385 protein-coding genes and 42 pseudogenes (1 of these 427 running past the window's edge) are annotated in these 459,194 nt (G+C 69.5%); 219 read left to right on the top strand and 208 right to left on the bottom strand.

Annotated features, from left to right (window positions below):
• Positions 1-187: the 3' portion of an ornithine cyclodeaminase family protein gene (locus tag SLV14N_RS02100; protein ID WP_208679452.1), read on the top strand. It extends 803 nt beyond the left edge of the window; only the last 187 of its 990 coding nucleotides appear in the window; its start codon lies beyond the left edge, outside the window; the stop codon is at positions 185-187.
• Positions 188-307: 120 nt separating this feature from the next.
• Here the strand turns inward: SLV14N_RS02100 and SLV14N_RS02095 are convergent, their stop codons facing one another.
• The 4 genes from SLV14N_RS02095 to SLV14N_RS02080 all read right to left on the bottom strand — a co-directional run bounded on the left by SLV14N_RS02095 (position 308) and on the right by SLV14N_RS02080 (position 3,055).
• Positions 308-898, bottom strand: coding sequence for an SMI1/KNR4 family protein (locus SLV14N_RS02095; protein ID WP_263267756.1), 591 nt, complete (start codon positions 896-898; stop codon positions 308-310).
• On the bottom strand, positions 895-1,338 hold the full coding sequence (locus SLV14N_RS02090) for a hypothetical protein (RefSeq protein ID WP_263267754.1): 444 nt from the start codon (positions 1,336-1,338) through the stop codon (positions 895-897). The genes SLV14N_RS02095 and SLV14N_RS02090 overlap by 4 nt, the downstream gene beginning before the upstream one ends.
• 68 nt (positions 1,339-1,406) lie before the next feature.
• Positions 1,407-1,928 carry a hypothetical protein gene (locus SLV14N_RS02085; protein WP_208679449.1) on the bottom strand — a complete coding sequence of 174 codons (522 nt, stop codon included), beginning with the start codon at positions 1,926-1,928 and terminating at the stop codon, positions 1,407-1,409.
• 200 nt (positions 1,929-2,128) lie between these two features.
• Positions 2,129-3,055 carry a LysR family transcriptional regulator gene (locus tag SLV14N_RS02080; RefSeq protein WP_263267751.1) on the bottom strand — a complete coding sequence of 309 codons (927 nt, stop codon included), beginning with the start codon at positions 3,053-3,055 and terminating at the stop codon, positions 2,129-2,131.
• A gap of 85 nt (positions 3,056-3,140) precedes the next feature.
• On the opposite strand from SLV14N_RS02080, the gene SLV14N_RS02075 reads away from it, so the two are divergent.
• Positions 3,141-4,115 carry a PhzF family phenazine biosynthesis protein gene (locus tag SLV14N_RS02075; protein ID WP_259670062.1) on the top strand — a complete coding sequence of 325 codons (975 nt, stop codon included), beginning with the start codon at positions 3,141-3,143 and terminating at the stop codon, positions 4,113-4,115.
• Positions 4,116-4,219: 104 nt separating this feature from the next.
• On the opposite strand, the gene SLV14N_RS02070 is transcribed toward SLV14N_RS02075, so the two are convergent.
• The 8 genes and pseudogenes from SLV14N_RS02070 to SLV14N_RS02035 all read right to left on the bottom strand — a co-directional run bounded on the left by SLV14N_RS02070 (position 4,220) and on the right by SLV14N_RS02035 (position 14,283).
• A complete protein-coding gene (locus tag SLV14N_RS02070) occupies positions 4,220-4,756 on the bottom strand; it encodes a GNAT family N-acetyltransferase (protein ID WP_208679447.1) in 537 nt (178 codons plus the stop codon).
• A 255-nt stretch (positions 4,757-5,011) separates the two neighbouring features.
• Complete coding sequence (locus SLV14N_RS02065) at positions 5,012-6,259, bottom strand: globin domain-containing protein (protein WP_263267749.1); 1,248 nt, start codon at positions 6,257-6,259, stop codon at positions 5,012-5,014.
• Positions 6,260-6,446: 187 nt separating this feature from the next.
• Positions 6,447-6,896: an Rrf2 family transcriptional regulator gene (locus tag SLV14N_RS02060; protein ID WP_208679445.1), complete on the bottom strand. Its 450-nt coding sequence runs from the start codon at positions 6,894-6,896 to the stop codon at positions 6,447-6,449.
• Positions 6,897-7,012: 116 nt separating this feature from the next.
• Positions 7,013-7,267: pseudogene (locus SLV14N_RS02055) on the bottom strand (ADP-ribosylglycohydrolase family protein); the annotation flags it as partial.
• 66 nt (positions 7,268-7,333) lie between these two features.
• Positions 7,334-8,941 (bottom strand): D-alanyl-D-alanine carboxypeptidase/D-alanyl-D-alanine-endopeptidase, encoded by a 1,608-nt coding sequence (dacB, locus tag SLV14N_RS02050; RefSeq protein ID WP_263267746.1) that lies wholly within the window; start codon positions 8,939-8,941, stop codon positions 7,334-7,336.
• Between the two features lie 242 nt (positions 8,942-9,183).
• Positions 9,184-10,359: a barstar family protein gene (locus SLV14N_RS02045; RefSeq protein ID WP_263267745.1), complete on the bottom strand. Its 1,176-nt coding sequence runs from the start codon at positions 10,357-10,359 to the stop codon at positions 9,184-9,186.
• A gap of 569 nt (positions 10,360-10,928) precedes the next feature.
• Entirely contained in the window at positions 10,929-12,743 is a 1,815-nt protein-coding gene (locus SLV14N_RS02040; protein WP_263267743.1) for a TIGR03767 family metallophosphoesterase, read from the bottom strand.
• A 337-nt stretch (positions 12,744-13,080) separates the two neighbouring features.
• Complete coding sequence (locus tag SLV14N_RS02035) at positions 13,081-14,283, bottom strand: IS110 family transposase (RefSeq protein ID WP_263267741.1); 1,203 nt, start codon at positions 14,281-14,283, stop codon at positions 13,081-13,083.
• Positions 14,284-14,495: 212 nt separating this feature from the next.
• Here SLV14N_RS02035 and SLV14N_RS02030 point away from each other — a divergent pair, with 212 nt between their 5' ends.
• Positions 14,496-15,263, top strand: coding sequence for an RNase adapter RapZ (locus SLV14N_RS02030; RefSeq protein WP_263267740.1), 768 nt, complete (start codon positions 14,496-14,498; stop codon positions 15,261-15,263).
• A 230-nt stretch (positions 15,264-15,493) separates the two neighbouring features.
• On the opposite strand, the gene SLV14N_RS02025 is transcribed toward SLV14N_RS02030, so the two are convergent.
• Positions 15,494-16,258, bottom strand: a complete 765-nt coding sequence (locus tag SLV14N_RS02025) for a hypothetical protein (RefSeq protein WP_263267738.1) — start codon at positions 16,256-16,258, stop codon at positions 15,494-15,496.
• A 129-nt stretch (positions 16,259-16,387) separates the two neighbouring features.
• Here SLV14N_RS02025 and SLV14N_RS02020 point away from each other — a divergent pair, with 129 nt between their 5' ends.
• From SLV14N_RS02020 to SLV14N_RS02000, 5 genes and pseudogenes are all read left to right on the top strand, one after another.
• Positions 16,388-16,708, top strand: coding sequence for an IPT/TIG domain-containing protein (locus SLV14N_RS02020; protein WP_263267737.1), 321 nt, complete (start codon positions 16,388-16,390; stop codon positions 16,706-16,708).
• Between the two features lie 111 nt (positions 16,709-16,819).
• Positions 16,820-17,326 carry a DUF1579 family protein gene (locus SLV14N_RS02015; protein WP_208679438.1) on the top strand — a complete coding sequence of 169 codons (507 nt, stop codon included), beginning with the start codon at positions 16,820-16,822 and terminating at the stop codon, positions 17,324-17,326.
• A 244-nt stretch (positions 17,327-17,570) separates the two neighbouring features.
• Positions 17,571-19,517 carry a glycoside hydrolase family 5 protein gene (locus SLV14N_RS02010; protein ID WP_259670060.1) on the top strand — a complete coding sequence of 649 codons (1,947 nt, stop codon included), beginning with the start codon at positions 17,571-17,573 and terminating at the stop codon, positions 19,515-19,517.
• A 105-nt stretch (positions 19,518-19,622) separates the two neighbouring features.
• Positions 19,623-20,197, top strand: a pseudogene (locus SLV14N_RS02005) (phosphotransferase).
• Positions 20,198-20,364: 167 nt separating this feature from the next.
• Positions 20,365-20,667, top strand: a complete 303-nt coding sequence (locus tag SLV14N_RS02000) for a PASTA domain-containing protein (protein ID WP_208679437.1) — start codon at positions 20,365-20,367, stop codon at positions 20,665-20,667.
• 28 nt (positions 20,668-20,695) lie between these two features.
• Here SLV14N_RS02000 and SLV14N_RS01995 read toward each other — a convergent pair whose 3' ends face one another.
• Both SLV14N_RS01995 and SLV14N_RS01990 read right to left on the bottom strand, forming a co-directional pair.
• Positions 20,696-21,844 (bottom strand): Glu/Leu/Phe/Val dehydrogenase, encoded by a 1,149-nt coding sequence (locus SLV14N_RS01995; protein WP_208679436.1) that lies wholly within the window; start codon positions 21,842-21,844, stop codon positions 20,696-20,698.
• Complete coding sequence (locus SLV14N_RS01990; protein ID WP_265872752.1) at positions 21,837-24,791, bottom strand: FAD-binding and (Fe-S)-binding domain-containing protein; 2,955 nt, start codon at positions 24,789-24,791, stop codon at positions 21,837-21,839. The genes SLV14N_RS01995 and SLV14N_RS01990 overlap by 8 nt, the downstream gene beginning before the upstream one ends.
• A 157-nt stretch (positions 24,792-24,948) precedes the next feature.
• Between SLV14N_RS01990 and SLV14N_RS01985 the strand changes: the two genes are divergently transcribed.
• The gene (locus SLV14N_RS01985; RefSeq protein WP_259670059.1) at positions 24,949-25,863 is read left to right on the top strand and encodes a LysR family transcriptional regulator; all 915 of its coding nucleotides are present in this window, start codon (positions 24,949-24,951) and stop codon (positions 25,861-25,863) included.
• Between the two features lie 79 nt (positions 25,864-25,942).
• Here SLV14N_RS01985 and SLV14N_RS01980 read toward each other — a convergent pair whose 3' ends face one another.
• Together SLV14N_RS01980 and SLV14N_RS01975 are read right to left on the bottom strand one after the other, a co-directional pair.
• Positions 25,943-27,340: an amino acid permease gene (locus tag SLV14N_RS01980; RefSeq protein ID WP_263273004.1), complete on the bottom strand. Its 1,398-nt coding sequence runs from the start codon at positions 27,338-27,340 to the stop codon at positions 25,943-25,945.
• Positions 27,341-27,705: 365 nt separating this feature from the next.
• Positions 27,706-28,620 (bottom strand): LysR family transcriptional regulator, encoded by a 915-nt coding sequence (locus tag SLV14N_RS01975; protein WP_263267734.1) that lies wholly within the window; start codon positions 28,618-28,620, stop codon positions 27,706-27,708.
• Positions 28,621-28,802: 182 nt separating this feature from the next.
• Here SLV14N_RS01975 and SLV14N_RS01970 point away from each other — a divergent pair, with 182 nt between their 5' ends.
• The 4 genes from SLV14N_RS01970 to SLV14N_RS01955 all read left to right on the top strand — a co-directional run bounded on the left by SLV14N_RS01970 (position 28,803) and on the right by SLV14N_RS01955 (position 35,167).
• On the top strand, positions 28,803-29,972 hold the full coding sequence (locus tag SLV14N_RS01970) for an FAD-binding oxidoreductase (protein ID WP_263267732.1): 1,170 nt from the start codon (positions 28,803-28,805) through the stop codon (positions 29,970-29,972).
• A 29-nt stretch (positions 29,973-30,001) separates the two neighbouring features.
• Positions 30,002-31,393 carry a VOC family protein gene (locus tag SLV14N_RS01965; protein WP_263267731.1) on the top strand — a complete coding sequence of 464 codons (1,392 nt, stop codon included), beginning with the start codon at positions 30,002-30,004 and terminating at the stop codon, positions 31,391-31,393.
• 55 nt (positions 31,394-31,448) lie between these two features.
• Positions 31,449-32,978 carry an aldehyde dehydrogenase family protein gene (locus tag SLV14N_RS01960; protein ID WP_208679430.1) on the top strand — a complete coding sequence of 510 codons (1,530 nt, stop codon included), beginning with the start codon at positions 31,449-31,451 and terminating at the stop codon, positions 32,976-32,978.
• A gap of 374 nt (positions 32,979-33,352) precedes the next feature.
• Positions 33,353-35,167, top strand: a complete 1,815-nt coding sequence (locus SLV14N_RS01955; protein WP_263267729.1) for a M28 family peptidase — start codon at positions 33,353-33,355, stop codon at positions 35,165-35,167.
• A gap of 129 nt (positions 35,168-35,296) precedes the next feature.
• On the opposite strand, the gene SLV14N_RS01950 is transcribed toward SLV14N_RS01955, so the two are convergent.
• The 4 genes from SLV14N_RS01950 to SLV14N_RS01935 form a co-directional block, all read right to left on the bottom strand.
• On the bottom strand, positions 35,297-35,623 hold the full coding sequence (locus SLV14N_RS01950) for a hypothetical protein (protein WP_263267727.1): 327 nt from the start codon (positions 35,621-35,623) through the stop codon (positions 35,297-35,299).
• 108 nt (positions 35,624-35,731) lie between these two features.
• Positions 35,732-36,034, bottom strand: a complete 303-nt coding sequence (locus tag SLV14N_RS01945) for a DUF1206 domain-containing protein (protein ID WP_263267725.1) — start codon at positions 36,032-36,034, stop codon at positions 35,732-35,734.
• Positions 36,035-36,292: 258 nt separating this feature from the next.
• Entirely contained in the window at positions 36,293-37,582 is a 1,290-nt protein-coding gene (locus tag SLV14N_RS01940; RefSeq protein ID WP_263273003.1) for a PP2C family protein-serine/threonine phosphatase, read from the bottom strand.
• A 369-nt stretch (positions 37,583-37,951) separates the two neighbouring features.
• Entirely contained in the window at positions 37,952-38,869 is a 918-nt protein-coding gene (locus tag SLV14N_RS01935) for a virginiamycin B lyase (protein ID WP_263267724.1), read from the bottom strand.
• 418 nt (positions 38,870-39,287) lie between these two features.
• On the opposite strand from SLV14N_RS01935, the gene SLV14N_RS01930 reads away from it, so the two are divergent.
• The gene (locus SLV14N_RS01930) at positions 39,288-40,175 is read left to right on the top strand and encodes a SigB/SigF/SigG family RNA polymerase sigma factor (RefSeq protein WP_263267723.1); all 888 of its coding nucleotides are present in this window, start codon (positions 39,288-39,290) and stop codon (positions 40,173-40,175) included.
• 163 nt (positions 40,176-40,338) lie between these two features.
• Here SLV14N_RS01930 and SLV14N_RS01925 read toward each other — a convergent pair whose 3' ends face one another.
• The 4 genes from SLV14N_RS01925 to SLV14N_RS01910 form a co-directional block, all read right to left on the bottom strand.
• Positions 40,339-40,758 carry a PPOX class F420-dependent oxidoreductase gene (locus tag SLV14N_RS01925; RefSeq protein ID WP_208679424.1) on the bottom strand — a complete coding sequence of 140 codons (420 nt, stop codon included), beginning with the start codon at positions 40,756-40,758 and terminating at the stop codon, positions 40,339-40,341.
• Between the two features lie 216 nt (positions 40,759-40,974).
• The gene (locus SLV14N_RS01920; RefSeq protein ID WP_263267720.1) at positions 40,975-42,204 is read right to left on the bottom strand and encodes a PP2C family protein-serine/threonine phosphatase; all 1,230 of its coding nucleotides are present in this window, start codon (positions 42,202-42,204) and stop codon (positions 40,975-40,977) included.
• 104 nt (positions 42,205-42,308) lie between these two features.
• Positions 42,309-43,067, bottom strand: a complete 759-nt coding sequence (locus tag SLV14N_RS01915; protein ID WP_263267719.1) for an IclR family transcriptional regulator — start codon at positions 43,065-43,067, stop codon at positions 42,309-42,311.
• Positions 43,068-43,254: 187 nt separating this feature from the next.
• Positions 43,255-43,797 carry an aminotransferase class IV gene (locus SLV14N_RS01910; RefSeq protein ID WP_263267718.1) on the bottom strand — a complete coding sequence of 181 codons (543 nt, stop codon included), beginning with the start codon at positions 43,795-43,797 and terminating at the stop codon, positions 43,255-43,257.
• A gap of 29 nt (positions 43,798-43,826) precedes the next feature.
• Between SLV14N_RS01910 and SLV14N_RS01905 the strand changes: the two genes are divergently transcribed.
• Positions 43,827-44,453: an alpha-ketoglutarate-dependent dioxygenase AlkB gene (locus SLV14N_RS01905; RefSeq protein WP_263267717.1), complete on the top strand. Its 627-nt coding sequence runs from the start codon at positions 43,827-43,829 to the stop codon at positions 44,451-44,453.
• Positions 44,454-44,538: 85 nt separating this feature from the next.
• Here SLV14N_RS01905 and SLV14N_RS01900 read toward each other — a convergent pair whose 3' ends face one another.
• The 5 genes from SLV14N_RS01900 to SLV14N_RS01880 form a co-directional block, all read right to left on the bottom strand.
• Complete coding sequence (locus SLV14N_RS01900) at positions 44,539-44,817, bottom strand: hypothetical protein (protein ID WP_018091509.1); 279 nt, start codon at positions 44,815-44,817, stop codon at positions 44,539-44,541.
• 253 nt (positions 44,818-45,070) lie between these two features.
• Positions 45,071-45,835 (bottom strand): ankyrin repeat domain-containing protein, encoded by a 765-nt coding sequence (locus tag SLV14N_RS01895; RefSeq protein WP_263267715.1) that lies wholly within the window; start codon positions 45,833-45,835, stop codon positions 45,071-45,073.
• A 390-nt stretch (positions 45,836-46,225) separates the two neighbouring features.
• Positions 46,226-47,473 (bottom strand): glycosyltransferase, encoded by a 1,248-nt coding sequence (locus SLV14N_RS01890; RefSeq protein ID WP_263267714.1) that lies wholly within the window; start codon positions 47,471-47,473, stop codon positions 46,226-46,228.
• Positions 47,474-47,606: 133 nt separating this feature from the next.
• Positions 47,607-48,665 carry a class I SAM-dependent methyltransferase gene (locus tag SLV14N_RS01885; RefSeq protein WP_263267712.1) on the bottom strand — a complete coding sequence of 353 codons (1,059 nt, stop codon included), beginning with the start codon at positions 48,663-48,665 and terminating at the stop codon, positions 47,607-47,609.
• Positions 48,666-48,898: 233 nt separating this feature from the next.
• Positions 48,899-49,978 carry an acyltransferase gene (locus SLV14N_RS01880; protein WP_263267710.1) on the bottom strand — a complete coding sequence of 360 codons (1,080 nt, stop codon included), beginning with the start codon at positions 49,976-49,978 and terminating at the stop codon, positions 48,899-48,901.
• Positions 49,979-50,642: 664 nt separating this feature from the next.
• Here SLV14N_RS01880 and SLV14N_RS01875 point away from each other — a divergent pair.
• Positions 50,643-51,722, top strand: a complete 1,080-nt coding sequence (locus SLV14N_RS01875; RefSeq protein ID WP_208679417.1) for a S1 family peptidase — start codon at positions 50,643-50,645, stop codon at positions 51,720-51,722.
• A gap of 185 nt (positions 51,723-51,907) precedes the next feature.
• Entirely contained in the window at positions 51,908-53,716 is a 1,809-nt protein-coding gene (murJ, locus tag SLV14N_RS01870) for a murein biosynthesis integral membrane protein MurJ (RefSeq protein ID WP_263267707.1), read from the top strand.
• A 38-nt stretch (positions 53,717-53,754) separates the two neighbouring features.
• Here the strand turns inward: murJ and SLV14N_RS01865 are convergent, their stop codons facing one another.
• Positions 53,755-54,186 carry a protein-tyrosine phosphatase family protein gene (locus tag SLV14N_RS01865; protein ID WP_263267705.1) on the bottom strand — a complete coding sequence of 144 codons (432 nt, stop codon included), beginning with the start codon at positions 54,184-54,186 and terminating at the stop codon, positions 53,755-53,757.
• 448 nt (positions 54,187-54,634) lie between these two features.
• Here SLV14N_RS01865 and SLV14N_RS01860 point away from each other — a divergent pair, with 448 nt between their 5' ends.
• From SLV14N_RS01860 to SLV14N_RS01845, 4 genes are all read left to right on the top strand, one after another.
• A complete protein-coding gene (locus SLV14N_RS01860; protein WP_263267703.1) occupies positions 54,635-55,309 on the top strand; it encodes a hypothetical protein in 675 nt (224 codons plus the stop codon).
• A gap of 123 nt (positions 55,310-55,432) precedes the next feature.
• Entirely contained in the window at positions 55,433-56,176 is a 744-nt protein-coding gene (locus SLV14N_RS01855; RefSeq protein WP_263267702.1) for an IPT/TIG domain-containing protein, read from the top strand.
• Between the two features lie 171 nt (positions 56,177-56,347).
• Positions 56,348-58,165 carry an IPT/TIG domain-containing protein gene (locus tag SLV14N_RS01850; protein ID WP_263267700.1) on the top strand — a complete coding sequence of 606 codons (1,818 nt, stop codon included), beginning with the start codon at positions 56,348-56,350 and terminating at the stop codon, positions 58,163-58,165.
• Between the two features lie 306 nt (positions 58,166-58,471).
• Entirely contained in the window at positions 58,472-58,978 is a 507-nt protein-coding gene (locus SLV14N_RS01845; RefSeq protein ID WP_263267699.1) for a GNAT family N-acetyltransferase, read from the top strand.
• 15 nt (positions 58,979-58,993) lie between these two features.
• Here SLV14N_RS01845 and SLV14N_RS01840 read toward each other — a convergent pair whose 3' ends face one another.
• The gene (locus tag SLV14N_RS01840) at positions 58,994-59,602 is read right to left on the bottom strand and encodes a helix-turn-helix domain-containing protein (RefSeq protein WP_263267698.1); all 609 of its coding nucleotides are present in this window, start codon (positions 59,600-59,602) and stop codon (positions 58,994-58,996) included.
• A gap of 87 nt (positions 59,603-59,689) precedes the next feature.
• Here SLV14N_RS01840 and SLV14N_RS01835 point away from each other — a divergent pair, with 87 nt between their 5' ends.
• From SLV14N_RS01835 to SLV14N_RS01825, 3 genes and pseudogenes are all read left to right on the top strand, one after another.
• Entirely contained in the window at positions 59,690-60,316 is a 627-nt protein-coding gene (locus tag SLV14N_RS01835; protein ID WP_263267697.1) for a cyclopropane-fatty-acyl-phospholipid synthase family protein, read from the top strand.
• A gap of 43 nt (positions 60,317-60,359) precedes the next feature.
• Positions 60,360-60,548, top strand: a pseudogene (locus tag SLV14N_RS01830) (DUF664 domain-containing protein); the annotation flags it as partial.
• 201 nt (positions 60,549-60,749) lie between these two features.
• Complete coding sequence (locus SLV14N_RS01825; protein WP_263267696.1) at positions 60,750-61,199, top strand: SRPBCC family protein; 450 nt, start codon at positions 60,750-60,752, stop codon at positions 61,197-61,199.
• Between the two features lie 253 nt (positions 61,200-61,452).
• On the opposite strand, the gene SLV14N_RS01820 is transcribed toward SLV14N_RS01825, so the two are convergent.
• On the bottom strand, positions 61,453-62,652 hold the full coding sequence (locus SLV14N_RS01820) for an FAD-dependent monooxygenase (protein ID WP_263267695.1): 1,200 nt from the start codon (positions 62,650-62,652) through the stop codon (positions 61,453-61,455).
• 96 nt (positions 62,653-62,748) lie between these two features.
• Here SLV14N_RS01820 and SLV14N_RS01815 point away from each other — a divergent pair, with 96 nt between their 5' ends.
• From SLV14N_RS01815 to SLV14N_RS01780, 8 genes are all read left to right on the top strand, one after another.
• The gene (locus SLV14N_RS01815; RefSeq protein WP_208679406.1) at positions 62,749-63,375 is read left to right on the top strand and encodes a PadR family transcriptional regulator; all 627 of its coding nucleotides are present in this window, start codon (positions 62,749-62,751) and stop codon (positions 63,373-63,375) included.
• 303 nt (positions 63,376-63,678) lie between these two features.
• Positions 63,679-64,686 (top strand): helix-turn-helix domain-containing protein, encoded by a 1,008-nt coding sequence (locus SLV14N_RS01810; protein WP_263267694.1) that lies wholly within the window; start codon positions 63,679-63,681, stop codon positions 64,684-64,686.
• Positions 64,687-64,839: 153 nt separating this feature from the next.
• Positions 64,840-65,076 (top strand): hypothetical protein, encoded by a 237-nt coding sequence (locus SLV14N_RS01805; RefSeq protein WP_263267693.1) that lies wholly within the window; start codon positions 64,840-64,842, stop codon positions 65,074-65,076.
• 13 nt (positions 65,077-65,089) lie between these two features.
• Positions 65,090-65,686, top strand: coding sequence for a MauE/DoxX family redox-associated membrane protein (locus tag SLV14N_RS01800; RefSeq protein WP_263267691.1), 597 nt, complete (start codon positions 65,090-65,092; stop codon positions 65,684-65,686).
• Positions 65,687-65,699: 13 nt separating this feature from the next.
• A complete protein-coding gene (locus SLV14N_RS01795; RefSeq protein ID WP_263267690.1) occupies positions 65,700-66,245 on the top strand; it encodes a TlpA disulfide reductase family protein in 546 nt (181 codons plus the stop codon).
• On the top strand, positions 66,242-68,143 hold the full coding sequence (locus SLV14N_RS01790; RefSeq protein ID WP_263267689.1) for an ABC transporter ATP-binding protein: 1,902 nt from the start codon (positions 66,242-66,244) through the stop codon (positions 68,141-68,143). Before SLV14N_RS01795 ends, SLV14N_RS01790 begins: the two co-directional genes overlap by 4 nt.
• On the top strand, positions 68,140-68,739 hold the full coding sequence (locus tag SLV14N_RS01785; RefSeq protein ID WP_221174662.1) for a S26 family signal peptidase: 600 nt from the start codon (positions 68,140-68,142) through the stop codon (positions 68,737-68,739). The genes SLV14N_RS01790 and SLV14N_RS01785 overlap by 4 nt, the downstream gene beginning before the upstream one ends.
• A 207-nt stretch (positions 68,740-68,946) precedes the next feature.
• Positions 68,947-69,804, top strand: a complete 858-nt coding sequence (locus SLV14N_RS01780) for a maleylpyruvate isomerase family mycothiol-dependent enzyme (protein ID WP_208679401.1) — start codon at positions 68,947-68,949, stop codon at positions 69,802-69,804.
• Between the two features lie 414 nt (positions 69,805-70,218).
• On the opposite strand, the gene SLV14N_RS01775 is transcribed toward SLV14N_RS01780, so the two are convergent.
• A complete protein-coding gene (locus tag SLV14N_RS01775) occupies positions 70,219-74,943 on the bottom strand; it encodes a hypothetical protein (protein ID WP_263267686.1) in 4,725 nt (1,574 codons plus the stop codon).
• A 342-nt stretch (positions 74,944-75,285) separates the two neighbouring features.
• Here SLV14N_RS01775 and SLV14N_RS01770 point away from each other — a divergent pair, with 342 nt between their 5' ends.
• Together SLV14N_RS01770 and SLV14N_RS01765 are read left to right on the top strand one after the other, a co-directional pair.
• Positions 75,286-75,849 carry a GNAT family N-acetyltransferase gene (locus tag SLV14N_RS01770; protein WP_263267684.1) on the top strand — a complete coding sequence of 188 codons (564 nt, stop codon included), beginning with the start codon at positions 75,286-75,288 and terminating at the stop codon, positions 75,847-75,849.
• Positions 75,850-76,312: 463 nt separating this feature from the next.
• Positions 76,313-77,707 (top strand): MFS transporter, encoded by a 1,395-nt coding sequence (locus tag SLV14N_RS01765; protein WP_263267682.1) that lies wholly within the window; start codon positions 76,313-76,315, stop codon positions 77,705-77,707.
• Positions 77,708-77,799: 92 nt separating this feature from the next.
• Here SLV14N_RS01765 and SLV14N_RS01760 read toward each other — a convergent pair whose 3' ends face one another.
• Positions 77,800-78,135, bottom strand: a complete 336-nt coding sequence (locus tag SLV14N_RS01760) for a TetR/AcrR family transcriptional regulator C-terminal domain-containing protein (RefSeq protein ID WP_263273002.1) — start codon at positions 78,133-78,135, stop codon at positions 77,800-77,802.
• Positions 78,136-78,265: 130 nt separating this feature from the next.
• Here SLV14N_RS01760 and SLV14N_RS01755 point away from each other — a divergent pair, with 130 nt between their 5' ends.
• Both SLV14N_RS01755 and SLV14N_RS01750 read left to right on the top strand, forming a co-directional pair.
• Positions 78,266-78,370 carry an oxidoreductase gene (locus tag SLV14N_RS01755; protein ID WP_208688332.1) on the top strand — a complete coding sequence of 35 codons (105 nt, stop codon included), beginning with the start codon at positions 78,266-78,268 and terminating at the stop codon, positions 78,368-78,370.
• 190 nt (positions 78,371-78,560) lie between these two features.
• On the top strand, positions 78,561-79,073 hold the full coding sequence (locus SLV14N_RS01750; RefSeq protein WP_208679397.1) for a hypothetical protein: 513 nt from the start codon (positions 78,561-78,563) through the stop codon (positions 79,071-79,073).
• Between the two features lie 41 nt (positions 79,074-79,114).
• On the opposite strand, the gene SLV14N_RS01745 is transcribed toward SLV14N_RS01750, so the two are convergent.
• The 5 genes from SLV14N_RS01745 to SLV14N_RS01725 all read right to left on the bottom strand — a co-directional run bounded on the left by SLV14N_RS01745 (position 79,115) and on the right by SLV14N_RS01725 (position 84,093).
• Positions 79,115-79,774, bottom strand: a complete 660-nt coding sequence (locus tag SLV14N_RS01745) for a hypothetical protein (protein ID WP_263267678.1) — start codon at positions 79,772-79,774, stop codon at positions 79,115-79,117.
• A gap of 137 nt (positions 79,775-79,911) precedes the next feature.
• Positions 79,912-81,291, bottom strand: coding sequence for a cysteine desulfurase (locus SLV14N_RS01740; protein WP_263267677.1), 1,380 nt, complete (start codon positions 81,289-81,291; stop codon positions 79,912-79,914).
• The gene (locus tag SLV14N_RS01735) at positions 81,278-82,660 is read right to left on the bottom strand and encodes a family 2B encapsulin nanocompartment shell protein (RefSeq protein ID WP_263267676.1); all 1,383 of its coding nucleotides are present in this window, start codon (positions 82,658-82,660) and stop codon (positions 81,278-81,280) included. Before SLV14N_RS01735 ends, SLV14N_RS01740 begins: the two co-directional genes overlap by 14 nt.
• Positions 82,661-83,106: 446 nt before the next feature.
• Positions 83,107-83,409: a hypothetical protein gene (locus tag SLV14N_RS01730; RefSeq protein WP_208679393.1), complete on the bottom strand. Its 303-nt coding sequence runs from the start codon at positions 83,407-83,409 to the stop codon at positions 83,107-83,109.
• A 60-nt stretch (positions 83,410-83,469) separates the two neighbouring features.
• On the bottom strand, positions 83,470-84,093 hold the full coding sequence (locus SLV14N_RS01725; RefSeq protein ID WP_263267674.1) for a TetR/AcrR family transcriptional regulator: 624 nt from the start codon (positions 84,091-84,093) through the stop codon (positions 83,470-83,472).
• A gap of 163 nt (positions 84,094-84,256) precedes the next feature.
• Between SLV14N_RS01725 and SLV14N_RS01720 the strand changes: the two genes are divergently transcribed.
• The 4 genes and pseudogenes from SLV14N_RS01720 (at position 84,257) to SLV14N_RS01705 (ending at position 87,082) form a co-directional block, all read left to right on the top strand.
• Positions 84,257-84,973: a hypothetical protein gene (locus tag SLV14N_RS01720; protein ID WP_263267673.1), complete on the top strand. Its 717-nt coding sequence runs from the start codon at positions 84,257-84,259 to the stop codon at positions 84,971-84,973.
• A 6-nt stretch (positions 84,974-84,979) separates the two neighbouring features.
• A pseudogene (locus tag SLV14N_RS01715) lies at positions 84,980-85,308 on the top strand (LLM class F420-dependent oxidoreductase); the annotation flags it as partial.
• Positions 85,309-85,729: 421 nt separating this feature from the next.
• Positions 85,730-86,551, top strand: a complete 822-nt coding sequence (locus SLV14N_RS01710) for a trypsin-like serine protease (protein WP_208679390.1) — start codon at positions 85,730-85,732, stop codon at positions 86,549-86,551.
• Between the two features lie 174 nt (positions 86,552-86,725).
• Positions 86,726-87,082 (top strand): hypothetical protein, encoded by a 357-nt coding sequence (locus tag SLV14N_RS01705; protein WP_263267671.1) that lies wholly within the window; start codon positions 86,726-86,728, stop codon positions 87,080-87,082.
• Positions 87,083-87,167: 85 nt separating this feature from the next.
• Here the strand turns inward: SLV14N_RS01705 and SLV14N_RS01700 are convergent, their stop codons facing one another.
• Together SLV14N_RS01700 and SLV14N_RS01695 are read right to left on the bottom strand one after the other, a co-directional pair.
• Positions 87,168-87,398 carry a DUF6480 family protein gene (locus SLV14N_RS01700; protein ID WP_208679389.1) on the bottom strand — a complete coding sequence of 77 codons (231 nt, stop codon included), beginning with the start codon at positions 87,396-87,398 and terminating at the stop codon, positions 87,168-87,170.
• 167 nt (positions 87,399-87,565) lie between these two features.
• The gene (locus SLV14N_RS01695; RefSeq protein ID WP_263267670.1) at positions 87,566-89,302 is read right to left on the bottom strand and encodes a histidine kinase; all 1,737 of its coding nucleotides are present in this window, start codon (positions 89,300-89,302) and stop codon (positions 87,566-87,568) included.
• Between the two features lie 288 nt (positions 89,303-89,590).
• On the opposite strand from SLV14N_RS01695, the gene SLV14N_RS01690 reads away from it, so the two are divergent.
• On the top strand, positions 89,591-89,875 hold the full coding sequence (locus SLV14N_RS01690; protein WP_208679388.1) for a hypothetical protein: 285 nt from the start codon (positions 89,591-89,593) through the stop codon (positions 89,873-89,875).
• A 173-nt stretch (positions 89,876-90,048) separates the two neighbouring features.
• Here the strand turns inward: SLV14N_RS01690 and SLV14N_RS01685 are convergent, their stop codons facing one another.
• Positions 90,049-90,432, bottom strand: coding sequence for a peptidase inhibitor family I36 protein (locus SLV14N_RS01685; protein ID WP_208679387.1), 384 nt, complete (start codon positions 90,430-90,432; stop codon positions 90,049-90,051).
• A 507-nt stretch (positions 90,433-90,939) separates the two neighbouring features.
• Here SLV14N_RS01685 and SLV14N_RS01680 point away from each other — a divergent pair.
• The gene (locus tag SLV14N_RS01680; protein ID WP_018091464.1) at positions 90,940-91,215 is read left to right on the top strand and encodes a hypothetical protein; all 276 of its coding nucleotides are present in this window, start codon (positions 90,940-90,942) and stop codon (positions 91,213-91,215) included.
• Between the two features lie 71 nt (positions 91,216-91,286).
• Here SLV14N_RS01680 and SLV14N_RS01675 read toward each other — a convergent pair whose 3' ends face one another.
• Positions 91,287-92,798, bottom strand: coding sequence for a PepSY domain-containing protein (locus SLV14N_RS01675; RefSeq protein WP_208679386.1), 1,512 nt, complete (start codon positions 92,796-92,798; stop codon positions 91,287-91,289).
• 584 nt (positions 92,799-93,382) lie between these two features.
• Between SLV14N_RS01675 and SLV14N_RS01670 the strand changes: the two are divergent.
• The 12 genes and pseudogenes from SLV14N_RS01670 to SLV14N_RS01615 form a co-directional block, all read left to right on the top strand.
• Positions 93,383-94,258 (top strand): annotated as a pseudogene (locus SLV14N_RS01670) (chitinase); the annotation flags it as partial.
• A gap of 507 nt (positions 94,259-94,765) precedes the next feature.
• The gene (locus SLV14N_RS01665; protein ID WP_263267668.1) at positions 94,766-104,404 is read left to right on the top strand and encodes an Ig-like domain repeat protein; all 9,639 of its coding nucleotides are present in this window, start codon (positions 94,766-94,768) and stop codon (positions 104,402-104,404) included.
• 225 nt (positions 104,405-104,629) lie between these two features.
• Entirely contained in the window at positions 104,630-105,784 is a 1,155-nt protein-coding gene (locus tag SLV14N_RS01660; protein WP_263267667.1) for an FAD-binding oxidoreductase, read from the top strand.
• Between the two features lie 27 nt (positions 105,785-105,811).
• Positions 105,812-106,126: a (2Fe-2S)-binding protein gene (locus SLV14N_RS01655; RefSeq protein WP_018091458.1), complete on the top strand. Its 315-nt coding sequence runs from the start codon at positions 105,812-105,814 to the stop codon at positions 106,124-106,126.
• Positions 106,107-107,570: an NAD(P)/FAD-dependent oxidoreductase gene (locus tag SLV14N_RS01650; protein ID WP_263267666.1), complete on the top strand. Its 1,464-nt coding sequence runs from the start codon at positions 106,107-106,109 to the stop codon at positions 107,568-107,570. The genes SLV14N_RS01655 and SLV14N_RS01650 overlap by 20 nt, the downstream gene beginning before the upstream one ends.
• A gap of 73 nt (positions 107,571-107,643) precedes the next feature.
• Positions 107,644-108,552: a dihydrodipicolinate synthase family protein gene (locus tag SLV14N_RS01645; protein ID WP_208679382.1), complete on the top strand. Its 909-nt coding sequence runs from the start codon at positions 107,644-107,646 to the stop codon at positions 108,550-108,552.
• Between the two features lie 31 nt (positions 108,553-108,583).
• Positions 108,584-109,588, top strand: a complete 1,005-nt coding sequence (locus SLV14N_RS01640) for a proline racemase family protein (protein WP_208687631.1) — start codon at positions 108,584-108,586, stop codon at positions 109,586-109,588.
• A complete protein-coding gene (locus tag SLV14N_RS01635) occupies positions 109,585-110,967 on the top strand; it encodes an aldehyde dehydrogenase (protein WP_263267664.1) in 1,383 nt (460 codons plus the stop codon). The genes SLV14N_RS01640 and SLV14N_RS01635 overlap by 4 nt, the downstream gene beginning before the upstream one ends.
• 47 nt (positions 110,968-111,014) lie before the next feature.
• Positions 111,015-111,701, top strand: a complete 687-nt coding sequence (locus SLV14N_RS01630) for a GntR family transcriptional regulator (protein ID WP_263267662.1) — start codon at positions 111,015-111,017, stop codon at positions 111,699-111,701.
• Positions 111,702-111,951: 250 nt separating this feature from the next.
• On the top strand, positions 111,952-113,217 hold the full coding sequence (locus tag SLV14N_RS01625) for an alpha/beta hydrolase (protein ID WP_263267661.1): 1,266 nt from the start codon (positions 111,952-111,954) through the stop codon (positions 113,215-113,217).
• A gap of 50 nt (positions 113,218-113,267) precedes the next feature.
• Positions 113,268-114,455: a M6 family metalloprotease domain-containing protein gene (locus SLV14N_RS01620; RefSeq protein ID WP_263267660.1), complete on the top strand. Its 1,188-nt coding sequence runs from the start codon at positions 113,268-113,270 to the stop codon at positions 114,453-114,455.
• Positions 114,456-114,780: 325 nt separating this feature from the next.
• Positions 114,781-115,347, top strand: coding sequence for a GNAT family N-acetyltransferase (locus SLV14N_RS01615; protein ID WP_263267659.1), 567 nt, complete (start codon positions 114,781-114,783; stop codon positions 115,345-115,347).
• 456 nt (positions 115,348-115,803) lie between these two features.
• Here the strand turns inward: SLV14N_RS01615 and SLV14N_RS01610 are convergent, their stop codons facing one another.
• Positions 115,804-116,874: an alcohol dehydrogenase catalytic domain-containing protein gene (locus SLV14N_RS01610; protein WP_208679378.1), complete on the bottom strand. Its 1,071-nt coding sequence runs from the start codon at positions 116,872-116,874 to the stop codon at positions 115,804-115,806.
• Positions 116,875-117,758: 884 nt separating this feature from the next.
• Between SLV14N_RS01610 and SLV14N_RS01605 the strand changes: the two genes are divergently transcribed.
• Positions 117,759-118,166, top strand: coding sequence for a DUF3224 domain-containing protein (locus SLV14N_RS01605; RefSeq protein ID WP_263273001.1), 408 nt, complete (start codon positions 117,759-117,761; stop codon positions 118,164-118,166).
• A 9-nt stretch (positions 118,167-118,175) separates the two neighbouring features.
• Here the strand turns inward: SLV14N_RS01605 and SLV14N_RS01600 are convergent.
• Both SLV14N_RS01600 and SLV14N_RS01595 read right to left on the bottom strand, forming a co-directional pair.
• Positions 118,176-118,316 (bottom strand): annotated as a pseudogene (locus tag SLV14N_RS01600) (IS5/IS1182 family transposase); the annotation flags it as partial.
• A 426-nt stretch (positions 118,317-118,742) separates the two neighbouring features.
• Positions 118,743-119,369, bottom strand: coding sequence for a dihydrofolate reductase family protein (locus SLV14N_RS01595; protein WP_263267658.1), 627 nt, complete (start codon positions 119,367-119,369; stop codon positions 118,743-118,745).
• A 430-nt stretch (positions 119,370-119,799) separates the two neighbouring features.
• On the opposite strand from SLV14N_RS01595, the gene SLV14N_RS01590 reads away from it, so the two are divergent.
• From SLV14N_RS01590 to SLV14N_RS01570, 5 genes are all read left to right on the top strand, one after another.
• Complete coding sequence (locus SLV14N_RS01590; RefSeq protein ID WP_263267656.1) at positions 119,800-122,070, top strand: helix-turn-helix transcriptional regulator; 2,271 nt, start codon at positions 119,800-119,802, stop codon at positions 122,068-122,070.
• Positions 122,071-122,079: 9 nt separating this feature from the next.
• A complete protein-coding gene (locus tag SLV14N_RS01585; protein WP_208679375.1) occupies positions 122,080-122,637 on the top strand; it encodes an XRE family transcriptional regulator in 558 nt (185 codons plus the stop codon).
• Positions 122,638-122,920: 283 nt separating this feature from the next.
• Entirely contained in the window at positions 122,921-123,241 is a 321-nt protein-coding gene (locus SLV14N_RS01580; protein ID WP_208679374.1) for a hypothetical protein, read from the top strand.
• 395 nt (positions 123,242-123,636) lie between these two features.
• The gene (locus tag SLV14N_RS01575) at positions 123,637-124,263 is read left to right on the top strand and encodes a hypothetical protein (protein WP_263267655.1); all 627 of its coding nucleotides are present in this window, start codon (positions 123,637-123,639) and stop codon (positions 124,261-124,263) included.
• A gap of 196 nt (positions 124,264-124,459) precedes the next feature.
• A complete protein-coding gene (locus tag SLV14N_RS01570) occupies positions 124,460-124,732 on the top strand; it encodes a transposase (protein WP_263267654.1) in 273 nt (90 codons plus the stop codon).
• Between the two features lie 49 nt (positions 124,733-124,781).
• Here the strand turns inward: SLV14N_RS01570 and SLV14N_RS01565 are convergent, their stop codons facing one another.
• Together SLV14N_RS01565 and SLV14N_RS01560 are read right to left on the bottom strand one after the other, a co-directional pair.
• A complete protein-coding gene (locus tag SLV14N_RS01565) occupies positions 124,782-125,546 on the bottom strand; it encodes a GNAT family N-acetyltransferase (protein WP_263273000.1) in 765 nt (254 codons plus the stop codon).
• 266 nt (positions 125,547-125,812) lie between these two features.
• The gene (locus SLV14N_RS01560) at positions 125,813-127,033 is read right to left on the bottom strand and encodes a cytochrome P450 (protein ID WP_263267652.1); all 1,221 of its coding nucleotides are present in this window, start codon (positions 127,031-127,033) and stop codon (positions 125,813-125,815) included.
• A 309-nt stretch (positions 127,034-127,342) separates the two neighbouring features.
• On the opposite strand from SLV14N_RS01560, the gene SLV14N_RS01555 reads away from it, so the two are divergent.
• Both SLV14N_RS01555 and SLV14N_RS01550 read left to right on the top strand, forming a co-directional pair.
• Entirely contained in the window at positions 127,343-127,840 is a 498-nt protein-coding gene (locus SLV14N_RS01555; protein WP_263267650.1) for a GNAT family N-acetyltransferase, read from the top strand.
• 250 nt (positions 127,841-128,090) lie between these two features.
• Entirely contained in the window at positions 128,091-128,831 is a 741-nt protein-coding gene (locus SLV14N_RS01550) for a class I SAM-dependent methyltransferase (protein ID WP_263267648.1), read from the top strand.
• A gap of 133 nt (positions 128,832-128,964) precedes the next feature.
• On the opposite strand, the gene SLV14N_RS01545 is transcribed toward SLV14N_RS01550, so the two are convergent.
• Complete coding sequence (locus SLV14N_RS01545) at positions 128,965-130,260, bottom strand: MFS transporter (RefSeq protein WP_263267647.1); 1,296 nt, start codon at positions 130,258-130,260, stop codon at positions 128,965-128,967.
• A gap of 99 nt (positions 130,261-130,359) precedes the next feature.
• On the opposite strand from SLV14N_RS01545, the gene SLV14N_RS01540 reads away from it, so the two are divergent.
• A complete protein-coding gene (locus SLV14N_RS01540; RefSeq protein WP_263267645.1) occupies positions 130,360-131,445 on the top strand; it encodes a helix-turn-helix domain-containing protein in 1,086 nt (361 codons plus the stop codon).
• A gap of 289 nt (positions 131,446-131,734) precedes the next feature.
• Positions 131,735-131,935, top strand: coding sequence for a DUF1918 domain-containing protein (locus tag SLV14N_RS01535; RefSeq protein WP_078518720.1), 201 nt, complete (start codon positions 131,735-131,737; stop codon positions 131,933-131,935).
• Positions 131,936-132,034: 99 nt separating this feature from the next.
• Here SLV14N_RS01535 and SLV14N_RS01530 read toward each other — a convergent pair whose 3' ends face one another.
• Positions 132,035-132,220, bottom strand: coding sequence for a hypothetical protein (locus SLV14N_RS01530; RefSeq protein ID WP_263267642.1), 186 nt, complete (start codon positions 132,218-132,220; stop codon positions 132,035-132,037).
• Positions 132,221-132,312: 92 nt separating this feature from the next.
• Between SLV14N_RS01530 and SLV14N_RS01525 the strand changes: the two genes are divergently transcribed.
• Together SLV14N_RS01525 and SLV14N_RS01520 are read left to right on the top strand one after the other, a co-directional pair.
• On the top strand, positions 132,313-133,074 hold the full coding sequence (locus SLV14N_RS01525) for a MerR family transcriptional regulator (protein ID WP_263267641.1): 762 nt from the start codon (positions 132,313-132,315) through the stop codon (positions 133,072-133,074).
• 24 nt (positions 133,075-133,098) lie between these two features.
• A complete protein-coding gene (locus tag SLV14N_RS01520) occupies positions 133,099-133,224 on the top strand; it encodes a hypothetical protein (RefSeq protein ID WP_263267640.1) in 126 nt (41 codons plus the stop codon).
• 63 nt (positions 133,225-133,287) lie between these two features.
• Here the strand turns inward: SLV14N_RS01520 and SLV14N_RS01515 are convergent, their stop codons facing one another.
• On the bottom strand, positions 133,288-133,431 hold the full coding sequence (locus tag SLV14N_RS01515; protein WP_263267639.1) for a hypothetical protein: 144 nt from the start codon (positions 133,429-133,431) through the stop codon (positions 133,288-133,290).
• A gap of 92 nt (positions 133,432-133,523) precedes the next feature.
• Between SLV14N_RS01515 and SLV14N_RS01510 the strand changes: the two genes are divergently transcribed.
• Positions 133,524-135,389, top strand: coding sequence for a PE-PGRS family protein (locus tag SLV14N_RS01510; RefSeq protein ID WP_263267638.1), 1,866 nt, complete (start codon positions 133,524-133,526; stop codon positions 135,387-135,389).
• 158 nt (positions 135,390-135,547) lie between these two features.
• Here the strand turns inward: SLV14N_RS01510 and SLV14N_RS01505 are convergent, their stop codons facing one another.
• Both SLV14N_RS01505 and SLV14N_RS01500 read right to left on the bottom strand, forming a co-directional pair.
• Positions 135,548-136,624 (bottom strand): ISAs1 family transposase, encoded by a 1,077-nt coding sequence (locus SLV14N_RS01505; RefSeq protein ID WP_263267637.1) that lies wholly within the window; start codon positions 136,622-136,624, stop codon positions 135,548-135,550.
• A gap of 232 nt (positions 136,625-136,856) precedes the next feature.
• Positions 136,857-137,354 carry a helix-turn-helix domain-containing protein gene (locus tag SLV14N_RS01500; RefSeq protein ID WP_263267636.1) on the bottom strand — a complete coding sequence of 166 codons (498 nt, stop codon included), beginning with the start codon at positions 137,352-137,354 and terminating at the stop codon, positions 136,857-136,859.
• A gap of 102 nt (positions 137,355-137,456) precedes the next feature.
• Here SLV14N_RS01500 and SLV14N_RS01495 point away from each other — a divergent pair, with 102 nt between their 5' ends.
• Positions 137,457-138,101, top strand: a complete 645-nt coding sequence (locus SLV14N_RS01495; RefSeq protein WP_263267635.1) for a dihydrofolate reductase family protein — start codon at positions 137,457-137,459, stop codon at positions 138,099-138,101.
• Here SLV14N_RS01495 and SLV14N_RS01490 read toward each other — a convergent pair.
• Positions 138,088-138,216: a hypothetical protein gene (locus SLV14N_RS01490; protein ID WP_263267634.1), complete on the bottom strand. Its 129-nt coding sequence runs from the start codon at positions 138,214-138,216 to the stop codon at positions 138,088-138,090. The genes SLV14N_RS01495 and SLV14N_RS01490 overlap by 14 nt on opposite strands.
• A 273-nt stretch (positions 138,217-138,489) precedes the next feature.
• Here SLV14N_RS01490 and SLV14N_RS01485 point away from each other — a divergent pair, with 273 nt between their 5' ends.
• On the top strand, positions 138,490-141,006 hold the full coding sequence (locus SLV14N_RS01485) for a penicillin acylase family protein (RefSeq protein ID WP_263267633.1): 2,517 nt from the start codon (positions 138,490-138,492) through the stop codon (positions 141,004-141,006).
• A gap of 208 nt (positions 141,007-141,214) precedes the next feature.
• On the opposite strand, the gene SLV14N_RS38915 is transcribed toward SLV14N_RS01485, so the two are convergent.
• Positions 141,215-141,760, bottom strand: a complete 546-nt coding sequence (locus SLV14N_RS38915) for a CGNR zinc finger domain-containing protein (RefSeq protein WP_369292826.1) — start codon at positions 141,758-141,760, stop codon at positions 141,215-141,217.
• A 119-nt stretch (positions 141,761-141,879) separates the two neighbouring features.
• On the opposite strand from SLV14N_RS38915, the gene SLV14N_RS38910 reads away from it, so the two are divergent.
• Both SLV14N_RS38910 and SLV14N_RS01480 read left to right on the top strand, forming a co-directional pair.
• Positions 141,880-141,987: an alpha/beta fold hydrolase gene (locus SLV14N_RS38910; RefSeq protein WP_369292817.1), complete on the top strand. Its 108-nt coding sequence runs from the start codon at positions 141,880-141,882 to the stop codon at positions 141,985-141,987.
• A 262-nt stretch (positions 141,988-142,249) separates the two neighbouring features.
• Positions 142,250-143,608, top strand: coding sequence for an NAD(P)/FAD-dependent oxidoreductase (locus tag SLV14N_RS01480; RefSeq protein WP_208679365.1), 1,359 nt, complete (start codon positions 142,250-142,252; stop codon positions 143,606-143,608).
• A gap of 164 nt (positions 143,609-143,772) precedes the next feature.
• Here the strand turns inward: SLV14N_RS01480 and cpt are convergent, their stop codons facing one another.
• Complete coding sequence (cpt, locus tag SLV14N_RS01475) at positions 143,773-144,306, bottom strand: chloramphenicol phosphotransferase CPT (RefSeq protein ID WP_263267632.1); 534 nt, start codon at positions 144,304-144,306, stop codon at positions 143,773-143,775.
• 138 nt (positions 144,307-144,444) lie between these two features.
• Between cpt and SLV14N_RS01470 the strand changes: the two are divergent.
• Positions 144,445-144,573, top strand: a pseudogene (locus SLV14N_RS01470) (kinase); the annotation flags it as partial.
• 4 nt (positions 144,574-144,577) lie between these two features.
• On the opposite strand, the pseudogene SLV14N_RS01465 reads toward SLV14N_RS01470, so the two are convergent.
• Positions 144,578-144,844, bottom strand: a pseudogene (locus tag SLV14N_RS01465) (endonuclease/exonuclease/phosphatase family protein); the annotation flags it as partial.
• Between the two features lie 134 nt (positions 144,845-144,978).
• On the opposite strand from SLV14N_RS01465, the gene SLV14N_RS01460 reads away from it, so the two are divergent.
• Positions 144,979-145,785: a hypothetical protein gene (locus tag SLV14N_RS01460; protein WP_263267631.1), complete on the top strand. Its 807-nt coding sequence runs from the start codon at positions 144,979-144,981 to the stop codon at positions 145,783-145,785.
• A 699-nt stretch (positions 145,786-146,484) separates the two neighbouring features.
• Here the strand turns inward: SLV14N_RS01460 and katG are convergent.
• Together katG and SLV14N_RS01450 are read right to left on the bottom strand one after the other, a co-directional pair.
• The gene (gene katG / locus SLV14N_RS01455; RefSeq protein WP_263267630.1) at positions 146,485-148,716 is read right to left on the bottom strand and encodes a catalase/peroxidase HPI; all 2,232 of its coding nucleotides are present in this window, start codon (positions 148,714-148,716) and stop codon (positions 146,485-146,487) included.
• Positions 148,717-148,890: 174 nt separating this feature from the next.
• Positions 148,891-149,064: pseudogene (locus SLV14N_RS01450) on the bottom strand (catalase); the annotation flags it as partial.
• 136 nt (positions 149,065-149,200) lie between these two features.
• Here SLV14N_RS01450 and SLV14N_RS01445 point away from each other — a divergent pair.
• The 9 genes from SLV14N_RS01445 to SLV14N_RS01405 all read left to right on the top strand — a co-directional run bounded on the left by SLV14N_RS01445 (position 149,201) and on the right by SLV14N_RS01405 (position 157,719).
• Positions 149,201-149,617, top strand: coding sequence for a Fur family transcriptional regulator (locus SLV14N_RS01445; protein WP_263267629.1), 417 nt, complete (start codon positions 149,201-149,203; stop codon positions 149,615-149,617).
• A 495-nt stretch (positions 149,618-150,112) separates the two neighbouring features.
• Positions 150,113-152,566, top strand: a complete 2,454-nt coding sequence (locus SLV14N_RS01440; protein WP_263267628.1) for an Orn/Lys/Arg decarboxylase N-terminal domain-containing protein — start codon at positions 150,113-150,115, stop codon at positions 152,564-152,566.
• Between the two features lie 953 nt (positions 152,567-153,519).
• Positions 153,520-153,978: a PaaI family thioesterase gene (locus tag SLV14N_RS01435; RefSeq protein ID WP_263267627.1), complete on the top strand. Its 459-nt coding sequence runs from the start codon at positions 153,520-153,522 to the stop codon at positions 153,976-153,978.
• 280 nt (positions 153,979-154,258) lie between these two features.
• Positions 154,259-154,513 (top strand): hypothetical protein, encoded by a 255-nt coding sequence (locus tag SLV14N_RS01430; RefSeq protein WP_263267626.1) that lies wholly within the window; start codon positions 154,259-154,261, stop codon positions 154,511-154,513.
• A 6-nt stretch (positions 154,514-154,519) separates the two neighbouring features.
• Entirely contained in the window at positions 154,520-154,696 is a 177-nt protein-coding gene (locus tag SLV14N_RS01425) for a hypothetical protein (protein ID WP_263267625.1), read from the top strand.
• A 197-nt stretch (positions 154,697-154,893) separates the two neighbouring features.
• Complete coding sequence (locus SLV14N_RS01420) at positions 154,894-155,844, top strand: phosphotransferase (RefSeq protein ID WP_317633731.1); 951 nt, start codon at positions 154,894-154,896, stop codon at positions 155,842-155,844.
• Between the two features lie 364 nt (positions 155,845-156,208).
• Entirely contained in the window at positions 156,209-156,367 is a 159-nt protein-coding gene (locus tag SLV14N_RS01415) for a hypothetical protein (RefSeq protein WP_263267623.1), read from the top strand.
• Positions 156,360-157,265 carry an RNA polymerase sigma-70 factor gene (locus SLV14N_RS01410; protein WP_208679353.1) on the top strand — a complete coding sequence of 302 codons (906 nt, stop codon included), beginning with the start codon at positions 156,360-156,362 and terminating at the stop codon, positions 157,263-157,265. Before SLV14N_RS01415 ends, SLV14N_RS01410 begins: the two co-directional genes overlap by 8 nt.
• Complete coding sequence (locus SLV14N_RS01405) at positions 157,246-157,719, top strand: SRPBCC family protein (protein ID WP_208679352.1); 474 nt, start codon at positions 157,246-157,248, stop codon at positions 157,717-157,719. Before SLV14N_RS01410 ends, SLV14N_RS01405 begins: the two co-directional genes overlap by 20 nt.
• Positions 157,720-158,125: 406 nt before the next feature.
• Here SLV14N_RS01405 and SLV14N_RS01400 read toward each other — a convergent pair whose 3' ends face one another.
• Positions 158,126-159,070, bottom strand: coding sequence for a LysR family transcriptional regulator (locus SLV14N_RS01400; protein ID WP_208679351.1), 945 nt, complete (start codon positions 159,068-159,070; stop codon positions 158,126-158,128).
• A 368-nt stretch (positions 159,071-159,438) separates the two neighbouring features.
• Between SLV14N_RS01400 and dnaE the strand changes: the two genes are divergently transcribed.
• Positions 159,439-163,035, top strand: a complete 3,597-nt coding sequence (gene dnaE, locus SLV14N_RS01395) for a DNA polymerase III subunit alpha (RefSeq protein WP_263267622.1) — start codon at positions 159,439-159,441, stop codon at positions 163,033-163,035.
• Between the two features lie 29 nt (positions 163,036-163,064).
• On the opposite strand, the gene SLV14N_RS01390 is transcribed toward dnaE, so the two are convergent.
• Positions 163,065-164,762, bottom strand: a complete 1,698-nt coding sequence (locus SLV14N_RS01390) for a hypothetical protein (RefSeq protein WP_263267621.1) — start codon at positions 164,760-164,762, stop codon at positions 163,065-163,067.
• A gap of 239 nt (positions 164,763-165,001) precedes the next feature.
• Between SLV14N_RS01390 and SLV14N_RS01385 the strand changes: the two genes are divergently transcribed.
• Positions 165,002-165,145: a hypothetical protein gene (locus SLV14N_RS01385; protein ID WP_263267620.1), complete on the top strand. Its 144-nt coding sequence runs from the start codon at positions 165,002-165,004 to the stop codon at positions 165,143-165,145.
• 342 nt (positions 165,146-165,487) lie between these two features.
• Here the strand turns inward: SLV14N_RS01385 and SLV14N_RS01380 are convergent, their stop codons facing one another.
• A complete protein-coding gene (locus SLV14N_RS01380; RefSeq protein ID WP_208679347.1) occupies positions 165,488-165,706 on the bottom strand; it encodes an EF-hand domain-containing protein in 219 nt (72 codons plus the stop codon).
• 1,079 nt (positions 165,707-166,785) lie between these two features.
• On the opposite strand from SLV14N_RS01380, the gene SLV14N_RS01370 reads away from it, so the two are divergent.
• A complete protein-coding gene (locus tag SLV14N_RS01370) occupies positions 166,786-167,286 on the top strand; it encodes a lamin tail domain-containing protein (RefSeq protein ID WP_208679346.1) in 501 nt (166 codons plus the stop codon).
• Between the two features lie 410 nt (positions 167,287-167,696).
• Positions 167,697-167,939: a hypothetical protein gene (locus SLV14N_RS01365; RefSeq protein WP_208679345.1), complete on the top strand. Its 243-nt coding sequence runs from the start codon at positions 167,697-167,699 to the stop codon at positions 167,937-167,939.
• A gap of 506 nt (positions 167,940-168,445) precedes the next feature.
• Here the strand turns inward: SLV14N_RS01365 and SLV14N_RS01360 are convergent.
• Entirely contained in the window at positions 168,446-168,898 is a 453-nt protein-coding gene (locus SLV14N_RS01360) for a helix-turn-helix domain-containing protein (RefSeq protein WP_208687625.1), read from the bottom strand.
• Between the two features lie 117 nt (positions 168,899-169,015).
• Between SLV14N_RS01360 and SLV14N_RS01355 the strand changes: the two genes are divergently transcribed.
• The 3 genes from SLV14N_RS01355 (at position 169,016) to SLV14N_RS01345 (ending at position 172,685) form a co-directional block, all read left to right on the top strand.
• A complete protein-coding gene (locus SLV14N_RS01355) occupies positions 169,016-170,260 on the top strand; it encodes an MFS transporter (RefSeq protein WP_263267619.1) in 1,245 nt (414 codons plus the stop codon).
• A gap of 336 nt (positions 170,261-170,596) precedes the next feature.
• Positions 170,597-171,784, top strand: coding sequence for a glycosyltransferase (locus SLV14N_RS01350; RefSeq protein WP_263267618.1), 1,188 nt, complete (start codon positions 170,597-170,599; stop codon positions 171,782-171,784).
• Positions 171,785-172,019: 235 nt separating this feature from the next.
• Positions 172,020-172,685: a TetR family transcriptional regulator gene (locus SLV14N_RS01345; RefSeq protein WP_259670044.1), complete on the top strand. Its 666-nt coding sequence runs from the start codon at positions 172,020-172,022 to the stop codon at positions 172,683-172,685.
• Positions 172,686-172,955: 270 nt separating this feature from the next.
• Here SLV14N_RS01345 and SLV14N_RS01340 read toward each other — a convergent pair whose 3' ends face one another.
• Together SLV14N_RS01340 and SLV14N_RS01335 are read right to left on the bottom strand one after the other, a co-directional pair.
• Positions 172,956-173,147 (bottom strand): hypothetical protein, encoded by a 192-nt coding sequence (locus SLV14N_RS01340; protein WP_263267617.1) that lies wholly within the window; start codon positions 173,145-173,147, stop codon positions 172,956-172,958.
• Between the two features lie 287 nt (positions 173,148-173,434).
• On the bottom strand, positions 173,435-174,475 hold the full coding sequence (locus tag SLV14N_RS01335) for a vWA domain-containing protein (protein ID WP_263267615.1): 1,041 nt from the start codon (positions 174,473-174,475) through the stop codon (positions 173,435-173,437).
• A 506-nt stretch (positions 174,476-174,981) separates the two neighbouring features.
• Here SLV14N_RS01335 and SLV14N_RS01330 point away from each other — a divergent pair.
• Positions 174,982-175,497 (top strand): putative immunity protein, encoded by a 516-nt coding sequence (locus SLV14N_RS01330; RefSeq protein ID WP_263267613.1) that lies wholly within the window; start codon positions 174,982-174,984, stop codon positions 175,495-175,497.
• A gap of 527 nt (positions 175,498-176,024) precedes the next feature.
• Here SLV14N_RS01330 and SLV14N_RS01325 read toward each other — a convergent pair.
• Positions 176,025-177,527: an IPT/TIG domain-containing protein gene (locus SLV14N_RS01325; RefSeq protein ID WP_208679340.1), complete on the bottom strand. Its 1,503-nt coding sequence runs from the start codon at positions 177,525-177,527 to the stop codon at positions 176,025-176,027.
• A gap of 1,095 nt (positions 177,528-178,622) precedes the next feature.
• Here SLV14N_RS01325 and SLV14N_RS01320 point away from each other — a divergent pair.
• The gene (locus tag SLV14N_RS01320; protein WP_263267610.1) at positions 178,623-179,513 is read left to right on the top strand and encodes a DUF2993 domain-containing protein; all 891 of its coding nucleotides are present in this window, start codon (positions 178,623-178,625) and stop codon (positions 179,511-179,513) included.
• A gap of 176 nt (positions 179,514-179,689) precedes the next feature.
• On the opposite strand, the gene SLV14N_RS01315 is transcribed toward SLV14N_RS01320, so the two are convergent.
• Positions 179,690-181,162, bottom strand: a complete 1,473-nt coding sequence (locus tag SLV14N_RS01315; protein WP_263267608.1) for a DUF4334 domain-containing protein — start codon at positions 181,160-181,162, stop codon at positions 179,690-179,692.
• A gap of 270 nt (positions 181,163-181,432) precedes the next feature.
• On the opposite strand from SLV14N_RS01315, the gene SLV14N_RS01310 reads away from it, so the two are divergent.
• The 5 genes from SLV14N_RS01310 (at position 181,433) to SLV14N_RS01290 (ending at position 187,163) form a co-directional block, all read left to right on the top strand.
• Positions 181,433-182,965, top strand: a complete 1,533-nt coding sequence (locus SLV14N_RS01310; RefSeq protein ID WP_263267606.1) for a prenyltransferase/squalene oxidase repeat-containing protein — start codon at positions 181,433-181,435, stop codon at positions 182,963-182,965.
• Between the two features lie 28 nt (positions 182,966-182,993).
• Positions 182,994-184,397: a cytochrome P450 gene (locus SLV14N_RS01305; protein ID WP_263267605.1), complete on the top strand. Its 1,404-nt coding sequence runs from the start codon at positions 182,994-182,996 to the stop codon at positions 184,395-184,397.
• Between the two features lie 129 nt (positions 184,398-184,526).
• Positions 184,527-185,243, top strand: coding sequence for an SDR family NAD(P)-dependent oxidoreductase (locus SLV14N_RS01300; RefSeq protein WP_208687620.1), 717 nt, complete (start codon positions 184,527-184,529; stop codon positions 185,241-185,243).
• 292 nt (positions 185,244-185,535) lie between these two features.
• Positions 185,536-186,366 carry an SDR family NAD(P)-dependent oxidoreductase gene (locus SLV14N_RS01295; RefSeq protein WP_263267603.1) on the top strand — a complete coding sequence of 277 codons (831 nt, stop codon included), beginning with the start codon at positions 185,536-185,538 and terminating at the stop codon, positions 186,364-186,366.
• 296 nt (positions 186,367-186,662) lie between these two features.
• Entirely contained in the window at positions 186,663-187,163 is a 501-nt protein-coding gene (locus tag SLV14N_RS01290; protein ID WP_208679337.1) for a GNAT family N-acetyltransferase, read from the top strand.
• A gap of 65 nt (positions 187,164-187,228) precedes the next feature.
• On the opposite strand, the gene SLV14N_RS01285 is transcribed toward SLV14N_RS01290, so the two are convergent.
• The 8 genes from SLV14N_RS01285 to SLV14N_RS01250 form a co-directional block, all read right to left on the bottom strand.
• On the bottom strand, positions 187,229-187,954 hold the full coding sequence (locus tag SLV14N_RS01285) for a hypothetical protein (protein WP_259670041.1): 726 nt from the start codon (positions 187,952-187,954) through the stop codon (positions 187,229-187,231).
• Between the two features lie 49 nt (positions 187,955-188,003).
• Positions 188,004-188,777: a class I SAM-dependent methyltransferase gene (locus SLV14N_RS01280; protein WP_263267600.1), complete on the bottom strand. Its 774-nt coding sequence runs from the start codon at positions 188,775-188,777 to the stop codon at positions 188,004-188,006.
• Positions 188,778-188,867: 90 nt separating this feature from the next.
• A complete protein-coding gene (locus tag SLV14N_RS01275; protein WP_263267598.1) occupies positions 188,868-190,316 on the bottom strand; it encodes a serine hydrolase in 1,449 nt (482 codons plus the stop codon).
• Positions 190,313-190,639 (bottom strand): acyl carrier protein, encoded by a 327-nt coding sequence (locus SLV14N_RS01270; RefSeq protein WP_263267596.1) that lies wholly within the window; start codon positions 190,637-190,639, stop codon positions 190,313-190,315. Before SLV14N_RS01270 ends, SLV14N_RS01275 begins: the two co-directional genes overlap by 4 nt.
• A gap of 109 nt (positions 190,640-190,748) precedes the next feature.
• Positions 190,749-191,843 (bottom strand): SIS domain-containing protein, encoded by a 1,095-nt coding sequence (locus SLV14N_RS01265; RefSeq protein ID WP_263267594.1) that lies wholly within the window; start codon positions 191,841-191,843, stop codon positions 190,749-190,751.
• A gap of 18 nt (positions 191,844-191,861) precedes the next feature.
• Positions 191,862-192,809 (bottom strand): LLM class flavin-dependent oxidoreductase, encoded by a 948-nt coding sequence (locus tag SLV14N_RS01260; protein WP_208679332.1) that lies wholly within the window; start codon positions 192,807-192,809, stop codon positions 191,862-191,864.
• 56 nt (positions 192,810-192,865) lie between these two features.
• Positions 192,866-193,384 (bottom strand): hypothetical protein, encoded by a 519-nt coding sequence (locus SLV14N_RS01255; RefSeq protein WP_263267592.1) that lies wholly within the window; start codon positions 193,382-193,384, stop codon positions 192,866-192,868.
• 55 nt (positions 193,385-193,439) lie between these two features.
• Positions 193,440-194,384 (bottom strand): aldose epimerase family protein, encoded by a 945-nt coding sequence (locus tag SLV14N_RS01250; RefSeq protein ID WP_263267591.1) that lies wholly within the window; start codon positions 194,382-194,384, stop codon positions 193,440-193,442.
• Positions 194,385-195,051: 667 nt separating this feature from the next.
• Between SLV14N_RS01250 and SLV14N_RS01245 the strand changes: the two genes are divergently transcribed.
• The 4 genes from SLV14N_RS01245 (at position 195,052) to SLV14N_RS01230 (ending at position 199,907) form a co-directional block, all read left to right on the top strand.
• Positions 195,052-195,906 (top strand): TauD/TfdA family dioxygenase, encoded by an 855-nt coding sequence (locus SLV14N_RS01245; RefSeq protein ID WP_221174660.1) that lies wholly within the window; start codon positions 195,052-195,054, stop codon positions 195,904-195,906.
• A 62-nt stretch (positions 195,907-195,968) separates the two neighbouring features.
• Complete coding sequence (locus SLV14N_RS01240; protein ID WP_263267588.1) at positions 195,969-197,543, top strand: pyridoxal phosphate-dependent aminotransferase; 1,575 nt, start codon at positions 195,969-195,971, stop codon at positions 197,541-197,543.
• Entirely contained in the window at positions 197,536-198,348 is an 813-nt protein-coding gene (locus tag SLV14N_RS01235) for a BtpA/SgcQ family protein (RefSeq protein WP_263267587.1), read from the top strand. The genes SLV14N_RS01240 and SLV14N_RS01235 overlap by 8 nt, the downstream gene beginning before the upstream one ends.
• Complete coding sequence (locus SLV14N_RS01230; protein ID WP_263267586.1) at positions 198,345-199,907, top strand: amino acid adenylation domain-containing protein; 1,563 nt, start codon at positions 198,345-198,347, stop codon at positions 199,905-199,907. The genes SLV14N_RS01235 and SLV14N_RS01230 overlap by 4 nt, the downstream gene beginning before the upstream one ends.
• Before the next feature lie 25 nt (positions 199,908-199,932).
• Here SLV14N_RS01230 and nudC read toward each other — a convergent pair whose 3' ends face one another.
• The gene (nudC, locus tag SLV14N_RS01225; protein ID WP_263267584.1) at positions 199,933-200,916 is read right to left on the bottom strand and encodes an NAD(+) diphosphatase; all 984 of its coding nucleotides are present in this window, start codon (positions 200,914-200,916) and stop codon (positions 199,933-199,935) included.
• Positions 200,917-201,163: 247 nt separating this feature from the next.
• Here nudC and SLV14N_RS01220 point away from each other — a divergent pair, with 247 nt between their 5' ends.
• The 5 genes and pseudogenes from SLV14N_RS01220 (at position 201,164) to SLV14N_RS01200 (ending at position 206,103) form a co-directional block, all read left to right on the top strand.
• Positions 201,164-201,502, top strand: a complete 339-nt coding sequence (locus tag SLV14N_RS01220; RefSeq protein WP_263267582.1) for an acyl carrier protein — start codon at positions 201,164-201,166, stop codon at positions 201,500-201,502.
• A 48-nt stretch (positions 201,503-201,550) separates the two neighbouring features.
• Positions 201,551-203,182, top strand: a complete 1,632-nt coding sequence (locus SLV14N_RS01215) for a class I adenylate-forming enzyme family protein (protein ID WP_263267581.1) — start codon at positions 201,551-201,553, stop codon at positions 203,180-203,182.
• A gap of 33 nt (positions 203,183-203,215) precedes the next feature.
• Entirely contained in the window at positions 203,216-204,475 is a 1,260-nt protein-coding gene (locus SLV14N_RS01210) for an MFS transporter (protein WP_208679324.1), read from the top strand.
• Between the two features lie 46 nt (positions 204,476-204,521).
• A pseudogene (locus tag SLV14N_RS01205) lies at positions 204,522-204,951 on the top strand (TerD family protein); the annotation flags it as partial.
• A gap of 3 nt (positions 204,952-204,954) precedes the next feature.
• A complete protein-coding gene (locus tag SLV14N_RS01200; RefSeq protein ID WP_263267580.1) occupies positions 204,955-206,103 on the top strand; it encodes a DUF475 domain-containing protein in 1,149 nt (382 codons plus the stop codon).
• Here SLV14N_RS01200 and SLV14N_RS38745 read toward each other — a convergent pair.
• Positions 206,038-206,382, bottom strand: a pseudogene (locus SLV14N_RS38745) (helix-turn-helix domain-containing protein); the annotation flags it as partial. The gene SLV14N_RS01200 and the pseudogene SLV14N_RS38745 overlap by 66 nt on opposite strands.
• Positions 206,383-206,517: 135 nt before the next feature.
• Here SLV14N_RS38745 and SLV14N_RS01190 point away from each other — a divergent pair.
• Positions 206,518-207,399 carry an LLM class F420-dependent oxidoreductase gene (locus SLV14N_RS01190; protein WP_208679322.1) on the top strand — a complete coding sequence of 294 codons (882 nt, stop codon included), beginning with the start codon at positions 206,518-206,520 and terminating at the stop codon, positions 207,397-207,399.
• Between the two features lie 117 nt (positions 207,400-207,516).
• Positions 207,517-208,155, top strand: a pseudogene (locus tag SLV14N_RS01185) (histidine phosphatase family protein); the annotation flags it as partial.
• A 46-nt stretch (positions 208,156-208,201) separates the two neighbouring features.
• Here SLV14N_RS01185 and SLV14N_RS01180 read toward each other — a convergent pair.
• The 9 genes from SLV14N_RS01180 to SLV14N_RS01140 all read right to left on the bottom strand — a co-directional run bounded on the left by SLV14N_RS01180 (position 208,202) and on the right by SLV14N_RS01140 (position 217,720).
• Entirely contained in the window at positions 208,202-209,563 is a 1,362-nt protein-coding gene (locus tag SLV14N_RS01180) for an aldehyde dehydrogenase family protein (RefSeq protein ID WP_263267577.1), read from the bottom strand.
• The gene (locus tag SLV14N_RS01175; protein ID WP_263267576.1) at positions 209,563-210,621 is read right to left on the bottom strand and encodes an AMP-binding protein; all 1,059 of its coding nucleotides are present in this window, start codon (positions 210,619-210,621) and stop codon (positions 209,563-209,565) included. The genes SLV14N_RS01180 and SLV14N_RS01175 overlap by 1 nt, the downstream gene beginning before the upstream one ends.
• A gap of 228 nt (positions 210,622-210,849) precedes the next feature.
• Positions 210,850-211,962 (bottom strand): FAD-binding oxidoreductase, encoded by a 1,113-nt coding sequence (locus SLV14N_RS01170; protein WP_263267575.1) that lies wholly within the window; start codon positions 211,960-211,962, stop codon positions 210,850-210,852.
• Positions 211,959-212,927: a hypothetical protein gene (locus SLV14N_RS01165; protein WP_263267574.1), complete on the bottom strand. Its 969-nt coding sequence runs from the start codon at positions 212,925-212,927 to the stop codon at positions 211,959-211,961. Before SLV14N_RS01165 ends, SLV14N_RS01170 begins: the two co-directional genes overlap by 4 nt.
• Positions 212,928-213,001: 74 nt before the next feature.
• Complete coding sequence (locus SLV14N_RS01160; RefSeq protein ID WP_263267573.1) at positions 213,002-213,262, bottom strand: hypothetical protein; 261 nt, start codon at positions 213,260-213,262, stop codon at positions 213,002-213,004.
• Positions 213,259-213,531 (bottom strand): hypothetical protein, encoded by a 273-nt coding sequence (locus SLV14N_RS01155; protein ID WP_263267571.1) that lies wholly within the window; start codon positions 213,529-213,531, stop codon positions 213,259-213,261. Before SLV14N_RS01155 ends, SLV14N_RS01160 begins: the two co-directional genes overlap by 4 nt.
• Positions 213,532-214,257: 726 nt before the next feature.
• Complete coding sequence (locus SLV14N_RS01150) at positions 214,258-214,638, bottom strand: lantibiotic dehydratase family protein (RefSeq protein ID WP_259670037.1); 381 nt, start codon at positions 214,636-214,638, stop codon at positions 214,258-214,260.
• Positions 214,639-214,700: 62 nt separating this feature from the next.
• Positions 214,701-216,425 carry a styrene monooxygenase/indole monooxygenase family protein gene (locus SLV14N_RS01145; protein ID WP_263267568.1) on the bottom strand — a complete coding sequence of 575 codons (1,725 nt, stop codon included), beginning with the start codon at positions 216,423-216,425 and terminating at the stop codon, positions 214,701-214,703.
• A 74-nt stretch (positions 216,426-216,499) separates the two neighbouring features.
• On the bottom strand, positions 216,500-217,720 hold the full coding sequence (locus SLV14N_RS01140) for a styrene monooxygenase/indole monooxygenase family protein (protein WP_263267566.1): 1,221 nt from the start codon (positions 217,718-217,720) through the stop codon (positions 216,500-216,502).
• A gap of 525 nt (positions 217,721-218,245) precedes the next feature.
• Here SLV14N_RS01140 and SLV14N_RS01135 point away from each other — a divergent pair.
• The gene (locus SLV14N_RS01135; protein ID WP_263267564.1) at positions 218,246-219,226 is read left to right on the top strand and encodes an AraC family transcriptional regulator; all 981 of its coding nucleotides are present in this window, start codon (positions 218,246-218,248) and stop codon (positions 219,224-219,226) included.
• Positions 219,227-219,680: 454 nt separating this feature from the next.
• Here the strand turns inward: SLV14N_RS01135 and SLV14N_RS01130 are convergent, their stop codons facing one another.
• Positions 219,681-220,862 (bottom strand): acyl-CoA dehydrogenase, encoded by a 1,182-nt coding sequence (locus tag SLV14N_RS01130; RefSeq protein WP_208679313.1) that lies wholly within the window; start codon positions 220,860-220,862, stop codon positions 219,681-219,683.
• 361 nt (positions 220,863-221,223) lie between these two features.
• A pseudogene (locus SLV14N_RS01125) lies at positions 221,224-221,385 on the bottom strand (GNAT family N-acetyltransferase); the annotation flags it as partial.
• Positions 221,386-221,432: 47 nt separating this feature from the next.
• Here SLV14N_RS01125 and SLV14N_RS01120 point away from each other — a divergent pair.
• Positions 221,433-222,104 (top strand): annotated as a pseudogene (locus SLV14N_RS01120) (IS5 family transposase); the annotation flags it as partial.
• A gap of 105 nt (positions 222,105-222,209) precedes the next feature.
• On the opposite strand, the gene SLV14N_RS01115 reads toward SLV14N_RS01120, so the two are convergent.
• Positions 222,210-222,545 carry a helix-turn-helix transcriptional regulator gene (locus SLV14N_RS01115; protein WP_208679310.1) on the bottom strand — a complete coding sequence of 112 codons (336 nt, stop codon included), beginning with the start codon at positions 222,543-222,545 and terminating at the stop codon, positions 222,210-222,212.
• A gap of 175 nt (positions 222,546-222,720) precedes the next feature.
• On the opposite strand from SLV14N_RS01115, the gene SLV14N_RS01110 reads away from it, so the two are divergent.
• A complete protein-coding gene (locus SLV14N_RS01110) occupies positions 222,721-223,782 on the top strand; it encodes a DMT family transporter (RefSeq protein ID WP_263267561.1) in 1,062 nt (353 codons plus the stop codon).
• Between the two features lie 51 nt (positions 223,783-223,833).
• On the opposite strand, the gene SLV14N_RS01105 is transcribed toward SLV14N_RS01110, so the two are convergent.
• Positions 223,834-224,265, bottom strand: a complete 432-nt coding sequence (locus SLV14N_RS01105) for an SRPBCC family protein (protein WP_263267559.1) — start codon at positions 224,263-224,265, stop codon at positions 223,834-223,836.
• A 687-nt stretch (positions 224,266-224,952) separates the two neighbouring features.
• Between SLV14N_RS01105 and SLV14N_RS01100 the strand changes: the two genes are divergently transcribed.
• Positions 224,953-225,108: a hypothetical protein gene (locus tag SLV14N_RS01100; RefSeq protein ID WP_265872751.1), complete on the top strand. Its 156-nt coding sequence runs from the start codon at positions 224,953-224,955 to the stop codon at positions 225,106-225,108.
• The gene (locus SLV14N_RS01095; protein ID WP_263272999.1) at positions 225,108-225,377 is read left to right on the top strand and encodes a CorA family divalent cation transporter; all 270 of its coding nucleotides are present in this window, start codon (positions 225,108-225,110) and stop codon (positions 225,375-225,377) included. Before SLV14N_RS01100 ends, SLV14N_RS01095 begins: the two co-directional genes overlap by 1 nt.
• 569 nt (positions 225,378-225,946) lie before the next feature.
• Here the strand turns inward: SLV14N_RS01095 and SLV14N_RS38905 are convergent.
• From SLV14N_RS38905 to SLV14N_RS01075, 4 genes and pseudogenes are all read right to left on the bottom strand, one after another.
• The gene (locus tag SLV14N_RS38905; protein WP_369292825.1) at positions 225,947-226,168 is read right to left on the bottom strand and encodes a hypothetical protein; all 222 of its coding nucleotides are present in this window, start codon (positions 226,166-226,168) and stop codon (positions 225,947-225,949) included.
• A 26-nt stretch (positions 226,169-226,194) separates the two neighbouring features.
• A complete protein-coding gene (locus SLV14N_RS01090; protein WP_263267557.1) occupies positions 226,195-226,557 on the bottom strand; it encodes a Ku protein in 363 nt (120 codons plus the stop codon).
• 422 nt (positions 226,558-226,979) lie between these two features.
• On the bottom strand, positions 226,980-227,243 hold the full coding sequence (locus SLV14N_RS01080) for a hypothetical protein (RefSeq protein ID WP_208679305.1): 264 nt from the start codon (positions 227,241-227,243) through the stop codon (positions 226,980-226,982).
• 745 nt (positions 227,244-227,988) lie between these two features.
• A pseudogene (locus SLV14N_RS01075) lies at positions 227,989-228,719 on the bottom strand (alpha/beta hydrolase).
• Between the two features lie 681 nt (positions 228,720-229,400).
• Between SLV14N_RS01075 and SLV14N_RS01070 the strand changes: the two are divergent.
• Positions 229,401-229,943 (top strand): DUF4232 domain-containing protein, encoded by a 543-nt coding sequence (locus SLV14N_RS01070; protein ID WP_263267556.1) that lies wholly within the window; start codon positions 229,401-229,403, stop codon positions 229,941-229,943.
• Positions 229,944-230,393: 450 nt separating this feature from the next.
• Here the strand turns inward: SLV14N_RS01070 and SLV14N_RS01065 are convergent, their stop codons facing one another.
• Positions 230,394-230,822: a VOC family protein gene (locus tag SLV14N_RS01065; protein WP_208679303.1), complete on the bottom strand. Its 429-nt coding sequence runs from the start codon at positions 230,820-230,822 to the stop codon at positions 230,394-230,396.
• A 798-nt stretch (positions 230,823-231,620) separates the two neighbouring features.
• On the opposite strand from SLV14N_RS01065, the gene SLV14N_RS01060 reads away from it, so the two are divergent.
• The 3 genes and pseudogenes from SLV14N_RS01060 to SLV14N_RS38740 form a co-directional block, all read left to right on the top strand.
• Positions 231,621-232,328 carry a hypothetical protein gene (locus SLV14N_RS01060; protein WP_263267554.1) on the top strand — a complete coding sequence of 236 codons (708 nt, stop codon included), beginning with the start codon at positions 231,621-231,623 and terminating at the stop codon, positions 232,326-232,328.
• A 134-nt stretch (positions 232,329-232,462) separates the two neighbouring features.
• Complete coding sequence (locus tag SLV14N_RS01055; RefSeq protein WP_263267552.1) at positions 232,463-232,645, top strand: hypothetical protein; 183 nt, start codon at positions 232,463-232,465, stop codon at positions 232,643-232,645.
• Between the two features lie 422 nt (positions 232,646-233,067).
• Positions 233,068-233,316 (top strand): annotated as a pseudogene (locus tag SLV14N_RS38740) (transposase); the annotation flags it as partial.
• A 95-nt stretch (positions 233,317-233,411) separates the two neighbouring features.
• On the opposite strand, the gene SLV14N_RS01050 reads toward SLV14N_RS38740, so the two are convergent.
• From SLV14N_RS01050 to SLV14N_RS01025, 7 genes are all read right to left on the bottom strand, one after another.
• The gene (locus SLV14N_RS01050) at positions 233,412-233,687 is read right to left on the bottom strand and encodes a hypothetical protein (RefSeq protein WP_263267550.1); all 276 of its coding nucleotides are present in this window, start codon (positions 233,685-233,687) and stop codon (positions 233,412-233,414) included.
• A gap of 104 nt (positions 233,688-233,791) precedes the next feature.
• Positions 233,792-234,091 carry a hypothetical protein gene (locus SLV14N_RS01045; RefSeq protein ID WP_208679299.1) on the bottom strand — a complete coding sequence of 100 codons (300 nt, stop codon included), beginning with the start codon at positions 234,089-234,091 and terminating at the stop codon, positions 233,792-233,794.
• Positions 234,092-234,141: 50 nt separating this feature from the next.
• Positions 234,142-234,387 carry a hypothetical protein gene (locus tag SLV14N_RS38735; RefSeq protein ID WP_336298242.1) on the bottom strand — a complete coding sequence of 82 codons (246 nt, stop codon included), beginning with the start codon at positions 234,385-234,387 and terminating at the stop codon, positions 234,142-234,144.
• 52 nt (positions 234,388-234,439) lie between these two features.
• A complete protein-coding gene (locus SLV14N_RS01040; protein WP_263267548.1) occupies positions 234,440-234,967 on the bottom strand; it encodes a hypothetical protein in 528 nt (175 codons plus the stop codon).
• 250 nt (positions 234,968-235,217) lie between these two features.
• A complete protein-coding gene (locus tag SLV14N_RS01035; protein WP_263267546.1) occupies positions 235,218-236,057 on the bottom strand; it encodes a hypothetical protein in 840 nt (279 codons plus the stop codon).
• A gap of 93 nt (positions 236,058-236,150) precedes the next feature.
• Positions 236,151-236,408, bottom strand: coding sequence for a hypothetical protein (locus SLV14N_RS01030; RefSeq protein ID WP_263267545.1), 258 nt, complete (start codon positions 236,406-236,408; stop codon positions 236,151-236,153).
• 6 nt (positions 236,409-236,414) lie between these two features.
• Positions 236,415-237,017, bottom strand: a complete 603-nt coding sequence (locus tag SLV14N_RS01025; RefSeq protein WP_263267543.1) for a TetR/AcrR family transcriptional regulator — start codon at positions 237,015-237,017, stop codon at positions 236,415-236,417.
• Between the two features lie 72 nt (positions 237,018-237,089).
• Between SLV14N_RS01025 and SLV14N_RS01020 the strand changes: the two genes are divergently transcribed.
• The 5 genes and pseudogenes from SLV14N_RS01020 to SLV14N_RS01000 all read left to right on the top strand — a co-directional run bounded on the left by SLV14N_RS01020 (position 237,090) and on the right by SLV14N_RS01000 (position 241,499).
• Complete coding sequence (locus SLV14N_RS01020; protein ID WP_263267541.1) at positions 237,090-237,917, top strand: class I SAM-dependent methyltransferase; 828 nt, start codon at positions 237,090-237,092, stop codon at positions 237,915-237,917.
• Positions 237,918-238,332: 415 nt separating this feature from the next.
• Positions 238,333-239,298: a phosphotransferase family protein gene (locus tag SLV14N_RS01015; protein WP_263267540.1), complete on the top strand. Its 966-nt coding sequence runs from the start codon at positions 238,333-238,335 to the stop codon at positions 239,296-239,298.
• 468 nt (positions 239,299-239,766) lie between these two features.
• The gene (locus SLV14N_RS01010; protein WP_263267538.1) at positions 239,767-239,949 is read left to right on the top strand and encodes a hypothetical protein; all 183 of its coding nucleotides are present in this window, start codon (positions 239,767-239,769) and stop codon (positions 239,947-239,949) included.
• A gap of 148 nt (positions 239,950-240,097) precedes the next feature.
• A pseudogene (locus SLV14N_RS01005) lies at positions 240,098-240,475 on the top strand (kinase); the annotation flags it as partial.
• A gap of 532 nt (positions 240,476-241,007) precedes the next feature.
• Positions 241,008-241,499: a hypothetical protein gene (locus SLV14N_RS01000; RefSeq protein WP_263267536.1), complete on the top strand. Its 492-nt coding sequence runs from the start codon at positions 241,008-241,010 to the stop codon at positions 241,497-241,499.
• A 698-nt stretch (positions 241,500-242,197) separates the two neighbouring features.
• On the opposite strand, the gene SLV14N_RS00995 is transcribed toward SLV14N_RS01000, so the two are convergent.
• Complete coding sequence (locus tag SLV14N_RS00995; RefSeq protein WP_263267534.1) at positions 242,198-242,359, bottom strand: hypothetical protein; 162 nt, start codon at positions 242,357-242,359, stop codon at positions 242,198-242,200.
• Positions 242,360-243,152: 793 nt separating this feature from the next.
• On the opposite strand from SLV14N_RS00995, the gene SLV14N_RS00990 reads away from it, so the two are divergent.
• Complete coding sequence (locus tag SLV14N_RS00990; protein WP_208679297.1) at positions 243,153-243,689, top strand: restriction endonuclease; 537 nt, start codon at positions 243,153-243,155, stop codon at positions 243,687-243,689.
• Between the two features lie 299 nt (positions 243,690-243,988).
• On the opposite strand, the gene SLV14N_RS00985 is transcribed toward SLV14N_RS00990, so the two are convergent.
• Positions 243,989-244,303 carry a hypothetical protein gene (locus SLV14N_RS00985; RefSeq protein WP_263267533.1) on the bottom strand — a complete coding sequence of 105 codons (315 nt, stop codon included), beginning with the start codon at positions 244,301-244,303 and terminating at the stop codon, positions 243,989-243,991.
• Positions 244,304-244,535: 232 nt separating this feature from the next.
• Here SLV14N_RS00985 and SLV14N_RS00980 point away from each other — a divergent pair, with 232 nt between their 5' ends.
• A complete protein-coding gene (locus tag SLV14N_RS00980) occupies positions 244,536-244,811 on the top strand; it encodes a hypothetical protein (protein WP_208679295.1) in 276 nt (91 codons plus the stop codon).
• A 95-nt stretch (positions 244,812-244,906) separates the two neighbouring features.
• Here the strand turns inward: SLV14N_RS00980 and SLV14N_RS00975 are convergent, their stop codons facing one another.
• The 5 genes from SLV14N_RS00975 to SLV14N_RS00955 form a co-directional block, all read right to left on the bottom strand.
• Entirely contained in the window at positions 244,907-245,926 is a 1,020-nt protein-coding gene (locus SLV14N_RS00975) for a ribosome-inactivating family protein (RefSeq protein WP_263267530.1), read from the bottom strand.
• A gap of 6 nt (positions 245,927-245,932) precedes the next feature.
• A complete protein-coding gene (locus SLV14N_RS00970) occupies positions 245,933-248,914 on the bottom strand; it encodes a hypothetical protein (RefSeq protein ID WP_263267529.1) in 2,982 nt (993 codons plus the stop codon).
• A gap of 50 nt (positions 248,915-248,964) precedes the next feature.
• Positions 248,965-250,257: a cytochrome P450 gene (locus SLV14N_RS00965; protein ID WP_263267527.1), complete on the bottom strand. Its 1,293-nt coding sequence runs from the start codon at positions 250,255-250,257 to the stop codon at positions 248,965-248,967.
• Positions 250,254-251,042: an alpha/beta fold hydrolase gene (locus tag SLV14N_RS00960; protein ID WP_208687476.1), complete on the bottom strand. Its 789-nt coding sequence runs from the start codon at positions 251,040-251,042 to the stop codon at positions 250,254-250,256. The genes SLV14N_RS00965 and SLV14N_RS00960 overlap by 4 nt, the downstream gene beginning before the upstream one ends.
• A 217-nt stretch (positions 251,043-251,259) precedes the next feature.
• Entirely contained in the window at positions 251,260-251,880 is a 621-nt protein-coding gene (locus SLV14N_RS00955) for a helix-turn-helix domain-containing protein (protein WP_263267525.1), read from the bottom strand.
• Positions 251,881-252,562: 682 nt separating this feature from the next.
• Here SLV14N_RS00955 and SLV14N_RS00950 point away from each other — a divergent pair.
• A complete protein-coding gene (locus tag SLV14N_RS00950) occupies positions 252,563-253,261 on the top strand; it encodes a hypothetical protein (RefSeq protein ID WP_263267524.1) in 699 nt (232 codons plus the stop codon).
• A gap of 249 nt (positions 253,262-253,510) precedes the next feature.
• On the opposite strand, the gene SLV14N_RS00945 is transcribed toward SLV14N_RS00950, so the two are convergent.
• The 3 genes from SLV14N_RS00945 to SLV14N_RS00935 form a co-directional block, all read right to left on the bottom strand.
• Positions 253,511-255,568 carry an ABC transporter ATP-binding protein gene (locus tag SLV14N_RS00945; RefSeq protein WP_263267522.1) on the bottom strand — a complete coding sequence of 686 codons (2,058 nt, stop codon included), beginning with the start codon at positions 255,566-255,568 and terminating at the stop codon, positions 253,511-253,513.
• A gap of 547 nt (positions 255,569-256,115) precedes the next feature.
• A complete protein-coding gene (locus SLV14N_RS00940) occupies positions 256,116-257,339 on the bottom strand; it encodes an RNA polymerase sigma factor (RefSeq protein WP_263267521.1) in 1,224 nt (407 codons plus the stop codon).
• A gap of 8 nt (positions 257,340-257,347) precedes the next feature.
• On the bottom strand, positions 257,348-257,701 hold the full coding sequence (locus SLV14N_RS00935; RefSeq protein ID WP_148592909.1) for a YciI family protein: 354 nt from the start codon (positions 257,699-257,701) through the stop codon (positions 257,348-257,350).
• A 439-nt stretch (positions 257,702-258,140) separates the two neighbouring features.
• Here SLV14N_RS00935 and SLV14N_RS00930 point away from each other — a divergent pair, with 439 nt between their 5' ends.
• Positions 258,141-259,241 (top strand): AI-2E family transporter, encoded by a 1,101-nt coding sequence (locus SLV14N_RS00930; protein WP_263267517.1) that lies wholly within the window; start codon positions 258,141-258,143, stop codon positions 259,239-259,241.
• Between the two features lie 124 nt (positions 259,242-259,365).
• Here SLV14N_RS00930 and SLV14N_RS00925 read toward each other — a convergent pair whose 3' ends face one another.
• Complete coding sequence (locus SLV14N_RS00925) at positions 259,366-259,953, bottom strand: AAA family ATPase (RefSeq protein ID WP_208687481.1); 588 nt, start codon at positions 259,951-259,953, stop codon at positions 259,366-259,368.
• A gap of 506 nt (positions 259,954-260,459) precedes the next feature.
• Between SLV14N_RS00925 and SLV14N_RS00920 the strand changes: the two genes are divergently transcribed.
• Together SLV14N_RS00920 and SLV14N_RS00915 are read left to right on the top strand one after the other, a co-directional pair.
• Positions 260,460-261,284, top strand: coding sequence for an LLM class F420-dependent oxidoreductase (locus tag SLV14N_RS00920; RefSeq protein WP_208687482.1), 825 nt, complete (start codon positions 260,460-260,462; stop codon positions 261,282-261,284).
• Between the two features lie 16 nt (positions 261,285-261,300).
• Positions 261,301-261,732: a TIGR03668 family PPOX class F420-dependent oxidoreductase gene (locus SLV14N_RS00915; protein ID WP_208687483.1), complete on the top strand. Its 432-nt coding sequence runs from the start codon at positions 261,301-261,303 to the stop codon at positions 261,730-261,732.
• Positions 261,733-261,752: 20 nt separating this feature from the next.
• Here the strand turns inward: SLV14N_RS00915 and SLV14N_RS00910 are convergent, their stop codons facing one another.
• Both SLV14N_RS00910 and SLV14N_RS00905 read right to left on the bottom strand, forming a co-directional pair.
• Positions 261,753-262,250, bottom strand: a complete 498-nt coding sequence (locus SLV14N_RS00910) for a peptidylprolyl isomerase (RefSeq protein WP_208687484.1) — start codon at positions 262,248-262,250, stop codon at positions 261,753-261,755.
• An 11-nt stretch (positions 262,251-262,261) separates the two neighbouring features.
• Positions 262,262-263,143: a YitT family protein gene (locus SLV14N_RS00905; protein WP_263267514.1), complete on the bottom strand. Its 882-nt coding sequence runs from the start codon at positions 263,141-263,143 to the stop codon at positions 262,262-262,264.
• Between the two features lie 162 nt (positions 263,144-263,305).
• On the opposite strand from SLV14N_RS00905, the gene SLV14N_RS00900 reads away from it, so the two are divergent.
• From SLV14N_RS00900 to SLV14N_RS00890, 3 genes are all read left to right on the top strand, one after another.
• Positions 263,306-264,793 carry a PLP-dependent aminotransferase family protein gene (locus SLV14N_RS00900; protein WP_263267512.1) on the top strand — a complete coding sequence of 496 codons (1,488 nt, stop codon included), beginning with the start codon at positions 263,306-263,308 and terminating at the stop codon, positions 264,791-264,793.
• 752 nt (positions 264,794-265,545) lie between these two features.
• Positions 265,546-266,670: a sporulation protein gene (locus tag SLV14N_RS00895; protein ID WP_263267510.1), complete on the top strand. Its 1,125-nt coding sequence runs from the start codon at positions 265,546-265,548 to the stop codon at positions 266,668-266,670.
• Positions 266,671-266,877: 207 nt separating this feature from the next.
• Positions 266,878-267,765 carry a DUF2268 domain-containing protein gene (locus SLV14N_RS00890; RefSeq protein WP_263267508.1) on the top strand — a complete coding sequence of 296 codons (888 nt, stop codon included), beginning with the start codon at positions 266,878-266,880 and terminating at the stop codon, positions 267,763-267,765.
• Between the two features lie 28 nt (positions 267,766-267,793).
• On the opposite strand, the gene SLV14N_RS00885 is transcribed toward SLV14N_RS00890, so the two are convergent.
• The 3 genes from SLV14N_RS00885 to SLV14N_RS00875 are packed head-to-tail and all read right to left on the bottom strand — an operon-like array spanning position 267,794 to position 272,953.
• Positions 267,794-269,890, bottom strand: coding sequence for a PQQ-binding-like beta-propeller repeat protein (locus tag SLV14N_RS00885; protein WP_263267506.1), 2,097 nt, complete (start codon positions 269,888-269,890; stop codon positions 267,794-267,796).
• 47 nt (positions 269,891-269,937) lie between these two features.
• Positions 269,938-272,121, bottom strand: a complete 2,184-nt coding sequence (locus SLV14N_RS00880; protein ID WP_263267504.1) for a serine/threonine-protein kinase — start codon at positions 272,119-272,121, stop codon at positions 269,938-269,940.
• A gap of 4 nt (positions 272,122-272,125) precedes the next feature.
• Positions 272,126-272,953, bottom strand: coding sequence for a serine/threonine protein kinase (locus SLV14N_RS00875; RefSeq protein ID WP_263272998.1), 828 nt, complete (start codon positions 272,951-272,953; stop codon positions 272,126-272,128).
• A 331-nt stretch (positions 272,954-273,284) separates the two neighbouring features.
• Between SLV14N_RS00875 and ggt the strand changes: the two genes are divergently transcribed.
• Complete coding sequence (ggt, locus tag SLV14N_RS00870) at positions 273,285-275,129, top strand: gamma-glutamyltransferase (RefSeq protein WP_263267502.1); 1,845 nt, start codon at positions 273,285-273,287, stop codon at positions 275,127-275,129.
• Positions 275,130-275,452: 323 nt separating this feature from the next.
• Complete coding sequence (locus tag SLV14N_RS00865) at positions 275,453-276,727, top strand: APC family permease (RefSeq protein ID WP_263267500.1); 1,275 nt, start codon at positions 275,453-275,455, stop codon at positions 276,725-276,727.
• A 202-nt stretch (positions 276,728-276,929) separates the two neighbouring features.
• On the opposite strand, the gene cynS is transcribed toward SLV14N_RS00865, so the two are convergent.
• Complete coding sequence (gene cynS / locus SLV14N_RS00860; RefSeq protein ID WP_263267499.1) at positions 276,930-277,400, bottom strand: cyanase; 471 nt, start codon at positions 277,398-277,400, stop codon at positions 276,930-276,932.
• 128 nt (positions 277,401-277,528) lie between these two features.
• Entirely contained in the window at positions 277,529-278,128 is a 600-nt protein-coding gene (locus SLV14N_RS00855) for a carbonic anhydrase (protein ID WP_263267498.1), read from the bottom strand.
• Between the two features lie 125 nt (positions 278,129-278,253).
• Here SLV14N_RS00855 and cynR point away from each other — a divergent pair, with 125 nt between their 5' ends.
• The gene (cynR, locus tag SLV14N_RS00850; RefSeq protein ID WP_269470878.1) at positions 278,254-279,198 is read left to right on the top strand and encodes a transcriptional regulator CynR; all 945 of its coding nucleotides are present in this window, start codon (positions 278,254-278,256) and stop codon (positions 279,196-279,198) included.
• A 184-nt stretch (positions 279,199-279,382) separates the two neighbouring features.
• Here cynR and SLV14N_RS00845 read toward each other — a convergent pair whose 3' ends face one another.
• Positions 279,383-279,838 carry a GNAT family N-acetyltransferase gene (locus tag SLV14N_RS00845; protein ID WP_263272995.1) on the bottom strand — a complete coding sequence of 152 codons (456 nt, stop codon included), beginning with the start codon at positions 279,836-279,838 and terminating at the stop codon, positions 279,383-279,385.
• Between the two features lie 345 nt (positions 279,839-280,183).
• On the opposite strand from SLV14N_RS00845, the pseudogene SLV14N_RS38730 reads away from it, so the two are divergent.
• Positions 280,184-280,756: pseudogene (locus SLV14N_RS38730) on the top strand (IPT/TIG domain-containing protein); the annotation flags it as partial.
• A gap of 84 nt (positions 280,757-280,840) precedes the next feature.
• Here SLV14N_RS38730 and SLV14N_RS00835 read toward each other — a convergent pair.
• A complete protein-coding gene (locus SLV14N_RS00835) occupies positions 280,841-281,092 on the bottom strand; it encodes a hypothetical protein (protein WP_263273425.1) in 252 nt (83 codons plus the stop codon).
• On the opposite strand from SLV14N_RS00835, the pseudogene SLV14N_RS00830 reads away from it, so the two are divergent.
• The 5 genes and pseudogenes from SLV14N_RS00830 to SLV14N_RS00810 all read left to right on the top strand — a co-directional run.
• A pseudogene (locus SLV14N_RS00830) lies at positions 281,043-281,219 on the top strand (IPT/TIG domain-containing protein); the annotation flags it as partial. The gene SLV14N_RS00835 and the pseudogene SLV14N_RS00830 sit on opposite strands and share 50 nt — an antisense overlap.
• A gap of 136 nt (positions 281,220-281,355) precedes the next feature.
• Positions 281,356-281,685 carry a hypothetical protein gene (locus tag SLV14N_RS00825; RefSeq protein ID WP_263267497.1) on the top strand — a complete coding sequence of 110 codons (330 nt, stop codon included), beginning with the start codon at positions 281,356-281,358 and terminating at the stop codon, positions 281,683-281,685.
• Between the two features lie 647 nt (positions 281,686-282,332).
• Positions 282,333-285,071, top strand: coding sequence for a LuxR family transcriptional regulator (locus SLV14N_RS00820; RefSeq protein WP_263267496.1), 2,739 nt, complete (start codon positions 282,333-282,335; stop codon positions 285,069-285,071).
• Between the two features lie 328 nt (positions 285,072-285,399).
• Positions 285,400-285,762, top strand: coding sequence for a peptidase inhibitor family I36 protein (locus SLV14N_RS00815; RefSeq protein ID WP_208687497.1), 363 nt, complete (start codon positions 285,400-285,402; stop codon positions 285,760-285,762).
• A gap of 820 nt (positions 285,763-286,582) precedes the next feature.
• A complete protein-coding gene (locus tag SLV14N_RS00810; protein WP_208687498.1) occupies positions 286,583-287,581 on the top strand; it encodes a DUF1259 domain-containing protein in 999 nt (332 codons plus the stop codon).
• Positions 287,582-287,744: 163 nt separating this feature from the next.
• On the opposite strand, the gene SLV14N_RS00805 is transcribed toward SLV14N_RS00810, so the two are convergent.
• The 4 genes from SLV14N_RS00805 to SLV14N_RS00790 form a co-directional block, all read right to left on the bottom strand.
• A complete protein-coding gene (locus SLV14N_RS00805) occupies positions 287,745-288,368 on the bottom strand; it encodes an SUKH-4 family immunity protein (protein ID WP_263267494.1) in 624 nt (207 codons plus the stop codon).
• Positions 288,361-289,023: a GNAT family N-acetyltransferase gene (locus SLV14N_RS00800; protein WP_263267492.1), complete on the bottom strand. Its 663-nt coding sequence runs from the start codon at positions 289,021-289,023 to the stop codon at positions 288,361-288,363. Before SLV14N_RS00800 ends, SLV14N_RS00805 begins: the two co-directional genes overlap by 8 nt.
• A 185-nt stretch (positions 289,024-289,208) precedes the next feature.
• Entirely contained in the window at positions 289,209-289,805 is a 597-nt protein-coding gene (locus SLV14N_RS00795; RefSeq protein ID WP_263267490.1) for a GNAT family N-acetyltransferase, read from the bottom strand.
• A 234-nt stretch (positions 289,806-290,039) separates the two neighbouring features.
• Positions 290,040-290,981 (bottom strand): alpha/beta fold hydrolase, encoded by a 942-nt coding sequence (locus SLV14N_RS00790; protein WP_263267489.1) that lies wholly within the window; start codon positions 290,979-290,981, stop codon positions 290,040-290,042.
• Positions 290,982-291,076: 95 nt separating this feature from the next.
• On the opposite strand from SLV14N_RS00790, the gene SLV14N_RS00785 reads away from it, so the two are divergent.
• The 3 genes from SLV14N_RS00785 to SLV14N_RS00775 all read left to right on the top strand — a co-directional run bounded on the left by SLV14N_RS00785 (position 291,077) and on the right by SLV14N_RS00775 (position 294,428).
• Positions 291,077-291,808 carry a TetR/AcrR family transcriptional regulator gene (locus SLV14N_RS00785; protein ID WP_208687502.1) on the top strand — a complete coding sequence of 244 codons (732 nt, stop codon included), beginning with the start codon at positions 291,077-291,079 and terminating at the stop codon, positions 291,806-291,808.
• A 491-nt stretch (positions 291,809-292,299) separates the two neighbouring features.
• A complete protein-coding gene (locus SLV14N_RS00780; RefSeq protein ID WP_311044715.1) occupies positions 292,300-293,385 on the top strand; it encodes a PP2C family protein-serine/threonine phosphatase in 1,086 nt (361 codons plus the stop codon).
• 557 nt (positions 293,386-293,942) lie between these two features.
• Positions 293,943-294,428, top strand: a complete 486-nt coding sequence (locus tag SLV14N_RS00775; RefSeq protein ID WP_263267488.1) for a hypothetical protein — start codon at positions 293,943-293,945, stop codon at positions 294,426-294,428.
• Between the two features lie 5 nt (positions 294,429-294,433).
• On the opposite strand, the pseudogene SLV14N_RS00770 reads toward SLV14N_RS00775, so the two are convergent.
• Positions 294,434-294,622, bottom strand: a pseudogene (locus SLV14N_RS00770) (transposase); the annotation flags it as partial.
• 430 nt (positions 294,623-295,052) lie between these two features.
• Between SLV14N_RS00770 and SLV14N_RS00765 the strand changes: the two are divergent.
• Entirely contained in the window at positions 295,053-296,039 is a 987-nt protein-coding gene (locus tag SLV14N_RS00765; RefSeq protein WP_263267487.1) for an MsnO8 family LLM class oxidoreductase, read from the top strand.
• A 188-nt stretch (positions 296,040-296,227) separates the two neighbouring features.
• Here the strand turns inward: SLV14N_RS00765 and SLV14N_RS00760 are convergent, their stop codons facing one another.
• Positions 296,228-296,638 carry a VOC family protein gene (locus SLV14N_RS00760; protein ID WP_263267486.1) on the bottom strand — a complete coding sequence of 137 codons (411 nt, stop codon included), beginning with the start codon at positions 296,636-296,638 and terminating at the stop codon, positions 296,228-296,230.
• Between the two features lie 126 nt (positions 296,639-296,764).
• Positions 296,765-297,187: pseudogene (locus SLV14N_RS00755) on the bottom strand (transposase); the annotation flags it as partial.
• A gap of 297 nt (positions 297,188-297,484) precedes the next feature.
• On the opposite strand from SLV14N_RS00755, the gene SLV14N_RS00750 reads away from it, so the two are divergent.
• Positions 297,485-297,916, top strand: coding sequence for a GNAT family N-acetyltransferase (locus SLV14N_RS00750; protein ID WP_263267484.1), 432 nt, complete (start codon positions 297,485-297,487; stop codon positions 297,914-297,916).
• A 280-nt stretch (positions 297,917-298,196) separates the two neighbouring features.
• On the opposite strand, the gene SLV14N_RS00745 is transcribed toward SLV14N_RS00750, so the two are convergent.
• Positions 298,197-298,706 carry a hypothetical protein gene (locus SLV14N_RS00745; protein ID WP_263267482.1) on the bottom strand — a complete coding sequence of 170 codons (510 nt, stop codon included), beginning with the start codon at positions 298,704-298,706 and terminating at the stop codon, positions 298,197-298,199.
• A 788-nt stretch (positions 298,707-299,494) separates the two neighbouring features.
• Here SLV14N_RS00745 and SLV14N_RS00740 point away from each other — a divergent pair.
• Positions 299,495-299,797 (top strand): annotated as a pseudogene (locus tag SLV14N_RS00740) (hypothetical protein); the annotation flags it as partial.
• Positions 299,798-299,919: 122 nt separating this feature from the next.
• Here the strand turns inward: SLV14N_RS00740 and metC are convergent.
• The 9 genes from metC to SLV14N_RS00695 all read right to left on the bottom strand — a co-directional run bounded on the left by metC (position 299,920) and on the right by SLV14N_RS00695 (position 313,865).
• A complete protein-coding gene (metC, locus tag SLV14N_RS00735) occupies positions 299,920-301,110 on the bottom strand; it encodes a cystathionine beta-lyase (RefSeq protein ID WP_263267481.1) in 1,191 nt (396 codons plus the stop codon).
• The gene (locus SLV14N_RS00730; protein WP_263267479.1) at positions 301,107-302,360 is read right to left on the bottom strand and encodes an MFS transporter; all 1,254 of its coding nucleotides are present in this window, start codon (positions 302,358-302,360) and stop codon (positions 301,107-301,109) included. Before SLV14N_RS00730 ends, metC begins: the two co-directional genes overlap by 4 nt.
• Complete coding sequence (locus SLV14N_RS00725; RefSeq protein ID WP_208687510.1) at positions 302,360-303,229, bottom strand: sulfurtransferase; 870 nt, start codon at positions 303,227-303,229, stop codon at positions 302,360-302,362. Before SLV14N_RS00725 ends, SLV14N_RS00730 begins: the two co-directional genes overlap by 1 nt.
• Positions 303,226-304,437 (bottom strand): acetyl-CoA carboxylase biotin carboxylase subunit family protein, encoded by a 1,212-nt coding sequence (locus tag SLV14N_RS00720; protein ID WP_263267478.1) that lies wholly within the window; start codon positions 304,435-304,437, stop codon positions 303,226-303,228. The genes SLV14N_RS00725 and SLV14N_RS00720 overlap by 4 nt, the downstream gene beginning before the upstream one ends.
• A gap of 15 nt (positions 304,438-304,452) precedes the next feature.
• Positions 304,453-305,721 (bottom strand): radical SAM protein, encoded by a 1,269-nt coding sequence (locus SLV14N_RS00715; RefSeq protein WP_208687512.1) that lies wholly within the window; start codon positions 305,719-305,721, stop codon positions 304,453-304,455.
• Between the two features lie 127 nt (positions 305,722-305,848).
• The gene (locus SLV14N_RS00710; RefSeq protein ID WP_208687513.1) at positions 305,849-307,138 is read right to left on the bottom strand and encodes an ATP-grasp domain-containing protein; all 1,290 of its coding nucleotides are present in this window, start codon (positions 307,136-307,138) and stop codon (positions 305,849-305,851) included.
• 635 nt (positions 307,139-307,773) lie between these two features.
• Positions 307,774-308,511, bottom strand: a complete 738-nt coding sequence (locus SLV14N_RS00705; RefSeq protein WP_263267476.1) for a right-handed parallel beta-helix repeat-containing protein — start codon at positions 308,509-308,511, stop codon at positions 307,774-307,776.
• Between the two features lie 336 nt (positions 308,512-308,847).
• A complete protein-coding gene (locus SLV14N_RS00700) occupies positions 308,848-309,408 on the bottom strand; it encodes a hypothetical protein (protein ID WP_263267474.1) in 561 nt (186 codons plus the stop codon).
• 110 nt (positions 309,409-309,518) lie between these two features.
• A complete protein-coding gene (locus SLV14N_RS00695) occupies positions 309,519-313,865 on the bottom strand; it encodes a hypothetical protein (RefSeq protein WP_263267473.1) in 4,347 nt (1,448 codons plus the stop codon).
• 281 nt (positions 313,866-314,146) lie between these two features.
• Between SLV14N_RS00695 and SLV14N_RS00690 the strand changes: the two genes are divergently transcribed.
• Entirely contained in the window at positions 314,147-315,031 is an 885-nt protein-coding gene (locus tag SLV14N_RS00690; protein WP_263267472.1) for a SigB/SigF/SigG family RNA polymerase sigma factor, read from the top strand.
• Positions 315,032-315,161: 130 nt separating this feature from the next.
• Here the strand turns inward: SLV14N_RS00690 and SLV14N_RS00685 are convergent, their stop codons facing one another.
• The gene (locus tag SLV14N_RS00685) at positions 315,162-316,256 is read right to left on the bottom strand and encodes an ABC transporter substrate-binding protein (protein WP_263272993.1); all 1,095 of its coding nucleotides are present in this window, start codon (positions 316,254-316,256) and stop codon (positions 315,162-315,164) included.
• A 480-nt stretch (positions 316,257-316,736) separates the two neighbouring features.
• The gene (locus SLV14N_RS00680) at positions 316,737-319,421 is read right to left on the bottom strand and encodes a SpoIIE family protein phosphatase/ATP-binding protein (RefSeq protein ID WP_263267470.1); all 2,685 of its coding nucleotides are present in this window, start codon (positions 319,419-319,421) and stop codon (positions 316,737-316,739) included.
• 465 nt (positions 319,422-319,886) lie between these two features.
• On the opposite strand from SLV14N_RS00680, the gene SLV14N_RS00675 reads away from it, so the two are divergent.
• Together SLV14N_RS00675 and SLV14N_RS00670 are read left to right on the top strand one after the other, a co-directional pair.
• Positions 319,887-320,531, top strand: coding sequence for a LysE family translocator (locus SLV14N_RS00675; RefSeq protein ID WP_208687520.1), 645 nt, complete (start codon positions 319,887-319,889; stop codon positions 320,529-320,531).
• 336 nt (positions 320,532-320,867) lie between these two features.
• Positions 320,868-322,283, top strand: a complete 1,416-nt coding sequence (locus SLV14N_RS00670) for an MDR family MFS transporter (RefSeq protein WP_263267468.1) — start codon at positions 320,868-320,870, stop codon at positions 322,281-322,283.
• A gap of 159 nt (positions 322,284-322,442) precedes the next feature.
• Here the strand turns inward: SLV14N_RS00670 and SLV14N_RS00665 are convergent, their stop codons facing one another.
• Together SLV14N_RS00665 and SLV14N_RS00660 are read right to left on the bottom strand one after the other, a co-directional pair.
• Positions 322,443-322,718, bottom strand: a complete 276-nt coding sequence (locus SLV14N_RS00665) for a hypothetical protein (RefSeq protein WP_093635886.1) — start codon at positions 322,716-322,718, stop codon at positions 322,443-322,445.
• A gap of 7 nt (positions 322,719-322,725) precedes the next feature.
• Positions 322,726-322,974 carry a hypothetical protein gene (locus SLV14N_RS00660; protein ID WP_127148888.1) on the bottom strand — a complete coding sequence of 83 codons (249 nt, stop codon included), beginning with the start codon at positions 322,972-322,974 and terminating at the stop codon, positions 322,726-322,728.
• 397 nt (positions 322,975-323,371) lie between these two features.
• Between SLV14N_RS00660 and SLV14N_RS00655 the strand changes: the two genes are divergently transcribed.
• The 7 genes from SLV14N_RS00655 to SLV14N_RS00625 all read left to right on the top strand — a co-directional run bounded on the left by SLV14N_RS00655 (position 323,372) and on the right by SLV14N_RS00625 (position 329,271).
• Positions 323,372-323,500: a hypothetical protein gene (locus SLV14N_RS00655; RefSeq protein ID WP_263267466.1), complete on the top strand. Its 129-nt coding sequence runs from the start codon at positions 323,372-323,374 to the stop codon at positions 323,498-323,500.
• Positions 323,501-323,778: 278 nt separating this feature from the next.
• Entirely contained in the window at positions 323,779-324,318 is a 540-nt protein-coding gene (locus SLV14N_RS00650) for a putative immunity protein (protein ID WP_263267465.1), read from the top strand.
• Between the two features lie 62 nt (positions 324,319-324,380).
• Complete coding sequence (locus tag SLV14N_RS00645) at positions 324,381-324,551, top strand: hypothetical protein (RefSeq protein WP_208687522.1); 171 nt, start codon at positions 324,381-324,383, stop codon at positions 324,549-324,551.
• A 408-nt stretch (positions 324,552-324,959) separates the two neighbouring features.
• Positions 324,960-325,715: a (5-formylfuran-3-yl)methyl phosphate synthase gene (locus tag SLV14N_RS00640; protein WP_263272992.1), complete on the top strand. Its 756-nt coding sequence runs from the start codon at positions 324,960-324,962 to the stop codon at positions 325,713-325,715.
• Positions 325,716-325,723: 8 nt separating this feature from the next.
• Positions 325,724-327,127 carry an aldehyde dehydrogenase family protein gene (locus SLV14N_RS00635; RefSeq protein WP_263267462.1) on the top strand — a complete coding sequence of 468 codons (1,404 nt, stop codon included), beginning with the start codon at positions 325,724-325,726 and terminating at the stop codon, positions 327,125-327,127.
• 2 nt (positions 327,128-327,129) lie between these two features.
• The gene (locus SLV14N_RS00630; RefSeq protein ID WP_265872750.1) at positions 327,130-328,233 is read left to right on the top strand and encodes an NAD(P)-dependent alcohol dehydrogenase; all 1,104 of its coding nucleotides are present in this window, start codon (positions 327,130-327,132) and stop codon (positions 328,231-328,233) included.
• A gap of 123 nt (positions 328,234-328,356) precedes the next feature.
• Positions 328,357-329,271: a class I SAM-dependent methyltransferase gene (locus SLV14N_RS00625; RefSeq protein WP_263267460.1), complete on the top strand. Its 915-nt coding sequence runs from the start codon at positions 328,357-328,359 to the stop codon at positions 329,269-329,271.
• Positions 329,272-329,360: 89 nt separating this feature from the next.
• Here the strand turns inward: SLV14N_RS00625 and SLV14N_RS00620 are convergent, their stop codons facing one another.
• Positions 329,361-329,843: a hypothetical protein gene (locus SLV14N_RS00620; protein ID WP_263267459.1), complete on the bottom strand. Its 483-nt coding sequence runs from the start codon at positions 329,841-329,843 to the stop codon at positions 329,361-329,363.
• Positions 329,844-330,420: 577 nt separating this feature from the next.
• On the opposite strand from SLV14N_RS00620, the gene SLV14N_RS00615 reads away from it, so the two are divergent.
• Positions 330,421-330,774, top strand: coding sequence for a beta/gamma crystallin domain-containing protein (locus SLV14N_RS00615; protein WP_208687527.1), 354 nt, complete (start codon positions 330,421-330,423; stop codon positions 330,772-330,774).
• Positions 330,775-331,032: 258 nt separating this feature from the next.
• Here SLV14N_RS00615 and bla read toward each other — a convergent pair whose 3' ends face one another.
• A complete protein-coding gene (gene bla / locus SLV14N_RS00610; protein ID WP_263267457.1) occupies positions 331,033-331,977 on the bottom strand; it encodes a class A beta-lactamase in 945 nt (314 codons plus the stop codon).
• A gap of 507 nt (positions 331,978-332,484) precedes the next feature.
• Here bla and SLV14N_RS00605 point away from each other — a divergent pair.
• From SLV14N_RS00605 to SLV14N_RS00595, 3 genes are all read left to right on the top strand, one after another.
• A complete protein-coding gene (locus SLV14N_RS00605) occupies positions 332,485-334,065 on the top strand; it encodes an alpha/beta hydrolase (RefSeq protein WP_208687529.1) in 1,581 nt (526 codons plus the stop codon).
• A gap of 274 nt (positions 334,066-334,339) precedes the next feature.
• Positions 334,340-335,902 (top strand): alkaline phosphatase, encoded by a 1,563-nt coding sequence (locus SLV14N_RS00600; protein ID WP_208687530.1) that lies wholly within the window; start codon positions 334,340-334,342, stop codon positions 335,900-335,902.
• 437 nt (positions 335,903-336,339) lie between these two features.
• Complete coding sequence (locus SLV14N_RS00595; RefSeq protein ID WP_208687531.1) at positions 336,340-336,903, top strand: hypothetical protein; 564 nt, start codon at positions 336,340-336,342, stop codon at positions 336,901-336,903.
• 146 nt (positions 336,904-337,049) lie between these two features.
• Here SLV14N_RS00595 and SLV14N_RS00590 read toward each other — a convergent pair whose 3' ends face one another.
• The 6 genes from SLV14N_RS00590 to SLV14N_RS00565 form a co-directional block, all read right to left on the bottom strand.
• Positions 337,050-337,970 (bottom strand): hydrolase, encoded by a 921-nt coding sequence (locus SLV14N_RS00590; RefSeq protein WP_208687532.1) that lies wholly within the window; start codon positions 337,968-337,970, stop codon positions 337,050-337,052.
• Between the two features lie 121 nt (positions 337,971-338,091).
• Entirely contained in the window at positions 338,092-341,565 is a 3,474-nt protein-coding gene (locus SLV14N_RS00585; RefSeq protein ID WP_208687533.1) for a WD40 repeat domain-containing protein, read from the bottom strand.
• Complete coding sequence (locus SLV14N_RS00580; protein ID WP_208687534.1) at positions 341,562-342,278, bottom strand: hypothetical protein; 717 nt, start codon at positions 342,276-342,278, stop codon at positions 341,562-341,564. Before SLV14N_RS00580 ends, SLV14N_RS00585 begins: the two co-directional genes overlap by 4 nt.
• Positions 342,275-342,718: a hypothetical protein gene (locus SLV14N_RS00575; protein ID WP_208687535.1), complete on the bottom strand. Its 444-nt coding sequence runs from the start codon at positions 342,716-342,718 to the stop codon at positions 342,275-342,277. Before SLV14N_RS00575 ends, SLV14N_RS00580 begins: the two co-directional genes overlap by 4 nt.
• A gap of 385 nt (positions 342,719-343,103) precedes the next feature.
• Positions 343,104-343,700 carry a hypothetical protein gene (locus tag SLV14N_RS00570; protein WP_263267454.1) on the bottom strand — a complete coding sequence of 199 codons (597 nt, stop codon included), beginning with the start codon at positions 343,698-343,700 and terminating at the stop codon, positions 343,104-343,106.
• 110 nt (positions 343,701-343,810) lie between these two features.
• The gene (locus tag SLV14N_RS00565; protein ID WP_263267452.1) at positions 343,811-344,725 is read right to left on the bottom strand and encodes an LPXTG cell wall anchor domain-containing protein; all 915 of its coding nucleotides are present in this window, start codon (positions 344,723-344,725) and stop codon (positions 343,811-343,813) included.
• 328 nt (positions 344,726-345,053) lie between these two features.
• Between SLV14N_RS00565 and SLV14N_RS00560 the strand changes: the two genes are divergently transcribed.
• Positions 345,054-345,659, top strand: a complete 606-nt coding sequence (locus SLV14N_RS00560; protein WP_263267450.1) for a hypothetical protein — start codon at positions 345,054-345,056, stop codon at positions 345,657-345,659.
• Between the two features lie 219 nt (positions 345,660-345,878).
• Here the strand turns inward: SLV14N_RS00560 and SLV14N_RS00555 are convergent, their stop codons facing one another.
• On the bottom strand, positions 345,879-347,963 hold the full coding sequence (locus SLV14N_RS00555) for a hypothetical protein (protein WP_265872749.1): 2,085 nt from the start codon (positions 347,961-347,963) through the stop codon (positions 345,879-345,881).
• A 138-nt stretch (positions 347,964-348,101) separates the two neighbouring features.
• Entirely contained in the window at positions 348,102-348,383 is a 282-nt protein-coding gene (locus SLV14N_RS00550; protein ID WP_265872748.1) for a hypothetical protein, read from the bottom strand.
• A 361-nt stretch (positions 348,384-348,744) separates the two neighbouring features.
• Between SLV14N_RS00550 and SLV14N_RS00545 the strand changes: the two genes are divergently transcribed.
• Together SLV14N_RS00545 and SLV14N_RS00540 are read left to right on the top strand one after the other, a co-directional pair.
• A complete protein-coding gene (locus tag SLV14N_RS00545) occupies positions 348,745-352,386 on the top strand; it encodes a hypothetical protein (RefSeq protein WP_263267447.1) in 3,642 nt (1,213 codons plus the stop codon).
• Between the two features lie 170 nt (positions 352,387-352,556).
• Positions 352,557-352,988: a hypothetical protein gene (locus SLV14N_RS00540; protein ID WP_208687542.1), complete on the top strand. Its 432-nt coding sequence runs from the start codon at positions 352,557-352,559 to the stop codon at positions 352,986-352,988.
• 26 nt (positions 352,989-353,014) lie between these two features.
• Here SLV14N_RS00540 and SLV14N_RS00535 read toward each other — a convergent pair whose 3' ends face one another.
• Positions 353,015-353,473: an ASCH domain-containing protein gene (locus SLV14N_RS00535; RefSeq protein WP_208687543.1), complete on the bottom strand. Its 459-nt coding sequence runs from the start codon at positions 353,471-353,473 to the stop codon at positions 353,015-353,017.
• A 361-nt stretch (positions 353,474-353,834) separates the two neighbouring features.
• On the opposite strand from SLV14N_RS00535, the gene SLV14N_RS00530 reads away from it, so the two are divergent.
• The gene (locus tag SLV14N_RS00530; protein ID WP_259670699.1) at positions 353,835-354,218 is read left to right on the top strand and encodes a DUF6234 family protein; all 384 of its coding nucleotides are present in this window, start codon (positions 353,835-353,837) and stop codon (positions 354,216-354,218) included.
• A gap of 71 nt (positions 354,219-354,289) precedes the next feature.
• On the opposite strand, the gene SLV14N_RS00525 is transcribed toward SLV14N_RS00530, so the two are convergent.
• Together SLV14N_RS00525 and SLV14N_RS00520 are read right to left on the bottom strand one after the other, a co-directional pair.
• Complete coding sequence (locus tag SLV14N_RS00525) at positions 354,290-354,595, bottom strand: tetratricopeptide repeat protein (RefSeq protein ID WP_208687544.1); 306 nt, start codon at positions 354,593-354,595, stop codon at positions 354,290-354,292.
• 9 nt (positions 354,596-354,604) lie between these two features.
• Entirely contained in the window at positions 354,605-355,063 is a 459-nt protein-coding gene (locus SLV14N_RS00520) for a hypothetical protein (protein ID WP_263267443.1), read from the bottom strand.
• A gap of 443 nt (positions 355,064-355,506) precedes the next feature.
• On the opposite strand from SLV14N_RS00520, the gene SLV14N_RS00515 reads away from it, so the two are divergent.
• Entirely contained in the window at positions 355,507-356,175 is a 669-nt protein-coding gene (locus tag SLV14N_RS00515) for an RDD family protein (protein WP_263267441.1), read from the top strand.
• Positions 356,176-356,681: 506 nt separating this feature from the next.
• On the opposite strand, the gene SLV14N_RS00510 is transcribed toward SLV14N_RS00515, so the two are convergent.
• Complete coding sequence (locus tag SLV14N_RS00510; protein ID WP_263267440.1) at positions 356,682-357,725, bottom strand: GlxA family transcriptional regulator; 1,044 nt, start codon at positions 357,723-357,725, stop codon at positions 356,682-356,684.
• 126 nt (positions 357,726-357,851) lie between these two features.
• On the opposite strand from SLV14N_RS00510, the gene SLV14N_RS00505 reads away from it, so the two are divergent.
• Both SLV14N_RS00505 and SLV14N_RS00500 read left to right on the top strand, forming a co-directional pair.
• Positions 357,852-358,736, top strand: a complete 885-nt coding sequence (locus SLV14N_RS00505) for an NAD(P)-dependent oxidoreductase (RefSeq protein ID WP_263267439.1) — start codon at positions 357,852-357,854, stop codon at positions 358,734-358,736.
• Positions 358,733-359,371 carry a maleylpyruvate isomerase N-terminal domain-containing protein gene (locus tag SLV14N_RS00500; RefSeq protein ID WP_263267437.1) on the top strand — a complete coding sequence of 213 codons (639 nt, stop codon included), beginning with the start codon at positions 358,733-358,735 and terminating at the stop codon, positions 359,369-359,371. The genes SLV14N_RS00505 and SLV14N_RS00500 overlap by 4 nt, the downstream gene beginning before the upstream one ends.
• Positions 359,372-359,748: 377 nt before the next feature.
• Here SLV14N_RS00500 and SLV14N_RS00495 read toward each other — a convergent pair whose 3' ends face one another.
• Together SLV14N_RS00495 and SLV14N_RS00490 are read right to left on the bottom strand one after the other, a co-directional pair.
• On the bottom strand, positions 359,749-360,444 hold the full coding sequence (locus SLV14N_RS00495; RefSeq protein ID WP_208687549.1) for an alpha/beta fold hydrolase: 696 nt from the start codon (positions 360,442-360,444) through the stop codon (positions 359,749-359,751).
• 360 nt (positions 360,445-360,804) lie between these two features.
• Complete coding sequence (locus SLV14N_RS00490; RefSeq protein WP_263267436.1) at positions 360,805-361,695, bottom strand: GNAT family N-acetyltransferase; 891 nt, start codon at positions 361,693-361,695, stop codon at positions 360,805-360,807.
• Positions 361,696-361,784: 89 nt separating this feature from the next.
• Here SLV14N_RS00490 and SLV14N_RS00485 point away from each other — a divergent pair.
• Both SLV14N_RS00485 and SLV14N_RS00480 read left to right on the top strand, forming a co-directional pair.
• Positions 361,785-362,126 (top strand): annotated as a pseudogene (locus SLV14N_RS00485) (IS5 family transposase); the annotation flags it as partial.
• A gap of 72 nt (positions 362,127-362,198) precedes the next feature.
• Positions 362,199-362,560, top strand: a pseudogene (locus tag SLV14N_RS00480) (transposase); the annotation flags it as partial.
• A 166-nt stretch (positions 362,561-362,726) separates the two neighbouring features.
• Here the strand turns inward: SLV14N_RS00480 and SLV14N_RS00475 are convergent.
• Positions 362,727-363,014 carry a hypothetical protein gene (locus SLV14N_RS00475; protein WP_263267435.1) on the bottom strand — a complete coding sequence of 96 codons (288 nt, stop codon included), beginning with the start codon at positions 363,012-363,014 and terminating at the stop codon, positions 362,727-362,729.
• Between the two features lie 540 nt (positions 363,015-363,554).
• Between SLV14N_RS00475 and SLV14N_RS00470 the strand changes: the two genes are divergently transcribed.
• The 6 genes from SLV14N_RS00470 to SLV14N_RS00445 all read left to right on the top strand — a co-directional run bounded on the left by SLV14N_RS00470 (position 363,555) and on the right by SLV14N_RS00445 (position 367,762).
• The gene (locus tag SLV14N_RS00470) at positions 363,555-364,436 is read left to right on the top strand and encodes a SigB/SigF/SigG family RNA polymerase sigma factor (RefSeq protein WP_263267434.1); all 882 of its coding nucleotides are present in this window, start codon (positions 363,555-363,557) and stop codon (positions 364,434-364,436) included.
• Positions 364,437-364,608: 172 nt separating this feature from the next.
• Complete coding sequence (locus tag SLV14N_RS00465) at positions 364,609-364,764, top strand: DUF6131 family protein (RefSeq protein WP_221174776.1); 156 nt, start codon at positions 364,609-364,611, stop codon at positions 364,762-364,764.
• Between the two features lie 138 nt (positions 364,765-364,902).
• Positions 364,903-365,460: a hypothetical protein gene (locus SLV14N_RS00460; protein WP_208687551.1), complete on the top strand. Its 558-nt coding sequence runs from the start codon at positions 364,903-364,905 to the stop codon at positions 365,458-365,460.
• Between the two features lie 214 nt (positions 365,461-365,674).
• Positions 365,675-366,001, top strand: a complete 327-nt coding sequence (locus SLV14N_RS00455; RefSeq protein ID WP_263267433.1) for a hypothetical protein — start codon at positions 365,675-365,677, stop codon at positions 365,999-366,001.
• 651 nt (positions 366,002-366,652) lie between these two features.
• Complete coding sequence (locus tag SLV14N_RS00450) at positions 366,653-367,210, top strand: hemerythrin domain-containing protein (protein WP_208687553.1); 558 nt, start codon at positions 366,653-366,655, stop codon at positions 367,208-367,210.
• A gap of 225 nt (positions 367,211-367,435) precedes the next feature.
• On the top strand, positions 367,436-367,762 hold the full coding sequence (locus SLV14N_RS00445; protein ID WP_208687554.1) for a plasmid stabilization protein: 327 nt from the start codon (positions 367,436-367,438) through the stop codon (positions 367,760-367,762).
• A 245-nt stretch (positions 367,763-368,007) separates the two neighbouring features.
• Here the strand turns inward: SLV14N_RS00445 and SLV14N_RS00440 are convergent, their stop codons facing one another.
• Positions 368,008-369,474 (bottom strand): aminotransferase class I/II-fold pyridoxal phosphate-dependent enzyme, encoded by a 1,467-nt coding sequence (locus SLV14N_RS00440; RefSeq protein ID WP_263267431.1) that lies wholly within the window; start codon positions 369,472-369,474, stop codon positions 368,008-368,010.
• A 905-nt stretch (positions 369,475-370,379) separates the two neighbouring features.
• Between SLV14N_RS00440 and SLV14N_RS00435 the strand changes: the two are divergent.
• The 4 genes and pseudogenes from SLV14N_RS00435 to SLV14N_RS00420 form a co-directional block, all read left to right on the top strand.
• Positions 370,380-371,249 (top strand): annotated as a pseudogene (locus SLV14N_RS00435) (catalase); the annotation flags it as partial.
• A gap of 550 nt (positions 371,250-371,799) precedes the next feature.
• Entirely contained in the window at positions 371,800-372,366 is a 567-nt protein-coding gene (locus tag SLV14N_RS00430) for a DUF2243 domain-containing protein (protein ID WP_208687556.1), read from the top strand.
• A gap of 47 nt (positions 372,367-372,413) precedes the next feature.
• Positions 372,414-373,202: a cytochrome c oxidase assembly protein gene (locus tag SLV14N_RS00425; RefSeq protein ID WP_263272991.1), complete on the top strand. Its 789-nt coding sequence runs from the start codon at positions 372,414-372,416 to the stop codon at positions 373,200-373,202.
• A gap of 211 nt (positions 373,203-373,413) precedes the next feature.
• On the top strand, positions 373,414-373,806 hold the full coding sequence (locus tag SLV14N_RS00420) for a hypothetical protein (RefSeq protein WP_263267429.1): 393 nt from the start codon (positions 373,414-373,416) through the stop codon (positions 373,804-373,806).
• Between the two features lie 140 nt (positions 373,807-373,946).
• Here SLV14N_RS00420 and SLV14N_RS00415 read toward each other — a convergent pair whose 3' ends face one another.
• The 3 genes from SLV14N_RS00415 to SLV14N_RS00405 all read right to left on the bottom strand — a co-directional run bounded on the left by SLV14N_RS00415 (position 373,947) and on the right by SLV14N_RS00405 (position 376,615).
• Positions 373,947-374,837: an SDR family oxidoreductase gene (locus SLV14N_RS00415; RefSeq protein ID WP_263267428.1), complete on the bottom strand. Its 891-nt coding sequence runs from the start codon at positions 374,835-374,837 to the stop codon at positions 373,947-373,949.
• A gap of 212 nt (positions 374,838-375,049) precedes the next feature.
• On the bottom strand, positions 375,050-376,237 hold the full coding sequence (locus SLV14N_RS00410; protein ID WP_208687560.1) for a zinc-dependent alcohol dehydrogenase: 1,188 nt from the start codon (positions 376,235-376,237) through the stop codon (positions 375,050-375,052).
• 150 nt (positions 376,238-376,387) lie between these two features.
• Positions 376,388-376,615, bottom strand: coding sequence for a DUF5133 domain-containing protein (locus SLV14N_RS00405; RefSeq protein ID WP_208687561.1), 228 nt, complete (start codon positions 376,613-376,615; stop codon positions 376,388-376,390).
• Positions 376,616-376,838: 223 nt separating this feature from the next.
• Here SLV14N_RS00405 and SLV14N_RS00400 point away from each other — a divergent pair.
• The 3 genes and pseudogenes from SLV14N_RS00400 to SLV14N_RS00390 all read left to right on the top strand — a co-directional run.
• A pseudogene (locus SLV14N_RS00400) lies at positions 376,839-377,175 on the top strand (peptidase S15); the annotation flags it as partial.
• A 247-nt stretch (positions 377,176-377,422) separates the two neighbouring features.
• On the top strand, positions 377,423-378,619 hold the full coding sequence (locus tag SLV14N_RS00395; RefSeq protein ID WP_263267426.1) for an aromatic acid exporter family protein: 1,197 nt from the start codon (positions 377,423-377,425) through the stop codon (positions 378,617-378,619).
• 376 nt (positions 378,620-378,995) lie between these two features.
• Positions 378,996-379,105 (top strand): annotated as a pseudogene (locus SLV14N_RS00390) (IS5/IS1182 family transposase); the annotation flags it as partial.
• A gap of 59 nt (positions 379,106-379,164) precedes the next feature.
• Here the strand turns inward: SLV14N_RS00390 and SLV14N_RS00385 are convergent.
• Positions 379,165-379,719, bottom strand: a complete 555-nt coding sequence (locus tag SLV14N_RS00385) for a DUF6328 family protein (protein ID WP_221174729.1) — start codon at positions 379,717-379,719, stop codon at positions 379,165-379,167.
• A 783-nt stretch (positions 379,720-380,502) separates the two neighbouring features.
• The gene (gene eno / locus SLV14N_RS00380) at positions 380,503-381,810 is read right to left on the bottom strand and encodes a phosphopyruvate hydratase (RefSeq protein ID WP_263267423.1); all 1,308 of its coding nucleotides are present in this window, start codon (positions 381,808-381,810) and stop codon (positions 380,503-380,505) included.
• A gap of 163 nt (positions 381,811-381,973) precedes the next feature.
• Between eno and SLV14N_RS00375 the strand changes: the two genes are divergently transcribed.
• Positions 381,974-382,396: a MarR family winged helix-turn-helix transcriptional regulator gene (locus tag SLV14N_RS00375; protein ID WP_208687565.1), complete on the top strand. Its 423-nt coding sequence runs from the start codon at positions 381,974-381,976 to the stop codon at positions 382,394-382,396.
• A gap of 648 nt (positions 382,397-383,044) precedes the next feature.
• A complete protein-coding gene (locus tag SLV14N_RS00370) occupies positions 383,045-383,629 on the top strand; it encodes a S1 RNA-binding domain-containing protein (RefSeq protein WP_263267422.1) in 585 nt (194 codons plus the stop codon).
• A 375-nt stretch (positions 383,630-384,004) separates the two neighbouring features.
• On the opposite strand, the gene SLV14N_RS00365 is transcribed toward SLV14N_RS00370, so the two are convergent.
• Positions 384,005-384,445 carry a hypothetical protein gene (locus tag SLV14N_RS00365; RefSeq protein ID WP_263267421.1) on the bottom strand — a complete coding sequence of 147 codons (441 nt, stop codon included), beginning with the start codon at positions 384,443-384,445 and terminating at the stop codon, positions 384,005-384,007.
• Positions 384,446-385,133: 688 nt separating this feature from the next.
• On the opposite strand from SLV14N_RS00365, the gene SLV14N_RS00360 reads away from it, so the two are divergent.
• The 3 genes from SLV14N_RS00360 (at position 385,134) to SLV14N_RS00350 (ending at position 386,465) form a co-directional block, all read left to right on the top strand.
• On the top strand, positions 385,134-385,382 hold the full coding sequence (locus SLV14N_RS00360; protein ID WP_263267420.1) for a hypothetical protein: 249 nt from the start codon (positions 385,134-385,136) through the stop codon (positions 385,380-385,382).
• Positions 385,383-385,923: 541 nt separating this feature from the next.
• Positions 385,924-386,202 carry a hypothetical protein gene (locus tag SLV14N_RS00355; RefSeq protein ID WP_263267419.1) on the top strand — a complete coding sequence of 93 codons (279 nt, stop codon included), beginning with the start codon at positions 385,924-385,926 and terminating at the stop codon, positions 386,200-386,202.
• A 101-nt stretch (positions 386,203-386,303) separates the two neighbouring features.
• Complete coding sequence (locus SLV14N_RS00350; protein WP_263267418.1) at positions 386,304-386,465, top strand: hypothetical protein; 162 nt, start codon at positions 386,304-386,306, stop codon at positions 386,463-386,465.
• A 134-nt stretch (positions 386,466-386,599) separates the two neighbouring features.
• Here SLV14N_RS00350 and SLV14N_RS00345 read toward each other — a convergent pair whose 3' ends face one another.
• Positions 386,600-387,298, bottom strand: a complete 699-nt coding sequence (locus tag SLV14N_RS00345) for a 2-phosphosulfolactate phosphatase (RefSeq protein ID WP_263267417.1) — start codon at positions 387,296-387,298, stop codon at positions 386,600-386,602.
• Positions 387,299-387,892: 594 nt separating this feature from the next.
• On the opposite strand from SLV14N_RS00345, the pseudogene SLV14N_RS00340 reads away from it, so the two are divergent.
• Positions 387,893-387,994, top strand: a pseudogene (locus tag SLV14N_RS00340) (IS5/IS1182 family transposase); the annotation flags it as partial.
• 187 nt (positions 387,995-388,181) lie between these two features.
• Here SLV14N_RS00340 and SLV14N_RS00335 read toward each other — a convergent pair.
• Together SLV14N_RS00335 and SLV14N_RS00330 are read right to left on the bottom strand one after the other, a co-directional pair.
• Positions 388,182-388,901, bottom strand: a complete 720-nt coding sequence (locus tag SLV14N_RS00335) for an HAD family phosphatase (RefSeq protein ID WP_263267416.1) — start codon at positions 388,899-388,901, stop codon at positions 388,182-388,184.
• A gap of 224 nt (positions 388,902-389,125) precedes the next feature.
• Positions 389,126-390,046 (bottom strand): ScbA/BarX family gamma-butyrolactone biosynthesis protein, encoded by a 921-nt coding sequence (locus tag SLV14N_RS00330; RefSeq protein ID WP_263267415.1) that lies wholly within the window; start codon positions 390,044-390,046, stop codon positions 389,126-389,128.
• A gap of 105 nt (positions 390,047-390,151) precedes the next feature.
• Between SLV14N_RS00330 and SLV14N_RS00325 the strand changes: the two genes are divergently transcribed.
• From SLV14N_RS00325 to SLV14N_RS00310, 4 genes are all read left to right on the top strand, one after another.
• Positions 390,152-390,766 (top strand): ScbR family autoregulator-binding transcription factor, encoded by a 615-nt coding sequence (locus SLV14N_RS00325; protein WP_259670833.1) that lies wholly within the window; start codon positions 390,152-390,154, stop codon positions 390,764-390,766.
• A gap of 196 nt (positions 390,767-390,962) precedes the next feature.
• A complete protein-coding gene (locus SLV14N_RS00320) occupies positions 390,963-391,274 on the top strand; it encodes a putative quinol monooxygenase (RefSeq protein WP_263267414.1) in 312 nt (103 codons plus the stop codon).
• Positions 391,271-391,546 (top strand): hypothetical protein, encoded by a 276-nt coding sequence (locus SLV14N_RS00315; protein WP_263267413.1) that lies wholly within the window; start codon positions 391,271-391,273, stop codon positions 391,544-391,546. Before SLV14N_RS00320 ends, SLV14N_RS00315 begins: the two co-directional genes overlap by 4 nt.
• Positions 391,547-391,657: 111 nt before the next feature.
• Positions 391,658-392,023, top strand: coding sequence for a hypothetical protein (locus tag SLV14N_RS00310; protein ID WP_263272990.1), 366 nt, complete (start codon positions 391,658-391,660; stop codon positions 392,021-392,023).
• 97 nt (positions 392,024-392,120) lie between these two features.
• On the opposite strand, the pseudogene SLV14N_RS00305 reads toward SLV14N_RS00310, so the two are convergent.
• Positions 392,121-392,207, bottom strand: a pseudogene (locus tag SLV14N_RS00305) (alpha/beta hydrolase fold domain-containing protein); the annotation flags it as partial.
• 280 nt (positions 392,208-392,487) lie between these two features.
• On the bottom strand, positions 392,488-393,396 hold the full coding sequence (locus tag SLV14N_RS00300; RefSeq protein WP_263272989.1) for a universal stress protein: 909 nt from the start codon (positions 393,394-393,396) through the stop codon (positions 392,488-392,490).
• Positions 393,397-393,738: 342 nt separating this feature from the next.
• Here SLV14N_RS00300 and SLV14N_RS00295 point away from each other — a divergent pair.
• Both SLV14N_RS00295 and SLV14N_RS00290 read left to right on the top strand, forming a co-directional pair.
• A pseudogene (locus SLV14N_RS00295) lies at positions 393,739-394,083 on the top strand (Fpg/Nei family DNA glycosylase); the annotation flags it as partial.
• Positions 394,084-394,402: 319 nt separating this feature from the next.
• Positions 394,403-395,086, top strand: coding sequence for a UdgX family uracil-DNA binding protein (locus SLV14N_RS00290; protein ID WP_263272988.1), 684 nt, complete (start codon positions 394,403-394,405; stop codon positions 395,084-395,086).
• Positions 395,087-395,192: 106 nt separating this feature from the next.
• Here the strand turns inward: SLV14N_RS00290 and SLV14N_RS00285 are convergent, their stop codons facing one another.
• From SLV14N_RS00285 to SLV14N_RS00275, 3 genes are all read right to left on the bottom strand, one after another.
• The gene (locus SLV14N_RS00285) at positions 395,193-395,609 is read right to left on the bottom strand and encodes a CBS domain-containing protein (RefSeq protein WP_208687576.1); all 417 of its coding nucleotides are present in this window, start codon (positions 395,607-395,609) and stop codon (positions 395,193-395,195) included.
• A 29-nt stretch (positions 395,610-395,638) separates the two neighbouring features.
• The gene (locus SLV14N_RS00280) at positions 395,639-396,208 is read right to left on the bottom strand and encodes a hemerythrin domain-containing protein (RefSeq protein WP_263267412.1); all 570 of its coding nucleotides are present in this window, start codon (positions 396,206-396,208) and stop codon (positions 395,639-395,641) included.
• Positions 396,209-396,577: 369 nt separating this feature from the next.
• Positions 396,578-397,108 carry a hypothetical protein gene (locus SLV14N_RS00275; RefSeq protein ID WP_263272987.1) on the bottom strand — a complete coding sequence of 177 codons (531 nt, stop codon included), beginning with the start codon at positions 397,106-397,108 and terminating at the stop codon, positions 396,578-396,580.
• Between the two features lie 306 nt (positions 397,109-397,414).
• Between SLV14N_RS00275 and SLV14N_RS00270 the strand changes: the two genes are divergently transcribed.
• Entirely contained in the window at positions 397,415-397,546 is a 132-nt protein-coding gene (locus SLV14N_RS00270; RefSeq protein ID WP_259670705.1) for a hypothetical protein, read from the top strand.
• On the opposite strand, the gene SLV14N_RS00265 is transcribed toward SLV14N_RS00270, so the two are convergent.
• The 5 genes and pseudogenes from SLV14N_RS00265 to SLV14N_RS00245 all read right to left on the bottom strand — a co-directional run bounded on the left by SLV14N_RS00265 (position 397,488) and on the right by SLV14N_RS00245 (position 400,792).
• A complete protein-coding gene (locus tag SLV14N_RS00265) occupies positions 397,488-397,901 on the bottom strand; it encodes a DUF488 domain-containing protein (protein WP_263267411.1) in 414 nt (137 codons plus the stop codon). The genes SLV14N_RS00270 and SLV14N_RS00265 overlap by 59 nt on opposite strands.
• Positions 397,891-398,034 (bottom strand): annotated as a pseudogene (locus SLV14N_RS00260) (IS5/IS1182 family transposase); the annotation flags it as partial. The gene SLV14N_RS00265 and the pseudogene SLV14N_RS00260, both read right to left, overlap by 11 nt.
• A gap of 108 nt (positions 398,035-398,142) precedes the next feature.
• Positions 398,143-398,795 (bottom strand): annotated as a pseudogene (locus tag SLV14N_RS00255) (hypothetical protein).
• A gap of 13 nt (positions 398,796-398,808) precedes the next feature.
• Complete coding sequence (locus tag SLV14N_RS00250; protein WP_263267409.1) at positions 398,809-400,263, bottom strand: alpha/beta hydrolase; 1,455 nt, start codon at positions 400,261-400,263, stop codon at positions 398,809-398,811.
• A gap of 253 nt (positions 400,264-400,516) precedes the next feature.
• Entirely contained in the window at positions 400,517-400,792 is a 276-nt protein-coding gene (locus SLV14N_RS00245; protein ID WP_263267408.1) for a hypothetical protein, read from the bottom strand.
• A gap of 190 nt (positions 400,793-400,982) precedes the next feature.
• Here SLV14N_RS00245 and SLV14N_RS00240 point away from each other — a divergent pair, with 190 nt between their 5' ends.
• The 3 genes and pseudogenes from SLV14N_RS00240 to SLV14N_RS00230 all read left to right on the top strand — a co-directional run.
• Positions 400,983-402,164: a sensor histidine kinase gene (locus SLV14N_RS00240; RefSeq protein WP_208687582.1), complete on the top strand. Its 1,182-nt coding sequence runs from the start codon at positions 400,983-400,985 to the stop codon at positions 402,162-402,164.
• A complete protein-coding gene (locus tag SLV14N_RS00235; protein ID WP_208687583.1) occupies positions 402,165-402,842 on the top strand; it encodes a response regulator transcription factor in 678 nt (225 codons plus the stop codon). It abuts the gene before it with no gap.
• A 3-nt stretch (positions 402,843-402,845) separates the two neighbouring features.
• Positions 402,846-402,961, top strand: a pseudogene (locus tag SLV14N_RS00230) (IS5/IS1182 family transposase); the annotation flags it as partial.
• 467 nt (positions 402,962-403,428) lie between these two features.
• On the opposite strand, the pseudogene SLV14N_RS00225 reads toward SLV14N_RS00230, so the two are convergent.
• Together SLV14N_RS00225 and SLV14N_RS00220 are read right to left on the bottom strand one after the other, a co-directional pair.
• Positions 403,429-403,506: pseudogene (locus SLV14N_RS00225) on the bottom strand (IS5/IS1182 family transposase); the annotation flags it as partial.
• Between the two features lie 36 nt (positions 403,507-403,542).
• Positions 403,543-407,871, bottom strand: a complete 4,329-nt coding sequence (locus SLV14N_RS00220; RefSeq protein ID WP_263267405.1) for a cation-translocating P-type ATPase — start codon at positions 407,869-407,871, stop codon at positions 403,543-403,545.
• A gap of 671 nt (positions 407,872-408,542) precedes the next feature.
• Here SLV14N_RS00220 and SLV14N_RS00215 point away from each other — a divergent pair.
• Both SLV14N_RS00215 and SLV14N_RS00210 read left to right on the top strand, forming a co-directional pair.
• On the top strand, positions 408,543-408,935 hold the full coding sequence (locus SLV14N_RS00215; RefSeq protein WP_208688330.1) for a CBS domain-containing protein: 393 nt from the start codon (positions 408,543-408,545) through the stop codon (positions 408,933-408,935).
• Positions 408,936-409,297: 362 nt separating this feature from the next.
• The gene (locus tag SLV14N_RS00210; RefSeq protein ID WP_317633687.1) at positions 409,298-409,564 is read left to right on the top strand and encodes an Lrp/AsnC ligand binding domain-containing protein; all 267 of its coding nucleotides are present in this window, start codon (positions 409,298-409,300) and stop codon (positions 409,562-409,564) included.
• Positions 409,565-410,071: 507 nt separating this feature from the next.
• On the opposite strand, the gene SLV14N_RS00205 is transcribed toward SLV14N_RS00210, so the two are convergent.
• A complete protein-coding gene (locus tag SLV14N_RS00205) occupies positions 410,072-412,066 on the bottom strand; it encodes an aconitate hydratase (RefSeq protein ID WP_263267402.1) in 1,995 nt (664 codons plus the stop codon).
• A 169-nt stretch (positions 412,067-412,235) separates the two neighbouring features.
• On the opposite strand from SLV14N_RS00205, the gene SLV14N_RS00200 reads away from it, so the two are divergent.
• Entirely contained in the window at positions 412,236-412,538 is a 303-nt protein-coding gene (locus tag SLV14N_RS00200) for a hypothetical protein (protein WP_263267401.1), read from the top strand.
• A 230-nt stretch (positions 412,539-412,768) separates the two neighbouring features.
• Positions 412,769-412,861: pseudogene (locus SLV14N_RS00195) on the top strand (IS5/IS1182 family transposase); the annotation flags it as partial.
• A 24-nt stretch (positions 412,862-412,885) separates the two neighbouring features.
• Here the strand turns inward: SLV14N_RS00195 and SLV14N_RS38725 are convergent.
• A pseudogene (locus SLV14N_RS38725) lies at positions 412,886-413,092 on the bottom strand (hypothetical protein); the annotation flags it as partial.
• A 269-nt stretch (positions 413,093-413,361) separates the two neighbouring features.
• Positions 413,362-413,538, bottom strand: a pseudogene (locus SLV14N_RS00185) (ATP-binding protein); the annotation flags it as partial.
• On the opposite strand from SLV14N_RS00185, the pseudogene SLV14N_RS00180 reads away from it, so the two are divergent.
• Positions 413,537-413,958 (top strand): annotated as a pseudogene (locus SLV14N_RS00180) (DNA methyltransferase); the annotation flags it as partial. The pseudogenes SLV14N_RS00185 and SLV14N_RS00180 sit on opposite strands and share 2 nt — an antisense overlap.
• A gap of 217 nt (positions 413,959-414,175) precedes the next feature.
• Here SLV14N_RS00180 and SLV14N_RS00175 read toward each other — a convergent pair.
• The 6 genes and pseudogenes from SLV14N_RS00175 to SLV14N_RS00150 all read right to left on the bottom strand — a co-directional run bounded on the left by SLV14N_RS00175 (position 414,176) and on the right by SLV14N_RS00150 (position 418,293).
• On the bottom strand, positions 414,176-414,400 hold the full coding sequence (locus tag SLV14N_RS00175) for a hypothetical protein (protein WP_317633686.1): 225 nt from the start codon (positions 414,398-414,400) through the stop codon (positions 414,176-414,178).
• Between the two features lie 258 nt (positions 414,401-414,658).
• A complete protein-coding gene (locus tag SLV14N_RS00170) occupies positions 414,659-415,237 on the bottom strand; it encodes a dienelactone hydrolase family protein (RefSeq protein WP_263267399.1) in 579 nt (192 codons plus the stop codon).
• A gap of 90 nt (positions 415,238-415,327) precedes the next feature.
• A complete protein-coding gene (locus tag SLV14N_RS00165) occupies positions 415,328-415,501 on the bottom strand; it encodes a hypothetical protein (RefSeq protein WP_263267397.1) in 174 nt (57 codons plus the stop codon).
• A gap of 20 nt (positions 415,502-415,521) precedes the next feature.
• Positions 415,522-415,674, bottom strand: a pseudogene (locus tag SLV14N_RS00160) (CBS domain-containing protein); the annotation flags it as partial.
• A 66-nt stretch (positions 415,675-415,740) separates the two neighbouring features.
• Positions 415,741-416,699 (bottom strand): IS5 family transposase gene (locus SLV14N_RS00155; protein WP_263267395.1). Its coding sequence is split into 2 segments (ribosomal slippage): positions 415,741-416,259 and positions 416,262-416,699, totalling 957 coding nucleotides; the frame shifts between segments, so codons are not numbered across the junction.
• Between the two features lie 583 nt (positions 416,700-417,282).
• A complete protein-coding gene (locus SLV14N_RS00150; protein WP_263272986.1) occupies positions 417,283-418,293 on the bottom strand; it encodes an NADP-dependent oxidoreductase in 1,011 nt (336 codons plus the stop codon).
• A gap of 111 nt (positions 418,294-418,404) precedes the next feature.
• Here SLV14N_RS00150 and SLV14N_RS00145 point away from each other — a divergent pair, with 111 nt between their 5' ends.
• Both SLV14N_RS00145 and SLV14N_RS00140 read left to right on the top strand, forming a co-directional pair.
• The gene (locus tag SLV14N_RS00145) at positions 418,405-418,995 is read left to right on the top strand and encodes a TetR/AcrR family transcriptional regulator (RefSeq protein WP_263267394.1); all 591 of its coding nucleotides are present in this window, start codon (positions 418,405-418,407) and stop codon (positions 418,993-418,995) included.
• A 688-nt stretch (positions 418,996-419,683) separates the two neighbouring features.
• Entirely contained in the window at positions 419,684-420,058 is a 375-nt protein-coding gene (locus tag SLV14N_RS00140) for a hypothetical protein (protein ID WP_263267393.1), read from the top strand.
• Here the strand turns inward: SLV14N_RS00140 and SLV14N_RS38900 are convergent.
• Entirely contained in the window at positions 419,963-420,160 is a 198-nt protein-coding gene (locus SLV14N_RS38900) for a DUF4259 domain-containing protein (protein ID WP_369292824.1), read from the bottom strand. The genes SLV14N_RS00140 and SLV14N_RS38900 overlap by 96 nt on opposite strands.
• 3 nt (positions 420,161-420,163) lie before the next feature.
• Between SLV14N_RS38900 and SLV14N_RS00135 the strand changes: the two genes are divergently transcribed.
• On the top strand, positions 420,164-420,343 hold the full coding sequence (locus SLV14N_RS00135; protein WP_263267392.1) for a hypothetical protein: 180 nt from the start codon (positions 420,164-420,166) through the stop codon (positions 420,341-420,343).
• A 6-nt stretch (positions 420,344-420,349) separates the two neighbouring features.
• Here the strand turns inward: SLV14N_RS00135 and SLV14N_RS00130 are convergent, their stop codons facing one another.
• From SLV14N_RS00130 to SLV14N_RS00120, 5 genes and pseudogenes are all read right to left on the bottom strand, one after another.
• On the bottom strand, positions 420,350-421,444 hold the full coding sequence (locus SLV14N_RS00130) for a hypothetical protein (protein WP_208687590.1): 1,095 nt from the start codon (positions 421,442-421,444) through the stop codon (positions 420,350-420,352).
• 1,497 nt (positions 421,445-422,941) lie between these two features.
• Positions 422,942-423,466, bottom strand: a complete 525-nt coding sequence (locus tag SLV14N_RS38895; RefSeq protein ID WP_369292823.1) for a hypothetical protein — start codon at positions 423,464-423,466, stop codon at positions 422,942-422,944.
• Positions 423,370-423,743 (bottom strand): annotated as a pseudogene (locus SLV14N_RS38890) (hypothetical protein). Before SLV14N_RS38890 ends, SLV14N_RS38895 begins: the two are co-directional and overlap by 97 nt.
• Positions 423,744-423,967: 224 nt before the next feature.
• Positions 423,968-424,507 carry a TniB family NTP-binding protein gene (locus SLV14N_RS00125; protein ID WP_263267388.1) on the bottom strand — a complete coding sequence of 180 codons (540 nt, stop codon included), beginning with the start codon at positions 424,505-424,507 and terminating at the stop codon, positions 423,968-423,970.
• Positions 424,508-424,717: 210 nt separating this feature from the next.
• The gene (locus tag SLV14N_RS00120) at positions 424,718-424,921 is read right to left on the bottom strand and encodes a hypothetical protein (protein ID WP_263267387.1); all 204 of its coding nucleotides are present in this window, start codon (positions 424,919-424,921) and stop codon (positions 424,718-424,720) included.
• On the opposite strand from SLV14N_RS00120, the gene SLV14N_RS00115 reads away from it, so the two are divergent.
• Together SLV14N_RS00115 and SLV14N_RS38885 are read left to right on the top strand one after the other, a co-directional pair.
• A complete protein-coding gene (locus SLV14N_RS00115) occupies positions 424,899-425,855 on the top strand; it encodes an ATP-binding domain-containing protein (protein ID WP_263267385.1) in 957 nt (318 codons plus the stop codon). The genes SLV14N_RS00120 and SLV14N_RS00115 overlap by 23 nt on opposite strands.
• Positions 425,856-426,018: 163 nt before the next feature.
• Positions 426,019-426,186: pseudogene (locus SLV14N_RS38885) on the top strand (hypothetical protein); the annotation flags it as partial.
• A gap of 168 nt (positions 426,187-426,354) precedes the next feature.
• On the opposite strand, the gene SLV14N_RS00110 reads toward SLV14N_RS38885, so the two are convergent.
• Entirely contained in the window at positions 426,355-428,601 is a 2,247-nt protein-coding gene (locus SLV14N_RS00110) for a hypothetical protein (RefSeq protein ID WP_263267384.1), read from the bottom strand.
• Positions 428,602-428,723: 122 nt separating this feature from the next.
• Between SLV14N_RS00110 and SLV14N_RS00105 the strand changes: the two genes are divergently transcribed.
• Positions 428,724-428,921 (top strand): hypothetical protein, encoded by a 198-nt coding sequence (locus tag SLV14N_RS00105; protein WP_199218996.1) that lies wholly within the window; start codon positions 428,724-428,726, stop codon positions 428,919-428,921.
• 589 nt (positions 428,922-429,510) lie between these two features.
• Here SLV14N_RS00105 and SLV14N_RS00100 read toward each other — a convergent pair.
• Both SLV14N_RS00100 and SLV14N_RS00095 read right to left on the bottom strand, forming a co-directional pair.
• Positions 429,511-431,382 (bottom strand): pentapeptide repeat-containing protein, encoded by a 1,872-nt coding sequence (locus tag SLV14N_RS00100; RefSeq protein ID WP_263267382.1) that lies wholly within the window; start codon positions 431,380-431,382, stop codon positions 429,511-429,513.
• A 509-nt stretch (positions 431,383-431,891) separates the two neighbouring features.
• On the bottom strand, positions 431,892-432,500 hold the full coding sequence (locus SLV14N_RS00095; protein ID WP_263267380.1) for a hypothetical protein: 609 nt from the start codon (positions 432,498-432,500) through the stop codon (positions 431,892-431,894).
• 125 nt (positions 432,501-432,625) lie between these two features.
• Here SLV14N_RS00095 and SLV14N_RS00090 point away from each other — a divergent pair, with 125 nt between their 5' ends.
• From SLV14N_RS00090 to SLV14N_RS00080, 3 genes are all read left to right on the top strand, one after another.
• Complete coding sequence (locus SLV14N_RS00090; protein WP_263267378.1) at positions 432,626-433,195, top strand: hypothetical protein; 570 nt, start codon at positions 432,626-432,628, stop codon at positions 433,193-433,195.
• A gap of 190 nt (positions 433,196-433,385) precedes the next feature.
• The gene (locus SLV14N_RS00085) at positions 433,386-433,775 is read left to right on the top strand and encodes a hypothetical protein (protein ID WP_263267376.1); all 390 of its coding nucleotides are present in this window, start codon (positions 433,386-433,388) and stop codon (positions 433,773-433,775) included.
• Between the two features lie 271 nt (positions 433,776-434,046).
• Complete coding sequence (locus tag SLV14N_RS00080; RefSeq protein ID WP_263267375.1) at positions 434,047-435,447, top strand: HEPN domain-containing protein; 1,401 nt, start codon at positions 434,047-434,049, stop codon at positions 435,445-435,447.
• Between the two features lie 175 nt (positions 435,448-435,622).
• On the opposite strand, the gene SLV14N_RS00075 is transcribed toward SLV14N_RS00080, so the two are convergent.
• On the bottom strand, positions 435,623-437,521 hold the full coding sequence (locus SLV14N_RS00075; protein WP_263267374.1) for a DNA methyltransferase: 1,899 nt from the start codon (positions 437,519-437,521) through the stop codon (positions 435,623-435,625).
• Between the two features lie 392 nt (positions 437,522-437,913).
• On the opposite strand from SLV14N_RS00075, the gene SLV14N_RS00070 reads away from it, so the two are divergent.
• Complete coding sequence (locus SLV14N_RS00070; protein WP_263273423.1) at positions 437,914-439,848, top strand: hypothetical protein; 1,935 nt, start codon at positions 437,914-437,916, stop codon at positions 439,846-439,848.
• 263 nt (positions 439,849-440,111) lie between these two features.
• Here the strand turns inward: SLV14N_RS00070 and SLV14N_RS00065 are convergent.
• Positions 440,112-440,561 (bottom strand): annotated as a pseudogene (locus SLV14N_RS00065) (TniQ family protein); the annotation flags it as partial.
• Between the two features lie 194 nt (positions 440,562-440,755).
• Between SLV14N_RS00065 and SLV14N_RS00060 the strand changes: the two are divergent.
• Complete coding sequence (locus SLV14N_RS00060) at positions 440,756-443,062, top strand: DEAD/DEAH box helicase (protein ID WP_263267373.1); 2,307 nt, start codon at positions 440,756-440,758, stop codon at positions 443,060-443,062.
• Between the two features lie 368 nt (positions 443,063-443,430).
• Here SLV14N_RS00060 and SLV14N_RS00055 read toward each other — a convergent pair whose 3' ends face one another.
• A complete protein-coding gene (locus tag SLV14N_RS00055) occupies positions 443,431-445,194 on the bottom strand; it encodes a hypothetical protein (protein WP_263267372.1) in 1,764 nt (587 codons plus the stop codon).
• Positions 445,195-445,414: 220 nt separating this feature from the next.
• Here SLV14N_RS00055 and SLV14N_RS00050 point away from each other — a divergent pair, with 220 nt between their 5' ends.
• Positions 445,415-446,704 carry a site-specific integrase gene (locus SLV14N_RS00050; RefSeq protein WP_263267371.1) on the top strand — a complete coding sequence of 430 codons (1,290 nt, stop codon included), beginning with the start codon at positions 445,415-445,417 and terminating at the stop codon, positions 446,702-446,704.
• On the top strand, positions 446,701-449,178 hold the full coding sequence (locus SLV14N_RS00045; RefSeq protein WP_263267370.1) for a site-specific integrase: 2,478 nt from the start codon (positions 446,701-446,703) through the stop codon (positions 449,176-449,178). The genes SLV14N_RS00050 and SLV14N_RS00045 overlap by 4 nt, the downstream gene beginning before the upstream one ends.
• A gap of 116 nt (positions 449,179-449,294) precedes the next feature.
• On the opposite strand, the gene SLV14N_RS00040 is transcribed toward SLV14N_RS00045, so the two are convergent.
• Both SLV14N_RS00040 and SLV14N_RS00035 read right to left on the bottom strand, forming a co-directional pair.
• On the bottom strand, positions 449,295-449,924 hold the full coding sequence (locus tag SLV14N_RS00040) for a class I SAM-dependent methyltransferase (RefSeq protein WP_055607563.1): 630 nt from the start codon (positions 449,922-449,924) through the stop codon (positions 449,295-449,297).
• A 26-nt stretch (positions 449,925-449,950) separates the two neighbouring features.
• Positions 449,951-450,382: a hypothetical protein gene (locus SLV14N_RS00035; RefSeq protein WP_263267367.1), complete on the bottom strand. Its 432-nt coding sequence runs from the start codon at positions 450,380-450,382 to the stop codon at positions 449,951-449,953.
• Positions 450,383-450,765: 383 nt separating this feature from the next.
• Between SLV14N_RS00035 and SLV14N_RS00030 the strand changes: the two genes are divergently transcribed.
• From SLV14N_RS00030 to SLV14N_RS00020, 3 genes are all read left to right on the top strand, one after another.
• On the top strand, positions 450,766-451,617 hold the full coding sequence (locus SLV14N_RS00030; RefSeq protein WP_263267365.1) for a hypothetical protein: 852 nt from the start codon (positions 450,766-450,768) through the stop codon (positions 451,615-451,617).
• A gap of 185 nt (positions 451,618-451,802) precedes the next feature.
• Positions 451,803-451,988 carry a hypothetical protein gene (locus SLV14N_RS00025; RefSeq protein WP_263267363.1) on the top strand — a complete coding sequence of 62 codons (186 nt, stop codon included), beginning with the start codon at positions 451,803-451,805 and terminating at the stop codon, positions 451,986-451,988.
• A gap of 151 nt (positions 451,989-452,139) precedes the next feature.
• Entirely contained in the window at positions 452,140-453,075 is a 936-nt protein-coding gene (locus SLV14N_RS00020) for a hypothetical protein (RefSeq protein ID WP_263267362.1), read from the top strand.
• Positions 453,076-453,155: 80 nt separating this feature from the next.
• Here the strand turns inward: SLV14N_RS00020 and SLV14N_RS00015 are convergent, their stop codons facing one another.
• A complete protein-coding gene (locus SLV14N_RS00015) occupies positions 453,156-455,003 on the bottom strand; it encodes a hypothetical protein (protein WP_263267360.1) in 1,848 nt (615 codons plus the stop codon).
• 498 nt (positions 455,004-455,501) lie between these two features.
• Between SLV14N_RS00015 and SLV14N_RS00010 the strand changes: the two genes are divergently transcribed.
• Entirely contained in the window at positions 455,502-456,209 is a 708-nt protein-coding gene (locus SLV14N_RS00010; protein WP_263267358.1) for a hypothetical protein, read from the top strand.
• A 99-nt stretch (positions 456,210-456,308) separates the two neighbouring features.
• Here the strand turns inward: SLV14N_RS00010 and SLV14N_RS00005 are convergent, their stop codons facing one another.
• Positions 456,309-458,717, bottom strand: coding sequence for a DEAD/DEAH box helicase (locus SLV14N_RS00005; RefSeq protein WP_265872747.1), 2,409 nt, complete (start codon positions 458,715-458,717; stop codon positions 456,309-456,311).
• Positions 458,718-459,194: the final 477 nt, after the last annotated feature.

Genomic DNA, 459,194 nt, shown 5'->3' with positions numbered 1-459,194 from the left:
CAAGGAAGGACATGTGCACGCCGAGCTGGGTGAACTCCTCGCCGGCAGCTCACCGGGCCGTTCCTCGGAAGAGCAGATCACCCTCTACAAGTCCGTCGGCGTGGCGGTGCAGGATGCCGCGGCCGCGGCCCTGGTCGTCGCGGCCGCCCGGGAGCGGTCGGTCGGGGCGGAGATCCGGCTGGAGTGACGCGGAGGGAATCGCCGGCGGGCGCCGGACGGGCTGCCCGTGGGCCGTGGCAGGTCGGCCCGTGGCAGGTCGGCCCGTGGCAGGTCGGGCCGGGGCAAGTGCCGGGCACGGCTTCCCGGTTCAGCGCAGCAGCCAGGCCAGATACCAGTCCCGGAAGCCGGGGCCGGGCCTGATGTGAGCCCAGGTCATGTCGTCGAACCAGACCTGACCGGCGGACGGCCCGGTGATGACGAGCCGGACGAACTCCCCGCACCCCGACTCGGCGATGACCAGGGACCCCGCCACCCTCGTGCGCTCCGCCTCCTCGTCGAACCGCTCGGCCGGACTGCCCCGCCACTCCCCACAGAGCGGGAAAGGAGCCGCCAGAAAGCCCGGACGCCGGTCCTGTTCCCGCAGATCGTCGACGGCGTCCTCGCTCTCGACGGGAAGGGGCTCGTCGAGCGGCAGCAGTCCGTATTGGGGACCGGCCCCGGAGCCGCCGACCCGGGCGAGAAACGTGCGGTAGGAATCGGGCAGCCGGACGGCGTACCGCTCCTCGAAGGCCCGGAGGGCCGCCTCCGGCAGTGGCGGGGTGAGCCGGTAGCGGTGTTCATCGGAGCCGAACCGGGTGAATTCCGGGTCCCGCAGCGCCAGTTCGCCGAGCCGGGCCCGTACGGCCTCCGCATCCCAGTCCCCGGCCTGTCCTGCCGGGGGACCCGCGTCACTCTTCATCCACTGTCTCCTCCCCGCCAGCCGGCTAACGGGCGGGCGTCGAGACGGTGCTGCAGCGCACCCTTCGGGCCGAACACGTCCATCAAGTAGCCCTTCTTCAGCGAAAGGCCCTCCTTGCGCTGCAAGAAGCCGATGATCGAATCCTTCAGCTCGTCGAAGACAGCGCTGTCGTCATCCGGGTTGTGCGTCCACACGATCAGCAGGGGGACGCCGCCCGGACCGGACTTCTGCTGAATTCCGTACACCTCGTGCGCCCCGCCGGAGCGCCGGTAGCGGTCGGCCAGTTGGGCCGCGGCACCGGGCGCGAGGGTGGTGGTGGCCGTGGGGCCGGGGGTTTCGGAGGGGCGGCCGGACGGTGTGTCACGGTCCGCGGTGCAGCCGGACAGCAGGGTGAGGGCTCCGATACAGACCAGCGCCGCCGAGCGGGCTCTTCGCTTCATCGCAGCATTCTCCCCTGCCCGTCGCAGCCGCGGCCGGGCCGGGGCCGACCGCGCCGTGCCGTGCCGCTTCAGCGTCCGTACGTCCGATGGCACAGCCGCAGCAGATCCGCCCGGACGCGGCCGGCGGCCATCCGGCACACCACACCGGCATCGACCGTCGAGCGGGGCCGCGGCGGCCGCCGGAGCGTGCGCCGCGGCACCTCCGCATGGTGCCGCTGCCTCGGCGCCGTGCGTACCGGCACCGGACGGGGCCTCGCCGCCGCGGAGCGAGCGGGCGGCGGCACCGGCCGTCCCACGGGCCGCCGTTCCGTCCGGTTCCCCGGCGCGGCGTGCCGGGGAACGGCATGCCCCTTCGGTGACGCCGCGGGCCGCTTCGCCTTCTTCCGTGCGGACACCACATCCACCAGCTGCTCACGCGGTGCCCCCTTGGTCGGCAGCAGCAGGGGCGAGGGCCGGGCCGGGGCGACCGTGCGTCCGCCCGGTGCGGGACCGGGGGCCTGCGGGGAGCCGCCGGCGGGAAGGGACACACAGCCGCCGGCGGCCAGGAGAACGGCCGCGGCTGCGACGAGGCGAAGGAGGAGAGGGCGCACGCCTTCACGGTGTCGGAGGCCCGTGAGCTGTCCAAACGACGCGCCGGGCGTCCACGCGGACGAAGGACACATACGAACTCCCGTGGCACTCCTGAGCCGACGAGGACGGTCCGGACGCGAGGGGACGGGCGGCTCCCCGGTGACGGCTGCCGCCCCGGTCTCCGTCACGCCTCCGCTCACGCCTCCGGTCAGGCCTCCGCTCACGCCTCCGTGGCGGCGAAGGTCCGCGTCATCTCCTCGGCCACGATCCGCGCGCCCGGCGCGAACCACCGTCTCCGGTGCCGGACGAGCTGCACCGGAACGGGCGGGGCCTCGGGGCCCTCCACCATGGTCAACCGGCCCTCACGAAGGTGGCGTTCGACCGTCACACGCGGGAGCAGCGTCAGCCCGAGACCGGCCGCGACGCACGACCGGGCGGCGTCGATACTGCCGAACCGGGTGATCCGCGGCCGGGCACCGGGCAGACCCAGCAGCGTCCGCACGAGCCGGTCACTGTACGAGCACCCTTCCTCGTGCACGAAGAAGCACTCCTGCGACAGTGCGTCCCAGTCGGCCGCCCGCCCGGCGAGCGGATGACCGGGGGACGCCACATACGCCAGCGGCTCGTTCGCGATCCTGTGGGCCAGCAGGTCGTTCTCGGCGACCTCCGGCTCCAGCAGCAGCGCGAGGTCGAGCCGGCCGGTGCGCAGGCCGTCCACCGCCTCGGCCGTGCTGACGGCGTGCAGCTGGACCTCCAGCCGAGGGTGCGCGCGCCGCAGGGCGGCGATCACCCCCGGCAGCCGTGCGGAGCACAGCGAATCACCCGCGCCGACGACCACCTGCCCCTCGGCCGTCCCGCGCTCGGCGTCATGCTGCCCGGCCGAGGCCGAGGCCGAGGCCGCGGCCGTCGCACGGAGCCGGGCCACCGCGTCGAGTACGTCCTCGGCCTCTTCCAGCAGCCGCTGCCCGGCCCGGGTCGGCACCGTCCCCGACGGCATCCGGTCGAACAGCGGGGTGCCCAACTCCTTCTCCAGCGTGCGGATCTGGACGGTGACCGTGGACTGGGCGAGATGGAGGTCGCGGGCCGCGGCGGTGAAACTTCCCGCGCGGGCGAGGGTCACGAACGTACGCAGAAGTCTGGTGTCCACCCGCGGCACGCTATCGCGATATCCGATGGGCAGGAACGAAATTCATCGTTGGACGCGATCAGGCTGCGATGCCATCGTGGGACCCATGACCCCACAGACGACGTCCTCCACCGGCCCGAACCCGCTCCCGCACACCGCCGAGAGCCCGGCCACCCTCCGGAGCCCCGACACCCTCCCGAGCCCGGACACCGCCCAGATCTCGGACAGCATCGAGGTGCTGCGCTACTCCGCCTTCACCGCTGACCCCGCGGGCGGCAACCCGGCCGGTGTGGTGCTCGACGCCGAGGGCCTCGACGATGCGCGGATGCTCGCCGTGGCGGCGGAGGTCGGGTACTCGGAGACCGCGTTCGTCACGGCGCAGGACACGGCCGCACGCCGTTACCGGCTGCGGTACTTCAGCCCCCGCGCCGAGGTGGCGTTCTGCGGACACGCCACCATCGCCACGGCCGTCGCCCTCGCCTCCCGCAACGGAACCGGCGAGCTGCTGTTCGAGACTCCCGCCGGCGAGATCCGGGTGGGGACCAGCCTCGACGACGGGCTGGTCCGCGCCACGCTGACCAGCGTGCCGGCGCACTCCCACCCGGCCCGGGACACCCAGGTCGAGCCGGTGCTGCGCGCGCTCCGCTGGAGCCGCGACGATCTGGACACCGGCCTGCCGCCCCATGTCGCCTTCGCGGGCAACGACCACCTTGTCCTCGCGGTCCGCAGCCGCGAGCAACTGGCCGCCCTCGACTACGACTTCGACGCGCTGCACGCCCTCATGCGGCAGCACGGCTGGACCACCGTGCACCTCGTCCACCGCGAGGCCGGTGACCGCTTCGCTTTCCACGCCCGTGATCCGTTCCCGGTCGGCGGAGTCGTGGAAGACCCGGCCACCGGCGCCGCGGCGGCGGCCTTCGGCGGCTATCTGCGTGCCCTGGGCCTGGTCACCGAGCCCCTGCGGGTGCACATCCGGCAGGGCGAGGACATGGGCCGCCCCAGCGACCTCTATGTCGACGTCCACCCCGATGACCCGCGGGTGCGGGTGACGGGACAGGCGGTGCCCCTCCCGGCGCCGTGACGGTGCGCCGGGGGCCAGGGGCAGAAAAGGCCGACCGCGAGCCTCGGATTTCGGCAGTCGATACCACTGCCCCCGCCCCCCGACGAGACCTCAACGGCCGTCGCTCACATGGGAAGTGACCGCAGCCGCACCGGCCCGGCCGACCACTGCGCCCCGTCGCGCAGAGGTGTCATCATGGTCTCCAGCGGCATGACCGTGGTGGTGTCCCCGGGCTGCTCGACCACCACGTCCTCGTGAAGCCGCCGCCAGCCGAGCCTCTCGTACAGGGGGAGGAGATGCGGCAGGCAGAAGAGGAGGCCGTACGGCGGTCCGATCGTGCGGGCGTGCTCCAGGGCGGCGGTCATGACGATCCGGGCCAGTCCCTGTCCTCGCAGGTCGGAAGAGACGGCCACGCCGCCGAAGCCGACCGCCCGGGTCTCCAGGGAGCCGATCGACAGCGGAACCGTCACCAGGCCGGTGTGCGCCACGAGTCGGCCGTCCTGCTTGATGCCGAAGTGCTCCTCCTTGTCCAGCCAGGTCAGCCCGGCCCAGGAGACTCCGAAGGGGTCCGGGCCGTCCCCGAGGATCTCGCTCAGTTCCGTCCTCGTGTACCGCGTCAGCCGGATCACGGCCGGTGTTGTGGAAGGCAGGTGTGCTGTCATTCCCCGCATCATGCTGTTCCCACCGGCCGTTGGCAATGCTCTCCCTACCTCACCGACCAGGGGAAACCGCCCGGTGCACCGCCGCCTCAGCCGAAGTGGACGATCAGGCGGACGGTGTCGTCACCGTGCAACCCGGCCAGGGTGCGCATCACCGAGAAGACGGGCTCCCACTTCTGTGAGTCCCCGAGGACGAGCCGGCGCGGGGTGAAGACGACGGTCGGTAGAGGTGCGCGCCCCTATTGCCTGGCGCGGTGCCTAGAGTCCGAGGTCCGGACCGAAGACCTCATAGTGGATCGCGGCGGAAGGCACGCCGGCTTCCAGCAGTTGGGCCCGTACGGCCTTCATGAACGGAACCGGTCCGCACAGATAGGCGGTGGTGCCGGCCGGGATGCTGAGCTGCGTCAGATCCATCAGCCCGGTGCGCACGGTCACCGCGTCCACCGCACCGCCGGGCCTCCGCTCCGCGCCCTCCTGCTCGTCCCGGGCCCCCTCCTCGTACCAGAGTTCCGCCGCGGCGTCGGCGAGCTTGCCGGTCAGCCGGCGGAGATCCGTACGGAACGGGTGCGTGGCGGGCGAGCGGTCGGCGTGTGCGGTGATGATCCGGCGCCGGGAGCCGGTGGCGGCGAGGTGCGCGAGCATGCCGACCATCGGGGTACAGCCGATGCCCGCCGAGGCGAAGAGCAGGGGCCCGTCGCCGTCGGACAGCACCACCTCACCGAACGGCGGGCTCACGTGCAGGATTTCCCCGCCGTGCACCTGTGTGTGCAGATACTGGGACACCTCGCCCGCGGGGGCGTCGTCCGGACCGTCGGGCCGACGGCCGGCCGCCACCCGCTTCACGGAGATCTGCAGCCCGCCGTCCGGCTGCCCCGACAGGCTGTACTGGCGTATCTGCCGTGCACCGTCGGGGAGTTGGACCTGTACGGAGACGTACTGGCCGGACCGGGACGTTGGGACGGGAGCGCCGTCGGCGGGCCGCAGGAGGAAGGTCGCCACCTCGTCGGTCTCCTCGATCCGGCCGGCCACCCGATAGGGACGCCAAACCGCGCCGTCCCGCACGCCCGCTTCCCTCAAGAGCCGCTTCTCGACGGCGATCAGGGCATGCGCCATCAGCCAGTACACCTCGTCCCAGGCCCGCACCACGTCCTCGGTCGCCGCGTCGCCGAGCACGTCAGCAATGGCCGCGAAAAGGTGCTCCCGCACGATCGGGTACTGGTCCTCCCGCACCCCGAGAGAGGCGTGCTTGTGCGCGATCCGCGCGAGCATGCCGTCCGGCCGGTCGTCCGGGTGGTCGAGGAGATGCCGCGCGAAGGTGGCGATGGACCCGGCGAGGGCCTGCCGCTGACTGCCGTTGGCCTGGTTGCCGCGGTTGAAGAGGTCGCGCAGCAGCTCGGGGTGGGCGGCGAAGAGCTTCTCGTAGAAGCGCGTCGTGATCTCGCCGATGGCTCCGCTCACGGCGGGGAGGGTGGCTCGTACGGTCTCGGCGGACTTCGGCGACAGCATCGACAACTCCGGACTCTCGAAGGGTTGGGGGGAGGTGAACTTGCATCTTGGATGCGTATTTTCAGCCGCGAAAAAGATGAGGGGTGTGGGAAGGTCTGAGGGGTGCGGGAAGGCGACCTTCACCGCGATGGGGGCTGGGGGGGGGCGGACGCTACGCGCCCGGGCGCGCACGGTTGGCCGGGTGCGCTCAGCCGGTGGGCGGTGCGGGTGTCAGGCTGAGCAGCAGCGGCCCGGTCGGCGGGTCGACCAGGTCGGCAACGGAGAGCGGATCGAGCGAGGCGTAGAACGCTTCCTGTGCCGCCCGCAGTGCGCCGCGCAGCCGGCAGCCGCCACGCAGTGGACACGGCGGATCGTCCTCGCACCCCACGACGTCATCGACCCCCTCCAGCTCACGCACCAGCCGCCCGAGCGACCCCGTACGCCCCGCGGCCGTCAGTGCCAGCCCACCGCCACGTCCGCGCCGCGCTTCGACGGCGCCGAGGTGCTGGAGCTTGCTCACCACTTTGGCGGCATGGGTGTACGGCACCTCGACGGCGCTCGCCACCTCCCGGGTGGTGGGCGCGTCACCCGCATCGCCGAGCACCGCGAGGCGCATGGCGATACGGAGGGCGATGTCGGTGCTTTTGGTCAGTCGCACAGCGGCACTCTATAGAAGTGGCATTCAAGATGCCAATTTAAGTCCCGAAGGTGGCTGCCTCGTCGCCCCTGGGCACGATCGGGGGATGCCGGAGGTCGGTGGACGCGGCACAGGCATCAGACTGCGAGGCGGTGGGTAAGGGCGAGCAGCTGTGGCAGTTTCAGCACGCGGTCACCGAAGCCCGGCAGCGGAACGTGCAAGGGAGCGGTCCAGCGGGCGGGGATCGCGTCCAGGCCGTAGTAGGCGCCCGCGAGGCCACCGGTGACCGCGGCGACCGTGTCCGTGTCACCGCCGAGGTCGATCGCCGCGCGGATCGCTTCCTCATAGCCGCCGGTGGTGCGCAGGGCCCATACGGCGGAGCCCAGGCATGGCGTCGAGGGAGCGGAACGGACCTCCGCTCGGGCCGCGCGGGCGGCCACGCTCACCCGCCACGCTGCTCAGTGCTGCCCGGCGGCCTGTTGTTGGAGGTAGGCCGCGACGGCGGACACGTCGTTGGCGATGGTCAGCACGCCGTTGATGTCGGCGGTGGGGGTGGCGGCGCCGTTCACTCCGGCGAAGAAGACGTCGTAGTGGCCCTTGCGGGTCTCCAGGTAGCCGGCCGTGGTTTCGGCGCCCACGGCCAGCCGGTCGTTGAGGAGGTCGCCGCCCGCCGCGGTGCCGGTCTTGGCGAAGACCTTGCCGCGTGAGGGGCAGCTGCGGCAGGAGTCCGCCAGGGTCCCGTCGACGCCCAGGATCGGCAGCGAGGTACGGAAGCGCTCTGCCTCGGGGGTGCGCTGCCAGTACGTCAGGATCTGCGCCAGGGCCCGCGGGGTGGTCCGGTCGGCCGGGTTGCCGCCGCGGCCGTCGGCGAGTTGTACGGCCTTGCGGTCCACCTGGGCACGCTTCAGGAACGTGGCGAGTACGGGGAATCCGGCCTCGCAGTCGGTGCTTCCCGCGCTGGTGGCCATCAGGCACATCCCCAGGTTCGCCCCGAGGTTGTGGCTCACCTTGAGGATGAGCTTGGCGTACTGGGCGTACGAGGGGGAGGTGTAGCGGGCCACGGTGGGGGCGCCCTGGTAGGAGCGCGGCAACTGGCGGACGGGGTTGGGGCCGACGGCCTTCGCGCGGACCTCGACCCCGGCCCGCTTCAGTGCCTCGATCAGGGCGCTGCGGCCGAAGGCGTTCGGGTCCTTGATGGGGGAGATCCGCAGGACGGGGGCCGATCCGGCGGCGATGGTGCCGGTCAGCTGGATGCGGGTGCCGTCGGCGGAGCTGCTCGCGGTGATGTCGGACGGTGTGCCCGCCGCGACCGTGCGGACGGAGGATGTGACGCGGTAGGGCGCGACCCTCGGGCGCCATTCCAGCCCGGCGGGGTCGCCTGGTCCGGCGCCGGGGGTGGTGAGCAGATCGATGACGTTGTCATTGATGATCAGCGGTGTGGGGACCGGATTGAGGGCGGGGTCCAGTTGGAACAGACGCGCGTCGATGACCACATCGCCGTCGACCCGGCGGATCCCCGACTGACGTACCTGCCGGGCCAGCTGGTCGATGCCGGCCAGCGGGTCCTGCGGGGTGAGGGTGGCCCCCGGGACGTCGTTGGCGTAGGTGTGGTCGATGGCGGTGAACGCGACGGTGCCGTCCTTGCGCGTTCTGCCGCCGAGGGTCAGATCGCCCTGCGCGACCAGGTCAAGATCGCCCTTGAGCGTCGCGTTCCGGCGCTGCCCGACGGCGTGGAGCGGCGTGACGAAGCGATGGTCGCCGCCCAGGGTGTGCCAGGTCCCGCTGACGCTGAACAGTTTGGCCGTTGAACCGGGGATGAAGAACTGGCCGGTGTAACGGGACTGGGTCACCTTGCCGGTCTGTGGATTCTGCTGGAAAAGCCCCCACTGGGCATGCCGGTAGTCCGGCTTCCGCATGATCGAAGCGATCCGCGGATCGAGCTCGCGGCGCGGGGCGGACGGCGCCGCCTGGATGAGGCCGATGAGGACGACGCCGACGGCCAGCAGCACGCCCAGGCTGCCGGCGATACGCCGTCGGGCCGGCCGCGGTGTGACGGAGAGGGGCATACAGGCTCCACCAATGGTGTTGTTCTGCCGCATATCTGCCGATATGCAACCCCCTGACGGTACTGCCCACCACCACTGCGGGGAGGCGGCACGTCGGCCCGGGTCCCCCGGACGCCCCAGCGCTCCTGTCCGGACGGCAGACGAGGGGCGCCGCCGACGACCCGCCACGACCCACCCGCCACGACCCACCCGTCACGATTCACCCGCCACGGCCCACCCGTCACGACCCACCCGTCACGTCCTCACTCAAGGACGACCGTGACACGGGAGCGCTCCAGGGCCTGCACGACCTCCTCGAAGTAGGAGAGCCCTTCCTCCGGGTCGTACACGACATCCGCCAGGGCCTGGCGGGCGATGCCGGCGTCGTGCCAGATCAGGGTGAAGGGCGGCGTCACGCCGAACCCGCCGCACAGGCAGTCCCGGAACGCGTCCCACCCCCACCCGAAGTACCCTCCGGGACCGGCGAGCGCCTCGCCCAACGCGCAGTGCAGGCCGGGCACGTCCGTGACGTAGCGGCCGTCGAGGTGGTGGACACCGCCCGAGCGGTCGGGGCGTCGGACCCTCGTGGCCCGGAGAGTGAGCCTGAGCCACTCGGCCCTGCCCTGCGAGCCGTAGGACGCCCACTGGTTGGGGGCCGTCGGGAAACCCTGGTACCAGGATTCCCAGACCGTACGGGTGGCCGGCGAGGGGCGGTTGTCGCCGCCGTCGGTGAGGGTGATGTCGATCAGCGCGCCCCCGAGCACGGACGGCCGCGCCCCGTCGATGTCCAGGCCGATGACATGGCGCGCCATTGTCCGGCCGGTGCGGTCCAGCGTCCACAGCTCGGCCCCGGCCCGCTCCCACCGGCTTGGCCTGCGCAGCACGGAGAGCAGCGGTTCCGTGGGTTCGCAGCCGATGAGCTCCATGGGGATCTTGGCCGGTTCGTGCCGTGCTGCGAACAGGCCGTCCATCGCGAGGCAGTGGCCCGCGGTGGCGTTCATGCCGGTGAACAGCTCGAACCGCGGCGACGGGGGCGGTGTGCTGACACCGCCCTCCAGTTTCTTGACGCCGGCCCCCATCACGACGTCCACCAGTGAAGGGTCGGTCCGGCATGGGTGCTGGGCAAGGACGACCGCGTCCACCAGCTCCCACCACCCCACCGGCTGGGTGTCGTCCGAGACCTCGACCAGCATGTCGCCGAGGAGACCTGCCGCCGCTTCCGGCCGGATCACGGCGCTGCGCAACGAGCCCGCCGGAGCGCAGCCGCGCAGGGTCAGGACCTCCCGCGATAGCGGCACCGGGTCCACGAACAGCCCCTCCACCGCCGCGCACCGGGCCCACAGCTGTTCCTCGCCCTCCGCGTCCTCTTCGTCCTCCCGCACCAGCAGGTACTTCACCGGAAAGCTCCGGTCCCATACGGCACGGTCCTTGCTCTGCACTCCGCCCCCGGTTTCTTCAGATGTCCCCGTCAACAGCCTCACATTACGGAGCTGTTGGCGTGGCACGGCGACCGGGACGGCGGCGGTGTGCGCGAAGGGGGAGTGGTGCTGGGTGGGGAGAGGCGTGGTGGTGCTGGTGCCACCTTGGGAACGGGCACCAGTGTGATCGACCGCGGGCCGCGGGGCGCCGAGGATCCTTGCCGTGGCAGCGCACTCCGCGCGCCGACAGGAGGATCGATGTCCGCGTTCAGAACACCACGGTGGCCGAGGGCCGCGCTGTCGGGAATGGCGGCGGCCGCATTGCTGTCGGCCGTGCTGCCCACCGCGCCGCCGGCCCGGGCGGCGGACCGCTCCGGGCCGCCGGTACCGGCCCGCTACGCCCACCAGCGGCTCAACTGGCAGCCCTGCACGGCGAAACCGTCCCTGGAGTGCGCGCACATGACCGTGCCGCGCGACTGGCATCACCCGGGCAGTGAGGCGGACCTCACCGTCGCGGTCTCCGGGTCAGCCCCGGACCAGCCCCGGATCAGCCCGGACGAGCCCCGGATCAGGCCCGGACTCGCCCCGGATCAGGCCCGTCGGACGAGGAGTTCGGTGTTGCGGTCCGCGGGGGTGCCCGCCATGACTTCATGGACTGCGCCGGTCATCCCGGCCAGGCCGGGTGCGTTGTAGGCCAGTTCGCGGTAGAGGGACGCGAGGCCGACGGCCGACAGGTCGTCGAAGTCCGTGCGGTGGGGCGCGGCGGACTCGATGAGGGTGGTGAACAGGGACAGCGTCCCGTCGTGGTTGTCGACGAGTTCGATGACCCGGGCGTGCTGCGGATAGTCCATATGCGAGGCGGTGTTGACCTCCCAGAAGGAACGGTCGGCCGTGGGGTGGGTGTGCGGGGTGATGCGATTGATGTGGCTGTGGCCGTTGATCCATGCGACCACGTTCGGGAACCGGCTCAGCAGGGCGATGACCTCCTCGCCGTCGTGCCGCTTCTCCTCCGCGCGCGCGGCGTCGGGCCGCCGGGTCATGCTCGGGCTGTGGTGGTGGCTGAACACCAGGATGTGTGCGTCATCGGCGCCGGCGTTGCGCACCAGCCGGCCGTCCGCGTCGTAATGACGGGAGCTGTGGGCGGCCAACGTGCGCTCCAGCCACTGGAGCTGTTCGGTACCCAGCGACCCTTCGTAGTGGCCGCTGCGGTAGGTGGTGTCGATGCTGATGCCGATGACACCTTCCGCGACGGGGAAGGAGTAGTACATCCGGTCGCCGTCGAGGTGATTGTCGGTGTAGCCGTGTCCGACGGGTCCCGCTCCGGCGAAGGCCGGGTTCAGGTGGGCCCGCAGATACTCGTGCGGGGTGGCCATGCGCCGCCGCTCGTCGGGGGTCACGGTCCGTGCTCCGGCGGCATTGCGGGCGAGGATCTCCTTGAGCACGGTGCTCTTGGGGTCGTCGCCGGTGTCCAGAACCTTGGCGAACGCGGCCACATCGGCGTCCGGTACGGAGAACAGCTTGCGCGCCCCGGTGATGTACTCCGTCAGCACCGGGTCCTGCGGGGCCAGACAGCCGCCCGGCAGGTCGTCGTGGTTGCCGGGCGTCGAGTACCAGGGCATGCGCAGACCGGGGCTGACGACCGGGCGCATCGCGGCTTCGAGGTAGCCGGGTATCGACGGCAGCCCGCGCTTCTTGTCCTGGTCGCGCAGCCCGTCGTCCGGATGCCAGTACAGCGCGAGACCGGAGTTCTGTACGCCTTCGAAGGACGTCGGGTCTCCGGTGTTGGGGGTGATGCGGCCGCCGCTCATCAGGGTGAGGAACCACTCCAGCTCCACCATGGAGTGGTTGTCGATGTTGTCACCCGTGGACATGACGAACGCCGGCGGACGGCCCGTGTGCGGACCGCCGCCGAGCGCGTTGGCCTGCTCCACCAGCGAGACCGAACCGGCCACCGACAGCGCCTCCTGCGCCCGCCACGTTCCCGGCGAACCGGCGCGCAGGAACTCGGTGCGCAACGGGCTCTGGACATCGACCACATGGAGGTCGGTGAACTGGACGAAGCACGCCAGGGCGGTCCGGCGGTCCTGGCGCCCGGCCGACGCGGCGGCGAGTTCACCCCGGACGACCAGGGGCCAGCCCGGACCGGAGGTGAGGCGGCGGTAGCCCCCGCTGCCGACGAGGCGCGCCGTGGTGTCCAGCGTGGTGGCTCCGTGCGGTGCCGCGCGGCGTACGGCCGGGCGGGCCGGAGCGGTGCGGGGGAGAGTCTGCGCGTGTCCGGCGTTCGGCGCAGCGCTGCTGCTGCGCTGGCCCGGCAGTGCCCACGCGGCACCGGCTCCGGCGACGGCGGCACCGGAAGTGAGGAGAAAACTACGACGGTTGGTGGGGATCTGGGTCATACCGGCCATCAGGCCCTCCGTGCCGAGGCCGAGAGGCCGGCCACAGCGGTGTCACCAAGCGGAATGTCTCATTCCAGAGCTTGGGCGGCATGCGTGACCGGTAGCTGAACGAACCCGTAACGCGGTACACCCATTGCCTGTCGGTTACCGTCCGCCGCTCGGCCGACCGTGACGACCAGCACACCCCGGTCCCAAGTCGCCCACATGACCGTGCGATGTCCGGTAGATCTGTCGGAGGAAAACCGGCGGGAAACCTGCCGCCCGCCGACGGTGACGGCGACGCGGGACAGGTCTCCCGGCCCGTACGGTCCCCCGTCTCCACACGGCAGGAGTCTCAATGACGATGTCAAGCCGCTTGCGTGACCGGTGGGGCGGAGGTGAAGACCCGTCCGTCACGCAGAAGGGCCCACAGCACGCTGGCGCGTCGGCGGGCCAGGGCGATGACGGCCTGGATGTGCTTGCAGCCCTCGCCGCGCTTCTTGAGGTAGAAGTCCCGGTTGGGCCCTTCGCGGATGATGCTGGTCTGCGCGGACAGGTAGAACACCCGCCGCAGCCGGCGGCTGTAGCGCTTCGGTCGGTGCAGGTTGCCGGTGCGTCGGCCGGAGTCGCGCGGGACGGGCACCAGGCCGGCCGCCGATGCCAGGTGGCCGGCGTCCGTGTAAGCCGTGAGGTCGCCGGCTGCGACGACGAACTCGGCGCCGAGTATCGGGCCCATGCCGGGCAGGGACTCGATGATCTCGGCCTGCGGATGGCTGCGGAACGTCTCGCGGATCTGCTTGTCGATCCGCTTCAGCCTGTCGTCCAGCGACAGGATCTGCTCAGCCAGGTCGGCCACGATCTGTGCGGCGATGTCCTCGCCGGGCAGCGCGGTCTGCTGGGCCTGAGCGGCTTCCAGCGCGGTCGCGGCGACCGTGTCGGCGCTCCGGACGCTGCGGTTGGCCAGCCAGGCCGTCAGTCTTGCCCGGCCGCGGCGGCGGAGCGCGGCCGGGGTTTGGTAGCCCGTCAGCAGGACCAGCGCGCCTTTGTGGGCGGAGTAGTCGAAGGCCCGCTCCAGCGCGGGGAAGACGCCGGTCAGCACGTCGCGCAGGCGGTTGATCATTCGCACTCGGTCGGCCACGAGGTCCGTGCGGTGGGCGGTAAGCAGCGCGAGGTCGGCAGCCAGCTGCGCCGGTACGTCGATGGTGGCGAAGTCGCTGCGGTGGCGGGCGGTCTCGGCGATGACGTAGGCGTCACGGGCATCGGTCTTCGCCTCGCCCCGGTAGGCGCCCGACATGCGGTTGACCGTGCGTCCGGGCACGTAGACGGCCTTTTGGCCGTGTGCTGCGAGCAGCGCAAGCAGCAGCGCGGAGGACGTACCGGAGATGTCCACCGCCCAGTGGACCTGGTCCGCCAGCTCGAGGATCTCGCCGAGCGCGGTCAGGATCGCCGACTCGTCGTTGTCGACCTTCTTCGACCACAGCGTCGCGCCGGTCTCATCGACCGCAGCCGCCCAGTGGTGACCCTTGCCGGCATCGACACCGGCCCAGACCTGGGCTTTCCGCTCGCTCACGTGCCCCTCCTCATTCCGCACGACATGCCGTCGGCCCGAGGAACACCCCGCTGTCATCTCCGTAATCAGCGACCGCACACAGCGCGCACATCTCAATCAGCAGCCAGGGCGCCCCGGAGGACCGGGCGGCCACTCCTGCGAAGCCACTGAAGGCAAGAACCCATAAGCCACACCCGGCCCTCCCGGGCCGACTAACAACTTACGGAGAGCCCATGCCCCGCAGCGTCGCCCCGATCCGGATCACGTCCTACGGCGCCCGCTGGGGTGCCCCGCCCCGGCACGACAACGGCGCCCTCGTGCTGGACGTCCGCGACCGGATGTGGGACCCGGCCGACACCGCGGTCACCGCGCCACTGGTCGCGCTGACGGGGCTGGACCCCGAGGTCCGCGACTATGTCCTGTCCGCTCCGGACGCCCGGCAGACCGTCGAGCGCACCGGCCGTCAGCTGCTCGCCCTGCACCGGGCCGCCGCCGACGAGGAAATTCACCTCTACGTCGCCTGCTGGTACGGCCGCCACCGGGCCCCGGCCGTCGCCCGTGCCGTCGCCGACTGGCTCGCCGAGCGCGGGACCGCCGCCGACGTCGAACACCGCGATATGGCGCGCCCCCTGATCCACCGCGAGCCCGCCAGGCAACTGGAGGCCTGCGACTTCTGCCGTATGGCCGCCGGCACGGAGCCCGTCCCGCTCGTCCGTGACTGGCCGGATGCCTTCGCGATCGTTCCCCGCCGCCCGGTCACCCCCGGACACCTGCTGGTCATTCCACGCCGCCATGTCCGGGACGCGACGACCGACCCGGCCGTGACCGCCGCGGTGATGCAGCGCACGGCCGAACTGGGCGCGGAAATCACGGGGGACCTGAACATCATCACCGCGGCCGGCCCGGCGGCGACGCAGACGGTCTTCCACGCCCATGTCCATCTGATCCCCCGGCGCACCGGCGACGGACTGCTGCTGCCCTGGACCCCTCAGCAGCAGTGAGCCCCGTCCCGCCGGCCCGAGCACGGCACAGGCCCGGCCGACGCCGACGGGCTGCGCGCCCTGCTCGACCGGCGCCGGCCGCGGCCCGGCGCCGGTCTCGGTATTCCGTCCTGCGAGCCGGAGAGGTCCCGCGGCCCGGCGCCGGTCTCGGCATTCCGTCCTACCAGTCGCACAGGTCCCACGGCTCGCAGACCGGCTCGGCCGGATGATCCGATCGGCGGCCGGCCGGATCACCGCTCCGACGCTTCTCCTCCGCCCGCGGCACCGGTCGAGCGGCGTCCCGTGTCGGACGGGGCCGGGCGATGGCCCAGGTTGAGGGCGGTGGCGAGATCGACGGACGGGTCGAGAGCGGCGTCGACGCGGACGTGGAGCAGCGGACCGCCGCCGGTGAAGCCGGTGGTGCCGAGCGCCGCGTTGAGCTGGGCGGCGGCGGCCGCGGTGACCGTGACGCCGGTGTCCATACGCAACCTCGCGGCATCGGTGTCGATGGACGCGGCGATACCTGGCCGGGTGAAGGTGCCCACGGTCATTTTCTGGCCGCGGTCCAGCCGGGCGCGGAGCGCGCCCTGGCCGAGGTCGACGGTGAAGCCGGTGACCTTGACGACCTTGTTGGTCCTGCGGTTGATCAGCGCGATCCCGGAGTCGGCGAACCGCAGCTCACCGCCGACCTTGCCACCGCTGTTGGTGACCGCGCCGTCCTTGATGCCCAGGCTGATGCCGCCGGAGTCGTGGTGCGGAGTGACCGTGCCCTGAGCGTCCACGTTCGCGATCACCACCCCGTGCGCCTTGAGCGCGGCGAGAAGGGCGGGAGGGGTGGCGAAGCGGGCCGAGCCGCCCTCGACGGGAACCTCGGTGTGCCCGGCCGGGCGGGCCGGGGTGAACCGGCCGTCCGGCGGTGGGGCGGTGGCGGAGGGCTGTGCCGGGGCCGGGGCGGCGGCGAGAAGAGCGGTGGTGAGCGCCAGAACGGCAGCTGTGGCGAGATGGCGAGCGCGCATGCGTGTCCCTTTCTCCGGTGCGACCGAGTGCCGGAATCGGGTGCCGGGAGACCGGCTGCCGGCCGACGGCTGCCGATTACCGGCGCACCGAACCGTGATCGTTTCGTCACCCTACGTGCCCGTCGCCCGATGTCGCGGCGGCTGCTGATGCCACTGGGCCAGGAGCCTGAAATCCGGGGCTCCGCGGCGATGCGCAGCCGCGGTCGGCCGAGCGCCGCAAAACGGGATGAATGCCAGGTCACCATCGACGGCTGGGGCTTTGCTCAGGGGGCGGCCGTACGGTTCCAGGACACCGCCGCCGCGGGGCCGGTCACCGTCAAGCGCCCGACCCGGATCGTCGCGACGGTGCCGTCCCGGCTGCCCGATCCGAAGACGGCGGACGTCACCGTGACGGTCGGCGTGGCCACGTCGCCCACCGGCCCGGCCGACGAATGCACGTACGCGGGCTGAGCCTTGGGGCCGGCCGGGATGTCAGACCCGTGTGCGACGCTCACAAGGTCGCCGACTGAGGCCGGTACGCCCCCAAGGGGGCGCAGCCTCCCGACCACAAGAGGAGCGAACGTGACGGAAGAGACGACACCGCGCGTAGTGGCCGTCAACCGAGGTGCAGAGCACGCCGGCAGTCAGGGGCCCGGACGTGGGCCCCAGCACGAGGCGCTCGAAGCCTGGGTGGGCAAGTGGATCAACGAAGGCCACATGATCAACGATGATGGAAGCCCCGGGCCGACGATCACCACCTCCGATGTGTACGAGTGGGCTCCGGGTGGGTTCTTCCTCGTCCATTCGGCATACGGGCGCATCGGAGAGTTCGGTGTCGGCGGCACGGAGATGATCGGCTACGACGAGATGAGTGGCGACTACAGGTCACACTTCTTCGACAGTCAGGGCAATGTGACCGTCAGCAGCCTGGTTGCGCAGGGCAACACGTGGACCTACCAAGGCGACACCACGCGTTCCACGGTGGAGTTCAGCGACCACCACCGCGTCCAGACCGTCCTGCACGAGCGCACCGATGACGGAACGACCTACAGGCCCTCCATGAAGGTCACCCTCATCAAGGTCGCATGAGGACACCTGACCGGTAGCGGAACCTCCGCTCCGTCGTCGGCAGCAACGGGGATTCGTCTCCCCACCGCATCCGGCAGGGGCACTCACCGCCAAGGGAGTTGACCGTCCGGGAAAACGGCTGCAGGGCTATGGCCTCCTCAGTCACCCGTCGGTAACTTGTCCCTGGCCCGTCGGTGGTGCCCCTGCCGGGCGGCCGCTCGCCGGACGAAGCCGACGAGCACACCCGACGAGTCAGGCAGATGACGTGCAGCCGCTCTTACGTTCCCTGTGCCGTGCCCTGGCGATATGCCTCGTACTGACAGGGCTCGCCGTCCCCGGCGCGACCGCAGCCCCCGCCCTGCCGGAAGCTTCCGCGCAGGGACCGTCGGCCGCCGGGAAGGCCGCCGAGGCATGGACCGCTCCGCTCTCCACCAGAGGCCGCTACATCGTCGACGCCGACGGCAGGCGATTCCGGCTGAAGTCCGCCAACTGGGACGGGGCACAGGGCTCCTGGAACGGCTCGGGCGACATCAACGACCCGGCCGCCCACCACAGCGGTCAGAACTCCCACGGCATACCCCTCGGCCTCGACCGCGTCGGTATCGCCGCACTGCTGGACGACTTCCGCGCACTGGGCCTCAACAGCATCCGGCTGCCGTTCTCCAACGAGATGGTCCATTCCGCGGCGCCCGTGCCCGATGCCGCGGTCGCCGCCAACCCACAGCTCCGCGGCAGGACCCCACTGCAGATCTTCGACGCCGTGGTGGCGGCCCTGACCGCGGGCGGCTTCGCGGTCATCCTCAACAACCACACCAACACCACCCGATGGTGCTGCGGGCTCGACGGCAACGAGCGGTGGAACAGTCGCCAGTCCACTCGGCAATGGGCCGATGACTGGGTCTTCATGGCCCGCCGCTACCAGCACAACAGCCGTGTCGTGGGGGCAGACCTCTACAACGAAGTGCGCCGTGACGTCCTGGACGACCCCAACTGGGGCCTGGGCGACCGCCACGACTGGCAGGCCGCCGCACAGGAGGCGGCCGACCGGATCCTGACCGAGGCCAACCCCCGCCTCCTCATCGTCATCGAGGGCATCAACTGGACCGGTCTGCCGGTGGACGGACTGCCGCACGGCCGCCCCACCCTCGCCCCGGTCCGTACGCTCTCGCACACCCTGGTCACCTCCGGGAAACTCGTCTACTCGGCCCACTTCTACGGCTACACCGGCCCGCACCACAGCGGCGCCACAGGGGTGGGGGAGACCAGTGACCCCCGCTACCAGGACCTGACCCGCGACCAGCTCCGCGCCGTACTGCACGACCAGGCGTTCTACGTCTCCGCGGAGACTGGCCGGCATTTCACCGCACCCCTGTGGATCAGCGAATTCGGTACCGGCTCCGAGGAGTCGGGCCAGGCCGCCCGCGCCTGGTTCGGCAACCTCACCGACTACCTTGCCGACACCGACACGGACTTCGCTTATTGGCCGCTCGTCGGCTGGAGCACCGATGGCCAGGGCCGTCCGGCCGGGGACAACTGGGCCCTGCTGCGTTACGACCACGCCGGGCGCCGCACCGGAGTCCTCGACGGCGGCGACTGGCGGTCCCCCGCCTGGCACCGGCTCATCACCGCCCCGCAAAAGACGGGGCCGGTGCCGGCGACCCCCGCCTGGCACCTGCTCACCACCGACCACCGCGACTTCGTCCAGTCCCTGAGCGCCCGGTCCCTGGGCGACTGGGACAGCGGAGCCCGCAAAGCGGCCTGCCCTGACGGCGAACGGCTCATCGGCATCAGCCACACCCGAGGACGCGGGCTGTGCACCGACGCCCCCACGGCCCGCGATCTGCGCGTGCCCGGCAGCGTCCCCACCGTGGTGCGGGACGAGCGGTATGTCCCCGCCGGCGGTGACTGGGCTCCCGGCTACAGCAAACTCCAGTGCCCCGACGGGCAGTTCCTCACCGGCTACAGCCTGCGCGGTGAGAAGGTCTCCGCCGCATTGTGCACACCGGCCCGCACCGCTCTCGGCACAGGCGGGAGCACCCTCTGGTTCGACCGCGGCGACAACCGTCCGCCCGGCGACCCCGGCGGCGACTTCGCCCACGGCCACTTCAAAGGACAGTGCCCGTCCCACTCCTACGCGGCAGGCCTCGCCTACACCAGCCGCCTCGGACACCAGGGCCGCCCCGACGCCCTGCTCTGCCGGTCCCTGGCCTGAGAGAGGACGGAGCCGACGACCTGAGAAAAAACGGAGTCGACTCGAAGGGCAGGCCGGGGTATCAAGGGACGCCGCCCAAGAAACCGATCCGATGCGGAGGCGCCCATGTGCGCGCGCAAGATGCACGCCGACGAGGCGGACATCGACGTCCCCCTCGTACGCCGCCTGCTCGCCGCGCAGTTTCCCCGGTGGGCGGACCTGCCCGTCACGGCGGTCGACTCCGCCGGCACGTCCAACGCCATGTTCCGGCTCGGCGACGACATGGTCGTACGGCTCCCGCGCATCGAGGGCGCCGCCCAGGACGTGACGAAGGAGCACCGCTGGCTGCCACGGCTCGCCCCCTCGCTCCCGGTTACCGTACCCGGCCCGTTGGGCAGGGGCACGCCCGCCGAGTACTACCCCTGGCCGTGGTCGGTCTACCGCTGGCTCGACGGGGAGACACCGGCGGTCGGCCGCCTCCCCGCACCCCGCTCCCTCGCAGCGGATCTGGCGGAGTTCGTCACCGCGCTGCACCGGATCGCCCCCCCCCTGACGCGACATGGGCCCGCGGCCGCGGCTGGGCGCTGTCGATCGCCCTCGACGAGCTCCGCTACTACCGCGAGACCAACCCGGTGATGGCGGCCATCGCCCGGCATGTCATCGACGAAGTCCGCACCGAGAGGGTGCACTTGGCCGCCTGACCCGGATCGTCGGCGGGCGTGCGGTGCAGCCCGTCCGTGCCGCGCCCCCCGCACGGTCCGGTGGGTGGGCGGCCCGGCAGCACCAGGACACGGCGGCGGACCGCCGCTCATGCGAGGGGGAACGGCATCGGCCGGAGGTGACCGTTGCCCGCACTGATCGTTCTCAGGTGGTGAAACGCATCGTCACCACCTCAATCCTTGCCCTGACCTGCCTGTTCCCGGCCGCTCCGGCACAGGCCGACGGCCCCGAACGGATGCCGCAGGTGACAGGCCAGGGCCTGGTCTCCGCCTACCAGGCCCTGAACTACGACACCTCCGTCCGGCTCAGGGACGGGCGCGGCGCGGGGCGCCATGTGCTGTGGCCGGCGCGCTGGAAGGTCTGCGCGCAGAGCCCGGAGGCAGGCACGCCTCTGCAGGGCAGGCCTGCCACGCTCACCGTGGTCAAGACCCATGAGGATTGCCCGGCCTGACCATCCGGCACCCGCAGCGCCGCGTGGATCAGCCGCGCGGGATACGGCCCTTGCTCTGCATGGCGGTGCGGACGCGCTCCTCGGCGAGGCGGCGCCCGGCGGCGTGCGGGGTGATGTCCTGTTGCCGGGCCTCGTCCAGGACCGTCACCGTGTTGGCCCGCAGCCTCGCCGAGACCGACTCGAAGATGCTCGACGTGCCCGGCCGGAACCCGGAGTAGCGCGCATCCATCGCGAAGGCGGCCGCGACCACGCCGCCGGCGTTGGCCACGAAGTCGGGGAGCACGGTGATCCCGCGCTCGGCGAGAATGCTCCGGGCATCCGCCGACGTCGGCAGATTCGCGCCTTCCACGATGAGCTTCGCCTTGATCTCGTGCGCGGTGCCGCGGTTGATGACGTCCTGCAGCGCGGCAGGCACCAAGATGTCGCAGTCCACGGTGAGTTCGGCTCCTGAGGGGAGCGCGGTACCGGCGGAGTGGCGGGTGACGAAGTGGTCGCCGTGCTCGTCCCGCGCCGCCAGCAGAGCGCCCACGTCGAGACCGCTGGGGTCGTACCGCACCCCATGGGCGGTGGACACCGCCACGATCGTGGCACCGAGCTCCGCGAACCGCTGGGCGGCCGCGCTGCCGACCGCACCAAATCCCTGCAGGGCGACCCGGGATCCGGCCAGCGGCAGTCCCTGGTGCCGTGCCGCGGCGTCGGCCGCCTCGGCCACGCCGTAGCCGGTGACCCCGAGCTTGTCGTAGGCCACCCCGCCGAGATGCTCGGGAGTGCCGACGGCGGCGCCGCGGTCGCCCAGCTCGTCCTGGATGATGGCGGCATCACTTTCGGTCAGGCCCATGTCGAGCCCCATCACATACTCGCGGGGCACCTCGTTGGAGAGTGCGCGGGCGAAGGCACGCAGCACCGCCTCCTTGTCGCGGGCGGCCGGATCGGCGACGATGCCGGCCTTGGCGCCGCCGTAGAAGAGGTCGACAGCGGCCCACTTCCACGTCATGACACGGGCCAGCCGGGAGACCTCCTCCACGGTCACGCCGGGGCTCATCCGGGTTCCGCCCTTGCCGATGCCGCGGGCGGTGTTGTCGATCACCAGGACGCCCTTCATGCCGGTGCGCCGGTGGGAGACGACGACGGTCTTCTCGGGGCCCCACTCGTCGACGAGAGAGAGTGCATCAGTCACGGGTGTGTTCCTTCTCGGTAGGAAGCGGAGGAAAGCCGGAACGGGCAGAGGGGTCGGCCGGGGGAAGTGCCCGGGCGATCAGCTGGGCGAGATGGGTGCCGCTGCGCGAGGTCTGCTGAGCGATCTGGGTGCGGCAGCTGAAGCCGTCCGCCAGGATCTGGGTGTCCGCAGGGGCCGTACGCACCGCGGGGAGCAGAACCTGTTCGCCCGCGGCGACGGAGACGTCGTAGTGGCCGCGCTCGAAGCCGAAGTTGCCGGCGAGACCGCAGCAGCCGGAATCGAGCGCGGTGTTGTCGATGCCCATGCGGTCCAGCAGGGCGCTGTCGGCACTGAAGCCGGAGGTGGCGTGCTGGTGGCAGTGGGTCTGGCTGAGCGAGCGGGCCTCGATCCGCGGGGGCTGCCAGCCGGGGGCGTGGTGGACGAGGAGTTCGGCGAGGGTGAGCGTGGCGCGGGAGAGGGCACGGGCGTTCTCGTCGCCGTCGAGGAGTTCGGGGAGATCGGTCTTCAGGGCCGCCGTGCAGCTCGGCTCCAGTCCCACCACGGGAAGGCCGGCGCCGACGGCGGGAGCCAGGGCGGCCACGGTGCGCCGGGCGATCCGGCGGGCCGTGCCGAGCTGTCCGGTGGTGATCCAGGTGAGTCCGCAGCACTGGGTGCCGTCCGGGACCTGCACCCGGAAACCGGCGTCCTCCAGCACGGCCACACCGGCCTGGAGGACCTCGGGGCTGAAGTGGTTGTTGAAGGAGTCGACCCACAGCATGACCGGGCCGCGCCGGCCGTCGCCCTGGGGCGTACGGCGGCGGAACCAGGCCAGGAAGGTCTGCTCGGCGAAGCGGGGGAGTTCCCGCTGCGCGGCGATCCCGCCGAGGCGTTTGACGGCCGGGGCCAGCCGGGAGGAGGTGAGCGCATTGACCAGCCGGGGGCCCCGGGCGGCCAGCCGCGACAGCAGCGGCAGCCAGCCCATGGTGTAGTGCGAGGCGGGCCGGAGCCGTCCCTTGTAGTGGTGGTGCAGGAACTCCGACTTGTAGGTGGCGATGTCCACCCCCACGGGGCAGTCGGCGCTGCACCCCTTGCAGGACAGGCACAGATCGAGGGCGTCGCGGACTTCGGTGGAACGCCAGCCGTCGGTGATCACTTCGCCCTGCGTCATCTCGTAGAGCAGTCGGGCGCGGCCGCGGGTGGAGTCCTTCTCGTCCCGGGTGACGCGGTAGCTGGGGCACATGACATCGCCGCGCTGACCGGCGGAGCGGCATTTGCCGACGCCGACACAACGGCGGGTGGCCTTGGCGAAGTCCCCGTCGTCGGCGTGGAAGGGGAAGACGGTGGCCAGGGGCAGCGGGGCGCGGTGCGGGCTGACGCGCAGATTTCCGTCGACCGGCAGCGGCTGGACGATCATGCCGGGGTTGAGGCCGTTGTCGGGGTCCCAGATGCCCTTGAACTCCTCGAACAGGGCGATGACGTCCGGGCCGTACATCAGCGGCAGCAGCGCGGAGCGGGCCTGTCCGTCGCCGTGTTCACCGGACAGTGAGCCACCGTGGGCGGCTACCAGCCGGGCGGCGTCGGTGAGGAAGGCGCGGAAGACGGCGGTGCCCTGTTCGGTGCTGAAGTCGAAGTTGATCCGGACGTGCAGACAGCCCTCGCCGAAGTGTCCGTAGACGGCGCCCTGAAGCCGGTGCCGGCCCAGCAGTTCGGTGAACTTGCGGAGATAGGAGCCCAGTTGGTCGGGCGGGACGGCCGCGTCCTCCCATCCGGGCCAGGCCTCGGCGCCGTCGGGCATACGGGTGGCCAGCCCCGCTCCGTCCTCGCGGATCCGCCACAGCGTGCGGGCGCGCACGGGATCGGTGATGACTTCACTACCGGTGCATCCCGCGGCCTGGCGCGCGGTCTCGGCCAGCGTCGCGGCCTGGCCGGGCAGCTCTTCCGCGGTACCTCCGAGTTCGGCGAACAGCCAGGCCCGTGCGGCCGGCAGGGTGTCGATGGCGGCCCTGGTCGCGGGCCGGGTGACGATGTCGGTCAGTGCGTGGTCGAGCCCTTCCAGCGCCAGCGGCTGATGCTTCAGCAGCGCGGGTACGGCGTCGGCCGCGGCACAGGCGTCCGAGAACCCGAGGACGACCAGGGCGCGCGCGGGGGGAGGGGAGAGAAGACGGACGGTCGCCGAGAGGATGACGGCCAGTGTGCCCTCGCTGCCGACCAGGGCTCTGGCGAGGTTGAAGCGCCGCTCGGGCAGCAGCTGTTCCAGTGCGTAACCCGAGACCTGCCGCGGGAACCGCCCCAGCTTGGTGCGCAGCGCCGCCAGATTGCGCTGGGCGAGACGGTGCAGGGACCCGATCAGCTCTGCGCGGTCGTCTCCCGCGGCAATGGCCTCGTCGATCTCCTCCGCGGTCATCTCGCCGAGCCGGACCACTGTGCCGCGGTAGGTGACCACCTCGAGTTCCAGGATGTTGTCCGCGGTGCGTCCCCAGGCGAGGGAGTGTGATCCGCACGCGTTGTTGCCGATCATGCCGCCCAGCGTGCAGCGGCTGTGGGTGGAGGGATCGGCGCCGAACAGCAGGCCGTGAGGGGCGGCGGCCTGCTGCAGATCGTCCAGCACGATGCCGGGCTCGACGGTCGCGGTCCGGGCCTGCGGGTCCAGCGCCAGCAGCCGGTTGAAGTACCGGGAGAAGTCGAGCACCACGCCCGGCCCGACGGCCTGCCCGGAGGTGCTGGTGCCCGCTCCGCGGGCGGTGACCGGCACTCCCAGACGGCGGCAGACATCGAGTGTGTTGCGGATGTGCCGCCGCTCGCCGGGGAAGACGACGGCCAGCGGGACCTGGCGGTAGTTGGAGGCATCGGACGCGTACTGTGCCCGGCGGCCGGCGTCGCCCGCGACCTCGCCGCAGTCCCCCGCGCCGAGGGCTTCGGCCACCGCTGCCGCGTCGAGGCTGCCGAGACCCTGCGCTGTTGTGGTCACCGTGCTTGCTCCTTTGTGCTCACCGGTCACGTTCGGCCTGGTGAGACCACGATGTGGGTCGGTCGGGGTACTGGACAAGGCCCAGCAGGACGAAAGAATTGACGCTTGAGGGCAATGGATGCTTATGCTCGCCCTCCCGCCTCCCTGGGAGCCCGCGTTGCTGAAACCCCTGCATCTGCTCACGCTGAAGGCCGTCGTCCGCAGCGAATCGTTCGCCCTCGCCGCCCGCGACCTCGGCTACACCGCGTCCGCCATCTCGCAGCAGATCTCCGCCCTGGAGAAGGAGACCGGGCTGGTGCTGTTCGAGCGGGAGGCGCACGGCATCCGTCCCACCGCCGCCGCCCACCGTCTGGTCGACCTCAGTACCCATGTGCTGGCCGCCATGGACGATCTGGACCACCAGGTGCAGGAGCTCGCCACCGGCGCCACCGGCCGGCTGCGGCTGGGCAGCTTTCCCACGGCCGACGTCCGGCTGGTGCCCGCGGCGCTGTCCGCCCTCGTCGAGACCCATCCGCGCGCGCAGATCCAGCTGGAGGAAGCCGAACCGGAAGAGCTCATCACGGCGCTCAGCCATGGTGATCTGGATGTCGCGCTGGTCTACGAGTACGGGCTCAGCCCCCGGCAGTGGCCCGCGGGACTGACCCGCCACCACCTGCTGCGGGAGGACCTCATCCTGCTCAGGGCCCGGGGCAGCGGCCTGGGCGCACAGCTGCCCCAGCTGTCCTCGGCCCGCTGGATCACCAGCCGGGAGGACACCGCCGGGGCGCGGTCGTTCGTCCGGCTGTGTGCGGCCGCGGGCTTCGAGGCCGCCGTCGCCTTCCGCAGCAACAACTACGCCGTGGTGCGGGAGCTGGTGTCCGCCGGTCTCGGCGTGGCCGTGGTCCCGGCACTCGGGCACCTGCCCAGTGAGGGCATCGAAGCCACCCGGCTCACCCAGCGCTCCGCCCACCGTCAGGTGATGGCGCTGCACCGCAGTGAGAACAGCAACCCGCTGCTCCCCGCCGTGCTCAGCTGTCTGCGCCGGGCGGTGCCGTCCGGCGAGCCGTATCTGCATCCGGCGCGGTCCGACTGACGGTCCGTGCGGAGGCGGGCTCCGTCCCTCCCGGGGAGGAGGGAGGGACGGAGCGCCGGCAGGGGCGGCCGACCGCCCGTCACCGGACGGGCGCGGGCTCGGCCTCGTCGGATTCGGCCATGTCGTCCAGGGTGTCGAGATCCACCGAGCCTCCCGGCATCACCTGGCGGGTGCGCCGGTAGCCGTAGGCGGCGTAGATCACCAGGCCGACGGCCAGCCAGCAGCCGAGCCGTACCCAGGTCTCCCACTGGAGGAACGACATCAGCCAGATGGAGAAGACGATGCCGAGGACGGGCACCACTGGCATGCCCGGACAGCGGAAGCCGCGCTTGAGATGCGGCTTCTTGTAGCGCAGCAGCAATACGGAGGCGGAGACCACCACGAACGCCAGCAGTACGCCGATATTGGTGAGTTCGGCGACGGCGTTGATGGGCAGCACGCCCGCCAGTACGGCGGACACCCCACCGATCACCCAGGTGGCGCGGTGCGGAACCTTGCGCTTGGGGTGGATGGCGCCGAACCAGGCGGGCATCAGGCCGTCGCGGCTGAGGGCGTACCAGAGACGCGAGGCGCCCATCATGAAGGAGAAGGTCACGGTGACGATGCCGATGACCGCGCCAACGGCGATCACATTGGCCAGCCCGCTGAGCCCCACGCTCTGGAACGCGCTGGAGATACCGCTCTTCGGATTGATCTCGCTGTAGTGCTGCATACCGGTGAGCACCACGCAGACCAGCACGTACAGCACCATGGAGACCGCCAGCGACAGCATCATCGCCTTCGGCAGCTTGCGCCGTGCCTCCAGCGACTCCTCCGCGGCGGTGCTCAGTGCGTCATAGCCGAAGACGGCGAAGAAGACCGTCGCCGCCCCGGTGAACGCCCCGCCGAGACCGAACGGCGCGAAGGGCTGCAGATTGTTGCTGTCGACCTTGGTGAATCCGACCACGATCACCAACAGCACGATCGCGATCTTGACGATGGTCAGCACCGTCTCCACCCGGGCCGAGGTGCGGGTGCCACGGGTCAGCAGCCAGGCCACACCGAGGCAGATCGCCACCGCGAGCAGGTCGATCTTGTGACCGGCTCCGGTACCGGGAGCGCCCAGGGCCCAGGTCGGCAGATGGATGCCGACGGCCTCCAGGAGGAATCCCAGGTAGCCCGACATCCCGATCGCCACGACGGCGACGATGGCGGTGTACTCCAGGAGCAGGTCCCAGCCGACGATCCAGCCCACGACCTCCCCGAGCACCGCGGCACAGTAGGTGTAGGACGAGCCGGCCTTCGGCACCATGCCGGCGAACTCGGCGTAGGCGAAGGCCGCGCAGAGCGAGGCGGCGCCGGCCACGAGGAACGAGATGAGGACGGCGGGGCCGGCGACGTCCCGGGCGACGGCCGCGGCCAGACTGAAGATACCGGCCCCGATGATGGCGCCGATACCGATCATCGTCAGCTGGGTCAGGCCCAAGGTGCGCACCATGCGCGCACCGGAGGGCTGTTCATGGGGGAGTGTGCGCCGGAAGACCCCCTTGGGGCCTCTTCCCAGCAAAGCGGGGAGTGCGGACTTCGAGGTGTGATGGGGGGACATCGATCGCTCCCTGTCAGGCAGCGGCGGCACGACGGGCCACCGTCGTGGCGTGGGTCACCACTGGCCTGAAACCATCACTCACCATCCTCCCCGGCAAAAGAGACCGCAGCGCGACAACTTGCGGTGCTGAGGGTAAGGAACGCTGGCGCAGCCGCGTCGCAGCACGAGGAGATCGGGCTCTGGTGTACACGGCACCTTGTTCCCTGGGTCAGGGCAACCCGCCCAGGCCGCAAGCCTGTTGAGCACGGGGGCGGCGGCTAGTCGGACCGATCGTGGCGGGCCCCGGACACCGCCCGCAGGACGTCGACCAGGGCCGTCACCGTGGGCCGGTGCTCGACGGAGGAACGGAACATCACCACGATGTGCCGCTCGATCCGCTCCCGCAGCCGCACCACGTCCAGGCGTGACGCCCGCAGGCCGAGCATCAGATCCGTCACCGTGCTCACCCCGATCCCCGCCTCGACGAGCGCCAGCGTGGCCGCGGTATCGGTCACCTCGTGCTGGACCCGCGGTTCGACCCCCGCCCGCCGGCAGGCGGTGCGCACCGCGCGCCCGTAGTAGCTGTCGGCCGACGGCAGGATCCAGCCCAGTTCCTGGGTCTCCGCCAGGCCGATCACCTCGCGTCCCGCCATCGATCCGGCCGGTACCGCCAGCGAGAACCGCTCGCGGTACAGCCGCCGCACCCGCAGGGCGGGCTCGCGCGGAATCGGCACATCCGGGTAGTCCAGACCGAGCGCCAGATCCACCGCGCCGGACGCGACGGCGTCATGCACCTCGTCCACATCCATATCGCGGCTCTGCACCGTCAGCCCGGGATGGGCCCGCCGGGCCTCCTGCAGGGCCGGCGGCAGCAGCTCGGCGGCCGCCGTGGCGAACAGCCCCACCTGCAGGACGCCGGAGATCTCGTGCCGGGTGCGCTCCAGGGCCTCGACGGCTTCCGCCTCCGTGGACAGGATCCGCTCCGCGTGACGTGACAGCGTCCGCCCGGCGTCGGTCAGCTCCACCCGCCGCCCGACCCGCCGCAGCAGCTCCATGCCCGCGGCCTTCTCCAGCGCGGCGATCTGCTGAGAGACCCCACCGGGCGTGTATCCAAGGGCCTGTGCCGCCGCGGTGATCGTGCCGCGCCTGGTCAGTTCCACCAGGGACCGCAGCTGGGCACTCGTCCAGTCCATATAGAGATCGTAATAGATCAGACGCACTAACTGTTCGTAGACGTCAACGGTTGGGTTGCTGCACGATGACGGGCAGCTAGCTGATCAGCTCTTCTCGCCATGCACTGACAGCCCAGCTCCTGTGCCGGACGGACGCCCACCGGCAGCGGGCCGGGCCTTCGGAAGGGATCGGCCTCTTGTCCATGTCATCCACCTCCCGCACCGTCCCGCCCACGGCCGACGTGGTGATCGTCGGCGGCGGCGTGATGGGCACCAGCATCGCGTTCCACCTGGCCGAGGCCGGGGTGCACAACATCGTCGTCGTCGAGCGCGGCGAACTGGGCAGCGGCAGTTCGGGCAAGCCGATCGGCGGTGTGCGGGCGCAGTTCTCCGACCCGCTCAACATCGCACTGGGCAGCCGGAGTCTGCGTGCCTGGCAGGACTTCCCGCGGCGGCCCGGCGCCGACATCCGGCTGGACAGCGTCGGTTATCTCTTCCTGCTCACCAGCGACCAGCAGGCCGCGGACTTCGAGACCGGCGTCGACATCCAGAACAGCTTCGGCGTCCCCAGCCGAATGATCGGCCCCCGCGAGGCACAGCAGCTGTGTCCCTACGTCAGCACCGAGGGGCTGGTGGCCGCCGCCTACTCCCCGACCGACGGCCATGCCCGGCCCGGACTGGCGGTCCAGGGCTATGCGCGTGCCGCCGCGCGGGCGGGGGTGGTCTTCGCCCCGCACACCGCCGTCACCGGTATCGACACCACCGGCGACCGGGTCACGGCCGTCCACACCGACCATGGCCGGATCTCCTGCTCCACGGTCATCTGCGCCGCGGGCGCCTGGTCCGCACGGATCGGCGAGATGGCGGGCGTCCACCTCCCGGTACGCCCGGTGCGCCGCCAGCTCGCCTTCACGGCGCCGCTCGCACCACCCGCCCCGCGCGTCCCCTTCACCATCGACTTCGCCTCCACGGCCTACTTCCACAACAGCGACGACGGACTGCTCTTCGGCCTCGCCGATCCCGCCCAGGCCGACGGCTTCGACACCACCTGGACCCCGGACTGGCTCGAACTCTTCCGTGCCGCCGCCCGGCGCAGGGCCCCCGCCCTCGCCGACATGGAGACCCACGACGGCTGGGCCGGACTGTACGAGGTCACCCCGGACCACAACGCACTGATCGGACGCTCCGGCACGCTGCCCAACTTCCTGTACGCCACCGGGTTTTCCGGCCATGGCTTCCTGCAGGCCCCCGCGGTCGGCGAGATCATGCGCGACATCCACCTCGACCGCACCCCGTTCGTGGACGTCACCCCGCTCAGCGCCGACCGGTTCACGACCGGTGCCGAAACCCGCCCCGAAGCACACGTGGTGTGAGTTCCCCCGACCGAAAGGCAGACCCGTCGATGTTCAGCCAGTGGCAACTGCGCGCCGCCTTCGCGCGGCGGCTCTCCGACATGTACGGGCGGGAGGTCCCCGCCTACACCACGCTCGTGGACGTTTCCCACGAGGTCAACGAGGAGGTGCTGCGCGAGCAGGGCGCCGACGCCGAACGCCTGGGCTCCATCGGCCGGGTGACCGCGGAACGGCACGGCGCCATCCGGGTCGGCACCCCCGAGGAACTCCAGCAGGTCGCCCGCGTCTTCGGCGCCCTGGGCATGCAGCCGGTCGGCTTCTACGACCTGCGGGAGGCCGCCGCCAGCGCGATCCCCGTCGTCTCGACCGCCTTCCGCCCCGTCGACGGCGAGGAGCTGGCACAAAACCCGTTCCGCGTCTTCACCTCCATGCTCACCCCGGCGGACCCCCGGTTCTTCGACCCCGACCTGCGCGCCCGCCTGGACAACTTCCTCGCCGGACGGCAGTTGTTCCCCCCGGAACTGCTGGCCCTCGCCGACCGCGCGGAAGCCGCCGGGGAACTGTCCGACACGGACGCCGAACGGTTCCTCCACCTCGCCGTGCAGGTCTTCGAACTGTCCCCGGAGCCTGTCGACAAGGCGTGGTACGAAACCCTGGAACAGGTCTCCGCCGTCGCCGCGGACATCGGGGGTGTGCGCAGCACCCATATCAACCACCTCACGCCCCGCGTCCTCGACATCGACGCGCTCTACCGGCGGATGACCGAGCGCGGCATCGAGATGATCGACACCATTCAGGGCCCGCCGCGGTGGCAGGGCCCCGATGTCCTGCTGCGCCAGACCTCGTTCCGTGCCCTCGCCGAGCCCCGGGCGATGCGCACCCCGGACGGCAGTGTGATCAGCGGAGCCCTGCGGGTGCGCTTCGGTGAGGTCGAAGCCCGCGGGATCGCCCTCACCCGCCAGGGCCGGGCCCGTTACGACGCACTGCTCGCCCGCGTCGACGAACTGGCCGCCCGCGACCCGCAGGCCGACCGGGCCGATGTCGCCCGCGCCCTGTGGGCGGCGGAACTCCCCGACACCGAGCAGGCCCTCGCCGCCCAGGGCCTGGCGCACTTCACCTATCACGTCGTGCCCGACCGGCCGGCCGACGGCAGCCGTCCGCCCGCGGGCCTCGACGAGCTGCTGTCGCAGGGCTGGGTCCGGGCCGAACCCATCGTCTACGAGGACTTCCTGCCGCGCTCCGCGGCCGGCATCTTCCAGTCCAACCTCAGCGACGAAGGCTCCAGGCACCACGACCGTACCGGCATCGCCTACGACAGCGCCTGGCTCTCCGGCGCGATCGGACGTGACGTCCTGGACCCCTTCGACCTCTACGAGGAGCAGCAGAACCGCTCCCTCGTCCAGGTCGCCCGCGAACTCGCCCTGGACGGCCTGCCCGGCTGACCCGGCCGACCCGTCATCCCACCCCTCCCTACCCCTCCCCACCCCAAGGAGCATCATGACCGGCACCGCCCTCCCCACCACCGAGGACCTGCGCACCCGGGCCCGCACCAGCCTCGCCCGCGTCGGGGTCACCGTCGTGGAAGGCGGCGATTTCCACGCCCGCAGCCCCATCACCGGCGAAGACCTCTTCGGCCTGCGGGCCGCCACCGCCGCCGACACCGAGGAGGCCCTCGTCGCCTCCCGCGAGGCGTTCCTCACCTGGCGCACCACTCCGGCGCCCCGCCGCGGCGAACTCGTCCGCCGCCTGGGGGAGCTGCTGCGTGAGCACAAGAGCGACCTGGCCGACCTCATCACCATCGAAGCGGGCAAGATCCGTTCCGAGGCGCTCGGTGAGGTTCAGGAAATGATCGACATCTGCGACTTCGCCGTCGGTCTGTCCCGCCAGCTCTACGGCCGTACGATCGCCTCCGAGCGCCCCGGCCACCGCCTCGCCGAAACCTGGCACCCCCTCGGGGTGGTCGGTGTGATCTCGGCGTTCAACTTCCCCGCCGCCGTCTGGTCGTGGAACACCGCCGTCGCCCTGGCCTGCGGCGACACCGTGATCTGGAAGCCCTCCGAGCTCACCTCGCTGATCTCGCTCGCCTGCGACCGGCTGCTGGACCGGGCCGCCGAAGAGGTCGGTGCCCCGAGGGATGTGCACCGTCTGCTGCTGGGCGACCGCACCGTCGGCGAAAAGCTCGTGGACGACCCCCGGGTCGCGCTGGTCAGCGCCACCGGTTCGACCCGCATGGGACGCGAGGTCGGCCCCCGCGTCGCCGCCCGCTTCGGCCGCACCCTGCTCGAACTCGGCGGCAACAACGCCGCCGTCGTCGCGCCCTCCGCCGACCTTGACCTCGCCGTCCAGGGCATCGTCTTCGCCGCGGCCGGCACCGCGGGGCAGCGCTGCACCACCCTGCGCCGTCTCATCGTCCACCAGGACATCGCCGACACCCTCATCACGCGGCTGACCGCCGCCTACCAGAAGCTCCCCATCGGCGACCCCTTCGACGAGACCACCCTCGTCGGGCCCCTCATCACCCCACAGGCCCTGGAGACCATGCAGGACGCCCTCGCCCGCGCACAGGCGGAGGGCGGCAAGATCCTGGCCGGCGGCAACCGGCGCCTCACCGACGCCGCGCCCCGGGCCAGTTACGTCGAACCGGTCATCGTCCGCGTCGACGAACAGACCGACGTCGTCCGCGAGGAGACCTTCGCCCCCATCCTGTACGTGCAGACCTACGAGACCCTGGACCAGGCCATCGCCCTGCACAACGACGTCCCGCAGGGCCTGTCGTCCAGCATCTTCACCCGGGACCAGCAGGAGGCCGAGCTCTTCCTGTCGGCGGAGGGCTCGGACTGCGGCATCGCCAACGTCAACATCGGTACCTCCGGCGCCGAGATCGGTGGCGCCTTCGGCGGTGAGAAGGAGACCGGTGGCGGCCGCGAGTCCGGCTCCGACGCCTGGCGCGCCTACATGCGCTCCGCCACCAACACCATCAACTACTCCAGCCGCCTCGCCCTCGCCCAGAACGTCAGCTTCCTCTGAACATTGTCCGTTTGACGGCCCGTCATCCGCGTGAGCGGAACCCGCGCCCCCGCCCTGCTTCCGAGCCGGGGCGGGGGTTCGCCGTGCCACCGGGGTCTCGCCGTCCGGGTCCGGCAGCGGTCACCAGCGCCGGAGAGTGCCCGGATATCGGGCGCCAACTGCCGTTTTTCGACAAACACCGCTCCGCGCGGGGACATCCGTTGACGCCATGGGTGCCGCGGTGTGATGGTACGGCGGCCTGGGTCATGGACATGTCCTCTCCAGCCGTGCGCGAGCCCCACCTCGTCGGCGCCGGCCGGACGACACGACGCTGCCACGGCCCGGTGCTCCACCAGAACCTCCGCCGGTAGTACTCCCTACCCCCTCAAGGAGCCATGGTGCTACGAAGACTCGCGGTGGCCGGGGTATCCCTCGCCGCCACCATCGGAGCGGCCGCGCTGGCCGCGGCCCCCACCGCCGCGGCGGCCCCCCGGACCCACCTGCCCGCCTACGCGATATCGACCGGCCAGACCGTGAGCAGCGCTCCCGGCGCACCGGCCAACGGCCCCACCGCCGACAGCACTTCTGCCGTCGACGCCCCGGACATCGATGTGGCCAAGGTCCAGGCCCATCTCACCGAGCTGAACAACATCGCCACCCGCAACGGCGGCAACCGCAAGTCCAGCGGACAGGGCTACCGGGACTCCGTCGCCTACGTCAAGAACAAGCTCCAGGCGGCCGGCTACACCGTCACCGAACAGCCCTGCACCTCCGGCTGCGCGAGCGGGGCCGGACCCAACCTGATCGCCGAATGGCCGCAGGGCGACGCCACCAAGGTCTATATGTTCGGCTCCCACCTCGACGGCGTCGGCGCGGGCCCGGGGATCAACGACAACGGCTCCGGCTCGGCCGCGCTGCTGGAGACGGCACTCACCCTCGCGGAACAGCACCCGGCCATGGCGTCCCGGGTCCGCTTCGGCTGGTGGACGGACGAGGAACAGGGCCTCAACGGCTCCGACTTCTATGTCGGTTCGCTCTCCTCCGCCGAGCGGTCGAAGATCAAGGCGTACTACAACTTCGACATGATCGCCTCGACCAACGGCGGCTACTTCATCAACCACGTCAACTCCACCGCCGCCCAGCCGATGAAGGCGTACTGGGACTCCCTCGGCCTCCAGCCCGAGGAGAACACCGAGGGCGCCGGCCGCTCCGACGACTACTCCTTCGAGCAGGCCGGCATCCCGACCTCCGGATACGCGATGGGCGCCGGTGCCAGGAAGACATCGGCACAGGCGGCGAAGTGGGGCGGCACCGCCAACCGCGCCTACGACCCCTGCTACCACCAGTCCTGCGACACCACCGGCAACATCAACGCCACCGGACTGAACCGCAGCGTCGACGGTATCGCCTACACCCTGTGGAACCTCGCCGTCACCAACTCCACCCCGGCGAACGACTTCTCCCTGGCCACCAGCCCGGCCAACGGCAGCGTCGACCCGGGCGCCTCGGCCACCGCCACCGTCTCCACGGCGACCACCAGCGGATCCGCCCAGACGGTGAAGCTGACGGCCACGGGCGCGCCGGCCGGGGTGACCGTCTCCTTCAACCCCGCCTCGGTGACCTCCGGCAACAGCTCCACCATGACCGTCGCCACGACCGCGAGCACCGCACCCGGCACCTACCCCCTCACCATCACCGGTACCGGGTCCGTCACCCACACCACGACCTACACCCTGACCGTCAGGGGAACCGGCAGCTGCACCGGCCAACAGCTCCTCACCAACGGCGGATTCGAGAGCGGCACCACGCCCTGGACGGGTGACACCGGGGCGATCGGCGCCCACACCGGCCAGTCCGCCCACACCGGCAGCAGATTCGCCTGGCTCGGCGGCTACGGCTCCTCCGCCACCGATTCCCTCAGCCAGTCGGTGACCGTCCCTGCCGGCTGCGCCAGGGCCACCCTGACCTACTGGCTGCACATCGACACCAAGGAGACCGAACGCGTCGTGTACGACACGTTCAAGGTCAAGGTGGGCAGCACCACCCTGACGACCCTCTCCAACACCGACGCAGCGAGCGGCTACACCCAGCGCACCCTGGACCTGACCCCCTACATCGGACAACGGATCACCCTGACGTTCACCGCCACCGAGGACGCCAGCCTCCAGACCAGCTTCGTCGTCGACGACGCGACCCTGCAGACCGGCTGACCCGACGGCACCGGAGGGAGGGGGACTGGGGTGCCTCGTCCCTCCGGTGCCCCCTTACGGATGACCGCCGTCCGGTCCCGCGGTGGGGAACGGAGCGCCCGCGCGTGCAAGACGGGCGTGCGAGAGGGGTCAGGCCGTCGTCTCGCCCGTCGGGTGGCACGCGGCGGTGTAGTGGCCCCGGTCGCCGGTGGGCGTCCAGCCGCCGGTTCCCTGAGCCGGGTCGGCGAGGGCGAAGCCGTTCTCGTGCAGTTGCCCGCGGAGCGAGACGGCGGGGAAGCCGGTGCCGTCGGGGGTGTCCCCGACGGGCCACAGGGTGACGAGCAGAGCCTCCGTGTCGCCCGTATCGGGCTCACGGTCGAGGCTGGCGACTTCAAGGTGCCAGCGACCGTTCCGCACGAAGGCTTCCGCGCGGAACACCGCTTGTACCGTCCGGGCGTTCTGATGGGTCTCGGTCATACGAGGTGAGCTCCTGTCGTGGGGCAGGGGAGTGGTCGGCGTGCTGTGATGATGCCGGTGGGCCGTGGAGCGCCGCGGGACCTGAACCGCCCGCGCGGCGTGACGCCCTCAGATGTTGCGCCACCTGGCCATGGTGAACGAGAAGAGGCCGAACAGAGCGAGGCCTGCCGCGATCGCGACGAGCAGCCAGGGACCGGCCGGGGCGTCCGCGAAGGAGGCCATCGCCCCGCCCCGGTCGGCCTGCTCACCGGAGTCACCGAACGCGATCCGCAGTGCCGGCACACCCACGAGGAGGTAGATCACACCCCGAGCCACGAAACCACCACGTGCCGCGGCGCGGACCGCGGAGCTGCGGGCCGCGCGGTGGGCGGTGCCTCGTCCGATGTGGGGTACCGCGGTCGTCGTGTGCATGCGTTGCCTCCAGAGACTTTTCCCGCCGTCGAGGGTGCACTCCGTTTGCCCCTGGCCGCAGAGCGGAAACCACCGGGCCCGTCTCCTCAGCCGGTGTGCGTACGGCACCGTCATCCCCTCTTCCCCGACGGTGCCCCCTGCGCCGACGGTGCCCCCTGCGCCGAGGGCGTCCCTCTGCCCCGCGCCCCCCTGCCCCGAGGGCGTCCCTCTGCGCCTGGGGTGTTCCTCTGCCCGACGGTGACCCTCTGCGCCGACGCGTCACCCGCCCGCTGTGCCGGGAGTCGTCCAGGGGGTGGGCAGGGCGGTGGCGGGGGTGGTGTGTTCGGGGAGACCGGCGAGGGCTTCGACGCGGGCGGGCCGGTAGGGGGTGGGACCGCTCCACTCCAGCAGCAGAACGGTGGCGTCGTCCTCCAGCCGCCCGTCGTGGTAGGCAAGATGACGCCGGATCAGCCGGCGGAGGGTCTCCGGCACGGGCAGTCCGTCGGCATGGTGCTGGATGAGGAAGTCGGTGAAGCTCTCCAGGCCGAATTCCTGACCTTTGCGATCACGGGCTTCGGTGATGCCGTCGGTGTAGAGCAGCAGACGGTCGCCGGGCTCCAGCTGGTCCCGGCAGAGCGCGGGCGGCACGCCCAGGTCGGTACCCATGGGAGGGCTGGGGGAGCAGGACAGGGGCAGGGCGGTGCGCCCCTTGCGGATGACGACCGGCAGCGGGTGTCCGAGGCTGGTCCAGGTCAGCACCCCGGTGGCGGCGTTCAGCTCGGCCAGGATGCCGGTCGCGAAGCGGTTGCCGTCGAACTGCTTCACAAGGGTCTCTTCCACGGCCTCGGCGATCTGCAGGATTCCGCAGTTCTGCCGGCGGTGGTTACGGCTGGCTGCGAGCGCGAGGTTCGCGGTCAGCCCGGCGGCCGTGTCGTGGCCCATGGCGTCGAAGAGCGCCAGGTGCACGGTCTCCTCGGCGATGGCGTAGTCGAACACATCGCCGCTGACCTCATAGGCCGGCTCCATCACGGCACTGATCAGCACCCGGTCGGTGGCGAAGGTTCTGGGCGGCATCACGCGCCACTCCATCTCCGCGGCGATATTCATCCTCCGGCGTCGCACCAGCCGGGCGTAGGTATCGCTCACCCCTCGCTTACTGACCACGATCAAGGCGACCAGCCCGCCGAGGTTGCGCAGGTCCTGGGCCGTCTGGGAGTCCATCTCCGTGCCTGGGGCGGCGGTGGCCCGCAGCACTCCCAGCCGTTCGGTGCCGTCGAGCACCGGAACCCACCACTGGCCGGTCTCGGAGGTGCTGCCCGCGACGATGCCCCCTGTCTGGAACGCCCGGCCGGCGAGCGTGCCTTCCACCCGCACCACATCCGACGCCGGCTCCACCCCTGCTCCGTAACCGGAGGCGTAGCCGGCGAGCCGGCACAGAATGACCTGCTGCAGATCGGCGAGGTAGATCTGCACATCCAGCCAGCCGACCTTGGCCGCGTGCTTGGCGACCAGGTCCGGGATCTGCTCCAGCGTGACCACATGGCTCGCGGCAATAAGATCACCCAGCATCCGCCCCCGGGCGGCTGGACTGCTCATGGAGGCACCTTTCCTCGGGTGTCGGCCCGCCGAGCCCTTCGCCCTGTGGGCGGTCCCGTTCACGGCATCGTCGGCTGCCCGTGCGGTCAGGGGCGATGCCTGTGCTGTCGATGGTGACACCCGGACGGAGCTCGCCCACAGCGACACCGCGGTGCGGCACAAGAGCGACACCTCCGGGTTGCGGAACGTGGGCCCTGAGTGACGGGACGCGACGCGATGCGTCGGTTCACCACGACCGGTTCCCCATTCTGGGTCCGCTTCCGGGTCCGGCTCTGGTTCCAGGGCCGGTTCCGGGGCCGGGACCGCCTCTGGTGCCGATCGCGCGATGACGTCGCCCGCTCGTCAGAGGCGGGCCTTTCGCTCCCCCTGGAGCGCCAGTCGGACAACCGCTCCCATTTCCAGCGCCACATAGAGGGCACCGTCCGGCCCGAAGGCCAGTCCGTGCGGTTCGGACGCGGCAATCGGCAGGTCGTACTCCTCGATGCGGCCGTCAGCAGTGATGGACCCGATGCGGTTGGCTCCCCATTCGGTGAACCAGCAGTCACCGGCCGGGCCGGCGACGATCGCGTGGGGCCGGGACGCCGGGTCCGGGAGGGGGAACTCGTCGATCTCACCGTCCGTGGTGATCCGGCCTATCCGGCCGGCACCTATCTCCACGAACCAGAGCGCGCCGTCCCCGCCGCAGGTGATGCCGACCGGTGCGGCGTTCTCGGCAGGAAGGGGGTGGAGGGCGATCTCGCCGTCGAAGCTGATGCGGCCGATCGCATGCGCTTGATTGAGGGTGAACCACAGGGCGTCATCGGGGCCGGCGGTGATGGCTGAGGGGAACGCGCCGCTGAGGGGCAGCGGAAATTCCGTCACCCGGCCGTCCGTGGTGATCCGGCCGATCCGGTCGCCGTGCAGCTGTGTGAACCACAGCGCTCCATCAGGGGCGGACACCATGCCGTAGGGCCCACAGCCCGGAGTGGGAAGCGGGAAGGAGGTCACCTCACCGGTCACGGTGATCCGCCCGATCCGATGGTCCTGGCTCCGGGTGAACCACAACGCGCCGTCGGGTCCTGAGGTGATGACGGACGGTCCGCAGGACGCGGAGTCGAGTGCACAGCGGTCGAGTTGACCGTCCGGTCGCAGCCGGGCGATCTGCCCCGCGTGGACCAAGGTGCACCACAGTGCGCCATCGGGGCCGGTGGTGAGGGCGTACGGGCCCGCGTCGGCGTCGGAGACGGGGATCTGCTGGAACGAGGTGGCGCGACGGGGCATCGGTGGGGCTGGTCCTTTCGGTCGGGCGGCGCGAGGGGCACGGGGTGGGCGCTGGTCAGGGATGGGGAGCGGGCGTGTGCGTAGGAGCGGCAGCGTCAGGCAGGGTTGGTCGGAAGCTGCTAGTGCTACACAAGTTGCATTAATGATGCTGACACGCTGCCGCCGAAGAAGCAACAGAATTCTTGGCGCACCCTCCGCCGATCTCCAACAGGACGTAAAACATGGACAGTTGGCTCTCCCGGCCTCGCCGCTGCCACACGCCGCTGATTCACCGGGTCCAGAGCCCTGCGCGCATCCGGCAGCGCCCCGCGGCACCGCCCGCCACGGGTCAACGCACGGGAACGACGGGACATGCATGTGACAGCGACGGGTAGGGGAGCGTGCGACGGGGGCTCAGCAACAGGCGGGAGCCAGAAGCATGAGGACCAACAGCACCATGAAGGCAGGAACGGAGCCGGAGACCACGTCGAAGGTGTGTGCCGTTCCGGCTCCGACGGTGCTGCCGCAGATCCCCGCTCCGCAGCGCGTCGCCCCGGCAGACGCACGGGAGTTGTCCAAGCTCTTCCTTCAGCGGCTGGAGACGGTGGAGGAGGGCACGCCCGAGTACCAGTACGTGCGGAACACCCTCATCGAGATGAACCTCTCTCTGGTGCGCTATGTCGCCCGCCGGTTCTCCAGCCGCAGGGAGTCGATGGAGGACGTTCTGCAGGTCGGGACGATCGGTCTGATCAAGGCGATCGACCGCTACGACCCGTCCCGTGACGTGGAGTTCACGACGCTGGCCGTCCCGTACATCCAGGGTGAGATCAAGCGGTTCTTCCGCGACACCACCTGGTCGGTGCGGGTGCCGCGGCGCCTGCAGGAGCTGCGGATCGACCTCGCCCGTGCCCGGGAAGAGCTGGAGGGGCAGGGGAGCCACGAGCCGTCCGTCGCGGAGCTCGCCGGCCACCTCGACATGACGGAGGAGGAGGTGGCCGAGGGCCTGGTGGCCTGCAACGGCTATGACAGCGATTCCATCGACCGGCCCATCCAGGCCGGCGGTGGCGGCAAGCAGCAGACCGGTCTCGTCGCCGACCTCATCGGCACCGAGGACCCCGCCCTCGCCCTGGCCGAAGACATCCAGGCCCTCAAGCCGCACCTGGCCGAGCTCGACGACCGCGACCGCACCCTCCTCCAGCTGCGCTTCGGGGCAGAGATGACACAGGCCGAGATCGGCGAGGAGCTCGGTCTCTCCCAGATGCATGTCTCGCGCCTGCTGACCCGCGCCTGCACCACCCTGCGCAAGGCACTGCTCGCCGAGGGATGACGGGGCCGCCATGACGGTGGCTCAGAGCGATGGCGAGAAAGACGGCGAGAAAGACCGCGAGAAAGATGGCGCGGAAATGGCACGGCCGCGGGCGCCCGGCGGTCAGGGCCGGTGGCCGAGCGGACGCGGGTGCCTGGCCCCGCCGCGCCGGGTCAGGCCGTCCTCAGCCGGCCTGGCTGCTGTCCTTCAAGCTGCCCCAGCCGTGCCAGCGGTCGATCTCGATCCAGGCGCTGACCCGACGGCGGTCCCGCTGCGGGTACGGCTTGCCGAGGTAGCGCCGCGCCAGTCGGTCGATGTCCGTGAGTTCGCCGTCGTCACGGATTTCGGCGACGTGGCCGATGAGGCTGAGGTGTGTGTACCAGTTGCCGTCGTCCAGCACGGTGAGGGTGACCCTGGGGTCGTTGCGGAGGTGCGCCAGCCGTTTGCGGCCTTCATCCATGTTGACCAGCACCCGGCCGTTGTCCCAGAGGTACCAGGTGGCCGTGGAGACCGGCTGTCCGTCCGAGCGTAGCGTGGTGATGACCGCAGGGTTCGCCTTGCCCAGCATGGTGACTGCCGTATCGGGAAGCGGTGGTTTCGACATCTGAGGTGCCCTCCACTACGTAGCCGTCCGCCGGCCGGGACGTGCGACATGATCGACATGATGACTGTACTCAGTTCACCCACCGGGTTCCTGCTGACGGGGGCGACCGTGGCCGGAGCCGCTTCCGGCCTTCACGGCGGTCCAGCCGGGCGCTGATCCGGAGGACGAGCCGGCCTCGAGGTCCGTCCTCCGGATCAGCACCCGTGCCCTCTTCGGCTATTCGGCAGCCACCGGCCGGGAGGGGCACGGGACGGCCGGCTCGTCGATGCCGCTCGGTGCCGACGGGGCGACGGCCGGCTTCCGGAGCAGGAGCAGCGCGGCGTCATCGTGGAGCTCGCCGCCCACATGCGTGAGCAGATCTTCATGGAGCGCGGCGAGGGTGCGGGTCGGGTCCTCCGAGAGGTGCAGGGCCAGCCGTTCCCGGAGCGGGTAGAACTCCCGCTCGTGGTCGCGGGCCTCGGTCACGCCATCGGTGTAGAAGAGCAGCTGGTTCCCGTCGGCCAGGGCTACTTCCTGGAGGCTCGGGGTCTCGTCGGCGAGCGCCCGCAGGCCGAGCGGCGGGGTCGGCCGGGCAGGCTCCAAGGGCAGCACGCCCGCGTCCTGGACCAGCAGCGGAGCGGCATGTCCGCAGTTGACCAGCTCCATCCGGTCGGCGTCGGGGTATCCGGCGATCACCGCGGTGACGAAGTCGTCCGGCCCGAGGTTGCGCGCCAGGCTCCGTTCGATCCGGTGGACGACATCGAGGAGATCCGGCTCGTCGTAGGCCGCCTCCCGGAAGACGCCCAGGACCAGGGCGGCGATCCCGACCGCCGGCAGCCCCTTGCCGCGTACGTCGCCGACGATGAGGCGAATGCCGTAGGGCGTGGGCACCAGTGCATACAGGTCCCCGCCGATCCGGGCCTCGGCAGCGGCGGCGCTGTACCGCACCGCCGCCTGGAAATGCCCCACGGTCGAGGGCACCGGCTTGAGGAAGGCGTGTTGTGCGGCCTCGGCGACCGAGCGGACCGCGGCCAGTACCCGTTCACGGCGCCCGCGCAGGGCACTGGCCAGAGTGCTGGCCAAGGTCACGGCGGACAGCGCGGACAGCACGATCGCCAGCTCATGATCCGGCGTACCGGCATGCACACCGATGGCGGCGCCCAGCCCCACGGCCAGCGCACCGATGCGGAGCACCCCCCACGGCCCGCTGGTGGCGGCGGCCAGCGCGGGGCCGACGGCGAGCAGCGGCAGCCAGCTCATCCCGGTCCCGCCCGTCAGGGCGAGGAGCGCGACGGCCGCGATGATCAGAACCGGTACTCCGGCGGCGAAGTGCCGGCGGACGCCCACGCCGCCGGACGGCGCATCGCCCCGGGCCGGGACAGGGCGACGGGCGGCCCTCCGCAGAGCGGAGAACGGACGGGCAAGCTGCGGCCGGTGGTCGTGGGGGTGGGTTCGGGCTGGGCGCATGTCCTCGTCCGCGGCTCGCTTCCCTACTCATGGCACTTACGTGCCTAAATGTCCGTTTCATCTAGGAAACGGGTGCGGGGGTGGCGGCCGCAAGGACCGGAATTTCAGATAGTGAGCGAAAGCCCTCTGGTCACGCGGCCCGCTGCCGGAATCAGCCGGCTCCGGACCTCGTCGATGCGGGAGACCCGGTCCGCCCGGAGTGACACACCGAGGGAGCCGAGCGTCTCACCGCTGTACACCGGTACGGCGACACAGAACGTCCCGAGGGCGTACTCCTCCATGTCCGTCACCGCCTGCGGCAGGGGTGTGCTGTCGAGCTGCCGGAGGAGTTCGGCGCGGCCGGTGATGGTGCGCGGTGTGAGATCGGCGAGAGGGTGCCGTGAGAGGTAGTCGTCACGGGCTTCGTTGTCCAGCTCGCGCAGTACGCACTTGCCCAGCGCCGTGGCGTGCCCGGCGTCCTCGAAGCCCACCCAGAGGTCCACCCGCGGTGCCCGGGGGCCGTCGATGATCTCGACGACACGGATCTCGCCGTCCTCGTAGAACGTCAGGTAGGCGGCGGCCGAGAGATCGTCCCGCAGTGCCGCGAGCGCGGGCCGGACCCGGGTCAGCAGCGCCTGTCCCTGTCCGCCGGCGTGCAGCGTGGTCAGCTTCTCGCCCAGGACGAAACCGCCGTCGTCCAGCTTCCGGATGTACCCGTCGTGAGCCAGGGTGCGCAGGAGGTGATACGTGGTCGCCAGGGGCAGCCCCGTTTCCCGTGCCAGCTGCTTCGCGGGCGCGCCGCCCTCGTGCGCGCCGACAGCCTCCATCAGCCGGAAGGCTCGCTGGACGGAGGTGATGAGCGTGGGGCCCTCGCCGTTGCCCATACGTTCAGCCTGCCTCTGGCGCCGCACCCGGGCAAGGCCCTCTTGCCGCACGCCGCCTTCTCTTGCGGACGGTATGCGGCGGAGCACACACGGCGAGCAAGGTATCCGTACCGGAGGTGCGCATGAGCGGATGCACTCAGGCGCAGGTGCCCACTGCCGTGGAAAATCGCACGCCGGACGGCGGTGGTCAGATCTCGTCCCAGGCGGCGGCCTGGTACAGGCTCCGCACCGTGCGCACCAGCTCCGTATCCGCCGGGTAGCGTGTGTCGTCGATCGCCGAGACGGCGGCAACCCCTTGGGAGTTGGAGACGAATGCCCCCTCGAAGGAGGCCAAGTCGTCGGTGTGCACCGGTCGTTGCGTCCAGGGCACCCCGGCCCGGTCCAGTTCCCGCCGGAGCACCAGCATGGTGGTTCCCAGGAGGGCGGGCGCGTCGGGCCAGATGACCGTTCCGTCCTTGACGAAGCCGATGTTGGTGATCGCGCCCTCGGCCACCGCACCATCCGGTGCCACCAGAAGAGCCTCGTCGAACCCCTCCTGCCGCACCCGGCTCAGGTGGTACCGCTGCCCGAATCCTCCGAGATGCTTGAGGTGGGCCGCGGGCCGCTGGTACGCCACACTGCGCAGACGCTGTGCGGTCTCGGGCTCCGGGACCGGGGGACGGCCGGTGGAGAGGTGGGTGCTCGCGACCGTGCTGAAGGTCTGCGCCCTCGCCTCGCCACTACAGAACAAGCATTCGATTATGAGCGTACCCTGACGGCATGGCCACGCATCTCCAGGGCTCGCTCTTCGACCAGACCGACGAGGTCCGGCTCGGTCCGCTGCACGGGATGCGCCGGTCCGAGCTCGGTGACGGTGCCTGGATCGATCTGCTGCCGGGCTGGCTGAGCGGGGCGGACGCCCTGTTCGAGCAGCTGGCCGCCGAGGTTCCCTGGCAGGCCGAGCGCCGGCGGATGTACGAGCAGATGGTGGACGTACCACGACTGCTCGCCTTCTATCAGGCCGACGATGCCCTGCCGCACCCCGTCCTGGACGAGGCGCGGGAAACGCTGTCCGCCCACTACGCCACCGAGCTCGGCGAACCGTTCACCACGGCCGGCCTGTGCTACTACCGGGACGGCCACGACAGCGTGGCCTGGCACGGTGACCGGATCGGCCGCGGCAGACGGGAGGACACGATGGTCGCCATCCTGTCCGTGGGTGCGCCGCGTGATCTGCTGCTGCGCCCGCGGCGCGGCGGCGGCACGGTACGGCGCCCGCTCGGGCACGGCGATCTGCTCGTGATGGGCGGCTCCTGTCAACGGACCTGGGAGCATGCGATCCCCAAGAGCACCCGCGCGACAGAACCGCGGATCAGTATCCAGTTCCGGCCCCACGGCGTGCACTGAGGGCGGTCGCCCTACCGGTGTCATGACAGAGGGCCCCCGAGCCGCAACCGGCTCGGGGGCCCGGTAACTACTGGGGGCTGCCCGGTCAGTGTCTGTGGCACACCAGATGGGCCCGGTGCCAGGTCCGGGTCCAGTGGCCCGGGTGGCGGTGGCCGTGCCGGTCCCGCCAGGCCGGGTGCCAGACACGGATCCAGTGTCCATGGACCATGTGACAGCGGCCCCTGTCGACGTGCCTGGTGGGGGAGTGGTCGCCGGGGTGCGACGGCGTGGCCGAGGCGACTCCCACCGAGGAGAAGACCGCACCTCCGGCGAGAGCCACGGTGGCGGCGCCGAGAGCGATGGCGCGCTTGAACCCGTCAATCATTGAGGATCATGCCTTTCTGCATTGCGGTGATGTTGGCTGCCCCGCCTGTGGCCGGGCAGGATTGACCATGCACCTGTGGTGCACCCTTCATCCCGTCAACGCCCATGGTTTTACGCAATGCAGACAGAAGGCTGAGAAAAGCAGAAATCCTACGAATGTGGTCGATATGCGGGAAGCCGCAGGATGTGGGCCGGTCCCGAACACCTGGGCCGGGGCGCGACCTGCGCCTTGTGCGCCCCCGTGCCGGCCGGCCTCAATCCGGCGTGTTCTCCTCCAGCAGGGCCACGATCGCGGCGTGCCCCGTCTCCTGGTGGTACTCGGCCGTGCCGGTGCCGTTCGGGGCGTGGACGGTGAGTTCGACCAGTTCGGTGCCCTCGGGGCGAGGGCTGCGCCGGACCTCACACCGGGCGTCCGGGGCCGCGCCCGCCTTCCGGCGCAGCTCGCTCTCGATGTCCTTGCCGCTCTCCTCGCGGGCCAGGTGCCAGGCCGTCCGGCCCTGCGCATCGGTGAGCTGCGGGGTGGCGCCGTGGTGCAGCAGGGCCCGTACGACCGCTACCGATCCCCGCTCGGCCGCCGCCATCAGCGGGGTGCGGTCGCGGTGAGCTGCGTCCGGGTCGGCCCGTCCCTCCAGCAGGAGCTGGGCGGTCCGGTGGTGGCCATTGGTGGCCGCCCACATCAAGGGGGTGTAGGACGTCCCGTCATCCTCTCTGAGATCGGGGTCGGCGCCGTGCGCGAGCAGTGCGCGCACCACTTCCTCGTGACCCCAGCAGGCCGCCGCGCACAGCGGCAGCCCGTCACTTCCCGGTTCCCCCCTGCTCTCCGTATCGGGTGAGGCCCCTGCTTCGAGGAGCAGTCGCACGATGTCCGACTGCCCTGACACCGCGGCCAGGTACAACGGCGTCTCCCCGTCGGCATCCGGGGCGGCGGGGGAAGCCCCCTGCCGCAGGAGCTTTTCCACCGTGTCCACCTCGTTCGCGTAGATGGCGGAGATGAGTCGTGGGGTCAACGCCTCGGTCATGCAGAGTCCTTCCGTGGGAGAGCCGGCATCGGCGAAGCGTACGACGGTGCCGCCGGAGGCCGCCGTAGCCGTGGCGCACCTGGCGACGGCGGGCGGAACGCGGCATGCCGGACGCGTCCGTCGGCGGCAGCGTGCGGCGTCACCTTTCCGCGGCCCACCCGTCGCGGCTCCCTCCGGCGGCGCCCCAACGGCCCACAGGGAAGCGCCGGTTCACCCGTCGTTCGGGAAGAGCCGGTCGGAGCCTCCTACGGCGGATGGCTCGCCCTCAACCAGGCGCCGCACCGCCCCGGCCCAGCGGCGTGTGCCGCCGCCTCAACAAGCGCCCTCGCGACAAGCACCCTCGCGCCGCCACCTCGTCAAGCCCTCGGCGATCGGCGGTTCCGCCCCGTGTCACCGCCCCGCCAGGTGCTCAACGGCCGTCAGGACCCGGGCGGCACCGTCCTCGGCGCCGATCAACGACGAGACCTGCCGGGCGCGATGACGGTACCGGGGGTCGTGCACGGCCTTCCGTACCGCCTCCGCCAGGTTCTCCGCGGAGAGCCGCCGGAACGGGACCTTTCCCGGGCTGACCCTGAGTGCGGTGAGACGTGCCGCCCAGAAGGGCTGGTCCAGCATCATCGGTACCGGGACCGCCGGCACCCCCGCGCGCAGACCGGCCGCGGTGGTTCCGGCGCCCGCGTGATGGACGACGGCCGCCATACGCGGGAACAGCCAGGCGTGCGGCACCTCGCCCACCGTCAGCACCTCGTCGCCGTCCACCGACAGACCGGCCCAGCTCGCCTGGACGACACCGCGTACGCCGGCGAGCTTCAGGGCTCGTGCCACGAGACGCCCGAGCCGTTCCGGATCGCTCGGCTGCATACTGCCGAATCCCACATACACCGGTGGCGGACCGGACTGCAGGAAGTCCGCGAGCCGGGGCTCCGGCGTCCAGTCAGGATCCTCCGACGGCCACCAGTAGCCGGCCACCTCCATCCCCGGCCGCCAGTCGGCAGGCCGGGGGACCACCACCGGGCTGAAACCGTGCTGGACGGGCCAGGTGGCCCGCCGGCGTTCCGGGGCGGACGGCGGCACACCCAGTCGTCGCTGCAGATGGCGCACGCCCGGGGCAAAGGCCCGGGTCAGCAAGGACTCGGCGCACCGTGCCGCGGCCCGGTTGGTGAACGGCCCCATCGACGGCATGTTGAAGATGACCGGCGGGAACTCCCGGGTGGGCGCGAGGGGTTGCAGGAAGACGCCGAGACTGGGGAGCCCCAGACCCTCCGCGGCCACCAGCCCCAAGGGCGCCAAACTGCTGGACAGCAGCACGACTTCCGCGCCCGACGCACAGGCCTCCGCAACCGCGTCGGCCATCTCCGGCGCCAATTCCCTTGCCAGCTTTATCTGTTCGACCTTGGAGAGGCCGGCCCCGGAGCCGCCCTTCCCTGACCCGTCTCCCTGCTGGGAGCCCGTTCCGGAGGTGGCGTACCGGTCGAGCGGAAGCGGGCGGAAGCCGAGGCCGCTGCGGCGGACCGTCTCGGCCGAGCGGGCATGGGTGGCCATCACCACCCGGTGTCCGGCTTGCCGCAGCCGGGCACCGAGGCCGGTGTAGGGAGCCACGTCCCCGTGCGAACCTGCGGTAGCGATCAGGATGTGCATGGTCGGCAGTGTTCCGTTCCCTGAGTTCCGGCGATTCCGACCACGGAGTGCTTCACCCGCGTGGGGTATCCGCCGGAGTCCCGTGGAGCCGAAAACGCTTGTTTTCCTGCACGGTTGTGCAGGGCGGCCGCTGTCAGTCCCGTTGTGCGATCACCCGGTAGGCGTTGGAGAGACGGGTGCGCCGGGTGAGAGGCGCCAGCAGGATGTCGAGGCCGAAGAGGACGAGGAGGGCGGGCGCGGCGGCCAGCAGGGACAGCCTGCGGACCCAGCGGCTGACCGGGCCGGGTCTCTTGGGCAGCCAGGGCAGATCTTCGCCCGGCAGCACGGAGTTGAGCACATTCACGGCCGCGGAGGTCAGATCGGTGGGGATGTGCGGTTCCCGCCGGTTGGTGGCCACAACGGTGAAACCCTGCTCGGTCAGCGCGGCGCAGAGGTTGTCCAGGGGGATCAGGTGCAGGTGCTGCGGCTGGAGCCATGGGCCCCACCAGCGGCCGAGCAACCGGGCAGCGGCGGACTGGGGGTCGGGGACCTCGATCAGGAGGTGCCCGCCGCGCCGGAGCGCCGTATGCGCGGCGGCCAGTTCTTGCCGCGGTGCCAGAGTGTGTTCCAGGTAGTGATACATGCTCACCACGTCGTAGTGGGACGTGAGTTGACCCGCCAGTCCGGCGAAGGAGCCCCGGTAGGCACGGGCGAGACGGCCGTTGCGTACGCCGATCTCCACGCCTTCGCCCCAGTCGAGCCCGTGGAATTCGGTACGCGGATGGATTCTCCGGGCCTCGGCGCAGAAGTGGCCGTGGCCGGTCCCCACGTCCAGCCAGCGGCCGGGGCGGCTGAACGGGAGCAGCGCCCGCGCGCGGGCCCGGTAGAGCTTGACCGCGAGGGGTGAGGCGGCCATCCGCGCCATCGTTGCTTCGCCCAGGCCGTCGTAGCAGTCGCGGTAGTAGAAATCCAGCCCGTCCGCGCTCAGCCGGGGATTCTGGAAGACGTGCCCACAGTTGCGGCACTGGTCGAGGACGAACTTCCCCGGTTTGCGCTGGGGGTGGTTGGTGGTGCGCAGACGCCGGCGCAGGCGGGCGGAGGTGCACCACGGGCAGGTGGTGCGCTCCGGATCGAAGAACCTCTCCAGCCCATCCGCCAGCTCGTCCTGGTAGCGGGGTCTGTGGGCGGCGATCTGCTCGCTTCGCTTGTTCATCACGGGGAGCCCCTTTCAGCTGTAGTCCTGGTGGCGTGGGCATGGCCGTCGGTGTTGAGGGTGGGCGCGATACGCGAGGTTGGCCTTTCTGGGCCGCACCGCCGGCCGGCCGAGCCGGACCGGCCGGCCGAGGCGAGCGGCCACCCACTGCTGCGTCGCCCCGATCGCGCACCGCGGCAGAAAGGCCCGGCCGGGCAGCTGCGCCTGCCGGCGACCAGGGCACCGTCCGGCGCTCATGAGGCCGCTGCCGCACGGGTGCGCGCACGGGCACGGGGTGTGGAGAAGCGGCGCACACAGGGCCGCTCCACCCCTGCGTACAGCAGCCACGAAACCAGCAGTACGAAGGGGATCCCGAGCAGCACCACGCTGAGATTGCTCCAGCCGTGGTCCGTCAGCCCCATGTACAGCAGTCCCAGCACCAGGAAGTGGACGAGATACATGGCGTAGGACATCTCACCGAGGAGCACGAAGGGCCGGGTACGCAGCAGCGAGGTCCGGTCGCGCAGATCGAGCTCCGCGGTCGCATAGACCAGCACGACGAGGGGGGCCACGGTCGAGGCCGCGTACAGGAAGCGCTGCGGCAGGAACGCCGGGTTCATGATGATCGCGCTGATGACACCCAGCGCGGACGGGAGAACGCCGATCCGCGGAATGTGGAGTCCCGACGAGGCGATACGCGCCGCCAGCATGCCGAGGACGAACTCGGGCAGCCGCGTGACCGGCAGCATGTACAGGAACCAGTACTCGGGAAAGTTCGAGCCGTCAGGGTTGACGACGAGTGCACAGAACACCGGCCACAACCAGACGACCGCGATCGCCGTGGCCGCGCCGATGAGCAGCCCACGAGGCGACAGCCGCTTGATCCAGGGCAGCATGAAGGGGAAGAGAAAGTAGAAGAACACTTCGGCGGCGAGGGACCAGGAAACAGGGTTGCCCGCGGAGACGAAGAGGTGGCTGGGTACCCAGGTGTGCACCAGGAAGAGGCTGGAGAGACTGGCCGCTATTCCGGAACCCTCCGAGAGCGTCGTCGCACCGGCACAGGCGAGCGCGCCGACGACGAGGCACCAGGTGAGCGCGTGATTGGGAAAGATTTTGGCGGCCCGCCGCCGCCAGAAAGCGCGTGCGGTGTCGTCCGGTCGGGCGGAGTGCGTGAGCACATAGCCGCTCAGAATGAAGAAAAGCGATACCGCACTCCCGCCCACCCATACTTCGGGCCCGAGGGTCTTGGCGAGATTCGGGTTGATCATCAGCATGCTGTGCGTATAAAGCACGCCGACCGCGGCGGCGAAGCGCAGACCGGTCAGCGAGGACAACCGCTTGGGAGCCGGGGATGTGCTCTCCGTGCCCGGCGGCTTCGCGCCCCCGTGACCCGCAACGGGGCTTCCCGTCATGGCGGTTGACTCGGACGACGGACCGGAAGGTTGGTGCACGAGAGGCCTCCTGCGGGGGATCACCCAGGCCCGTGCCACCACTCATGTCCGTATGGCTGCGCCGGTGGGTCGCCCGGGATCGGATGGAAGGACTGGTCCTTGCCCCGTGCGGAGGAATGGGCGGCCCGTCGCGCGGATAGCACGATTGACCCACCGCGGTACGCCCCGTGCATAGGGTGGGTGACCCGATTTCACTCGTACGGTCCAGCGTTTGGTGATCGCCTCGGGCGTGATGTGACCCGGCGCGAAGAGCCGCCTGCTGTGGGCGCCCCGGACCGGAAGAAGACTCCCCGGTGACCACACATGCCGGAATTCCGCACCGCAGTGCACGCAGCGCCGGGCCACCGGCCGTACAGGTGATTCCTGCGGACCTGTGCCCGAGCGGGTGTGGTGCGCGGCGCGGCCAGGAAGAGATACGTCCGCGCCGCGATGTCACGCCCTCGGGCGGCAGGCGGTGCGCCGCCCCTTGAGGGGGCGGGGCAGGCGACGAAGCAATCGTCCGCCCCGACACCCCTTACCCGGTCCCATCCCCACCAGAGGTCCCGAGTTGAAGCACACCCGCGTACCGACGCCCCGCACCGTCCTCACCGGTGCCGCTCTGGTGGTGGCCCTGACCGCCGCCACACTCACCCTGCAGACCGCCGATGCCGCCCCCGCCAAGAACCCCGACCCCCCGTCGGCCAGCGCCGCCGGCCAGCGCGCCAAGGGCATCAGCTCCACCCTCGGTGCCGACGGGGCAGGCGCCTACTACGACGCCGAGCATCACAAGCTCATCGTCAACGTCACCACCGAGGCCGCCGCGGCCAAGGCGCGGGCGGCCGGTGCCGAACCCAGGATCGTCAAGCACTCGCTCGCCTCGCTGGACGCCGCCCGCGCGACCCTCAAGAAACAGGCCACGATCCCCGGCACCTCCTGGGGGATGGACCCGAGGACCAACAAGGTGGTCATCAACGCCGACCGCACGGTCCAGGGCGACAAGCTGGAGCAGCTCAAGAGGGTCGCCGCGTCGCTCGGTGACCGGGCCGCCGTCAGACAGTCGGCGGGCGCGCTGCGGCCGCTGATCGCCGGCGGCGACGCCATCTGGGGGACCGGAGCACGCTGCTCGCTCGGCTTCAACGTCACCAAGGGCGGCCAGCCGTACTTCCTGACCGCGGGGCACTGCACCAACGCCGTGCGGAGCTGGTCCGCGACGCAGGGGGGCACCGAGATCGCAGTGACCGAGGCCGGGACCTTCCCCGGCGACGACTTCGGGATCGTGAAGTACACCGCCGCCGACATCCTGCACCCCAGCGAGGTGAATCTCTACAACGGCAGCATGCAGCCCATCGCCAAGGCCGGCGATCCGATCGTGGGCCAGAAGGTGCAGCGCAGCGGCGGCTCCACGCATGTGCATGAAGGTGACGTCATCGCGCTCGAAGTGACGGCCAACTACCAGCAGGGTACGGTCGACGGTCTGATCCAGGCCACCGTCTGCGCGGAGGCGGGGGACAGCGGCGGCTCGCTCTACGAGGGTGACACCGCGCTCGGCCTGACCTCAGGCGGCAGGGGCGACTGTTCCACGGGTGGCGTGACCTACTACCAGCCGGTGCGCGAGGCCCTTGAGAAGACCGGAGCACAGATCGGCTGATCCGGCCGGAGCACGGACACGACGAAAGCCCGGCACACCCACCCCACCCACCCTCCGCCTCCCGAGCCCCGGCATATGGCCCTTGACCAGGCCACATGTCGGGGCGTCAGCCAGCAGATGAAAGAGTGTCCCGTCGAGTGAGGACGGGCCCTTTGACGGGCTGGGGTGGACAGGGTGGGGACGGCATGAACGCGCAGGGGCGGGAGAACGACGGTCGGGAGCCGGGGGGCCACCTCCTGCCGGATGACATGGTGCCCCTGCGGCCACGCCTGGCGAACCGGAATACGGCGGGGGAGCAGAGCACTCCGTTCCCGTCGCAGGCCGGTGCGCCGATACCCGAGCCGAAGGGTGCGGGTGGTGGCGCAGCCGGTCTGCTGAAGTCCAGCGCCGTCATGGCGGCGGGCACCATCGTCTCCCGCATCACCGGATTTCTCCGCACGCTCGTCATGGCCGCGGCGCTCGGCGTCGGCACCCTCAACGACTCCTACCAGGTCGCCAATGTCCTGCCCGCGATGATCTATTTCCTGGTCGGCGGCGGTGCGCTGAACGCCGTCTTCGTCCCGCAACTGGTGCGCGCCATGAAGAAGGACGACGACGGTGGTGAGGCGTACGCCAACCGTCTGATCACCCTGGTCATGGTGGTGCTGGCGGGCGTCACGGTCGTCTGTGTGCTGGCGGCTCCGCTGCTGGTGCACATGATGTCGCCGGACATCGCCGCCGACCCACAGCGGATGGCCGTCACCGTGACCTTCGCCCGCTACTGCCTGCCCACCATGTTCTTCATGGGCGCCCACCTGGTGCTCGGACAGATCCTCAACGCCCGGGGCCGCTTCGGCGCGATGATGTGGACCCCGGTGCTCAACAACCTCGTGACCATTGCGGCCTTCGGCGGTTTCATCTGGGCCTTCGGCGGCTTCACCGATTCCGGCGTCGACCCCTCCACCATCACCCCCGAAGGGGTACGGCTCCTGGGCCTCGGCACCCTCCTGGGCCTGGTCGTGCAGGCGCTGGCCATGCTGCCGTATCTGCGCGACGCCCGGTTCACACTCCGCCCGCGCTTCGACTTCCGCGGCCACGGCCTCGGCAAGGCCATGGGCCTGGCCAAATGGACGCTCCTCTTCGTCCTCGCCAACCAACTCGGCCAGACCGTCGTGATTCAACTGGCCACCAAGGCGGGCTCCCTCGCCGATCGAGCCGGGTACAGCGGCTCCGGTTTCACCGCCTACAGCTACGCCCAGCTGCTGTGGCAGATGCCGCAGGCCATCATCACCGTGTCGGTCATGACCGCGGTGCTGCCCCGGATGTCCCGCGCGGTCCAGGACGACGACGTGACGGCGATCCGCGACGATATCTCCTACGGCCTGCGGACCTCCGCCGTCGCCATCGTGCCCTGCGCGTTCGCCTTCCTGGCGCTGGGTGTACCGATGGCCACCCTGCTCTACGCCGGCTCCGGCGCCGAGGGCGCCCGGGGCATCGGCTACGTCCTCATGGCCTTCGGCCCGGGACTCATCCCCTTCTCGGTGCAATACGTCGTGCTGCGCGGCTTCTACGCCGACGAGGACACCCGCACCCCCTTCTACAACACCGTCATCGTCGCCGTGGTGAACGCCGCCGCGTCCGGGGCGTGCTTCGTCCTCCTCCCGCCGCGATGGGCCGTCGCCGGAATGGCCGCCTCCTACGGTCTGGCCTACGCGGTCGGCGTCGGAACCGCCTGGCGTCGGCTGCGCAGGCGGCTGGGCGGCGATCTGGACGGGCCGCGCGTTCTGCGTACCTATGCCCGGCTGACCGGCGCGGCGATGCCCGCCGCGTTGGCCGGCGGCGGTGTGGCGTACGCGGTCACCCAGGCCCTCGGCAGCGACGCCCTGGGCTCACTCGTGACGCTGCTGGCTGGCGGGAGCGTCCTGCTCGGTGTCTTCGTGCTGCTCGCGCACTGGATGCGGGTGCCGGAACTCAGCGCCATGGTCGGAATGGTCCGGGGGCGCCTCGGCCGCTGAGCCCGGCGTGCGGCGAGGCGGCTGCCGGGCTGTCGCCGTCAGTCGGCGAAGCGCCGGACATAGCGCTTCTGCCAGGGGGTTTCGACGGCCCGGGGCTCGTAGTTCCGGCGTACAAAGTCCACTGCCTCGCCGGCCGGTACACCGTCCAGGACGGCGAGACAGGCCAGGGCGGTGCCGGTCCGGCCACGGCCACCGGCGCAGGCGAGCTCGACGCGTTCGGCCTCGGCACGCGCCCATGCCGTACGGAGCACGTCCTGGGCCTGTGAGTGGTTGCTGGGCAGCCGGAAGTCGGGCCAGCGCAGCCACTGGAATTCCCAGGGGACCTCGGGCGGCTGCTTGCCGAGGAGATAGACGGCGAAGGCCGGCGTCGGCCCGGCCGGCAGCGGTCGGCGAAACCCCCGGCCTCGGATCAGCCGACCGGAAGGAAGTCTCAGGACTCCGGCGTCGGCAGCGTTCCAGGTATCGGTCATCCGTTCACCGTAGCGGTGGAAGTGATCAAGCACGGGGTGTTCGGCGGTAGTTGACGGCGCTCACCATCGAGGTCCGTCCGGTCGCGAGGTGCGTCCGCGCTCGGCGTATCAGGATCGGAGCCCAGCAGCGGCGCCGCTGTTTTGAACCCCTGCCGATGCGCGCTCTGCCATTCGGGTGAGGGGCCGTCAAGGTCCTTGCAGGGTTACTCACCCCAATGGATAACTGGTCACATTCCGATCCGGTGGGCTGCCCATTCCTCTCGGGGGAGTGGTAACTGGCCTGCCCTTGTGTCCGATTGAGAGTGCAGGCAGCGGTGCGGCCTGGCATCGCGGCAGCGCTCCCACGTTGAGGAAGTGCATTCACCATCCGGTGCCTGTTCGTGCGTACCGGCTGGTGCAGTAGCTCACGTCACCTCTTCCTGGGGGCGTCATGCGAACTGTCCGCACGTTGCGATCCATCCTCGGGGTCTGCGCGCTGACCATGGGACTGACCGTGGCCATGGCCGCGGCTCCGACCACGGCGCACGCCCAGATCCCGGTGCTGTGCAGCGAGACCTCGCTGGTGAACGCGATCAACACGGCGAACGCCGTCGGCGGGGACACCTTGGCGCTGGTTCCGTTCTGCACCTACCAGCTCACCAGTGCTCACGGCAGCTCGCCCCACGGGCCGGTGGGGCTGCCGCCGATCACCACCCCGATCACCCTGCTGGGTCTGGGAGTCACCATCACCCGCGCACCGGGCGCGCCGGCCTTCCGGATTCTGCAGGTGGAGGGAGCCGCGAACGTGCCGGGTACCAAAGGCCAGTTGAGCGCGGTGGGTATCACCCTCCGCGGTGGCAGCGCGGTGTCTCCGTACCCGGGAGGCGGCCTCTCGAATCTGGGCGGCACGGTCTCGCTGCTCTCCAGTTCCGTCACCGGCAACACCGCCGTCGCCGGCGGCGGCATCTACAACGACAACGGCAGCATCACGCTGACCACCAGCGCCGTCACCAGCAACCAGGCAACCGCCAGCGGGGGCGGTATCTATGTCAACTCCGGTGGTGTGACGTTGCTGGCCACGACCGTGCGCGACAACTCCCCGGACAACTGTGCTCCGTCGGGCAGCGTCATGGGCTGCACCTGACGGTTCGGCCGAGCTCTCGGCCGAATGCTCCACCAGGCACCACCGCAACCATCGACGGCGAACGCGGCCATCCGGTTCCGGCTCAGCTCTCCCTCACACACACCTCACCGAAGGAGCATCATCATGCCCATCTCTCCCAGCCAGGGATCGACCGGCGGCGGTACCACGGTCACCATCACCGGTACCAACCTCGGCGGCGCCACCGCCGTGCGCTTCGGCACAAAGACAGCCACCATCACCGCCAACACCCCCACCTCGGTCACCGTGACATCCCCGTCCGGCACCGGCACCGTACCGGTGACGGTGACCACCCCCGGCGGGACCAGCAACCCGCTGCAGTTCTTCTACGTAGGCGCGCCGTTCAAGTCCACTCTGTCCCCGGTGACCGGCGTCACCGCGGGCGGCGACACCGTCACCATCACTGGCAGCGGTCTGAGCACCGCCACCGCGGTCAACTTCGGTGCCAACGTAGCGACCCCGACCGTGGTGAACGACGGCCAGCTGACCGTCACCGTACCGGCGGGCGCGGCGGCCGGTCCGGTGGGCGTCTCGGTCACCACCGCGGGCGGCACCAACAACGGCCTGTCGTACACCTATGTCGACGCGCCCACGATCGTCAGTCTGAACCCCACCTCGGGCCCGGCGACCGGCGGCACGGTCGTGACCCTCACCGGCACCAACCTCGCCACCACGCAATCGGTCGACTTCGACGGCACGCTCGCACCGTTCTCCGTCATCAGCGACACCAGCCTCTCCGTCGTCACCCCGCCCGGAGCTGCCGGTGCCGTCGATGTCACCGTGATCACCAGTGGTGGCACCGTCACGTCCACCGACGCCTTCACCTACCTCGCCGGCCCCGGTATCTGACCGGACCTTGAGCCGCCGATGGCCTGGTCGTGCGATCAGGTGGGCGGACAACCCGCCCGGACAGGGGGCGCACCTCCCTGCCCGGGCCCTACTTCCCCTCCCTTGACGAGCCTCGGCCCGGTGCTGCTCCACAGGCACGGCCGGGGCTCACGCCCACAAAGGACCATGGCCGTGAATCGCTCCGTACCCCCGCCCACCATTTCCGCCGTGCTGCCGCTGGCGGCAGCCACGCCCACCGTCACGTCCGTCTCCCCCACTTCGGGTTCCACCGCGGGTGGCACCCAGGTGACGGTGACCGGCGCCGGCTTCACCGGCGCCACCGGCGTCCGCTTCGGCGCCACGCACTCCCCCTCCTTCACCGTCAACTCCGACACCCAGATCACCGCCACCGCCCCCGTCGGGTCCGGAACGGTGCAGGTCACGGTGACCACCCCCGCCGGCACCAGCAACCAGTTCGTCACCTTCACCTACGTCACCGCGCCTGTGCCGGTGTTGAGTTCGGTGAGTCCGGGTTCGGGTCCGGCGTCTGGTGGGACGGTGGTGTCGTTGTCGGGTTTGGGGTTTTCGGGTGCGACGGCGGTGCGGTTTGGTGGTGTGTCGGCTGCGTTCAGTGTGGTGTCGGGTTCGCAGATTACGGCGACGGCGCCGGCGGGGTCGGGGACTGTTCAGGTGACGGTCACGACTCCTGGTGGTACCAGCAATGGTGTGTCGTTCACGTATGTCTCGGTGCCTGTGCCGGTGTTGAGTTCGGTGAGTCCGGGTTCGGGTCCGGCGTCTGGTGGGACGGTGGTGTCGTTGTCGGGTTCGGGGTTTTCGGGTGCGACGGCGGTGCGGTTTGGTGGTGTGTCGGCTGCGTTCAGTGTGGTGTCGGGTTCGCAGATTACGGCGACGGCGCCGGCGGGGTCGGGGACTGTTCAGGTCACCGTCACGACACCCGGTGGTACCAGCAACGGTGTGTCGTTCACCTACGTGTCCGCGCCTGTGCCGGTCCTGACCTCCGTGGCTCCCAACTCCGGCCCGGCCGCCGGAGGGACGACGGTCGCGCTCACCGGCGCGGGCCTGGCCACCACCACCGCGGTTCGGTTCGGCGCCACACCGGCAACCTCCTTCACCGTCGTCTCCGACACCCACGTCACCGCCGTCGCCCCGGCCGGAACCGGCACCGTGCAGATCACCGCCACGACCCCGGGCGGCACCAGCAACGGCCTCTCCTACACCTACTCCGGCGCCCCCGCCCTGAGCGGCATCCGCCCCAACCAGGGGAGCACGTCAGGCGGGAACACGGTCACCCTCACCGGCACCAATCTCACCGGAGCCACCTCGGTCCTCTTCGGCGCCACCCCTGCGACCTCCGTCACCGTGGTCTCCCCGACCCAGATCACCGCCGTGGTCCCTGCGGCCACCGCCGGGCCGGCCGACGTCACCGTCATCACCCCCGGCGGCACCAGCACCCTCCCGAAGGCCTACTTCTACGTCAGCCCCCCGGTGCTCCTCGGCGTCGCCCCGCTCTCGGGTCCGCTCACGGGCGGCAACACCGTCACGCTCACCGGCACGCACCTCATCGAGGCCACCGCGGTGCGCTTCGGAGCCACCGCCGCCACCTCGTTCACGGTGGTATCGGACACTCAGATCACTGCCGTGGTCCCGGCGGGAGCCGCCGGACCGGTGCAGGTCACCGTCACCACTGCCGGTGGCACGAGCAACCCGGTCTCCTACACCTACTTGGCAGCGCCCAATGTGACGACGCTGGTGCCGAATCAGGGGCCCACCTCCGGTGGCAGCACCGTCACCCTCACCGGCACCAACTTCGCCCAGACGACCACGGTGCTCTTCGGCGCCGTGCCCACCGGGTTCACCGTCGTCTCCGACACCCACCTCGTCGCCGACGTCCCAGCCGGAGTCGCCGGCCCGGTCGCTATCACCGTCACCTCCCCTGGCGGCACCAGCGCCCCGACGACCTACACCCGAGTTGCGTCCCCCGGTATCTGATACGGCCGCGGACCCAGGCACCCCGCAGCCCTTCTCCCGCAGGCTGCACGTCTTGGGATCCGGCGGTGCGTCCCCTCCTCGCTCGGAGGCTCCGAGGACGCACCGTAAAGGAGATGCTCGCCGGCACACGGTGACGTAATGTGCACTCCTGGATGGTGACGCTTACTGGGGGAGGGCTTAGTGGTTCCGGAACTGGTCAGGACCTGGGTGTCCGGCTGGGCCGTCTCACGACGCACGCCGAGGCCGGCCCAAAGGCCCTGGGGGCTCTATGTCGAAGTGGGCCGGCCGGACCAAGTGGGGCGTCATGTGCTGCCGGACGCCCATGAGTTGGCGGTTCGCGAGGCGGCTGCCTCGGTCACCGTGCCGCACACCTGGCTCAAGGTGCCCATGGATCCGGAGGAGGCCGGACGCTGGCTCCCTGCGGGCTGGGTGGTGGACAAGGCGGAGACTGGCCATCTGATGGCCACGGACCTCCGTTCCACGGCACCGAGGGCACCCGAGGGCTATACCGCCTCGGTGGAGACCCGCGACGGCGTCACCTACGTCCAAGTGCGCGACGCAGCAGGAGAATTGGCCGCGCAAGGGCAGATGGCCCTCCTCGGGAAGGCCACGGTCATCGACCGCGTCACGACCGAGCAGGCCCATCGCCGCCGCGGTCTGGGCGCCTTCGTCATGTGTACTCTCACCGATCACGCAGTGACTGAAGGCGCCGCCCTCGGCGTACTGGGCGCGACCGACGAAGGGCGTGCTCTGTACGAGACACTGAACTGGAAGGTGTACACGCCTCTGGCGGCATGCATTTACCGGCCTTAGAATCTCCCGCCGAGCTCACCGCCGTCCCCCGGCCTGATCGGATCGATGAGGGCCGGTGCGTACGTGCGCACGCACCCCTTGCAGGCCGAACAGGATGAGAAGCTCAACCACGCCGCCGTCGGCGCTGCCCAGCCAGTGGGGCAAGGATGTGTCGAACTCGGCTGCCTCACCGGGTGGCAGCGTCAGGTCGCGCTCGCCGATCACGAGCCGCAGGCGCCCGTTGAGCACGTAGAGCCATTCGAGGCCTTCGTGGGTCTGCGGGGTCGGTTCGAGTGGTTCCGGCCGGGCGGGGATGATCATCTTGAACGCGTGCACCCCGCCCGGTCGCCGGGACAGGGGCACGAAGGTCATCCCGAATCGCCTGATCGGCTTGAGGTGTATCCGGGGGTCGCCAGTGCGCGGGGCGCCGACGAGATCGTCCAACGGAACGTCATAGGTACGGGCCAGCGGCAGCAGCAATTCCAGGCTCGGCCGGCGCTGCCCGCTCTCCAGCCGGGACAGAGTGCTCTCCGATACACCGGTCGTCGCCGCGAGGTCGGCGAGGGTGATGCCGCGGGCACGACGCAGCGCACGAAGGCGCGGCCCCACCGCGTCAAGCACGCCGTCGTCCGTCTTGCGGTCCATCGGGCCATCTTGCCGTAACCGCAAGATTCCGTGCCAAGCCGTGGGGTGCCTGGCAAGACTGAGTGCATCCCGACACAAGGAGCCTTGATGAGCACCACCGATGCGGTCGCGTTCTGGGACGGCGTCTACGCGGCCCGACCGGCAGCCGGCGGCCCGCAGCCGAATGCCTGCCTCACCGAGACGGGGACGGGCCTGCCGCCCGGTGACGCATTGGACCTCGGATGCGGCGACGGCGGCGACGCGCTGTGGCTCGCCCGTCTGGGGTGGCAGGTCACCGCCGTCGACATCTCGGCCGTGGCGGTCGAGCGGCTCGCCGCCCTCGTCCGCTCACACGGCCTGGGCGACCGCGTCACCACCGTGCGGGCCGACGTGCACAAGTCTTTCCCGCCCGGCGGATTTGACCTGGTCTGCGCCCACTACCTCCACACCCCCTTTGACCTGGACCGGGTAACCGTTCTGCGCTCGGCCGCGCACGCACTGCGCCCGGGCGGGCGGCTGCTGGTCGTCGACCACGGCTCGGCCGCGCCGTGGTCATGGAACCAGGAGCCCGACATCCGCTACCCGAGCCCGCGGGAAGTCGCCGCGGGTATCGACCTGGCGCCGCAGACATGGACGGTCGAGCGGGCCGACGCACCTCGCCGGATCGCGATCGGACCGGACGGGCGCACCGCCGAGGTCACCGACCACGTCCTCCTCATCCGCCGCACCGCCTGACACGGCGTCCGGCACCCGCCCCGACAAAGGAAGGGAGACCACGGTGCCCAGCGCCACGCGCCGCAACGGCCGCCGCGACACCCCGCCGCCCCGGACCGGAAGCAACGAGACCGAGGTCCTGCGCGGATTCCTCAACTACCTCCGGACCTCGATCGCCGCGAAGGTCGACGGCGCCCCCGAACCGCAGGTGCGAACAGCCGCAGTGCCCTCGGGCACGAACCTGCTCGGCCTGCGTTTCCTCGACGGATGACCTCGCCACCGATGCGGCGCAGGACGCCGCCCGGCACGGGCCCCGCTTTCGGTCGTCACCATCCAGTTCGCCCACTGGCTCTCGCCCCGTCAGATCAACGTGTGCCTGGCCGACCGCTACCACGTCGACCGCGTCTTCTTGGCCGGGAACACCGCCCACATCCACTCACAGGAGCTCTCTGCCATGCACACATACGACGTCACAGTGACCACCAGCGCCTCGCCGGAAATCGTCTGGAAGCTGCTGGTCCACGCCGCAAGCTGGCCGCTGTGGTCCAAGGTGGACAGTCTGGACACGACACGGTCGGTCGACCTCGGCCCCGGCGGGGACGACGGCGTCGGTGCCGTCCGGGCTTTCCGAACGGGACGCATCGTGACCGGGGAGCGGCTGACGGAGAAGGTCGAGCGACGCCTCCTGGCCTACGAAGACGCGTTCAATCCGTCGATGCACAACTATCACGCGCGCATCGAGCTGAAGCCGACAGCGAGCTCAGGCACGGTCATCCACTGGTACGGCGAGTACGAGACGAGCTGGCTGTTGGGCTGGGTCATGCCGCGCTACCTCCAGAAGTTCATGCAGGGTATGGCGGATGGGCTGGCCCGCTACGCCGAGGAGTGCAAGCCGGCTCAGTGATGCCTACGCCGCAGCGCGCGTTCAGCCAGGGCCCGCCCGAGCATCGCGGCGGATCGCCCAGGAGTCTCGTACGCTGCCTGGATCGGGTGGATGAGCGGGCTGATTCATCCCGGCTCGGTCGGCAAGTGCATGGCCCCGAACCCGAGCCGCCGCACGCCTACCCGCGAGGGAGGCCGCCGGGGCGAGGGCGATGGCCGGCCCGCGTCATCAGAAGGAGGCCCGGCGACGCCCCGGCCACCTCCAGCCGTGCCCGTCAGGGCGTCACGCCGGCTCTCACCGTCTCCTCCCACTCGATCCGATGGAAGTGGAGCGGGCGGAACATCTCCTCGGGTGCGGCGAAGGCCGGCGCGTGCTCGCTCTTGCCGGCCTTGACCCTGTTGACGGCTGCGGCATTGAGGCCGATCGCCTCCACCCGCGGGCGGCGCAGGGCCTCATAGGCGGCGAACGCCTCGTGGGGCGTGGGCAGATCGCGGAGGCAGCGGGCCAGTTCGACCGCGCTCTCGATGGCCAGCGAGGCGCCCTGACCGGAGCTGGAGGAGGGGGCGTGCACCGCGTCGCCCACCAGTACCATCCGGCCGCGGTGCCAGTGCGGTACGGACGGCATACGCTCCATCCGGCCGACCACCATCAGCTCGTCGGGACCGGTGTGCCGCAGCAGCTGCTCGCCCGGAACGTGGCCGGCGTACAGCTCGCGCAGCTTGGTGAGCCACTCGGCGGCAGGCACCTGCGCCAGTTCGGTGGGGCCCGGCGGGGTGTCCGTCGGCAGACCGGCAAACCAGATCAGCCGCCTGTCCGGACCCCGCCAGTAGCCCATGAAGGCGCGGCCGAACGCGAAATGCATGGCGCCGGGCTCGGCCTCGACCCCGCTGTCCGCCGTCGCGTAGCCACCGAAGCTCAGGACGCCGCCGTACTCGGGGGCGGGTGCCTGCGGGTCGATCACGGTGCGGACGGTGGAGCGGATGCCGTCGGCGCCGATCAGGATGTCGCCGGTGGTGGAGGTCCCGTCGGCGAAGTGGGCGGTGACGCCGTCGGGCGTCTCCTCGGCGGCGACCAGCCGCTTGCCGTATGCGAACCGAACACCTTCGGCGACCGCATGGTCGGTCAGTGCCCGGAACAGCCGGTCGCGCGGCATCGTCAGTGTGGCGGGCAGCTCGGGGAAACCACCGAAACCGGCGAGGCGATTGCCGGCACCGTCCGCCATCACCACGCCGGGCACCGGCTGCCCGATGGCCCGCACCGGCGCATCGGCACCGACCGCCGCCAGACCCGCCAGGCCGTTCGGCGCCAGACCCAGCCAGGCCCCCACTCCGTCCGCCGCGGTGGGGTACGCCTCATGGACCGTCGCCGTGATGCCCGCCCTGCGCAGCGCGAGCGCCGCCACCGGGCCCGCCACGCCGCCCCCTATGACCAACGCCGTCCGCACACCGGCACCGTGACTGCCGTTGTTGCCCATGTCCCCTCCCGAGGCCGCTTGGATGCTACTGAAGGCATAGTTGCAACGCAACTAGTGGAAATGCAACTAGTTTCTCCGCTGATTACGATGCCGGGTATGACCGCCACCGTGAAGAGCTCGCCGCTCGGCCTGACCGTGCTGGTGCTGCTGCACCACCGGCCGCTGCATCCGTACGGCATCCAGCAACTGCTCAAGCAGTGGGGCAAGGTGCACGTGGTCAACGTCGGCCAGCGGGCCGGGCTTTACCGCACCATCGAGCGACTGCAGGCCGGCGGACTGATCGCCGTCCGGCAGACCGAGCGCGACCAGCTGTACCCCGAGCGGACCGTCTACGAGGTGACCGACGAGGGCCGGGCGGTCACCCGTGACTGGCTGGAGCAGATGCTGGCAGTTCCCAAGGCGGAGTTCCCGGTGTTCCCGGCGGCGCTGTCCAACATGCTCATGCTCAGCCCGGCCGAGGTGCTGCCGATCCTGGAGCGGCGTGCGGCCCGGCTCGCGGACCGACGCGCCGAGTTGGAGCGCCAGACCGCCGACGCCGAGCCCGGACTGCCGCGGATCACTCTGATCGAGAACGAATATCTGCTGGCCGTCCTCGGTGCCGAGGAGCGATGGCTGCAGGGGGTGATGAGCGACATCCGGGACGGCAGTCTGACGTGGTCCGCGGAGATGCTCGCGGCGTTCCAGGAGGCGTCCGAGGCGTCCGAGGCGACTTCGGACGAGTAAGGGGGCGGGCGGCCGCGTTCTCACGTCGGTTTGCTCTCCTTCCTCGGTCCGAGCTCGCCGGTCCGGGCTCGTCGTGCCGGGCGGCGTTTCATCGTCCGCTTCCGCATGCCCCCGATTCTGAATTCCTTCCGTCTGCACAGTCGTTGAGTGGGCTCAGAGGCTGTTGTTCCTGCGGGCAATTCATCGTTGCTGATATTGCGGAAAGCGTGGAGAACGGCCGGTCTTCTACTCGGCCGTCCAGGAGCGTTCCCCACATACTCAGGAAACGACGCGCTGGGGCCAGCACGGAGAGGCGGGGGAACGATGCTGGTGAGCAACTTCAGCACCGAGATGGTGGCTGCGCAGGACCGGTTCGCGCTGTGGGAGGAATTCGCCGCCCAATCGCACATGCGCAACTGGATGCGCAGCGAACACGAAGACAACTTCCGTGCGACGATGCGTGTGCTGGACATGGGTGACGCGCAGATATCCACGATGACCTTCCCGAGTCTGGAGGTCGTACGCACGCCGAAGCTCATACGGCAGCAAAGTGATCGGGATTCGTACCAAGTCAATTGCGTGCTCGCCGGTGCCGGCGGTGCTTCCCAGGGCGATCGGAATACGTCCATCCGGCAGGGACAGCTGGTGCTCGTGGACAGCAGTCTTCCGTTCCGCGGGCAGCTCCACGGAGAGGCGGAGAACTATGCGGCCATGATCATCCAGATGCCCCGGGAACTGCTGCCACTGCCCTGGAAAACCGTTCAGCGGGTGAGCGCCCGCCCGATAAGCGGCAGCCAGGGGCTGGGCGGGGTGCTCTGGCGCTGGCTCACCGAGGTCAATGCCCGCGCCGAGGAGTTCACCCCCGCCGATATCCCCACCCTGCGGTCGGTCACCGCGGATCTCCTCGCCGCGGTGCTCGGCCGCTGCCTGGACGCCGAGGACTCCATGACCCCGGAATCCCGAAGACGTGCCCTGCAGGTGCAGATCCGCGACTTCATCCGCCGGCACCTCGGCGACCCCTCGCTCTCCCCGGCCACCATTGCCGCGGCGCACCAAATATCGGTCCGCTATGTACACCAGCTGTTCGCCGAGGAAGGCACCACGGCCGCCGCCTGGATACGCGGCCGCCGCCTGGAACGCTGCCGCCGCGATCTCGCCAACCCCCACCTCCAGCTCCGCCCCATCCATGCCATCGCCGCCCAGTGGGGCTTCATCGATCCCGCGCACTTCAGCCGCGCCTTCCGCGCGGCCTACGGCATGCCGCCCCGGGACTACCGGCAGCACGCCCTCCGTGGCGCCGTGCGTGAATCGACAAGCGCTCTGCACGGATAGTCAACGCGATCCGCCGCCGTCCCCGGCATCGTCGTGTCAGGGCACCGGCGCAGACCGTCCGAGCCCGTCAGCTGTGCGTACGGAAGCAATTCCCGCACCGCCACCCATGTCCCACGGCGCGGATTCGTGGGCCGATCGGAACTTGGAGCAATCATGTTCGCAAGGATGGAAACACTGGGGAGCAGACTCCTCGAACGGATCGTGCCGAAGGTGGCAGCCGACGCTTCGAGCACCTCGTGCGACTACCAGTACCTGTGCGTACGAGGCACCAGCGGATGTAACGCGACCGGCCACACGTGGTGGAAGTACCGGCTGGCGTGCTCGGACGGCTCCACGGGCGACTGGATCTTTGGCTACTGCGACAACTGCACGCCCGGCGACTGGAACTGACCGACCACGTGCCGTGTTGCTGGGGCGGGTCACCGGCCCGCCCCAGGAACGCTTCCCGGAGGACGCCATGGTCTATCTGATGATCGGTCTGAAATGCCTGATCGGCGTGGTTTTCCTGCTCGCGCTGTGCGGTAAGACGCTGGTCCGCGGCGGGTTCGGTGGATTCGAACGGTCGCTGCGCCGTCTGGTGGTCGTGCCCCGCGCCCATGTGCGGCCGGTGGCCGTGCTCATCGTCGCCGGTGAAGCGGGCGTGGTGCTGGCCCTGGCGGTTCCCGGCCGGGCGACGGCGGTGGCGGGCTTCGGGCTGGCCCTCGCACTGCTGCTGGTCTTCACCGCCGGCCTCGCTCGCGCGCTGCGGCGCGGTGCGCAGGCACCCTGCCACTGCTTCGGCGCCTCCACGACCCCGCTGGGGCCGCACCATCTCCTCCGCAACCTGCTCCTCGCCGTGCTCGCTCTGCTCGGCGCGACCACCACGGCCGTCGCCGCGCCGGACGGGCACCCGGCAGGTGCACTGGTGGCGGCAGCGGCCGGTGTCGTCCTCGGTGGGCTCGTCGCCGCCCTCGACGAACTGCTGGCCCTGTTCTCGCCGATGACGCCGGAACGACGATGAACCTGGAGCCGATATGCCTTACCTGACCGCCGCGGTCGTGTTCGTCGGAGCGCTGAGTGCGCTCAACCTGGTCCTCGCCCTGGCGATGGTCAAACGGCTGCGGGAACACAGCGGGTTGCTGACCGGCCGACGCGGCGCCCCCTCGGCAGACCTCGAAGTCGGCACGCGGATCGCCGAGTTCGAGACCGTGACCGAGGCAGGTGAGTCCCTGACCCGGGCGTCACTGACCGAGGACCTGCTGGTGGCGTTCTTCTCGCCCGGCTGCGCCCCCTGTGTCGAGAAGCTGCCGGCGTTCGTGGCCCACACACGGTCCCTACCCGGCGGGCGCCGCGGTGTCCTGGCCGTCGTGGTCGGAGAGCCCCGGGAGGCCGCCGCGTTCGCCGCACCGCTCGGCCCGGTCGCCCAGGTGGTGGTCGAGGAGCCCAACGGCGCGCTGAGCAGGGCTTTCGGGGTGCATTCGTACCCCACTCTGCTGCGGATCGGCCCCGACGCCGAAGGCCGGCCGGTGGTCACCTCCAACGCGGTGGACCTGAAGCGCCCGACGGCGATGGCCGCATGAGGCCCGTGCCGAAGCCGGCGGCGCCCGGTCCGGTACGGCGCACACCCCCGCAGCCCGCACCGGACGGGTCCGCTCCGCTCCGTCTGGCCCGGTCGGCCTGCGCCCTGGTCGCGGCAGCGGCGCCCGTCCTGCTGACGGGGTACGCCGTACTCACCCTGGCCGCCGGCGTGCTGCCCGTGGCGACCGCGTGGCTGACCAAGCTCGTCCTGGACGCACTGGCCGATGCCGCGCCTCTCGCGCAGGTCGTCCGGCCCGCGATGGGACTCGCTGCGGCCGGGGTCGCCCTGGTGCTGACGGGGGAGGTTGCCCAGTACCTGCGGGCGCAGCTGGGCCGGGAAGTCGCCGTCACCGCGCAGGAACGCCTCTACCGGGCGGTGGACGGCTTCGTCGGTCTGCGCCGACTCGAAGACCCCGCGTTCCTGGACCGGCTGCGGCTCGCCCAGCAGTCCGGCGGGGCCTCACCGGGCCAGGTGCTCGACGCGGTGCTCACCGTTGCCGGCTCCGTCTTCACCGTCACCGGCTTCCTCGGCTCGCTGTTCGTCCTCAGCCCCCTGATGACCCTCCTGGTCACGGCAGCCTCGGTACCGGTGCTGGCCGCCGAGCTGTGGCTGTCGCGGCTGCGCGCACGCATGGCGTGGGACCTGGGCCCCGTGGAGCGCCGCGAGTTCTTCTACAGCACGCTGCTCTCGCGGATGGAAGCGGCAAAAGAGGTGCGGCTGTTCGGCACCGGCGCCTTTCTGCGTGGGCGTATGGTCGCCGACCGGCGGGCCGTGAACGAGGCACGACGCGGCCTCGATCTGCGGGAGGCACGGGTGCAGACCGCACTGGGACTGCTCGCGGCACTGGTCTCCGGGGGCGGGCTGCTGTGGGCGGTGGCGGCGGCCAGGGACGGCCGGCTCTCCGTCGGAGACGTCACGATCTTCGTCGCCGCCATCGTCGGTGTGCAGAGCGCGCTTGCCTCGCTCGCCACCGCCTTCGCCAGGACCCATCAGGCGCTGCTGCTGTTCGGCCACTACACTGCCGTGGTCGATGCCGGGCCGGACCTGCCCGTTCCCCGGGAGCCGCGCACGCTCCCCGCACTACGGCACGGCATCGAGCTCAAAGACGTGTGGTTCCGCTACTCGGACGACCACCCATGGGTACTGCGCGGCATCGATCTGTTCCTCCCGCACGGCACATCCCTCGCACTCGTCGGCCTCAACGGCGCCGGAAAGTCGACCCTCATCAAGCTCATCTGCCGCTTCTACGACCCGACTCGGGGAGCCGTGCTGTGGGACGGCGTCGACCTCCGCGACACCGATCCGGCCGCACTCCGCAGCCGCCTCGGCGCGGTTTTCCAGGACTACATGAACTACGACATGACCGCGACCGAGAACATCGCCCTCGGCGACATCTCCGCGAGCCCCGACCACTCCCGGGTCGCCGCGGCGGCCACCCGGGCGAAAATCGCCCCCCAACTGGCCGCTCTGCCGCACGGATACGACACCCTGCTGTCCCGGATCTTCTTCGCCGGAACGGACCGGGACGATCCCCAAACGGGCGTCGTCCTCTCCGGAGGCCAGTGGCAACGGCTCGCCCTGGCCCGCGCCTTCCTGCGGGACCGCCGTGACCTCATGATCCTGGACGAACCGTCGTCGGGCCTTGACGCCGAGGCCGAGGCCGAGATCCACTCCTCGTTGAAGCGCCACCGCAGCGGACGCACCAGCCTGTTGATCTCGCACCGGCTGGGAGCGGTGCGGGAAGCGGACGCGATCGCCGTGCTGCGCGACGGCCGCGTCGCGGAGCTCGGCAGCCATGACGCGCTGATGGCCGCAAAGGGCGCGTACGCCCGGCTGTTCGCGCTCCAAGCCGCCGGCTACCGGGACACCGCCGCAGCACATGACGGGCGGCAGCCATGAGCGCCGCGACCGCCGCCGTCCTCCTCGGCCTCACCGGACTGCTGCCCGCGGCCGCCATCCTGCTGAGCCATCGCCTCGTTCTCGTGACCGTACGGGGGGTGAGCATGGCCCCTGCCTACCGGGACGGCGACCGGGTGCTCGTCCGCCGCACCGCTCGTCCCACCCGCGGTCAGGTACTCGTCGTGGAACGGCCCGCCCTCCACACACGGTGGCCGAGCGGCCCCCTGCCCGCCGGCGCCGGAGCCCGGGCGGTGGGACAGCGCCAGTGGCTGATCAAGCGACTGGCGGCACTCCCCGGTGACCCCGTGCCGGAGGCCATGCTGTCCGCGTCGCCCCTTGCCCGCCCCAACCCGCCCCGGGTGCCGGCCGGCAGTCTGGTGCTGCTCGGTGACAACCCACAACACAGCGTGGATTCCCGGCAGTTCGGGTTCTACCCGGCCGAGCGGGTGCTGGGCACGGTCGTCGGGCCACTGAAGCCGGCTCGCGCACGCCGGCCGCTCCGGTCGGCCCGCGAACGTCGGCTGCTCCGGTCGGCCCGCACGCACCGGCCGTTCCGGTCGGCCCGTACGCGCCGACTGCGTCCGCCGGCGGTATGAGGCTTCTGGTAGCCGGACGGACGGACGACCGGCCGGGGTCCCGCTTCCGGGGCGCTGGTCCGAGCCTCCGGTCTCATTCCTGAGGCCGGTCTGATGAATCATGGTCCCGCGGTGCCCTGACTGACGGCTTCAGGCTGGAGCACCGCACGATCGGTCCGCATGGGGTATTCGGTGGCCATCGGGACATTCGGTTGGCACGCTGGAGCCATGAACTCCCAGCTCAGTGATGTGCCAAGCCACTCCTGGCTCGGTGCCCCGATCGATGCCCGCCCTCTGTTCGCCCCTGAGCAGGCCGCGCTGATGGCCACGCTGCGCGGTCTGACGCCCGCCGACTGGGGCAGGGAGGCGGTGCCGGGCTGGACCGTCCGAGATCTCGCAGCTCACATCCTGGGCGACTTCTATGGGCGCCTCGCCCGGGACCGCGACAGCCACCAGAACGGGCCCGCCTTCACGCCGGGCGAGACGCTGGAGGCGTTCATCCACCGCATCAACCAGGAATGGGTCCACGCCCACCGCCGGGTGAGCCCGGCCGCGCTCACCGACACCCTCGACCTCATCGGTGGGCAGATCACCCAGTTCTTCGAGGCCGCCGACCTCAACTCCCCGTCGCTGGGGGTGTCCTGGGCCGGTGTCGATCCGGCGCCGATGTGGCTGGACAGCGCCCGCGACTTCACCGAGTTCTGGACCCACCGCCAGCAGATCCGCCACGCGGTGGGCCAGGACACCGACCCCGATCCGCGGTTCCTGTCCGTGGTTCTGGACACCTTCATGCGGGCCCTGCCCCACACCCTGCGCGCGGTCGCCGCGTCGGTCGGGACACAGATCCTGGTGCAGGTCGACAGCCCGGCCGGCGGCACCTGGACCGTGACCGCCATCGGAAACCGTTGGTCGCTCGCCGAGCCGCACACCGAACCTCCCGCCGCAGACGTTCGCCTGGATGTGGAGACCACTTGGCGCCTGTGCACCCGCGGCATTCAGCCGGACACCGCCCTCGCCCGTGCCCGCATTGACGGCGACCGTGCCCTGGCCGAGGCCGCCTGCCGGATCGTGTCAATCGTCTACTGACCGCAGCCGCACGGCGTCCGGTCCAGCCGTGGCATCAGCCTGGGCCTGGAGAGCACGGAGGAGCCTCTCCCACGTGCCGTCCGCCGACGAGCGGCGATGCCGGTCGTACCTCGCTGCCGATTCCCGAACCGTGAGGGGCGATCGCGCAAATCCTCGTGCGCAGCCGTAGGGGCGACTTTCCAGCCCCCTCCCTCCCGCCCTCCCCCCACCCCCTCCCGGCCCTCTCTCAGCCCTCTCTCAGCCCTCCTCCCAGCACCCCTTCCGACGTCCTGCGATCAGGTGCAGGGTTCAGCTGCACCGCCCAGCTCCCTCCGCGAGTGGCCCGGCCCTCCTAACCCGCGCCGTCCTGCACGCGTACAGGCAGGGTTGGGGGAGAGGCGGGCACTGCGACGGGCCCAATCTGCGATCCGGTGTTTACCGGGTGGACTGCCAGGCCTCGGCGAACAGTAGGTGGAGGGGGCACGGAGGCAACAGGCGGGTGAACGGGCCCTGTATCTCCCGCCGTTCGGTGGATATGGCGCCGTACGCCGCGAGCTTGGCGGTCTCCAGTGGCAGATGCGGCGCCTTGAGGTCCGTCCAGCCGCCGGGGACGAAGACCGAGCGGCCGGCGCGGGAGCGCTTGTCCGCCACCACGGCCCGGCAGGCAACGAGCTCCGCCTGCGCGGTGCGGTGCCGCGCCTGCGTCCAGCCGTTCCACCGGCGGATGTTGCGGTCGGTGGGGCGGGCCAGGGTGAGCAACTGGAGGTAGAGCGCGGCGGCGTCGCGGCTGACAGCGAGCGCAGCGGCCGCCTCGTCGACCAGTTCGGGCACACTCAGCAGCGGATTCGCCTCATAGCCGCCGACCGGAACGGGAGTGTGCGCGGCGCGCTCCGCCAGCGCTTCGACGCCGTCGCGCAGCATCCGTATCCGGTCGATCGCGGCGACCAGCGCACCGCGGCCGAGGTCCGTGCAGATCCGGGTCGCGTACTCGTACCGGCCGCGCTCGGAGAAGCCCGCAGGGCGCAGGAAGACCTGCGACAGGGACGTCTCCGCCTGGACGATGAGTAGACCCTGGTCGTACAGCACCGGCGGGCGCCGGCTGTCGGGGAGTGGTCCGGTGGCCGCCACGGGATGGAGTGCGGGCCCGAAGACGTCGGCGACATCGGTGTCGAGGGCATGACGGTGCAGATCGACGAGGAGTTCCGGTGCGTCGAGGCGCTCGCGCAGACGGGCGCAGAGCGCCGGTACGCCCACCGTTGATGGATCGCCCACGGGACGCTCGGTCAGTGCCCAGACCAGCAGGGACGCGATCCCGGTGTATGGCATGGTGCGCGACGGCCATTTGCCGGGGGAGCCGTCGGCGGCGGCAGGGTAGACATGCGGGTAGCCGTATTCATCGGTGGCGATCAGATGCCGCAGGTCTTCCGTCAGCAGGCTGCCGCCGTCGGGCGCGCTCAGCTCCGACGAGAAGGAATCGTCGAGCTCCAACTCGCGTTCCACCTCCGCGCTGAGCTCCTCGTCGACCTGGCGTTGCCGGCCGAGGAGCGCCGTCCATGCCGCCGCCATCCGCTCCGCCGCCGCGACCGGGCCACCCGGTGTCCACAGTTCCGCCGGGTCGTCAGGCGGACCGGCCGCCAGCACGCGCCGCCGACCGTCCGCCCCGAGGCGCGCCACCAGACGCTCCGCCTCCCGGACGACCTGGACCGTTGCCTGATAGGGCTTGGCCCGCAGCATGCGCTGGGTGCCGGTGCGTCCATCGCTCTTGGTGGGCAGTCCGGCGAGGGCCCAGACGGCGACGGCCCGGCGGACGCCCGTGCCCGCGACGAATGCAGCGACCGCCTCGGGGGTGATACGGACGGGGCCGCGAGCGGTGCGCAGTTCCAGCAGAGCGCGCAGGCGCGCCGCGTCCTCGCGGGTGACCGTGACGATGCGGACCTCGGTGGCAGCCTCGGGCACGGGGGCGGATGCGGGCTGGACGAAGCGGTATTCGGTGGCCGGGTCGAGGGGCGCCTTGGGATCCGGGGCGATCTGCTGGCGGCCGTCTCCCATACCGGTGGCCACGGCCCGACCGTCCGCGCAGAGCGGGCGCAGGGCCTCGCCCGTGGCGCGGCCCAGCCGCCAGGCCCCGGGCTCGGCGAACGGTGTAGCGGCCCAGGTACGCAGCAGGGCGTCGAGCGCGGCGACGTCCTCCGCTGCCGTGGTCTCGACGGCAAAGCGCCATGCAGCGGCGTCGATGTGGCCCAGCAGCACTGCCCAGTCCCGGGGCCGGGCCGGCGGGCTGACCCTCCTGGCACCGTCCTCGATCCGGCCGCGCAGAAACTCCCCGTCGGCGGCGAGCGCCGTGACGGTCGCGGGCCGCGCACCGGGCCGGGAGGACATGGCGTACGGCCTGTCCACCAGCTCGCGCAGGGCGGCGAGCAGCGCGACATCGGTGACCTCGCCCGCCGGGCGGACCTGGGCGCCCGCCCCGATCAGCGCGACACGGCCGGAGATGACCTCGCGGCGCTCGGCCACCGCGGCCGCGGCGCGCGCCGCACGGACCACACCGTCGAGGATCCGCGGATGGGTCACCCCGGGCAGCACACGGGCGGCTGCGGCGCGAACGGCGTCCTCATCGTCCGTACGGGCCGTCTCCAGCAGGGCCCGCGCGCCGTCCTCCCCGATGGTGCGCAGGGCGCCGGAAGACGCGGTGTCGCGCGGGGTCAGGAAGTGCCAGAAGGCGGGCGGCGGGAACATCGGCGCGTCCTGCCCGAAGCCGGCCCACCGGCCCCGGCGTTTCGGCTGGGGGAATCCCCGGACCTGCCACAGCAGGGAGTTGTCGTCGGCGGAGTAGCAGCGCATGGCGTCCTGCTCGGTCACCACGGCTTCGGCGCCGCCTTCGGGGAGCCGGATGATGCCCCAGGGGTCCTCTCCCTGGCGGGTGACCTGGAATTCGGCGCGCCGCCCGTCGATGCCCTCGAGCAGATAGCGCCGGTGCGCACTGCGCTTCCAGTGCAGCACCCGGCAGCCGGACAACCCGTCCGCCTGCCCCAGCGGAGAGGCGGGGGCACCGGGCGGCAGCGGGGCGAGGGTCTGCAGGTCATGGGTGCGGACCAGGCCCTGGGGCGGCTCGGCGGCGAGGAACGGCGGCAGACCGGCCCGGTCGGTGCGCGCTCCGGTCACCGGGTCGATCTCCCGCCAGGCGCCGTTGTCGCGCTCGCCGCCGAAGAGACGTGAACTCCACAGCCGGGTACCGTCACTGAGCTGCTGCTCGAAGTAGCCGATGCCCTCGTGTCCACCCGGCCGCAGGACCCGTTCGCCGTCGTACCGGCCGGTGCCGTCGGCGGTGGCGAACTGATAGCCGAGCGCCCCGTCCGTGCTGCCGCCGAACGGGACCATGCCGAGCGCCGCCGCGGGCACGAAGACCTCCTCGGGCCGGTCGGCCCAGAACGCCTTGCGCGCATAAGTCGAGTGACCGTCGGGGGAGCAGCCGACCAGAAAGCTGCCGCCGACGTAGAAGACGGAGTGCACCGAGGCTTCCTCCGGGAGGGAGAAAGTGCACTCGCCGCGCCGCCCGGCGAAGTCCACGGCGATGGCCCGTTCCTGGGCGAAGACGGTCAGCACCGGCCAGGTGCAGGTGACACCGGCCACCGCCGCGCCCACCTCGGTCCGCGCTTCCCCGGATGACCCGAGCTCTTCCGGCCGCACCGCCGTCGACCGCCAAGGCCCTTCCTCCGTAGGCCCGTTGAGCTCCGCGAGGGCATCGTCCAGAGCAGGCCAGCCCAGCTCTTCCGGCAGGCCCGAGCGCAACGTGCGCAGCAGCGGGCCGAGCCCGTCGAGGTCCTTGAGCGCGCCGTCGATGCCGTCGAGTGCGGTGATCGCCGGCGGGCTCAGAACGGTGTCCAGCTCCGCCACCGCCTCCTGCGCCGCGCCCAGCCCGCCCTCCGCCAGGGCGTCCAGCAGACGGGTCACCCGTGCGTGCAGTTCCGGATCCACCCCCTCGCGCAGGGGCAGCCGCGGTGCGCCCGTGGGCGGGGGCTTGGGCGCATAGCGGGTACCGGCCAGCCGTACTCCCAGCACCGGATCGGCGGCGAGCGCCCGCATGTCGCGCCGGGACTCCTTCCCCCAGAACTCCAACTCGACCCGCGGCCCCGGATCCGCCACGGCCAGCCCGTTGGCCAGGCACAGGTCGACGAGATCGGCGTCGAAGCGGGGACGACGGAACCGTGTCTGGTGGAGACACAGCGGGGTGTCATCCGCCTTGATCCGAGGAGCCATGCGGGGCACCAGGGCGAACAGCTCCGGAGGCATGGCCTGCGGCCGGATGGCACGGCCCGTCTTCAGGAAGGAATAGTGGCGGGCGAAGTCGCTCAGCCATGCCGCCGCCCCGCCGGCCGGGACGATCCGCCCTTCGGCCATGGCCTCGTCGATACCGGTCGCCGCCAGCAGCCGCAGCCATGCGCCGCCGTCGGTGGCCGAGGTCGGGAACAGCTCGGCCAGCGCCTGGCGCGCCGTCGGCTCCGGGGGCACCGTTGCGAAGACCCGGGCGGCGCCCTCCAGCAGACCGTCCGGGAGAGGCGTGCCCTTCGCGGCGGCGAGGAGGTCGCCGAGTGCCCGCGCGCCGTCTTCCGCGCTCAGCCCGGCTGCCTTGCCCGATGCCTGGATCCTTCGGTGCGCATCCTTCGGCAGCGCGGCGCCCCCGGCGGCGATGGCCTGCAGAAGCCGCAGGAACTCCTGGTGGGCGGTGCGGGGTTCGAGTGTGGCGTGCAGACGGCGCTGGTGGGCGGCGGGCACCGTCGAGGGCAGGGCGCCGAAGCGGGCGAAGAGCAGGGTGTTCTCGCGGTGGTAGAGCTCGTCGACCGGCAGGCCGTGCTCCTCCTCCGCCGCGCGGGCCAGACCGTAGGCCTTCGCCGCATGGCGCGGCTGCCGTCGGGCGATGCGATGCCCGGTCATGTCCCAGAACCACGGCAACTGCTCCGCCGGGAGGTCCCGCGCCCGGTACTTGACCCGGTCCAGGAAGCGGCCCGGCTTCTCGTAAATCTCGAAGCCGTTCTCCTGGATCAGGGCGAGCAGGGCGCGCGCCTCGTCCTCCGCCGCAGGCGCATGGAGTGTCGCCCAGTCCAGGTAGAGGGTGGAGTTGTTGGGATCGGTGGGCGGCATGAGCGGCGGAGCTGCAGACATGTGAGAATCGTGCCACGCGCCACTGACACTCGGCTCTGCCTGTGGATAACGGCGACGGCTCATGGACACGGCCCATGGACACGGCCCCCAACGCCGGTTCTTTCACTGCCGACCGGCATGGCGGAAGTCCCCGCCGATTCCTCCGCCGCACGCTCATCCCGCGGGCACGGCAAGCGACCGCAGCAGGGTAGAGGGCCGCAAAGGGCAGGCGGGGCCGGTGATTGCACCTGTGTGGGACTATTCCGGCGCAGTGCACGAGCGGCTGGAGCCGGCGCCGTTCGTGCCGGGTTCGTGCGGCAATGGAGCCGGCGGGTATGCGTTGTGTCGTGCAGGGGGAACCAGGTGTTTGCGATATCGCTGGGTGACGACGGTGCCGAGCTGCGGCCGCTGGAGCCGTGGCATGCCGGGGAGTTCCTCGCGCACATGGACCGGGGCCGCGAGTACATCGGCCAGTATGTCGCGCTGCCGGACCGCGCCACCGATCTCGCGTCCGCCACGGCATTTCTGCAGAGGTACGCCGACAAGGCAGCGGCCGACAGCGGTCGTCTCTACGGCATTTGGAGTGACGGGGTACTCGTCGGCGGCGTCCTGTTCGTGACGTTCGATGTCACGTTCGGCAGCTGCGAGGCCGGCTGCTGGCTGGAGGAGTCGGCGGTCGGGCGCGGGCTGATCACGCGCGCGATCCGGGTAATCGTCGACTGGGCTGTCGAGGAGCGCGGGATGCACCGCGTGGAGTGGATCGCGGCCTCGGCCAACACCCCGAGTATCAATGTCGCCAAGCGGCTCGGCATGGTGCGCGAAGGAGTGCAGCGGGAAAGCTATCCGCACCGGGGCGTACGACACGACATGGAGGTCTGGTCGGTCCTGGCCCCCGAATGGCGCCGACAGCGGGAAACCGCCCGCTGACCACGACCGGGGCCGGCCCCGCACCGGCCCCGGTCCCGCACCGGCCGACCCGGCCCGTCCCCCCGCAGCCGTTCAGGGCATCCATGCCATCCATGTCATCCATGCGATCCATGCCTCCTGCCGGGCCACCGCGGATTCAACCCGCGGTTTGAGGGTTATCCGCCCATCGGCCCTGCCCCGTCGGCCAGATACGGCACAAAGTCTCCGGGCCCACTTCAATGGAACGCTTGAAGTCATGACTCCCGACAACAACGAACTGCCCGGTCCGAGGCCTGCCGTGGAGCCGGAGCCCGTCGAAAGCGCCGGGCAGGCCGACCACATCCGAAACTCAACGCAAGACGCCCTCCCTGACTCAACGCAAGACGCCTTCCCTCGCGCCGATGTAGTTGATGGAGCTGAAGGAACTGAAGGAGGCGATCGCGGGACTCCCGATCTCGCTGCCCCGCCCCGCTGGCGGGAGCTCTTGGGCCCGGAGCATCGCGGGGCCGCGGTGGTACTGGCCGCCGGTGTGCTCGTCGGCGCGGTCAATATCTACCTGGCGTCGAGCATGTTGCCCACGGCGGTGGCCGATCTCGGGGGCGAGAGTTTCTACGCATGGAACATGACGCTCTACCTGGTCGCCATGGTGATCGCGACGATGCTCGTCAGCCGGTTCCTCGCACGATGGGGGAGTGCCGGTGCCTACCTCGTCGGGTTCGCCCTGTTTCTGGTGGGCTCACTGGCTTGTGCGGCGAGTCCGACGATGCCGGTCTTGCTGGTGGGCCGCTGTCTCCAAGGACTCGGTGCCGGGCTGCTGTCCGGACTGGGTTTCGCCGTCATCCGGTCCGCGCTGCCACGTCGGCTCTGGACCCGCGGCAATGCGCTGATGTCGGCGATGTACGGCGTCGGAAACTTCGTCGGCCCGGCGCTCGGTGGCCTCTTCGCCCAATTCGGCTCGTGGCGCCTGGCGTTCGTCCTGATGGCGGGGGTCGCGGCGGTGTGCGGCGCGGCCGTGCCCCGCGTGCTGCCCCGAGGTGAACGCAACGGCGCGGCGGCTCCGGTGCCGGTCATGTCGTCGATGCTGGTCACGGCCGCCACCGCGGCCGTCAGTGTGGCGGGCGTCCTGCACGACATCGCGGCGAGGGCAGCCGGCCTCGCGGTGGCGCTGCTGTTGGTCGTCGGATTCGTCGCCCATGAGCGGCGTAGCGAGCGACGGGTCTTCCCCGGCGCGACATACCGTGCGGGTTCCGCACTGAAGTGGGTCTATCTGACGCTCGGTCTGCTGGCCTTCGGCGTCGCGGTCGAGTCGTTCGTCCCGCTGTTCGGCCAACGACTGGCCGGGCTGCCCCCACTCGTGGCCGGTTTCTTCGGAGCGGCCGTCTCCCTCGGGTGGTCGCTGACCCAGATCGGCAGCTCCTCGGCGGTCCGGGAGCGCACTGTGCGCCGACTGCGCACCATCGGCCCGGTGTTGCTTGCGCTCGGCTTCCTCCTCCAGGGGCTGCTGCTGCGCGAGAACGCGCCGATCTGGTGGGTGGTCATCTGGGTGCCGGTGTTGTGCGTCGCCGGCTCGGGCATCGGGATCGCCTACCCGCACCTGTCCGTGGCCGCGATGACGGCCGCCGCGGACCCGGCGGAAGGCCGGCAGGCGGCCGCGGCGATCGCCACCGTGACGACGATGTCCACCGCGTTCGGCACGGCGGTCGCCGGCGTCCTGGTCAGTCTGGGCGGGCCGTCGATGCTCGGCTCGGCGCGATGGCTGCTGTTCGGCTTCGCCGTCCTCTGCGCGATCGGCATCTTCACCGCACGCGCCGCGGACCGTACGAGCCGCCCCGAGCGGTCAGCGGCGGCCGACCGCAGCTCGGTCACCCAGGGCTCGTGAGGGGGGCTCAAGACGTGCAGGACCCGGATGACGTGTCCGCACGCGCGGCCGGGGCGCAAAGGGATCGGGCCGACAACAACCGCCCGCAGTCCTCAGCGGGCGATCCGTGCGGCGATACCGTCAAGAAGGTAGTCGAGGCCGGCGTCGAAGGTGGTCTCCGCGTCGGGATGGGCCGCGTCCTGGACGACCTTGGACAGCGTCGGATAATGGCCGGTGGCCAGCATCCGGCCGAGGTAGGGAGCGGCGGCGCGCTGCCACTGCTTCTCGTCCATGCCGGTGACGCGTTCGGCGCGCAATACGGAGATCTCCTTCCTGATCGCCCCGACCAGGTAGGCGTTCACCGCGTCGACGACGGGCAGGACCGTGTCGATGTCGTCGAATCCGGGAGCCCCGTGCAGCGCGGCAAATGAGGCTTCGGTGTGGGCCAGCGCGTGCGGGCCGAGGTGCGGCCGCCCGGCGAGCAGGTCGGCGAACCCTCGTGCCGGAGAGCGGCCCCCCTGGTGTGGTGGGCGAGGGAGCGCAGCGTGCCGCGCCGCCCTCAGCAGCTACGAGACCGCGATGTTCGAACGTGGCGCCGCCGCCGCGCAGGAATCCGCCGGCATCATGGAGATCATGATCTCCCCCGCCGGTGCGCAGGGCGTGCTGGAGTTCTTTCAGCGGTGAGGATGCCGTTTCCCATGAAACGGGTGATCCCTGCCGAGCAGCACGCCCACGGCGGTATATGGGCAATATGCCTGCGCCCGTCACCCTGATGCGGAATTATGTGGCCAGCGCGCCGGACCTCGGAACGGCCACTGTGAGGTGACGGCGCATCAGCAGTGCGCCCCAACGGGCGCTACACAGGGGGAGATTCATGAGGACCGTACAGCGAACGCTGCTTTCCGGTGCGCTGACCGGCGTGCTCGCACTGACCATGGGAGTGGGGACCGCCGGCGCTTCGACGGCCGATGCGGGGCCTGACACCGCGACCGGCGCCACCACCGTACGCACGGTGGACGCCCGCAGCGGTGACGTGATCACCTGCAAGATCACCACGCACCTCCCGCACTACTCCCACCATGCCCACGCCGACAACCGGCACAGGGTGAACGTCACTGCCGACATCAAGTGCACCAAGTCGGTCGCGCAGTTGGCCCTCCGCGTCGGCCTGTACAAGAACGGAACGCTGTACAAGCAGAGCGGCGCCAAGGTCAACGCCGGACGTAACAAGGTGAGTCAGAACGCCGCGCGCCGCTGCATCAAGCGGCAGAAGTACACCGGCTACTCGGTCGGCGTGGTGACCTTCCCGCCCGGGTACACCCCGCACACCAAGCAGGTGAAGCACACCAGCGCGACGGTCCGCATCAACGCCTGCAAGAAGCGCTGACCGCATGGACCGGAACCCTATGAGAGGTGCTCGACGAGCGGCTAGCCGAGCCGGTCGTCGAGCGCCGCCGGAAGTACCTCGATGTCCGGCGCGCCCGCCAGCTGCTGCGCCAGGCGGGCGGACCCACCGATGTAGGTGGAGTCGAGATCCACGTCCGTGGCGACGCACCAGGCCCGGTCCCGTGGCCACCACAGGTTCGGCGACTGCGGAAAGAAGACCCCCGCGCTCCGGTCTCCCGTGGCCATCGCCGCCTCGATCGGCCCCTCGTACAGCGAGTAGGCGCGTCCGCTCAACTGCACCATCGGCCCGTGGTCATCGGACCAGCCCCAGCCTTCCCAGAGCCCGAAGAGGCACTGCCGCGGTGTGGTGGTTTCCGCTGCCAGCACCGGGCACAGTGCGGCCAGCACATGTTCGGGCAGCGAACCCTGCCACGGTGGCTCATCACCCGGGCCGGCCACCTCCTCGAAGCGCGCCAGAGGGTGCAGCGCGCGGCCCGACCGCTGGGCGACCTCCCACCACCGCTCGAACCGGCCGTCCGACGGCTCGCTGGGATGCAGCAACCGTACGTAGGCCTCGAACCCGGCCGGCAGCAGGGCATGGACACCGCTGTCGAACCCGCCGACGTTCTCCTCGATCCAGCGGGCGGACGACACATCAGCGACCCGCCGCGGCGGCTGGACCCCGTCTCCCGACCGTGTCATGGCTTCGGTTCCCCCTCATATGCGGCCTGGTGCCCAGTATGAACCGTGCACGAGGTCACCGGCCGCCGGAACGGAAATCACCCCGCGCCGACGTCGCCGACCGGTAGCCGGTCGGCGACGCCGGACGGACGGGCGTGTCAGGCGGCCTGCTGCATCTGCTGCAGTGAGGCCACCAGCTTGTCCACCTCCTCGGATGTGTTGTAGAGCGCGAGCGAGGCACGGGCCGCGCTCTCCAGGCCGTAGTGGGCCAGGGCCGGCTGGGCGCAGTGGTGCCCGGCCCGGATGGCGATGCCGTCACGGTCCAGCCAGGCGGCGATCTCCGACGGGTCGTGGCCGGCGAGGGTGAAGGTCAGTACGGCGATACGGTCGGGCGCGGAGCCCAGCAGCTCAAGTCCTGGGACCGTGGCCAGGGCTTGCTGTGCGTACGCCATCAGTGAGGTCTCGTAGGCGGCGATGGCATCGCGGTCGAAGGCGGTCAGCCAGTTCAGTGCGGCCAGCAGACCGACCACGCCGGAGATGTGTCCGGTACCGGCCTCCAGGAGGTGAGGGACGGGGGCATAGGTGGTACGGGTGAAGCCGACCGACTCGATCATGTTGCCGCCGCCTTGCCACGGCGCCATGTCCCGCAGGATCTCCGGCTTCACATACAGCGCGCCGATGCCCGTAGGGGCGAACAGCTTATGGCCGGAGAACACATAGAAGTCGGCGTCCAGATCCTGCACATCGACGGGGAAGTGCGCCACCGCCTGCGCCCCGTCCACCAGCACCTTGGCCCCGTAGCGGTGGGCGAGTGCGGTCATCTCGCGTACGGGCGGGACGGTGCCCAGCACATTGGACGCCTGGCTGAGCGCGACGAGCTGGGTGCGCATGGAGAGCAGATCGTCGTACGCGGTGAGATCGATCTGCCCGTCCGGTTGCAGCGGTACGGGTACCACCCGGGCCCGGGTCTGCTGGGCGATCAACTGCCAGGGCACGATGTTCGAATGGTGCTCCAGCACCGGCACCAGGATGTCGTCCCCGGGGCCGAGGTTGGCCCGGCCCCAGCTCTGGGCGACGAGGTTGATGGCCTCGGTGGTGCCGCGTACGAAGACGATGTCGTCCGGTGAGGGCGCCCCCAGGAACTGGGCGACCGCCGACCGGCCCGCCTCGTACGCCTCGGTGGCCTCCCGGGCCATGGTGTGCGCACCACGGTGGATATTGGAGTTGGCGGAACCGTAGAAGCCGGCCAGAGCCTCGATCACCTGGCGTGGCTTCTGTGTGGTGGCCCCGTTGTCCAGCCACACCAGCGGATGCCCGTTCACGGTCCGGTGCAGGATCGGGACATCACGGCGTGCCAACTCGGGTGAGAAGGCGGCCGTTTGGCCGGGGAGGCCGGTGAACTGTGCGGGGTGGCCGGCCGGGGCGGTCAGGTCCGTGGGCGGGGCCGTGGCGGGATCGGGCGACAGCAGGCCGTCGCCGAGGAGGTTCGGAGTCGGCGCCCCGGGCCACAGACCCCGGACAACGTCAGGAGTAGTCATGGTAGTTGGAGACCTCGACGTTCTGGAGCACGGCGAGCGCGTCCTCCACCAGTACCGCCGTATTGAAGTACGCCGTCATCAGGTAGGACGTGATGCCCTTCTGGTCGACGCCCATGTTCCGCATCGACAGACCGGGTTCCACCTCGTCCTCGACCTTCGCGGGACGCAGACCCACCACGCCCTGCTCGGCCTCCCCCACCCGCATCAGCAGGATCTCGGTGGTGCCGATGCCCGCACTGCCGGAGAACCGCACCTTGTCGGAGGGGAGCAGCGGGACTCCACGCCAGCTCAGCAGCGGGCTGCCGAACCGGTTGTCGATGACCGGGGGCACGCCCCGGCGCGTACACTCCCGGCCGAACGCGGCGATGGCCCTGGGGTGCGCGAGGAAGTAGCCGGGCTGCTTCCAGACCCGGGTCAGCAGCTCGTCCAGATCGTCGGGGGTCGGGGAGCCGGTGCGTGCCTGGACCCGCTGCCCGGGGGCCACATTGTTGAAGAGACCGAACTGCGGGTGGTTGAGCAGCGAGGCCTCCTGCCGCTCGCGCAGTGCGTGCGCGGTGAGGTTGGACTGGGCCCGGATCTGGTCGATGGGCCCGTTGTAGAGGTCGGAGACCCTGGTGTGGACGCGCAACACGGTCTGGGCGAGGCTCATGTGGTACTCGCGGGGCGTGTCCTCGTAGTCGACGAACGTCGCGGGAAGGTCCGGTTCGCCTACATGCCCGGCGCTGAGGTCGACCGGCACCTCGGCGCCCGGCAGCACGCCGTCCGCCGAGAGGTAGGCGTCCATCGCTCCCCGCACGGCCGTGTCGCGTTCACACAGCCCCTCGAGCACCCTGCGCTCGACACACAGTGCCACGCCGGGGGTGAGCGCCCGGACGCGGTACGGCAGGGGCTCGGAGCGGGTCCAGGCGTCGAGATCGAAGTACTGGCCGTCGCCGATCACTTCGAGTACGGCGTCCTCGCCGTAACGGCCGCTCACCCGCTTTTCGGCGCGGCCCTGGGCGATCACCCACAGCTTGTCGTGCGCGTCGCCGTCCTGCGCGAGCATCTGTCCGGCCTCGAAGCTGACTTCCGTGAAGGAGCCCGCCAGTTCGGAGAGCAGCGCGTCGTCGGCCTCCCGGAGGTACGGCAACTCCCGCAGGTCGCCCGGGATGACGCGGGGCGAGCCGCCGTCGGAGTGGATGCTGATGCGATCGTCGCCGAGGACGTAGGTGCGGCGGCGGTTGACGCGGAAGACACCGGCCTCCACATCCACCCAGGGCAGGGCCCGCAGGAGATAGCGTGGGGTGATGCCGCGCATCTGCGGGCTGGTCTTGGTGGTGGTCGCAAGCTGCCGTGCCGCATCCGGGCTGAGACTCGTCTGGTCGTTCACAGGACCTCCTCGCCTACGGGCGTGCCGGCCGGCCGGTGCATGGCCGGCCGACACGCGGGAGCCTGATCGTCCGGTCGGAGCTCCTCCACCCGCAACCAGCTGTGTGCCGGCGTGCGGCCGGAAATGCTCGCCGCACTGACTGTGCAGTCCCGAATACGTGCGCGACTACCTGGCGTTTCAGCGCCACTACCATACGTAGTAGTGTCGCGGCGGTCCGCGACCGGGTGTCCGGACCCATCGCGTGACATCGCCTGACGCCCGATTTACGACGGGATTTACCCTCATAACGGTGCTTTGTATTTCCTAAAGGAAGCCTTATGGTGCCGCCTCATGACGGTCCGTCGGCGTCGCTGGACCACAACTCCCGTGTGCATCAGGGGCGTTGCGCACGGCGGGGGAGGGGTGGGGCGGCCGTGCGGCGCCCGGCCCTCATGCCGGCCGGGCCCTCATGTCAGCCCGGTCTGCGACTTGCTGAACATCTCACCCTCCGAGTAGAAGAACACGGCGTTGCTGCTGCCGTCGGCGCCGTAGCAGGTCCAGGTGGTGGGGTAGTCGTGGGCGCGCTCGGACTCGCTGTTCTGCCGGCAGGTATTGGTGTAGGCGAACAGGCTCTTCTCGCTGCTGCCGGCCTTGATCTTCCGGTACTCGGCGAGGGTCAGCGGGTCGTTGGTGACGGTGCCGCCTTTGTAGGCGCAGGCGATCACGAAGAGGCCGAGGATGCAGCCGCCGGCTATCGCACTCTTCTTCACGGGTCAGGTCGTCCTTTTGCGGGTGGGGAGGGGCGGACCGGCAGGGCGCGGGTCCAGGTGTCAGCCGGTGCCGCTCCGGTGCTCAGATGGCTCGCCGCGCAGGAAGCGCTGCACGATGAGGAGCAGGGTGGGCAGTTGCCCGGCCGGGTCGAAGGATGGCTCAGTGGCCGCGCTGGTGTACATCGAAGCGATCAGGGCCATGACCCATGAGGCGGTGGGGCCCGGGTCGAGGCCGGGGTCGATCTGACCGGCCGCGGCGGCCTTGGTGAGCAGTTCCGTGATCACGGAGTGCTCGTCGGTGCTGTCCTGGCTCAGGAGTTCCCCGAGTTCGGGGTCGCGGTGTGCCTGGAGCATGGCCTCCATCACCAGCGGCGGCGTCAGAGGTTCCGCGGCGGGTGCTGCCAGGAACTCCACGACGTCCAGGAGGGCGGTCCACGGGTCGGCGCCGGCCGTCGCCCGGGCAAGCCGCTCGGTCTTGTCGTCCTTGTCGTCCTGGAGGAGGGCGAGGAAGATCGCGCGCTTGTTGGGGAAGTAATGGAACACGTTCCCCGAACTCATACCGGCGGCCTTGCAGATCTGCGCCGTCGTGGTGCGCTCGAACCCCTGCGTGGCGAAGAGCTCGCACGCGGCCTGCACGATGTGCTGACGCCGCGCTGCGTGTTTCGCCGGATCGATCGTCCTCATGGCTTCACCCTATGACTGACCTTCCACGTCACTGAACTGCTCCTTCGCATCAGCCAATAATAGACCGCGCACTCGGTTTATGATTGGCTTCCGCTCTGCACCGCACCGCGCCGGTCTCCTCCCGGCCGCGGCGACGCAGACTCTCTGAAGGGGGACATCACACATGGATGACCGGCTCACACCGCACGTCCGGCTGGACAAAACCACGGTGCTGGCTCAGCCGGCCTGGTCAGTAGCGCTTGTTCACCTCGTCCTCGTGCTGCTGGGAGCCGGAGCGGGCCGGCTGGTCAAGGTCCTGGCGGAGTGGCTGGTGACACTGCCCTGGGCGCCCATGCAAGGGCCGGCCAGGCTCCTGACCTCGGTTCCGGAGCCCTGGCTCACCGTCGGCCTCGTGTGTGCCGGAGCGGCCCTGGGACTGACCGTGGGGCTCATAGCCCAGTACCAGGAGCTCTCCGTCGCCGTATCGGACGAACGGATAACCCTTACCCGGAAAGCCAAAGACCGGGAGTTCGCGCGCGAGCGCGTCGTCCAGGTTTTCCTGGACGGCAAACAGCTCGTTCTGCTGGACGCCGACAAGGACGAACTCGCCCGGGAAGCCTGCGATCTGAACGCCCAGCGTGTCGCCGACGCCTTCAGAACCCATGGCTACAGCTGGGCGGACGAGGACCCCTACAAGGACGACTTCCGGCGCTGGGTGTCGGACATGCCGGGACTGCCACAGGGGGCCAACGCACTGCTGAAGGCCCGCGCGCAGCTGCTGGAAAAGAAGGGTCCCACCGGGGATCTCCGGGAGCTGCGCGAAGAGCTGGCCAGGATGGGGGTCGTCGTACGCGACGAGAAGAGGCGCCAGTACTGGCGGTTGAACCAGCGACGGGCCTGAGGCGGCGCAGCGGCGGAGTCCGCCGGCCGTCCGGCGCCCCGCATCGTGGCGCTCGTACACGGCGTCGTCACCGACGATGTCGACGCCGTGCGCGAGAGGGCCACCGAACAGCTCGCGTTCTACGAGCAGTTCCCGTCCTACGCACGGGTCATCGAACTCTCCGGCGGCAAGCGGGCCGCCGATGTGGCCGTGATTGGGGACGAGCGGACGGTCGCCGCCGAGGTACGGCGCTACCGGGCGCCGGGGCGACGGAAGTCGTGTTCTCAGGAACAGAGATTGCCGGGGACGCCGACCGGCGGCGCACCTGGGCGCTTTTGGGGGAGTTGGCGGGGTGAGCGCAGTGGCTCGGCTCCGTGCGTCCGGCTCCCGGGCCCGTCCGGCTCCCGGGCCCCGTGTGGCTTCTGCGACCGGGGCCCGCTGCCGTGACCGGCGGTATCTCCGTGCCGGTGCGCCGTCCGTGCCGACCACGGACGTCCGCGCCCCCTACTGGTCAACCACAACTCCCACCAGCGGTTCTCCAGCCGACCCGCGCTCCGTCGCGGAGCCGCCGCGGCAGCGACCCTGACGGTGAATCAGGGGACGCTCACTCCGGAGGATGACCCCTGACGCGACCGTGGTCTGACTACTCCCGCGGCCTCTCGCAGTTAACTTCGACTCATGTCATCCGAGACGGGATGCGAGAGACGGGGGAACGAAGTGAGTGGGGAAGTGCAGTGGCGACCGGTGCGGTGTGGTCGTCGGAGGCGTGCGGGGGCGGTGTTCGGTGCGCTCCTGGTCGGTGTGGCGCTGAGCGTGAGCACGGCCGGCTCGGTGCACGCCATGTCCGGGGGTACACAGTTGCCTCAGCGGGGCGCGGCTCCGTGGCTGGCGACCCTGGCAGTGAAGGGTGACGCTCCGCTGCTGCAACGCGCCTCGTGCGGCGGTGCGCTCATCGCTCCCGACCGGGTCCTGACGGCGGCCCACTGCCTCGACGGCCAGGACACACGGCGGGCGGAGGTCCACATCGGGTCCTCGGTCCTGTCGCAGGACCCCGGCACCGTACGCGACATCCGCAGCGTCACCACACACGCCCGATACGAGCTGCTGCCTTCCCCCGCCGACCCCGACAATGTCGCACTCTCCTCGGCGGCCTACGACATGGCAGAAATCCGCCTCAGCGCCCCGGTCCGAGGCGTCAAGCCGCTCCCCGTCGCGCACCACCGGCCGCTTCCCGGCACCCCCGTATCCATCTTCAGTCACGGCACCACGGCCGCACCGGACCCCTCCCAGCCGGGTAAGGAGATCCGCGGTGACGTCCTCCGCCGCGGCGACCTCACCGTCCGCACCCATGCGCAGTGCGCCGCCCAGACACCGGCCGTCGTGGATGAAGCCTCGGTCCTGTGCGCCCGTGACATATCCGACGGTGGCACGACCATGTGCTTCGGAGACAGCGGCAGCCCCCTCGTCATATGGGGACGCCGCGGCCCTGAGCTGGTCGGCGTCTTCAGCTTCGCCGGCGAAACGGCCGGCAAGGTCTGCGGCCAGGCCGCCGACGCCGCGTTCGCCGATGCTCCGGCGCTCCTGGCAGGGGTGCAGTGACGCGCGCTGCGGTCGGTGCGGTAGCCCTCGGGGTATGGAGAGGGCTCGGCGTGGCGCAGGAAACGGCATAGGTGTGTTGTTCGGAAATAGGGTGTTCAGCCAAGACTGCTGCCCAGTAGGGGGATTCGGCTGATCCGCTCCCCGCGAGGTCCACAGGTCGCTACGGTGACGGGCATGGATTCCAGTGACGTGCCCGGCGCCGACGAGTGGCCGCTGCCTCCTCCATGGATGTGGAGCTGCCACGAGTGCACCGAGCTGTACAAGGCGATGAAGCACGCCCCCGAGGTGGTGGATGCCGCACGCGAGGCGGGTGAGCCGGGGGTGGACTACGACCCCCTCGACACGGTGGTGTCCACCCAGATCCGGCTGGCCCGGCACATCGCCACCCACCATGCCTCGGACGTCCCCGCGATCGACCCGTCATGCGACAGGTGCGCGTTCGACGAGAAGCGGCAGATGCCTGCCGTGCTCGTCCTGGAACACCGTGCCCGTCACGTATTCGCCCCGCCGAGCATCGCCGGTCTGTTGTAACGCTTGCAGCGCTTGAGCAGGGCGGGCGACGCGGTTCATCGGCAAGGCGGCCGCCGCCGGGTCGCCACCGATGTCGTCCGGCCGGTTACAGCGCCACGATCACGGCGTAAGCGATGAAGAAGGCCGCGCAGAGCACGACGATGATGCCGAGGACGATGACCGGGCCCGTGGACCAGCCGCGCGTCTGCTTGTCGCGGGGGCCGGTCTCTGCCCCGGTACTGCCCTCGCCCGGGGGTGTTTCCTCGGGCGGCACCCCGCCGCCGGGCCCGAGGCCTGGCGCATCACGTGGATCCGGTTCCGGATGTTGAGTACTCATACTGGAATCTTGCCCGATATCGACCGAATTCATCGGGGGAGGGGAACAGGGCATCGGCCAAGCGGACGCGGCGGAGTTCCTTCTTCTGCGGACGCGTCGCCCATGTGTTACGGGGGGCATCCGCGCAGGTGAACCCCCTCGCGAGGCGGAGCTCCGCGGAACCGTGCTCAGCGGAGGGGGACGGTGGCGGTGATCCGGAAGCCGCCGTTCTCCAGTGCCCCGGCCTCGAAGGTGCCGCCGAGCACGGTGACCCGCTCGCCCAGCCCCACCAGACCGTGTCCTCCGCTCGGCAGCAGGGTGGGCACCGGCCCGGCCGGGGCCTCGTTCTCCACGATCACCCGCACCGCGTCCTTCCGGTACCGCACCTCCACCCGGGCCGGTACGTTGCCCGCGTGCTTGTGGGCATTGGTCAGCCCTTCCTGGATCACCCGGTACAGGGTGGGCTGGACCGTGGAGTCCGTGGCCGACGGTTCGCCGATGACGTCGAAGGCGATCTGCATCCCGGCGGCCCGTGACTCCTCCACGAGGGTCGCGAGGTCCTCCGGTGTCGGCTGCGGGGAGAGCGGAACCTGTTGCTCCGCGTCGTCCAGGCGCAGCACCCCGAGCACCTGGCGCAGCTCGTTCAGTGCCTGCCGGCCCATGTCCCCGATCAGCCGGCCGGTGTCCGTGGCCACCCCGGGGCCGCCGGCTCCGGCCTCCAGCGCCCCGGCGTGGACCACCATCAGGCTCACCCGGTGGGAGACCACATCGTGCATCTCCCGGGCAATGCGGGTGCGCTCCTCCATCCGGGCCTGCGAAGCCAGGAGATGCTGCTCCCGTTCCAGCCGGTCCGCCCGGTCCTGGAGGGTCACCATCAGACTCCGCTTGGCACCCCGGTACATGCCGAACAGCACCGGCACGACCACGGAGGGCACCACGAGGAAGATCGAGAAGGGAATGAACTGGTCGGCCTTGAACTCCGTGGCGACCATGGTCCACGCGACGAGGACCACGGCCGCCGCCCCGGAGCCGAGGAGGAGATTGCGCCGCGACGCCCCGTACTTCGCCAGCGCGTAGAGGCTGACGGGGAGGATGCTGAAGGAGGGCATTACGAGAGGGATGAGGAGCACCGCGACCGCGGCGAGCGCGTCCGGATAGCGCCGCCGCCAGATCAGCGCCACCCCTTGCACCATCACGAGCAGGACGAGCACCGGAGCCGGCACCAGCAGTGGATCGCCTTCCGCGCCGTTCAGACCGCTCACCAGCGCGATCGGATTCGCGAGCGGGAAAAGCAGGACCAGCAGGACGTCGAACAGCATCGCGCTCCGGTGCTCCCACCACCAGGGCTGCCGCGGAGCTCTCGGGTAGAGGCCGGCCAGTACAGGCACCACAACGGCCATCAGACCGGCGAACGCGATGACCACCGGCTCCTCGGTGACGTCCCTCCCGTGGGGCGGGTCGTACTGCAGCAGATGCAATACGGCGACGCCCAGAAGGAGCAACAGTCCGACCGGCGCGCCGACGAACACCGTACGCAGCCGCGGTGTGTGCCGGGCCAGCGAGTAGTACGCCACCACCGTGGCCAGGACGGATCCGGTGCCCAGGAGGAGCCCGCAGGTGATGGCCGCGGTGACCACCGCGGGGAATCGGCGCCGCAGTATGAGCAGCAGAGCGCACACGACCGTGAGCCCTATTGCCCAGCCCTGGGGGAGCGGGCTGTGCAGCTGCTCCTCCAGGAAGGTGGAGCGGAACTGTGCGTCGAACCACGCACAGCCCATGGCTATCAGAACGTCCAGGGCGATCGCGCCCCATGGCCGCCACCACGAGGGAAGCTCAGGAAGCCGGAACAGCGGGCCCGGGCCGGGCGGCGCCCGGTCCGGCAGGGGAGCGGGCGCGGTGGCGGGGCCGGCAACCTCAGGGGACATAGCGGCGACCAAACGGACGTGCGGACAATTCTCGGTATGTTACGTCGCCCCCGTCCGGACCGGACCCTCCGGAGCGCGCCCGGGCCCGGGAGGGGCTTGGAAGGAAAGGCCGAAGCACTCGGGCGCGGGGCTCGCCGGGCCGCGGAGTGGCCATCATCGCCTGGCTGGAAGGGACGCGTCGCCGACACTCGCCGCTGTCCTGGTGCGGGCCGCGATGTTGCTGCGGTGCCGTGCGGCAGCGGCACCCTTGGCCACATGGTTTCGGTCCGCCCCGTCTACAGTCCCAGAATGCGGCGTGCGAACCTCACCGATCCCGACGGCGCCTGGGCCGGTCTGACACTGGATGTCCGGACGCGCCCCAGGCCGGATCTCTGCCTGCGGACCGCGCCGCTGCGGTTGCTGCTGACCCAGGGAGGGGATCCGGCACTGCTCGGTGCGGTGCACCCGCCCGCCTCCGGAGTGGACTTCTTCCGCACGGACCGCTACCGGTCCCCCGTGCCACCGCTGCGTGCGCACACGACTCGCGCGTACGGGGGCTCCGCCGAGCGCTGGGAACCCGGCGGGCTGTCGTGACCCCTTGACTCACTGCCGCCGGGTGGTGCGGCGGTGTCGCATGGGGGCGGACCATCTTCCCGCGCGGGTGCGGGGACGATCTCTGGTCGGCGCTTCGTCGTGAGCGCCTAACGGTCCCCTGCAACGGGGGTGCGGAGTACAGGCGTTGGGCCTATGCCCGCGACCGGGCCCTCCTACTGGGGCTTGAAGGAACGGATTTGGTAGCTGCCCTGCAAGTTGCCGCCGGCGTGGGCGGGCGTGGAGCCGACGCGTGCGTGGTAGTTGGTCTGCGTGTAGTACTGCACACGGTGCCCGGTGTTGTTCCACACGGAGCGAACATTCTGTCCCCGCTGAATGAAGGAACAGTTGTCGGCCGTGTTCGCCTTGCTGGCTTGTGACCACTGGCAGCGGGTTCCGCCACCGTTCCAGTCGCTGTAGATGCAGAAGTACCCGGAACTGCAGTTGTAGGCGGCCAGGCCGGCGGATGCCGTGGGGGTCGCCTGGGCGGTGGGTGCGGCACCGAAGGCGGCAGCAGCCAGGGCGGTTGCGGCGATGGCGAGCGAGTGAAGACGACGCATGGCACATGTCCTTTTCCGTGTGAGGGTGGGAACAGTCACGCCGCTGTGGACCGGCTGGGAAGGATCGCGTCGGAGCGGGAGAGCCACGGTTGGTGGGTGGCTGGGCGGGTCGGCCTGTGAAGTGCGGTCAGCCTGTGCAGTACGGTCCGTCGGCCTGATGAAACGTCACCAGTATGGTCCGGGCCCGCGGCCGTCCTCAGGGCATTTCTCGCCGGACCACCAGCTGTTGGAGCGCGGCAGCGTATGCACCGGGCGTACGCGGCGTGCTGCGCTCCGACCCATCGCGGCGCATCTTCCACAACCGCATCCGCAACCGGATCGGCAATCGCCACCCGCACCGGTCCCGGTCCCGGCGCCGGCCCCGGCAGGGCGCTCCCCAGCCCGGACCTGCGGGGATGTGCCGCAAGGTGGTCATCGGTGCGGCGCGCGCCGCCGGCCGGGCGGCGTTCGTTGCCAAGGGCGTCGTGTGGTTTGCGAGGCGGGTGCGGCGCGGGGCACCCTTGCGTCATGTCATACGTAAGGCTTGAGGCCTGGATCGGTGGAGAGTGGCTGGAGGTGGACTCCGTGAGCGTCACCGTCATGGACTCCGCGCTGACCCTCTCCTTTGAGCATCAGCGGACCGAGTCCGGGTACCGGAGCCTCATCTGGGAGCCCCTGGAGAAATTCCTCAAGGAGTACCGCGACGAGCCGCTCGTCGTCGTACCTCTGGGGCGCAATTTGCCGGTGATGTACGGCCCCGGCGCGGCGGGGCCGTTCCGGCTGGCGGAGATGCGGGACGCGTGACCGGACCGTCGGTCATCGCCCGCAGGCCACCGCAATCGAGGGCCACCGCCATGACCAGGACGTAACGGCCGTCAGTTCCCAGCGGCGGCGGATACGCGGCGACGGCGTGCGAGTGCGCCGAGGGCGATGTCCACGGCCAGGAACGCGACCAGCGATATGCCGAGCAGTGGTATCAGCCAGCCCACCGCTCCTACGGTGAGCACGAGCGGAATGAGGACGGGCAGCGGCACCTGTCGCCACGCGCCGCGCGGGATCGGACGCCCGAAGGAAAGGGCGCGGTCGCGGGTGGGGCGGCGCTGCCACCACATCCGGTAGCCCCAGAGGATCAGGAAGATCAGGGCGAGGGCGAGTGCGGCCAGGGCGATCTGGTTGGCGATGCCGAAAAGGGTGCCGGTGTGCAGGTCGATGCCGTAGCGGGTGAGCTTGGCCAGGACGGGGTAGTCGGCGAAGCGCGAGACGTCGGTCACCTTTCCCGTGGCCGGGTCCACGGCGATGGCGTCCTGCTTCTCGGGCCAGCTGCGCTGGACCTGCTTGACGACGTAGGCAGTGCCCTCGTCCGTCGGCAGGCCGACCTCGACGGGATCGGAGAGCCCCTGGGCGCGGGCCGCTCGGAGCACCTTGTCGATGCCCACGTCCGATGGCGCGGAGCCGCTCGACGGCTTCTCCTTCGTTCCGCCCATTCCCGGCATGTCAGGCATTCCGGCCCTCCCCGAGGAGCTGCTATGCCCGTCATGTCCGGCATCGCTCTCGGTCACGGCCGTCGAGATGGTCGGGGTGGCCTGCCCCAGGGACTCCCGGAGGCCGCCGATGTTCGCCCCGGCGTACGCGGACCAGGTCAGACCGGTCGCGGAGAGGAAGATCAGGCCGACCGCGGCCCACAGGCCGAGCGCGCCGTGCCAGGACAGGGTCCGGCGGCGGCCGGTGGCGGTGCGGTCCGGCAGCGCGAGCGCCCGCAGTGTGCGGTTCTTGCGCTTACGGCCGATCCACAGCGCAAGTCCGCCCCCGGCGACCACCCACAGCCAGCTGGCGGCCAGTTCGCTGTAGAGCCGGCCGCCCTCGCCCAGGTGCAGATCGCGGTGGAGCGCATCGAGCCAGGTGCGCAGGGGCAGTGCCCCCGTGGAACCGTAGGTCTCCAGAGCGCCCCTGACGTTGCCGGTGTAGGGGTCGACGAAGACCGCGAGCTGGTGGTCGTCGGAGACCCCCGGTACGTCGGAGAGCAGGACCCTGGTGGTGTCCCCGGGCTGAGGTGCCGGGCGTACCGCGGCGATCTTGCCCTCGGGGTGGGCCTTGCGGGCGTCGGCGACCTGCTGCGACAGCGGCAGCTTCTCCTTACCGACCGGCGCGGTCAGCTCATGCGCGTAGGCGATCTTCTCCGCCTGGAAGGAACAGGCGTACAGCAGCCCGGTGACCGCGGCGACGAGCAGGAAGGGCGCGATCAGCACCCCGGCGTAGAAGTGCAGCCGCAACACCAGCGGACGCAGCGCGGCCCATCCGGTACGCCGTACTGCCCGGTCCTCCCCGGAGCGGGTGGGGTCCGGGGAGCCCGGTGAGTCGCTCGATGCGAGACGTTGTTCAGTGGACACGCGGGGCTCCCGGCTCGAAGGTGAGGTGGCCCGGCCCGCTGCCGGTACCGTTCCAGGTAGTCGGAGGAACGGGAGTACGAGTTCCAGCCATGCGGTGTGAGCTGTCCCATACCTCAGATGCCGGGCTGCGCCCCGAACCCACCATCCGGTGCGTCCGCACCGGATGGCACGATGGCGGTCATGACAAACGGGCCGGCCTTATACGCTGACGGACTGACGTCGCGCATGCTGCGTGGACTGCCGCACCAGGACCTTCCCTCTCGCACATACCGCCCGAAGTCCCCGGGCCCGGCCCGCGACAGACGGAATCTCCCGCTGGTGTCGCCCCCGTGCCGTAGGTCCGCACAGCACTGCCCACCCCCACCGTTGGAGGCCGCCCGATGATGACGCACCACGCAGACGCGCACGCTTCTCGGCGGAGCCGCAAGCGGAGGCCGACCGCCGTCGCGGCGACGGCGGCGGTGATAGCGGCGTCGCTGCTCGCCGGCTGCTCGTCCGAGGAGCAGGAGAAGCCCAAGCGGCCGGACCCGGTGCCCCCCTCCCCGCACCAGAGCAGCCAGGCCCCCACGCCGAAGACCGTCGCTTTCTCGCCGTACGTGGACACCTCGCTCAAGCCCTCCTTCGACCTCGTCAAGGGCGCCGAGGAGACCGGTGTGAAGGAGTACAACCTGGCCTTCGTCTCCCCGGGAGGCGGCTGCGTGCCCAAGTGGGGCGGCCGGCAGGCGCTCGGCGCCAACTCCGTGGCACGGCAGGCGGACGCGCTGCGCGCACAGGGCGGCGATGTACGGATCTCCTTCGGCGGACAGAGCGGCAATGAACTGGCCCGGGTCTGCGGCTCGGTGGACAAGCTGGTGAGCGCGTACACCAAGGTCATCGACGCATACGGCCTGACCAAGGTCGACTTCGACATCGAGGGCCCCGCGCTGACGGACACCAAGGCCAACGACCTCCGCGCCAAGGCGATCGCCCGGCTTCAGCAGCGCAAGAAACTGGATGTCTCCCTCACCCTCCCGGTGATGCCCTCCGGCCTCAACCGGCATGCCGTCGCGGTGCTGAACAGCGCCAAGAAGAACGGTGCCCGTATCTCCACCGTGAACATCATGGCCATGGACTACGGCACCTACTACGACGGCGACATGGGCAAGTACGCCGTCGCGGCCGCCACCGCCACACAGAAGCAGGTCAAGGGCGCGCTGGGCATCCGCGACGAGGCCGAGGCCTGGAAGAGCGTCGCGGTCACGCCGATGATCGGTGTGAACGACGTCAAGGGCGAGGTCTTCCGGCCCGACGACGCGGTCGAGCTCAAGAAGTTCGCGAAGGAGAAGGGGCTCGGCCGGCTGTCGATGTGGTCGGTCACCCGGGACAAGCCGTGCCCGGGAGGCGCCAACATCAAGGCGGTAGCGACCTGTTCGAGCATCGGCAAGAAGACGAACGAGTTCGTGCGCGCTTTCGCGGGCTGAGCCGGGCGGTGCCCGGCCCGCCGGGGCGGACCGGGCACCGCCCGCACCGAGGTGACATGCCGTGGGACGGCCCGGTGCGCCGGTGTCCGGGTTCCGCTCGCCCGTTCGGGTGAGCTCGATCCCGGTGTGTTGCCTTCACCTCACCAGGATGGGTTACTGAGGCCGTCCGAGTCCGGTGGGCCGCCCATCCTTTCCGGGGGAGTGGAAGGCCTCTTGCCTGGTTCGGCGCATCGGTGTGTGATGACGATGCCGTTAGGGCGCTCCTCCGTGGGGATGTGCAGGACCGGCCATGTCGGCGCGCGGTGTGCGGGCGCCTCATGGTGCGGCGGGCCCGCATGTTGGTCTGGAGCCCGTCATGCCTGCTGCCCGCGCTGTGTGCCCCGTCCGCGCCATCGGTTTTCGATGGGTGGCCACGACGGGCCGGCACGCCCCCCTCCTGCTACTGCCCGGCGGAGAACGCCCTGTTGACCCGAGCACCGGGGCCGCGGCGTGGGCGGTGACACCGTCATGATGACTCCGGAACGCCCCAGCGGGCTCGTCATCCTCACCGACCGCCACGGGAACTGCATCGCCGTCCTCGACCCGTGGTCCCACCGGATCGTCCCCACCCTGAGCGCGCCCGTCCCACTGGTGGCGCGGGGCGACGCCCAGAGCCCGGTCCTGTGCACCGTGGTCGACCACGCCGATGTGCCGGCGTCGAACGACAGCGGCACTCTGCTGCGTGCCCTTGCCGAGCTGCGCAACCGGTCGGCCCTCGCAGCGATGCCGGGACGGTTCGATGCCGCCGCCCGTTCCGGCACGCCGGCACTGCGCAACCAGTTCTCCGGTATCTTCCCCGACCAGGGCTCCTACAGCGGCGGAACCCTGGTGACCATCATCGGGCGCAACTTCTCCCGCGCCACCGCCGTCAGCTTCGGTCCGCGCCCGGCAGCGAGTTTCACCGTCCTCGACGACACGACCATCGTGGCGGTGACTCCCTCGGGCCAGGGGGCGGTCCCGGTCACGGTCACCACCCCCGGCGGATCCGCCCGGGTCGGCTACTTCTTCTACATCTTCTGGCCCAGCCTGGCGGGCATCGCTCCCGCAACCGGTCCGATCGGCGGCGGCAACACCGTCATCCTCACCGGCGCCAATCTGCGCACCGCGCTGCTTGTCCATTTCGGCGACGCCATCGCCTTCCCCACGGCGCTCTCCGACCGGCAGGTCAGTGTCACCGTTCCTCCTGCCGCGGGGCCCGGCACCGTCCCCGTCCGTATCACCACCCGCGGCGGGGTGAGCAACAGAGTGCTCTACACCTACGCGGCGGTGGCAGATGTCACCGGCGTCAGCCCGGACACCGGGCCGATTGCGGGCGGCACCACGCTTGTTCTGACCGGCAGCGGCCTCGCCCGCGTCAGCGGTGTCACCATCGGCGGCGTCCCCGTGAGGTCCTTCCGCGCGTACTCCGACAACCTGCTCGTCGCGGTGACGCCCGAGGGCGTGCCCGGCCCCGCCGACATCGTCGTCACCACACCCGCAGGAAGTGTCACGCTTCCCGGCGCCTTCACGTACAAGGCGCCGGCGGCGATGACCGTCACCTCCACACCGGACCCCTCCCTCGTCGGCCAGGAGGTGGCCTTCACCGCGGCCCTGGTGGGGGTCCCGCCCACGACGGGTACACCGACCGGCACCGTCACCTTCGACTTCGGCGACGGAACAGCGCCGGTGACGGCCCCCCTCACGGACGCCACGGCCACGGTCAACCACGCCTACACCGACTCGTCGGACACCCCCTACAACGTCACCGTCAACTACAGCGGCGACCTCTACTTCACGGCCACCACCGGAACGGACACCCAGGCCGTCGAAGCAGCGCCGACCAGCACCACGGTGACCCACGGACCCGACCCGTCCCTGGCCGGGCAGCCGGTCACCTTCGTCGCGCGGGTCGCTCCCACCCCACCGGGAGCCGGTGCACCGACGGGCACCGTGACGTTCGACCTCGGCGACAACACCCCACCCGCCACCGTGCCGATGTCGGGCGGCTCCGCGACTGTGACCCACACCTATGAGAGCGCCGCCGAACTGCCGTACACGGTCACCGCCGCCTACAGCGGTGACGACAACTTCACCGCCTCCACGGGGACGGACAGCCAGACCGTGCAGCAGGCGGCGACGGCCACCACGGTGGACCTTGCGCCCAGCCCCTCCGTGGCCGGACAGCCGGTGACCGCGACCGCGACGGTCGCCGTCGTCCCGCCCGGAGCCGCCACCCCGACCGGGACGGTCACCTTCGATTTCGGCGACGGCACCCCGCCGGTCGACGCACCGCTCACCGACGGCACCGCCGCCACCGGCCATGTCTACGCCGGTACGGCGGGCAGCCCGTACACCGTCACCGTCACCTACCAGGGCGACGGGAACCTGGAGCCCTCCACGGGGACCGGCACCCGGTCGGTGGGACCGAGCGCGTCGTCAACGACGGTGGTCTCCGCGCCGGATCCTTCGACGGTGGGTCAGTCGGTCACGTTCAGTGCGACGGTCACCGCGCTCGCGCCCGGAGCGGGAACTCCGACCGGGACGGTCACCTTCGACTTCGGCGACGGTACGGCGCCCATCACCGCACCGCTCACGGACGGCACCGCCGCCACCGGCCACGTCTACGCCGCCGCGGCGGACAGCCCCTACGCGGTCACCGCCACGTACGACGGTGACGCGGACTTCACGACCTCCTTCGGTACCGACACCCAGAGCGTCCAGCCGGCCGGCACCGCGATCGCCGTGGTCTCCGCGCCGGACCCTTCGACGGTGGGTCAGCCGGTGACGTTCAGCGCGACGGTCACCGCGCTCGCGCCCGGTGCCGGTACCCCGACCGGGACGGTCACCTTCGACTTCGGCGACAGCACACCACCCGTCACCGCATCCCTCACCGACGGCGCCACCGACCTCACCCACGCCTACAGCGACGCGGCCGAACTGCCGTACACGGTCACCGCCACCTACAACGGTGACGACGACTTCACCACCTCGCTCGGAACCGACACCCAGACCGTTCAGCCGGCCGACACCACCACGGCCGTGGCCTCCGCACCCGACCCCTCCACGGTGGGGCAGGAGACGACCTTCGTCGCGCAGATCCTCCCCGAGGCCCCGGCGGCCGGAGCGCCGACGGGCACCGTGACGTTCGAGTTCGGCGACGGCACCCCGCCCGTCACGGCACCCGTCGAGGGCGGCACGGCCACGGTCACCCATGTCAATCCGGAGGTGGTGGAGAGCCCGTACACGGTCGCCGCGACCTACAGCGGCGACGACAACTTCAACCCCTCCGCGGGGACGGACATTCAGTCGGTCGCCAAGGCGGTGCCCACGACGACGGTGAGCTCCTCCCCGGAGCCTTCGGTCACCGGCGAGACGGTTACCTTCACCGCGACCGTCGCGGCTCCCACACCGGCCGCGGGCACCCCGACCGGGACGGTCACCTTCGACGTCGGCGACGGCACCGCACCCGTCACCGTCCCCCTCACCGACGGCACCGCCGGCCTCACCCACGCCTACACCAGCGCGCCCGGCAGCCCGTACACGGTCACCGTCACCTACAGCGGGGACGACAACTTCACCGAGTCCGCCGGCACCGCAACGCACAGTGTCGAGCAGGCCGCGACCACCACCACGGTCACCGCCGCCCCCGACCCGTCCGTGACGGGGGAGTCGGTGACCGTCACCGTGACCCCCACCGCACCCGCCTCGGGCATCCCGACCGGGCCGGTCACCTTTGACTTCGGTGACGGCACCCCGGTCCTCACCGCCGAGCTCGTGGGCGGCACGGTGACGGTCACCCACCCCTACACCAGCGTGTCCGGCAGCCCCTACACGATCACCGCGGTCTACCTCGGTGACGCCAACTACGCCGCGTCCGAGGACACCATCGTCCATGCCGTCGCCCCGGCCGCGACCACCACCACGGTGACCTCCTCGCGGGTTCCCTCGGCGGTGGGCGAGAGCGTGATGCTGATCGCGCGGGTAACTCCGGTGCCGCCAGGGGCTGGTGCACCGACCGGCACGGTGACCTTCGACTTCGGTGACGGGACCACTCCCGCCACGGCACCGGTCTCCCACGGCGTGGCCTCGGTGACGCACACCTACACCAGCACCGCGGGCAGTCCCTACACCGTCATCGCGACCTACAGCGGTGACGCCGACTTCGCCGCCTCCACCGGGACGGTCAACCAAGGCGTGGAGACCAGCGTTTCGGTCACCTCCACGACGGTGAGCTCCGCTCCGGACCCGTCCGTCGTGGGACAGCCGGTCACCGTCAGCGCGACCGTCGTCGCCGTTCCGCCGGCCTCGGGCACCCCGACCGGGACGGTCACCTTCGACTTCGGCGACGGCACACCGGCCGCGACGGCCCCACTCACGGGCGGCACGGCGACGGCCACCCACACCTACACCGCGGCCGCCGATCCCGCCACGATCACCGCGGTCTACAACGGTGACGGGAACTTCGCGGGTTCGGCCGGCCTCGACACCCAGACGGTCTCGCAGGCAGCCACGTCGACGGCGGTGGACTCCGCACCGGACCCGTCCGTGACCGGCCAGCACGTCACCTTCACCGCGACCGTCACCTCGGCGGACGCCGGTACCGGTACACCGACCGGCACGGTCACCTTCGACTTCGGCGACGGCACCCCGTCCCTCACGGCGCCCCTCACCGACGGGGTGGCGACCGCCGTGCACGCCTACCCCCACACCTCCGGCAGCCCGTACCCGGTCACCGCCACCTACAACGGTGAGGCGAGCTTCACGCCTTCCACGGGCACCGACACCCAGACCGTGAACCCGGCGACCGCGTCCCTCACCGTCTTCTCGTCGGCGGACCCCTCCACGGTCGGCCAGCCGGTGACCCTCACCGCGAACCTCACGGCGGATGCCCCGGCGGCGGGTACCCCGACCGGGACGATCACCTTCGACTTCGGCGACGGCACCCCGACCGTCACCGCCACCGCGGTGGCCGGCACGGTGACGCTCACTCATGCGTACACCACCACGGCCGGCAGCCCGTTCACGCTCACGGCCACCTACAGCGGGGACGACGACTTCAGCCCCGCCACGGCCACCGCCTCCCAGACCCTGTACCCGGCCTCGACCACCACCGAAGTGACCTCCGGTCCGAACCCCTCGGTCGTGGGGGAGCCGGTGACCGTCACCGCGACGGTCGCACCGGTCCCGCCGGGTGCCGGCACACCGACCGGTACGGTCACCGTCGACTTCGGCGATGCCACCCCTCCCGCCACGGCCCCCCTGGCCGGTGGAGCCGTCACGCTCACCCACACCTACACCGGCAGCGTCAGCAGCCCGTACACGATCACCGCCACCTACAGCGGCAGCGACGACTTCACCGACTCGGTGGCCACGGCCACCCAGCCGGTCCTGCAGGCCGCGACGGCCACCACGCTGACCTCCGAGCCGGACCCGTCCGTCGTCGGCCGGCCGGTCGCCTTCACGGCGACCATCGCCCCGGTGGAACCGGGCAGCGGTGCGCCGACAGGAACGGTCATCTTCGACTTCGGCGACGGTACGGACCCGGCCGCGCTGCCGGTCATCGCCGGGGTGGCGACGGCCCTGCACGCCTACACCAGTCCCGCCGGCAGCCCGTACACCGCCACCGCCACCTACAGCGGCGACACCGATTTCACCGCTTCCAGCGACACCACCACACAGTCCGTCGGCCAGGCCGGGTCCACGACGGTGGTCACCACCTCGCCCGAACCGGCGGTGACGGGCCGGCCGGTGACCGTCACCGCGACCCTCTCGGCCGCCGCGCCGGGGGAGGGGACACCGACCGGCACGGTCATCTTCGACTTCGGTGACGGCACGTCACCCCTCACAGTGCCGGCCACGGCAGGGGTGGCCACGACGACGCACACCTGGGCCGGTACGTCCGGCAGCCCGTACACCGTCACGGCCGACTACAGCGGGGACACCGGCTTCACGCCGTCCACCGGCACCGGCACCCAGACCGTGGCCCCGGCCGCGACCTTCACCTCCGTCAGCGGAGTGCCCGAGCCCTCGGTGACGGGCCAGCCGGTGGACATCACCGCGACCGTCTCCGTCGTCGCGCCGGGGGCCGGTACCCCCACCGGTTCGGTCACCTTCGACTTCGGTGACGGCACCCCGCCCGTCACCGCCCCCGTGACGGACGGCACCGCCACCCTCACCCACGCCTGGGCAGGCACCTCCGCCGGCCGGTACACCGTCACGGCCACCTACACCGGGGACGCCGACTTCAGCCCCTCCACCGGCACCGACTCCCAGACCGTGGCCCCGGCCGCGACCCTCACCACCGTCAGCGGACTGCCGGAGCCCTCGGTGACCGGCCAGCCGGTGACGTTCCTCGCCAGGGTGACGTCCGATGCCCCGGGCGAAGGCGCGCCGACGGGAACGGTGACCTTCGACTTCGGTGACGGCACCGCGACGGTCACCGTCACCGCGGCGGGTGGGGTGGCGACCGCCGTGCACACGTACCCGAGCGCCACGGGCGGCCCCTACGCGGTCCACGCCGCCTACAGCGGCGACGACCAGTTCACCGCGTCCGCGGGAACCGAAACCCACACCGTTCAGCCGGCGATGTCGACGACGGTGCTCAGCTCGTCGCCGGATCCCGCGGTGACGGGCCAGGCGGTGGACATCACCGCGACGGTCGCCGCGGCCGCCCCGGGGGCGGGTGCCCCCACCGGTACGGTCACCTTCGATTTCGGTGACGGCACCCCGCCCGTTACCGCATCCGTGACGGACGGCACCGCCACCCTGTCCCATGCCTGGGCGAGCACGTCCGGCAGCCCGTACGCCCTCACCGCCGAGTACAGCGGGGACGCGGACTTCATGCCCTCCACGGGAACCGACACCCAGAGCGTCACCCCGGCCGCGACCACCACCGCCGTGGCCTCCTCGCCCGATCCCGCGGTGACGGGCCAGCTGGTGGACATCACCGCGACGGTCTCCGCGGCCGCGCCGGGGGCGGGTGCCCCCACCGGTACGGTGACCTTCGACTTCGGCGACGGCACCCCCTCCGTCACCGCCACGGTCACCGCGGGCGTGGCAACCGTGACGCACGCCTGGGCCGGTACGTCCGGCAGCCCGTACACCGTCACGGCCGACTACAGCGGGGACATCGACTTCAGCTCCTCCACCGGCACCGACAGCCAGACGGTCGGTCAGACCTCCTCCTCCATGACCCTGTTCACCTCCCCGGATCCGTCCGTGGCCGGGCAGCAGGTCACCTTCGCCGCCCGGGTCACCGCCGTCCCTCCGGGCGCGGGCACCCCCACCGGGACGGTCACCTTCGATTTCGGCGACGGGACCGCACCCGTCACCGCACCGGTCTCCTCCGACGAGGCGACCGTGACGCACGCCTACACGAGCACGGCGGGCAGCCCCTACACGGTCACCGCCACCTACAGCGGCGATGCCGACTTCGCTCCCGTCACCGCCACCGGAGAGCACACGGTGGCGGCCAGCGCCGCCACCACGTCGACGACCGTGAGCTCCTCCCCGGACCCCTCGGTGACGGGCCGGCCGGTGACCTTCACCGCGACCGTGACACCGACCCCGCCCGGCGCCGGGGTGCCCACCGGAACGGTTTCCTTCACCTTCGGCGACGGAACGGCGGCCCTCACGGCACCGGTCTCCGGCGGGGTGGCGAGCGTCACGCACGCCTACACCACCGCGACGGGCAGCCCCCACACCGTGACCGCGAACTACAGCGGTGACGCCAACTTCAGCTCCTCCTCGGGCACGGACAGCCAGACGGTCGATCCGGCGTCGACGCTGACGACGGTGACCGCCACGCCGGGCCCGTCCGTGGTCGGCCAGCCGGTGACCTTCACCGCGACCGTCACACCGGTCGAGCCGGGAGCCGGGGTGCCGGCCGGCGCGGTCACCTTCGACTTCGGGGACGGGACACCGCCCACACTGACGTCGGTCTCCGACGGTGTCGCCAGGATCACGCACACGTACACGAGCGCGGGCGGCCCCTACACGGTGACCGCGCAGTACGAGGGGGACGACAGCTTCACGTCGTCGAGTGGGAGTGACACTCAGACGGTTGGCAGGGCGGCGACGACGATGGCGGTGGTGTCGTCGCCGGATCCCACGGTGGTGGGTCAGTCGACGACTGTTACGGCTTCGGTGGCTTCTGTTGCGCCGGGGGCGGGTGCGCTGTCGGGTACGGTCACCTTTGATTTCGGTGATGGGAGTCCGACTCTTACGGCGCCGGTGAGTAATGGTCTGGCGGTGGTGACGCATGCTTATGGCAGTACGTCGGGGAGTCCGTTCGCCATTACCGGTACGTATGACGGGGACGCCAACTTCACGTCGTCGAGCGGGAGTGACACCCAGACCGTTGGCAGGGCGGCGACGACGACGGCGGTGGTGTCGTCGCCGGATCCCACGGTGGTGGGTCAGTCGACGACTGTTACGGCTTCGGTGGCTTCTGTTGCGCCGGGGGCGGGTGCGCTGTCGGGTACGGTCACCTTTGATTTCGGTGATGGGAGTCCGACTCTTACGGCGCCGGTGAGTAATGGTCTGGCGGTGGTGACGCATGCTTACGGCAGTACGTCGGGGAGTCCGTTCGCCATTACCGGTACGTATGACGGGGACGCCAACTTCACGTCGTCGAGCGGGAGTGACACCCAGACCGTCGACAAGGCGGGCACCACCACGGCGGTGGCTTCCTCGCCCGATCCCACAGTCGTCGGCCAGCCCACCACCCTCACGGCCTCCGTCGCTTCCGTCACGCCCGGTGCCGCCGCCCCCACCGGCACGGTCACCTTCAGCTTCGGCGACGGCACCAGCTCCACCACCACGCTCTCCGACGGCATCGCGACCGTCACCCACACCTACACCACCCGGACCGGCACCCCCTTCCCCGTCACGGCGACCTACAACGGGGATGCCGGCTTCACCTCGTCGAGCGGGAGTGATACGCAGACGGTCGGCAGGGCGGCGACGACGGTGGCGGTGGTGTCTTCGCCGGATCCGTCGGTGGCGGGGCAGGCGGTGACGCTGACGGCGACGGTTTCCGCGGTGGCGCCGGGTGCCGGTACTCCTACCGGGACGGTCATGTTCAGTTTTGGTGACGGCACCAGCGCCGGCACCGCGACGCTCTCCGGCGGTGTCGCGACCGTGACGCACACGTTCAACGGGACCTCCGGCAGCCCGTACCCCCTCACGGCGACCTACAACGGAGACGACAGCTTCAGGCCGTCGAGTGGGAGTGATACGCAGACGGTCGGTAAGGCGGCGACGACGGTGGCGGTGGTGTCTTCGCCGGATCCGTCGGTGGCGGGGCAGGCGGTGACGCTGACGGCGACGGTTTCCGCGGTGGCGCCGGGCGCGGGTACTCCCACGGGTACGGTCACCTTCGGTTTCGGTGACGGCACCAGCACCGCCACCACGACGCTCTCCGGCGGCACCGCGACCGTCACCCACACCTATGCCACCCGGAACGGAAGTCCCTTCCCCGTCACGGCCACCTACAACGGGGACACCAACTTCTCGGCCTCCACCGGCAACGACACCCAGACGCTCACCAAGAGCGCGACCACCACCACGGTGACCTCCACTCCCGACCCCTCGGTGTCCGGCGGGACGGTGACCGTCCGGGCAACCGTCTCGTCCGGGTCCGGTGCGCCGACGGGCACGGTCACCTTCAGTTTCGGTGACGGCACCGGCGCCGCCACCGCAACGCTCTCCGGCGGTGTCGCGACCGTCACCCACACCTACACGACCACCACCGGAAGCCCGTTCACCCTCACGGCCACCTATGGCGGGGACGCGAGCTTCACGGGCTCCACCGGCAGTGACACCCAGGCCGTCACCCGGGCCGCGACCTCCACCACCGTGGTCTCCACCCCCAACCCCTCGACGACGGGTGACCGGGTCACGGTCACCGCGACCGTGGTTCCCGTCGCCCCCGGAACGGGTACGCCTACCGGAACAGTCACCCTCGCCATCACGGGACGCTCCCCCCAGACCGTGCCTCTCGTCGGCGGCACGGCCAGCGTGTCCTTCAACCCGCTGCAGAAGGGAACCCACCTCGTGACCGGCAACTACAACGGCGACGTCAGCTTCGCGCCCTCCGCCGGAACCACGGTGCAGACGGTGACATGACGGAACGGTGCCCCGGATCCCGCGCCGGATCCGGGGCACCACCGTGTTCCGGCCGCCTCGGGGAAGTGGCAGGCGCCGGAGAGGTGTTGGCGTGTCCGTTACTTACCCGGGTCCGAGGAGTCCTGGAGAATCGGGACGCCTCGACGGCCGTCAACTCCCGGGGGAGTTGTGGCCGTATGACGCGCCACTCTTGGCATCGTCAGTGCAATGTGAAATATTACTGACGTGCCCACGAGAAGAACCTCGGATGTCATCGTCGTCGGCGCGGGCGTGGTCGGCGCGGCCTGTGCCTACTACGCGGCCCGCGCCGGCCTCTCCGTCACCGTGCTCGACCGCGGCCCCGTCGCGGGCGGCACCACGGGTGCCGGTGAGGGCAACCTCCTGGTCTCCGACAAGGAGCCCGGACCCGAACTCGATCTCGCCCTGCTGTCCACCGGGTTGTGGCGGGAACTGGCGGAGCTGCTCCCGCCGCAGATCGAGTACGAGCCCAAGGGCGGCCTCGTGGTCGCCGCCGGTGAGACCGGGATGCAGGCCCTGCGCGACTTCGCGGCCGGACAGGGCAAGGCCGGTGTGCAGGCGGAGGAGGTCCCGGGGGAACGGTTGCAGGAGCTGGAGCCGCATCTGACTCCCGGTCTGGCAGGGGGCTTTCACTACCCGCAGGATGCGCAGGTGATGCCGGCCCTGGCCGCCGCGCATCTGCTGCGCGCGGCGGGTGAGCGGGTGTGCCTGCGGCTCGGTGAGGAGGTCACCGGCCTGCTGACCGCGGCGGACGGCTCGGTGCGGGGGGTGCGTACGACGGCCGGTGAGGTGCATGCCCCGCACGTGGTCAATGCGGCCGGTACCTGGGGCGGCGAGTTCGCCCGGCTCGCGGGCGTCGCGCTTCCGGTGCTGCCGCGCCGCGGTTTCGTGCTCGTCACGGAACCGCTGCCGCGGGTGGTGCGGCGCAAGGTGTACGCGGCCGACTATGTGGCCGATGTCGCCAGCGGTTCGGCGGCGCTGCAGACCTCGGCGGTGGTCGAGGGCACCGCGGCGGGCCCCGTCCTGATCGGTGCCAGCCGGGAACGGGTCGGCTTCGACCGCACCTTGTCGACCGAGGTGCTGCGCCGCTTGGCAGCCCAGGCCACCGCTCTCTTCCCGGTCCTGGCCGGGGTCCGCGCGATGCGCACGTATGCGGGGTTCCGCCCGTACCTCCCCGACCATCTGCCGGCCATCGGCCCCGATACGCGGATGCCCGGCCTGCTGCACGCCTGCGGACACGAAGGCGCGGGGATCGGTCTCGCCCCGGCCACCGGGCTGCTCATCGCGCGGTCCCTGACCGGCGGCGAACTACCCCTGGACCCGGGCCCGTTCAATCCCGCCCGCTTCGAAGCCACCGCCTGACCCGTCCACTAGGAGAGGAGGCCCGCAGTGGCCCGTACCCCCGCCGAACTGGCAGGGGCGCACCCCGGTGCGTCGTTCGAGATCACGATGGACGGTCGTCCGGTCCCCGCGCTGCCCGGCCAGTCCGTCGCCGCTGCCCTGTGGTCCGCCGGCATCCTCGCCTGGCGCACCACCCGCACCACCGGCCGCCCGAGGGGAGCCTTTTGCGGCATCGGACAGTGCTACGACTGCCTCGCCACCATCAACGGGGAGCCCAACCGCAGAGCCTGTCTGGTGCCCGCCCGCCCCGGCGACGTGATCACCACCCAGGAGGGACACGGCCATGCCCGCATCGGCGTCTGACCTGTACGACCTCGCGGTGATCGGAGCGGGCTGCGCCGGTCTGGCCGGCGCTGTCACGGCCGCCGGACACGGCCTGTCCGTGGCCCTGCTGGACGCCTCGCCGCAGACCGGCGGGCAGTTCTACCGGCACCCGGCGCCGGCCCTCGGCGCGGCCCGGCCCGAGGCGCTGCACCATGACTGGCCGGCCTTCGCCGCACTGCGCCACCGGCTGGAGCGGAGCGACGTCCGTCAGCTGTCCGGGCACCACGTCTGGGCCGTCACGAAGGAGGACGGTGACCTGTGGACGGTGCACGCCGCCACCGGGGCCGACGGTGCCGACGAGCGGGCGGTGCGGGTGCGGGCCCGTACCGTTCTGCTGGCGACCGGCGCGTATGAACGTCAACTCCCCTTCCCCGGCTGGACCTTGCCGGGGGTGGTGGGCGCCGGAGGAGCGCAGGCCATGCTCAAGTCCGGCCTGGTGCTGCCCGGCCGGCGCATCGTCGTGGCGGGCAGCGGCCCCCTGCTGCTCGCGGTCGCCTCCTCGCTGGCCGCCGCCGGAGCGCAGGTCCCCGCCGTGATCGAGGCATCCGGCTATCAGGGATACCTGCGCCATCCCCGTGCGCTCGCGGCCAACCCGCGAAAACTCGCCGAGGCGGCGGTGCACGGTGCCGCTCTGCTGCGACACCGGGTACGGCTGCGCACCCGCAGCGCGGTCACCGAGGTGCACGGCACCGACCGGGTCACGGCCGTCACCGTCGCCCGGCTCGATCGCGACTGGCGGCCCGTACGGGGGACGGGCCGGCGGATCGCGTGCGACGCGCTCGCGGTGGGGCACGGCCTCGTCCCGCAGATCGAACTGGCCACCGCACTCGGCTGTGCCACCCGCGCCACCGCGGACGGGGCCTCCGCCCTGGCCCTGGACGGCCTTCAGGAAACCTCGGTACGCGGTCTGTGGGCGGCCGGGGAGACCGGGGGAGTGGGGGGCGCCCAACTCGCCCGCGCGGAAGGGGAGCTGGCAGGGCTGGCGGCAGCCGTGAGACTCCACGGGCACCCCGTCCACGAAGGGCGTGTGCGGGAGCTGCGGCGCCGACGGGACCGGATGCGTGCCTTCGCCGAGGCGATGGCCGTCAGTCACGCACCGGCGGCGGGCTGGACGGGCTGGCTGACCGACGACACGGATGTCTGCCGCTGCGAGGAAGTGACCGCCGGAAGCATCCGCGAGGCCGTCACCGACCTCGGCGCCCGTGACGCACACACCGTCAAACTCCTCACCAGGGCCGGTATGGGCTGGTGTCAGGGGCGGATGTGCGGGACGGCCGCAGCGTGCCTCGCGGCAGGCGGAGGAGTCGTGGAACCACCCGCCGAACGCCGCCCGTTCGCGGTGCCCGTGCCGCTCTCGGCACTCGCCTCGCCCGACGAATCCACCGGGCGCCGGCCGGACGCCGCCCCGCCCGTCGACGACTGACCCGCGGGCCGCCCCTTGTGGCTGCCGCGGACGGCCCAATAAAATGTCACACACCATAGAAGGGTTCACTGGTATGACCGCCCTCACCTGGAACAGCATCCGCCCCTGGCGCGGGATCATGGTGGCCACGGCGCTGCCCCTGCGCGACGATCTCTCCGTCGACCACGACGCCTACGCCCGGCACGTCCGGTGGCTGATCGAGCAGGGCTGCGACGGCGTCGTACCGAACGGCTCGCTCGGCGAGTACCAGACCCTCACCGACGAGGAGCGGGCCCGTGTGGTGCGGACCGCGGTCGAAGCGGCGGGCGACGGTGCGCGGGTCATGCCCGGCGTCGCCGCCTACGGCAGCGCCGAGGCCCGGCGCTGGGCGGAGCAGGCGGCCGAAGCGGGCTGCGGCTCGGTCCTCCTGCTGCCCCCGAACGCCTACCGCGCCGACGAACGGGCCGTCCGCGCCCACTACACCGAGGTCGCCGAAGTGGGGGTGCCGGTCGTCGCGTACAACAACCCCCTCGACACCAAGGTGGATCTGACACCCGGACTGCTGGCCCGGCTGCACCAGGACGGCAGCATCGTCGCGGTCAAGGAATTCTCCGGCGATGTCCGGCGCGCCTACGAGATCGCCGAACTCGCCCCGGAACTGGACCTGTTGATCGGCGCGGACGACGTCCTGCTCGAACTCGCCGTGGCCGGTGCGGTCGGATGGATCGCCGGTTACCCCAACGCCTTCCCCGCCACCTGCGCCGAGCTGTACCACGCCGCCGTCGCCGGTGACCTGGACACCGCCCTGCCGCTCTACAAGTCCCTGCACGCGCTGCTGCGCTGGGATTCGAAGACGGAGTTCGTCCAGTGCATCAAGCTGTCCATGGACCTCGTCGGCCGCCGCGGTGGCCCCGCCCGCCCGCCGCGCTCCCCGCTCACGGGCGAGATCGAGGCCGAGGTCCGGGCCGCCACCGAGAAGGCCCGGGCCGCCGGACACCACTGACCGTATCCGTGCCGCTTCGAAAGGACTCATGGTGCGTACGCGTCATGTCTTCCATGCCGTCGACTCACACACCGAGGGCATGCCCACGCGCGTGATCACGGGGGGCGTCGGTGTGATCCCCGGCGCCACCATGGCCGAGCGCAGGCTCCACTTCATCGAGCACCTCGACCATCTCAGGACCCTCCTGATGTACGAGCCGCGCGGGCACTCCGCCATGAGCGGCGCCATCCTCCAGCCGCCCACCCGCCCCGACGCCGACTTCGGCGTCCTGTACATCGAGGTCTCCGGCCTGCTGCCGATGTGCGGGCACGGCACCATCGGGGTCGCCACCGTCCTCGTCGAGTCCGGCATGGTGCCGGTGACCGAGCCGGTCACCCCGGTGCGGCTCGACACCCCGGCCGGTCTGGTCGCCGTCGACGTACACGTGGCGGACGGGGTGGCGAAGTCGGTCACCCTCACCAATGTGCCCGCCTTCTGCGCCGCTCTGGACCGCACGGTGGAGGTCCCGGGGTACGGGAGGGTCACCTACGACCTCGCCTTCGGCGGCAACTTCTACGCCTTCGTCGAACTCGACGCGCTGGGGCTGCCGTTCGACCGGGCCCGCAAGGACGACCTGCTGGCTGCCGGACTGGCCGTCATGGCGGCGATCAACGCGTCGCCGGACCGCCCCGTCCACCCCGAGCAACCGGAGATCGCCGGGGTCAAGCATGTCTATCTCGCCGCTCCCGGCTCGGACGCCCGCCACTCGCGGCATGCGATGGCGATCCACCCGGGCTGGTTCGACCGCTCGCCCTGCGGCACCGGCACCTCGGCACGGATGGCACAGCTGCACGCCCGCGGTGAACTGCCCCTGGAACGCGACTTCGTCAACGAGTCCTTCATCGGCACCCGCTTCACCGGCCGGCTCGTCGCCGAGACGGAGGTCGGCGGGCTGCCCGCCGTGGTACCGACCGTCACCGGCCGGGCCTGGATCACCGGCACCGCCCAGTACTTCCTCGACCCGGACGACCCCTTCCCCGGAGGCTTCCTCCTGTGACCACCGCCGTCTCCTCCGTCACCTCCCGCAACCCGGCCGACCCTTCCGATGTGCTGGTGTCGTCTCCGGCGCCCGGAGCCTTCGCCGCGGTGGCTGCCGTCGAGCGGGCCCGTGCGGCCCAGCCCGGCTGGTCGACCGGCGGTGCCGCCGCCCGTTCGGCCGTGCTGGGCGCGGTCGCCGCCGCCCTCGAAGCCGCCGCGGACGAACTGACCGCGCTCGCCGTACGCGAGGTGGGCAAGCCGCTCACCGAAGCGCGCGCCGAGGTCGCCAGGACCGTCGCGATCTGGCGCTACTACGCCCAGGCCCCCTACGAACCCCTCGGCGCCGTGCACGAAACCGCCGCCGGCCCGGGGCTGCTGCTGACCCGCCGCCGTCCGTACGGTGTCGCCGGTCTCGTCACCCCGTGGAACTTCCCGTTCGCCATTCCGAGCTGGAAGGCCGCCCCGGCGCTCGCCGCGGGCAACACGGTGGTCCTCAAACCCGCCCCCGAGGCGACGGCCTGCGCCCGGCGCCTCGCCTCCCTCGTCGAGCAGACCCTGCCGGCCGGGGTGTTCACCGTGCTGCCCGGCGGAGCGACCGAGGGCAACGCCCTCGTCTCCGCCGCCGATGTCGTCTCCTTCACCGGATCGACGGCCGTCGGCCGGGCGGTCGTGCATACCGCCACGGCCCGGGGCATCCCCGTCCAGGCCGAGATGGGGGGCCTGAACGCGGCCCTGGTCCTCCCGGACGCGGACATCGAACAGGCCGCGCTCCACATCGCCGCCGCGATCGCCGGATACGCGGGTCAGAAGTGCACCGCCACCAGCCGCGTGATCGCGGTCGGCGCGGCCCTCGACCCCCTGCGGGAGGCGCTCCCGGAAGCCCTGCGCGCAGTGGCCGTCGGTGACCCGGCCGACGCCTCCACCGTGTGCGGGCCCCTCATCAACGAGCCCGCACGTGATCGGGTCAGCAGTGCCTGGGACGGGCTCTCGGTCCTCGCGGGCGGCACCGTGCCCGGCCTTCCCGGCTGGTATGCGGCCCCGACCCTGGTCGAGAAGGCGCCACCGGACCACCCACTGCTGCGCGAGGAGGTCTTCGGGCCGGTCGCGGCGCTGTTGCCCGCAGACGACCTGGCCCACGCGGTCCGGATCACCAACTCGGTCCCGTACGGCCTGGTCACCTCGGTCCACTCGGGCGGCCTGGACGCGGTCCTGCACGGGCTCGACCGGCTCGACACCGGAATGATCAGGGTCAACGCCCCCTCCACCGGAGTCGACTTCCATCTGCCGTTCGGCGGCGCCAAGGAATCCGGCCACGGACCGCGGGAACAGGGCCGCGCCGCCCTGGAGTTCTACACCTCCAGCCGTACATACACCCTGTCACCTGCGGGAACAATGTGAAATTGTATGCTGGTGATCCGCTCCGGCATGAAGGGATCACCACCGTTATGGGGCACCTGAAGCACCGCGATCTCAACGCCACCAGGGAGCGGCTGCGCGACCAGGTCGCCCACGCCCTGCGCGCCGCCCTGATCTCCGGGGAACTGCGGCCGGGGGAGGTGTACTCGGCGCCGGTCCTGGCCGAGGACTTCGGGATCTCTGCCACGCCCGTGCGCGAGGCGATGCTCGACCTGGCTCGCGAGGGCCTGGTCGAGCCCGTCCGCAACAAGGGCTTCCGGGTCACCGAGGTCAATGAGCACGACCTCGACCAGTACACCGAGATCCGTGCGCTCATCGAGATCCCCATGGTCGGCCGGATCACCCGCTCCGCCGCCCGTGAGGAGCTGGAGGCGCTGCGGCCGGTCGCCGAGGAGATCGTGCGCGCCGCGCGCGACCACGACCTCATCGGCTACCTGGAGGCCGACCGGCAGTTCCACCTCGAACTGCTCGGTCTCAGCGGCAACGACCGCCTCGTCGAGACCGTCGGTGAGCTGCGCAAGCGCTCGCGCCTGTACGGGCTCACCGGCCTGGACGAGCGGGGCGAGCTGATCCCGTCGGCCGAGGAACACCTCGAACTCCTCGACCTGATGCTGGCGGGCAATGCGAAGGGCGCCGAGAAGTGCATGGCCAAGCACCTGGGTCATGTCCGCTCGCTCTGGGCCAGGGGCGGGACCGCGGCAAAATCCGGCAGGTAGAGGCGCGGCCGAGGTGCGGCCGAGGTGCGGCCGAGGCACGGCCGCACTGAGGTGGGCACCCCATCTCTGACATGACGTGGAGAGGGGGCTCCCCGACGTGACACAGAGAGGGGGGCTCCCCGACGTGACACAGAGAGGGGGGCTCCCCGACGTGACACAGAGAGGGGGGCTCCCCACCGACGACCGGCCGCACCCTCCCCCTCCATGCAATGTCACACGTCATGCTGCCCTCGGACTGTGAAAGGGACCCATGAACCCCGCCTACACGACCGTCGATCACGTCTTCACCGTCCCCCTGGACCACTCCGCCCCCGAGGGGGAGGACATACAGGTCTTCGCCCGCGAGGTCGTCGACCCGGCCCGCGCGGGCGAGCGGCTGCCCTGGCTGCTGTATCTGCAAGGTGGTCCGGGCGGCAAATCCCCCCGCCCGTCAGCCGGTTCACCCGGCTGGCTGGACCAGGCGCTCACGACCCACCGGGTGCTCCTGCTCGACCAGCGCGGCACCGGCCGTTCCACCCCGGTCACCGCCCGAGCCGCCGCGCGCTTCGCTTCCCCCGCCCAACTCGCCGCATATCTGGGCCACTTCCGCGCCGACTCGATAGTTGCCGACGCCGAACTGATCCGCCGGCAACTCTGCGAGGACGAACCCTGGGAGACGCTCGGCCAGAGCTACGGCGGCTTCCTCACCCTCACCTATCTCTCCCGGGCCCCCGAGGGCCTGCGGGCCTGCTACGTGACCGGTGGTCTGCCCGGTCTCACCGCCACCGCCGACGACGTCTACGCCCGTACCTACCCCCGGGTGCGGGACCGCGTCCTCGACTTCTACGCCCGCTACCCGGACGACGCCGCCCGTCTCCGCAGGATTGCCGATCTCCTCGCGGCCACTGAGGTCCGACTGCCCGACGGGGACCGGCTCACCACCCGCCGGCTGCGCACCCTCGGCCTCGCCCTCGGCATGGGCGACGGCTTCGAGCGGCTCCACTGGCTGCTCGATGAATCCCTGGACACCGACGGCGAGTTGACCGACACCTTCCTCCATCAGGTGCGGAACCTGACCGGCTTCACCGACAATCCCCTGTACGCCGTGCTGCAGGAGACGCTCTACGGGCAGGGCGCCGGCCCGACCGACTGGGCAGCCTCCCGGGCACTCGACGGCCTCGCCGCATTCACCGAGGAGGCGGACCCGCTCCTCCTCACCGGAGAGATGATCTACCCCTGGATGTTCCGGGAGATCACCGGCCTGCGGCCTTTCGCGGACGCCGCCGACCTGCTGGCGGCACGCGCCGACTGGCCGCCGCTGTACGACCCCCACCGCCTAGCCGCCAACCAGGTCCCGCTCGCCGCGATCGTCTACCACGACGACATGTACGTCGACGCCGGACTCTCCCTGCGCACCGCGCGCGAAGTCGGCGCCACCCGCGCCTGGGTCACCAACGAGTGGGAGCACGACGGGGTCTCCGCCTCTGGCGGCCGGGTCCTGTCCCGCCTGATGGACCTGGCCGCAGGCCGCGCGTAACACCTCCCGCCCGCCGCTCCCTCCCCCCCACTGCCTCCGATGGGAGAGCCATGTCCGCCCTGCCGACCCGCCTGCGGCCCCTCGCCGCGGCCTTCGCCCTCCTCACCTGTCTCGCCACCCCGGCCACCTCGACCGCCGCTGCCCAGCCCAACTCACCCGCCCCCGCCGCTGATTGCTCGCTGCCCGGCAAGACGGGCTGGACCGACGAAGGCCATGACACCGACGGAACCCGCTTCCAGCGCCCCGGCGGCACCCACCGCGTCCTGACCCTGTTCGTGGACTTCCCCGACGCCCGGGCCACCGACTCCACGGACGCGTACGCCACCCACCTCGCCCCGGCCGCCGACTGGATGCGCCGAGCCAGCTACGGCCGCTCCCGGCTCGCCCTCAGCTCGTTGCACCGCTGGATCAGGATGCCCGCGGACTCCACCTCGTACGGGTTCGAGCGGGGCCTCACCTTCGAGGCCCACGAGAAGTACCTGCGCGATGCGATCACCGCCGCCGACCCCCACGCGGACCTTTCCCGGTACGACATGGTCTACGTCGTCCCCACGAAGGCGGCGGCCGCGATCACCTTCTCCCCGACCTACCTCTACGACCCGGCCACACCCGGCGTCACCGCCGACGGCCGCCGCATCAAGTGGGCCGTCACCTTCGGGCAGGACATGTGGCGCTGGGGACACAAGGTCGCCGCCCACGAGACCGGCCACACCTTCGGCCTCCCCGACCTGTATTCCTTCACCGGCTCCACCCACCGGTACGCCGGAGGCTGGGACGTCATGGGCAACATCGCGGGAGCCGCCCCGCAGTACCTCGGCTGGCACTCATGGAAGCTCGGCTGGACCCGCGACCACCAGGTCGCCTGCCTCCCGGGGGCCGGGCGCCGTACCGTACGGCTGTCCCCGGTGGAGCGCCCCGGCGGGACCAAGATCGCCGTCCTGCGTACCGGCGAGACCACGGCGTATGTCGCCGAATCCCGCCGCGCCGAGGGCCACGATCAGCATGCCTGCTCCGCCGGCGTCCTCCTCTACAAGGTCGATTCCGCCACCCCGACCGGTGAGGGCCCGGTCAGGATCATCAACGCCCACCCGGCCACCACCCCGCCCACCGGCTGCACCCAGCTGGACATGGCCGCCCATGCGCCCGGCCAGACCTTCACCGACCCGGACACCGGAGTCCGGATCGATGTCCTCGCGGGCGACAAGGGAGGAGACACGGTGCGCCTGAGCAAGGGGTGACCGTCAGGGGCGATGGGCGCGGCGCCGGAGGCCCGAGCCGCGCCAGGCGCTGAACTCATCCCCGACGCCCTGCTCGCGCTCTTGAAGCTCTAAAAAGCGCCTGACTTGAAGCTCCAAAGGCGCCTGAAGCTCCTGAAGCTCCTGAAGCCGTTCCTCGCGGCGCTCTGATCACTTCCCGGAGTGCGCCAAGTAGTCTGAAACCGGTGCTCGACCGGCCCGTTCAGGCTCTGTGCACCCGCAGAAAGCGGTGTCGGCGACGCGATGAGAGGGCGGGAGTCTGCTACATGACCAGCACAGTGATCACGCTGCCGCAAAGGGGCGTTCGGTGAACACCTCCGTGATGCTCCACGCGGCCGCAACGCCGACCGCGCCCGCGCTCGTTCTTCGCCCCTGGTGCCTGGAGGACGTCGACGCAGTCGTCGAGGCGTACCGCGATCCCACTCTCGGGCGCTGGACCAGGTCGCGTCCGGAAGACGAGGCCGGAGGAGTGGAGTGGATACAGGCCCAGCAGCGAGGCTGGGCAGTGGGAGACCAGCTCGGCTTCGCCGTCCTGGAAGCCCATTCCGATACTGCCGCCCCACAGTTGGTGGGCAACGTCGTGCTCAAGGACGTCGCTCCCGGCAAACCGTCTGCCGAAGCCGGCTACTGGACAGTGGCACACGCACGCGGCCGAGGCATCGCCTCGCGCGCTCTGGAGGCTCTCACCACCTGGGCCTTCGAGACCTTCCGCGCCGAGGGGCTGGAAGTCCTGGAACTCCTGCACCAGGTGGACAACGTCGCATCGTGCCGCGTCGCACAGAAGAGCCGCTTCGATTTCGCACGGACCCTGCCTGCGGCACCGCCGTTGTACGCTCTTGACAGCCATCTGCACCTACGACACGCGACTCCGTGACGACCGCGGCCCAGGCATGACGGTTTGTTCACTTCGGCCGCTTCGGCCGCTTCGGTCCATCAACTGGCAAGCAGGGCACTCGCCCATAGTTCTTCACGCAGCTCGATGTATGCGGCGTCACGTCGCCAGGCGTCGCCGTGACCTTCCGCCCGGTCAACGGCTGCTCTTCCTCATGCGTCACAGACCCAGTCTGGCCGACCGCCCCACCCGCAATCACCCCAATTGCGGTAATAACCAGGCCAGGAGTTCCGCGGGGCGGATCCATCACTCCTGTCTGCAGCCTCAACTCGGGGGCAGCGATATCGGCGCCCGACCGATAGCCGGAGTCCGATCCCGAACACCGCGGCCGGATTCCGATACACGCGCCGTGGCCGCCATCGACGAACTGCCCCGGATCAGGGCCAGGCCAGGGACAGGGACAGGGCCAGGGACAGAGAGAGGGCCAGGGGCAGGAACCTACACACTGTCCGCATCGAAGTGAATCAGAGGCTTGATGATGCCCCCCTCTTTCGATGCCATCATCCGGAAGGCCTGTTCGATCTCGTCAAAGCTGAATTCGTGCGTGGTCATCGGCGTGGGGTCGACCTTCCCCGTCTCCATCAACCGGAAGATCCGCCGAAGCCACCCGCGCCCTCCGCGGTTGAACCCGCCGTACACCTGCTTGTCCGACATACCGTATCCGAACGGCTCCAAGGGGATCTTCAGCGGCTCTCGCACCTCCCCGTGGTATCCGACGTTGGAGATGCGCCCTCCCGGCTTCGTGACCCGGAAGGCCGCCTCCCAGGTCTGGGGAGCGCCGAGCGCCTCGATGGCCGCGTCGACCCCCTGACCGCCCGTCAGCTCCAGGATCCGCTCGACCGGATCGCACTGGGTGTGGTCGACGATCAGATCGGCGCCGAAGCGGCGGGCGAGTTCCTGACGGGCGGGAACCGACTCGACGGCAATGATGAGGCCGGCGCCGAGCAGCCGGCACCCGATCGTCGCCGACAGCCCCACCGCGCCCTGCGCGAAGATCGCGACGGTCTCGCCCAGTTCGAGTTCCGCGTGTTCGGCCGCGACGAACCCGGTGGAGAGCATGTCGGTGGCGTACAGCGCCTGGTGGTCGGAGAGCTCTTCAGGAATCGGTGCGAGATTGGCCTCGGCGTTGTTGACGAGAAAGTACTGGGCCAGAGTCCCGTCACGCTGGTTGGTGAACCGGGCGCCGCCCAGCATCTGCCCATGGCATTGCGAGGAGAATCCGCGCTGGCAGGAATCGCACTGGAAGCACGGCGTGATCCCGGCAGCGGCGACGCGCTGCCCTTCGACCAGTCCCTCGACGGCCGAGCCGAGCGCATGGACGACACCGACCGCCTCATGCCCCAGCGTCACATCCGGAGCAACCGGAATCACGCCCCTCATAACGTGCACATCGGTGGTGCACACCAAGGCCGCGGTGGTACGCACGACCACGTCATTGGGACCGGGTTCGGGAACCGGCTTCTCGATGACGCCGACCTCGCCGACCTTCCGGAGAACAAAAGCTCTCACCTGCGATTACCTGCCGTTCGATGCGGGAGTGCGAGGAGACCGTCAGCTGGCCCAGGCCGGTCCATTCAGCGGCCTCGGCGGCCTCGGCGGCCTCGGCGGCCTCGGCGGCCTCGGCGGGATCGATGCCGCGTGCGTGGTCCGGTCGGCGGATGCACAACCGGCAGAGCCTCGCCGGGCCTTGCGCGAGTGGGCGCCCAGCGCGATCGCGGCGAGTTCGACGCTCAGCATGACCTGCTTGGCAGGACCTGCCAGGTCACGGTGGCGAGGAGGCCGAGGTTCCGGTGTGCGCGGCGGCGGAGTGGTGCGAGTGGCTCATGCCATCGCCTTTCCCACAGACGAGGTCGGACGATGGTCGTCGCGTCATCTTCCGCCCGTTCGGCCGACACTGCGCGCCCGCCCATGCGCTGCGGGCTGCACCTGGAGCCGAGACGTCTGCCGTCGCCTTCCGACGCGGGTTGGGTGTGGCCGGCCGAGCACGGACAGGTCCTGGCTGGGCCGGTACGAGTTCGGCGGCACCCTCGGCTCGTACAAGCCGCACTTTTGGGCCGTCCAGGCGTGGGAGGACGTCCGGGGCGCCACCGGGACCACACTGCGTACGGCGCTGGACGACTTCCTGAAGGCTCTGCTGTGGTCGGGTCCTGAGGCCGAGCGACGCCGAGCACGTGGACACCGGCGTCTTCCCTTCCGAGGACGGCCTGTGGCGACCGGGGCCGCTCATCGTCCGCGGACCCCGCTGCACCCAGCTGGACAGCAGCTCGGTGAACTCCTCGAAGTTCGCGATCCACCGCCCTGGGCATGCCGCGTGGCGTGCATACGGTTCACGCAGTTGCGGCATTGGCGGACTGCTTGGTGGCGATGTCAGTGGTGCGGAATACGATCCGGGGATGCGAGCTTCAGGAACGTTCAAAGTTGCCGAGTTCACCCCGGCACCGGTGCCGAGCCCCGTGATCGAGACGGCACTGCCCGTCGGTGTCGCCACGATGGAGAAGCAGTACGAAGGCGAGGTCGTCGGCCGCTCCGCCACCTTGTTCACGGCCGCGTTCGACCAGTCCACCGGGACAGGGACGTATGTCGCGATGGAGTCCTTCGAAGGGACGCTCCATGGGCAGACGGGCGCCTTCAATTTTGCGCACTCCGCGACGACCCTGGGCGAAGGGAGGGAGGGCGAGTTCTTCGTCATCGTGCCGGCCAGTGGAACGGGTGCGTTGGCTGGGATCACTGGAACCGGCGGCGTCGTGGTCGACGCGGATGGCAGTCACCGGATCTGGTTCGACTACGAGTTTGGCCAGTAGTTCGGCGCGTCACGAGCGGAGCCATAGCCTGATCGCGGCGACGGTGACGGTGCCGTGGAAGACGTAGGTGCGTCTGTCGTATCGCGTGGCTACGGCCCGGAAGTTCTCAGGGCGGTTGATTGTTCGCTCGACTTCGTGGCAGCGCGTGTAGATCGTCTGCTTCAGCCGACCCCACTCGGCGCAGACGCAGACGCAACCGGCGCCGGGCCGCTGGGCCAACGGCGCGCGGCGTCTGCCGAGGAACCCCCGTCAGAGGAAATTGCTGACTATTGCCATGGTGGAAAGCTAGCCGCGGGTGCCGTACACGCGCACGCGAATATTCCGGCGCAGCCCAGCTCCCGGCCGACCTGAGCACGGGACGATGACCGACCCCGACACCGACACCGATGCCGACACCGACACAGACACCGATGCCGACACCGACACAGACCGACGCCGGTGAGGGCGACGACGCCCTCTTCGCCGACCGCTTCTGGCACGGACGTCTCTTCGGCGAGCCGCAGGGCACGCGGGGGCGATGCCCAAGACCCGCCGGTCACGCGTCGTCGGCCGTGACGAGGTATGTGTCGAGTGTCCTCACTCCTGCTCGTCGAGCATGAAGGATCCGTACTCGGGCTTCCCGGCACGTTCGTAGGTGCAGTACTGCACACCCACGCTGGTGGGGCGGGACTCCGTGAGCCTCCAGGCGGAGGGGGCGGCGCCCTCGCTGAAGAGGCGCTTGCCGGTGCCGAGGATGAGGGGGTTGACGAGCAGCCGGTACTCGTCGACGAGGTCGTGCTGCTGCAGGGTGCGGATGAGGTCGCTGCTGCCCTGTGTCATGATCACGCCGTCGAGTTGCTCCTTGAGCTGTGCGACGGACTCTGCGGCCTCGCCCTTCAGGAGATGGGAGTTGTGCCACTCCAGGCTGTTCCGGGTGCGCGAGGCAACGTACTTGGGCATGGCATTGAGCTTTACGGCGATCGGGTCGTTCTGGTCGGTGACGCGGGGCCAGTGGGCGGCGAAGATGTCATAGGTCTTCCGGCCGAGCAGAAGATGGTCCGTCCGCTCGAAGACGCCCTGAATGAGTTCCATGAAGTCGTCATCGACGTACGGGACCTGCCAGCCGCCGTGCTCGAAGCCTGCATCGACGTCCTCGTTCGGGCCGCCGGGTGCCTGCATGACGCCGTCCAGGGTGACGAACGCGGTGACGATCAGCTTGCTCATGACGCTGCCTTTCGGTGCGGAGACTGCCTGCACCCGTATTGACTCCCGGACCGGCGAGAACTCATCGCCCGACGCGCGACCGGCGGGTCTTGGGCTCATTCCGTGACCGGAGTCCCCCTACGCCGGGCTCGCCCGCGGTTGAGCGGAGTCGGACCGCTTCGGACCGGCAGGCGACGCGCTGACCAGCAGCGGAATCAGTTACGCCGCCGGCGGGGGGATCCGGCCGTAGACCCCACGCGGGGCCCCTGCGCCCTGACCTGCGGCGAGGATGGCCGCCCTGACCCGTGGCGAGGTTTGCCGCGCCGGCGCCGGCGTCGGCGCCGACGCCGACGCGGCGAGTGGCACCGCATCCCGCCTGCGCGATTGAGGTGCGTTCAATCGCGCGATCCAATGCGTGATTGGGGTAGGGTTCTTAGTGGAGGTGGACTCTGTGTCCAAGGAGAACGAGCTGTTCAGTGCTGTCGATGCGCTGCTGGAGCAGGTTGCACAGGATGACCTGCCAGGCCCGGCTGAGCGCAAGAGGCTGCGTGAGGCGGCGGGGCTGAGTCAGGCTCAGATCGCCACCGCGCTCAACGCCCGGCGTGAGGCGGTGGGCAACTGGGAGGCCGGCCGGACCGAGCCGCGGCCGCCGAAGCGCGCCGCCTACGCCCGCCTTCTGGAAGGCCTCGCCGCCCGCTTCCCCGCTCCCGACGCCACCGCCCCGGCGCCGACCGAGGCCCCGGCCGAGTCCACCGGCGCGCCCACCGCTCCGGGGCCTGAGGCTGTGCCCGGTGCTCCGGAAGCGGGGGACATGTTCACGGGCCGGGGTGATGCGCCTGATGTCATGCCTGCTCCGGCGAGCACGCACCGCTCCGTCCCGACTACGGCAAAGGCGCCTGCCGGGCGTTCGGCGAGCCCCAAGCCGTCGACGTCGCCGCGCCCGGCCCCGAAGAAGGCCACCCACAAGCTCGCCGCGGCGCCGGTTGCTGTCGACGAGCGGTTTGCGAACGGGCCGCTCGGCGTATTGGACGGCGACGGCTCGCTGTACTGCGTCGGCGGCCTGGTGCTGGACTGCCCTGCCAAGACGGTTCCGGCTTTGGTCGACTGGACCTTGTCGGAGGGGCAGTTGGGCGTGTCCCGGCTGCACCCCTCGGGCAAGGACGCCGACCCGCTGATCGTGCTCACCGCTGCGGCCGCCGAGCGCCTCGGTCTGCCGGAGCGGTTGGAGGACAGGCGGGGGCTGCGGCTTCCGGAAGACCATCGGGTCGTCAAGCAGCTCGCCCGCGCGAAATGGCAGCTGACCAAGCGCGGGTTCGGGCCGTGGGCCCGCATCTACCGGCCCGCCGAGGGCGGCCGGCGCCAGTGCGTACAGCTCGCGGTGCTGCCCTGGGGGGCGCTCGATTCCCGCTCGTGGGGGAGCACCGACGAGCAGGAGCCTGCCGACATCGCCCGCGTTCTCGGCACCTACGCCTCCCGTGTCATCACCCCGCGCGGCTCTACCGCCGTCTCCGGCCTGGAAGCGATGACCGCGCTGCGCCCGCCGACCCGCGCGGTCAAGGACGAGAAGACCGGCAGCTGGGTGTCCGGTCCGATGCCCGGCTCGCTGACCGAGCCGGTCGACCCGGCTCCGGCGGAGGCCCCGGACGAGCACCCGGTCGTCGCCGCCCTCTACCCCCGCGCCCACCAGCGCACCCCGTCCGAGGTCCTGGACGAGGAGGCGTACGAGTGGATCCGTGACCCGCAGCTGCTCACGGACGGCGAGTGCACCCGCACCTACGCGGTCGGCATCGACGTCAACACTGCCTTCCTCGCCGCCGCCAACCGCCTGGTCGTCGGCCTCTCGGCGCCGGTCCACGTCAGGGCGCCGGCCTTCGACAAGAAGACGCCGGGTGCGTGGCTGGTGGATCTGTCCGGCATCGAGCTCGACCCGCGCCTGCCGTCGCCGTTCACCCCGCACGGCACCCGGCCCGAGGGCCCGGCCTGGTATGCCACGCCCACCGTCGCCTACGCCCAGGAGCTCATCGACACCTACCGCCTGCCGGCCCGGATCCGGCCGCTGGAGGCGTGGATCCGCACCGAGTCCGGCCCGTACCTGGACCCCTGGTACAAGCGCATCGGCGAGGCGTACAAGGCGACCATGGCCGACCTCGGCGTCACCTCCGATCTGCCGGAGCCCGAGTTCCTGGAAGCCATGGCCCGCCACAAGCAGGAGGACCCGGCGCTCGCCGCAGTGCTCTCCGCCATCAAGTCGACGGTCAAGGGCGGTATCGGCAAGCTCCGCGAGCGGCCCAAGAGCATCAAGCACCAGTACGGCGAGCGGTGGCCGGCCCTGGAGCGCCCGACCTGGCGTCCCGACATCCGCGCCGCCGTCATCTCCGCCGCCCGCGTCAACATGCACCGCAAGATCCTCAAGACGGCGCTGGCCACCCAGCAGGCCCCGGCACCGTCAGGGAAGCTGATGCTCAGCCAGGACGCCCTGCTCCCCATCGCGTTGCTGTCCGACTGCGCCGTATACCTCTCCGACGGCCCCGGCCCGCTGGACTTCCTTCCGCACACCGCCGACGGCAAGCCGGCCCCCGGCAGCTTCCGGCTCGGCGTCTCGCCCGGCATGGTCAAGCACGAGGGCACCCAGGAGCTGCTGTGGGCCGTGCAGATGCTCGATGAAGGCCACAACCCCGCCCGCCACATCAAGGGCACCGACGCCGCACTCGACGGAGAGTAGGAGCACCTCGTGGGCATCCTCGGCGACAGCCTGGAGAAAGCCGCAGCCGCCACCGCCACCCGGCCGATCCCGAAGTCGGCCGGTGCGCAGATGCGCTTCCTGGTCAAGCAGCACAAGGGCTCCACCATGGCCGTCGCGCAGCTCCTGGGCGTCAGCCAGCGCACGGTGGAGCGCTATGTCAAAGCCCAGATCAAGCGGCCCCGCCGCGAGCTCGCGGCCCGCATGGAGCGCGAGGTCCGCCGCCGCTGGCAGCCGAAGGTGCGTCAAAAGGCTCAGCAGCGCGCCGCGTCCACCGATGGAATCACCATCGAGACACGCGCGCGGTTCGGATTCACCGCAGCTCCCGGCTCGACGGACGACGGGCGGATCCGGCTGATCACCCAGCACCTCCCGCCCGCCTACGCCGCCCGGCTCTTCACCGCCCAGGCCTCCGGCGCCACCGAGCAGCAGCTCCAGAACATCGCCGCCGAGGGCCTGCAGGAGATCTACTTCAAGGACCGCGGCCGCCGCGCCGACGGCCTCCTGGTCGAGTTCAGCGACATCGACTATGTGGAGCTGGACTTCTGAAATCGGCGCAGGCGGGGCGAGGGCCTGGATCCGATGAGCCGAAGCACGAGAGCTGTCACCAAGGCAGGCTGTCGTCACCGGGACTTGCGGACAGGGCGCGCGGGGCCGGAAGCTGTGCCAGTACCCGTGATCTGTGACGTTCTGTGACAGCGGACCGGTCGGTAGAGCTGGTGCGTCTCCCGGCAGTCACCCGAAACTCATCAGATCCTCGCTTCCGCAACCCACTTCGATGCCCCGGCGTCCAACTCCATGACGGACGGATGCCGGTCACCCGGGAGAGCACGTGGCGAAGAAGGACCAGACGACGGACGTGGCGAGGGAGAAGGACCGCGAAAGGTGGATGGCGCGTTTCCAGGTACGGCTGGCCATGCAGCCGGGCGTGGACCGGGCAGTCGTGCTCCAGGCGGTCAAGGACGTCACGGCGCACTGCGCGGATACGGGAGAGCATCCGCGGACTGCCTTCGGCGACCCGGACGCCTGTGCCGTGCAGGCCGCCGCGCGGCTGGTGCCGGCGGACCGGGCGGCGCGCGCGAGGCGGCACGACGCCGTGGTGGACGCGCTCGACTCCGTGCTGAAGAGGGCCGGAGACGTCGCCGGTCTGTGACCGGTTGAAGCGACTTCCGTCATGGGCCGGCGCACGGGTTCAGACAATGGCGGCGTCCCGTGCTACGGCGACTCACGCCTCGTGGCCGATGTCGGCGACTCACGCCTTGCGGCCGATGCTGGCGACTCGGCCCGCTAAATGTTGCTCGCACACTGCAGAACCGTTCAGTGCGCGGTGCGCTCGCTCGGCAGCGGGAAGGCTGCCCGGGAGGACGGTTGGCGCGCCGGCCCGCCGCCGCCCATGGGGGTGAGGCGTTGCGACGTAGGCCCCTGCGGCAGCGTTCGGCCCGGAAGCCCCGCCAACCGGGCGGGGCTTCCGGGGCGGCCCGGCATGGCGCCGCGCCTGGGCACGATGTCCCCGGATGCTGAGGGCCTCGTAACCATGCAGGAGGGACCATGGGCGACGACCACCCCAGCCTTCGAGAAGCCCGGCAGTCGACATCCACTGGTGCGGGCCAGGACACCCCCGGTCAGTCGGGCGTCATCGGCATCGCGCTCGCCGCCGTGCTGACGGCCGCACTCGCGCAGGGTTCCTGGCAATGGTTCTCCACATACGTCGGGGTGACGCTCCTCGCGGTGATCTTCTCCTTTTACCGACTGCCGGCATGGAGGCCCGGCCTCGGATCTGCGTACGCACGGAATCTGGCTGCGTATTCGCTGGTCGTCGGTCTGTGCGTAGCGATCACCCTGGCCCCCATGCTGCAGCGCTGGGCGTGGCTGTTTCCGATGCCGGGAACTCGTGACGCATGTCCTGAGCTGGGCAGATACGAAGCCATCCGGGCGGCGGCCGAGCTCGCGAACCTGGCTGGTCGCGGCAGCGCCGCCTTGGCTCAGGCGCAGGCATCGCAGAGCCGTATTGCTGTTGCCGACTGCCTGGCGCACACTACGACCCTCTGGCTGCCGGTGTACGGGGCCGGGGCGGCGGTACTGGTGGCTTTGGGCGCATGGTCCCTTGACCGAGGCCGGGCGAGAAAGGAAGCGGCTGCGGCCACCCCCGAACCTCATCCTCCTCGCCAGGAATGAGCAGGCGCGCACACGCGAACCGGACCGCAAGGAGTGGCGGCCGGGGCAGCCGTCGGCGCATGACAGGGCAGCCCCACCAGGGCCCGTCCCGCGCTCCCTGCACCGACCGCCCCTACTCACACACTTCCGGCTCGGCTCAAGTCCGGCTCTGCTCAGTGCAGCATTGCTCAAGTCCCGTGCGAGATGATCTCGGTCTGTGATACGCGGAGATCTGACGGATACACAGTGGGCCCACCTGGAGTCGTTGTTGCCCAGGCGCAGGAAGCCGGGCCGTCCACCTATATGGACCGGGCGGCAGTTGATCGACGGCATACGGTTTTGTACCCGCACTGGCGTCCCCTGGCGGGATGTGCCCGAGCGGTACGGGCCTCGCCTCAAAAGGCACCGCGCCGTGGCCACGCGCTACGACAAGCTCGCGGTCCGCTACGAAGCGGCTGTCCTCGTAGCGGCCATCAACGAGTGGCTGTGACCAGCGCCGTTGTGAAGAGCGGGCAGACGGCTTGTGGAGTTCGGGTGGTTCAGGGGTTGATGGTGTGTTCGGTGAACTGACCGCAGGAGCGGAAACCCAGGCGGCGGTAGATGGGCTCGCCGTCGGCGGACGCCTGCAAGACCGCGATGCGGTGGTCTCGGTCGCGGGCGGTGCGGAGTGCGGCGAGCGTGATGGCGCCGCCGTAGCCACGTCGGCGGTGGGCGGCCAGAGTGCAGATGTTGTAGATCCCGGCAACTCCCGCGTGATGAAACACTTCGGCCGAGCAGACCGGGCGGCCCTCCATGTAGCCGACCAGGTACCGGGCCGGGCAGCGTGCGGCCAGTGCCTGCGGGGCGGCCTGGGCGAAGAAGCGACGGACGGTGTCGGCGAGCGGGGTCCAGTTCGCAGCGAGAACTGTGGCGTAGTCGGCGAGCTGTTCGGGCGTGGCCACCGTCTGGATGTCCAGTCCTTGGGTGGCGGGCAGCGGCAGAGTGTCGTCCAGCTCGGCCCACATGGCCGTCTCGCGTTCGGACGCCGGCAGACCGGCCGCCGTCAGGCGGGCGGTGAGGTCCGGTGGCGTCGAGGCAGGACCCACCCACCAAGAGAAACGGCGGCCAGTGTGAGACAGCGTCCGAGCGGTCTCGGTGATACGTGCCGGTGCGGTGGCGGCAGTGAAGCGAGCCGCGGCAACGATATTGAAAGTGTCGTCGTCCAGGCCGCTGTCGGCGACCAGGAGGTCACCAGTCTCTGTGACGGCCGCACCGGTCATGCTCCGATGCAGGTGACAGGCATGTTCCGCCAGGTTCCGCTCCATCCTGTCTCTCAAGCCGGCTTCATCGAGATGATGGGCAATCATGGCGAATGACCCAAGCATGACTGGGCGAAGGTCGCACGCGAATATGGGTCGTCCGTCGACGGTGTTGCGCTGACGACCATCACCTTCGATACACGCCCTAACTGTCGGCCCCCAGCTTCCGCCCCCCAGCCGTCGGCCGCCACGACATCGCCCGCCCGGTCACTGCCGCCGCTCTGTACCAAACACGTGCCGCGCCCTACGCCGCCGAAACGTGGCCGACGTACTCACAGCCCTCCGGCTTCTGGCCAGATGACCGGGAGGGCTGTGGGCCCGGCGTCGGTCTGTCCGCCGGCCCAGACGAGGTCGTTGACGGGAACCTGGAGCCGCAGGCCCGGCAGACGGCGGGCGAGGGCGCCGAAGGCGGCGTCGAGTTCGATGCGGGCAAGGGCGGCGCCGAGGCAGTGGTGTGTTCCGCGGCCGAAGGCCAGGTGCGGGCTCGCCGGTTGCCGTCCTGGCAGGAACCGGTCGGGCAGGGGGAAGTGCCCAGGATCGCGATGGGCTGCCTCCAGCCGTACCAGCACCAGGTCCCCGGCCGCGATCGAGGCGCCTGCCAGCTCCACGTCCTGCTGGGCCCAGCGCGGAAAGGGCTCGGCGGTCACCCCGGCCTGTCGGCGCAGGACTTCTTCCACGGCTGCCTCCCTGCGTGCGGGGTCATCGGCGATCGCGTCGAGGTGCTGTTCGCCGATGAGCTGGATCACGCCGACCGCGATGGCGTTGCGTGTCGAGACGTAGCCCGCGGCGACCAGGGTGGTGGCCATGGCGACGAGCTCGTCGTCGCTGAGCCGCCCGTCGTCCGCGTCCCGCACCGCGATCAGGCTGCTGAGGAGGTCGTTGCCGGGAAGACGGCGCCTGGCGGCGACCAGTCCGGCGGCGTATTCGGTCAGTTCTTTCCACGCCCGCACCGCCGCCGCCACGCTCTCCTCCTGGTCGGAGGCGACGAAGTCCGCCGCGCCGACAGCGTCAGACAGCGCCGCGAAGCGTTGACGGTCCTCGGTCGCCACGCCGAGCAGGTCGCTGATCACCCGCAACGACAGGGGGTCGGCAAGCCCCGCCACCAGATCGGCAGGTGGGCCGGCGGCGGCAAGGTCGGCGACGAGCCCGGTGGCCAGTTCCTCGATGCCCGGACGGAGCGCGGCGACGCTTCGAGGCGTGAAGGACTTCGTCACCAGTCGGCGCAGGCGGGCGTGGGCCTCGCCGTCCTGGAAGAGGGTGTGCTCGCCGGCGGATTCGGCGTGGGGCGGGGCCATGCCGAACCGCAGGTCGGAGAGCACCGTCGCCGCCGCCTCGTACGAGGTGACCAGCCACGCGCGCTGTCCGTCAGGTGTGATGACGGGCGCTACGGGCGCGCCGGTGCGCAGCTCCGCGTACTCCGGGGGCGGTACCAGCGGGCCGGGCCGCTCGAACGGCAGGGTGCGGATGGCGCTGGGCGTGGCGGGTTCGTTCATCTGCGGCATCTCCTGGGGTGCGTGTCAGCGTGGGCTCGTATGCCCCGGGTACGCGGGTACGCGGGTACGCGGGTACGCCCCCCAGCGGACACGTTGACGTCGCGACAAGGTCAACCCTGCGCCCGCTCCTTGGCCCAGAGGAAGATTGCCGCGATGTACAGGGCCGGGCGATGTAGAGGGCCGGGCCATGTGGGGGGCGGCTTGCCAGGTGCGGACGGTCTTGCCGAAGCCCGGTGGTCGTCCGCCGGTGGCGTCCGCTTCGCCTGAATCATCCTGCGCCGACCGGCTGCGGCTGTAGCCTCGGCCCTTATGAGTTGGCTGCCTGACGACTTCGTCCACCCCGTCCACGTGCCCGTGCCCGCCACCGCGCTTCACCTGCGGCCTATCCGGGAGGCGGACACCGCGCTCGACTACCCCGCCGTGATGGGCTCCCGAGAGCGCTTGTGGGAGATCTTCCGCCCGGCCTGGGCTTGGCCCAAGGAGACCATGACCTATGAAGAAGACCGCATCGACCTGCTGCGGCACGAGAAGGAGATAGCCGCGCACCAGTCGTTCAACTACGCGCTGCTGAACGAGGAGGAGACGGCGATCCTCGGCTGCGTCTACATCGACCCGCCCGAGCGCACCGGCTCCGACGGAGAGGTCTCCTGGTGGGTGGTGGACGACCTCGCCGGCGGCGAGGCGGAGCGCGCTCTCGATGCGCTGGTTCCGCAGTGGATCGCCGCCGACTGGCCCTTCCAGCAGCCCCGTTATCTGGGCCGCGACATTACCTGGCAGGACTGGCTCGCGTTGCCGCGCGCCTCGTGACACGTCCGAGGCCGTAACTGGAGCGGGTCTTTGAAGACTGGATCGGGTCATTGAAGGACGGTCTGATCGTTGTGTGGACGTGCCGTTGACGGGACGCATTCCCGGTAGGCGCGGATCGAGCGTGGTTCCCTGACCGGCCGCCGCGTCGCGGCGGCCGGGTGGCGCGATCACCGGATCTTCAAGGTGTTGGATCACCTGGAAGTTAAATCCACTCGACAGCACGCTTCGGCACCCGGCAAAGTGGCCGCCCGTGACGAGCAGTGAGCTGTGGACCCGTGCGACCGCCGACCGCTACGACGCCGAGGAGACCGAGAACTCCTCGGCCGCCGTTCTCGGACCAACTCTCGCCTTCCTCGCCGAGCTCGCCGAAGACGGCCGTGCACTGGAGTTCGCCATCGGGACCGGACGAGTGGGCGTCCCGCTCCGGGAGCGCGGCGTGCCGGTAGTGGGCATCGAACTGTCCGAGCACATGGCAGCGGTGCTGCGGCGCAAGATCGACGAGGACAGGCTCCCGGTAGCCATCGGGGACATGGCTACCACCGTCGTCCCCGGCGAGTTCACCCTGGTCTATCTCGTCTACAACACCATCACGAACCTGCTCACGCAGGACGAGCAGGTCGAGTGCTTCCGCAACGCCGCACGCCATCTGGAGCCCGGAGGCCGATTCGTCATCGAGCTGGGCGTGCCGCCGCTGCGGTCCCTGCCGCCCGGCCAGGTCGCGGTGCCGTTCGACGTCTCTGAGCAGCATCTCGGCTTCGACACCTTCGACCTCGTCGAGCAGATTCTCGTCTCGCACCACTTCACCCGCGACGGCGACGACGGCCGCTACCGCCGCGGCAACTCCCGGCACCGGTTTGCCTGGCCGGCAGAGCTCGACCTGATGGCACGGATCGCTGGGCTCGAGTTGGAACGTCGCGTCGCGGACTGGGACGGGGCGCCGTTCACCCAGGACTCCGCGAAGCACATCTCCGTGTGGCGCAAGCCAACCTGAGGCCGGCCACGGGGCCGTCAACGCAAGCCGTGCCTGTCTTGATACTCCTAAGCGGCTTCGCGTCAAGATGCCGGACGAGGCGGCGGTACTTGTCGTGGTCATAGCCGCAGTGATCCAACCACCTTGTCCGCCGCTAGTTCACACCGTCGCCGGACGCGATTGCCGAGCTCGTGGGCCTGTTCGTGCCTGGCGGCAGCGGCCGCTGGGCCGTTCCCTTGTCCTGCTCGACGGTTCCGTGATCCTTCTCGATGGCAACGGCGGAGGCGGAGACGAGCGTCGCAGCGGCGAGGCTGCCCCAGAGGGCGGTCGGGCCGTGGGGGGCGAGAGCGGTGATGACCGTGGGGGAGACGGCGAGGCCGAAGCCGGTGGAGAGCTCGAAGCGGGCGAGGGTGCGTCCCAGCACCTGGGCCGGGGCGAGGGCGGTGACGAGCGCGGTGGCGCTGCCGGCATAGATGATCTCGCCGAGAGTGCAGACCACGGACACCGTGGCGACGGTCGGGGCACCCCAGCCGTCGCCCAGTGAGGTGGCCGCGAGGAAGCCGAGGTAAGACGCGGCGAGTACGACGCCGGCGAGAGCCAGCACGCTCCGCCGGGAGAAGCGGGACATCAGGACGGTGACCGGAACCTGCAGGGTGACCACCAGCACCGTGTTGGCCACGAAGATGGCTGCCGACCACACCGGGGACGCGTGCAACTGCGTCACCAGGACCAGAGGCAGTGCGATTTCGGGGACGTTGAGGCAGAAGACGTAGACCACGTTGGCGGCCAGCAGCGCGCGCATCCGAGGTGCGGGCCCGTCGGCGCCGTCCTCGGCCGGGGTGGCGGCCGGACGCGCGTGCAGGCGGACCGACCACGCCAAGGCCGCCGCGGCGAGATAGGCGAGCCCGGTGACGGCCGCCAGCGCCTGCAATGCGGTGGTGCCGCCCGCCAGGCATACGGTGGCGAGGAGTGCGCCGAGGCCCAGGCCGGCGTTGCGCAGGGCGCGGCCTCCCGCGAGAGCGGCGTCGCGTTCCCGGCCATGGGCGACCGTGGCCACGAGAGCCGCGTGGGCGGCCGGCCATGCCTGGTTGCCGATGCCGAGGAAGAGCGCCGCCGTCCCGAACAGCCAGATGTGCCCCGCCGGGGTGGCCAGCAGCAGCGCCACGCCCACCACCCGCACCAGCATCGAAGCCGCCACGACCGTGCTGCGTGCGCCCCGGTCCAGCCATCGGCCCACCGCGGGCATGCACACCAGACCCGCGACGATGCCGACCGTCATGGCGATGCCGGTGGCCGGCGCGGACAGCCTCAGCACCGTCACCCCGTAGAGCAGCAGAAAGGGCCGCAGCAGGCCGGTGCCGAGCGCGTCCACGGCCAGGGCGGCGGCATAGCGGGGGCCTCCGGAGGCACGGACGAGGGCGCGAGGTTGAATCTTGGTGGTGGTTGACATGGCGGTTACGGTGCGTTCGGCGGCCGGGCTGGGCACGTCGGTTGACGGACACCGTCAACCGACGCCGTCGCCGGCAAACCGGTCAGTGATGCTGAGGGGATGACGTTGAGGATCGACATCAGCGGCCTGCCGTCCGAGCGACTGCGATTCGCCGCCTCACCGCTGGCCGAGCTGACCGCGATGCTGCACGTGCTAACCGAACCCGGGCACCATCCGCAGTTCGCCGGCTGGGCGGGCGATGTCCGGTCCGGGCTGCGGCCGGAGCTGTCCGAGCGGTTGCGGGAGGCGGAGTTCCTCTGGCGTTCGTCACAAGCCGACTTCCTGATCCCCGCACGACCCCGGGCGACCCTCGCCGAGGAGCTGGACGACGTGGACCGGATCGACGACGAAACGTATGTGACCGCCGCGCTCGTCACCACGTGCGGCAGCAACCGGGTCCACTTCGCCGCGCCGTCGCCGCTCACCGACGCCGCTGCGCGCGAGCGTGCCCTGGACCTGGCCCAGGCGCGCGGCGCCCGGCAAGAGGCCTTCACGGAACGGCTGCTCGCGGACCCGGCCGCGGTGCGGGCGCGGGTGCGCCACACCCTAGAACAGTGCGCCGAGGCCTTCTTCGACGCCGCCTGGGCAGGCGTCGCCGTGCAACTCGCCACCGACCTGCGCCTGAAGAGCGACCTGCTGAAGCACCAGGGCATCGGGGCGGCACTCGCATCGGTCTCCGGCGCGGTCACCCTGGCACCGGACGGCGACTGCATCATCGTGGACAAACTGCAGGACAAGGCGACCGCCGCCCACGGCACCGGGGTCACCTTCATCCCCAGTGTCTTCGGCAGCCCGCACCTGGTGGTGGTCCACGCGCCCGGTTGGCAGCCGGTGGTGCAGTACCCCGTGGCCGAGCAGAGTCCCTCAGAGCCGGTATCGCTGGAAACGGTCACCCTACGGCTGGAGGCACTCGCGCATCCGGTACGGCTGCGGCTGCTGCGCACCCTGGCCCGCGGCCCGCACACCACCGGTGAGCTGGCCCACGCCTGGGAACTTTCACCCCCGGAGGTCTCCCGCCACCTCGCTGTCCTGCGCCGCGCGGGTCTGCTCACGGCACGGCGGCACGGTCGGTACGTCCGGCACACCCTCAATCTGCCCGATCTGACGGCGCTGGGGACCGACCTGCTGGCGGCCGTACTGCGCTGAGTGGCTTCGGTCTGCGCCGAAGCTGATGAAGGCGGTTCCTTGGCCTCCCGCAGTGAGACGGCCGGGCGGCTAAGGCAGCCGGGCCGCCGGGGCGGCCGAGGCAGTAAACCGGCTCTGCGGCTGTCGCCTCATGGGCACCCCACTCGTACCCCACTCGGCGAGAGCCGGCCAATACGCCCCTCAGCCGACCGCGGGGAGAGCCGAATTGCGTACACAATCCCTTACGCTCTGCGACAACGGGTGATGCCGACAGTCAGCGGTGTCGCAAACGGCAGAGAGGAACGCAACGATGCACGCCTCCAAAGGGGATCGCCTCGTGATGCACGGTCGGGTCGTGGGCAAACACGATCGGGTCGTCGAGATCGTCGAGGTCCTCGGCCCCAACGGGACGCCGCCCTTCCGCGTAAGGGCCGAAAACGGCCACGAAACCATCATGTCCCCCGGACCGGACTGCATGGTTGACCATCGCAAAGCATCCGACCCCGCCTGACCGATGAACGCCGCCTCCCTCCGTCACACCGCGGGAGGATGGAGCGCGGCGGAGATGATTGTGGAGGCGTCGTCCCTTCCCCTCTTGGACTCTGACTGTTCAGAGCCGAACGGGCCCAAGGGCGACGCCGTCCGCGTGCACACGGAGCTCCGCCCAGGTGCCGTCCACGGACTCCGGCGGTGGAGTGGCCAGGTCGAGCAGAAACTGCGAGTCACCCACCTCTGGGACCGCGGCACCGATGTCGGCTTGCTCATCGCCGGGGGACTGGGCGGGGCCGGAGATCATGGGGCTGGGCTTGAAGTTGTCGCTGCGGCAGCTTCTACCGTCCTGAACAGGGCCGGAGAGCGGCCCGGTGAAGCACTCGTGAGGAGGCGGCGATGGCCTGGCCGATTGCGGAGGTCGCCCGGATGTCGGGTGTGACGGCCCGGACGCTGCGGCATTACGACGAGATCGGTCTGCTGCCGCCGGCCCGGATCGGCACCAATGGTCACCGCTACTACGAGGAGCGCGAGTTGCTGCGGTTGCAGCAGATTCTCGTGCTGCGGGCGCTGGGACTGGGGCTGTCCGAGATCGGCCGGGTCCTGGCCGCGCAGGTCGACGAACTGGAGGCGCTGCGCGGCCACCACCGTCGGCTGCTCGCCGAGCGCGACCGGCTCGACGCCCTGGCCGGCACCGTCTCCCGCACGATCACCGAACTGGAGCAGTCGAGGAAGGACGGTAGACCCATGACAAGCATCAACCGGCCGGAGAACCTCTTCGAGGGGGTGGAGCCGGCTCAGTACAGGGAGAGCCTGCGTGATTTCCCGGAGCTGGCAGGGGACATCGAGCGGCGTACCTCGGCGATGAGTGAGGCGGAGATCGAGGCCGGGCACCGCAAGCGCACGACGCAGATGATCCGGCTGGCCGAGCTGCTGGCCGCGGGTACCCCTGCCGACGCCGTACCGGTGCAGGCCGAGATCGATGCCCAGTACCGGGCGCTGGCCGAACTCCGGGCAGTTTCGGCCGAGGAGTATCGCGCGATCGGGCGTGCCTGCGTGGACAACGAGCAGTGGTGCGCGGCGTACGAGACGATCGCGCCGGGCCTGGCCAAGTATCAGCGCGATGCCATCGAGGCGTACGCCACGACCCGGCTGAGCTAAGCGGACCGGGGCCGCATCGACCGAATGATCACCGACCTGATCCGCACCCGCGACGTCCTGGACGAAGTCATCACCACGGCCTCGGCCGACCCGCCGGCCTCCGCCGTGTCCCGTGCCGATACCACCCGGCCACACCGCGGACCGGCTTGATCAACCGAGGCCACCCAACCTTCGAGACCGTCACCACCATCGGCTCCTTCGGGGAAGTTCGCGCTACACGGCGGCCGGGTTCCTCGCGAAAGCGGCCACATTGCGCGGGCACCGCATGAGTTCGCCGAAGTCCGGGCCGTACGGCGCCTCGTCTTCCGGGTACTCCGGATCGGGTTCCCAGTCGTCCGCCTCCTGGACCTGGTACATGAAGCCAGTGAGATCGTCCGGGACGCTGAAGGGTCCCTCTGCCGCCCCAGGCCGCGTGGCGTCCAGTGATTGCCTTCGAAGCCGAGCCGGCTGTGGCTGTGCAGACCGACCGGCCGGACCTGGTCGCCGAGCTCAACACTCAGTGGCACCGACTCGCGGGCAAGGAAGGGATCCTCGGTGAGGACGGTGTGTTCCTGATCAATGTCGCCGGCAACGGGACCGGCTGCGCGCCCAGCGGCTGGACGCGGGTCCGGCTCACCGCCCGATGGGACCTTGCCGGTGTGCTGGGGGAGCGGCCGGGCCAACCGGAATTCCTCACGCTCTCGACGGACGGCAACACCCTGCTCGGGGCGACCACCGAGGAGGACGAGGTCTGGCTCGTCACGGTGGACCGGATCAGGGAGCGGCAGGAGGCTGCCGCGCAGACGAAGGCTCAGGAGTCCCCGGAGGAGCGGGCAGCCGCCTGGGCATTGCTGCTTCGGGGGCCGCGTCCTACGGGCAGGCTGCGCGAGTTGTGGGCGCATGGGCTGGCACTCAACCCGTCCACGCCCGAGGACGTACGCGCGAGGCTGCTGGGTCTGTCGCACTTCCTTCTGTGGCGCCACTTGCCCACCGCCGTCGTGGAGGCGGCGATGGTTCACCCGGAGTGGAAGGTGCGGGAGCTGCTGGCCGAGGCCCAGCCGAACATCACGGCTGAGCAGTGGGCCCGTCTGATCCTCGGCGAGGAGCACCCCCGCCGCCGATGGGTCCTCACGTTGCTCGCGGCGGACCGGCGTGCGGAGCTCACCGAGACCGTCCATGAACAGCTGTCGGCCGACTCTTACGCACCGGTCCGCGAAGAGACCGTCCGTCTGCCCGGACTTCCTCCGCGCACAGTGACCGCGCTGGCTGCCGACCCTGACCCGGCCGTGCGCGCCATGGTCTGCGCGAGGGCCTGGCCTCGCCTGGAGATCCCGGTCAGGCGCAATCTCCTGGGTGACCTCCACGGCAAGGTCCGTGCGGAGGCACTCCTCCAGCATCACCAGGACCACCCGATGCCCCGGTCGGTCTTCCACTCCGAGGACCTCAAAGGCCGTGCCGCGCAGACCTGTTGCCTGGAGCGTGACCTCGCCGAGAACCTGGCACGCCACGGCACTCCGGCCCAGCGCTGCGCCCTCGCCGGCAACCCGCACCTGGACCCGGACCTCGTCGCGCTCCTCGCCCGGGACCTCGACGAGAACGTCCGCTCCGTCGTGGCCACCCGCCCCGATCTCACCGAGGAGCAGCGGTCCGGCATCCAGATCGACTTCGACCCGCGCGGACACCACCACGCACTCCGTTGGGTCACCGCGCTGCACGACGACACGGACGCCATGCGCCGCCTGGCCGCCTCGTCCCACCCCCTCGTGCGCAGAAGCGTCGCCCGTGCCAAACGTCTCCCACCGGACGTCATCGAACGTCTCGCCCAGGACGAGGACCGTGTCGTCCAGCTCTTTCTTGCGGAGTCCTGCGACGACGCACCCGCCGAGATGCTGCTCCGGGTGTGGCAATGGTGGACCGGCAGCCTCAGTACCCCGGACCGCCCCCGCGGCCATCCGAACTTCCCCCGCCACGGCCTCCTGCGCTACGCCGAGGACCAGAACCCGCGTATGCGGCAACTGGCCCTTGATGACCCGGAATCGACGCTCGAATTGGTGGAGCGATTCAGCCGGGACACCGAGGTGGAGGTACGGCTGCGGGCAGCGAACGACCCCCGGCTGACGATCGCATCGGCCGTGCGGATGCTCGACGACCCGCACGAGCGCATACGCCACGCGGCGGCCCTGCACCCACAATTGCCCGCCCGCGTACTGGTCCAACTGCTGCGTGACACCGACACCGCACAGACTGCGGCGCGGCACCCGGCGCTACCCGTCGCCATCATGGAGCAGATGATCCAGTGGCTCCAGCCCCCGACCAGCGCCACCCCGAGCCCTTGAGCCGGTCGGCCGCTGAGCCCACCGCTGCCGTCTCGCGCACTGACCCGTCCCTGTGTGTGAGTGCCTGGGCGACGGCGGGGGCGGCGAGTGCGGAGTCTCCTGTGGTCCCTCTCCTAGGGGTAGGGCTTCGGCGTAGTCGCGTGATGTCCATTTCGTGATCATGTAAGCCCCAGGAGGGTGAGCGGGCGTCGCGCGTCGCGGGCGTTGCGACGCAGGCTGGCCGCGATGTTCGTGACGCCAGCCAGCCGCAGGGCTCCGATGGCCAGGTTGCGCCAGGTCGCCATCGCTCGCGGCGTGTTGCCGGTCCGCAGTTGTGAGGCGTCCTCGGCGAAGGTGGTGTCCCGGATGTGGTGCAGGGCCTCCACCTTCCAGTGCTCGCGCACCAGTGCTGCCAGCTGTGCGGGTGTCGCCTGGTCGGCGGTGAGGCTGGTGACGGCGTAGACGGTCTTCACGGTGGTCTTACCGGTCTTGCGGTCGGTGCGGCGGCGCTTGATCTGGACGGCTTGGCGGGCGCCGGGGAAGAGCAGGTTGTTCACGCTGGCCACCTTGATCCGGCGGATTTCGGTGCGTCCGTGGCCGCTGCCCCGGGTGCGCCCTTGGAGCGGGATCTGCTGCCAGGGCAGGGACTTCAGCTGCTTGCGCAGCTTCTTCTGGTTGCTCTTGACGATCACGATGTACTGGGCGCCGCGGCCCAGTAGATACGTAGCGTGCTCGCGCTGGGTGTGCATCGCGTCGCTGGTGACCACCACGTCGGCCAGGTCGGCGACGGCCTGAAGCAGAGGCTGGAAGCAGGTGATCTCATTCGTCTTCTCCTGCACGTCGAGCTGGGCCAGGACCAGGCCGGTGGTGTGGTCCAGGGCGGCGAGCAGGTGGATTTTCCGGCCCTTGGCCTTGGCCGCCCCGCGCAGGCTCTTGCCGTCCACGGCCAGACCGTGCAGTCCGTCTGCTCTGTGGGGGCGGCGGTCGGCAAGCCAGCGGCCCACGGCCTGGTCCAAGGCGTCGCCATCGATCGGGGCCAGGAGTCGGCGAACCGTCGATTCCGCAGGCAGCAGCCGCTTCGGACACAGTGGATCGGCACGCGCGCCAACAGCTTGGAGCACCTGGGGCGGAGCGTCGGCGATCCACTCGCCGACCGCCAGCAGCGATCTCGCCCCGGCCAGTACCGCGCACGCGGTCAGGGCGAGCGCGACCACCAGAGTGTGCCGCACTCCGCGCGGATCACGCGGGTCAGGCACCTCGGCCAGCCGTTCCAGCAGGCCCGGTACTTCTCCGGGTGGTCGCGGAGTTGGTCAAGAGCGGGCGAGATCGGCGATGATGCGTCGGCAGGCACGGTCTTCCACTCGGATCATGGGGCATCGAGAACTCCATGATCTTGGGCGGCCGTGCCTGTCACGTTCTCGGCTGTCTGTCGTGCCAGATTTGTGCCAGGTTTTCGCTCTGCCTCAAGAGGAAGGCGCCCCTTGGCGATCAGGACGCCTCCGCGAGGGCGCGTTCGTAGGCCGCCTGTAGGACTGTTGAGGCCAGCGGGCGGTCGGGGCGCGGGCGGGGGGTGCCCAGGTGCACCTCGCGGAGTTCGTCCATCAGGTCTTCCCAGAGAGATGGCCCACCCTCCTCCAGCAGTCGTGCGCGGACGGTCAGTTCGGGTGTCGTGGGGCGGTGCCGCATTCCCCAGGAACCGAGCGCGACCATGATGGGGACGGTCTGGATGCCCGCCTCGGTGAGGCTGTAGGTCGCGCGTCGCCCTCGCCCGGTCTCCTCCTGCGTGAGGAGACCGCCGGCGAGGAGGGCCTTGAGGCGGCTGCTGAGGATGTTCGACGCGATTCCCTCCTTGGAGTGAGTGAGCAGCTCGCGGAAGTGGCGGCGTCCACCGAAGATCACATCGCGCAGGACGATGAGACTCCACTGGTCCCCGAGTGCCTCCACTGCCGCGTTGATCGCACACCCGGACCGCGGTTCGTCTCGCATGCCCACCTCCAGTGATTGCATTCTGCCACCACCAAGCCTACGCTCATCCCCGCTGGTGATTGCAGTTCGCAATCAGGCCCATCGAGGGTAGGAGGCCACGCCATGTCCCGTGTGAGGGTCCACAACTTCTCCGTCTCCATCGACGGCTTCGCCACGGGTGAAGGACAGAGCCTCGATGCTCCGTTCGGCCACGCCGGCCATCGACTCCACGAGTGGTTCTTCCCGACCAGGACCTGCCAGCAGATGCAGGGCAAGCCGGACGGGAGCACCGGGGTCGACGAGGCTATCGCCCGCACCTGGGATGCCGGCATCGGGGCGGAGATCATGGGCCGCAACAAGTTCGGTCCCCAACGCGGGCCGTGGGGAAACCATGAGTGGAACGGCTGGTGGGGGCCCAACCCGCCCTTCCATACCCCAGTGTTCGTACTGACCCACCATCCCCGCCCCTCGGTGGAGATGGAAGGCGGCACCACGTTCCACTTCATCGATGCCACGCCGCAGGAGGCGCTCCATCAGGCGCGCGAGGCCGCAGGCGGCCTGGATGTGAGGATCGGCGGCGGGCCGACCACCATCCGCCAGTTCCTCGCCGAAGACCTCATCGATCACCTGCACATCGCCGTCGTCCCGGTCGTCCTGGGCCGTGGCGAGCGCCTGTGGGCCGGACTCGAAGGACTCGAGAAACGCTTTCAGGTCGAGTCCGTAACAACCCCCAGCGGCGTGACGCACATGACCTTCACCCGGCCGTAGCGCCGGCCGAGCGCGAGCGGTGGTCCGGCACCTGGACCAGGGCCTGCACCAGCGTCGGCAGGCCCGGCAACTCCTCGACCGGGCCGGGCAGCACGACGTCCTCGCACTGGCGCATCAGCGCGTCGATCAGGATCTGCTACCCGCCGCCTCGCCACCGCAGCTCGCCCCGCCGCCCGTCTCACCTCACGAGAACGCAGAGGCACTGTTCTCGGCTGACCGCTGAGCTGGCAGATCGTCACGAACTGGACGTCCTACGACTACGCCGAAGCCCTGCTCCTAGGGGTAGCGGAAAGGTCCCCCGGAGATTAGGGGGAGGTTACGGGTGTGGTGGCGCTCGCGGGCCGGATAGCTTCCGGTACGAGGGGATCGACCTCAACTCCCCGGGGAAATGGTCGTGATGCCCTCTGCGCGATGCCTCTGCGGGCATCTGCGTGATGCCTCTGCGGGCACTGACCTTTTGCCGAACTCGTTTGTGAGGAATGCCATGTCACCTCCTCCTTCCCGCCGGGCCCTGCTGGGCACCGGTCTTGCCGGCGCTGCCGTCGCACTGACCGGAACCCTGCCGGCAGGTACGGCATCTGCCCAGCCATTGCGTACGCGGTGGAAGGAGGATGAGGGGCAAAGGTATTCCGTGCCCGGACTGAAGAAGCCGGTCCGTGTGACGGTCGATATCTGGGGCGTGCCGCACATATTCGCCGACAATGCCGGTGACCTTTTCCAGGCACAGGGATTCAACGTTGCCCGGGAGCGGCTTTTCCAGATCGACACCTGGCGGCGGCGGGGTCTGGGCCGTTTCAGCGAGGTGCTGGGCGCGTCGTACGTCGAACAGGACCGGGCCGCACGGTTGTTCCTCTACCGCGGTGACATGGCGGCCGAGTGGGCGAGTTACGGTCCCGAGGCACGCGAGGCGGCAACCCGTTTCGTCGCCGGGATCAACGGCTACATCGACTGGCTCGGTGACCACCCCGACGCTCTGCCGGCCGAATTCCAGAAGCTGGGTTACCGGCCCGCGCGCTGGAGTCCGGAGGACGTGGTGCGGATCCGCACCCACGGAATCGGGAGCAACGTCGGTTCGCAGGTCGCCCGTGCCCGGCTCATGAGCGTCGGAGGGAACAAGGCGAGTGCGTACTTCCACAAGCTTGAACCCGACCACACGGCTCAGGTGGCGGAGGGGCTCGATCTGAGCCTCATACCCGCCGACGTTCTGGGGGTCTACAACCTGGCCACCTCTCCCATGGTGTTTGCGGACGGCACGCTGCGCAGGATGTCGGACGGGCTGAATGTGCTGCGGGAGAGCGCGACCGGAAGCAATGCGTGGGCGGTCGCGGCGACGCGTACGGCGACCGGTCGGCCGATCCTCGCGGGTGACCCGCACCGGGAGGACTACACGCTGCCCGCCAACCGCTACATAGCCCATCTCAGCGCTCCCGGGCTGAACATCATCGGAGCCGGTGAGCCGTGGAATCCCGGCATCAGCATGGGGCACAACGGCATGGTCGCGTTCGGCCTGACCAATCTCCCCGCGGGCCAGGCGGATCTCTATGTCTACGAGCTCGATCCGGACGACCACAGCAGATACCGCTACCGCGATCGCTGGGAAAAGCTGACCACCGTCACGGAAAAGATCGCGGTGGCCGGCGGTGAACCCCGCCAGGCTCAGCTGTCGTTCACCCGACACGGACCCGTCGTCAAGATCGACGAAAAGAACCACAAGGCGTATGCGGTGCGCACCGTCTGGACGGAACCGGGCACCTCGCCGTATCTCGGCAGCCTCAACTTCCAGCGCGTCAAGGACTCGCGCGAATTCGTCGAGGCGATCAGCAGGTGGAAGACCCCCGGGTCGAATCTGGTCTACGCCGACACCAAGGGTGACATCGGCTGGGCACCCGGAGCGATGATCCCGAAGCGCAGCGGCAGAGGGTATGACGGTCTGCTTCCGGTGCCCGGTGACGGGCGTTTCGAATGGGACGGGTTCTACGACAATGCGCAGCTGCCCACCACGCGTAATCCCCGGTCGGGATTCTTTGTGTCGGCCAACGAATACAACTTCCCTCCCGGCTATCCGTTGCCCACCTACGACTGGCAGCCGGCCTATCGGAAGGACCGTATCCACGAGGTCCTTTCCCAGCAGCGACGTACGTCCATCGCTGACACCCTGGCACTGCAGAACGACGTGAAGTCAGGAGTCGCCGGGCAGTTCCTGCCGTATGTGAAGAAGTTGCGTTCGACCGATCCGACGACGGCCAAGGCGCTGCGACTGCTGTCCAGTTATGACGGCGTCGCCAGTAAGGACTCGGCGGCAGCGGCGCTGTTCGAGACATGGATGATGCGGTTCCTGTACCCCGCCTGGGCACAGCTCCTGCTGCCGAAGCCGGCGGCCGATTACCTGGTGGGTATCAGCATCGAATTCGACCTCCGCGTCATGAACGACTCATTCGTCCGCCCCGACGACTGGTTCGGCGCCGACGGCGCGCGGAAGCGCGACGAACTGCTGCTCAGCACGCTCCCGAAGGCCTACACCGAGGTCGCGTCGAAACTCGGCGCCGACGAGCGCGCGTGGCGGTGGGGCGCCATGCACATCCATGTGTTCATGCACCCGCTCGGCGGCCCGAACGTGGGCCCCACCGAAAGAGGCGGCAGCTTTGACACCGTCTCCGTCGCGTACTTCCATCACCCCGACTATCCGTATGCGGAAGTGGTCGGCGCGACGTTCAAGATGGCACTCGACGTCGGCGCGTGGGACAACTCGCGCGTCATCAACGCCCCGGGGCAGTCGGGCGATCAGCGCAGCAAGCACTACAGCGACCTCCAGGAGAAGTGGAGCGCGGGGGAGTACTTCCCGCTGCTGTACAGCGAGCAGGCGATCGAGCGCAACGGCGGGACGAGGATTCTCCTCCAGCCGTAGCCGTAGCCGTAGCCGTAGCCGTAGCCGTAGCCGGTGTTGGTATCGGTGTCGGTGTTGTTGCCGTAGTCGGTGAGCAGGTGAAGGTGCCCGGACCCGGGGCGAAGGCGGGGTCCGGGCACCTTCCTTGTGACTGCGCCGCCGACGAGAACCGAGCCATCGGCCGCCCCCCGGAGGGCAGCCCCGGAGGCGACGGAGTGGCCCGTGCAGCTCACCCGCCCGTGAGGCCTGGCTCGGTCCCGTCCCGTGCTGCCTTGAGATTGGCCTTTTTCACCTTGTTTCCGCACGTGGCCGTGGAGCACCACCGCCGCCGTCGGCCGCGGCTGGTGTCCACGAAGAGCCCCCCGCAGGTGCGCTGTTCGCAGCGCTTGATCACCCCCTCACCGTGGCCGCCGAGGGTCGCGACGGCGTCCAAGGCGACGACGGCGCGCGGCGCGCGTGGAGTCCGTCTCCGGGAGATGCCACTTGGCCTGCCCACCGGTGAGGATGAGCCGCGCCCGGTGACGCGCGGTCCAGCGGTTGAGCAGTTCCTCATCGACCGGATCCGGTAGCCGCCGGCGGCCATGGCGGTGCCGGCCCGGTGGATGGCCTCACGCAGTGCGCGCGCATCCCGCAAGAGGGACTCGGAGGCCGGCATGTCCGCACTGCCCAGTTCGTTGGCAATCAGCCAGGCTCGCAGCTGCTCGGGGGTGCCGATCCGTTCCACGGGGTCGGCGCGCCGTTCCCTGAGCGTGGCGACAAAGCGGAACGCGAGGATCTCGTTGCCGAGCCGGAAACCCTCCGAGCCGCGCCGCCCGGGGGCCGGGGCGGCTGCCCGTCCTCAGCGTCGCCGGAGCCCATGGACAAGGCCAATGCCTCGCTGACCTCCTCGGACCCGTGACCGAGCAGCTCGACAGCGCCGTCCTGCCCGACTGTGGCCACTACGTTCCCGAAGAGCACCCTGACGCCCTCCTCGAACACCTCCTCCCGTTCCTCCACCACTGACCGCGGCCCCAGCCGGCCCACTCACGACAGCGCCTCGCGGTCGCCTTACGCACCACTGGCCCCACCCCCCACCTGGCGACCTGGGGCACCGCTGCGCACGCCGGATCGCCAGGCGCCGCTCCCGGCCGACCGGCCGCCCCGAACACCAAGGCCGGGCCCCGATCACGCACGTCACCCGACTGGCCGCCCGTGCCCGCCCGGCCGAGTCACCCACCGGGCGCCGCGAGCCCCGGCGGGCGAGGCTGCACTGTGGAGGTGGGTCATGGAACAGGTGACGGCGAACGTATGCGTCGTGGGTGCCGGATTCGCGGGACTGGCGGCCGCGCGGCAGCTGGCTGAGGCCGGGCGTGAGGTCGTGGTGCTCGAGGCCAGGGACCGGGTGGGCGGGCGCGTCTGGAACCGGGAGCTGCCCGATGGCACCGTGGTATCCGCGGGCGGCACCTGGCTGGGAAAGGGCCAGGACCGGATGTTCCAGCTCTGCCGCGAGCTGGGGCTCGAGGTCTACCCGCAGTACGACAAGGGCGATCACCTCGTACGCCTCGACGGCCGCAACCACCGCCACCGCGGCATCCCCAAGGCCGGCCCTGCGGCACTCGCCACACTCGGTCTGGCCTTCCTGCGGCTGAACCTGATGGCACGGCGGCTTCCGGCGGATGCCCCCTGGGAGGCACGGCGCGCACGGACCTGGGATGCCCGCACGCTCGGGCAGTGGCTTTCCCATCCGCTCAACGTGCCCTCGGCCGCCGCCCACACCCTCCTCAGATCGACGATGAATCTGCTGTTCTGCGCCGACCCGGCGGAAGTCTCCCTGCTGGGCGCGCTCGTTCTGGCACGCGGTGGCGGGGGCGCCGGCTTCGGCTATTACACCGACAACCGGAAGACGGAATCCCACCTCGTGGACGGCGGAGCCCCCGAACTGGCCCGGCGGATGGCCGCGCGCCTGGGCACGGCGGTGCACCTGTCCAGCCCGGTCCGGCGGATCGTCCAGAACACGACCGACGTCGAGGTCGTCGCCGACGCGCTCACCGTACGGGCCCGCCGGGTCATCGTGGCCACTCCGCCCGTCCTCGCCGGCCGGATCTCCTTCGATCCGCCGCTGCCCGCAGCCCACAGCCACCTGCGGCAACGCGTGGTGCCCGGGGCGATTATCCGGGTGCACACCCAGTACCCCGAGCCGTTCTGGCGGGGCCAGCAGCTGTCCGGCCAGACGCTCGCGCCCCAGTCACCCGTCCCGATCACCATCGACCAGACGCCGCGTTCGGGAGAGCCGGGCGTGCTGAGCAGCTATGCGTTCGGAGCTGGTGCCGTACGGCTGGGCCGCCTGGAACCCAAGGAGCGAAAGGAGGTCTGGCTGGACGCGCTCGCCGAGCGTTTCGGCCCGGAGGCGCGTCGTCCCACCGCATACCTGGAGACCGACTGGTCCGAGCAACCGTGGTCGCTGGGCGGAATGGTCGCCCATTTCCCGCCGGGCGCGCTGACCAATTACGGCAGCGCGCTGCGCGAGCCCGTGGGCCGGATCCACTGGGCGAGCACGGAGTCGGCGACCCTCATGCACGGGCTGATGGAGGGCGCGGTGCGCTCCGGCGAACGAGCCGCCCGCGAAGTCCTGACCGCGAACTGACGCCTCCGACCACCCATGGCGCCCCTTGCACGCACTGTCCCCACCGGGCCCCCACCGAAAAATCCACCACCCACATCGACAGCTGGCGGGCACCCGTCACAACTCCTGGGCGCGTCCCATGCCCCTGGCCCGCCGCTACCGGCCGTCGGCGACCTGGACGTCCATCACCGGATCTGAGCGGCGATGGCCCGCGCACACTCAAGAGACTCGCTGTGCGTGGTGTCCACCTCCAGGTCATAGAGCACGCCCTGGTGGACCCCCTCCGCCTGCGATATGGCCATTCCCTTGACCCGATTCCCGCGGGTGATCTCGCGGCCCGCGGCCACCGTGCTCTCGCATCTGACGCCGACCCACAGCACGTCCAGTCCGCCAAGAGCCTTCTGCCACCGCTGCTGGGACGCCGCTCCACCAAGGAAGACCTCATCGACGATGATCCGGGCGCCTGCATTGGCCATCGCGGTGACCCCCGCCATCCATGCTGCTTCCAGCGTCCGGAACTCCGGCCCGACGCTCACCCCGCCATCTGCAGCAAACTCGATCCCCGCATCCGATGTCTGCATGGATACGGGCATTGCCTCGATCAGAGTGTCGACCCCGACGGCAAGCCATGGATCCGGCAGAACCGCCTGTAGACACCGGGCAATCCCGGACTTGCCCGAGCTGGACCCGCCATTCAGCACAATCACCTGAGTCGTCATCGCGTCACAGTAGAGGCACTCCCCACGACGCCCGAAACGTATTTCAGCAGGCTCCCACCGGCGGCCATCAGCCGCGTCCCCCGGAGCGCGCATTCCAGGAACTCAGCGGAACCCCGTACGGTGTCACCGGCCGCCGGCCTGGACGCTGGATATCACGTGGTGGTGGAAGGCATCCTGTACGCCACCCGCTACGGCGACATGCTCGCCCAGCTGCGTGCCGACCACCGTGGTCGGACCCACGGCTACCACCTGGATGTGCCGTTCGCCTGTCGTGCTCAGCTATGGGCCAGCGGCTCAGGACGGCGTTGCCGATGTCCACCGTTGAGTCCCCGATCCGTCTTTGCCACCGCTCCGGCGCGCGGGAAGCTGCCCAGGTCCAGTGCATGTCGAGGTGGGACGCCAGCCATTCCGCAAGGTTCTCCCCGTCGCGGGCCCACACCTCCTGAAGGCCGATGACATCGGGTTGGAGATCTCTCAACACCGTGAGGATGGCCTTCCGCCGTTCCTCGAATGCGGGATCAACCGCCTCAAAAGACACCGCGCGGTCGCGACGAGATACGACAAACTCGCCGTCCGCTACGAGGCCACACTGACTATCGCCGCCCTCAACGAGTGACTGTGACCAGAACAGTCGACGCGCCTCCTCCGGTTAAGCAGTCGTACCATGCGACCATGACGCTCGAAATGTCCCTTGAGTGGATCAGTCAGCCGGACGCGAAAGAGCGTCTCTACGAGGAGCTGTACGCAAGGGCTGGCCAACCCTTGCCTTCTCTGGACGATGACGAGATCCGCCCGCGCACCATCGGGAACGTCGCGGCTCGGCGCGAGGGGACTCTGCTGGGCTGGGCATGGCTCTACGAGGACCCAGACGGCGAGCACGCCGCGCGCGTGCAGGCCCTGTATGTACCGCGCGAAGCCCACCGCCTCGAAACCGGCCGCTACAGCCTTCTCCCGCCGCCCGCCGAGGAGTTCGAGATGGTCACGGGCCTGTACCGCCGGGCCGCGCAAGAGGCCCGAGCCGCCAGCTACCGCACCCTGCGGTGGAGTGGCCCGGATACCGGTCCCGACGGCCAGGCCGCGACCGCCCTGAACGCATACGGACACGGCGAATACGCCCGTACCTGGAGCACCAACCCGGCCACGTGGCAGCCCCCTGTCGGCCTGCCCGACGCCCCCGCCCGGCGGCTGCCCGCACCGGACCTCACGCTGGCTACGGCGGACGCGGAAATCTCGGCCGCCATCGAGGGACACATGGCCCGCATCAACGCCGGGGAAGCAATCCGTTACCAGCGCACCGAGCCGCGCACCCTCGCCCCGCTCATCGCGCAACTCGTCACACACCTGCGGCACGACCACCCCACGGTCACCGAACTGAACATCTGGGAATTCGACGACACCGTACGCCAGGCCCTGCCACTGGCAGGGCTGAGCATCACCGAACGTCACATGGCGTATGAGCTTCCCCTCACACCTTCATGACCTCGTCGCGCCCAGGGGCTCGGCCAGCAAAATTGGCCGAAGTGGACTTCGATCTGGTCCCTATAGTCGCACCCATGGATGAGGCCAAACAGCACAGAGTCTCAAGGCCGTCGTACCCTGCGTGTCGCCATGCTTGTGGGCTGCACCCTGGTGTTTTTAGGGCTGGTATGGGCCCTGGCGTGGAAGGTTGGGTGGTGGACGCCCGGCCTCGGATTCCTGTCGGTGAAGGTGGCCGTCGTGGTGTCAACGGGGCTCGTGGCTTCGGTCGCCTGGTTCGCCAGGCGGCGGTGAAGCGCGCCGCAGCACCTGCCGGTTGACGGGGCCGTCCGGGCCTTCCCCCCCGGACGGCAGCGGTTCCTGGCCAAGCGGCACAAGGGCTCTGGGTACGCGCTGCCGAGGGTCGGCTGCAGGGCGTGCCGCCCCTTCACTGGTGCTTCCGCTGGTTGCCCGGTCGATGGTCGGAGCCGACGGATGGTGGGCGGGTGAGTGCATTGCTCGTGACCCCACCCGGGCGGGCAGTGGTGCGGACCGTACGGGCGCCGGCTGTCTGCAGTACGTCACCGGCGTGCTTCTTGCCCGGCCATGGAACATGGTCTTTTCGGCAGCGTGCGCGTGCGTGTTGGGCGGATACTGCCGCGACCCTTCGGCTGGGGGTGTCCAGGCCGGCCGGCGCGGGGCCGACCGGCCTGGACGTCATGGTCAGCTGAGGTCGAACCGGTCCAGGTTCATCACCTTGTCCCATGCCGCGACGAAGTCGTTGACGAACTTCTCCTTCGCGTCATCGCTGGCGTAGACCTCTGCGAGTGCGCGCAGTTCGGAGTTCGAGCCGAAGACGAGGTCGGCGCGGGTGCCGGTCCATTTGACCGCGCCGGTGGCGGCGTCGCGGCCCTCGAAGGTGCTCTGGTCCTGGGAGGTCGCCTTCCATGTGGTGTTCAGGTCGAGGAGGTTGACGAAGAAGTCGTTGGTCAGGGTGCCGGGCGTGGTGGTGAACACGCCGAGCGAGGACCGCTGGTGGTTGGCACCCAGGGCGCGGAGGCCGCCGAGGAGGACGGTCATCTCGGGGGCGCTGAGGGTGAGCAGGTTGGCCTTGTCGAGCAGGAGGTGCTCGGCCGGCAGGCGGTTGCCCTTGCCGTGGTAGTTGCGGAACGGGTCGGCGGTCGGTTCGAGGGCGGCGAACGACTCCACGTCGGTCTGTTCCTGGGAGGCGTCCGTGCGGCCGGGAGCGAAGGGCACCTGGATGTCGAAGCCTGCGTCCTTGGCGGCCTGCTCGATGGCTGCACCGCCGGCGAGGACGATCAGGTCGGCGAGTGAGATCTGCTTGCCGCCGGTGTGGGAGGCATTGAAGGACTGCTGGATGCCTTCCAGGGTGCGCAGGACCGATGCCAACTGGTCGGGGTCGTTGGCCTCCCATCCGCTCTGCGGCTGGAGGCGGATACGTGCGCCGTTGGCACCGCCGCGCTTGTCGCTGCCGCGGAAGGTCGAGGCCGATGCCCAGGCGGTGGCCACCAGCTGGGAGACCGCCAGGTCCTGGCTGAGGATCTGGCTCTTGAGGGTGGCGATGTCCTGGGCGTCAACGAGTTCGTGCGTCACTGCGGGCAGAGGGTCCTGCCACAGCAGCGTCTGGGCCGGGACCTCCGGCCCCAGGTACAGCGACTTCGGTCCCATGTCGCGGTGGGTCAGTTTGTACCAGGCGCGGGCGAAAGCGTCCGCGAGTTCGCCGGGGTTTTCCAGAAAGCGACGCGAGATCTGCTCGTAGGCGGGGTCGAAGCGCAGCGCGAGGTCGGTCGTCAGCATCGTGGGGGCGTGGCTCTTGGACGCGTCGTGGGCGTCGGGGACGGTGCCGGCCCCGGCGCCGCCCTTCGGACGCCACTGGTGCGCACCGGCAGGGCTCTTGAACAGCTCCCACTCGTAGCCGAAGAGGATCTCGAAGAAGCTGTTGTCCCAGGCCGTCGGGGTGTTTGTCCACGTACCCTCGAGACCGCTGGTGATCGTGTCGCCGCCCTTGCCAGTGCCGTAGGTGTTCCTCCAGCCCAGGCCCTGCTCCTCGAAGGTGGCCGCCTCGGGGTCGGGGCCGACATTGTCCGCCGGGCCTGCGCCGTGGGTCTTGCCGAAGGTGTGGCCGCCGGCGACCAGGGCGACGGTCTCCTCGTCGTTCATCGCCATCCTGCGGAACGTCTCACGGATGTCGCGGGCCGCGGCGAGCGGGTCCGGGGTGCCGTTCGGGCCCTCCGGGTTGACGTAGATCAGGCCCATCTGGACCGCGCCGAGGGGGTTTTCCAGCTCTCGGTCGCCGGTGTAACGCTCGTCGTCGAGCCAGGTGGTCTCCGGACCCCAGTAGACGTCCTCCTCCGGCTCCCAGACGTCCGCACGGCCGCCGCCGAAACCGAAGGTCGTGAAGCCCATCGTCTCCAGCGCAACATTGCCGGACAGGATCATCAGGTCGGCCCAGGACAGGCTCTGGCCGTACTTCTTCTTGACCGGCCACAGCAGACGGCGGGCCTTGTCGAGGTTGGCGTTGTCCGGCCAGCTGTTGAGCGGGGCGAAGCGCTGCTGGCCGGCACCGGCACCGCCGCGGCCGTCGCTGATCCGGTACGTGCCCGCGCTGTGCCAGGCCATCCGGATGATGAACGGGCCGTAGTGCCCGAAGTCGGCCGGCCACCAGTCCTGCGAGGTGGTCAGTACCTCGGCGATGTCCCGTTTCACGGCCGGAAGGTCCAGGCTCTTGAACGCCTCGGCGTAGTCGAACTCCTCGCCCAGCGGGTTCGCCACAGCAGGGTTCTTGGCAAGGATCTTGAGATTGAGCCGCTCCGGCCACCACTGGCGGTTTCCACCACCCTGGGTCGGGTGGAGGGCGCGACCGTGCGCGACCGGGCAGCCACCTGTCTCCTCGGGCTTCGGATCCGTGACGATTGCATCGTGGTTCTCAGACATGGAAATCCTTCCGAACGGGGCGGATCACGGGTCTCAGGAACTGGGGATGGTCAACAATCGGGGCACAGGCCCCGCTGGGTGCCTGAAGCTTGCCGAACGGGCCGTGGTGGTCGGCCGTGATCAGGCAGAGCTCCACGCCGGCGGCCGCGCAGCCGACGTCAGCGACGAGACTGCACGAGCGGCACACACGCGGTGAGGGCGCTCGCGGCCGGGGCGGGCGGGCATCTCCAGCCGGACCCGGCCCTGGATCGGTGCCGGGCCGCCGACGCCCGCCTGCTCGCTGCTGTGGCTGTCCGCGACCGGGGCACCGGATTCGGTGGTGAGCGGACCCGTCTCCTGAACCGTCACGGGCTTGTCCCTGCTGTTGTCCTGTCTCTTGGCTGTCGCCGGAACTGATCCTACGATCGACTAAGTCCAAGTCAATACAACAACCAGGTCCGTACGAATTCATTTGTCAGACCATGCACAGTTAGGCTGGTGGGGCATGAGTGACCTGCTGGACCGGCTTCGCGGACGCGGCTGGCGGATGACCGCCCAGCGCCGGGTGGTCGCCGAGGTACTCGACGGCGAGCACATCCACCTCACCGCGGACGAGGTACTCGCACGCGCCACCGCACGGCTGCCGGAGATCTCCCGCGCGACCGTCTACAACACCCTCGGCGAACTGGTCTCGCTCGGCGAGGTCATCGAGGTGGCCACCGACGGCCGCGCCAAACGCTACGACCCCAACGCCCACCGCCCCCACCAGCACCTGGTGTGCTCGGCCTGCGGCGCCATCCGCGACGTCCACCCCGGCGGCGACCTCTTGGCCGACCTGCCCGCCTCCGAACGGTTCGGCTTCACCGTCTCCGGGGCCGAGGTGACCTACCGGGGCCTGTGCCCCGACTGCGCCCGCGCCTGAACCGGCCCACGAAACTCCGCTCCGTGCCGTGCCGTGCCGTGCCGCGCCGTGCCGTGCCGCGCCGTGCCGTGCCGTGCCGTGCCGTGCCGTGCCGTGCCGTGCCGCCGAGCATGGTGGCCCGCCCCGCCCCGCCCCGCCCAACCGCGACGCGGGCGCGTCCGGGAGCAGCGGGCGGCCATGCCCCATGCGCCGGCCGCTCGTTTCCCGTCCGGCCCCAGGCAGCACTTTCTCCGCGTCGTCGGCCGAAGCCGGCGGCAGACGGCCGCCGCAGCGTGCACGCCTCCAAGTTGGCGGCCGGCGCACGTCAGCCGTCATAGGGCAGCGGGCGGGGTACCTGGCGCGAGCTGCTTCCTCCCGCTGGGGAAGCGGTGTTTCCCTCATCGGAGTGGTTTCGACCTGATTGTCGGCCCGCTGCCGGTGATCTTCCGGTTGCCTCTCGGACATCGCGCATGGCGCGGACCAGCAGACCATGCGCCAACACCGCAGAGGGGCACTATGACCGACGGAACCATTCTGTTCGCGGTACGCGAGTTCCCACAGAGCGGAGGTGCCGGCGCCGAGCAACTGCGCAGAATTGGCATGGAGTTGGAGAGCCGAGGCTTCGAGGTGCGCTGGGCAGCCACAGCCGACGACGCCCAGGCGGTGCTGCGTACCGAGGCAGGCCTGGCCGCCGCCGTGGTCGACTGGGATCTTCCGCAGGGCGGCAGAACCGGCGGCGAACCGAACGGCGGCGAACCGGGCGGCGGCGAACCGAACGGCGGCGAACCGGGCGGCGGTGAACCGAACGGCGGCGAACCGGGCGGCGCCGATGTGCTGCGCCACACCAACAAACGCTTCCAAAATCTCCCCGTCTTCCTGGTCACGGTCGACGAAGACCTGGAGCACCTGCCACTGTGGGTGGCCGAGACGGTGATCGGCTACATCTGGCCGCTGGAGGACACCGCTCCCTTCATCGCCGGACGGATCGCCAGTGCCGCCAGCGGCTACCAGCAGGACCTGCTGCCGCCGTTCTTCAAGGCGCTGCGCCGCTTCGACCACGCGCACGAGTACTCCTGGCACACCCCTGCCCACTCCGGCGGTGTCGCCTTCCTCAAGTCCCCGGTCGGCCGGGCATTCCACGACTACTTCGGGGAACGGCTGCTGCGCAGCGATCTGTCGATCTCCGTCGAGGAACTCGGTTCCCTATTCGAGCACACCGGCCCGGTCGGTGCGGCAGAGCGCAACGCCGCCCGCGTCTTCGGCGCCGACCGCACCTACTTCGTACTCCACGGCGACTCCACCTGCGACCGGATGGTCGGACACTTCAGCGTCACCCAGGACGAGATCGCGCTGGTGGACCGCAACTGCCACAAGTCGGTACTGCACGGCCTGGTCCTCTCCGGAGCCCGGCCGGTCTACCTGGTCCCCACCCGCAACGGCTACGGGCTGGCAGGCCCCCTGCCGGCCCTCGAGATCCAGGCGCAGTCGATCGCCTCCCGGATCAGCCGCAACCCACTGGCCCAGAGCGCGGTCTCCCCGCAGGCCCAGTACGCGGTGCTGACCAACTCCACCTATGACGGCCTGTGTTACGACGCCCTCCAGGTCGCCCAGGCCCTCGCGCCCAGCACGCCCCGGCTCCACTTCGACGAAGCCTGGTTCGCCTACGCCCGCTTCCACCCCCTCTACGCCGGCCGCTACGGCATGGCGGTGGGCCCCGACACCTTCCCCGGCCCCGAACGCCCCACTGTCTTCTCCACCCAGTCCACCCACAAACTGCTGGCCGCGCTGTCACAGAGCGCCATGGTGCACGTCAAACCCTCGCCCCGGGCGCCGGTGGAGCACGAGCGGTTCAACGAGGCGTTCATGATGCACGGCACCACCTCACCGCTGTATCCGATGATCGCCTCCCTCGACGTGGCCACCGCGATGATGGACGGGCCCCAGGGCCGCTGGCTCATCGACGAAGCGGTGACCGAGGCCATCCGCTTCCGCCAGACAGTCGTACGTGTCGGCCGGCGCATCGCAGCCGCCGGCGACCGGCCTGGCTGGTTCTTCGGCGTCTGGCAGCCCTCGACCGTGACCGACCCGGCCACCGGCGAGCGCCTGCCCTTCGCCGACGCACCGGCCGAACTGCTGCGCACCGAACCGTCCTGCTGGCAGTTGGAGCCCGACGCCGACTGGCACGGCTTCCCCGGCATGACCGACGGCTACTGCCTGCTCGACCCCATCAAGGTCACCCTCACCTGCCCCGGCATCGACGCCACGGGGCGGATGTCCGACTGGGGCGTCCCCGCCCGCATCCTCACCGCCTACCTGGCCACCAGGAACATCGTGGTGGAGAAGACCGACAGTTACACCACACTCATCCTGTTCTCCATGGGCATCACCAAGGGCAAGTGGGGAACGCTGATGGACGCATTGATGGACTTCAAGTCGCTCTACGACCAAAACGCTGCGCTGGAGCGCCTGTTGCCCGAGCTGGTCGCCGCCCACCCCCACCGCTACACCGGTCAGACCCTGCGCGAACTGTGCCAGGAGATGCACGATCACTTGCGCGATGCCCGTCTGGTCGAGCTGCTCGACACCGCCTTCCAAGACCTGCCCGAGCCCACCACCCCTCCCCAGCGCTGCTACCAGCGCCTCATCCGCGGCGGCACCGAGCGCGTACGACTGGCCGACGCGGCCGACCGGGTGGCAGCCGCCATGGTCACCGTCACCCCGCCCGGCATCCCCGTCCTGATGCCCGGCGAAAACACCGGCACCTCCGACGGCCCACTGCTGCGCTACCTGACCGCTCTGGAATCCTTCGACCGGCACTTCCCCGGCTTCCGCAGTGAGACCCACGGCGTCACCCTCGACCCGGCCACCGGCGACTACCTCATCGAATGCGTACGCCGAATCCCCGCCCAGCAAGCCAACCCCACATCCGAAGAGCATCACGAGACGCCGACACGGACACAGAGGCCGTGACTCCCACGCCGACGCCGACGCCGACGCTGACGCTGACGTCGAACTCGGACAGGACCCCACCGCCCCCAGGCTGACCCCGGCCGTCAGATCCGCCCCGCCCACCTGTTCGGACGGGAGCCTGACCAGAAAACGGTCCGGCTCCCGTCCGGTCTCCATAGCCGACACATCACTACTCGTCGAGCACCACACCCAAGAGATCGAGGCCCGGACCGGCGAACCGACGAAAGCCGTCGGTTCACCGCGCCGGGAAGCTGCCCCTGACAAGGCAACTGCAGGCGCGCCTGACCAACATTCGCTGCCACCCGGAACCAGGCCGCGCTCGTGCCGCCATCCCTCAACAACCCGCCTTCGGGGAGGCGGAGTTCGGCGCCCGCGTGCATTCCCGGCACCTCTCCCCACGCCGTGAAGCCGCCGTCGGCGAAGCCGAACGCCGCTTCCTCCCATGACAAGCACGGCACTCGCGCGTGCCGGACCCAATAGGCCGGCCCAAGGCGGTCGACGAGTCTCGTGCCAGCTACGAGCCCGAGACATGTGAGGCACAGCAAACACTCACATATCGTGGCCTTTCATCCTCGGCACCATGGTCGCCGTCCCGCCAGGTGACGAAATGCCGGGCCAGTTCCTGTGCCGCCTCGCGGTCGTCCGGGCCATAGTCGGTGACGAGCTCGATGCCGTAGTCCCTTGCCCGTCAGCCGCACGGTTGTGAGCTTCGTGGCGTGCCGCCCGGACTCCCTCCGCTCGTGCGCGTTGGACCAGGAGCGGAAGCTCCGCAGCAGACCGGTGTTCTCCTCGCGGTGGGTGACGGTGGCGGTGGGCGGTGCGGTCGGTTTGTTCGCGCGCCTCAGGTGCCATGATGATCGTCATCGGCGGCATGCTGCTGGTGGAACGTCTGGCCGGCTGACGAACCCGCCTCACCCCGTTCACAGACCATGATGTCCGTCGAAGGAGCGCACGTGGAAGACCAGTCGCAGCCGGACCAGGCGACTCCCGAGGTGCAGAAGCGCATCCAGGACAGCTTCGACCGCCAGGGGCTGATGGCCCACCTCGGAGCAACGCTCACCCGCATCGCGCCGGGCCGCGTGCACATCGAGCTTCCCGGCAGGCCCGAAGTCACCCAGCAGCACGGCTACTTTCATGCCGGCGCCACCAGCGCCATCGCGGACAGCGCCGGCGGCTATGCCGCCTACACCACGTTCCCCGAGGACACCGACGTGCTCACCGTCGAGTACAAGATCAACCTTCTCGCGCCTGCTGCCGGTGACCGCATCGAGGCGGTCGGGACGGTCCTGAAGTCCGGCCGGACACTGTCCGTGTGTCAGTTGGAGGTGTTCGGCGTTCAGGACGACGGCGAGCGGAAGCTCGTCGCCAATGGACAGCAGACGCTCATTCGCGTGCAACGGTCCGAGCAGTGAGCGGGCCGCCGACGCTGCCCGTCCTGGGTGACGTGGCGGCAGAGGCCGTTTCCCGACGCCAACCTGCTCCTGCTGCACGGGCGGCAACCGGCACTGGTCGACAGCGGGTTCGTCGGGCACGCGGAGTAAACGGCCGCATGGGATCCTTCCTTCGCACGGCCCGATCCCCTCCGACCCCACAGCCGCCTTCGACACCGCGCTGCGCCGCGCCCAGCGCCTCGTCGACGACCCGGACGCAGCGGTCTGGTACGGCGCCCGGCGCATCTTCGCCTTCGCCCTGATGATCCGCGGAGGCATCGCGTCCGACGAGGTCGAGCCCTACCTCCTTGCCCGCGTCTGGCTGACCGACGCGGCACGGCTCCTGGACCTCACACCCGAGGCGCTCGCCACCGAGCTGGTCGCCACGATGCTCCGCAGCGGTGCCCTCGTCCTGCGCGACGGACGCCTCCACGCCGCCGCCGACCACACCCCGGTGGCGACCGAGTCGCTACGTGTGCCGTACCCGCGCGCCTGGCCGGCAACCGAGCTGCGCTGACACGCGGTGGACGAGCGGGGGAGCGGAGCCGAAGGGGTCACGGTCGGGGGAGACGATCTCGCAGCTCAGATCGAGCCGTGCTACCTCAACGCCCAGGTCGAGCAGTGCTACCTCAACATCGGCGCCGCCATGGACGTGCCCGAGCATCTGCTCGAGGTCGAAGCCACCGCGATCCTCGACTGAACAGATGCTTTCTGTCGCGGCCGGATTCCGGGGCGCCTCGTTCAGGGGCGCCGCGTACGACAGCAGGCCGCTCAGGGCGACCGGTACTTGCTGATGTGTTGGTGGGAGACCACGACTCGTGAGCAGGGCTTCGGGTGAAGGGTGTGGTGTGTGAGCCGTCCCTTCAACTCCCTCTGGGGCCATGCGACGATCGGGATGTGACTGATTTAGTGACACCACAAGACATCGCCCACCGCACTTCCGCCGCAGTCGACGCGGCTGTCGGAGCTGGGCGCGATCTCGGACTCACCGTGACTGATGCCAGGGTGCTCCATGACCTGTTTTCCGTCGTGGTCCACCTTGCGCCGTCACCGGTCGTGGCCCGGATTCCCACCGTCCTGCCGGGCTACGTGAGCCTCGATTCCCGGGCACGCCGCCAGCAGACGGAGCTGGACGTGACGCGGTGGCTCGCAGACCAGGGAACTCCCGTGATCCCTCCCAGCCCTCTCGTGCCGCGGGAACCCGTTCAGCGCGACGGGTTCTCGATGACGTTCTGGCAGTTCATCGAGGAAGACCGAGACAAAGAGCCCGACTACGAGGCGAACTCCGAAATTACCGCTGACCTGCACGCCGCGATGCGTGCATACCCGGGCCGGCTGTCGTTTCTGTCCGCGGCCGAACCGCAGTTCATCGCAGAAAGCCTTACTCTGCTCGAACAGCGCCCCGACCTCATCGGTCCGGCCGATCTGGACCGCGCACGCCGCGAGTGGCAGGTCCTGGAACCTCTCGTGCGCTCACGCACGGCCTTCGAAAAGGCATTCCCGGGGATCGACCTCCAGCCCATCCACGGCGACTCCCCGCCCGCGAACATCTTCCGCGGGGTGCACGGAGACCTCTATGCCGACTTCGAGCTGGTCACGCTGGGCCCCGTCGAGTGGGACCTGGCCGCTCTCGGGCCCGTACTCGAATCCGCATACAACCGTGGCGCGCAGCGCAACGGCATGCGGCCGTTGAACGAGGACGTCCTGCGCTTCGTGAACGCCGTGGGGATGCTGAGGGTCATCGCCTCCCTCACGCTCGTGCCGCAACTGCCCTCGCTGTTGGAGTACTTGCAGCCTGCCGTCGACCAATGGCAGACGATGCCGTTCGCCGGCGGCATGGCCGAATGACACCGGCAAAAGGGGGCCGGCAGCGGAACAACTCTCCAGCCACGCACGCTTCATCGGTGGACGCTCAAGGTCCCCTTGGCACAGGGCAGGTGTAGCTGAGCGCTCGGCCTGCCGGGTGAGCGCCCGAGCCGGCCGTCTGAGCGCTTCGGTCAGCGCGCACGGCGGCGGTCGGTTCGTAGGCTTCAGCGCTTCGATCTCGCCGACCCGCGTGGTGAACGGAATCACATCGGAGGGCTGTCACGGTTTTCTGGTGAGGGGTGTCTCGATGGGCGTCCGAAGAGAGGGGCCGGGTGTGAACCGAGATACCAAACGCGTGGTTGCGGCCGTGATGGGGCGGGCCGCCAGCCCGGGATGCCGAGGGGGTGTGATCCAGACTTCCCGGCTCAGCGGCGGCACTCCGACCGGGCCCCCGGTCGCCGGCGGCACCGCGGCGGTGGCCGATGAGTGGGTCTGCCAGTCCATGGTGTGGCCACGGCACACCGGCCGCTGCACCAGGGAGTGGTGCGGGGCCGGCCGTGGCTGAGGATGTCTTCACCGAGCACCGCTCACTGCTGTTCACCATCGCCTACGAGATGCTGGGCAGCGCCGCCGATGCGGAGGACGTGCTGCAGGAGAGTTATCTGCGGTGGAGCGCGGTCGATCCGGCCACGGTCGAGCATCCGCGCGCCTATCTGGTGCGCGTGGTGACCCGGCAGGCCCTCAACCACCTGCGCACGGTCAGGGCACGGCGCGAGGACTACGTCGGCCCGTGGCTGCCCGAGCCGATCCGCACCGCGCCCGACGTGAGCGACGACACGATCCTGGCCGAGTCGGTGTCGATGGCCATGATGCTCGTCCTGGAGACGCTGAACCCGACCGAGCGTGCGGTGTTCGTGCTGCACGAGGTGTTCGGCTACACCCACGGCGAGATCGCCGCCTGCATCGGCAAGACCGAGGTCACCGTCCGGCAGATCGCCCACCGCGCACGCCGGCACGTCCACGCGCGGCGCCGCCGCTTCGAGCCTGACTCGGAGGCCACCCGGGGGATCGTCGAGCAGTTCCTGCTCGCCGCGACGACGGGACAAGTCAAGCCACTGATAGACCTGTTGGCGCCCGACGTCGTACAGATCTCCGACGGCGGTGGGAAGGTGGTCGCCGCCCGCAGGCCGGTCATCGGCCGCGATGACGTCGCCCGCTTCGTGCTCGGCGTGATCCGCACCGCAACCACCACGACGACCCGCATCGAGCACGCCACATACAACGGCATGCCCGCGGCACGCTTCCTCACCGACGGCGAACTCGACTGGCTGGTGGTTTTCGAGATCGATGGCGGACAGATCACCGGTCTCTACGGCATGCGCAACCCGGACAAGCTACGCCGCTCCGAGACGGTCCATTCACTCGACAGAGGAGAACCCAGCCATGGAAACCATGACCGTTGAACGCGTCATCGACGCCCCGATCGACGAGGTGTTCGCCTGGCTCACCACGACCACCACCTACACGAGCTCGCCCCTGGTGCTGCGCTGCCGCCTGACCCGGCACGGCGAGGCCGCTCCCTACGGCGTCGGTGCCGTGCGCAGTCATCTCTGGCTGATCGGCTGGTTCCGGGAACGCATCACCCACTACGACCCGCCGCACGCCACCGAGTACGTCGTCGAGCGCAGCCTGCCACCGTCCCGGCACGAACTCGGCCGCATGACATTCACCGAGGTCGTGGGCGGCACCCAGGTGCGCTGGACCACCCGCGCCGAGATCCCCGTCCCGGTGCTCGGCGCCGTCCTCACCCGGTTCCTCGCACGGCCGGTCATCACCCGCACCTTCCGTAACATCCTTGAGGCTGCCAACTCGGCGCTGACGCAACACCCCCGGTCGGAGACGGGCCCCGGTCGGTAGCGGACATGACGACCGCGCACTCGCCCATGACCGCGCACTCGCCAACGAGTGGAAACAAGTCCGGTGACAGCCCCGGCGGAACGGCCGTTCAGCTCGCCCTCGACGCGCGACGTCGCCGTCAACCGGTGTGGTATCGGCGGCACTTACTGAACCCGTGCCCCGCGCGCAGGGTCTGGTCGCCACGCGCTTCCGGCCCCACCTGGCCGGCCTCACCGGCGGTGTCAGAAGGACCTCGGCGCGCTGCAGGGCATACAGATCGGGGGGCTCGGGGTGCTCAGGGAAGCCGCCGTGCCGCATCACGTATGCGTACACACCGGGGACGTCCGCGTGGACCAGACGGGTCAGCAGGGGCGGTTCGCCGATCCACAGCAGCTTGCTCTCCTCGACCGAGGCCTCCGCCGCAGCTTCAACGTGCTGTGGCGCGCTCGGCCCACTTAGGTGTCCAGGTCCCGCTGTCGGGGCGGCCGGGGTAGGCAGAGGTGAGCTGGTTTCGCAGTGCGGTGAGGGCGGGGTGCGGGTTGTCGGTGCGCCAGATCAGTGAGTGCGGGTAGACCGGGGTCGGGTCGTGCAGGGGGATGCGTCGCAGGTCGTGGCCGGCAGGCCAGACCAGTGGGGTCTGTTCGCTGACGAAGGTCGCCAGTGTCGAGGAGGCCGCGATCGTGTCGAGGAGGGGCTCGATACCGAAGTTGGGGCCGACCGCGTCGATGGTGAGACCGAACGTTGCGGCGAGTTCGTCATAGTAGGCGGCCCACTCGGTGCCGGGCAGGTTGCCGGGCATCCAGATCCGGCGCCCGGCGAGCTGTGCGGGAGTGATCGCGCGGGCGGCGGCGAACTCGTGGGCCGGTCCGGTGAACAGGTGGAGCGGTTCGTCGTAGACCGGAGTGGCCTCGATGCCTTCGGGGAGCTGCCGGCCCGGCATGGTCACGGCGCGGAAGGTCGCGTCGATCGTCCCGGACCGGACGGCGGCGATGGCCGTGTCGGAGTCGAACAGGGTCACGACATCGAGATCGGTCTCCGGATACGCGCGATGGAAGTCGCGCAGCAGACCGGCCACGGAAACCCGGCGGCCGATCACGTCGACGCGCAACGCCCGGCGCCCTGGTCGCACGGAAGCGGCTGCCCGTTCCTCGGCTTGCAGGAGAGCCCGGGCGTAAGGCAGGAACGCCTGCCCGTCGATGGTCAGCCGGGCTCCGCGGGCCGTACGGCTGAACAGCTGCACACCGAGGTCCTTCTCCAGCACGGCGATGCGCTTGGAGACGGCCTGTGGGGTGATCGACAAGTTGGCGGCGGCTTCTTGGAACTGTCCCGCGTCCACGGCGGTGACGAAGGTGCGCACGGCGATGAGATCCACGCTGACCATCCTAGGTGGACAACCAATCGTTGACTGTGGTCGGCGAAATGGTTGTTTGATTCCCATAGGCCACGCTGGCTTTGATGTCTCTGGTCAACATGTGGTTTCGCAGGCAGTGCGGCAGGAGGCGCGCTGCCCGGCGGCCGGGTGGCTGCCGGGCCTGCACTCCAAAGGCTCGGACTGATCACGTGCACGGGCGGTGCGGCCCCTTGGCCGCTCCGTCGTCGTGACTGCATGGCGACGGGCCGAGCCGTCCAGCCGTCCAGCCATCTGCCGATGCCGATGCCGGTGCGGCCGGCCACCGACAAGGCCCCATCGTGTCCCTGGCCGGGATGGGGCTCCCTACTCACCCCGGAGGCGACCCTCACGTGTCGGATTCCTTCGTTCACCTGCACAATCACACCGAATACTCGATGCTGGACGGCGCACAGAAGCTGAAGCCGATGTTCGCCGAGGTGGCCCGGCAGGAGATGCCCGCGATCGCCATGAGCGATCACGGCAACATGTTCGGCGCCTACGAGTTCGCGCAGGTCGCGAAGGGCTTCGGGGGGATCAGGCCGATCATCGGCATCGAGGCGTACGTGGCGCCTTCCTCTCGGTTCGTCCGTAAGCAGGAGTTCTGGAGGCCGGGAGGCCGGCGCGCCACGAACGCGGACGGTGAGGGGTCGAAGGATGTCTCCGGTGGCGGCCGCTTCACTCACATGACCATGTGGGCGCGTACCAGCCAGGGCCTGCGGAACCTGTTCTGGCTCAGCACGCAGGCCAGCTATGAGGGTCAGTTCCCTGCCGGAAAGCCGCGCATGGACCGGGAGTTGATCGCTGACCGGCCGGACGGGGTCATCGCCACCACCGGCTGTCCCTCGGGCGAGATCCAGACCCGACTGCGGCTGAACCAGTATGACGAGGCGAAGGCTGCTGCCGCGGCCTACCAGGAGATCTTCGGCCGCGAGAACTACTTTCTGGAGCTGATGGACCACGGCCTGGACATCGAGAGTGAGGTCCGTGAGGGCCTGCTGCGCCTGGCCAAGGAACTGAACATCCCCCTCCTGGCCACCAATGACGCGCACTACGTCACCGAGGACCAGGCCGACGCCCACGACAGTCTGCTGTGCATCGGTGTCGGCAAGAACAAGGACGACCCGGGCCGCTTCCGGTTCAACGGCTCCGGCTACTACCTCAAGAGCGCCGCCGAGATGCGCAGTCTGTTCTCGGAGCTTCCGGAAGCCTGCGACAACACCCTGCTGATCGCCGAGCGCATCGAGTCCTACGACGAGGTCTTCGACTACGTCGACGAGATGCCGCAGTTCCCGGACGTGCCGGAAGGCGAAACACAGGAGTCGTGGCTTCGCAAGGAAGTCCTCAAGGGTCTGGCCATGCGCTACGGGGACCCGGTTCCCCCGCACATCGTGGACCGCTTCGAGACCGAGATGTCGGTCATCGGCCCCATGGGCTTCAGCTCCTACTTCCTCGTCGTGGCGGACATCTGCCGCCACGCCCGGGACAACAAGATCCCGCTGGGCCCGGGCCGGGGCTCGGCCACCGGCTCGATCGTCGCCTACGCCACCCGCATCACCGAGCTGTGCCCCCTGGAGCACGGCCTGCTGTTCGAACGGTTCCTGAACCCCGAGCGCATCAACCCGCCGGATGTGGATCTCGACTTCGACGACCGTCAGCGCGACCGGATGGTCCGCTACGTCACCGAGAAGTACGGCGAGGCGTACACCGCCATGGTGAACACGTTCGGCAAGATCAAGGCCAAGAACGCGATCAAGGACTCCTCACGCATCCTCGGCTACCCCTACGCCCACGGCGAGCGGATCACCAAAGCGCTCCCGCCGGACCACAACGGCAAGTCCGCCCCGCTGGCCGCCGTCTTCGACCCCTCCCACGAGCGGTATGGCGAGGCCGGCGAGATCCGGCAGATGTATGGCAACGAGCAGGATGTGAAGCGGGTCATCGACACCGCCCGCGGGGTGGAGGGCCTCACCCGCGGCACCGGTGTGCACGCCGCGGCGGTGATCCTGTCCAAGACGAAGCTCACCGACCGGATCCCACTGCACATGCGCGCCTCGGACGGCGTGAAGATCACCGGCTTCGACTACCCGTCCTGCGAGGACATGGGTCTGGTCAAGATGGACTTCCTGGGGCTGCGGAACCTGGGCGTCATCGACCAGGCCATCGAGAACATCCGCGAGAACCGGGGCATCAGCCTCGCCACCGTTGACCCCCTGGACGGCGACCCGTCCACCGTCGTCATCCCCCTGGACGACACCAAGACCTACCGGCTGCTGGCCGAGGGCAACACCTTCGGTGTCTTCCAGCTCGACGGCGGCGGCATGCGCGTACTGCTGAAGCAGATGGAACCCACCCGGTTCGAGGACATCGCCGCAGTCAACGCCCTCTACCGGCCCGGCCCCATGGCGGCCAACGCCCACACCAACTACGCCCACCGCAAGACCGGCCGCCAGGACATCACCCCCATCCACCCGGAGCTGCGCGACGCCCTGGAGCCCATCCTCGGCAACACCTTCCACCTGCTCGTCTACCAGGAGCAGATCATGGCCATCGCCCGGGAACTGGCCGGGTACACCCTCGGCGGCGCCGACCTGCTGCGTCGTGCGATGGGCAAGAAGAAACCGGAGGTGCTGGCCGCGGAGTGGGACAAGTTCCACGACGGCATGCGGGGCAACGGGTACAGCGAGGAAGCCGTCAAGGCCCTGTGGGACGTCATGCTCCCGTTCTCCGGCTACGCCTTCAACAAGTCCCACACCGCCGGCTACGGCCTCGTCTCGTACTGGACCGCCTACCTCAAGGCCAACTACCCGGCCGAGTACATGGCCGCCCTGCTCACCTCGGTCGGCGACGACAAGGACAAGGCCGCGATCTACCTCGCCGACGCCCGTAAGAACGGCGTTCGCGTCCTCCAGCCCGACGTGAACGAGTCCGTCGCCGAGTTCACCGCCATCGGCGACGACGTACGGTTCGGGCTGCGGTCCGTACGCAATGTCGGCGACAACGTCATCGACGCCATCGTCGACGCCCGCCGCCGGGAAGGGAAGTTCACCTCCTTCTCCGACTTCCTCGACAAGGCCGGTCTGTCCGCACTGAACAAACGAGCTGTGGAGTCCCTGATCAAGGCCGGCACCTTCGACTCCCTGGAGCACTCCCGCAAGGGCCTCACCGCCATCCACGAGGACGCCATCGACGCGATCATCCCCGTGAAGAAAGCGGCAAGCTTCGGACAGGACGACCTCTTCGCCGACCTGGGCGGCGAAGGAAGCAGCGCTGCGCCCTTCGGCCTCGACTTCGCCATCGACGACACGGAGTGGCCCCGCCGACAGCTCCTGGCGACCGAACGCGACATGCTCGGCCTCTATGTCTCCGCCCACCCACTGGACGGCGCCGAGCACATCCTCTCCGGCGCACGGGACTGCTCCATCGCCGAACTACTCGCCTCCGGCCGCACCACCGGGGACGTACAGCTCTCCGGACTGATCACCGGCATCCAGCTCAAGATGACCAAACAGGGCAACGCCTGGGCCATCGTGAACCTGGCGGACCGTGATGCCGGCATCGAGGTTCTCTTCTTCCCCGCCGCCTACCAGCTGGTGCAGCACGCGCTGGCCGAAGACAACGTCATCTCCGTGAAGGGCAAGATCGAGGACCGGGACGGAACCGTGAACGTCTTCGGCAGAGAACTCGCGGTACTGGACGTCTCCTCCGCCGAGCACGGCGGCAAACCCCCCGTGCGACTTGCCCTTCCCGCCCACCGGATCACCGAACAGTCCGTCAGAGAACTCAAGCGCATCCTCGCGGACCACCCAGGCGACAGCCCCGTCCACCTCAGCGTCCGCGGCGCCCGCAAGACGACCGTGTACGCCCTGCAAGCCAAGGTGGACGCCATCACCATCGCATCCGACGTGAAGGGCACGTTCGGAGCTGACGCGTGGATGGGCCTGGCATGATGCCGGGGGCCGGGAGTGGGTACACGGCATCAGTTCGCACTGTCACGGATTCCGTCGGAGCAGCAGCCGCTCTTCGCGCCGGCGGCGGTGTCGAGGCGGCAGAAGCACGACGCCTCGACGGGGACGTCCGCGAGTGCGGTGGCCACGGTGAGTTGCTGGGCGACGATGCGGGCTTCTCCCGTCCTGCCGAGCTGCACGAGGCATTCGTGGAAGCCGTGGAGGGCCCATACGTTTCCGGGATGCTGCAACGGCCTGGGCAGGGTGTCGTCGAGTCCGAGGTCGGCCCGGTAGACGGCCTCGGCCTCCTCGACCCGGCCCTGTTCCAGCAGGAGCGCCCCGTAGGCGTGGCGGGTCGGCTGCATCCAGCCCCACGGTTCGTCGTAGGGCAGGTTGTCGTCGAGCTCGATGGAGCGCTCCAGGGAGGCGAACGCCACGTCGTACTCGCCCTTGCGGTACGCGAGTTCGCCGTCGAGCATGGCGGAGGCGATCGCCAGGATGTCCCGGCACGTGTTGTTGAACAGCATCCGCGTCCCGGGAACCCGCTCGGCCGCGCGGCGGAACAGTTCTCGTTCGGCCTCGGCCTCGGCGGTCGCCCCCGTGGCGGAGCAGGCCACTCCGCGCGCGTAGTGCAGCATCGCCGTGGTGACGCAGTAGAGCTCCGGGTCGGCGGGCATCGGCAGCGCGAGAATGTCTGTCCACCGGCCGAAGCGGATCAGCACATGCACCCGCATGGCGAGAAAGCCCTCCAGCCAGTCGGCCATGGGCGGGCTCTCCACGCGCAGCAGCTCCTCGGGGATGGACGCCTCGAGTTGTGCGGCCGTCTCCAGTGCCGTCCTGGACTGGCCGAGGAACATCGCCCCGTAGATCTTGAAGTGGTAGTTGTGGGAGCGGTACAGCGTGTAGAAGTTCATCGCGCCGGCTCGCCGCAGGTACTTCTCATCGGCCCTGATCGCGTCGCTGTTGCCCGACACGACCCGTCGGTAGTCCCCGCACAGCACGTCGAGATGTGAGGGCATGTGCTGCAGGTGCCCCGCGTCCGGGACCAGCCCTCGCAGTCGGTCGGCGACCGACAGAGCCTTCTCCGGCGTCGGCGACATCTCCATCAGGTGGATGTACATGTGGAGTGTGCCCGGGTGATCGCTGCCTGCCGCGGTCAACAACGCGCACTCAAGGACGGCCTTCGCCTCCAGCGTGCGCGCATCGCCGGCGGGTTCGCCCGTGCGCAGGTCCCACAGCTGCCACGGGGTGAGGTTCATCAACGCGTCCGCGTAGAGGGTGGCGACGTCCAGGTCGTCGGGTGCGAGTTCGTAAACGGCGCGCATGGCCTCGGCATACGGCTCGTTCCAGACGGAACAGTCCTCCACTGCCTGCGAGACGGGGTAGCGCTCGCGCAGCGCCTCAATGAGCGCGCGCTCGGTCGGCGTGGCCCCGTCACACAGTGCGTGGGCCCGTTCGACGGCGGCGTGTGCCCGTTCCACCGTGCGCTGCAGCTCGGTCTCGTCGAAGAACTCCCAGGGCTTGTTGTAGTTGGGGCCCAGGGCGAACGCGATGCCCCAGTACGCCATGGCGCAGCCGGGATCCGCTGTCGCCGCCGATTCGAAGCAGCTGACGGCCTCTTCGTGGTTGAACGCGTAGCTCCAGGCGAGGCCACGGCCGAACCAGAGCTGTGCTTCCGGCGAACGTGTCGATACGGGCCGGGTGAAGGTCCCGAGGTCGAAGTAGTCCATGAGGATCTCCTGCAGAGGGATGTGAACTCGACGATAGTCGGCGCTCAGTGCATAGGCGCCGATTGGCTTTGTTCACTTCTGGCGACTTACGCCGTCCCGCATTCACTCGAATGGGCTTTATCCCTGAGGGGTGGATTTAGCGATGGCGAGGCAGGTGTTCCTCTGTCGAGGATGGGGATGGCGTAATGCCCCTCCGCAATCCGCCCCATGTCGACGATTTTGAGGGCGGTGGTGTGGCTATGAGCCCGAAGAGCTACGCCCCTGTAGGGGTCTTCGCCGACAGCATTGAAGAAGTGCCGTCGGACCTCGCAGCGAAGGCCGAGACACTCGGCCGCATCATGCTCGACACCGGTCTGGCCTGCCTTCCCGCGTTCGAGCGCTGACAGCACGAGACCCCGGGTTCATGAGGGCCCGGGGTCTGCGCGTACTGGTGTGTTCGGCCGGCTCAACCGCCATCCGCGGCTACTGCAGCCCAGGGATCCGATTCGGAATCAGAGCCGTTGTAGCGCCGCCGGCCCATATTTGGCACGGCGGACATCAGGACGGCCCGTACGTTGCTCACCCCGTGCACATCCCAGTCGTTCTCCTGGCCCTTGCAGTCCTTCTCGGGCCAGAGCTCTTGCGGGAATACGGGCATGGCCTCGCTTTACGTCGTCCACGATCCACGCGATGACGGGAAGGGACCACATCGCCTCCGGCACGTTCACGTGCCGGACCCGGCGGTGTCAGCCATTCATGGCCGCCCAGAACTCCTCGAACGACATCTGGCGATCGTTGTCGGTGTCGAGCGAGTCGATCAGTGCCTGGGCCTCCGACTCGGTGATCTCCGAGCCCTCCAACTCCGCCACGACCTTCCGGTATTCGTCGGCAGTGACCAGGCCGTCCCCGTCGATGTCGTAGCGCTCGAAGACCTTACGCGCCGCCGTCTCCATGATGTCTGCCATGTACTCCGCCCTTCTGCGATCTTCGCTGACGGGCCCAGATTATCCGTCCGCTCGGAGCGACGCGGGTGGGGCCCAACCTGGCAGACGCTGGGTGAGGACCTTGGGGGTGATGGCGGGCAGGTGGCCGCTGCAGCTCGTTGGCGTAGCCGGCCGTGGTGTTTGAGGACCCACAGGATCGGCGTGGTCCAGCGACTGAACACCAGGTCGATCACCGGGTTGATCGGGCACACCTGAGCCACGGCGTCGGTCACGGCTCTCCCTCTGGCGAGTGTGTCGGGCGTTTGGTGGTGGGTTTGCTGGTGGGGCGCTTGCGGCACGTAGGAATTGCCGGGCGGCGGGGTCGGCGGACCGGGGCCAGGTTGAGGTGCTCTTCCCCCAGAGCTGTTCGGCTTCCGCGGCCGCAAGGGCACCGCGTCTCAGGAGTCGCTGGCATCGACCCGGCGCCGTGCTCGTGTCGGAGTCCCGGTGCTCCGGCCGGATCCTAGCTGTTCAGACCACTGCGGCAGATCAGCGAGTCTGTATACGCGGTCGCTTCGTAGCGAATGGCTATCAGGTGGCGTCCGCGCGGCTTCAGTGCCTAGGTCAGTTCCCGGTTGGCCGCCCGCGCGGTATGGAGTTGCTCGGTCCGTTCATCGCTGCCGAGGGGGAGGTAGCGGGTGGCTTTGCGTTTGTCGGGGCTTTTGTGGAGGGCGAGTTCAGTGTGGTCGCCGAGGGTGAGTGTGGTGCGATTGCCGGCGGAAAGGGACGGCGTCGGCTTCTGGGAGTTGCCCGTGGGTGCCGTCGACGTCCACCTCGTCGCCGACGCTAGCTCTCGGCATCCTTGAGCGGGCCCCATGCGTGATCGTCGGTAACCCCTTGGGGCGCCTGGATGTGTGTAGGGGGCGTCGCATTGGGGCTGATGGACGCGGGGGAGTGCGCGCCTGGCTTAATGGGGTTGTGTATATGTCCGTGTTTTGTAACACCAAACCGGATTTCTTCCGTCAAGGCATGACGGGCGGTCACTGTGTGGGGGCCCGGTCAAACCGGCCGGGTATCCGGTTTCCGGCGCCCCGCTGTGGCGCCGTATCCAGGGGGTTTTCGTGTCCCGTAACGCTTCACGTATCGCCGCCGCGGTCCTCGGCTCTGCGGCTCTCGCGGCCACCGCTGTCCTCCCGGCCGCCGCTGCCGGCCACGGTCACCACGCTCCGGCCCCGCACCACCACCGCTCGGCGGTGAGTCTCGGAGCGATCCAGTACGACAGCCCCGGGCGCGATGACCGCTCCAACCGGAGCCTGAACGCGGAATATGTGACGGTGAAGAACACCGGTCACCGCGCGGTCAACCTCCGTGGCTGGACCCTGTCCGACCGCTCCGGCCAGACCTACCGCTTCGGCAATGTGCGCCTGAAGGGCCACAGCCAGGTCCGTGTCCACACCGGTATCGGACGCGACAACCGCTGGAACCTCTACCAGGACCGCCGCACCTACGTGTGGGACAACAACGACACCGCCATCCTGCGCAACGACCACCGCCGCATCGTCGATGTCGAAAGCTGGGGCCGGCACGGCGGACACCACGGCCACTGGGGCCACAGCCACTGACCTCCCCAACCGGCTGGTGAGGCTTGATGCCGCCTCGACAGCCACCCACAGTGCGCCGCAGGCCCGCCCTGCGGCGCACCGCCATGTCCCGCGCTTGCAGCTCGAAGCCGCTGCACCCAACTCCACGTTCTGCACCCGCTCGTACTCCACGTCGGTGCTCTCGCCCCCGGGGTGACGAGCTGGCGCAGAGTGCCGGGCGCAGAACGACAACAGCCCGGCGGCCGATGGGGCGTGGCGCTCACCAGGTCGGAAAGGTACTCGCACTGTGCGGTGGTCTGGCGGCGCAATTCCGTACCTGCGGCCTGAGTTGTCAGAAGTGCGCGCAGGCGGCGGAAGCGAGCAGCCTGCCTGCTCCGCCGGTCAGCCGACCTCCTAGACTGCCGTCGTCTCAAGTTTGATCGGAGCACGACATGCGTCGCCTTATCCTCGCCCCCGCCCTCGTGGCAGTTGCCGCCCTCGCACTCGCCGGGTGCGCGCAGGACTTTGGCCAAGGCCCTAAGGGCCGGGTCACCGACAAGTCCAAGGACGGGAAGAAGTTCTACCTGGTCGTCGATCCCACGAAGGAGGGGAAGGAGAAGAAGTTCCGGGTCAGCAAGTACGACTACCACGACTGCTACCGGGGCTCGAAGTACCCCAAGTGCATCGACGATTAGCCCAGGACCGCACTGGTGGCGCCTCCCCTACATTCAGAACCTCACGGGTGGACCTTTCCCATGCCCACGCCTGCGGGTGGGACAAGCGGGACGCCATTGACGTAGGCCGAGCGGCGGACGGCGGGGAGCGGGCAGCGGGCAGCGGTCCGCTGGGAAGCACCGGCGTCCCAGGCCTCGAAGAACCACCCTGCGGTCGATGTCGATGTCGATGTCGACGTTGATGTCGATGTCGAGACCGGAGAGCCCCTGGACGGTCGTGTCGTAGCAGGAGCGTCAGACGCCACCGAAGGTAGGGAGGCCGGCTCCGATAGTGGGCTGGGCTGGGTGACGGCTTCGGCGAGGAAGCGTTGTGGGTGCTGCAGCCGTCATTGCCGTCGTCGATCCCGTGCTTGAACTGGGTGGGCTCGTAGCTATCTCGCACGGACGTGGAATCCCTGGAGTTCACCGCCCAACTGAGGCGCCATCTCAAAGGATGCCTTCACAAAGGCGGTCGACTCCGGCTCGGATCACGGGGTGGAGATCTTGTGGACGGCGGTGTCGTCGGGGTGCAGCCGTCGTCCGTCCGCAGAGAGCACTTCCAGTGCGCGGAGGCGATGTCCCTGTCGGCGGTCGACCAACTGTGAGTGTGGTTCGTCGGGGGCGAAGAAGTTCTGTTCGCCCCACTGTCGCAGTGCCACGATGACAGGGAAGAGCGCCTTGCCCTTCGGAGTCAGTACGTACTCACGGTAGGCGCTGCCGTCCGAGGCGGGGACGGATTCGAGGACGCCGCCGGCGATCAGGGTGCGCAGACGCGCGGTGAGGATGTTCTTCGCTACGCCGAGGCTGCGCTGGAACTCCCCGAAGCGCCGGCTTCCGTCGAAAGCGTCCCGCACGATCAGCAGGGACCACCAGTCGCCGATCGCGTCCACCGACCGGGCGACGGGACATTCGCTGTCGTCGAAGCGCGTCCTGGTCACCATGGCGTCTCTCACGTCCCTCAGTCTCACGATGGTTGCAACATGCTACCAAAAAGCCTTACCGTCGTCGAAGTCGTTGGTAGCAAGATGAAACTAGATACGTGGAGGGGTGCTGTGCTGATGCCCGGCAACGGTGAGGCTGTGACACGACGGACCGAGTGCCGAAGCGGGGAAGGTTCCGCGTTCGTTCTGTCCCGTGGTGTCGTCATACTGTTCGCCGTCGCATGCGGGGCCGCGGTGGCCAACGTCTACTTCTCCCAGCCGCTCCTGGTGACCATGGGCCACGACCTCGGCATGAGCCCGGCACTTGTCGGCAGCGTGGTCACCCTCACGCATGTCGGATACGGGCTGGGACTCTTCTTCCTCGTACCGCTGGGCGACGTGGCCGACCGCAGGCGGCTCATCGTGGCCCAGTTACTGCTCCTGGTGGTGGCGCTGGCCGTGGTGGCCGCCGCCCACACGGCGGCGATCCTGCTTGCGGGCATGGCCGCGACGGGGCTTCTCGCGGTCGTCACGCAGATGCTGGTGGCCTTCGCGGCATCACTGGCCCCTCCCGCCGGGCGCGGACGGGTCGTCGGTCTGGTCACCAGCGGCGTGGTCATCGGAATCCTGCTCGCCCGCACCGCATCCGGCCTCATGGCTGATCTCGCGGGCTGGCGCTCCGTCTATCTCGCCTCCGCCTCGCTCACCGCTCTGCTCGCCCTGGTGCTGTACCGAGTGCTGCCGCGCCACAGTGACGCTCCGCCGACAACTCTGCGCTACGGACAGCTCCTGCGCTCCACGATCACCCTGTTCGCACGGGAACAACTGCTGCGGCTCCGGGCCCTGTTCGGTCTGCTGGTCTTCGCCGCCTTCAGTACCCTGTGGAGCAGCGTGGCGCTGCCGCTCAGCGAGGCCCCGTACTTCCTGCCCCACAGCGCGATCGGGGCGCTGGGGCTGATCGGTGTCGCCGGCGCCCTGGCCGCGACCGCGGCGGGCCGTCTGAATGACCGCGGGCTCTCCCGGCGGACCACCGGCATCGCCCTGGCACTGCTCGCCGCCTCGTGGTTGCCCTTGGCCTTCACCCGCAGCTCGCTCTGGGCCCTGGTCGTCGGGGTGATCCTTCTCGACCTCGCCGTGCAGGCGGTCCATGTCACCAACCAGACCCTGATCTACGCGCTGCACCCGGACGCGGGCAGCCGGCTGATCGGCGGATACATGGTCTTCTACTCGATCGGCAGCGGCATCGGGGCCCTCGCCGCGACCTCCCTCTACACGGCGGCCGGCTGGGGCGCCGTATGCGCACTGGGTGCCGCGTTCAGTTGCCTCGGGCTCGTGCTGTGGGCGTCCACCCGACGCGGCACGCCGGACCCCGCCGCCAAGTGACCTCTCGCAGCGAAGCCTGAGCGTTCTCGCCGAACAGAGTCAGGGGTACGGGGCGGGATGCGGCTGCCCGGCGGTGCACTCACGTCGCACGACATTCACGCGTGTGCGCTTCACCCGTGTGTGCTTCACCCGTGTGTGCCTCGCCCGTGTGTGCCTCGCCCGTCGAGCGCCCGAAAGGAGCACGCGAGCGCGAGCGGGCGTCGCAGGGGGCTGAAGGGGGCGCGAAGGGCGAGTGATAGATTCTCAACAAGCGTTTATTTTTTGCGAAGTCGGCCGTGAAGTCCGGTGCGAGGCCCACGCCGTGGCGCCTGCACCGCATCGTGGAGAGCGAGCACCATGCGCATTCTCATCACTGCACACGCAATCTATTCGCACCTCGCCCCCCTGGTGCTGCCAGTGGCGGAGAGAGCTAAAGAGGCAGGTCATGAGGTAGCCGTCGCCACGGGAGCCGGCGTCGTCGAGCACATCGAGAAGCGCGGACTCACCGCGTTGACGTTGCCCAACGTCCAGTCGATGGGGGAAGCACTCCAGGGGGGTACCCTCCGGCCCCCGCCGGGCATGGAGAAGGCCGGTTCCGTGACCGTCGAGCTGGCGCCGGAGTTCTTTGCTTCGGCCTTCGTCGGCCACCTTGCCGAGGCCGGCACCCGCGACCTCCTCGAAGTGGCGAGGAGCTGGCAACCGGACCTGATCCTCCACGAGTCGACCGAGTACGGCGGCTATCTGGCGGCGGAATGTCTCGGCATCCCACACGGCGCTCTGGACATCGCGCCGATGGCGCCCTACGCCCATCCCGTCGTGACGGAGGAACTCAACCGGCAACGCGGGAAGTTCGGCCTGGCACCGGTCAGCGACGCCTGGCACACGTTCCGCACCTTCCGCGCCGGAGTCGTTCCGGAGGACTTCTACCCCACGGACAGCCGACTGCCCAGCGCCCGCTACTACCAGGTCCCCGCCCAGGCGGCACAGGGTGCCCTCGACCCGGATATCGCCCAACTCTCCACGGACCGGCCGCTCGTCCTCGCCACCCTCGGCTCGAACGCTACCCGGCTACCCGGCGGCGCCCAGGCTCTGCTGGAGACCATCGTCGAGACACTCGGAGAGCTGCCGGTCACCGGTGTCGTGGCCCTGGGGGCGGACCGCGACCCGCGGCAGTGGGACGGACCACGCTCCGACAACGTCCATCTGACGTCGTTCGTCCAGCAGGAACTGCTGCTCCGGTCCAGTGATTTGTTCATCACGCATGCTGGATTCAACGGGACCCGGGAGGCGCTGGCAGCCGGAGTCCCCATGGTGGCCGTGCCGTTGTTCGCCGAGCAGTCCCACAATGCCAGCCGGCTGCAGGAGTTGGGCGTCGGGACGCGGATAGACGTCCAGGACGTCACCCGCAATTCGCTGGCCGAGGCGGTGCGCAACGTGCTGGAGGACCGCTCCTACCGGTCGCGGGCCCAAGGACTGCAGCGCCGGTCCCACGCTCTGCCGGACCTCAACCGGCTGGTGGAGGATGCAGCGGCGCTGACCGCCTGAGCCGGACGGCCCTCCTCCGCACACCACCACGGTGACGGTTTCGCCGAACCGTTGCGTCTCACTCCGGCCGTTGGGACTCCACCGGCCGGAGTGCGGCAGCGGTGAGAGCCGGCCCTCACCCTGCAACCGCATCGGCTCCTCCCTCTGCGGAGCCTTCCGATCTGCCGTCTCCAAGTCCTCGGCGCCGCCCGGAGGTGCTTGTAGCATCAGGACCGGCACCGGAAAGGAGGCCGACTTGACCTGCGCCGATGCAGTGACGAATGCGCCCGGACAGGCCGCGCATGCGCCCGGACAGGCCGTGCAGCGGAATGTGGGTCCAGGAGGCCCGGCCGAGGAGGCGGCCCTTCCGGAGCGCAAAGGCGAGCGCACACGTCGGCGCATCCTGGCGGCCGCACGGCGGAAGTTCGCGGAGGTCGGCTACGAGCGCGCCACCATCCGAGCCATTGCGACCGAAGCTGACGTGGACAAGTCCTCCGTAATCCAGTATTTCGGTAGCAAGCAGGACCTGTTCCGTGAGGCCGTCCACTGGCAGATCCCTCACGACGAGCTCACCACCAGCGACCCCGGCCAGACGGTGGAGAACCGCCTGCGCGGCATGCTGGACACCTGGGCGGCGGATCCGGACAGCCCCATGGCAGTGCTCCTGAGGACCAGCATGACGAGCGACGAAGCGGCAGAGCTGCTGCGTCGGCATCTCACCGTGCAAGTCACCGATCACATCGCCGCCACCATCGATGCCCCCGACGCGCGGCTGCGTGCCGCATTGTTCAGCGCGATCATGATGGGTCTCGCCGCCCAGCGCTATCTGCTGCACCTCCCCGACCTGGCCGAGGCAGACGTGGAGGACATCGTGCGGATCGCTACTCCGCTGCTCCGTAGCCTCATTGCTCCGGACACGTGAACCACCTCCATCGCCGAACCGACCGTCCGGCCTGCGATGAGCCTCGATCGCTCGTGACGAGTCGCCAGTTCAACCCGTGGGCTGCTTCGGTCTGGTGGGCGGAGCGAGGGCAGGGCACCGGCCCGGCTGCCGCGTCGGGTGGGTGCCGGATTCCACGGCTCCGGTGTGCGGGCGAGGTTCGTCGGAGCAGGTGAGTTGGCTGGTCAGCCGTGGTCCGTCGGCGCCTATGCAACGCAACTGGGCGCCTGCGTAAGGACGTTCTGCGGACGATCAGCCGGGTTCCCTCGGATGGCCCTTGAAGGCGTCGCCGTCGAGCTCGGCCACCCAGGCACCGTCACGGGTCTCCGCCGGGCTCGACTGCCGCTGTCCAGGCAGAGGCGGTGGGAGTGGGACCTTCAGGAAGGTTTGATGAATGATGTCGGTGATCGTCGGCGTCGCCGCCCTATCGTCCTCGGCGGTCACGCACCACCTTGCAGGCCTTGGAACGCTGCGGCATCGTCACTACGCCCCGCACCGAAGCCGCTCGTACCAGGTGCGGTGAGAGGCCAGGAGCCACAGCCGGGCTTCGCGGGCCCGGCTGCCTTCGGCGAACCGGGCCCGCGGTGTCGTTCAGCCCCTCACCGGCTGAGGAGCTCGATGAGGGGGCTGACCGGTGACCAGGCCGACAAGGACGTGGAAGAGAGCCCTCGCGGTGAATTGACCGGCCTGTGTGGGGAGCCCGCCAGTCGGACCGGCGGGGCTTTCAGACGTCAGCTCATCAGCAGTAGCCGTGTGTGCGGTACGAGCTTCCGGTTCACGCTGGTGCTCTGCACAAAGATCGTGAAGTCGTCGTTGTGGTCCGGCTTGACGAGAGTTTCCATGTCCGGCAGGCCGAGCAGGGCTCGGGCCTCCGGCCCCGTGTACACCCGGTCCGTCTTCTTCTCCAGCACCGCAATCTGCTTGCGTGCCTGGACCTTCTCCGACTTACTCAGCTGATAGAACGCACAACCGGTACGGTAAGTGTGCCCGCATTCGACGACCCAGTCCCGGATCGTCGCTTCGCGAGCCACCGGAATCAGCTGGTACTCGGACGGATTCACCGGGGTGAGGCCGGCTGCCTCTATGGTGTCCTTGTTGACGGCCTCGGCACCTGTAGAGAACACCGCCCGCGATCCCCGGATGCCCTGGGTGCGGCCCACCATAAATTTCTCGGTTGCCTCCTGGATGACCTGGCCGGCCTCCTCCAGACCCTGTGTGCTCGTGGCGTCCCAGATGGCGATGTTGTCCTTCGGGAAACCGCACTGCATGGCCTCGCGCTTGCCCATCTGGTCCGGCACAAGGACGGCCAGCGTCCAGTTGTCCGCCTGTGTCTCGGTCATCTTGGCCACGGCCTGCACCAGTTCACGCGGATCCCTGGCAGGGGCATCCAAGCAGCGATGACTTGCGTTCTCCTGCCCGTCCGTCAGTACGAACGTCAGGAAGCTGTGGTCGCCGTAAAGTTGAGCTGTCTGCGCCAGCTCTTTCTGCGACTTCAGCGTGGCTGCCAGCAGAGCCGTCATCCCACCAACCCGGTACAGCTGCTTCAGGGACGGCATCCGCAGCACGTCCTTGTCGTAGATGACGCACTCCACCTTGTCTGCGAAGACGTACACCGTAACGCGGGTTTCCTGGTCCAGCTCCTGCGATCGGCGGGCCAGATATGCAATCTGCTGGTCGGCGACTTCGACGACCTTGCGACTCAGGTGTGACATGGACGAACTGGCATCCAACACAAGAGCAACGTGATTGATGTAGTTCTGGCTTCCGGACATAACCGCTCCCCCTTTTTCCGACTCGATGCACCCATCGTCGCACCCACCACTGACAATCGACCTTGGAGTCCAGGTGGATGCAGCCCCGAAGCAGCCGGACGCTCCACGGGGAAAGATCCGGGCCCAGGGCCGTCACACCTGCCGCATCAGCGGGGCCGTCCGAGGAGCGATCCGACCAGCCTGAACCGGGGCGTCCCGCACGTGATGCGGGAACCACTCCGCAAGCCGAACCACGTTCCACCAAGGCGCCACATCTGCCACCGGCCCAGCACACTGCCGCCGCGCGAATCAGCCTGCGCCCCATCCGCCGGCACACCCGCGTGGCGCAGTCGGTGGGAATCGCCTCCACACGAGAGAGCCACGAGCAGCGCGCTCCATTGCGACTCGGTGTAGTTGACGGGCTTGCGGATCGACCACCGGGTTTGCAGGCTTTGCGTGGGGGCTTGCCTGGTCGCGGGTGCGCGCCCTCAGGTGTGGGGTGGATGCCAGCAAAAGGAGTGCCAACCATGATCCTCCCGAAGGTCCGGGACCCTCGCTTCGTGACGATCCGCCGCGGTGGCACCCTCACTGATTCGGATCACCATCTCCTCGCTCTTTGGGCGGCATCTTGCGCGGAGCACGTCCTTGACCTCTTCGAGTCGGCTCGGCCCGATGACCCACGGCCGCGTCAAGCGATCGAGCATGCCCGCGCCTGGGTGCGTGGCGAGGTCAAGATGATGCAGGCGCGCGCGGCGGGAGGCCATGCCATGGGCGCGGCCCGAGACCTGCGCGGCGCCGCACGGCATGCCGCGTTCGCCGCCGGCCAGGCCGGAGTCGTCGCACACGTCGCCGCGCACGAGCTGGGTGCGGCCGCCTATGCGATCAAGGCCACACGTGCTGCCGCGCCGGAAGGCGAGGGCGAGGCCGCAGGGCGACTCGAGTGCCAGTGGCAGCGTGACCAGCTCCCCGAGGAGATTCGCGAGCTCGTACTTGACGACCAGCGATTGCGGAATGACATCTGCTGGTCGGTGTTTGACTGCTGAGCGGGCGTCGGGGCGCCTGCACCGTCCATACGAAGATGACCGACGCGCGAGCACATCTCGGTCTCCGAACCGAGGCCGGTCACCGGCCACCGGTCACCGGGCCTGCGGCCGCGAAGGCGCGGGAGGCACCACGCGTTGAATGAACCCCCACAACTCAGGTGAAGTGCGTTCAGTCCGGCAGGGATCGCCGCGGCCAACCGTAACGCCGTCCGCGGCGACCCCTATGCGGCTCCGCCGGGCTCGACCAGAACCTGATCTGGCGGCCGGGGCTGTCGTCGAGCCGCCACCGCACCACGGTACCCGGACTGTGGCACATCGGTGCCTCGGCTCATCCCGGCCCCGGCCTGTCGGGGGTTACGGACAGCCGGTCGCCCGGCAGCTGCTCGGCCGTGCCGTACAGCTCCGTGATCTGCTCGCCGCAGGGCGAACGGTCCTGCGGCGATCCCTCGCCCGGGCACGGTTCGACCGGCAGGCGGCAAGGGCCCGGGGCTGCTCGAAGGGCCACCCCGGAACGGAGCGTGCGGACGCTACCGTCCGGTATAGGTGAACTCGTCGGCCGGGCTGGTGGGAGAGGTGGCCTTGCCGACCGTCACGGTGATGTTCACCGTCTGGTGGTCGTCGAGCTGACCGGGCGCGGTCGCGGTGATCTGGCCGGTGGAGACGAACTTGACCGAATCGGATGCCTTGTCCTTGAAGTGCACGGTGGCGCCCTCGGCGAAGCCCGAGCCGTTGATGGTGACCAGGGTGCCGACCTTTCCGCTGGTCGGGCTGACCGCACTGACCACCACGGGTGCGGGTCCGCCGTAGGCGAACTGCCCCATCGCGACGGCCGGGGAGGTTCCGAGGGTGTTGGTGACGCGGACGTGGACGACGCCCGTTCCGTTGGGGGCCTTGGCGGTGATCTTGAGGCCGGAGGGGTCGATGGTGGGCGGCTCGGTGCAGGCGAAGTGGCCGAAGTCGACCATGCTGTCCTGACTGAAACCGGTGCCGTTGATGGTCACCGTGGCGCCTGCTGCGCCAAAGGTGGGGCTCACGTCGGTCACCACCGGCCCGGAAGGTACGTCAGGCGCCCCCACCAGGTCCAGGTAGGTGGAGTTGGCGTGCTGGAAGGCGATCTGGCCGAGGAAGTCCTGGGTGGTCTTGTTGACCAGGTTCTTGGCAAGGCTCGTGTATCCGGTGTTCATCAGGCAGAGCGTGCCGGGCTGGACGTAGACGTTGCCCTTGGTGCGCTTGGAGATCGCCCCGATGAGCAGCTTCACTTCTTCGGTCGCCTGCGGTCCCGGGCTCGGGTACCAGCCGGCGGTGGTGTCGAGATCGGCCCACGCGTGCGGTACCAGGTCGTAGGCGTTGTTCTGGCGCTCGTCGATGACCCACGGCACGGAGTCGAAGTAGTCGACGAAGCTCTGTACGCCGGCGGTGGGAGCGGCGAAGGTCATCACCGCGAACTTCGGCTGTTTCGGCCAGGTCTGTGCCTGCAGGTACGGAGCGAGCATGGTGGCGATGCAACCGCCCAGGCTGTGACCGGTCAGATAGACGGTCGGCTGCGGCGAGGAGGGCGCCGCCTTGAGCGCGACGGAGAGCGCCTGAGCGAGCGTGGCGTTCGGGGAGGGAGAGGCGATCGAGCGGGCGGTGACCACTCGTGTGAACGCGTCCTTTGCCCCCTTGGAAACGTCGATGGGCGTCGGCGATCCGCTTTCGGGGAACGGGACGACCGTGCCGACATCGAGGTCTTCGAGGATGTCGGTCAGATCGGCGTCCGTTCCGCGAGCGATGACGGCGAACTCGTTCGAGCCGTTGGTGCTCCGTACGAGGTAGGCCATATTGGCGTTGGCCTCGCTCAGGGCGAGCCACACCAGCTCCCACGCGTCCTGCGTCGCAAGGGTGGGATCGCTCAGTTGCGCGTTGATGCCGGTGATGATTCGTTTGGTCTGCTGCTCCAGGGTTTCCCCGGACGGACGCGGGGTGGCCCCGGTGGATGCAAGGGCAGCCAGGGTCATGGTCACCTGGGCGGTTGTCGGATCGGGTGCCATCGTCGTTTCTGCTCCTCGGATGTTTTGCCGGTGCGGGGGCGGGACGGCCTTTCGGCAGCATCAGGGCAGATCTGTGCCGAACCGACCGTCAGAGTGGATCGCACACCATCAGACCTCCCCTCTGCGTTGCCCGGTGCTTTTCCTGCCTTGAGGCTGACCAGGTTCACCTTGTTGGCCGTTCGTCATAGGTGTGTGCGGTTCGCCGAGCCGGGTGCGCAGCGCGGTCGCCAGAGCTGCGGTGTCCGCGGGCAGGCCCGGGGCGGCGGCCCAGGTGACGATGACGTCGGGGCGGATGAGCGCGGCCGACAGACCACCGCGGTCGGCGGGGGGCGGCCGCCACGGTCGACAGGCGGTCCCGCCATCCGGCCGCATCCTCGAAGCGAGGGCACAGGTCTCCCCAGTGATCACAGAGCGTCGCAACTCCGTGATCATCGGGACCTGCCCGTACTGTTGCCGACGTCCCCAACCGCGCCTATCTGCCGCTTCGTTCCGGGGCGAGTGGGACAGAGCATCTTCAACCGAACGCAGCGCTCGGGCACGGCACCGACTCCGGCTTCGGCGCCCTCTGCGTAGGTATCTCGAAGACTGTGCACAACTTGGTTCGAGTGCCTGGGCTGTGGTCGCATGATGGCGATGCTCTCCAACGAACCTTCCGCAGACTCCAAGGCGCGGGTACCGGCGAGCCGTGCTGCCCCGGACGGCCCGGCTTCGGACAACCAGTCCTCGGACGAGCCGTCGGCCCAGGGCGGTGAAGGGCCGGACGCCTCGTCGCCCCAGGGCAACACCGCCGGGGCCGACTCCGGTACAGGCACCGGCAGCGCCACCGTCGCTGACACCGCCGTCACCGAAAACGACAGCGACTCGAGCGCCGGCGCTGACGTCGGCACCAGTACCGCCGCTACTGCCACCGCTACCGCCGCCGACAGTGGCACGGACTCGGCCACGGCTGCGGCCACTGGCACCGACGCCGGTGTCGGCCCAGCTGGTGCCGCAACCGCAGGCGACGCAGGCACTGACAACACGCGCACCGGCGACGAGAAGGAGGACCCGCGGACCGAGCGCAAGCCGCGGCGGATCGTGCGGAGGACCGCGAAGGTGGTCGTCGCGCTGGCCGTCGTTCTTGCGTTTCTTGCGCTCGGGGACCGGTGGGCCGTGCTCTACGCGGAGAACCTGGCGGCGCAGCAGGTACAGAAGGCGCTGAAGCTGCACACCGCGCCCGAGGTGCACATCGACAGCTTCCCGTTCATCGGGCAGGTGCTCGCGGGCAACATCGACCATGTCGAGGCCGGCGTCCCGGATGTCGACGCCGGGCCGGTCTCCGTCGCTCAGGTGAAGGGGACGGTGAACGACATCCGGATCGTCGGCAGCCTGCCGTCCTCGGTCAAGGGTGCGGTGCTGAGCCGGGTGCGCGGTGACATCCTGCTGGACTTCAAGGACCTGAACCGCGAAGTCGGCGCGTCGCAGATCCACTTGATGCCCGGCCCCGAGAAGAACACGGTGGTGGCCGGCGGCGATGTGCCGCTGGGCGACAAGCGGGCCCAGATCCGGGGGCGTGCGCAGTTGCAGCGCACCGGGGACCGCGGCCTGCGCATGACCGTGCAGGACACGCGCGTGGTGGTGCCCGGCCTGCTCACATACGTACCGGGCAAGGGCGGTGGCTTGCAGCTGACTGCACCCGTCGCCGACAAGATGGACAAGGGCGAGCTGCAACAGGCGACCGGGAAGCGCGTCCTTCCGCAGCAGATGATGAAGGGCCGAGTGCTGGACACGCTCGTGGACCATCCGTCGCTGCTCAAACCCACCGGCATCGATCCCTCGCTCATCCAGGGCCTACAGAAGCTCCGGGAGCCGAAGGTCGCGCAGCAGATGGAGTTCTCCGTGCAGCTGCCGGACAACCTGCCGGGTGACATTCGGCTGCGCGACATCGCCGTGACGAAGAACGGCATTCGGGCGCAACTGACCGGCAAGGACGTACGGGTGGGCTAGCGAGCTCGTGCATGGTTGGCGGAAAGGCGTTGAGCTCCTGATCGTCGATCACGGTCGTGTGGTGGGGAACGCGTCTCGTGCAGCGATCGTCAGCCCGCTCGTGCATCGCCGACATGAGACCACGCACGACGTGCCGGCCTGCTGGTTCGGCGGGGACCGAGCCACCGTCACCCGGGCTATCTGCCGTCGCCGGATGGCTGGGGCAGCGACGCGGGTACGCGGGTGAGGTGGAAGAAGAAGTCCGTGGGGGTTCCCTTCTTGTCCATCACGCACAGCAGGACGTTGTCGGTGAGCCGGCGGAAATGGTCGATGATGGGCAGTTGGTCATAGACCATCGCCGTGGACTGCTTGCCGCGGTAGATGACCTCACGCAACGTTGCGAGGCCCATCTCCTCGTACGAGAAGACCGTCCCGTCCTCGTCGCGGCACAGCAGCGGCTCCACGTGATCGGCGTCGACGAACCGCTTGCCGTACCACCGCATCTTCGTCAGCAGCGCGGCGTTCTCGCTGGTGTGCTCGAACCCGCCGCCCTGCCAGGTGCCGAGGAGGAGATCGGTGTCGACCGGTTCGAGCCGGTCGAAGAGCTCTGCCAGCTTCGCGTTGTCGCACTGCCCTCCGGACGCGATGACGTCCAGAACTTCCTGCTCGATGCTCATGGCCGGGGCCTCCCTCGGTTGGGGGACGAACGGGGTGTGCCGGTCGTGCGCGGCGCTGCCCGGTCCGCCCGGCAGGGACGAGGTGGCGGCCCGGCCGGGGCGTACGGGGTCGAAGCGGTGGTACATCCGCGCATGCCAGAGCGCCACCCGCTCCAGTGCCACCGCGGAACCGTACCCGGCCGCGGTGAGCGGAGCCAGTGCCCGCCGGCAGTTTTCGAGCCCTGCCTCGGCGCGCTGGTACACCTCCTGCTCGGTCAGGCCGATGGCGAGTGCGTCGGTCTTCCCCTCGGACTGTTCCCGTTGGTGGCCGCGCAGGTCGTTGAGCAGACGGATGGCGGTCGCGGCCTCGCGCAGCGCGCCGAGCAGCACGGGAAGGCGCCGAGGCAGACCTGGCTCGTCCATGAGGGCCCACAGGGCGGTGACCTGTTGTTCGACGCCGATGGTCCAGGCGCCGTGCCGAAGATAGTCCGTCAGCTGGGGCACACCGCCACCGGCGGCCGCTGTCCGGGCCGTCTCGCGTTCGCATTGCATGCCGATGAGCGTCTGATGCATGCTTTTCCGCCAGACGGCGGTGAGTTCGGGCGGGCCGTCGCGGTGCAGGCCCCGGGCGATCTCCGCCAGAGCGCGCGCCATGGGATCGTCGCCGCCGCCGTCGCTGCCGCGCCCCGCGAGGACCCGGTGCCAGGCCCGGACGCGGGTTGGGGTCCTGTCCGGGCCCGCGGAGTCCGCTGCATCCGGTGCGTCCAGGACATTGTCGACCGCCATCAGCCAGACCGTGAGCCGGGACATCTGGTAGCAGGTCTCCGGCGGCAGCCAAGGGGTGAAGAACGCGGTCTGAAGACACATCAGGGGAACCAGTGCGGTGTCCACGGGCAGCCCGAGCTCTTTGAGCCAGATCTCCAGTCGCGGCATGCTCTGCAAGGCGGCGGAGCATGTGTCCGCTATGGAGACGATCTCCCGGGGAGGGTGGCTGTGCGGTCGCGAAGTGTCCACACCGTCAGGCTACGTCCCGCGCTCGTGCGTGTTCCTGCGCTACGTACTTTTTCGGCACGCACCCGGGTCGGTGCGCATGCCGCAGCCGCGTCGCCTCGCCCCACGGCGGGCCGGCAGCGCGTCGGGCCGTCGTCCACGCCAATGAGTCACGCCGGTGAAGCACGCCTACGAAGCGGAAGCGGAACTCGGGAAGACAGGAGTCAGATGTCAACCGGACCTGCGTTACCGTCCATACCGGACGCGCATCTATCGCCCACGCTCGCCACACGGGTGAGCCGTGCGCTTGCCCTCGCCACCCGGCACACACTCTCCACCCAGCGGGACAACGGCTCATGGCTGGCCACGCCGGCCCCTCGCATCACCGAGACCGCGCTGTGCACGCTGGCCCTGGCGCGCTCTCCGCACCCCGGCGCCGACCGAGCCGCCGAGCGGGGCAGGGCGTGGCTCGCCAACGGTGCCACCCCGCAGAGCCACCATCCGGTGGCCCACGCAGTGGAAACGGCGCTGCTGTCCCTGGCCCTGGACACCGGCGGCCCCATCGACGTGAGCCACCCCTCCTTCGCGGACCGGGCGCTGTCGGCCCGCGCCCGGCTCCTCCAGGCCATCGCGCTGTACACCGGCCGAGCGACCAGTGGCGGCACCGGTCCCGCCGCACTGCGCACCCTGCTGGCCACCGCGGTCGCAGCCCAGGGGCGGCTCAAGCGCTGGACCCGGGTGGAACTCTGGTCTGCGCACGCACTGGTGGAGACCCACTTCGGCGACCGGACATCCGCCCGGCACGCCGCCCGAATGGTCGCCGACCAGCAATCCCCAGCGGGCGACTTCTTCGCCAATCCGGTCACCACCGCTCTCGCGGCGCTCGCGCTCCAGGCCGCCGCCCCCGGCACGGCTGCCGCCCGCCGCTGCGCGGAGTACCTTCTCACCAGCCAACTCGCCGACGGGACCTGGCGCTTTTCCCGCAGCGATGTCTGGGACACCGCGCTGACCGTGCGCGCCTTCCACGGCGCAGCGGCCTTCGACCGCCACGGACTGCCGTCCGCCGTCGCGTTCCTGGTCGCGGCACAGAACCCGGACGGCGGCTGGCCGTACCGGTTGGGCGTCGAGTCCGACAATGACACCACCGCGGCCGTCCTGATCGCTCTGGGCGGCGCAAGCGGCGCGCCCGGCACCACGATCCGGTCCGGGCTACGTCACCTTGTCCGGCAACAGACCGCCGACGGTCTCTGGCGGACCTGGCAGTCCGCCGGGGACCCTCCGGTGGACGACGTGGTGGCGCATGTCGTCACCGCACTGGACCGCCACTCCGGCCGCCATCGTGTGCAACTGGCCGCGGCGCGTGGCTGGCTCGCCGAACGCCTCGGCGAACAGGGACGCTGGCACGCCGGGTGGTACCGGGGGCTGCCGTACGCCACCGCCGAGGTCCTTCCCGCCCTCGACGCGGCAGTACCTGCGGGAGGCCACCCCGCCGCCCGGACCCTGGCCGAAACCCGTAATCCCGATGGTGGCTGGCCCGTCGAAGGTGCCGGCCCCAGCACTCCTGCCGCAACCGGACTGGCGCTCGCGGCCCTGGAACTCGGCGGCCTGCTCAACGAGGAACACTGGGCACCTGCGCTCGGCTACCTTGTGGAGACCCAGCGCGACGACGGCACCTGGCCGGGCGTACCGCTCATGTACGGCCCGCGACCGCTCCTCACGCACTATCCCACCCACACCCATGCGTTTGCCGTCGGCGGCCTCTTTGCCGGGCAGCGCCGTCTCCGCACCGCTGAGGCGGCCACCGACTCCGCTCGCGAGGAGGGCTGACATGCGGCCGGGTACGAGAAGGACCGGCATGAGCAGAATCGGTGCACGGCTGACCGGCGGACCGGGACGTACCGCCGCCGATGCCGCCACTGATGCCGCCACCGAGGCCCCCGTTGCCCCCGGCCGCGTGCCGCTGGCCGGGCACGCCCCGTGGATCCACCGTGATGCTCCGGGCTTCGTCCGCGAGCTGCGGCACCACGGACCGGTGACGAAGATCTACATCGGCCCCCGGCAGGTACACGCCGTCAACTCCCATGAGATCGTCCGGGAGTTGCTCACCGTGCAGGCCCGCGCCTTCGACAAGGGCGCGATGTTCGACGCCCTGCGCGTGCCTCTCGGCGACGGGCTGATCACCGCCGCCGGCGACCGCCACCTCCGCCACCGTCGGCTGATGCAACCCGCCTTCCACCACGACCGGATCGCCGGCTACGCCCGCATCATGTCCGAACGGTCCGTGGCACGGGCCGCCGTCTGGCAACCCGGTACCACCATCGACCTGGTGCCGGAGATCCACCGTCTGACGCTCGACATCCTGCTGCGTACCCTCTTCGCGGATCCCCAGGACCCCGAACTGCGCACCGCTGTCAAGGACTGGCTGTCCGTCAAGTACCACTCGATGCGCCTTGCCCTCTCCCCGCTGCACGCCTGGGCGGAACGCCTCCCGCTGCTGGCGGGATGGCGGCCGCCGCACGCCGGCCCGCTGCGCCGGCTGGTGGCCGTCCAGCACCGGATCATCGAGACATACCGTGCCGACGGCCGGGATCGCGGCGATCTGCTCTCGATGCTCCTGGCCACGGGCGGCCCGGACGGTGCCCTGACCGACGCCGAAGTGACCGACGAACTGATCACCCTGTTCCTGGCCGGTACCGGCACGGTCAGCGCGTCCTTGGCCTGGGCGCTGCATGAGATCTCCCGCCGCCCCGACGTCCAACGACGGCTCCACGACGAACTCGACGCCGTTCTCGCCGGACGGCCCCCCGGGTTCGAGGATCTTCCCGCACTGGTCTACACACGACAGGTGCTCACCGAAGTGCTGCGGCTGCATCCGCCGTCGTGGCTGCTGATGCGCCGCGCGGTGCGGCCGGTCACCCTCGGCGGCGTACGGCTCTCCCCGGGCGCCGAGGTGTTCTTCAGCCCGTACGCCCTGCATCTCGATCCGCAACTGTACAAGAACCCGGACGACTTCGACCCTGAGCGCTGGCCGCACGACGCCGCCGCGAGGGCGCCGCGTCACACCTATCTGCCCTTCGGAGCAGGCAGCCGGCTGTGCATCGGGGAAGACTTCGCCTGGGCCGAACTGACCCTGGCGCTGGCCGCGTTCACCGCTCACCGGCGCCTGACACCGGCCGGCTCCACTCCCGTGCGGACCCTGGTCGGCACCGTCCTGCGCCCGGACCGGCTGCCGCTCACGGCGCATGCCCGCCCGTCCTGATCCGCACGCCTCCCACACCTCCCTCGACACGCTTGCCCCTCCCTTTGCCAGGAGCCGCACATGCCAGCACACGCACAGACGTCAGGTGACGGACCGCAGCCCGGTCGACTACGGGACCGGGCCGCCCTGGTGACCGGCGGCGCCTCCGGGATCGGCGCCTCGTGTGCGCGGCGACTGGCCGCGGAAGGCGCTGTGGTGGTGGTCGCGGACCTCGATGAGGACGGTGCGATCCGTGTGGCCCGGCAGATCACCGCAGCCAGTGGCACCGCCCTGCCCCGCCGCATCGACGTCACCGACCCGGACAGCGTCACCCGCGTCGTCACGGAAGCCGCCACCTTGCGCGACGGCCTGCAGATCGCCGTCAACAGCGCCGGAATCAACGGCCCCCTCAGCCCGCTTGCCGAACTCCCGCCCGCCGACTTCGACACCGTGATGAGGGTGAACCTCTACGGCGTCTTCCACGCGATGCGCTGCCAGCTCCCCGCGATGGCCGCCACGGGTGGTGTCATCGTCAACCTTGCCTCCATAGCGGCACATTCGGGCTTCCGAGGGCACGCCGCCTACGCAGCCGCCAAGCAGGGTGTCCTCGCCCTGACCCGGACCGCGGCGCGCGAATACGCCGGCCACGGCATCCGGGTCGTGTCGGTATCACCAGGCATCGTCGACACCCCTATGGTCACCTCGCTGCCGCCCGGAGCCACCGACGGTCTCCTTACCGCCGTCCCCCTGCGGCGCACCGCACAGCCGGCCGAAGTCGCCGCACTCGTCGCGTTCCTGGTGTCCGACGACGCCTCGTATGTGACGGGCAGCGACCATGTCGTCGACGGCGGCTACCTGGCCAAGTAGCCGACCGCGGCCGATCCGCTGTCGCCACCCAGGAGTTGGCGCAGGACGGGGCCCGCAAGCTCTTCCTGATGGGCTTCCTCACCTGCCTGCTCAATCCCAAGGGGGCATCCTCTACATCTCACTGCTGCCGCGTCGCTTTGTTCGCCGCTGCCCTTCGCCCGCGGTCGTTCCTCGCCCCGGAGCCGGCCGCGGTGCCGACGTGATCGGCACCCGGTCGGCGCGGCGGTGCCGGCGCTTCGTATGCTCGCGGCGCGGGGAACCGGAAGCCGACCACCTTCGGAGGCGAACGACCATGTCGGAACAGCGTGTTGTCCTGGTAACGGGCGGGGGAACGGGAATCGGGGCCGCCACCGCCCGGCTGCTGTGCGCGGCCGGGCACCAAGTCGTGATCTCCGGGCGGCGGCCCGAGCCACTGCGCCGGGTGGCCGAGGAGACCGGAGCGCTGGCCCACCCTTCCGACGCCGCCGACCCCGAGGCCGTGCGCGAGCTCGTCGAGACGACGGTCACGGCCTACGGGAGACTCGACGGTGTGGTGCTCAACGCCGGAATCGGGCGGGGCGGCGCGGTCGGCGACACCGCGGTCGAGGACTGGGAAGAGCTGTTACGGACCAACCTCACCGGTCCGTTCCTGCTGCTGCGTGCCGCGCTGCCGCATCTGCTGGCGGCTCGCGGCGCGGTGGTCGCGGTCGCCTCGGTCGCCGCGCTCCGCAACAGCGTCGGCAACGCCGCCTATGCGACGTCCAAGGCGGCTCTGCTCCACCTCTGCCGCTCCGTCGCTGTCGACTACGGGCCGCAGGGGCTGCGGGCCAATGCGGTGTGCCCGGGCTGGGTGCGTACGGAGATGGCCGACCAGCGGATGGCGCGGTTCGCGGCGGAGTCGGGGCTGGCGGGCGGTGCCGAGGCGGCATACGAGGAGGCGAACCGGCTGACTCCCGCCGGGCGGCCGGGTGATCCGGAGGAGGTCGCCGAGGCGATCGACTGGCTGCTGTCGCCGGCCGCGTCCTACGTCAACGGGGCCGTCCTCACCGTCGACGGCGGGGTGACCACGGTCGGCGTCGGCGGTGCCGCCTTCGACCACCGGATCGAGGCGCGCACCCCGCGCCCCAAGGGAGACTCTTCGTGATCCGTAAACAGTTGATCACGCGCGATGAATCGGCTGGGTGAGGTGCGTCCGATGCGGTGAGGGTGCGATTACGCCGGAGAGCACCACCGGAGAGCACCGCCGGAGGGCACCGCCGGGGCGGCTGTACGAGGGCGTGACGGTGGGCGGGAGGCAGGCGGGGCAGGAGTCCGGGCCAGACGGTGTCCGGTCGTCCGTCGCCTCGGCCCCCCGGCGCCCGGCGCCGCCCCTTGACGCCGGCGTCGTACCGCGCGGACACGGAGTTGCCGGCGGCGCCCCTTCCGGGGCAGTCTCCGTGCATGATCGAGTTGGTGGTACTGACACCGGACGACTGGGGCAGCTGGCGCGAGCTGAGGCTGGCCGCGCTCGCCGAGGCGCCGTACGCCTTCGGGTCCACGCTGGCGGACTGGCAGGGTGACGGCGACCGGGAGGAGCGGTGGCGCGGCCGGCTGAGCATTTCCGGCTCGCACAACCTGCTTGCGTTGTGGGACGGGGAACCGGCCGGGATGGTCAGCGGTGTCCCCGGCCCGCGGGACGGCGTCGTCGAGTTGATCTCCCTGTGGGTCGCCGAGAAGGCCCGGGGGCGCGGCGTGGGCGACCGGCTCGTCGAGGCGGTCGTGGGGTGGGCCGAGCGGGAGCGGGCCGAGGCGGTGGAGCTCGCGGTGACGTCCGGGAACGCACCCGCGGTCGCGCTGTACCGGCGCCACGGATTCGCGGACACCGGACAGCTCGGCGACGTGCTGCCGGACGGCGGCCGGGAGCACGTCATGGCCCGGCGCCTCTCGCCCGGCCCGGGCTGAGGGACCGTTCCACCGCTCCGCCGGTAGCCGCGGGGTTCCCCGTGGCTACCGGCGGGCGGGGCGGCTCATTCGAGCTTGCAGGCTTCGGAGGCCGGCTGTTCCTTGGCGAGGAATATCGTCTGGGCCATCATCTTGTAGCCGCTGATGCGCTCGCGGAACGTCTCGATGGACTCCTCGGGGTGCACCGAGTCGATGACGGCGTGCGGGCCGTGCGCGTTGAACTGGTGGCTGACGCCGCGCGGGATCTGCATGTCCGCCCAGGAGTTCTCCGGGACGACCAGGTTGTAGCGGGTGCGGTGCACGCCGTCGGGGGCGTCGGGGGCGGTGTCCTCGAAGACCTCCGGCCGGAACGGCGTGACGCCCTCGACGTGGGTCACGTCGATGGGGGAGAGGCTGGACACCCGGATGCGGGTGCCGGGGCCGGTCATCATGCGTACGAAGCGCAGCCCGGTGTGCAGGTGCATCCGGGAGCAGATGTCCCGGTCGATGACGTCGTAGAAGTCCATGAGGTAGCGGTCGGCGAAGAACCCGTCGAAGGGGGCGTCCAGCATGTAGACGTCACCTTCCTCGAAGGTCTGGGCGCGCTGGATGCCGTCCCCGTCCTGGGTGGTCGCGGCCGGGGTGCGGTGCGCGGCGCGCACCACACCGCCCAGGGCGTCGGTGATGGCGAGGGAGATCTCGGCGGGCAGCTGGATGACGGGGGTGACATGACATCGGCCCGGGTCGCTGAAGTCCACCACGTCATGGACTTCGTTTTCGTCGTCGGGGGTGAACTTCATGAACTCGGTCATGCGAACTCTCCTTGTGCGATCGGTGCAACCGGCCCGGGTCCCTTGTCCCTTACCGGGACGGGGACTTCACGGCGCGGTAGATGGTGCGGCAGGGAGTCGGCGTCCTGGAGCAGGACCCCGACTCGCACTTGACGTAGGACGGCTCGATGTCGTGGTCCGCCGGGGTGAGTCCGGCGCTCTTGAGGGCGGTGGTGATCTCGTCCGGCCCGTAGTAGCGGCTGCGCAGGGTCTGGTTCACCCGGTACGCCCGGCCGTCGTCGTCCACGACCCCGGAGACCCGCAGCATGCCGGTGCCGGAATCCGCGTCCCACACACCCCTCTTGGCAATCACGGCGGCGTCCTCGTCGAGCAGCGTGAGGTTGTCCCAGTGCCGAAAGTGCGAGGTCTCGAAGACGTCGAACAGGAACTGGCCGCCGTCCGCCAGGGCCGCGCCAACCCGGTGGAAGCAGCGCTCCAGGTCGCCGGGGGCGTCGAGGTGGTTGAGGGCGCCGTCCAGGCAGACGGCGGCGTCGACCGTCTCCGGGAGGGAGAAGTCCCGGGCGTCCTGTTCCGACAGCCGGAGATGGCCGGAGTCCATGAGGCCGCCGAGTTTGCGCCGTGCCACGTCGAGCATGCCCGGGGAGCGGTCCACGCCGGTGACCCGCCACCCCTCGTCGCACAGCACTTCTGCGGTGACGCCCGTGCCGCAGCACAGGTCCAGGACGGACCGGGTGTCGGGCGCCGACTCGCGCAGGAAGGTGGCGAGCCGTGGTGAGTAGTGGCGGACCCAGCCGGTATAGAAGCTCTCGAAGAATACGGAGAACTCACGTGTGTAATACGTCATGGCACTGACACCTTTCGGAGGGGACACGCAAGGCGTGCACAGGGCTTGTCCGTGACCGGTGGTCGTGGGGCGCGGCGGTGCCGCCCGCCGTCATGAGGCCGCCGTCCGGGTGAATTCGAAGGCCGGTACGGAGCGTTCCATCCGCACCGCGACGCGGTCCGGGTCCAGGGGGGTGAGGGCGACCGGGCCGGGGTCGGCCGGGCACGTCGTGAACAGGGTGCCGCGTGCGGTGCGCCGCACCGGGCCCTCCACGGGCCCGTACCGGAACACCGCACCCGCCCCTGACGCGTCCGGCGCGACGCGCAGGTCACCGAATCCGGGGTGGTGGTACGTGCCCGGCAGCGTCGCCAAGGAGTCCAGGTCCGCCGCCGGCCCCGGCGCGGCTGTGGCCATCCGTTCGGGCTCGCCGACCGGCAGCCGGCGCACCGTGCCGGTTTCCCGGCCGCTCAGGACGTCGATCAGGAAGAAAGCGACGGCGCAGCGGAAGCAGCAGTGTGCGCGCGCCGGGGAGTGCCGCACGCCGGTGTTGCAGAAGACGTTGACGGCCAGGTCGCGGCCGGGCAGCACGACTGTCATGCCGCGCAGCGCGCCGACGCTGCTGCTGTGCACCAGGGCCCGTTCGCCGTGGTAGCGGCCGACGAGCCAGCCGTATCCGTAGCCGTCCGCGGCCACGCACGCCGGATGGTTGGCGGAGGTCGTCGGGGCGGGCATGCGCGGGGTGCGCAGATGTTCCAGGACGGGCGCGCCGAGCAGTTGGCCGCGCGCGCCGTGCCCGGACAGATGGAAGCGGAGCAGCGCGACCATGTCCTCGGCGCTCGCCCGGATGCCGGAGATGGCGGTGGAGAGTCCGGAGAGCGGGGGCGTACCGGCGTCGGCGAAGCCGCCGTTCCCGTCCGGCTCGTAGCCGTGTGCCGCGTCCCCGGCGGGGCCTGGGTCGCGCACGCCGAGGTCGGCGAGGAGGTCCCCGGTGAGCCGGTGCCAGGGCCGGCCGGTGGCTTCCTCGGCGAGGTGGCAGGCGAGTACGTAGGCCAGGTCGCTGTAGGAGAACCGGTCGCCGCCGGGCGGGCGGACCGTCACCAGGTGCGGCAGCCGGCCCCGGGCCGCCTCGCCGGGGGTGGTGTCGGCGGACCCGGCCAACAGCATGTCGTACGAGGGAAGTCCGGAGGAATGGGTGAGCAGTTGGGTCAGCGTGTAGCCGCCGTGCGGCGCGCCGTGCGGCAGCACATCGGTCAGTTGGCCGGTCTCCCAGCCGGTCAGGCCCTGTTCGACGAGCCGGGCGAGCAGGGCCGCGATGAGGCTCTTGGTGAGCGACCCGAGGGGGAAGAGGGTGCGCGCGGTCAGCGGGGCACCGGAGGAGGGGTCGCGGGTGCCGTCGACGAGGACGGCCGCGTCATCGCCGTGCACGACGGTGACGGCGACACCCGGCACCCGCCAGGCGGTCCGCAGGGCGGCCAGCTCACTGGCCAGGTCCTCGGCCGGATGGCCGGTGCGGGGCAGGGCGGCAGCCAGGGTCTGTCGGCTTCCCGGTAGCAGGGTCATCGCGGTCCGGTGTCCCGTCCGCCGGTCATGTCACCGGCCCGGTGCCCTTCCCTGACGACGTCCTCGCAGTGCCCGACGAGGGCGTCGAGGGTGCCGTCCAGATAGAGCGCCTCCACCGAGGGTTCCACCGCCAGCCGGGCCCCGATGCGGTCGAGCATGACGATGGCCTGCATCGAGTTGCCGCCGATCTCGAAGAAGTCCTCGTCGCCGCGGAGTTGCGGGGACTGCGGCAGGCCGAGCGCCCCGCTCCACTCCTCGGTGACGACGGCCCGGACCCGGCCGGGTGCGGTCGGCCCCGGTGGCGCCGTGTGATGGTCGGTCATGCCAGCCTCCCGTGGTGGTGTGCGCGGTGCCCCGTGCGGGGCGCCGTCGGCCGCGGCCGTCCCGCCGCGGTGGTTGTCGCCGTGCTGCGTGGGCGCGGCGCCGGTCCGGTCAGTCCCGGCCGCCGCCGGAGAAGGGGGTGCGGTCCAGCCGGTCGGCGAGCCGGGCGCCGAGGAGCCCGGCGAAGACGTGGCCGGTCAGGGGCGACCACTCCTCACGGGCCGTCCCGGCGACCGGCACGGTGTGCCAGGCGGTACCGGTCAGGGTGGTGTCGTCCGGGCCGGTCACCGCGATGACCCGCCGCCCGCGCCCGGTTGCCGCGGCGGCGAGCTCGGCCGCCCGCGGGTGGCCGAGGCCCGGTGTTGCGAGGACTACCAGGGGGGCGTCGGCGGGGTCGGCGAACCGCTCGATGTGCCAGTACTCCTCCAGGTCCTGGGCGTAGGCGGACAGTCCGGCGGCCTCCACCACCTTGGCCGCGGCGTACATCGCGGAGCCGCCGGCCGGGCCGGTGCCCGCGAAGACGAGGGGGGTCCACGGCCGCCCGGCCTCCGTCAGCCGCGCCGCCAGCTCGCGGCAGGGCGCGTCGGCGGCGTCCGCGGTGGCCCGTACGGCGTCCGCCGTGGCCGCGATCTCCGCCACCAGGGCGTCCTCCGCCGCCGGATCGCTGCCGGGCAGTGCGTGCCGTACGCCGCCCAGCCGCACGGCGAGCAGTAGCAGGGCGAGCAGGCTGGCCTGGTAGGTGCGGATGCCGGGGCTGCGCTCCGTCAGGCCGAGTGCGGCCGCCACCTCCCGCCCCGCCGCCTCGCCGAGGGCGCTGCCCGCACGGCCGGTGACGGCCAGGGCCGGGAAGCCGTGGGCGCGGGCGCGCCGCACGGTGGTCACCAGCCGCGGGCTGCTGCCCGAGGCGGACACCGCGACCACGAGGGTGGCGGCGTTCAGGCCGGCCGGGCCGAGCATGCCGTAGTCGAGGAACTGCTGGGTGCCGAGCGCCTCGCAGGGGAGGCCGGTGAGGCGTACGAAGGCCAGCTGGGCGGCGCGGCCGGCGTGATGGGAGTCGCCGCTGCCGACGAGGACCACCCGCCGCAGGGCCTCGCCGGGCACGGTTGCCAGCGCCTCCCCCATCCGGGAGGCGACCGGCCCGGTCAGGCCCTCGATGTCGGCGGCGAGCGCGGCGGACTGCCGCAGCATGGTGCCGGTGGCGTACATGGGTGTCTTCCAGACGTGTCAGAGGGAGGCGCGCAGCACGGGGGCGACGCGTTCGGCGAAGAGGTCAAGGGTGCGGTGGTCCACGGGTGGCCGCAGACCGAGGAGGAAGTCCCGTACTCCCAGGCGCAGATAGGGCGTCAGCCGCTCCACACACTCCTCCGGGGTGCCGAAGAACGCGTACTCCGGCAGGTCGGCGGGGACGGTGGTGGCGATCCGCTCCCTGCGTTCCGCCACCTCGCGCGGATCGTCGCCGAGCACCGCCCGGAAGGTCAGCGAGCCGCGGATCGAGGCGGGGTCGCGGCCGAGGTCGCGGGCGTGCGCGGTCAGCACCTCGCGCCGGTGCGCGTACTCCTCTGGGGCGGTGAACAGGGAGTTCCAGGTGTCGGCGTGTGCGGCCGCGATACGGAGCAGGTGCCGCTCCCCGGAGCCGCCGACGGTCAGCGGCAGCCGGCTCTGTACCGGGCGGGGCCGCAGATGGGCCTCGCGGAGCGAGTAGTAGGTGCCGTCGAAGTCGGTGACCGGACGCTCCCACAGGCGGCGGATCACCTGGCAGCTCTCGTCCAGCCGGCGCAGCCGCTCGGCGGCCGGCGGGAACGGCATCCCGTACTGCCCGTGCGCGAGGTCGAATCCGCCTGCTCCCAGGCCCAGTTCGATGCGCCCGCCGGAGATGTGGTCGAGGGTCGAGGCGATGTTGGCGAGCAGTGCGGGGTGGCGCCAGGAGACGGCGGAGACCAGGATCGCGCAGCGCACGCGGCGGGTGCTCGCGGCGAGGGCGGCCAGCAGGGTGGGGCCCTCGAAGCAGGGGCCGTCGGGCCCGGTGAGGTGGGGGCGCAGGTGGTCGAAGACGGAGACCCAGTCGTAGCCCGCCTCCTCGGCGCGCCGCCATAACTCGAGGACCTCGTCGAAGGTCCGGTACTGCTGTCCTGAGTGCACACCGCAGCGGACGGTGTCATCGTGCAGTCTCATCTCTCCACGCCTTCTGTGCCGGGTGCCCGGGGCGACGAGCAGCGGGTCGGGGACGCTCAGCGGTCGAGCGCCCGTTGCAGGTACACGCGGCGCATCCAGTCCTCGGTCTCCACCTCGCCGTACGCGACGAAGCCCAGGCCGGTGAGCAGTTCCACGCTCTTGCGCAGGTCGGGGTTGGCTTCCGCCCGCAGCGCGTCGGCGCCGGCGGTGCGGGCGGTCTCGCAGGCCCTGCGCACCGCACGCATGCCGAGCGTGGCGTCCCGTCGTGCCCGGTCGGGATGGATGGCGAGGCGCTGGAGATACTGGGGCGCGCCGGCCGGCGGGAAGACGTCCAGGGCGCGGCTGAAGGGCGGCCGGCCGGTCAGGGTGAACATGGCGATGGCGGTGTCGCCGTGGCGCAGCAGGTGGACAGCGCCTTCGCCGACCAGCGCGCGGCTGCGTTCGAGACGGCGCTCCGGGACCGGCAGGCCGTACAGCTCGGCCGTGTGGAGGTCCGAGGCGCGCAGCAGCGCGTGGACCTCCTCGGCGCTCTCAGCCGTTTCCCAGGCGGGGGCCGGCGCGGGATGCGAGGACATGTGGGATGCCGTTCGTGTGGGGGTGGGAGGGTCCGGGGTGCGGTAGGGGGTGCGGTCAGCGGACGGAGAACGCGTAGCGCGTGGTGGCGGTGTAGGTCTGACCCGGATCCAGCCGGGCGGAGGGGAAGTCCGGGCGGTTGGGGGCGTCGGGCCAGGGGCCGGGCTGGAGGCACAGTCCGGCGCGGGGCGGGTGGAGGCCGTCGCCGGTGTAGACGCCCATACCGGTCTGGTCCGTGGACAGGCGCAGCTGTCGTCCGGAGTCCGGGTCGTGGAGGTCGGCCGCCCAGGTGTGCGGGGTGTCGAGCACGTAGAAGTTGTCCAGCCGCAGGCCGTGGACCGGGGCGTTGCCGGTGAGGTGGAGCGGGGTGCCGGCGACCGGGGCAGGTGGGCCGGGCAGCGGGACCTGGTCCTCGCCGAACCGCAGGACGCGGGCGGCGTTGACGGCGACGTGGTGGCCGTCAACGGGCCGGTGCGCGCCGGTGCCGGCCAGGTTCCAGAAGGCGTGGTTGGTCAGGCCGACCACCGTGGGGGCGGTGGTGGTGGCCCGGAAGGCGATCGTCAGGGTGCCGTCCCGGCCGAGCCGGTAGCGGGTTCCGGCCTGTAGGTGTCCGGGGTAACCCTGGTCGCCGTCGGGGCTGTGCACGGTCAGTGTGAGGGTTGCGTGGTCCTCGTCCCGCTCCGTGGCGGCGGCCCACACCAGCCGGTCGAACCCGTAGGTGCCTCCGTGGAGGTGGTTCGGGCCCTCGTTGCGGTCCAGCACGTGCCGGACGCCGTCGAGGGTAAACGCACCGTGGGCGACGTTCCGGCAGAACCGGCCGAGGGTCGCGCCGACGTAGGCGTTCGCCGCCCGGTCCTCGTAGGCGGCCAGGGTGGGTAACCGGTGGACCACGTTGTCCGTCCGGCCGTCGCGCCCGGGGATCCGGACCTCGACGAGGGTCGCCCCGTAGGTCCAGACCACGACTTCCGTGCCGTTGCCGTTGCCGATTGTGTAGGCGTCCACCGGGGAAGCCGGTTGCCGGGTATTTCCCGCTGTCATTCCCACGAACTCGCTGCGTATGTACAAGAGTCCCCCACAGGCGACAAAAGAAGACTGTGCGCTGAGCCGCCGGAAGAGAATCCTGCGCTCGCACTTCGGCGCGGGGATCGCAACGCATCGTGCGTCACCCGCGGCAACGGGCCATCAGGTTCATAAACGCACTCGTGGTTTCGACCGAGGCGTGAGGGCGACGCTACCCGATCCCCGGAAGGACCGGAAGTGTTTGTTCTGCATACTCTGATCTTGCTCGGAACGCCGGTGAGCGACAGCCATCTTTCGGCCTCCGGCCATACTTTTTTGCGCCACCGCGCGACCATTCGACCGGGCGCCGACCTTGCCGTGCCCATGACCACAGAACGTCAACTCATGCTCACCGCAAGTACGTTGACACCACCTCCGGGCACGACAATGGCGGCGCGCCCCTACTGTGCCGGCGGCACCCACCGAAGTGAACTGGAGGGGAAGACGGACTCCGGCGCTCCGGGGTTGCCTCTCCTTCCGATTCCGGTCGCCACCAGCCCGGATCCCGTCGCTCGACGCCCAGTTGGCTGCTGCAGCTATTGACAAGGACGCCGGGTCCTATGGAAGGTTGCCGTGCTATCCCACGTAAGTCAGTTAGGGGACGCACACATTGGCCAGCGGCTGTTTTGTCGAATCAAAGGCAGATCAACACTTAGCCCTCCGCCATGAATTACTGGAGACGGATGCCGCTTTAACACTCCAGCCCAACGCCCACCTTCCACCCGATGCCGGGGCGGACAATGTCGCGACGTTGCTGCGCGACCGGCTCACGGCCGACGGATATGCTCTCCTGCAACTCGGTGAGCCATTGTCGACCGCTGATTTCATTGCTGTGGGAAAGACGCTCGGCGACCCCATGCCGGAGACCGACGCGGCGGTCCTGCCGTATGCCGAACACGGCATCATGCTGAATTTGACGGCCGACGCGGGGCGTACCTCGGACGCTTCCCTACAGCCTTTCGCCACGAACTTCCTGACGCTGCACACCGAAGGCAGTACCCGGCCCGTACAGCGGCAACCGCGCCTCATCGTGCTGATGTGCTGCGAACCGGGCGACGGCACGGCAGCCCGTACCGTCGTCGTGCCGATGGCCGCGGTCCGGCGCCGGCTGTCGCCGGACGACGCCGCGCTGCTGGCCCGGGTCCGCTACCGTGCTGCCGACAGTCCGCCGCCCCTGCTGCGCAGCGTCGACGGGGCACCGGTCTTCTCCTTCCGCGACTTCCACACCGCACCGCTGGAGTGGGAACTGACCGGCGACCCGGCCGGCGCCGACGAGGTCGGCCCGGCCCTGCGCCGCCTGTTGGCCGCGATGTACCACCCTGCCGAAGCCCGTGCCGTCGAGTGGCGGCGCGGCATGCTCCTCGCCGTGGACAACCACCGCTTCTTCCACGGCCGAACCGCGGGTGACGGCCGTGTCCCGGAGATCCCGAGGCATCTCAAGCGCCTGCGTCTCCTCGGGGGATGACGCCGTCCCGCGCTCCGGTACGCCACCCCTGAACCCCCACGTATCTGATCCTGGAGCCCTCAGTGGAACTCTTCCCCCACCCCTTACGAGAGCGATGTTTCAGCATCCCGGCCGCGGCGGCCGAGAGCGCGGCCGCGGCGCGGCTTCTCGACGACGACGGCGGGTGCTTCCTGCCCGGCGTCGACGAGCGGATGCTGGACGTCTACAACCGGGCGGCCGACCCCGGGGACCCCTTCGAACTGTGCCGTCTGTGGGTGGGGCGGGTGGACGCGGAGTCGGGCGCGCACGCCGCCCGACCCTGGCTTGCTGAGCAGTGGCGTTCCACCAGGGTGCGGCGGAACACGACCGCGGAGGAGGTGCTGACCTCACGGGCAACGGTGCGGTTCGTCAAGGAGCTGTTCAACTTCTACTTCCGTGACGACCTCTACGGCGACCTGCGGTCCGACGACCACCTGATGCTCTCCGGCGGCGCGGTCGACGAGGAGGAGTGGGGGCTCCCCGGGGTCCTCAAGGAGTGCATCCGCTACGCCCTCGAACGTGACTGGTACGGCTACTCCGACTCCTGCGGGCGGCTGCAGGCCCGCGAGGCGGTGGCCGCGTACGAGAGCGCCCGGATCCCCGGCGCCAGCTACGAGGCCGGCAACATCGCGCTCACCATGGGCGGCACCGTGGCGGTCAGCACGATGGCCGACTTCCTCACCTCCCGTTCCGAGCCGCGGGCCGCCCCCGCGCTGTGCGCGACGCCCAACTACCCGCCGCTGGTGGAGTCGATCGCCTGCCGCACCGCTACCCGCCTGGTGCCGCTGCCGACGCAGGACGGCCGGATGTCGGTGGAGCCGCTGCTGGCCGCGCTGTCCCCGGACACCCCGCTGGTGATGCTGCAGACGGCCGCGAACCCGACCGGCGCCGGTGTGGCGGAGGCCGACCTGGTCCGGCTGCTGAACGCCCTGTCGCCGTCCACGCTGATCCTGCTCGACGAGTGCCACGAGTGGCTCGGGCCGGTGAACCCGCTGTCGCCGGCGCGCGCCGCGCGCAACGTCGTCCGCATCTCCAGCCTGTCCAAACACTGGTCGGCGCCCGGCATCAAGGCCGGCTGGATCACCGCCGACAGCGATCTGATCGCCGAGTACTACGAGTACGCCTCCACCCACTTCGGCGGGCCGCCGTCCTTCTTCTACACACTCATCGAGGTGCTGGCCCGGATGGAACGCTGGCGGGTCACCGGCCTGCAGGCCGTCGGCGCCGAGCAGGTCCGCGAGTTTGAGGCGTCCTACGGCCTGACGGCGGAGCGGCTGCAGGCCGCGTACACCAACTACGCCACCGAAAGGGACGCCCGCGAGCGGAGTCTGCTCACGCTGCGCGACGCCACGCACACCCGCCTGTCGGAGTTCGCGACCGTACTCAAACCCCGCTACTCGATCAACACCGCGCTCACGCTGCCCGGCTGGGACGACTCCTACCGGTGCTTCCGCGACCTGCTGAGAGAGACCGGCGTGTCCACCTACCCCGGCATCCTCAACTTCTGCTTCTCCGGCGGGACGGTGCGGGTGACCTCGGCCCGCAGCTGGCGCGACATCGACACCGCCGTCGGCCGACTGGGCGCCTACCTGGCCCGGGACGCGGTGCGCCATGGCTGACTTCCCGCGCCGGGACGGCCGCAAGACGGTCCTCGGCATGATCCACCTGCGGCCGCTGCCCGGCACCCCGTTCCATCAGGACGGCACGCTGGGCGAGACGTTGGAGAGCGCCGTACGGTCGGCCGTGGCACTGGAGCGGGGCGGCGCGGACGGCTGCCTCATCCAGACCGTCGAACGGGTCTACAGCGTGGCGGACGAGTCCGATCCGGCACGGACCGCTGCCATGGCCCTGATCACCGACGCCGTCGTTCGGGCCACCGGCGCCGGCTTCCGGGTGGGCGTGCAGATGATGCGCAACGCCGTCAGCGCGTCCCTGGGCGTGGCGAAGGTGACCGGCGGCTCGTTCGTCCGGGTCGGCGCCCTGGTCGGGCAGACCCTCTCCCCGCACGGCATGGTCACTCCGGACCCGCTGCGGATCATGGAATACCGCCGGAAGATCGCGGGGGAGGACCTCGGCATCATCGCCGACATCGACTCGATGCACTTCTCGTGGTTCGGCGGGGGGAAGAGCACGGCGGAGGTGGCGAAGGCCGCCGCGGGCGCGGGCGCCGATGCCGTCTCGCTGTGCCACCGCGACGAGGACACCACCCTGCGCATGATCGACGCGGTGCGCGCGGCGGCCCCGGACCTGCCCGTCATCCTCGCCGGACACACCCACCACGAGAACGCCGCCCGGCTTTTGGCGGCCGCCGACGGGGCGTTCGTCGGCAGCTGCCTGGAACGCTCGGGCTGGGGGAGTGAGATCGACCCCGCGCGGGTGGCGTCGTACATGGACGCCGTACGCACGACGGGAGGCCGGCCGTGACCGCTCGGCCGCCGGCCGGCCCGCCCGGCGGACCGCCGGACGACCGGCCGGCCCTGCTCCCGGCGCGCTTCCTCGCCACCGCGTCGGCGCGGCCCGACGCGGTGGCCGTCGAGGACGGTGGGATCCGGACGACGTTCGCGGAGCTGGCCGAGCGCAGTCGGGCCGTGGCGGCCCGCCTGCTGTCCCACGGGGTCGGCGCGGAGACCGTCGTCGGGCTGTGCCTCCCGCGCTCGGCGGACTTCATCGCCGCCGCCCTCGGCGTCCTGCGGGCGGGCGGCGCCTTCCTGCCGCTGGATCTGGCCTACCCCGCCGACCGGCTGCGCCATCTGGTGCGGGACAGCGGGACCACCGTCGTCCTGACGGCCGGCGACGACGCGCCGCGGCCGCCGGAGGACGTCTTCCCCGCGCACGTGACCGTCCTGACGCCGACCGACGCCGGCCCGCCCCCGGGCGCCGGCACTCCGCTGCCGGCGGTCAGTTCCGGCCAACTCGCCTACGTCATCTACACCTCCGGTTCGACCGGCCGGCCGAAGGGCGTCCAGGTCGAGCACGGCGCGCTGGCCGCCTTCCTGGCCGGCCTGGAGGCGGCCGGCGTCGTCCGGGCGGGCCCGGCCAGGGTCGGCTGGAGCGCCAGTCCCTCCTTCGACGCCTCACTCCAGCAGTGGGCCCGGGTCTGCCGCGGTGACACGGTCGTGATCGTCGACGACCTGGCGCGCCGCGTTCCCCAGCGGCTGGCGCGGGCCGTGACGGATGCCCGGCTCACCGACCTCGATCTCACCCCCGGCCTGGCCGAGTTGACGGCCGACCGGCTGGCCCGCGCGCTGCCGGCCGGCTCCGGACTGCGCCTGTGGGTCGGGGGCGAGGCGGTGACGCCCGCGCTGTGGCGGACCCTTGCCGGGCACCGTGCCGCGGGCGTCCTGGACGCCGTCAACGTGTACGGCACCACGGAGACGACGGTCGACAGCCTGTGGGCACCGATAACGGGCGGGGTGGAGCCGCACCTCGGGACACCGCTGCCCGGCCAGACCGTCCGCCTGCTGGATGGCCGGCTGCGCCCGGTGGCCGTCGGCGAGCCGGGCGAGCTGTACGTGGCGGGCTCCACGCTGGCCCGCGGCTACCTGGGCCGCCCCGGCCTGACCGCGCAGCGGTTCCTGCCCGACCCGTGGGCCGCGGACGGCACGCGGATGTACCGGACCGGGGACCGCGCCCGCCGGACGCCGGACGGCCGGCTGGAGTTCCTGGGCCGTACCGACCACCAGGTCAAGGTGCGCGGGTACCGCGTGGAGCTGGGGGAGGTCGAGGCCGCGCTCGCCGACTGTCCGGGGGTGCTGGAGTCCGTGGTGCTACCCCATACCCAGGGCGGGGTGGGCGTGCTGGCGGCGTGCCTGCGGACGGCGCCGGGGACGAGCCTGGAGCAGGTCCGCGCGCACGCGGCGCTGTGCCTGCCGGAGTGGATGCGGCCGTCCGCCTACCGCGTGGTCGCGGCCATGCCGCTGACCCCGTCCGGGAAGATCGACCGGGTGGCGCTGGGCGCCGGGGTGGGCACCGGTGCGTACTGACCAGCCGACGCGCCTCCCCGGCCGCTCATGCGGTCCACGGGGCGCCGGCCGACTCCGGCGCGGGGTCCAGCGGGCCTCCGTACCACCGTTCGACCAGCCGGCGGGCGAGGTAGCGGCGGTCCGGCAGCGCCACGTCTCCGGTGCGCACGGCGTGGGCCAGCGCGTCCCGGGTGAACCAGCGGACGGCCGCCATCTCGCTCCCGTCGGCGCGCGCGGCGGACGAGACCGCGCCGGCCTCGTAGCCCAGCATCAGGCTGCCGGGGAAGGGGTGCGCCTCGGTCTCGACGCACCGCACCGGGCCGATCGCGACCCCGGCCTCCTCCGCGGCTTCGCGCCGCACCGCGGCCTCCGCCGTCTCCCCGGGCTCGACGTATCCGGCGAGCACCGAGTACTGGTGCGCGGGCCAGCGGGTCCGGCTGCCCAGCAGGCACCGGTCGCGCGCGTCGGTGATCAGCATGAGCACGGCGGGGTCGGTACGGGGATGGTGCTCGGCGCCGCACGCCTCGCAGCGCCGGACGTGGCCGCCGCCCTCCACCGTGGTGGGGTCGCCGCAGCGGGGGCAACGGCCGTGCGTGCGGTGCCAGTTCTCCAGGGCGGTGGCGTGCACGAGCATGCCGTGGTCCCGGTCGCCGAGCGGGTACGCCCCGTCGTCGAGGGCCGCGACGCGCGCGGTGCCGGTGGGCGGGGCGGGCAGCCGGCCGGTGGCGTACGCGAAGTACGCGGCGCCGGTGTGGTCGGTGCCGAGGAAGTAGCGGGTGCCGTCCGGCGGGCAGTCGCGCGGCCGGACCAGCGCCAGCCGCCACCCGCCGGGCTCCTCGCTCACATGGGTGCGGCCCTCGGCCAGCGTCAGCACCCGGGTGTTCTCCCGCTCCCAGGCCGCGCGGAGCCATGCCGCGTCCTCCCGCCGGCCGGCGGCGCGGTCCAGCGGCTCCGGGGGCCGGCCGGCCGGCGTCCCGGTGGGGACGCGGTGCGCGGTGTCCTGGCGTGCCGAGGGGGGCGGGTGCTTCACATGAGCCTCACTGGGACGGTCCGGGGCCGCCGGGTTGCGGCCGAAGTACGGCTGAACGGCGGTGAGTTGACGTCGAGTCACGTTCCGTTCGGGAACCTAGGTCATGCCTCCGGACGGAACAAGGCATACAGCCACCAATCCCGCAATGAGTGAAAAGCGTCACAAGAACTGCACAAGGGGCTAATCCCCGGCCGGCGGCCAGTGCCATCAGCCGCGCGAACCCACCACCGAAGAAAGGGCGATCGTCGTGCACGTACCCCCGGAGCACCCGCCGGAGTCCGCCCGCTCCACCGCTCCCGACCCCTCGACCGCTTCCGCGAGCGAGCTGCTCGCGGCGGTGACCGAGGTCGTCCTGCGCAACGCCCCCGACCGCGCGTCGCTGGCGTCCGCCGGTCCCGACGCCCCTCTCCCGGAACACGGCTTCGACTCGCTGGGTGTGGTGCGCCTGTTGGTGGACCTGGAGGAGACGCTGGGCGTCACCTTCCCCTCGGAAGCGGTGACCGCCGAGACCTTCGGCAGCATCCGCGCGATCGCCGACGCCCTCCAGGCGTCCGGAGCCGCGCCCGCGGCACCCCCTGCCGGCTGACCCTCCCTCCGCGCCAACCGCACCATGCCCCTACCACGACGAGGAGCCATGCACGCCACCCCCGACGAGGACCACCGGCTCGCCCACCGCTGCACGGAACGGGAGTTCACCGACCGGCTCCCCGTGCACCCGACGATGCCGGAGCTGCTGGCCCACCGGGCCGACCACGACGGGTCCGCGCCGTACCTGACGTTCCACGGTGCCGACAACACCGCGATCGTCCTCACCTACCGTGACACCCTCCGGCTCAGCCGCCGCCTGGCGGCATGGGCGGCCCGGGAGCTGGGCGCCCGCCCCGGGGACGTCTTCGCCCTCGCCCCCGTCAACGAACTGCGTTCGGTGACCGCGGTGTTCGGGCTGCTGCTCGCCGGCTGCTCGCTTCTCTCGCTGAATCCGGCCGACCCGGCGGGCCGGATCACCCAGCAGGCCGAGGCGCTGGGTGCCAAGGCCCTGCTGCGCGCCCCGGACGCCGACGCCGACGCCACGGTGCCGTGGATCACGCTCCCCGACCCCCGGGAACTGCCCGCGGCCGACGACGACTGGACCGGTCCGGACCTCGACCCGGGGGCGGACGCCCTCTACTTCGGTACGTCGGGGTCGACGGCCGCCTCCAAACTGGTCGCGCAGTCGCACTACAACGGCGTGGTCAACGCCGAGGCGCTGCGCCGCCACCACGGCCTCGGACCGGGCGACCGCTTCCTCGGCTGCCTGCCGGTCCACCACGTCAACGGCATGCACTTCACCCTCTTCGGCACCCTCGCCGCCGGGGCGCACGGCATCCTGCTCACCGGATTGGACCCCTTCGGGTACCCGCGTGTGCTGACCGAGTACCGCCCGCGGATCGCGAGCGTCGTCCCCAGCATCCTGGAGACGCTGCTGCAGACCTGGCGCTCCCCGCGATTCCCCCCGGAGTTCGACTACTTCGTCTCGGCCGCCGCCCCGCTGTCCCGGTCCACGGCGCGCGAGGTGCACGAGCGCTGGGGCGTCCGGATCCTCCAGGGGTACGGCCTGACCGAGACGACCAACTTCTCCACCACCATGCCGCGCGGCCTGTCCGACGCCGCCTACCGCGCCCTGATGCTGGACTGCGACATCCCCTCCGTCGGCACCGCCCTGTACGGCAACGAGGTGGCCGTACTCCGCCCCGACGGACAGCGGGCCGAGCCCGGCGAGCGGGGTGAGGTGTGCATGCGCGGGCACAACGTGATGTCGCGCTACCAGGGGAACCCGGAGGCGACCGCCGAGGCGTTCGCGGACGGCTGGTTCCACTCCCAGGACCTGGGCTACGAAGTCGTCGAACCCGAGACCGGGCTGCGCTTCGTCGTCCTCACCGGACGGGCCAAGAACATCGCCAAGGTGCGCGGCGAAACGGTGTCCCTGGAGGAGATGGAACGGGCCCTCAAGACCTTGCCGGCGGTCCGCGACGCGGCCTGCGGCACCGCCCCGGACCGCTTCCTGGGCGAGGTCGTGGTGGCGGCGGTGGCCACCGCCGACGACACCACCGACGCCGTGCTGCTGGAGCACCTGGGGCGCTTCTTCGACCCGGCGGTGCTGCCCGCCCGCTTCTTACGGTTGCCGAGCATTCCGCGGACCGCCACCGGCAAGGTCCTCCGGCCCAAACTGCGGGAGCTGCTCGCGGCGCCCACCCAGGCCCTGCCCGCCACCGGCCCGCGGTCCTGACCGGCGGTCCGGTCCATGACGACGAGAACACGCATGTCGACCACGGCTGCGGCCACCCGCGCCGTCCGGAACACCTTCTCCGGGCTCCCGCCCGCGTTCTGGTGGCTCTGGGCGAGCACCTTGATCAACCGGCTCGGTGCGTTCGTCTCCACCTTCCTCGCGCTGTACCTCACCGTCCAGAAGGGCTACTCGGCGTCCTCCGCGGGCCTGGTCGCCGCGCTGTACGGGCTCGGGGGCGCGGCGGGAAACCTGGTGGCGGGGGTCCTCACGGACCGTCTGGGCCGCCGGCCGACGCTGCTGGCGTCCCAGATGGCCACCGCCGGCACCGTCGCGCTGCTCGGTTTCGCCTCCCGTCCCACGACGATCGCGGCGCTCGCCGCGCTCGCCGGGATGGCCACCAGCGCGTCCCGGCCCGCGGTGCAGGCGATGATGACCGACCTCGTGCCGGAACGGCGGCGGGTGCGGGCGTTCGCCCTCAACTACTGGGCCATCAACCTCGGGTTCGCCCTGTCGGCATCCGCGGCGGGACTCATCGCCCGCTACTCCTACCTCTGGCTCTTCCTGGGCGAGGCGCTGCTGACCGCCCTCTGCGCGGTCGTGGCGTACTTCCGTCTGCCGGAGACCCGCCCGGCCGGCACCGGCACCCCGCGACCGGGGCCTGAGCCGGCCGGCGCCACCTCGCTGTGGACGGTGCTGCGCGACGTCCGCTTCATGACCGTGGTCGGCCTGAATCTGCTCCTGGCGATGCTCTACCAACAGGGCCTGGTCGCCCTGCCGTTGGCGATGGGCCGGGCCGGTTTCGACAGCACCGAATTCGGTGTGGTGATCGCGGCCAACGGTGTGCTCATCGTGGCACTGCAGATGCCGGTGACACGCTTCATCGAACACCGCTCACCGGGCCCGCTGCTGGTGCTCTCGGCCCTCCTCACCGGCGTCGGCTTCGGCCTCGGCGCCCTCGCCGACTCCGTCCCCTTCTACGTCCTGACCGTCTGCGTCTGGACGTTGGGCGAGATCGTCAACTCGCCCACCCAGATGTCCCTGGTGGCCAGGCTCTCCCCCGTTGAGGGCCGCGGCCGCTACCAGGGCGTCTACACCCTCTCGTGGTCGGTTGCCGCCTTCGCGGCACCGCTGCTCGGCGGCTGGGTCATCGACCGGTTCGGCGCCTCCGCCCTCTGGCTGGGAAGCCTGGCCGTCGGCATACTCGCTGCCCTCGGCTACGCCCACGTCATGCGCCGCCCCTGGGAGACGCCCCCCTCGGACGCCCCCGCGAAAACACCGGACACGGTGGCGTGATCCGGGCGTTGTCGGCGTCCCGGACGACCGGCGTGCGCGTCAGGCCCGGGCCGGGACGGGCTCGGTGGAGCACACCGGCGACAACCTCACTGGCGAGGGCGAGGGGGACGACGAGTCGGTCCTCATCGACCTCTCCAAGGTGCCCGCCCCGCCACCTGAGACGAGGTCGTCTTCCCGGTCTCGATCCACGACGCCGACGACCGCGGGCAGACTTTCGGCCAGGTCAGCAACGCGTTCATCCGCGTGGTGAACCTGCCGACGGCCAGGAGCTCGCCCGCTATGACCTCAGCGAAGACGCGTCCACGGAGACGGCAATGATCTTCGGCGAGGTCTACCGGCACGGCGACGAGGGGAAGTTCCGCGCCGTTGGCCCGGGGTATGTGTCAGGGCTGCGAGGCATCGCTCTAGACTTCGGGGTCAATGTTTCGCAAAGCCAGGTACGGCGCGGGGGAGCCCCGTACAAAACGATTGGGTAGCCAGTGCTTTTGAAAACGTTCGGCTGGTCGTTCGCGGTCACCGCGCTCGGCCTGGTCGCGGCGGTGTTCTACGGAGGGTGGACCGGCTTCGGGATCGTGGCGATCCTGTCCATCCTCGAGATCTCGGTGTCCTTCGACAACGCCGTGGTCAACGCCGGGATCCTGAAGAAGATGAATGCCTTCTGGCAGAAGTTCTTCCTCACCGTCGGCGTACTGATCGCGGTCTTCGGCATGCGCCTGGTCTTCCCGGTCGTGATCGTCGCCGTCAGCGCCAAGATCGGTCCGATCGAAGCGGTACGGCTCGCGCTCGAAGACAAGGACCAGTACCAGCAACTGGTGACCGACGCCCACCCGTCGATCGCCGCCTTCGGTGGCATGTTCCTGTTGATGATCTTCCTCGACTTCATCTTCGAGGACCGGGACATCAAGTGGCTCGGCTGGCTGGAGCGTCCGCTCGCCAAGCTCGGCAAGGTCGACATGCTCTCCGTCTGCATCGCGCTCATCGTGCTGCTCGTCACCGCGATGACCTTCGCCACCAACGCCCACCAGCACGGCGGCATCCATGCGAACAAGACGGAGACCGTCCTGATCGCCGGAATCGCGGGATTGATCACCTACCTGATCGTCGGCGGCCTCTCCGGCTACTTCGAGAACAAGCTTGAGGAAGAGGAGGAGCGCGAGCACGAGGCCGAGGAAGAGGCCAAGAGGAGCGGCAAGAAGGTCCCGGCGGTCGTGATGGCCGGCAAGGCCGCGTTCTTCATGTTCCTCTACCTGGAGGTCCTGGACGCGTCCTTCTCCTTCGACGGCGTCATCGGCGCCTTCGCGATCACCAACGACATCGTCCTGATGGCGCTCGGCCTCGGCATCGGCGCGATGTACGTCCGCTCGCTCACGGTCTACCTGGTCCGCCAGGGCACCCTCGACGACTACGTCTACCTGGAGCACGGCGCGCACTACGCGATCGGCGCCCTCGCCGTGATCCTGCTCGTCACCATCCAGTACGAGATCCACGAGGTCATCACGGGCCTCGTCGGCATCGTCCTGATCGGCTGGTCCTTCTTCTCCTCGGTCCAGCGCAACCGCAGGCTAGCGGCGGCCGAGGGACAGGACACGGGGTCCAACGAGAAGGCTGAGGTCTCCTCCGGCGTCTGAGCCGGGCCGCCGGCGCACCTCCGGCGGCATACGCCGCCGGGGCCGGCACGGAGAGGGAACCAGGGCGTCGAACCCGCCCTGGTTCCACTCCAGGACCCAGCGGTCCAGCGTGTAACGGCTGATCCGCACCCGCCTGCCGTCGGCGTCGATGTGCTCCTGGTGGCCGGCGACGCGGGTGATGGCTGCCGGGTCGAGGCTGACCCTGCGCAGGGCGGCCTTGAAGGTGACTTTCAGCAGGGCGTCCGCATGCTCCGCCATGCCGTGCACGCCGCGGGTCACCATCTCGACCACCCGCACGCGGTCATGCACCGCAACCATGAAGTTGCCGAGAAGACCTCAATGGATAACTGATTGCGATGATCTCGTCCCACCCAGCGGGATGACGGGGGAATCATCGTTTGGTATACAGGCATAATGCCTTTACAGCGCCCCTTCCGCTTCGGTGTCAACATGTTCGTTCCCGGTTCGCGACGCGAGTGGAGCGCGAAGTGCCGCAGAGCCGAGGAACTCGGTTTCGACGTAGTCGGAGTGGCCGATCACCTGGAGTTCTCCGCGCCGTTTCCCGCAATAGTGCTCGCAGCTGAAACGACCGAACGGGTACGGCTGAGTACATTCGTGTTGAACACACCGTTCTACAACCCCGTCCTTCTCGCGCGTGACGTGGCGAGCACCGACCAATTCGTCGACGGGCGTATGGAACTCGGGCTCGGCGCAGGCTACGTGAAGGCCGAGTTCGACACCGCGGGGATACCGTTCCCCAGCGGCGGAAAACGGGTCGAACAGCTGGAACAGACTGTGACCACGTTGCGTCGTCTGTTTGAGGACGCAAAATATCAGCCGCGTCCAGCCCAACCATCCGGGCCACCACTGCTGATTGCGGGCTGGGGCGACCGGCTGCTGCGGCTGGCCGCCGCGCACGCCGACATCATCGCCTTTCCCGGAGGCTGGGCCAGCACCACCGGTGATGCACTCCATCTGGCCGGAATCGCGCAGACGGAAGAACGGGTCACCTACGTGCGCGGCCTACTCGGTGACCGCGCCGACTCTGTGGAGCTGAATCTCCTGGTGCAGGAGGTGATTCCGCCCGCCGAACGCGCCACGCTACCTGACAGGTTCGCGCCGCTGCCGCCCGACGCCGCGGACAGTCCCGAGGAGTTGCCCAGCGTGTTGATCGGAACACCGGCGGAGATGGCGCAACAACTCAAGGAACGCCGCGAACGCTACGGCTTCAGCTACTTCACGGTCATGGAATACAACATGGAGAACTTCGCCCCGGTCATCGCCGCGCTGCGCTGAACTACACACTTCGCCACAATGCCTCCGACGACGAAGGCTTTGATCGAAAGAGGTGACCCGATTCGCATCGGCTCCAGAACTAACCGTGGAGAGGCCGGCGTGAATCCCGCGCTCGCCGACCAGGGCACCCCCACGACCCTTATGCTGCTACGCCACGGTGAGACGGCATTGACACCGGAGAAGCGGTTGTCCGGCAGCGGCGGCTCCGATCCGGCGTTGTCGGAGGCCGGGCGGCGGCAGGCCGAGGCCGCCGCGAGGATGCTCGCGGCACGCGGCACGGTGCAGGCGGTGGTGTCCTCACCGCTGCGCCGAGCCCAGCAGACGGCCGAGACAGCGGCACGCCGGCTGGGCCTGGACGTCCACGTCGACGAAGGGCTCAGTGAGGCGGATTTCGGTGCCTGGGAGGGGCTTACCTTCGGCGAGGTGCGCGAGCGCTACCCGGACGAGATGGCAGCGTGGCTCGCCTCTCCGGCGGCGGTGCCGGGCGGAACCGGGGAGACATTCACCGCGGTTGCGCGCCGGGCCGCGCTCTCGCGGGACCGGCTCCTTGCGCGTTACGAGGGGCAGACGGTGCTGGTCGTTTCGCATGTCGGGGTGTTGCGGACGCTGGTTCGGCTGGCGCTCGGCGCGCCGCCCGCGTCGCTGTTCCGGATGGAGCTCTCGGCGGCCTCGCTGTCGGCCGTGGCCTATGACGGGGCCGGGAATGCCTCGGTGCAATTGCTGAACGACACGTCGCACCTGGCGGACCACCGCTGAATTCGGCAGCCGATGGGGGCGCTGCCCGGCACAGCGCCCTCGTCGGTCAGCATCGAATCGTCTTGGTGCGCATGAGGAATTCGGAGAGATAGCCGTCATGCGGCAGTCCGTGCTCCATCCACGGTGTCGGATGGTCACCGACGTAGACGTTGGCGATGGTCGGCTCGGCCACCAAATCGCCGATCAGGTTCGCGTCGGTGGTGACGGCAGTGAGGACGAGGGTGTCGCGCAGCGGCCGGACCCCGGCGTCGCGGTCCCACGGTGCAATCCACGCACAGGGGAAGCCCAACTCCATCCCGAGCTGTTCGGCGAACGGGCTGTCGAGCTGGTGCACCGCCGGCCGGAGCACCGCGGAACCGTCGCCGAGATCGTCGACGATACCGTCACCGCCGAGCCACGCCTTGGTGCCCGCTGCCCGCTGCCGCAGATACCCGTCCCACCGACGGGCGGGACCGACGGGCATCACGGGCAGGACTGCGCGTTCGTCCGTCGCGGGCAGGCTGGGCAGCGCGGCGAGGCGTTCGGCGATCGCCGCGGCCACGGGGGAGGGGTCGCCCTCGACCAGTACGCCGGTGGCGTTGACGCAACCGACGCCCCCACCACTGCTGATCGACTCCACGATGGTGTCGACGATCGGCTCCCACTCGGTTTCGGCGGTGATGAGTATCTTGGAGCGCCCGGGGCCCTGCGGCAGAATGCGTCGATCGCCCGCATATTTGCCCACGACATCCGCACCGCCGTACACCATTCCGAAGTCGGCGTGGCGGAGGATGTCGTCGGCCACGTTGTGGTCGGTGGGCAGCAACACGATTCCCTCGTCGCCGAAGCCGGCCTCGCGCAGGGCAGTGACCAGCCGATGCGGGGTGAACGGCTCACGACGGGAGGGACGCACGGCAACGCGATAGCCGAGCGCGAGGGCATCGAACCAACCCTGGTGCACCGCAGGGTGGTTGCCCGCCGCATGGACGGCGAATACCTCACCGCGCCGGGTCCACAACGCCGCACCGCCCTGAGCCCGCGGATCGCGCCACGAGCTGACCGCACCGGCCGGCCGCGCGTTCTCCATGCTGTGGTGGATCCGCTCGGCGGCCCGCGCAATTTCGTCGGTGGCATTGCGCACCACCGTGATCGGTATCCCGGTGACCGCGCTGACGGTTTGCTGATATTCCTCCGGCGTCAGTCCCGCGATCGACTGCGTGGCGAAAGCCCGGCCCGCCTGTGCGAACGCCGCGATCCGTGTGTCGACGGGTAGCGCCGGCGCTCGGCGCAGGGCCTTGATCGCGCGGGTGATGTAGAGGGAGGGTGCGAGACTCAGTGTCGCGACCGGGTTTCCGGCAAGATCTCGAATGGTCTCCTGGCGCCGGGAACGATAGGGGCCGCCGGGGCCGAGAACGTCCAGGGACAACATCAGTACACGCCCTCGATCACCTTCGTGTCGCCGAAGGACGCCACGGGTGCGACGTCTGCGACCGCATCACCGAAGCCGCCGTCCACCGGTGCGATCCGGGTTGCGTAGTCCCGCTCGATGTTGTTGACCAGCAAGGCACTTCGGCTCATGTGATGCACGACTATCTGCCCGCGCTCGCCGTACGGAACAACCCGGCCGGTGTCGGGGTCGATCACCCGGAACGTGGTGTACGGAGCGAAGGAGTCGAACACGCACGGCTCGTCGTCACCGAGGCCGGGTCGCTCCACCGATGTCCCCAGCATCATCGTGCCGCCGTACCCACCGACAAACTTGGCGCTTCCGAACACCTCGTCGCGCAGCAGATCTCGGGTGTCGGCGTCCAGATGTGTACCGCCCCAGATGATCGCGCGAACCTTCCGGTTCACCAACTCGACCAGATCGTCGTGCTGCGCGAGGCGCTCCAGCATCGGCGGGGTGGCGAAGAGAACGCCCACATCCTGGCCGGCCAGAACGTAGCCGACCTGTTCGATGAGGTGATCGGTGTAGGTGTCGGCCATGTCCGTCCGGCCCTGCGCGATCAGCTTCTTCACCCATCGCGGGTCCAGATCGATGCTGAAGTTCAGCCCACCCCGAGCCATCGCGGCGTCGTCCGCCATTGCTCCGACATTGTGCGGCCCGGTGGGAACCGCACTGAGCCAGTCGACATTTCGAGGTACGCCGTGAGAATCCAGTCGCTCACTGAACCATTCGACGCTGCGCCGCTGCCACTCCGCGGTGTACATCACTCGCTTGGGCGGCCCTGTGGTACCGCCGCTCTCGTAGACTGCCGCCCCGTGCTCGTCACCGTAGCCACGGGGAATCAGCTCACGGACGCCGACATCGCGCAGCTCGTCCACCACATTGGGAAACAAGCCGAGATCGTCGAAATCCCGGACATCGGTCAGCGGATCGAAGTCGAGGGTCTCGGCGCGTTTCAGCCAGAACGGTGACCCGGTCTCCGGGCTGAAGTGCCACCGAATCATCTCCCGAACGAACTCTCCGTCAGTGTGCTCGACCATGGATTTTCCTCTCGAAAGAGCAGACATGCCGCCGACAGTGCAGATATCCCTATGCACCCTGGGTTTCAACAATTTTCGCTTCACGTGACCGCTCAGGTTCGTCGCCACCCTGCAGGAAGCGTTCGACCAGGCGATCCGCCGCGGACACTCCGCGAAGCCCGACCCGCCACCGGGCGGAAGGAAAACCTTCGCCCGCCGCCTGGTGGACCGGCTCAATTCCTTTCTTTCCTACCCGGTCTCGGCCGGACCGCTGAGGCAGCGGGCGGTGGAGAGGCCGGCCGTGTCGATCCAGGATTTCTTGTCGAGCACGAGGTTTCGGATGATCTCTCCGGCGGCAGGTGCTTGGCACAGTCCCTGACCGGAGAATCCAGCCGCGTAGAGGAACGGGCGGGAGCGATCGCGGCCGATGAAAGCCATCCCGTCCGGACTGACATCGAGGTCTCCGCTCCACCCGTTCTCGATGCCGTTGCCGGCGAGGGGCGGGCAGGTCGTGCCGAGGTGGTGTGACACCCGTTGTAGCCAGGTCTGTCGGGTTTCATCCGGAGCGGGGCGGCCCATCCCGACGAGGATGCGGTCTCCCCAGCTTCGAATCCGCAGGCTGGACGGGTGCATGGTCATCGGCAGAGCGTTGCGCGGGGCACTACCGGGGGCGTCGGTCAGGAGCATTTCGACGGGGTATGTGGTCACCGGAATGCGCACGTCGGCCATGGCGGCGACCGTTCCCGCCCAGGGGCCTGCCGCGCAGACGATGGTGTCGGCGCGGATGCTGCCCGCAGGCGTGTGGACCCGCCCATCCGGATCGATGCTGGTGACGGGTGTCTCCGTGCACAGGATGGCGCCGGCCTGCTGGGCGACCGTGGCATAGCCGCGCACGATCGCGGCGGGGTCGCAGGCGTAGGCCTCGGGCGACCAGGCTGCCGCGAGGATGGTTCGCCCGTCGACCAGCGGGTTGAGCCGCGCTGCTTCAGCAGCGGTCACGAGTTCGACATCCACTCCAGCTGCCTGCTGGGCAGCTTGGGTGTGTCGGAAGTCCTGCACCTGGTGTTCGTCGGTGAACAGCACGAGTAAGCCGATACGCTTCAAGCCGAGGTCGATTCCGGTCCGTTCGGTGAAGGCGTGGTAAGCCGCCAGGCTCCGGACGGCAAGGCTGCTGATGAGAGCGTTGCCGGGAAAGTAGGTACGCACAACGCCCGCGGTGGTCCCGGACGATCCCGATCCGAGCGCGCCACGCTCCAGCAGGACGGTACCTACGCCCGACTCGGCGAGCTGGCACGCTATCGAGTTACCGATGACGCCCCCGCCGATGACGACGGCGTCCGCACGTTCGGGGAGTTGGTTCACGACTGGCGGACCGATTCAATGGAGCGCAGTTGACGCAGGTGGTCTCCGGCGTCCCACGGGTACAGGTGCAGATTCCAACCACCCAAACAGTTGACGTAGAGGGCCAGTTGGCTCACCACACTCAGGAAATCGTCTCGATCGAGCTGGTCGAGGCAGGTCAGGAAGCGCTGGGTGAAACTCCACAGCTGCTCCAGGCCGCAGTAGCCCAGAAACTCGGCCGGAAGACCGACCAGCAGGCGCGCCATGTGACGCAAGGAATCCATCGGCATGCCCTGGACCGTGGCCCGGACCAGACCACCGTAGGTGGCATACCCCAGCGGGCGGGTCTCACCGTTGACGAACAACAGAGTGGGTAACACCGTCTCAAAACTCCCTGCCCCGGAAGGGATCAACCCCTCGTGGAGATCGGCGAGTTCCTGCGGTGCGGACAGCCAAGCCCGCTCGGTCGCGGTGTACACGTCGTGGATGAGACGTTTCGCGTCGGGATCTGCGGCGGTCAAATGCGGAAGACGGTGGCCGCCTTCCGTTCCCGCCTTGCGGACCTCCGCCAGGATCGGCTTCTTCGTCGAATAGACCGAATCCCAGATCGCCTTCCCGGCCTCCAGTAGTGCGGGCATATCCTCCTGCCGGATCCGGCCCACCGGGGATGCCGGCATCGGTTCGGTCAACGTGCCGTACTTGATGCCTAAATGCTGTAGCGCGGAGCAGAATACGGTCCCATCGGGCGCCTCGCGTCGATCTGCGATCCGAGTAGACGCGGACAGATGCAGCAGTGACGGTATCGGTGCCGCGTGATATAGATGCTGTCCCGCCACCAGCGCGTGTCCCTGCAGGCTCTGGTAGGGCAACGCCTCCCACAGCGCGTCGGCAAGTTCAGTGTTGCGTCCGTCGAGTTCCGCGGTCACGGTGATACCCAGGTCGGGCCAGGCGATCTCGATATGCCGACCGGAAAACGTTTCAGTCAAGATTTTCCCCTTCGTTCAGTGAGATGTCGCCGCTGCTATTTCTCTGCGAATGAGTCACGGGCGGAGTCGGTTTCCTACGTCATCATGGCAATGGCCGTCTCGACGACCTCGGCATCGCCCCCGGCATCCCGTACCACTTCTATAGGCACGGCACGCGCATCCGATAATGCTTGACCATTTGGTTGGGTGTGTTCCATCCGCTCACCTCGGCTGACGGCAATGAGAGAGCCGCGACACCGGGTCGCCAGCGATGACTGCTCTTGCCCTTGGGGCGCTTCGGCCTCGCCGAGGAAGACCAGGTCCCCCTCGGTGGTGGTCAGCGCCTGCACGTTCATGCCGTGTTCGCGGTGTTTTGCCTGGTAGAGCGGATCCGGATGGCCTCGGTGGCCAGGCGGGTGCAGCGCCAGGCGGACATCCAGGCGCCGTCCAGCAGCAGGCGCAGCCCTTCCTCGGAGGCGGCGAGGGCGTCGGCCGGGCTGGGGGCCAGCGCGGCGAGGGCATCGATGCCCTCGTTGACGTAGCGGCGAGCGGTCTCGGTGCCGATCCCGAAGTGGCATCCGAGCTGTCCAAAGGTGTCGCCCTTGGCGAGCAACGCCAGCAGCACGAGCGCCTGCCCCCACGGCGCCAGGGCTCCCAGATACCGCCCGCGTCATCCCTTCGGGCGGCGGTCAGGTTCTCTCGTCAGGAAACCAGGTCGGAGGGGACATCGAGCCTGGCGCGATAGGTGACCAGCGAAGCTCCTTGTGTTGCACGGTGGTTGACTCTCCATGCGACACCGAGGGGCTTCGTTGCGTTACGGATCCCGCCCTCAACCGAACCGGGCACGATGGGATTCGCTCAGTCACATGATGGGAATTCATCTGGCTGGCGACACGCTTCATTAGCCATTTACGCTGCTCGGGAATGGGCGTGAATTTTTCTGGTCTCGCATAAATGGCGGACTCTACACAATTTTTAGCAAAATCATCAAGAATCTTGTCGCGCATAGCGGCATGGCAAGTCACGCCGAAACGCCCGTACTTCAGATTGTCTAGCATGTCTTTACGTGATCACCCCTCCGACACATCGAGGGAGAAGTAAGCAATTCAACAGCTACACGGTCATGGGCAAGTCCCCTGATGAAACCGTGTACCCCGTGAAGGTAAGCCTCGTTATAGATATTTCCACTGACAGTAACTGGATCGCTGACTTGCAGCTGCCAACCGAACCGGTCTAACAAGCATCCCTCCGAGGCCTATCGAGGTCTTCCTAAACGATGCTGTCTCTGAATTAGAGAATACATGCCAGGCTCAACTGGTCAACCCTTCACATCGGATTCGACCCAAGGTGCTCATACAGCGGCGGTGGTGTGGAAGCCGTCCGGCAGGCTGATGCCGGTGACCGGCTCGGTGCACTCCAGTGGCGGGATCAGCACATGCGGCCCGTAGTGCTCCAGGAAGCGGTGGCGGTGGCGGTAGGTCTGCCAGGAGGGGGTGCCGTAGGGGTAGGGCGTGAGCCGGGCCAGTACGGTCGCGGCGGCTTCGGCTTCCCAGGCGACCGCGTGGGGCAGCTGCACCTCGGCATCCAGGTGCAGGCCCACTGCCGGCGGTTCCGGGACGTCACCGCTCTCGCGCATCCGTTCTGCCGCGGTGTCTTCCCGCGGAGGCCGGGAGGCGGTTGTGCTCCGGAGACCATCGCGCCCGGGGCGTCGATAGGGGAAGTCCGGTGTCATAGGACAACCTCGGGAAGTCTCTCTCCATCGCGCAGAAGGACGGACCTGATCCCCATGCTCGTTCACAGATCTGGATGCTTCGTCGCCACGTGGTAGTACCCCGAGTGGAACACCAGAGGGGTACCGCCGTCGGCCTCGTACTGTTCGACCTCGCCGAGGAAGATGATGTGGTCGCCGGCGTCGAGGCGTTGGACGGTGCGGCATTGGAAGCGGGCGACCGCGCCGTCCAGGAGGGGGGTGCCGGCGATGCCGGGGGTGGTGGGGGTACCGCGGAATTTGTCGTCGGCCGGGGTGGCGAACTGGCGGGACAGGTGGTGCTGGTCGGCGGCCAGTATGTGGACGGCGAAGTGCGAGGCGTCGGTGAAGTCCGGGAGGCTCGGGCTGTTTTTGCCGGGGCACCACAGGACGAGGGGCGGGTTCAACGAGACGGAGGTGAAGGAGTTCGCGGTCATGCCGACGTTGCGGCCGTCGGGGGCGCGGGCCGTCACCACGGTCACGCCGGTGGCGTACTGGCCCAGCGCGCGGCGCAGTTCGCGGCCGTCGAAGCGGGCGGCCTGCTGGGCGCGCTTCTCGGCGAGGAAGCGGTGTGCCTCGGCCTCCTCGAACCACCAGCGGTAGAGGGTGCGCGGATCGTCGAATCCGGCGGCGAGGGCGCCGGCGACAGAGGGGATTTCGGCCGCCGCTGTCAGGAGGTCGTGGTGGTGGGGACTCAGGTCGGTCAGGAGGGAGTTGGTCCAGCCGACGGCCCATTGAGCCCAGCCACGCCAGAAGTTGTCGAAGGTGAGCTGCATCCACTGCGGGGTGAATTCGGCGGTGCCGTGGCGGAGGATGCTGTCGAGGTAGTGGGTCGCGGCCTGGGCCGCGTTGTTCGAACCCTGGCCGGTGATCGGATCGTTGAGGATGACAGCGTCGGCCATGCCGAGGACGTGCCGGCCGGAGGCCAGGCGGGCGACCGGGTGCCGGACGGTCGGAGTGAGCCTGCCGCGCAGCACGCCGCCGTTGTCGGTGAGCCGGGCGTGCCGGTAGCGCTCGTGTTCGTCGGGGAAGAACCGGTGGAGGATTTCCAGTGAGCGGGTGAGGTGGCCTTCAGACGTGCGGATGTCGTCCCAGCAGTCCATCGGGCCGCCGGGGACGCCTTCGAAGACCATGATGTCGCAGGGTCCGGTGGTGGTGAGGGCCGGAAAGGAGAAGTATTCGCCGACGCCGGGGACCAGGCGGTAGTGGATGGCGTCCTCCCCCTCCCGCGGTGCCGCTCCCGTGACGTACGTCAGGGCCAGCGCACGGCGCGGCCGGTCGTACGGGGAGAGTTCGGAGTTGCGCGGGAAGAGTTGGCTCAGCTCGCCCTTGCCCGTGGAGACCACGACGAGATCGTGCGTACGGGCGTACCATTCGAGGTCGTTGACGCCCGCCTCGTGCAGCACGATCTCGCCGCGGCCGCCGTCCGCGAACTGCTCGATCCAGGCGGCACACTTGACCCGCTGGTCGACGGAGTGGGCAGGTCCCTCCAGCGGCGCGCGCCAGGAGACGTTCGGAGTACCGTGCGGACCGATGAGAGAGAGCGCGATGCCGGAGATGTCCGGGGCCTGGTCCTCCCAGTGGTGCAGGCCGAGTTCGCGCTCGCCCTGCAGCGCGGTGTCGAACATGCACTGGCTGGACATGACCGGGCCGCGACGTATCTCGTCGGGGTCGCGGTCGGTGACCAAGGTGACGTCATAGCCGTGTGCCTGGAGCCCCAGGGCGAGTTGGGCACCCGCCTGCCCGGCTCCAACCACCGCGATCCTTCTCATGTCCTGCTGTCCCGATCTCGTTACGTTGAATCGCTGACGTAGCGTCAGTTTGCTTGTCTGGCTCCTGACGGAACTCAGGCGCCGGCTTCCGTCAGGTAGTTCTTCGCGGCGACCGGGTCCAGGAACCAGTGGAGCAAGTCGCGCGGGTCGTCGAAGCCGTTGACGAAGCGGGAGGCGATACGGGAGTTGGCGCTCGCCGCGCCGAAGATCTCCAGGACGTGCTGCGGCGGGGCACCGAGCATCGCGTTGGTCCAGACGGTGGCAGACTGCGCGTTGTCCCAGAAGCGGCCGAAGGCCAGCTCCATGAAGGCGGCGTCGTACGGGCGCTCGCCGTGGTCCAGGATGGTGGCGAGGTAGGAGGCCGCGCACTTCGAGGCGTTGTTGGACCCCTGGCCGGTGATCGGGTCGTTGAGGACGACGACGTCGGCGAGGCCGAGCACCTGCGCGCCGGAGGGCAGGGTGGCGACGGGCTTGCGGACGGTCGGCGCGAAGCGGCCCGCGAGGGTGCCGTTCCAGTCGGTGAGTGTGACATCGGTGCAGCGCTCGGCCTCCCACGGAACGTACGTCCGCAGCAGCTCCTGGAACTTCGCCAGCTGCTGGTGGGGGGTGAGCCCGTCGAAGCAGTCGAGCGGGCCACCCGGGATGCCCTCGAAGAACATGATGTCGCAAGGGCCGCTGGTGGTGAGGCTGGGCATGGTGAAGTACTCACCCACACCGGGGATGACGTTGAAGCTGACGCCGGGGCGGTCGGGCAGCGCTGCCATGCCGGTGACGTACGCCAGGGCCAGCGCGCGCTGCGGAGCGTCGTAGGGGGAACGTATGGCGTCCCGCTCGAACAGCCCGGCGATCTCGCCCTTGCCGGCCGCGACGATTACCAGGTCGGACTCGGCGGCGTAGCGCTCCAGGTCCTCGATGCCGGCCTCGCAGAGGTCCAGACGGCCGCCGCGGCGTGCGAACTCGCCCATCCAGAGTGGCATTTTGACGCGCTGGTCGATGGAGCGGGCGGTGGCCTCAAGGCGGGCGTCGAAGGAGAGCGCCCGACCGCCCCGGCCGTCGGCGATGCTCACGCCGAGACCGGCGATCGACGGGCAGGCGTCGCCCCAGAAGTCGAGGCCGAGGTTGCGCTCGTGGGCCAGCGCGGTGCCGAACATGGCCTGGCTGGACATGACCCGGCCCTCGCGGATCTGGTCTCCGGTGCGGTTGGACACGATGGTGACGTCAAAACCGTGGTCGACCAGGCCGATGCCGAGCTGGAGACCGGCCTGGCCGGCTCCGACGATGGTGATCTTGCGCATGAGGGGGATCTCCGGGGTTGGGGTGTGCGGTTTTTTGAGGGGAGCCGTGCAGTGCCGTGAGCTGTGCAGCGTTTCGGCACGTGGCGGCGTCAACGAGTGGGCGGCGGATGTGTGGAATGCGGCTGCCCGCCGGAGGGGGCCGGCGGGCAGCCGCGGGACGCCGGGTCACCTGTAGGGCCGGGGGAGGGGCCCCGGGTAACCCGGCCGGCTAAAGGGGCCTGGCCGAATCGGCGAGCCGGGGCAGCAGAGGCAAGGGTGCCGCGACGTGCGGGGGTACGGCCTTGGCGGCCCTCGCCGCGCCGGTCGCGCGTAATACGCCAAGCGCGCATCCGACGGGCTGTCCGCTGGGCGTGCCTTCGCCTCTGACGAGCGCAGTCCGGCCCGGCACTCCCTGCATTGTTGATTCCCAGGATTCTCTCGGGTCCACGGCGGTCGGGGATCAATCTTGGTATGGCAAGATCACCTCCGCTATCCGGATCACGCGGGTTGCTGTCCCGAACGCGCATCTCGGCGGTGGAGGTTTACATGCCCGCTGAAGAGTCCCCCCTCGCAAATCACCAGCGGTTCCATACAGCGGACATTTGGGAGGCGCGGGCCGAGGTCGGTCGCGCCTTCTGTCCGCATGAGCTGCACATCGTGCGGCGCTCGGCGACGCTCGACGCCAGGCTGCACGGCGCACCCTTCGATCGGACAGGTCTCTATTACCTCGATTACGGAACGGAAGTCCGGATCACACCGGGCGATCTGGAGAGCTTTTTCCTTGTCCAGATCCCGCTCGCCGGTTACGCCGAAATCACCTGCGGCCGCGAGGAGATCATTTCCTCCCCAGAACTCGCTTCTGTCCCCTCTCCGACCGGAAAGTTGGACATGCGCTGGGGCGACGGCAATCCGCAGCTGATCGTGTGGTTCGACCGATCCTCGCTGGAATCGCACCTAGGCAGTTTGCTCGGCCGCACCGTGCGCCGCCCGATCCTCTTCTCGCTCGGCATGAACCTCACCACACCGGGCTCCCGATCCTGGCTCAACATCGTCGACCTCATGCGCCGGGAGGCGGAGGGGCCTGGTGGCATGACAAGCCGGCCCATCGTGACCAAACAGCTTGAATCACTCCTCATGACCCAGCTGTTGATGGCTCAGCCCAACAACTACACGTCGGCGCTGCTCGGCGAGCAGCCGCGCGTCGCACCGCCCGCGGTCCGCCGCGCCATGGAGGTCATCGAGGGACACGCCGCTGAGCCGCTGACGGTCGCGGAGATCGCGGAATGCGTCGGCGTCGGCGTACGGGCCCTTCAGGAAGGCTTCCGCCGGCACCTCGACACGACACCGCTCGCGTACCTGCGCGAGGTCCGCCTGGACCGCGTACGCAAGGAACTCCTGGCCTCCGACCCCGGAGCCGCGACCGTCACCGCCGTCGCCTCCCGCTGGGGCTTCCTGCACCCGGGACGTTTCTCACTCGCGTATCGCCAACAGTTCGGGGAGTCGCCTTCGGAGACGTTGCGGGCATAGGAGAAGCTCGGCTTCCGACCGGCCTGACGATCAGCGGGCGACGGGCAGGACGATGCAGGCCTTTGTGTCTGTCCTCAGCCTTGACAGTGCCGCTCGGCCTCGACCAGGCAGGGCCGCCAGGCTGCGGCGGGGCGGCGGAGCACCAGGTTCGGGCGTGCTCGTTGCCCCCACATCTCGATGAGGTCTTCCAGGCCCCGGGGCTGCCGTACAGCCGGCCCAGGTGGTGGAAGATGACGCATCGAACACGACTACGGGGAGATCCGTCGCACTGGGGGTTGGTGGTGCCGTGGATCCGCTATAGGATCCCCGGCCGCCCGTGTGGATACTGATCACCATGCGCATCGACTTTGACCCCGCTGCCAAGCGGTGGCGTCGCAGCAGGCACCATGAAATCGGGGAGCCAGGCGAACGTCGGCTCCCCTTTCGTGCCGGTGCGCACTCGCCGGCCTGGTGGTCACGGCGTCAAGTCGAGAAATTCCCAGTGCGCGTGGGGTTGCGCGCCGCTGAGCCATTTCCCGCAGTTCTGCAGGACCGTGGGGCTTGAGGTGATGTGCTGGGTACCTGTGCCGAGATCACGCAGAAACCGGTCGATCGGCCCGCGCCGGATCGCCGCCGTCCCCGCCCATCGGTGCACCGTCTGACCCACGTCCTGCACGGTCCACGTCGCGTGGTTGAGCGCCAGCCTGAGCAGAGTGTCCTGCTCGGTACTCGGCAACTCGCGTGCATCCAGGGTGCCTTCGATACCTCGCCATACCTCCATCGCCCACGCCCGTGCCGAACGAAGCTTGGCTTCGGCGGTCGCGTACTCCGCGTGGAACTGCGCGGTGTCGACGGCGGCGTTACGTGTGCCGGATTTGGCCGCGGCGACCAACTTCAGTTCATCGAGCAGGCGCCGCCCGACACCGAGCGCCCAACCGGTGTGTCCGATTGCGGACATGTTGACCAATCCGAGGCGGTAGATCGCGCCGCCGTTGGCCGGGTCCGTCGTCGTTGCCAGATACGTGTGCGTCGCCGGGACAAGCACATCGGCGCAGTGGTAATCAATACTGTGCGTCGCACGCAGTCCGAGCACATCCCAGTTGTCGACGAGTTCCACCTGCGACTTCGGCATCGCCAGCACCCGCAGCTCCCCGGTGCCCTCGACCTGGATCGCACTGTGGATATGAGTGGCGTGCGCCATGCCGGAGGCGAACTGCCAACTGCCGCTCACCAGATAGCCACCCTCCACCGGGACGGCCCGGCCGGGCCGGGTGCCGTGCCCAGCCAACAACGCGTGGTCCCCACCCGCGACATCCGGGAACAAGTCGGCCGCCGCAACGGCATCGAGATAGGCCGCAGTGGTGCCGGTCATCAACTGCAGCGCCATCATCGTCCAGCCGGCCGCGGAATCGTGGTAGCTGACCCGCTCGACTGTCCCTATCAATTGGCGTGGGGAGAACTCGTAGCCGCCGAGGCTCTGCGGCAGTGCGGCCCCCACGACCCCAGCACCCAGCAACGCCCGCGCGATGTCCTCGGTGAGTCTGCCGCGTTCCTCGGCCGCGTCCGCGTCCGCCTCAAGCACCCCGCCGAGTGCGTCGATCCGCTCGAGCATCGCGGGAAATTCCGGGCTGACATGCAATCCGATCGAGACCGCCATGGATGGTTGCTCCTCGCCGTCAGTATTGAGTCAGCGTCACCATAAGGGAGGAGCCGCACCGTTCCTCGGCATGCCCAAGGAATTCCCGTGCTGAGGAAGGCTGTTACAGCTCGATCTGCGTCGTGAGCCGCCGTTCGAGGTACTTGGCCAAACGCGGTGCCTGCGAAGCGCCGAGGAAAGCGGTCTCGGCTGAGAGGACGGCGTTAGTCCCGGTCAACGCGCGTCGCGGGGGTGTGACAGGCGACCGTTGCCACGAGAAGACTCAGGGGTTCTGCCGGAAGCGTGCCCTGCTGGCATAACGCAGAGCGCGCGGTTCACAGAAGTCGAAACGGAGATTCGCCTCAGGCCAGGCGGGCCAGGTGTCGTCCTGGATACGGGCGTGGAGATGTTCGTCGTGCCGGCCGTCTGCGTGGAGCAGGGCGCTACACATGGTGCCTTCCAGGAGGAAGCCGGCTTCGGTGGCGATCCGGCAGGATGCCGGATTGGCGACGGAGTGGGTGATGCACAAGCGATGGAGCCCAAGGCTTGGAAGGCCCAGTGACTTACCCGGATGGTGGCGTCGGCCATGACCACAACAGGCTGCGGATGTGGGCCATCGATGGCACGTGGGAGCAGGTGTTCATCGCATTGGTAGTTCGGGCGGACGCGGACGAGGACCTGAACTGGGCCGTCCCGGTGGACTCCACGCTTGTGCGGGCTCATCAGCACGCTGCCGGGGCCCGCAAAAAAGGGGCTCCGGTAGGCGAACCGGGCGACCATGCCATCGGCCGGTCTGGCCGCGGGCTGACCACAAACATCCACCTTGCTGCCGACGACCGCTGTCGGCCACTGGGCTTCGTTCTCAGCGACGGTCAGGCCGGCGACGCGCCCGCATTCACTGACGTCATGGCCCGATTGCGCGTTCCCCAACGCCGTGGACGGCCCCGCACCAGGCCGAACGTGGTCCGTGCCGACAGGGCGTACTCCTCCCGCGCGATCCGCGACCACCTACGCAAGCGCGGCATCCGCGAGGTGATTCCCGTTCCGGCAGATCGGCGAGGTCACCGACTGCGCCGGGGAAGCCTGGGCGGCAGGCCACCGGCCTTCGACCGTGAGATGTACAAGCAGCGCAACACTGTCGAGCGGTGTATTGACCGCCTCAAGCAATGGCGTGGCCTGGCGACCCGCTACGAGAGGACCGCGACCATCTACCTGGCCGGACTCCACATCGCGGGCATTTTCCTTACGTTGTTGGTGGGTTGATTCCGGTCACTCGTAGGATCGGAAGACCCAGGGGTGCTGGGTGTGGCTGGGCATCTTCAGCCCACTGGTGGCTTCCTCTGGTCCGCCCGATGACAAGCGAACTGCCTAGTCGGCACGGAGGACCAGGTCGAGGAGGCCGGGGAAGCGGGCGTCGAACTCTTCGTGGCGCAGGCGGTTGAGTCGTTTGGTGCCCTGGTCGCGCTGTTCGACGAGGCCGGCGTCGCGCAGGACGGAGAAGTGGTGGCTCTTGGCGGCTCTGCCGACGGATACGTCGAAGTTACTGCAGCTGAGCGTCCAGTCGGGGTGGTCCGCCAGAGTGCGGATCAGATGCATGCGCACAGGATCCGCGAGCGCGGACAGGGCGGTGAGCACGGGGACGTCGTCGGGGTGGGTGTGCACGGGGGCCGGTCGGTGCCCTGCGCCTCCAGCCTGCTCCGGCATCCCTCGACTCCCTCCGCGGCCCCGCACTCGCTTGCTGAATGTTCGATCCCCATCATACATTGCTAATGTTCGCTTCCGGTTGAACATTCCCCGGCAGGCAGTTGACGTCGTCGGCCGCCTCCAAGAACCACGTCCGGGCAGTCCCATGCCCGGGCCCAGAACCGCGGACGGAGAAATGCAGCAAAGAAGCGCGGACCAAGGATTCTCCGCCGTCGCGGGCAAGGTGCCCGCGCCCTGTCTCGTACTGGCCGGAGTCAGCGGGATCCAGTTCGGAGCAGCCCTCGCCCCCAGCGCCTACCCCCAGGCAGGAGCCGCGGGCGTGGTGTTCCTGCGACTCCTCATCGCCGGCCTGATCCTCTGCGCGCTGTGGCGCCCGAGGCGCCAAGCCCTCAAATCGGCCAAGGGAGCCTGGAAGACCGTGCTCGCCGCCGGAACCCTGCTCGCCGGACACCACATCGCCTTCTTCGAAGCCGTCAACCACATCCCGCTCGGGATCGTCGCCACGATCGAATTCCTCGGCCCCTTCGCCATCGCCCTCGCCGGCTCCCGCCGCGCGCTCGACCTGCTCCCCGCGTGCCTGGCCGCAGGAGGCGTACTCCTGCTCGGCGGCGGAGGCGGTACCTCTCTGCCCGCGGTAGGCCTCGTCCTGGCCGCAGGGGCGGCCTGCTGCTGGGCCGGGTACATTCTGGTCTCCGCCCGCATGGCCACCCGCCTCAGCGGCGGCCAGGGCCTGGCCGTGGCCATCGCCTGGGCGGCGCTGCTCAGTGCCCCCTATGGCATCGCGCGCGCCGGGTCCAGCCTGCTTGACCCGCACGTCCTGTGGGTGGCGACCGTCGTGGCAGTGGTATCCAGCGTGCTGCCGTACTCGCTCAACCTGGAAGCCTTGCGCCGGATTCCGCCGCGCGTCTTCGGCGTACTGACGAGCCTGGAGCCGGCCGCGGGCGCCCTGTTCGGCCTGCTCGTCCTCGGCCAGCGCCTCGACCGGTCCCAGTGGCTCGGCGTCGCCGCAGTCGCCTGCGCCTCCATAGCCGCCACCTACCTGGGGCCCGGAAGGCGCAGGATTTCACGCGTCCGGGCAATGAGCGGCTCTCTCCCCAAGGAGGGATCTGCGCGCAACGGGGCCGGCATCCCGAGGGCGCCCGGTAAGGCGACAATTCATTCCCCTGACCGGTCATCCGGCAACGTCGAAGATGTTCATGTCTCGATTCCGCGACATGAGTCAAATGAGAGGCCCTAGAAGCGGTGGCCGGCCCCCGCGTTGCCGTAGGCGCCCGTGTTGCATTCCTTGTCAGTCGGCTGGCGCCGTCTCCCTTGCGATCAGGCTGGCCAGGTTATCCAGTCCGCCGTCGAAGACTCCGGCGACGACGCCTTCCGCGTCCGCGGCAGGAATTCCCGACGGCTGGAACTCGGCCTGCCACACGATCTCGCTCGTGGTCTCGGTCCTCGCGTGCACCCGGATCTCGGCGACAAAGCCGGTAACCGGCATCGGGCCACCGGTCACCCGGTACCGGTGGAAGTACTGTCCATCGTCGAGGAGTTGCTCGACGACCTCGCCGCCTCCCGGGAGGACCGCAATGCGCGAGCGCGTGGCGTCTTCGCGGCGGGTGTCGGTGACGGCCGGGAGCCAGGTATGCAGCGCATAGAAGTCCGAGATGAGGGACCAGGTGTGCTCCGCGTCGACCGGGTAGGTCTTACGCTTCTCTATGTTGATCGTCGTCATGGAACGGTTTCTCTCCTGAGGCGATTGCTGTGGACGGCCAAGGGGCAGGAGCCGCTTGGTGCCGCTCGTATGAGGTCATTGCCGCAGCCCGGAAGGCGTGTTCCTTCCTCGGCTCGCCACCGAGGCGCTCAGCGGCGGGTGGGCTGGGGCACCGGCTTTCGGAACGGGTTGTGGGACGCCCTCAGGCAGGAGCCGGACATGCTGGGCAATCCCGCCTCCGTCAGGCTAGGCGGAAGAGCGGCGCCCTCGCCACGCTTGAGGGTGGGTGAGCTACACCCATGAACCAGCGTGCAACTTGCACACATGCGTGACGTAATTTTCGCGCCAACCGCGGATCGGCTCCGTGAGCTGCACCGCCCGGGCAGTGACCCACAGTGCGAACTTTCCCGCCTCGGAGGAGCTGTTCCTGGTGCTCCAGCGCACGCAGCGGACGGCAAGCGCTTCTCCATCTGCTCGGTCATCGAGGAGGCTTGAAGGATCTGTCACAGACGGCGGGCGGCAAATGCAGGGATGTCATTTCGCGTGAACAATCAGGCCACCGTCGACCGCCAACTGACGCCCGAACCGATGGACAAACGCTGCCGCTTGAAGTGAACGAAGCCACTCGGGAGCATGGAATGCGGCGGCGGAAGCATCCCTTCTCGAGAGAAGGCATGGAGTGTCTGATCTACGAGAAGCAGACGTGTGTTGGGCGATTACCTGATGCTGCATCCTCTGGCCATCGAGGACGCGGTCCAGGCTCACCAGCGGCCGAAGCAGGAATGCTACGGCGACGTGCTGGCGGTCGCGGTGAAGACGCTCTGGTTCGTTGAGCAGGCCGCGGATGTGGAACCGGCGAGGTGATGATCTTCCTCGGCTCGTCCTTCGCGCTGACCGTACGCCACGGCGCGAACGATCCCACAGTGGAGGCGGCCCGCCGGCTCGTGGAGCAGCCGGACATGCCACAGCTCGGACCGGTCAGCGTCCTGCACGCGGTGACCGATGTAGTCGTCGACGCCTACGCGCAGGCCGCTGCCCAGGTGCGGATGGACCTGACGGAGCTGGAGAAGCGCGTGTTCTCACCCGCCCGCGAGGACCGACCTGACCGAGGGGATCTACTCCCTCAAACGTGAGGTAGTGGAGTTCCGCGACGCCATCCAGCCGCTGGTCCCGGTCATGCAATCCTTCACCACGGCGCGGGATGGCTGGCCACGGCAGGTCGTGCCGTACTTCTCACGGCCGTCTCCCAGGTGGAGGCGAGCGGCGCCTGGGTATCGCGCTTACCGGGACGTGAAGAAGCAGAGAGGGGCGTCCGCGCCCGTCAGCCGGTGCCGTGACCCCAGATCTCCGGCCCTCGACCGCGTCAGTCGATCATCGGGTCGTCCAGCCGCATTTCTGCGGGGTTTAGGCCGGCTCGGCGCAGTGCTCCCAGCAGATCAGCCGCGCCGGAGGAGCGAGGTGTGAGCATCGGGCAGCTGGTCGAAGCGCTTGCCGCGGAGCAGCCGACAGCGGCACAGCGGCACAGCGGGCAGAGCGGCCGGCGGCCGACCGGGAAGCCGTACGCCGCATGACGGGCGTGGACCTCCGCGACGAGGAGTTCGAGCAGGCACCCGACGTGCTCGGCAACCTCTACAAGATCGCTGCCGAGAGGGTCCGGGCCGGCAAGGGCACCGCGGCGTGATCATCCTGGACACCAGTGCCGTCAGGGCGCTCGCCAGCGGCCACAAAACGCTGAATCTCCTGGCCGGCAACATGGCGAAGTCGCCCGGCAAACACCTCGGCACCCCGGTGCTGACGGGCCCAGGTCTCCAGGCTCGCGCACCTCGTCGCGCCACAGCAGGCTCTGCAGCACGAACGCTCCTTGGCGGGGGCGCAGCACCGCGAGTCTTCCGCGCTGGCGGAGGGCCGTTTTGCGGATGCCCACGTAGCTGGTGCGCGCGAGAGCCTCGGTCAGCAACACATACGGCGGTCCGCGGCCGCCCCGTCGGGCGCCGCGTAGTAGGCGCAGTCATAGCTGATCGGGTCGATATCGGCGCCCGGGACGAAGCCGAGGACTTCCCGCACGTGCCGTGTGGGCAGGGGAAGGCGTTCGAGGTCTTCGTATGTGATCGGCACCAGCCGTCCGTCCGGCAGCTCCGCCGCCCGCTCGACGTCCCCGTACGGGACTTCCTCCTGCGTCCTTCCGCGGGCCTGGGCGGGGCGAGTGCCCGTGGTCAGCGATGGCTGGTGCCGCCGGCGACGCGTGCCGGGTTCTCGCCGGCCGGCGTGGGGATCGGTCGGGCGTTCACCGCACGCTGCGACAACCCACGCCAACGGCTGGGCCCCGTAGCTGCGCGGGGCGCCTCAGGGCACCGCCCACCGGAGCCTGGCCGGCGTCATCATCCCGGTGACCCGCCTGGGTCAAGGCGGTCGGGGGCGGTACCCACGCCGACCACGAGTACCTGGTGATCGACGCCATGGCCAAGCGGGCGGACCGTGTTGCCGGATTGGTGAGCGCGAGGCGGACAACCAGGCGAACGGGAACGTCCAGAGCCTGCGCGACCACGCGTGACCTGCCACGATGCGGCGGCTCTGGAGGCGGGCAGCGATCCCGGGCGTCGTAGCAGGACTCGCTGTGCCGCCCCTGCCACCGAACGTGCCGACTGCCAGGGGCAGCGCCTCTGGCGGCATGAGAGATGCCCGGGACGGGGAATCCCGGGCACCGGCGCGCTTGGACGGACAGGAGGCGACGGTCGTCAGTAGCCGCCAAGGCCAATGATGACCACGTAACCACCAAAGCCATAACCGTGGTAGTCACCGTAGTCGTAGTAGTCGCCGTACCCACGACCATGGTCGTGGTAGTAGCCCCGGTCATGTCCGTCGTCGTGGCTGGAGTAGCTGACCGGTGCGTGTGTCGGGGTGGCGGACGCCGTCCCGGCGGTGGCAACCGCGGCGCCACCTGCCAGCAGGAGGCCTCCTGCGGTCAGAGCAATGGCTCGTGTCAAACGATTGGTGGACATAGGTCCACACCTTCTTCAGGCTAGGGATCTTGCGGCCCGCCACCTGACGATGAGTTCCCACAGGAGGCGGGAAGTTCGGCAGCTGCCCCCGGGAAAACCGACCCTGGCGGTCACGCCATGGACAGGGTCGGATATGCCGCCTAGGTACCTTTTACGTAGACCTTACACCCGCACCTAGGCGCCCCCAAAGACGCGGTATGGGGAATTGGGTGTATCGGGCAAGGAAGTGCATGAAGGGTCGCGTCGAACTGCATCCACCCACTGCTCGCCCCGGCAGCGATGTGCAGGGGGAGGCTGATCCGCAGCCGCGCGAGGTCGCTCACCACTGCCCGGTTGGTCCACAACCGCCATGGCGGCATGCGTCCCTCCGGCTCCAAGGACTACATCCCCGGCCCGGCGCCTGCTTCCAGCCCTGCTGCCACTTCCCCTGCAACGGACCAACACGCTATGAGATCTACCCGGGCATTACGGCTCCGCGCAGCTGGGACAAAGCCCCTGAACTCCAGCGACAGTTCAAAGAAGTCACCAGCGTATATAAGTCCTGGGGCAACCCACGCTTCGAAGACGGCCCGTTGGCCGGCACGCGAATCCTGTTTGCCTCGACGAAGCCTGCTACCGGATCGGGGGCTGCCCTGAAGAGGTCTACAGCTACAGCAGGCTGCTCGCCGCCGCTGCGGCTGGCTCACTGCTGTGCGAGCGCCGCGAGTTTTGGAGTGAGGAGGCACGCGGGTTCGCCCGGGGTTGGTCAGGCAAGATGAGGTCTCAGGTGCCGGGCGAAGAACCGGTCCCCGTCCTCCACCTCGAACCACGGGGTGCCGGTGTGCCCGCCCGTATTGGCGTGCAGCGTCTTCTCCTTGGTGCCGAGGGTGTCGAACAGGTCCAGGGCCCGCTGCCGGGGGTTCCCTTCGTCGTCCCACTGCAGCAGGAACAGCAGCGGAATGGTGACCTGCCGGGCCTCCTCGCGCTGGGCGCGGGGCACGTGACCCCCGGCGAAGAAACCGGCGGCCGCGATGCGCGGTTCGACCACTGCCAGCCGAATGCCGATGGCGGTCATCCCCGAGTAGCCGACCGGGCCGCCGATCTCGGGCAGCGACAGGAGGGCGTCCAGGGTGGTCCGCCATTCCGGGACCGCCTTTTCGACCAGCGGGCCGATGAAGGACTCGAAGATCTCGTCGACCGGCTCGCCGGCCTGCATCGCCCGGCGGAGGTCGGCGCGGGCCTGCTCGTCGGCGGCGGAACGGGGCCGGTCGCCGTGACGGGGTGGTCGACGGCGGCCACCGCATAGCCGTACGCCGCGGAGTGCCGGGCCCGGGCCGCCAGCCGCGATTCCCGCTTGTGCAAGCCGCCGCTGTGGCCGATCAAAATCAGCGGGGCAGGTGCGGATCCAGACGTCCACAGGATGCCCGGGATCTCACCGAGGGCGAATTCGCGTTCGAGGACGCCGTCGTCGAGGCGCTTTTCGCAAATGAATCGCATGGTCGTGCCTTTCGGGAGTGCTCGTGAACGGCGCTCCCGGACGACCTACCGTCCGACCGCGACCCCGGAGGGGAGCACCCATGTCGATACTGCGTTCACGGGTACCACCTCCTCATTCTCTCGCACGGCCGCCGGAAAACTAGCAGTGGTCGCCGTGGTCCGCCAACGGTTTTGCGGAGGCTCCGTAGCTGGATGCCACGGAGCCACTCGTCTAAAGGCCAAGGCCGTGTGGTTAAGGGCTTCGGGCCGGTGTGGTCACGGTGTGGTGTAGGCCGGGACGTAGGAAGCGGAGTCCTGTCAGGGACGGTTTGGCCCGGGCCTGGTACAGCTGCGACGATGCCGCCGTCATGAGCCTCCGTGGTGGGCCGGGCGCGCCCTGGGCTCCCGTTCACCGCGTACCTCCGCCACCTTCCTTTGACATCGGAGTAAGTCCACTCAGGTCAGCTGATTGCGGTGGACTGAGTTGATTGTCGATGGACACGAACTGGTTTTGCTGGACCGGAAGCTGAGCGGGGTCGTGGGCCGTTGCGGTGTCCTCCATGCGACGCCGCAACGGCACGCACCCTGGCTGTCGGGAAAAGGTTCTCCGGCACACCGAACCTTGCCCGGGCATTGCACATCTTCACGTGCGTAGGCGCGCGCTGACCTCGCGCGCCGATTCGCCTTCGAGGGGAACCCGACATGAAGAGCAAGCTCACCGCCTTAGCCCTTGCGGCCGTCGTCGTCGCCGGCACTGCCGCTACCGCCATCCCGGCCTCGGCCGCCCCCGCCGAAGCCGAGCCGACCCGCTGCCACACCGCCGATCTGAAGGCTGGCTTCGCCACGGGGGATGACGCGGGGCCGGAAATGGAGCAGACCGAGAAGCAGACCCAGGCGTACATCTGGTTCACCAATCAGAGCAAGCGCACCTGCACCCTGTCCGGCTTCGCCGGTGTCGACATGATCGGCGCTCAGGGGACCGACGGCACCTGGTCGCTGGCGCGCTCCTCCAAGAAGTCCGAAAAGATGATCCTGGAGCAGGGGGACACGGTGGACTTCAGCATCACCCTGCTCCCGGTGGCTGAGTCCACGCCGCAGAAGGAGAAGTTCGTTCCGGCGAAGTTCCTGGTCACACCGCCGAACGAGACGGAGCACTTCACCCTGAAGTGGCCGTTCGGCGGCCAGATCCTCAAGCAGGACGGCGCCACCCACCCGGCCACATACCTCAATCCGCTCGGGCGGTAACCGACTGGCAGCCTCTGAGCCTCCCTTCGGCATCGCTGGTGGCCACCGCAGGACTCCGGATTGAGTTGAAGTCTCCGGGTGGTGCGGTAGCCACGTCTGACACGCGGGACGCCCGGCCTTCTCGCCGGGGCCCTGGATGTTTGTGTTTCCACGCGCTGCGGCGGTAGGCCCGGGAATCCCGGGCTGTTCGGGGTCGATGTAGCCGCTGAACTCCTCGTAGTCCGCTCCGCCGCTCCAGGGCAGCGCGGGACTGTGCAGCTCGGAGCCGTACACGGTGATCGCCGAACCGCCCGTGAAGGTCACGATGGCCGGCGGACGCGGAGCCGGGGCGGGCGCAGGGAGTTGGCCGAGGTCTCGCAGCTACTGCTCGGCAGCCGCGCGGGGAACGTGGGGCTCGCGTCTGTACCGCCGGTGGCTTCAAGTCCGCCGTGGCGGCGGCGCCAGATGTGCTCAGTCGATACAGAATTCGTTGCCCTCGATGTCCAGCATCGGGATGCACGAATCATTGCCGTCATACAGCGTTTGTACGTGTACTGCGCCGAGCGGGACCAGCCGTGCGCATTCGGCCTCAAGTGCGGCGAGGCGTTCTTTACCCACGAGTCCGGTGCCGACGCGCACATCAAGATGCACCCGGTTCTTGACGGCCTTCCCTTCGGGGACGCGCTGGAAGTACAGTCGCGGGCCCACACCTGAGGGATCTATGCAGGCGAACCATGAATCCCGCTGCTCAGGTGGCTGCGAACGCTTGAAATCATCCCAAGTGGCAAACCCCTCTGGTGGCGGCGGTATGACGTACCCCAACACCTCGCACCAGAAACGAGCGAGACGCTCAGGTTCTGCGCAGTCAAAGGTGACTTGGAACTTCTTGATCGCTGACATCGGTGCACCGTACCAAGGGGACTTGAGCCTCTGCCGCTCATTTCCCAAGGGGGAAGCTCCCGCAACCCGTCGGGCCCTGGACTACTTTGGATACCAAGTGATCAAACCGGACAGTCGACGAGAACGACGAGACCCCGGGCGGCGGAGCCCACCGGTGGTCCCCAGGACTCACTCCTGACCAACTACCCTCATGCCGAAGATCATTACCTTCGACGGCGGGATCAACAGCTCGGCGATCTCCCACAACCCGTCCGGAACAATCAAACTCCACGTACCCCGCCCCATGAGCAGCCCAACGACCAAGCGCCACATAGGACACCGTCCAAGGCGCTGTTTCAAATGGTTACGAGCCGGAGGCGGGAGCGTACGAAAGGCCCGGTGATAAGCACGAGGAGGGCGAAGGACGTCAGCCTTTGCAGGCCCGGCTGGGTAGGCAGGGTGGTGTGCTGGATGCCGTATGGTCGGCGGTGCGGGCCACGCCGGGAGCGGATGGGTCGAATCCCGCGCACGTCCGAGGCTGTCGTGCAATGTTGGCGCCGGAGATGTCCAGGGAAAGGGGCAATCCCTTGCGAGGTGGCGGACCTCCACGCGACCACGGGGCCCAACTCCTCCCGGACCAGCCGGTGCAGGAGCAGCGCCCGTCCTGATAGACCGCCAACTTCTCTTCTGCCACAAGAGGTCCTGGCGGCTGCTGTGGCTGTCGAGGTGGGCGGGCCAGGCGGCGGGACATAAAGCGGCAGTGCCGACTTGGCGGCCGGGACCACCCGAGAGAGGCTGGAAGGGGCTCGGGAGGCCCTTATGCGCGTCCAGGACATACGGATCGGCGAGACCTACCAGGTGAAGGTCCACCAGCGGCTGCCGCAAGCCCTCCACACCCGCTATCCCCGCACCCGCACGGAGTTCGCCGCCGACATGCGGCTGCAGCAACACCGCGGCGACCGCTTCGACCTCACCGTCACCGACATCGCCCCCGAGACCGCCACAGTCGACGGCTACGAGGCCACCACCAGTCGGGTCACCCTGCGCCTCACCGCCGAGCAGGCCGAGTTCCTTGAGCTTCCCGCCGGCCCCGAGTACGAGATCGACGGCTTCATCACCGACGCCGACGGCAACGAGGCCATCCTCGCCGCCACCGTCACCTACGCCGGACTCCCCGCCACCTGGCTGTGCCCCCTCGAAGAACCAGTCCGCATCGCCCCCAGCACCGCCCGCTTCTACCGCGCCCGCGTCCAGGCGCAGGCCACCGGGATGGCCGCCCAGGACATCACCCGCCGCTGCGGACGCCAAGGAACACCAGCGAGACGTCGCTGGACAGGCACTGGACAGCTACCGGGCCGAGCAATGGCTACGCATCGCCGAAGTCCAGCACCAGGAATGGCGCCGGATCTCGGCACTCATGACAGACACCACAAGAAAGACCTACACCCCGAAGAGCGACCCGGAGGCCATAGCCGAATGACGCCTACCTCTCGCATCCATGCGCAGAGGTCCGCCCCGCCCCTGTGAAAGAGCGTTTCGTCCCGGCGCGGTGTTTGGTTGAGCCAGGTTCTTGCCTGCTCTGGTTGGGCGCTGAGGTTGTGCGGTTGCATCGGATGGGGGCTGCCGTGGGGCTCAGGCTGCTCAGCAAGTTCAATGCACGGATGGACGATTCTCTCTGGGGCAGGCTTCCGGTCGAGGCGCAAGCAGAAGTGGACCGCCTCGTTTCCGTGGGGCACAACGTGCAGGCCATCGTCGTGATGCGTGAGCACACCGGTCTGCCGCAGCCCAGTCTCCGGGAGTGCGTCGACCTCATGAGTCAACGCTTCGCCGCCCTGCGGGAGTAACCGGCAGCGCTGGCGGGTGTGCCGGCTGTACTGCCGGGAGAAGGGGGCCCAGCCGTCGACTCGCCCGGCCGGTCCCTGGCTGGGCCGCCGGGCCGTTTGACCTTGGAAGCGACCTCTTGTCCACCTCGTGGTCAACTGGTGAACTGACACGGTGACTCGTCGAGTCTCAGGGGCGGCGCCGCCTCAACGGAGGCCACGTAGGCGCACAGCCTCGCGCAAGATTCGTTCGCGACCAGCCCGGACTGCTTGTTCTGCCATGTCTACGGCCGCAGCGGACGCTCGTCGGACCAGTTCGTGCCCGGCTGGCCCTATTCGTTCGTCGCCGTCTTGGAGTCGGGCCGGACCTTGTGGTGCCAGGTCCTGGATGCGCTGCGGCTGGGGCCGGTCGACGATGTTGCCGAGGTGACGGCCGCCCAGGTCGTCCGAGGCTCCGTACCCCGGAAGGGGCGGACCGGTGGACGTGGCTGGTCATCGCGGCCCACACCCAACTCCGCCTCGCCCGGCCCCTCGCGGTCGACCTTCGCCGCCCCTGGGAGAAGCCGGCCGAGCCCGGCCGGCTCACTCCCGCCCGAGTCCGCCGGGGTTTCAGAAACCTCCGCCCGAACTCACGCTGCCCGGCCCGTACGCCGAAACCCAACCGCCCCGGCCCCGGACGCCCACCCGGCTCGAAGTACCGGCACCCCGCCACCCACTACGACGTGGCAAGACCACCAGACGCCCGGAAAGCACCACCGAACGCGACCAACTCAGACGCTGAACACAGCTTTCAGAAGGGAACGGTCAGCCCGGCTGCTCGCAATCGAAGCAGCGCCCTGCCCATGCACTCGGCTACCGAGGCCCCGTCGGCTCTCATCCCACCGTCCAACGGCCCACCGGAAGCGGCAAACGTCCACGCCGGCTGACCGTCATGCATGCGCTCCGCGTCGACCCGGATCATGGCACCGACACCCTGCTCGCCGAGCCATTCCAGGATGAGCAAGGTCGCGTCCTCGACGCCGCTGTCCAGGTCCACCTTGGGCCGCCGCCCCATTCCCTTCGCCATGGCCAGAACCCTACTCAGCGTCTGGTTGGACCTCGTCACACACGCTTTCAAGGCGGCTCAGACCATAAAGAACAAGTTTAGAGGCTGTCGTGAAAGTGGCGTCGTCAGTCGCCGTTGAAGACGAGATATCGGTGAGCCCTGCGCTCGACTTGAGCAGTGAGAGCCAGGATTTCGTGCGCCGCCTCGGCTTCCTCGGCAGTTGAGCCGTCCGTCAAGGCCCGGAGTTCCGGAATGAGGACCCTGAGCTGCGACCGGTTGAACACGGTGTCGTCGTAGGGATCGACGCATCCGAGCAGGGGCAGGTTCTGGCTCGCCGCCCGTCCGCACAGGGCAGCGATGGCAGGATGCGGGCACGTGGCTTCGACCGTGCCTGTGAATGTCCGGACCTGAACGCTGATCCCCATGAGGGCACGTTAGTGCTCGACCGTTGGTGCCGCCGAAGCATTTACGGACGTCAGAGCCACTCGTTGACGGCTGCGATCAGCACGGTCGCTTCGTAGCGCACGGCGAGTTTGGCGTATCGAGTCGCCACGGCTCGGTGGCGCTTGAGGCGGTTGATCCCGCACTCGACTGCATGCCGCTTGAGGTAGTCGGTCTTGCCGAACTTGGGCGGCCGGCCACCCTTGAAGCCGAGGTTCTGCCGGTTGCGACCCCGGTCCGCCGGAACCGGGGTCGTGGCCTTGATCCCGCGTCGCCGCAGGTAGGAGCGGTCGCTTCCAGGCAGTAGCCAGACCCGGTCATCCAGAGACCGTTCACCTCAGGTCTGCGTTGGCTTCCGCTCGCAGGGCGTCGATGGTGTCCGTTGCCCCAAGCACTTCTTCGGCAAGTTCGCAGAAAGTGCTGATGGAGTGCCGGTCGTCGAGCTGCGGCACATGTTCCTGGATGAGCCGTCGGAGGTGGGACCAGCGAGTGGACCACTCCTGAACGTGCCAGGAGATTGCGGAGTCCAGGTAGTCCACGACGGGTCCTGTGCCGTTGATGCGGCGCTGTTGGTTCAGGCTTTGCCGGCCGGCGCGCACATGTTCGAAGGCCCAGAGCAGGGCAAAGTAGTGGTCCAGGACAGCTTCTGTTTCGCGCTGGGTGCGGTGCGCCGCCCTCCGGTAGAACTCCAAGGCACTACGGTGGGCTGCGGTTTCGGGTGACGTGAGTTCGCGGTAGAGGACCCGGGCCAACTCGTAGCCGTCTTTGCGGCTGGTGCCGCGGGCTGTCCAGAGGGCGAGAGCTGCGGCGCCAAAGGCGATGGTTGCCGATATCCCGGCAATCAGCGTTTCGACCTTCATATTCCTCCCTCGACGAAGACGACGGCGGTCGCGATCGCCGGAGCGATCACCGCCAGGGGCGGGCGATCTCGCCACCGCCGTACACGGCCTCGAAGGGGCCATCCCCGCGGGTGCGGGGAGCAGTCCTCCACCGCACGTCGCCGTAGTACTGCTCATGCAGGGTGAGTGTGAGGGTGGCCAGGGAGCGTCGTTGGGTAAAGGGCGAAGTTGATTTCGCCTCCGCTTGTGCGGTCGGGACCGGTCTGTGTGGTCAGGCGGTCTGCCGGAGTGCGCTGACCAGTGCGCGCGGGTCGTCTGCGTGGAAGCGGATGGTGTGGGCCTCTTCCGTTGCGCCGAGCGGGCGGGTGAAGGGGAGTGGGCGGTTCAGCTCCAGGGTCACCGAGGTCTGGCTGCCCACGATCAGGTCGAGGATCCCGTCCTCGGAGAGGGTGATCAGGCGGCCCTTGGGGTAGCGCCGGTCGACCCGGACCGAGGCGACCGCGTCCGGCGGTACGGCGAGGTCGAAGAGGGCTCCATAGCGGATCCGCAGAGAGCCGTCGGGGCGCACGACGTGCGGCCGGGTGACGCAGGCGGCGTGCAGGGCCAGCACGAGCACGACGCCGTACAGGTCGAGTACCAGGAGCACCCCGTGGACCACCGGCCAAGGGATGAGGAAGGCCAGGCCCACCGTCTCGATGACCATTACGAAGAGCAGTCCGTACATCATCGCGGTCTGGGGCCCGGTGTATGCGGCAGCAAGGTCCCCGGGGCGCACCCCGTGCGTGCCGCGCCCGACCCACCGCCCCAGGGAGGCGAGGGCGCGCAGCTCGTTGATGACCAGGCGGCGGACCGTCACCGGCACAGCCTCCCGTACGGCGGCCCGCCGCGCTGTCCTGCGGTCCGCGCCGCGGGCGCGCGCGGCGACGTACAGCGAGCGCAGCACCCAGGCCTCCAGGAGCAGCACCACGAGCACCAGCGCCTCGGCGCCCGCCAGTGCCCACCCGGGCAGCCGGACCCCGGCCACCAGGCAGACCGTCAGGGCCAGTTCCCCCGGCAGCACAGTGGCCGCCGCGACCCGCGCCGCCCGTACGCGCCGGGGTCCGCCGCTCATCGCCGGCCCCTCTCCGTGAACGCGTCCATCGTCGGCCCACGACTTCCGCCTGCGCGGGGGCGTAGTCGGCGAGCAGTGCCTCCTTGAACCCGGTCACGATGACCCCGTCCTCGGGTGTTGCGCGAACAGGTCCTCGGGGACGGCTGCGAGCAGGTCAGCTGCCAGGGGTGCGATCCGCGGGTCGTCGGCGGGGGCTTCGGCGAGCGCGTCGAGGCGCTCATACAGTTCGACGACCGCGGGATCGGCGACCAGCGTTCCGAGCAGCGCGAGCATCTCTTGGTTACCGGTGCTGGTGGCGTCCACCAGCGTGAAGTACTCGCGGTCCTTGGCCGAGAGTGCAGTTGGTGTCACACGGCTTCAAGCCGGTCGTCGTTGCACAGCATCGGCGATGACTGCTGTCACGAGCTTGTTGACGACTGCCGTGGTCGGCGGGCCTGCGTCGCGGTCTGCGAACACGAGATGCCCGCCACCGACCAGGGAGAGGGTAAGTGAATTGATATCGGCGTCGGCCGCGATGCGGCCCAGTTCACGCTCGTCGGCCAGATAGGCGGAGATCGCGGTCGTGGCCTGGTCTAGTATCGCGATTCCGCCTCCGGGCCTGGCTTGCCGCAGCCGTGTGCGCAGTTCGTCCCGGAAGGTGATGAGCGGGATGATTGCCACTGGAATCGGCCCGAACAGGGTGGTCAGCGCGCTGGTGAGGTTGCTGGCCACCGTGCCGGTGCCGGCGGACTCGCGCAGCGCACTCGCCTGCGTCTCGAGCTGCGCGGCCCGGTCGAGCACGAGGTCGGCGAGGAAGGCATCGAAGTCGGTGAAGTGCCGGTGCAGGACGCCTTTGGCGCAGCCCGCCTCGTCGGTGACGGCCCGGCTGGTCAGCCCGTTCGGTCCGTCTCGCAGAAGCACGCGTTCGGCGGCGTCGAACAGTTGCTGCCGCGCGTCGCGAAGGTGCACCCCAGTCGGCATTCACAGATCCTCTCGTGCCTTACCCCGCTGGCATCCGTTGCCCAGTGGGCATGCGCCCACTAAGGTGGGCGCATGCCCATCTTACCGCGAGAGCAACCAGAACCGCCCCCAGCGGAGCCGTGTGAGGCCCGGCGGATGGCCGAGTCGTTCGGCGTGCACGCGCAACGCTACGACCAGGCCCGGCCCGGCTACCCCGGTGCACTGGTGACGCGGATCGTCGCCGGGAGCCCCGGGCCTGACGTGCTCGACGTCGGCTGCGGAACCGGCATTGCAGCCCGCCAGTTTCAGGCCGCCGGCTGCGCCGTGCTCGGCGTCGAGCCCGATGCGCGGATGGCCGACTTCGCGCGAGCCCGTGGTCTGCAGGTCGAGGTGGGGACCTTCGAAGCCTGGCAACCAGCCGGCCGAACGTTCGATGCTGTCATCGCCGCCCAGTCGTGGCACTGGGTGGATCCGGTCGCAGGCGCCGTAAAGGCGGCACGTGTGCTACGCCCAGGGGGGCGGCTGGCGATCTTCGGGCACGTGTACGAGCCTCCTGTCGAGGTGGCCGAACCGTTCGCCGCTGCCTACCGGCGGGCAGTGCCCGACTCCCCGCTCAGCGGACAGCCGGCCCGACGTCCGCTCGACCTCTACCAGGCGGCATACGCGAAGTTCGCCGACAAGATCTGCGAGAACGAACAGTTCAACGATCCCGAACAGTGGCGATACGAGTGGGGGCAGTCCTACACGCGCGACCAATGGCTGGACCTGCTGCGCACCACCGGCGGCCTCACCCAACTCGGTCCCGATGAGCTGGCCGAAATACTGGACGCGGTCGGGGGCGCCATCGACTCCCTGGGCGGACGCTTCACAATGAACTACACCACCCTGGCCGCGACCGCCGTACGCGCCGACGCCTCCTGAGTCATCCACCAAGTCGCCGCCAACCTAGGAATCCGCGCGACTGTTCGACGCTCTGCGCCATGTCCAGGGCCCCTGCGGATCCGCCGAAGACAGTCGCCGGAACTCCGCCCGCAGCACGCTCTCCACTAATGCCCGGTCATCACTCGTACCTACTCCAGACACCGCGCGTCAGGGCGATATGCGACGCAAGCCCCTGCTGACCAGGCCAGATTCTGCTTCGGTGATCGATCGTGACGGCTCCCCGTGATCAATGCCAGACTCCGCTGAAAACGGGGACTTTCCGGGCTGTGGCCACGGCTCGATGCGGGTGTCTGAACGGTGCCTGCGGCAGCAGCTGCGAGAGGAGCAGAGCAGTGTTGCCATCACCTCCAATGACAGCGTTTTGCGCGTGCCGTCGTCCGGATGATGGGGTGGCATGGTGACCAACCACGATGAGGTGGCGGCTGTCCGACCGTTGACACTGGCTTGGGTGAGTCGGCACCTGAAGGTCGGCGAACGGATCGTCAGAACCGAGGCGCTGCACGGCGGCATCACTGCCGAAATGCGGAGGCTGACCATCGGCATGCGGGATGGAGGTACCCGTGACCTGGTGCTGCGGAGTTTCGTCGACCCGTTCTACGTGGAGCACGCCGAGCACTCGCTGAATAGGGAGGCCGGCGCCCTGTCGCTGCTCGCGGGGACCGGCGTGCCGGCTCCTGGACTGGTCGCGGTTGATCCGACCGCCGCGCATTGCGAGTATCCGTCGCTCCTGATGACACATCTGGCAGGCCGGACGGTCCTCGACGATGAGGGATTGGAGACGCGCGTCCCTCTGCTGGCCCGTCAACTCGTGGCGATCCATGCGTTGCGACCCGTCGAGCGGCCCAGGGAGTATGTGGCGTTGACGACCGCCGACACCGTAGTGACTCCAAAGGGCGCCGACGCGGCGGTATGGGCCGCGGCGATCGATGTGATCCGCAAGGCCGCGCCGCCCTATGAAGGGCGATTCCTGCACCGGGACTTCCAACCCGGCAACGTACTGTTCGACGTGCCGCCCCCAAGCCCGGCAGGTCCCCGGATCACCGGCGTCGTCGACTGGGCAGCGACCTCCTGGGGCCCGGCGGACCTCGATGTGGCGCACTGCTCGACCAATCTCGCGCTGCTGCACGGACCGGTGTGGGGTCTGCGGTTCGCTGAGGCGTATGAGGAGGCCGGCGGGGTGCTGGCCGCGGCCGCGAGCGAGCGGCTGTACTGGCGGGTGCGCGACGGGCTGGCATGCTCAGAAGAAGTGCAGCAGGTGGCGCAGCCATGGCGGAAGGCAGGGAGAACAGAGCTGACGACGCGGGCTGTGGAGGAGCGGCTGGATGCCTATGTCACTGCCCTGATGGACGCGCTGAGCTAAGCCAAGGCGGTCCGGGGCGCGGCCCGGACTTCATCGTTCACCGCTCAACCAAGTGGGGAATCGAGCAGGCCCTGGGGAATTTCGGGCATCCCCATCAACTCGGGCGTCGCCGGTGCCGCCGCCCGAGCTGGTCGTGCCCGAAGTCGTGGCACAGCAGGTGGCCGACGGCCGCCTCGATCCGCGGAGCGGGATGTGCAGCACACCTTAGAGCATCAAATCCAGACATACATGTTGACGGTGCCAGTCATTCCGCTTTGTGCATGTATTCATATTCGTATGAATACAGCACCGTGTCGGTGAGGGTCTACGGATTACCCAGGGAGGGACATGCGTAGTTTCAGGAAGTTGGCTGCTGCCGGGGTCACGGCGGCGGGGGTCGGTAGTGCACTCGCTTTTTCGGCTCCCACTGCTGCTGCGGCTCCGGTACCGGGCACGACTGCTGAGGCGCCCACTTGCGTCAGTCGTTACGTGGACGAGGACCCGACCGGTTTCGCTGTGAACATCACGAACAACTGCCGCTACACCGTGCGTGTGCAGGTCATCGTGGACTGGGGCACCGACAGCCCTTGCTGGACTCTTGCTCGGGGGCAAGGCAAGTTCTGGTTCAAGGAAACGATCACGGGGACGTTCAGCCACCTGGCCACATGCTGAAGCCACACCCGAAAACGGTCCGTACCCATGTTGGGGGCGGACCGCTTTTCGCGTCTCCATGCCAGGGAGCCGGGGGTGTGCTGTACGACATCCCGTGAGTGATGGAGCCCTGTGTGGTGTCACTGGCGCCGGCAGCGTGAATGCCGTGATGGTGGGTACCGAAGAAACCCGACTGGTTGTGCTGCGCGGCAACAGCGCCTCGGGCAAGTTGTCCGTCGCGGCCGGCCTGCGTGAGGAGTTCGGCCGTGGCCTGGCCCTGGTGGGTCAGGACAACCTGCGCCGCATCGTGCTGCGCGAGCGTGACCGGCCGGGAGCCGCGAATATCGGGCTGATCGACAGTGTTGCCCGCTACGCCCTGGACGCCGGGTATCACGTGGTCGTTGAAGGCATCTTGTACGCCGACCACTACGGCGACATGCTCGCCCAGCTGCGTGTCGACCACCGTGGCCGGGCCCACGGCTACTACCTGGATGCGCCGTTCGCTGAAACCCTCGCCCGGCACGCCACCAAGCCCCAGGCGGGCGATCGATTCGAACATCGTTGCCTTCCTGGATGACGTGCGTGGTTCCGACCGAGTGACTCCAGCCGAGGGGCAACAGGTAGTAACGCCCGTTGCGTTCGATGAGCCGGCGGAGCCCGGTGTAGCGGTACCGATAGTGCGCTTTCGCGCCCAGGTCCTCTACGTTCACCCCCGGTCCGGCCAGGCTGAGGCGGTCGGTGCTCAGGACCACCACGGCGGTGCGGCGCACAAAGTTGTCGGCGACCTGGCCTGCCTCTTGTTCGCCCATTTGGTCGGTGGCGAGGCTGAACGCCCACATCACCAGCAGGCCAGCTGAGAAAGCGGGCACCGCTTTGCTCCACAACGCGGCAGATGCGGGAGCTGCACCGGACCAAGGGGTCTGGCCCAGAAATATGCCGAACCTCGTTCGTAGCCAGCAGCCTGCTAACTCGTTTCCCGGTATGGGGCGGCCAAGCCCTTCCGTTTCACCGCCGACGCCCTGTTGCTGGGCGCCTTCTGCGGACGCCGCTGGCGGATGGTGCAAGCATGGTCGGCGGGAGTGTGGCTTCGCATCGTCGGTCTGGTCATCACCGGCATGGTCGGGTACAACGCCGCCATCATCACCGCCGAACGCGCTGCCGAGCCCGCAGTACCAGGCGGCATCGTCGGCTGTGCCCCGTTGGCTGTCGCTCTGCTGTCGCCCCTCCTCCATGCGCATTCCCCTGCTGCCCGGCGTCTTGTCGCCGCGGGTCTTGTCGTCCTGGGAACGTATGTCGTTCAAGGCTTCGGGCGCACGGACGGCAGCGGACTGGGCTGGTCCGTCGTCGCACTGGCTTGCGAAGTCGCCTTCACGTTCCTTGCAGCCACCACTCTCACGCTCACAGGCCCTCTGCTGGCCTCTGCGTGCGCGTCGGCCTTGGCCGGCCTGTTGTTATGTGCCATCGCGTTCGCGGTGGAAGGCACCGTGTGGCTGCGGGTCCCGCAGGCGTCCGAGGCGGCAGCACTGGCCTGGCAGGCTGTGGCCGCCACTGCCATTGGCTTCCTGCGCTAGTGCCGCGGCATCGATCAGATCGGTACCGAGCGTTCAGCACTCTTCCTTGGCCTCATCCCCCTGTCCGCCGCAGCAACCGCACCCCTGGCCGGCACCGGACATCTCGACATCACGCAAATCGTCGGCTGCCTCATGGTTGCCGGCGGCGTGATCCTTGGAATGAGCCGCACACTCCGACCGTATGAGCCTGCGAAAAGCCCAAAATCGGGCTGACGGGGCGCTTCAGGCCTCCGTCGCTTCCGGGCAACGCCTCCGTGGCCGGCGCCGCCCCCTCAGCGGCTGCTACAGGTGGCGTTCTCGTCGAGTTACTCTCGGCCGGTGCGGCGCTCGGCGGCGCGAAGGCACCGCTCTCGCGGGCCGGCCAAAGACCAAGCCCGTCCAGCATCAGGCGGAGTACAGCGCAAAGCACAGTACGAGCAGTGGCTGCCGGAGGCCCTGGACCACGAAGATCCACCTTGTGAGTCACCGGTGGCCGGACCGGTTGGCAGGTGTCTTCATCTGGCCAGATAACCCGCGCGCTCCGGCCGCCCCGGCCGGAGGCCGGGGCGAGGTTCGTGTTAATTCGCGACTGGCCGGAGGCCCCGAACTCTCCGGCCGGAGACCGGAGAAGGCACCCGGCGTAGCCGAGAAAAGGGGGCTGGCAGCAGCGCGTTGTGGGGTGCTGCACGGCGCGGCCGCGCTCCCTGTGACCCTCGGTGCTACTCGTGTCGTTCGTCGGACACTGCCGGGAGCGGCTGGCGGGTGCGGGCGCGGTGTTCGCGGTGGCGGCGGTCGCGCCACCACTCCAGCCGGTCTCGGGAGTTCTGCGGGAGGGCCGCCTGCAGGAGAAGGGCGGTGGCGCCGGGCAGGGAGGCGATCACCAGGGGGCGCCGGCGAGGGCTGCGGGCGGCACCGAGGTGGCAGATCCGGCCCGGCCTCCCGCGACCTGTCCAGCCCGGCACCGACCAACACTCGGGAGCTGGACACCGCCGTAGGACCATCCCCGCGGACGCGGGGAGCAGAGACCGCCCACGCGGGCCGCGGAGCGCCCGGCGGGACCATCCCCGCGGGTGCGGGCGCAGTCTTCGTGACCTGCATCGTTACACGCCCACGACGCGGGATTGAACCACTTTCACCAACTCCGGCATTCACGACATCCATGCCTGTCCAGTCCGGTTGGGCGCCATGAAGCCATGAGTCGCTGATGTTGCTGCTGGCGCGGCGGGACATCTACCGCTCCGGCGACCGCGGGCGTTCCCTTCAAGCGCGAAGGAGCAGCTCGCCGGCTCCCACACCCAGGAGACGGGGGAGGGGCCATTCCGGAAGCCCGGGGATCAGCGCCGAGCGCATCGCTCGAGTGGGCAAGGCGGAGCAGCCTATCCCTTCCGCTCCGGCTCGTCCCCTGACAAGTGATCGGGAGCAACGCCAACAACGAAGCACAACCAGCCAACCTCACCGGGTCTGCCCATCGCAGGTTCGTTGCCACACGACACTGAGCAGACCAGACAGCATCTCCGGGGGAATCGCATGGCCACACCCGCACGCCAACGCTCCGCCGCCACCCGACGACCGACCCGCCCGAAGCGCCGCCCTCGTGGCAAAGCCGCCCGACGTCGTGCACGCGAAGGCAAAGCCTTCGCCGTCCTCCTCATGGGGGCCTTCGTCATGGTGGCCGTGAGCACCTACCCCATCACCAGCGCCATCGTCATCGCCCTCGCAGCCGCTGCGGCCCTGACCATTCACCTCGCCCGGACCGGCCGGCTCCGTCTCCCTGCGGGCCTAGCCGGCACAGCGGGCGTCGGTTCGCGCCGGGACTTCACCCACACCATTGCCGCCTACCAGGCCATGGGCTACACGGAGTTCGAACATGCCATGGCAGACCTCGCCCGCCGCGACCCCGCCGTCCGCAAGACCGACGTCTCCGGCGGCAAAAACGACCGCGGCCTCGACGTCCTGGTCCATCTCCACAGCGGTGACCGTTACCTCCTCCAGTGCAAGCGCTGGAAAGGCCGCGTCGGCTCCGAAGAGGTCATGAAGATCAACGGCACCTACCGGGACATCCACAACTGTGTCGGCGCGGCCATCATCACCACCAGCGCCTTCACAGCAGACGCCGAGCGCACTAACGCCATGCTGCCCAAGGCGCTGCGACTCATCGACGGCCGCGGCCTCGCCCGCTGGGCCTCCGGCGGCAGACCCCCGTGGGCCTGAGGCCGAAATAGGGGCCCCAGACCAACTGCGAGGATCTGGACGCGCTCTTTCGGCTGGCCTGACTCACAGACCAACCGGCCAGTTCGTGCCTTGTTGCCGATGTGTCGACCGGCTGGGAGGGCGCATGCGGCTGCATCGGCGGATCGCCGGATGTGACCTGATAAGAGCCTGGCTCACACGCCTCGGGCGAACTTGACGGACGCGTGAACCTGGCCGACTGTGCTTCGGAACTGGGGAACGATCTGCCCCGTGTACGTCGACCGTCGTACCGTTCTCATCCACTGTCGCGGCGCACCGCCTTACGGGCGACGGTCCTGGTCTGTGGGGTCGTCGCTTTTGGCGGATTCGCCCAGGAACATGGCGGCCAGGCGCGCCGGTAGGGAGGCCGTTTCGTCGTCGTCCCGGCGAACCACGGTGCTTTCGGGATGCGACGTCTCCGTGGCTGAGATCAAGCTCTCCGCCATCTCAGGAGGAATCGGAGCTTCCCTCACCACAAGCACGTCTTGAAGAGCGCCTTCCACACCGGGTGCCGTGATGAGTCCACTGAACCTTGTCGCCCTGGGCTGGCCCACCACGATGGCGGCCACGACGAAGTCGCCGTCAAGTATGTGCATGACGGGCGTCAGCTCCAGGGGATCCGGTCAATCCGCCCCCTGGTCCTGGGGCTGGTGTGGCTGCTGATCGTGCGGAACGTGGACGGACGGCTGAAACCCAGTCCATGCTGGAGACTCACTGCGCCACCGGCCATGTCGCGCATGTCACAGTTCGACGTGATGGAGCGACCTCGGAGGGCAGTTGCCTCATCTGACCAGGAGACACCGAAGCAGGAGACCGAAGGGGTACCCGATGAGCGACATGACCGATGAGGAGATCGTCCGCGCCGTACGCGGGATGGCGGCGATGCAAGCCGAGCGCGAGAAGCTGGCCGAGCGGGTCTCGGCGCTTCGTACCGCGGTGTCCCCAGAGGACTTGGCCGAGCGCAATCGTTTTGGGGAAGCCATGGCGAAGATGGACACGAAGATCCTTCTGGAGTCCATTGAGGTGCTGGGCCGCATGGGTATGACACTCGCCTCACAGGCTTGCTACGCCGTCGCCAAGGAAGAGGGTCTCGCCACCCATTGACGGTGAGGCCGCCTCAGCCGAGCTTGCGTTTCCTCGCCCAGCTGCCACCGGCTCCAGTCCCGCATCTTTAGCCCCGACCCAGCAAGTGTGCGCCCCTACGGCGTGGGCCGGCACGGCTGGCCGCGCTTGCCTTCGAAGACGCCGCCGCAGGTGCCGTAGCGGCGCCCGTTGCCCGTGTAGAAGGTAAGGGTGTCCCAGACGAGGGGTTTGTTGGTGCCGGTGCGGTAGACGTACTGGGGCTGCTGGGATGTTCCCACGTTGAAGCGGTTGGGTTCGTTAGTGTCTTTGTCGCCATTCGCGCTCTTCGGACTGGTTTGCCAGAACGCGTACCGGCTGAGCTTGTCCCAGTTGAGGGTGTAGTTGCGGACCTTCTGGCTCAGGACGCCATCCTTGCCCTTCCAGTTCGTCTTGACCTGGTCGGTCGCCTGCTTGAAGCGGGCGGCTTCGGCGAGGACCACGGCGGGCTGGCAGAGAGACTGGGGAGCGGCATGCGCGCCTTTGTCGGCGAAGTCGTTGACGGCTCTGTTCATGGTCTCGGCGGTGACGGGGAGCTTGCCCTGGTTGATGGCCGGGCAGAGATCCTTGTAGGCCACGCCGTGGGGCCAGGAGTCGGTCTGCGTCGTGGGAAACGGGTAGCGGCGCCAGGACTTGATGCTGGTGTCCGTCTTCTCGAAGTCGACGTACCGCTGGGTCTGGTTGTTGTACAGGCCGGCCACGTACAGGTTGTCCTTGCGCATCAGGAAGGTGACTCTCTTGGTCCCCTCGATGTTGCGGGTCTCGACCGCGACGAAGTCGGCATCGGTGTAGTTGCGCGGAGTTCCTTCGGTCTCTGCCTCCAGTTCCCGGCTGGAGCGGGTCACGAGGAGGCTCCGTTCGCCGTCCGAGGTCCGGTAGTTGTGGCGCGAGGCGAGCGAGCCGCGCAGCGCGTCGATGAAGCGCGCGTATTCCAGGCCCGAGGCCCACTGGGCGCCGCCGAACTGCAGGGGCTGCGGCAGAGCGGGCGCCGACGCCTCCACCCGGGAGGGGGAGCAGGAGGTGAGGGGAGCGAGCGTGAGGAGGGTGGTGGCCGCGGCGACGGCCGTCCGGGGCAGGCGGGCGGATACCGGCATGGGCATGGGCTGCTATCTGCCTTCGAGGGTGGCGGGTACCGGGGCGGTGCTCTTGTCGGGCTCCGTGCGACGTTCGGTGACCGTGGTGCGGGTGGGGCCGGGCGCCGGTTCGAGGGCGGTGCCCTTGTGGTCCTTGAGCACGGGTGTGGCGGTGAGGGTGCCGGCCGAGGCGGCTGGGCCGGCGAGCGTGACCGTGTACTGGGCCTGCGGGGCAAGAGCGGGCACCGGCACGGTGAGGACGGAGCGGCCCTGTCCCGCTGTCACCGTGGCGCCGGCGACGGTGGAGGCGGCATCGGCCTCGTACCCCGCGCCCGTCAGCTCCGCGGTGAATGTGGCGCCGTTCAGGGTGCACCTTCCGGCGTTGGTCAGATTCCAGACATGGGTGACGGTGTCACCGGCGCTGGGCGCTGCCGGGCGTACGGAGGTGACGATGTCGGCCTTCGGCGCCAGAGTCACGGTCACCTGGTCGCCACCTGCGGACACCTGGTTCTTGCTGCCGACGACGGCCGCACGGGTCACGGTCAGTTCACGTTGGGCGGGGTCGGGGCCGACGGCGGCTCGTACGCTGACCTGGACCGCGCCGTCCGGCGGAAGGTCGCCGAGGGGGAGCGTCCACCGGCCGCCGTGGGCCGGATCCCGTACGCCGCTGCACGGCGCGGCGTCCACCGTGGCGTAACGGAATGTGAGTTCGGTGGGGAGGGTGACGACCAGCGCGGCCGATGTGGCGGTCGAGGGACCGGAGTTGGCGACCGACCAGACCAGGGAGGTGTCGTCGCCGGCGGCGACCGGGTAGGGCAGTTGCAGGGTGCCGATCTCGACCGTGCTGCGCACGGCGACCTGGAGCAGGGCCAGGTCACCGACCGGGGCGGCGCCGTCGGCGCTGAGTCTGGCCGTCACCCGGAGCGGCTGGGGATTGGCGCCGCCGCCGGTGGCGGGGGTGTCCGGCAGGACGTCGGCGGTGAGGGCCACGGTGTGCTCGGCGCCTTCGCGGAGGCAGCCGAGGCCGATGGTGAGCCGTCCGTTGTCCTGGCGCAGCGAGCTGGGCGGCTGTCCGTCGACGGTGACGCCGGCCGCGCGCAGTCCGGTGGGCAGGGTGATCCGGAGGACGGCCTGATCGATGGCGCACCGGCCGGACTTGGCCGCGATCCAGGTCAGGCAGGTCTGGGTGCCGGCCTCGACGGTGCGGGTCTTGGCGGTCTCCGCCTCGGGGGTCAGGCGCAGTGCGGCGTCGGTGCGGAGATCGGCCCAGGCGGTGGCGGTGAGTGTGCTGCCCGTTCCGCTGATCCGGGCGTCGGCGGCCACCGGGCCGGGGGCCTGGCCGAGTTGGTCGACGTCAGCGGTGCCGGCGGCGCGGACGGTTGCGGTGGTGCCGGGGCGCAGTTCGCCGAGCGGTACCGGTGAGGCAGCGGCGGTTTCGGTGCCGCCGTCCTGCCGGACGGTGATCGTGGGGTTCTTCAGTTCCGGTGGCAGGGTGAGAGTGGCGGTGGCGCCCGCGGCAATCGAGGGGCCGGTGTTTCGGACGATCCATTCGAAGGCGATCGGCCGGCCTACGGGGGCCGGGCTGGGCGTGCCCAGGGCGGTGGTCTCCAGGGCGCTGCGGCGGGTGATGGGCACCGGGTCGCAGGTGGCGGATGTCTTGGCCGCGTTGCGTGCGGTGGCGGTTCCGGTAACGGCCGAGGTGCGGTCCTTGGCGGCCGTGTCGAGGGTGACCGTGGTGGTGACGGTGCGCCGTTCGCCGGGCTGGAGCCGCTCGATCTGCGGCCAGTCCACCCGCTGGGCGCCGGCGGCCGGCGCTCCGCCATGCGAGGCGGACCGGTAGGTGGATGAGGCCGGCAGTCCGGCACCGAGGGCGACCTGCTCGGCCGTGGGCCCACCGGTGTGCTCCAGGGTCCAGACGTGCGTGAGGTCGCGTCCGGCGACGACCTCGCCGGGGGCGGGCAGCACGGTGAGGCGGAGTGCGGCCCGGCAGGTCGCGGTCTGCTCGTTGGAGACCTCGCGTGGGCTGTCCTCGGCCTTGGCGTAGGCGGTCGCGGGGAGGGAGGCGGGGGCCTTGGTGTCGACGGTGGCGGTGGCCTGGAGGGTGAGGCTCTTGTCCTTGGCGAGCGTACCGAGGTCGGTGAAGACCAGCTCGCGCTTGCCGGCGTCCCAGGTGGCGGTCTGGTTCCCGCCCCGGGTGACGTGGCCGGCGGGGTCGTTCAGGCACTTCGGGAGGTGGACGCGGGCGCGGGTCCTGGTGGCGGCGGACGGCCCCTTGTTGGTGAGGGTCCAGGTGTAGGTGAGTTTCTGCCCGGGGTCGACGGGGTCGGGAGCGAGAGAGCCGTCCAGTTCCAGGTCGGCCGTGGCGCGGGCCTTCGCCTCGGCGCTCTTCCACACCGGTTGCGCCTGGGCCGCGCCGGCCGTGGCGCGGGCCTTGAGGGTGCCTGTGGTGCTGTCGTCGACGGTGCAGCGTACTGCGAGGGTGACTTGGCGGCCTGGGGCGAGTGAACCGAGGTACCCGGTGATCACGCCTTTGGTGGGTGGCGCGGTGAAGCCGGTGACCTGGGTGGGGGTGATGCCGGAGGGAAGGGTGAGCACGAGGTAGACGTTGGTGGCGGTGATCTTGCGGCCGGTGTTCTTCAGTACCCAGGTGTAGGTGAACTGGCCGCCGGCGTCGACGGTTTCCGGATCGGCCTTGGCCTTGACGAACTTCAGTGTGGTGGTCTTGTTCTTCTCGTCCTTCTTGTCGCGCTCCTTCTTCTTCTCGTCGCTGTCGTCCGAGTCGTCGGTGCCGGGCTCGTCTCCGCCGCCTCCACCGCCTCCGCCACCGGGCACCGGCGGTGGAAAGGGCGGGAACGGCGGGAAGGGCGGGATGGGGCCGCCGGGAAGGAGGAACGGGATGCGGTCCTCCTTCTTGACCGGGACAGTGATAGTGCGCTGCGCCTGGGTGGAGCCCTCGGTGGTGAACCTCCCGGTGGCGCTGACCTCCTTCTCGCCGTCCGCGGCGCTGCCGACCACGGTGATCAGGGTGAACCACCCCTGTGCGCCAGGTTCGGCGCACCACGGCCCTACTTCCCGGGCGGCACGTCCACCAGCCGCAGCGGCAGCGACTTCAGACCATGGATGAAGTTCGACACGAGCCGCCGCGGCGGACCGGCGACCGCCAGCGCGGGGAGCAGGCGGCAGGTCTCCTCGTACAACACCCGCAACTGCAGCCGGGCGAGGTGTGCCCCCAGGCAGACATGCGGACCGTCGCCGAAAGAGACATGGGGATTTGCGGACCGGGCGAGATCCAGCCGGTGCGGGGCGGTGAAGACCCGCTCGTCGAAATTCGCCGAACCGTGGAAGACCACCACCTTGTCGCCGGCGCGAAGGGGGCGGCCGGCCAATTCGGTGTCCTGGGCCGCGGTACGGCGGAAGCTGAGCACCGGCGGATGCCAGCGCAGCAGCTCTTCCACCGCTGTCGCCGTCCCCACGGCGCCCGTGCGCAGCCGGCGGTACGCGTCCGGGTGCCGGGCCAGTGCCAGCAGTCCGCCGGGGGCCGCGCTGCGTACGGTGTCATTGCCCGCGATGGTCAGCAGGAAGAAGAACATCTCCAGCTCGGGCGTGGCCAGTTCGGGGTCCGAGGCGAGCACCGTCATCACATCGTCGCCCGGATACCGCCGCTTGTGGGCCGCCAGCTCCCGCGCGAAGCCGAACATGTCCTGGAGCATCGCCGGGGAGCGCGGATCGGCGGGCCGCCCGTCCGGGCCGGTAGCGGGCGGGGCTGATTCGTCCGGGTCCTGGTAGCCGATGACCCGCCGGGTCCAGTCCAGGAGCAGCTCGCGCTCGGCGGCCGGCACACCGAGCAGATCGGCGAGGTTGAGCAGCGCGAAGTCGTCGGTGACCGCGGTGACGAGGTCACCCACCCCGTTCCCGGCGCGTGCCGCGGCGACCGCCGCCGTCAGCAGATCACGGGCCCGCGCGCGTACGACGGTGCCGAACCGGTCGACCTGGCGAGGGGTGAAGGCACGGCTGACCGAACGGCGCAGCCGCCCGTGGCCCGGGGGATCCTGATTGAGCATCATGCGCCGGATGAACGGCAGGTCGGCAGGGTCGGGGTCCCGGATCTGGGTGGCGCCCAGGTGCGAGGAGAAGGTGCGGGCGTCCTTCAGGACCCGTACGACGTCCTCGTGCCGGGTGACCGCCCAGAAACCCGGCCCGGCGGGCCAGCCCAGCACCTCGTGCTCCTCCTGCCAGGCCACCGGATGCCGGTCACGCAAGAGCCGGTACGCCGCGTGCGGCAGCCCGTCGGCGTACCCGCGCGGGTCGAAGACGTCCGGCACCTCCCGGTCCGCGGCACCGGCTGCGGGCACGGTCATCCGGCCGCCGTTCCGCCCTCGTCGGCGCGCAGGAAGTCCTCCACGGTCCGGATCAGTTCCAGTGGTGTCTCGTCCATGGCGTAGTGCCCGGCCGAGGGCAGCTCGACCAGCTCACTGCGGGTGTACCACTGCATCCAGGTCTGACGTGTCAGCTCGGCGTTCAGCGCGGGATCCAGCGTGCCGGTCACCGCCAGCGCGGGCACCGCCGAGCCCTCGACCTCGGCCGCGAATCCCTCCCCGGACCAGGAGTCCAGCCAGGAACGGAACGCCTTCGGATCGCTGCACTCCAGTGACCGCCGCACCATCCGGTCCAGCCAGGCGGCGGGACGCTGTCCGCCGGTGGTGAGGTCGATGATGGCGCGCCGGTTCTCCGGGGTGTGGGCCGCGGAGGAGAACAGTTCCCACTGCTGCGGCGGCAGCGGCAGACCGGAGGCGGGGACCGGTGAGATGCCGACCATCCGGCGCACCCGGCGGGGCGCCGCGGCCAGCACCCGTTGGACGACGCTCGCGCCCATCGAATGACCGATCACCGAGAACCGGTCCCAGCCCAGACGGTTGGCGAGCGCCAGCACATCGGCCGCCCCCTCGCCGGTGGTGTACGCGCCGGCCGCGTCCTTCGCCTCTCCGTAGCCACGGAGATCGACCAGCGCGTACTGGAACGCGTCCCGGTCGAGATCCGCCCTGACCGGGTCGAAGGCGGACCGGTCGGCGAACCACCCGTGCACAGCGATGACCTTGTGCGATCCCGCGCCGTGCAAGGCATGGGGCAGTACGAAGGAAGCCACGCTCACTCCAACCGTGTGACGGAACCTGCCGACGGTGAGGGCCGCTGGCCGGGCACGACCACAGTGGCCGTAACCTTGCTGCCCTGCAAGAGCGCCACGGGCCCGGTGACCCACGGGGAGCAGGTTCACCCTGAACCGCGCGGAGTCACCGCACTCCAGACCGCACTTCAGTGCGCCTGCAGAGCATCATCGCCCCATGGAGGGGTTGCCCGGTGTGTCAGACACCGGGCTCAGCGGCGTGGTCATTCGGCCCCTCGTCCGCAGGGAACCCCTCGTCCGCAGGGAACCCCACGTCCGCAGGGGAAGAGGGCGGCTCCTCGGAGGGGAACAGCACCGGGCTGAGCAGGTGCCGGGCGCGGTCCGGTGCGGGTTCATTGCCCATTCGGGACACGATCACGCTGCGCATCTCACCGATCATCTCGGTGAGTTCGTCCTGACTGAGCCAGAGTGCGTGCTGGCGGTAGCCGACCAGATCAGCGCTCGGGTCGGCACCGTCCCGGTCCAGATAGGCATTGAATTCGGCCAGCAGGGTGGCCATGGCCGCGGCGAACGCCCGCCGGTGGTCCTCCGCCGACAGTGCCGCGGCGGTGTCGGCGTCGATCACCCCCCGCGCGCGCTGCAGCCGGTACCGACGTTCGACAGCGCCACGCACCCGTTGTTCACCGGCCACCTCGAGGAGGCCGCCGTCGGCGAGCAGACCCACATGCCGGTACACGGTGGCCTTCGAGGTGTCGGGCAGAAGGGCGCACAACTGCGAGGTCGTGAGCGTCCGTCCGCCGGACAGGGCGTGCACGACGCGGAGCCGCACCGGATGCAGGAGCAGGTCGACCGTGTCCATGCGCGCACGATCTCACATCCAACACCTTTCTCAAATCTGCAAACAGCAATGCCGTGTGCGGGGAGCCGGGCACCGGCCGGCCGAGGCTCTCGCCGGCGTGCCGGCCTACCGGCACTGATTCAGGAGCGCCCGCACTCGCCGCAGGGGCGCTTCGCCCGCCGTCGCGGCCGTCGGTGCTACTCAGACGCTGGTGAGGGTTGTGGGCATCTTCCTTCCCCGGGGTGGCGCCCGGGCGGGTGTCATCGGCCTGGGGGCTTTGATGGTGCTGCTGATCGCCATGGTGTTCATCGGCCGAGTGGTCTGAAGCTGACCGGGTGGCCGCGCCCGACTCGGGAGGCATGAAGAGTCACCGTGAACCATTGCTCCACGTAAAGCAGGCTGCGTGCCTGCTTTCGCGAACGGCATGCCCACACGGCCGACTTCGCCCACCCATCCGACCGGCCTCCCCTCCGCGGCACAGCCGATCTGAGCCGCCGGCCGGGGGAGCGCCCACCCCGTGTATGTATCGGATGATCGACCGGGTATGCCACCGGCGCATTCGGGGAAATGCGGCGCGCGCCCGGCCGGAGGGAGGAATCTGCGCCTTAAACCTCCACTTCGCCTGTCGCGTTTTACCTCATGGCTCGTTGTCGCTCACGTGATTCCCTGCAGCAGCAGCCCGACCTCGGGCATCAACAGCACCGTGAGACCGCAGAGCGTCAGCTGGGCCGGACGTATCGCCCTGATCGAACCCGCCCCCAGATGGGCCCGCTACGCCCGCTATCTCGCGCCCCATTGGAAGGGCATGGCGCGCCTCGACAGCGCCAACGGGATCGGCGCCCTCCCGGCCGCGCTCCTCCTTCTGCTCGCCGCGGCGCTGCTCTTCGGCGCCGGCGGAGCAGGGGCGGCCCTGGCGGTACGAGCCGCCAGCGGCGAGCCTCATCTGCTCGGATTCTGGCTGGCCTTCGACACCGCCACAGCTTTCGTCCTGACCACGTCCTATTGGCTGGTGAGCCGCTACGGGCTGCGGTTCTACGACACCGAGCCCGCCGACAACGAGATCTGGCGCCTGGTGACCGTCGCCAACACGGCCTGGCGCGCCCTTCCCCGTTCCCACCGCCGTATCCACCAGCCCCGACTGCGCGCCGCCAACACCGCCGCACGTCTTCTGCTCACCGACCACACCGACACCCGCACCCGCCAGGCCCTGGCCGCGCACACCGAACTCCTGCGCCAACTGTCCGTCACCGTGCTGCCGGACACTCCACCGCACGACCAGGCGGAGGAAGCGCTCACCGCCGCCCTCGCGCACCTGACGGAGGAATGCCAGAACCTCCGGGACACCACCACCCCCGCCTCCTCACCCACCCCCCGCCCGTCACTTACCGCCGCACCGGCCTAACCCCCGCACCGCCTGCCGGCCCTGCTCGGTGGCCACTGCCCCCCTCCCCACGGCGCGCCCGCTCTGCCCTCCCGTCACTGAGCAGCAGCGCTGCCGGGTCACACACCTCGCCGTGGGGGGCCGCCGGCCTCGGTGCACCTGGGAGTCTCCTGGGGCACGCCGTCCGGGCAAGCCATCCGGTCCGGTGCGCGGCAGCAACTATGAGTTGGGGGTCAGGCCGCGGAGCCAGTCAGGGGCAGGCCGCGCCGTCTACGGGGCCTCCGCCTCCGTTTCCGCTTCTGTGGGCGCCGGGGCCCTTTCGCCCTCCGTGCTCTTTCTCGTACGTGGAACGGAGTCTCCATGCGGTGCCGGCTGGGGCGCGGGCGCGGGCACCGGCACCCCGGGCGCTGGGTGAGTTGAGGGCGCGCAGTCATCCGCTGACCGTCCATCGGCCGGGTCTGCCGCTTCGCGGGTGTGCTGGTAGGCCCACAGGTCCCGGAACGGACCGGGTTCCGCGACCAGTTCGGGGAAGGTGCCCTGCTGGACGATGCGGCCCTTGTGCAGCACCAGGATGCGGTCCGCGCAGGCGACATTGGTCAGCCGGTGGGTGATCAGGACCACGGCGCGGGTCGCGGCCAGCTTGCGCAGACCGGCGAAGATGCGGTGCTCGCCCAGCGGGTCGAGGGCGGCGGTCGGCTCATCGAGGACCAGCAGACCGGCCGGGCGGTAGAACGCACGCGTGAGCGCGATGCGCTGCCACTGGCCCCCGGAGAGCTCCTGTCCCCCCAGCCAGTCGCGGGCCAGCACCGTGTCCAGCCCGGACCGCAGCTCGGTGAGCACCTCGTCGGCGCCCGACCGGGCACAGGCGGCGTGGATATCGGCGTCACCGCCTGCGGTGGGCTGGCCCAGGGTCATGTTCTCCCTGGCGGTGAGCGGCCAACGGGCGTAGTCCTGCGGAACCAGGGCGACATGGGACCACATGGCCTGCGGATCGAGCTCGCCGGTAGGAACGCCGTCCCAGGTGACCGAGCCGGTGGTAGGCAGATACAGACCGCTCAGGAGCTTGGCCAACGTGGTCTTGCCACTGCCGTTGTAGCCGACCAGAGCGACGACTTCGCCGCGCCGCAGGGTGAAGGACACACCCAGCACCGCATCGTTCGCCGCCTCCTCGTATCGGAAGACGAGATCCTGCACCGTGATCTGCCGCGGCGGTCCGGGCACCGTGGTGCCGCGGTTCATGCGGTAGCCACCGGCCTCCTGAAGGAAGGCGGACCAGTCGTCCATGTACAGGCCGGTGCGCATGATGCGGGCACCGCCGACGACCAGACCACGCAGCGCCATCCCGACCGTCTGCAAGGCGAAGACGGCGGTGCCGGCGTGGCCGACGCTCATCCGGCCGGTGGCCAGCAGCCACACCACCGCGGCCCACACCGCCGCCGAGGCGCCCCCTCCGCACAGCGCCCCGAGCACGGACATCCGTGCCCCGGTGTCCGCGGCACGCCGGTCGGCGCGGTTGATGCGATCGGTGATGTGCCGGTATCGGCCGACCAGGAAGGACGACATGGTGCCGGCGCGGATCTGGTCCGCCGCGTAGCGGTCGCCCACATGCCAGCGCAGGATCGACAGCAGCCGGTAGTCGCCATTGGATCGCAGCCGCGCCAGGTAGCGCACGCGAGCGGCGCTGATCTGCGCCACCGCCTGCGGGAAGCCGGCCAGCGCCAGCAGCGGTAAGAGCGCCGGATGCAGCGCGGTCAGCACGCCGGCCCCGGCGACGAGGGAGGCAAGCGAGGCGATCAGGTCCTGGCCCTCGGCGACCAGGTCCTGGGCGACCTCGGCGCCGCGTTCGGCGGCTTCCTTGCGATGGTTGAAGCCCGGGGCGTCGTAGGCGGACAACTCCACTTCGGTGACGGCCCGCAGCAGACCCAGTTCCGCCTCACGGCTCATCTGCGGACCCAGCCGGGAGGACAGCCAGCCCACGGTGATGCCGAGCAGGGCCCGGGCCGCCGCCGCGCCGGCCAGCATCGCCAGCGCCGGCCAGGCGGCCAGCAGACGTCCGTAGATGTCTCCGCCGGCCAGCAGGGCCGCGATCGTGCCGCTGACCGCCAGCAGACCCAGCGCCTGCATCGCGCCGGAGGCGACCTGGCAGACCAGCAGCCCCAGACATGCCCAGCGGTCGATGCTCCAGGCCAGCGCGACCGAGCGGCGCACCAGCCGGGGCAGCCGGCGCGCCATGTCCGCCAGCCGGATCTGTTGTCCGGCTCTCTCCTTGCTGCCGGTCCGGTCGACGAACTGCAGCTCCTCTCCGCCGGTTTCCGCCTCCCCGGGCACCTGTTGACGTTTCTCACTCCGGGGGAGACGACGTCGCGTTCTCACCACTGCTGCTCTCCTTTTGCAAGTCGGCGACGACCGGCCCGGGGGATGGCCGAGCCGCCCCCGCGGCTGGTCGCGCGCGGGTGGCCGAGGAACTGGAAGGCGTCAACTGCAGGGCGGACCCGGGTGGCCGGGACAGCAGTGATTCGAACGAGGCCGGACAGTGCACAGGGGTGGGCACGAGGTTCACGACTCCTGCGGAGCGACGCATGAGGGGCACAGACGCTCTAAAGAACGGCCCCCAACGCACCCCGTAACGGGTACTCCGGGGGCAGATGGTGGACACACGTTCCAGCGGCCGGTGAACGTCAAGGAGCGCTTGGTCTCTCGCCGTTGAGGCGCACTAGAACAGTACGGGTCACCCCTTCGAGGTATTGCCCGCTCGCCGCCCCGAGCATGGCGAGGGCGCGCACGGGCGAGGCTGGACGTACGCATGGGCCGACCGGCAGCCCCCACTCGGACAATGCAGCACCCCGCCCGCGCCCTCCCCACCACACCGTCCTCGTCAATCTCGGGGGAGTGCCTGCCGACCGCGCTCAAGGAAGTGGCGTTCAGCCGAGTTGTCCGTGCGGGCGAGCGCCTTCTCGTAGGCCTCGGCCGCCTCGGCGTTGCGGTCGAGTCGGCGCAGCAGATCGGCGCGGATGGCGTGGAAGACGTGGTAGCGGTCGAGAGGGAGGCTGTCGACGAGGGCGAGCGCCGCCTCCGGCCCCTCGACCTCGGCCACCGCGACGGCGCGGTTCAGGGCCACGACCGGGCTCGGGTCGAGCGCGAGCAACTGGTCGTACAGCTGAAGGATCTGCCGCCAGTCGGTGTCGGCCGCGGTCGGTGCATCGCTGTGGACGGCGTTGATGGCCGCCTGAATCTGATAGGGGCCGGGCCGATTGCGCCGCAGACACCGCCGGACGAGGGCTTGGCCCTCGGCGACCAGGGCGCTGTCCCAGTGGCTGCGGTCCTGGTCGGCCAGCCGCACGAGGTCGCCGTCCGGGCCGGTACGGGCGGCACGCCGCGATTCGGTCAGCAGCATCAGGGCGAGCAGCCCCACGGCCTCGGGCTCGTCGGGCAGGAGCTCGGTGAGCAGCCGTCCGAGCCGGATCGCCTCCCGGCAGAGGTCTTCGCGGACCAGCGACTCACCCGAGCTGGCCGTGTAGCCCTCGTTGAAGATGAGGTAGATGACGGCCAGTACGGCCCCAAGGCGGTCCGGGAGGTCGGCGTCGGCCGGGAGGCGGTAGGGGATCCGTGCGTCGCGGATCTTGCCCTTGGCCCGGACGAGCCGTTGCGCCATGGTCGGCTCGGTGACCAGGAAGGCGCGGGCGATCTCCGCGGTGGTGAGCCCGCCGAGGAGCCGAAGCGTGAGCGCGACCCGGGCGGCGGGGGCGAGCGCGGGATGGCAGCAGGTGAAGATCAGGCGTAGCCGGTCGTCGCGCACGGGTCCCTCCTCGGCCGGCTCGCCGCCGGCGTGCAGCAGAGCGGCTTGCGCGTGTCTGTCGTCGCGGGACGCCTCGCGGCGCAGCCGGTCGACCGCACGGTTGCGGGCGGTGGTGATGATCCATCCCGCCGGGCTCGGGGGCAGCCCGGCGGACGGCCAGCGCTCGACCGCCGTGGAGAAGGCGTCCTGGACCGCTTCCTCGGCGACGTCGATGTCACCGAAGACGCGGACCAGGACGGCGACCGCACGTCCGTATTCCTCGCGGAACACGCGCCCGACCTCGGCTGCGGTCGCCTTCGGCATGCCGGAAGTCACCCGCAGGAGCCGTGCTGCAGCGGCCTGACCTCGATGGGGAGGGTGGTGGCGCGGGCGAGCTTGCGGCCCCATTCGAGCGCGGCGTCGAGGTCCGGGGCCTGGATGACGGTGAATCCGCCGATGTGCTCCTTGCCCTCGATGTACGGGCCGTCGGTCGTGAGCATCTCGTTGTCCTTCTGCCGCACCACGGTCGCCGTGCCCGGCGGGTGCAGACCCCCGGCGAAGACCCAGGCGCCGGCTGCTCTGAGCTCATCGTTCAGGGCCTCGACATCCCGCATGATCGGCTCCAGGAACTCCGGCGGCGGCGGGGGCCCGTCGGGCTGGTAGATGCTGAGCAGGTAATGCGTCATGGAGTGCCTCCTCGGCCGGTCGCTCGGCCGGTGCTGTCCCGGCCTCTCACCCTCTATACGAATGGCCCCCTCCCGAATCGACACCGTGACACGACCGGCCGAAGATTTTCTTGCCCGTCTTTGCGACGGGGCGGTGCAGACGCCCTCGGGGACTGCGACGGCGGCCTGCTCCATTGGGGGAATGCACGCCCGCACACGTTCGAAGACCGCTCCGCGGTGATACCACCTCTGGATATGCGCCGAGGGTGGGCACCAGCCTCGGGCGCGGCAGTCGTCCCCCTCCCGGCGCTGGCCACGGGAGGGGCGGGAGGCGGTGGCGGGCCAAGTGCGGAACCGATCCGGCGGGGAGCGCGAGCGTTCCCCCGGCGCCCACGGGAACGGGCCCCGGCGCCCCCGGGGCACCGCGCGGCGTGGAACCCGCGGGGTACGGGCCCTGGGCGTGCGCCGGGCAAGGGGGCGTGCCCCGGACCGCGGTCCGGGAGAGGGCGCCGAGGTCTCTCCGACGCTCCGGGTGGCGGCGGGGTACGCCTGGCGCCTGATCATCGTGGGGGCGGCCGCCTACGCGATCTTCGCGGCGCTGGGACGCTTCCACCTGGTGACGCTGGCGGTTTTCCTGGCCCTGGTGCTGACGGCCCTCCTGGAACCGGCGGTCAGTCTGCTGAGCCGCTGGATGCCCCGATCGGCGGCGGTCACGGTCGGCCTGCTGGTCGGCATCCTGCTCCTCTTCACCGTCCTGAGCCTGATCGGCGCGACCGTTGCCGGTGAGTGGGACGGACTGCGCCGGGAGTTCGTCGGCGGCGTGGAGAGAATCGAGCGGTGGCTCGAAGGGCCGCCGGTTCATCTGCGGCCGGGGACGCTCTCCGATCTGCAGGCCCGGCTGTCGCGGTTCGTGACGAGCCATCGCGCCACCCTGATCAGCACCGCGCTCAGCGGCGTCGGCCAGGTGGTGGCCGTCCTGACGGTGGGGGTACTGGCGCTGTTCTGCTCGATTTTCTTCCTGCATTCGGGCGACCGGATGTGGACATGGTTCGGCGGCCAGCTGCCGGTGCGCGGGCGTCATCCCGTGCATGCCGCCGGATGCGCCGCATGGATCACCTTCACCGGCTACACCCGCGGCATCGTGGTGGTGGCCGCCATCAATGCCGTTCTTGTGGGAGCGGGCCTTTTCGCCCTCGGGATTCCGCTCGCCCTTCCGCTGGCCGTGCTGGAATTCTTCGCCGCCTTCGTCCCCCTGGTGGGCTCGCCCGTGGCGCTGGCAGTGGCCGCCGTGGTGGCGCTGGCCGCGAAGGGGCCACTGGTGGCCGCCGTCGTCGTGCTGCTGATCGTGGTCATCGGACAGATCGAAGGCCATGTGCTGCACCCCCTCGTGATGAGCAAGGCGGTCCGGCTGCACCCGGTGGTGGTGGCACTCACGGTCATCTGCGGCAGCGTCACCGCGGGCGTACTCGGAGCGGTCGTCGCCGTCCCGATGGTCTCGGTGGCCTGGTCCGTCTACGGCGTACTGCGCGTACCACCCTCCCCGGCGTCCCTGGGCCGCTGACCGGGCTTCCTCGCGGCCTCCCCGCTCTGGCTGCTCGCCGCCGGGCCCGCGGCCAACCGGCCCGCGGAAGCCGTCCGCGGAGACCGGCCCCGGGAGCCGCGCCCCGGGAGCCGGAAGGCGCCCGTCAGACGACGGCACCCTCGGTCCAGGCCCGGCTGAGGATCTCGTCGACCGTCTCGTCCACCGTCTGCTGCGAGGTGTCCAGCCACAGTCCGATGTCCCGGGGCGTATCGCTCCGCATCAGCTTGTCCAGGTCCCGCACGGTCCAGTCGGGCCCGTACGCCGTCTTGGGGCGGAACGCCTCGCGCGCCTCGACCGCCGCCGGATCGGGGAGCAGGACGACGACCGCGAGCGGCCTGGTCTTGATGTACCCGGTCATCTCGGCGAGGTACTCGCCGATGAGGATGTCCTGCGCGACGACGGTGAAGCCGGCCTGCGCATACTCGTCGGCGCAGTGCGCCGTCAGCCGGTAGCGCAGTTCGAGCTGGGCGACGGCGTGCTTCTCCGCGTCGGGCGTCATGGTGATCTGGCCCCGGACGATGTTGCGGCGGAAGGTGTCACCGCGCAGGTGGACGGAGCGGGGCAAGCGCTCGGCGAGCGCCTGGGCCACGGTGGACTTGCCGGCTGCCTGGATGCCGGTGATCACCACGACACCGCCGTCGTTCCACGGCCCCTGCGGTGTGACGCGTCGTCCGGAAGCGTTTGCGGTCATAGTGCGGAAGCTGCCTTTCTCCTGTGGGGGGTGGTCGGGGCAGGCCGTGCCACCTCAGACGCGCTCCTGAGCGGGATGAGATGAGCCCCCGAGAATGCGTGAAGGGGAAAGCAGGACGTCCTCCCGCACTCGCTCGGCGACCATATCGCCCACCAAGTACGCCATCGCAAAGCCTTTGTCGCCGGTCCGCGGGACACGAGCAGATTCGGCCACGTGGATTTCTGCTTCTTCGGGCCGCAGAGGGCTGATCGGCCCACGACAGCGACCGTCTTGAACGCCCTGTACGGCCCTCCGCTGATCGCCCGGTCGGCCGCACGGATTGTTGTACCGGTGCCGATCCGGGTACCTGGCCCTGGGGCCTGTTCTCCGGAGCGGTCGGGGCCCACGACCACGGGGCTCACGAACCGGCGAACAGACGAACCCGCAAACCCGAGTACCCGCATCCCCGCAAAGCCGCAAACCCGAGAACCCGAGAACCCGAGTACCCGGAATCCGAGGGAGCCGCTGTGAAGTTCGGTGTGTCGACCTTCATCACCGACCAGGGCATCGCGCCCGCCGCGCTCGGGCGCGCCGTCGAGGAGCGAGGGCTGGACTCCTTGCTCATCGCCGAGCACACCCACATCCCGGTGGACCGCCGCTCGCCGTACCCGGGCGGCGGCGAGCTTCCCGAGATCTACTACCGCACCCTCGACCCGTTCGTCGCGCTCAGCGCGGCCGCCGCGGTGACCGAGCGGATCCTGCTGGGCACCGGTATCGCCCTGGTGGCCCAGCGGGACCCGATCATCACGGCCAAGGAGGTGGCCTCCCTGGACCTGGTCTCCGGAGGGCGGGCCGTCTTCGGGATCGGTGTCGGCTGGAACCGGGAGGAGATGGAGAACCACGGCACCGACCCACGCTCCCGGGGCCGCCTCGTGGACGAGCGGCTGCGGGCGATGCGCGAGCTGTGGACGCGGGAAAAGGCCGAGTTCCACGGGGAGTTCGTCGATTTCGCCCCGGTCTACTCCTGGCCGAAACCCGTTCAGCGTCCGCATCCGCCGATTTACGTGGGCGGTGGCGAGGCGGCCTTCGACCGGGTGGCCGCCCTGGGCGACGCCTGGCTCGCCAACAGCCTGCCGCCGCAGGAGCTGGGGCCGAAGATCGACCGGCTGCGCAGCATCGCGGGCCGCAGCGTACCGGTGACCGTTTACGCGGTGGCGGACGAGCCCGAGATCATCGAGCAGTACACACAGCTCGACGTGGAGCGCCTGCTGTTCTACCTCCCGACGCTGCCGGAGCCCGAGACCCTGTCGTACCTGGACCGGCTCTCCGACGTCGCGAAACGCTTCCGGTGAGCGGTCGGGCGCCGCGGTGCCGAGGATGACCGGCGACCGGGCCCGGGAGTGCTTCACCCGGGCCCGGATCGCCCGCCTCGCGACCGTCGACGACGCAGGCCGCCCGCACCTGGTGCCCGCGGTCTTCGCCCTGACCGGTGACACCGTCGTCTTCGCCGTGGATCACAAACCGAAGCGCTCGGCCGACCTCAAGCGGCTGGCCAACATCCGCGCCCACCCCGAGGTCTGCCTCCTCGTCGACGGCTATCACGAGGACTGGGACCGCCTGTGGTGGGCGCGGGCGGACGGGACAGCAGCAGTGCTGCCACCGGCCGAGCGGTCGGCGGCGTCCGCGGGCTACGTAACCCTGCTGACGCGCAAGTACCGGCAGCACTACGCCGACCGTCCCCCGCAAGGCCCCGTGGTGGAGATCCAGGTGGCCCGCTGGTCCGGCTGGTACGCCGCCTGACCGCTGAGTGCCTGACCGTGTCAGGCGCCGATCACACCGGACTTCGCAATGACGATGTCGGCCTTGGTGGCGCCGCCGTGCGAGCCGAGGGACTCGATCTTCCTGACGAGCTCCATGCCTTCGACGACCTCGCCGAAGACGACATGCTTGTTGTCGAGCCAGTCGGTGACGATGGTGGTGATGAAGAACTGCGAGCCGTTGGTGTTCGGGCCGGCGTTGGCCATGGAGAGCTGACCGGGCTTGGTGTGCTTGATCTTGAAGTTCTCGTCGGCGAACTTCTCGCCGTAGATGCTCTTGCCGCCGGTCCCGTTACCGGCGGTGAAGTCGCCACCCTGGAGCATGAAGTCGGGGATCACGCGGTGGAAGCCGGATCCTTCGTAGCCGAAGCCGTGCTGGCCGGTGGCGAGCTCGCGGAAGTTCTGCGCGGTCTTGGGAACCACGTCGTCGAAGAGGGTGAAGACGATCCGGCCGGCCGGGTCGCCATTGATGGTGATGTCGAAGTACACGTCGTTACTCATGACGGCAATCCTCACATCCGCCGTGACCGGCCCGGCACGCGGCCCCGACCTGCGGCTCCGGAGGGGAGAGTCCGTCGGCCGCCCGGTCCCTGCCTGCCGCACCGCCGCCCGCCCGCCCGCGGCATCCGGCCATGGGGGAGGGGTTGCGCCGGCGTGCTCCGGTAGGCGAACCAGGGCAGGAAGAACTGAGTGACCGGGCCGACCGTGAGGGCGTACAGCACGGTGCCCACGCCCACGCCCCCACCGAGCAGCCCGCCCACCGCGAGCACGGCGATCTCGATGACGGTGCGGACCAGCCGAATGGAGCGCCCGGTCACGGCGGACGCACCGGTCATCAGCCCGTCCCGGGGCCCGGGGCCGAAGCGCGCGCCGACGTAGACGGCGACGGACAGTCCATTGAGGAGGACACCGCCGACGAGCAGACCGGCCCGGGTGGGGAGCCCGAGGTGCTGGGGGATGAGGGAGAGACCGAGGTCGGACGAGTACGCCAGGACGAGGATGTTGGCGATGGTGCCGAGCGTCGGTTTCTGTTTGAGGGGGATCCACAAGAGCAGCACAAGCACCCCCAGGACGGCGCTGATCGTGCCGAAGCTCAGAGAGGTGTAGTTCTCCAGTCCCTCGTACAGGACGCTCCAGGGGTTGACGCCCAGCGAGGCCCTGACCATGACCGAGAGACTGAATCCGTACAGGGCGAGGCCGACGAGCAGTTGGGGAAGGCGTCGCAGCGGACGCTCACCGACAGGGACATAGGTGAGTGGGGGTGGCGGTGACGGGCGCGTACGGGACATGAGCCGTGTGGACCCGGCGCCCCTGTCCGGCTGGGCGCTCGCGAGGCGCTCCTCGCGACGGCGCAGATGTTCGCGCTCGTGGTGTTCCGTGCTGTCCTGCTGCATCCCCAGTCGCCTCCACGGGTGCGCGCCGAGCGCTCTCTGTGCTGTGTGTGCTGAAGGCCAATGGCAAGGCCGAGGTCAATGGCAATGCCGAGGCCCGAGGCCAATACGGCGATTCTGTACAGTGATTGGTCTGGGTGACACGGCCAATCCGGGGAGAGTGGTATGGCGGAACCGAACCCGATCCGGCCCGTGGACAGGGTGGACCGCACCGACCGGGTCCTGGGGAGCCGTCAGCTCGCCGCGATGCTGCCCGACCCGTCGGGAGCACGGCCCGCCTACCGCCACCTGGCGCGGGCGATCAGCACGCTCATTCTGGACGGCCGCATCGCGTTGCACGTCAAACTCCCCGCCGAACGGGAGCTGGCCACCGCCCTCCACACCAGCAGGGCCACCGTCACCGCCGTGTACGACCTGCTGCGCGAGAGCGGCTACGCCCACAGCCGCCAGGGCTCCGGTACCTGGACGGCCCTGCCCGACGGCCGAGTTCCCAGGGGCATCACCCGTCTCCTCGGCCCCCAGGACACCGCGATCGACCTGGCCCGGGCCGCCCCCGGACTTCCGGAGCAGACGCTCACCGAGGCTCTCGCCCAGATCGCCCCGCAACTGGCCGAGCACGTACACACTCCCGGCTACCACCCCTACGGCCTTCCGGGACTGCGCGCCGCCATCGCCGAGCGTTTCACCCGGCGGGGACTGGCCACCATGCCCGAACAGATCCTGGTGACCTCCGGCGCCCAGCACGCACTCACCCTCGTCCTGGGGCTGCTGTGCCGGCCCGGCGACCGGGTCATGGTCGAGAACCCGTCCTACCCGAACGCTCTGGAGGCCATGCGGCGCGGACGGCTGCGCACGGTGTCGGTCCCGGTGACCGATACCGGCTGGGATATCGAGATCATCGAATCGACCCTGCACCAGGTGGTGCCTCAACTCGCCTACCTGATACCGGACTTCCACAATCCGACCGGTCTCCTCATGCCCGAGCACGAGCGCGTCCGCGTGCTGCGCGCCGCGCAACGCTCCGGCACCTGGCTGGTCATCGACGAGACCCTGGCCGACCTCGCCCTCGACGTCTCCGCCCCGCCGCCCTTCGCGTCCCACGCCACGCCCGGTGGCACCGGCCAGGTCATCACCATCGGCTCGATGAGCAAGACCCACTGGGGCGGTCTGCGCATCGGCTGGCTGCGGGCGCCCGCGCGGCTCGTCACCGAACTCGCCGGCCAGCGGGTCGCCACCGACATGGGCGGCTCGGTCCTGGACCAACTGCTGGCCCTCGCCCTGCTGGCGCGGGCCGGGGACCTGCTGCCGCCCCGCCTGGAACAGATGCGCCGACAGCGCACGGCCCTGGCCGCGGCACTCACCGAGCACGCCCCGCAATGGACCTGGCAACTGCCGCCCGGCGGCCTGTCGCTGTGGGTCGACCTCGGCGAACCCATCGCCTCGGCGCTGGCCGAGCGGGCGCTGGATTACGGGGTGCGCATCGAGGGCGGCGCCTACTTCGCCACCGACCCGGGCCTCTTCGAACAGCGCCTCCGCATCCCCTACACCACGCCGCCCGACACCCTGCGCGAGGCCGTACACCGCATGGCCACCGCCCTCGCCGACGGCCTCTCGCGGACATCCACGACCCGACAACCGCACTGGGTCGCCTGAGAGGACTCTGCCTTCCGCCCGCTTTCACGGCCCCCGCGGGAGTGTTGATCCCCCGCACGCGCCGCCGCACCACCGCTTCATCCGGAGCCCCAGCAGCAAGTCCCGGGCGCCACAGGAGCGATACACCCGGGAGCACCTGCACTCATACCTTCGCTGATACCTGATACCTGATACCTGATACCTGATACCTGATCCCTGATACCTGCGCTAATCACTCCGCTTCGACCGGAGAAAGGCAAGCAGTATCACCCCGAGGGGGATATGAATTTCGATCATGGATGCGGGGTTCAGTGTCACCGACATCTCCAGCAGGCTGTGCATGCCCGGCCGCCAATCTCGCCATGGTCGCGTAATCCGTGAGTGGTTTCTGTACTCGTCATGAAAGCCGGTGCCGGGCAGGAGCAGCAGGGCTCATGAGGGGGCTCATGGCTTGCGACGCGGGTACACAGGCCTCGGCCCTGGGTATGCTCCAGCTCACGGGGGTGGCCATGACACACACTCAGGAGACAGTGGCGCGACGGGGCAACGAACCCTTGGAACGGCTCATCGGCGAATCGGTGTTGAGCCACAAAAGGCTGGCTCATCGGGTGAACGAACTTTCCCATCGGGACGGGATGGCAAGCCAGTACACCCACACATCGGTGGCGAACTGGTGCCGACGGGGAATGGTCCCCAAGTGGCCGACTCCCCAGTACATTTGCCTCGCTCTCTCCGAGGCATTAGGAAGACCGTTAACCGTCCGCGATATCGGAATGCAGGATGCGGATGCGCCGGAAATGAGGCGCGCGGGCCTGGAGTTCGCCAGGAGTCAGGGCGACGCACTCGATGAAGCTGCACACTATTGGAGCGCTGTGAACCGCCGTCAGTTCCTCACCCAGCAGGCATTCGCCGTCTCGGCCTTTGCCACACCCGTAACGCGATGGCTGGTAGATCCGGTGGAGAAGACCCAGGCGCGCAGCGGCGGCCTGGCGGTCGGACGCGGCCATATCACCGAGCTGCAGGAGGCCGCCGACGCCGCCCGTGTGTGGGACTCCCGGTACGGCGGCGCCGGATGGAAGTCGAAGTCGCTCAGCGAGTACCTGTACGAACGGGTCGCGCCTCTCCTCAAGGGCAGCTACTCCGAGCCGGTCGGCAGGGACCTCTTCCGGGTCACCGCGGAGTTAGCGCGACTGGCGGGCTGGACGGCCTTCGACGCGGGACAGCAGCATGCCGCTCAGCGCCATTTCATCCAGGCGCTCCGGTTGGCCCGCGCCGGCGGGGACGCCGAACTCGGTTCCTACATCCTGAGCACCATGGCGATGCAGGCCTTGATGTGCGGATTCACCTCAGAGGCGATCGATATGGCGCAAGGGGCGTTTCAGCGGGACCGACGGCTTGAACCACGGGTTGCGGGGTTCGCGAAGCTGATCGAGGCACGGGCCCACGCCCGCGCCAAAGACCCCGCGGCGGCGAGCAGCTGCCTGGCGCACGCCGAGCGCCTCCAGGAACGAGGAGCGGACGGAGCGGGGCCGGCCTGGATCGGATTCTTCACTCAGTCAAGAGTCATCACCGATGCCGCGGAGGTCTTCAGAGACCTGGAAAACCCTCGGGCGACGTTCGCCTGGCACACCATGGGCGGAATGCCGGGCAGCGAATTCATTCGTTCCCGGGCCGTCCGCCTTTCCGTGCTGGCCTCGGCACACGTCCAAAACGGCGACCTCGGACAGAGCCTCCACATGGGACGCCAGTCCCTGGAGATCTTCACACGCCTGGGCAGTGTCCGCGGCATGGACTATCTCCAGGTGTACAGCAGGTCACTGGCCCGCTGGCGCCGTGAGCCCCAGGTGCTCAACTTCATGGCCGACGTCGGCACGGCACGAAGGGCGCTGACCACGTGATCTGGCCGGCGTCGCAGCAGCCACCACCCCGCCACCACGGTCGTGCCGCCGGTTCCGGCACCGTGCCCCGGCTCTTGGCGCAGTAACCACACGCGGAGATCAGGCGCAGCCGGAGAGCCACGGCGACGCGGGGTGGGCGCTCCGCCGGCGCCGGCCTCATCAATACGGCTTGCACCTCCCGTAACGGGAGGTCCTACGGTCCGAGTCATGAAGATTGTTGTTCATGACACGGCGTCCGCCATGCTCGACCTCCTGCAGCGACCGCTGGAGGAGCGGCCCGACGCCCTCCGAGAAATGCTGAGCCCGCTCCAGAGCGCGATGTCCATTGCGGGTGACATGGATCTGGTCCAGATACACCAGCAGGGCAGCGGCTTCCGGCTCGACCGGGAGGACCCGCGGTACGTGCCCGCCCTGCGCCAGATGCAGGACGCGGGGGTGTGGGACCGCGTCGAGGACTCTCTCACCGCCGCGTGGGAGCGGATCAGCGACGCGGCGCCGGGCATCGAGCACGCCGACACCGTGCACGTCGTCCTGGTACTCGGCGACCCCGACGACGAGCATCTGCGGGTCCGCAGCGCCGGCTACTTCGGTATGGGCGGATTCCCGGGTGCGATCCATCTGGCGATGTGGCCCACTGACACGAGCCTGGAGAAGATCGGTTACTGCGCCGCGCACGAGCTCCACCACAACGTGCGCTACGCGAATGTGGTCTGGAACCCGATGACCGTCACGCTGGGGGAGTACGTGGTCGCCGAGGGGCTGGCCGAGGCGTTCGTACGGGAACTCGCCGGTGAGCAGGCCATGGGGCCGTGGTCGCAGGCGGTGACCGGTGCCGCCCTGGACAGCGCCTACGAAAGGATCACAGCCGACATCGACGTGGCGGGGATGCAGAACCTGACCGCGTATGTGCTGGGCGATGCCACCGCGCAGCTCTTGGGGCAACAGCCGGTGGGACTCCCGGACTTCGCCGGGTACGCGGCCGGACTGCGGATCGTGGACGCGCACTTGGCGGCCTCCGGTCTGACCGCCGCCCAGAGCACCGCCCTGTCGGCGCGCGAGGTTCTCATCAACGCGGGGGTGCAGACCAGCGCGTGACCGCCCGCGCCGGCCCACCGGACACCCCCTAGTACACCGGCAGCGCCAGCAACGTCGCACGGTTGAGGACGAAGAGGCGATTGGCGCCGGCGGCGGTGGAGCGGGCCTGGCCGCCGGTGAGGGCGTAGGTCTGGGGCTGGCCCTCTCCGGAGCGTGGCAGGCCGCTCACCCCGGTTTCGTCGCTCTCCACGATCCAGACACTGTTCCCCTGCACGACCGGTGGCCGCCACGGCGGGGCGACGCCGGCGACGATCATCGGGGAGCCGGCCTGGCTGCCGTCGGAACGCACCGACCGCAGCGCCTCGCAGTCCAGCGCATGGATCACTCCACCGGCCACGGCGGGTGGGCCCCACCCGGCAGTGCCCCGATTGGGCGGACGCAACGGGTTGAGTGCCCACAGCTCGTCACCGTCGTCGACCTTCACCGCCGCCAGGCTGTTGCCGCCGAGATAGACGGTGGTGCCGTCGATGGCGGGACGCAGCGGTCCTTCGGCCTGGCCCTTGCGGACCCATGCGCGGGCCCCGTCCTCGGCACGGACCGCGGCCACATCCCCCGTCTCCGTGCAGAGCACCAGATGCCCGGCGCCGAGGGCCGCGGCGGGGTGGCCGCCCGACAGCGCCAGCGGTGGCTGCCGGGTCCACCGCACTTTTCCGTCGGTCCCCACACAGCGCAGTCGGCCATCGGAGGTCAGCAGGTAGACGGAGCTGGCGTCCGCGGCCAGCAGGGCACCGACTTCCGCGTCCACCGTCCACCGGGGGGATCCGGTGGCGGCCACATAGGTGCGTAGGGTGCCCCCGTCATCGGCGGTGGCCACCAGCCGGTCCCCGACCGACAGGTAGCCGGCCTCGGCCTTCGCGTCGCCGATCCGCCACCGCTCCCGGCCGTCGGTGACCCGGCGCGCCGCGATGCCGCCCCCGGAGGCAGCGAACACCACCACATCGCGCACCGGCAGCGGAGCCGGCGAGGCGGCGTCGGCCACGTTCTGGAGGGGGCCCCACAGCGGTTGCGGGGAGCCTTCGGAGGAGCCGAGCGGTGCGGCCCGTACCTTTGCGGCGGGCGGGATGTCGAAGGGGTCGGACGGGGCGTCACCACCGTCGCCGCGGCTGAGCCACCAGGCTGCGCCGCCGCCCGCCGCGGCCAGCAGCGCCCCACCGCCGGCCGCGGCCAGCAGCCGCCGCCGGGTGAGGCGGGGGCTGCCGTCGGCCGCGCCGCCCTCGGAGGCGGACGAGGGGGCGGCCGGACGGGCCGTCAGGCGGCGTGCCGCCACCTCCCGTTGCCGGATCTCCCCACCCAGTCGGCCCGACTTCCACAGCCGTTCGGACTGCCGGGGCGGCGCCGCGGCCTCGGCGACCTGATCGGGCAGCGGGCGTGCCGCCGGGTCCTTGGAGAAGCAGGGCGTGACGAGGTACCGCAAGCCCTCCGGGACGGCGTCCAGATCGGGGGTGCCGTGCACGACCTCGTACAGGACGGCCGTCACCTCCGCGCCGGTGTACGCCGGCCGGCCGCCCGCGGCGAAGGCGAGGACGGCGCCGAGGGAGAAGACGTCGGCCGCCGGTCCGACGCGCTTGCCGAGGACCTGTTCCGGCGCACCGTAGCCGGGGGTGACCGGGATCTGTCCGGTACGGGTGAGGGTCAGACCGTGCTCGGGGCGGGCGATGCCGAAGTCGATCAGTCGGGGACCGCGCGAGGTGAGGACGACGTTGGGGGGCTTCACATCCCGGTGGACCAACCCCGTGGCGTGCACGTCCTGGAGCGTACGGGCCAGCGACCGCGCCAGCTCCCGCACGGCGGCGTCGTCGAGCGGTCCGAAGTGCCTGACGGCGTCGTCCAGCGTCGGGCCGGCCAGGAACTCCGTGGCGATCCACGGCCTGCCGCCCTCCAGTTCGGCGGCCAGTACGCGCGCCACGCCCTCGCTGGTCACCGCCTGCGCGGTCCGTGCCTCCCGGAGGAAACGCTCGGCCAGGTGCCCGTCGTGGGCAAGTTCCGGCAGCAGGACCTTCACCGCGGCGGGGCCTCCGGAGGCGTCCGCCCCGAAGTACACCTTGCCCATGCCGCCCTCTCCGAGGACGCCGTGGAGGCGGTAGGGGCCCAGGCGCAGCGGATCTCCCTGGCCGAGGGGTTTCACAGTCGGTTGTCTCCTGGATCGGGAACGGTGCGGGGCGGTGCGGGGCGTCAGGCGAGCGGGAGGGCGACGGTCCGCTTCTCCTGGCGGACGTACAGCCGTCCGCCCTCGGCGTCGGCGGTCAGGAAGAGCGGCTCGGTCTCGTACGTCCAGACGGCCTGCCGGGCGCGCAGGTCGATGGCGCGGAGGCCCTTGTCGTCGGCGCAGTACGCATACCGCTTCCCGATCGCCGGGGCCACGTCCCGCGTGTTCTTCCTGCCGGACAGCCCCTTCTCCTGCCAGTTCAGCGTGCCGGAGGCGGCGTCGACGGCGATCAGCCCCCGGTCGGCCTCGACGCAGTAGACGACTCCGTCGTGGACGACGGGCGCGCCGTACCGCCGTTCCTCGCCCGCGCTGTCGCCGACATCGCGCCCGGTCCCGAAGAGCCACTCCAGCTCGCCGTCGGACAGCCGGCGGGCGGTGAGGTGCTCGGCGCCCAGGTAGAGGTTCCGGTCGTCGGTGACCAGACGGGACGGAGGGGCGCCCTCGAACGTCTCGGAGAGCTCCCACAGTTGGCGGCCGTGGGCCTTGTCGTACGCGGAGAGGCGGATGAACTTCGAGTCCGTCCTCGGGCTGCCGCACAGCACCACCCGGGACCCCACCACGGTGCCGCACAGCGCGGGCGGGAGGCCTTCGGCCTGCGGCCCTTCCACCTGTCTGCGCCAGCGCTCCTTGCCCGATTCCAGGTCGGCCGCGATCAGGTACCAGCGCTTGCCGGAGGCGGTCCGGGCCACCAGGTACGCGATGCCGTCGGCCACGCACAGCAGCTGGTTGTACTGCTCCTTGCCGGCGAACGAGGAGAGTTCCACCAGGGGCTTGCCCAATTCGCCGTTGGTCTGCGACACCTCGCACAGTGCCAGAGACGCCGCTTTCTCCTTGTGCCCCCGCAGGGCGTACACCCGGGCGTCTTCGGTGGCCGACCGCCAGGTCTCGGCGACGTTCGCCTGCCAAGTGGTCTCGCCCGATTCGGCGTTGATGCCGCACAACACGATCCCCGCGCGCATGGCCAGGTTCCGGCCCACCCTCATCACCTCGCCCCCGGAGTCCGGGCACCACATGGCGGCGCTCCACATCTGCGTCGGAGGCTTGGGCCGGTCGACGGCGTCCTTCTTCCTGGCGCCGCCCCCTTCGTCCCCGGAGCCGCCGAGCAGGGCCCAGCCCCCGCCGCCGAGGATGCCGCCGCCCAGGAGGGCGCCCCCGGCCACGTACAGCAGCCGCCGCCGCGAGACGCCCGATACGGGGGCGGCCTCGGCCCGTGGCGCCTCGGCGGGCACCGGCGGCGGCAAGCGGTGCGGCGGCTCGCGCCACACCTCGTCGCTGCGCCGGGCGATCTCCCGCAGCACCGCGTCGGGCAGCAGATCCGCGAAGCCGCCGCGGTCACCCGGGGCGCCCCCGGCATCGCCCAGCGCGGTACAGAGCTCGGTGGTGGACGGGCGGTGCGCGGGATCCTTGGCCAGGCAACGGACGAGCAGGGGCCGCAGCGGCTCGGGAACCCCGCCGAGGTCCGGCTCGCCGAACCGGACGCGGTACAACAGGTCGGTGGGCGTCCCGCCGCCGAACGGGCCCAGACCGGTGGCGGCGAAGACCAGCACTCCGGCCAGGGCGAACACATCGCCCGCCGCCGCGTGTTCCAGACCCGCCGCCTGCTCGGGCGACATGAACGCCGGTGTTCCCATGGCGCTGCCGACGCTCGTCAGATGCTCGTCGCCGAAGGCCCGGGCGATGCCGAAGTCGATGATCCGCGGGCCCTGCGCCGTCACCAGGATGTTGGACGGCTTCAGGTCGCGGTGCACCACCTCTGAACGGTGCAGCTGCTCCAGCCCGGCGGCGAGGGACGCGCCCAGGGCGCGCACGGCCGGCTCCGGCAGCGGCCCGCCCGCCTCGACGGCCGTGTCCAGCGGCGGGCCGAGAACGTACTCCGTCGCCAGCCATGGGACCGGTGCCTGGGGGTCGGCGTCGACGACCACCGCACCGTGACCGGAGCCGATGACGCGTGCCGCGTCCGTCTCCAGCCGGAAGCGGGTGCGCAGCGTGGTGTCCGCGGCGAGACGGGTGTGCAGCGTCTTCACCGCGACCGTGCGCCCGCCCGCCGAACGGGCCAGGTAGACGGTGCCCATACCGCCTCCGTCGAGGCGGGCGAGGATCCGGAACGGCCCGACGGTGTGCGGGTCGTCGTGCAGAAGTGGGGAGATCATGACATCAGCGCCCTTGCGTGGGGAGAGCGGTGGCGAGGACCTCCGCCGACTGGCGGGACAACGCCTCGACGACACGGCCGGGCAGTGACACCGGTTCCGTGGCCCCGGTCAGTGCGCCGTACGCCGCGCCCGGCAGCAACTCCGCCAGCACCCTTGCCGGTTCGGGCCGGCCCTCCGGGTCACGCGAGCGGCACGCCGTGACGAGGTCGCGCAGGCCGGCGGGGATCTCCTGCCGCTCGGGCACCGTGTACCCGGTCGCCGCGTACGCCAGCACGGCACCCAGGGCATAGACGTCCCCGGCCCGGCCCGCCGGTCCGCCCGCCGCGAGTTCAGGAGCGAGGCAGCCGGTCTCCAGCCCGCTTTCCGGCGTGGGGGAGGCCCCAGCCACCGGGTTCGCGCGGGTCGCGCCGAAGCAGCCCAGGAGCGGCCCACAGGCGGTCAGCAGTACCCCCGCCGGACAGACGCCGCCGTGCACGATGCCCAGGACGTGGGCCGAGGCCAGGGCCTCGGCCAGCGTGCCGCCGAGCGTGCGGACCAGTGCTTCCGGCAGCGGACCGCCGTGCGCGGCCAGGACGGCGGGCAGCGGCAGCGCGGGCCGATAGGGGGAGGAGTACCAGGGGAAGGCCGGCGTCCCTCCGAGCCGTCCGACCGGCCAGAAACCGGGCTGGGTCAGCCGGGCCGCCTGCTGCGCCTCGGCCGCCCACCGCGCCGGATCCACGCCGGATGGCGGCAGGCACGCCAGCACGGTGTGCCCGCCGTCTGCACTGCGGGCCAGATAGCGGCGTTCGGGAACGCCCCGGCTGCCATCGGCGTCAAGACGCGCCAACGACACAAATTCCCCGATCCGCGCAGGATCGTCCTGCCGCAGCCTCTCCACCCGGCTCTCCCCCGTCAGGCTCGTTACGGGCGTGAGCTTATATACGGCGGGGACACGGGCGGGGAGGGGGGACCGCATTCGGGGCGACGGACACCTACAGGCGTCCGTAGTGCGTGTTTTACCCCGGATGGGGAGCCTGTTTACCGTCGTCTCGGGGCCGCTGGGGTTACTGGACGGAAACCTCAGATCTCGCGAAAACCTTGCAGCTCCTCGTTGAACCGCTGATCGAGCGATGCCAGGGTTTCGTAATTCGCTCGCAACCACACAGTGAAGAGCTGGAGGCCATATGGCTGTCCGTCGTGCCGCTGTCGCCGCCGCGTCTGCGGCTACGCTCAGTCTTTCCCTGCTGGCCACCTCCTGCAGCGTCAACGACGCCGCGTCCGCCGCCGAATCCAAGGCCCGCCCGCCCGCGAAGAAGGCCGTGGCCACCGGTAGCGGCGGTGCGGTGTCCAGCGTCAATCCGTACGCCTCCCGGGCCGGGATCGAGGTGCTGCGCAAGGGAGGCAACGCCGTGGACGCGGCGGTGGCAACTGCCGCCGCGCTCGGCGTGGTCGAGCCGTACTCCGCGGGAGTGGGGGGCGGCGGCTACATGGTCTATTACGACGCCAAGGCCAAGAAGGTGCGCACCATCGACGGCCGGGAGACCGCGCCGCGCCGCATGCGCTCGGACTCCTTCCTCGACCCCGCGACCGGCAAGCCCCTCCCCTCCGAGGAGGCGATCAACTCGGGCCTGTCGGTCGGCGTCCCGGGTACACCGGCGACGTGGGACAAGGCGCTCAAGGACTGGGGCACGGTCTCACTGGCGAAGGCCCTGCGCCCGGCCACCCGGGTCGCCCGCGACGGCTTCGTGGTCGACGACGAGTTCCGGGCGCAGACCGCCATGAACGAGAAGCGCTTCCGCGACTTCAAGTCCACCACCAAGCTCTTCCTGCCCAAGGGCGAACTCCCGGTGGTCGGTTCGCGCTTCCGCAATCCCGATCTCGCCCGGACCTATCGGCAGCTTGCCCGTGAAGGCGTCGACGCGCTCTACCGCGGGCAGGTCGGGCGCGATGTGGTGCGGACCGTCCAGAAGCCGCCGATGGCTCCCGGCTCCGCGCACAAGGCCCGCCCCGGCCTGATGAAGGCGAAGGATCTCGCCGACTACAAGCCCGTACGCAGGGATCCGACCCGGACCACGTACCACGGGCTGGACGTCTACTCCATGGCACCGTCCTCGTCCGGCGGCACCACGGTGGGTGAGGCGCTGAACATCCTGGAGAACTTCCACCTCTCGAAGGCCGACAAGACCCAGGCGCTGCACCACTACCTGGAGGCCAGCCGGATCTCCTTCGCCGACCGCAACCGTTGGGTGGGTGACCCGAAGTTCTCGGATGTGCCCACCAAGCCGCTGCTCTCCAAGGAATTCGCCAAGGACCGGGCCTGTCTGATCCGTGCCGACAAGGCGCTGACCAGCCCGCTGGCGCCCGCCGACCCGCGCCACCCGGGCTCGGGCTGCGAGCGCAGGACCGGCAGCAAGCAGCCGCACGAAGGGCCCTCGACCACTCACCTGGTGACCGCGGACCGCTGGGGCAATGTCGTCTCCTACACTCTGACGATCGAGCAGACCGGTGGCTCGGCCATCACCGTGCCCGGACGCGGATTCCTGCTCAACAACGAGCTGACGGACTTCGATTTCGCCCCCCTCACCAAGGGGACACCGGACCCGAACCTGCCGGGCCCCGGCAAGCGTCCGCGCAGCAGCATGTCTCCGACGATCGTCCTTCGGGACGGCAAGCCGATGATCGCGGTCGGTTCGCCGGGCGGCGCCACGATCATCACCACCGTGCTGCAGACCCTGGTCAACCGTCTGGATCTCGGCATGCCGCTCCCCGCGGCGGTCGCCGCACCGCGTCTCTCCCAGCGGAACCAGGCCGACACAGAGGCCGAACCGGCCTTCCTCGCCTCTCCCGAACGCAAGAAACTGGACGCCATGGGCCACCGGTTCGTCCTCGCCCCGAAGGCCTTCACTCCGTCACCGGAGATCGGGGCGGTGGCCGCCCTGGAGTTCCTGCCGCACGGCAAGGTCTCGGCGGTGGCCGAACCCAGGCGCCGTGGCGGCGGATCGGCCATGGTGCTCAACGAATCCCGCTGAGGCCGGCCTGTGGAGCCCACTCTGTGAAGTCGGTCCTCTGAAGCGGGTCCAATGAAGCAGGTCCAATGAAGCGGGTCCCATGAAGACGGCCCCTTGACGAGCGATCCCCCTCCAGGGCGTGTCCCGGAGGGGGATCGGTCGTCACGGGGGTCGGTGGAGACCTCACCCAGCGGCCGATGCGACGGAGCGGGCGTGCGAGCGTGCGGCGGCGCCTTCGGACCAGCCTCTTCCCTCTCCGTTCGTGGCCGTTCTCCGGAAGCGCCATGTGGGTCGTATACGGTGCGCCGGGTTCGGTGTCTGTGGTGCGGCCGATGGAGAGTGCGATGGCTGGATCGGTGGGATCGGTGGGCCCGGGGGAGCTGCAACGGCGGCTGGGGGTGACCGACGCTGTGGTGGTCGGCCTGGGGTCGATGATCGGGGCGGGGGTCTTCGCGGCCCTCGCCCCTGCCGCCGCCGCGGCGGGCTCCGGACTGCTGGTGGGTCTGGCGCTCGCGGCGGTGGTCGCCTTCTGCAATGCCACCTCCTCGGCCCGGCTCGCTGCCCGGTACCCGGCCTCCGGCGGCACCTATGTCTACGGCCGTGAACGGCTCGGGGACTTCTGGGGGTACCTGGCGGGCTGGGGATTCATCGTCGGCAAATCCGCCTCGTGCGCCGCGATGGCCCTGACCGTCGGCTCGTACGTGTGGCCCGGCCAGGCTCATACGGTCGCCGTCGCGGCGGTGGTGGCCCTGACCGCCGTGAACTACGCCGGCGTGCAGAAGTCCGCCTGGCTCACCCGGACGATCGTGGCCGTGGTCCTCGCCGTCCTCACCGCCGTGGTGTGCACCGCCCTCACCTCCGGCCAGGCGGAGACCGTACGGCTGGACCTCGGTGACGACACCTCGTTCACCGGCGTCCTCCAGGCAGCGGGCCTGCTGTTCTTCGCCTTCGCCGGATACGCACGCATCGCCACCCTCGGCGAGGAGGTCCGTGACCCCGGCCGGACCATTCCCCGCGCCATCCCGCTCGCTCTGGGGATCACACTGGTCGCCTACGCGGCCGTCGCCGTCGCCGCCCTGGTGGTTCTGGGCCCGCGGCAGTTGGCGGAGGCGACGGCGCCGCTGTCGGACGCCGTCCGGGCCGCCGGCGCCGATTGGCTGGCGCCGGTCGTACGCGCCGGCGCCGCCCTCGCCGCCCTCGGCTCTCTCCTCGCGCTGATCCTCGGCGTCTCCCGCACCACCCTGGCCATGGCCCGTGACCGGCATCTGCCGCACGCCCTGGCGGCGGTGCATCCGAAGTTCAAGGTGCCTCATCGCGCGGAGCTCGTCGTCGGCGCCGTCGTGGCCGCGCTTGCGGCGACGGCGGATGTGCGCGGGGCGATCGGGTTCTCCTCGTTCGGCGTGCTGGCCTACTACGCCATCGCCAACGCCTCCGCCTGGACACTGGCGCCCGCCGAGGGCGGCCCGCCGCGGATCATCCCGGTGACCGGACTGGCCGGCTGCCTCGTCCTGGCGTTCTCCCTGCCGCTGACCTCAGTGCTCTCGGGCGCCGCGGTCCTGGTATGCGGTGCCGCCGCGTACGGGGTGCGGCGCACGCTCTCGGCCCGCAGGGCACCGTAGCCGCTGCTCCTGTGCCGATGCTCCTACGCCGCGGTCCTCGGCGGGGAAGTCCACGAAGGCCCGTCTTCGGAGGCCGGGTGAGACCGGCGACGAGGCGAAGGGAACGGGAGCAGGCCGGGGGCGGGCCATGGCGGACCGGCCCGGCCGGCGATGTCGTCGTGGTCAGCAACGGCCCGCCCCGGACCCTCTCGGTCGAACCGGATCAGAAGGGCTTGGTCGGCAGGTACTTGCCGTCCAAGGTGATCACCGCACGGTCGCCGCCCTCGGGGTCGGCCACCTTCTGCACATCCAGCTTGAAGTTGATCGCGCTGATGATGCCGTCGCCGAACTGCTCGTGGACCAGGGCCTTGAGGGTGGTGCCGTAGACCTGGAGCATCTCGTAAAAGCGGTAGATGGTCGGGTCGGTGGGGATGCCGCCGTCGATGGAGCCGCGGGTCGGGATGGTCTGCAGCAGTGTCGCGGCGTTGTCGTCCAGCCCGAGGAGCTCGGCGACGGCCCCGGCGGTGGCCTCGGGCAGGGGGTGCTGGCCGAGCACGGCGGCGGTGACGAAGGCGGTCGACAGTCCGGCGGCATCGGCGATCTGCTGCCAGGTCAGGTCCTTGCGCACCTTCGCCTCGACGGCGGTGACGGCCAGGGCCTGTCGGGCGGCGGGGTCGAACTGGGCGTGGATCATACGAGGTGTTCCCTTCGGTGTGTGCCGTTCGCCGGGCAGGGGAGAACGGCGGGATCTGGGTGTGGTCGCCCCGGGACTCGGGTCCCGGGTGTCGGACGGTGGTCCGGGACCAGGTTGTGGGGCGGTTCTCAGGCCGCGGGGGAGGCCGGGCGGTCGGCGGGGGCGAGTTCTTCCATGGCGCCGCTGGGGATGTCGTAGACCCAGCCGTGCAGCGTGAGCCTGTTCGCGGCGCGGGCCACCGAGGGGTGGGTGGCGAGGTTCGCCAGCTGGGCGAGCACGTTGTGGCGTACCAGGGCGTCCACGGTCGGTGCGCTGCCGGCACCTGCGGCGGCGCGTGCCCGGGAGGCATCCGCGTGCCGCAGCCAGTCGGCGATCGCCGGCGTGGACATGAGGTCGTGGTGCTCGGCGAGGGCGGTCATGGCGCCGCAGGCGGAGTGCCCGCAGATGACGATGTCGGACACGCCCAGCACGGCGACGGCGTACTCGATGCCGGCCGTCACTCCGTCCGGGCCGGGGACGTAGGGGGGAACCAGGTTGCCGGCGGTGCGGATGACGAACAGCTCACCCGGTTCACTGCCGGTGATCAGTTCCGGCACCACGCGGGCGTCGGAGCAGCTGATGAACAGCGTGTCCGGCCGGTGGCCGGCGGCCAGGCCGGCGAAGAGCTCCGCCTTGGCCGGGAAGACGTGCTGCTGGAACCGCTTCACGCCCGCTGCGAGATCGTGCACGGGTCACTCCTTTCGGTGGTGCGTCGGCCTGGTGTGGCTGACGAGACCCACCCTGCACGGGCTGCCTATATAGCGTCCAAGACTTGCTACGGATGATTCCTATTGTTGGCATCTATAGTTGCCCCATGTCGTCCCTGGAGCTGCGCCATCTGCGCTATCTGCTCGCCGTCGCCGACCACGGCAACTTCACCCGTGCCGCCGAGGCCCTGCACATCTCCCAGCCCACCCTGTCCCAACAGATCAAGCAGCTGGAGCGCACGGTGGGTGCCCAGCTCCTGGACCGCACCGGACGCACCGTGCGGCTCACCGACGCGGGGGAGACGTATGTGCACCACGCCCGCCGCGCCCTGCGGGAGCTGGCGGCGGCCGAGCGTGCCGTCCTGGACGTGGCCGACCTCTCCCGCGGCCACCTGCGCCTGGCCCTCACCCCCACGTTCACCGCCTACCTCATCGGGCCCCTGGTGGCGGAACTCCACTCCCGCCATCCCCACATCACCCTGAACGTCCGGGAAATGCCGCAGGATCACATCGAATCCGGTCTGCTGGCCGACGAAATCGACCTGGGCATCGCCTTCCACGGCCCCCATCTGCCCGGCGTCACCGCGACCGCCCTCTTCACCGAAACCCTCAGCCTCGTCACCGGCGCCCGCCGGACCGACAGCGGCGAGGAACCGCCGCCCGTCCGGCACCGGGCGGACGGCCGTACGGCGCCACTGTCCGTCCAAGAACTGACAGGTCGCCAACTTGCCCTGCTCAGCGGCGACTTCGCCACCCGCGGCCATATCGACGCCTACTTCGCCGCGCACCAGGTGCAGCCGCGTATCGCGGTGGAGGCCAACTCCCTCCAGGCGCTGACCGAATTCGTCCAGCGCACCGGGCTGGCCACCGTCCTGCCGGACGCCATCACCGACGACCACCCGCACCTCGAAACGGTCCCCCTGGAGCCGGCCCTGCCGCCCCGCACCGTCACTCTGCTGCGCCGGGAAAACGCCTACCAAAGCGCCGCCACCCGCGCCTTCACCCACCTCACCCAGCAACTCGTCCGCACTCGCGGCTACACCCCCGCCTGAGGAATCGCCGCCCCTCTCTGCCGGAATCGCCGCCTACGGATTGGCCGCCTGCGGAATCGCCGCTCGACGACCGGGAACACCGGCGCCGGAAGGAGCGCCGCGGCCCCGACCGCAACGCCACCCTGCGCACCGTCTGCCGGCGGCGGAACCTCGATGATGCACGCCCGGGCCGGGGCGACCTCGCTCAGAGCGCCCTTGTCATGAACGTACTGTTCGGGTCGGGTCGATAGTCCGCGAAGGGGTCGCAGTAATGGAACCCGAACTTCTCGTACAACCTTCGGGCGGGCAGGAAGAATCCAGCGGCACCGGTCTCCAGGCTCAGCCGTGCGAACCCCATGCGTTGCGCCTCGGCGATGATGTGCTCCAGCAGCCGCGAGGCGATTCCACTCCTCTGCCGCGTCGGCCTCGTACGCATCGACTTCAGCTCCGCGTGGCCCGAGTCCAGTCTCTTGATCGCGCCGCAGCCCACCAGAGTGCCATCGTCCGAGGCCGACCAGAACGTTATGTCGGGCTTCCGAAGGCTGTCGAGGTCCAGGGCGTGTTTGCTCTCCAACGGCGTGAGGGACCGCATTTGCTGGACGTGTTCGTCGAGAAACCCGGCGATCTCCGGACCGGAGAGGTCGTCCACCACGATCTTCAACGTGCTCACCTTTCCTCGACTCCTGTCTTTGCGGGGTGCCGGGTCAGTCGGCTCTCGACTGTCGGATGTCGGATGTGCGTGCAGATGTGCAGACGTGCAGACGTGCAGACGGGCCGGCGTGCTGCGCAACGACACTATGTTGATCTTGACGGCCAAACCAGAGCTGTTGGCTCGTCGCGGTGGGCAGCACCGGCGTTGAGCAACTCGCCGCGCCGCGAGCCAGGCGGCGCAATCTCGCCCTGGGTGCGCCGGCCCTGATCGCCGTCGGGGGAGTCGGAACCACGCGCACAGCCTGCACTTGAGCCTTCCGGCCGTGAAGATCACGGACGCCTGGGGACGGAGCTGATGGCGGAGCACGGTCCGGCCAGCCCATGCCTGTGTGGCCACATGCCAGGAGGGTTGCACCTCCGGCGTGAGGGCCGCGATGCCCGGTGCCGCACAGGGCCCGCGCGAAGATCAAGGGCAGCCCCCTTCATCGCGAAGAGAGGGCTCCTCATGAGCACGACCATTCAGCCGTGGCTGACGCCGCGGATCCCTGCCGCACTCGCCCAGGGCTCCCTGCCGGGCGGGCTTCCCACAGCCGCGACCGTTGCAGCCCTTGCCCAGGGGGGCCCGGCGCTCCAGCCGTTGCCCGCTTCTCTCATGGCGGTCACCGTCACCATCCCCGCCGGCGTCACCCCGGTAGCGGTGGCGGTGGCGCCCAACGGCAACGTCTACGTCACCAACGGCGCTACGTCCAATGTCACCGTCATCTTCCCCGCCCCCACGGTGACATCGATCAGCCCGGCGCAGGGGCCGGCCACGGGTGGCACAGTGGTGACGATCACCGGTACGAATTTGTCCGGTGCCACGGTGACGTTCAACGGCAATGCGGCAACCAACCTGTTCTACAACGCCGACGGTACGCAGATGATCGCCACCACCCCAGGCCGGTGTTCCCGGCCCGGCCACCGTGATGGTGACCACCGCGGCCGGCGCCGTCACCCTGCCCGGCGCATTCACCTACGTCGCCGCCCCCACCACATCCAGCATCACCCCCGCCCAAGGGCCGGTCGCCGGCGGCACGTTGGTCACCATCACCGGCACCGACCTGATCGGCGCCACCGTCACCCTCTGCGGCCGCCCGGCCTCCAACGTCATCGTCAACCCCGCCGGCACCCAGATCACCGCCATCACCCCGCCCGGAACCCCCGGCCTCTGCCCCGTGGTCGTCACCACCCCGAGCGGCACCAGCACCGTGCCAGGCGGCTTCACCTACCTCGCCATCCCGGTGCTGACCTGCATCACGCCCGGACAAGGCCCCGCGGCCGGCGGCACTGTGGTCACGATCACCGGCACCGGGCTGACCGGTGCCACCGTCACCTTCAACGGCGTCCCCGCCACCGCGGTCTCCGTCAACCCCGCCGGCACCCAGATCACTGCCACCCCCCCCGCCCGGCAGCCCCGGAACCGCCGCCGTCACCGTCACCACCCCCGGCGGCACCGCCACCCTGGCCTGCTGCTTCACCTACCAAGCCGTGATCACCCCGCACGCCACCAGCCTCACCGCCACCCCCGCCCTCATCCAGCTCTTCCCCCTCCAACTCCACTTCCCGTTCCTGACCGCCACGCTGACCGCCACGCTGACCGACACGGTCACCGGACTGCCCGTCCCCGGCCAGATCATCACCTTCAGCACCGGCGGGCACTTCCTGGGCACCGCCATCACCGACGCCAACGGCACGGCAAGCCTCGTCGAGATCCTCAGCCTCCCGCTGATCATCATCAACGGCGGTTACGACGCCACCTTCGCCGGCACCCCCACCCTCCAACCCTCCACCGTCCACGCCCCCTTCCTCGCCCTCTGACACTGCCCTGGCGCCCCATCTGCGCACAGCCCACCACCCACAGCCGGGGTCAACGGCCATGGGCCCGCCGTGAGAAGGACCGGCCCGCACGACACACCGGGCCTCCACCGTGCACGAAGAACGCGATCCGTGTTCCTGGCCACCCACATCGGGCGACCGCGCACACGGATCGCGTTCGCACACCGTCCCCGAGGGGGCAGCCAGAGGACGAGTGCCGGTCTTCGCGGGCCCGCTACGTGCCCTCAGGCCCGAGGGGCCCGGGGGAGTACGTGGCCTGATCCACGAAGATCGACAGGCGAGGTCAGAAGCTGCTTTTGGACCTCGGGCTGACGGCGTGTCCGGATCGCCGAACGACCTCGTGTGCGGCTCACTCGCCGACGGATACAATGCGAACGTAAATCTTGAGCGCTGTCACACTGCTGGACCGCGCCCGGCACGCGGGTGTCCGGACCGTCCACGTGGCCGGGGCAGGGTCTCATCACCACTGTCCAGTGCTGAAGGACCAGGTCCGGCAGATGCCTTCGCATAGGCGACGAATTGCCTCAGGGAACGCAATCGCCAGGCTTCGGTTGGCCGAGCGTGAGACGGACGCGGACGGGGTATCGGCCCGGCCGAGCGTCAGCCGGCGCCCAGAGGAGAACCAAACGATGCTTCTGGGCCGGCGTGCCGAGCGTCAGGCGATCGAACGGCTACTCGCAGACGTGCGGTCGAGGCGCAGCGGCGTGCTGGTGGTGCGCGGTGAGGCCGGTATCGGTAAGACCGCGTTACTGGAGTATGCCCATGGCGCCGCGTCGGGGTTCCGGGTGGAGCGTGCGGCCGGTGTGGAGTCCGAGATGGAGTTCGCGTTCGCGGGCTTGCACCAGTTATGTGCGCCGTTGTTGGACCGGCTGGGTGCGCTGCCCGAACCGCAGCAGGCCGCCCTGGGTGTGGCGTTCGGGCTGCGTGCCGGGGACCCGCCGGACCGGTTCCTGGTCGGGCTGGCCAGCTTGGGTCTGCTGGCCGAGGTCTCCGAGGAACGGCCGCTGCTGTGCTTGGTGGACGATGCGCAGTGGCTGGATGCGGCATCCGCACAGACCCTTGCGTTCGTAGCGCGGCGGGTGGACGCCGAGCGGGTGGCGCTGGTGCTCGCGCTGCGCGACCGCAGCCCCGACCCGAGCGACGCTCACGCCTTCACTGGGCTGCTGGAGCTGGGCTTGGACGGGCTCGGTGAAGCGGATGCGCAGGCGTTGCTCGCCACAGGGGTCAGGACACCGCTGGATGAGCGGATACGTGACCGGATCATCGCCGAAGCGCGGGGTAATCCGCTAGCGCTGCTGGAGCTGCCCCGAAGCGCGGAGCCGGCGAAGCTGGCGGGTGGATTTGGGCTGCCGGATGCACTGAGCGTGCCGCGCAGGATCGAGGAGAGCTTCCAGCACCGGTCACGCAGCCTGCCGGCCGAGACGCAGTTGCTGCTGCTGGTCGCGGCGGCTGAGCCGCTCGGGGACACGGCGCTGCTGCGGGGTGCGGCCGAGTACCTGGGCATCGACGCCGAGGCACCTGCACCGGCGAAGGCGGCGGAGTTGCTGGAGATCGGCGCCCGGGTGCGGTTCTTGCATCCGCTGGTGCGCTCGGCGGTCTACCGTGCCGCCGCACCGTCTGACCGGCGGCGCGTGCACCGCGCGCTGGCTGCGGCGACCGACCCGCAGGCCGACCCCGACCACCGCGCCTGGCACCGCGCGCAGGCCACGCTCGGGGTCGACGAGACGATCGCGGTGGAGCTGGAGCGCTTGGCCGGCCGGGCATGGACCCGCGGCGGGCCGGCCGCCGCGGCCGCGTTCTTGGAACAGGCGGTGGTGCTGACCCCCGAACCCGCCGACCGTGCACGCCGGGCGCTGGCCGCCGCACACGCCACGCACCAGGCCGGCGCGTCCGAAGCCGCCTTGGAGCTGCTGACGGTTGCGGCCGCCGTACCGCTGGATCCGCTGGGACGCGCCCGGGTGGAGCTGCTGCGCGCCCAGATCGCGTTCGATACGACGCGGGGCAGCGACGTGCCCGGGATGCTGGTGGACGCGGCCAAGACGTTCGTCCCGCTGGATGTCGCGATGGCCCGCCAGACCTATCTGCAGGCACTCGAAGCGGCCGTCGTCACTGATTCCTTCGGCCGCGGTCGCAGGGTGCTGGAGGTGGCCGAAGCCGCCCAGGCCGCGCCCACACCGCCGCACCCGCCAGGGGTGGTGGACCTACTGCTCGACGGGCTGGTGACCAGGGCCACGCAGGGATACGAGGCGAGTGTGCCCAGCCTGCGGCGGGCACTGGGGGCGCTCGGCAACCACGATCGCACTCCCCGCACCGCGGCAGCGGACGACAGCCGCCGCTGGCTGTGGCTGGCCAGCCGCGTCGCGGTGGCGCTGTTCGACGACGAGACGGTGCATGAGCTGGCCGGCCGCCGCGTCCGGCTCGCCCGCGAAGCGGGCGCACTGTCCGAGCTGCCCGCCGCGCTTGACTACTTCGCCGTCGTGCTCGTGCACACCGGCGAGCTCGCCCACGCCGCCGAGCTCCTCGCCGAGGCCACCGCGATCCAGCCGGCGACCGGCACCGTCACCGGGATCGTGCTCGCCGCCTGGCGCGGCCGGCAGGCCAAAACCACCGAGCTGTACGCGGCCATGGTCCAGGACGCGTCCCGGCGGGGCGAGGGCGCGGTGGTCACCGTGGCCCAGTACACGCTGGCCGTGCTGCACAACGGCCTGGGCGACTACCGCGCCGCGTTCGAGGCGGCAGCAGGCCCGAGCGACTCCGACGAGCTGGAGCACAGCAACCTGGCCCTGCCCGAGCTCATCGAGGCGGCCGTCCGCGCCGGTGAACCAGCCCCGGCGGCCGCCGCGCTGGAGCTGCTCAGCTCGCGAACTCGCGCCAGCGGCACCCAGTGGGCGCTCGGTCTTGAGGCGCGCTCGCGAGCGCTGATCAGCACCGGGCCGACCGCCGAGGCGCTGTATCGCGAGGCGATCGAGCGGCTTGGGTGCTGCCGGATGGTGACCCATCTCGCTCGCGCCCACCTGGTCTACGGCGAATGGCTGCGCCGCGAAGGCCGGCGTCAGGCCGCCCGCGAGCAACTCCGTACCGCTCACGAACTGCTGTCCGGCATGGGCGCAGAGGCATTCGCCGCCCGCGCCGCCCGTGAGCTGCGCGCCACCGGCGAGCGGCCACACAAGCCAACTGCCCGGCCGACCGATGCGCTGACCGCCCAGGAGCTGCACATCGCGCGGCGGGTGGCCACCGGGGCCACCTCCAAGGAGGTCGGCACGCAGCTGTTCTTGAGCCCGCGCACCATCGACGCGCACCTGCGCAACATCTTCCGCAAGCTGGGCATCACCTCCCGCCGCCAGCTCAGGGACATGCAGCTTCCCTGACCCCCGGGCCGCCGTGTACCCGAGAGGTATAGGCGATGTTCGCCTACGCCACCGGCCTCCCGCCCGAGAGGTGTAGGCGATGTTCGCCGATGCGACCGCGGTGCGGCAGCGCCGAGCATGAACACGCGTCCGGGACAGCCGCCCCGGACAACGGTCGGACGGGACGTACTGACAGAGATGTGCTGTACCACGGTGCTGCGTCGCTACCGGCGGCGGACAGCACAGCTACGCCACATCCGACCGACTGGACTGCCCGCCCGGCCTGCTCACGAATTCCTGATGACCGCACACTGCGGCACACAGATCGACGAGAGGAAGACGGAAAGACATGAAGAAAACTCTGGTGGCCGGTTTCATCGCGGCAGCGTGTGTGACAGTAACGACGGTTGGCCTAGGAGCGACACCGGCCAGCGCCGTTCCCAACGACTGCCCCAAGAAGTACGTATGCGTCTGGGACAACAGCAATTACGAAGGACGTTTCGTCTTCGTTCCCGGAACTGAACGTCCCAATGTCGGGGAATACATGAACGATCGGACGACCTCCCTCAGGAACCGCACCGGTTCCCACGTCTGCTTCTACCAGAACTCGGACGGCAAGGGATCCCTCCTGGCGAGGGTGAGCCCAGGCGAGTCGCGCCCCAACATCGGAACGACGGCCAACGACAGGATCTCCTCGTGGAAGGCCTGCTAGCCAGGGCCGCTTTTCGCCGGAGCTTCACACCCCGCCGTTACCAGCGACGCATGTCCGGGTGGGCGCAGGCCAACGGACGCTGACCCGGGCAGCATGGGAGTGCTCCGCGCTGGAAGTAGCCCGCTCGGGACAGTTCTACTCGGTTTGCAGGCCGAGTAGAACTGTCCCAACGGCTTACCGGGAGACGACCGGCTGATGTCCGATCAGGAGGCGGCGCCCTACACGACACCGGCTTCGAAGCCGCCTGCTCGATACAAGCGTTGGTACTGCGACAGGCGACCGTACAGCGAGCCCGACGGTGTCCTGGCCATGCCGACTGCCCCGGAGATGGACGGCTGGGCCCTCTTCGACGCTGTGGCCACACGTCGTGGAGCATTGCCGCCCGCATGACTTCGGGCGCTGGCTGGTGCTGGTGCTGGTGCTGGTGCGGGGCCGTGGCCGATGCCGGGTGTTGAGCCGGAATCGCCCAGCCGGACTGGCGCACGGTCAGAGTTCGAGAGCAGCACCTGTTCAGCGGCTTCCTGAGTTTCCGGGGCGAGATGGGTCCGGCCGGGTCATTCGCCGGACTCCCGAAAAGTGTCCGTGCTGTTCGCCAATTGGCAGCCAGCCAGCCAGCCAGCCAGTCGGTCAGTCGGTTGAGGCCGAGTTCAAAGGAGTGTTGTACGGCGTGCCGCCTTGCCGGCAACGACTCAAGGACTGCGTCGGTGTCATAGGCGGAGCCGAGGGCTGATTGCTTAGCCCACCTGGCCTCACGGGGTGGCGGGGCGGGCAGCGACGCCACTCTGACGTGCTTCCATCTCGTCATGGAGGTGCTCACGTGATGGCCGCAGACTCACAGCAAGACAGCTATCCGCATACGGGTGCGCCGCGGCGGCGTGTACTGGCCGCGGCGGCCCTGACTCCGATGCTGGCCGGTGCCGCAGCCCCCGCTCGTGCCCTGACCACCAGGGCGGACGAGGCGAGGAGCCGCAGGCTGGTCCAGCCGGTCCGCACTGCCTTGTCGGACTGGGAGGAGGTGGCCAACGCGCTCGGGCGCAAAGGCGATATGAAGCGCAACTTGATGTATCACACTGCGCTTCCGCGCCATGACCTGCGGGTGCGCTCCCACCGCATCGGCGTCAAACCGGCACTCGCTCTCGGCTCGCATTTCTCCTTCGTCCGGTACACCGACAAGAGCACGCTGTTGATGGGTGACTTGGTGGTCACCGAGCAGGAAATGCAGCCGTTCATCGACGTCCTGCACAAGCACAAGATCGGGCAGACCGCAATCCACAAGCACCTGCTCTCCCAGGCTCCCGACATCTGGTGGATCCACGTCCATGCACACGGTCACCACCCGGTGGCCCTCGCCCGCGGCCTGCGCGCCGCGTTCGACCGCACCGGCACCCCGCCCCCGCTGCCGCCGTCCCGGCGGAAGCCCGTCGACCTGGACACCGCCGGCATCGATGCCGCACTGGGCGTCAAGGGCTCCGTCGACGACGGCATCTACAAGTCCATCTTCGTCCGCCGTGAGACCATCACCGACGGTCATCTGGTGCTGCCTGCGGGACTGGGATCGACCAGCGCGTTCAACTTCCAGCCGCTGGGCGACGGCCGGGCCGCGATCAGCGGCGACTGCGCCATGATCGCCAGCGAGGTGCAAGACGTCCTGGTGGCGCTGCGGTGTGCAGGGGCCGAGCTCGTCGAACTGCACAACCACGGCTTGACGGACGAACCCCGCCTGTTCTTCGTCCACTTCTGGGCCGTGGGTGACGGCGTCAGACTCGCCCGGGCCCTGCGCCCCGCGGTGGACGCCACCAACGTCGTACCGGTCGGCTGACCCCGCGCGGGCAGCGGGGCCGACCCTGTGGACCACCTCAGCGCTCGCCCTCGGCAATGTCACCAGCGCTCACCGTCGTCACACCCCCACCGACAGGTCCACCCTCAGCCCCCGTTCTCTTCCCGGAGGGCCCGCCGACGCACGCCCGATACCGCGCTTCGCCTCAAGAGTCCTGCGCTATCTCCTCGGCCAGTTCGTACTCTTCTTCCAGTGCTTCGGTGACCTTCTCCCACAAGGCGGATTCCACGAGCGGGTCCAGCTTCCCGATCGCCGTGCGGAACTCCGCCAGCGCGCTCAGCGGCTCCCTCCCCTCGAAGCGCTGAGCGAACTGCGCGGCCAGCCCCAGGGCACCCGCCAGCGTCTGGAGGGAGGAGTGTGCCTCGCCCGCATAGCCCGCCGCGTGGTCCCAGCCGTTGGGGTCGTACAGATCGACACACCCCACCTCGCCGTCCACCATCAGGGAGAACTCCTGGCACTTGCCGAACTCGAACGCGTACTTCGTGGGCGGTGAGTCGTCGTCCGGGGTCCGCTCGCCGAACAGCTCGTCAGGGTCTTCGGCCCACGGGCCCTCGGTCTTCAGCCTGCTCGAGTCGAAGTCGACGAATTCGAGAAACCCGTCGATCCGTACTGAGGGGAAGCCGACCGTGGTGAGGAACTTCCTTGTCCCCTCGTGCTCCAGCCGCTCGGGCAGATCCGCCTCTGCAGGACGCCACATCGACCCCACTCCGAAACAGGACTCCAGCCACTCCGTCGTGGGGTTCCGGGCCGCCGCCATCAACTCATCCATGCTCACATGGTCTCCCTGGCCGTTCTGCTGATGTGTGACACCCACAGTGAACCTCAGGGCACTGACAACCGGGTCTGACGGGACCCCCCTCTCCAGCGGCGTCAGGCGCTGGGCGAGGGGCGGGCTGCAGGCGCCAGATCACGTCAACGCCCGTCTCACCCGGGGCCGTAGGCCCTTCCGACACCTGCACACGCTCCACCTCGGTGAAACCCAAGCGCCGGGCGACGGCTCCGCTGGCGGGGTTGGCCTCGTCGTGATGGATCTCGATGCGGTCGACGCCAGACATCCGGCGGCCCGCCTCCACCAGGGCAGCAGCAGCCATGGTGGCCAACCCCTTGCCCATCCACGCGTGGTGGAGCCAGTAGCCGATGTCCAGCCCGCCCGGACCGATCCGGCGCATCAGACTGGAGCTGCCGACCGCTACACCACCCGTGGTGATCGCGTAGTGGTACGCCTCCTCCGAGGCCCACTCCTCCTCGCACCGGGTCAGAAATGCCTCACCCTGCTTCCGGTCATGGCTGGCCGCGAAGGGCATCCAGGGGAGCAAGTGATCACGTGACTCGGTGATCAACCGGTCCAGGACCTCGATGTCTTGCACACGCCAGCGACGTAGCTCGGCCTGGTCCGAGCGGAGGATTTCAGCGGGCTGTTCCATGGCCAAGATCCTGACGGCGCCTCATCAGATCGACAACGCAATTACCAGTGTGCAACGCAATTGCCGGTGGTCAAAGAGCCAGCCCTGCCACCTCGCTACCTCCGTCATCGCGTGGCCGGCGGCGCTGCCGTCATCATGTCTCCTGGCAACCACTGGCGCCGGATGGTGGAGTCAGAGCGCGTGATTCAGCCGGTGGACGCTTCCGTGTCGCGCAGACCTACGCAGTCCAGCGCCCAGAAGGTGTCGGAGTAGACGAGGGTGCCCGTCATCCAGGGTTCGTGTGCTGCGAGCCGGGCGACTTGGAATGCCGGAGGCGGGATGCGCAGCGACGGTGAGCGGAAGCCGATCGTGTCGGCGCGTTCGAAGCCGCGCTTTCCGTAGTAGCGCGGCGAGCCTTCGAGGAAGACCAGTGGTGCGTGCTGGGCATCGGCCGCTGCGAGGGCGTGCTCGACGAGCCGGGTGCCGATTCCCTGGTTCTGGAATTGCGGGAGCACTCCCAGCGGCGACAGGACCAGGACGTCCACGATCCGGCGCGGGGCGTCGAGCCGGCCGGCGCTCAGCAGGACGTGTCCCACCACCTGTCCCTCGACCGTGGCGACGAACGACATCGGCGCCAGGGGCGCTTGCGCGCGGCGAAGGGCATCCGCGAGAGCCGGCACATGCTCATCGCCCTCGAACGCGGCCAGGTGCAGCGCGCGTACCGCCGGATGGTCGTCACGGTGCTCCTGCCGGATCGACGCTTCTGCGCTACGCGGAACTGCTCCGGTGTCATCTGTGGTCACGGCCGCGAGAGTAGAGGGCATCACACCATCCATGCCATCCAATTCCGGGACCGCAGATCCGCACCTGCTCAGGCGGCGGCTGCGACCGGCTGAAGCGTGGGCGCAGCGGCACCCGGCCACCTCGATCGCTCGTGTCGCCTCGTGAAATCCGCGAAGCCCCTGTCCCTTTCGTTGCATTGGGCCTCCGGAGACCACTTCGTTGGCACCGCAGGGCGGGTCTGCGTCTGCGTGCCTTCAGCTGCCCGGCGCTGGGGGCAGGGGCAGTTGGCGGGAGTCGGTGGCCAGGGTGCGGATTTCGGTGGCGACGGTGTCCCACGTGCATGCGGGGATTTCATGGCCTACTTGCGGCAGCAGGACCAGGCGCGAGTGGTGGATCCGGGAGGCGATTGCCTTGCCTGCGCTGGGCTTGATGAGCGGGTCGTCCTCCCCGTGGAGGATGAGCGTGGGCCGGGTGACGGCGCTGATCGGCGGGCCGTGCCATTGGGCACCGATCTGGCGGCTCTGTGCCTGCTGGTCGTGGATGCCGCGGTCGGCGTTGCGCTCGGCCGCTTCCCGTGCGGCCGGCTCGTCGAAGGGGCGGTGGGGTGAGGCGAGGAGGCGGGAGACGGCAACGCCGGCCGCGACGGCCCCCTCGGGGGTGTCGGGGAACTTCAGGCGGGCGAACTTCGCCAGGGTCCTCATCCGTATGTACCGCATGGCCCGCAGTCCCGAGGTGTCACCGGGTACGGCGGCCATGGAGGTGAGGCTTCGGACGCGGCCCGGGTGCCGCAGCGCCACGCGTTGTGCGACGGCTCCACCGAGGGAGACGCCCAGCAGGTGTGCCGACCGCCACCCCAGTGCGTCCAAGACGGCGACGGCATCATCTGCCATGTCCTCCGCCGTGTATGCCTCTTCACGCTTGGCGAAGAGTGCGGAGATGGGGTTGCGGGTGGGGGTGGCCGGCAGGTGGGTCGACTCGCCGCCGTCGCGCTGGTCGTACCGGGCCACGGCGAAGCCCTGCGCGGCCAGCACCCGGCACAGCCCGTCCGGAAACCACAGCCGGTTGGCGCCCAGCCCCGTGGCCAGCAGCAGTGGCTCACCGTCGGCCCCTTCGGTCAGCGAGTCGAAGGCCAGCCGCACCGCGCCGTTTTCAGCCCAGCGGACCGGGCTCCACAGGTGTTTCGGGGTTGGGGACACGAGAACCTCCCATAACTGTGACCAATAACTGCGATCGGTGTTCGCGGTTTTAGAGTAGTGGAGACACCAGGGGAGCGGAGGAGGCGGGTGGACGAGTGGCTCAGGAACCTGTGACGGTCTGGGCGCGGGCCGGACGCGGTGCCCGCGGCCCCGTGGCTGTCCACAGCCACGCAGAGCTGACCGCTGTCGCCGTCGAGCTCGCGGACCAGGGCGGGCTGCCGGCGGTGTCCATGCGCCAGGTGGCCAAGGAGCTGGGAACCGGCCAGGCATCCCTTTACCGCTACGTCTCCGGCCGTGACGACCTGCTCGACCTGATGACGGACGCGGTGACGGGAGAGATCGACCTCGACGTCCCGCTCCACGGCGATCCCGTGGAGGACTTGGTCGCCCTGGCGGCCCGGGCCAAGGCCGTCCATCTGCGGCACCCCTGGCTGCCCGACGTCCCGCCGGAACCTCTGCGGCTGGGGCCGCGGGGCATGGATTTCCTGGAATACGCGCTGCGGGCGATGGCGCCAGTCCGGCTGCCCGGCCGGACCAAGATGGAAATCGTCGCCCTGATGAGCGCCTTGGTCGCGCAGTTCGCCCGGGCAGAAACCCAGGTCGGCCGCGCAGCCACCGACCGCCAGGCGGCGCAGGCCGCCTACCTGACCCGGACGGCCTCCCACGGAGATCATCCACATGTCGCGGCCGCCATGGCCGATCACACGGGAGCGGACCCGGCAGAAGATCCCCAGCTGCTGTTCGAGCGGACCATGCACCGGGTGCTCACCGGGCTCGTGCTCGTCGACATCACTGCGGCCGAGGCCGACGAGGAGACCGAAACGTAGGCCCGAGGCCCGGCGGCCGCCGCCGCTACGTGGCGGTCGAGGCCGGTCTCGGACGAAGAGGGCCGGCCGCTCAGCCCCGAATGCGCCAGGGCCGGTAACCCTGCGGCCCTGGCCCCGCGGCCCCGGTCCCGCCCTCGCAGGCACTGAGTGTCACACGCAGCGGTGCCCGGCCTGTGCCGCGGAGCCACGGCTCACACGGCCTGGGACGGTCTCCCGGCGAGAACGCGACGCGCGCACCCGGGCTGAGGAGCACGAGCGGCAGCGGGCTCCGGAGGATGCCGCCGCCGCGGAAGACCGAGCAAACGAGCAGGTCGGCGCCACAGCCCTTCTGGAAGCTGCTCTGCCCCGGATGACCAATCGCGATGTCGGCTGTTTGGCTGCGGCGGAGGTGTCGACGCGGACAGTTCCGTCGTCGTGGGCGTGCAGGGAGGCATCATGGTCTGATGAGGGTGTTGCCGGTGTGGTCACGGGTACGCCGTTGGGTACCGGCCGTGGTGATCGCTCTTGCGGCGTTGGTGGATCTGCTGACGCCTACCTCGGTGTCATCAGCTCCTCTCTTGGCCGTGGCGCCGGTGACGGCGGTTTCGCTGTTCGGCCCGGTGGGGATCGTCGGTGTCGGCCTTACGGCCATGGTGGTGCAGGCGGGCCTGGCGTTCGTCGCCGGCTCGTACGACTGGCAGGGCGACGCGGCGGTTCAGATCACGCTGGCGTCCGTCACCGCGCTGGCGGTCGGCTTGAACCGGTCCCTGCGCATGCAGCACGCGAGCGCGAGCCGGGCACGCTACGCCGCGGAGGTGGCCCAGCGGGCCGTGCTGCCCAGCCCTCCGAGCCGGCTGGGGGACCTGCGGATCGCCGCCCGCTATGTGCCGGCCGAGGACATGGCGCTGATCGGCGGCGATCTCTACGTGATGCAGGAGACTCCGTTCGGGGTGCGCGCCATGGTCGGCGACGTGCGGGGCAAGGGGCTCTCCGCCGTTACGGCGGTCAGCGTCGACATCGGGGTCTTCCGCTATGCCGCCGACCATGAACCCGACCTGCCTGCCCTGGTGGGGTGCATGGAAGAGGCCCTGTGGCGCGAAAGCCAGCGCCGGGAGGGCCTGGATGCGACGGAGGGGTTCACCACTGCCCTGATCGTTCAGTTCGCCGACGATCTGAGCCAGGTCCATATCGTCAACCGCGGCCATCCCGCCCCTGTGCTGCTGCATGCGGACGGCCGGGCGCGGGTGCTGGAGCCGGAGGAGGCGGCGCCGCCCTTGGGCATCACCGGTCTGGGGGACTGGTCATCACCGGTGGAGACGTACCCGTTCCCGCCCGGGGCGATGCTGCTCTGCTTCACCGACGGCGTCACCGAGGCGCGTGATCCTGCCGGCGTCTTCTATGACCCCGCGGACCGGGTCCCGCGTATGGTGCAGTCCTACCTCCGCCAGACCAGCCATTTCCCGGACCCCTCGACGGTCCTCGACCTCCTGGCCCGCGACGTCAGCCGCCACAGCGGCGGTGCACCCCAGGACGATCAGGCCCTGCTCGCGCTGCACCGGCCGCTGCCACAACAGGATCTCCTCGCCCGGCCTGGTTGACGGCCGGCCACCGGCGGCCCGGCGTTCCACCCGCGCGGCCATGCAGACCTCCGGCCACTGCCTCCTGTGCCCGCCGCCGATCGAAGTGGCTCAGAGATCAGGCGGCAGCGCGTCGCAACGGATCTACGGGCTTTCCCACACATCAGCTCACCGAGTCGGCGCCCACGTCAGCGTCCCTTGCTCGACACACCGCACCCGACCTCTTCCGGGAGCAGCGGCCGCACGTCCGCGAGGCGGATGTCATGGAGTGGCAGAGCGAGGAGCGCGGGTCTTCCCACGGCCTGACGGCGAAGGACACCCGTTCCCGACTTCGGCATTACACACTCCGGCACTGACCTCCGGGCCGCGGCGGCCCTACGCATCCGTCTCCGTCCCACCGCGGCCGCCTGTGCGATCGGTGGGGTAAGGGGTCGGTCAGGCAACCACCCAGGGGCTGCCCCGCTGCATCCGAAGCGGTGCGGCGTGGGGGTTGCTGACGGCCCTGCGGGGGTGCCCCTATGTCTTTGGTCAAGGGAAACGGGGGTGCGGCGGCTCGGCGAGCTGGGCAGCATGGCGGGGTGGCCGACCTGCTGTGGGATGACGTGAAGTCCTTCTTCGACCCGGACTTGATGGGGTCATTGCCGGACGTGCGTGTCCCGGATGCCTCGGTGGAGGACTGGCAGGCGGTCCTCGATCTTGTCGCGGAGAAGGGCTGGAAGTCCCAGTACTCCGAGGGAGGGTTGGTGCTTCCGGTGCCGCCGGCGGAGGCGGTGCTGTCCCGCCCGGCGGATGCTGAGTGCCCAGACCTGTGGGTCTGGCCGACGGCCGATGTTTTGGCGATCTTCCGTTTTCATACCGACGATGAAGTTGACTTCGACATCGACCTGCGGGAGTTGCAGGGTCAGGAGCGACTTGATGTGTTCTGCGGCTTCCTCCGGGAGATCGGGCGGCGGCTGGGCAAGCCGGTGCTGATGGCTCCGGAGGGCGACTATGGCCATCCGGTGCTCGGCTTCGATGTCGAGGCCGATCGAGTCGTGCTCCTCGCACACCCGCAGGTCAGGTGACTGAGGTCGACGACCACGAGCATGGTCCCGTGCTTGGCCTGGAGCTTCGCGAACAGCTCACGGAGCTTGGGCTCGGTATGGGGCAGGCGCTTGTCGAACGCCTTCTTCCCGGCCGGGGTGACGGCGGTGGCGTGGTGTTCGCCCTTGCCGACATCCAGCCCGAGGAAGACGTCGATGTCGCCGGTGTCGATCACGTGCAGGCCCCTCCATCACGCTTTCGTCCGGCCTGCCACGGCACCGAGCTGCCACATCCACGTTACGGAGAGCTCCTCCGACCCGGGTGAAACCGGTGCTCAAGCCCCTCATCAGCGGTCCGTCGATGCCTCCGGACCCGGTGACACCACCCCCCCCGGATCATCAACAACAAGGGGGGAGTCATGCCGGACCCGAAGGCCGGAGGCCCCATTGCGAAGCCACGAAAAAGGCAACGGGGGGCGGCTGCCCGGGGCGGTACGGGCATGACATGTCTGCCGCCCCCATGGCCGTTCTGCCGGCCTCATGCCCGTGATGGAGTGGAAAGCTGTTGCCGGCCCCGGGTTTTCCGACCGGTCGCCCTGGTTGGGGAGGGAGTCACAAGCAAGATCAACGCCCCCTCGCCGCACGCAAGATCTCTATGCTGACGACATGTTGGATATACCTCTTTCAGCGCTTGAAGTCGCAATGGTCCAGACGGGCACCCGAGCCGTGGATACTCTGCGCGACACCGCGGCCTTCGCACAGGGAGTGGAACGGCTGGGCTACCACCGGATCTGGTACGCCGAGCATCACCATTCGCCCGCCATCGGCGCGTTCCCGCCGGTGGTGTTGACCGCGCACGCTGCCGCTTCGACATCGGCCATCCGTCTCGGTTCGGGCGGAGTGCTGGCGCCCAACCACGCGCCGATCACGCTGGCGGAGCAGTTCGGAACGCTGGCTGCCTTGCACCCGGACCGCATCGATCTGGGCATCGGCCGTGGCCCTGGCACCTTCGACGAGGCCATCGCCCGGGCGCTGCGCCGCGGTGCCGGACCGACGACGGATGCGGAGTACGAGGGCGACGTGGCCGCGATCCTGTCCTTTCTGGTCGACGAAGTCGCACTCGGCCCGCTGCCGGAGCCGTGGCTGCTGGCCTCCAGCACCGCAGGTGCCGCTCTCGCCGCGGGACTGGGCCTGCCGATCGCCGTCGCACACCACATCCGGCCGGACAACACCCAAGCAGTGCTGGAGCGTTACCGGGCGGCGTTCACCCCGTCGCGCTGGTGCGAGCGGCCCCGGGTGCTGGTGTGCGTGGAGACGGTGTGCGCCGAGACGGAAGGGGAGGCCGCGTGGCGGATCGGACCGATGGACGTCATCAAAGCCGGGCTCCTCAAGGGCCTGAGCGAGATCCCCTTCCCCACACCCGCGGACGCCGCTGCCCACCACTTCACGGCGCAGGAGCGACAGGCGCTGGCCGGCTTCCGTGCACAGCAAGCCGTCGGGACCCCCGAGACCGTCATGCGTCGGCTCACACGACTGGCCGGTGAGACCGGAGCGGACGAACTGATGCTGACCACGCCCGTCTACGACCTCGGCGACCGCATTCGCTCCTACGAACTCATCAAGAAGTATTCCGAGGCCACGGCAGCACCGTAGGAACCACGTTGGGCGGTGCCGGTGCCGGTGCCGGTGCCCTCTCCCGCCGCGTGATCCGCAGCCACCATGGGCTACATCTCCCGGCGGGAGGGCACGCCGGGACTCAGCACGCACACGAGCAAGGTTCAACCCCAGGCTCTGAGCTTGTCTTTTAACCCCGGAATCGGACGTTGATGCTGCCCCGTGGTCTATCTGGGCTGCTGGGTGATGTTGACCATCCAGGTGATCCCGAACTGGTCGACGAGCGAGCCGGCCTCGTCACCCCATGACTGCTTCTCCAGGGGCAGCGTCACGGTGCCGCCGGCGGACAGCCTCTCGAAGTAGTCGCGGAGTTGGGCGTCGTCGCCGTCGAGGAAGACCGCGACGTTGTTGCCTGGGGTGTGGGGCATCTCTTCCCGAACGTCCCATGCCATCAGCGTGTAGCCGTCTGGGGTGCGGAGCGTGGCGTGCATGATCTTGTCGGGGTGAGGCACGTCCGGCGAGCCGTATTCGGCGTAGGTACCCATATCCAGCTGGCCGCCGAGGACGTCCTGGTAGAACTCGATCGCGTGCCGTGCGTTCCCGTTGAAGGCGAGGCACGGGTTGAGTTGAGATCCCATCTGATGCTCCTTGGCGTGAGTGATTCGAACGGCTTGAACGTAGCAACGGGCACTGACAATCGTCCGAGCCCTGGCAGCACGCCGGTCAGCTGACATCGACAGCTCCAAGATCCCCGGCAGAGTCGCTCAGCTTGTTATTTGATCTTTGCGGCCTTTGAGGCGATTGCGTTCGGTGATGATCTCGGGTCGCCTGGTCGTTTTGCCCACGTCGTGACGGGTGGTGAGATGACGGTTCCTGGACCCGACTGGCCTGCCTGGTCCGGGTGTTGCGGGTTTCGGTGCACGGGCTGGGCAGTGCAGGTGCGGGCGGAGGTTCCGAAACCCTCGGCGGACCCTGGCGGGGGTGAGGCGAGCTGGCTCGGTCGGCTTCTCCCAGGGTCGGCGGAGATCAGCAGCGGCCTCGCGGGTGAGCCGCAGCTGCGTGTGGGCCGCGATCACGAGCCACGTCCAGCGGTCCGCGGCCTCGGGGGCGCGGAGCTTCGGGCGGGCCCAGCCGAGCGTCTGCTTGATCATTCTGAAGGTGTGCTCAAGATCGAATCTGCGGAGGAACGAGCCAAGCTTGCTCTTGAGGTCGTCTGGTTGCGAAATGCGTAATAGGGCTCAAGGGATGCTGAGCAGGCCGCTGGTGCGGCTACTCATGGGCCGGCGGTGTGCTGGAGACGCACTGAGGACATGACCCTGAGCGCACCTGGACGAGGGGGACTCCACCGAGCTGCTGAGGAAGCGGCCGGCACACCCGCAACGCGTACCGCCGGATACGGGGGCGCTTGACCCAGTGACCCACAGGGGAGAGGGCCCTCAAAACTGCTGGCTGCACGGCAGTCCTCAGCCCTACTATGCCTGGTCATGATCACTCGCAGGGAAGACGGATACGAGGTCGCCACCGACCCGGAACGCCTCGACATCGACCTGGTGCACCACTGGCTCTCGACCGACGCGTTCTGGGCTCTGGGCCGCAGCCGCGAAACAGTCGAGCAGTCCATCCGCGGGTCGCTCAACTTCGGCCTCTACGACGACAGTGGCGCACAGGTCGCTTACGCACGTGTCGTCACGGACTTGGCGACCTTCGCCTGGCTCTGCGATGTCTACGTCGCCCCCACACACCGCGGCAAAGGCCTCGGCACCTGGCTCGCCGCTGCGGTCCGCGACCACCTTGCCCCCTACAAACTCAAGCGGACGCTCCTGTCCACCCTCGATGCCCACGAGGTCTACGCCAAGGTCGGCTTCGTCCCCTTCCCCGACCCTCAGCACTTGATGATCATGAAACCTGCGCAGTGAGCGTCCATATCTGAGCTCCGAATGCCGTGGTGCCGATGCGCAAGTTCGCCCAACGCCTCCGGTGGTACGTGGGGCTGAACCTCCGGCCCTAGGGCGCGTCGTTCGGATCATGGCGGGCTCGCGGGGTCTGGCACGCACTCCCCCACGCCTGAACGGCGCGGGGGGACCCCCATCCGCGTTGTCGTCACTCGCCGACGCTCCGCGTCGACTCCCTCCTCCGCCTTGCGATCGCACGCACCAGACCCCGCTCCCTGATCCACCCTGATCCGAACGACACGCCCTAGATGTCTGCGTCGGTAGGGGCGTAGATGTCCGGGTCGGTGGAGAGGTGTCCATTGTCGGGGGTGAGGATGCCGCACAGCCTTTTGACGGGCGTGTAGAGGGGCCGGTTGTCGGGTTCGATGCCGTCCTCGTCGGGGAACTCGAAGAGCCGGTCGAAGGGCACGGTGACGAACGGCCATGCGCCGGGGATTTCCGCCGAATCGGGGTGGTACTGCCACACGGTGCCGAAGTGCCGGTTGTGGACTTCCCCGACGTACCACGAGGCGGTCTGGAGGAAGTCGCCGCCTTCCTCCTGTTGAGCGTGCTCGGCGGTGACGAAGCGGTCGCGGATCAGGTCTTCGAGGCGGGCGAGCGAGTCGAGGCCGAAGTCCCAGGTGCCGGGGGCCTGTTCGGCCCAGCCGGGGAACTCTGCGTGCTGGACGGTCAGCCAGGCGTTCAGGACCCGGTTGTCGGACCTGAGCTGGTCGAGCTGTCGCAGTTCCTCGTACTCGGTCTCGTCGATGTCCATACCTGCGACCCTACGGAGCTCGGGCCCGGAAGACGACCTCGATGCACGTTTCACGGAAGTCGAGCCAGAAGCCGAAGCACTCCCGTAAGGCCCCGGACGCCCTCCTGGAGCATCGCCATGAAGTCGACCGGCTCGCCCAAGACTGCCCCGGATGCCTGTCTCAGCTGAGAACCTGGCTGGTACCCCTCATCATCCGTGAGGGAGAACAAGGGTGCACACCACAAGAAGACAGGGGCGTGACGATGGACGCCGGCGACTCCATCTCCGCTGCCAGCGCGCTCGTTGCCGCCGCCGCGGCGGTAGTGGGCTGGTGGCAGGCGCACAGCGCGAGACGCACCGTCAAGGCGTCCGAAGAACAGGTCAATGTGATGCGCGACCAGCTGGCGCTGGAGCGCACCCTGCGGGACGACAGCATCAGGCCCCGATTTGAAGTCGTCCACACCACGGCCATGCTGCTCCCAGGGGGCGGAGGGCGCCTGACGGTTGAGGTCATCCAGACCACTGGCGTGCCGCTTGATGACGTGAAGGTGGAACTGTTTGCGGGCGGCCGGCAGATCGTGCCCGATGAGTCCGCCGACAGCGTCCACGCCTCCCTGTACTCCGCGCCCGGCAGTAAGTTCACCGTCCGGGCTCACCTCGATGAACAGACCGCGCAGGTCCCGGCCATCCGCGTCGAACTGTCCGGCACCGAGGCGCGAGGCACCCGGCAGTGGGCTGAGAGGCTCATCGCCCATCCTGCTGTCACAGCCAGCCGACTGCTCGGCTCTCACAGGGACGAGTACTCGGCGGTGACCGCCGCCGGCCTGCCACGGCGGGTGCACAGGGCCAATCTGGTCGCGGGGCCCGCCGAACCGCCCTGGCCGGGTGGCCCACAGGTGTCCCGAGCCCCCGACGATGTCAGGGGCAGGCTGAGCAATCTGCGCCGGGTGGCCCAGCGGCGACGCAATGCAGGCAGTGACGCGAACAGCCAGAGCTCCGTTCCTGACAGCAGCCAACAGCACAAGGAGTCTGGGGTGAGTCCTGGCGGCGCTGCGACGGAGAAGGGCGTGCCGCCCGGCGACGCCCCGCCCCCGAAGAAGATCCAGCCGTGACACGGCCCTCCACGTCGTGACCTCCGTCAAGAACGTGGCAGGCCCAGGCCGACGGCCGAGGAGGACTTCGACCTGGCTGACGCCGAGGGAGGGCTTCGACGGCCCGGGCCCGGGAAGGAACGTCAGGGCCGGGCGTGGGCGGAGAGGGTGGCCAGGCCCCGGGCCAGGTCCTCCTTGAGATCGTCGAGGGATTCGAAGCCGGCGTGCACGCGCAGGAGGGGGCCGCGGCCCGTCCAGGTGCCCGGGAGGCGGTGGGTGACCGGATCGGCCGGGACGATCAGGCTCTCGTAGCCGCCGTAGCTGTGGCCGAGGCCGAACAGCCGCAGCTCTGCCAGCAGCGCGTCCACGGCGGGCTTGCCGGGCCCGGGTTCGAGTTCGAGGCCGAACAGGCCCGCGGCGCCGGTGAAGTCGCGGCACCACAGCTCGTGCCCCGGGTCGCCCGGCAGCGCCGGGTGCAGCACGGCGCGCACCCCGTCCTGTTCGCGCAGCCAGGAGGCGAGGCCGACGGCCTGGTGATGGTGCTGACGCATCCGGACGCCCAGTGTGCGGAGCCCGCGCAGGCCCAGATAGACATCGTCCGCGCCGGCGTACTGGCCGAGCCGGATCGCCGTGGCGCGCACCGCGGGGTAGGTGTCCTCGGTGCACACGATGGCCCCGAGGATGCTGTCGGCGTGACCGGTGAGGTACTTCGTCGCCGAGTGCACGACGACATCGGCGCCCAGCTCCAGGGGGCGGTGGAAGGCGGGGGTGGCCCAGGTGTTGTCGATGAGGGTGACCACGCCGTGGGTACGGCACACGCTCGTGACGGCCGGGACGTCCTGTACCTCGAAGGTCGTGGAGCCGGGTGACTCCAGGCAGACGAGGCGCGTGGTGGGGCGGATCAGGTCCTCGATGGACTTGTCCACACCGGGATCGTAGTACTCCGCCTCCACGCCCAGATCGGCCAGCGAGTTGCAGAACTTACGGGTGGGCAGATAGACGGAGTCGCTGACGAGGATGTGGTCGCCGGCCCGGACGAACGACAGGATCGCCGTGGTGATCGCCGCGAGACCCGAGCAGGTGGCGACGGCGGCGTGCCCGCCTTCCAGGTCGGTCAGTGCCGTCTCGAAGGCGCGGGTGGTGGGTGTGCCGAAGCGGCCGTAGACCGGCATCCGGCGTTTGAGGGGGTCGGCCTGCGAGGCATCCATCGCGGCCACGTCCTCGTAGAGCACCGTCGAGGCGCGGTGGACCGGCGGGTTGACATAGCCGTGCTGCTGCCGCGGGTCGGATCCGGCGTGCACGAACCGGGTCTCCATCGAGGGTTCGCCGGTCATGACACCACTTCCAGATCCGCTTGCTCGTCGTGTGGTGCGGCCGCCGCGGTCCGGCGGCCGCCGAGTACCAGGGCGATGGCTGCCGCGACGGCGCACTGCACGGCGACGGCGATCCAGAACATGCCCAGGTCGTGTGCGCTTTCGTAGTGGGCGAAGAGGAAGCCGCCGACGATGCCGGCGAGGAGGCCGCCGACACCCGCCGTCAGCCGCTGGACGCCGAAGGCGAAGGCCGGATTGCTGGGTATGCGGTCGACCATTTCCAGGTCACAGCGCAGGAAGAGGAAGACCTCGCCGAGGCTGAAGAGCACGGTGCCGCTCAGCAGGGCAGCGGTGTGCCCCAGCGACATCACGGCCGTCCCGGCGGCCATCAGGGCGAATGATCCGGCCACCAGACGGCGGTAGTCGGCCCGCGCGATCCAGCCCGACAGCGGCGGCTGGAGCGCCACCATCATGGCGCAGTTGACGAGCATGGCCCAGCCGAGCACCTGGATGTTGTGCACGCCCGCGGCGTACAGGCCCAGGAAGCTCTGGAAGAAGAAATAGAGGTAGAAGGCGAGCGCGGTGAAGAGCACCGGTCGCAGGGCGCCGCGCAGGGTCTGGAGCTTCCCGGCGGGGGCCGGCCGGTCGGCGGTGACGCCGCCCGGCGGGGCGTCCTGGCGGCGTGCGAGGGGCCGCATGGTGAGCTGGTGGGCCAGGGTGATCAGGCCGAACAGTGCCGCGGCGCCGAGGAGCAGCACCACCGGATCGGCATCGATCAGGACGGCGGCCAGCAGCGGCCCGAGCCCCATCCCGGCGTTGAGGGCCGCGCTGCTGACGCCGAGGAACAGCGGCCGCAGCTCGTCGGAGACGCAGGTGACGATGTACGCCTTGTTCGCCGGGAGGTAGAGCGCGGGCCCGGCGGCGACGAGGACCACCGCCGGGTAGGCGACCCAGGGGACCTTCACGGCCAGCCCCAGCAGGAGCAGACCCGTGGTCCGCAGGGCGAGGGAGCCGACCATCGTCCGCTTGAGGCCGAGCCGGTCCACGACCAGGCCCCCCAGGATGCTGCCGCCGAACTGGATGAACGTGGCGACGGCCACGAGTACACCGGCCAGGCGGACGTCCAGGCCCACCGCTTGGACCATCAGGACGCCGATGAACGGGGTGACCATGTAACTGCCGAGTGCGACCACGAAGGACAGCACGATCAGCGACTTGAGGCTCGACGACAGCCCCCTGAACGTGCGCCACTTGGCCGAGAGCGAGGACATCACGCCGACGGCCCTCCGCTCTGCGGACCGGTGACGACCGGCCGGTCCGCGCCCGGCAGACCCCATTCGCTCCAGGACCCGTCGTACACGGCAAGGTCGTCGTATCCGGCCAGCTCGGCCCCCAGCGCCAGGATGCAGGCGGTGACACCGGAACCGCAGCTGAAGAGCAGCCGCCGGCGCTCCCCGGCGAGCGGGGCGAACGCGTCGCGCAGCTGCGCAGCGGGACGCATCCGGCCGTCCCGTTGGAGCTCGCCGAACGGCAGGTTGAGCGCTCCGGGCATATGGCCGGGACGCAGCCCCGGGCGGGGCTCGGCGGCCGCGCCGGCGAAGCGGTCGCGGGTGCGGGCGTCGAGGACCGCCGAGGCCGGATCGGTCAGGGCCCCGGCGACCTCGTCGCCGCCGACGATCAGGCCGGGACGCGGCCGTGCGGTGAAGTCACCGGGGCGCGCGACGGGCACGGGTGCGCCGGTTTCCAGGGGCAGACCGGCGGCGCGCCAGGCGGGCAGACCGCCGTCGAGCACGGCCACCCGGTCGTGGCCCATGGCCCGCAGCATCCACCATGCGCGGGCACTGGAGTAGAGACCCGCCCCGTCGTAGACGACGACGGTATCGCCGTCGTCCACGCCGAGCGCCCGCATCTCCCGGGTGAAGTGCCCGCCCCCGGGCATCGTGTGCGGCAGCGGACCGGAGTGGTCCGACAGCGCGCCGTCGATGTCGAAGGGCCGCGCCCCCGGGATCCGTTCGCCGGCGTCGCGGTGCCCGCCGATCGAGGCGTCGAGCACCACCAGCCCGGGGGTGCCCAGTCGCGGCGCCACCCAGTCCGTACCGACCAGCGGGCCCGGCAGGGCGCCGGGCGACGGCCCGTTCATCGGGTGCCTCCCGTGGGAGCGGGGGACCACTCGGCGCGGTCGGCGAACCAGGCCGCCACATGTTCCAGATTGGCTGCCACGTCCTCCTCGGTGTCGCCGCCGACGACGTAACCGGCCAGGAAGAGACCGGACTTGACCCCGCCGTGGAACTCCTGGCCGACCGTGCCGGTGAGCGCGACCTCCTTGACGCACGCCGGCTCGTCACCGGAGGGCAGACGGCTCAGTACGCCGTTCGACGGCGGGATGCACAGAGCGCCGGTGGGCCGGTAGGCGGGGGTACCCAGGGTGCTGGGGAGGCCGCATTCGGCGTACAGCCATTCCTTGTCGAGATCGATGCCGAAGGCGTGCCGGACCATCGAGCTGATCATCCCGCCGCCGGTCCGGCTGGCGATCTCGCAGAACACCGTTCGGTCGTCGGGGGTGATCCACAGCTCCGCGTGGAAGGCGGTGTGCGGTGGTGTGGGCAGCTCCGCCAGCACCGCCCGTGCCGCCTTGAGCAGCCGGTCGTGGACCGGGTCCTGGGGTGTCAGCGGGAGGTTGGCCACCCAGTCGTTCGCCCGGAAGGACAGACAGTCGTTGAGGTAGCGGAAAGGGTGCGCGAACACCACCTCGCCGTTCACGACCAGCCCGTCCACGTGGTACATCTGCCCGGGTACGAACACTTCGATCTCGCTCGCGCCGCGCCACGGGCGGGCGAGGTAGGCGTCCAGCTCCGCCTCGTCACGGATGATGGCCGCACCCAGAGAGCCGGACTCCGAGAGCGGTTTGATGACCACGGGATAGCCGTGCTCGGCGACGAACTCCAGGGCGGTGTAGGCCGAATCCAGGGGCCGGTAGGCGGGAATCTCCACCGGACCGCCGACAAGGTGGTCCTTCATGACCACCTTGTCGCGGAAGGCCAGAGCGCTCGCGGTCCGCTGTCCCGGCAGGTCCAGCAGGTCACGCAGCTGTGCGGCGCGTACCACGTCGGCCTCGGCGCGGGCGAAGACGGCCGTGACGGCGTGCTCGCGGGCCAGGCGCAGTGCCGTCTTCTCGACGAGCTGATTGGTGTCGTAGTCGTCGAAGGCGTGCACATGGGGCAAGTGGCCGTATCCGGCCGCGAACTCGGTGGTGGTGAGGATGACCGGCACGACACCGGAACCGGCCAGCCAGCGGTCGTACGGGGTCTTGGCATAGGGCGTCTTGGCGAAGACGAGGACGTGCGGCATGTGCGTGTTTCTCCTTCAGCCCGTCGTCTCGACGAGAGGGAGGCGGCGGCGTGCGGGGACCCGGGAGACCAGCTGCTGCTCCTGGGCGAGTTCGCGGGCGAAGCAGCCGTCCTTGTAGACGCCGGAGAGGCGCTTGTTGGTGAACGCCTCGATGGCCGCGTGGTCGAACTCCAGGTCGTAGCGGACGTCCTCGCCCCCGTCGGCGACCGTGCGGACGAGGATGCCCAGGTGCGGCTCGAAGGTGTTGACGCAGCCGACGATGTCACCGATCTTCTCGCGGCGGCCGTCCGCCGACTCCGACAGCACACTCTCCTCGGTGGGGATGGCGGCGAACAGCTGGCGGCCGGCCCGGCACCAGCCGACATGGCCGGGGAACCCCATCGCCTTGATCCCGAAGGTCCCGAAGTCCTCACTCACGCCGAGCTGGAAGCCCAGTTCGACGTTCTCGTGCAGCCACTTGAAGTCGCGGTAGGCCTGCTCGATCTCCTCGTAGCTGAGCTGGAGTTCGGGGTGCCGGCCGCCGTGGTCGGAGAAGTTGTTGAAGCGGACCGTGTCGACGCCCAGCTTGTTGAAGTAGTGGGCGTAGCGCTCCAGGGACTGACGGCCGTGGTTGTGCCGGCCGATGGTGACGCCGATGTTGACCCGGAAGGCATCCGACCGGTCGGCGTCCGCGGGAAGCGTGCTGCGATGGTGCTCGTTGTAGTGGTCGATCCGGCGCAGCACCTCCTCGGTGTTCGCCCCGCTGAAGACGCCCTTGATCGGGTAGCTGCCGTCGTCGATGACGGCCAGGTTCTCGTCGATGACGCCGTGGTAGGTGATGGAGATGGTGCCGTAGCCGTTGACCCGGGCGAGGTCGAGGAGCTCCAGGTAGTTGTCGGCGAGCAGCGGGCGGCCGCTGGTCCAGGCGTCGCCCTTCTCCATCGTCTCGGTGGGCTTGTGGTCGGATTCCTGTCTGAACTCACGGTTGTTGGCGGGGCCGTAGATGCGCATGAACTCACCGTCGTACGCGAAGCTGTCCACGTACCGCGGGTAGACGTGGTAGCCGTGCGACTGGAGTCCGGAGAGGATCCGCGGGCCCTCCTCCATGGCGAACGACTTGTCGTAGACCTTCTCGTAGTTGACGAACCAACAGTGCGTACATTTCTGTCCGCAGGTGTTCTTTCCGACCTTGGTGTCCAGGTCGAGGTAGATGTGGATCTCCTCGGGCTTGATCTCCTGGAACGGCGTGCTGAACGGCTCGTCTCCGTGGAAATCGTAGGAAATCGGCGCGTTGTCGACGGTCATGGTTCCCCCAGGCTTGGTCGAGTCGGGTGAGGAGCGATGAGAGTGGTACGGCTGCGATCGGCGCCGGGGCGCCCTGTGGCAGGGCGGCCCCGGACCGAAGCGTGTGGGTGGTGGTGCGTGGTGCGCGTTACGCGACGGGCGCGGGCTGTGCGGCGGTGCTCGGCGGGGCCGTGCTGCCGGGCCGAGCGGCCTCGGGCCGTGCGATGGAGCGGTCGTCTGCGACGCGGCGCGCCGAGGGCACGGTGGCATCGGGTTGCGTGGTGACAATGGGCAGCGCCGTCAGCTCGGCCACCGCCGCCACGCACGCCGCCGCGTCCGCGGCGGCGATGACGGCAGTGCCCAGGCGGTCGGTGGAGGACCTGAGCGGGCGGACCGGGTCGCCCGGCTCCACGGCGACCTCCCACTCCACGATCGTTCCGTGCGTCAGGGACGGTGGTGGGGCGACGTCGGTGACCGTGCCGGGCGGTGCGGTGAAGAAGACGGTCGCGGCCGTGGCGGCCGCGGCCTGCCCGCGTGGCACTCCCGCGCCGACCGCCCATCCGAGGGCGGCGACCCGCCAGTCGATGCCTGTGGTCAGCCGCACCAGGTCGGCGATGCCGTCGCCACCGAGGCGGTTGTGCGTCTCGATCACGATGACGCGGTCGCCGTCCACCTTCACCTCGGTGTGGCTCGGCCCGTCCGTCAGCCCGAGGGCGTCGAGCAGCTGTCCGACCGCCTCCTCGACCCGTGCCCGCCCGCCGGCGTCCAGTGCCGGAGGCGGCATCATGTGGCTGACCTCGACGAAGCCGCCCGTTGTCCCCTTCTGGGCGATACCCACGACGGTGTGCCGGCCGCCGGCGGACAGCGTCTCCACGCTGAACTCCAGCCCGCCGACGAAGGCTTCGAGCAGTGTGCCGCCTGTCCGGCGGTCCGCCGGCAGGTCCGCAGCACGGTCCACCAGAGCCACGGCATTGCTGCCGACGCCGCTGACGGGCTTGGCCACCACGGGGGTGTGCCCGGCGAACAGCCGGGCCACCGCGTCCGGGTCGCCGCCGGAGGCGAAGGCCGGGTTCAGATGCGGCGCCTTCCGTTCGAGGACCCGCCGCATCTCCAGCTTGTCGCGGGTGCGCCGGACGACCGCGGGGGCGACCCCCCGCACGCCGAGCCGCTCCGCCGCCGCGGCCGCCGGCTCCAGACCCAGCTCGGTCAGCGAGACGACGGCGGTGGGCGACAACGGCTTGAGCACCTCGTCGACGAACGCGAGGAAGGCCGGGCCGTCGTGGAAGTCGACGGTGTGCACCTGCCGTGTGCCGGTCATCCGGCCGTCGTTCCGGTCGAGGGCCGGAGCCCCGGGCAGCTGAACATGAAGGAGATCACCGGGGAGAGCCTCGGCCGCTCGCGCGACCGTCGGGTTGGCACCGATGACCACCAGGGTCACGACAAGGTCTTTCTGGTTTGCATGCTGCGATACACGTCTGGCCCCCCGTTTTCTTCAGGTCCGGGAACGTCCGCCGACGACACCGGGACCACATGAACCGAGCCAACGGCAAACAGGGGCCGCAACGCGACGACCGACCGTTCGAGTGGCTCAGGCGAAGACAAGGTCGCAGCGGCACTCACTCGCTGTCAACAGATATGCGCAAAGCTTGACTTGCCAGAAAGTCCGCTCTGACCTGCAACAAATCCTATGGTCCAGGGGATTGGCCGGAACCAGTCGATGCCTGTCTCATATCCGCCCCTTATGTCTTCCGGTCGATTTCACCCTCACCCCAACCCGCCCCGAAACGAGCGGCAGCACCTGGCGCCGCGTCCTCTGCGCCAGGTCAGCGCGCTGGGCGCAAGGGGGAGCTGACGCCCGGGCCGGGGGCTGCTTTCAGACAGGACGTGACAGTCCTCCTTGACGACAGCCATTCGTCCCCGCCTTGGGTGGGCACGGCCCCAGGACCCGGAGAATCTACGCAAATCACATGCCTCTGGCTCGCGAGGAGACGCAGGCCCCGTACGGCGAACGAGGGGCGGCGCCCCCGTTGTGGGCGCCGCCATCGCTCGCTGCGCGGACCTGCGGTTTCGGCCCTACAGCTTGCTGTTGCTGCCCTTGTTGACGATGCTCGCCTTCCTGCAGTTGTTCCAGGTGAGCTTGAGGCCGGTGCTGCCGCCGCCCTTGCCGCCCCACCTGATCAGCGGGAGCCGCTTGCCGGAGTAGCCGGTTCCGTACTTGTTGCCCTTGAAGACATTGCCGCGACCGCAGGTCTCGCCCTTCTCCAGCCGGCCCCACTCGCTGAACAGGGCGTACTGGCCGGACTTGGTGAAGGTGTTCCCGCTCACCGCGTTGTTCCGGCTGCCGTCCCTGATCCGTACGGGGTCACCGGTGATCGACGAGAACTTGTTGCCGGTGATGCTGCTGCGTGAGGTCTGCACCAGGTAGACACCGTGCATTTTCCCGCCGTTGCGCAGCCCGGAAAAGGTGTTCTTCCGGATTGCGATGCCGGAGGAGTTCTTCACGTGGACGGCGGCGTAGCCGGTGGAGCCGCTGAGGTTCTTGAACGTGTTCCCGCTGACCGTGACGTTCGAGACGTTCCTCAGCAGGATCGCGTTGTCGTGGCCGGAGAACTTCCTGCCGCTGATGGTGAAGCCACCGGGGCCGCCGTCGATGCACAACTGGTAGTCGCCTTTAGGGCACTTGACCTGCCCGGGGTACCTGGCGACGGCGGCACCCCAGCTCGGCTCGGCCATGCCGCCGAGCAGCAGCGCGGTGCCGAGGGCGGTGGTGAGGGCGGCGGTCGGTACGAGGCGGCGGGCGTGCGTGGGCATGGGACGACTCCTGTCCGGTGGTCGGGTGGGGTGGTGGGCCGCGGCGGCCGGACCTTCCCCCGGTGGGGCCGGCCGCCGCGACAGCAACCGAGCCTGGGGGACCGGATCCCTTCCGGCAATGGCTTTCGCTGTCCGGGACAGCCGTACGGCTGTCCGGGCTGGTCAGCGGCTTGTCCGGAGGTGCTCTGGATCAGAGTGAAGTGGTCCCCGATGCGCTTGCGTACGCCACCGCCGAGGGCAATGTATGCCGTGTGGGACCGGAGAGACGTGTATTCCGTGGTGGACCGGAGAGACGTGTATTCCGTGGTGGACCGGCGAGAGTTGTTCTGATCAAGGTCAGAACAACCAGGCCAGGTAGGCAGAGACGGCTATTCCGGCGACGGACATGAGCGCCAGGCGCTTGGCGATCCAGGCGAGCCGGGTGCCGCGTACCGCGGCGAAGAGGTCCTGACCCGTGCCCCTTCGCGGAAAGATGCCGCTCGCCGTCACGGGAAGTGCAGCTGAGCCGATCAGCAGGCCCAGGAAGGCGAAGGCGATGAGGGCCCAGGCCGAGCCCATGCCGGCGACGACGTAGCCTCCGCTGCCCTTGCGGACCTGGAGCGTGTCGCCGGGTTCGGCCTCCCGTGTGTTCACTCGGGCGTGCGGATCGCTCGACAGGCCATCGCTGTCACCGGCCTCGGCCGGGCGGAAGGTGCCGTAGCAGTGGCGCATGCCTCCGCGGCCGCCACCACCGCCGTGGCACTCGCTGACGGTCAGCTTGCCGGCAGTGCCCAAGAGCCCGCTGGCGACGGCGGCCTGAGATCCGGATACGCCGCAGATGCCGAGGGCTACCAGCAGGCCGATGATGCCGGCGGCGCGGCCCCCGATGGTGGGCCGAGGGTCACTCGTTATTGGCATGGACAGACCCTATGACAGAGCCCGCCCATGCCGGCGACTGCATCGGCGCGGACTGCTCCGCTGAGCCCCGAGTCCGCCAGCGGCTCGAGCTTTTCCCGCGTGTGGGGACGTCAGGGGCAGCGATGGACGAGGGGTGTGCGGGATGCGTGGTGGAGGAGGGCGGCGGGCGTGGTGCGGGAGTCGGGTATGGGCCAGTGGGGGTCCTTGCCGGTCAGGGCGGCAAAGAGGCGTTGCCAGGCTTCGTTGTCCGTGCCCAGGAGCTTCCCGGCCAGGACGGCCAGCTCGCTCGTGGCGTCCTGAACGGCGGCCTGGAGGGCGGTCGGGACTTCCTGGCGGACGGAGACTTCGGCGAGGTAGTGGAGCATGCGGTTGGCCATGGCGCCACCGTGGACGACCTCTTTGCCGGAGAGCAGACCCCGTTCCAAAAGGGCGTCGAGGACGGCGGCCCACTCCTTTCGCTGGAGCGACAGGTTCGGGATGTTCCCGATGGCCGCACGGGCCCAGCTGGGGCCGCGGTCGGTCAGGGTGCGGTCGATGAAGCAGGACCAGTATTCGAAGGCCGCCGGCGCGAGCTCGTCCGGCGCGTCCGGCAGCCGGGCGATGGTGCCCCATACCCGCGAGCGGAACGGATCCTGTTCGTGCGCCCGGATCAGGACGTCCCAGTCGCGGGTGTACGGGAGGTCCAGAACCTCCTCGTGTTCGTACTCCCCACAGGTGCGGAGCTTGGCGACGAGGCGCTCCGTGCTCAGTTCCTTGTCGAGGCGGGCGGTGAGGACCGCGACCGGGTCGGGCGCGGACAGCGCCTTCGTGGCGACCTTGGCGGCGCCCGTGCTGAGCAGGCCCCGGTCGATCAGTGAGCGGAGACGGCCGGGGCCGCCGTGGCGAAGCACGTTGCGCGCGGCCAGGAGGTGGTCCGGGAGCGGAAGGCGCTTGCCCCACGAGGCGAGCGCGTGCTCCACGAGTTCGAGGTCGGCCGCTTCGACCAGAACGCGGTGGTACTTCGCCCACCGCTTGTCGAAGTAGGACCGTTCGAGCAGTCGTTCGCGGAGTTCCGGGGCGAGCGGCAGGAGGTCGTCCGGGGCATCGGCGGTGCGGCCCTGGGGCCGGCGGGAGAGGATGATCCGGCGGATCTCGACGGTCGAGCTGCTGCTGTGGGCGGCCCTGTACAGCGCCGCGTTGATCGTGGGGTCGTCGACTGCCAGGAGCCGCAGATTCAGCTCCCGGTGACGGGAGCTTCGAGCCAGGACGAGCAGTGCGGCGCGGTCGTCGTGGGTGAACAGATGACCCAGCAGGGCGTCGGGCAGGTGGCTGGTCGCACAGGCGCGCTCGGTGAGGGTGAGGGTGGCCTGTGTGTCCAGCCGCGGCAGTACAGCCGCGAGCGCGTCGGTGCCCGCGTGAAGCAGGAGTCCGGCGCCTGCCGGGGTGAGCACGGTGGTGGCGACGGTGTCCGCGCTGCCGTGCTCGAGCAGCTCGACGAAGGGACGCTCGGCCCAGTCGGTGTCCATGGCGGCGAGCGCGCGCAGCCACCGCTCGGGGTCGGTGCCGAGCCGGTCGGCGACCAGTCGGCGCGCGGCGCTCACCGCGGCCTCGGCCGGCACGTCACGTGTGAACCAGTCTCTCGGCAGCGGGGACATCTCGCGTGCGGGCGTCCGGGCCACCATCTCGCTGGGCGCCGTGATCCCCTGCCGGCAGGCCAACAGGTCGGGCTTTCCGTGTCCGTCGGTCGTCTTCTTGACGAGGCGCCGGCGAGTGTCGGGCGAGGCGTGCCGGTCACACGCCTGCACGAGCCAGTCAGGATGGGACAGTCCGGGGAAGTCGGTCATGTGCGTGGCGGCGAGGACGTCGAGCACAGAGGGGTCGGTGGGCAGCGGCGCGCCCGCGACGAGAGTGCGGAGCAGGTGTGCCGAGGCGAGGGCCGCGTGCGGGTCAAGAACCCTTTCCCGCTTCCGTTGCTCGGCGTGGGTGAGCGCGGGTGCGGGTGCCTCGGCCGGTTCCTGGGCGTCGGTGGTCCGGGCGTTCGCGTCGAGGCGGGCCAGCTCTTCGGCGTCGGGTCGGGGGCCGGCCACGCTCGCGGCTGTGGTGATCAGTTCGGCGAGTGAGCCGGCGAAGGTTCCGACCAGGTTGAGCGCGATGACCCACGCTTCCGGGTGGCCGGCCAGATGCTCGCGTACGAGGTCGACGGCGTGCCCGCGTGCCCGGGCGTCGACATGGCCGAGGTACGCGAGGGCCGCCGCGGCCGGCTGGGCGGTGTCGACGAGCCGCTCGGGTCCGAGCAGGCCCTGCTCGACGGTCTTGACGAACCAGCCGTGCAGGGCGGCGTCGTACGCCGTGGAACGCAGGTGATCGACCGGCTCGGACTCGGGGGCGCTTGCGCGGGCGGTGAGGGCCTGGCGGATCGCCTCGTCGACGTCCTCGTGGCGGAGGAGCTCCTCGATGGGCTCGGGTTCGAAGGTGTGCTGGTGGTGGGCGGCGATCAGGCGCGGGAAGTCGTACACGTAGGGCTCGTGCACGATCTCCCGCATCAGCCGGCGGGTGGCGTTGCGTCCGCGCGGGGTGGCGAAGACTCGGGGCAGCGCTTCGGGGTCTTCATAGGGCTCGATCCCTTCCCGGAAACGGTCCAGGCCGTCGGGGTGCTCCAGCGCGGCGGCCGCCTTGGCGAGGACCGGGGGCGGGTCGGCGTCGGTGACCAGATCAAGGAGCCGGCGCACGGTGTCCGGGCCACCGCGTTCCCACACCCGGACCACGGAGAAGTGGCGCGCGCCGTCGCTCGCCCACCATCCCCAGGAGTGCAGGACCAGTTCGGGGTCCCCGCTCGTGATCAGCGGGCTGCGACGGAACCGGTCCGCGGTGGCGAGGAGTTCGGTGCGCAGCTCGGCGTCGAGGGGGACGAGTGCGGTGCGGCCCGGGGTGCGGGGGACGCCGGAGGCGATCGCGCGGCGCAGGGAGAGGGTGGCCTTCTGGTTGCGGTACACGGCGGCGTTGACCGTCGGTTCGTCGCACTCGGTCAGCCGGCGCAGATCGCGTATGCCGAGGGTGATGTTGCCGCCGATGGCGGCCCGTACGCGGGGGCCGGACGCCGCGAGCGCGGTGTCGAGGGCATGCGCCGGCAGCGAGCCCTTGCCGAGCAGGGCGTGCAGCAGCTCGTCGGGCAGGTGGGGGAGCAGCCCGCGCAGATCGTCGGGTTCGGCGGCGTACAGCAGGAACCGGTACGGCTTGGTCAGGGCGGGAGGTGTGACCGTGGGGCCGGGCTCGGGCACCGTGCCGTCGGCGATGCCGGCCAGAAGGTCGGCGAGGGTGCCCTTGTACCGGGACAGGGAGGTGCGCAGGGTGGCCCAGCGTTGCGGATCCGCGCCGAGTTGGCGGTGGAGGAGGAGGCGCAGGGGTGCGGTGGGGCCGAGTTCGAGCAGAGCCTGGGCCGCTGTGCGTGCGGGGGCCACGGTGTCGAGGACGAGTGCGCTGAGGTCTGGGTGGTCGCCGGACGGGCCCAGGCCGGCGGCGATCCGGAGGAGCCCGGGGTGGCCGGGCGTGCGGACGGCGACGCGCAGCAGGGCCGGACAGGGGGGTGCGGCTTCGGCGACAACCGCGGGGTGGGTGCGGTACAGGTCGCCGTGCAGCCGCTCGGGACAGTCGGGATGGGCGGCGAGGACGCGTACGGCCGGCTCCGGCAGCGGCGCGGCCTGATGAGCCGTCACGATGGCGTCCCAGTCGACGGTGCGGCGCCAGGCCGGTTCGGCTTCGCCCGCGCGGAGTCCGGCCACCATGCCCTCGGACCCCTCGGCGGTGGCCACCGCGGCGCGCAGCCGGTCGCTGCCGGTCTCGCCGTCGGCCTCCAGCGCGCTGTGCGCGAGGTCGGCAACGGCGGGGTGCAGGGGCGCCGGGCCGGTGGCGGGGGCGAGCAGCGCGCGCAGCCTGTCGGGGCGCGCAAACAGCCCGAGTACGGCACGCAGTTGCTCGGCTGTGGTCAGCGCGCGGCCGCAGGTGCGCAGGGCGTGCTCGGCCAGCTCGGGTGCTTCGCTCACCACGGCCGCACCCACGAAGTGGGGGAGTGCCGGTGCTTCCTGGGTGGTGGCGCGGATACGGGTCAGGAGCGAGGCGAGGGCGGTGGGCTCGGGGTACCGCCCGGGGGAGAGGATGAGACGGCGCATCCACGGGCGGGCCTCGGCGTGTTCGTACACGTACTGATCGACGACCGGGTCGGGGCGATCGAGCAGCGTGGCCAGGTCGTCGACGGTGAGATCCTCGGCCCGGGCCAGGGCCCGCCGTACCCGCACGTCGGGGTCGCCGGCCGCCTTCGCGCGGGCCTCTGCGGTGAGGGGCACCCAGGTGAGGTATCGGGGCTCCTCTTCGCCCAGTCGGCGGCGTACCCGCCCGGCATCGCCGGGGGCGGCCCCGGCGAGCAGCAGGGCGAGCAGTTGAGCGCCATTCCGGCCGTAGTGGGCCACTGAGCCTGATGTCACCGATCGTGTCCCTTGCGTCTGTCGCGCGTCGTCTTCGCACGGTGGTCCGACGGGAACACCCCATCACACAGGCGTGCACGGCTCTCCCGGAGGGTCGTCAGGGCTCGAAATTCAGCTGGCACAAGGGCTGTGCTCATCGACCGCGACGGGTGCGCGCCCCAGGGCGTCTGCCGCCGTGGTTGCCTCGCGAAAATAGTTTCCGCATGGAAGATGTTTTGCGTGTGGCCCGGGGGTAGGCGACGGAGCGACGCAATGACCGGCAAAGAGAGGAGCAGCCAGCCATGGCGACGGCAGCGCAGCAGATCCATACATCTGTGACCCGCTCGGAGAGGGAGGCAGCGCCTGACTCTGCACGGCCCTCCTTGCCGCTGGTGGACAAAGCCCAGCGTGTGGCCCCGCCGGATGCGCGTCGCCTGTCGAAGCTGTACTTCGAGCGGCTGGCGGCCCTTGAGGAAGGCACGGCGGAGTACCAGTACGCGCGCAACACGCTCATCGAGATGAATCTGTCGCTGGTGCGGTACGTCGCGCGCCGCTTCCGCAGCCGGGGGCAGGAGATGGAAGACGTCGTGCAGGTCGGCACGATCGGTCTGATCAAGGCCATCGACCGCTTCGACGTCTCGCGGGAGAACGAGTTCACCACCTTTTCGATTCCTTACATCACCGGGGAGATCAAGCGGTTCTTTCGCGATACGACCTGGTCCGTGCACGTCCCGCGCCGGCTGCAGGAGCTGCGCGTGGACCTTGCGCGCGCCCGCGAAGAGCTGGAGGGACGCGGCATTCCTGAGCCCTCCGTCGCCGACTACGCGGCCCTCTTGGAGCTGGAGGAGGACGAGGTCATCGAGGGGCTCGTCGCCTGCAACGGCTATGACGCCGCTTCCATTGACCGGCCCATTGAAGCCGGTGGCGGCAACCAGCGGACCGGACTCATCGCCGACCTGATCGGCAACGAGGACCCCGCACTCGCTCTGGCTGAAAATCTCCAGGCGCTCAAGCCGCACCTGGCTCAGCTCGATGAGCGTGAGCGCACGCTCCTTGAGCTCCGTTTCGGTGCGGAGATGACGCAGTCCGAGATCGGCGAGGAGCTGGGCCTGTCCCAGATGCACGTCTCCCGCCTCCTCACCCGCATCTGCACACACCTGCGGGAAGAGATGCTGGCCACCGACTGACTGACTGACTGCACAGCATCCCAACTGCCGGGCGCAGCTTGCCGCTTCCCTCGGGTTGCAGGTGGGCTGCGCGCGACAGCTGTCTCCGGAGGACAGCCCACGCTGTCCTCTCCTGGTGCAGCCTGGGCGATCAGCTGGGGCCGACGGCCTTGGCCCAGTTCTCGCGGACGGCACGCAGTGCCTTGTTCAGCTGCGCCTCGGTCGGGAACTGCGGTGTGCCCTCGACCGTCGGCAGCCGTGCGGCCAGGGCCGTGTCGAGGGTGCCGTTCTTCGCCATGGCGGCCATCAGCACCGGGCGGGCGTAGTCCACGAGGCGGAGGTTCTGGCCTGCCGGGCTGAAGAGGTACTCCTCCCAAAGTCGCGCCGCGGCCGGGTGGGGGGCGTCCTTGTTGATCGCCTGTGCGTAGTACTGCGAGAAGCTGCCGTCGAAAGGAATGGCCACCTTCCACTTCACGCCCGTACCGCGGAGCTGGTCGATGTGCTGGAGGTTGAGGTAGTCCCACTCGATGCTGATCGGTGTCTTGCCCTTGGCGATCGCGGCAGGGCTGGGCTCGGCCCGGTTGTAGTTGCCGACCTTTTCGAGCCGGGCGAAGAAGTCGATGCCCGGCTGGATGTCGTCGAACGACCCCCCGTTGGCGAGCGCCGCCGCGTACACGGCGGCGAAGGCCGAACCCGCGATCGTGGGCTCGCCGTACATCGAGACCAGGCCCTTGTACTCCGGCCGGAGCAGATCCGCGAAGGACGAGGGGCAGGTCCCGACGCGGGCGGCGTCGCAGCCGATGGAGACGTAGCCGCCGTAGTTGTTGAACCAGCGGGCTTCGGCGTCCTTCTGCTCCGGCGGAATCTGGTCGAACTGCGCGACCCGGTAGGGGGCCAGCAGGTTCTGCCGCGCCGCGGACTGGGCGAAGGAATCCCCGAGGTCGAGCACGTCGGGGGCGCGCTCCTGGCCACGGTAGCGCTTCACGGCATCGATCTCCTGGCGGCTGTGGACGTCCGGATGGTCGACGACGACCTTGAGGCCGTACTTCTTCTCGAAGCCGTCGATCAGCCCGCCGTAGTTGGCCCACTGGCGTGGCAGCGCGATCGTGTTGAGCCTGCCCTCCTTCTTCGCCGCCTTGATCAGCGCCGCCGTGCCGCCCACCTCCGCGGCGGATCCGGCCCGGGAAGGCGCGACCGGCCGGGTGGTTCTCTCCTCCTGGCACGCACCGAGAACGAGCGCCGCCAGGCCGAGACAGCACAGGAGCGCGCCTGCGCGGACCCGATGATGTGTAGCCACGACGCCTCCAACAGGGCCAGGTGGGGGAGCGGTCCGCCAGACGGGTGGCGGACGCGGACCAGGGCGAGCCACGACATGGACACGGTGCGGTCGCACGGCACCCGTACCGCGGCCCCGCGGAGGACGGCGCACGTCAGACAGTGGCGCGGAAGGCCGACGGGGCCCCGCAGGCTCGCCGAGCGGGCGCCGTCGGCACTCCCGCGGCCCGCAGGCCGCCGACGCCTTGCCACGCGGACGGTCCTGGCGCAACCCCGCCGCGACGGGTCACCAACCGAAGTTTCTCTCCGCAGCAATGGTCCGAACCAGCGTACTCTGCCGCTTTGTGGGCCTCTGTCAGGACGGTGTCGGGCCAGGTCATGGCGGCGAGTAGGCGCCACGCGCGTACGGAGGCACCGCGGCGGGTACCGGGCGCGGGCGCGCACCTCGGCCTCACCACTCCCCGCCGTCCTCCCATCGGCTGAGGAGGTGCTCCGGCGACTCCTCTTCCGAGGGCAGGACGCCGGGGCCGACCGCCTGAGCGGCCCAGATCGTCTTGCCCCTGGGGGAGTAGCGGGTGCCCCAGTGTTCGGCGAACTGCGCGACGAGGAAGAGGCCGCGGCCGTCTTCGTCGGTGGCCTTCGCCTGGCGGATGTGCGGGGAGGTGCTGCTGCCGTCGGAGACCTCCGAGATCAGGGCGCTGCGGGTGTGCAGGAGCCGGACGTGGATGGGCTCGGCGCCGTAGCGGATGGCGTTGGTGATCAGTTCGCTGAGGATGAGTTCGGTGCCGAAGGCGATGTCCTGCAGACCCCAGTCCGCCAACCGGCGGACGCAGTCGTTGCGGACCGGGCCGACCCCCGCCGGGTCACGGGGCACGTCCCACTCGGCGACATGTGCCGGGTCCAGCCGCCGGGTCCGGGCCACCAGCAGCGCGACGTCGTCGGTTGACCTGGCGGGCAGCAGCGACTCCATGACGGTGGAGCAGGTGTCCTCCGGCGTACGGTCCGGGCCGGAAAGAGCCGCACGCAATGCTTCCAGCCCTGCGTCCAGGTCGCGGCTGCGGTTCTCGACCAGCCCGTCTGTGTAGAGCACCAGCCGGGAGCCCTCCGGCAGCGACAGTTCAGTGGTTTCGAAGGGCAGGCCGGTGCCCAGACCCAGCGGCGGGGAGACCGGCGGGTGCAGGAACTCCACCCTCCCGTCGGGGTGTGCCACGGCGGGCGGCAGATGGCCGGCCGTGGCCGCGGTGACCCGCCCGGAGACGGAGTCATAAACGACGTACAGACAGGTGGCGCCGGTGATCGCCGGTCCCTCCTCGGTGTCCTCGTCCTGCACGTCGATGTGGGTCACCAACTCGTCCAGGTGGCCCAGCAGCTCGTCGGGGGAGAGGTCCAGGGCCGAGAAGTTGTGCACGGCGATGCGCAGCCGGCCCATGGTTGCCGCCGCATGCAGGCCGTGGCCCACCACGTCGCCGACGACCAGCGCCACCCGGGCGCCGGGCAGCGGGATGACGTCGAACCAGTCCCCGCCCACTCCGGCCTTCGCGGGGAGATAACGGTGCGCCACCTCCAGGGCGTCCTGATCGGGCAGGCCGCGGGGCATCAGGCTGCGCTGGAGCGTCATGGCCATCGTGCGCTCGCGGGTGTAGCGCCGGGCGTTGTCGATCCCCACCGCTGCCCGCCCCGCCAGTTCCTCGGCGAAGGACCGGTCCTCGTCGTCGAACGGAGGGGAGTCCCCCGACCGCCAGAAGTCCACCAGCCCCAGCACCACCCCCCGGGCACGCAGCGGTACGACCGCCAAGGAATGCACTCCGTGGTCCAGGATGCGTCGGGCGCGTTCAGGGTCCTGGGACCGCCACGTGGACGAGCCGGCCAGGTCTGGCTCCACCACGGAACGGACCTGGTCCACACCCGCTGCCACCGGGGTGCCCGGGATGAACCGGAGCAGCTCGCCGACGGGGTGGAGCGGGTGGTCCGGCGTCAGGCCGGCGATGGCCGTCCGGCGCAGCTCGGTACCCGCCACGGCCGGCTCCTCGCCCTTCAGGACGGGGTCCAGCAGCTCGACGGTGACGATGTCGGCGAACCGGGGGACCGCCACCTGCGCCAGCTCCTCGGCAGTACGCACGACATTCAGCGTGGAGCCGATCCGTGTCCCGGCGTCGTAGAGGAGCCGCAGCCGCTCCCGCGCCACCTCGGCGCGACCCGACAGCCACCTCAGTTCGGTGGTGTCGCGCAGGGTGACCACGCTTCCCTGGTGGGCTCCGTAGGGGGAAGTGCTCCGCTTGTTGACGGCCAGCAGTCTGTCCTGGGCCAGGTGCACCTCGTCGGTGGCGGTCCGGTCCGACGCCAGGAGTTCGGCGGTGCGACGGTCCAGCCCCAGGTCGCCGACATGGCGTCCCTCCGCGTCCGCCGGCAGGTCCAGCAGCCGCCGTGCCTCGTCGTTGACCAGCAGCAGCCGCCCGTCGCGGCCGACGATGAGGACGCCCTCCCGTACCGCGTGCAGGACCGCGTCGTGATGCTCGTACATCCGGGTCATCTCAACCGGTCCCAGACCGTGGGTCTGCCGGCGCAGCCGACGGCTCACCAGCCCCGCGCCGCCTCCGGCGAGAGCCAGTGCCCCGACTGCGGTGGCCAGGAAGAGGGGCAGCTGCCGATTGACGGATTTCTGCACCTTCTCCACGGTGACCGGGGCGGCGACAAGGGCGATGACCCTGCCCGAGGGGTCCTTGACGGGGGCCGCAGAGACCACGGAGAGGCCCAGGGCGCCCTCGAAGGTCCTGGTGAAGGGCTTGCCCCGGGCGGCCTCGGCATACGGACCGATGACGTGCTTGCCGATCTGCCGCGGGTCGCTGTGGGTGAGGGTGATCCCGTCGAGCTTGTACACGATGAGGGCGTCGACGCCGGAGGCCTTCCGGGCCGCCTCGGCGAGCGGCTGGAGCTTCGCGGTCGGATTGTCGCTGTTCAGCGCCTCCTGAAGCCCCCAGGAGTGCGCGAAGGACTCCGCGGCGGCGAGCGTCCGGTGCCGGGCATCGGTCATGGTGTCCCGCCGGGCCTGGACGACGAGGGCCACCACCGCCGCCGCGACGAGCAGCACCACGAGCACCAGCTGGAGGAGGAAGACCTCCCGGGCGACGCTGCGCATGGCCCACCAGGGCCGTACGTGCTGCGGACCTCCGGCCTCCGCAGGGCGTTCGTCCTGCTGGTCGCCGGCGCCGCTCCCGGCAGGGGCCACGTCCGGAAATGCGGAACGGCCGGGCGCGCGGCTCACCCAACGCCGGAAACGACCCGAATTTCCGCTCATGGTTCATATTTACCCTGCTTTGCCTGGGTGGCGGCAAGGCGTGCTACGGCAGCTGCCCGGCCGGCCGGCGGCGTACGCGGAAGATGTCCGGCCGGCCCTTCGCGCTCTTCGGCCGGATGACCACAGCGGGCCTCTCCCGCTCCCCCCACAGGCACCGAGTCGGCCTGGGCCTCCACACATGTACCGCAACGGGGTCGCAGCCTCCGCCGGTGCCCGGCGATACCGGCATGTGGATGAGCCTGGAGCGGACGGTCCGCCCTCTGTTTGTATTGGCCCCTGCAACGGAGTTCAGGAGGTGACGGACACATGGTGTCCACGGAGAGCATTCTCGCGTTCGCGGCGATGTCGCTACTGGTGATCGTGATTCCGGGGCCAAGTGTGCTGTTCGTGATCGGTAGAGCCCTTGCACACGGCCGCCGCACAGCCCTCGCGACGGTCCTCGGCAACTTGGTTGGTTCGTACGTCCTGGTGATCGCTGTGGCGTGGGGCCTCGGCGCGCTGGTGGAGAGCTCGGCGGCAGTCTTCATGGGCGTGAAGCTGGCCGGAGCGGCGTACCTCGTCTACCTGGGCGTGCAGGCGTTTCGGCACCGCAAAGAGATGCGCGCGGCGGACATGGAGGCCCCGGCGGGTGAGCAGCGAAGCGATCTACGCACGATCCTGGACGGGATTTTCGTGGGCGTCACCAACCCGAAGGGCATCGTCTTCTTCGCGGCGGTGCTGCCACAGTTCGTGGACCACTCGGCGGGCCACGTCCCCCTCCAGATGATGGTGTTGGGCCTGGTCCCGGTCGCCATCGGTCTGATCACGGACACCCTGTGGGGCCTGGGCGCCTCGGCGGCCCGTTCCTGGTTCGCCCGCTCGGACCGTCGCCTGTCGATGGTCGGCGGGGCGGGCGGCTTCGCGATGATCGGCCTGGGCGTAACGGTGGCGGCGACAGGCCGTGCCGACTAGAGACCGTACGGCGAGTCATCCAGGGCACGAGGTGCCCTGGAACGGGTTCCCCGCGTCGTAGCAGGCGTCGATGAAGCGCCGGCGGTCGGGCCTCGGCGTCGCCGGCGGATGCCCTCGTGAGCGAAAATTCGGGTGAGATTGGTGCGGCGATGCGAAACACTCGCGCCGACCGATGAGTTTTGCCAGGCAGTCCGGTCTCTTTCCACAATCACCACCCACGTTCGTGCCGACAGCCCTTGGCTGCGAGGCGACTGCGACCAGGAACCCCAGCGAGGTGCTGTCATGTCAGCTGTGATCCAAGAACGACCGGCCGTGCAGGCGGGCCGCATACCAACCGTGGTGCGGCTGCTGGTGCTGGCCACGTTCGTGGTGATCCTGAACGAGACGATCTTGATCAACGCCATCCCGCGGTTGATGGAGTCGTTGCACATCACCCAGCAGTCGGCGCAGTGGGTATCCACCGCGTTCATGCTGACCATGGCCGCCGTGATTCCGGTCACCGGCTGGTTCCTGCAGCGGGTGACCACCCGCCAGGCGTACGCCATCGCGATGGGCGTGTTCCTCGCGGGTACCGCCCTGTCAGCCGTCGCGCCCTCCTTCGAGGTGCTGCTTCTGGGGCGGATCGTGCAGGCCGCAGGAACAGCCGTGATGATGCCCCTGCTGATGACGACGTTGATGATCGTGGTGCCCGAGCAGGACCGCGGCCGGGTGATGGGCAACGTCACCCTGGCGATCTCGGTGGCGCCCGCGCTCGGACCTGCCGTGTCCGGGCTGATCCTGCAGGTCGGTTCCTGGCGCATGCTGTTCGTGGTCGTCCTGCCGATCGCCGCTCTGGTGACCGTGCTCGGGATGCGCAAGGTGGAAAACATCAGCGAGCCGCAGGTCAGCTCCATCGACTGGCTCAGCGTCTCCGTGGCGGCGCTCGGCTTCGGCGGCCTGGTGTACGGCCTGAGCCTCCTCGGCGAAACCGGCGGCCGGGTCGGGCTCGGCATCGGCATCGTCATCGCCGGGGTCGCGGCAATCGCCGTTTTCGTGATCCGCCAGCTCAAGCTGCAACGCAGCGGCGTGCCTCTGATGGACCTGCGCACTCTCGGGCACCGCACCTACGGCCTCTCCTTGGCCCTCATATCCGTCGGTTTCCTGGCGATGCTCGGGTCGATGATCCTTCTGCCGCTGTACCTGCAGAACATGCGCGGGCTCAGCCCGCTGGAAACCGGCCTGCTGGTCATGCCGGGCGGTCTGGCCATGGGACTGCTTGGACCGACCGTGGGAAAGCTGTTCGACCGGTTCGGCAGCCGGCCGCTGGTTCTGCCCGGCTCGATCGGCATCGTGCTCTCCCTCGGTGGATTCACCCAGGTCTCGATGACGATGCCGTACTGGCAGGTGCTGGGACTGCACGCGCTGCTGATGGTGAGCCTGGCGGCGATGTTCACCCCCGTCTTCACGCTCGGCATGGGAGCGCTTCCCCCGCACCTGTACTCGCACGGCAGCTCGATGCTCGGGACGTTGCAGCAGGTCGCCGCAGCGTTCGGGACCGCGCTTGTGGTGACCGTGATGACCGCGCGCGCCGGCCACCTGGTCGCCGACGGCGTCGCCGCCGCGCCCGCAGAACTGAGCGGGATGAAGCTGGCCTTTGGTGTCGCCGCCGTTCTCTCCTTGGTGACGATCGTCGTCGCCGCGAAACTGCCGCGCCGGATCGCTGCCGCCGACGCCCCAGAGGGCGGCCCCGTCGACCAGCCCACCGGATCATGAGGGCTGGGCGGAGCTCGGACCGCCCGACCTGGGGAACCACAGCGCAGACGAGATGAAGGGGCCCGCCACCCAAGGGCCCTCACTCTGACGGGGAGTACGAGTGAGCCCCTGCCCGACTCCGGGCAGGGGCTCAAGCCTCGTCTTGGCTCTCGAGACCTGTTACGTATGGCCGGCGAGTTGGAGCATCTCGACCCTTCCGTTGCCTCCTCCGTCGTCCAGGACCAGGAATGTGGCGCGTGAGCTCTGGCTCAGCCGGATCTGGAACTGATCGCCCAGCAGCCTCTTGTAGTTCGTGTCTCCGGCCCTCGCGGCTGCCTGGGCGGGGTGGAGTCCCTCGCTCTGGATCGCGTTCTGGAATATGTCGAACGTCGCTTGCTCGGAATTGGTGAGCTGACCGACGACTTCCAATCGGCTCTTGTCGAACGTCCAGGGCATGGCGCGCCTATTCCGTCGTCACGGTGATGTCCTCAAGGGTCAGGTTCTTGACGGCTAATTCGACGCCGCCGAAGGCGCGTTCGAACTCATTTCGTCCCAGCCTGAGCGCGTTGACCTCGGTCGCGGACCCGCCGGCCGTCATCTCGAAGTTCCCATCGGCCTTGCAGTCGACGATCACCTTGGTCTGCCTGCCGAAGCCCCAGGTGGGGATGTGTCCCTGCACTTCCTGTGGAGCGAGGCGAAAAGGACCAGCCATGGGTAAGGCCTCCCGTGGTTCTCGGAATTTTCTCCCTCTCACCTAAATGGCTACCTGGGCTTGCTGTTTCCCGTCAAGATTGCAAAGGGTCGGACAGGGTGGATTCGGACGTCCTCAAGGTGTCGAATAAATCTGCTACGAATAATCGGAGGGTGCGTCCGTCAGTCGTCCGGAAAGTGTCCGCAGATTTGCGGAGGTTTCGTCGTTGCGGGTCCAGGGGGCGCGGAATGACGGGGCGGCGCCGCCGCGGAGGCCGTTGCGGGGCGCGTCCGTTGTCATGTGGGCGTCGGTGGCGGCGCAGAGCGGCGGGGGGAGGACGCCGGATCCGGCGGGCCGGGCGAAGAGGAGGTTGGCCGATTCCGGCCGCCGCACAGGCGAGCCGGCGGCGGGACGGGCGGTGCTCGTGGTGGGAATCGGGGTCGGCGAGGCCGACGTTCGCGAGGACGTGGGCGCGGGCACCGCTGGAGACGGTGATGACGCGGGCAACGGGCGACGTCTGTCGCTCGTCGAGGTCGCCGCCCACTGATGAGCCCAGTTTCTCAAGGCGGTGATGGCGGCATTGGTGACGTCGCAGTCGGCGAGTTCCTCGTTGTCGTACCACTCGGTGCAGGCCTGACGGTCGCGCAGGTCATCGACGCGCAAGGCCTCGCGCCCGTGGCGTTGCGCCCCGCGCATCCCTGCCGAGGCGCTGACGGGTACCGCGGGGCGTACCCGGCGCGCGCAGGGCAGTCACCGGCCGCGCGAACGGCGTTACCACGCACCGTCTGGGGCGTCAGGCGGTTGATCGGTGGGAGAATCGGATCCGTGACGACCGAATACGGGGACTTCGAGCTGACCATGAATGAGCTGCGCGTTGTTGCGCGCTATGTGGTGGAGAGCGCGGAGGAAGTCCTCCCTGTGTTCGAGGCCGCCAACCCCAACGATCCTCGACCTCGTGCGGCCATCGATGCCGCGCGGGAGTTCGTGAACGGCGCGAGAAGGACGAAGCTCCAGCGCGTCACCTCCTTGGACGCGCACCGCGCTGCGAAGGAAGCGGCCACCGAAGCCGAACGCCTCGCCGCGCGCGCCGCCGGCGACGCCGCCGCCGCGGCTTACCTTCATCCGATTGCGAAAGCCACCCAGGTAGGTCACATCCTGCGAGCCGCTGCAAACGCGGCGCGCGTGGGGGAGTTGAACGCAGGTGGTGATGCCGCCGTCGGGCTCAGGCTGATCGAGCAGGCTCGACAACGCGCCACACCGGTCTTGATCGATGTCCTCAACCGGTATCCTCTCGCGCCGGCCGGCAAGAGCCGTGCTGCACAGCTCATGACCATCCTGGACACGTCCTTGCGCACGTCCCGTTAAGGGAGACCATCCGCCGTGGCGTCGCGAAGGTTCCGCGGCACTCCGCCTACTACGCTCGCGCGATGAGTGACGACGGCGAGCGGTGCCTGGTGTTGACCGAGTGCCTGGAGTTGCGGCGCGTCGGTCCTGAGGACCTGGATGCCCTGTGCGCCCTCAACTACGTCTTACTCCTCCAGGGTTGGTCCAACTGGTCGCGAGGCATCGCCGATGCTGACGTCGAAGCCAACCGGTAATAGGCGTCGCGGTGTTCGGCACCGGACCGGCAGGGCCGGACGGTCACGGTCTACTGGGACCGCGAAGTGGGGTTGTGGCGTAGGCGCGTTCAGTAACGCAGGGAAGCAACGGGACAGGGATTCCGGGTACGGCGACGGTCAGGGGTTGCCCGCGCCATCCGTACCCCCTTCGCCGGAACCTTGCGCTCCGCCGACTGCAGGGCAACGGGCGCACCTGCGCACGGCTGGTGCGAACCGGCGTGGACGGCGTGCTGGGGCGCGTGAACGCGGATGACAATGACCCGTTCGGACTCCGCGCGCCCTGCCGATGGCCACGGGCCGCAGCAATGATGAGCGGACCGCACGTGATCCAGGCGACTCCGCACACCTGCCCTTGCGCAGGTGGACATGCAGTGGAAGGAATCCACGTTGTTGCTTCTCATCTCCCCGGACAGCGTCGAGGAGGCCCTCGACTGCGCGAAGGCAGCGGAGCACCTCGACATCGTCGATGTCAAGAAGCCCGACGAGGGGTCGCTCGGCGCGAACTTCCCGTGGGTCATCAGGGAGATCCGCGCCGCGGTCCCGGCGGACAAGCCGGTGTCCGCCACGGTGGGAGACGTACCGTACAAGCCGGGCACGGTGGCCCAGGCGGCGCTCGGAGCAGCTGTCTCCGGAGCCACGTACATCAAGGTCGGCCTCTACGGATGCACGACGCCCGAGCAGGCCATCGATGTCATGCGAGGCGTCGTCCGGGCAGTGAAGGATTACCGGGCGGACGCGTTCGTCGTCGCCTCGGGCTACGCCGACGCCCACCGGATCGGCTGCGTCAACCCGCTCGCGCTGCCCGACATCGCCCGTCGCTCCGGCTCCGACGCGGCCATGCTCGACACCGCGGTCAAGGACGGGACACGGCTCTTCGACCACGTGCCGCCCGACGTCTGCGCGGAGTTCGTCCGGCGGGCCCACGAGGCCGATCTGCTCGCCGCCCTCGCGGGCAGCGTCAAGGTGGGAGACCTCGGCACGCTGACCCGCATCGGGACGGACATCGTGGGGGTGCGCGGGGCGGTCTGCGAGGGGGGCGACCGCACCACCGGAAGGATCCAGCCGCAGCTGGTGGCCGCCTTCCGGGCGGAGATGGACCGGCATGCCCGGGAACACGCAGCCGCCGTCGCCGCCGCGAGCTGACCGCTGGCATGCCGACGAGTCAGTCCCGTCGCGCGCCCGGGGCTCTCGGCGAGCGCTTCGCCGTCATCGATCCGTCCACGGACGAGGCCTTCGACGAGGCTCCCGACCAGCAGCCGGACGTGTTGGACCGCGTCGTCGGCCGGGCCCACGAGGCCTGGCGCAGTTGGCGGGCCGACCCCGCCGCCCGCGCCACCGCGTTGCGCGCGGCAGCCGACGCCGTGGAGGTGGCGAGGGCCGACCTCGCTCCGCTGCTCACCCGTGAACAGGGCAAACCCCTGGCCGAGTCGTACGCGGAGATCGCCCGAGCGGCGGCCCGCTTGCGCTACTTCGCCGGCCTGGACACCCGTCCCCAGCCGATCTCAGACGGTCGGCCGGTACACAGCGAGATCCGCTGGCGCTCGCTCGGGCCCGTCGCCGCGATCGTTCCGTGGAACTTTCCCCTCCAGCTCGCGTCGGCGAAGTTCGCGCCCGCGCTCGCCGCGGGCAACACGATGGTGCTCAAGCCCTCCCCGTTCACGCCCCTCGCCACACGGCTGCTGGGGTCCGTCCTCTCCACCGCCCTCCCTGAGGACGTACTGACGATCGTCACCGGTCGCGAGCCCCTCGGCGCCCGCCTCGCGACTCATCCGGGGATCCGCCACGTGACCTTCACCGGTTCGATCCCCACCGGGCAGGCCGTCGCGGAGGGCGCGGCCGCCTCGCTCGCCCGGATCACCCTGGAGCTGGGCGGCAATGATGCCGCCATCCTGCTGGAGGACGTGGATGTGGAGCGGATCGCGGACCGGCTGTTCTGGTCGGCGTTCCGCAACTGCGGACAGGTCTGCATGGCGGTCAAGCGCGTTTACGCCCCGGCCCGGCTCTACTCCCAGGTGGTCGAGGCCCTCGCGCAGCGCGCAAAGACCGCCGTCGTCGGAGCCGGGCTCGACCCTGGCTCGCAGTTGGGGCCGGTCAACAACGCTGCCCAACTGGCCCGGGTCGAGCGCTTCACGGCCCAAGCCCTGGCAGACGGCGCCAGAGCCGTGGCCGGTGGCCACCGCCTGGACCGGCCGGGCTACTTCTTCGCCCCCACGATCCTGGCCGATGTCCCGTCCGACAGCCCGGTGGTGGCGCAGGAGCAGTTCGGTCCTGTCCTGCCGGTGCTGCCGTACAGGAGCCTCGACGAAGCCGTCGAGGCGGCCAATGACACCGGCTTCGGGCTGGGCGGCTCGGTATGGGGCACCGACCTCGACCGGGCCGAGGCGGTGGCCGGCCGGCTGGAGTGCGGGACGGCGTGGATCAACCACCACGCCGAACTGTCCCTCGCCCAGCCCTTCGCGGGCATCAAGCAGAGCGGTGTCGGCGTCGCGGGCGGGCTGTGGGGGCTCTACGGGAACCTCAGGCCGTTCGTCGTACACCGTCCGCAGGAGGGGTGACGATGAGGTTCGGTGCAGCGGTACTGCGCTCGTACGAGAGCCGATTCGCCATCGAGGAGGTGATCTTGAACGCGGGGCCGGCCGACGGCGAGATCCTGGTCGAGATCGCGGGCTGCGGGATGTGCCGGACCGATCTCGCGGTCCGGCGTTCGGCGGGCCGCTCACCGCTGCCGGCGGTGCTCGGCCACGAGGGGGCGGGGGTCGTGGTGGAGACGGGCGGCCCGGGCACCGGCCTGAGCGTCGGCGACCATGTCGTGCTGAGCTTCGACTCCTGCGGACACTGCCGGAACTGCATGGGCGCGGCCCCCGCCTACTGTGACTCCTTCGCCTCGCTCAACCTCTTCGGAGGGCGCAAGGAGAACGCGACCCGGTTCACCGACGCGGCCGGGGGCGAACTGGCCCCCCGGTGGTTCGGGCAGTCCTCGTTCGCCGAGTACGCGATGGTCCCGGCCCGCAACGCCGTCCGGGTCGACCCCTCGCTCCCCATCGAACTGCTCGGGCCCCTCGGCTGCGGCTTCCTCACCGGCGCCGGAGCGGTCTTCAACACCTTCGGCGTCGGCCCCGGCGACACCCTCGCGGTCTTCGGCGCGGGTGCGGTGGGCCTGGCAGCGGTGATGGCGGCCACCGCCACCGGAGCGGTGACCGTGGCCGTCGACCGACATCCCGAACGGCTGGCCCTCGCCGAGCGGTTCCGCGCCATCCCGCTGAACGCCGCAACCACCGACCTGCCCGACCGCATTCAGCAACTGACCGACGGCGGCGCGCAGTACGCGCTGGACAGCACGGGCTCTGCCCGGCTCATCAACGACGCGCTGCGGGCCCTGCGCCCGACCGGCCACCTCGGCCTGGTGGCACGGCTCCACACCGCGCTGCCGCTCGAGCCGGGGACACTGGACCGGGGCCGGAGGATCTCCCACCTCTGCGAGGGGGACGCGGTGCCGGGACTGCTGATTCCGCGGCTGACCGGGCTGTGGCAGGCCGGGCGGTTTCCCTTCGACCAGCTGATCCGTACGTACCCACTTGCCGACATCAACGAGGCCGAACGCGACTGCGACGCGGGCCGCGTGGTCAAACCCGTCCTGGTCCCGGAGGGGGGGGGACCATGAGCAACCGGTGGCCGCAGGGCTGTGCGCCACCGGGCACGCCCCGAGGAACGCGGTCGCCCAGAGCTGCAGCGGCATGCGTTCACCGCAGATCCATCACCCGTATTCCGCGCCAAGGGAGGACATATGGTCGGCACAGCGCATCGGAACACCGGCGTGGAAGACGTGGAAGGGGGTGTCGGCCTGACCGCACTCCTGGTCGCCGCGGCACGGGCGATCGAGACCCACCGCCATGACAGCCTGGCCCGGGACGTCTACGCAGAGCACTTCGTACTCGCCACACCGGCGTCCGCGGGCTGGCCGATCCGCATGCAACAGGTACCGGACGGGGACGCGAACCCGCTGTGGGGGCGATTCGCGCGTTACTTCGGTCTGCGGACGAGGGTCCTCGACGACTTTCTCCTCCGGTCGATGCACGCGGGCGCCCGCCAAGTGGTCCTGCTCGGGGCCGGGTTGGATTCGCGGGCGTTCCGACTCGAATGGCCTCCCGGCTGCGTGATCTTCGAGATCGACAGGGAAGGCGTGCTGGCGTTCAAGCACAAGGTGCTCGGCGGACTGTCGGCCACCCCGAAGGCAGCGCGCGTTCCGATCCCGACCGATCTGCGCGCCGACTGGGCCGGAGCACTGACCGACGCCGGCTTCGACACGGCCGCACCGAGCGTCTGGCTGGCCGAGGGGCTGCTGTTCTACCTGCCCAACGCCGCCGAGACGTACCTCATCGACACGGTGGACCGGTTGAGTACGGAGGGAAGCGCTCTGGCATTCGAGGTCAAGCTCGACAAGGACTTGCTGGAATACCGCGACAGCCCGCTCTACGCCTCGACGAAACACCAGATCGGCATCGACCTGCTGAACCTGTTCGACAGAGAGCCGCGTCCCGACTCCGCAGGTGATCTGGCGGGCAAGGGCTGGTCCACTTCGGTCCACACCCCCTTCGACTTCACCCGCCGCCATGGACGCGGGCCGCTTCCCGAGCAGAACGACGCACTGGCGGGTAACCGGTGGGTGTTCGCGAACAAGTCCTGGGCGGGCGAAATGTGACTGACCAGTGAGCCGGCCTGCGCAGCCCCGGTGGGGTCGCGCAGGCCGGATGTTACGCACACCGGCTTATGTGCTTCTGCGGTGCAGCGTCAGGCCCCGGTGGTGACCCAGTAGTTGGGCGCAAGCGGGCCCGCCTTCTGCGTCTGCTGGACGTTCTCGGTCCACTTCACCTCGTTGCCCTCCTTGAACACCCGCAAGTGGACGCTCCATTCGGCCTCGGTCCAGCAGGCGTTCGGCCCGGCGACCCAGTGAACGGCCGGGACGCAGTTCATGAGGATCACCCGGGTGCTGAACTCCCGGTCGTTCGGACCGATCCGGTCGGTCCTGGGATCGCCCATCATCCGCTTCTGATTGGCACCGCCCCAGATGCCGACGGCCTCCTCCCCCTTGGAGATGCTCCAGGAGGAAGGCGCCTGGTCCGGGCAGGCGTTGAGGTTCACGCCCACCGTGCCCACGGTGCCGGTGGAGGTCTGCACCTGGTAGTTGCGGTGCGGCGGACCGCAGCCACCTGGGGCCGCGCTTGCCTGCGGCGCCGTCACGGCGCCCAGGCCCACGAAGGCAGTGCACGCCATGGCGACCGCTGCGGCTCTCTTGACTGTTGTACGAATGTACACAACTTCCCCTCACGTGCGAGTCGTTCGGTACCCCCACACTCTCTCCTGATGGTTGGTGGGGACGCGAACCGCGATGACCGGAAGCGCGACCCGATGGATCAGCAGGCCGCCGTGACCGGGTTCCGCCCCTAGAACTTGTCCGGCCGGTCATACGCGAAGCGAGATGGCGGTGGCCGGTGCGGTAGCCGGGTGCCTGAGCACGGGGGGACTGGCAGGTGTTTCAGCCGCCGGTGCAGGTGGCGCCTCACCCGTACTGCCGCACGGCCTGGCCGGGTGGACATGGGCCGTACTGGTGGTCAGATACCCGCGGGGCAAAGAAGTCGTGGCCTGGTGCGTCCCGTTCCCGTGTTCCAGGCGGCTTACGTATTTCCTGGTCAAGACCCATTTCATCGTTCCGGCGTCCCGAACTGCCGGGCTTTCGTTGCGGCTGGGACGGATCACCCCACAGGCTCGGGTCATCCGAGCACCACATCGATGCCACCCACGGTGGTTGCGAAGTGAGCTCGGGGTTCGACATCCGAAGCAAGGAGCACTTGTGATCTCAAAAACGAAGAAGGCTGCGCGTTCCGTGGCCGTGGCGTTCGCCGCGGCCGCCGCGTTCACCGTGACCGTGCCGACCGGCAACGCTTTCGCCATCGACGAGGTCCCCTGTCGCGGTGGGGAAAACTTCCTGAAGATCTGGTCCCACAGCGACGGGAAGCAGAGCGTGGACTGCTACGCGAACCGTGGCAAGATCTCCTTCGGCGGGTGGTGGGTCGACAAGATCTCCACGGGGAACAACGACTTAATCTACTACGACGCCAATGGCGATTCGGTGAAGATCGACCGGTGGCACGAGATCTCCTACCCGAACCGTCCGCCGAAGGTCAACGAAATCGAAATCCTGTGACGAGTTGACGGGCTGGTGGCCCGGGATGGCCGTTTCCACTGAGTCTCCATTCCTGGATACTGCCGCTTCCCGGGCGCGCATCGGATATTCCGTAACGTGAACCTGCTCGCATCCGGCTGCTCACTGATGCCGGCCAGGCCCTTCCGGGCGTGGCCGGCATCGTGTGCTGAGTCGGTAGTGCGTGGTGAGTTGCCGCCGGGCCCGGCCCGTTCGGCGCTCGCTCACCGGCGCGCCCGACCGCAGCGCATGCGCCTCCCGCTACGACAGCGTGTCCGCCACCACGGATGCCGCTTCCGCGATCAGTTTGTTGTCGAAATCGGCGTCCTTCTTGAAGCGGTTCGACATGATCGCCACGACGATGGGGGCGCGGCCGGGGGGCCACACCACGGCGATGTCGTCGCGGGCGCCGTAGTAGCTGCCGGCTCCGGTCTTGTCGCCGACCACCCAGCCCTTGGGCATCCCGGCCCTGATGACCTCGTCTCCGGTGGTGTTGGTCCGCAGCCACTTCGTGAGCTGCTTGCGATCGCCCTTGTCGAGGACGTCCCCGAGGACGAACGCGCGCAGGTCCTTGGTCAGCGTCCGCGGTGTGGTCGTGTCCCGCGTCTCGCCCGGGGTCCACCTGCTCAGCTTCGGCTCGATGCGCTCCATCCGGGTGACGTCGTCACCGATCCCCTTGAGTACGGCCTCGAGGCGCTTGGGTCCGCCGAGGTCCTCAAGGAGCAGGTTGGCCGCGGTGTTGTCGCTGTAGCGGACGGCGGCGTCACACAGCTCGCGCAGGCTCATCCCGGTCTCGACGTGTTTTTCGCTCACGGGAGAGGTGGCGACCAGATCGTCCCTGGAGTACTTGATCACCCGGTTCATCGCGCTCGGGGAGTGCTTCCGCAGTACGGCACCGGCGGCCAGCGCCTTGAACGTGGAGTTGTAGGAGAACCGTTCGCCGTCTTTGTAGGCCACCTCGCGCCCGGTGTCGGTGTCGACGGCGTAGACACCCAGCCGCGCGTCGTACGTGCGCTCAAGCTCCTTGAACTGGCGGGCGAACGGCTTCGCGGCCGCACCCGGCCTCGTCTTCGCGGCGGACGAGGACGGCACGTCGGACGGAGGCGACGAGTCCGGGGGAGCCCCTTGGCCACAGGCCGCCAGCGGCACGAGGGCGAGCGTGGCAAGCGCACCGAGAACGGTGCGCCGGGCACGGGTGTGCTGCATGATCCAAACCTCCAAGTCGCCCCGTATGCAGGGCTATAGGGGAGAGAGCGACACGGCCCATCCCGGTGAGTGGTCATCTCTACCCGGCCACCTTCACCTCTGCGCGGCTATGCGGTCCAATACACTCATGCGCTGTTTCATGCTGAACTGGCATAGAGGCGCGAGAGAGTTCAGGCCGTGAATCCCGTCGGAGCATGTCGTGCGTTCGTCAGCGTCAGCGAGCGGGCGGCAGTTCCACCATCGGAGCTGATGTCGCCCGGGTGTGCCAGTCGGTGGGCGCTTCGGTGAGCCGCAGGTCCGTTCCGCGAGATCACGCTCGGCCGGGTGGCGCCCTTCTGGGCGCTGATACGACGGACGCACCGCGTACGACTCCAGGACCATATGTCCAGCAGTCCGTCCACCCACAGTTGGACACACTGTGCCCTGCTGAGTGATTCGCCCAACTTCCTTGTGCGTAAGGGTGAGTGCGTCCCACACGTACCGACCGACCTGAAGGGCCATCCCCACGTGCGAAGCAGACGAATAGCCCCTGTCCTGGCGGCGAGCGCCGTCGCGGCACTGGTTCCGGCACTCACGCCGGCGACCGCCTCCGCCGCTGAGAACCCCTTACCGCGGCACCTCGAGCAGAGGCCGGCGTGGCACCGCTGCAGCAGCGCAACCCCTGCCTCCTTTCAGTGCGCCACCATCAAGGTCCCGTTGGACTACAGCCGTCCCGGCGGCAAGAAGATCGACGTCGCGATATCGCGGATCAAGGCGAGCAGCCCCGCCGAACGCCGCGGTGTTCTGCTGGTCAATCCCGGGGGGCCGGGCGGCCCGGGCCTCGATATGCCGCAGTACCTGTCGGGTGAGCTCCCCAAGTCCGTGACGAGAAAGTACGACCTCATCGGCTTCGATCCGCGGGGTGTCGGCCAGAGCTCCCCCCTCAGCTGCGGCCTGACCGCCGAGGAGGAGAACTGGCAGCGTCCCTACAAGGCCGCTACGTTTGCCAAGGACGTCAAGTGGGCCCGGACCGTCGCCGAGAAGTGCAACGCCAAGCAGGGCGACAAGCTGCGCCACATCACCACCCGCAACACCGCCCGTGACATGGACGTGATCCGCGCCGTGCTGGGCGAGAAGAAGATTTCCTACCTCGGGTACTCGTACGGCACCTATCTCGGAGCCGTCTACACGCAGCTGTTCCCGAAGCGCAGCGACCGGATCGTCCTGGACAGCGCCGTCGACCCCGCACGGATCTGGCGGGGCATGATGCAGGTCTGGGCGGAAGGCAGTGAGCCCGCGTTCACGAGGTGGAGCCAGTGGACCGCCCAGCGCAACGCGACTTACAAGCTGGGCAGCACCCCGGACAAGGTCCGCAAGACCTTCTGGGGTCTGGTTGCCCGGGCCGACCGGAAGCCGATCGAGTTCCACGGCGCCTTGATCAGCGGTGACGACATCCGCGCGGGCCGCGCCATGTTCTTCAGCGTGCGCGATGCCGCCGAGGAAATCGTCGAGCTGAAGAAGGCCGCCGAGGGCAGGGCCCCGGACTCCACCCCTGACACCGGTACGGCCGAACGACCCGCACCGCCGGCATTCGGCCGTGCCGTGCCCTCGGACAACGCCAGTGCCGCCTTCTGGACCGTCGTCTGTGCCGACACCCGTGCCTGGCCGCGCGACCCCGAGCAGTACCGCCGGGACGCCATCCGGGACAAGGCCAAGTACCCCTTGTACGGCGACTTCGCGTCCCACATCAAGCCGTGCGCGTTCTGGAAGAAGAACGGCAGCGAACCCGCCACCACGATCGACAACAAGGTCGGGGCGCTCACCCTGCAGAACGAGTGGGACTCCCAGACACCTCTGTCCAGTGGCCTCGGCATGCACCGGGCCATGAAGGGCTCGAGGATGGTCACGGTCGCCGGGGGTGTCGGACACGGCATCTACGGTTCCAAGTCGTGCGCCGACAAGACGGCCACCGCGTACCTGACCACGGGCAAGCTCCCCGCGAAGGACGTGACCTGCCAGGCGCCCGCGCCCGCACGTGAGCGCAGCAGCGCAACCAAACTGCCGCTTCCCACGCCTCCGGGCGTCCCGGGGATGCCCGGCCGCTTCTGATCCGTTCCGGACGAGGTGATGTGACGTGGGGCTTCTGCCCGAGCGGAGGCCCCACGTTGTGCGGAGACCGAGCAGGTGGCGCCGTGACCGCCGCCTGAGCTCGGAGAGGGCGTTTCGGGAGTCGCTGTCCGCTTTCTTCGCGTGGCTTGAATTAGTTGGGCCCGGCGCCCCCGCCCATTCACCGAGCCGAGGGGTGCCGGCTCCCGCGGGTGCGTAGACATGTGCGAAGTCGTGCAGATACGCCTGCCGTCGAGCCACCCAGGGAGCACTGACCATGGCAGTCCAGCGACGCCAACTCCTGCGATCCGCCCTTTTGTTGGGTGCCGGAGCCGCCCTGCCCACCGCCCTCGCGAGCGCCGGACCCGCTCTCGCCACGCCGGCCCTCGTACGGAGCGGGCGCCCCACCCTCACCCACGGAGTACAGACCGGCGACGTCACCGCGCACGGCGGCGTCGTCTGGACCCGGGCCGACCGGCCCGCCCGGATGGCGGTCGAGGTGAGCACCCGCCCCGACTTCGCACGGTCGGTGACCATACCCGGGCCCGTCCTCACGGCCGAGACCGACTTCACGGGCAAGGTCAAGCTGTCCGGGCTGCCCGCCGGCAGCGATGTCCACTACCGGGTGCGGCTCGCCGACCCCGGCGACGCCTCGCTCGTGGGCGAGCCCACGACCGGCCGGCTGCGCACGGCGCCCACTGTCCGCGACGATGTGCGCTTCGTCTGGTCCGCCGACCTGGCGGGCCAGGGCTGGGGCATCAACCCGGACGCCGGCGGCTACCGCATCTTCCGGGCCATGGCGGAGCGCGACCCGGACTTCTTTCTGTGCAGCGGTGACTTCTGGTATGCCGACGGCGTGATCCCGGAGACCCGGACCCTCCCGGACGGCCGCGTCTGGCGCAACGTGGTGACCCCGGAGAAATCCAAGGTCGCCGAGACCCTGGCCGAGTTCCGCGGCCAGCACAAGTACAACCTCATGGACGAGAACCTCCGCGCCTTCGCCGCGGCCGTTCCGCAGATCAACCAGTGGGACGACCACGAGGTCCTCAACAACTGGTATCCGGGCGAAGTGCTCACCGACACCCGCTACACCGAACGGCGCGTGGACGTCCTCGCGGCCCGCGCCCGGCAGGCGCTCTTCGAGTACCTGCCGATCGAGACGGGTCCCAGCGGCGGCGACCGCGTCCACCGGGTCATCCGTTACGGGCCGCTCCTCGACGTCTTCGTACTCGACATGCGCAGCTACCGGGACGCCAACAGCGCGAACACCGGACCCGCCACGGACAGCGGGATCCTGGGCGCGAAGCAGGTCGCATGGCTCAAGCGCGAGCTGGCGGCCTCGCGGGCGACCTGGAAGGTGATCGCCGCGGACATGCCGCTGGGCCTCGTGGTGCCGGACGGCGCCGCCCAGGAGGCGATAGCGCAGGGCGACGACGGCGCTCCGCTGGGCCGCGAAGGGGAGATCGCCCGGGTCCTGTCCTTCATCCACCGGCGGCACATCGCCAACACGGTCTGGCTCACGGCGGACGTGCACTACACCGCCGCCCACTACTACGACCCGGACAAGGCGGCCTTCCAGGACTTCACGCCGTTCTGGGAGTTCGTGTCCGGACCGCTCAACGCCATCGTCGCCAACGAGCCCAACAGGCTCGACGGCACCTTCGGCCCCCAGGTGCGCTTCCAGGCCCTCGCCCCGGACGCGGAGCACAACAATCCGGCGTTCGGCTATCAGTACTTCGGCGAGGTCGACATCGACGGCTCGTCCAAGGTCATGACCGTACGGCTGCGCGACCTCGACGGGAAGGTGCTCCACTCCGTGGCAATCGACCCGCAGCGCTGAGGAATCCGCAGGAGCAGGAAGGCCGTAGGCCGGTACGCGCGGTTTGTGTCGTGGGGGGCCTGGCGGAAAGCCGGGCCGGGGGCGCCCAGCGGTGTCGCCGGCCCGGCACACAGGCATGTGAACAGGCCATCGGGCGCGGTGGGTTGGCGACGCGACGCGCCCAGGAGCGGGAATAAGCTGGCGCCCTGAGCAAGGTTCCCCGCAGCGCTTTGCGCGAGAACACGTCACCCGATCCATGCATATTAATGTGCCGACATCCCGAATGCATGGAGGACGGAACGCGCTCGCCAGGAAAGGGCCTTGGCGCATTTGTGTTCACCGCTCCGAGTGGCGACTTCTCACGCTCCCTTCGGGGAGTTCCCGGCCATACCATTTTCTGCGGCTCGGAGAAATCGCTCTCCGAGCGGCAGTCATTGCCTGGCCCAAGGAGGCATCCCTTGCACATCCGTACCATCCGAAAGCTCATCGCCACCGCAGCCACCGCCCTGGCCGCGGTCGCGCTCACCACGCCCGCCCAGGCCACCGCTCCGGCCGTCAAGGCGGTGCCCGTCGGGCAGCCTGTGGTGGCCGTAAGCCAGGTCACCGGCAACTACTTGCTTCCGGACGACACGAAGGGGAATGCGGGGACATATCTTCAGGTTTATCCGAGCGACCAGCCGACCTGGAACAACCAGTGGCAGTTCGAGGTGGTCGCCTACTCGGACAACCGGCCCGTGTACCAACTCAAGAGTTCTCCCGGGGGCGCCTGCGCCACGGACGAGAACGGCGCCGACAGCATTTCGTATCTGCGGGTCTGCAGCCGGGGAAACAAGGGCCAGTGGTGGCTGCTCAAGCCGGTTCCTGGCACCGACCCCGAGAACCCCGATTACGGGATCGTCTCCTACATTCACGAGGATCTGGCTCTGACCGCACGCAGTGAAGGCGACAACTACGTGGACCTGAAGAAGATGTGGGGCGGCAGCCCCTCGGCGCGGCAGGGGTGGCACTTCTACCCGGCATAGCGGCACCACCCGCAACCGGTGCCGAGGACGATGTCGTCGGGCTGTGCAGGGCCCGGCAGCCCCTGCGGGGCGCATCCGTCATGCCCAGTCCTTGACCGTGGCGGTCCATGTCGGTCCGGAGCGGAACCCCACCGTGGAGGGGCGGTTCAGCGGGGCGGTGTGAAGTGGCGGACCGTGTCGGTCCCGCGGTCCGCCAGCCAGAAGCTGCCGTCCGGGACGGGCACGATGTCGGCCAGTTCCTTCGCGCCCCGCACGGGCCAGAGGGTGATCCGCCCCTTCGTGGTGATGCGCCCGACGCGGCGGTCCGTCGTGAACCAGAGGGCCTTGTCGGGCCCGAGGGTGATGTCGCTCGGGTACTTGGAGGCGGGTACCGGGAAGTGGGAGAGGCCGCCGTCGGTGTCGATGCGTCCGATGCCGCGCCGATCGGTGAACCACAGCGCCTCGTCGGGCCCGGCGACGATGTCGTTCGGGGCCGAGCCCTTGGGCAGCGGCCACTTCTTGTAGTCCCCCTCGGCGGTGAGCCGCCCGATGCCCTCGCGCTGCTCCGCGTCGTACTCGAGCTGCTGGGAGAACCACACCGCACCGTCCGGCCCCAGGGTCATTCCACCCGGCCCGACGTTGAACTGGCTCTTCAGCCGCGTGATGCGGTCCAGCCCGCGCTTGGTGTCGGCGCGGCTGAAGACCTTCGAGCCGCGCTCGGAGTGCTCGAACCAGATGGTGTCGTCGGGGCCGAGGGTCAGGGCGTCGGGGAAGCCGGGACGGTTGTCGTCGGCACCGGGGCCGTTGCCGGGGGCGTCGTAACTGTCGCTCCACCAGGTGAACTTGCCGGACGGGCCGAGGCGTCCGATCTGGTCGCCGGCGGTGTACCAGATCCCACCGTCCGGGGACTCCTGGAGGTCGGCCGGGAAGGGCGGGAAGCCGGTGCCGTGGGGCAGGGGGTGCTGGGTGACCTTCCCCGACGGGGCGATCTCCGCGATCGCGGCGAGCCTCGACTCGGTGACCCACAGTGTGCCGTCGTCGGTCAGGATCATGTCGCCGGGGGAGGCGTTGCCCGGCAGGCGGATCACGGTAGGGGCAGAGGGAGAGGGACTCGGGCCGCCGCCGTCCGCGCGGCCGCCGGAATCCGGCCCGCAGCCGGCCAGCGCGAGCGCCGCCGCCACCGCGAGCGCCGCGGCGAGCCCTCGCGCCTCACCCCCCGCAGCGCAGCGACGGCGGCGCCTCCGTGCCCATGTGCTGCTCCCAGTCGTCCGGCCGGAGTTCCCTGCCGGCCGACGAGCAGACGGTGCGGATCCAGACACGCGGATCGATCCTCCATTCGATGAGTTGCCCCATGTCGTCGGTGGCAGGGCCGTCGGGTTCGGGGGCGTCGGTCTCCGAGTAGTCGGCCTCCGTCGCGGTGACGAGCTTTGTACCGTCCGCCGTGAGGGCGATGCCCGTCGACTCCGCCTTGTTGCCCTCGGGCAGCGGGAGCGTCCCGAGGGTGCTCTCTGAGCCCAGGTCGAGGAGGCGGACGGTGTGGTCCTCGGACGTCGTCCCGGCGACGAGATCCCCGCCGGTGACCGGGCCGACCGCGGGGTCGGCCGCGCCCTCGACCGTGCCGAGGCGCCGGCTGCCGTCCGCGGACCGCAACTCCAGTGCGCCGCCGCTGCGTTGGATGAGCAGACGGTCGCCGGCGTAGGTGATGCCCCGGGCGTCGGCCGCGCGGATCGTGCGGATGCGGCCGGACTCGGTGCTGATGACGTGGATGCGGGTGCTGCCGCTCTCGTCGAGGTCCGGCGTGTCGAGCACCGCGGCGTGCGCGGCCTGTGCGTCCAGCGCCACGTAGCTGCTGCTCAGGACGGCGCCGGAGGCGGCCGTCGGCGCCATGGATCTCGGGCCCGGCACCTCACGCAGCACCTTTCCGGACTCCGCGTCCCTGAAGCGGACCGTGCCGGAGTTGTGCACCTCGGCGACCTTCCGGCCGCCGGGCAGGAACCGCAGCAGCGCGGGCGGGTCGGAGAGCCGGAGCGGGTTCGGTACGGCGGGCCAGGAGCCGACGGGCCGCCACACCCGTCCCCGGGCGAGGGTCTGCGCGCTGCCGTCCGGAGCCACCACGGTCAGACGCTCGCTGTCGGGCCGCCACAGCAGCTCCGCGACTCCGGGGAGCTTCACCACGCGGGGATGCTTCCTCTGCCACTGTTGCGTGGCGGGAACGCCGAGTCTCAGGGTGGACAGCCGGGTTCCCTCGCTGTCGAGGACCGCCGCGTCGCGCCCGTCCGGCGACACGGACACGCGCGGCGCCTCACAGGCCAGGCAGGAGCCCGGGATCGCCACTTCGGCGGCTCGCGCGATGCGGGAGTGCTGCTCCAGGTCCCACAGGCTGAGGACGTCGAGGGACGCCGAGACGAGCCGGCTGCCGCCGGAGCCGACGAAGGCGAGGGCGTCCCGGGCGACCGGCCCTGCACCGGGGAGGGCGAGTGGCCCGGACGCCTTCCCGCCCGGCACGTACGTCCGGCTCACGCGGACGGTGGAGCCGATCGCTGCGGCCACGTGGGTACCGCCGCGGCTGACGGCCAGGGCCGCCGGAAGGCCCGGTTCCGTCTCCGCCTCCAGCCCCGGCTTGTCGACTTCAGGCTCGCCCTCGGACGGCCATACCGGCAGCGGGGAGCCTTTGTTGCTGTAGGTGAAGTGGCTGCCGTCCGGGGCGAGCGCGGCGGCCGAGTGGTGAACGCCGAAGCCGACCGCGCTGCCGGCGGTGCGGGTGAGCCGCTTCATGGAGATCCGGTTCCAGGTGCCGTAGGCGAACTCGATGACCACCAGCTCCGCATCCCCGTCGAAGGCGAGGGTGGACGGGTCCGACGTCATGTCGTCGAGCTCCAGGTGTCTCGTCCGCCCCGAGTCCCGGTCCAGGACCGAGAGCGTGCGCGGGAGGCCGTACTCCGAGGCCGTCGTGGTGACCGCGACGAAGCGTCCCGACGGGGAGACCGCGAGCGCGGTGGGCCGCTGCCCGTCGGGCAGGCGGGGCGCGGTGGAGATCTCCCCGTACGCCCACACCTTGACCGTGCGGCGGTCGGCCGCCGCGATGATTCCGCCGCCGGCATTGGACGTGACCGTCTCCACCGGGCCGGGGAGGCGGCCCAGTCGCTCGTGGTGGCCGGCGAACCGCCCGCCGTCGAGCGCCCACAGCTCTACGTCGCCGCCCCGGGTCCCGGCGAAGGCGCGCTCCCCGTCCCCCGAGGCCGCCACTGCGGAGACCGTCCCGGTGGCCCGCACACTTCCGGCCAGATGAGGGCTCGCGGTGACCGCGCGGAACAGGGCCCGGCGGGTCAGCGGATCGGCGTGCTGCCGGTACGCGCGCTCCGCGAACAGCCAGGCGAGCCCGACGTCGCTCCGCAGCAGGTTCTCCGACACATCGGCCAGCCGGTGAGCGGTGGTCAGCCGGTCCCTGGCCGCGGACTCCCGGTGCTCCACCACCACCCCGGACGTCACTGCCGCAGCGACCAGAGCCAGCGCGGTGAGCAGGCGGGCGGTGCGGAAGCGCCGGGCGTGGCGGTCGGCCTGACGGAGCGTCTCGGCGAACTTCACGTCCGCGGGCTCGGGCGCGTGGGCGGCACCGGCCCGGTTCGCGGCAGGGGCGACCAGGCGCAGCCCTTTGCGGCGTGCGGCCAGGAGCTTGCTCTCCATACCGCTGACACCGGTGAGCCGCTCACCGTTGCCCAGTGCCCCCGTCACCGCGGTGCGCGGGCGCAGACCGTAGAAGACACCGCGCAGCCAGGCCACGCTGGGACGTCGCGTTCGGGGATGCCGCAGGAGTTCCCGCAGGCCCAGGGCGAAGGCGGCGCCGAGGGAGGGGCCCTCGATCCGTGCGGGAGGGGCGGGGCGGTCCGTGAAGACGAGGCGCCACAGCACACAGCGCGAGCCTCGGCCGGGCCCGGCCACGGCCCACGCCCGGCCGAGGGCGGTGGCGAACTGGCCGTCGGAGCTGCGCAGTCCGGACATGAAGCGGGGATCGGGGTACAGGCCCGGGGGACCGGCGGGGAACTCGCGGAGCTCCAGGACGCCGGTGGCACCGGGTTCCTCGTTGTGGTCCGTCTCTCCGAACACCACCGGCACTTGTACCAGCGGCCGTCTGCGCGGCTCGCAGCCTGCCATCAGCAGTACGGCGGCCATCAGCGTGCCGTCCGGCGCGGGCGACCGCTCGCCCTCGTCGCCGGGCAGCTGCGGGATGCGCTCCAGAACGGCGTTCAGCCGCTCGGCGGCGTCTGCCGGGAGGCCGTCGACACCCCGGCCGGACGGCTGCGCGGGACCGGGTGCGGCGTTGACGGACAGCAGACCGCTGCCCGCCCACGTGCTCCGTACGCGCGCCAGCGCTTCGTCGTGCTCCGCTGCCCCGCCCTCCGGTGCGCTCAGGGCGTGGGCCAGCAGGTAGGCGTGGAGGGCGGGCGTCATCGTGTCGGACGGGCGGTCCGGGGCTGTCGCCTCGATCCAGGCGGCCAGCTCCCCGGCGCTTCCGGAGCGCAGCCAGGAGGGGGCCGTGCGGACCGCCTCGCTGCAGCACTTCCACCACAACTGCCGCTCGCCGAGCAGCTCGTGCACCGCGCCCTGAGGGCTTGTCTCCCGGAGGACGGCGTCGAGCGCGGCGTGGTGCCGCCCGGCGGGACCGGACGCCTCCTTGGGCGTCATCGCAGCGCACCGTCGATGACGTCGCGTACCCCTTCACTGACGCATTCCCTTACGCGGCGCCAGGCGTCGCGGGTCGTCTCGTTGAGCGCCGCGCCGACGGAGTCCACGACGGTGGCCGGGGCCCAGTCGGCCTCCGCAGACACGGGTGACGGGCCGGTGGCGGCCCACGTCGCGCCCGGTCCGAAACCGCGGAGGCGGACGTACGAGGCCGCGGGCCCGAACCGGCCAGGCACCACGGGCACCAGGAGAGCGCGCTTGTGCCCGTCCGGCTGCGCGTAGGTGACGGTGGCCAGCAGCGGCCGGTCCTCGTCGTCGGCGCCGCGCACCACCAGCTCGAGGCTGTACTCGGACGAGTTGCCCGCAGGGTGGCGCAGCAGGAAAGTCGCCCGGCCGTCGGGGGAGGAGGCTTCCAGGACCACCGTGTCACTCCCGGAGGCGGTCAGCGCGCCGGCCGCGGGAAGCGGTGGCAGCGTGAACCAGCCCGGCGCGACGGGGTCGGCCTGCGGCCGGTGCGCAGGCGCAGGCGCCTGTTGGGGGGCGGAGGCGGGAACGTGGTCGGGACGCGGGGGGAGGACGACGCCGGTGAACGATGCCCAGGCGCGCCGCCACAGGGCGTATCCAGCACGTCCGCGTTCCGCTGCCCGCGGGGGGCTGGTGCGACGTCGGCCGGTGAATGACGCCCAGGAGCGCCGGGCGACCGATCCGCGGTTCACGGGGCGGCCTCCCCTCGCGCCTGGTCGCGTCCCAGTGGGCCGGGCTGCGTCGGAACGGTGGGAGGGGCCGGGGTGGTGGGGGCGGCGGGAGCGGCGCCGGGAGCAGCCCCTGCCTGGAGCGCCTCGGTGACGGTGGTGGCGCTCCCCATCTGGGCGAGCACGGCAGGCGCAGAAGCCCCCACCGCGACGGCCGCGAACACCCCGGCCAGCTCGCCGTGGAGCAGCCAGCCGGCCGCGCCGCCCAGCACGATGCGGAAGAGCGCGGCAAGCGAATCCGCTGGCGGATCGATGTACGTGCCGAGCTGCGGCAACGCCTCGGTTGCCACCCTCGCCGCATGCCGCGCCTGCTGCCACGCATGCAGTCGCCCGAAAGTGACGACGGCCTCGACGACCAGCCCGCCGCCGGCGCCGTACAGCGCGCCCTCGGCCCACGAAAGCATCGGACCCCCCATCCCTCCGGCGGGCCTCACGCCCCCCGCCGCATCGCATCCGGTGAACCGTTTTGCGTCAGGCAAACGTACCGGCGCGCCCGCGAACCTGACTGTCCGGAAGGGAAGTTCACTCCTCCCTCGCTGAACATGGCCGAATTTCTCTGTCCCCTTCAGAGGCGGGGGCGTGGGGGCGCGGGGCGGCCTGGGCGGGGTTCGTGTTGCGGAGCCCGGCGTTGGCGAGGGCGGCAAGCAGTGATCGAACGCGTCCGCCATCGCGATCGCGAGTACCGAGTGCGGCTGCTGCGCCTCCACCTCGTGCCGGCCGGGAACCTCACCGCAACACACCGCATGGGGGCTGCCGCCGTCGGGCCGCGACGGCGGCACCCCCCAGGTTTCAGCCCTTGCGGGGGTAGAAACCGCCCACGGCGTCGCCGTCGGACGTGCAGTCGGTGTCGCGGTAGCGGTCGATGAAGGTGCCGGTGAGGCCGGTGAACGCGTCGTAATTGTGGTCCAGGGGCAGGTCCTTACTCACCCTGAACCGCAGCTGCATGTGGACGGACTCACGGGGCTTCAGCGTCTTCGGACCGGGGACGGTGCCGCCGGCGTTTCCATCGGCCTGGCGCAGCGTCTTCCAGGCGCGCTGCGAGGTGTCCCAGTACTGCAGATCGCCGTACGGGCTCAGGTCGCGCTCGCCCTCGTTGTAGACGTAACTGCCCAGCTTGGCGCTGAGCTCGAACGACTTCAGCTCCTTCGCCGAGGCGTTGGTGAGCGTGGCGGTGTAGGTCGTCCAGTGAGTGCCGAGAGTGATCGAGTCGGGTATGCCGAACGAGCGGCCCACTAAGGCGTTGTTGTGGTGCTGCCCGTTGCTGACATCGGAGCACTTCGGGATTTCCGCGGCAGGGGCCGCCTGGGATGCGGGCGCGGCGGCCACCACCACGGGGAGCAGGGCGGCCGTCGCGGCCGAGACAGACAGGGCGCGGCGCAGTTTCATGAAGATCTCTTTCCTGGTTTTTCGGACCCTTGGAGCCTTTGTTTCCAGTGTCACGGAGTTCTCAGGCCGTGGATCCTTGGGTTATCAGGTACTTGGAGAAATGGTTGGTCTTACGCGGTGACGTCCGTGGCGCCCGGACCGGCCACGCCCTTCCGGCGGCGCACGCCGATGACCGCACCCGCGCCCACCACCATCGCGGCTCCGCCGGCGAGAGCGATCGCCGGGAGCGCGGACGAGGAGCCGGTCGCGGCGAGCTGGGCGCCGCCCTGCGGGCTGAGGCCACCGGTGGAACCGGAACCACCCGTACCGCCGCCGGTCGCGGCGCTCTGGCCGGTCTCGGCCGTGCCACCCGGCTTGCCCGGCTTACCCGGCTTGGCGGTCGGGGGCTGCGTCGGCTTCGCGCCCGCGGGGAGGATGGTGAAGTCGTACCAGGCTTCCTTGGCCGAACCACAGGAACCGTCGCGGTTGCGGTAGTCGCCGGCGGCGAGCGCATACCCGGCGCCGGGCTTGGCGTCCTTGACCACGCGGGTGCGCAGTTGGAGCGTGATGCTGCTGCGCGGACCGACGGCAAAGAAGCCGAACAGGTCCTCGGGCTCCGCGTCATGGAAGGTCTTCCACCGCCCGGTCTTGGCGTCGCGGTACTCCGTCTCCAGCTCCCAGTACGGCCGGTCGACATCTTCGGCGGAGGACACGAGCAGGAAGGGCTGGACCTCCCCCAGGGCCTTGCCGGTGGTGTTAGTAAGCGTCATGGAGAAGGGGGTCCAGGCGCCGCCCGCAGTCAGCCGGCGCGGCAGCCCGTGGACGGCCACCTGTAACTGGTCGGACTCGAAGGCGCAGGGCTGGCCCGCGCCATCGGAATCCGCTGGCCGGTCCGCCGGTGTTGCGGCTTCGGGGGAGGCGGGCGTGCGGGGGCCGGCCTCGGACACCGGCTCCGTTGCGAACGCGGCGGCGGGTGCGGCCAGTACGGCCGCGGGCGCTAACACGGCAGCCGCTGCGGCGGCCGTCAGGGTGCGGCGAATCTTCATCCAGCAGACCTTTCGTATCCCAAGTGCCGCCTGGGCGGCACAGGTTGACGTTCGTCATGGTCAGGCCGTGCTCATGGTGTGCGTGAGTGCGTATGCGGACATGCATACATGCGCACACCTTTGCCTCATATAGGAGCACTCGCACTGCGAAGAGGTTCCATACCCAAGTCACTGAAGCGGCGCATGAGCGGCGGCGACGCGGCATCGCGCACACGATCCCCGAGTTTTGGCGAATCCGGTGTGCCGCCCGCCGGGGCTGCGGCATCGTCGTCTCCGGCACCCCGGCCGGGGCGTGCTCGGGTGAAGGTGAAGCGGCTGGAGGGCTGCCATGGGTGAGCGTGAGTTGTGGACGACGGAGGAGTTCGGCGCGTCGCACGAGGGCGCGGTCGGTGTACTCCTGGCTGACGGCACCGTTCCGGGCCCTGTCTTCTTCCAGATGAATTCCGGTGGAGGTGGGCAGTCGGTCTCGCAGTGGAGTGTCTACGACGGCCACTTCACCCACGCACCGCGGGCTGCCGCGTTGCGCGCGGTGTGTTCCTGCGGCTGGACCGGCACAGAGCACCGGCTGGACTGGGACGAGATCGGCGACCAGGAGCTGGCCGAGGCGGGCGCGTCCGCAGCGGACGCGTGCATGGAGGATTGGGACGAGCACACCGTCACGGTGGAGAATTCGGCTGTTCCTCTGCCGGAGACGGTAGCCGATCTGCTGGCTCAGCTGGCGGGGGAGATCGAGAGGCTGGCGAAGTCCTCACCGCTGGCGGCCGTTCGAGCAGCCCGTCGGCTGGAGGTGACGGCTGTACAGGTCGGGTACTGGCCGGCCCACGATGCCCGGCGGGACGCGACCGCCGAGCAGGCCGCAGCCGCCCTCGGGCTGAACGAGGACGCCGCGCGGAAGCTGATGGCGCGTTTTGGTCGTTGGAGCCCCTACTGCTGAGCTCAGGCATTGATTCCCCTCTCGCGCGCGTTATAGCCTCTAACGAACGCGTGGGCTTATCTCGCTGTGGGCGGCGCGCAGTGTCGCCGCGCGCCCCGCCCGAACAGGCAGCTCTTACGCCCCGACCGCATAAGAGGAGAACTCCATGTCGTCGTCCACCGGAATGCCGAACCCCTGCGGAAGGGGCCGTGGACCAACCGTTGGTGGCAGGCGGCATGCCTAGTCGCCCGAATGCCTCCAACGGTGGGCCTTTCGCACAGCGTTCCAACAGGACCAGATCGTCATGATCGCACCGATGAGCGTGATGATGCCGATGCCTGGCACTATCACGGGGGCCGGAAGACTTGCTGCGTCGAACGGTGGACCCAGCAACGGGGTGGTGAGCATGACTGCGGCGACGGACCCCAGCGACGCGGCTACGGTGAAGGTCCCCAGAAAGACCCACAGCGCGATCCTGACGAACAGCAGGCGGGGGCCGGCTGTGTCCTTCACCGGTTCGAGGGGACGACGGAAGCGTGCGAACTCCGCGACGCTCGAGAGGCAGCCGGCAAAGGTCAGTAGCCCGATCATGGCCAGCACGGACAACGCCAACCACCAACTGCGCTTCTGGTAGGTGACAAGACTGGACGTCCACTGGCTGCCGGGCGGATCAGCTGTCCAGCCCGGCAGCAGATGCCGATGGGCGATTTCTTTGACCACAGCGGGAGCGATGTGACGCTCTTCGGGTGCCACGACCTGCAGGGCACGCAGGCTGTCTGCGGCAGTAACGGGGCCCACGGATACGCGGACGGGGATTCCGCCGTATTCCGAAGCATCGCCGAGCAGTGTCCGGCCGCGGAGCGTTGTGGCGTCCTGCCACTTGACGGGCCTCGAGTGTGGGGTAGGTGGCAGGCCGATCTTCTGCAAAGCGGTGGGAGAAGCGATGATCCGGATGTGCCCGACGCCCCCTCGGGCTTGCTGTGGGTAGATGCCCAGGAGGGAGACGCCGGGCGGGAGGGCCTTTGTGAATCTGGCCAGGCGGTCGTTTGTGTTGTCTTCGATCCGGCCGTCGACCTGTACGACCGATCCACGCAACTGACTCTGAAGCTGTGCCGCGGCCTTGTCGCTCCCGCTGATCTTGTTGTGCCAGGTATAGAGCAGGGCTGATATGCAGAGAGCCAGCACGATGCTTGCGATCGCTCGTGTCACGGGAGCTGGGCGTGCGGCCACCCACCGTCCCGCCAGGAGTGCAGAAGGCCTGCCCCTGCTTTTGCCATATGAGGTCAGACCACGGCCGGCAGCCCGGACGAGGAGAGAGACAAGCGCGGGCAGAGTGACGAGCGCAGTCAGGACACCTGTGCCATACGGCAGGAGGAAAAGCCATTCCTCACCGTTGGTGCCGAGCAGTCCAGGCACCAACATGACAAACACGAAGGCCCATGGGCAGAGTCCGGCAGCGCCCTTCGTCAGGGCACGGTCGCGCACAGGGGGGCGCCTCTTGTCCGCACTCATGATGCGCGGTTTCAGTAGCACGGTGGCCAGCATCACGAGGAGAACGGCCAGTGCCACGCAGCCGAAGAGCGCGAACTCGTAGGGGGCCAGGAAGCGGGCCGTCATTATGTAACCGACCTTTGGCACAGGCCAGTCGGAGGACTGGTAGCACCACAACACGACAGTGGCCAGGCCGCCTCCGGCCGCGATGGCGGGGCTCACTTCCGCGATGTCGCGCAGCAGACGATGCCGACAGCCGGAACCCGAGGAGAACATGGCCGCGCGACGTCGGCGGACAGCGGCTGAACCTGTACGAGCGGCGGTCACGGTGAGTACGAGAGCGGGCGCGAGCGCAGTAGCGGCAGCCAGGACATAGAAGTTGGCGGGGCGCTCGGCAAATAGGGGCTCGCCGAAGACCGGCCCCTCGTCGTCGCCCCACGCGGAGACGGGATACCCGCCGGTCATCGGGGCATCCGGCCGGATGTAGACCAGGGGCTCGCCTGCGCTGGCCAACCCTTCAGGACCGATGACGCCGTCCACGGGGCCAAATCGTGTAGCGATGCCTTCGCCGGCCCCTTGGCTCTTGGCACCGGGAGAGAGAACGGCGTGACCGGGCCTGGGCCATTCCCGCAACCCTGGAGGCGGTGGGGCACTATCGGTGAGCGGATCGACATAGATCACGGAGTACTGCTCCCCACCGACCGTGTCGAATCCGTCCTGCCAAAGGGCAAACGCTTTGCCCTTTTCCTCTGATGGCACCACATGTGGGCTGCGCGCCGCCTGAGCGGCTTCCCGGCCCTGATAGGTGGCCGCAATGACGACGAAGCCGGCCAAGGACAGAGCCACGGCCACAGTTGCCAGGCACAGGGCCACCCAACGCACCCGACCGCTTTCCATTGGCTGCCTTTCCGCGAAATGAGAAGGGTGCTGCCCTCCGGGGGCAAGGGCCCCCGGAGGGCAGTTCGAGGAGGCTCAGGACTTCCAGCTGCTGTAGCGGTCACTTCCCCACGAGTCCTCATGGATCCGTATTTTCTTGATGTAACTGCCGTATTTGGAATGCTTTGAGGTGTGGACGCCGGTCCCTACCCAGACCGACCGCTTTTTGTGCGGATGCTTCTTCCGGTAGTACTCCACTGCCACGTCGCACGCGTCCGCCGACGTATCGGTGACCTCGACCTGGTGGCGCTGGAGGTACGTATGTGCCTTGCCCGCCCCACCGAGACTCACCGAGAGGGCGGAAGCAGGGACTGCCATCGTGAGGCAGCTGAGGGCAGCGATGCCGCCGAGGAGGAGTGGCTTGTAACGCACAGGATTGCCTTTCTGAACGTAGGAGTGGACTGGCGTCTCCGTCTGGTGACGCCACCTGTGGGACGAGGCGCCGGCGGCCCCACGGTTCTGCTGTGGCCGATGTCCCGCCCTCGTACCGACGCTTCGCCCTCTCCCCCGACTGAGGGCGAAGTGTCGGTACGGGATTGAGTTCAGCTGCCTCAGAGTTGTTTGGCAGGCCTGTGAGCTGCATTAATCAATCGGCTGGGACCAACCGCCCGAGCAAGGCGGGCGTTGCTGCCCCTGTGGGGGGTCCCTAGGGTGGCGGTGATCTGAGGGGGAGGGACTCGTGGGGCGTCCGGAGAATCCGATCGATCCGCAGGACGGACCGGTCCAGCGGCTGGCGTATGAGTTACGCAAGCTCCGGGACGAAGCCGGTGCACCCGCCTACCGGGCCATGGCGCGGCGCGCGGGCTACTCCCCGACGACGCTGTCACAGGCCGCCGCCGGCGAACGCCTGCCGACCCTGCCGGCGTTCCTGGCCTATGTGTCGGCCTGCGGCGGAGACGCCGAGGAGTGGCAGCTCCGCTGGGAGCAGGTCGACCAGGAGCTCACCTGCCAACCACGCCCGCAGGACGACGACACCGAGCCCCCGTACAGAGGGCTGGCCCGATTCGAGCCAGGTGACGCTGGTCTGTTCTTCGGCCGCGAGGAGCTCACCGCTGAGATCGAGGAGACGGCCCGGCGGCACAGTGTCAGTGCTCTGGTAGGAGCCTCGGGCAGCGGCAAGTCCTCCCTGCTGCGGGCCGGACTCGTTCCCCGCCTCCGACGGACCGCCGACGCACAGGGCGAGCCACCGGCGGCGGTACGCATCCTCACCCCCGGCGCGCACCCACTGACCCACCGCCCCCGCCTGCAACCAGCCCCGGGGCCGGGCGACACCTGGGCCCTGGTCGACCAGTTCGAAGAACTCTTCACCCTCTGCCCCGACGCCCGCGAAAGGGACGAATTCCTCCAACTGCTGCTCGCCGCCCGCAACGAAGACTCCCGGCTGCGGGTCATCGTGGCCGTGCGCGCCGACTTCTTCGGCCGCTGCGCCGAGCACAGCGCCCTGGCCGCCGCACTGAAGGACGCCACCTTGCTGGTCGGCCCCATGGACCGGGACCAGTACCGGGAAGCGGTCGTACGCCCGGCCACGGCCTGCGGGCTGACCGTCGAAAAGGGCCTGACCTCCCGCATCATCAACGAAGTCCAGGACGAGCCCGGCGCCCTGCCCCTGATGTCCCACGCCCTGTTGGAAACGTGGCGCCGCCGTAGAGGAAAGACACTCACCACCCACGCTTATGAAGCGGCAGGCGGCCTGCACGGAGCCATCGCCCGCACCGCCGAAGACACCTACCGTGGGCTCACCCCCGCACAAGCCGTCCTCGCCCGCCGGATCCTGCTGCGCCTGATCGCCCCCGGCAACGGCACCGAAGACACCCACCGCCCCACCCCGTACGCCGAATTCGCCACCACCGGGACGAGCGGAGACGACGGCGCCGACACCGACGAAGTCCTCGACCGGCTGGCCCGTGCCCGGCTGCTCACCCTGGACGACGGACACGTCTTTCTCGCCCACGAGTCAGTGATCACCGCCTGGCCCCGGCTGCGGCGCTGGCTGGACGACGACCGGGACGCGCTACGGATCCACCGCCGGCTCACGGCCGCCGCCCAGACCTGGGACGAACTGGACCGGGACAGCGGCGCGCTGTACCGGGGTACACAGCTGGCCGCGGCCCAGGCGTGGTCCCGTGAACACGGCGATGCGCTCAACGCGTTGGAGCACGACTTCCTGCGCAGCGGCACCCGTGGTGAACAGCGGCGCGGCCGGCGGGCCCGGTGGGTGACCGCGACGCTGGCCGGGCTCCTGGTGTGTGCGCTGGTCGCGGCGGGGATTGCCTTCAAGCAGCGATCGGGTGCGGAGGAGCAACGCCGGGTGGCGGTCTCCCGCCAGTACGCCGCCCAATCGGGGGAGTTGCGCGACCAGCAGCCGGAGGCAGCGGCGCTCACCGCGCTGAAGGGCTATCAGCAGGCACACACCGTCGCTGCCAGAGGCAGCCTGCTCAGCGCTCATGCCACCTTCAGAGCCAACCAGTTCACCGGGCACACCGGTTTCGTGGACGCGGTGGCCTACTCGCCCGACGGCCGGACGATCGCCACTGCGAGCGAGGACCGGACGGTCAAATTGTGGGATGCGCGCTCCCACCAGCTGCGCGGCACACTCATCGGCCACACCGACGCGGTGACCGCGCTCGCCTTCAGCCGAGACGGCCGAACCCTGGCCAGCGGCAGTGACGACCGAACCGTGCGGCTGTGGAATCTGCGCAGCCAGAGCAGCACCGCCGTTCTCCCGGGCCCCACGAACCGGGTGAGGTCGGTGGAGTTCTCCGCGGACGGCCACACCGTGGCCGCGGCCGCCGGCGCGGCCGTCCGCCTGTGGGACGTGCAGTCCGGGCGCGCGGTGGCCGACCTCACCGGCCACTCCGCCTATGTCACCGTGGTGGCCTTCTCGCCCGACGGCCGCACGTTGGCCAGCGCCAGTGGTGACAACACGGTCCGCCTGTGGGACGTGGCCGAGCGGCGGACCACGGCCGTCCTCAGCGGTCACACCGAACCCGTCCTCTCCCTTGCCTTCACCCCTGACGGTCGCACTCTCGCCAGCGGCAGTGACGACTGCACCGTACGGCTCTGGGACGTCGGCACTCGCCGCACTTCCGCCACCCTCACCGGCGGCACCGTCGACGGAACCTCGGCGCTGGCGTTCTCCCCGGACGGCCGCACCCTGGCCGCCGGCAGCGATGACCACGTACGGCTCTGGGATGTGAAGGCCCGCCGCCGTACTGCCGTCGTCAGCGCGCACATCCAAGGGACGAGCGCGCTCAGCTTCTCCCCGGACAGCCGCACCCTGGCGGCCCCCGACAGCGCGGACAAGGGAGCAGTGCGGCTGTGGGACACCCGCTCCCACCACACAACCGCCACCCTCGGCGGTCGCCATGACGCGGTCAGATCTGTGGCGTTCTCCCCGGACGGCCGGCTGATCGCCACCGCCGGCCGCACCCTTCGCCTCTGGTCCGCCAAGAACCCACGACCGCTGCGCACCCTCGCCACCTCCGCCGAGCTCACCTGGGGCCTGGTGTTCTCCCCGGACGGGCAGTCGCTCGCCGCCGTGCAGACCAACGGCACCGTGCGGCTTTGGGACGTGGCCACCGGCCGAGCGGTGGCCACGTTCCAGGGGCGCACCAACACCTCCCAGACCGTGACCTTCTCGCCGGACGGGAAGACGCTCGCCGCTTTGTCCGACGACCGCACGGTGCGACTGTGGGACATGGCGACCCATCGGACCAAGGCCGTCCTCAGGGGGAGGACCGGGGGGCTTTCTGCCCTTGCCTACGCACCCGACGGCCGGACGCTGGCCGCCACGTACAACGGCAGCGACTACGGAACCCGCAGCACGGTGCGACTGTGGGACGTTGCCCGGCAGCATCCCGTGGCCACCTTCTCCGGCCGTGCTCCTGCCCTTTTCACGGCCGCGTTCTCACCGGACGGCAAGACGCTCGCCACCGCGGGAGCGGGCCTCGTGGTGCGCCTGTGGGACGTGGGCTCCCGGCAACCGGTCGGCACCCTGAAAGGCCACTCCAACAACATTGCCTCGGTCGCCTTCAGCCCAGACGGGCGGAAGCTGGCCAGCGCCGGTTTCGACAACACCGTCCGTCTGTGGGACGTGGCAGCGCAGCGGACCACGGCCGTCCTCAGCGGTCACAAAGACTGGGTGTGGTCTGTGGGGTTCAGCCCGGACGGAAGCAGCCTCGTGTCCAGGAGCACGGACGGTTCGGCGCGGCTGTGGGGCATCGACGCGGACCGGGCCGCAGCAGACATCTGCGCCCGCAGCCGCAGCAACCACTGGAGGGACCTGAGACCGGAGCTACAAGAGGGCTCCATCTGCGGCTAGCCAGGCGGGCAGGGGCAGGGGCAGCGGGGGAGGGCAGCCGGGTTGAGCCGTACGGCTCAACCCGGCCGTATCAGGCAGTGTCCAACCTGGCCTGAAGTCTCATTGCAATCCGTGTCCGCGAGATTTCATCGTGGGTAGGAATCATGCACAAGACGTTCACGGGGGAACGCATGCGACGACTGAGGACCACCCTTGCCCTGACGGCCGCGTTGGCTGCGACGATCATGGTGTCGGCCGGCCCGGCGCACGCCGGTCCGGAGCTGCGGGGCACCTGGTACATGGGCTGCGTAGACGACGCGAAGACTCTGAAGGTGTCAGTCCAGCTGAAGGGCAGCGGCAAGCCGTACGACAGGCACAAGCTCCGCATCTCCCTGCTCGACCTGGCCGCAGACGGGCGGAATCCATCCGTCCAGATCCAGACGTTCAACCGGGACGGGAGCCTCACCAACTACCGCCGACGGCAGATGCACGGAGGCAAGGGCACGCTCAAGCGCTGGTACACCTCTGTCCAGCAGCCCAAGAAGGGCATCAGCCACCTGTGGGTCTACGCCACGAGCCGGAACTCCGAGAGTCACAGCTGCACCGACTCCCTGCCTGAGTAACGACGTAGTGAGTGATGGGAGCTTGGTCAATCGGCGAGGCGAAGGTCGGTGATGAGGCGGAAGCGTTCCAGAACCACCGGCGTCGTGTCGTCCACGGCGAACTCGGGGTCTTCCAACGCCGCACGCATTTCCTCGCTGTGCCAGAACCGCTCGTGGGCCGCCCGCCATTCGGCCACGCTGGTGTGGCCCTCCCCCTCGTCCACGACGTGGGAGAGGTCCACCTGCACCAGCGGGACGACCCGCACGCCGGTCACCTCGATGACCGCGACCGGACGGTCGTCCGAGTCGATGACCACCGAACGGCTCCCGACTTCCGGCAGGGACTCCCCTTCGTGCTCGTAGTCGAGGACGAGCCCTGTCGTGGCGGTCTTGGAACCGTCGAGGATCGCTGCGACGAGCTGGTCGCGCAGTGGGCCGGGGAAGGCGAACTCAGCCCGGGGCATCGAGGCGAGGTTTGCGGGTGGTGAGGCGGATTCAGTCGTCATGCGCTCACAGTAACGACCCATTCCGCGCAAGCCGACAGGAATGGGACCTGACGCGACAGGGGCCGCGTGGGTTGCGTGTTGGTGTGACGCAAGCCCTGGCCCCGCGTGGCCCTGACCCCGTCATCTCTGCACCGGCCTGTCCCGGCATTGGCTCGGCGCACCGATCGGCGAGCACGTACTGGCTCAACCAGCGGCCGTCACAAGTAGCTGGATCTGGGCGTCACACCCAGGTGACGCCAAGTTCGCGTAGTGCGTCCAGCTGGTCTTTGGTGAGTTTGTGGCCCACCACTGCCGCTCCGCGACCCAGAGTTGAGTACGCCTACTCATGGCGCTTCACCATCTGGCTCGGCACTCTGACGCCATGACGGACGCCCTTCCACCACCGAAACGCTGGCGCCCCTGGTCGCACCGAACGCGCTTGGGCGTGGACCTTGCCCTCGCGATCCCGCTTCTCCTGCTGGAAACTGCGTGGCTCGTGCTGGACTGGATGTTCGCCCTCGGCCTGGAGGTATGGGCAGCGCAAGGCGATCAAGCGGGTTGCCGCCTGCCCAGTACCGACGGCAGGGCTGCTGGCAGGTCGCGCGAGGTTCCCGGCGGCAGCGCCGACGAGGACTGTCTCCACCCGAACGTCACGACGCCCGGTGGAGCAGGACCGGAGTGTCCCCGGCCGGTGATCGTGTGGCTGCACGGTCGCGTGGTCGGATGCGGGCTCGCTGCCGGACTGTTGAGCCGCCGGCGTTTCTGACCGGGCTCGGGATGGAGGACGCGCACGCTCAACGCCGTCAGCTGTGCCGCGGTCGTGCGACGTGCAGAACTTCATCGTCGCCGTCGGGCGAGTTCGTTGCGAGTCGTTGTGGTGTCGGGGTGGTGCGAGCCCAGGATGCGTTCTTGATCTGCCAGCAGTCCGCTGAGTTCCCTGACCGCATCGGCCGCGTTGCCTCTCTCGCCCCGGAAGCGGGCGAGGTAGCTGCGGGTTTTGAGGGTTGTGGGGTGGTCGGGGCCGAGAATCTGCTGCATCTTCTCCAGCAGGTCTGTGAATGCCTCGGTGACTGTGGCGGGATCTTCTGCGCGGGCTTGCCACCGGAGGAGGTCGCTGCGGGTGAGCAGTGTCCTGGGGTGCATCCGATCCGTTCAGCCCTGGGACGGACCGGGTGGCCAAGGGGTGCCGACACGCACCTCCCCATTGATCACACCAGCTGCGATCGCTCCGCTCTCGGCATGGATGTCGACCCTGCCCCCGGCAGCGAAACCGCCCGCCGAGGCCGACGTCGCGGTCGACGGTGTCGCATCAGCCAACAGTGCCCTCAACTCGGCTGCCACCAACGCACGTTCTTCCGGAGCCGAGCTCTCCAACAACGTCTCGAAACGGGTCCGCCAGGAGACTTCCTCGACGATCCGCGCCCGTTCCTCAGTGTCCGGACCCACCGTCCTCACTACTGCAGCGGTCCGGTCCAAACGCTCCAACTCAGCCTGTTCGCGCTGGGTGTCCCCCCGGCCGAGCAGCTGCGCAACCCGCTGGCGGAAACCCGCCCACAGGTCCGTGCCTGCAGCCTGCACCACTGCGGCGCCGCCCGCCGCAGCGAGCGCCATGAGTGCCTCCGTCAACGTTTCCCCCGCCCTCTCGGCCAAGCATTCCGTAGACCTGACGCCCACCTTGACACACCCAACGTATCCTCGTCAGTACGCCCCGCAACACGTATCGGTTCCGCCTTGCAGCAGGCAAAGGGCCCGCCCCGACCAGCAGCCGCCTCGGTTAACTGCCCCCATACATAGGGCCGTCGCCCAGGCCCGTGGCTGACGGTGACGGGGGAGAAACGGCCACCAGACCCAGCCGGCCCGACTTCCTTCAGCGCAGCGGGCCGAGCAGGCATCCTGTCGGCCCTTCTCGGCCCGTCTGGGCTGGACAGAGCCGAGCCGTAACCAGAATGATCGTCGGGCAGTTCCGCAGGTGTCGTCGGGGGTGGGCCAGTGAAGCTTGTTTTCCTCCGAGGCACGGCGCACCGTCCCCACTGACGCATCGGAGAAAACCACAGATGAGCTTCGGCGACCCGAACAACCCCTACGGCCGGCAGCAGCCGCAGGCCCCGTACGGAGCTCCGCAGCAACCGGCCCAGTACGGCTACCCGCAGCCGCAGCAGGCGTACGGCGCCCCGCAGCAGCCCGCCCAGTACGTCTCTCCTCAGCAGGCCGCGCAGGGCCACAGCTACCCGCTGCAGCCCAGTACGCCCGTCGGGCCCGGGGCGTACGCGAGTTGGGGCAGCCGTTTCGGTGCTTTCCTGATCGACTTCCTGGTCGCCGGTCTGGTGCCGCTCATTGCGGTCATCACCGCGGTCGTCCTGGAGAAGACCTTGTATTCGGGCTGCTTCATGGAGCATGCATGCTACGTGGCCCGGGAGAAGGAAAGGGTCCCCGTCATCATCGCCCTGTTGGCGGTCGCCGTCCTGTGGGGCGTCGCAGCCAACATCTTCATCCTCGCCAAGGAGGGACAGGGCGCGTCGCCGGGCAAGAAGGCCATGAAGATCCGGCTCATACGCGAGGACACCGGCCGGCCGCTCGGCTTCGGTCTGGCCCTGCTGCGCCGGATCTGCCACGGCCTGGACAGCGCAGCGTGCAGCATCGGCTACCTGTGGCCGGCGTGGGACGCGAAGGGCCAGACCTTCGCGGACAAGGTCATGCGCACGGTGGTCGTCAGCACCGAGTAGGCCGACGCCGAGCGGGCCGCCCGTCGGCCCTCACCCGCCCGAAGGCCCCCTCGCATCCGCGCGAGCGGGGCGTTCGCACCGCTCGGCCCGGACACCGCGGGCCAGTTGGTGTCCAAGTGCGCTGGCGGCAGGAGGACGTAACTGCTTCCCATAGCGCTCGGTGGCTTCGGTCGGACCGAAGCAGCTGATCGGTCCGCCGCACCGGCCGCGGGCTCGCCCGGCAGGCGAGCTTGTCGTGGGTGTTCGCCACGATCAGTTCGCGCTGGAGCTCAGCGAGCCGGACAGCACCCCGACAGCGCCCAGGGCCTCGACCGCCCCTCCCTCGCGGTCGTGCCGATGGCCCGTTCGATGAGGTGCAGCCGATGCCGCGCTCGCGCAGATCGCCGCCGAGGCCACCAGGTGCACCACGGGACCGGGAGAGCCGCAGACGCCGCCCTGGCATCAATCGTCCGGCCCCGTCGCCCGCGGCGTCACCGGGCATCGGATGTGCCACGGTCAGTCCGCCGTCAGCCCTCTCCGTCCTGGGCCCGGCTCGCAAGCCGGGAGGGGGATGACTCGGGCATCGTCCGGGGGAAGGCCCGGCGGTAGTTGCTGGGTGACACCCCGATCTGTTTGAGGAAGTGGTGGCGGAGGTTGTTCGCCGTGCCAAGGCCGCTGAGCTCCCCGACCTTCTCGATGGGCAAGTCTGTCGACTCCAGCAGGTTTTGGGCCCGTCCCAGGCGCTGGTTGAGGAGCCACTGAAGCGGAGTTGTCCCGGTGGCTGCCTGCAGTCGCCGGTGGAGGGTCCGCGGGCTCATCGCTGCGCGCCGAGCCAGATCCTCGACCGTCAGGGGCTGGTCCAGGTGTCTACGGGCCCAGTCCAGGACAGGCCCCAGGCTCCCGTCATCGGTGGCGGGCACGGACAGGTCGATGAACTGCGCCTGGCCGCCGGGCCGGTGAGCGGGCACCACCATCCGACGGGCCAGCTGATTGGCGACGTGTGCGCCCAGGTCACGGCGCACCAGATGGAGGCAGAGGTCTAGGCCGGCGGTCAGCCCGGCGCTGGTGAGCACATCGCCGTCGTCCACGTACAGCACCGAGTCGTCGACCTCTACCTTCGGGTAGCGCGCGGCCAGTTGAGCGGTGTGCATCCAATGGGCGGTGGCGCGTCGTCCGTCGAGCAGCCCCGCCTCGGCGAGTGCGAAGGCGCCGGTGCACAGGGAGACCATGCGGGCGCCTGCGTCGTAGGCCTGGCGCAGGGCCGTGATCAGTGCCGATGGCAGCGGTCTGCCCTCGTCGACGCAGGGGTCGGGCACCGAGGGCACGATGACCGTGTCGGCGCCGACAAGATCATCGAGCCCGAAGCGGGTCCGCATGGACAGCCCGGTCCCGGTCGGAGAGCTGTCCTGCTGAGGCTTCCCCGTACTGCACAGCCGCAGGTCGTACCAGGGGTCGGCCAGGTCCGGCTGCGGCTTCCCGAAGACGGTGCAGGGGATGCTCAACTCGTACAGATCCCATGAGGGGACGCCGATGTCCTCGGCCACGACCACGGCGACGGAACCAGGATTCATACCTCGAAGCGTATGGCAGGAATTTGGTGGTTGCTGTCGCCGGCGTCACTGTTTCCGGCCACCGCACGCTGCGATCTTGGTCCTACGTGACCAACCGCCGCAGGCGGACGTACAGGGAGTTGTGGCATGCATTCTGATCGCCCGGCAGTAACCGTCATCGGCTTGGGCTCAATGGGCTCAGCGCTGGCCGCCGCCTTACTGGAGCGGGGCCACGAGACCACCGTATGGAACCGCACGGCGCACAGGGCCCGGTCACTGGTCGACCGGGGTGCCCGCCTCGCCGCGACACCCCAGGAGGCGATCGCAGCGAGCCCGCTGACCATCGCTTGCGTACTGGACTACGAGGCGCTGCACGCCGTCCTCGACCCCGTCGCCGACTCCCTCACGGGCAAGGCCCTGGTCAACCTCACCTCCGGCTCCCCGGAGCAGGCCCACAAGGCCGCCGCATGGGCCCGGTCACACGCCGCCGACTACCTCGACGGCGCGATCATGACCACCCCGCCGGGGGTCGGCAGCCCCGAGATGATGTTCCTCTACAGCGGTTCACACGCCGTCTTCGAAGCCCACCGTCCGACCCTGGCGACCCTGGGGGACCCCTTGCACCTGGGCACCGACCCGGGCCTGGCCTCCCTCTACGACGCCGCCCTGCTCGGCCTGATGTGGTCCACCATGACCGGCTGGCTGCACGGCACCGCACTGGTCGGCGCGGAGAACACACAGGCCACGGCCTTCACCCCTGTCGCGATCCGCTGGCTGACCGCCGTGGCCGGCTTCCTGACCACCTACGCGCCCCAGGTGGACGCCGGCCGCTACCCGGGCGACGACGCCACCGTTGACGTGCAGATCGCGGCCATCGACCACCTCATCCACGCGGCAGCAGCCCGCGGCATCGACAACGCCCTGCCCGAACTCCTCAAGTCCGCCATGCAACGGACCAAGGCCGCAGGCCACGGCTCCGACAGCTACGCGAGCGTGATCGAGGTCCTGAAGAACCCGGCGGACGACAAATGACCGTGACACCCACAGCCGCCACCCATCTCGCGCCCAACCGGACGGCTCCCGCTCCCACCGTGCCATGGACGGACCTTCTGGCCGCCACCACCGACGACTGCCTGGCCGCCCTCCTCAAGAACGCCGACCAGGACTGGTCACGCCCCGCCCACGCCCTCGACTGGACCTGCCGCCAGACCCTCGACCACCTCGCCCTCGGCCTGATGGGCTACACCGGCCTGCTCATCGCCCGCCCCGACGACCGCTACATCACGCTCTTCGCCTCACTCGACCCCCAAGCCCCCATCCCCGCCTGCCTGGACGGCCTCCGCATCGCCGCCTCCCTCCTCACCTCCACCGTCCGCGACACGCCCGCCCAAGCACGCGCCTGGCACCCCTGGGGCCACTCCGACGCCACCGGCTTCGCCGCCATGGGGATCACCGAACTGGCCGTCCACACCTACGACATCACCCACGCCCTCGGCCTGCCCTGGGCCCCACCCGACGACCTCAGCACCGCCGCCCTCGCCCGCCTCTTCCCCGACGCCCCGTCCGGGCACACCCCGTCCGACACTCTGCTGTGGTGCACGGGCCGCATCCCGCTACCCGGCCTGCCCCGCCGCGCGGACTGGCAGTGGGACGGAACCGTGCGCTGACCCGTCCGCACCTGACAGCCAGAGCCACCCCATGGCTCATGGCTCCGGGGGCCACCGCCCGCTTCCTCCAGACACCTCGCACCAGCGGCCCCAAAGAGCGGGCTACCTCATCCCCTACTCTTCGGGGACCGGGCAGGGCCGCAGGAAGCCCGAGGTCGAGGCACTTGTGCTCTGATGGCCCCCGCCGTCAGCCGAACAAATGACTGACGCCTCCTTGACCGTCCGTTCGGTTCCGAATGACAGCTCTCACCCAGAAGGGCAACCAGAACACTTGCCCCTCGTTCGGCGGTCCGATGACGGATTTCAACTGGCTGGAGGCGTTGCCCAAGCCTGCCGGCGGCCTGGCGGATCGCCGGCTCGGCTCGTCCGCGCTGTCGTCACAGGCTCAGCAGCAGGTTCCGGACCGCTGCAGGCTGGGACAGGAACGGGTGGTGGCCGGCGTCGAGCTCGACGACGTTGCCGGCGCGGTGGGCGAACTCGCGCTGCAGCCGCGGCGGGGTGCCCCGGTCCTGGGCGCAGACGAGGTACGTCGAGGGCACCTGCCGCCATGCTGCCGCCCCGACCGGCTGCCCGGTCACCTGCATGTTCTGCCGGGCGAGGTGGTCCGCCGCCTGTGCCTGGACCTCGGGGTCGCAGTCCTGCAGGAACGTGTCCACGAGCAGCTCGGGGCGGACCCCGAACGTGCCGGAGTCGGGGTCGACGTCGAGGAACGGGGCGGGGCTGCCGTCCCCGAACTCCGACAGGCTCTGCCCGACCTCGGGCAGGTAGCTGGAGACCAGCAGCAGGTGGCGCACCGTCCCGATTCCCGCGGCGGCTTCCGCGGTGATGATGCCGCCGTAGCTGTGGGCGACCACGACGGTCGGCTCGTCGCCGGCCTGCAGCACCTGCCGCACCGCGGCAACATCCTCGGGCAGTCCCGGACCGCCGACGCCGCCGGGCAGGCCCGCCTCGCCGCAGCTCGGCAGCGCCGGGGCCACGCTCGACACCCCCCGCTCCTGCAGCAGCTCGGCGGTGCGGTGCCACCACCACGACCCGTCCCGCACACACGCCCCGTGCACGAACACGACTCTCATCGCCACCTCCAAGTCGGCCTCGACTGCCTCCAGGCCGGCTTTCCGATCGTCATGGCCCGGGTCTCGTCTTGTCAGCTTCCCCGTTGATGGAAGCCCGGTCAGGCCAGTCGAGCAAGATGTGGTCGATGGCTAGGTCAATCGCTTTCGGCCCCGATGACGGCCTTGACGCTGCCGGGCAGCGGGGTGAGGGCCCGGTACCAGTCGCACATCACCTCTTCGCACCGACTGTAGGTGGCCCACCGTCCAGTTGTAATGCGCTGCTGAGCCCGACGGGCAGGACTAGGCAGTGTCTCTCCGATCATGAGCAGCCCCAGATGAGGAGGCCGGCCGACATTACTGAGATTGGCGTGTCCCGGCGGGTCAGAGAAAGTGCCCGCTGGCGAGGTAGGGCGCCGGAACAGGCATGCCCCGGACGGCGATATAGCCTTCCTGGCCGATGTCGAGACGTGCGGCCAGGCCGACATCGATCGCCCACTCGTTGGGGGTGGTGATGCAGTTGGCCAAGGTTGTTCCCTGTGACGAGGCCAGGGCTTCCCACAACAGTTTCTGCGCGGTCTCCGGGTCCGAGGCGGCCAGCAGTGACGCTCGTCCCCGGTCGTCGAAGTAGGCATATCCCGGCCTCGCTCTGTCCCGGCATACGACCAGCCGCAGGGTGTCGAGCATGTAGCCGTGGTCCGGGCCGTGGCCCGCAACACGCAGGTCCTGGTCCAGCTGGTCCATCCACTCGAAGTCGTCAGCTTGGCCCTCCTGGAGACCGTCGACCACGGGGAGCGTGGACCGGTCCACGGTGCCGACCATCCGCATCTGCGGGTGGAGCGAGAAGTCCGCCATCCGATACCGACGTGTGGCACCGGGGTGGACACTGGACGAGAAGATGCCAGGGCGCCCGTCAGCGTGGGCGAGGGCGGCGTCCAACAGTCGTTTGCCGATGCCCTGTCCTTGATATCCGGGCAGCACTCCATACGTGGCGAGGAACCACAGACCTCCGCGGTTCTGCGAGATAGCGAACCCCACTGCTCTGCCGGCGCCGGCTTCCTCGTCAACCGCGACCCAGCACCCGCCCGGGTCAACGCTCAGGTAGAAGCGCATCCGGTCGATCCACTGATTCGAGGCAGCCGCCGACCGCGGCTCGGCCTCCGGATCGCTGACCCGCCTGGTAGTCCGCTCCGCCTCGAAGAACGTCACCGCTGAAGCCCGCTCCGCCGAAGGGAGATCGTCCCCTTGCATCAGCCTGACCTGCACAGAGTCCATCACTTCAGCGTAAGGATTGGCCAGGCCAGGGCGCATTCGATTTTCCAGCTGGGAGTATCTGCTCGATTAGCTGACTCATTGTTCAGTGCATGCTCAGCAGGGGTGACCTGACCGACAAGGAATGGGAAGTGCTGGAGCCGCTGCTGCCCGAGGGCAATAACCGGTGCGGCCGGTGGCGGGACAACCGGCAGGTGATCAATGGGATCATTCACCGGCTCAGCACCGGCTATCAGTGGCGCAAGCTGCCCGAACGCTTCGGCCCCTGGCAGACCGTCCACAAGCGGCACTTGCTGTGGTCGGCCGACGGGACTTGGGAGAGGCTGCTCAGACACGTCCAGGCCATCGCCGACGCCGCAGGCGATATCGACTGGGATATCAACGTCGACTCCACCTCGATTCGCGCCCACCAGCATGCCGCCGGGGCACCGAAGGCTCCGCCGCCCGCACCGCCAGACGCCTCAAAGGGGGCTGCAGAAAGATCAGTTCACCTGCGCGCGCACGTGCGCCTGCGGTCGTCCCTGGAGGAGGCGGTGCGGTAGGCGAGGCTCTCGGCCGCTCCCGTGGCGGGCTGACGACGAAGCTGCACCTGAGCGCGGAGGGGAAGTGCCGCCTGCTGTCTCTCGTCGTCACCCCTGGCCAGCGGGCGGACTGCACCCAGTTCGAGCCGGTCATGGACAAGATCTGTGTGCCCCGACTGGGCCTTGGGAGGCCCCGCCGCAAGCCCGACAGCGTCGGCGGCGACAAGGCGTACAGCAACCGGAGAACCCGCGCCCACCTTCGGAGGCGCGGTATCCGGCACGTGATCCCGGAGAAACGGGATCAGGAGGCCGGCCGCTTGCGCGGGGGCTCGCGTGGTGGACGGCCTCCTGGCTTCGACAAAGAGCGGTACAAGCGAGATCCACTCACCGAGGCGCGATGGGATCCCCAGCTGTCCGTCGCTGGCCGGGCCACATGGTGCTGCGGCCCACGCGGCGCATTTTGCGGGATTCAGGAAGTCGCCGCCGTCTGATGTTGCTCACCGGTCGCCGGCGTCAGGCGCGTTCCCGTTCGTTCGTCTCCTTGATGGCCGCGGCCCGGGTGCGACGGCGGCCGAGCAAGGTGCATCCCACAGTCACCAGGCCGATGGCTATGACCTTGGAGACCCCGTAGTAGGCGGACGCCGACTCATCTGGGGTGCCGGGCAGCCGGAAAAAGACCCATGCCGCCGCAAGGCCCCCGAAGACGATCAGCGCGACAGCCCCCCACGTCCCGAGGCCCGCCCACCAGGGCCCCGGGATGTAACCCCGCTCGTCGGTCTGCTCAACGTCCTTGTCGGCCATGGTCTGTTCTCCTGGGCATGTGGTGGCGGTCGCGGGGGAAGACGCGGGCCCGGCGCGGAAGGTTCACCAGGGGTGAGGCCGATGCGGGACTGTGGGTGTGTGTTTGCCGTAGAAGAGCGGCTGGTTGCCCCGGACGCCCGGCAGCATTTGAGATCGGTGGTGAGCGCGCCAGAGGGTCCGCGTACGCCGGAGCACGAAGTAACGAGCGCCGGACCGGCAAGTACGCAGACTCCCCTGGAGAGCATGATGAGGGAACACACCAAGACCCACCGAACTCTTCTGGCCCACGCCGATGTGCCGTCGAGTTGCGGCATCGGGATTTCGTTGCTGCATGCGACCGAGGTCAGGGCGCGGTCAGCCGCGCACGGAGTAGCCCTTGTCGGCCACGACGTGCTCATGCGTCTGCGGGAACTCAGAGTGTCCTCCAACCCGCCCTGACTGATGTCACTTGGCCGAGCGACGCGTCCGACAGGACATGCAAGTGCCGGTGGCGGGTACGCGCCCAGTGGCGAGGGCCCTGCAACCGGAAGGAGCCAGAGCATGAGCAACAGCACCTTGGCAGTAGGAGCGGCGCAGGAGACCTCGTCCAAGGTGTGCGCCGCTCCGGCCCCGGCGCTGCCCCAGGTCCCGGATCCGCGGCATGTCGCTCCCGCCGACGCACGTAAGCTCTCGAAGCTGTTGCTCCAGCGACTCAAGGCTCTGGAGGAGGGCACGCCCGAGTACCAGTACGTGCGGAACACCCTCATCGAGATGAACCTCTCTCTGGTGCGCTATGTCGCCCGTCGGTTCTCCAGCCGCAGGGAGTCGATGGAGGACGTTCTGCAGGTCGGGACGATCGGTCTGATCAAGGCGATCGACCGCTACGACCCGTCCCGTGACGTGGAGTTCACGACGCTGGCCGTCCCGTACATCCAGGGTGAGATCAAGCGGTTCTTCCGCGACACCACCTGGTCGGTGCGGGTGCCGCGGCGTCTGCAGGAGCTGCGGATCGACCTCGCCCGTGCCCGGGAAGAGCTGGAGGGGCAGGGGAGCCATGAGCCGTCCGTCGCGGAGCTCGCCGGCCACCTCGACATGACGGAGGAGGAGGTGGCCGAGGGCCTGGTGGCCTGCAACGGCTATGACAGCGATTCCATCGACCGGCCCATCCAGGCCGGCGGTGGCGGCAAGCAGCAGACCGGTCTCGTCGCCGACCTCATCGGCACCGAGGACCCCGCCCTTGCCCTGGCCGAAGACATCCAGGCCCTCAAGCCGCACCTGGCCAAGCTCGACGACCGCGACCGCACCCTCCTCCAGCTGCGCTTCGGGGCAGAGATGACACAGGCCGAGATCGACGAGGAGCTCGGTCTCTCCCAGATGCATGTCTCGCGCCTGCTGACCCGCATCTGCAGCAAGCTGCGTGAGGGGCTCCTCGCCGCAGCGTGAAGCTGCCCGGCGGCGTCGAACGGGCGGCCCCGGGCGGGAGCCGGCTCCCGAGCCCGTTGCGCTCGGCCGTCACGGTGCTGCGCCTCGCGTGGTCGTGACCGCGGCACCAGTTGCCGTTGCCGCGGTCCGGGATCAAAGTAAAAAGGAACACTTATGCGAGATCGGAGCTGTCATGGTCCTTCTCGGCGTCATTCTCCTGGTCGTCGGATTTGTGACGGGCCTATCCATTCTGTGGACCATCGGCATTGTGCTGCTGGCCATCGGCGCGATTCTGTGGCTCCTGGGAGCGACGGGACACGCCGTTGCGGGACGAAAGCACTACTGGTAGCGGCAGTGGGATACCACTGCCGGCAGTCGAGACAGAACATGCCGAAGACCGGCCAGATGCCGTCCGTAACGCTGGGAATCATCCGCCGGTCTGGAATTGATCTGCTTTTCGCGTCAGCAACTGCAAGCGGAGGACCCGATGTCCACTGGGACACTCATCGCCATCATCGTGCCTGTCGTGGTCGTGCTTCTGGTGTGTGCGCTGGCGGCATGGGTGATCATGCGTCGTCGCCGGCTGCAAGCACGGTTCGGACCGGAGTACGAGCGGACCGTGGAAGCCAAAGGCAGCCGCCGGGCCGCCGAGCGTGATCTGCGCGAGCGCGAGCAGCGCCACGACGCGCTGCACATCAAGGAGCTGCCGGCAGCCGCCCGGGATCGGTACGCACAGGAATGGGACCAGGTTCAGGAACGCTTCGTCGACCAGCCCGAGGACGCGGTCCATGACGCCGACCGGCTGGTGACCTCGCTCATGAGCGAGCGCGGTTACCCCACCGAAGGGCTTGACCAGCAGCTGAGTGATCTGTCGGTGGAGCACGGGCGCACCCTGGAGCACTACCGCGCCGCCCACGAGGTAAATGGCCGCAGTACGCGGCACGAGGCAACCACGGAGGAGCTGCGGGGCGCGATGGTGCATTACCGAGCGCTTTTCACGGAGCTGCTGCACAACGGCCATATCCCACGGGAGAGGGGTGCGTGAGCCGGTGTGATACCGGCAGGCAAGGCACGGCCCGGATGGAAACGGAGGCGGAAAGATGAAGCGCAGAGATATATCCGAGCCTGGAGCGGACGGCCCCTCCACTGAGGATCTGGCAGGCACGCGCCAGCACATGGGCCGCGCAGCCCAGGAACCCCAGGCCGAGGCGCCACCGACCTTCCCGGGGGAGGCCACAGCCGCAGACCGGGGGGCTTCCGTGTCCCCAGGCGAAGGCCGGGGCGCCTCAGCGGACAGGAGCCGGGAAACCGAGGTCCAGGAGGCGCCGCTGCTCGGGCCCGAGCAGGACGAGTTCCGCAGTCGATGGCAGCGGATCCAGAGCGAATTCGTCGACGATCCCCGCGAGGCGGTCGGTGCGGCCGACACGCTGGTAGCCGAGGTCATGCAGGCACTGGCAACCACCTTCTCCGAACACAAGCAAGGACTCGAAGGCCAGTGGCACCGCGGTGAGGAAGTGGCGACGGAAGAACTGCGTGTCGCCCTCCAGCGATACCGCTCATTCTTCAACCGCCTCCTCAACACCTGAGCGTGCGCCGTCGGGCCCGTCTCGTAGGGCCCGCTACCAGGCGGCAGAAGCGTGAGTGACCTCTTCGGCCGGCGGGATGGTGAGTCGATGAACGCCCATATCGCTGTCGGAGCGCCCCCAACGCGTCATCCCTGGACCACCATGAACGGCTGTGCGCAGTCTGCAAAGGCCCGACGCGATGCTGGATGCCGACCCCTCTGCCCTCGGCCCCCCCGCAGGCCACTTACATGATCGCCGGGGACATGAACGCCACCGGGGTAAGCCGTTGACCTGGGGGAGGAGTGGGGAGGGGCGCGGACATGAGTCCAGAGGGCTCTGACTCGGCGCAGGACAGGGGGAGGCCGAGCTGAGCGTGCCCCACTTGCCCTGCGACGAGAATCGGGGGGTGGGTGTCCTCGGCCCTGCGCCCGGAGCCCTGAAGCAGGGGGCAGACGCAGGACCGCCGGTCGATGGAGACCGGGACGATGGGCGCGGTACGCGGCGCACCCGCGTTGATCTTCTCCTCTCGGTTGGGCGGTGTCAGCTCGCCACGCCCTCCGTCCGGCAGGTGGGGCAATTGGACATACAGGCGCGTGATTTCCCTGAATGTTCGGGAACCCGTGAATGGGACGGCCGGTGATGTGCCGGCTGCACAGTGAGAGGCGGTGTGCCGTGGGGCATGGCGGCGATGTGATCGCGGAGCTGACCACCGACCACCGGGAGGTCGATGAGCTCTTCAAACAGTTCGAGGAGGCTCCCCCGGGAAGCGAGGACCGCAAGCGGTTGGTGGACGCGTTGACGATCGAGCTGGTGCGGCACTCCGTAGCCGAGGAGCAGTACCTCTACCCCGCGGTGCGTGAGCACTTGGAGGAGGGGGACGCGCTGGCGGACAAAGAGCTCGCCGACCACGCGCGCGTCGAGCAGCTCCTCGACGACCTCCAGCAGCGCGAGGCCGATGATCTCGATTTCGACCGGCTCGTACTCAAGCTGCGCACCGAGGTGACCGCCCACGTCGATGACGAGGAAAATCACCTCTTCGCCCAGCTGCGCACCCACGTTCACCCTTACGTTCTCGAAGAGCTGGGCAACAAGGTCCGGCAGGCGAAGAAGAACGCTCCCACCCGCCCGCACCCCAACGCTCCCAGCACGCCGCCGGCCAACAAGCTGCTCGCCCCGGGCCTGGGAATGGTGGACCGGGTGCGCGACTACCTCACCGGCCGAGGCAAGTAGGCCGTCCGTCTCCCGACGAGAGCGGCACGAGGATGTCTGTGGCACGAGGCATCATGACCCCGCCCCATCCCCAGGTTGGCGACCTCCTCGAAGCCCTCTCCACCAACTTTGACGCCGGCCGGCGCCGCCCGGGTGGCGGCGCGTGCCCACCAGACGTGGACTGGTATTGCCCACTTGCCCATAACAGACCACCGGGAAGGCTGACCGAAGAAAGGGTGAGCAGCCGTGCCTGCAGGATCAGGTAAGAAGCGTGAAAGGCAGTACGAGCACATCAAGGAACAGGCCGAGGAGCGTGGCACCTCGCAGAAGCGGGCCAAGGAGATCGCCGCCCGCACGGTGAACAAGGAGCGCGCCCGCTCCGGAGAAGCCAAAACCGCCGGCAAGACCTCCACCCGCGACCCGAAGTCGGCACCCCAGCGCGGCGGCGAACGCTCCCACCGCGGGCCCGGCGGCCCGACCAAGGACCAGCTCTACGAAGAGGCCAAGAAGAAGAACATCGAAGGCCGCTCCACCATGAACAAGGACCAACTGCGCCGGGCCGTCGGCCGCTGACTTCCCCAGACCCCGTTCACCGTACGGAGAGAACTGCCGGGGCGCAGCCCACGTGCGGACGCGAAGGGAGCGGAACGGCAAGGCCTCAGCCTGGCGTGCACCCCGGCTTCCGCTCCGTGCGCACCGACCGCGCCGTGCGCACCGACCGCTCCGGCCGCCGGGCAACCGTCAGAAGCGGTCGTCCACTGATGAGGCAGGTCGCACTTAACAGGCCATGACCGCCGGAGCGATCGAGGTTTCCACCGTCACTGCATGACCCGCACCGTGTTGAGCTGGGTGTCGACGGCGTCGGGCACATTCATCCCTGCCTCCAGCCCTGTGCGCAAGTACCGCAGCACAGGTTCAGTGAGCAGCTCGCCCGGCAACACGGTGGGGATTCCCGGTGGGTAGGGCGTGAGCATCTCCGCCGCCACACGGCCGACAGCATCCTGCACGGGAACATCCTCCACACAGCCGAAAAAGGCGTCGCGCGGCAGGCACCGTTGCTCGAGTCGAAGCAGCGCAGGCGGAGGAACGTCAACCATGGGGCCGGCGAGCAGGTCCGGCGAGGCAGCAGAAACAGCCTTCAAGGCTTCCAGGAGGCCCTCTGTCGTCTCCTGGTCATCGGCGTGAGTGAGCTGGGTGTTGATGCGGCGGTGGTCGGCGAGGTGTACATCGACGCTTCGGTGCGTGCGCAGCCAGTCCGCCACCCGGTATCCCGTCGTATTGAGCCCGCTGACGTCAATGACGACGGGCAGCGGATCGAGGTCATCCGCGAGGCCGGGCCCGCAGAAGTCTGCACGGCCGTGTACGTGCAGCCCGTCGATTTCCTCGATCGCTGCCCGCACACTGGCAGCCAGACCGAGGGCCCGGTCGAGCAGGTCCCGGCCATGTTGCGCCATTTGCCGTCGCCAGCCGTCGAGGCCGGCGTAGATGAGCACGGAGGGGCTGGTGGTGCCGAGCAGGTCGGCGCGCGTCTTCAGTAGGGCCGGGTCGATCAGATCCCCCTGGAGGTGGAAGACCGAGCCTTGCTCCAAGCCGCTGCCCATCTTGTGGATGCTGGTCACGCAGACATCCGCGCCCGCGTCCATCGCCCAAGTGGGCAGATCAGGGTGGAAGGGCAGATGAGCACCCCACGCCTCATCAACGATCAGTGGACGGCCCCGGCGATGACAGATGTCCGCGATGGCACGGAGGTCCGCGCAGGAACCGTAGGGTGTCGGGCTGGTGACCAAGGCGCCCTTCGCGTCCGGCTGGGCAGCAAAGGCAGCCTCGAAGTCCTCGGCGGCCGGTGGGTGCGCCAGGTGGAGGTCGGCATCCCACCGGGGCTCTACCCACACGGGTTGAATGCCAGAGAGGATCAGACCGGAAACAACAGACTTGTGAGCGTCCCGGCCGATCAGCAACTTCTCATGAGGATGTGCCACGGAGAGCATGGCGGCCTTCACCGACAGGGAGCTGCCGCAGGTGGAGAAGAAGGTGTGAGAAGCATGCACCGCGTCGGCCATCAGCTTCTCGGCACGCTCAAGGACCTGGTTACGGGTACGCCGGTCATCCAGACCGCCGGAGGCAAGCAGGTCCCCGTAGAAGACGGCGTCGCCCAAGACGTCCCGGACCCGGGGATCGGCGCCTCGTGCCTGCTTGTGTCCAGGTGGAGTGAACGAGAGACGTTTCGAGGCGTGGTACTCGGCCAGCGCTTCCAATACGGGTGCACGACTGTGGTCAGTGGCCATGCGAGACGGGTTCCCGGCGGCAAATACGGCTAACCATGCCTCCTTGGCCTCGTCCCTGTGCACGGAATGTCGCGAGGGCCGAGCGGGCGAGCCGAGCTCATCGTCCGTCGGCGGACAACGGCCGTCCCTTCTCTGGTGCGCCACGGGATAACCGCAGGCCGCGGATCGTCACGGAGCTGCGGAGCCATGTCCGTGGTCCGGGCGCCCGGAAGCCTGGACGCGCGGGCTATGGGGCGAAATGACGCAGCTCACCAGATTCCTTGGGATGCCTGTCCGTCCCTAGGTCTCCGTCTCCCGGACCGTCCCGCCTGCAGGCCATGTGGCACGCCCCGACGGGCCGCGGCACGGGTGACAGCGCGGCGCCATCCAGGGGCAAGGCTCCTCTTCCCCATGAGTCCTCGCCGTGCCCGGGAACATGCGTGATCGCCCTTCGCACCGCTGCGTGGGCTTCCGGGCCACAGCTTGCGGAGGCTCGCATGACGCGGGGTGGCAACATCACCGACGATCTGCCCCGGACCACAGCGAGGTCGAGGATCGCTTCGGAGGGATCGAGGCTCCCCCCAGGAGCAGGTGCACCAGGGGCGGTAAGCGCCTCATCGACGGTTCTCCATGCCATGGGAGAAGTCCCCTCGGGGGACACCGGCCATCACTCGACCAGGCCAGGGTATGAGGCTTCACGAGATTTGCTGCACAGAGCGTGGACAGGGCCCATCCGGTCGGCCGCCTTGAGAAACAGCGGCACCTCAACAACAAAGGGCTTGGCACCGAGGCGCCGCTGCGGTGACGCGGACGGCGGATTCCGGTTGCGCTCGACGGGCGCCCGGCGGCAGCGGTCTGCACGATCAGTTGGGGATGACGGTCTGGTTACTCAGGTGTGAGCTGGATTCCGACAAGTTGGAGAGGCCATGGCTGGTAAGGACACAGGCAAAGCCGCCGCGAAGCGGGCCGAAGTCGAGGAGGGGATTCCCGGTAAGCCGACGCCGCAGCCGCCGACGGTGGAGGAGCCCACCGAGGTGCGCGGTCCGCTGCCCCCCAAGCCGGACCAGGACGCACCCCAGACCGTGAGCCCCACCGGCCAGGCCGCCGGCGCGGACCGGGCCGCGATGGCTCAGGCCGGCCCCTTCCTGACCACTGCCCAGGGCAACCGCCTCCCCGACACCGACCACTCTCTCAAGGCGGGCCCCCGCGGCCCGGTGCTGCTGCAGGACCACCACCTGCGGGAGAAGATCACCCACTTCGACCACGAACGGATCCCCGAGCGGGTCGTCCACGCCCGTGGCGCCGCCGCGCACGGCGTCTTCCGGGCCTACGGCACCGCAGCGAAGATCACCAAGGCGGCGTTCCTGGCGGCGGATGTCGAGACGCCGGTGTTCGTGCGGTTCTCCACGGTGCTGGGCTCGAGGGGGTCTGCCGACACGGTCCGCGACACCCGCGCCTTCGCCACGAAGTTCCACACAACCGAGGGCACCTTCGACCTGGTCGGCAACAACATCCCGGTCTTCTTCATCCAGGACGCGATCAAATTCCCGGACGTCATCCACGCCGGCAATCCCCACCCCGACCGGGAGATCCCGCAGGCCCAGAGCGCACACGACACCTTCTGGGACTTCGTCACCCTGCACACCGAAGCCACCCACCACACGCTCTGGAACATGTCCGACCGCGGTATCCCGCGCTCGTTCCGGATGATGGAGGGGTTCGGAGTCCACACCTTCCGCCTGGTCAACGCCGAGGGCGGCACCACCTTGGTGAAGTTCCACTGGAAGCCGCGGCTGGCTATGGCGCGCGGGACGCCAAGGCCGGTGATCCCGCCGCGGCGGACCGGGTCGGGACCGACCCCCGGGTCCTGCTGATGCTGGCCGAGGCGTTCCGCCATGGCAAGGCACTTGGCGGCTGGGCCGGCGCCGAGGATGTCCTCCGGGCCGGCCGGTGTGCCCACCGATGCAGCCGGTGTAGTCATCGGCAACGGCGGCTCCGGCACGCTGGAGCAGATCTCCCCGCTTCTTGGTCAGCACCGTGTGTGGCAGCGGTTCCCCGCGCATGCCTAGAGGAGGCTCTTCGCTCTCCGTGGATCAGCATGCGGTGCCAGGCTCCGTGTGCCTACGGAGGCCGGAGAGCCAGCCACTGGGCTCAGCAGGTCTGGCCGTTCGCACAGCCGGGCCGCGCCACTGCTTGAGCGATCGGTGCGGCGTTCGGCAGTGGCCTCTCGCGCGGGAGGCCATCGATTGACCGGTGTCAGGGGTAAGGGGTGAGGGTGGCTCAGGCCGGCTGGGGAAGCCGTGGAAGGACGGACCGCGCGCACCGGCGACAGGAGGAGATCGGGCGATGGCCACCACCAGGGACGGAACCCAAGGAGCCACCGCGACGCCCCGCAGCGTCCAACTCCCGGGAATTGTCCTCGGGGTGGGGCTCGGCGGGTTCGTCGACGGCATTCTGCTCCACCAGCTCCTGCAGTGGCACCACATGCTCACCAGCACCAACCACGACCGCATCGGGGTGAAGTACTACAACCCCCACACCGTGTCCGGGCTGGAGATGAACACCGTGTGGGACGGCATCTTCCACACCGTGTGCTGGGTCGCGGTCATCCTGGGCCTGGGAGTTCTCTACTCCCGCGTCACGCACAACAGGCGTGCGGTGTGGGCGTCACGAGTGCTGTGGGGCTGGATCCTGGCAGGCTGGGGACTCTTCAACCTCGTTGAAGGCCTCTTGGACCATCAGGTCCTCGGCATCCACCACGTCCATGGAGGCCCCTACCAGATGTGGTGGGACGTGGGCTTCCTCCTCCTGGGGGCACTCTTCCTAGTCGGCGGCTACCTGATTCAACGCACTGGTCAGCCTTTCGACCCTGACGCCCCACCAGACACCAGCGGACGCCTGGGGAACAGGTGAGGGCTGACATGCACCCGATGCACGGCTATGAGGAGGGCACCCCTGCCATGGGGGTGTGGTCGACGGTGCTCGTTCTGCTCGGCGCCGCCGGTGGCTACCTCCTGCTGGCCCGCCGGGCCCGTCACCGCAACCCGGCCCGGGGCTGGAGGAAGTGGCGGTCGGCCGCCTTCCTGGCCGGGCTGGGACTGCTGGCGCTCGCCTTGCTGCCGCCGCTGGCACCCTTTGCGCACACCGACTTCCGCGGACACATGGCCCAGCACATGCTGATCGGGATGTACGCGCCCCTCGGACTCGTGCTGGCCGCGCCGGTCACCCTGCTCCTGCGTACCCTGCCGGCCGCCCGCGCCCGGCAGGTGACCGCACTGCTGCATAGCCGACCCGCGCGGCTGCTGGCCCATCCGGCCCTTGCGCTGGCGCTGAGCACCGGCACGCTTGCCCTGCTGTACTTCACCCCGCTGTTCAACGTCACGATGCACCACCCGGCGGGACACTGGCTGCTACACGCCCATTTCCTGCTGTCAGGCTGCCTGTTCGTCCACGTCATTGCCGGACCCGACCCCGCGCCCGCCCGTCCCGCTGTCCCTGCCCGGCTGGTCTACCTGAGCGTGGCAGTCGCTGCGCACGCCGTGGTGGCCCAGGCGGTGTATGCCGGGTTCTTCGTCGATATCCACGCGCCCATCAGCCAGGTTCAGGGTGGCGCGATGATCATGTACTACGGAGGTGACCTCGCCGAGCTGATGCTGGCGACCGCTTTGGTCTCCACGTGGAGGCCGGTCCGTCGGCAACCCGAATCCCGCAATGGCTCCCGCCCGGCCGTCACCGTGGAGGCGGGGTAGATGCCCTGCCTCCCTGGATGGCGCCGCAGAGGCCGTCCAGGCTTGTAGCCGGAGGCGGGTCGTACGCGCGTGCTGATCGGGTAGGCGATCCACAAGCCGGGGCAGGTCTCTCGGCTGTTGTGGACCAACGCACCGCTGGCGGCGGCCGCCCGGCTGAAGAAGAGGAAGCCGGAGCCCTCGCCGCGAGCGGCACTCGGAAAGGAAGATCACAGTGAACGACAGGGAAGAGGCTGCACAGAACAACCAGGGCGCGGCGCAGGTCCAGGTGCAGCTCACCGGCTGCCTGCCCGAGGACGCCCACACGGTCTTCACTGCGCTCCACACCCTTTTTGTCTCCGACCGGACGAAGGACGACGCGCCCCGGGACCCGCAGGGGGCGGGAGTGGCTGTGTGGGCCGCGACCGTTGACGTGTCCGAGGCGCCGACGCAGGCAGCGCCGCACCGGCTGACCGAGCCCGTCTCGGTCACTGTCCAGGGGGGCTATTGGGCAGCCGACCGGCTGCGGGCAGGCCTGGGATCTGCCTTCACGGTCCGCGAGCTCGGGTCGAGTTCAGGCGATCAGGAACAGGACGTCCAGCTGCGACTGGAAAACCGCGAGGCATGAGGCGGCAGCTGACAGCTGTCACCGCTACTGCGCAGCCTCGTGTGCGGCAGCGCCTCATGGCGGTCGCCGTGACATGAGATCGCGAAGCCGGCCTGCTGCTTCCGTGCGCCCCTCCCTCCCCTGATGTATGTGCCGGCTCGTTAAGGAAGGGGGGTTCCGCCGGTGGCATTGAGGATCTCAGCCGTGATGTAGCTGGCCTGCGGTGAGGCGAGGAAGACGTAGGCGGGAGCCATCTCCGCAGGCTGGGCCGGCCGCCCCAGGGGGGACTGCTTGCCGAAGGTGGTGGTGTCCGGGAGCGTCGCCGGGATCAGCGGAGTCCAGACGGGCCCGGGGGCGACTGCGTTGACGCGGATGCCGTCGGAGGCCAGCATCTGGGCGAGCCCCTGGGTGAAGGTGACGATGGCGCCCTTGGTCATCGCGTAGTCGAGCAGGTGCGGGCTGGGCTTGTATGCCTGCACCGAGGCGGAATTGATGATCGATCCGCCTTGAGGAATGTGCGGAAGGGCCATCTTCGAAAGCCAGAACATGCTGTACAGGTTGGTTCGGACCACGCGGTCGAACTGCTCGGTGGTGATGGCACTGATGCCGTCGGGCTGTGACATCTGGTAGGCGGCGTTGTTGACGAGGATGTCGATCCTGCCGAACTCTCTCACCGCGCGTTCGACAAGGCGTTCGCACTGCACTTCCTCGCGGACATCGCAGGGCACCGCCACCGGGGTGCGTCCGGCCTCCTCGATGTGCCGGGAGGTCTCAGCGGCATCCTTGCCCTCTTCCGACAGGTAGGTGAACAGGACGTCCGCGCCCTCGCGTGCGAAGGCCAAGCAGACGGCCCGTCCGATACCGGAGTCCCCGCCGGTCACCAGTGCCTTGCGGCCCTCCAGAAGGCCGCTGCCCCGGTAAGACTCCTCCCCGTGGTCGGGGGGAGGGTCCATGGGGCCCGTCCAGCCCGGGTGGGCCTGGTCTTGCTGCTCGAATTCCGGCTGAGGGTGCTTCGTGACCGGGTTCTGCTCGGCTTGGTTGTCGCCTGCCACTTCAGGTCTCCTTCATTGACGTGAGAAAGGTGAGGCGCCTCTGATCGAGACAAGGGCGAGCCGGGGCTGGGGGAGCATTTCGGCCCCTGATGCGGTCGCCTGCTCTCCGGAGCAGAGCTGGGTCAGCGCGGTGGAGACGGGTGCTGTGCAAGAGCTTCGCCCTTGTGTTGCGAGGCCTGGTACGGCTTCCGTTCCGGCCGGCGCCTGGCAGCTCAGGGCGTGAGGACGGTCTTGATCATGCCGTCTTCCTTTGCCTGGAAGGCCTTGTAGGCTCGCGGCCCTTCTTCGAGGGGCAGCGTGTGGGTGGCGAAGTCGTCGACGCCGAGGACGTCGGCATCGGTGAGGAGCGGGAGGATGTCGGGCACCCAGTGCTTGACGTTGGCCTGGCCCATGCGCAGCTGGATCTGCTTGTCGAACATCGTCATCATCGGCATGGGGTCGACGGCGCCCCCATAGACGCCGATGAGCGAGATGGTGCCGCCGCGGCGCACGGCATCGACTGCGGTGTTGATGGCAGCCATGCTGTCCACACCGGCTCGACCCATCATCTTCTCCCCGAGCGTGTCGGGCAGCAGGCCGGCGAACTGTTGGGCTGCCCTGGCCAACGGCGCGCCGTGTGCCTCCATGCCCACCGCGTCGATGACGGCGTCGGTGCCGCGGCCGCCGGCGGTAAGGCCGCGGACTTCCTCGCCCACATTCTTTCCGTATTCATTCAAGTCCAGGGTGTGCACACCCCGGGCGCGTGCCCGCGCCAGACGTTCAGGGACGAGGTCCACGCCGATGACCTTGCTCGCGCCCCGGTGCAGGGCGATGCGGGCGGCCATGTCGCCGATCGGTCCCAGCCCCAGGACCGTGACGGTCCCGCCCTGCGGAATGTCGGCGTAGGCAACCGACTGCCATGCGGTCGGGAGGACATCGGAGAGGTAGACGTAGCGTTGGTCCGGCGGGCCGTGCGGCACCTTCACAGGGAGGGTGTTGCCGAAGGGGACGCGTAGCAACTCAGCTTGTCCGCCGGGGACTTGCCCGTAGAGCTTGGAGAAGCCGAAGAGTGAGGCGCCCATCCCTCGCTCGGTGACCTGGGTCGTCTCGCACTGCGACTGAAGCCCTTGGCTGCACATCCAGCATGTGCCGCAGGAGATGTTGAAGGGCACGACCACCCGGTCGCCGACCGACACGGCGGTGACTCCCGGCCCGACCTCTTCAACTACACCCATCGGCTCATGGCCGAGAATGTCCCCGGGATCGAGGTACGGCCCGAGCACTTCGTAAAGGTGCAGGTCCGACCCGCAGATCCCGGTCGATGTGACACGGACGATGATGTCGGTCGGGTCCACGATCTTGGGGTCGGGGACTGTGTCGATGCGAACGTCACGCTTACCGTGCCACGTCAAAGCCCTCATGCCGTCTCCTCTGAATCTTTGTGCCTGCCAGGCAATTTTTACCTATTTGCCCCAATTTGGCATCGGCGTGCGCAGGCGCCGCCGATGGCAGCAGGAGATGGACGATCGCGATACCAGCGGTGGGGCCACCCCGGCAGTGCTTTTGTGCGCTCAGGGGGCGAGAAGAGAGTCGTCATGTACCTGCGCTCCGGGGAGCTGGTGGTGGGCGGCGATCAGAGCCGCGTCCACGTCGGAGGTGCCGGTGGATATGCACAGGGCGCAGGCGACTTCTGCTATTCGTCCACGCGGCTCTGCGTCGCCGCGTTCTGCGTGTACAGCCTGCAGGGCCTCGTACTCGTCTACGAGCTTGCGTAGTACTGCAGGGTGGGCCATCAGCATGCCAGGACTCCTCAGCCTTGCGCTCCGGGGTTCTCGGCGGGCACTCACGCCGGTACCCGGGACACGCACACTCATGTCCCGTGGTCGCGGCGGATCTGGGGTCGCCGGCCCTTGAGTCCGGCTGCTGCCCAAGATTTGCGAGTACTTCGCAATACATGCAGTCGCCGCGCAATTCGGACGCGTCCTCTTTTGAAGTCAAAGCGCCGCTGACCATTACCCACCGCGTTGGGAGGACAAGCGTGCCCTGGTCGGCGACAACTCCGAACTCGAGATCGTGAAGGATCGCGGCACGTCGGCTGGACGGTATAGGCCTGGATACCGGGCTCCGCGCCTGCGAGCGGTATACGACCGTCGCCGATGACTTGACCTCCGTCTCCGGCGAGACCGCCTGGACCATGCGTGTTCAGCGCGAGGACTGGGATGTGCGGATCGAGACCCGCACGGTGCTGCGGCGCAGCGACTCGGAGTTCTTCAGCGACGCCACGTTGGACGGTTTCGAGAACGACCGACGGGTGTTCTCCCGTACCTGGAACGAGACGCTGCCGCGCGGTTATCTGTGAAGCGACGGGACGCCCGCGTCCTTCGAGTACGGCGCCAACCGGTCATGGACCCGATACGGACGAGATCTTCTCGACTGTGATCCGGCACCAGGTCCGTCGCCTGCCGGTCATCGACGACCAACTGCCTGGTGGGCATGGTGTCCCGCAGGGAAGCACCACACCTTCCATACGGGTGTGTCTGCTGTGGCCGGGCACGAGTCGGGCGGGACACTTGGCGTCTGGCCGGGCGTGGAAGCGGAGGGTGTGGATGGCTGGCAGCGCGGGTCAGGTGGAGCCGTGGGAGGCAGGCCGGTTCGCCCGGATCGCTCAGTGGTGGAGCCGGGCACTCGGGTCGGACGGCTATGAACGTCATACGGCGTTGCTGATCGGCAAGAGCACGCTGGCCGCGACGCTCGCATGGGTGATCTCCTCCAGCCTCTTGAACGCGCAGTCGCCGGCCTTCGCGCCGTTCTCCGCGGTACTGATCACGCAGGTCACCGTCTACCAGTCGCTGGTGCAGTCACTGCGTTATGTCGGTGCGGTGGTGGCCGGAGTGGCCGTGCAGGTCGCCCTTGGCTTCATGGTGGGGCCCGAGGCGGTGACGTTCGCGCTGGTGGCTCTGGTCGCCCTGGTGATCGGGCGGTGGCCGGCCTTGGGGGCGCAGGGCAGTCAGGTGGCCACGGCGGCGTTCTTCGCCTTCTCCACCTATGCCTCTGCGACGGGGTATCCGGAAAAGATCACCGAGCTGGGACAGATCGTCCTCCTCGTCCTCATCGGATCTGTCGTGGCCCTCGTGGTGAACCTCTCGCTCTTCCCGCCGATGCGCTTCCGTAGCGCCGAATACAGCGTCCGCACCCTCGCACACGCCTTGTGTGATCTGCTCGGAGACATCCATCCCGTGCTGTCCGCAGGCGAACTGGAGGAGGAGCGCACCCAGCAGTGGCGCACTCGTGCCGCTCAAACCGGGGAGCTGATCAGCCAGGCGCGGGCCGGCATGCGCACGGCGCAGGAGAGCCTTTACTACAACCCGCGCCGCCTCTTCCGCCGCCATCGCGGGCACACCGGTTTCGAGAACTACGGGGCCGTGCTGGATGCACTGGAACGGGCCCTGTACCAGGTTGCTTCCCTCACCCGCAGCCTCCACCAGTGGCGCGACACCGAGACCAGCTACAACTACCGGGCGTTCGTCGAGCGCTATGGCACGTTCCTGGCGTCCATCGCCGACCACGCCCACCTCCTCAGTACCCTGGACGAGGACCACTTGGCCGACCAGGCCGGTGAACTGTGCCGACTGGCGGAGCGGGCCCAGCGCTACCGGCGGCAGGTGACCGACCAGGCCGAGAGCGACGGCCTGCCACTTGCCGACCCCGCCCGCCCGTATGGCGTCCTCGTGGTGGAAGCCATCCGGCTGATGGAAGAGTTCCAGCACACCAGCGATGTACTCCGGCGCTACGCCGACAAGTAGGGCAGCAGCGATTCCCTCGTGCCTTACAGGAAGCAATCCTTCCTTGGCCGTCGAGCGACCGTGTGGTGATCTTATTCGGCATGACCCTGAAATGACGTCGGCAAGCCTCGCTGCTTCTCCGGAAAAACGGTAAGGAACAGGCAGGGGTGCAGTGTTTGGTAGGAGTTTTCGAGGGCGCGCAACGCCGTGGAGGTCGCTAACTTGTCGGCTCTGCCCCGCAAGGCGTCCACCGCCCGCGGACCGAGGCCGCTCATGTCGCATACCAGGTGTCTGCTCTGCCGCAGGCGCGGTCACTGATGGAGCTCGGGCAGAGCCTGCGTGTCCAGGCACCGGCGAACGTCAGGAGTAGGTCTCGTCGAGCCATTGATATCGGCCCGATCCTGCCTGTGGGCGACGGTGGGCCGACCATCGCGCACCCTAGAGCCCATCGCGTGGAAGTACCTGACCTGCTCACCCTGGAGGGATCTGCCAGGTGAACTCGGATCGGGCTGGGCGGCGGTCGGGACGCTGGCATCGCCGCAGGGGTGGCGGCAGGCAGCGCCGCCTTACGCCTTGCTTCGGCGGGCAGAGCGTCGGCGTAGCAATACAGGCATGACGTACCAGCACAGAGCGAACCACATCATGACCCCGACGACGAGCAGTTCCGCGAGGAGGCTCGGCACGACGACGTGAAGCAGCAGGAGGAGAGTGCCGCCGATTGTCAACGCGAGCAGGACCATGCCACACACCATCAGCCGGCCCGCGATCGTGATGATGTCGTCCTTCATACGCTGCCCGGACAGAAAGCGGTGGATCGACACCGGGGCTATCAGTGCTCCGGTGCCGGAAGCCCCGAGTATCACGGTGATCACATAGACGACGTGGTCGAATGTCTCCAGTTCGTGGAAATACGGAGTGAACGCCACGCTGAGCAGGAAACCGAAGAGGATCTGCACGCCGGTCTGTGCGACTCTCGTCTCCTGCAGGATCTCGTTCCATCTTCGGTTTACACGCTCCCGCGCAGACTCCTGCCGTTCCTCGATCGGCGGGTGATACGACCTGCGGCACGACGGACAGTCGTGCCGCGGTATGTACGGTATCGACGCACCCGTCACGGTCATGGCGCCCTCCCCAACTGAGGAAACAACTGACGAAACGCGTGTTCCCACTCTCAGTGGATTCACGTCCCTGACCGCCCAAAAGACCGCGCGTCAGGGCCTTCAGTGAAGGCTGGCCGCGATCCGTTGTTGTGGCGTGTCCCGATAGGGGGCAGCCGTTCATCGGGCGTCTTCAACGGTTCTGACCTCCCCAGCTGCCGGTGCCAGCCACTTGACACGCCATCCGATGGGCAAGCGGCGGTCCCCTGAGGTGCCGAGCACTCCAACGTCACCGCCCGGCTCCGCGCGGGTGAGGCCGTCCTCGGCGTGGCGAAAGCGATGCCGTCAGAGGAGCCTTCCGCTGGTCAGAACCGACTCCCAAGAACCCGCGTCATAGGGGCATCCGTGAGGCCGGGCCCCGGCGCCCATGCTCCCCACCGGCATCACGGACGCCGGCCCGCCGCTGTGGTGACTTCCCGCAGCGCGAGCGCGCGGGCGCCGCGTGCCCGCTCCTCATTGATCAAGCTCAGCGGCGCGCGCCGGGAAACCTCACAGCTGGGAGCGCTGCCGACGGCGAACGTATCCTCAGAGGTCGTGGATTGCGATGTTCTCTCGTGGGGTGATTCCTTCATCGGTCAGAAACGAGTCCACCGACTGGCGCCGGTCACCGTCCAGCCTGCCGACTACCGGTCCGGGAAGGCACAGGGCACACGGGGGTGAACAGCCCAGGAAGATTTGTCTTCCCGGCACGCGAGCGGGCCCCCGATCGATCTGAGGGCCCGCGTGGCCACTACCTCTGCCTGCTGTTCATGCCCGACGCAGTGCGGAGCGGCCCGCGAAGCGCGCCGAGTCACCCAACTCCTCTTCGACCCGGATCAGTTGGTTGTATTTCGCCGTGCGGTCGGAGCGGGAGAGCGAGCCGGTCTTGATCTGACCGCAGCCGGTCGCCACCGCCAGATCCGCGATGGTGGTGTCCTCCGTCTCGCCCGAGCGGTGCGACATGACAGCCGTCCAGCCCGCCTCGTGGGCCGTGGCCACCGCGGCCAGCGCCTCGGTCAGGGTCCCGATCTGATTGACCTTGACCAGGACCGAGTTGCCGACACCGGTGCGGATGCCCTCGCGCAGCAGCGTCTCGTTGGTGCAGAACACGTCGTCGCCGGTGAGCTGACAGCGGTCGCCGACGCGGGCGGTCAGCTCGCGCCAGCCGTCCAGGTCGTTCTCCGCCATCGGGTCCTCGATGGAGACGACCGGGTAGGCGTCGATGAGCTTGGCAAGGTAGTCGGCGTTCTCGGAGGGGGTGCGGCGCACCCCCTCGCCCGCGTAGTCGTACACCCCGTCGCGGAAGAACTCCGACGACGCCGGGTCCATGACCAGGCCGATGTCCGTGCCGGGGCGGTAGCCGGTGCGTTCGATGGCGGTCATCACGAAGTCGAGCGCCTCCTCAGCGGTACGCAGCGCGGGTGCGAAGCCACCCTCGTCGCCGACGCCCGTGGAGTGCCCGGCGGTCAGCAGGTCCCGGCGCAGGGTGTGGAAGACCTCGCTGCCCATGCGGACGGCTTCGGCGAAGGTCTCCGCGCCCACGGGCGCGATCATGAACTCCTGAAAATCCAGCGGATTGTCGGCGTGGGCGCCACCGTTGACGATGTTCATCATCGGCAGCGGCAGGAGGTGGGCGTCAGCGCCACCGAGGTAGCGGTAGAGGGGCTGGCGGTGGGCCGCCGCGGCGGCCTTGGCGGCGGCGAGGGAGACGCCGAGGATCGCGTTGGCGCCGAGCCGAGACTTCGTGGCGGTGCCGTCGAGGGCGACCAGCGCGGCGTCGAGACCCGCCTGGTCCGCCGCGTCCCGGCCGCGCACGGACGCCGCGATCTCCCCGCTGACGTGGGCCACCGCACGGTCGACGCCCTTGCCGTGCCAGCGCGCGGAGTCTCCGTCGCGCAGTTCCACGGCTTCCCGGGCACCGGTGGAGGCGCCGGAGGGGACAGCCGCGCGCCCCAGGGACCCGTCCGCCAGGACGACGTCGACCTCGACCGTGGGGTTGCCCCGGCTGTCGATGATCCGGCGGGCGGTGACGGTCTCGATGGCGGCGTTGACGGTTCCGACTGCCTTTGCGGACATGGGAGTTCCTTCCCGTTGTCGTGTGCCGTGGCCCCGGCTGCGACAACGCTGGCGCTGAGCCCGACAACGCCAAACTCTACAGCAATGCTGCTCAGTTTTGCTGTACAGCATTGCTGTGCAGGTCAGGTGCACAGCTTCGCTGACCAACGGGGTAAAGTGCCCTATGCCCACCTCGGAAGCCGCCGCCATCGCCGCCGAACTGCGCACCGCGATGGGCAAGCTCACCCGACGCGTCAAACACGAGGACCGCATCCCCCTGGGCCAGGCCGCCGTGCTCGGTGCACTCGACCGCAACGGCGCCATGACCACCAGCGACCTCGCCGCCGATCAGCGCGTACGCCCCCAGTCGATGGCCCGGGCGGTGGGGCTGCTCATGGAACAGAACCTGATCACGCGCCGGGCGCACCCCACGGACGGCCGCAAGTCGCTGGTCGAGCTGTCGGACGCGGGCCGGGCCGCGCTCGAAGCGGAGCGCGGCCGCAGGGCCGGTTGGCTCGCGCAGGCCATCGACGCCGAACTCACAAATGAGGAGCGGGCGTTGCTGGCACGGAGCGCCGCCCTGCTGGAGCGGCTCGCCGCACGCTAGTGCCCCGACAGGCAGCGTTCGCCCCGTCGCGGCGCCCGGCACGCGCCCCCAAGCTCTCGGCCTTGCTCGAGCAGGGAGTTACCCCCTTCGCCGCACCGGCCGAAGGTCCAAGTACGTCCGGTACGAGCACTTCCGGCAGGCACGCCGAGAGCACGCACCGCGGTGAAACAGCGGCTAGGAGAAGGGTGCGATCGCTGCTGCTGGCGGGAGGGGATCACCCCCGCGAGCCCGGGGAGCAGCCCAACTCGGAACTTCTTGGGACCATCCCCGCGCAGGGGGAGCAGAAGTACCCAGGCTACGAAGACCCAGGCAAACGCGCACCGGGCGACCCCAGCATCGCAAGCGCCGCCCAGACCTACGTCACTTTCGCACTCGCCACCCCCTCAACGAGAACAACCACGCGATCCGCACGCTAACCGGCTGGATCGAACACCACACGGAAGCCACCGGCTCCGCAGTCGGCAACCTCGGCGACCTGAGCGGCAATCTCGAAATGCTCACCACCGGCTCGGCAACCAGGGTTTGCCCGAACGAGCAACCCGTCTCGGCTGAGGCAGATCGCGGCACTGCGGACCGTGCGTTCAGCTGAGCTGACTCTGCTGATCGAGGCATCGTCGGCGCATGGCAGTGTGTGTCAGGGTGGCGGGCATGGATTGGCAGTTCGAGAGCCCGGAACTCTGGGCGTTCCTGGGGTCACTGCACTGCGGCGAGATCCTGTCCGGAACCGTCGCGGCGGTCGAAAGGTTCGGGGTTTTCGTGGCCCTGGACGACGGACCTGGCCATCCCACGCTGCCCGGCGTCGGATTCATCACGATCCCCGAACTGTCCTGGCGACACATCGACGCTCCCACCGATGTCGTCAAGGTCGGCCAACGCGTCTCATGTGAGCTCCTTCAGTTCGACACCCACAACGCCGAGGCCAGACTCTCCTTGCGCGCACTGCAACCCGACCCCTTCCAAGCCTTCGCCGACCGCACGGTGGTCGGTCAGACACTGCACGGGACGGTCGACAAGGTGCTCCCCTTCGGCGTCTTCGTCGACATCGGGGACGGCGTCGTCGGGCTGGTGCCCCTCAAGGAGATCCACGGTAAACCTCCGGCCGGTCCGCCGGAGGGGTTCCAAACTGGCGACGAGATATCCGTCGTCATCACGGACATCGAGCGGCCACAGCGCAGGGTGTTCCTCGCGAGGTCAGAGGACGACCGGCATGCAGATGCTCAGCCGGCCAGATGACTGCTCCCTCCCCGGGTAGTTGGTGCGGGCATGGGACGGGGGGACCTGACAGATGCCGGGCTGGTCGTCCTTCTCCTTGCAGAGGGGCCATTGCCTCGGGCGCGCGGAGCAGTCTTCGTGACCTGCATCGTTACACGCGCACGCCACGGATGTGAACCACTTCCACCGACTCCGGCATTCACGACTGTTCAGTCCAGTTGTCCCCCTGAAGCCATGTGTCGCCGAATCTCTCCCGGTACGGCGACCGTAGGCCTTCCCTTCAGGGGTGGAAAGCAGCCCGGCCCCACAACGAAGTCCCCTCCGAACAGGGGCGTCCCCGCGGCTCTGGCCTTTGTCGTCGAGCACATGCGCTTTCACGAAAGCGTTCGCCCAGCGCTATGCGGGACGAAGAACGGGATCGATCTCTGCCAGGACCTCTTGCAATTGACGGGCCCCCAGCGCAACACGGTTGTCAGTGTCCCGCGACATCTCCTCGCACAGCCGTATCGCACTGTCCCGGTCGCTGGCGAAGATGCTGAATACATCGACGATTGCGGTGTGGATCCAATCGCTGTGATTCGAGTTGGCGACTGCCAGGGCGGACGCGACTATTGTCAGTCCGACTCTGTCCTTTCGCCGAAGCAATGCTTCCGCGGTCCGCCGGGTGACGAAGGTGTCACCCGGGTCGAGCACAAGCTCCAGCAGCGGCCCGAAGGCCACCTGCATCTCGGCGAACGCTGCCAGGCCGTGACCGGCATCCGCCCGGTCACGGTAGTCATGACTTCGCCTGAGCTCGCCCAGTGCCACGACAGCTGCATGCCGCAGGTCAGTGTCCACCCGTTGCCTCCCTCCCACGACTCCGGTCAAGGTACCGTCGAGGCACCCTACGGGGAGATCGCCAGGACAGGGCCTAAGCGGCCGGGGGGAGGGGCCTGCCCTTCGGCGGGCGCGGGGGGCAGGGGTCTGGGCCCGCTTCGTCGACCTGAGCACGGGACTTTCCCTGCGCGCTTGCGGGGATGGTCCCACTGGACGTTCCACGACACGTAGACGCCCATGATTCCTGGGGCCATGCGCTCGGCGTCCACCCGCGGATGCCCTAGCCACGGCATCCGACCTTCGATGCGGCAGCGTCACGCGGGTGCCGGCTGCGGTAGAGGAGTGGTGATGCCGGGTCAGCGTGGTGAGGTTTCGACGGCGAAGTCGTGCAGGAGTGCTCCGGTGGCAACGCAGGCAGCACTGGATCCCACCATGCCGTCGAGCCGGCCAGGCCGTGCAGAAGCACCACCGTGGGCGCGCCGGGCGGCCCATCCTGAACGACGTGGATGTCTCCGCCGGGAAGGCGCACGAGGTGCTTGCCGGACGCTTCGGCTGTCTCCGTGCGCACGGACACCGTGTTCCACGTCAGGAGGACGGTCAGCACGCCGAAGGTCAGCAAGGTGATCCGTCGCCGTCGACTCCTCCACGCTCGCCCTCCGCGCGGAGCGCTCGGCGCGGCGTCTGCGCGGCTGTGAGTGCGTTGGTCTTCGTGGCGACGTTGAAGGCCACCCTCACGCCGGCGCAAGCGGGAGTCACGGTCACCTTCTACGTCTGCGGCCTGCCGGTGGGCACCGCGGTGACCAACGCCGGCGGTGTCGTCGCCCTCAACAACGCCGGCCTGTCCACCCTGCAGATCAGCGCCAGCAGCTACACGAAGGTCGCCGTCGTCGGGGGCTCCACGGTCCAGGCGACCGGCTCCCTGGTGCCTTCCCTGGCGCCCTGCTTCCCGTCCGTGTAACCGGCCTGCGCCCGATCAGCCGGGGGAGCGTGACGGGTCCTGTGGCGATACTCGCGCACAGGTCTGGTCACGCAGTGCAGCCCCTGACCTGACGGCCTTCCGGCAGGCGGCCGGCCCCTCAAGGGCGTGTGCGACACCCCGGCCCGGTTCTGACCTTCACTCATGAGCCCGCAACCCGACCTGAAAGGACCCGACATGGCCGACTCGTCCCGCGAGCAGCCCGCCCTGCCCCATGCCACCGCATGCCAGGGTGCCAGCCGGCCGCTGCTGTCCGCCCGGCCTTGGTGGTGGGAGCTGGTTCGCGGGCCTCCTACACCGCCGGCGGCGGCATCGTCACCCTCCTCATCCAGTGGCTCCAGCACCTCCTGTAACCCCCGTGACGCGGCCCCGGGATGCCCGGGGGCTGGCAAGACGCACCTCGCGCTGGAGGCGTCCAGCGCGCGCCTGGCTTCGGCCCGGGGCGTATTCGTGTGCGGCCGGTTCGCGCTCTTGCCGCGGTAGGCACGGCCCCGTCACCGTCGACAGCAGCTGCAGTCGACACTTGGGGGATCTGTTGGCCGGCACCACCACACCCGCACCCCGCACACGCCTCGCCCATACCATCCGCACCTGGCAAGGCCGCGCCCTCCTCACCTGGGCCCGCCTCCTCCAGCACACCGTGGCCGGCGACGCCCGACGGCAGCGGCATGTGGCCCGCCGCAACCGGGCGATCCGTGCTGCCCACGCGCGCGGCGTCACCAAGACCGCGCTCGCCGGCGCCACGGGCTTGAGTGAGGCGACCGTTGGGCAGGTCCTTCGTGGTGAGGCGACCAGCGACTGACCACGTGTCTCCGTGCCCCCGGTCACCGGCGGGGGGCTTCGCTGTGTGCGCCCCCGTTCACGCCCTCCCGCACCGGGCGGCGCCCCGTCATGATGCTGCGCATGTCTGATCCGCACTGTTCCAGCTGCTGCCCCGTCGAACCGCCCAAGCCCGAGACGCCCGTGCCGTGGCCGCTTGGGGCGCTGCTGTGGCTCGGCATCATCCTCGGCGTGGGTGGCGGCGCATACGTGTGCGTGATGTGGCTGGTGGCCAGCGCCTTCTGACGCGCAGAATCCTCGCGTCGGCCCGCCGGGGGCGTTTCCCGGCACCGGCTCCTGGCGACTGGCGCGGGCGTGGGCGGCAGGGCCCGCCCTGATCGGGTGAGCTCTGCCGCCTGAAGGTCCAAAGTTCCAGCAGGTCAGCGGATACTGGACGGGATGTCAGGCACCGCAACGGGGCGGAGCACCGTTAGAGACTCTTCCTGGCGAGCCATCATCGCAAAGGGGAACCTGTCGATTTCCAAGCAGAGTTCGACATCGTCTGGGTGGTATCCGCTTCGCAGCCCACCGGCGAGGTCTGCCGCGGCACGAGAAGTCCTCGCGCGGTGGAGATACGGGGCCGCCTCGACATCGCCTCCGGCCATACATTGACCAATGTATTCAGCGCAGGCCAGGTCCTCGTCGGCCTGGCCTCCCTCGCCGGTGACAACGAACGTCACCGGACCGGAATCCTTGGTCTGCAGGAACCGCGCGGTCGGGCCGGCCACCACGAAACTCGCGCACAAGACCAGCGGCGCGTCCGCGACGGCCAGCGCGCCCACGGTTCCTGCCGTCGTTTTCTGCACCAGCGTGCGACCAGCAAAATCGCATGACCTGAGCAAGCCGGGTGAGTTCACCGCGTCGAAGCCCGCTGCTGGAGCTCCGTCCTTCAAAGCCAGCCAACCCGAGCGGCTTTCTTTCAAGGCAAGTGCCTCACTCTCCGTTGAGGCCAGGACGATCCTCTCGACTCCACGCGAGAAGGCCCAGGCAGCCACGGTGAAGGCGCGCATGACGTCGATGACGACCGCAACACGGGGAACGCCGGTCAACTCTGGGATGCCAACGAAGTGATGGTCCATCGCACCATTCTGACGCCCCTGGATCATCCGAAGGGCACGATTGATCCGGCTGCCGTCGGGATGCCGGTCAGCAAAGCGGTTCTGGTGCCAGTCGGCTCCCGTCGGATCGGGCGCGGATGCGCACCGGCCGGCTGAGCGGGCTCGCGCAGCCCTCGCCGCCGTTAGCTCCTCAAGCATCACTGCAGGTCAGAGGCTTCCGAACGCGCTCTAGTTGGCCAAACGAGCCAACTGCCGCGCTCAGTCACAAGCGTTTCGCTGACGCCGTTCGAGGTGGAACGACTGAGGGCCCTGGCGATTGCCGGGCCCTCTCAGCGCTTGGTCGGACGGTCAGCCGGTGGCGGGGTGGGCGATCAGCGTGCGGTGCAAGGCCTCGTCGAGGGCAACGCCGCTCGGTGTAGGCCCTGTTCTCGTATAACCGCTTCGACGAAGGTGACGAGCGCTGGGGGGCCGAGTACTTCTCCTGCAGAGAGCACTCGAAGAGGCGGCGGGCCTTTTGGAGCGTCGCTCCGAGCCGGTCCGGGGAACCAAGGGAGCCTTCTCCGACATGGTGCTCCACCTCACCGGCCCCGGGATCGTTGCGGGCCGACCTGGCGCACGGTCTACCGACGCTTCGCCCAGTGGAGCCGGGCCCGGGTGTGGGCCAGGATCCACCGAGTCATCCTCGATGAACTCGGCGCCAGAGGAGAGCTGGACTGGGCGACGCCATGCCGGTCCCTGGGCGGGCCTGATGAGCCAGTTGAACGGCGTCGCCCCGTCGGTGTCGCGGGATGCCGGGCACCTCATGGCCTCACGAGGCGGTGGCGCCCGCACCGCAGGTCACCCTGAATGCCATTCGGCCCGGGCCCGCGGTCCGTCATGGGGTCTGCCGCGGGCCGGGCCGCCGTCATGCCGTCGTGGTCCCGTGCCCAGTGGGACCAGTGCCCTGGGCAGGGATGCGGGCGTCGGCCCATCCCTGCACCGCCGGCTCTGCCAGCGAGTGGACCCACCAGTCGACCAACGCCGTCTCCCTGTCGCTGGGGCGGGGGCCGACTCCGAGTACCCGCATGCCCGCGCCTGCGGCAGCTTGGATGCCGCAGTGGGAGTCCTCGACGGCCAGCGTGTCAGCGGGCTCCACCCCACAGAGTTGGGCGGCGGTGAGGTAGACGTCCGGATGAGGTTTGGGTCTCGTGGTGTCGTTGGGTACCACAATGTGGCTGAAGCAATCCCGGAGTCCAGCCATTCCCAGACAGGACTCGACGACTTCAAGCGGGCAGTTACTGGCCACGGCCAGCGGGGCGAACTGCACGGTCGAATGCACCAATTCCGGCGCCCCGGGCATGGTGGTGGGGTCTGCGGCGACGAGTTCACGGAAGTGCTTGAGCAATGATTCCGTCATGTCCCCGGTCAGTTCCGGTCGCCCGGCCACATCGGCCATTAAGCGCCCGCATTCGGTGTAGTGCAGTCCTCGCGCCTTTTCCGCGAATCCGTCCGAGGGTGCGCAGCCGTAGCTGTGCAGCACCATGTCACGGGCGTCCTCCCAGTGGCGTTCGGTGTCCATCAGCGTGCCGTCACAGTCGAAAACGACGGCCGCGGGGGTCCAGGAAAGGATGCTGTCTGCGGTCATTCGGGATTCCGTTCTGATGGGGCCCGAAGACGCCGATGCGACCGGTCGCAAGAGAGGCAGGGCAGCGTCGCTTTCACGGACGCCCGGCACCGGGCCAAGGGATTCCGGCAGGGCAACTCCCATGGAGCGGAGTTCTTCCGCTCCAGCCGGAAAATAGCGATCGTTACGTTACGGATGGCGACGCAGAAAGGTCAACCAATTCACAAATGTCAATATTGTGTGCTCTACGTATAATCGAAGGTGACGCGAGCCGTCTCTGTGCCGCCCTGGAGGATGCGGAATGCACACGTCGAGCCATGCCGGGTGCACAGCACGCGTGCGGGTGGGGTCAGTTCGGTGAACCGGGAGGCCTTCAGCCGGCCGAAAAGGGGCCGGCTCAGCCTGCCCCGACTGCGGTACGAGGCGGCCTGGCGGGCGGCTTCCAACAGCACCATGCCAGGCACGTGATCGGTGGGGTGGTCGAAGAAGAACGGGTGCAGCGGGTCGGCCGGCGAGACCAACAGCTCGCCCTGGTCGAGTGCGAGGACCGCATCATGCGGGTGGTTCACGGTCAGCTGTGCGGCCGGCGGGCGGTACCCGCCCTCCGGAGGGTGAGCCGGGACGGCATCGACCGCGCTCCTGGCGCGCAGCGCGGTGAAGCGCGCGCCGTCCAGGAATCGCACGCCCCCGCCACCTTGGCCGAAGGCCACCCCGCACGCGGCGAAGGTGACATTCAGTCGCAGTCCGACGGCGGACTCGTCCGGCGCCCGCCGTACGGCGCTGACCCGTGCCGAGCAGGTGATTTCGGTCGCTCCGGCGCGGGCCGGCAACTCGTCGGCGGGGCTGAGGTGGAAGTGCAGGTCGGTGATGACCGCACGGAAGACCTCCGGAACCGCGTAGAACCGCAAGGGGATGTAGAGACCGAGCTGGCGCAGTGTTTCCACCAGAATCAGCGGGCTGTGCCGCTGCGACCCGTCGCGGGGGAACGTCGTATGCGCGCGCGGCCATGACGCCGCCGCCAGGAAGACGTGCGGGGTATCGGTCGGCCGTACATCCGTAAGGAGGACCTCTGCCACCGAGGTCCGGTGCACCAGCTCCCGCTCGACGGTACGGGACCAGCTGAGCGGCTCACTCTTTCCGACGACCCTGACCGTTGAGTTGCTCATACGACCAGGGAATACCGAAATTCGAACATGCGCACCCTTGAATTCCGGGGCGCGGGGAGCGGTAGGTTGCCTTCCGGCGGAACGAGAACAACGTTTGAGGTGTACGTGCAGATCCGGGCGGAAACGACGCGCAGATTCCTTCTTGAGGCGGCGGCAACATTGTTCGACGAGAAAGGGTACGCCGGTACCAGCATCAGCGACATCAGTGCGCATTCCGGTCGCACCAGCGGGGCCATCTATTTCCACTACGCCAGCAAGGAGAAGCTCGCGCTCGCCATCGTCGAGGAACATTTCGCCACGTGGCCGCATTTGATCAGCCGCTACCGGCAGCCCGGCCGGCCGGCCTTGGAGAAACTCGTCGGGCTGAGCTTCGAGGTGGCACGCGCCTTTCGGGACGACATCGTCGTCCGGGCCGGAGCCCGCCTTTGGGCCGAACGCAAAGCCATCAACGCCCAGCTCCCCGCACCGTTCCTCGGCTGGATCGAAGCCGTGACACAGCTACTCGAAGAAGCCGCCCGTAACGGTGAACTCGCTGCCGATGTGCCACCTGCCGCCACCGCCCACGGCATCGTCTGCTCCTTCTTCGGTCTGCACACCGTCTCCGACGCCCTGGAGGGACGCCGGCACATCGAGGAGCACCTGCATGACCTGTGGACTCTGCTGCTCCGCGGCCTCCAGGCCGAGCCTGATCCCGCCGGTCTGCTCGATCGCGTGCGCTGAGCGGCGCGCGACGCCCACCGATCCGTGATGCGAGTGTGACCGCTGCTTCGTAGGAGGTGGCGGTCTTCTCGTATCGGGTGGCGATGCCGCGGAAGCTACTGCAGGTCAGAGTGAGCGATGAAAGATCGCTTACCCTAACTGATTGTCCGAGCCTCCGCGCTACCGGCCGAGGCTCAGCCCACCTCTGAGGAACAAGTTGTTCGACCTCATCGTCATCATCCGGGTGTCCGAGCGCACCAACATCGATCCAGTTGCCGACGCCCTGTCTCGGATGCGCCCCATGTGTCTGGCAGAAGATGGCTGCGTCAGCTGGGAGGCGTACCAGTCACACCAGGAACCCAGCCGCTTCGTTCTGGTCGAGCGCTGGGCCAGCCGCGCCCACTGGGAGGCTCACGATGCCGGTGACGCCATCCAGAAGATCTACATCCCGGAGATCATGCCGCGCATCGAGCGCGAAGTGCATCCAAGCATGCGCGTGCATAGCAGGCATGAAGCGGTAACTGAGTGAACCTGTCACGTTGTTCGACCGAACCCGTCGCCTCGCTCACCTGGAGCCTGGCGGCGCTGGACGACGGTCCGGACCATGAGCGGTTCGACCGGCTCGTCGAGGTGGTCGAGCACGGAATGACGGCATGCGTTCCGCCTCAAGACAGGCTGTTCGCACAGGAGGTCCTCATGCGGTACCCGCATGGAGGTGAGCTGACGCCCAAGGAGGCGGAGCCTCCGGCCGCGTGGTTGGGCGTCAATTGCCTGACAGCCGGCCAGCAGCGCCGGGACTGAGGCGGCTGCTGAAGCGGGGGCCTGGGCCGGAGATGATCGTCCGCAAGCTTCAGGGATGGTGGAGACTGTGAGGCAGTTCTCCGCGATGTGATCAGGAGCCCAGTGGACGACATGGAATTCGCCGAAGCTCTGGAGACAGTCCTGCGGGACCTCCAGGCGCACTGCGCGGTGCAGCCGCACATACGTGCGGATGACAGGTTCGGGATCACGCTCTGGGCTCCGGACGGTTCAGGTCAGGGCCTGACTTCACCACTGGGTGGCAACGCCGCAGAGCGGCTGGTGCACCTGGCGGATCAGGTCCAGGACTGGGCGGTGGAGGCCCTGTGGTCCGAAGGCGCATCGGCGGTCTGGCCACAGTGCCCGACACACCCGGACAGACATCCGCTGACGGCGACAGTGCGCACGGACACGGCTGTGTGGGTATGCCCGAAGAGCGGAACGGCAGTGGCACGGATCGGGGAACTGCAGACCCAATAGAGCGGGCTGGGCCTGCGGCCGGCGACAACCGATGCCGGCCGTGCGGCGGTTGTGGCCCCGGGTGCCGTATGTGGTCACCGGAACGTTTGGCTGCGCGGAGCTTGGCGGCGTACGCCTCGCCCTCATCGCGCAGCACGTCGGCCTCGTCAACGATCAGCAGGGCGGGCGGCAGGCCGGAGAGTCTTCCGGCCTCTTCGCAGCTGTTCGATGCTGTGCTGCGGCTGCATCGCACGGGCCGGCGCCGAACTTGGACCGGCCCCCGCAGTGCAGCGCAGCGGAGGCCATCAACGAGTTCTGCACGGATTGCAAGAGATAACCGGAGCGGACACCGCCCCCTTGCCCCGGGCGTACGGCGAACGAGGGTGGGAACTGTCACCGGAGTCGGACGGCTCCCGTAAGCTCGCGCAGGCGTGGCTCTACCGAATACGCCGACCAAGGGGGGCCGGCCCAGGGAGGGCACGGACTCAGGCCTCCCCGATGCGGTTGTCGTCCACGGTGGGGACCACCATCACGGGGCAGGCGGCCGTATGGAGGGCCTCGGCGCTCACGGAGCCGAGCATCAGCCTGCGGAGCCCGGTGCGGCCGTGGGAGCCGACCACGAGCAAGGAGGCCTGTCGTGAGGACTCCGTCAGGATGGTCGACGGGCGTACCCGCTCCACGCGGGTAAGTACTTCGACGCCGGGATAGCGTTCGGCGCGCTGGGCCGCCTCGGCGTTCAGGATCTGCCGAGCCGCGTCGTCGAGAGCCTCGAAGTTCGGCGCGGCCATTCCCGGCCCGACCGGCATCTCGCTGAGGTGCAGGTTCGCATGCACCATCTCCAGACGTGCCCCGCGAAGTGCGGCCTCGGCAAAGGCCGTGTCCACGGCCTCCTCGGAGACGTCGTTGATGTCGACCCCGACGACGACCCTGGCCTCCGGCCTCTCAGCCGTTTCTCCCGGCCGAACGATAACGACCGGGCACGCGGCGTGCGTGGCCACCTGCCAACTGACCGAGCCCAGCGGCAGCCGAGCAAATCCGCCGGTACCGCGGTGCCCCAGGACCAGGGTTGCCGCCTCGGCGGAGCGTGCGAGGAGTTCTTCAGCGGCCCGGCCGGGGACCGTCTGCGCTGTGACCGCAACGTTCGGGAACTCGGAGTGTGCCCACGCCGCGAGCCGTTCCACGACCGCCGCGCCCTGCGCCTCCGCACTCGTCCGCCCACTGTCCTCATCCCTCGCTCCACCAGGGGGCGCCCCCTCGAGGACGTGAAGGAGGTGCAGCGGGTTGCCGTGCAACTCTGCTTGTCGTGCCGCGTGCCGCACCACGGCGCGCGCCGCGTCGTTCTGCTCCTCAACTCCCACCAAAACGGGGCAGCTTGATGCTATGGCCTCAGACATCAAGTGAGCTCCTCTCCTCATCGGTCACGGCCGCAGGTCTGCCTCGTGGCCACCTGGCCCAGCCGCGTACCCGTGCCTCGTGGCTCTATGCACCTTGCGCGGCGCTCCGTCCGCCCTCGCCCCGGATACGGAGAGCAAACACCGCTCCACAACTGGATGGGGGCAGCCGCACCGCAGCGGCGCTCGCGCACGACTCCGGTGGACCAGTCTCCGTGCGGCCCTTTGACGCACAGAAACTGAGCCGGCAATCGCGGCTTCGAGTGGCACCGGCCCGCTCAGCGGCTGCCACACGGGGCCGCGAGTGCGCGTGCGCTGCCGTTCGTCGCGCGCCACAGTGAGGCTGACCTGCTGCCCGGACGGCGTGGTGCCGTCAAGAGCGCGCTGATGGACCAGTCCGTGATCGCGGGCCTCGGAAATCCTCTGTGTGACGAGATCCTCTGGAGGGCCTGCGTCGCTCCCCGGACTCCGGCGCGGGACCTCAGCGGGACGGAGCGCCGGCGCCTCCACGCGGCGATGGGCCGGGTGCTCCGCAGCTCCGTGCGTGCCGGGTGCGTGCCGCAGCGGCGTTCCTGGCTCACAGGACGAAGGGACGACAGCGAGCCGCTGTGCCCCCGCTGCGGCCGGCCGCTGTGCTCCAGTCGCATCGCCGGACGCCGCACCGTCTGGGGTCCACGCTGCCAGCCCTGAACGGCTTTCCTGTGAGCCGGGACGGGCGTACGGCCCGTGGTGATCGATGCCGCAGCTGGGCCCAACGAGGCTGTTTCGAGGCGTGCTGGTCGGCCAGCGCTTCCAGTACCGGTGCACGGCTGTGGTCAGGTGCCATGCGAGACGGGTTCCCGGCGGCAAATACGGCTGACCATGCCGGCTCTGCTCGTCCGTGTGCAGGGGACCCTCGGACCGTGTCGGCCCGCGAGAGGGGTGCGCACGCCTCGGCCGGAGCCTCCGCTCTTCCGCTGGCGCCGAGCGCATCGAGGTAGTGCACTGGTGTGGGCAGGAGGTGAGATCGATGGTCACAGGCGCAGCACCGGAAGTAGGGGACGATTACGACGCCACTCCCTTTCTGCCGCGCCGTGGTGGCCTCCCGGCGCATCGGCGTGCTGCGGCGCGCTGTCAGGGCTGTCCGCTCTTCGAGGGCGCATCCGGGACGGTCTTCGGGGCGGGCGAGTCCTCTGCGCGGATCATGTTCGTCGGCGAGCAGCCGGGAGATCAGGAGGACCGGGCGGGTGAGCCGTTCGTGGGTCCCGCCGGGCGCCTGCTGCGGACCGCGCTGGGCGAGGTGGGCATCGCCCAGGAGCATGCGTATTTCACCAACGCGGTCAAGCATTTCAAGTTCGAGGTGGCGGAGCGAGGGAAACGCCGGATTCACAAGCCGCCGAGTCTGCGGGAGATGCGGGCCTGCCGTCCTTGGCTGAGTGCCGAGTTGCGTCTCGTGCACCCTGAGGTCGTCGTGGCCCTCGGAGCGACTGCCGCCAAGGCGTTGCTCGGCCCGTCGTTTCGGGTCACGAAGGACCGCGGTGCTCTCCTTCCGCTGCCTCAGGAGGGGCAACGCACGGCTGGGGGAGCCGGTAAGGAACCGGGGCTGGTTGTCGCCACTGTTCATCCTTCGGCGATCCTTCGGTCCGATGAGCGTGAAGCGGCGTACGGGGGATTCGTGGCAGATCTCCGGGTGGCTGCCGGCGCGCTGGACTGAGTCGGGAGCGGACCGTCCTGCGCCGCCGGAGCGCCGCCACCGCGGAGCGGCCGGACGCGGGCGCCGGGCGCCCGTCGGACCCTACGGCGGGCGGCGGTGGCACGGGTCAGTCGGCGGAGAGAGCGGCGAGGAGGCCCCCGACCTGGGGGACGGGCAGCGCGCGGGCGACATCGGCAAGGGCGACCATGCCAACGAGGCGGTTGCCGTCGACGACGGGCAGTCGGCGGACCTTGTAGCGAGCCATGGTCGCGAGGATTTCGTCCGCACTGTCGTCGGCGCCGATGGTGACGGCTTCCCCCTGCGCGAGGTCACTGGCGCAAGTCTGCTGTGGGTCCCGGCCCTGGCCCAGAACCTTGATCACGATGTCGCGGTCCGTCAGAACACCTTGGAGGGTGTTGTCCGTGCCGCATATCGGGAGGGCCCCGACGCCGAGCTCGGTCATCTTGCGGGCAGCGTCGAGGACACTGTCCTCTGTCCCGACGAATTCGGTTCCGGAGGTCATGATGTCGCGTGCCGCAAGCATCTCTCCCGCCTTCCTGGGCATGGCCTCGATCAGCTGGTGACGGGGTGGCCGCTGTTCGTGCCCTGGTCGCGCACGCGGTCGACCAGCCCCGGCCCGGGGGCCAGGAGCTTGTCCGGAGGCGGGACGCTGGGCGCCTGGGGGTGAGCGCGGGGGAGAGTGGCGTCCTTCGCCTCGCGGACCTTCTGCCCAAGCCTTGCCAGGACGAAGGGAGGGGCGCCGTCGCGCAGCTGGGGGAAGAGATGGCGCTCTTCGTCCTTCATGTGCGCCGTGGCCTCGGTGCGCAGGTCTCGTACGAGCCGGTCGAGGTCACGGTCTTCGGAGTCGCGCCCTTCTAGGTCTTTGAGGCGTTCTTCCATGCTGCTGTGTTCGGCGATCTCGTAGTCCGCCCGGCGTTCCCCGTTCTCCAGGTGTTCGCGCACGGCGGGGTAGAGATGCATCTCTTCGGCGACCGCGTGGCGGACCAGCTCGATGGTCAGAGCCTCCAGCAGCAGCTTGCGCTCGATGCATCCGGGCGGCCGCTCATCGAACTGCTCGAAGAGCGCGTCCATCTCCCGGTGGTCGGCGATCAGCTCCTCGATGAGGTCGGCCTCGTGCTCCATGATCTGCCTGCCTTTCCGGTGGCGCTGCGGCAGCGGTTCCCGGGCGGGCCGGCGCAACGGCTTCACGCTCGGCAACCGGCTCGTCCCGACGCGGATCCGGGCTCGCGGAAATCCGGCTTCGGCCCGTCATCCGATCTCCACACAGCGCCAGGGGCGGTATGAGGTCCGCGGCAGCTACGGCTCCGCAGGGCGGGGCCCTCTCTCCAGCGTCGCACGCCTGCCTCGCCGGGGCCCCTTCTGCCGAATCGCCGGCCACGGTGGCACCGGGTCAGCGGGCACTCACTGGACGAAGGGCCCCGCGCCGCCCCTCGAAGACGACGAGGCTGCAGCCCGTGGAACTCGGACCGCGTCACCTGGAACCTTGCAGTACTAGACGCGGTCTGCGTCGAGCTGGTCGCCTTCCAGATGTCGTACGAGCGCGGCGCGGTGCAGGTCGGCGACAGGGCCGAGGAGGTCCGGATGACGCAGTAGCGCCGCCGCCCGGCGATCGCCGTCGTCGGGCCGGGTCAGCCGGCGGAAGTCGAGGCTCACCCCGGCGGCATGTTCACCCCTCGTGACGGCGGCCACCGCCTCGTCGGCGAGCTCGGGCACGGTGAGCAGACACGCGGCCCAGCTCGCCACGACCTCGTCGACCCAGGTGCGCCATGGCTCCCCGGGTGCCTCGGGGCCGGACGTGTCGGCCCCGGTGATCCAGTCCAGTCGGGTCGAACCGCCAGGGCCGACGAGAGCGACTACGGCGGCGTCTGCCGCCGTGGGGTAGCGCAGCCACGCGGCGGCCGTGGCTGCCTGGCGGGCCTGGGCCTCGGCAAGGGCAACATCGAGGGCGCCGCCGGTGACGGGGTAGGAGCGCAGCAGCCACTGCGCGGTGGAGGCTATGACCGGCGAGATATCGGCGGACAACGGCACTGCGTCCCTTCTCTGGCGTGCCACAGGGTAACGGCGGGTCGCGGATCGGCACGGAGCTGGGAGTCAGGCCCGTGCCCTCGGGTGCCCGGAAGCCTAGACGCACGGACTATCGGGCGAAATGACGCAGCTCACGCAGAATGCTGCGAGATGCCTGTCCGCCCCCATGCCCTCGTCCCCTGACCAGGCTCGTCTCCCGTCACGCGGCGCGCCCCGACATGCCGCAGCACGGAAAAGAGTGCGGCACCAACCAGGACAAGGGTCTCCTTTCCCCGTCACTGATCGCTGTGCACGGGAAGACCTGTGAACGCCCGCCGCACCGCTGCGCGGGCTTCCGAACCACCGATCAAGGCGCACATGACGCACGGCGGCAACATCATCGACGAACTGGTGGACCGGGCCCGGGACTTCGCCACCGGCCGTGAGAAATCCTGAGCGGGCGGCGACTCGACGAACAGCCGGACGCATGATCGCCCGGCCGGCCACGTCCAGAAGCGGCGCGCCGGGCACCGCGGCGGGAGGGCACCGGTGGTTTACGGAAGCCGCCCAGGTCTCTTTCCCAGCGGTAGTGGATGCCGACCTGCGGCATCCAGTGGGCGAGGTTGCTGCGGAGCAGGTCGGGGTTGCGACGGCTGCCGGACTCGATCCATACGCCGACCACCGACCTCACGTCTGCCCCTTGCAGCAACTCAATCAACTGCTGCTGGTCCGCGGTGCTTTGGCCGAAGGTGATCAGCTCCAAGCGAGCGTTTGATTCTCCGATATCCGTTTCATTTGGCTCAGCTGTCATGCCAGTTGGGGGTGGTCTCTTGGGTGAGGCGGCGGGTCATGAGGTTGATGGCGGCCAGTTGGATCATCGCTGCTGATCGGTGGGGGTGGGTTTCGTGGTCGCGGGCCAGTCGGCGGTGGTGCATGAGCCGGCCGAGGGCCGCCGTTCTTCCGGCCTCGCGCCGCCGGAACCGGCTCCATCGCGTAGTAGCACGCCCACACGTGCCGTCCAACTCCAACGAGCCGACATTCGCACCAGTGACTCAGCCCGCCCCGCCGTCGAGCAGCCAGCTGTAGCGCAGCCGCAGCGCCCGCTCCATGCTGGCCGCCGCAGCACCGGCCCCGATCGTGATGTTGAGCCATACCGGCAGATCAATGGGCGAGGTGAAAGTCCCGATGCGCTGGGCGACGGGCTCCACCTGGGTGACCGTTTCGATGAGCTGTGAGATGAGGAGTGCCAGGGCGATGACGAGCACGATCGACGAGAGGAAACCGATCCAGCGGCTCAACGCGGGGTGCGCGCGGTCGAAGTGCGCGCGGCGCCCTTCGGCGGAGTCGCGGTCCGGGACGAGTTGGTGCTCGGCCCCCTTGGCGGTGACGTAGTGGCAGCGCTTGAGCCCGAAGGCGCTCATCCTTACTTCGACGGTGCCGCCTGGGACGGGGAAGGCGGCAGGGAGTTTGGACTGGGCGTGTTGCCTGCCATCGAGGTACAGATGGGCTTTGACCTCGCCGGACGACTGATTCTGCCAATGCCTGACGTCGACGGCGTAGACCGTCTGCCGGCCATCGTCGTTCGTCAGCCGAAGATAGAACAGTGCACGGAAAGTCATCTGCCACCAGCGGAACGGCTTCAGTGGTCGCCCGTCCCGGGTTTGATCCGCTGCGCAGCCCGACGACGACGCCACTTCTTGATCATGTCCCCCCTCCCGCTACTTGCTCGGCTCCGCCGCGCAGGCGAGGTCCTGCGACGGGCGCTGCCCGGTGGTCAGGAACGCCGTCACCGTGCTGTTCGCGCACGTGTTGCGGCCGAACGGGTAGACACCGTGCCCGCCCTGGTCGGCCGTCACCATCGTGGCCCGCTTCCCGAACGCGCGCCGCAGCTCCTGGGCGCCGGCCAGCGGTGTCCCCGGGTCGCGCTCGTTCTGCACCATCAGCACGTTCGACGGGCCCCGGTCACCGATGCGCACCGACGGCTCGACCCGCTCGGTCGGCCAGAACGCGCACGGCCCGATGCCGGCCGTGGATCCGCCCAGCATGGGGTACCTCAGCCGGTCGACCACGACATTCCGCTGATACTCCCGGACGGTACCCGGCCAGCGCGTATCACCGCATATTGCATAGAAACGCGCGGACATGAGGTTCTCCATGTTCGGCAACGGCGGAATGGGCGGGATCGGCCCGTCCGTGTCGAGCGCCTGCCAGAACTCGGCCAGCTGCGCCATGAGCGCATCAGCGTAGAGACGGTCGAACGTGTACCCGCGGAACGCATCTCCGTCGATGCCCTGGACCGGCTTCGCCTCCAACCGCTCCGCGAGATCGAAGAACTTCGCGGTCACCTGCTTCGGTGTGGTGCCCAGTCCGTACTCGGGGTGCGCGGCCGCGAACGCCGCGAAGTCCGGGAACCGGTCCTCCAGCCCACGGGCGAACAACCGCATGGCCGTGACGTCGTAACCGCCGGGGCCCAGGTTGCTGTCGAGCACGACCCGGTCGCTGCGCCCCGGGAACATCGTCGTGTACACCGCACCGAGGTAGGTGCCGTAGGAATGACCGAGGTACGAGAGCTTCGGCTCGCCCAGCGCCGCCCGGATCCGGTCCATGTCGCGCGCGGTGTTCGCGGTGGTGGTGTGCGGCAGCATCCACGCTGTCCGCGAGGTGGCGCACTGCTCGGCGATGGTCCGCGCGTTCCCCGCCTCCCGCGCGACATCGGCGGCGGTGTGCGCGTACGGCGGGAAGTTGCCGCGTGCCTGCTGCTCCGGCGTCAGATCGCAGGTCACCGGCGCGCTGCGGCCGACGCCACGCGGGTCGAAGCCGATCACGTCGTAGGAGTTCAGCACCTTCTGCGGCAGCCTTGAGCCGGCGAGAACGGCCGGGTAGTCGAGCCCCGCACCGCCGGGGCCGCCCGGATTTGTCAGCAGCACGCCGCGGCGCTGTGACGGCTTCTCGCTCGCCAGCCGGGAGATCGCGATCTCGATCTGCCGGCCGCCCGGATCCCGGTAGTCCAGCGGGACTTCGAGTGTCGAGCACTCAAGACGGGGCGAGGCGACGTCCTCCGGGCATGGGCCCCACCGCAGGGTGTCCGGCGTCGCCGCCACCGACATTCCCGGCATCGCGGTCGCCGCAGCCGCCGCGGTGGCTGCGAGGGCAAGGGACAGGGTTCTGCGCATCTGATGTCCTCCTGAAGGGGCGCACGGAGGCGCCGGAACGCGGCTCGTAAAGCCCGCCGCTGGTTGCGTGCCGTGGTTGAACTGGCCATCCACCACGGTCCGGCCGCGTCCCACCATGAGGACCAGTCCCGGACCGTGTATCAGAGGCCATCCGCTCTTGCTCGTGACTTTCTCTCGGCCTTCTTTCGGTGGTGCCGTAGGAGCGAGACCGTCGTCCCGGATCGCGTCAGGCCGTTTCCCGGCTGCGGATTCCTCAGGCCGTTTCTCGGCTGCGGATTCCTCCGGAATCACTGGCCCGCTCGGTGTCCGGTTCCCGGCGGGTGTGTGCCCAGCCACCGGACACCATTGCGACGAGCGCGATGAATCCGAGGAGGGCCATCCGGCCGGCAAGGCCACCGGGGACCCAGTTGGAGATGCCCCACAGCAACTCGGAGTCCTGGTCGAGCAGACCGCGGATCACCGCTGGGGCAGCCAGGGCCGTGATCGCCATCCCGACCGCCTCAAGGGCTGCAAAGCCACCCTTGCGCATCGCGTTTCTCCGTCTCGTATCCGGTTGTCTCGGCACGTGAACGAGTCTGTCCGTGCGGCGCAGACCGGCACATCAGCCCGGCGGCTCGAAACGTCTTCGACCACAGGCGAGGCGGTCATTCGACTCTGGTCCAGGGCGCATCAGCCCTGGGTCTGACTCACCTGCCGCATGGGTTCGCGATGATGGCCAGGTGAACATGGACGTCGCACCACGGTTCGGGTGGTGGCAGCAGACCTGGCGGCTGGCGGCAGCCGCGGCAGTGGGCATACCGACCTGGCTCTCTACCGGTGTGCTGCTGCAGTGGCAGGCGGCGGAAACGGGCTCCTGGTTCCACACCGGTGATCCGATGGTGGCTCTCGGCTGTCTGACGGCGCTTCTGTGGCGGCGGCGGTTCCCGCTCGCCGTAGCCATGACGGTCACGATCGCCTCAACCGCGTCGGCACTCGCCACCGGCGCCGCGCTCGTGGCGCTGAGTTCGATCTCCACCCGTCGTCGTCCGGTGGAGATCGGGGTCGTCGTGCTGGCCTACGTGACCGCGTCACAGTTCGCTGTCGGGTTCTATCCGGTCCAGAGCCCGCCCGGCTCGTTCTGGTTGCAGCTCGCGTTGCCGGCACTGACCGCGGGCATCGCGGTGGCCCTGGGCGTGGCCGTCGGCGCGCGGCGTGCCGAAGTGCGGTCCTTGCGAGACCGGGCGGAGAGCTCGGAAAGGGAACAGACCGCACGAGCGGCGCAGGCACGGGCCCTGGAACGCAACCGGATCGCCCGCGAGATGCATGACGTGCTCGCGCATCGGATCTCCCTGGTCGCCATGCAAGCCGGAGTGCTGGATCACCGCAGCGACCTCAGAGCCGAGGAGAACCGCGTGCTGGTCCGCGGTATCGCCGAGGGCTCCCGCCAAGCCCTGGAAGAACTACGGGATGTCCTCGGTGTGCTCCGGGCCGACCCGGGCCACCCGGAACCACCACAACCCTCCCTCGAGGGAATCCCCGACCTGGTGGCCGACGCCCGCACATCCGGACTGGACGTCACGCTCACCACCACCGTGACGGGGACACCGTCCGACGTCGTCGGACGAACCTGCTACCGGGTCGTCCAAGAAGGACTGACCAACGCCGCCAAACACGCCCCAGGCGCACGCATACACATCACCCTCGACGGAACAGCCGGCGACCAACTCGACGTCAGCGTCCACAATTCCCCGGCCACCACAAAAACCGCACAACCACCTGCATCGGGCTTCGGCCTACTCGGTCTCACCGAACGAGTTGACCTCGCCGGCGGAAAACTCAGTCATCACCCCACACCCGACGACGGATACCTCCTCACCGCCCAACTACCCTGGCCGGACCCCACCCACGAAAAGAGAACATGAGTGGACAACGAGCGGGAGCCGGTGCGTGTCGTCATCGTCGACGACGAACAGCTGGTACGAATGGCGCTGCGGCTCGTCATCGACGGCGAACCGGACCTGACCGTCGTCGCGGAGGCCGCCGACGGGAACGCCGCGATCACCGTGGTGGACGAGCAGCAGCCGGACGTCGTGCTGATGGACGTGCGGATGCCCGGCCTTGACGGCCTCAGCGCGACCCGGGAGCTTCTCACCCGACCGGCGCCGCCCCGGGTGCTCATGTTGACCACATTCGACTCCGACGATCTGGTGCTCGGCGCACTGCGCGCCGGAGCACTCGGGTTCGTCCTCAAAGACACCCAACCGCCGCAGATTCTCGACGCAGTGCGGACCGTCGCCGACGGTAACCCCGTGCTGTCTCCAGCGGCCACGGCACGCGTGATCGCCGCAGCCACCGGCCCGCAGTCCTCTCACGCTCGCAACTCAACCCGCGAAGCCGCACGGAAACAGCTGTCCACACTGACCGAACGGGAACTCGAAACCGCTCGCGCCATCGCGGACGGACTGGGCAACCCGGAGATCGCCCAGAGGCTGCACATCAGCATCGCGACCGTCAAGGCACACACAGGCAACCTGTTCGCCAAGCTGGCGGTCGAGAACCGGGTGCAGATCGCACTCCTGGTCCGCGACGCAGAGGAATGACCAGCCTGGCGCAGAGGCTGCCGACGCCTACACCGCCGCTATGAACGCAAACCTGAACACTTCCTGGCCCTCACCGGCATCGCCTGCCCCTCATCTGCTCCCGGCGATTCACCAAATGACGTGAGCTCCGCGCTCGCTGACTACGTACGGTGCGGCAGGGTATTCGAGTGTGGGTGCACGGCCGTGCCGAGAGGAAGCCACGCACGGGAAGGCCGAAAAGGATGCCTGACGAAGCTCCGACCCCGCGCGACCCGGTGACCAAGCATCCGCAGCCTGAATTCCTCCGCGCCACCGACCTGGAGCAAGCAATCGCTCCCGCTCGGTCACCAGAGCCAAGGCGGGCTGGTGCACGTGGGGTCTCGCCGCTGTCGGCGACCGCAGGAAGACCTGGTGGCTCACGCCGCAGAGCAGCCGGAATCCGTGGTCGAGCTGGCCCGGGAGCTGATCCGAATCCCGGCTGCGGGAGGGGGATCGACGACAACCCGCCAGACTTCACGGCCCTTGAGGTTTGGCTGTCCGGCGTGCTCTGCCGCACCGGTGCCGGGACGAGGAGGGCCACGAAGCCGAGACCGCTGATCCGCAAGGGCGCAATGCCGAGCACGGCTTGGTGGACACCGTCGCCTTTGAGGCTGCAGTCGCGGAGGATCTTCTGGTTCTTTGAACGCACCGTGTGCGTCGCTGCTCCGCCTGTTTCTGCCCATCACTTCTCGACGGCCGGTGTGAGGCGTGAGGTGATCAGGGGGGCGAGGAAGTGGCCGAGGAGGGCGGCGGTGGTGATCGCTCCCAGGGTGATGCCCCATGCGATGGGCCCGAGTGGGGTGCAGCCGAAGAACTGGCTGACACCGGGGATCTGGATGATGGCGACGAGGACGGCCGCGGAGCCGAGTCCGGCCACCAAAACGTTGCGGTCGGTGCCCCCGGTGGTGAGGGTCTGGGCGAGTTGGGTGCCGACGACGGCGGCGAGGGCGACGGTGGAGGCGCGCCGGCCGCGGCCCGTGAGGCGGGCCGCGGTCCAGGCCAGGCCGGCGCCGAGGGCGGTGATGACGCCTCGCAGCAGCATCTCCCGGGTGAGGGCGGTGCCCAGTGAACGGTGCGGTCCCTCAGCGAGGAGGCGCTCGCCGGTCTGGCTGGACGGCTCGCGTACCGCGATGGCGAGGGAGGGGGCGAGGTCGGTGAGGAGGTTCACGAGCATGATCTGACGTGCGTTCAGCGGGGTGGTGCCGGTGAGTGCGGAGGCGAGGACGCTGAAGGTGACCTCGCCGAGGTTCCCGCCGATGAGGATGGCGAGTGCCGCGCGGACGGTGGTCCACATGGCGCGGCCTTCCATGAGGGCGGAGACGATGGTCTCCAGCCGGTCGTCGGTAACGACCAGATCCGCGGCCGCGGTCGCGGCCGGAGTACCGCGGCGCCCGAGTGCGATGCCGACATCGGCGAGTCGGATGGCGGGAGCGTCGTTGGCTCCGTCGCCGGTCATGGCCACGACTCGGCCGATGCGCTGGTAGGCCTGCACGATCCTGACCTTGTGACCGGGGCTGCAGCGAGCGATGACGTCGACGGTGGGCAGCAGTTGGTCCAAGGCGTCGTCGTCAAGTTCGTCAATCTCCGGCCCGGTGCACACCTTGGGCTCCGCGAAGTCCTCGCTGATGGTGGAGGCGATGGCGTCCGCGGTGGCCGGGTGGTCACCGGTGAGCATGACGGTGTGCACGCCGGCCTCGCGCAGGCGTGCCGTCGCGGGCGCTGCGCTGTCGCGTACCGGGTCGCCCAGTGTGAGGAAGCCGAGGAAGACCAGGTCCTGTACGCCTTTGTCGGTGAGATCCTCACCGGCCTTCATGCGGCGTTCGGCCACGGCCAGGACCCTTCGCCCCGCTGCCGCGAGCTCCTCGGCCGCTTCGGCAAGGGCTCGCCTGGCTGAGTCGTCGAGAGCCACTGCACCGTCCGGCTGCCGACGCCGGGTACACCGGCTGACGACGTTTTCCGGCGCTCCCTTGACGCTGAGCAGAACATCGCCGCCGATGTGGCCGATGGTGGCGTGGTACGCCCTGGCCGGCTCGAAGGGAAGGGCGTCCGTACGCCGCCAACGGGACGCGCCGGTGCGGGTGGTGATCTTCGTTCCGCGGGCGCCGTCGACGATCGCCCGGTCGGTCCGGTGGGCCATCGGTTCGGACTGGCGGGCGGGCGGCGTGGCGCGCAGAGCGGCGGCGAGGATCTTCTTGCGGGGGGCGTCGAGCCGGTCGAGGGCAGCGGCGCTCTCGCCATCGCTGACGCCGGAGAGCTCCAGGGTGCCTTCGGTGAGTGTGCCGGTCTTGTCGAAGCAGAGGACGTCGGCGCGGCCGAGTGCCTCGATGGTGCGGGGATTGCGTACGAGGGCGCCGCGGTCGGCCAGGCGGCGCGCGGCGGCGAGCTGGGCAGCATTGACGAGGAAGGGCAGGCCTTCGGGCACGGAGGCGACGGCCAGGTTGACGGCGGAGGCCAGATTGTCGGTCAGGGGGCGGCCGTGGAGGAGCCCGGAGAGGGCGACTGCGACGGCGGACCCCAGGGCGATGGGCATGCTGGCGCGGGTGAGCGAGGAGAGCCGGGCCTCCACACCTGTTTCCGGTGCGGCTTGGCGGGCGGTGGCGAGGCTGCGTCCGGCTTCCGTGGCCGAGCCGGTGGCCACGACGACGGCCACGGCCCGTCCGGCGGAGACCGTGGTGCCCTCATAGAGCATCGATCGGCGTCCGGTGAGGTGTGCGGCGACCACCGGCGCGGGGTCTTTGCTCACGGCCAGGGATTCCCCGGTGAGGGAGGATTCGTCGACCTCCAGGCCTTCCGCCTCCATCAGGCGGCAGTCCGCGGGCACGACATCCTCGGGCCCCAGAGAGACGACATCGCCGGGGACCAGATCGCCCGAGGTCACCAGACGCTCCCGCCCCTCGCGCCGCACACAGGCGCCGATTGCCGACTGGGCGAAGAGCTCAGCAAGCGCGCGATCGGTCCTCACCCGCTGGAAGCCGCCGACAAGTGCAGAGACACCGGTGATGGCAGCGACCAGTGCGGCGTCGGTCCGGGACCCCACAGCCGCGGCGAGAGCGGCGCCGGCGGCGAGGATCGGGGTCAGCGGATTGGAGAGCTCTTCAATGAAGGCGTACGGCAGAGTCAGCTTTGTCGGCTCCCCTGCGTGCGCCTCGGCGCCACGGGTGGTCGCCTCCTGCGAGGAAAGCCCCTCGGGGCGGGTGCGCAGCCGCTCCATGACGCGGTCGACGGGCATGAGGTGCCAGGGGACCTGGGCCACCGGCGGTGTGAGGGGGCGGCTCAGCAGCTGCCGGGCGCGCCAGGTGCCGATGCAGAATGCCACGCCCCCAGCGGTGTTGCTCACCGCAAGCACCCGCGCGGTCGCTCGCCCGGACGGTCCCTGCAGGGCCGCGACAGCGCCAACCCCGCTGCCGCCCGCAGCCAGGTAATGGCTGTCGCGGTCCACCACCGCAGCTACCCCCACTGCGTCGACGATCAGGCCCGCTGCCTCAAGATCTGCTCCTACCAGGACGTGGGCGCCCCAGGGGGTGTGCTGCTCCTCGCGGTGCACGCCGATCGCGCAGTCGGCCGCGCCCAGCGCGCGGCGATCGGCGGAGATCAGCAGAACGACCGCACCGTCGGCCTGGAGGCCACGGACCGAGGCCGCCAGGCGGTCGCCCGCGGGCACCACGGCATCGGCGAAGGTGAAGCCGGGTTTCTCCCGGTCGGACGCCACCACGACCCGTGCGCCGGCCCGTCGTGCGGCCGCAGCGACGGCCTCGGCTCCGGGGGCTGTCTGGGTGCCCAGTCCCGCCACCGCCTGGAGCCGCCGGCCCTGGGCCAGCCCGAGGGTCTTCTCGCTGCCGCGCCGCCGCAGACGTTTCGCCGCTTTGCGACCGGTGCGGCCCTTCAAATCCAGCTCGTCCAGCGGCCCCAGTACCCAACCGCCCGCGCGGCTGACGGCCAGCGGCGTATCGGAGTCGAAGAGCGAGAACAGCCGCTCGGAGACCTGCTCCGGATCAGCGCCCTCCAGCAGCTCCAGGTCCACTGGCTCGTACCGGTCCCCCCGAAGAGCTTCTTCCTCCAGGAGGATCGTGTCCACCTGCCCCAAGCGCCGCAGCGCAGTACGGTCCATCGTCACCACGCCGCGCAGTGCCAGATACCGCCCCAGAGCCGTGGCGAAGCCCTCCCGTCCTGCGCCGGGTGCCTTCGGCACCGAGGCCACACCGACCGCGATCGCCTTGCGAAAGCCGGCGAACGGCAGGGCGGCCATCCCGGCGGCGACGCCCGCCGCCATGGACCGCTCCGCATACCGGTCGGCGCCGTCCTGCGGCGGAGGACCGGCCCGACCGGCCGTGACCGCGTCGGCTGAGGCTTCTTCCGGTCCACGGACGAGCCCGGCCTCGCGCTCACGCCACGCGGTACGTTCGACGCTCGCCTCCCGCCACACCGCCAGGCGCTGCAGCACGTCCAGGGCAAGCCCGCCACCGCCTGTGGCCACGCCCTGCACCAGCGCGCCGATCACCGGGAGCAGCGAGTCAGCCTGCTCACTCGGGCTGATGTCCTCGATCAGGTGACGAAGTCGCGGATGGTAGCGAACGGCATCGATGCCACCGGCGATCTCCGGCGGCAGGCCGAACCACGGAGCGAGCCGCCGGAAGGTCACCAGAGCCAGCCCCAGAGTGTCCGCCACCAGAGCCGGCACCGCCGGGAAAGGCGGACCCTCCGCCGGGTGGTGCGGCTCCGGCTGCCACTCGTCGAACGTTTCCGCATCCGCGGCATGGTCGCCTTCGGCCTGCTCCACCAGTGCGACCAGCTCACTCGCGCCGGGAGCAGGCGAACCAACCGCGATGATGACCCGTTCCATGGGCGCGTTCACCCGCGCCCACAGCACTCCCGGATGTTTCTCCACGGCCCGCTCCACACGACGGGCGACGGCCTCGCCTCCCGCGCCGTGGGCACCGAAGACCGCGATGTAACAGCGCCCGGACGACCACCACACCTCACGTTCAGGCCCCTGCAGCAGGCTTTCCGCCATCCCCCAGACGGCCCGGCTACCGGATGCCGTCTGAGAAACAACGGTGGAAACGATCGAACGCAAAAACGGCGGCACTCCGAGCGCCGAGGCATGCGGCATGAAGCGTGCCTCCTCGCAGCAGCGGGTCGGTGCGAATGAACCATCAGAGGCAGTCTCACCGAAGCTCTTGAAAGGGGCGAGGCAGGGTAGACCTACCGATAAGGGGCCAACACGTTCCTGATCGAACAAACGAGGCGATATCCATGCCCTCCACACCCCGAACGCAGTCCCCGTCCAGCATCGAAACCGAGACCCCAGGCGAGGGCTCGCCCGGGCCCCCTCCCAAGGCCGCCCCATCATCGGCAGGCAGGCGCACGATCACCCTGACCATGCCCTCGCCCCGCCAGATAGCAAACGGCGCCCTGGACGCCGCCATGCTGCCCGTCGCCGTCGTCCGCCAGATCCTGCCCGCCAAGAAGGGCCTCCCGATCTACCTGGGCCTCGGCGTCCTCGGTGCCGCAGAAGTACTGGAATGGCCCGTCGCCATCGGCATAGGGGTCGGATACGCCGTCCTGCGCCGCGGCGAGGGCGTTCTCGCCGCCCCACCAGCCTCCACCGCAGGCACACAGTCCAGCACCCCAACCGCCAGGACCGACGAGGAGAAGTCCACCAAGACGACCGCACGCGACATCATGACCCCGGACGCCACCTGCATCGGAGCCAACGAGACAGCCCTGGACGCGACGCAGAAGATGACCGAACTCGGCGTCGGAGCCCTGCCCATCTGCGGCACCAACAAAAAGCTCAAGGGCATGCTCACCGACCGCGACATCGTCGTGAAAGTCCTCGGCGCCGGCAAGGACCCCGCCCAGGTGAAGGCCGGCGACCTCGCCCAGGGCAAAGCGGTGACCATCGGTGCCGACGAAGAAGCCGAAAGCATCCTGCGGACCATGAGCCGGCACAAGGTACGCCGCCTGCCGGTCATCGACGGCCACACGCTCGTCGGCATCGTCGCGCAGGCCGACGTCGCACGCGCACTGCCCGACCCCAAGGTCGGCGACCTGCTCGAAGCCATCTCCACCTGAGTCAGAGACCTCGCGCAGGGCAACGATGGGTTCGGGCCTCCACAGTTGCTGGCCATGGCCGATGCGGGGGCCGCCGCGGTTTCGCCTGGAGGGCGCTGTCCGGCCGCTCTCGCCGCCCGGATGTGAAATGAGGCCACAGGGACTGTCGTATCAAGGTGAGCTGGACGGTCGCCTCGTACCACCTGAAGGTCTCACGGCCAGGTCAGACGCGGGTGATGGGGCGTTTCGAGTGATGAGGCGGCTTACGGCGCCTGCTGGTCGTCAGGCCGTCCGCAAGGGGCTCTCGACGGGGTTCACCAGGGCACTGTCTGACCTCGGCGTTCCGAGAGACGCTCGACCTCGCCACGGCGGCGGACTCCACAGTGCATCCGTCAGAGGTGAAGAGCGCCGGACGCTCGCTGGCACGAGAACCCGAGATCGCCTTAGCTACCGCCATCTCCGGCCCTTACAACATCCATGCCGTCGTCCACTGCCGAAACCTCGACGAACTATTCGAATTCACATCGAACCGTATCGGGGCCCTGCCCGGCCTTCAGAGCATGGAAGTCTCACCTGTCCTACGGCACGTGAAGCAAGCAGGCACGCTACAGTCCGGCGCTCGCCTCGCCGGGCCACCGACTCAAGCGTGACGTAAGCAGACCCTCGGCATCGCGACGCGTTACGGCAAGCTCACCGTCCGCTACAAGGCGCGCGGCTCGCCTTGATACGACAGTCCCTGTGACCTCATTTCAAACCCGCCTAGGTCGGCTCGGGCTGTGGTTCCGGTTCTGTGTCCGGCTCGGGAGCCGGTGGTGGTTTCGGGTCGGGGTGTACGGGATCGAGGGGTCCGGGCGGGGGCTCGGGGGCATCCGGGTCCGGCTGCAGGGGCGGCCTCCCCGGGGTGGGCACCGGCGGTGGCGCAGGCTCGAGCGGAGGCGTTGCAACAGCATTCCCGTGCATGGCGACCTGCATGTTTCCTCCAGGGGTCGATCTTCGCAAGGCGGTCGGTGCTGCCCTCGGTGCACCGGTGCCATTCACTGTGCAGGTGCCCGATGCCGAGATCCGGAAACTCACCCGCTCGGCGTCCCACTCGCCGACAAGGACAGCAGGTCGAATTCGGCGAGTACCTTCAGCCTGCCGCGCGGCGTAAGTGACCCCTATCCCAGCGCGTCGCGTGTCAGGGCGGGGATGATGCCACCAGCCAGCACTGCGGTGCGCTGTCGCTGCGAGAGGCTGTGGTGGACGGCGTACTCCTCGCCCCTGGTGGTGTTGGTGAGGTGCAGTGCCGTACCCGCGTCCGCGTCTGGCGCGAGGGCGGCGTGCAGTCCGGACAGCCGCAGACGGTCGTCACCCCGGATCCGGTCGTGGTCGTCCGGGTCGTCGAACTCCAGTGCCAGGGCACCGAAGTTGGCGAGGTTCTGCCAGTGGATGCGGGCGTAGGACTTGGCAATCACTGCCCGCAGGCCGAGATGGCGCGGGGTGATCGCGGCATGCTCACGTGAGGATCCCTGGCCGTAGTTCTCGCCGGCGACGACGAAGTGACCGCCGCTGCCCACATCGGCAGCCCGCTGCGGGTAGGTGGCGTCGATGCGCGTGAAGGTGAAGTCGGACAGCTTGGGGATGTTGGACCGGTAGGGCAGCGCCCTCGCACCGGCCGGGGAGATCTCGTCGGTGGAGACGTTGTCACCGGCCTTGAGCAGCACCGGGCCCTCGACGGTGTCCGGCAGGGCGTCGAAGTCCGGCAGTACGGAAATGTTGGGGCCGCGCTCCAGGCCGACCCGCGCGGCCTCCTCTGGCGGCAGCGGAGCCTCCAGCATCGCGTCGTTGACGGCCGGACGGTCCGGCAGGCGCAGGTCGGGCGGCTCGACCTCGTACTGGGCAGCCCAGTCCCGTGGGTCGGTGATGACGCCGGTGAGCGCGGAGGCCGCCGCGGTCTCCGGAGAGCACAGCCACACCGCGTCGTCCTCGGTGCCGGAACGGCCGGGAAAGTTACGGGGGAACGTCCGCAGCGAATTGCGCCCGGCGGCCGGGGCCTGCCCCATGCCGATGCATCCCAGGCAGCCCGATTGGTGCACCCGGGCGCCTGCCGCGATCAGGTCGAAGGTGGCACCGGACCGGGTCATGTCCTGAAGGATCTCGCGGGATGCGGGGTTGATGTCGAGGCTCACACCGGCCGCGGTCTGCCGGCCCTTGACCATTGCCGCCGACATGGCGAAGTCCCGTAGCCCCGGGTTGGCCGACGAACCGATCACCGCCTGCCCGACCGGCTCACCGGCCACCTCACTGACGCGGACGACATTGCCCGGCGAGGTGGGGCGGGCGATCAGCGGCCGGAGGGCGGAGAGGTCGATCTCGTCCGTCAGGTCGTAGACCGCTCCCGGGCGGGGGAGGAGTTCGGTGAAGTCGTCGCCGCGTCCGACGGAGTGCAGGAAGCGGTGCACCGCGTCGTCCGACGGGAAGACCGTGGTGGTGGCGCCCAGTTCGGCGCCCATGTTGGCGATGACATGGCGGTCCATGGCCGTCAGCGAGGCCAGGCCCGGCCCGTGGTACTCCAGGACGCGATGGACGCCGCTCCGTACGTCATGGCGGCGCAGCAACTCCAGGATCACGTCCTTGGCGCTGACCCACGGCGGCAGTTCACCGACCAGCCGGATGCCCCAGATGTGCGGCATGGTGATGTGTAGGGGCCGCCCGGCCATGGCGAGGGCCACCTCCAGGCCGCCGGTGCCCAGGGCCAGCATGCCCAGCGATCCACCGGCGCAGGTGTGCGAGTCGGAGCCTGCCAGCGTCTTTCCGGGAATGCCGAAGTGCTGCATATGCGTCGGGTGCGAGACACCGTTGCCCGGTTTCGAGTACCAGACCCCGTAGCGGCGGGCCGCCGACCGGAGGAAGGTATGGTCCTCGGCATTGCGTTCGTCGGTCTGCAGAATGTTGTGGTCCACGTACTGGACGCTGACCTCGGTGCGCACCCTGTCGAGGCCCAGCGCCTCCAGCTCCTGCATCACCAGCGTCCCGGTGGCGTCCTGGGTGAGCGTCTGGTCCACGCGCAGCGCGATCTCCTCACCCGGCTCCATCCGGCCGGACAGCAGGTGTGCCTCGATCAGCTGCTGCGTCACGGTTCCGGTGGCGCGCCCCGGATTCTTGGTTCCCATGGGTCGTCCCTCCGCATTGGCTGACTCCAAGCCCGGGTGCCCGGGGGACGGCTTGCGACACCCCCGATCCGCGGTCCGGAACGGCACACCAGCCCATCCCCGCTCTCATGCGCCGGCGCGGCTACCGGCACACGACGAGCGCCTCGCCCGGTCGTCCCAGGGAGGCAACATGGCCATCGCGAAGATCCGCACCGTCGTCCTGGACTTTCCCGAGCCACGGGCACTCCCCGTCTTCTACGAGCGGCTGCCGGGCGGCGAGGTGACGGGCAACTCGGACGCCGACTGGGCCGTTCTCCAGGCCGACGGACCTGGAGGCTCGCGTTCCAGCGCGCCCGTAGACGGCTACCTCTCCCTACGCTACCTCGCCGCCACCACCGGGACCGGCGACCCCTTCCTCGTCCCGCTGCTCGACCTCGGCTGGGACCTCCAGCAAGAGGACCCAGAAGTTATGTGGAATCACTTGCGAGGCTGAATCACTTGCGAGGCTGGTGGCCTCGTACAGGGACCATGGGCTGAAGGGATCAGCGGTACCGGATGGTCGAGCTGAGGGAGAAACGGCCGGTACTCGGTCGGCATGAGCAGGCAGCGGCCTGGCTGCAGGCGGGCAGGACCTGGAGCGGGCGCCGAGGACGGTCGATGCCTACGCCCGGGGGCTGGCAGAGTACCTAGCGTGATGCGAGCAGGGGAGCGTGGACCTGGCGCTGGAAGATCCTCCGGGACTGCCGCCTGAAGGGCGACGGCATTCACACTGCGATGCTCGGCATCGCTCGACGTCACAACCTCACCCTCACGGGATACTCCTGCCCCATACGGACCAAATCGCCGCAGCGCGTAGCGCAGGGCGATGGGTGCCCAGTCGGCGAGGGGCCGTCCGCGGTGGCGGAGGACGACCGCCGCCAGGATGACCGCCCACAGCGGGATGAGCTTCAGCGCATCGGTGACGCCGGCGTGCATCAGCACCGCGAGCAGGGCCAGGCCGGTGAGGGTGACGACGACGAGCTGGGCGACCGAGAGGCCCAGCAGGACCGGGCCGTCAGGCAGAGAAGCGTGTCGGAGTGCATGGCAGAGCCGTCCTTGGAACGTGGTGAGGAATGAAGGAGGGAGAGACGGGGCGGGCGGGCGAGCGCGGCCAGGCGCCCGCCCCGTTGAGGGCTACGAGCCCGATCCGCCCAGCGGCTGGGGCAGGTCCACCGCTACGGGGTGGTGTTGCCCTGCGGAGGGGACTGCTTGCCGGTGGCGGCCCGCTGGGCCGTGGCGCGGGCGGGTCCATCCGGATGCTCGCCGCGCCCGCCGTGCGCATCCGACCCGCCCATGGCCGAGACACCCAGCAGGAAGACGATCGTCATCAAGAGCTTGCTGACAACGAGCGTGGCCGTGGCCTCGATCCAGCCGCGCCGCCAGCGCTTGGCTGCTTCCCAGCCGCCGTCGGCCCCGGCCCCGGCGAAGACCGCCAATGTGACCAGCACCAGGATGCAGCTGGCCGGGTGGGCCTGGTCGGGCACACTCCCCTGGATCAAGCCGGCCTCACGGCCCCGCAAGGGCGGGCCGAAGCAGGACTCCGAGTTCATCCTCTGGGGCGTCAAGGGCTCCCTCGACAACACCAGGGACCGCTACCTGCCTGGCCACTACATCGCCTCCCAGCCCCGCAAGGACCCCGTCCACATCATCCAGAAGCCCGTCGAAGTCATGCAGCAGCTCGTCCAGGTCTGCCCTCCGGCGGCACCGTTCCCGACCCGTTCACCGGCTCCCGCTCCACCGGCGTTGCTGCCCTGAAAGAGGACCGTGACTTCGTCGGCATCGAACTCTCCGAGCACCACGCCGGCCTCGCAGAACAGCGCCTCCGCAGCGTGCTGACCCAGGGCAACGTCGCACTCGCGGGGCCCGAAGAATGAGAGTGACACGACCAGGAAGACCGGATCAAAACATGGGAAAGGTCGCTTCTGTCGTCGAAAATCCGATGACGCAACCGTCCTTGACTCTCTGGGTCAACTCGCTTCGAGGTACTGCTGCACCGACTTCGGTGAGGCCATACCCCCGTTCGCGACGGAACAGGGCCCTTTGCTCGGGTCGGTGGCGTGGTACCGGCGACGGAGGCGACGAGCTGCAGCGTTAGCACGTCGTCGAGGCCCGGTAGCTCACCAAGTCGATACGACGGCCGATCCTCTCGATCGCCACCATGTCATGGTGGGTGAAGTCACCGGCGATACAGACGAGTCGCGGATTGCTCCAGTCGACCGCCTCGGCTGCTTCGACCGCCCCGACCGCCCCGACCGCCTCGGCTGCCTCGCTGCCGAGTCTCCTTGACCAGGCTCCCGAACTCATGCTGGTGGTCATGGAGCTACGACAGAGACGACCGAGCCTGATGCGTCGCGTTCTGGTCGCGGGAGCGCTTGTGCTCGACATTACCGACCGCAGGAGCTTGGATACCGGCTCTGAACTGCGGCGATTCATAACTGCATGTCCGTGACGGCGAGTTGGGGTCGTTGTTGTAGCTCGTCCGGGTGGTCTCGTGAGACGGTCCCGTCCACCGTCCACCAAGGCGGTGGACGGGCCGCGAGGTCGTCAGCCGGACAGGATCAGGTTGTTGATCCTCTACTTGATGCGGTCGAGGAAGCCGAGCACGCGATGGTTGACCTGCTTTGCGGCCTGTTCGTCGTAGGACGGCAGGCTGCTGTCGGTGAACAGGTGCCTGTCGCCGGGGTAGAGGAACAGCTCTGCGTCCGCCGCCGTCTCGACGAGCGCGCGGGCGGCGTCCACATCGCCCTCCCCGGCGAAGAACGGATCTGCGTCCATGCCGTGGATCTGGACCGGGACGTCCTGAGGCCAGACGCCGCCGAACTCCGAGATCGGGATGCAGGCCTCGAGCAACAGTGCGCCCTTTGCTCCGGGGCGGGTCTGGGCCAGCTTCTGCGCCGGCAGGACGCCGAGCGAGAACCCGACGTAGACGAGCTCCGCAGGCAGCCCCTCGGCGGCGGCGATTCCGCGCGCGGTGATCGTGTCGAACCCGGCGTTCTCGGCGTAGCCGGCGCCCTCCTCGAGGCTGTCGAATACCTGCCCCTCGTATAGATCTGGGGCGTGGACGGTGTGTCCGGCCCGTCGCAGCTGCTCGGCGAACTCGCGAACGCCGACGGTCAGCCCGTGCCCGTGGTGGAAGACCAGCACCTCAGCCATGTTGCTCTCCTCGTGCTGCGGTGCCCGGGTGGCGCCGCGGCACGAGTATGGCCCGCAGCACTGACATCCGCGGGCCTCGGCCGGACAGGATCAGGTCGGTGGTCCCGGTTCGGCGGGGCGGGCTTCGAGGTCGGCGACTCGCCGGCCTTGGAAGCGCAGGTTCGAGCGGGCGGCCTTCAGTCGCTCGTCGAGGGTGCGGTTGTCGGTGGTGAGTTGCCGGACACGTTGCTTGAGTGTGGTGTTGAGGATGCCGGTGGGGAACAAGGCCGCGCGCAGGAACTGACGCCCTTGCCCAGCACCTTGACGGTGACGTCCCGGTCGGTCAGCACTCCCTTGAGCTTGTCGTCCATGCCGCAGATCGGCAGGGCCCCTACCCGCATCTCGGTGAGTTTGCGGGCGGCGTCCAGAACGCTGTCCTCGGCGCCGACGCACGGGGCAGCGACGCGTTCCGCCGGATGCCACTCGGCGGCCGATCGCTCGGGCGGGCTCCGGCAGCCCGGCCTCTAGGCCGTTTCTGATGGCTCTTCGACGGTGTCGCGGAGCCAGATGACGATGGCTGCAACGGTCAGGGTGCCGTTGAAGATGTAGTCACGTTTGTCGTACCTGCTGGCCACTGCGCGGTACTGCTTCCACTTGCTGACACATCGCTCGACGGCACTGCGGTGGCGGTACTGGGCCTTGTCGAAGGCCGGCGGACGTCCGCCGGCTGAGCCCTTTCGCTGGCGTTTGGCCCGCTGGTCATCGGGCTGGGCGATGGTCGCTTTGATGCTGCGTCGTCGCAGATAAGCACGGTTGTCGTAACTGGAGTACGCCTTGTCACCGCGGACGCGATCCGGTCGGCTGCGGGGTCGGCCAGGTCCGCGCCGCCGGATGCGCAGGCCCTCCAGCACAGGGATGAACATCGGGCTGTCGCCCTGCTGGCCCGGAGAGGTCTGCCAGGTCAGCGGCCGGGCCCGGTCGTCGGCCAGCAGATGGACCTTGCTGGTCAGTCCGCCTCGTGAGCGTCCCAGCGCCTCACGCCCATCGGCTTCCACACGCGCACCGCCCCCTTTTGCGGGAAGTCATGTGGCGGCCGCCGGCGGGCACCGGCCGCGTGCTGATGGGCCCGGCACGACGTGGAGTCGATGTTCACCGCCCATTCCCACCGCTGCACGCTTTCCTTCTCCACGGTGTTGGTCAGCGCCTCGTCGGGGTCGGTGGCGTCAGCCTCGATCTGTAACGCGGTCAGGATCTGCTGCCAGGTACCGTCCGCTGACCAGCGGCGGTGCCGCTCGTAAACGGTTTGCCAGGGGCCGTAGCGTTCGGGCAGGTCCGGCCAGGGCACGCCGGTACGGGCCCGGAACAGCACCCCGTTGATCACTCTGCGGTGATCGGCCCACTGCCCGCCGGGCTTGCCGTTGGCGGGCAGTAAAGCCTCGATCGTCTGCCACTGCGCGTCCGTGAGTTCATGTCGCCGCACCATAAGACGCGCCTGCCCAGCCGATGAACTGATCCACCACCGCAGCAAGAGCCATCAGAAACGGCCTAGACGCGACGCCCACACACGCATTGCGTGGCGCTATCGGTCGCCGAGGGAGCGGCAGCGGCCCAGTCCGCGGCGATGAGGGTCGGGGTCGGTACGGGTGTTCGGGCGGCTGGCGCCGGCGCTCACGAGGGCTCTTGCGGCTCGGTTGAGGCCAATCCGGTCCCTTTTTGCGTGGTCCGAAAGGTGACGGGGTGGCCGGAGCTGGAGAGCGGACCGCGTGGCGTGAGCGGTGCGCTGCCTTGCGGCCGACCGTTCCACCGTCTGGGCGCCGGACTGCTGCCGCCGGCGATGGTCATGTGCCGGCCGGTGATGCACGGGCGCCGACAGCATCGGGAATGCGACCGTCTCGTCGATCTCCTGCGGCGCACCGAGCCGACCGCACGGGTCCGCGCGGTTCGCCCGCAGTGAGAATCGCAGCCGCTTGGGCGCCACACGCACCCCAAGCTCTCCGCGTCAGCGTCTCGATGGCCACCGGTGCTCCGAGGACGAGCGCCGGAGGTGTCGGTGAATCGGCTCGTTCCTAAGCGACCGTGAGTACGATCTTGCCCTGGATGTGCCCTCGGGCGGCGCGTTCTTGTGCTGCTTGGGCGTCCGCGAGCGTAAACGTGCTGTCGATCGCGACGCGGACCGTGCCCGCGTCGAGCAGGCGTCCCAGTTCTGCGAGCTGGGCGCCGTTCGAGCGGACCTGGGTGCCCGTGACCGTGACGTCCAGCTTGGCGGTCTCTTTTTCGTCGAATTCGCCGAAGAACACGGGGAACTGGGAGCCGCCGCGCTTGAGCGTGCGCAGGAAGCGCTTGCTGTCGGGGCCGCCGACGGTGTCGAGAACGAGGTCGACGTCGTGTACGAGTTCCTCGGGGCGACTCTTGGTGTAGTCGATGAACTGGTTGGCGCCGAGCTCGCGCAGGAACGATTCATGCGCGCCCGATGCCACCGCGATGACACGTGCGCCCTTCCACTTCGCCAGCTGTAGCGCGAAGTGCCCCACCCCACCCGCGGCGCCGTTGATGAGTACCGTCACGCCGGCGTCGAGTGGCACCGGGCGATGCTGCGCCGCCTGGAAGGGCGACGGGTGATCGTGGCCGAGCTCGATCAGGAACTGCCACGCGGTGAGCCCGGCCATGGGGGCCCCGGCGGCGTGCACGTGATCGATGCCGGCCGGCTTGAGTGCGAGGTCCAACGCGGGCGCGGCCACGTACTCGGCATATGTGTTGCCATCGAAGCTGGGGAAGCGAAGGAGACCGAAGACTTCATCGCCGACGGAGAAGCCGTCCACATCCGCGGCGACAGCCTCGACGACGCCCGACAGGTCCGTGCCCGGAATCACGGGCAAGTCGAACTTCGGCCTCGTCTCCAGAGGCAGGTTGGACATGCCGTCGCGCAGGTACCAGTCGGGGGGATTGATGCCGACCGCGTGCACGCGAACGAGCACCTCACCCGGCCCCGGCTCGGGGATCGGCACTTCGTCGTACCGCAGAACCTCAGGGCCGCCGTGCTCATGGAGCCGGACTGCCCTCATCGTGTGTGTCGGCATCATTTTCTCCTGCCCGCGCTGCGGGATACGCTTATTCGGATCAGCGATCCACATAAATGGACCACTGATCCGAATATATGGACCACTGATCCGGATAGTCAAGAGGGACGGATGCGCGCCGACGCCAGGAAGAACCGCGACCACCTGCTCGCAGTAGCGGGCACCGCCATCACCGAGCAAGGCGTCGACGTGTCACTGCGCGACATCGCGCGCAGGGCCGATGTCGGACTCGCGACGCTGCTGCGGCACTTCCCGACGCGCGAGGCGCTGCTCGAGGCGCTGCTCCGCACGAGCTTCGACGAACTGACGGCAAAGGCAGGCGAGCTCGAGACATCGAGCTCGCCCGAAGTCGCTCTTGTTTCGTGGCTACGCGACTGCGTCGCGTGGACAACCGAGTATCGGGGCGTGACCGTGCTGATGGCAGCCGCCATCGAGGACACCGAGTCCGCACTCCACGCTTCGTGCGTCACCCTGCGCGCGGCCGGTGCGCGGCTCCTCACCCGTGCCCAGGCCGCGGGCACGGCGCGGAGCGATATCGATGGCGCCGATTTGTTTGCGCTGGTAGCCATGCTCGCTTGGCTCGGCGATCAACCCTCACTCGCGCCACGCGCCGATCGCCTCTTCGGTGTTGTCGCGAGCGCGATTCTGACGAGCGCAGGGAGCCAGCCGCGCCAAGGGGGAACGCCGCCCTCAGAGCCGTAGCTGATATGGCCACACGCTGACCAGCGGGCTCGGCCGCGTGCTCGGCAGGGAGAGGGCCGACGCCGAGTTCGCCAAGCCGGCCGAGGACCGCGGCAACGAGTCGCGCCGCTGCCCGGGAGCACCCCGCGCGACCGCCGCGAAGGGGCCACGAAGGCCGCGCCGCGCAAGCTGATCAGCGCCCTGGCCGGCTCCTGACGCTCAGCACTCTTCACCCTCGTAGCCCTCGCCCGGCTCCGGCGCATCCGGGTCGCGCAGCGGACGCAGGCCCCAGGCTGGAGGCGGTGAAGCTGTAGCGGCCGAGACAAGTGGACCCCTCGGCTTCCAATCCCCCGAACCCGCGCGCCAGAGCGCTTCAACGGCTATCTGGCGAGCGGGTTCTTGCCTTCAGCCCTCCGAGATTCCGCGAACCCGCGCGTTTCGTGCAGGCCGGGGCGGAACAGTCCGGTGCGCAGGTTGGGGACGAAGGAGTCGAGGACGACGCGGTGGAAGCGGTGGCGCTGTTCGGAGGTTCTGGAGGAGGTGCCCGCGATCTGCCACCTCCAGCGCGTCCGGGGCGGCCTGCCTGATGGCCTTGGTGAATGCCATCAGGCGGTCTCAGCAGATGATCTCGGCGCCGGGATGCTCCTGGAGCCAGGCGGCGACCTTGTCAGTCGTCGGCACTGGCTCTGATCACAGAAGAAGCGACGACTTGAAGACGGGCGGTCAACTGGTGGCCGCCGACGGGCAGCCTGGCTATGCGAGGCCAGTACCGGCTGTGAACGCGTGCGGCGGGATGCTGACACTGGGGACATGCTCCTGGAGGTCCGCAGCCTGCCGCATCGATCATCAAGTTGTCATCGACGACTACGGCCTGGCGCACTACGAGGTTCAGGCCCGGGAAGAGGACTTCTTCAAGCGTTTCCATCTCCATGGCAACGTCATCCCCTGGCGAAACGATCTTGCAGGCCCGCCCTTCGAGCGCCTGAAGTCAGGGGGCGACGTCCAGGGCGCGAGTGATCGTCTGGGCCGTCGTTCGCCACTCCTCCGCATCAGTGCTCTCGACCCAGCCCGCGGCCAGCTCTGAACCGTCCTGCAGAACGCGACGAAGTGCCCGCCCAGCCTCGCGCCGGAGCGAGAGCGGCAAGACAGGCCACGGCTCAGAAGGACCGTCATCAGGATCGATCACCACTTGGCTGCCCGGAATCTGTCCCACGATGTCGCGATCGGCGTCGTCTACTGGCTGGCGCTCGTGTACGTCGCCGCCCGGCTGCGCGCGGTGCTCGGGCGACCGGCCTGGCGCTGGCGCTGGGAGTGGATCGGCGGCTGGATGTTCATCGCCCTCGGGGTTGGGGTGGCCGCCACCGAGTAACGCCCGCTAGGACCGCGTCGCCCTCCCGCACTCGTCCCCAGAGGGCTCGCCCCGCCCGACCGGCGCGCTGCGGTCGTACGGGTCGACCTCCGTGCCGGCCTCGTCTGCCCGGCGGTCCGTGTCGAAGGGCGGGGTGAAGTAGCCCGTGGGGGCGCCGCAGCCGCCGTTGGTCATGTCGTACTTGTACGAGACGATCGAGAACGTGCCCGGCTCGGTGATGACCTTGTCAGGGTCGTCCCAGCTCAGGACCAGCTCGCGCCGGACGATCGTGCGCACGACTTCGTCGTCGCCGCCCGCCTCCGCGCGGGTGACCGGGTAGACGAAGGTGACGTCGGCGGTCACCTCGAGCGCGCCGCGCTCGCCCTCCCGGTAGGTCAGCCGGCCCCGGGTCTTCACGACGTCGCCGACCAGGTGGGTTCGGGAGGGCTGAAAGCGGCTGAAGAGGAGGAGGGGGTCGTTCTTCTCGCTCGGGGTTCGGAAAGCGGTTTTGAGAAGCTCCTGGACGTCCTTCTGGTGCGGGTTGATCAGTGCAATCGCCTTCTCGGGACGCTCGCCCCGCAGCACCCCGCGGTCCAGGCCGGACGCGACGAGGAAGTCCCGGCTGCGGGCGAGGGCCCGCTCGACCTCGGCCGCGCTCATCCAGCCGACCGCCCCGGCCTTCGGCACGGTGATCCCCGCCGCTCCGCTCGCCCAGCTCGCCGCCGGCGAACCGCGGAACGGCTCGTCCATGGTGGGGCGTTGGGCCGCCTCCGCCGGGGGTGCCTGGGCCGGGCGGGCGGTCTCGGCCGCCAGCGGCGCGGAGTCAGCACCGGCGAACAGGTCCACTATCCGTCCCGGCGCGAGCGCCACCACCAGCAGCACCAGCGAGGCCAGCAGCCCGACCACGTACCAGCCCGTGCGTCGCTTGGGCCGCGCGGGCGTGTAGCTGCGCCAGCCCTCCAGGCCCTGGCCGGGCTCCGCGCGCAGCCGCCTTGCCACATCGCGTGCCCGCGCCGACGGCTCCTTGGGCGCGTCGGCGGCACCCGCCACCGACTCGCGCAGAAACCGCTCCCACTCCTCGTCGGACCTGGACGAACCGTCCGGCTCCGTACCCGCGCCCATCCCCAACTCCCTGGCAATCAGTAGACCGCGGCCCACTCCCCTGGGACGCGTCCGCATCATCACACAGAGCACTGACAGCGAGGCCGGCTGGGCGGACGGTGTGGGCGCGCCCCCCTTTCTCAACTGGCCAACTGAAGGGTTCTGACCGCCCTCGGCTACACCGGTGGATACCACGTTGCGAACCGCTACATGATGGCCATCCGGGAGGGCATCTCGGTCGCCAGAATCAAAAAACGTTCAAGCGGCAAATGTACGGGCGAGTCTCATTCGCACTGCTCAGGGCCCGCGTTCTCCTTCAGCCGTAGGCATCGCGGAAGAGCGGTCAGAACCAACAGGAACGCTCAGTCGCAACGTCGCGCGACGTTCGTTCGTGTGTGTGTTGCGGTCTGGTGGTGGTGTCCTCCTATGGCTTTCCCGACGATTTCCTGTAGGCCTGGTGTGCCTGGTGTGCCTGGTGTGCCTGGTATGCCTGGTGTGCCTGGTGCGCCGCGTGCTGGCAGCTCGCGCAGGAGGAGCACCCTCCCAGACCACCGTCCTGCGCTGTACCCTGCAGCGCCTGTTGGTGCGGATCGCCATCTATCCGTGCTGGGCGACCGTTCCGGGCCGGGCGCCGGCGGCCCGGGTGGTGCTCAAGCAGCAGGCCTGGGCACTGGATATCGAAGAGGCCCGGCGATGTCCGCCTACTCACCGACGGCCGGCGTCGGATCGCTCGGGTTCTGCGGGAGCTGACCGTCGACGTCGGCTACCGCCGTCGATAGGGGAGGTCGCCGATGCGGTTGCCTGTCTGCCTCGACGGTTGCCTACGGCCTGCGGGCCCAGCCTGAACTCCTCGAAAGTCTGGGGGAGTGAGCAGCGCGCCGTTTCTGGGCGGACCCGAGTCGCAAGCGTGGTTCTGACGGCTGGCCAGGCCGCTCTTTATGCCGGGCATAGGACTTTCACCGGCTGGTGGGGGAGGAGTTGTGCCCAGTGGTGGTCGGTGCTGAGGCGGCAGATACGTGTGGTGACGTAGTCGGCGTCGGTGCTCCAGACACGGGGGGCGTTGTGGGGGGCGAGGGTTGCCAGGGCGTGGCCGTGGGGGGAGAAACGTATCGTGTGTGGCCGGTCAGGGTCGCCGGGAGATGGTGGGAGCGTGTGTCCCACAGCTTGACGCTGTGGTCGAAGCTCGCCGTGGCCAGGTGCGGCCATCTTGTGCAAAGACTGTGCTTTCCACCGGCTTGGTGTGCCCGGTGAGCTGGTTGGCGTAAAAGCGGGCGTAGGCGCTGAGCAGGCTGCTGCGTGCTTCCGTGGTGGGTGCCTGCCGATACGCGCGGAGCGCGAGACCCATGGCCGCCGCAGGGCGTTGTTCGCTCAATTGGGCGAGGTGGGTGGCAAGTTCACGGGAGATGGCCAGACGACGCTCGTTCTCCGCCCGGAGACGCTGTGGGCAGGGACTGTCGTGGCGATGAGGCCAGGCACAGGAGGGTGGCGACAGTGATCAGGGTGCGGTGGGCGCGCCGCTCACGGCGGCGGCCAGCGATGACGGATTTGTCGAGGAAGTCGGCCTCCAGGAGTTGAGGGAGGCCCGCCCACGCTTCTGGGTCCAGGCTCGGGCATCCTCAAGCTGGCCGCCTCGGTACAGCGCGCCATTGTCCCGGTCGAGGCGTCCCACGTTGTGGCGGCGGCGGTGAGTCGGCGGTGGGTTCGCAGCGCGTCCCGGTCTTCGTCCAGCCAGCGACGCAGCCGGGGCCAGGCCCGGATCACCGCTTCGTGGGCCACTTCCATGCTGCCGCGCGCCAGCACGACCAACCGGGCGGGTGTCAAGTTCCCCAGAACGGCGTCCACGTCTGCCGGTGAGGCGAGTTCGTTGAGTTCGGTGCGTGGTACGTGTCGGCGGGTGTGCTCGGTGCCGTCGCCGAGCGTGGTGAGGCGGAGGAAGACGGCGCGCATCAGGGCCCGTCGGGTGGGAGGTTCGGCTGCGTAGGGCGCCTCGGCCCTCGGGGCCACGGCGCCGCGCATTCCGTCCGTGGCGCGGTAGTCGTCCAGGCGCAGGGCGGGCCGTGGCGGCGGTGCCAGGTTTCGCGCAGGGCGTGGGCCACCAGCGGGAGGGCGCCGGGCTGGTCGGCGGCCTCGGCGACGACGGTTGCCACGAGCTCGGGGCGGCCGTGCTCCCTGCCTGTGCCGCGGGCTCGACGATGATCTCGCGCAGCTCGGCGCGTGAGGGCGGGCCCACGGGCAGCTGCGCGCCTTCGCGCAGCGCCGCCCGCAGCTCCGGGTGGGTGAAGCACCGGCCGTAGAAGTCGTCCCGTACGCCGATGACCAGTTGACGCTCGGAGGGGGTTGTTGGTGTGCGGGGTGGCGGTTGACCTGGTGTGTTGCGGATTTGCTGAGAGGCGGGATGTTCGGTTCCAGCGGGGTGGCTGTGGTGTGTGAGCTGGGTTGTGTGTTCTGTGCTGAATGGGACCGGGTTCGTTGTAGATGGCTCTAGCGTGTAATGGCCCGGTTGGCGTTTGTGCTGTTCAGAGCTGTTTGTGCTGGCGAGTGGGTTTATCGGTTTCGGGTGCGGGGGCGGTGGTGGGTTTCGGCGAGGTGGCCGAGTCGTACTGCGTCGAGGGCAGCTTTGGTGATGCGTTCGGTGCCGTCGCTGATGGCGGTGATGGCGGCTTGGCGGATGAGCCTTGTGAGGGATCCGATGCGGCCGGCGCTGCGTTGGTGGAGGTAGGGGCGTGGTGGGGAGGGTGCCGGGTTTGTGGTGGGTGAGGTCGAGGTTGTTTTCGATGTCGGTGATGACGTCGGTGAAGGGGTGGCGGGTGCCGTGGCGGGCGGGAGGGGGCCGCAGGTGATGAGAGTGGCGCGTCCGGCGAGTTGGGCGCCGCGGGTGCCGGTGAAGAGGGGGGCGGTGACGTTGATGCCGGCGCAGACGAAGGGCGCGGAGAGGCGTTCGGTGAGGTCTTTGATCAGGTCGGCGGTTTGGGCGCCGGTGGTGGTGCGGGGGTTGAGGCGGTGGATCTCGTCGATGAGGACGAGCTGGACACCAGTGGCGGTGTAGGTGTGGCAGACGGCGTCGGTGATCTGGGTCTGGGTCATGCGGGTGGTGGTGGGATGCCGAGGTAGCGGGCGAACTCGGTGATGAGGGTTTTCGCGGTGGCGCCGGGCGGGACGAGGACGTACGCGACGGGTACCGCGGTGTGGGCTGATCCGGTCGAGGGCGGGTTTTTGCGGGTGTGGGCGAGGTGGCAGGCGCGGCCGACGTGGAGGAGGGCGGTGGTTTGCCGGCTGCGGCGGGTCCGGTGACGATCAGGGAGGGTCGTGCGGTGGTCTGCTGTGGCGGCCGAGGACCATCAGGGTGCGGGCCTGGGTGGCGAGTTGGCTGATGGCGGGGGTGCGGATGGTGACGAAGCTGGAGTGGTAGGCCAGGCGTTCTTCCGTGCTGCGGGGCGGGTCGCCGGGCCGGGGCGGGGGCGGTGGTGGCGAAGCGGTGCCAGCCCTGCAGGTGGTCAAGGCCAAGGGACGCGAGTGGCCGTCGGTACGCATCGGCAAGGGCTTCATGGCCCCGTCGGTGGACGACCACGGCCTGCAGCGCGCGCTGAATGCGAGCGAGGCCCGCCTGATCCACGTCGCGGTCACCCACGCCCGCCACCTGCTGGACACCGAGGGCATCGCCTGGATCGACGAGTACGAAAAGGCCATGGCCGGCGCCGGCCGGGACGGCACGGTAGCCGGGCGGCCGATGATCGAGCTGAGCCTGACCGGACAGCTGAAGTACGACTCCTCACCCATCTCGCAGTGCATGTCCACCCACCTGCCCTACAGCCAGAACCTGGTCCGCGACTATCAGGCGCGCGTAGCAGGCCTCCCGCACCCGGTGCAGCCGATCGACGTGCAGTACCCGAACTGGTCGGCCCTCGGGCACGCTATCGATTACCGCCTCCGCCTCAGCCTCGGCGGGCGGCTCGGACTGGCCGTTGCCGGGGCGTCATGCTTCTCGACGGCACCGGACCGCTGCGCGGCGCACCGGCTCGTGGGGCCCGCAAGGCCCTGCACGCGGCGGGCCAGGAGCTGCTGGCCCGCCGTCGACACCTACCTCGCCGAGCCCAGCAGCCTGGACGAGGACGCGCTCATTCGGCTGTGCTTCGTTGCCGGCTTCTTCGAGGACATCGCCCGCACCGGTGAGATCCGCCGCTTCAGTATGCTCGCCCAGGCCACCCCCGCCACGGCCCTAGACGATCTCACCGCGGCGGTTCCCGAGTACGCCGTGACCGACATCGACCAGCAGATGCGGCTCGCCGACAGTCCGTTCGCCGCCTTCCGGGCTCTACCGCAAAGGGCCCGCGTGTGTGACAAATCCGTTGCCGATCACTCCATGAGCGAAGCGCTGACCTTGGGATCTGGTGATCATTTCCGGATTTTTGGCCGTGGTGTGGCGCGGCTCTGAGCTGGGGGTTTGTGGAGCTGTAGAAGCTGGAGAGGTCCTGAAGTGCGAGTTCAGTGATCGTCTCGGAATGCAGTGATCGGCGCGGGATTTCCCTATGTCTGCGTGGCTGGACTGGGGCGGCGACGGCCCCTGACGGCCTGCCACTCGGTCGGGTGAAGACACACTGCGGCGGAACCCTCCCGGGGACACCCGGCGTAGTGCCGTACATGAACGAAGTGCACGTAAGCCGGCTGGCCTGGTCGACGTCGCGGCCGCCGCCGACGCCCCGCGCTCGCCTTCCAGCAGCTGCTCGCCGACCGGTGGGCGGCGGCGAGCAGCGGAGTACACGACCCGGAACGCGGGCGAGCCCGGCGTTCGGTTGCTCTGCTACCTGGACCTGCGCCAGCAGCTCACCTACCACGGTTGCGGGGAGATATCCCGGGGTGAGCGCCGCGAGCACCCGTTCACCTCCGTGGGCAGCCGGAAACCCGCCTCCGGCGAGGCCCAAGGCCCCAGCTGTTCATTCCCATGGCTGTGCGGGCGTGCCATCCGGGTCCAACCCATGTGGCCATCGCTCCTGCAGGAACTGCCAGAGCCCGCCGAAGTCGGCAACGCATCGATAGAGGACTTCTGTGGCGTCTTGGTTTCCTGAAGCCTCGCGCATCTGTGCCACAGCGACCAGAGCGCTGGTGTTCCCAGCCTCGGCGGCCTGCATAGCGAGGGCCTCGGCGGCCTTTTTGTCTCCAGCCTGTTCGCGCATGCGTGCCAGGGCGACCAGAACGCTGGTGTCGCCAGCGTCTGCGGCTTGTCGGGCCAGGGCTTCGGCCGAATCTCGGTCTCCGGCTTGCTCGCGCATGCGTGCCAGGTTCATTCGGCCGTCCGGAATGCCAGCGTCGCTGGCCCTCTGATAGTGGGCTTCAGCTGTGACAAGGTCGTTAGAAGTCTCGCGGATCCACCCCAGCGTCACCAGTGCGACTCTGTAGCCGGCATCCGCGGCGCGCTGGTAGAAGGCCTCGGCAGCGCCTATATCCCCGGTACGCTCTCGCCGTCTTGCCAAGGCAAACAGTGCCTCCGGGGCGCCGTCGTCGGCGGCCTGCAGAAGTAAAACCTCGGCCGATTCCTGGTCTCCGGCCCTCTCGTGCAGCTGCGCGAGTAAGAAGAGAGGCACCTCGCTGGCGTCCGCGACTTGTCCACCGGAGCTTTCGGTTGTGCTCTCTTCGTGTGGCCTTCTCCGTTCAGGTGCCACCACGATGCTGGCGAGATTCTCGGCTTGTGCAGCGAGGGTAGGCCCGTGCCTGCGGGCCTGATGTCGGAGGTGCAATGCCCAATGGTTGCGGTAACGGAATCGCGCTGCTTCAGCGAGATTTAGCAAGTCGTCCATGTCGGTGAGATGGGTGTGGGCAGCTTGCCAGAAAGAGGCGGGTGGGCACAGGCGTCGGCGGGTGGCGCGGCCGTGTTGTTCGAGGTAGTCAGCAAGTCGGAATACCGGCGCCGCTGTCGGGTGGGAGGGCGTGGCGATTGGTGGGGTTCCGGGCGTGCGGCGCTGGGGGCGGGGGCTGGCGCGGCGTAGGGGGGCTTGCTTCCCATGAACCAGGTGTGCGAGTTCAGCGAAGGCAGCTTCTGCCCAGTCGTCGGTGAGCTGGTCGTGGTCGATGTCGGAGAGGTAGTCGAGGGCGGCGTCGGTGAGGAATGCCTGGGGGAGGTGGAGGGCGACGCCGAGGCGGCGTGCGTCCATCGCCGCTTTCAGTACGGCTTTGGCAGCCGGGGTGCCGCTCTGGTAGCGGTGCAGGAGTTCGGGGGCTCCGGCCAGGTCTTGTGTCAGGCGTCCGTCGGCACTGGCGCGGTTGAGGGCGTCGGCCAGCAGCCGGTCGCCGCCCTTGGCGAGGACGTTCGCAGCGGCCAGAGCCGGAGCGTCGAACGTGTCGGGGACCGTGAGGGTGCGGCCGGTAAGCAGTTCCCGGACCCGGCTGTGCGGGTCCGGCCCGTTTGGGGTGGGCAGCGCGGTGTACTGGGCGGCGTACTCGGGCCACAGCGTGCCCAGCACCAGCACCGGCCCACGCTCCGGCTGGACGAGCAGACTGTGCACGGCGGCCGCGATTCGTTCGCCGGTCCTCGGGTCGCCGAGGTAGTGCTGGGCCTCGTTCAGCCAGACCACGGTCCGTGGCCGGACGCAGTGCAGGTCGTCGAGCGCGGCCTCGGCGCGGGTCGGGTCGAAGGGGTGCCATAGCCGCCACCCCTTCTCGGCCAGCGACTGGATGGCTTCCCAGCAGGCCCGTGTCTTCCCGGTGGAGGATGTGCCGACCAAAATCAGCATCCGGCTGTGGCCCTCGCCGGCCTCGCGCACGGCGTCCGCCAGGATCCGGTCGTGCTCGCGGGGCACATAGCCGGGCAGGGCTCGCTGCTCCGGCGAGCCGGAACCGGGACCGGCCGGGGCGGGACCGGCCGGGTGGACTTCCAGAGCGTGCGGCTCCCACTCACCGATCGGCCTGCCCGGCCCCGACCCGGACCCCGCATCCGAGGCCGCCGCGGTCCGCTGCAGCTCCAGCAGCTCCTGCACGGGGAGTTTCAGCGCGCGGGCCAGTGCCGCCACCGTCTTTTCGGACGGCACCCGCCCGTCGGCCCCGAACGCCTCCGACACGGTCGTACGCCCCAATTGTGCCCGGGTGGCGAGTTGCGTCTTGTCGAGCCGGGCCCGGGCCAGTCCGCCGTTCAGTCTCCTGCGCAGCTCGGTCAGTGCCGGATGGTGTTCGCTCTGCTCGTCGTGCACGTGCTCGCCCCCGGGCCGTGATGTGTTCGCCGCTGTTCATCTTCCCTCCGGCGAACCCCGGCGCACACCGATTCCGCGACCTTCAACCATGTCAACACCTCACCGTGCGCAGGGAGCCTGCCGTGAACGTCGCCGTCGTACTGCTCACCACCGCCCTGGTCGTCGTGATCGCGCTGCTGGCCGCCGTCGGTGCCGCCGTACTCGCTCGCCTGGACGGCGCCAGCTACCCCACTGCCCTCAAGCAGGCCGCCACCACGTTTGCTGCGGTCATCACTGTTGCCGCAGCGATGACTGCAGCCCTCGCCGCTGTCTGTACATGAGCGGGTCCACCGGTGCAGCGACCCCGCGTCATAGGACACGGTCTTCACCGTCGTCGGCCTGGACATTGCAATGCTTGGCACCCTGGACGGGGCGCGAGGTGACGGGCCGTCGGCCGTCCCGGCGCCGTGTCAGCCGGGACGTATTTCCGCTGAAGGGTAGATACTTCCGGCGGGCGTTACATCTTTTCGCCGGTACATCCTGCGCGTTACACAACTCGCCCCCCGCCGACGGGGTGGTGCCCGGCGGGCTCCCGCGCCCCCGTGTACGCGCCCCAGCGCTCAGAGCCGGCCGTGGTGCCCAGTGGTCCGGCCGGGGTGTGGTGGTCACCAGTCGGGGGTGCCTTCGCGGACCCGGGTGCGGGTGAGGAGGCCGAGGGGGCGGGGTTGCCGAGCCCCGGGCGTTGCGGGCGGCCGCCCGCAACGCCTTCTCCAGGTCGGCGACGGTGTCCCGTACCCGCGTCGTCCGCTGCTGTCGGGCAGCACGGAAGATTTCAGTGAGCGAGCCTGTGACTTGGGCACTGAAATCTTCCGCGCGATGGCTCATGTGGGTTCGGGTGCAGCGATTGCTTCAGTGTCGGGTGGCAGTGGGTCAGCGTTTGACGCGGTTGCGGACGGCGAGGACCGCGAGGCCCAGAAGGACGGGCTCGGCCAGGCGGGAGGTCATCTCGATGTAGGTGCCGGCGGTGGTCAGGTCCTGGTCGGCGGAGCGGAAGACCACCGAGTTGAGCGTGACGTTCAGGGCCTTCTCGAAACGCTCGCCGGTGAACCGGTTCCCCGTGGGGTTGTGCGGTTCGTCCTTGTCGATCTCGAAGGTGACCGTGCCTCCGCCGACGGGGACGGTGCCGGTCGCTTCCTGCTTCGGGGCGTCCTTGGGGAGGCCGACGCTCATCAGGAGCACGATGGTGACGAGCATGGCGGCGGCGAGCCAGCCCAGAGCCCGGGAGGCGCGCAGGCCGTAGCCGGACAGCGCCCAGTAAGCGGTCAGAAGGCTTCGCTCGCTTCGGGGGATGTCGTCGGCGTGGCGGCGCATCTCCATCTCTCCGTAATAGAAGTCGGCGGCCCCAGGCTCATGCTTGCCATCCTCGAACGCTTTGCGCAGCGCGCGGTACACCGGTGCCAGTTGCAACGGCCCGACGCGCCCGGCGCCGAACACTGCCACGTTCCAGCCCCGGGCCGCCGATGGCTCGCTCGCGCGCCAGTGGTGTTCTTCGGCGAGGGTGCGGCGCTGGGTGAACCGTACGGGGCGCCAGCCCCGCCAATGCACTGCGGGCGGCACCGTGTCGAAGATGCAGGCACCCTCCAGTCGCAGCTGGTCCAGGTGCACGGTTCCGGTGAACAGGCATCCCGCGAGGTCGACGTCGGCGAGGACCAGGTGGGCCGCGTCCACCCCGCGCAACGAGGCCATCCGCACCGCGGCGTCGGGCGCATCGGCAAGAACCTGTTCGTCCACCGTCTGTCCGTCGGGGAGTACGAAGGGGTTGGCCTCCGCGGCGATCGTGAGGGGGTATTCGAAGACAGCGTGGGCGAAGTCCACTGTGGCGTAGCGCAGACGTAACTCGGCCGTTGATGTCCAGCGGGTTCGCAAGCACTCCAGCCGGCGCGCAGCGAACGAGAGGTTCGCTGGGCTGCTGAACGTCGCCTCGGAGAGCACAAACCGCCCGGCGCACACCAAGGGGCCGAGGGTGACCAGCCGCTCGAAGGTCGCCTCATCGAACCTAGCGTCGCCCTCGAAAACTGCCGACCGGAAGTGGGCGGCGCCCTGGAAGGTTGCGTACCCGAATGAGGCGTGACCCTCGAAGGTCACCTGCCCGAACTGGCCGGTGCCCTGGAAGGCCGCCCGCACAAAAGAGGCGTCCTGGAAGGTCGCCGAGTCGAACTGGGCGAGGTGCTCGAAGGTCGCCGAGTCGAACTTGGTGATGCCCTGGAAGGTCGCCGAGTCGAACCATGCGAGGTCGTGGAAGGTCGCCGATCTGAACCCGGCGTAGCCCTGGAAGCTCGCCGTGTCGAAATGGGCGTAGCCCTGGAAGGTCGCCGACTCGAAGCGAGCGAGGCCCTGGAAGGTCGCCGAGTCGAACCACGCAAGGCCCTCGAAGGTCGCCGAGTCGAACCACGCGTGGCCCTGGAAGATCGCCCTTACGAATTGGGCATCGTCTTGGAAGGTCGCCGAGTCGAACCGGGCTTCGCCGAGGCGGGGGTGTCCGGTGGCGGGGTCGAGGAGGGCGTCGAGGAGGGCATCGAGAAGGGGTTCGGTGAAGGAGGTGCCGCGATGGTCGATGTCGGCGCCGGGTGTCAGGCCATCCAGGTAGGCGTCGCGGTCGGCGTCGGCCAGATGGGCGAGGCAGACTGTGTGACCAGGGGCGTGAATGCCGCGGCAGCCGACCGTGTCCTCCGGGGTAGTGCCGTGGCCACAGTGCGGCCAGTCAGGCGGAGTCGGGGACGGTTCAGGGCTCGGGTGTGGCATACCCGAAGGGACGATCGAGCACGGTCGATGGTTGCCGAGCTCGCCTCCGACACGGCCAGCACTGAAATCTTCGCTGCGGTTCTGAAGGACGTATCGAAATGAATCGTGCTCTACTGAAATCTTCCGTGCGTTCCGACAGCTGCCTTGGCGGCCTGGTCGACAGAGTCGAGGAGGCGGCGGGCACGAACTGGGCGAGCTCGTCGAGTCCGGGCCAGACGCCAGCGAGGGTGGCGTCGGTGGCGAGCTGTCCCAGCAGCTCGCGTACGGCGTCGTGCCGCTGGGCCCAGCCGTAGGTCCGCGGGCCGCCCGGTTCCCGCCTCATGACGGCCTCACCTGCGCGAAGTCCCCGCTCCGGGCCGCCCGCGCCGTGCTGTTCCCGCGTCCTGCCGCTGCGCCCGGTGGCGCGGGCCTGGAGCGTACGGCCCGCCGTCCGGCGGGGAGTTGGGGCGTCACCGCCACTGCAATGCCTCGGCGGTCGGTGAGCAGGGCGCTGCCGTCGAGGACGAGGGTCAGGCGCTCGGCGAGCTCGTCGCGGTGGGGAGAGGCTCTGCGAGGGCGCGGCCCATCAGATACAGGTCCGGGCTGTCGGCGCCGTCGGGGAGGGATTCAGAGGAGCCGGCGGGCGGCGCCCGGTGCTCCTCGTCGCCGAGGTGGAGGCCCAGACGGTGCTCTACGACGGCGCGGGCCGCCGCAAGGAAGCCGTGGGCGTCTAGCCGCGCTGCGACGCCGAGTTCACCGTCGTGCCTGGCCACTGATTCTGTTCCTCCCGCTCGGCCGGCGCCCCGGCCGCCCTCGTCCGGCTGGCGGTCCGTCCCGTCCATGCTGCTCCCGGCCGGACTGATGTCCGCCGATGCTCGTGTGGACGGCCGCGCTCCGTCGACGTCCTCGTCGGCGCCGGTGCGGCGGGCGCGTGCCCGGTCGGTGAGCTGGTGGAGGTGGTCGATCCAGCCATGCATGAACACCTCCGCCCCGCCCTGTTCGGCCCCGGGCAGCCGCAGCAGCCCCTCCCCGGTGTCGGCCTGTTCGGTGAGCACCGACTCCAGCCAGGTGGCGAGCGCGGCGATTTCAGGGGCGAGGCACATGGTCAGGGCGTGCACGACGCCTGACGGGTTGATCATCAGGGCGGTTAGCAGCGGGCCCGGGACAAACGCCTGGTCAAGGCCCGGGAAGAGCTCGACAGCTGCAGCGCAGGGCCGGCGGCCGCTACTGCAACACTGCAGAGAAGATCGCCGCCCGCATCGGCGTGATCGCCAAAGCCCGCCGCGTCACTGGCTGCCTGCGTACCTCCATCACCACCGACGCCACCGGACGGCCCACCTTCAACTGGCACTTTGACCAAGACGTCCTCCAGGCCGAAGCCGCCATCGACGGCTGGTACACGCGGCTGACCACCCTCACCCCCGAACATGCCGACACCGCAGAGGTACTGCGGTGTTACAAGGGCCAAGGCACCGTCGAGCGCCGCTACAGCGACTTCAAGGGCCTCCTGGCAGTCACCCCCGTCTTCGTGCAGGACAACAAGAGGGTTGCCGCACTGGTGACGGTGATCTGCCTGGCCCTGCTCGTGTTCTGCCTGATCGAGCGCCAGGCCCGCCGGGCCCTCGGGAGCGACCAGAGGATGCCCGGGCTCTATCCCGGCAACCAGCAGGTCCGGCCCACCGGCCGGATGATCCTCTACCATCTCTCTGGCCTGCGGCTACGCGTCGTCGGTGCCACCGACCCGACCATCATCGTCATCAGCCGCGGCGTCCAGCTCCATTTCCTCGACCTCCTCGGCCTGGAACCGACGCGTCCCCGCTGGCCAGAGACCTGAACGAGCTACCCGTGGCGCGCCATGGGCCATCCTGGGGGCGTTGACGGCATAGCCCACAACCAGGGGCGCGCCGCCCGTGCAGGTGCGCGTCCTTCCCTCAGCGTCGGTGGGCGTACGGAGGATGACCAAGTGGTCTCCGGAGGCACGTGCCCTGTGGCAAGCTCATCTCCCTGGGGGAGAGGAACGACTGATGGCCCATTACCAATGCGGATCGTGCTCGTATCAGAGCGACCATCTCGGCGAGGCTCAACAGCACTTGCACCAGACGGGCCACGTTTGTATCGGCAAGGGCGGTGTCGGGCCAGCCGGAGGTAAGTTCGGCAAAGCCAGGGTCGTGGGTAAGGCCGGCGTCAGCGTTCTGGCCGCCACCACCATCGGGCTCCTTGCCTGGAAGTATAAGGGGCTTCAGGAAGAGCACGAGGGGCTCCAGACGAAGCACGAGGGGCTCCTGTCCATGGCTGCCGGACTGGTTGTGCAGTTGGCGGAGTCGACGGCGGAGAACGAGAGCCTGAAGTCGGAGAACGACTACCTGAAGTCGGCCACCGGTGCCTCGAAGACGCTCAAGAGCTACGACTGCTGAGTGAGGGCGTACTGCGGGTAGTGCCACTGGTGGACGGGTGCCCCGGAGCTCGATGCCGTTGGAAGGTCGAGCGGGTGCCGGCCCAGCTCAGCGCTAGATCCGTTCTCCGCAGGTCACCCATTCGAGAAGATCAACTGATCGCAGCGGGCCAGCCACCGATCAGCGCAGCGGTCCGAGTTGCAGAACAACGCGGGAACGGCCGCTCAGGCCGGGAGCTGTGGCCTGGTGGTTGGGTCTGGCGGGCGGCGAGGGTGCGCTATTTTCGTGCCGTATGGAAGACACCTCCCCACTGCGTCAGGCCGTCCTTGCCTGGCTCGAGCTGGCACGGGACCTGGCCTCGATACCCCAGGCAATCACCGATGTGGCTCTGTCGACGCAGCCGGAGTTCGATGCCGTGATCAACGCGGTGGTGGGCGCCGCGCCGAAATCCGAACACCGCGACCTGTACGGCAAGGCCGATGGTGACTGGATGCCCCGATGGTCCACGCTCTTGAGCGGATCAGGGCTGGGGGACGCGACCCGTCTGGTTGCCCAGGGGGCGACGGTGCCGGTGGAAGAGGTTGCGGACAGCTTCGTCGCCTTCTGCACGGCGCCCGCGCCGGCAGTGGAGGACTGGCTGTTGCTGACCGGCGATCTCCCCGAGGGGGCACGGATCCCGCTGGGCCGGTACACCCTTCAGACCTTCACCGCCGACGAACTGAGGCAGTTGGGCCAGATGCCCGCCCTTTACGGCCTTCAGCCGGGCGGGCTCGACCTCCGTCTCCTGGCTGGTGCGCCGTTCGTCCACGCCCCCGATCCGGACCGTGCCTCGGACCGCAGTGGCGCGCCCTGGTTCGATTTCACCGGCCCGCGGCCGGAGGCCCGGCACTGGAGGGCGCTGCTGCCGTTGATCCTGTGGAGCCCCGAACTCCTGCATGTCGACGCGGTGTTCGACGTCGAACGCGGTCGCGAGTTCGGGCTGCACCCAAACCACGTGCCCACCACCCTCCAGATCTACGAGGACCATGACGGCAGGCAGGAGGAAGTCGAGGTCCGCGAGACTGGCACCTTCCACGTCACCCAGGCGCAACTCCCGCGCCTGCAAGCCTTCTGCTCCGCCGTGACCGCAAAGATCGACGCCGTCGTGGACGGCGCCACCAGCAGCCGAAGGCTGCCCAGGAGGCGCGCCCTGCGCCTGGAGCGCGCGGCCCGGCACCTGGTGCAGGCCCACCAGCGCACCCACAGCGACTACGGCGTGTGGGAGCAGGAGGCTGACGAGCTGCACCTGGACTACGTCATCACGCTGGAAGCCCTGATGGCTAGCCCCGACGACAAGCACGAGGGCGTCAGCGAAAGGATCCGGTCCCGTGCAGCCGCCCTGTTTTTCACCCCGTCCCTGCGCCAGCAGGTCGAGACAATTGTGCAGGATGCGTACAGCGCGCGCTCCAAGTACGTGCATGGGGACGTCCTCAAAAACCAGGACGAGAGCGAGAAGCTGGCCGCCCTGCGTGACCTCAGGCTGATCGTGCGGCAGGTTGTTCTGCGCTGGCTCGTCCTCACCCCCTGTGACACTGAAGACCTCGCACCCCTCCTCGACGCTGCTGCTGCCGGCACCGGCCGCGAACGCGCCGTCGATGAACCCCTGCGTGCCTTCTTCCGCGCAACGCCGCCGCAGGACCGCCTCGGGCTCTGAGCCGGACCACAGGGCCGGTCGTGAGCAGTGCGACGCGGCCCCCTGTTCCTCGGCAGGCGACTGGCAGCAGTGCGAGGGCGGGCAGCCGACGTTGGACGGTCCGCGTGTTGGGGCCACACCCGGTTTTCCTCGCCGGTCCGGGGCAGGTCGGATGTGGCTGGCACCGGCGGGGGAGTCAGGTGGTGTCGAATTCCGCTACCGCCGCCGTGGCTCGCTGGTCTGCCTCTGTTTGCAGGGTCTCCCAGTCGGCGGGTGCCTGGCGTGTTCCTGCCGCCAGGACCGCGGCGCGTACGGCGGTGCGGACATCGCCGGGGCCCACCCGCAGCCCGGCTCCCCTGAGGCCCTGGATTTCCGACAGCGCCTGCGCGGCGGCCTGGTCGAGGTCGGGGGCTGCCCCGGCAGACGTGCCCGCAGCGTCCCTGCACACCACGATGACGTCGATGCGGTTGGGCTCCGCCGCTGCGGTCTTGGAGAGACTGGTGGCCACTTCGGCGATCATGGCGCGGGTGGTGGTGACGGTGAAGCCGGCGTCGGACAGCGACCGCATCAGAGCGCACCAGCCCCTGGTCTGCGACTGGTGGAAGCTGAACAGGAGGCAGCCGCCGGGTTTGAGGACGCGCCGGCACTCGCGCCAGACACGGGCTGCGGTGGCTTGGAATCCATCAGGGGCGGCGTTCTGTACTTCTTGGACGGCTCGGGTGCTGGGTATGTCCGGGTAGCCCTGGTAGGGGCGCATGGCGCTGAGCCACGCGTGGAAGAAGTCGGCCAGTTCCGAGTAGTGGACGTTGTCGACGTAGGGGGGGTCGGTGACGATGAGGTCCACGCTGTCGTCGGGAAGATCCGTTTGCGAGGCATCGCCGGTGATGGTGTAGGCCGTTGCGGGATCCCGTGCGAACTGCTGCCACGTCGTGCTCAGGGGGCGGGCGACGGGCAGCGAGGACTGGTCGACGGCGAGGATCCGGCCGGCCTCGGCCCTGAAGTCCAGCGGGGTGTTCTTGTACTGGGCCGCTTTGTGCAGCCGGGTGAGCACCCCGGAGAACCCGGCCGATCCCCCCTGGGCGCCCCAGGGGTCTCCTTCGACGCTGCACCGCTCCGGTCGCAGTACGTGGTTGTGGAAGATCGAGCGGACCGGGCCGGTGCCCTCCCCCTTGTAGGAGCAGAAGAGGTTGTGGTGTTCGACGGTTCTGCCGAACGATGCGATGAGCGCCTCACGCTCCGCGGACGCCCCAGGGAGATCGCGCAGCGCCGCGCCGATCAGCCCGAGGCTATAACGCTGGCGCTCGTTGAAGAACCGCTCCCAGGAGTCGTACCCCCAGCGCAGCGCCTGGACCGTGCTGACGCCTTTCTCCAGCGCGCCGAGCGGGCGTACGAGCTCATCGGGGGATGTGTCGGCGAGGGACTTCGCCGCCTTGTCGTACAGGCAGAGGTCGAAGTCGTCGATCGCCCGGTACTCACGCTTGCCGTCGGCGTGCAGCACCAGCTTCGCGTACATGCGCCGTTCCGGGACGACGCCGTTCAGCGCGGCAATGACCGGGGTGCGGTGTCCGAGACGGCACGTCATGAACCGTCCGCGGGCGGCCCCTTGGAACGAGAAGGCCATGCCGCAGGCGGGACAGTGCCCCCTCTCGTCCTTGCTCAAGTCGGTGACGCAGATGCCCCGGCAGCCCGGGCATATGGCCTGTGCGCGGGGGAATCTGCGCGGGTACGCATGGCGGGCGAAGACCCGGGTGGTGAAGAGCTCCACGTCCTCGCCGCACTCTGGGCAGTGCGCGAGGGCCACCCAGAAGTAGTGCAGGACCGGTTCATTGGAGACGGTGCGGTGCAGTTCCTGGACGGGGCGGGCGCACTTCCTGACGACCTGCCCGAAGAGGTCCGCGAGCACCTCGAGATCCCATGGCTGCAGCGCCTGCCGCTGGGTGAGCGTCGCGACGGGGTTGATGTCGCGGCCGACGGCAGCGGCCCCGAGTTTGGCCGCCTCGACAAGGGTGGTGCCCGATCCGGCGAAGGGGTCGTAGACGACGAGCCCCCGCAGCCTGGCCGAGGCGTCCGCAATGGAGTCGTCCGGCCCGGACACGGCAGCCAACAGTAAGTGGCGTGCGACGCTGCCTAGGCGCCTCGCCCACCACTTGTGCACGTAGGTCGCGGGCCGGTGCACTTCCTTGCGCCATGACTCGTGTTCGGCGATCCGGCTCCACTCCACTGGCGCCGGCCCGGCCTCGAGAAGTGAGACCGGAGGGAGGCCCGCTCCTGACTTCTCGTTCATGTGTACGCCCCCGGTGGTCCGAACCCGGATCCACCGCCCTCGGATTGGGCAGGAGCAGGTGACGGCCTGTCAACGTGCGTTACTGTAACGGCAGGTAGTGGGGGGATACCAGGTGGGTGATTGCGCGCGTGACATATTTGGACTGCCTCGTCCCTCCCGACGCAGGCCCGGCCGACTTCTTCGAGCGCGTGCAGGCCCTTCGCATGACGGACCGCGGCCGCACCGTCGATCTCGGCCCGCTGGACCGTGCCACCCTGACCCTGCTGTCCCATGCGTTATCGAGCAATCAACGCAGCGTGTACCTGAGCCTGCCCCGCGGGCGGCACGACCTGGCCGTGCTGGTCGGGATCTACCTTCAGCTCATACGGCGCGGGGCAGAGCTGACCGGCGGACCATCCTGCCCGGTCCCTGACGGACCGGTGGTCGTCGTCGGACTGCGTACCAACGTCACCGTACGGCTGGCACAGCTTGCGATCGGCAGGCAGAACCTCTCGCGAGCCCTGCGCATGCAGAGAATCCGCGGTGACGGCCGGGTCGTTGATCTCCAAGGAAAGATCACGAGGGCTGTCGACTCGCCCTCGGGGCTGTTCTACCTCAACACCGCCTTAGGCCGGCCCTCGCTGGGGACCAGCGTCGGCACCGTTGTCATCGACCGCACCAGTATGGCCAACGACCAGTCCTGGGAGCGCGCGTTGGCCTGGGCGAGCGAGCACGATGCCGCTCGCGTCGTGGCCGTGGCCGACCTGGGCACCCAGCCAGGCAGTGGCCGGGCCTGGACACAATGGCCGTGGACTCCCGCGCTGCGCGCCGACGTGCGGCACACCCTCGGTCATCGTCCCGCATACGGTCCCCTGACCAGTAACGCCCTCCTCGCCCACCGCCCGGCAGCCACGGCAAGCGTGGCGTTATACCGTCACGAGCAGCTCGCCGAGCTCCATCGGACGGTCGTGGCGGGTGTGGTCGCAGCACGGCGTGTCCACACGTCGGAGTCCTGGCCGCAGCCGATCGCCGACGCCGTGCGTCTGCTCAACCTGCTGTGGTGCAGCTGGGGTTCGATCGGGAAGCAAGACGCCTGGCAGGTGCTCATGGGGCGCGGCAGTGGTGCACGGGCGCTGGCCCGGTCGGTGTCCCGCGGGACATTGGAGGGGAGGGTCGGGCCGTGGGGGCTGTTCCGCGAGACCCAATGGCCCGACCTTCGGCGCGGCGTGCTGGACCTGTATGAACTGCTATACGACGACAACCCGCGCCGGGACCTCCTGCTTGCGCTGATCGCCTGGGCACGGGCCGACCGGGCAGGCGGCCCCGTCATCGTCCGCACCCGCTCTCGCTCCGCCGCCGCCGCTGTTGCCGAGGAGCTGGCCGACACACTCGGCGTCGATGCTGACTCCCTGCTGCTCGCCCCCCGGCCCGGGCCCGCCGCCAACGGAGGAGCCAGCGCGCTGCACGTGATGCCCTATACGGAACGCCTGGCCTGGGACGCCTCGCCGAGGCTCGAGCTTCACCTCGGTGTCCCCTCGACCCTACACACCGGCGTGCTGTTCTCCGGTGCTGCCGATGAACACGTCGCCGTTGTGGAGCAGAGCGAGTACACCTGGCTGGAGCGTTCGGCCAGCCGTGCACTGCACGGCTGGCACGAGCAGATACGCCAGAGCGCCGCGGTGCTGAGGCTGGGCGAGGTACCGGAGTCGGCGACGCCTCCGCTCCCCGTCGCATACGGCCCCGTCGACCTCTCCGGACCGTCCCCCGCACCAGACGAGTTCCTCCAAGGCCAGTGCAGGTCAGACGCGGGCGCGGCCGGGCACCCGCGGCTGCCAAGGCCGGTTCAGGTCAGGCATGATCGTGCTTCCAGCGGGCCTGTAGGTGAGGCGAGCCGGTTGTGTCCCGGTGCAAGTGGCAGCCGTTCCTGCTTGGTTCTGGTGGCCGGCTGCGTTTCCGTGTCTGCAGGGACGGTCGCGGTCGGTGTTCGGTGGTGGTGCAGCCAGTCCAGCAGCGGGGCCCCGCCTGCCTGGGCATCCAGCTCCCACACCTCCATGAGCGCCTCGGCCTTGCCGAGCCACCGGGCGCGGGCATTGGTGTCCCGGATGTCCGACTGCTCGAACTCGGCCATCAGCTGTGCGAGCCGTGCCGCTTCCGGGTAGATCACCAGTGGCATCACCCGGCTACTGCGGTCCTCCAGCCCGCATGCCCACGCCCGGTGGACCCAGCGCAGCACCATGGGCATCGCCCGCCACCAGTCCGCCGCTACCTGGAAAGCGTCGGCGAACAGCTCCGCACCTGACCGGCCGAACTGCTTGTGCAGCCGGGCACGCTCCAGGTGTGCGGTGACGACCTCGGGAAGCTCCTTCAAGGGCAGCTCGTCCTGCGGCTCCGTCCTCGAGTCGTCGCACCACCGCCGGTGCCGGGCACACACCCGCCAGCTGTCAGACATCAGCCACCAGGCCGGCTCCCTGACCCCGCGGACCTCCGCACATCTCGTGCAGCAGCGTACGAGATGCCCCTCGGACGGCTGCCAGGGCCACTTCCACACCGCATCCGCGTTACCGGGCAGAAGATGGCGCGTGGCAAGCCCGGGCAGTGCCCGCCGCAACACGGCCGCCGGTTCGCCGGCCAGCATGGCCAGATACTCAAGGCCCGGCCCGTTCACGTACATCTCGGTGCACTGCGGATACTTCGCCACGCGCGCCGCATCGTCCGACGACGATCCCGTGCCCTGGCCCACGCGCTGAAGGAAATCTGCGAGCCCCAGCCCGTTGGCGTGGGCCAGCCGGTTCACGAACGACCCCGTCGACTCACCGGGCAGAGGCTGGACCCGGAGCGGCAGGGGCTGACGCGGACCGTAGAGCCCCGGCATCTGCAGTACCACGCCGTTCCCTCTCTTCTCTGACCGCCCCGCACGCCTGTGTTCTATCGTCGCCAGGCGCCGTACAGCTTGGTCAAGCGTCCTTAACCCCTTCGGGTGAACCAGGTCGCAACGCCCCGACAGCCTCCACGGCACGGGTCTGACTCTTGATCCGCAACGTGACGATCCGCTGCCAGGAGGGCATCGTGGCCACGCTGACGAGCAACGGCCTCAGAACACCACTACGCGGCCACCAGACACTCGCCGTCGACGCCTGCGTCGACGAGTTCACCGACGGCGCACCCCGTGTGAGCGTCATCATGGCCACCGGAACGGGAAAGACCCTTGTCGCCCTCAACACCGTCCAGGAGACCGCTCCCCAGGGCAACGCGCTGGTCGTGATGCCCACCCTGGACCTTCTCGAACAGACGGCCGCCGTCTGGCAGCAGGAAGGCCGACAGGGGATCTACCTGGGCTACTGCGGGCGCGACGACCCTCAGGTCCGCCCGCTGCGCGGCGTTCTCACCATGATCCACGACCCGGGCGAACTCGCCCGTCACGCCTCCCTGACCGACGGCCCGGTGAACGTCTTCTGCACCTATCAGTCGCTGAACAACCTGGCCCGAGCCCACCGCGATCACCACCTGCCGCGCTGGGGCATCGTGATCTCCGACGAGGCTCACCGCACCGCTGGCAACCGCCATAAAGCCTGGGGCGTCATCCACGACAACGACGTCCTGCCCGCCCGCTGCCGTCTCTACATGACCGCCACTCCGCGCGTCTTCGACGAGAAAGCCGGCTCACACGTTGCGATCGGCTGCGAAGTGGCCTCCATGGACGACCACAGCCTCTACGGCCCCGTCGTCTACCGCATCTCTCTCGCCGAAGCGATCGACCAGGGCCTCCTCGCGGATTACCGCATCGTCGCCGTTGAGATCAGCGACGCCGAGCTGCACCGCGTCCTGCGCTACGCCTCCATCGCATCCGCCGGAGCCGAAGGACTGCGCGTGGCAGCCGCCCAAATCGCCCTGCTGCGTGCTCAGAAGCGATACGACCTGCGGCGGACCCTGACCTTCCACCGCCTCATCGCATCCGCCGGCGTGTTCGCCGAGACCCTCCACGAAACAGCAGCGCTCATGCCCGTAGCGACGCAAGCGCCTCTCCTCGCCGGCACCGTCAACGCCAAGCAGACCCCCGCTGTCCGCCGCCAGGCACTCGAAGCCTTCGCATCCGTCCCGATCAACAGCCCCAGCCCCGACACCACCCCTCAACGAGCGGTCCTGACCAACTGCCGCTGCCTGGGCGAGGGCATCGACGTCCCCAGCACCGACTCGATCCTCTTCGCCGACTCCAAGCAGAGCTCCCTCGACATCACCCAAGCCGTCGGCCGCGCACTGCGCCAGAACCCCGGCGACGACAAGATCTCCACCATCGTCGTCCCCGTCTTCATGGAACCCGGCCAAGAGCTGGAGGAGGGAGTCAAAGGAACCCGCTACCGGCTCCTCTACCAGGTCCTCATCGCCCTGAGCACCTACGACGAGCACGTCATCCACCGTGTCGACTGGGCTATCTCCGACGACTCCGAAGAGAGCCTGGGAGTCGCCGCCCGGCCCGAACGCGCCGACGAGATCATCCCCCTGCTCGACCTCCAGGCCACCGGAGCACCCAACCGGGTATGGCAGATCGGATTCGAAAGCGCCCAGCGCTATTTCGACACCTACGGCCACCTCAACGTCCCCAGCCGCTACCTCGGCCCCGACCACTTCTACCTCGGCTGGTGGCTCGGCCGCCAGCGCTCCCTGCGCATCAACCGCATGCTCCTGCCCGAACGCATCGAACAGCTCGACACCCTCGGCATGATCTGGCCCCACCCCCACCACAGCATCGAGCACAAGCTGCAGATCGCCCGGGACTACAAAGCCCGTCACGGCCACCTCGCCCCGCACCTCGAAGAAACATTCGGCGGAATCCGTCTCGGCCGCTGGATCGCAGACCGCCGCCGGGAGGCGAGCCAGCGCATCCTGCCCTATGGCTATCAGCGTGCCCTGAACGAGATCTACCCCTGGTGGAACACCCACTGGCCGAAACACTGGCACCACACCTACGCCCAGGCTCTTGTTGCCGCCCGCGCCGGCAACCTCCCCTTTCCCGACCTGTGTCCTGACACCGACGAGACGCCCCTCACCCGCTGGCTGGACACACAGATCGACGTCCTCCCCACCCTCCACAGAGACCAGCACGAACTCCTCGGCACACTCCCGCTGCGCCACCCCCTGGCCCTGCTCCTTCGCCGCCCCCGCGGCCATGCAGCGTGGGCCTTCGCCAGAGGACTGCGCGCGGCACGCGCCTTCTGGCGCAGCCATCAGCACCTTGAAGTCCCCTACGACTACCTCTGCCCCGACACCGGACTTCACCTGGCGACCTGGATCGCCGACAAACGCCGCGACCCACTGCGCCTCACCCACGAACAACGCGATGCACTGGAAGCCCTGGACATCCGCTGGATCCGGTGACCGACATCCTCGGCCACGATCAATCCAGCTGCCTGAGACCATGTTGAACAGTGCCGGGTCCCTTCCACCACGGCGGCAGCCGAGTCCTGCCTGACCAGGTCGTGCAGCACCTTGATGTGCAGGGGGTCGGCGAACGGAGTGCCGGTTTCCATGGCCGTGAGCGCGGCGGGGACTCGCGTCTCCACAGATCCTCGGCAGACGCGGAGTCGAACGCCACGAAGCCCTTGGCCGTGCGCACGCCTCGGGCCCCTCCGGGGTCGGCGGAGGAGCATGTGTCGGGGAGGCGCGCGATGGCTGCTGCCTGTGTGCGGGTCGGTGGCGTTACCGGGTGGCGAGCCGGGGCACCCGTTGCCACGGGCGGGTCTGCGCTATGCAGATCCGGGCCCGGGCCCGGGTAGCGTACGGCGCAGACGGTCCACGATCTCCCGCCACTGGCGGGCCTGTTCCCGTGACGGGAACCATGCCTCGGTCCGATCGCGGTCCAGGCTGGTGAATTCCTCCAGCTCGGCCGCCAGGTCCGAGCCGTCCGCGACCCCCGTGCGGGCCACGGCATGCACCTGCTGTGCCAGATGGTGCAGCCGGTGGGCAGCGCGGTAGTAGGCGACCTGGTCCTGGGTCAGGCGGCGTATCGCGTACCCGCCGCACTTGCTGCAGGGGTCGAAGCCCTTGCTGCCCACCAGTTTTTCGACGGTCACCAGGTCGTCGTCTCGGCCGACGCCGTGCTCCGGACGCCGGTGGGCGCAGCCGGGGGAGTGGGCACGGCCCTGATACCGGCCGGCCGCGTCGGAGGTGTACACCTGCACCCGGGCGAGCACGCCAAGCGGCAGCCCCGACCCGAGCCGCCAGCCGGTCCCGGTGTCGGGTTCGAAAGGCTGCAGGTCCAGCTGCTCCATGGCCAGCAGACCGTGCCAGACCGCGGCGGCGAAGGGACGGCGCGCAAGGCCCCGGTCGTCGTACCCGGCAGTCTCCAACTGGCGCAGGTCGGCCATGCCACGCGCCAGAGCCAGCGACCGCAGCGCGTGGCCCGCGTCCCGGCGCCCCGCGCACAGTCGCACCAGCAGCCTTTCGCCTTCCGCCACACCCAGTCCGGCGCCGAACGCCGCGTGATGCGGATCGTAGACACGCTCGGGCCAGATCTCCCCGCCTTCCGGCACGTCCTGACCGGGAACGATGGGTCGGCTATCGAAGAGGGCGTCGGGCAGGTCACTGGCGCCCGCAATGATGACGCCCCGCCATCCCGCAGCGCAGCGCTGTTCCAGGACGCTCAGCGCCACGACCTCGAGGCCGGCGTCGACGGAGAAGACGACGTACAGCTGTTCCGCGTCCCGCATTGCGGCACGCAGTGCACGCAGGTGCGCGAGGGTGACCGGGCGCCTGCTGCGGACCGGAGTGTCATCGAACACCCCTGGCCCGAAAGGTAGTTCCGCCAGGGGAGAGGATGCTGCCACTGTCTCGAGCGCTGGTTCGATCCCGGCAGTCCTCTCGGTGTAGGAGAGGCCGTGCTGCTGCGTCAGCAGGCGCGCCGCCACGGGCTCCGGTACCCGCACGGTGATGACGGACTGCGGCTGCCAGACGGTGTCAACCGTGTACACGGCGAGGACGCCCAGCTCCCACTCGTCCAACCGGTCAAGGAGTGACCTGCGGGAGTCGCGCTCCGTCGCCGCGTCGTGGGGAAGGCGCGCGACCAGGACGTGCTCGTCATACTTCCGCTCGGCCGCCAACCGGGCACGGCTTTCCCATTCGGCCAGTACGCCCCGGGCGCGCTCGAGCATCTGATCGCGTCCCTTGCGGCGGCTGCTCATCCCGTCTGCCAGATGGTGGACGAGGTAGGCCTGTGCCCGTGGAGGATCCCAGCTGTTCTCGACCGTCTTCTGCCACCGCTGCCACAGCGACAACAGCTTCCTCTTCGCTTCGGCGGGAGCGCCCAGTGGGGCGAATGCCGCGTCGTCGGCGGGGACATCCGGCTCCTGCAGGGCTGCTGCCGCGGCCGCCGCCAGCAGCGCATCCTCCGTGACCAGCAGCCGGGCCTGGACCTGCACGGCGCGCAGCCGATCGGCCTTCAGTCGTAGCGCAGCCTTGGCCCAAGACCTCAACCACGGGAACATCTCCAGCTGCTGGTGCGCACGGTGCATGCTCGTCACCGCGTCGCGCCATTCACGAAACACCGCCTCGCGCACACGCCGAGCCTCCTGCAACTCCTCCCACGCGGCGTCCTCGTCGTCCTCTGCTTCGTCCCGCGCGGCGGTGTCCGCGGGTACGTCGGGCGCAGGCCGGCGAAGCAGGGCTGGCCTGTTAACCGAACTAACTCAACTGTCTTCGCAGGTCAGACCAGGTATCTGCTAGTTTCCCGAGGTGCTTGATGAGCAGCGGTCCGGAAGGGACCTGAGGAACTTTGTCCTGCCTGAGTTAGGCCAGTTACTGAAGACGGGAGATCCCTGGGAGCCGTACAGGGTGCTGGATGGACGCGGGAGGCCGGTTGCGCCCGTTGCGCTCTACCTCAAGGAGCTGATGGCGAGGGACAGCTCGCCGTTGACGCCACGTTCGTACGGCATGGATCTGCTGCGCTGGTTCCGGTTCCTCTGGGCGCTCGGGATCGAGTGGGACCGTGCGACCCGGGAAGACGCCCGGGACTTCATGTTGTGGATGAAGGTGGCGGACAAGCCGAAGCGCATCCATTGGCGCCATCGCGGCAAGGCTCCCTCCAAGGTCCCGCCGCCTCGCAGTGACAGGCCAGCACCAGGTACGCCGAATCCGGTGACTGGAAAGCCCACGGTCGGGACCAAGTACTCGCCGGCAACCCGAGCTCATTGCGAGACGGTGCTGCGGGAGTTCTACAACTTCCATCTGGATGAAAACACCGGTTCGTTGCTGGTGAACCCCTTCCCGTTGGTCCGTGGGCGCCGCTTGTCCCAGCTCCGGACACAGCGTGATGGTGAGAAGAAGCACCGCAACCGACGCACGGGCCTCTACCGGCCCACCGTTCCGCAGCGGGTCCCGCGGCGGATTCCCGACGAGATGTACACCAAGGTTTTCGCCGGGCTCCGTTCTCATCGGGACCGCGCCTTGCTGGCCTTTTGGGTCGCCACTGGTGCCCGCGCCGAGGAGCTGCTCACGGTCAAGCAGGGCGGCGCGGTTGTCGGCGAGCAGACCGTCAGTGTGATCCGCAAGGGCACCCGCGACTACCAGGACCTGGCCGCCACCCCGGACGCGTTCGTCTGGCTGCGGCTCTACCAAGAGTCCGCCTGGAAGAAAGGAGTCCCTCGAGGCCGTCACCATCCGCTGTGGTGGACGCTGCGGCGCCCATGGCGGCCGCTGGAGTACGACGCGGCGCGCATGATGTTCAACCGCGCCAACGATCTCCTGGGCGCTAACTGGACCCTTCACGATCTGCGGCACACGGCGACGTTCCTGATGCTCGATGACCCGAACATGCCGCCGGTTTACGTGCAGAAGATCCTCGGCCACAAGTACCTGTCGACCCTGGACATCTACAACCGTCCGACCAGGGACGACGTCATCAGAGCCGGCCTCGCCCACCACGCCCGCCAGGAGAAGCGACGCGAGGAGACCCCTGTGCCTGTTGACGAGCCGTCCTACAACCCCGACTCCTTGTCCATCCTCTTCGGCCGGGACGCGTCATGACGAGCACTGCGACGCACGTCGGCTCGAGCTTCGTTCCGCGGGTCACCAGCATGGTGGGCGCCGAAGAGCTCAAGCTGATGAACCGATTCCCGCATCGGGAAAGACCAAGCATGTGGGAAGCGACCGCGGTCACACGTGAAGAGGTCCTTGAGCGGCTGGCTCGCCCACCGCTACGAGCTGTGGAACCCAGCGCCCAGGCGAATCGGATGTTCGGGGCACGTCTCCTGCTCGACTGGCTGATGACCTTTCCTGGAGAAACCTGGCAGCAGCGCTGGCAGGAGAGCCCTGCCCACGGCCAGCACATTGCGTCGCAGGGGTGGAGGGATGCCTTCGCAGCCTGGGCCCGCCCGGAAGGGCGAGTATCCCGCCGTGAAACGCTCCTCGTCGGGGTGCTGGCGCTGCTCTGCGCGGATGCCGTCAGACCCGACCCGGAGTTCCTCATCGGGTCAAGATCGCGGCATCTTCGGCCGGCCCTGGAGACCACACGCGACCCCGAGGGGTTCGCCCGCTTGAGGGCTTCACTGCCGACCAACATCTCGGCTGCGAATATCTCGTCCGGGCTGAAGACCATCGCGGAGATCATGGCCTGCCGAGGCGGCGCCATCGAGGACATCGTCGTCGGCGACCTGCTGCTCTTGCAAAGCAAGAATCCGCGCAACAGCAATGGACGGATCCAGCTCGCCTACACCTGGCTACGCGACTTGGGTCTCTTTCCAGCAGACGCACCGCACACGCTGTTCCGGATCTCGAACCGTACGGGGCAACTCACCCCGGCGGACCTTGTCGACCGCTACGAACTGCAGTGCCGTCCGATCCGCGATCTCTTGGTCGCCTACCTCTCCCATCGGTCCGTAGGGCTCGACTTCACGACGCTGCAGGCGCTCACGATCTCGCTGGCGCTTCGGTTCTGGGACGACCTGGAGCGGCACCATCCGGGCATCGACTCTCTTCGGCTGCCTGCCGAGGTGATCACTGCCTGGAAGGTCCGCCTGGCTACGAAGACCGTCCGCAAGCGCCTGCCCGATGGATCATTTCGGGAGTTCACAGAGCCACGCCGAGGTGCAATCGGGATCAAAACCCAGGTCAGAGCCTTCTACCTGGACCTGGCGGAGTGGGCAGTGGAGGACCCCGGCCAGTGGGCCGCCTGGGTGGCACCCTGCCCGATCAGCGAAGCCGAGTGCTCGGGAAGAAAGGCTGAGAAGCAGCTCAAGGCCCGCATGGACCAACGTACTCGCGAGCGCCTCCCGGCCCTGCCCACTCTGGTGAAGACGGCTCATCGCCTGCTGAAAGAGGCCACCATGCGCCTCGATGCACTCAACGCTGCCCCGCTCGGTTCGGATTTCAGCGTGCTTGGTGAAACCTTCAGAGTCCCGCGCTTCAGCAAATGCGCTGACGGGCGCCCGATCCATGCCTGGGACGCGAAGGGCACCCGGCGCTCATTCGCGGGTGAGGAACGCAGCGCATTCTGGGGGTGGGCTGCCATCGAGATCTTGCGGCACACCGGCATCCGCATCGAGGAACTCCTCGAGCTGGGGCACCACAGCATCGTCAGCTACAAGCTCCCCACCACCGGACAGACGGTTCCGCTCTTGCAGATCGCCCCGTCGAAGACCGACCAGGAGCGACTTGTCCTGGTCACGCCGGAGCTGGCGGACGTGTTGAGCACGGTCGTCTCTCGAGTCCGAGGCTCGGACGGGAGAGTCCCCGTTCTCCGTAGCTACGACCACTACGAACGGGTCTGGAACCCGCCGATGCCTCTCCTGTTCCAGGATCGCTCTGGCGGCTACCTGCGTCCGCTGTCACGAGCGACGATCCGTCGGGGACTCGACGTCACCTTGTTGGCCTCAGGTCTGACGGACAGCGCGGGTGACCCCCTCATCTTCCAGCCCCACGACTTCCGCCGGATCTTCATCACGGACTCCATCCTCAACGGCCTGCCCCCTCACATCGCACAGGTCATCGCTGGTCACGACCACATCGGAACAACGATGGGATACGCCGCGATCTACCCCACTGACGCCATCGAGGCACACCGAGCGTTCATCGCCCGGCGCCGGGCTCTGCGGCCTGCCGACGAATACCGCACCGTCACCCCTGAGGAATGGGGAGAGTTCCTCGGACACTTTGAGCGCCGCAAGCTCGCCCTGGGCGACTGCGGCCGCGCATACGGAACTGACTGTGCTCACGAACACGCTTGCGTCCGATGCCCCGCCCTGATCGTCCACGCGACAGAACGTCCCCGGCTTGTCGAAATCCGCGACAACCTCCATACGCGCATCTTGGAAGCCGAAAGGGAAGGCTGGCTCGGCGAGATCGAAGGGCTGCAGAGCAGCCTGACCCACGCCGAGGAGAAGCTAGCCCAACTCGACGCCCAGATCTCCCGGAAGCAGGAGTCTGTCGACCTGGGAATCCCTACCTTCCGGGAGATCGTTGCTCGCACCACTGCGGCGGCCACCCCGCCGGGTCCTGCGTGACTGCACGGCTGTCAATCCGGCGTGCTCAGCGGACACCGCCACAGAACGCGGCGCTTGGACGAGCTTCCTCCACGCGGATGATCTACACCACCCCGACCCCGGCCACGGGCCACGTTCTACGGGCGGCGGGCCAGCAGGTGGGTGTCGAGGAAGCCCCGCTCGGACGCTGGGTCGTGGAGCAACCGAGCCACCGTGACGAGTCCGGCCCCGGCCAGCAACTCGGCAAACTGCTCCGCCGGCCAGCTATAGGCAGGCGCCACCTTGTGGTCGAAGCGGACAGGCTCCGGCCCCTCGGTTCCGAAGAAGGACGCCAGGAGCAGGCCCCCTGGTGCCAAGACACGCACCTGCTCAGCGAGAAGCGCGGGCAATTCTTCAGGTGGGGTATGGATCATCGAGTAGTGGGCCAGCACTCCGCCGAGCGCGCCGTCCTCGACCGGCAGGGCCTCCATTCGTGCTTCGTCGAACCGCAGCGCCGGATGGGCCCGCCGGGCGTGGGCGACCATAGCCGGGGAGAGGTCGAGCCCGAAGGCGTCCAACCCCAAGTCGTGCAGCATGGCGGTCAAATGGCCGGGCCCGCACCCGACGTCGGCTGCTCGCAGGTTCCCCGTGCCACGCACGAGCTCGGCGAAGGTGCCGATCATGTTCCGCGCGAACGGCTGCGTCTCCAACCGATTAGCGAACATCGACGCATACAGTTCGACGACCCCGTCGTAGGCCGCCCTGGTCTCGTCCTGGTGTTTTAACACGGGAGTGAAGCTAACACCCGCGTCGTTCACAGCAGTTCTCCGGCCCCATACCGGCCCCTTCCCCGCAGGACTGATCGTCCTGTCACTGACCACGGGATGCCCCGGTAGTTCGGAGAAGCTGCCTGCCGGACCTCTTCGTCACCGAAGGCGTCCTCGTCCGCGTCCCGGAAGCTGTCCAGCTCGTACAGCAGGCCCAGCCCGGTCAGCGTGTCCAAGAAGACGGCCAGACCCGTCCCGGGACGAGCCCAGGAGCTGTATGCCCCGCACTGCGGGCACATCCGGGCGACCACCGAGGCACCCAGATACACCTCCCGCTCGGTGGCGCGGGCGGAGCGCAGGTAGGAACACGAAGAACTGGCGTGCAGTTTGGCCTGCTTGCCCTGGGCGGACCACACGGTGATGGGCGAGCACTCGAACGGACCGAGCGGCACATCCGGTGCCAGCAGACCGTAGATCATGCAAACCTCCCCCTTGACCGGCTTTGAAGCCTAGCCGCGGGCACTGATAGCAAGGGGCAGGCGCGGTCAACTGGCCTGAACACACTGGCCGGAGAGCTGATCCCGGTGACCCGATCCCGAGACGAGGTTTTGTGCAGAGCCCGGCCCTTGGCGGCTGTCTTCACCCGGTGCAGGCGCGGCCCTGTGGAGTGCTGCAGTCAGCCAAGATGCGGCCGAAACTGGTACCGACAGCGGCCGGGTGGGTGCATTCCTCGGCCACGGGTCGCAGGCCGCAGGGACCGCCTACTCTCGCGTGCGGCACCGACTCGTCAGTCGTTGTCGGTGCCGGCAGTTAAGGTCTTGGCCTTCCGGTACCGGACCAGATGTCGCATTGAGCAGAAGGCATGCAGATGAAGCGCGAGCGGGCCACCACGGTTTTAAACGAGATGCTCGAACGACTGGAGCAGAACGCTTGGCCACTCAACCTGATCACAGAGATCCACATTTTCGGGTCCTACATCCGTGGAGCCTTGGAGGTCGGTGATATCGACGTCGTGGTCCAGCACACCACTGACGAACGCTGGACCGAGCAATCCCTCAATGCCTTCTTCGGCGGCCGTGACGGCTACGTTCCCATGCGTCAGGCTCTGCGAGGCAACCGCCGTGGCATCAGCTTCCAGTTCCAGGGCCGCGACTCCTTGCAGAGCGAGGACATCGAACTGCTCCTGCTCTGGCGCCAAGGTGAACCAATCGCGCTTGCCAAGCAGCGCCTGGCCGCGATCACACCCGATACGACTGCTCGCCGTGCGCCCCGTGACCACGTCCTGCCCGCCTACGAGACACTCGCCGACCTCATCCCAAGGCATGTCCGCATCGACCTCCACTGCTGGTCTACTGACCGCAAGATCACCATGACGACCCTTGCTCTGCCCGACGCCCAGCCCCGCTCCACGACAGCAACCCGTCACATGGACGACCGATGGGCGCCGAACAGCCCGCTCCGCCGGGCTGCCGCGGCCGCGCTCGCCTATCTGGAGAGCACTGGTCAGCGGCTGGACCGCTGCGAGATCCACCGCCAGTACCTGGCCCGCGGGGCGACCGACCAGACGATCGACTGCTTCGTCGACCTGGGCTGGCGCTACTGGAGAAGCGCAGAACGGTACCTCGCCGACGGGCAGAGCTGGTTCGAGGTCCTGCCCGCCACCTCCCGGCAGCCCCTCAACGCCCTGCACATCACACCTGCTGCACGGCCCTAAACGACAAGGGGATTCTTCAAGGGCGAGGCTGCGGCCCGGCGCCTCCGAACAGGTCGGAGAACGAGAATGTCGAGGCGCCGGCCTCACCTGAGCCTCCCTCGCTTCCCTGCGCCTCCTTCGCGAGCCGGGTGATCAGCCCGTCCCAGCATGACGAACACCCGCACGGGCCGCCGTCACGATGCTCCGTGCCGACGCGTCCGACCGCCGTCCTCACCTGGCCAGCCAGAGCCTCGAACGCCGCCCTCCACCGATCGGCCACCGCTCTGTGGCTCGCGACCTGCCTGCGGGCCGAGTTCGCCTCCTCCTCGGCGCGACGCCGTGCCTGGATCATCGGCCAGTTAGGACCGCTGCCGTACCCGTACGACATATGATCTCCTCTCAAGCGTCACCTGCCGTCATCCAACGGCCCATGAGGCGCACAGGACACGCAAACCCGCCCGTCTGGTGTCTGGCAGGTGTCCGGTTCCCACTGTGCGCTGTCCGCCGAGGAACTAGGCTGCCCGCAGCAACAGCACGGGGGGCATGACGACTGTGGCCACACGCGACAGCATCTACGACACGGAGTTCGTGAGCGGGTTCTGCCGGACCTTGCCTGAGCTTCTGGCCCAGGCGGGGCTCACCGACGACGAGGCGCGCACTGTTGTCGTCGACGTCATCCGCCGTGCGCGCATGCTGGCGGCTCTGCCGAGCGAATACACCGATGTGCTGGCCACCCCCTTCCTGGAAGAGGTAAGCCAGCACCGTCCCCTGTCTGCGCCGGCGTGGCTCCGGGCTGCAGTCGTCGTCACCGTCCGCAACAGCAAGCTCGAAGACTTCCACGCCTTGGGCGGCCCCGTCAGGGCCGCCGACATCACGGCCATCACTGAAGCCGCCGCCGGCCCGCTCAGGTCTTTCCTGGAGCAGCCCGGCACACCGGTCAGGGTCAACATCCTGGCGGATCTCGACGTCGCCCATCCCCGCGCGTGGGCCTGCCTGACGGCTCTCTCGAACGTCATGGAGTCCGGGACCGGCGGAGAAGACACCTACGTCCTGCCGCAGGCACCACCGCCCGAATTGCCAGGGGCGCACGAGATACTTCATGCCGAGGCCAGCAGTGTCCAGCCTGTCGCCAAGGGCCAGTCCGTCGTGGCCTCCGGCACCGACCCACGCTTCGACCAAGTTCTGATGCACCTGCTGGGGCAGGTGAAGGAGCAACCTGGATTCGTTGTCCCGCTCTCCGCGCTCAGCCGGTTGTCGCGCAACAGCGGCAAGCAACTGCGCGTCCTGGAATTTCTCCTGGCACACCAAGCCACCGTCGTGACGACTAACTACCTCCTCGGCCCTGGCATCGTGGGTGTGCGGAGCCGGCCGATGGCCAAGCCCGACTCATACGACCTGCGGCGCAGCATGAAACAGACCCGGGGGCTTGGTCCTGTGCACACCGAACTGCTGAAAGCACTGAGGCGAGATCACTTCTAGGGTATTTTGCACCGCCCTGTAGGCGCCGCGCTGCCACCAGCCGGTCCGGCGGCTGGTGGCGCTGGCAGTGGGGGCGCGGTTCAGCTCTCCAGAGCTGGGGCGTGGTCGAAGAACCGGTCGGCCTCGGTGATCGGGATCTCCCTCACGCCGGGATAGGGACGGGGGAGCGGATCATTGGTCGCGGCGACGACCTGGCAGGCGTGCCCGTCGGCAGAGGGGTCGTTGGCGATGGAGATGAGGGTGTCGATCAGACGCAGGCTTGTGTCGTGATCGAGGCCGGTCGCGCCGAGACCGGCCAGGGGCGAGTCGATGATCAGTAGCGGGGGGACCCGGACCGCGGCGTCGACCCGCCCGAGGTCGCGCAGGGCCAGGAGCAGGGCTACGTTCGTTGCGACCTTGGGGCTGCCGGCGACGGAGCTGTCGTCGAAGGTCTTGTTGGCCTCGTTGCGTTCCTTGACGAGGGTCGTGAAGTCGTGCGGGTCGATGTGTGCCGTCTCGACGGCAGGGTTGATCTGCCGTAGACGTGCGAGGAAGAATTCCGACAAACGGCCCGTTACCTCCTTGCGGCGGACCTCGTCGGCGGTCTGCGCGGCGTCCCGGGCGGCCTGAGCGGCCTCCATCCGCTCCCTTGCTTCCTTGATGACCTTTTCCTGGGCCTGGATGTAGTCGGCGTTTTCGGTCTGCCGCTTGAGCTGGGCGACATCCCGGCTGAGCCCGAAGGCTTCCTTCTCTGCCTGTTGCGCGGCGCTGCGGGCCGGCCCGAGAGGCTGCTTCTCGAAGGTGTCCCGGTCCGTGAGCGTCTGCGCGGCGGCTTTTTCACCGGCTTCCGTCATCTCGGTTGCAGCGGCAACGGCAAGTTCCAGCTCGCTCAACTTCAGCTGCAGCCGGTCCACCTTCACCGTCGCCGCAGCGAGCTGCCGGGCTCGTCGGTTCTCCCCCTCCGGGTGAGGCTGATCGCACTGTGGGCAGTGCCCTGGGGTGCGTTCGGGAAGACGCTGCTCGCACTCCGTGCACTCCTTCTGCGACGGCAGCAGCAGGGCATCGCGCGCGCCCTCAGCGCGCGCGAGGTCCGCCTTCGCGCTGCTCAGCCTCGCCCGCGCAGCATCAGCCTGCCTGGACACCTTGCGGCGGTGCTGCTCCGCTGCCTTGTAAAGCGCGGCGAGACGTCCCAGCTCTCCGACTGCCTCCGTCAGCACGTTGGCCGCGTTCTGCCACTGCTCGGAGGCCGCTTTGTGCTCCCGTACCTTCTGTTCGTACTCGGCCCGCGTGGCGTCTGGGTCGGTCAGGGCACCGGAGTCACGCAGCTTCTTGAACTGGGCGAGAGCTGTACGCGCAGCCCGGTGCTGTGTCTCTGCCTCGGACGCGTTCTTCTCCAGCCCCGCGAGACCCTCGTTCCACAACCCGAGGATCACCTCCATGGCCAGAACCCGCGACGCATCCGGCACGCCACCGAGGAACTCCGAGGCGATCGTCTTCTGCCGCAGCGCCATCACGGTGTTGTAGAAGCTGTCCAGAGTGAGCCGGTTCGACCCGCGGACGGCGGCTGGCAGTCCGAGAAGGTCCTGGACGAACGCGCCAGCCGTGGTCTCACCGGCTTTCGACGAGCTGACCGGGAGGGCCTTCTCCAACTCCTCAGGACGGTCCAGGTTCTTCAGCAGTACCCGCGCCTTGGGGTCCGCCCCGCTGCGCGTGGCCTGCCAGCGCGTTCCGGCGACACGGAACACCAGACGGATCTGCTCGCAGCTGCGGACTTCGGGCATCACCCGTGTGGTCTTTAGCCCGAGAGGATAGAGAAGCGTCTCGATCGCGGTTGACTTTCCCGATTTCGAGTGGCCGACCAGGAAGGTGACCAGCCCTTTGAGCCACCGGACATACCAGATGCCGTTGCGCTTGAACTCGAGCCGCTCGATCACAAACGACGGGCCCACCAGGGCCTCCTTCGCGTCAGGTGAGTTGGTCCACCCCGGATAACGAGCAGCCCCCCAACGGATGACGCCGCCAGCACGAGCTACGCAGGCAGAGGAAACTGCCGAGACGGGATCGGTGGGGCGAGAGGGACGTCGTGAAGCTCGGCGTGGCCGTCCAGCCCGACCGGATCACAGGCATGACCGGCTTCGACACCGTCGAGCTGGACATCATCCCAGCGGCGCCAACCGCTCGACAACGAGAACCTGGCTCGCCCCATCTACCGGTCTTCGCATGTCGGCCCAGGACCTAATCGGGTGGGAACCGATCCTCTCTCCAGTCCACCTGAACCACGCCGAACGCCTGCCCCCAGAGGGAAGGGCACCGAGGCGCTGGCCACCGAGCATCGCACGACAGCACCATCGGGCCGCCGGGTGTCAGTGGCGGATGCCAGGATGGTGCCACCGCCCCAGGACGGTGATCAGGGGCGGGCTCGAACAGTACGCAGGGGTGGGGCGTTGATGGATCAGCAGACAGAGCTGTGCCGGTACTGCGGAGAGCCGATCGTCATGATCAACGATCGCTGGGCGCATGGCCGTCACGGTCTCGGTGGGTGGGGGAGTGTGGGCTGCAGCGCCTACAGCTTCACCCTGCGCGGCGAGTGGGACAGCCGCCTGACGAAAGCGGAGAAGGCCAGCCCTCGCACCAGGGGTCAGCGCGCCGGTCGGGAAGAGTTCCCTTCCTGGCCCGCCCTACAGCAGCAGCGAAGAGAAGCAGAACGCAAGGAGAAGGCAGCAGCTGCTCTGGCCGCGACCCGCTTCTCACCGCAGCTCGCCAAAGCCGTGCAAGCCGCAGAAGCCGTCGTTGCGGATCCGGGCAGCCACACCTTCCGCATGCTCGAGCGCCGTCGCCAGGCGGTGATTCTCGGTATGGAACAGCAGGCCCGGCGAGCCACCGCCAAACAGGGCCATAACGAGCTTACAAGCGGCACTGTTGACGACGAACTGAACCGACTCATGCAGCTCACCCGCGAACTTCTACGCTCCTTGCGCGCAGCAGAAGACCTCCTGCCACCACAGGAGGCATTTAAGGCGGCAGCAAGCCGCTACAGCGCCAGGATCGATCAGATCGCGACCGACCGCTACGCCTCTCTACCGTCGTACGGGGACGGCGCCTCCACCGAACGCCGCAGTCTCGGGGCCGCCCGGCAGCATGCCGGACGCCGGTAGAGAGCTGAACGTGCCGCCACGCACCCAGGCTGTCCTGGCCCTGGCTCCCTGACACTGACCACACCGCCGCACACCCGTCAACGGCAGCCGACAGGACGGCTAAGCCCAGCGCATTCCGAGCTCGGTGAGTTCTGCGATCCGTTCGGGCGCGAGCCGTGTGCGGCGGGAGCGGCTGTTGGCGATGAACACCCCCAGCGCGCACGAATCACCCTCAACCTCTTCGACGTGCCGGTGCGGCACCTCCAGATGCCCTTCCCGCCGCCGGTACTGGCGGGCAGCGGCCAGGTTCGCCGCCCACACCTCAGCTCGGGTACGCCGTGGCGCCACCACACCCTGCTCAGGCTCCTGCACGGGGCCGAGCCCGAGTGTTTCTCGCAGCAGCCACTGCTGCGCCGCCCCGAGGCTGTCCCATTGACGCCGCTGTCGGCCGGCCCACTGCCCCAGATCGTCACCCTGGACCACCACCTGCCCCGACTCCTGAGGCAGGGCCTGCCCGACTTGGACGTGGAGGCGGGCGAGGTGGAAGCATCGCTGCCAGACAACCGACCAGGAAGGGCACCACGACGGGTCGATGTCCTCCAGCGCCTGTCGCCGGGCCGTACTCAGCCCACCCGCCCCCTGCCCGTCCTCGCTCTGTCCGTTCTTGTCCTGTCGCGCGGCCGCCCGCTGGTTCTTCAGCCACACCCCTACCGCGTACCCGTCCCACATGGCATCGGCCGGTGCCAGCAGGTGCCCGTGCTCCTGGGCCCATCCACGCGCCGCAGACAGCCCCTCAGCGAATGCGACCTCGGCATGCGACCAGATCATGCCGAGCTCCTCCAGCTGGCCCACGCGCTCTTCGCTGAGCTCCCCGCGCGTATGCGCACTGCGCTGCCGGGCGATCCACACCCCCAGAGCGAACCCGTCCGCAGTCCGGTACTCATACGGAACCGCCAGGTCACCATGATCACTGCGGTAGGCCAGCGCGGCCGCCAGCCCCCGCCTCCAAAACTGCCTCTCCGGCTGCAACACCCGCAGACTGATGAACGCCGCCAGCTGCGCGGGATCCCGAGGCCGGGAGAATGACAACAGCTCCGCAGCCACCTTGCCCACCTCGCCAGGCACCTCCACCATCCCGCCGCCCGACTGGCCCCCGGCCACCTGGGGAGCGGCCAGCTGCTCCACGGCCTGGGCGTCATGCGCCCGCAGAGCCATGAGAACCTTCACCAGCTCCCCGTAAGCCCGCGAGACCAGCATCTCGTCAGGCTGCTCACCCGGCCCGAGGAAGACAGGAACGACCAGGGAAGCCACCTTGCCTTCGCCCGGCTGCATCCGAAGCGCCCGCCCCACCGCCTGGACGATGTCGACGGCCGACCCCCGCACGTCCGCGAAGACGACGGCATCGCACTCCTTGGTATCCACCCCCTCACCCAGCACCCGCACCGATGACAGCACCCGCACCCACGCCGCCCCCGGTCCAACCTCCGGCTCCGACGCGAACTCCTCCAGCACCAGACTCCGGTGCGCAGGCTTGTGCTCCCCGCACAGCCAGTCCGCCCACACCCCATCAGCCCTCGGGTAAAGACCCGGATCGCTCTCGTGCAGCTCCTTCGCCACCCCACCCAGGCCACTGGAGAACGCCTCGGCCTCACCCGTGCGGTAATGAAACGTCAGCAACCGTCTCAACCGCCGTTCCGCAGCAGCCTTCACCACCGCCGTCTGCAAAGCCGCCAGCCGCGCCCCCCGCACCCGAGCCGTCCTGCCCGCGCCCCCAGCCAACTCGGTCACGGGCAGCCCAGGATCCGCGATGTCCACACATACCACCTGGTAACGAGCGATCAGCCCCCGCTCGATCGCCTCCGACAGCGACAGCCGGTACACCACAGGACCGAACACCGCCTCATCGTCCATCGACGCAACCAACTCACCACCCCTCTCCGGACCCTCCCGATCCGGCACCTCCCACAACCGCGGCGTAGCCGTCATGTACAACCGACGCAGCGCCGGCACCCGACCATCGTCATGGACTCCCGCCCAAGCCTTTCCCAACGCCCCCGACGTCCGGTGCGCCTCATCCACCACCACGAGGTCCCACGCACCCAGCCCCGCGCGATGACTTCGCTCCAGGACCCCCAGCCCCAGCGAGGCATAGGTGGCAAAGACCGTCACCGACTCCAGGCCCGAAACCCACCCCACCAACTCCGCCTCGTCGGTGGTGCACTGAAGAATCTGTGCGTCCTCGCCCGACAGCGAACAGGCACCGAACATCGGACCCCGACGCCCCGCCTCGCGCCACACCGACGCGGTCTGGGCCAACAGCCCGAGCGTGGGAACAAGAACCAGAACCCGTTGGGCACGCAGAGCCTGCGCCGCGTGGACAGCGATCAGGCTCTTCCCTGCGCCAGTGGCAGCAACAACCTGGGCCCGTACCCCACCTGGTGATCCTTCAGCAGGAACTTGCGCCAAGGCTCGTACCACCGCGTCAACAGCTTCGACCTGATGAGGACGAAGCTTCCGCTGAGTCGCCACAGCGCGTCACCTCTCACCCCGGGGCACCCGGTAGGCACTACCCGCTCAGCGTGGACTTTATCCGTGCCTATTTTTGATTGCAGACTGCTGCAGAACTCGGACCTCCACCCCACTATGACAGGGCCACCACCCACATCGTGCGGGCTTGGAAGAACAGCCCCCGTCCGAGTACATGCCGAGGCGGACACTCAACCCCGAGCAATCCTCACCCTGTAACCAGCTGCCCGCGCAGCGGGCTAGGCTTGAAGGCGAAGCCGGAAAGCCTCAGGCAGGGGAGCGAAGCGGACCTGCCCAAATGGACTGCGAAGCAGTCCATTTCGTTGACGGTTGAGCGAAGCCAACCGTCAACGAACACTTCGTCAAGCAACCTCCGCGAAGCGGAGGTTGCTCCTGGGAGCGAAGCGGACCCAGGACCGCCGGGCGAAGCCCGGCGGTTTCGTTTGGACGCGCGCAGCGCGTTCTAACCCGCTCCGCGGG

This window comes from Streptomyces sp. Je 1-4 4N24, assembly GCF_026239515.1.
GTDB lineage: Bacteria > Actinomycetota > Actinomycetes > Streptomycetales > Streptomycetaceae > Streptomyces > Streptomyces nigrescens.
The sequence above is the reverse complement of the archived record's forward strand: the minus strand, read 5'-3'. Positions and strand labels throughout refer to the sequence as shown.

Bases quoted from the DNA above. Each gene is read 5' to 3' on its own strand.
- SLV14N_RS01780 (WP_208679401.1), top strand. From the start codon at position 68,947: ATGAACTCCCAGCTCAGTGATGTGCCAAGCCACTCCTGGCTCGGTGCC.
- SLV14N_RS00200 (WP_263267401.1), top strand. From the start codon at position 412,236: ATGGCCATCGCGAAGATCCGCACCGTCGTCCTGGACTTTCCCGAGCCA.
- SLV14N_RS01280 (WP_263267600.1), bottom strand. From the start codon at position 188,777: ATGACGTATTACACACGTGAGTTCTCCGTATTCTTCGAGAGCTTCTAT.
- SLV14N_RS01235 (WP_263267587.1), top strand. From the start codon at position 197,536: ATGGCTGACTTCCCGCGCCGGGACGGCCGCAAGACGGTCCTCGGCATG.
- SLV14N_RS01035 (WP_263267546.1), bottom strand. From the start codon at position 236,057: ATGAGCGGCGGACCCCGGCGCGTACGGGCGGCGCGGGTCGCGGCGGCC.
- SLV14N_RS01925 (WP_208679424.1), bottom strand. From the start codon at position 40,758: ATGTCGAAACCACCGCTTCCCGATACGGCAGTCACCATGCTGGGCAAG.
- SLV14N_RS01775 (WP_263267686.1), bottom strand. From the start codon at position 74,943: ATGTCTGCAGCTCCGCCGCTCATGCCGCCCACCGATCCCAACAACTCC.
- dacB (WP_263267746.1), bottom strand. From the start codon at position 8,941: ATGCCCCTCTCCGTCACACCGCGGCCGGCCCGACGGCGTATCGCCGGC.
- SLV14N_RS01070 (WP_263267556.1), top strand. From the start codon at position 229,401: ATGAAGAGCAAGCTCACCGCCTTAGCCCTTGCGGCCGTCGTCGTCGCC.
- SLV14N_RS01545 (WP_263267647.1), bottom strand. From the start codon at position 130,260: ATGTCAACCACCACCAAGATTCAACCTCGCGCCCTCGTCCGTGCCTCC.
- SLV14N_RS00385 (WP_221174729.1), bottom strand. From the start codon at position 379,719: ATGACCGTGACGGGTGCGTCGATACCGTACATACCGCGGCACGACTGT.
- SLV14N_RS01135 (WP_263267564.1), top strand. From the start codon at position 218,246: ATGCCCGCTGAAGAGTCCCCCCTCGCAAATCACCAGCGGTTCCATACA.
- SLV14N_RS01955 (WP_263267729.1), top strand. From the start codon at position 33,353: ATGGTGCTACGAAGACTCGCGGTGGCCGGGGTATCCCTCGCCGCCACC.
- SLV14N_RS01160 (WP_263267573.1), bottom strand. From the start codon at position 213,262: ATGAACGTGCAGGCGCTGACCACCACCGAGGGGGACCTGGTCTTCCTC.
- SLV14N_RS02040 (WP_263267743.1), bottom strand. From the start codon at position 12,743: ATGGCCGGTATGACCCAGATCCCCACCAACCGTCGTAGTTTTCTCCTC.
- SLV14N_RS02095 (WP_263267756.1), bottom strand. From the start codon at position 898: ATGAAGAGTGACGCGGGTCCCCCGGCAGGACAGGCCGGGGACTGGGAT.
- SLV14N_RS01390 (WP_263267621.1), bottom strand. From the start codon at position 164,762: ATGGACTACTTCGACCTCGGGACCTTCACCCGGCCCGTATCGACACGT.
- SLV14N_RS00375 (WP_208687565.1), top strand. From the start codon at position 381,974: ATGCCCACCTCGGAAGCCGCCGCCATCGCCGCCGAACTGCGCACCGCG.
- SLV14N_RS01815 (WP_208679406.1), top strand. From the start codon at position 62,749: ATGACCGCCACCGTGAAGAGCTCGCCGCTCGGCCTGACCGTGCTGGTG.
- SLV14N_RS01805 (WP_263267693.1), top strand. From the start codon at position 64,840: ATGTTCGCAAGGATGGAAACACTGGGGAGCAGACTCCTCGAACGGATC.
- SLV14N_RS00265 (WP_263267411.1), bottom strand. From the start codon at position 397,901: ATGACAGCTGAGCCAAATGAAACGGATATCGGAGAATCAAACGCTCGC.
- SLV14N_RS01190 (WP_208679322.1), top strand. From the start codon at position 206,518: ATGCCTTTACAGCGCCCCTTCCGCTTCGGTGTCAACATGTTCGTTCCC.
- ggt (WP_263267502.1), top strand. From the start codon at position 273,285: ATGGCTGTCCGTCGTGCCGCTGTCGCCGCCGCGTCTGCGGCTACGCTC.
- SLV14N_RS00350 (WP_263267418.1), top strand. From the start codon at position 386,304: ATGTCTGATCCGCACTGTTCCAGCTGCTGCCCCGTCGAACCGCCCAAG.
- SLV14N_RS00890 (WP_263267508.1), top strand. From the start codon at position 266,878: ATGAAGATTGTTGTTCATGACACGGCGTCCGCCATGCTCGACCTCCTG.
- SLV14N_RS01040 (WP_263267548.1), bottom strand. From the start codon at position 234,967: ATGAAGGTCGAAACGCTGATTGCCGGGATATCGGCAACCATCGCCTTT.
- SLV14N_RS00815 (WP_208687497.1), top strand. From the start codon at position 285,400: ATGAAGAAAACTCTGGTGGCCGGTTTCATCGCGGCAGCGTGTGTGACA.
- SLV14N_RS01595 (WP_263267658.1), bottom strand. From the start codon at position 119,369: ATGAGCAAGCTGATCGTCACCGCGTTCGTCACCCTGGACGGCGTCATG.
- SLV14N_RS00715 (WP_208687512.1), bottom strand. From the start codon at position 305,721: ATGACCGTCGACAACGCGCCGATTTCCTACGATTTCCACGGAGACGAG.
- SLV14N_RS01355 (WP_263267619.1), top strand. From the start codon at position 169,016: ATGCCCGGCAACGGTGAGGCTGTGACACGACGGACCGAGTGCCGAAGC.
- SLV14N_RS01385 (WP_263267620.1), top strand. From the start codon at position 165,002: ATGAGCCCGAAGAGCTACGCCCCTGTAGGGGTCTTCGCCGACAGCATT.
- SLV14N_RS01540 (WP_263267645.1), top strand. From the start codon at position 130,360: ATGACGTTGAGGATCGACATCAGCGGCCTGCCGTCCGAGCGACTGCGA.
- SLV14N_RS00880 (WP_263267504.1), bottom strand. From the start codon at position 272,121: ATGATCTCCCCACTTCTGCACGACGACCCGCACACCGTCGGGCCGTTC.
- SLV14N_RS00535 (WP_208687543.1), bottom strand. From the start codon at position 353,473: ATGACGACTGAATCCGCCTCACCACCCGCAAACCTCGCCTCGATGCCC.
- murJ (WP_263267707.1), top strand. From the start codon at position 51,908: ATGAACGCGCAGGGGCGGGAGAACGACGGTCGGGAGCCGGGGGGCCAC.
- SLV14N_RS01255 (WP_263267592.1), bottom strand. From the start codon at position 193,384: ATGTCCTCGCATCCCGCGCCGGCCCCCGCCTGGGAAACGGCTGAGAGC.
- SLV14N_RS01350 (WP_263267618.1), top strand. From the start codon at position 170,597: ATGCGCATTCTCATCACTGCACACGCAATCTATTCGCACCTCGCCCCC.
- SLV14N_RS01365 (WP_208679345.1), top strand. From the start codon at position 167,697: ATGCGTCGCCTTATCCTCGCCCCCGCCCTCGTGGCAGTTGCCGCCCTC.
- SLV14N_RS02070 (WP_208679447.1), bottom strand. From the start codon at position 4,756: ATGACAGCACACCTGCCTTCCACAACACCGGCCGTGATCCGGCTGACG.
- SLV14N_RS00215 (WP_208688330.1), top strand. From the start codon at position 408,543: ATGACCCCGGACGCCACCTGCATCGGAGCCAACGAGACAGCCCTGGAC.
- SLV14N_RS01065 (WP_208679303.1), bottom strand. From the start codon at position 230,822: ATGTCAGCGATCAAGAAGTTCCAAGTCACCTTTGACTGCGCAGAACCT.
- SLV14N_RS01485 (WP_263267633.1), top strand. From the start codon at position 138,490: ATGGTCGTGATGCCCTCTGCGCGATGCCTCTGCGGGCATCTGCGTGAT.
- SLV14N_RS01095 (WP_263272999.1), top strand. From the start codon at position 225,108: ATGATCTTCCTCGGCTCGTCCTTCGCGCTGACCGTACGCCACGGCGCG.
- SLV14N_RS01130 (WP_208679313.1), bottom strand. From the start codon at position 220,862: ATGGCGGTCTCGATCGGATTGCATGTCAGCCCGGAATTTCCCGCGATG.
- SLV14N_RS00865 (WP_263267500.1), top strand. From the start codon at position 275,453: ATGGCTGGATCGGTGGGATCGGTGGGCCCGGGGGAGCTGCAACGGCGG.
- SLV14N_RS01605 (WP_263273001.1), top strand. From the start codon at position 117,759: ATGCGAGCTTCAGGAACGTTCAAAGTTGCCGAGTTCACCCCGGCACCG.
- SLV14N_RS01015 (WP_263267540.1), top strand. From the start codon at position 238,333: ATGGTGACCAACCACGATGAGGTGGCGGCTGTCCGACCGTTGACACTG.
- SLV14N_RS01665 (WP_263267668.1), top strand. From the start codon at position 94,766: ATGATGACTCCGGAACGCCCCAGCGGGCTCGTCATCCTCACCGACCGC.
- SLV14N_RS00150 (WP_263272986.1), bottom strand. From the start codon at position 418,293: ATGCCGACACACACGATGAGGGCAGTCCGGCTCCATGAGCACGGCGGC.
- SLV14N_RS00985 (WP_263267533.1), bottom strand. From the start codon at position 244,303: ATGCACATACTTGACGGCGACTTCGTCGTGGCCGCCATCGTGGTGGGC.
- metC (WP_263267481.1), bottom strand. From the start codon at position 301,110: ATGACCGGCGAACCCTCGATGGAGACCCGGTTCGTGCACGCCGGATCC.
- SLV14N_RS00570 (WP_263267454.1), bottom strand. From the start codon at position 343,700: ATGAAACTGCGCCGCGCCCTGTCTGTCTCGGCCGCGACGGCCGCCCTG.
- SLV14N_RS01565 (WP_263273000.1), bottom strand. From the start codon at position 125,546: ATGGAGCGGAACCTGGCGGAACATGCCTGTCACCTGCATCGGAGCATG.
- SLV14N_RS01105 (WP_263267559.1), bottom strand. From the start codon at position 224,265: ATGACGACGATCAACATAGAGAAGCGTAAGACCTACCCGGTCGACGCG.
- bla (WP_263267457.1), bottom strand. From the start codon at position 331,977: ATGCAGCACACCCGTGCCCGGCGCACCGTTCTCGGTGCGCTTGCCACG.
- SLV14N_RS01405 (WP_208679352.1), top strand. From the start codon at position 157,246: ATGGAAACCATGACCGTTGAACGCGTCATCGACGCCCCGATCGACGAG.
- katG (WP_263267630.1), bottom strand. From the start codon at position 148,716: ATGTCTGAGAACCACGATGCAATCGTCACGGATCCGAAGCCCGAGGAG.
- SLV14N_RS00585 (WP_208687533.1), bottom strand. From the start codon at position 341,565: ATGACGCCCAAGGAGGCGTCCGGTCCCGCCGGGCGGCACCACGCCGCG.
- SLV14N_RS00205 (WP_263267402.1), bottom strand. From the start codon at position 412,066: ATGGGAACCAAGAATCCGGGGCGCGCCACCGGAACCGTGACGCAGCAG.
- SLV14N_RS01080 (WP_208679305.1), bottom strand. From the start codon at position 227,243: ATGTCCACCAATCGTTTGACACGAGCCATTGCTCTGACCGCAGGAGGC.
- SLV14N_RS00645 (WP_208687522.1), top strand. From the start codon at position 324,381: ATGAGTGACGACGGCGAGCGGTGCCTGGTGTTGACCGAGTGCCTGGAG.
- SLV14N_RS01785 (WP_221174662.1), top strand. From the start codon at position 68,140: ATGAGCGCCGCGACCGCCGCCGTCCTCCTCGGCCTCACCGGACTGCTG.
- SLV14N_RS00045 (WP_263267370.1), top strand. From the start codon at position 446,701: ATGACGAGCACTGCGACGCACGTCGGCTCGAGCTTCGTTCCGCGGGTC.
- SLV14N_RS00760 (WP_263267486.1), bottom strand. From the start codon at position 296,638: ATGGGATCTCAACTCAACCCGTGCCTCGCCTTCAACGGGAACGCACGG.
- SLV14N_RS01725 (WP_263267674.1), bottom strand. From the start codon at position 84,093: ATGAGGACGATCGATCCGGCGAAACACGCAGCGCGGCGTCAGCACATC.
- SLV14N_RS00910 (WP_208687484.1), bottom strand. From the start codon at position 262,250: ATGAGTAACGACGTGTACTTCGACATCACCATCAATGGCGACCCGGCC.
- SLV14N_RS01625 (WP_263267661.1), top strand. From the start codon at position 111,952: ATGAACCCCGCCTACACGACCGTCGATCACGTCTTCACCGTCCCCCTG.
- SLV14N_RS00250 (WP_263267409.1), bottom strand. From the start codon at position 400,263: ATGCGCAGAACCCTGTCCCTTGCCCTCGCAGCCACCGCGGCGGCTGCG.
- SLV14N_RS01740 (WP_263267677.1), bottom strand. From the start codon at position 81,291: ATGACTACTCCTGACGTTGTCCGGGGTCTGTGGCCCGGGGCGCCGACT.
- SLV14N_RS01700 (WP_208679389.1), bottom strand. From the start codon at position 87,398: ATGAGTACTCAACATCCGGAACCGGATCCACGTGATGCGCCAGGCCTC.
- SLV14N_RS01620 (WP_263267660.1), top strand. From the start codon at position 113,268: ATGTCCGCCCTGCCGACCCGCCTGCGGCCCCTCGCCGCGGCCTTCGCC.
- SLV14N_RS01325 (WP_208679340.1), bottom strand. From the start codon at position 177,527: ATGGCACCCGATCCGACAACCGCCCAGGTGACCATGACCCTGGCTGCC.
- SLV14N_RS00405 (WP_208687561.1), bottom strand. From the start codon at position 376,615: ATGCTGATGGCCCACCCTGCAGTACTACGCAAGCTCGTAGACGAGTAC.
- SLV14N_RS00940 (WP_263267521.1), bottom strand. From the start codon at position 257,339: ATGCCGAAGGCGACCGCAGCCGAGGTCGGGCGCGTGTTCCGCGAGGAA.
- SLV14N_RS01520 (WP_263267640.1), top strand. From the start codon at position 133,099: ATGATCACCGACCTGATCCGCACCCGCGACGTCCTGGACGAAGTCATC.
- SLV14N_RS01840 (WP_263267698.1), bottom strand. From the start codon at position 59,602: ATGGACCGCAAGACGGACGACGGCGTGCTTGACGCGGTGGGGCCGCGC.
- SLV14N_RS00520 (WP_263267443.1), bottom strand. From the start codon at position 355,063: ATGGCGCTCGCTGCGGCGGGCGGCGCCGCAGTGGTGCAGGCTGCAGGC.
- SLV14N_RS00730 (WP_263267479.1), bottom strand. From the start codon at position 302,360: ATGTCCTCGCTCTCGGCCAAGTGGCGCACGTTCAGGGGGCTGTCGTCG.
- SLV14N_RS00805 (WP_263267494.1), bottom strand. From the start codon at position 288,368: ATGGATGAGTTGATGGCGGCGGCCCGGAACCCCACGACGGAGTGGCTG.
- SLV14N_RS00300 (WP_263272989.1), bottom strand. From the start codon at position 393,396: ATGTCTGAGGCCATAGCATCAAGCTGCCCCGTTTTGGTGGGAGTTGAG.
- SLV14N_RS01820 (WP_263267695.1), bottom strand. From the start codon at position 62,652: ATGGGCAACAACGGCAGTCACGGTGCCGGTGTGCGGACGGCGTTGGTC.
- SLV14N_RS00085 (WP_263267376.1), top strand. From the start codon at position 433,386: ATGGCCCATTACCAATGCGGATCGTGCTCGTATCAGAGCGACCATCTC.
- SLV14N_RS00465 (WP_221174776.1), top strand. From the start codon at position 364,609: ATGGTCCTTCTCGGCGTCATTCTCCTGGTCGTCGGATTTGTGACGGGC.
- SLV14N_RS00080 (WP_263267375.1), top strand. From the start codon at position 434,047: ATGGAAGACACCTCCCCACTGCGTCAGGCCGTCCTTGCCTGGCTCGAG.
- SLV14N_RS02025 (WP_263267738.1), bottom strand. From the start codon at position 16,258: ATGCGCGCTCGCCATCTCGCCACAGCTGCCGTTCTGGCGCTCACCACC.
- SLV14N_RS01720 (WP_263267673.1), top strand. From the start codon at position 84,257: ATGGATGACCGGCTCACACCGCACGTCCGGCTGGACAAAACCACGGTG.
- SLV14N_RS00800 (WP_263267492.1), bottom strand. From the start codon at position 289,023: ATGGAACAGCCCGCTGAAATCCTCCGCTCGGACCAGGCCGAGCTACGT.
- SLV14N_RS00965 (WP_263267527.1), bottom strand. From the start codon at position 250,257: ATGACCGTGCCCGCAGCCGGTGCCGCGGACCGGGAGGTGCCGGACGTC.
- SLV14N_RS01140 (WP_263267566.1), bottom strand. From the start codon at position 217,720: ATGCGCAAGATCACCATCGTCGGAGCCGGCCAGGCCGGTCTCCAGCTC.
- SLV14N_RS01020 (WP_263267541.1), top strand. From the start codon at position 237,090: ATGCCCATCTTACCGCGAGAGCAACCAGAACCGCCCCCAGCGGAGCCG.
- SLV14N_RS01460 (WP_263267631.1), top strand. From the start codon at position 144,979: ATGACGCTCGAAATGTCCCTTGAGTGGATCAGTCAGCCGGACGCGAAA.
- SLV14N_RS00660 (WP_127148888.1), bottom strand. From the start codon at position 322,974: ATGGCTGGTCCTTTTCGCCTCGCTCCACAGGAAGTGCAGGGACACATC.
- SLV14N_RS01285 (WP_259670041.1), bottom strand. From the start codon at position 187,954: ATGACCGAGTTCATGAAGTTCACCCCCGACGACGAAAACGAAGTCCAT.
- SLV14N_RS00575 (WP_208687535.1), bottom strand. From the start codon at position 342,718: ATGCTTTCGTGGGCCGAGGGCGCGCTGTACGGCGCCGGCGGCGGGCTG.
- SLV14N_RS01555 (WP_263267650.1), top strand. From the start codon at position 127,343: ATGAGTTGGCTGCCTGACGACTTCGTCCACCCCGTCCACGTGCCCGTG.
- SLV14N_RS00425 (WP_263272991.1), top strand. From the start codon at position 372,414: ATGGGGGTGTGGTCGACGGTGCTCGTTCTGCTCGGCGCCGCCGGTGGC.
- SLV14N_RS00700 (WP_263267474.1), bottom strand. From the start codon at position 309,408: ATGCCAATAACGAGTGACCCTCGGCCCACCATCGGGGGCCGCGCCGCC.
- SLV14N_RS00500 (WP_263267437.1), top strand. From the start codon at position 358,733: ATGACCGTGACACCCACAGCCGCCACCCATCTCGCGCCCAACCGGACG.
- SLV14N_RS01290 (WP_208679337.1), top strand. From the start codon at position 186,663: ATGATCGAGTTGGTGGTACTGACACCGGACGACTGGGGCAGCTGGCGC.
- SLV14N_RS01500 (WP_263267636.1), bottom strand. From the start codon at position 137,354: ATGCGAGACGAACCGCGGTCCGGGTGTGCGATCAACGCGGCAGTGGAG.
- SLV14N_RS01680 (WP_018091464.1), top strand. From the start codon at position 90,940: ATGTCATACGTAAGGCTTGAGGCCTGGATCGGTGGAGAGTGGCTGGAG.
- SLV14N_RS01975 (WP_263267734.1), bottom strand. From the start codon at position 28,620: ATGGACTGGACGAGTGCCCAGCTGCGGTCCCTGGTGGAACTGACCAGG.
- SLV14N_RS01865 (WP_263267705.1), bottom strand. From the start codon at position 54,186: ATGACCGATACCTGGAACGCTGCCGACGCCGGAGTCCTGAGACTTCCT.
- SLV14N_RS00020 (WP_263267362.1), top strand. From the start codon at position 452,140: ATGACGACTGTGGCCACACGCGACAGCATCTACGACACGGAGTTCGTG.
- cynS (WP_263267499.1), bottom strand. From the start codon at position 277,400: ATGATCCACGCCCAGTTCGACCCCGCCGCCCGACAGGCCCTGGCCGTC.
- SLV14N_RS00515 (WP_263267441.1), top strand. From the start codon at position 355,507: ATGAGCTTCGGCGACCCGAACAACCCCTACGGCCGGCAGCAGCCGCAG.
- SLV14N_RS00635 (WP_263267462.1), top strand. From the start codon at position 325,724: ATGCCGACGAGTCAGTCCCGTCGCGCGCCCGGGGCTCTCGGCGAGCGC.
- SLV14N_RS01885 (WP_263267712.1), bottom strand. From the start codon at position 48,665: ATGAACAAGCGAAGCGAGCAGATCGCCGCCCACAGACCCCGCTACCAG.
- SLV14N_RS00475 (WP_263267435.1), bottom strand. From the start codon at position 363,014: ATGGCCGACAAGGACGTTGAGCAGACCGACGAGCGGGGTTACATCCCG.
- SLV14N_RS01795 (WP_263267690.1), top strand. From the start codon at position 65,700: ATGCCTTACCTGACCGCCGCGGTCGTGTTCGTCGGAGCGCTGAGTGCG.
- SLV14N_RS01630 (WP_263267662.1), top strand. From the start codon at position 111,015: ATGGGGCACCTGAAGCACCGCGATCTCAACGCCACCAGGGAGCGGCTG.
- SLV14N_RS01055 (WP_263267552.1), top strand. From the start codon at position 232,463: ATGGACGATTCTCTCTGGGGCAGGCTTCCGGTCGAGGCGCAAGCAGAA.
- SLV14N_RS00285 (WP_208687576.1), bottom strand. From the start codon at position 395,609: ATGCTTGCGGCACGCGACATCATGACCTCCGGAACCGAATTCGTCGGG.
- SLV14N_RS00935 (WP_148592909.1), bottom strand. From the start codon at position 257,701: ATGACGCATTACCTGCTCAGCATCTACCAGCCCGACGGGCCCCCGCCG.
- SLV14N_RS01025 (WP_263267543.1), bottom strand. From the start codon at position 237,017: ATGCCGACTGGGGTGCACCTTCGCGACGCGCGGCAGCAACTGTTCGAC.
- SLV14N_RS01905 (WP_263267717.1), top strand. From the start codon at position 43,827: ATGGCCACGCATCTCCAGGGCTCGCTCTTCGACCAGACCGACGAGGTC.
- SLV14N_RS00925 (WP_208687481.1), bottom strand. From the start codon at position 259,953: ATGACCGCAAACGCTTCCGGACGACGCGTCACACCGCAGGGGCCGTGG.
- SLV14N_RS00145 (WP_263267394.1), top strand. From the start codon at position 418,405: ATGCGCGCCGACGCCAGGAAGAACCGCGACCACCTGCTCGCAGTAGCG.
- SLV14N_RS00095 (WP_263267380.1), bottom strand. From the start codon at position 432,500: ATGATCAACCCGTCAGGCGTCGTGCACGCCCTGACCATGTGCCTCGCC.
- SLV14N_RS01930 (WP_263267723.1), top strand. From the start codon at position 39,288: ATGAGGACCAACAGCACCATGAAGGCAGGAACGGAGCCGGAGACCACG.
- SLV14N_RS01110 (WP_263267561.1), top strand. From the start codon at position 222,721: ATGCAGCAAAGAAGCGCGGACCAAGGATTCTCCGCCGTCGCGGGCAAG.
- SLV14N_RS01650 (WP_263267666.1), top strand. From the start codon at position 106,107: ATGCCCGCATCGGCGTCTGACCTGTACGACCTCGCGGTGATCGGAGCG.
- SLV14N_RS00070 (WP_263273423.1), top strand. From the start codon at position 437,914: ATGACGGACCGCGGCCGCACCGTCGATCTCGGCCCGCTGGACCGTGCC.
- SLV14N_RS02090 (WP_263267754.1), bottom strand. From the start codon at position 1,338: ATGAAGCGAAGAGCCCGCTCGGCGGCGCTGGTCTGTATCGGAGCCCTC.
- SLV14N_RS00680 (WP_263267470.1), bottom strand. From the start codon at position 319,421: ATGCGCAGCGTCGCCCGGGAGGTCTTCCTCCTCCAGCTGGTGCTCGTG.
- SLV14N_RS00170 (WP_263267399.1), bottom strand. From the start codon at position 415,237: ATGGCTGAGGTGCTGGTCTTCCACCACGGGCACGGGCTGACCGTCGGC.
- SLV14N_RS01380 (WP_208679347.1), bottom strand. From the start codon at position 165,706: ATGGCAGACATCATGGAGACGGCGGCGCGTAAGGTCTTCGAGCGCTAC.
- SLV14N_RS01970 (WP_263267732.1), top strand. From the start codon at position 28,803: ATGTCATCCACCTCCCGCACCGTCCCGCCCACGGCCGACGTGGTGATC.
- SLV14N_RS00745 (WP_263267482.1), bottom strand. From the start codon at position 298,706: ATGGACATCGACGAGACCGAGTACGAGGAACTGCGACAGCTCGACCAG.
- SLV14N_RS01515 (WP_263267639.1), bottom strand. From the start codon at position 133,431: ATGTACCAGGTCCAGGAGGCGGACGACTGGGAACCCGATCCGGAGTAC.
- SLV14N_RS01295 (WP_263267603.1), top strand. From the start codon at position 185,536: ATGTCGGAACAGCGTGTTGTCCTGGTAACGGGCGGGGGAACGGGAATC.
- SLV14N_RS01440 (WP_263267628.1), top strand. From the start codon at position 150,113: ATGACCGACGGAACCATTCTGTTCGCGGTACGCGAGTTCCCACAGAGC.
- SLV14N_RS00175 (WP_317633686.1), bottom strand. From the start codon at position 414,400: ATGACCACCAGCATGAGTTCGGGAGCCTGGTCAAGGAGACTCGGCAGC.
- SLV14N_RS00430 (WP_208687556.1), top strand. From the start codon at position 371,800: ATGGCCACCACCAGGGACGGAACCCAAGGAGCCACCGCGACGCCCCGC.
- SLV14N_RS01210 (WP_208679324.1), top strand. From the start codon at position 203,216: ATGTCGACCACGGCTGCGGCCACCCGCGCCGTCCGGAACACCTTCTCC.
- SLV14N_RS00510 (WP_263267440.1), bottom strand. From the start codon at position 357,725: ATGAATCCTGGTTCCGTCGCCGTGGTCGTGGCCGAGGACATCGGCGTC.
- SLV14N_RS00530 (WP_259670699.1), top strand. From the start codon at position 353,835: ATGACGGACGCCCTTCCACCACCGAAACGCTGGCGCCCCTGGTCGCAC.
- SLV14N_RS01900 (WP_018091509.1), bottom strand. From the start codon at position 44,817: ATGATTGACGGGTTCAAGCGCGCCATCGCTCTCGGCGCCGCCACCGTG.
- SLV14N_RS00895 (WP_263267510.1), top strand. From the start codon at position 265,546: ATGCAGGATGCGGATGCGCCGGAAATGAGGCGCGCGGGCCTGGAGTTC.
- SLV14N_RS00290 (WP_263272988.1), top strand. From the start codon at position 394,403: ATGGTCACAGGCGCAGCACCGGAAGTAGGGGACGATTACGACGCCACT.
- SLV14N_RS01305 (WP_263267605.1), top strand. From the start codon at position 182,994: ATGAGCAGAATCGGTGCACGGCTGACCGGCGGACCGGGACGTACCGCC.
- SLV14N_RS00460 (WP_208687551.1), top strand. From the start codon at position 364,903: ATGTCCACTGGGACACTCATCGCCATCATCGTGCCTGTCGTGGTCGTG.
- SLV14N_RS01745 (WP_263267678.1), bottom strand. From the start codon at position 79,774: ATGACACGGTCGGGAGACGGGGTCCAGCCGCCGCGGCGGGTCGCTGAT.
- SLV14N_RS01360 (WP_208687625.1), bottom strand. From the start codon at position 168,898: ATGGTGACCAGGACGCGCTTCGACGACAGCGAATGTCCCGTCGCCCGG.
- SLV14N_RS01835 (WP_263267697.1), top strand. From the start codon at position 59,690: ATGAGCACCACCGATGCGGTCGCGTTCTGGGACGGCGTCTACGCGGCC.
- SLV14N_RS01535 (WP_078518720.1), top strand. From the start codon at position 131,735: ATGCACGCCTCCAAAGGGGATCGCCTCGTGATGCACGGTCGGGTCGTG.
- SLV14N_RS00130 (WP_208687590.1), bottom strand. From the start codon at position 421,444: ATGGGCGCGGGTACGGAGCCGGACGGTTCGTCCAGGTCCGACGAGGAG.
- SLV14N_RS01810 (WP_263267694.1), top strand. From the start codon at position 63,679: ATGCTGGTGAGCAACTTCAGCACCGAGATGGTGGCTGCGCAGGACCGG.
- SLV14N_RS01145 (WP_263267568.1), bottom strand. From the start codon at position 216,425: ATGAGAAGGATCGCGGTGGTTGGAGCCGGGCAGGCGGGTGCCCAACTC.
- SLV14N_RS00765 (WP_263267487.1), top strand. From the start codon at position 295,053: ATGTTGGATATACCTCTTTCAGCGCTTGAAGTCGCAATGGTCCAGACG.
- SLV14N_RS00525 (WP_208687544.1), bottom strand. From the start codon at position 354,595: ATGCACCCCAGGACACTGCTCACCCGCAGCGACCTCCTCCGGTGGCAA.
- SLV14N_RS00335 (WP_263267416.1), bottom strand. From the start codon at position 388,901: ATGACCGCAGACAGCATCCTTTCCTGGACCCCCGCGGCCGTCGTTTTC.
- SLV14N_RS00035 (WP_263267367.1), bottom strand. From the start codon at position 450,382: ATGATCTACGGTCTGCTGGCACCGGATGTGCCGCTCGGTCCGTTCGAG.
- SLV14N_RS01060 (WP_263267554.1), top strand. From the start codon at position 231,621: ATGCGCGTCCAGGACATACGGATCGGCGAGACCTACCAGGTGAAGGTC.
- SLV14N_RS00900 (WP_263267512.1), top strand. From the start codon at position 263,306: ATGGCGGAACCGAACCCGATCCGGCCCGTGGACAGGGTGGACCGCACC.
- SLV14N_RS01890 (WP_263267714.1), bottom strand. From the start codon at position 47,473: ATGCACATCCTGATCGCTACCGCAGGTTCGCACGGGGACGTGGCTCCC.
- SLV14N_RS02065 (WP_263267749.1), bottom strand. From the start codon at position 6,259: ATGCTGTCGCCGAAGTCCGCCGAGACCGTACGAGCCACCCTCCCCGCC.
- SLV14N_RS00490 (WP_263267436.1), bottom strand. From the start codon at position 361,695: ATGGACTCTGTGCAGGTCAGGCTGATGCAAGGGGACGATCTCCCTTCG.
- SLV14N_RS01495 (WP_263267635.1), top strand. From the start codon at position 137,457: ATGTCCCGTGTGAGGGTCCACAACTTCTCCGTCTCCATCGACGGCTTC.
- SLV14N_RS00410 (WP_208687560.1), bottom strand. From the start codon at position 376,237: ATGAGGGCTTTGACGTGGCACGGTAAGCGTGACGTTCGCATCGACACA.
- SLV14N_RS01115 (WP_208679310.1), bottom strand. From the start codon at position 222,545: ATGCCGGAGCAGGCTGGAGGCGCAGGGCACCGACCGGCCCCCGTGCAC.
- SLV14N_RS00220 (WP_263267405.1), bottom strand. From the start codon at position 407,871: ATGGCGGAAAGCCTGCTGCAGGGGCCTGAACGTGAGGTGTGGTGGTCG.
- SLV14N_RS01180 (WP_263267577.1), bottom strand. From the start codon at position 209,563: ATGTTGTCCCTGGACGTTCTCGGCCCCGGCGGCCCCTATCGTTCCCGG.
- SLV14N_RS00620 (WP_263267459.1), bottom strand. From the start codon at position 329,843: ATGGCGTGCACTGCCTTCGTGGGCCTGGGCGCCGTGACGGCGCCGCAG.
- SLV14N_RS00820 (WP_263267496.1), top strand. From the start codon at position 282,333: ATGCTTCTGGGCCGGCGTGCCGAGCGTCAGGCGATCGAACGGCTACTC.
- SLV14N_RS01825 (WP_263267696.1), top strand. From the start codon at position 60,750: ATGCACACATACGACGTCACAGTGACCACCAGCGCCTCGCCGGAAATC.
- SLV14N_RS00310 (WP_263272990.1), top strand. From the start codon at position 391,658: ATGGAATTCGCCGAAGCTCTGGAGACAGTCCTGCGGGACCTCCAGGCG.
- SLV14N_RS01950 (WP_263267727.1), bottom strand. From the start codon at position 35,623: ATGACCGAGACCCATCAGAACGCCCGGACGGTACAAGCGGTGTTCCGC.
- SLV14N_RS01175 (WP_263267576.1), bottom strand. From the start codon at position 210,621: ATGGTCGAGCACACTGACGGAGAGTTCGTTCGGGAGATGATTCGGTGG.
- SLV14N_RS01695 (WP_263267670.1), bottom strand. From the start codon at position 89,302: ATGTCCCCTGAGGTTGCCGGCCCCGCCACCGCGCCCGCTCCCCTGCCG.
- SLV14N_RS01150 (WP_259670037.1), bottom strand. From the start codon at position 214,638: ATGACACCGGACTTCCCCTATCGACGCCCCGGGCGCGATGGTCTCCGG.
- SLV14N_RS01430 (WP_263267626.1), top strand. From the start codon at position 154,259: ATGATCCGCGGAGGCATCGCGTCCGACGAGGTCGAGCCCTACCTCCTT.
- SLV14N_RS01855 (WP_263267702.1), top strand. From the start codon at position 55,433: ATGCCCATCTCTCCCAGCCAGGGATCGACCGGCGGCGGTACCACGGTC.
- SLV14N_RS01940 (WP_263273003.1), bottom strand. From the start codon at position 37,582: ATGCTGGGTGATCTTATTGCCGCGAGCCATGTGGTCACGCTGGAGCAG.
- SLV14N_RS02030 (WP_263267740.1), top strand. From the start codon at position 14,496: ATGCCCCGCAGCGTCGCCCCGATCCGGATCACGTCCTACGGCGCCCGC.
- SLV14N_RS01480 (WP_208679365.1), top strand. From the start codon at position 142,250: ATGGAACAGGTGACGGCGAACGTATGCGTCGTGGGTGCCGGATTCGCG.
- SLV14N_RS00505 (WP_263267439.1), top strand. From the start codon at position 357,852: ATGCATTCTGATCGCCCGGCAGTAACCGTCATCGGCTTGGGCTCAATG.
- SLV14N_RS01920 (WP_263267720.1), bottom strand. From the start codon at position 42,204: ATGCGCCCAGCCCGAACCCACCCCCACGACCACCGGCCGCAGCTTGCC.
- SLV14N_RS00125 (WP_263267388.1), bottom strand. From the start codon at position 424,507: ATGACCCAGACCCAGATCACCGACGCCGTCTGCCACACCTACACCGCC.
- SLV14N_RS00975 (WP_263267530.1), bottom strand. From the start codon at position 245,926: ATGCCCATGCCGGTATCCGCCCGCCTGCCCCGGACGGCCGTCGCCGCG.
- SLV14N_RS00470 (WP_263267434.1), top strand. From the start codon at position 363,555: ATGAGCAACAGCACCTTGGCAGTAGGAGCGGCGCAGGAGACCTCGTCC.
- SLV14N_RS02075 (WP_259670062.1), top strand. From the start codon at position 3,141: ATGACCCCACAGACGACGTCCTCCACCGGCCCGAACCCGCTCCCGCAC.
- SLV14N_RS01575 (WP_263267655.1), top strand. From the start codon at position 123,637: ATGGGCGACGACCACCCCAGCCTTCGAGAAGCCCGGCAGTCGACATCC.
- SLV14N_RS00720 (WP_263267478.1), bottom strand. From the start codon at position 304,437: ATGCCGCACGTCCTCGTCTTCGCCAAGACGCCCTATGCCAAGACCCCG.
- SLV14N_RS00100 (WP_263267382.1), bottom strand. From the start codon at position 431,382: ATGCCACACCCGAGCCCTGAACCGTCCCCGACTCCGCCTGACTGGCCG.
- SLV14N_RS00625 (WP_263267460.1), top strand. From the start codon at position 328,357: ATGGTCGGCACAGCGCATCGGAACACCGGCGTGGAAGACGTGGAAGGG.
- SLV14N_RS00395 (WP_263267426.1), top strand. From the start codon at position 377,423: ATGGCTGGCAGCGCGGGTCAGGTGGAGCCGTGGGAGGCAGGCCGGTTC.
- SLV14N_RS00440 (WP_263267431.1), bottom strand. From the start codon at position 369,474: ATGGCCACTGACCACAGTCGTGCACCCGTATTGGAAGCGCTGGCCGAG.
- SLV14N_RS01645 (WP_208679382.1), top strand. From the start codon at position 107,644: ATGACCGCCCTCACCTGGAACAGCATCCGCCCCTGGCGCGGGATCATG.
- SLV14N_RS01945 (WP_263267725.1), bottom strand. From the start codon at position 36,034: ATGCACACGACGACCGCGGTACCCCACATCGGACGAGGCACCGCCCAC.
- cynR (WP_269470878.1), top strand. From the start codon at position 278,254: ATGTCGTCCCTGGAGCTGCGCCATCTGCGCTATCTGCTCGCCGTCGCC.
- eno (WP_263267423.1), bottom strand. From the start codon at position 381,810: ATGTCCGCAAAGGCAGTCGGAACCGTCAACGCCGCCATCGAGACCGTC.
- SLV14N_RS00630 (WP_265872750.1), top strand. From the start codon at position 327,130: ATGAGGTTCGGTGCAGCGGTACTGCGCTCGTACGAGAGCCGATTCGCC.
- SLV14N_RS00810 (WP_208687498.1), top strand. From the start codon at position 286,583: ATGGCCGCAGACTCACAGCAAGACAGCTATCCGCATACGGGTGCGCCG.
- SLV14N_RS00690 (WP_263267472.1), top strand. From the start codon at position 314,147: ATGGCGACGGCAGCGCAGCAGATCCATACATCTGTGACCCGCTCGGAG.
- SLV14N_RS00550 (WP_265872748.1), bottom strand. From the start codon at position 348,383: ATGGCAGTCCCTGCTTCCGCCCTCTCGGTGAGTCTCGGTGGGGCGGGC.
- SLV14N_RS01275 (WP_263267598.1), bottom strand. From the start codon at position 190,316: ATGACCCTGCTACCGGGAAGCCGACAGACCCTGGCTGCCGCCCTGCCC.
- SLV14N_RS00980 (WP_208679295.1), top strand. From the start codon at position 244,536: ATGAGCGACATGACCGATGAGGAGATCGTCCGCGCCGTACGCGGGATG.
- SLV14N_RS00495 (WP_208687549.1), bottom strand. From the start codon at position 360,444: ATGAGAGTCGTGTTCGTGCACGGGGCGTGTGTGCGGGACGGGTCGTGG.
- SLV14N_RS01530 (WP_263267642.1), bottom strand. From the start codon at position 132,220: ATGATCTCCGGCCCCGCCCAGTCCCCCGGCGATGAGCAAGCCGACATC.
- SLV14N_RS00370 (WP_263267422.1), top strand. From the start codon at position 383,045: ATGGATTGGCAGTTCGAGAGCCCGGAACTCTGGGCGTTCCTGGGGTCA.
- SLV14N_RS01960 (WP_208679430.1), top strand. From the start codon at position 31,449: ATGACCGGCACCGCCCTCCCCACCACCGAGGACCTGCGCACCCGGGCC.
- SLV14N_RS02020 (WP_263267737.1), top strand. From the start codon at position 16,388: ATGTCGCGGCGGCTGCTGATGCCACTGGGCCAGGAGCCTGAAATCCGG.
- SLV14N_RS00030 (WP_263267365.1), top strand. From the start codon at position 450,766: ATGCAGATGAAGCGCGAGCGGGCCACCACGGTTTTAAACGAGATGCTC.
- SLV14N_RS00540 (WP_208687542.1), top strand. From the start codon at position 352,557: ATGCGACGACTGAGGACCACCCTTGCCCTGACGGCCGCGTTGGCTGCG.
- SLV14N_RS00600 (WP_208687530.1), top strand. From the start codon at position 334,340: ATGGCAGTCCAGCGACGCCAACTCCTGCGATCCGCCCTTTTGTTGGGT.
- SLV14N_RS00705 (WP_263267476.1), bottom strand. From the start codon at position 308,511: ATGCCCACGCACGCCCGCCGCCTCGTACCGACCGCCGCCCTCACCACC.
- SLV14N_RS01260 (WP_208679332.1), bottom strand. From the start codon at position 192,809: ATGAGACTGCACGATGACACCGTCCGCTGCGGTGTGCACTCAGGACAG.
- SLV14N_RS01215 (WP_263267581.1), top strand. From the start codon at position 201,551: ATGCACGCCACCCCCGACGAGGACCACCGGCTCGCCCACCGCTGCACG.
- SLV14N_RS00245 (WP_263267408.1), bottom strand. From the start codon at position 400,792: ATGCGCAAGGGTGGCTTTGCAGCCCTTGAGGCGGTCGGGATGGCGATC.
- SLV14N_RS01705 (WP_263267671.1), top strand. From the start codon at position 86,726: ATGGATTCCAGTGACGTGCCCGGCGCCGACGAGTGGCCGCTGCCTCCT.
- SLV14N_RS00675 (WP_208687520.1), top strand. From the start codon at position 319,887: ATGGTGTCCACGGAGAGCATTCTCGCGTTCGCGGCGATGTCGCTACTG.
- SLV14N_RS01045 (WP_208679299.1), bottom strand. From the start codon at position 234,091: ATGGGGATCAGCGTTCAGGTCCGGACATTCACAGGCACGGTCGAAGCC.
- SLV14N_RS01265 (WP_263267594.1), bottom strand. From the start codon at position 191,843: ATGTACGCCACCGGCACCATGCTGCGGCAGTCCGCCGCGCTCGCCGCC.
- SLV14N_RS01050 (WP_263267550.1), bottom strand. From the start codon at position 233,687: ATGGCGAAGGGAATGGGGCGGCGGCCCAAGGTGGACCTGGACAGCGGC.
- SLV14N_RS01560 (WP_263267652.1), bottom strand. From the start codon at position 127,033: ATGAACGAACCCGCCACGCCCAGCGCCATCCGCACCCTGCCGTTCGAG.
- SLV14N_RS00565 (WP_263267452.1), bottom strand. From the start codon at position 344,725: ATGAAGATTCGCCGCACCCTGACGGCCGCCGCAGCGGCTGCCGTGTTA.
- SLV14N_RS01270 (WP_263267596.1), bottom strand. From the start codon at position 190,639: ATGACCGACCATCACACGGCGCCACCGGGGCCGACCGCACCCGGCCGG.
- SLV14N_RS00345 (WP_263267417.1), bottom strand. From the start codon at position 387,298: ATGGACCATCACTTCGTTGGCATCCCAGAGTTGACCGGCGTTCCCCGT.
- SLV14N_RS01790 (WP_263267689.1), top strand. From the start codon at position 66,242: ATGAGGCCCGTGCCGAAGCCGGCGGCGCCCGGTCCGGTACGGCGCACA.
- SLV14N_RS01895 (WP_263267715.1), bottom strand. From the start codon at position 45,835: ATGACCGAGGCGTTGACCCCACGACTCATCTCCGCCATCTACGCGAAC.
- SLV14N_RS01915 (WP_263267719.1), bottom strand. From the start codon at position 43,067: ATGGGCAACGGCGAGGGCCCCACGCTCATCACCTCCGTCCAGCGAGCC.
- SLV14N_RS01330 (WP_263267613.1), top strand. From the start codon at position 174,982: ATGATCCTCCCGAAGGTCCGGGACCCTCGCTTCGTGACGATCCGCCGC.
- SLV14N_RS00665 (WP_093635886.1), bottom strand. From the start codon at position 322,718: ATGCCCTGGACGTTCGACAAGAGCCGATTGGAAGTCGTCGGTCAGCTC.
- SLV14N_RS01525 (WP_263267641.1), top strand. From the start codon at position 132,313: ATGGCCTGGCCGATTGCGGAGGTCGCCCGGATGTCGGGTGTGACGGCC.
- cpt (WP_263267632.1), bottom strand. From the start codon at position 144,306: ATGACGACTCAGGTGATTGTGCTGAATGGCGGGTCCAGCTCGGGCAAG.
- SLV14N_RS01965 (WP_263267731.1), top strand. From the start codon at position 30,002: ATGTTCAGCCAGTGGCAACTGCGCGCCGCCTTCGCGCGGCGGCTCTCC.
- SLV14N_RS00010 (WP_263267358.1), top strand. From the start codon at position 455,502: ATGGATCAGCAGACAGAGCTGTGCCGGTACTGCGGAGAGCCGATCGTC.
- SLV14N_RS01980 (WP_263273004.1), bottom strand. From the start codon at position 27,340: ATGGTGCGCACCTTGGGCCTGACCCAGCTGACGATGATCGGTATCGGC.
- SLV14N_RS01445 (WP_263267629.1), top strand. From the start codon at position 149,201: ATGAGTGACCTGCTGGACCGGCTTCGCGGACGCGGCTGGCGGATGACC.
- SLV14N_RS00330 (WP_263267415.1), bottom strand. From the start codon at position 390,046: ATGAGCAACTCAACGGTCAGGGTCGTCGGAAAGAGTGAGCCGCTCAGC.
- SLV14N_RS01685 (WP_208679387.1), bottom strand. From the start codon at position 90,432: ATGCGTCGTCTTCACTCGCTCGCCATCGCCGCAACCGCCCTGGCTGCT.
- SLV14N_RS01490 (WP_263267634.1), bottom strand. From the start codon at position 138,216: ATGCGCCAGTGCGAGGACGTCGTGCTGCCCGGCCCGGTCGAGGAGTTG.
- SLV14N_RS00560 (WP_263267450.1), top strand. From the start codon at position 345,054: ATGGGTGAGCGTGAGTTGTGGACGACGGAGGAGTTCGGCGCGTCGCAC.
- SLV14N_RS00750 (WP_263267484.1), top strand. From the start codon at position 297,485: ATGATCACTCGCAGGGAAGACGGATACGAGGTCGCCACCGACCCGGAA.
- SLV14N_RS01690 (WP_208679388.1), top strand. From the start codon at position 89,591: ATGCGGCGTGCGAACCTCACCGATCCCGACGGCGCCTGGGCCGGTCTG.
- SLV14N_RS00725 (WP_208687510.1), bottom strand. From the start codon at position 303,229: ATGAACGGGCCGTCGCCCGGCGCCCTGCCGGGCCCGCTGGTCGGTACG.
- SLV14N_RS00955 (WP_263267525.1), bottom strand. From the start codon at position 251,880: ATGGACACGGTCGACCTGCTCCTGCATCCGGTGCGGCTCCGCGTCGTG.
- SLV14N_RS00905 (WP_263267514.1), bottom strand. From the start codon at position 263,143: ATGCAGCAGGACAGCACGGAACACCACGAGCGCGAACATCTGCGCCGT.
- SLV14N_RS01755 (WP_208688332.1), top strand. From the start codon at position 78,266: ATGTTCGAACGTGGCGCCGCCGCCGCGCAGGAATCCGCCGGCATCATG.
- SLV14N_RS01750 (WP_208679397.1), top strand. From the start codon at position 78,561: ATGAGGACCGTACAGCGAACGCTGCTTTCCGGTGCGCTGACCGGCGTG.
- SLV14N_RS01935 (WP_263267724.1), bottom strand. From the start codon at position 38,869: ATGCCCCGTCGCGCCACCTCGTTCCAGCAGATCCCCGTCTCCGACGCC.
- SLV14N_RS00055 (WP_263267372.1), bottom strand. From the start codon at position 445,194: ATGCACCGTGCGCACCAGCAGCTGGAGATGTTCCCGTGGTTGAGGTCT.
- SLV14N_RS01335 (WP_263267615.1), bottom strand. From the start codon at position 174,475: ATGTCCGGAAGCCAGAACTACATCAATCACGTTGCTCTTGTGTTGGAT.
- SLV14N_RS00280 (WP_263267412.1), bottom strand. From the start codon at position 396,208: ATGGAGCACGAGGCCGACCTCATCGAGGAGCTGATCGCCGACCACCGG.